At 72.5% G+C, this 457566-nt stretch carries 397 protein-coding genes, 8 tRNA genes, 3 pseudogenes and 3 riboswitches (2 of these 411 running past the window's edge); of the genes and pseudogenes, 156 read left to right on the top strand and 252 right to left on the bottom strand.

Features of this window, described 5'->3' with window-relative positions; genetic code table 11:
- Positions 1 to 296, bottom strand: the beginning of a protein-coding gene (locus tag AMK16_RS07975; RefSeq protein WP_073911055.1) for a hypothetical protein. 301 nt of this gene lie to the left of the window's left edge; the window shows 296 of its 597 coding nt (coding positions 1-296); it begins with the start codon at positions 294 to 296; the stop codon falls past the left edge of the window.
- 205 nt (positions 297 to 501) lie between these two features.
- Positions 502 to 1914: a proline--tRNA ligase gene (gene proS / locus AMK16_RS07980; protein ID WP_073911058.1), complete on the bottom strand. Its 1413-nt coding sequence runs from the start codon at positions 1912 to 1914 to the stop codon at positions 502 to 504.
- A 131-nt stretch (positions 1915 to 2045) separates the two neighbouring features.
- On the opposite strand from proS, the gene AMK16_RS07985 reads away from it, so the two are divergent.
- On the top strand, positions 2046 to 2768 hold the full coding sequence (locus AMK16_RS07985; protein WP_073911061.1) for a class I SAM-dependent methyltransferase: 723 nt from the start codon (positions 2046 to 2048) through the stop codon (positions 2766 to 2768).
- Between the two features lie 319 nt (positions 2769 to 3087).
- Here the strand turns inward: AMK16_RS07985 and ffh are convergent, their stop codons facing one another.
- From ffh to nsdA, 5 genes are all read right to left on the bottom strand, one after another.
- On the bottom strand, positions 3088 to 4662 hold the full coding sequence (ffh, locus tag AMK16_RS07990; RefSeq protein ID WP_073911064.1) for a signal recognition particle protein: 1575 nt from the start codon (positions 4660 to 4662) through the stop codon (positions 3088 to 3090).
- Between the two features lie 161 nt (positions 4663 to 4823).
- Positions 4824 to 7250: a [protein-PII] uridylyltransferase gene (locus AMK16_RS07995; RefSeq protein WP_073911065.1), complete on the bottom strand. Its 2427-nt coding sequence runs from the start codon at positions 7248 to 7250 to the stop codon at positions 4824 to 4826.
- Positions 7251 to 7267: 17 nt separating this feature from the next.
- Positions 7268 to 7606 carry a P-II family nitrogen regulator gene (locus AMK16_RS08000; RefSeq protein WP_073911068.1) on the bottom strand — a complete coding sequence of 113 codons (339 nt, stop codon included), beginning with the start codon at positions 7604 to 7606 and terminating at the stop codon, positions 7268 to 7270.
- Complete coding sequence (locus AMK16_RS08005) at positions 7603 to 8949, bottom strand: ammonium transporter (protein ID WP_073911071.1); 1347 nt, start codon at positions 8947 to 8949, stop codon at positions 7603 to 7605. Before AMK16_RS08005 ends, AMK16_RS08000 begins: the two co-directional genes overlap by 4 nt.
- A 305-nt stretch (positions 8950 to 9254) precedes the next feature.
- Positions 9255 to 10736 carry a transcriptional repressor NsdA gene (gene nsdA / locus AMK16_RS08010; protein ID WP_073911074.1) on the bottom strand — a complete coding sequence of 494 codons (1482 nt, stop codon included), beginning with the start codon at positions 10734 to 10736 and terminating at the stop codon, positions 9255 to 9257.
- Between the two features lie 404 nt (positions 10737 to 11140).
- Here nsdA and AMK16_RS08015 point away from each other — a divergent pair, with 404 nt between their 5' ends.
- Complete coding sequence (locus AMK16_RS08015; protein WP_073913383.1) at positions 11141 to 11809, top strand: bifunctional DNA primase/polymerase; 669 nt, start codon at positions 11141 to 11143, stop codon at positions 11807 to 11809.
- Between the two features lie 116 nt (positions 11810 to 11925).
- Here the strand turns inward: AMK16_RS08015 and ftsY are convergent, their stop codons facing one another.
- Positions 11926 to 13149 carry a signal recognition particle-docking protein FtsY gene (ftsY, locus tag AMK16_RS08020; protein ID WP_073911077.1) on the bottom strand — a complete coding sequence of 408 codons (1224 nt, stop codon included), beginning with the start codon at positions 13147 to 13149 and terminating at the stop codon, positions 11926 to 11928.
- A 158-nt stretch (positions 13150 to 13307) separates the two neighbouring features.
- Between ftsY and AMK16_RS08025 the strand changes: the two genes are divergently transcribed.
- Positions 13308 to 14786 carry a cytosine permease gene (locus AMK16_RS08025; protein ID WP_073911080.1) on the top strand — a complete coding sequence of 493 codons (1479 nt, stop codon included), beginning with the start codon at positions 13308 to 13310 and terminating at the stop codon, positions 14784 to 14786.
- Between the two features lie 61 nt (positions 14787 to 14847).
- Entirely contained in the window at positions 14848 to 15834 is a 987-nt protein-coding gene (locus AMK16_RS08030) for an LLM class flavin-dependent oxidoreductase (protein ID WP_073911083.1), read from the top strand.
- A gap of 40 nt (positions 15835 to 15874) precedes the next feature.
- On the opposite strand, the gene AMK16_RS08035 is transcribed toward AMK16_RS08030, so the two are convergent.
- From AMK16_RS08035 to AMK16_RS08050, 4 genes are all read right to left on the bottom strand, one after another.
- Entirely contained in the window at positions 15875 to 17305 is a 1431-nt protein-coding gene (locus tag AMK16_RS08035; RefSeq protein WP_073911086.1) for a sugar porter family MFS transporter, read from the bottom strand.
- Between the two features lie 253 nt (positions 17306 to 17558).
- Complete coding sequence (locus AMK16_RS08040; RefSeq protein ID WP_073911089.1) at positions 17559 to 21557, bottom strand: AAA family ATPase; 3999 nt, start codon at positions 21555 to 21557, stop codon at positions 17559 to 17561.
- A gap of 183 nt (positions 21558 to 21740) precedes the next feature.
- On the bottom strand, positions 21741 to 21959 hold the full coding sequence (locus AMK16_RS08045) for a hypothetical protein (RefSeq protein ID WP_073911092.1): 219 nt from the start codon (positions 21957 to 21959) through the stop codon (positions 21741 to 21743).
- Between the two features lie 346 nt (positions 21960 to 22305).
- Positions 22306 to 22587 carry an acylphosphatase gene (locus AMK16_RS08050; RefSeq protein WP_073911094.1) on the bottom strand — a complete coding sequence of 94 codons (282 nt, stop codon included), beginning with the start codon at positions 22585 to 22587 and terminating at the stop codon, positions 22306 to 22308.
- A gap of 137 nt (positions 22588 to 22724) precedes the next feature.
- Between AMK16_RS08050 and AMK16_RS08055 the strand changes: the two genes are divergently transcribed.
- Entirely contained in the window at positions 22725 to 23735 is a 1011-nt protein-coding gene (locus tag AMK16_RS08055) for a CAP domain-containing protein (RefSeq protein WP_079191406.1), read from the top strand.
- 78 nt (positions 23736 to 23813) lie between these two features.
- Here the strand turns inward: AMK16_RS08055 and AMK16_RS08060 are convergent, their stop codons facing one another.
- A complete protein-coding gene (locus tag AMK16_RS08060; RefSeq protein ID WP_073911097.1) occupies positions 23814 to 24422 on the bottom strand; it encodes a flavodoxin family protein in 609 nt (202 codons plus the stop codon).
- 136 nt (positions 24423 to 24558) lie between these two features.
- On the opposite strand from AMK16_RS08060, the gene AMK16_RS08065 reads away from it, so the two are divergent.
- Positions 24559 to 24981: a winged helix-turn-helix transcriptional regulator gene (locus tag AMK16_RS08065; protein WP_073911099.1), complete on the top strand. Its 423-nt coding sequence runs from the start codon at positions 24559 to 24561 to the stop codon at positions 24979 to 24981.
- Here AMK16_RS08065 and mutM read toward each other — a convergent pair.
- From mutM to AMK16_RS08110, 9 genes are all read right to left on the bottom strand, one after another.
- The gene (gene mutM, locus AMK16_RS08070; RefSeq protein WP_073911101.1) at positions 24954 to 25823 is read right to left on the bottom strand and encodes a bifunctional DNA-formamidopyrimidine glycosylase/DNA-(apurinic or apyrimidinic site) lyase; all 870 of its coding nucleotides are present in this window, start codon (positions 25821 to 25823) and stop codon (positions 24954 to 24956) included. The genes AMK16_RS08065 and mutM overlap by 28 nt on opposite strands.
- Positions 25824 to 25963: 140 nt before the next feature.
- Complete coding sequence (rnc, locus tag AMK16_RS08075; protein WP_073911103.1) at positions 25964 to 26818, bottom strand: ribonuclease III; 855 nt, start codon at positions 26816 to 26818, stop codon at positions 25964 to 25966.
- Positions 26819 to 26837: 19 nt separating this feature from the next.
- Complete coding sequence (gene rpmF, locus AMK16_RS08080) at positions 26838 to 27011, bottom strand: 50S ribosomal protein L32 (RefSeq protein ID WP_003965982.1); 174 nt, start codon at positions 27009 to 27011, stop codon at positions 26838 to 26840.
- A 2-nt stretch (positions 27012 to 27013) separates the two neighbouring features.
- Positions 27014 to 27682: a YceD family protein gene (locus tag AMK16_RS08085; protein WP_073911105.1), complete on the bottom strand. Its 669-nt coding sequence runs from the start codon at positions 27680 to 27682 to the stop codon at positions 27014 to 27016.
- A 111-nt stretch (positions 27683 to 27793) separates the two neighbouring features.
- The gene (locus AMK16_RS08090) at positions 27794 to 28891 is read right to left on the bottom strand and encodes a cell division initiation protein (protein WP_073911107.1); all 1098 of its coding nucleotides are present in this window, start codon (positions 28889 to 28891) and stop codon (positions 27794 to 27796) included.
- 103 nt (positions 28892 to 28994) lie between these two features.
- Positions 28995 to 29474, bottom strand: coding sequence for a pantetheine-phosphate adenylyltransferase (gene coaD, locus AMK16_RS08095; RefSeq protein WP_199885413.1), 480 nt, complete (start codon positions 29472 to 29474; stop codon positions 28995 to 28997).
- Positions 29475 to 29503: 29 nt separating this feature from the next.
- Positions 29504 to 30082 (bottom strand): 16S rRNA (guanine(966)-N(2))-methyltransferase RsmD, encoded by a 579-nt coding sequence (gene rsmD, locus AMK16_RS08100; protein WP_073911110.1) that lies wholly within the window; start codon positions 30080 to 30082, stop codon positions 29504 to 29506.
- Between the two features lie 58 nt (positions 30083 to 30140).
- A complete protein-coding gene (gene recG / locus AMK16_RS08105; protein ID WP_199885386.1) occupies positions 30141 to 32336 on the bottom strand; it encodes an ATP-dependent DNA helicase RecG in 2196 nt (731 codons plus the stop codon).
- Between the two features lie 45 nt (positions 32337 to 32381).
- Positions 32382 to 34055 carry a DAK2 domain-containing protein gene (locus AMK16_RS08110; RefSeq protein ID WP_073911111.1) on the bottom strand — a complete coding sequence of 558 codons (1674 nt, stop codon included), beginning with the start codon at positions 34053 to 34055 and terminating at the stop codon, positions 32382 to 32384.
- 241 nt (positions 34056 to 34296) lie between these two features.
- Between AMK16_RS08110 and rpmB the strand changes: the two genes are divergently transcribed.
- A complete protein-coding gene (rpmB, locus tag AMK16_RS08115) occupies positions 34297 to 34482 on the top strand; it encodes a 50S ribosomal protein L28 (RefSeq protein WP_073911113.1) in 186 nt (61 codons plus the stop codon).
- 102 nt (positions 34483 to 34584) lie between these two features.
- Here rpmB and thiD read toward each other — a convergent pair whose 3' ends face one another.
- Together thiD and AMK16_RS08125 are read right to left on the bottom strand one after the other, a co-directional pair.
- On the bottom strand, positions 34585 to 35418 hold the full coding sequence (gene thiD, locus AMK16_RS08120; RefSeq protein ID WP_073913394.1) for a bifunctional hydroxymethylpyrimidine kinase/phosphomethylpyrimidine kinase: 834 nt from the start codon (positions 35416 to 35418) through the stop codon (positions 34585 to 34587).
- Between the two features lie 89 nt (positions 35419 to 35507).
- Entirely contained in the window at positions 35508 to 36491 is a 984-nt protein-coding gene (locus AMK16_RS08125) for a thiamine-phosphate kinase (RefSeq protein WP_073911114.1), read from the bottom strand.
- A 245-nt stretch (positions 36492 to 36736) separates the two neighbouring features.
- Between AMK16_RS08125 and AMK16_RS08130 the strand changes: the two genes are divergently transcribed.
- Together AMK16_RS08130 and AMK16_RS08135 are read left to right on the top strand one after the other, a co-directional pair.
- Positions 36737 to 36970 carry an Lrp/AsnC ligand binding domain-containing protein gene (locus tag AMK16_RS08130; protein WP_073911116.1) on the top strand — a complete coding sequence of 78 codons (234 nt, stop codon included), beginning with the start codon at positions 36737 to 36739 and terminating at the stop codon, positions 36968 to 36970.
- A gap of 62 nt (positions 36971 to 37032) precedes the next feature.
- Positions 37033 to 37515: a DUF3515 domain-containing protein gene (locus AMK16_RS08135; RefSeq protein WP_338014422.1), complete on the top strand. Its 483-nt coding sequence runs from the start codon at positions 37033 to 37035 to the stop codon at positions 37513 to 37515.
- A 75-nt stretch (positions 37516 to 37590) separates the two neighbouring features.
- On the opposite strand, the gene AMK16_RS08140 is transcribed toward AMK16_RS08135, so the two are convergent.
- The 3 genes from AMK16_RS08140 to AMK16_RS08150 are packed head-to-tail and all read right to left on the bottom strand — an operon-like array spanning position 37591 to position 40547.
- Entirely contained in the window at positions 37591 to 38748 is a 1158-nt protein-coding gene (locus AMK16_RS08140) for a D-alanine--D-alanine ligase family protein (protein WP_073911119.1), read from the bottom strand.
- A 39-nt stretch (positions 38749 to 38787) separates the two neighbouring features.
- Positions 38788 to 39798 carry an NAD(P)H-dependent glycerol-3-phosphate dehydrogenase gene (locus AMK16_RS08145; RefSeq protein ID WP_073911120.1) on the bottom strand — a complete coding sequence of 337 codons (1011 nt, stop codon included), beginning with the start codon at positions 39796 to 39798 and terminating at the stop codon, positions 38788 to 38790.
- A complete protein-coding gene (locus tag AMK16_RS08150) occupies positions 39795 to 40547 on the bottom strand; it encodes a lysophospholipid acyltransferase family protein (RefSeq protein WP_073911122.1) in 753 nt (250 codons plus the stop codon). Before AMK16_RS08150 ends, AMK16_RS08145 begins: the two co-directional genes overlap by 4 nt.
- A 196-nt stretch (positions 40548 to 40743) precedes the next feature.
- Here AMK16_RS08150 and cofC point away from each other — a divergent pair.
- A pseudogene (cofC, locus tag AMK16_RS08155) lies at positions 40744 to 41400 on the top strand (2-phospho-L-lactate guanylyltransferase); the annotation flags it as partial.
- Between the two features lie 274 nt (positions 41401 to 41674).
- On the opposite strand, the gene AMK16_RS08160 reads toward cofC, so the two are convergent.
- The 4 genes from AMK16_RS08160 to leuC form a co-directional block, all read right to left on the bottom strand.
- Positions 41675 to 42361, bottom strand: a complete 687-nt coding sequence (locus tag AMK16_RS08160) for an HU family DNA-binding protein (protein ID WP_073911123.1) — start codon at positions 42359 to 42361, stop codon at positions 41675 to 41677.
- A 145-nt stretch (positions 42362 to 42506) separates the two neighbouring features.
- Entirely contained in the window at positions 42507 to 42734 is a 228-nt protein-coding gene (locus AMK16_RS08165; protein ID WP_073911125.1) for a hypothetical protein, read from the bottom strand.
- 137 nt (positions 42735 to 42871) lie between these two features.
- The gene (gene leuD, locus AMK16_RS08170; RefSeq protein WP_073911126.1) at positions 42872 to 43465 is read right to left on the bottom strand and encodes a 3-isopropylmalate dehydratase small subunit; all 594 of its coding nucleotides are present in this window, start codon (positions 43463 to 43465) and stop codon (positions 42872 to 42874) included.
- 2 nt (positions 43466 to 43467) lie between these two features.
- Positions 43468 to 44895, bottom strand: coding sequence for a 3-isopropylmalate dehydratase large subunit (leuC, locus tag AMK16_RS08175; protein WP_073911128.1), 1428 nt, complete (start codon positions 44893 to 44895; stop codon positions 43468 to 43470).
- A gap of 184 nt (positions 44896 to 45079) precedes the next feature.
- Here leuC and ndgR point away from each other — a divergent pair, with 184 nt between their 5' ends.
- Entirely contained in the window at positions 45080 to 45796 is a 717-nt protein-coding gene (ndgR, locus tag AMK16_RS08180; protein WP_073911130.1) for an IclR family transcriptional regulator NdgR, read from the top strand.
- Positions 45797 to 45967: 171 nt separating this feature from the next.
- On the opposite strand, the gene AMK16_RS08185 is transcribed toward ndgR, so the two are convergent.
- From AMK16_RS08185 to AMK16_RS08225, 9 genes are all read right to left on the bottom strand, one after another.
- Positions 45968 to 46040 (bottom strand) — tRNA-Glu (locus AMK16_RS08185).
- A 23-nt stretch (positions 46041 to 46063) separates the two neighbouring features.
- Positions 46064 to 46135 (bottom strand) — tRNA-Gln (locus tag AMK16_RS08190).
- Between the two features lie 24 nt (positions 46136 to 46159).
- A tRNA-Glu gene (locus tag AMK16_RS08195) sits at positions 46160 to 46232 on the bottom strand.
- A gap of 61 nt (positions 46233 to 46293) precedes the next feature.
- Positions 46294 to 46366, bottom strand: a tRNA-Glu gene (locus AMK16_RS08200).
- A gap of 26 nt (positions 46367 to 46392) precedes the next feature.
- A tRNA-Gln gene (locus tag AMK16_RS08205) sits at positions 46393 to 46464 on the bottom strand.
- Between the two features lie 84 nt (positions 46465 to 46548).
- Positions 46549 to 47277: an HAD family hydrolase gene (locus AMK16_RS08210; RefSeq protein ID WP_073911131.1), complete on the bottom strand. Its 729-nt coding sequence runs from the start codon at positions 47275 to 47277 to the stop codon at positions 46549 to 46551.
- Positions 47278 to 47422: 145 nt separating this feature from the next.
- A complete protein-coding gene (gene gltX / locus AMK16_RS08215) occupies positions 47423 to 48937 on the bottom strand; it encodes a glutamate--tRNA ligase (RefSeq protein ID WP_073911133.1) in 1515 nt (504 codons plus the stop codon).
- Complete coding sequence (locus AMK16_RS08220) at positions 48930 to 49718, bottom strand: fumarylacetoacetate hydrolase family protein (protein WP_073911135.1); 789 nt, start codon at positions 49716 to 49718, stop codon at positions 48930 to 48932. Before AMK16_RS08220 ends, gltX begins: the two co-directional genes overlap by 8 nt.
- Positions 49719 to 49814: 96 nt before the next feature.
- Positions 49815 to 50003 carry a hypothetical protein gene (locus AMK16_RS08225; protein WP_073911138.1) on the bottom strand — a complete coding sequence of 63 codons (189 nt, stop codon included), beginning with the start codon at positions 50001 to 50003 and terminating at the stop codon, positions 49815 to 49817.
- 579 nt (positions 50004 to 50582) lie between these two features.
- Here AMK16_RS08225 and AMK16_RS08230 point away from each other — a divergent pair.
- From AMK16_RS08230 to AMK16_RS08265, 8 genes are all read left to right on the top strand, one after another.
- Positions 50583 to 54380, top strand: a complete 3798-nt coding sequence (locus tag AMK16_RS08230; protein WP_079191408.1) for a nitrate- and nitrite sensing domain-containing protein — start codon at positions 50583 to 50585, stop codon at positions 54378 to 54380.
- Between the two features lie 9 nt (positions 54381 to 54389).
- Positions 54390 to 54803 carry a roadblock/LC7 domain-containing protein gene (locus AMK16_RS08235; protein WP_008739864.1) on the top strand — a complete coding sequence of 138 codons (414 nt, stop codon included), beginning with the start codon at positions 54390 to 54392 and terminating at the stop codon, positions 54801 to 54803.
- A 152-nt stretch (positions 54804 to 54955) separates the two neighbouring features.
- Positions 54956 to 55348, top strand: a complete 393-nt coding sequence (locus tag AMK16_RS08240) for a DUF742 domain-containing protein (protein WP_073911140.1) — start codon at positions 54956 to 54958, stop codon at positions 55346 to 55348.
- A complete protein-coding gene (locus AMK16_RS08245; RefSeq protein ID WP_073911142.1) occupies positions 55329 to 55916 on the top strand; it encodes a GTP-binding protein in 588 nt (195 codons plus the stop codon). Before AMK16_RS08240 ends, AMK16_RS08245 begins: the two co-directional genes overlap by 20 nt.
- Positions 55917 to 56209: 293 nt before the next feature.
- Positions 56210 to 59425, top strand: coding sequence for a sensor histidine kinase (locus tag AMK16_RS08250; RefSeq protein ID WP_073911144.1), 3216 nt, complete (start codon positions 56210 to 56212; stop codon positions 59423 to 59425).
- 10 nt (positions 59426 to 59435) lie between these two features.
- Positions 59436 to 59849, top strand: a complete 414-nt coding sequence (locus AMK16_RS08255) for a roadblock/LC7 domain-containing protein (protein WP_030037347.1) — start codon at positions 59436 to 59438, stop codon at positions 59847 to 59849.
- Between the two features lie 93 nt (positions 59850 to 59942).
- Complete coding sequence (locus AMK16_RS08260) at positions 59943 to 60500, top strand: DUF742 domain-containing protein (RefSeq protein WP_073911146.1); 558 nt, start codon at positions 59943 to 59945, stop codon at positions 60498 to 60500.
- A complete protein-coding gene (locus AMK16_RS08265) occupies positions 60481 to 61068 on the top strand; it encodes a GTP-binding protein (RefSeq protein WP_073911148.1) in 588 nt (195 codons plus the stop codon). The genes AMK16_RS08260 and AMK16_RS08265 overlap by 20 nt, the downstream gene beginning before the upstream one ends.
- Positions 61069 to 61216: 148 nt before the next feature.
- Here AMK16_RS08265 and AMK16_RS08270 read toward each other — a convergent pair whose 3' ends face one another.
- Together AMK16_RS08270 and AMK16_RS08275 are read right to left on the bottom strand one after the other, a co-directional pair.
- Complete coding sequence (locus AMK16_RS08270) at positions 61217 to 61414, bottom strand: acyl-CoA carboxylase subunit epsilon (RefSeq protein ID WP_073911151.1); 198 nt, start codon at positions 61412 to 61414, stop codon at positions 61217 to 61219.
- A gap of 23 nt (positions 61415 to 61437) precedes the next feature.
- Positions 61438 to 63021: an acyl-CoA carboxylase subunit beta gene (locus AMK16_RS08275; protein WP_073911152.1), complete on the bottom strand. Its 1584-nt coding sequence runs from the start codon at positions 63019 to 63021 to the stop codon at positions 61438 to 61440.
- Positions 63022 to 63281: 260 nt separating this feature from the next.
- Here AMK16_RS08275 and AMK16_RS08280 point away from each other — a divergent pair, with 260 nt between their 5' ends.
- Positions 63282 to 63905, top strand: a complete 624-nt coding sequence (locus AMK16_RS08280) for a YceI family protein (protein ID WP_073911155.1) — start codon at positions 63282 to 63284, stop codon at positions 63903 to 63905.
- 56 nt (positions 63906 to 63961) lie between these two features.
- Here the strand turns inward: AMK16_RS08280 and AMK16_RS08285 are convergent, their stop codons facing one another.
- The 6 genes from AMK16_RS08285 to ureA all read right to left on the bottom strand — a co-directional run bounded on the left by AMK16_RS08285 (position 63962) and on the right by ureA (position 71678).
- Complete coding sequence (locus AMK16_RS08285) at positions 63962 to 65308, bottom strand: hypothetical protein (RefSeq protein WP_073911156.1); 1347 nt, start codon at positions 65306 to 65308, stop codon at positions 63962 to 63964.
- A 75-nt stretch (positions 65309 to 65383) separates the two neighbouring features.
- On the bottom strand, positions 65384 to 67006 hold the full coding sequence (cimA, locus tag AMK16_RS08290) for a citramalate synthase (protein WP_073911159.1): 1623 nt from the start codon (positions 67004 to 67006) through the stop codon (positions 65384 to 65386).
- Positions 67007 to 67354: 348 nt separating this feature from the next.
- Positions 67355 to 67996, bottom strand: coding sequence for a TetR/AcrR family transcriptional regulator (locus AMK16_RS08295; RefSeq protein WP_073911160.1), 642 nt, complete (start codon positions 67994 to 67996; stop codon positions 67355 to 67357).
- Between the two features lie 49 nt (positions 67997 to 68045).
- Positions 68046 to 69101 carry an agmatine deiminase family protein gene (locus AMK16_RS08300; RefSeq protein WP_242438663.1) on the bottom strand — a complete coding sequence of 352 codons (1056 nt, stop codon included), beginning with the start codon at positions 69099 to 69101 and terminating at the stop codon, positions 68046 to 68048.
- Positions 69102 to 69123: 22 nt separating this feature from the next.
- Positions 69124 to 70806 (bottom strand): urease subunit alpha, encoded by a 1683-nt coding sequence (locus tag AMK16_RS08305; protein WP_073913409.1) that lies wholly within the window; start codon positions 70804 to 70806, stop codon positions 69124 to 69126.
- Between the two features lie 56 nt (positions 70807 to 70862).
- Positions 70863 to 71678, bottom strand: coding sequence for an urease subunit gamma (ureA, locus tag AMK16_RS08310; protein WP_073911163.1), 816 nt, complete (start codon positions 71676 to 71678; stop codon positions 70863 to 70865).
- 156 nt (positions 71679 to 71834) lie between these two features.
- Here ureA and AMK16_RS08315 point away from each other — a divergent pair, with 156 nt between their 5' ends.
- Positions 71835 to 73250, top strand: a complete 1416-nt coding sequence (locus tag AMK16_RS08315) for a cytosine permease (protein WP_073911165.1) — start codon at positions 71835 to 71837, stop codon at positions 73248 to 73250.
- Positions 73251 to 73350: 100 nt separating this feature from the next.
- On the opposite strand, the gene AMK16_RS08320 is transcribed toward AMK16_RS08315, so the two are convergent.
- The 4 genes from AMK16_RS08320 to AMK16_RS08330 all read right to left on the bottom strand — a co-directional run bounded on the left by AMK16_RS08320 (position 73351) and on the right by AMK16_RS08330 (position 77114).
- Entirely contained in the window at positions 73351 to 74436 is a 1086-nt protein-coding gene (locus AMK16_RS08320; RefSeq protein ID WP_073911166.1) for a branched-chain amino acid aminotransferase, read from the bottom strand.
- A gap of 228 nt (positions 74437 to 74664) precedes the next feature.
- Entirely contained in the window at positions 74665 to 75705 is a 1041-nt protein-coding gene (locus tag AMK16_RS08325; RefSeq protein ID WP_073913413.1) for a 3-isopropylmalate dehydrogenase, read from the bottom strand.
- A gap of 132 nt (positions 75706 to 75837) precedes the next feature.
- Positions 75838 to 75969 carry a hypothetical protein gene (locus AMK16_RS38055; RefSeq protein ID WP_107417083.1) on the bottom strand — a complete coding sequence of 44 codons (132 nt, stop codon included), beginning with the start codon at positions 75967 to 75969 and terminating at the stop codon, positions 75838 to 75840.
- A 224-nt stretch (positions 75970 to 76193) separates the two neighbouring features.
- Positions 76194 to 77114, bottom strand: coding sequence for a LysR family transcriptional regulator (locus AMK16_RS08330; RefSeq protein WP_073911169.1), 921 nt, complete (start codon positions 77112 to 77114; stop codon positions 76194 to 76196).
- Positions 77115 to 77215: 101 nt separating this feature from the next.
- Here AMK16_RS08330 and AMK16_RS08335 point away from each other — a divergent pair, with 101 nt between their 5' ends.
- From AMK16_RS08335 to AMK16_RS08345, 3 genes are all read left to right on the top strand, one after another.
- Positions 77216 to 78238 (top strand): NADP-dependent oxidoreductase, encoded by a 1023-nt coding sequence (locus AMK16_RS08335; protein ID WP_073911170.1) that lies wholly within the window; start codon positions 77216 to 77218, stop codon positions 78236 to 78238.
- A 119-nt stretch (positions 78239 to 78357) separates the two neighbouring features.
- Positions 78358 to 80385, top strand: a complete 2028-nt coding sequence (locus tag AMK16_RS08340; protein ID WP_073911173.1) for a phosphocholine-specific phospholipase C — start codon at positions 78358 to 78360, stop codon at positions 80383 to 80385.
- 101 nt (positions 80386 to 80486) lie between these two features.
- Positions 80487 to 81188 (top strand): nitroreductase family protein, encoded by a 702-nt coding sequence (locus tag AMK16_RS08345; protein WP_073911174.1) that lies wholly within the window; start codon positions 80487 to 80489, stop codon positions 81186 to 81188.
- A 131-nt stretch (positions 81189 to 81319) separates the two neighbouring features.
- Here AMK16_RS08345 and pruA read toward each other — a convergent pair whose 3' ends face one another.
- Together pruA and AMK16_RS08355 are read right to left on the bottom strand one after the other, a co-directional pair.
- Complete coding sequence (pruA, locus tag AMK16_RS08350; protein ID WP_073911177.1) at positions 81320 to 82960, bottom strand: L-glutamate gamma-semialdehyde dehydrogenase; 1641 nt, start codon at positions 82958 to 82960, stop codon at positions 81320 to 81322.
- A gap of 31 nt (positions 82961 to 82991) precedes the next feature.
- On the bottom strand, positions 82992 to 83918 hold the full coding sequence (locus AMK16_RS08355) for a proline dehydrogenase family protein (RefSeq protein WP_073911178.1): 927 nt from the start codon (positions 83916 to 83918) through the stop codon (positions 82992 to 82994).
- 159 nt (positions 83919 to 84077) lie between these two features.
- Between AMK16_RS08355 and AMK16_RS08360 the strand changes: the two genes are divergently transcribed.
- Entirely contained in the window at positions 84078 to 85274 is a 1197-nt protein-coding gene (locus tag AMK16_RS08360; RefSeq protein WP_073911181.1) for a PucR family transcriptional regulator, read from the top strand.
- On the opposite strand, the gene AMK16_RS08365 is transcribed toward AMK16_RS08360, so the two are convergent.
- A complete protein-coding gene (locus AMK16_RS08365) occupies positions 85267 to 85923 on the bottom strand; it encodes a TetR/AcrR family transcriptional regulator (RefSeq protein WP_073911183.1) in 657 nt (218 codons plus the stop codon). The genes AMK16_RS08360 and AMK16_RS08365 overlap by 8 nt on opposite strands.
- Before the next feature lie 76 nt (positions 85924 to 85999).
- Here AMK16_RS08365 and AMK16_RS08370 point away from each other — a divergent pair, with 76 nt between their 5' ends.
- Positions 86000 to 87556, top strand: a complete 1557-nt coding sequence (locus AMK16_RS08370; RefSeq protein WP_073911185.1) for an MFS transporter — start codon at positions 86000 to 86002, stop codon at positions 87554 to 87556.
- 79 nt (positions 87557 to 87635) lie between these two features.
- Here the strand turns inward: AMK16_RS08370 and serA are convergent, their stop codons facing one another.
- The 6 genes from serA to AMK16_RS08400 all read right to left on the bottom strand — a co-directional run bounded on the left by serA (position 87636) and on the right by AMK16_RS08400 (position 97376).
- Positions 87636 to 89225: a phosphoglycerate dehydrogenase gene (serA, locus tag AMK16_RS08375; RefSeq protein ID WP_073911187.1), complete on the bottom strand. Its 1590-nt coding sequence runs from the start codon at positions 89223 to 89225 to the stop codon at positions 87636 to 87638.
- Positions 89226 to 89510: 285 nt separating this feature from the next.
- Positions 89511 to 90512, bottom strand: a complete 1002-nt coding sequence (gene ilvC / locus AMK16_RS08380) for a ketol-acid reductoisomerase (RefSeq protein ID WP_073911189.1) — start codon at positions 90510 to 90512, stop codon at positions 89511 to 89513.
- 103 nt (positions 90513 to 90615) lie between these two features.
- Positions 90616 to 91140: an acetolactate synthase small subunit gene (gene ilvN, locus AMK16_RS08385; RefSeq protein ID WP_031150278.1), complete on the bottom strand. Its 525-nt coding sequence runs from the start codon at positions 91138 to 91140 to the stop codon at positions 90616 to 90618.
- 31 nt (positions 91141 to 91171) lie between these two features.
- Positions 91172 to 93058: an acetolactate synthase large subunit gene (locus AMK16_RS08390; protein ID WP_073911191.1), complete on the bottom strand. Its 1887-nt coding sequence runs from the start codon at positions 93056 to 93058 to the stop codon at positions 91172 to 91174.
- Between the two features lie 204 nt (positions 93059 to 93262).
- Positions 93263 to 96148, bottom strand: a complete 2886-nt coding sequence (locus AMK16_RS08395) for a putative bifunctional diguanylate cyclase/phosphodiesterase (protein ID WP_073911192.1) — start codon at positions 96146 to 96148, stop codon at positions 93263 to 93265.
- Between the two features lie 274 nt (positions 96149 to 96422).
- Positions 96423 to 97376: a 2-hydroxyacid dehydrogenase gene (locus AMK16_RS08400; RefSeq protein WP_073913417.1), complete on the bottom strand. Its 954-nt coding sequence runs from the start codon at positions 97374 to 97376 to the stop codon at positions 96423 to 96425.
- Between the two features lie 73 nt (positions 97377 to 97449).
- On the opposite strand from AMK16_RS08400, the gene AMK16_RS08405 reads away from it, so the two are divergent.
- The 3 genes from AMK16_RS08405 (at position 97450) to AMK16_RS08415 (ending at position 100268) form a co-directional block, all read left to right on the top strand.
- Positions 97450 to 98457: an aldo/keto reductase gene (locus tag AMK16_RS08405; protein WP_073911195.1), complete on the top strand. Its 1008-nt coding sequence runs from the start codon at positions 97450 to 97452 to the stop codon at positions 98455 to 98457.
- A 308-nt stretch (positions 98458 to 98765) separates the two neighbouring features.
- Positions 98766 to 100046, top strand: a complete 1281-nt coding sequence (locus tag AMK16_RS08410; RefSeq protein ID WP_079191409.1) for a PQQ-dependent sugar dehydrogenase — start codon at positions 98766 to 98768, stop codon at positions 100044 to 100046.
- 42 nt (positions 100047 to 100088) lie between these two features.
- A complete protein-coding gene (locus AMK16_RS08415; protein ID WP_073913421.1) occupies positions 100089 to 100268 on the top strand; it encodes a DUF6191 domain-containing protein in 180 nt (59 codons plus the stop codon).
- On the opposite strand, the gene AMK16_RS08420 is transcribed toward AMK16_RS08415, so the two are convergent.
- From AMK16_RS08420 to AMK16_RS08435, 5 genes are all read right to left on the bottom strand, one after another.
- Positions 100231 to 103296, bottom strand: coding sequence for a helix-turn-helix transcriptional regulator (locus AMK16_RS08420; RefSeq protein ID WP_073911199.1), 3066 nt, complete (start codon positions 103294 to 103296; stop codon positions 100231 to 100233). The two genes, AMK16_RS08415 and AMK16_RS08420, sit on opposite strands and share 38 nt — an antisense overlap.
- Positions 103297 to 103376: 80 nt before the next feature.
- Positions 103377 to 103547 carry a hypothetical protein gene (locus AMK16_RS36580; protein WP_199885388.1) on the bottom strand — a complete coding sequence of 57 codons (171 nt, stop codon included), beginning with the start codon at positions 103545 to 103547 and terminating at the stop codon, positions 103377 to 103379.
- Between the two features lie 214 nt (positions 103548 to 103761).
- The gene (locus tag AMK16_RS08425) at positions 103762 to 104391 is read right to left on the bottom strand and encodes a hypothetical protein (RefSeq protein ID WP_073911200.1); all 630 of its coding nucleotides are present in this window, start codon (positions 104389 to 104391) and stop codon (positions 103762 to 103764) included.
- A gap of 89 nt (positions 104392 to 104480) precedes the next feature.
- The gene (locus tag AMK16_RS08430) at positions 104481 to 105035 is read right to left on the bottom strand and encodes a GNAT family N-acetyltransferase (RefSeq protein WP_073911202.1); all 555 of its coding nucleotides are present in this window, start codon (positions 105033 to 105035) and stop codon (positions 104481 to 104483) included.
- 174 nt (positions 105036 to 105209) lie between these two features.
- Positions 105210 to 105626, bottom strand: coding sequence for a signal peptidase I (locus AMK16_RS08435; RefSeq protein ID WP_073911205.1), 417 nt, complete (start codon positions 105624 to 105626; stop codon positions 105210 to 105212).
- A 54-nt stretch (positions 105627 to 105680) separates the two neighbouring features.
- On the opposite strand from AMK16_RS08435, the gene AMK16_RS08440 reads away from it, so the two are divergent.
- The 5 genes from AMK16_RS08440 (at position 105681) to AMK16_RS08460 (ending at position 111887) form a co-directional block, all read left to right on the top strand.
- Complete coding sequence (locus AMK16_RS08440) at positions 105681 to 106523, top strand: GNAT family N-acetyltransferase (protein WP_443333541.1); 843 nt, start codon at positions 105681 to 105683, stop codon at positions 106521 to 106523.
- Between the two features lie 8 nt (positions 106524 to 106531).
- Positions 106532 to 107032, top strand: coding sequence for a DinB family protein (locus tag AMK16_RS08445; RefSeq protein ID WP_443333542.1), 501 nt, complete (start codon positions 106532 to 106534; stop codon positions 107030 to 107032).
- Between the two features lie 113 nt (positions 107033 to 107145).
- Positions 107146 to 109311: a penicillin acylase family protein gene (locus tag AMK16_RS08450; protein WP_073911209.1), complete on the top strand. Its 2166-nt coding sequence runs from the start codon at positions 107146 to 107148 to the stop codon at positions 109309 to 109311.
- Positions 109308 to 109913 (top strand): GNAT family N-acetyltransferase, encoded by a 606-nt coding sequence (locus AMK16_RS37105; RefSeq protein ID WP_073911210.1) that lies wholly within the window; start codon positions 109308 to 109310, stop codon positions 109911 to 109913. The genes AMK16_RS08450 and AMK16_RS37105 overlap by 4 nt, the downstream gene beginning before the upstream one ends.
- A 111-nt stretch (positions 109914 to 110024) precedes the next feature.
- Positions 110025 to 111887, top strand: a complete 1863-nt coding sequence (locus AMK16_RS08460) for a protein kinase domain-containing protein (RefSeq protein WP_073911213.1) — start codon at positions 110025 to 110027, stop codon at positions 111885 to 111887.
- Between the two features lie 39 nt (positions 111888 to 111926).
- On the opposite strand, the gene AMK16_RS08465 is transcribed toward AMK16_RS08460, so the two are convergent.
- The 11 genes from AMK16_RS08465 to AMK16_RS08515 all read right to left on the bottom strand — a co-directional run bounded on the left by AMK16_RS08465 (position 111927) and on the right by AMK16_RS08515 (position 125229).
- Positions 111927 to 112991 carry a hypothetical protein gene (locus AMK16_RS08465; protein ID WP_073911215.1) on the bottom strand — a complete coding sequence of 355 codons (1065 nt, stop codon included), beginning with the start codon at positions 112989 to 112991 and terminating at the stop codon, positions 111927 to 111929.
- Positions 112992 to 113394: 403 nt separating this feature from the next.
- Positions 113395 to 114906, bottom strand: a complete 1512-nt coding sequence (gatB, locus tag AMK16_RS08470; RefSeq protein WP_073911218.1) for an Asp-tRNA(Asn)/Glu-tRNA(Gln) amidotransferase subunit GatB — start codon at positions 114904 to 114906, stop codon at positions 113395 to 113397.
- Positions 114907 to 114922: 16 nt separating this feature from the next.
- Positions 114923 to 115168 carry a hypothetical protein gene (locus AMK16_RS08475; RefSeq protein WP_073911220.1) on the bottom strand — a complete coding sequence of 82 codons (246 nt, stop codon included), beginning with the start codon at positions 115166 to 115168 and terminating at the stop codon, positions 114923 to 114925.
- Positions 115165 to 116658 carry an Asp-tRNA(Asn)/Glu-tRNA(Gln) amidotransferase subunit GatA gene (gene gatA, locus AMK16_RS08480; protein WP_073911223.1) on the bottom strand — a complete coding sequence of 498 codons (1494 nt, stop codon included), beginning with the start codon at positions 116656 to 116658 and terminating at the stop codon, positions 115165 to 115167. Before gatA ends, AMK16_RS08475 begins: the two co-directional genes overlap by 4 nt.
- Positions 116659 to 116663: 5 nt before the next feature.
- Positions 116664 to 116960 (bottom strand): Asp-tRNA(Asn)/Glu-tRNA(Gln) amidotransferase subunit GatC, encoded by a 297-nt coding sequence (gatC, locus tag AMK16_RS08485; protein ID WP_010984178.1) that lies wholly within the window; start codon positions 116958 to 116960, stop codon positions 116664 to 116666.
- A 243-nt stretch (positions 116961 to 117203) separates the two neighbouring features.
- Complete coding sequence (locus AMK16_RS08490; protein ID WP_338014435.1) at positions 117204 to 119327, bottom strand: putative bifunctional diguanylate cyclase/phosphodiesterase; 2124 nt, start codon at positions 119325 to 119327, stop codon at positions 117204 to 117206.
- A 450-nt stretch (positions 119328 to 119777) separates the two neighbouring features.
- Positions 119778 to 121979: an NAD-dependent DNA ligase LigA gene (gene ligA, locus AMK16_RS08495; RefSeq protein ID WP_073911227.1), complete on the bottom strand. Its 2202-nt coding sequence runs from the start codon at positions 121977 to 121979 to the stop codon at positions 119778 to 119780.
- 30 nt (positions 121980 to 122009) lie between these two features.
- Positions 122010 to 122993, bottom strand: coding sequence for a methionine synthase (locus AMK16_RS08500; RefSeq protein WP_073911229.1), 984 nt, complete (start codon positions 122991 to 122993; stop codon positions 122010 to 122012).
- Positions 122990 to 123679: an SDR family oxidoreductase gene (locus AMK16_RS08505; RefSeq protein ID WP_199885389.1), complete on the bottom strand. Its 690-nt coding sequence runs from the start codon at positions 123677 to 123679 to the stop codon at positions 122990 to 122992. Before AMK16_RS08505 ends, AMK16_RS08500 begins: the two co-directional genes overlap by 4 nt.
- Positions 123680 to 123821: 142 nt before the next feature.
- Positions 123822 to 124166 carry a DUF1330 domain-containing protein gene (locus tag AMK16_RS08510; protein WP_073911233.1) on the bottom strand — a complete coding sequence of 115 codons (345 nt, stop codon included), beginning with the start codon at positions 124164 to 124166 and terminating at the stop codon, positions 123822 to 123824.
- A gap of 88 nt (positions 124167 to 124254) precedes the next feature.
- Positions 124255 to 125229, bottom strand: coding sequence for a GlxA family transcriptional regulator (locus tag AMK16_RS08515; RefSeq protein WP_073911236.1), 975 nt, complete (start codon positions 125227 to 125229; stop codon positions 124255 to 124257).
- Positions 125230 to 125342: 113 nt separating this feature from the next.
- Between AMK16_RS08515 and AMK16_RS08520 the strand changes: the two genes are divergently transcribed.
- Positions 125343 to 126266, top strand: a complete 924-nt coding sequence (locus tag AMK16_RS08520) for an NADP-dependent oxidoreductase (RefSeq protein ID WP_073911238.1) — start codon at positions 125343 to 125345, stop codon at positions 126264 to 126266.
- A 106-nt stretch (positions 126267 to 126372) separates the two neighbouring features.
- Here AMK16_RS08520 and mnmA read toward each other — a convergent pair whose 3' ends face one another.
- Complete coding sequence (gene mnmA, locus AMK16_RS08525; protein ID WP_073911241.1) at positions 126373 to 127503, bottom strand: tRNA 2-thiouridine(34) synthase MnmA; 1131 nt, start codon at positions 127501 to 127503, stop codon at positions 126373 to 126375.
- Positions 127504 to 127572: 69 nt separating this feature from the next.
- Between mnmA and AMK16_RS08530 the strand changes: the two genes are divergently transcribed.
- Positions 127573 to 128304, top strand: a complete 732-nt coding sequence (locus AMK16_RS08530) for an N-acetylmuramoyl-L-alanine amidase (protein WP_073911242.1) — start codon at positions 127573 to 127575, stop codon at positions 128302 to 128304.
- Positions 128305 to 128383: 79 nt separating this feature from the next.
- On the opposite strand, the gene AMK16_RS08535 is transcribed toward AMK16_RS08530, so the two are convergent.
- The 11 genes from AMK16_RS08535 to AMK16_RS08585 form a co-directional block, all read right to left on the bottom strand.
- On the bottom strand, positions 128384 to 129547 hold the full coding sequence (locus AMK16_RS08535; RefSeq protein WP_073911245.1) for a cysteine desulfurase family protein: 1164 nt from the start codon (positions 129545 to 129547) through the stop codon (positions 128384 to 128386).
- Positions 129548 to 129632: 85 nt separating this feature from the next.
- On the bottom strand, positions 129633 to 130490 hold the full coding sequence (locus AMK16_RS08540) for a thioesterase family protein (protein ID WP_073911248.1): 858 nt from the start codon (positions 130488 to 130490) through the stop codon (positions 129633 to 129635).
- 46 nt (positions 130491 to 130536) lie between these two features.
- Positions 130537 to 131193, bottom strand: a complete 657-nt coding sequence (locus tag AMK16_RS08545) for a trimeric intracellular cation channel family protein (protein WP_073911251.1) — start codon at positions 131191 to 131193, stop codon at positions 130537 to 130539.
- A gap of 220 nt (positions 131194 to 131413) precedes the next feature.
- Positions 131414 to 132517: an ABC transporter ATP-binding protein gene (locus tag AMK16_RS08550; RefSeq protein ID WP_073911254.1), complete on the bottom strand. Its 1104-nt coding sequence runs from the start codon at positions 132515 to 132517 to the stop codon at positions 131414 to 131416.
- Positions 132514 to 133608 (bottom strand): ABC transporter ATP-binding protein, encoded by a 1095-nt coding sequence (locus tag AMK16_RS08555; protein ID WP_073911257.1) that lies wholly within the window; start codon positions 133606 to 133608, stop codon positions 132514 to 132516. Before AMK16_RS08555 ends, AMK16_RS08550 begins: the two co-directional genes overlap by 4 nt.
- Positions 133605 to 134603, bottom strand: coding sequence for an ABC transporter permease (locus tag AMK16_RS08560; RefSeq protein ID WP_199885390.1), 999 nt, complete (start codon positions 134601 to 134603; stop codon positions 133605 to 133607). The genes AMK16_RS08555 and AMK16_RS08560 overlap by 4 nt, the downstream gene beginning before the upstream one ends.
- A 134-nt stretch (positions 134604 to 134737) precedes the next feature.
- Positions 134738 to 136516 carry an ABC transporter substrate-binding protein gene (locus AMK16_RS08565; RefSeq protein ID WP_073911262.1) on the bottom strand — a complete coding sequence of 593 codons (1779 nt, stop codon included), beginning with the start codon at positions 136514 to 136516 and terminating at the stop codon, positions 134738 to 134740.
- A 74-nt stretch (positions 136517 to 136590) separates the two neighbouring features.
- Positions 136591 to 137586 carry an ABC transporter permease gene (locus tag AMK16_RS08570; RefSeq protein ID WP_073911265.1) on the bottom strand — a complete coding sequence of 332 codons (996 nt, stop codon included), beginning with the start codon at positions 137584 to 137586 and terminating at the stop codon, positions 136591 to 136593.
- A 505-nt stretch (positions 137587 to 138091) separates the two neighbouring features.
- Entirely contained in the window at positions 138092 to 138832 is a 741-nt protein-coding gene (locus AMK16_RS08575; protein ID WP_073911268.1) for an enhanced serine sensitivity protein SseB C-terminal domain-containing protein, read from the bottom strand.
- Positions 138833 to 138926: 94 nt separating this feature from the next.
- Positions 138927 to 139667 carry an enhanced serine sensitivity protein SseB gene (locus tag AMK16_RS08580; protein WP_073911271.1) on the bottom strand — a complete coding sequence of 247 codons (741 nt, stop codon included), beginning with the start codon at positions 139665 to 139667 and terminating at the stop codon, positions 138927 to 138929.
- A 257-nt stretch (positions 139668 to 139924) separates the two neighbouring features.
- Entirely contained in the window at positions 139925 to 140629 is a 705-nt protein-coding gene (locus tag AMK16_RS08585) for an AAA family ATPase (protein WP_073913428.1), read from the bottom strand.
- Between the two features lie 180 nt (positions 140630 to 140809).
- A riboswitch (glycine riboswitch) is annotated at positions 140810 to 140913 on the top strand.
- 140 nt (positions 140914 to 141053) lie between these two features.
- Here AMK16_RS08585 and gcvT point away from each other — a divergent pair.
- The 7 genes from gcvT (at position 141054) to AMK16_RS08620 (ending at position 147282) form a co-directional block, all read left to right on the top strand.
- The gene (gcvT, locus tag AMK16_RS08590) at positions 141054 to 142169 is read left to right on the top strand and encodes a glycine cleavage system aminomethyltransferase GcvT (RefSeq protein ID WP_073911274.1); all 1116 of its coding nucleotides are present in this window, start codon (positions 141054 to 141056) and stop codon (positions 142167 to 142169) included.
- A gap of 110 nt (positions 142170 to 142279) precedes the next feature.
- Positions 142280 to 142663 carry a glycine cleavage system protein GcvH gene (gene gcvH / locus AMK16_RS08595; RefSeq protein WP_073911277.1) on the top strand — a complete coding sequence of 128 codons (384 nt, stop codon included), beginning with the start codon at positions 142280 to 142282 and terminating at the stop codon, positions 142661 to 142663.
- 15 nt (positions 142664 to 142678) lie between these two features.
- On the top strand, positions 142679 to 143935 hold the full coding sequence (glyA, locus tag AMK16_RS08600; protein WP_073911280.1) for a serine hydroxymethyltransferase: 1257 nt from the start codon (positions 142679 to 142681) through the stop codon (positions 143933 to 143935).
- Between the two features lie 312 nt (positions 143936 to 144247).
- Positions 144248 to 145630 (top strand): L-serine ammonia-lyase, encoded by a 1383-nt coding sequence (locus tag AMK16_RS08605; protein WP_073911282.1) that lies wholly within the window; start codon positions 144248 to 144250, stop codon positions 145628 to 145630.
- Between the two features lie 151 nt (positions 145631 to 145781).
- The gene (locus tag AMK16_RS08610; protein WP_073911286.1) at positions 145782 to 146054 is read left to right on the top strand and encodes a hypothetical protein; all 273 of its coding nucleotides are present in this window, start codon (positions 145782 to 145784) and stop codon (positions 146052 to 146054) included.
- Entirely contained in the window at positions 146051 to 146443 is a 393-nt protein-coding gene (locus AMK16_RS08615) for a type II toxin-antitoxin system VapC family toxin (protein ID WP_073911289.1), read from the top strand. The genes AMK16_RS08610 and AMK16_RS08615 overlap by 4 nt, the downstream gene beginning before the upstream one ends.
- A 287-nt stretch (positions 146444 to 146730) precedes the next feature.
- Positions 146731 to 147282, top strand: coding sequence for an AMIN-like domain-containing (lipo)protein (locus tag AMK16_RS08620; protein WP_073911292.1), 552 nt, complete (start codon positions 146731 to 146733; stop codon positions 147280 to 147282).
- Between the two features lie 78 nt (positions 147283 to 147360).
- Here the strand turns inward: AMK16_RS08620 and AMK16_RS08625 are convergent, their stop codons facing one another.
- A complete protein-coding gene (locus AMK16_RS08625; protein WP_107417086.1) occupies positions 147361 to 148092 on the bottom strand; it encodes a flavodoxin family protein in 732 nt (243 codons plus the stop codon).
- A 279-nt stretch (positions 148093 to 148371) separates the two neighbouring features.
- Positions 148372 to 148566: riboswitch (cobalamin riboswitch) on the top strand.
- Between the two features lie 29 nt (positions 148567 to 148595).
- On the opposite strand from AMK16_RS08625, the gene AMK16_RS08630 reads away from it, so the two are divergent.
- From AMK16_RS08630 to AMK16_RS08650, 5 genes are read left to right on the top strand one after another with little or no spacing between them, the layout of a single operon-like run.
- Positions 148596 to 149291 (top strand): energy-coupling factor ABC transporter permease, encoded by a 696-nt coding sequence (locus AMK16_RS08630; protein ID WP_073911294.1) that lies wholly within the window; start codon positions 148596 to 148598, stop codon positions 149289 to 149291.
- Positions 149291 to 149653, top strand: a complete 363-nt coding sequence (locus AMK16_RS08635; RefSeq protein ID WP_073911297.1) for an energy-coupling factor ABC transporter substrate-binding protein — start codon at positions 149291 to 149293, stop codon at positions 149651 to 149653. The genes AMK16_RS08630 and AMK16_RS08635 overlap by 1 nt, the downstream gene beginning before the upstream one ends.
- Positions 149654 to 149657: 4 nt before the next feature.
- Positions 149658 to 150407 carry a cobalt ECF transporter T component CbiQ gene (cbiQ, locus tag AMK16_RS08640; protein ID WP_073911300.1) on the top strand — a complete coding sequence of 250 codons (750 nt, stop codon included), beginning with the start codon at positions 149658 to 149660 and terminating at the stop codon, positions 150405 to 150407.
- Positions 150404 to 151252 carry an energy-coupling factor ABC transporter ATP-binding protein gene (locus AMK16_RS08645; RefSeq protein WP_073911303.1) on the top strand — a complete coding sequence of 283 codons (849 nt, stop codon included), beginning with the start codon at positions 150404 to 150406 and terminating at the stop codon, positions 151250 to 151252. The genes cbiQ and AMK16_RS08645 overlap by 4 nt, the downstream gene beginning before the upstream one ends.
- Before the next feature lie 9 nt (positions 151253 to 151261).
- The gene (locus tag AMK16_RS08650) at positions 151262 to 151843 is read left to right on the top strand and encodes a PadR family transcriptional regulator (RefSeq protein WP_073911306.1); all 582 of its coding nucleotides are present in this window, start codon (positions 151262 to 151264) and stop codon (positions 151841 to 151843) included.
- A 43-nt stretch (positions 151844 to 151886) separates the two neighbouring features.
- Here AMK16_RS08650 and AMK16_RS08655 read toward each other — a convergent pair whose 3' ends face one another.
- On the bottom strand, positions 151887 to 152099 hold the full coding sequence (locus tag AMK16_RS08655) for an EF-hand domain-containing protein (protein ID WP_073911309.1): 213 nt from the start codon (positions 152097 to 152099) through the stop codon (positions 151887 to 151889).
- A gap of 254 nt (positions 152100 to 152353) precedes the next feature.
- Here AMK16_RS08655 and AMK16_RS08660 point away from each other — a divergent pair, with 254 nt between their 5' ends.
- Entirely contained in the window at positions 152354 to 153139 is a 786-nt protein-coding gene (locus tag AMK16_RS08660; RefSeq protein ID WP_073911312.1) for a tRNA-dependent cyclodipeptide synthase, read from the top strand.
- A complete protein-coding gene (locus tag AMK16_RS08665) occupies positions 153120 to 154358 on the top strand; it encodes a cytochrome P450 (RefSeq protein WP_073911315.1) in 1239 nt (412 codons plus the stop codon). Before AMK16_RS08660 ends, AMK16_RS08665 begins: the two co-directional genes overlap by 20 nt.
- Before the next feature lie 86 nt (positions 154359 to 154444).
- Here AMK16_RS08665 and AMK16_RS08670 read toward each other — a convergent pair whose 3' ends face one another.
- The 6 genes from AMK16_RS08670 to AMK16_RS08695 all read right to left on the bottom strand — a co-directional run bounded on the left by AMK16_RS08670 (position 154445) and on the right by AMK16_RS08695 (position 161041).
- On the bottom strand, positions 154445 to 155632 hold the full coding sequence (locus tag AMK16_RS08670; RefSeq protein ID WP_073911318.1) for a YncE family protein: 1188 nt from the start codon (positions 155630 to 155632) through the stop codon (positions 154445 to 154447).
- The gene (locus AMK16_RS08675) at positions 155629 to 156438 is read right to left on the bottom strand and encodes a polysaccharide deacetylase family protein (protein ID WP_073911321.1); all 810 of its coding nucleotides are present in this window, start codon (positions 156436 to 156438) and stop codon (positions 155629 to 155631) included. Before AMK16_RS08675 ends, AMK16_RS08670 begins: the two co-directional genes overlap by 4 nt.
- A gap of 399 nt (positions 156439 to 156837) precedes the next feature.
- Positions 156838 to 157353, bottom strand: coding sequence for an ATP-binding protein (locus tag AMK16_RS08680; protein WP_073911324.1), 516 nt, complete (start codon positions 157351 to 157353; stop codon positions 156838 to 156840).
- Between the two features lie 227 nt (positions 157354 to 157580).
- The gene (locus tag AMK16_RS08685) at positions 157581 to 158348 is read right to left on the bottom strand and encodes an enoyl-CoA hydratase/isomerase family protein (RefSeq protein ID WP_073911327.1); all 768 of its coding nucleotides are present in this window, start codon (positions 158346 to 158348) and stop codon (positions 157581 to 157583) included.
- An 85-nt stretch (positions 158349 to 158433) separates the two neighbouring features.
- Positions 158434 to 159678 carry a L,D-transpeptidase gene (locus AMK16_RS08690; RefSeq protein ID WP_073911330.1) on the bottom strand — a complete coding sequence of 415 codons (1245 nt, stop codon included), beginning with the start codon at positions 159676 to 159678 and terminating at the stop codon, positions 158434 to 158436.
- A 142-nt stretch (positions 159679 to 159820) separates the two neighbouring features.
- Positions 159821 to 161041 carry a L,D-transpeptidase gene (locus AMK16_RS08695; protein ID WP_073913435.1) on the bottom strand — a complete coding sequence of 407 codons (1221 nt, stop codon included), beginning with the start codon at positions 161039 to 161041 and terminating at the stop codon, positions 159821 to 159823.
- A 181-nt stretch (positions 161042 to 161222) separates the two neighbouring features.
- Here AMK16_RS08695 and glgX point away from each other — a divergent pair, with 181 nt between their 5' ends.
- Positions 161223 to 163577, top strand: coding sequence for a glycogen debranching protein GlgX (gene glgX / locus AMK16_RS08700; RefSeq protein ID WP_443333543.1), 2355 nt, complete (start codon positions 161223 to 161225; stop codon positions 163575 to 163577).
- A gap of 87 nt (positions 163578 to 163664) precedes the next feature.
- On the top strand, positions 163665 to 164387 hold the full coding sequence (locus AMK16_RS08705; protein ID WP_073913443.1) for a CDP-alcohol phosphatidyltransferase family protein: 723 nt from the start codon (positions 163665 to 163667) through the stop codon (positions 164385 to 164387).
- Here AMK16_RS08705 and AMK16_RS08710 read toward each other — a convergent pair.
- Positions 164368 to 164868, bottom strand: a complete 501-nt coding sequence (locus tag AMK16_RS08710; protein ID WP_073911333.1) for an adenylyltransferase/cytidyltransferase family protein — start codon at positions 164866 to 164868, stop codon at positions 164368 to 164370. The genes AMK16_RS08705 and AMK16_RS08710 overlap by 20 nt on opposite strands.
- 173 nt (positions 164869 to 165041) lie before the next feature.
- Here AMK16_RS08710 and AMK16_RS08715 point away from each other — a divergent pair, with 173 nt between their 5' ends.
- From AMK16_RS08715 to AMK16_RS08725, 3 genes are read left to right on the top strand one after another with little or no spacing between them, the layout of a single operon-like run.
- Positions 165042 to 166247, top strand: a complete 1206-nt coding sequence (locus AMK16_RS08715; protein WP_073913448.1) for a glycosyltransferase family 4 protein — start codon at positions 165042 to 165044, stop codon at positions 166245 to 166247.
- A complete protein-coding gene (locus AMK16_RS08720; protein ID WP_073911335.1) occupies positions 166244 to 168007 on the top strand; it encodes a lipopolysaccharide biosynthesis protein in 1764 nt (587 codons plus the stop codon). The genes AMK16_RS08715 and AMK16_RS08720 overlap by 4 nt, the downstream gene beginning before the upstream one ends.
- Positions 168004 to 169242: a hypothetical protein gene (locus AMK16_RS08725; RefSeq protein WP_073911337.1), complete on the top strand. Its 1239-nt coding sequence runs from the start codon at positions 168004 to 168006 to the stop codon at positions 169240 to 169242. The genes AMK16_RS08720 and AMK16_RS08725 overlap by 4 nt, the downstream gene beginning before the upstream one ends.
- Positions 169243 to 169315: 73 nt before the next feature.
- Here AMK16_RS08725 and AMK16_RS08730 read toward each other — a convergent pair whose 3' ends face one another.
- Positions 169316 to 170827 carry a hypothetical protein gene (locus tag AMK16_RS08730; protein WP_443333544.1) on the bottom strand — a complete coding sequence of 504 codons (1512 nt, stop codon included), beginning with the start codon at positions 170825 to 170827 and terminating at the stop codon, positions 169316 to 169318.
- 97 nt (positions 170828 to 170924) lie between these two features.
- On the opposite strand from AMK16_RS08730, the gene AMK16_RS08735 reads away from it, so the two are divergent.
- Together AMK16_RS08735 and AMK16_RS08740 are read left to right on the top strand one after the other, a co-directional pair.
- Complete coding sequence (locus AMK16_RS08735; RefSeq protein ID WP_073911339.1) at positions 170925 to 171464, top strand: WcaF family extracellular polysaccharide biosynthesis acetyltransferase; 540 nt, start codon at positions 170925 to 170927, stop codon at positions 171462 to 171464.
- Positions 171461 to 172576, top strand: coding sequence for a glycosyltransferase (locus AMK16_RS08740; protein ID WP_073911342.1), 1116 nt, complete (start codon positions 171461 to 171463; stop codon positions 172574 to 172576). The genes AMK16_RS08735 and AMK16_RS08740 overlap by 4 nt, the downstream gene beginning before the upstream one ends.
- A 63-nt stretch (positions 172577 to 172639) precedes the next feature.
- On the opposite strand, the gene AMK16_RS08745 is transcribed toward AMK16_RS08740, so the two are convergent.
- The 4 genes from AMK16_RS08745 to gmd form a co-directional block, all read right to left on the bottom strand.
- Positions 172640 to 172855, bottom strand: coding sequence for a DUF6458 family protein (locus AMK16_RS08745; protein WP_073911345.1), 216 nt, complete (start codon positions 172853 to 172855; stop codon positions 172640 to 172642).
- 277 nt (positions 172856 to 173132) lie between these two features.
- Positions 173133 to 173813 carry a hypothetical protein gene (locus AMK16_RS08750; protein WP_073911347.1) on the bottom strand — a complete coding sequence of 227 codons (681 nt, stop codon included), beginning with the start codon at positions 173811 to 173813 and terminating at the stop codon, positions 173133 to 173135.
- Positions 173814 to 173916: 103 nt separating this feature from the next.
- Positions 173917 to 176691 (bottom strand): CBM96 family carbohydrate-binding protein, encoded by a 2775-nt coding sequence (locus tag AMK16_RS08755; RefSeq protein WP_073911350.1) that lies wholly within the window; start codon positions 176689 to 176691, stop codon positions 173917 to 173919.
- Positions 176692 to 176937: 246 nt separating this feature from the next.
- Positions 176938 to 177951 (bottom strand): GDP-mannose 4,6-dehydratase, encoded by a 1014-nt coding sequence (gene gmd / locus AMK16_RS08760; protein ID WP_073911352.1) that lies wholly within the window; start codon positions 177949 to 177951, stop codon positions 176938 to 176940.
- A gap of 632 nt (positions 177952 to 178583) precedes the next feature.
- On the opposite strand from gmd, the gene AMK16_RS08765 reads away from it, so the two are divergent.
- Positions 178584 to 179534 (top strand): GDP-L-fucose synthase family protein, encoded by a 951-nt coding sequence (locus AMK16_RS08765; RefSeq protein WP_073913455.1) that lies wholly within the window; start codon positions 178584 to 178586, stop codon positions 179532 to 179534.
- A gap of 15 nt (positions 179535 to 179549) precedes the next feature.
- Here AMK16_RS08765 and AMK16_RS08770 read toward each other — a convergent pair whose 3' ends face one another.
- A complete protein-coding gene (locus AMK16_RS08770) occupies positions 179550 to 181025 on the bottom strand; it encodes a sugar transferase (protein ID WP_079191415.1) in 1476 nt (491 codons plus the stop codon).
- Positions 181026 to 181406: 381 nt separating this feature from the next.
- Here AMK16_RS08770 and AMK16_RS08775 point away from each other — a divergent pair, with 381 nt between their 5' ends.
- Positions 181407 to 183674: a M4 family metallopeptidase gene (locus AMK16_RS08775; RefSeq protein WP_073911354.1), complete on the top strand. Its 2268-nt coding sequence runs from the start codon at positions 181407 to 181409 to the stop codon at positions 183672 to 183674.
- Between the two features lie 144 nt (positions 183675 to 183818).
- Here AMK16_RS08775 and AMK16_RS08780 read toward each other — a convergent pair whose 3' ends face one another.
- Entirely contained in the window at positions 183819 to 184478 is a 660-nt protein-coding gene (locus AMK16_RS08780) for a hypothetical protein (RefSeq protein WP_073911357.1), read from the bottom strand.
- Between the two features lie 112 nt (positions 184479 to 184590).
- A complete protein-coding gene (locus tag AMK16_RS08785; RefSeq protein ID WP_079191416.1) occupies positions 184591 to 186204 on the bottom strand; it encodes an MFS transporter in 1614 nt (537 codons plus the stop codon).
- Positions 186205 to 186349: 145 nt separating this feature from the next.
- On the opposite strand from AMK16_RS08785, the gene AMK16_RS08790 reads away from it, so the two are divergent.
- Positions 186350 to 187366, top strand: coding sequence for an Lrp/AsnC family transcriptional regulator (locus AMK16_RS08790; RefSeq protein WP_107417117.1), 1017 nt, complete (start codon positions 186350 to 186352; stop codon positions 187364 to 187366).
- Positions 187367 to 187461: 95 nt separating this feature from the next.
- Here the strand turns inward: AMK16_RS08790 and glgP are convergent, their stop codons facing one another.
- Entirely contained in the window at positions 187462 to 190098 is a 2637-nt protein-coding gene (gene glgP, locus AMK16_RS08795; RefSeq protein WP_073911367.1) for an alpha-glucan family phosphorylase, read from the bottom strand.
- 725 nt (positions 190099 to 190823) lie between these two features.
- Between glgP and AMK16_RS08800 the strand changes: the two genes are divergently transcribed.
- The 4 genes from AMK16_RS08800 to glgB all read left to right on the top strand — a co-directional run bounded on the left by AMK16_RS08800 (position 190824) and on the right by glgB (position 198417).
- Positions 190824 to 192818 (top strand): alpha-1,4-glucan--maltose-1-phosphate maltosyltransferase, encoded by a 1995-nt coding sequence (locus AMK16_RS08800; RefSeq protein ID WP_073911369.1) that lies wholly within the window; start codon positions 190824 to 190826, stop codon positions 192816 to 192818.
- Positions 192815 to 194533, top strand: a complete 1719-nt coding sequence (gene treS, locus AMK16_RS08805) for a maltose alpha-D-glucosyltransferase (protein WP_073911372.1) — start codon at positions 192815 to 192817, stop codon at positions 194531 to 194533. Before AMK16_RS08800 ends, treS begins: the two co-directional genes overlap by 4 nt.
- A 153-nt stretch (positions 194534 to 194686) precedes the next feature.
- A complete protein-coding gene (locus AMK16_RS08810; protein WP_073911374.1) occupies positions 194687 to 196132 on the top strand; it encodes a maltokinase N-terminal cap-like domain-containing protein in 1446 nt (481 codons plus the stop codon).
- Complete coding sequence (gene glgB / locus AMK16_RS08815) at positions 196129 to 198417, top strand: 1,4-alpha-glucan branching enzyme (protein WP_073911376.1); 2289 nt, start codon at positions 196129 to 196131, stop codon at positions 198415 to 198417. Before AMK16_RS08810 ends, glgB begins: the two co-directional genes overlap by 4 nt.
- On the opposite strand, the gene AMK16_RS08820 is transcribed toward glgB, so the two are convergent.
- Both AMK16_RS08820 and AMK16_RS08825 read right to left on the bottom strand, forming a co-directional pair.
- The gene (locus tag AMK16_RS08820) at positions 198407 to 198766 is read right to left on the bottom strand and encodes a thioredoxin family protein (protein ID WP_073911379.1); all 360 of its coding nucleotides are present in this window, start codon (positions 198764 to 198766) and stop codon (positions 198407 to 198409) included. The two genes, glgB and AMK16_RS08820, sit on opposite strands and share 11 nt — an antisense overlap.
- A gap of 112 nt (positions 198767 to 198878) precedes the next feature.
- The gene (locus AMK16_RS08825; RefSeq protein ID WP_073911381.1) at positions 198879 to 199271 is read right to left on the bottom strand and encodes a MerR family transcriptional regulator; all 393 of its coding nucleotides are present in this window, start codon (positions 199269 to 199271) and stop codon (positions 198879 to 198881) included.
- A gap of 260 nt (positions 199272 to 199531) precedes the next feature.
- Between AMK16_RS08825 and AMK16_RS08830 the strand changes: the two genes are divergently transcribed.
- Positions 199532 to 200233, top strand: coding sequence for a helix-turn-helix domain-containing protein (locus AMK16_RS08830; RefSeq protein WP_073911383.1), 702 nt, complete (start codon positions 199532 to 199534; stop codon positions 200231 to 200233).
- Positions 200234 to 200327: 94 nt separating this feature from the next.
- On the opposite strand, the gene AMK16_RS08835 is transcribed toward AMK16_RS08830, so the two are convergent.
- Positions 200328 to 201353 (bottom strand): ATP-dependent 6-phosphofructokinase, encoded by a 1026-nt coding sequence (locus AMK16_RS08835; protein WP_073911386.1) that lies wholly within the window; start codon positions 201351 to 201353, stop codon positions 200328 to 200330.
- A gap of 304 nt (positions 201354 to 201657) precedes the next feature.
- Here AMK16_RS08835 and pta point away from each other — a divergent pair, with 304 nt between their 5' ends.
- From pta to AMK16_RS08860, 5 genes are all read left to right on the top strand, one after another.
- Positions 201658 to 203742 carry a phosphate acetyltransferase gene (gene pta / locus AMK16_RS08840; RefSeq protein ID WP_073911387.1) on the top strand — a complete coding sequence of 695 codons (2085 nt, stop codon included), beginning with the start codon at positions 201658 to 201660 and terminating at the stop codon, positions 203740 to 203742.
- Between the two features lie 42 nt (positions 203743 to 203784).
- Positions 203785 to 204999, top strand: coding sequence for an acetate kinase (locus AMK16_RS08845; RefSeq protein WP_073911390.1), 1215 nt, complete (start codon positions 203785 to 203787; stop codon positions 204997 to 204999).
- 62 nt (positions 205000 to 205061) lie between these two features.
- The gene (gene pyk / locus AMK16_RS08850) at positions 205062 to 206492 is read left to right on the top strand and encodes a pyruvate kinase (RefSeq protein ID WP_073911392.1); all 1431 of its coding nucleotides are present in this window, start codon (positions 205062 to 205064) and stop codon (positions 206490 to 206492) included.
- 289 nt (positions 206493 to 206781) lie between these two features.
- The gene (locus tag AMK16_RS08855; protein ID WP_073911394.1) at positions 206782 to 210597 is read left to right on the top strand and encodes a hypothetical protein; all 3816 of its coding nucleotides are present in this window, start codon (positions 206782 to 206784) and stop codon (positions 210595 to 210597) included.
- Positions 210590 to 210937 carry a hypothetical protein gene (locus AMK16_RS08860; protein WP_073911396.1) on the top strand — a complete coding sequence of 116 codons (348 nt, stop codon included), beginning with the start codon at positions 210590 to 210592 and terminating at the stop codon, positions 210935 to 210937. The genes AMK16_RS08855 and AMK16_RS08860 overlap by 8 nt, the downstream gene beginning before the upstream one ends.
- Before the next feature lie 65 nt (positions 210938 to 211002).
- Here AMK16_RS08860 and AMK16_RS08865 read toward each other — a convergent pair whose 3' ends face one another.
- The 4 genes from AMK16_RS08865 to AMK16_RS08885 form a co-directional block, all read right to left on the bottom strand.
- The gene (locus AMK16_RS08865; RefSeq protein ID WP_073911398.1) at positions 211003 to 212325 is read right to left on the bottom strand and encodes a hypothetical protein; all 1323 of its coding nucleotides are present in this window, start codon (positions 212323 to 212325) and stop codon (positions 211003 to 211005) included.
- Entirely contained in the window at positions 212315 to 212887 is a 573-nt protein-coding gene (locus AMK16_RS08870; RefSeq protein WP_073911400.1) for a DUF6114 domain-containing protein, read from the bottom strand. Before AMK16_RS08870 ends, AMK16_RS08865 begins: the two co-directional genes overlap by 11 nt.
- A gap of 101 nt (positions 212888 to 212988) precedes the next feature.
- On the bottom strand, positions 212989 to 213636 hold the full coding sequence (locus AMK16_RS08875) for a DUF6230 family protein (RefSeq protein ID WP_073911403.1): 648 nt from the start codon (positions 213634 to 213636) through the stop codon (positions 212989 to 212991).
- A gap of 607 nt (positions 213637 to 214243) precedes the next feature.
- On the bottom strand, positions 214244 to 215245 hold the full coding sequence (locus tag AMK16_RS08885; RefSeq protein ID WP_073911406.1) for a tetratricopeptide repeat protein: 1002 nt from the start codon (positions 215243 to 215245) through the stop codon (positions 214244 to 214246).
- Between the two features lie 238 nt (positions 215246 to 215483).
- Between AMK16_RS08885 and AMK16_RS08890 the strand changes: the two genes are divergently transcribed.
- Entirely contained in the window at positions 215484 to 216158 is a 675-nt protein-coding gene (locus AMK16_RS08890; RefSeq protein WP_073913461.1) for a TetR/AcrR family transcriptional regulator, read from the top strand.
- A gap of 133 nt (positions 216159 to 216291) precedes the next feature.
- On the opposite strand, the gene AMK16_RS08895 is transcribed toward AMK16_RS08890, so the two are convergent.
- From AMK16_RS08895 to AMK16_RS08915, 5 genes are all read right to left on the bottom strand, one after another.
- Entirely contained in the window at positions 216292 to 217992 is a 1701-nt protein-coding gene (locus AMK16_RS08895) for an acyl-CoA mutase large subunit family protein (RefSeq protein WP_073911409.1), read from the bottom strand.
- Positions 217993 to 218081: 89 nt separating this feature from the next.
- On the bottom strand, positions 218082 to 218411 hold the full coding sequence (locus AMK16_RS08900) for a DUF3817 domain-containing protein (RefSeq protein ID WP_073911412.1): 330 nt from the start codon (positions 218409 to 218411) through the stop codon (positions 218082 to 218084).
- 71 nt (positions 218412 to 218482) lie between these two features.
- Positions 218483 to 218992 carry a MarR family winged helix-turn-helix transcriptional regulator gene (locus AMK16_RS08905; protein ID WP_073911415.1) on the bottom strand — a complete coding sequence of 170 codons (510 nt, stop codon included), beginning with the start codon at positions 218990 to 218992 and terminating at the stop codon, positions 218483 to 218485.
- A gap of 413 nt (positions 218993 to 219405) precedes the next feature.
- Positions 219406 to 219702 carry an MTH1187 family thiamine-binding protein gene (locus AMK16_RS08910; protein WP_073911418.1) on the bottom strand — a complete coding sequence of 99 codons (297 nt, stop codon included), beginning with the start codon at positions 219700 to 219702 and terminating at the stop codon, positions 219406 to 219408.
- Entirely contained in the window at positions 219699 to 220043 is a 345-nt protein-coding gene (locus AMK16_RS08915; protein ID WP_073911421.1) for a DUF3817 domain-containing protein, read from the bottom strand. Before AMK16_RS08915 ends, AMK16_RS08910 begins: the two co-directional genes overlap by 4 nt.
- 168 nt (positions 220044 to 220211) lie before the next feature.
- Here AMK16_RS08915 and AMK16_RS08920 point away from each other — a divergent pair, with 168 nt between their 5' ends.
- From AMK16_RS08920 to AMK16_RS08940, 5 genes are all read left to right on the top strand, one after another.
- Entirely contained in the window at positions 220212 to 220850 is a 639-nt protein-coding gene (locus tag AMK16_RS08920) for an AIM24 family protein (protein WP_073911424.1), read from the top strand.
- On the top strand, positions 220850 to 221500 hold the full coding sequence (locus tag AMK16_RS08925; RefSeq protein ID WP_073911427.1) for an AIM24 family protein: 651 nt from the start codon (positions 220850 to 220852) through the stop codon (positions 221498 to 221500). The genes AMK16_RS08920 and AMK16_RS08925 overlap by 1 nt, the downstream gene beginning before the upstream one ends.
- The gene (locus AMK16_RS08930) at positions 221497 to 222315 is read left to right on the top strand and encodes an AIM24 family protein (protein WP_073911429.1); all 819 of its coding nucleotides are present in this window, start codon (positions 221497 to 221499) and stop codon (positions 222313 to 222315) included. Before AMK16_RS08925 ends, AMK16_RS08930 begins: the two co-directional genes overlap by 4 nt.
- 62 nt (positions 222316 to 222377) lie before the next feature.
- Positions 222378 to 222875, top strand: coding sequence for a MarR family winged helix-turn-helix transcriptional regulator (locus AMK16_RS08935; RefSeq protein ID WP_073913464.1), 498 nt, complete (start codon positions 222378 to 222380; stop codon positions 222873 to 222875).
- A 191-nt stretch (positions 222876 to 223066) separates the two neighbouring features.
- The gene (locus tag AMK16_RS08940; RefSeq protein WP_073911431.1) at positions 223067 to 223648 is read left to right on the top strand and encodes a PepSY domain-containing protein; all 582 of its coding nucleotides are present in this window, start codon (positions 223067 to 223069) and stop codon (positions 223646 to 223648) included.
- A gap of 81 nt (positions 223649 to 223729) precedes the next feature.
- Here the strand turns inward: AMK16_RS08940 and AMK16_RS38500 are convergent, their stop codons facing one another.
- From AMK16_RS38500 to AMK16_RS08950, 3 genes are all read right to left on the bottom strand, one after another.
- A complete protein-coding gene (locus AMK16_RS38500; protein ID WP_099895366.1) occupies positions 223730 to 223804 on the bottom strand; it encodes a 50S ribosomal protein bL37 in 75 nt (24 codons plus the stop codon).
- A 141-nt stretch (positions 223805 to 223945) separates the two neighbouring features.
- A complete protein-coding gene (meaB, locus tag AMK16_RS08945; protein ID WP_073911433.1) occupies positions 223946 to 224908 on the bottom strand; it encodes a methylmalonyl Co-A mutase-associated GTPase MeaB in 963 nt (320 codons plus the stop codon).
- 61 nt (positions 224909 to 224969) lie between these two features.
- Positions 224970 to 226172: an acetyl-CoA C-acetyltransferase gene (locus tag AMK16_RS08950; protein ID WP_073911436.1), complete on the bottom strand. Its 1203-nt coding sequence runs from the start codon at positions 226170 to 226172 to the stop codon at positions 224970 to 224972.
- Positions 226173 to 226309: 137 nt separating this feature from the next.
- Here AMK16_RS08950 and mce point away from each other — a divergent pair, with 137 nt between their 5' ends.
- The 7 genes from mce to AMK16_RS08985 all read left to right on the top strand — a co-directional run bounded on the left by mce (position 226310) and on the right by AMK16_RS08985 (position 236720).
- On the top strand, positions 226310 to 226738 hold the full coding sequence (gene mce / locus AMK16_RS08955; protein WP_073911438.1) for a methylmalonyl-CoA epimerase: 429 nt from the start codon (positions 226310 to 226312) through the stop codon (positions 226736 to 226738).
- A 184-nt stretch (positions 226739 to 226922) separates the two neighbouring features.
- Positions 226923 to 231458 (top strand): polarized growth protein Scy, encoded by a 4536-nt coding sequence (gene scy / locus AMK16_RS08960; RefSeq protein ID WP_073911441.1) that lies wholly within the window; start codon positions 226923 to 226925, stop codon positions 231456 to 231458.
- A gap of 194 nt (positions 231459 to 231652) precedes the next feature.
- Positions 231653 to 232591 carry a cellulose-binding protein gene (locus AMK16_RS08965; RefSeq protein ID WP_073911444.1) on the top strand — a complete coding sequence of 313 codons (939 nt, stop codon included), beginning with the start codon at positions 231653 to 231655 and terminating at the stop codon, positions 232589 to 232591.
- Positions 232592 to 232706: 115 nt separating this feature from the next.
- Positions 232707 to 233735, top strand: coding sequence for an ABC transporter ATP-binding protein (locus AMK16_RS08970; protein WP_073911446.1), 1029 nt, complete (start codon positions 232707 to 232709; stop codon positions 233733 to 233735).
- Between the two features lies 1 nt (position 233736).
- On the top strand, positions 233737 to 234516 hold the full coding sequence (locus AMK16_RS08975; RefSeq protein ID WP_073911449.1) for an ABC transporter permease: 780 nt from the start codon (positions 233737 to 233739) through the stop codon (positions 234514 to 234516).
- Positions 234517 to 234651: 135 nt separating this feature from the next.
- Positions 234652 to 235764 carry an ABC transporter ATP-binding protein gene (locus tag AMK16_RS08980; protein WP_079191419.1) on the top strand — a complete coding sequence of 371 codons (1113 nt, stop codon included), beginning with the start codon at positions 234652 to 234654 and terminating at the stop codon, positions 235762 to 235764.
- Positions 235761 to 236720, top strand: coding sequence for an ABC transporter permease (locus AMK16_RS08985; protein WP_107417087.1), 960 nt, complete (start codon positions 235761 to 235763; stop codon positions 236718 to 236720). The genes AMK16_RS08980 and AMK16_RS08985 overlap by 4 nt, the downstream gene beginning before the upstream one ends.
- A gap of 16 nt (positions 236721 to 236736) precedes the next feature.
- Here the strand turns inward: AMK16_RS08985 and AMK16_RS08990 are convergent, their stop codons facing one another.
- Positions 236737 to 237063: an ATP/GTP-binding protein gene (locus tag AMK16_RS08990; RefSeq protein ID WP_073911452.1), complete on the bottom strand. Its 327-nt coding sequence runs from the start codon at positions 237061 to 237063 to the stop codon at positions 236737 to 236739.
- Positions 237064 to 237293: 230 nt separating this feature from the next.
- Here AMK16_RS08990 and AMK16_RS08995 point away from each other — a divergent pair, with 230 nt between their 5' ends.
- Positions 237294 to 238325: an LLM class flavin-dependent oxidoreductase gene (locus AMK16_RS08995; protein ID WP_073911455.1), complete on the top strand. Its 1032-nt coding sequence runs from the start codon at positions 237294 to 237296 to the stop codon at positions 238323 to 238325.
- Positions 238326 to 238352: 27 nt separating this feature from the next.
- Here the strand turns inward: AMK16_RS08995 and AMK16_RS09000 are convergent, their stop codons facing one another.
- Positions 238353 to 238745 carry an SCO5389 family protein gene (locus tag AMK16_RS09000; protein WP_073911458.1) on the bottom strand — a complete coding sequence of 131 codons (393 nt, stop codon included), beginning with the start codon at positions 238743 to 238745 and terminating at the stop codon, positions 238353 to 238355.
- Between the two features lie 220 nt (positions 238746 to 238965).
- Between AMK16_RS09000 and nucS the strand changes: the two genes are divergently transcribed.
- On the top strand, positions 238966 to 239637 hold the full coding sequence (nucS, locus tag AMK16_RS09005) for an endonuclease NucS (RefSeq protein WP_073911462.1): 672 nt from the start codon (positions 238966 to 238968) through the stop codon (positions 239635 to 239637).
- 85 nt (positions 239638 to 239722) lie between these two features.
- Here nucS and AMK16_RS36585 read toward each other — a convergent pair whose 3' ends face one another.
- The 3 genes from AMK16_RS36585 to AMK16_RS09020 all read right to left on the bottom strand — a co-directional run bounded on the left by AMK16_RS36585 (position 239723) and on the right by AMK16_RS09020 (position 244021).
- Positions 239723 to 242506: an ATP-binding protein gene (locus AMK16_RS36585; protein ID WP_199885391.1), complete on the bottom strand. Its 2784-nt coding sequence runs from the start codon at positions 242504 to 242506 to the stop codon at positions 239723 to 239725.
- A gap of 182 nt (positions 242507 to 242688) precedes the next feature.
- Positions 242689 to 243012 (bottom strand): STAS domain-containing protein, encoded by a 324-nt coding sequence (locus AMK16_RS09015; protein WP_073911465.1) that lies wholly within the window; start codon positions 243010 to 243012, stop codon positions 242689 to 242691.
- A gap of 160 nt (positions 243013 to 243172) precedes the next feature.
- Positions 243173 to 244021: a 3-hydroxyacyl-CoA dehydrogenase family protein gene (locus tag AMK16_RS09020; RefSeq protein ID WP_073911467.1), complete on the bottom strand. Its 849-nt coding sequence runs from the start codon at positions 244019 to 244021 to the stop codon at positions 243173 to 243175.
- Positions 244022 to 244356: 335 nt separating this feature from the next.
- On the opposite strand from AMK16_RS09020, the gene AMK16_RS09025 reads away from it, so the two are divergent.
- Positions 244357 to 244929 carry a cob(I)yrinic acid a,c-diamide adenosyltransferase gene (locus tag AMK16_RS09025; protein WP_073911469.1) on the top strand — a complete coding sequence of 191 codons (573 nt, stop codon included), beginning with the start codon at positions 244357 to 244359 and terminating at the stop codon, positions 244927 to 244929.
- On the opposite strand, the gene AMK16_RS09030 is transcribed toward AMK16_RS09025, so the two are convergent.
- Positions 244926 to 245540 carry a hypothetical protein gene (locus AMK16_RS09030; protein WP_242438664.1) on the bottom strand — a complete coding sequence of 205 codons (615 nt, stop codon included), beginning with the start codon at positions 245538 to 245540 and terminating at the stop codon, positions 244926 to 244928. The genes AMK16_RS09025 and AMK16_RS09030 overlap by 4 nt on opposite strands.
- A gap of 250 nt (positions 245541 to 245790) precedes the next feature.
- Here AMK16_RS09030 and AMK16_RS09035 point away from each other — a divergent pair, with 250 nt between their 5' ends.
- The 3 genes from AMK16_RS09035 to AMK16_RS09045 all read left to right on the top strand — a co-directional run bounded on the left by AMK16_RS09035 (position 245791) and on the right by AMK16_RS09045 (position 249678).
- Complete coding sequence (locus AMK16_RS09035; RefSeq protein WP_242438665.1) at positions 245791 to 246984, top strand: sensor histidine kinase; 1194 nt, start codon at positions 245791 to 245793, stop codon at positions 246982 to 246984.
- Positions 246981 to 247634: a response regulator gene (locus AMK16_RS09040; protein ID WP_073911474.1), complete on the top strand. Its 654-nt coding sequence runs from the start codon at positions 246981 to 246983 to the stop codon at positions 247632 to 247634. Before AMK16_RS09035 ends, AMK16_RS09040 begins: the two co-directional genes overlap by 4 nt.
- Before the next feature lie 136 nt (positions 247635 to 247770).
- Complete coding sequence (locus tag AMK16_RS09045) at positions 247771 to 249678, top strand: glycoside hydrolase family 18 chitinase (RefSeq protein ID WP_079191420.1); 1908 nt, start codon at positions 247771 to 247773, stop codon at positions 249676 to 249678.
- Positions 249679 to 249762: 84 nt separating this feature from the next.
- Here the strand turns inward: AMK16_RS09045 and AMK16_RS09050 are convergent, their stop codons facing one another.
- The 25 genes from AMK16_RS09050 to AMK16_RS09170 form a co-directional block, all read right to left on the bottom strand.
- The gene (locus tag AMK16_RS09050) at positions 249763 to 250209 is read right to left on the bottom strand and encodes a DUF2550 domain-containing protein (RefSeq protein ID WP_073913469.1); all 447 of its coding nucleotides are present in this window, start codon (positions 250207 to 250209) and stop codon (positions 249763 to 249765) included.
- Positions 250210 to 250378: 169 nt separating this feature from the next.
- Entirely contained in the window at positions 250379 to 250750 is a 372-nt protein-coding gene (locus AMK16_RS09055) for a F0F1 ATP synthase subunit epsilon (RefSeq protein ID WP_030720897.1), read from the bottom strand.
- 141 nt (positions 250751 to 250891) lie between these two features.
- Positions 250892 to 252334, bottom strand: coding sequence for a F0F1 ATP synthase subunit beta (gene atpD, locus AMK16_RS09060; protein ID WP_073911479.1), 1443 nt, complete (start codon positions 252332 to 252334; stop codon positions 250892 to 250894).
- A complete protein-coding gene (locus AMK16_RS09065) occupies positions 252334 to 253251 on the bottom strand; it encodes a F0F1 ATP synthase subunit gamma (protein WP_073911481.1) in 918 nt (305 codons plus the stop codon). Before AMK16_RS09065 ends, atpD begins: the two co-directional genes overlap by 1 nt.
- Before the next feature lie 20 nt (positions 253252 to 253271).
- Positions 253272 to 254867 carry a F0F1 ATP synthase subunit alpha gene (gene atpA / locus AMK16_RS09070; RefSeq protein WP_073911483.1) on the bottom strand — a complete coding sequence of 532 codons (1596 nt, stop codon included), beginning with the start codon at positions 254865 to 254867 and terminating at the stop codon, positions 253272 to 253274.
- 128 nt (positions 254868 to 254995) lie between these two features.
- Positions 254996 to 255811: a F0F1 ATP synthase subunit delta gene (locus tag AMK16_RS09075; protein WP_073911486.1), complete on the bottom strand. Its 816-nt coding sequence runs from the start codon at positions 255809 to 255811 to the stop codon at positions 254996 to 254998.
- Complete coding sequence (locus AMK16_RS09080; protein WP_073911488.1) at positions 255808 to 256347, bottom strand: F0F1 ATP synthase subunit B; 540 nt, start codon at positions 256345 to 256347, stop codon at positions 255808 to 255810. The genes AMK16_RS09075 and AMK16_RS09080 overlap by 4 nt, the downstream gene beginning before the upstream one ends.
- A 41-nt stretch (positions 256348 to 256388) precedes the next feature.
- The gene (locus AMK16_RS09085; protein ID WP_030153776.1) at positions 256389 to 256625 is read right to left on the bottom strand and encodes an ATP synthase subunit C; all 237 of its coding nucleotides are present in this window, start codon (positions 256623 to 256625) and stop codon (positions 256389 to 256391) included.
- 75 nt (positions 256626 to 256700) lie between these two features.
- Complete coding sequence (gene atpB, locus AMK16_RS09090) at positions 256701 to 257525, bottom strand: F0F1 ATP synthase subunit A (RefSeq protein ID WP_107417089.1); 825 nt, start codon at positions 257523 to 257525, stop codon at positions 256701 to 256703.
- Between the two features lie 225 nt (positions 257526 to 257750).
- Positions 257751 to 258188, bottom strand: coding sequence for a hypothetical protein (locus tag AMK16_RS09095; protein ID WP_073911491.1), 438 nt, complete (start codon positions 258186 to 258188; stop codon positions 257751 to 257753).
- A gap of 274 nt (positions 258189 to 258462) precedes the next feature.
- Positions 258463 to 259797 carry an MraY family glycosyltransferase gene (locus tag AMK16_RS09100; protein ID WP_242438666.1) on the bottom strand — a complete coding sequence of 445 codons (1335 nt, stop codon included), beginning with the start codon at positions 259795 to 259797 and terminating at the stop codon, positions 258463 to 258465.
- Between the two features lie 116 nt (positions 259798 to 259913).
- A complete protein-coding gene (gene glyA / locus AMK16_RS09105) occupies positions 259914 to 261146 on the bottom strand; it encodes a serine hydroxymethyltransferase (RefSeq protein ID WP_073911496.1) in 1233 nt (410 codons plus the stop codon).
- 188 nt (positions 261147 to 261334) lie between these two features.
- Positions 261335 to 261991, bottom strand: a complete 657-nt coding sequence (locus AMK16_RS09110) for an arsenate reductase/protein-tyrosine-phosphatase family protein (protein ID WP_073911499.1) — start codon at positions 261989 to 261991, stop codon at positions 261335 to 261337.
- Complete coding sequence (locus tag AMK16_RS09115; RefSeq protein ID WP_073911502.1) at positions 261988 to 262635, bottom strand: L-threonylcarbamoyladenylate synthase; 648 nt, start codon at positions 262633 to 262635, stop codon at positions 261988 to 261990. The genes AMK16_RS09110 and AMK16_RS09115 overlap by 4 nt, the downstream gene beginning before the upstream one ends.
- A gap of 58 nt (positions 262636 to 262693) precedes the next feature.
- Positions 262694 to 263539: a peptide chain release factor N(5)-glutamine methyltransferase gene (gene prmC / locus AMK16_RS09120; protein ID WP_073911505.1), complete on the bottom strand. Its 846-nt coding sequence runs from the start codon at positions 263537 to 263539 to the stop codon at positions 262694 to 262696.
- Between the two features lie 43 nt (positions 263540 to 263582).
- The gene (gene prfA / locus AMK16_RS09125; protein WP_073911508.1) at positions 263583 to 264662 is read right to left on the bottom strand and encodes a peptide chain release factor 1; all 1080 of its coding nucleotides are present in this window, start codon (positions 264660 to 264662) and stop codon (positions 263583 to 263585) included.
- 126 nt (positions 264663 to 264788) lie between these two features.
- Positions 264789 to 265007 (bottom strand): 50S ribosomal protein L31, encoded by a 219-nt coding sequence (gene rpmE / locus AMK16_RS09130; RefSeq protein ID WP_073911511.1) that lies wholly within the window; start codon positions 265005 to 265007, stop codon positions 264789 to 264791.
- Between the two features lie 248 nt (positions 265008 to 265255).
- Complete coding sequence (locus tag AMK16_RS09135) at positions 265256 to 266356, bottom strand: LCP family protein (RefSeq protein ID WP_073911514.1); 1101 nt, start codon at positions 266354 to 266356, stop codon at positions 265256 to 265258.
- 404 nt (positions 266357 to 266760) lie between these two features.
- Positions 266761 to 268866 carry a transcription termination factor Rho gene (gene rho / locus AMK16_RS09140; RefSeq protein WP_073911518.1) on the bottom strand — a complete coding sequence of 702 codons (2106 nt, stop codon included), beginning with the start codon at positions 268864 to 268866 and terminating at the stop codon, positions 266761 to 266763.
- Between the two features lie 418 nt (positions 268867 to 269284).
- Positions 269285 to 270211 carry a homoserine kinase gene (gene thrB / locus AMK16_RS09145; protein WP_073911521.1) on the bottom strand — a complete coding sequence of 309 codons (927 nt, stop codon included), beginning with the start codon at positions 270209 to 270211 and terminating at the stop codon, positions 269285 to 269287.
- A gap of 292 nt (positions 270212 to 270503) precedes the next feature.
- On the bottom strand, positions 270504 to 271574 hold the full coding sequence (thrC, locus tag AMK16_RS09150) for a threonine synthase (RefSeq protein WP_073911524.1): 1071 nt from the start codon (positions 271572 to 271574) through the stop codon (positions 270504 to 270506).
- Positions 271575 to 271580: 6 nt separating this feature from the next.
- Positions 271581 to 272882 carry a homoserine dehydrogenase gene (locus tag AMK16_RS09155; RefSeq protein WP_073913475.1) on the bottom strand — a complete coding sequence of 434 codons (1302 nt, stop codon included), beginning with the start codon at positions 272880 to 272882 and terminating at the stop codon, positions 271581 to 271583.
- 158 nt (positions 272883 to 273040) lie between these two features.
- Complete coding sequence (gene lysA / locus AMK16_RS09160; RefSeq protein ID WP_073911527.1) at positions 273041 to 274432, bottom strand: diaminopimelate decarboxylase; 1392 nt, start codon at positions 274430 to 274432, stop codon at positions 273041 to 273043.
- 19 nt (positions 274433 to 274451) lie between these two features.
- Complete coding sequence (nrtL, locus tag AMK16_RS09165) at positions 274452 to 275477, bottom strand: ArgS-related anticodon-binding protein NrtL (protein WP_073911555.1); 1026 nt, start codon at positions 275475 to 275477, stop codon at positions 274452 to 274454.
- A gap of 193 nt (positions 275478 to 275670) precedes the next feature.
- Entirely contained in the window at positions 275671 to 276168 is a 498-nt protein-coding gene (locus AMK16_RS09170; protein WP_073911559.1) for a response regulator, read from the bottom strand.
- 82 nt (positions 276169 to 276250) lie between these two features.
- On the opposite strand from AMK16_RS09170, the gene AMK16_RS09175 reads away from it, so the two are divergent.
- Positions 276251 to 276322: transfer RNA gene (locus AMK16_RS09175), tRNA-Arg, on the top strand.
- Positions 276323 to 276704: 382 nt separating this feature from the next.
- Here AMK16_RS09175 and AMK16_RS37110 read toward each other — a convergent pair.
- Both AMK16_RS37110 and AMK16_RS09185 read right to left on the bottom strand, forming a co-directional pair.
- Positions 276705 to 279194, bottom strand: coding sequence for a helicase-associated domain-containing protein (locus AMK16_RS37110; RefSeq protein ID WP_073911563.1), 2490 nt, complete (start codon positions 279192 to 279194; stop codon positions 276705 to 276707).
- A gap of 273 nt (positions 279195 to 279467) precedes the next feature.
- Positions 279468 to 279791, bottom strand: coding sequence for a plasmid stabilization protein (locus tag AMK16_RS09185; RefSeq protein ID WP_073911566.1), 324 nt, complete (start codon positions 279789 to 279791; stop codon positions 279468 to 279470).
- Between the two features lie 128 nt (positions 279792 to 279919).
- On the opposite strand from AMK16_RS09185, the gene AMK16_RS09190 reads away from it, so the two are divergent.
- A complete protein-coding gene (locus AMK16_RS09190) occupies positions 279920 to 280315 on the top strand; it encodes a DUF6479 family protein (protein ID WP_073911570.1) in 396 nt (131 codons plus the stop codon).
- Between the two features lie 115 nt (positions 280316 to 280430).
- On the opposite strand, the gene AMK16_RS09195 is transcribed toward AMK16_RS09190, so the two are convergent.
- Both AMK16_RS09195 and ligD read right to left on the bottom strand, forming a co-directional pair.
- Positions 280431 to 281315 carry an ATP-dependent DNA ligase gene (locus AMK16_RS09195; protein ID WP_073913479.1) on the bottom strand — a complete coding sequence of 295 codons (885 nt, stop codon included), beginning with the start codon at positions 281313 to 281315 and terminating at the stop codon, positions 280431 to 280433.
- The gene (ligD, locus tag AMK16_RS09200; RefSeq protein ID WP_073911573.1) at positions 281315 to 282220 is read right to left on the bottom strand and encodes a non-homologous end-joining DNA ligase; all 906 of its coding nucleotides are present in this window, start codon (positions 282218 to 282220) and stop codon (positions 281315 to 281317) included. Before ligD ends, AMK16_RS09195 begins: the two co-directional genes overlap by 1 nt.
- Positions 282221 to 282251: 31 nt before the next feature.
- On the opposite strand from ligD, the gene ku reads away from it, so the two are divergent.
- Positions 282252 to 283421, top strand: coding sequence for a non-homologous end joining protein Ku (gene ku, locus AMK16_RS09205; protein WP_073911574.1), 1170 nt, complete (start codon positions 282252 to 282254; stop codon positions 283419 to 283421).
- A gap of 327 nt (positions 283422 to 283748) precedes the next feature.
- Here the strand turns inward: ku and AMK16_RS09210 are convergent, their stop codons facing one another.
- The gene (locus AMK16_RS09210; protein ID WP_073911576.1) at positions 283749 to 284546 is read right to left on the bottom strand and encodes a nuclease-related domain-containing protein; all 798 of its coding nucleotides are present in this window, start codon (positions 284544 to 284546) and stop codon (positions 283749 to 283751) included.
- A gap of 185 nt (positions 284547 to 284731) precedes the next feature.
- On the opposite strand from AMK16_RS09210, the gene AMK16_RS34955 reads away from it, so the two are divergent.
- The 3 genes from AMK16_RS34955 to AMK16_RS09225 all read left to right on the top strand — a co-directional run bounded on the left by AMK16_RS34955 (position 284732) and on the right by AMK16_RS09225 (position 287677).
- Entirely contained in the window at positions 284732 to 285361 is a 630-nt protein-coding gene (locus AMK16_RS34955; RefSeq protein ID WP_073911579.1) for a hypothetical protein, read from the top strand.
- A 247-nt stretch (positions 285362 to 285608) separates the two neighbouring features.
- Entirely contained in the window at positions 285609 to 286454 is an 846-nt protein-coding gene (locus AMK16_RS09220; RefSeq protein ID WP_242438699.1) for a hypothetical protein, read from the top strand.
- Entirely contained in the window at positions 286451 to 287677 is a 1227-nt protein-coding gene (locus tag AMK16_RS09225) for a sensor histidine kinase (protein ID WP_073911581.1), read from the top strand. Before AMK16_RS09220 ends, AMK16_RS09225 begins: the two co-directional genes overlap by 4 nt.
- Before the next feature lie 436 nt (positions 287678 to 288113).
- Here the strand turns inward: AMK16_RS09225 and AMK16_RS09230 are convergent, their stop codons facing one another.
- From AMK16_RS09230 to AMK16_RS09240, 3 genes are all read right to left on the bottom strand, one after another.
- Positions 288114 to 288383, bottom strand: a complete 270-nt coding sequence (locus tag AMK16_RS09230) for a hypothetical protein (protein WP_073911584.1) — start codon at positions 288381 to 288383, stop codon at positions 288114 to 288116.
- A gap of 10 nt (positions 288384 to 288393) precedes the next feature.
- Positions 288394 to 289107 carry a TetR/AcrR family transcriptional regulator gene (locus AMK16_RS09235; RefSeq protein WP_073911586.1) on the bottom strand — a complete coding sequence of 238 codons (714 nt, stop codon included), beginning with the start codon at positions 289105 to 289107 and terminating at the stop codon, positions 288394 to 288396.
- A gap of 81 nt (positions 289108 to 289188) precedes the next feature.
- Positions 289189 to 290118: an AurF N-oxygenase family protein gene (locus AMK16_RS09240; protein WP_073911588.1), complete on the bottom strand. Its 930-nt coding sequence runs from the start codon at positions 290116 to 290118 to the stop codon at positions 289189 to 289191.
- A gap of 169 nt (positions 290119 to 290287) precedes the next feature.
- Between AMK16_RS09240 and AMK16_RS09245 the strand changes: the two genes are divergently transcribed.
- A complete protein-coding gene (locus AMK16_RS09245) occupies positions 290288 to 291394 on the top strand; it encodes a ferritin-like domain-containing protein (RefSeq protein WP_073911593.1) in 1107 nt (368 codons plus the stop codon).
- A 147-nt stretch (positions 291395 to 291541) separates the two neighbouring features.
- Here AMK16_RS09245 and AMK16_RS09250 read toward each other — a convergent pair whose 3' ends face one another.
- Both AMK16_RS09250 and AMK16_RS09255 read right to left on the bottom strand, forming a co-directional pair.
- Positions 291542 to 293002 (bottom strand): penicillin-binding transpeptidase domain-containing protein, encoded by a 1461-nt coding sequence (locus AMK16_RS09250; RefSeq protein ID WP_073911596.1) that lies wholly within the window; start codon positions 293000 to 293002, stop codon positions 291542 to 291544.
- Complete coding sequence (locus AMK16_RS09255; RefSeq protein WP_073911606.1) at positions 292999 to 294378, bottom strand: FtsW/RodA/SpoVE family cell cycle protein; 1380 nt, start codon at positions 294376 to 294378, stop codon at positions 292999 to 293001. The genes AMK16_RS09250 and AMK16_RS09255 overlap by 4 nt, the downstream gene beginning before the upstream one ends.
- A 95-nt stretch (positions 294379 to 294473) precedes the next feature.
- Between AMK16_RS09255 and AMK16_RS09260 the strand changes: the two genes are divergently transcribed.
- The 3 genes and pseudogenes from AMK16_RS09260 to AMK16_RS09270 all read left to right on the top strand — a co-directional run.
- A complete protein-coding gene (locus tag AMK16_RS09260; protein ID WP_073911609.1) occupies positions 294474 to 294881 on the top strand; it encodes a DUF6325 family protein in 408 nt (135 codons plus the stop codon).
- Complete coding sequence (locus AMK16_RS38060; protein ID WP_073911612.1) at positions 294881 to 295432, top strand: SHOCT domain-containing protein; 552 nt, start codon at positions 294881 to 294883, stop codon at positions 295430 to 295432. The genes AMK16_RS09260 and AMK16_RS38060 overlap by 1 nt, the downstream gene beginning before the upstream one ends.
- Positions 295433 to 295732: 300 nt before the next feature.
- A pseudogene (locus tag AMK16_RS09270) lies at positions 295733 to 296863 on the top strand (NlpC/P60 family protein); the annotation flags it as partial.
- On the opposite strand, the gene AMK16_RS09275 reads toward AMK16_RS09270, so the two are convergent.
- The 5 genes from AMK16_RS09275 to AMK16_RS09295 are packed head-to-tail and all read right to left on the bottom strand — an operon-like array spanning position 296842 to position 302781.
- Positions 296842 to 298191 (bottom strand): styrene monooxygenase/indole monooxygenase family protein, encoded by a 1350-nt coding sequence (locus AMK16_RS09275; RefSeq protein WP_073911614.1) that lies wholly within the window; start codon positions 298189 to 298191, stop codon positions 296842 to 296844. The pseudogene AMK16_RS09270 and the gene AMK16_RS09275 overlap by 22 nt on opposite strands.
- Position 298192: 1 nt before the next feature.
- Positions 298193 to 298831 (bottom strand): GTP-binding protein, encoded by a 639-nt coding sequence (locus tag AMK16_RS09280; protein WP_073911615.1) that lies wholly within the window; start codon positions 298829 to 298831, stop codon positions 298193 to 298195.
- Entirely contained in the window at positions 298812 to 299201 is a 390-nt protein-coding gene (locus AMK16_RS09285) for a DUF742 domain-containing protein (RefSeq protein WP_073911616.1), read from the bottom strand. The genes AMK16_RS09280 and AMK16_RS09285 overlap by 20 nt, the downstream gene beginning before the upstream one ends.
- On the bottom strand, positions 299198 to 299692 hold the full coding sequence (locus tag AMK16_RS09290; RefSeq protein WP_073911617.1) for a roadblock/LC7 domain-containing protein: 495 nt from the start codon (positions 299690 to 299692) through the stop codon (positions 299198 to 299200). Before AMK16_RS09290 ends, AMK16_RS09285 begins: the two co-directional genes overlap by 4 nt.
- Positions 299689 to 302781: a sensor histidine kinase gene (locus AMK16_RS09295; RefSeq protein WP_073911620.1), complete on the bottom strand. Its 3093-nt coding sequence runs from the start codon at positions 302779 to 302781 to the stop codon at positions 299689 to 299691. Before AMK16_RS09295 ends, AMK16_RS09290 begins: the two co-directional genes overlap by 4 nt.
- A gap of 388 nt (positions 302782 to 303169) precedes the next feature.
- Here AMK16_RS09295 and AMK16_RS09300 point away from each other — a divergent pair, with 388 nt between their 5' ends.
- Positions 303170 to 303943 carry a protein phosphatase 2C domain-containing protein gene (locus AMK16_RS09300; protein ID WP_073911622.1) on the top strand — a complete coding sequence of 258 codons (774 nt, stop codon included), beginning with the start codon at positions 303170 to 303172 and terminating at the stop codon, positions 303941 to 303943.
- A gap of 77 nt (positions 303944 to 304020) precedes the next feature.
- On the opposite strand, the gene AMK16_RS09305 is transcribed toward AMK16_RS09300, so the two are convergent.
- The 5 genes from AMK16_RS09305 to AMK16_RS09325 form a co-directional block, all read right to left on the bottom strand.
- Entirely contained in the window at positions 304021 to 304476 is a 456-nt protein-coding gene (locus tag AMK16_RS09305; RefSeq protein ID WP_073911624.1) for a MarR family winged helix-turn-helix transcriptional regulator, read from the bottom strand.
- 154 nt (positions 304477 to 304630) lie between these two features.
- Positions 304631 to 307027 carry an endopeptidase La gene (gene lon, locus AMK16_RS09310; RefSeq protein ID WP_073911626.1) on the bottom strand — a complete coding sequence of 799 codons (2397 nt, stop codon included), beginning with the start codon at positions 307025 to 307027 and terminating at the stop codon, positions 304631 to 304633.
- A gap of 98 nt (positions 307028 to 307125) precedes the next feature.
- Entirely contained in the window at positions 307126 to 307920 is a 795-nt protein-coding gene (locus AMK16_RS09315) for a DUF4097 family beta strand repeat-containing protein (protein WP_073911629.1), read from the bottom strand.
- A gap of 63 nt (positions 307921 to 307983) precedes the next feature.
- Entirely contained in the window at positions 307984 to 309039 is a 1056-nt protein-coding gene (locus AMK16_RS09320; protein ID WP_338014429.1) for a rhodanese-like domain-containing protein, read from the bottom strand.
- A gap of 169 nt (positions 309040 to 309208) precedes the next feature.
- Positions 309209 to 310666: a hypothetical protein gene (locus AMK16_RS09325; RefSeq protein WP_242438713.1), complete on the bottom strand. Its 1458-nt coding sequence runs from the start codon at positions 310664 to 310666 to the stop codon at positions 309209 to 309211.
- Here AMK16_RS09325 and AMK16_RS09330 point away from each other — a divergent pair.
- From AMK16_RS09330 to AMK16_RS09345, 4 genes are all read left to right on the top strand, one after another.
- A complete protein-coding gene (locus AMK16_RS09330; protein ID WP_143196804.1) occupies positions 310647 to 311201 on the top strand; it encodes a protealysin inhibitor emfourin in 555 nt (184 codons plus the stop codon). The genes AMK16_RS09325 and AMK16_RS09330 overlap by 20 nt on opposite strands.
- Positions 311202 to 311434: 233 nt before the next feature.
- Entirely contained in the window at positions 311435 to 312175 is a 741-nt protein-coding gene (locus AMK16_RS09335; RefSeq protein ID WP_073911634.1) for a response regulator transcription factor, read from the top strand.
- A gap of 68 nt (positions 312176 to 312243) precedes the next feature.
- Positions 312244 to 313296 (top strand): HAMP domain-containing sensor histidine kinase, encoded by a 1053-nt coding sequence (locus AMK16_RS09340; RefSeq protein ID WP_073913489.1) that lies wholly within the window; start codon positions 312244 to 312246, stop codon positions 313294 to 313296.
- Positions 313297 to 313555: 259 nt separating this feature from the next.
- Positions 313556 to 317485: a multifunctional oxoglutarate decarboxylase/oxoglutarate dehydrogenase thiamine pyrophosphate-binding subunit/dihydrolipoyllysine-residue succinyltransferase subunit gene (locus AMK16_RS09345; RefSeq protein ID WP_073913493.1), complete on the top strand. Its 3930-nt coding sequence runs from the start codon at positions 313556 to 313558 to the stop codon at positions 317483 to 317485.
- 186 nt (positions 317486 to 317671) lie between these two features.
- On the opposite strand, the gene fxsT is transcribed toward AMK16_RS09345, so the two are convergent.
- The 7 genes from fxsT to AMK16_RS09380 all read right to left on the bottom strand — a co-directional run bounded on the left by fxsT (position 317672) and on the right by AMK16_RS09380 (position 330207).
- Positions 317672 to 320686, bottom strand: coding sequence for an FxSxx-COOH system tetratricopeptide repeat protein (fxsT, locus tag AMK16_RS09350; RefSeq protein ID WP_073911637.1), 3015 nt, complete (start codon positions 320684 to 320686; stop codon positions 317672 to 317674).
- Between the two features lie 64 nt (positions 320687 to 320750).
- The gene (locus tag AMK16_RS09355) at positions 320751 to 322007 is read right to left on the bottom strand and encodes an HEXXH motif domain-containing protein (protein ID WP_079191422.1); all 1257 of its coding nucleotides are present in this window, start codon (positions 322005 to 322007) and stop codon (positions 320751 to 320753) included.
- The gene (locus AMK16_RS09360) at positions 322004 to 323326 is read right to left on the bottom strand and encodes an FxsB family cyclophane-forming radical SAM/SPASM peptide maturase (protein WP_079191423.1); all 1323 of its coding nucleotides are present in this window, start codon (positions 323324 to 323326) and stop codon (positions 322004 to 322006) included. Before AMK16_RS09360 ends, AMK16_RS09355 begins: the two co-directional genes overlap by 4 nt.
- Before the next feature lie 85 nt (positions 323327 to 323411).
- Entirely contained in the window at positions 323412 to 323606 is a 195-nt protein-coding gene (gene fxsA / locus AMK16_RS09365; protein ID WP_073911640.1) for an FxSxx-COOH cyclophane-containing RiPP peptide, read from the bottom strand.
- Between the two features lie 90 nt (positions 323607 to 323696).
- The gene (locus AMK16_RS09370) at positions 323697 to 327065 is read right to left on the bottom strand and encodes an SAV_2336 N-terminal domain-related protein (RefSeq protein WP_073911643.1); all 3369 of its coding nucleotides are present in this window, start codon (positions 327063 to 327065) and stop codon (positions 323697 to 323699) included.
- Positions 327066 to 327071: 6 nt separating this feature from the next.
- A complete protein-coding gene (locus AMK16_RS09375) occupies positions 327072 to 328091 on the bottom strand; it encodes an AAA family ATPase (RefSeq protein ID WP_073911645.1) in 1020 nt (339 codons plus the stop codon).
- Positions 328092 to 328113: 22 nt separating this feature from the next.
- Complete coding sequence (locus AMK16_RS09380; protein WP_079191424.1) at positions 328114 to 330207, bottom strand: VMAP-C domain-containing protein; 2094 nt, start codon at positions 330205 to 330207, stop codon at positions 328114 to 328116.
- Between the two features lie 94 nt (positions 330208 to 330301).
- On the opposite strand from AMK16_RS09380, the gene AMK16_RS09385 reads away from it, so the two are divergent.
- Positions 330302 to 330493 carry a DUF6104 family protein gene (locus AMK16_RS09385; protein WP_073911652.1) on the top strand — a complete coding sequence of 64 codons (192 nt, stop codon included), beginning with the start codon at positions 330302 to 330304 and terminating at the stop codon, positions 330491 to 330493.
- 166 nt (positions 330494 to 330659) lie between these two features.
- On the opposite strand, the gene sodN is transcribed toward AMK16_RS09385, so the two are convergent.
- Entirely contained in the window at positions 330660 to 331055 is a 396-nt protein-coding gene (gene sodN / locus AMK16_RS09390; RefSeq protein ID WP_073911655.1) for a superoxide dismutase, Ni, read from the bottom strand.
- A 171-nt stretch (positions 331056 to 331226) separates the two neighbouring features.
- Between sodN and sodX the strand changes: the two genes are divergently transcribed.
- The gene (sodX, locus tag AMK16_RS09395) at positions 331227 to 331649 is read left to right on the top strand and encodes a nickel-type superoxide dismutase maturation protease (protein WP_073911660.1); all 423 of its coding nucleotides are present in this window, start codon (positions 331227 to 331229) and stop codon (positions 331647 to 331649) included.
- On the opposite strand, the gene AMK16_RS09400 is transcribed toward sodX, so the two are convergent.
- On the bottom strand, positions 331553 to 332182 hold the full coding sequence (locus AMK16_RS09400; RefSeq protein WP_073911663.1) for a CGNR zinc finger domain-containing protein: 630 nt from the start codon (positions 332180 to 332182) through the stop codon (positions 331553 to 331555). The two genes, sodX and AMK16_RS09400, sit on opposite strands and share 97 nt — an antisense overlap.
- 82 nt (positions 332183 to 332264) lie before the next feature.
- On the opposite strand from AMK16_RS09400, the gene AMK16_RS09405 reads away from it, so the two are divergent.
- Entirely contained in the window at positions 332265 to 333038 is a 774-nt protein-coding gene (locus AMK16_RS09405) for a class I SAM-dependent methyltransferase (RefSeq protein ID WP_073911667.1), read from the top strand.
- Between the two features lie 106 nt (positions 333039 to 333144).
- Here the strand turns inward: AMK16_RS09405 and AMK16_RS09410 are convergent, their stop codons facing one another.
- Genes AMK16_RS09410 through AMK16_RS09420 form a run of 3 tightly spaced genes read right to left on the bottom strand, consistent with a single transcriptional unit; the run spans position 333145 to position 335835 of the window.
- Positions 333145 to 333897: an amino acid ABC transporter ATP-binding protein gene (locus AMK16_RS09410; RefSeq protein ID WP_199885420.1), complete on the bottom strand. Its 753-nt coding sequence runs from the start codon at positions 333895 to 333897 to the stop codon at positions 333145 to 333147.
- An 11-nt stretch (positions 333898 to 333908) separates the two neighbouring features.
- Positions 333909 to 334859: an amino acid ABC transporter permease gene (locus AMK16_RS09415; RefSeq protein WP_073911674.1), complete on the bottom strand. Its 951-nt coding sequence runs from the start codon at positions 334857 to 334859 to the stop codon at positions 333909 to 333911.
- A gap of 31 nt (positions 334860 to 334890) precedes the next feature.
- The gene (locus tag AMK16_RS09420) at positions 334891 to 335835 is read right to left on the bottom strand and encodes an ABC transporter substrate-binding protein (protein ID WP_073911677.1); all 945 of its coding nucleotides are present in this window, start codon (positions 335833 to 335835) and stop codon (positions 334891 to 334893) included.
- 525 nt (positions 335836 to 336360) lie between these two features.
- Between AMK16_RS09420 and AMK16_RS09425 the strand changes: the two genes are divergently transcribed.
- The 4 genes from AMK16_RS09425 (at position 336361) to AMK16_RS09440 (ending at position 339565) form a co-directional block, all read left to right on the top strand.
- Positions 336361 to 337563: an NAD(P)-dependent malic enzyme gene (locus AMK16_RS09425; protein ID WP_073911680.1), complete on the top strand. Its 1203-nt coding sequence runs from the start codon at positions 336361 to 336363 to the stop codon at positions 337561 to 337563.
- Positions 337564 to 337749: 186 nt separating this feature from the next.
- Complete coding sequence (locus AMK16_RS09430; protein WP_073911682.1) at positions 337750 to 338712, top strand: zinc-binding dehydrogenase; 963 nt, start codon at positions 337750 to 337752, stop codon at positions 338710 to 338712.
- A gap of 83 nt (positions 338713 to 338795) precedes the next feature.
- Positions 338796 to 339005 (top strand): helix-turn-helix domain-containing protein, encoded by a 210-nt coding sequence (locus AMK16_RS09435; RefSeq protein ID WP_073911683.1) that lies wholly within the window; start codon positions 338796 to 338798, stop codon positions 339003 to 339005.
- A complete protein-coding gene (locus AMK16_RS09440) occupies positions 339005 to 339565 on the top strand; it encodes a Clp protease N-terminal domain-containing protein (RefSeq protein ID WP_073911686.1) in 561 nt (186 codons plus the stop codon). Before AMK16_RS09435 ends, AMK16_RS09440 begins: the two co-directional genes overlap by 1 nt.
- Positions 339566 to 339683: 118 nt before the next feature.
- On the opposite strand, the gene AMK16_RS09445 is transcribed toward AMK16_RS09440, so the two are convergent.
- The 3 genes from AMK16_RS09445 to AMK16_RS09455 all read right to left on the bottom strand — a co-directional run bounded on the left by AMK16_RS09445 (position 339684) and on the right by AMK16_RS09455 (position 342693).
- On the bottom strand, positions 339684 to 340601 hold the full coding sequence (locus tag AMK16_RS09445) for a PadR family transcriptional regulator (protein WP_073911689.1): 918 nt from the start codon (positions 340599 to 340601) through the stop codon (positions 339684 to 339686).
- Position 340602: 1 nt separating this feature from the next.
- Entirely contained in the window at positions 340603 to 341526 is a 924-nt protein-coding gene (locus AMK16_RS09450; protein WP_073911693.1) for a DUF4097 family beta strand repeat-containing protein, read from the bottom strand.
- 231 nt (positions 341527 to 341757) lie between these two features.
- Positions 341758 to 342693 (bottom strand): LysR family transcriptional regulator, encoded by a 936-nt coding sequence (locus AMK16_RS09455; RefSeq protein WP_073911708.1) that lies wholly within the window; start codon positions 342691 to 342693, stop codon positions 341758 to 341760.
- 209 nt (positions 342694 to 342902) lie between these two features.
- Between AMK16_RS09455 and snpA the strand changes: the two genes are divergently transcribed.
- Complete coding sequence (snpA, locus tag AMK16_RS09460) at positions 342903 to 343562, top strand: snapalysin (protein WP_073911732.1); 660 nt, start codon at positions 342903 to 342905, stop codon at positions 343560 to 343562.
- Here the strand turns inward: snpA and AMK16_RS09465 are convergent.
- Entirely contained in the window at positions 343559 to 343759 is a 201-nt protein-coding gene (locus AMK16_RS09465) for a hypothetical protein (RefSeq protein ID WP_073911735.1), read from the bottom strand. The genes snpA and AMK16_RS09465 overlap by 4 nt on opposite strands.
- Positions 343760 to 344004: 245 nt before the next feature.
- Here AMK16_RS09465 and AMK16_RS09470 point away from each other — a divergent pair, with 245 nt between their 5' ends.
- Positions 344005 to 344277 (top strand): hypothetical protein, encoded by a 273-nt coding sequence (locus AMK16_RS09470; RefSeq protein WP_073911738.1) that lies wholly within the window; start codon positions 344005 to 344007, stop codon positions 344275 to 344277.
- Positions 344278 to 344409: 132 nt separating this feature from the next.
- On the opposite strand, the gene AMK16_RS09475 is transcribed toward AMK16_RS09470, so the two are convergent.
- From AMK16_RS09475 to AMK16_RS09485, 3 genes are all read right to left on the bottom strand, one after another.
- Positions 344410 to 345003, bottom strand: a complete 594-nt coding sequence (locus AMK16_RS09475; protein ID WP_073913499.1) for a GNAT family N-acetyltransferase — start codon at positions 345001 to 345003, stop codon at positions 344410 to 344412.
- A gap of 153 nt (positions 345004 to 345156) precedes the next feature.
- Positions 345157 to 346209 (bottom strand): family 2 encapsulin nanocompartment cargo protein polyprenyl transferase, encoded by a 1053-nt coding sequence (locus tag AMK16_RS09480; protein WP_073911741.1) that lies wholly within the window; start codon positions 346207 to 346209, stop codon positions 345157 to 345159.
- Positions 346210 to 346247: 38 nt separating this feature from the next.
- The gene (locus AMK16_RS09485) at positions 346248 to 347654 is read right to left on the bottom strand and encodes a family 2B encapsulin nanocompartment shell protein (RefSeq protein WP_073911745.1); all 1407 of its coding nucleotides are present in this window, start codon (positions 347652 to 347654) and stop codon (positions 346248 to 346250) included.
- A 455-nt stretch (positions 347655 to 348109) separates the two neighbouring features.
- Between AMK16_RS09485 and AMK16_RS09490 the strand changes: the two genes are divergently transcribed.
- On the top strand, positions 348110 to 348700 hold the full coding sequence (locus AMK16_RS09490; RefSeq protein ID WP_199885393.1) for an N-acetylmuramoyl-L-alanine amidase: 591 nt from the start codon (positions 348110 to 348112) through the stop codon (positions 348698 to 348700).
- Positions 348701 to 348753: 53 nt separating this feature from the next.
- Complete coding sequence (locus tag AMK16_RS09495) at positions 348754 to 349662, top strand: 1-aminocyclopropane-1-carboxylate deaminase/D-cysteine desulfhydrase (RefSeq protein WP_073911748.1); 909 nt, start codon at positions 348754 to 348756, stop codon at positions 349660 to 349662.
- Positions 349663 to 349714: 52 nt separating this feature from the next.
- On the opposite strand, the gene AMK16_RS09500 is transcribed toward AMK16_RS09495, so the two are convergent.
- Positions 349715 to 351298, bottom strand: coding sequence for a Na+/H+ antiporter (locus AMK16_RS09500; RefSeq protein ID WP_073911751.1), 1584 nt, complete (start codon positions 351296 to 351298; stop codon positions 349715 to 349717).
- Positions 351299 to 351374: 76 nt separating this feature from the next.
- Here AMK16_RS09500 and AMK16_RS09505 point away from each other — a divergent pair, with 76 nt between their 5' ends.
- The 3 genes from AMK16_RS09505 (at position 351375) to AMK16_RS09515 (ending at position 353306) form a co-directional block, all read left to right on the top strand.
- On the top strand, positions 351375 to 351635 hold the full coding sequence (locus tag AMK16_RS09505) for a UBP-type zinc finger domain-containing protein (protein WP_073911755.1): 261 nt from the start codon (positions 351375 to 351377) through the stop codon (positions 351633 to 351635).
- A gap of 205 nt (positions 351636 to 351840) precedes the next feature.
- Positions 351841 to 352254, top strand: a complete 414-nt coding sequence (locus AMK16_RS09510) for an anti-sigma regulatory factor (RefSeq protein ID WP_030153599.1) — start codon at positions 351841 to 351843, stop codon at positions 352252 to 352254.
- Entirely contained in the window at positions 352251 to 353306 is a 1056-nt protein-coding gene (locus tag AMK16_RS09515; RefSeq protein WP_073911759.1) for an RNA polymerase sigma factor SigF, read from the top strand. Before AMK16_RS09510 ends, AMK16_RS09515 begins: the two co-directional genes overlap by 4 nt.
- Before the next feature lie 9 nt (positions 353307 to 353315).
- On the opposite strand, the gene AMK16_RS09520 is transcribed toward AMK16_RS09515, so the two are convergent.
- Positions 353316 to 353777 carry a hypothetical protein gene (locus AMK16_RS09520; RefSeq protein ID WP_073911762.1) on the bottom strand — a complete coding sequence of 154 codons (462 nt, stop codon included), beginning with the start codon at positions 353775 to 353777 and terminating at the stop codon, positions 353316 to 353318.
- An 84-nt stretch (positions 353778 to 353861) separates the two neighbouring features.
- Between AMK16_RS09520 and AMK16_RS09525 the strand changes: the two genes are divergently transcribed.
- On the top strand, positions 353862 to 354827 hold the full coding sequence (locus tag AMK16_RS09525; RefSeq protein ID WP_073911766.1) for a diacylglycerol/lipid kinase family protein: 966 nt from the start codon (positions 353862 to 353864) through the stop codon (positions 354825 to 354827).
- A gap of 322 nt (positions 354828 to 355149) precedes the next feature.
- Positions 355150 to 355407 (top strand): WhiB family transcriptional regulator, encoded by a 258-nt coding sequence (locus tag AMK16_RS09530; RefSeq protein WP_003953983.1) that lies wholly within the window; start codon positions 355150 to 355152, stop codon positions 355405 to 355407.
- 174 nt (positions 355408 to 355581) lie between these two features.
- On the opposite strand, the gene AMK16_RS09535 is transcribed toward AMK16_RS09530, so the two are convergent.
- Positions 355582 to 357051, bottom strand: a complete 1470-nt coding sequence (locus AMK16_RS09535; RefSeq protein ID WP_199885421.1) for a sensor histidine kinase — start codon at positions 357049 to 357051, stop codon at positions 355582 to 355584.
- A 650-nt stretch (positions 357052 to 357701) separates the two neighbouring features.
- Here AMK16_RS09535 and nagB point away from each other — a divergent pair.
- Positions 357702 to 358487 (top strand): glucosamine-6-phosphate deaminase, encoded by a 786-nt coding sequence (gene nagB / locus AMK16_RS09540; protein ID WP_073911774.1) that lies wholly within the window; start codon positions 357702 to 357704, stop codon positions 358485 to 358487.
- A gap of 366 nt (positions 358488 to 358853) precedes the next feature.
- Here the strand turns inward: nagB and AMK16_RS09545 are convergent, their stop codons facing one another.
- From AMK16_RS09545 to AMK16_RS09560, 4 genes are all read right to left on the bottom strand, one after another.
- Positions 358854 to 360344 carry a glycoside hydrolase family 3 protein gene (locus AMK16_RS09545; RefSeq protein WP_073911778.1) on the bottom strand — a complete coding sequence of 497 codons (1491 nt, stop codon included), beginning with the start codon at positions 360342 to 360344 and terminating at the stop codon, positions 358854 to 358856.
- A gap of 7 nt (positions 360345 to 360351) precedes the next feature.
- Positions 360352 to 361188, bottom strand: a complete 837-nt coding sequence (locus tag AMK16_RS09550) for a carbohydrate ABC transporter permease (RefSeq protein ID WP_073913505.1) — start codon at positions 361186 to 361188, stop codon at positions 360352 to 360354.
- 62 nt (positions 361189 to 361250) lie between these two features.
- The gene (locus AMK16_RS09555; protein WP_073911782.1) at positions 361251 to 362270 is read right to left on the bottom strand and encodes a carbohydrate ABC transporter permease; all 1020 of its coding nucleotides are present in this window, start codon (positions 362268 to 362270) and stop codon (positions 361251 to 361253) included.
- Between the two features lie 127 nt (positions 362271 to 362397).
- Complete coding sequence (locus AMK16_RS09560; protein ID WP_073911785.1) at positions 362398 to 363681, bottom strand: extracellular solute-binding protein; 1284 nt, start codon at positions 363679 to 363681, stop codon at positions 362398 to 362400.
- A 290-nt stretch (positions 363682 to 363971) separates the two neighbouring features.
- Between AMK16_RS09560 and AMK16_RS09565 the strand changes: the two genes are divergently transcribed.
- From AMK16_RS09565 to AMK16_RS09585, 5 genes are all read left to right on the top strand, one after another.
- The gene (locus AMK16_RS09565) at positions 363972 to 364736 is read left to right on the top strand and encodes a GntR family transcriptional regulator (RefSeq protein WP_073911788.1); all 765 of its coding nucleotides are present in this window, start codon (positions 363972 to 363974) and stop codon (positions 364734 to 364736) included.
- A gap of 105 nt (positions 364737 to 364841) precedes the next feature.
- The gene (locus tag AMK16_RS09570; protein WP_242438667.1) at positions 364842 to 367115 is read left to right on the top strand and encodes a carbon starvation CstA family protein; all 2274 of its coding nucleotides are present in this window, start codon (positions 364842 to 364844) and stop codon (positions 367113 to 367115) included.
- On the top strand, positions 367112 to 367324 hold the full coding sequence (locus AMK16_RS09575) for a CstA-like transporter-associated (seleno)protein (protein ID WP_443333545.1): 213 nt from the start codon (positions 367112 to 367114) through the stop codon (positions 367322 to 367324). The genes AMK16_RS09570 and AMK16_RS09575 overlap by 4 nt, the downstream gene beginning before the upstream one ends.
- A 175-nt stretch (positions 367325 to 367499) precedes the next feature.
- Positions 367500 to 367634, top strand: a riboswitch (cobalamin riboswitch).
- Positions 367635 to 367777: 143 nt separating this feature from the next.
- On the top strand, positions 367778 to 370171 hold the full coding sequence (locus AMK16_RS09580) for a ribonucleoside-diphosphate reductase subunit alpha (protein ID WP_073911791.1): 2394 nt from the start codon (positions 367778 to 367780) through the stop codon (positions 370169 to 370171).
- Positions 370171 to 371199 carry a ribonucleotide-diphosphate reductase subunit beta gene (locus AMK16_RS09585; protein WP_073911795.1) on the top strand — a complete coding sequence of 343 codons (1029 nt, stop codon included), beginning with the start codon at positions 370171 to 370173 and terminating at the stop codon, positions 371197 to 371199. The genes AMK16_RS09580 and AMK16_RS09585 overlap by 1 nt, the downstream gene beginning before the upstream one ends.
- 103 nt (positions 371200 to 371302) lie before the next feature.
- Here AMK16_RS09585 and AMK16_RS09590 read toward each other — a convergent pair whose 3' ends face one another.
- Positions 371303 to 371515, bottom strand: a complete 213-nt coding sequence (locus AMK16_RS09590) for a hypothetical protein (RefSeq protein WP_073911798.1) — start codon at positions 371513 to 371515, stop codon at positions 371303 to 371305.
- 304 nt (positions 371516 to 371819) lie between these two features.
- Here AMK16_RS09590 and AMK16_RS36595 point away from each other — a divergent pair, with 304 nt between their 5' ends.
- A complete protein-coding gene (locus AMK16_RS36595; RefSeq protein WP_199885394.1) occupies positions 371820 to 371984 on the top strand; it encodes a hypothetical protein in 165 nt (54 codons plus the stop codon).
- Positions 371985 to 372075: 91 nt separating this feature from the next.
- On the opposite strand, the gene def is transcribed toward AMK16_RS36595, so the two are convergent.
- The 8 genes and pseudogenes from def to AMK16_RS09630 all read right to left on the bottom strand — a co-directional run bounded on the left by def (position 372076) and on the right by AMK16_RS09630 (position 380014).
- A complete protein-coding gene (def, locus tag AMK16_RS09595; protein WP_073911802.1) occupies positions 372076 to 372711 on the bottom strand; it encodes a peptide deformylase in 636 nt (211 codons plus the stop codon).
- Positions 372712 to 372793: 82 nt separating this feature from the next.
- A complete protein-coding gene (locus AMK16_RS09600; protein ID WP_073911805.1) occupies positions 372794 to 373801 on the bottom strand; it encodes a tetratricopeptide repeat protein in 1008 nt (335 codons plus the stop codon).
- A 130-nt stretch (positions 373802 to 373931) separates the two neighbouring features.
- Complete coding sequence (locus AMK16_RS09605; RefSeq protein WP_073911809.1) at positions 373932 to 375272, bottom strand: HD-GYP domain-containing protein; 1341 nt, start codon at positions 375270 to 375272, stop codon at positions 373932 to 373934.
- Complete coding sequence (locus AMK16_RS09610; RefSeq protein ID WP_079191425.1) at positions 375269 to 376816, bottom strand: HD-GYP domain-containing protein; 1548 nt, start codon at positions 376814 to 376816, stop codon at positions 375269 to 375271. The genes AMK16_RS09605 and AMK16_RS09610 overlap by 4 nt, the downstream gene beginning before the upstream one ends.
- A 299-nt stretch (positions 376817 to 377115) precedes the next feature.
- Positions 377116 to 377418, bottom strand: a pseudogene (gene rsrA / locus AMK16_RS09615) (mycothiol system anti-sigma-R factor); the annotation flags it as partial.
- Positions 377415 to 378059: a sigma-70 family RNA polymerase sigma factor gene (locus AMK16_RS09620; RefSeq protein WP_199885423.1), complete on the bottom strand. Its 645-nt coding sequence runs from the start codon at positions 378057 to 378059 to the stop codon at positions 377415 to 377417. The pseudogene rsrA and the gene AMK16_RS09620, both read right to left, overlap by 4 nt.
- Positions 378060 to 378378: 319 nt before the next feature.
- Positions 378379 to 379017, bottom strand: coding sequence for an alpha/beta hydrolase family protein (locus tag AMK16_RS09625; RefSeq protein WP_107417092.1), 639 nt, complete (start codon positions 379015 to 379017; stop codon positions 378379 to 378381).
- A 178-nt stretch (positions 379018 to 379195) separates the two neighbouring features.
- Positions 379196 to 380014 (bottom strand): SOS response-associated peptidase, encoded by an 819-nt coding sequence (locus tag AMK16_RS09630; protein ID WP_073911816.1) that lies wholly within the window; start codon positions 380012 to 380014, stop codon positions 379196 to 379198.
- A 79-nt stretch (positions 380015 to 380093) separates the two neighbouring features.
- Between AMK16_RS09630 and AMK16_RS09635 the strand changes: the two genes are divergently transcribed.
- The 4 genes from AMK16_RS09635 (at position 380094) to AMK16_RS09650 (ending at position 383841) form a co-directional block, all read left to right on the top strand.
- Positions 380094 to 380807, top strand: coding sequence for a M50 family metallopeptidase (locus AMK16_RS09635; RefSeq protein ID WP_073911819.1), 714 nt, complete (start codon positions 380094 to 380096; stop codon positions 380805 to 380807).
- Between the two features lie 52 nt (positions 380808 to 380859).
- Positions 380860 to 382221, top strand: coding sequence for a 3-phosphoshikimate 1-carboxyvinyltransferase (gene aroA / locus AMK16_RS09640; protein WP_073913517.1), 1362 nt, complete (start codon positions 380860 to 380862; stop codon positions 382219 to 382221).
- Between the two features lie 4 nt (positions 382222 to 382225).
- Positions 382226 to 383236, top strand: coding sequence for a ribosome small subunit-dependent GTPase A (rsgA, locus tag AMK16_RS09645; RefSeq protein ID WP_073911822.1), 1011 nt, complete (start codon positions 382226 to 382228; stop codon positions 383234 to 383236).
- Between the two features lie 281 nt (positions 383237 to 383517).
- Positions 383518 to 383841: a DMT family transporter gene (locus AMK16_RS09650; RefSeq protein WP_073911826.1), complete on the top strand. Its 324-nt coding sequence runs from the start codon at positions 383518 to 383520 to the stop codon at positions 383839 to 383841.
- Here AMK16_RS09650 and AMK16_RS09655 read toward each other — a convergent pair.
- Positions 383807 to 384346 (bottom strand): TetR/AcrR family transcriptional regulator, encoded by a 540-nt coding sequence (locus AMK16_RS09655; RefSeq protein WP_073911829.1) that lies wholly within the window; start codon positions 384344 to 384346, stop codon positions 383807 to 383809. The two genes, AMK16_RS09650 and AMK16_RS09655, sit on opposite strands and share 35 nt — an antisense overlap.
- A gap of 174 nt (positions 384347 to 384520) precedes the next feature.
- Here AMK16_RS09655 and hisN point away from each other — a divergent pair, with 174 nt between their 5' ends.
- Positions 384521 to 385324, top strand: a complete 804-nt coding sequence (gene hisN, locus AMK16_RS09660) for a histidinol-phosphatase (protein WP_073911832.1) — start codon at positions 384521 to 384523, stop codon at positions 385322 to 385324.
- Between the two features lie 306 nt (positions 385325 to 385630).
- On the top strand, positions 385631 to 386023 hold the full coding sequence (locus tag AMK16_RS09665; RefSeq protein ID WP_073911835.1) for a CBS domain-containing protein: 393 nt from the start codon (positions 385631 to 385633) through the stop codon (positions 386021 to 386023).
- 83 nt (positions 386024 to 386106) lie between these two features.
- Here the strand turns inward: AMK16_RS09665 and AMK16_RS09670 are convergent, their stop codons facing one another.
- Complete coding sequence (locus AMK16_RS09670; protein WP_073911838.1) at positions 386107 to 387576, bottom strand: catalase; 1470 nt, start codon at positions 387574 to 387576, stop codon at positions 386107 to 386109.
- Positions 387577 to 387706: 130 nt separating this feature from the next.
- Between AMK16_RS09670 and AMK16_RS09675 the strand changes: the two genes are divergently transcribed.
- Positions 387707 to 388123: a Fur family transcriptional regulator gene (locus tag AMK16_RS09675; protein ID WP_073911841.1), complete on the top strand. Its 417-nt coding sequence runs from the start codon at positions 387707 to 387709 to the stop codon at positions 388121 to 388123.
- Positions 388124 to 388266: 143 nt separating this feature from the next.
- On the opposite strand, the gene AMK16_RS09680 is transcribed toward AMK16_RS09675, so the two are convergent.
- From AMK16_RS09680 to AMK16_RS09695, 4 genes are all read right to left on the bottom strand, one after another.
- Positions 388267 to 388340: transfer RNA gene (locus tag AMK16_RS09680), tRNA-Met, on the bottom strand.
- 331 nt (positions 388341 to 388671) lie between these two features.
- Positions 388672 to 390528: a tetratricopeptide repeat protein gene (locus AMK16_RS09685; protein WP_073911845.1), complete on the bottom strand. Its 1857-nt coding sequence runs from the start codon at positions 390526 to 390528 to the stop codon at positions 388672 to 388674.
- Between the two features lie 191 nt (positions 390529 to 390719).
- Positions 390720 to 390793, bottom strand: a tRNA-Met gene (locus AMK16_RS09690).
- A gap of 52 nt (positions 390794 to 390845) precedes the next feature.
- Complete coding sequence (locus AMK16_RS09695; protein ID WP_079191427.1) at positions 390846 to 393722, bottom strand: UPF0182 family membrane protein; 2877 nt, start codon at positions 393720 to 393722, stop codon at positions 390846 to 390848.
- Positions 393723 to 393853: 131 nt separating this feature from the next.
- On the opposite strand from AMK16_RS09695, the gene AMK16_RS09700 reads away from it, so the two are divergent.
- Positions 393854 to 394423: a PPA1309 family protein gene (locus AMK16_RS09700; RefSeq protein ID WP_073911852.1), complete on the top strand. Its 570-nt coding sequence runs from the start codon at positions 393854 to 393856 to the stop codon at positions 394421 to 394423.
- 72 nt (positions 394424 to 394495) lie between these two features.
- Here the strand turns inward: AMK16_RS09700 and AMK16_RS09705 are convergent, their stop codons facing one another.
- The 4 genes from AMK16_RS09705 to AMK16_RS09725 form a co-directional block, all read right to left on the bottom strand.
- Positions 394496 to 395587 (bottom strand): YlbL family protein, encoded by a 1092-nt coding sequence (locus AMK16_RS09705; protein ID WP_073911855.1) that lies wholly within the window; start codon positions 395585 to 395587, stop codon positions 394496 to 394498.
- A 94-nt stretch (positions 395588 to 395681) separates the two neighbouring features.
- Positions 395682 to 395879 carry a hypothetical protein gene (locus AMK16_RS09710; protein ID WP_073911859.1) on the bottom strand — a complete coding sequence of 66 codons (198 nt, stop codon included), beginning with the start codon at positions 395877 to 395879 and terminating at the stop codon, positions 395682 to 395684.
- Between the two features lie 309 nt (positions 395880 to 396188).
- Complete coding sequence (locus tag AMK16_RS09720) at positions 396189 to 396650, bottom strand: molybdenum cofactor biosynthesis protein MoaE (protein WP_073911866.1); 462 nt, start codon at positions 396648 to 396650, stop codon at positions 396189 to 396191.
- 104 nt (positions 396651 to 396754) lie between these two features.
- Complete coding sequence (locus AMK16_RS09725) at positions 396755 to 397936, bottom strand: SDR family oxidoreductase (RefSeq protein WP_073911870.1); 1182 nt, start codon at positions 397934 to 397936, stop codon at positions 396755 to 396757.
- Between the two features lie 193 nt (positions 397937 to 398129).
- Between AMK16_RS09725 and AMK16_RS09730 the strand changes: the two genes are divergently transcribed.
- A complete protein-coding gene (locus AMK16_RS09730) occupies positions 398130 to 399566 on the top strand; it encodes a zinc-dependent metalloprotease (RefSeq protein ID WP_073911874.1) in 1437 nt (478 codons plus the stop codon).
- Complete coding sequence (locus tag AMK16_RS09735) at positions 399563 to 400093, top strand: NUDIX hydrolase (protein WP_073911878.1); 531 nt, start codon at positions 399563 to 399565, stop codon at positions 400091 to 400093. Before AMK16_RS09730 ends, AMK16_RS09735 begins: the two co-directional genes overlap by 4 nt.
- A 65-nt stretch (positions 400094 to 400158) precedes the next feature.
- Here the strand turns inward: AMK16_RS09735 and AMK16_RS09740 are convergent, their stop codons facing one another.
- The 4 genes from AMK16_RS09740 to AMK16_RS09755 all read right to left on the bottom strand — a co-directional run bounded on the left by AMK16_RS09740 (position 400159) and on the right by AMK16_RS09755 (position 404040).
- A complete protein-coding gene (locus tag AMK16_RS09740) occupies positions 400159 to 400914 on the bottom strand; it encodes an AIM24 family protein (RefSeq protein ID WP_073911881.1) in 756 nt (251 codons plus the stop codon).
- A gap of 11 nt (positions 400915 to 400925) precedes the next feature.
- Positions 400926 to 401606, bottom strand: a complete 681-nt coding sequence (locus AMK16_RS09745; protein WP_073911884.1) for an AIM24 family protein — start codon at positions 401604 to 401606, stop codon at positions 400926 to 400928.
- Between the two features lie 20 nt (positions 401607 to 401626).
- On the bottom strand, positions 401627 to 403315 hold the full coding sequence (locus AMK16_RS09750) for a TerD family protein (RefSeq protein WP_073911888.1): 1689 nt from the start codon (positions 403313 to 403315) through the stop codon (positions 401627 to 401629).
- A 128-nt stretch (positions 403316 to 403443) separates the two neighbouring features.
- Positions 403444 to 404040, bottom strand: a complete 597-nt coding sequence (locus AMK16_RS09755; RefSeq protein WP_073913521.1) for a M48 metallopeptidase family protein — start codon at positions 404038 to 404040, stop codon at positions 403444 to 403446.
- A gap of 177 nt (positions 404041 to 404217) precedes the next feature.
- Here AMK16_RS09755 and AMK16_RS09760 point away from each other — a divergent pair, with 177 nt between their 5' ends.
- On the top strand, positions 404218 to 405375 hold the full coding sequence (locus AMK16_RS09760; protein WP_073913524.1) for a ThiF family adenylyltransferase: 1158 nt from the start codon (positions 404218 to 404220) through the stop codon (positions 405373 to 405375).
- Between the two features lie 74 nt (positions 405376 to 405449).
- On the top strand, positions 405450 to 406778 hold the full coding sequence (locus AMK16_RS09765; RefSeq protein WP_073911891.1) for an ABC1 kinase family protein: 1329 nt from the start codon (positions 405450 to 405452) through the stop codon (positions 406776 to 406778).
- A gap of 83 nt (positions 406779 to 406861) precedes the next feature.
- On the opposite strand, the gene AMK16_RS09770 is transcribed toward AMK16_RS09765, so the two are convergent.
- The 5 genes from AMK16_RS09770 to AMK16_RS09790 all read right to left on the bottom strand — a co-directional run bounded on the left by AMK16_RS09770 (position 406862) and on the right by AMK16_RS09790 (position 410733).
- Positions 406862 to 407068, bottom strand: a complete 207-nt coding sequence (locus AMK16_RS09770) for a hypothetical protein (protein WP_073911895.1) — start codon at positions 407066 to 407068, stop codon at positions 406862 to 406864.
- Between the two features lie 101 nt (positions 407069 to 407169).
- Entirely contained in the window at positions 407170 to 407499 is a 330-nt protein-coding gene (locus AMK16_RS09775; protein WP_073911898.1) for a hypothetical protein, read from the bottom strand.
- A complete protein-coding gene (locus tag AMK16_RS09780) occupies positions 407496 to 407867 on the bottom strand; it encodes a WhiB family transcriptional regulator (protein WP_073911902.1) in 372 nt (123 codons plus the stop codon). Before AMK16_RS09780 ends, AMK16_RS09775 begins: the two co-directional genes overlap by 4 nt.
- Before the next feature lie 194 nt (positions 407868 to 408061).
- Entirely contained in the window at positions 408062 to 408388 is a 327-nt protein-coding gene (locus AMK16_RS09785; RefSeq protein WP_073913527.1) for a hypothetical protein, read from the bottom strand.
- Between the two features lie 179 nt (positions 408389 to 408567).
- Complete coding sequence (locus AMK16_RS09790; protein ID WP_199885395.1) at positions 408568 to 410733, bottom strand: ATP-dependent DNA helicase UvrD2; 2166 nt, start codon at positions 410731 to 410733, stop codon at positions 408568 to 408570.
- Between the two features lie 180 nt (positions 410734 to 410913).
- Between AMK16_RS09790 and AMK16_RS09795 the strand changes: the two genes are divergently transcribed.
- Positions 410914 to 411174, top strand: coding sequence for a glutaredoxin family protein (locus AMK16_RS09795; protein WP_073911909.1), 261 nt, complete (start codon positions 410914 to 410916; stop codon positions 411172 to 411174).
- Between the two features lie 129 nt (positions 411175 to 411303).
- Here the strand turns inward: AMK16_RS09795 and nudC are convergent, their stop codons facing one another.
- The 5 genes from nudC to AMK16_RS09820 all read right to left on the bottom strand — a co-directional run bounded on the left by nudC (position 411304) and on the right by AMK16_RS09820 (position 421699).
- Complete coding sequence (gene nudC, locus AMK16_RS09800) at positions 411304 to 412245, bottom strand: NAD(+) diphosphatase (protein ID WP_073911913.1); 942 nt, start codon at positions 412243 to 412245, stop codon at positions 411304 to 411306.
- A gap of 178 nt (positions 412246 to 412423) precedes the next feature.
- Complete coding sequence (locus AMK16_RS09805) at positions 412424 to 413833, bottom strand: dipeptidase (protein WP_073913531.1); 1410 nt, start codon at positions 413831 to 413833, stop codon at positions 412424 to 412426.
- A gap of 10 nt (positions 413834 to 413843) precedes the next feature.
- Complete coding sequence (locus AMK16_RS09810; protein ID WP_073911917.1) at positions 413844 to 417590, bottom strand: ATP-dependent DNA helicase; 3747 nt, start codon at positions 417588 to 417590, stop codon at positions 413844 to 413846.
- Between the two features lie 125 nt (positions 417591 to 417715).
- A complete protein-coding gene (locus AMK16_RS09815; RefSeq protein ID WP_073911920.1) occupies positions 417716 to 421162 on the bottom strand; it encodes an ATP-dependent helicase in 3447 nt (1148 codons plus the stop codon).
- Between the two features lie 189 nt (positions 421163 to 421351).
- Entirely contained in the window at positions 421352 to 421699 is a 348-nt protein-coding gene (locus tag AMK16_RS09820) for an MGMT family protein (protein WP_073911924.1), read from the bottom strand.
- 110 nt (positions 421700 to 421809) lie between these two features.
- Here AMK16_RS09820 and AMK16_RS09825 point away from each other — a divergent pair, with 110 nt between their 5' ends.
- Positions 421810 to 424701, top strand: coding sequence for a lysylphosphatidylglycerol synthase transmembrane domain-containing protein (locus AMK16_RS09825; RefSeq protein WP_199885396.1), 2892 nt, complete (start codon positions 421810 to 421812; stop codon positions 424699 to 424701).
- A gap of 257 nt (positions 424702 to 424958) precedes the next feature.
- Here AMK16_RS09825 and AMK16_RS09830 read toward each other — a convergent pair whose 3' ends face one another.
- Positions 424959 to 425705, bottom strand: a complete 747-nt coding sequence (locus AMK16_RS09830; RefSeq protein WP_073911931.1) for a helix-turn-helix domain-containing protein — start codon at positions 425703 to 425705, stop codon at positions 424959 to 424961.
- A gap of 94 nt (positions 425706 to 425799) precedes the next feature.
- Here AMK16_RS09830 and AMK16_RS09835 point away from each other — a divergent pair, with 94 nt between their 5' ends.
- Positions 425800 to 427359, top strand: a complete 1560-nt coding sequence (locus tag AMK16_RS09835; protein ID WP_107417094.1) for an alpha/beta hydrolase — start codon at positions 425800 to 425802, stop codon at positions 427357 to 427359.
- 88 nt (positions 427360 to 427447) lie between these two features.
- On the opposite strand, the gene moeZ is transcribed toward AMK16_RS09835, so the two are convergent.
- The 7 genes from moeZ to AMK16_RS09870 form a co-directional block, all read right to left on the bottom strand.
- Positions 427448 to 428626, bottom strand: a complete 1179-nt coding sequence (gene moeZ / locus AMK16_RS09840; RefSeq protein WP_073911938.1) for an adenylyltransferase/sulfurtransferase MoeZ — start codon at positions 428624 to 428626, stop codon at positions 427448 to 427450.
- Positions 428627 to 428689: 63 nt separating this feature from the next.
- On the bottom strand, positions 428690 to 429445 hold the full coding sequence (locus AMK16_RS09845; protein ID WP_073911942.1) for a spherulation-specific family 4 protein: 756 nt from the start codon (positions 429443 to 429445) through the stop codon (positions 428690 to 428692).
- Positions 429433 to 430428, bottom strand: coding sequence for an NAD-dependent epimerase/dehydratase (locus AMK16_RS09850; protein ID WP_073911945.1), 996 nt, complete (start codon positions 430426 to 430428; stop codon positions 429433 to 429435). The genes AMK16_RS09845 and AMK16_RS09850 overlap by 13 nt, the downstream gene beginning before the upstream one ends.
- 81 nt (positions 430429 to 430509) lie before the next feature.
- Complete coding sequence (locus AMK16_RS09855) at positions 430510 to 431514, bottom strand: hypothetical protein (RefSeq protein WP_143196805.1); 1005 nt, start codon at positions 431512 to 431514, stop codon at positions 430510 to 430512.
- Positions 431511 to 433100 (bottom strand): DUF3492 domain-containing protein, encoded by a 1590-nt coding sequence (locus tag AMK16_RS09860; RefSeq protein WP_079191471.1) that lies wholly within the window; start codon positions 433098 to 433100, stop codon positions 431511 to 431513. Before AMK16_RS09860 ends, AMK16_RS09855 begins: the two co-directional genes overlap by 4 nt.
- Positions 433101 to 433308: 208 nt before the next feature.
- Positions 433309 to 434817, bottom strand: a complete 1509-nt coding sequence (locus tag AMK16_RS09865; protein ID WP_073911952.1) for a DUF3152 domain-containing protein — start codon at positions 434815 to 434817, stop codon at positions 433309 to 433311.
- A gap of 5 nt (positions 434818 to 434822) precedes the next feature.
- Complete coding sequence (locus AMK16_RS09870) at positions 434823 to 435791, bottom strand: alpha/beta fold hydrolase (protein ID WP_073911954.1); 969 nt, start codon at positions 435789 to 435791, stop codon at positions 434823 to 434825.
- Positions 435792 to 435923: 132 nt separating this feature from the next.
- On the opposite strand from AMK16_RS09870, the gene AMK16_RS09875 reads away from it, so the two are divergent.
- The 4 genes from AMK16_RS09875 to AMK16_RS09890 all read left to right on the top strand — a co-directional run bounded on the left by AMK16_RS09875 (position 435924) and on the right by AMK16_RS09890 (position 437711).
- Positions 435924 to 436142 carry a hypothetical protein gene (locus AMK16_RS09875; protein ID WP_073911956.1) on the top strand — a complete coding sequence of 73 codons (219 nt, stop codon included), beginning with the start codon at positions 435924 to 435926 and terminating at the stop codon, positions 436140 to 436142.
- A gap of 126 nt (positions 436143 to 436268) precedes the next feature.
- Entirely contained in the window at positions 436269 to 436919 is a 651-nt protein-coding gene (locus AMK16_RS09880; RefSeq protein WP_073911958.1) for a TetR/AcrR family transcriptional regulator, read from the top strand.
- A gap of 132 nt (positions 436920 to 437051) precedes the next feature.
- Entirely contained in the window at positions 437052 to 437279 is a 228-nt protein-coding gene (locus AMK16_RS09885; protein WP_073911961.1) for a DUF3107 domain-containing protein, read from the top strand.
- A 132-nt stretch (positions 437280 to 437411) separates the two neighbouring features.
- The gene (locus AMK16_RS09890) at positions 437412 to 437711 is read left to right on the top strand and encodes a hypothetical protein (RefSeq protein WP_443333546.1); all 300 of its coding nucleotides are present in this window, start codon (positions 437412 to 437414) and stop codon (positions 437709 to 437711) included.
- Positions 437712 to 437806: 95 nt separating this feature from the next.
- Here AMK16_RS09890 and AMK16_RS09895 read toward each other — a convergent pair whose 3' ends face one another.
- Positions 437807 to 438565: a ferritin-like fold-containing protein gene (locus tag AMK16_RS09895; protein ID WP_073911965.1), complete on the bottom strand. Its 759-nt coding sequence runs from the start codon at positions 438563 to 438565 to the stop codon at positions 437807 to 437809.
- 453 nt (positions 438566 to 439018) lie between these two features.
- On the opposite strand from AMK16_RS09895, the gene AMK16_RS09900 reads away from it, so the two are divergent.
- The 3 genes from AMK16_RS09900 to AMK16_RS36600 all read left to right on the top strand — a co-directional run bounded on the left by AMK16_RS09900 (position 439019) and on the right by AMK16_RS36600 (position 442221).
- Positions 439019 to 441007 carry a DEAD/DEAH box helicase gene (locus AMK16_RS09900; protein WP_242438669.1) on the top strand — a complete coding sequence of 663 codons (1989 nt, stop codon included), beginning with the start codon at positions 439019 to 439021 and terminating at the stop codon, positions 441005 to 441007.
- 105 nt (positions 441008 to 441112) lie between these two features.
- Complete coding sequence (locus tag AMK16_RS09905) at positions 441113 to 441967, top strand: alpha/beta fold hydrolase (RefSeq protein WP_073911973.1); 855 nt, start codon at positions 441113 to 441115, stop codon at positions 441965 to 441967.
- A 101-nt stretch (positions 441968 to 442068) separates the two neighbouring features.
- Positions 442069 to 442221, top strand: coding sequence for a hypothetical protein (locus AMK16_RS36600; protein ID WP_199885397.1), 153 nt, complete (start codon positions 442069 to 442071; stop codon positions 442219 to 442221).
- 131 nt (positions 442222 to 442352) lie between these two features.
- On the opposite strand, the gene AMK16_RS09910 is transcribed toward AMK16_RS36600, so the two are convergent.
- The 4 genes from AMK16_RS09910 to AMK16_RS09925 all read right to left on the bottom strand — a co-directional run bounded on the left by AMK16_RS09910 (position 442353) and on the right by AMK16_RS09925 (position 445310).
- The gene (locus AMK16_RS09910) at positions 442353 to 442958 is read right to left on the bottom strand and encodes a MarC family protein (RefSeq protein ID WP_073911977.1); all 606 of its coding nucleotides are present in this window, start codon (positions 442956 to 442958) and stop codon (positions 442353 to 442355) included.
- 86 nt (positions 442959 to 443044) lie between these two features.
- Positions 443045 to 443908 (bottom strand): PHP domain-containing protein, encoded by an 864-nt coding sequence (locus AMK16_RS09915; RefSeq protein WP_073911983.1) that lies wholly within the window; start codon positions 443906 to 443908, stop codon positions 443045 to 443047.
- Between the two features lie 114 nt (positions 443909 to 444022).
- Positions 444023 to 444667 (bottom strand): DUF6758 family protein, encoded by a 645-nt coding sequence (locus AMK16_RS09920; protein WP_073911986.1) that lies wholly within the window; start codon positions 444665 to 444667, stop codon positions 444023 to 444025.
- Between the two features lie 58 nt (positions 444668 to 444725).
- On the bottom strand, positions 444726 to 445310 hold the full coding sequence (locus AMK16_RS09925; RefSeq protein WP_073911990.1) for a suppressor of fused domain protein: 585 nt from the start codon (positions 445308 to 445310) through the stop codon (positions 444726 to 444728).
- A gap of 410 nt (positions 445311 to 445720) precedes the next feature.
- Here AMK16_RS09925 and AMK16_RS09930 point away from each other — a divergent pair, with 410 nt between their 5' ends.
- Positions 445721 to 446836: a magnesium and cobalt transport protein CorA gene (locus tag AMK16_RS09930; RefSeq protein ID WP_073911994.1), complete on the top strand. Its 1116-nt coding sequence runs from the start codon at positions 445721 to 445723 to the stop codon at positions 446834 to 446836.
- A 31-nt stretch (positions 446837 to 446867) separates the two neighbouring features.
- Positions 446868 to 447380, top strand: a complete 513-nt coding sequence (locus tag AMK16_RS09935) for a hypothetical protein (RefSeq protein WP_073911998.1) — start codon at positions 446868 to 446870, stop codon at positions 447378 to 447380.
- 30 nt (positions 447381 to 447410) lie between these two features.
- On the opposite strand, the gene AMK16_RS09940 is transcribed toward AMK16_RS09935, so the two are convergent.
- Positions 447411 to 448202 carry a hypothetical protein gene (locus AMK16_RS09940; protein ID WP_242438670.1) on the bottom strand — a complete coding sequence of 264 codons (792 nt, stop codon included), beginning with the start codon at positions 448200 to 448202 and terminating at the stop codon, positions 447411 to 447413.
- Between the two features lie 178 nt (positions 448203 to 448380).
- Here AMK16_RS09940 and AMK16_RS09945 point away from each other — a divergent pair, with 178 nt between their 5' ends.
- The 3 genes from AMK16_RS09945 (at position 448381) to AMK16_RS09955 (ending at position 451534) form a co-directional block, all read left to right on the top strand.
- Positions 448381 to 449652: a magnesium transporter MgtE N-terminal domain-containing protein gene (locus AMK16_RS09945; RefSeq protein WP_073912001.1), complete on the top strand. Its 1272-nt coding sequence runs from the start codon at positions 448381 to 448383 to the stop codon at positions 449650 to 449652.
- 163 nt (positions 449653 to 449815) lie between these two features.
- Positions 449816 to 450322 carry a DUF1003 domain-containing protein gene (locus tag AMK16_RS09950; protein ID WP_073913544.1) on the top strand — a complete coding sequence of 169 codons (507 nt, stop codon included), beginning with the start codon at positions 449816 to 449818 and terminating at the stop codon, positions 450320 to 450322.
- A 42-nt stretch (positions 450323 to 450364) separates the two neighbouring features.
- Entirely contained in the window at positions 450365 to 451534 is a 1170-nt protein-coding gene (locus AMK16_RS09955; RefSeq protein WP_073912005.1) for an Mrp/NBP35 family ATP-binding protein, read from the top strand.
- A 75-nt stretch (positions 451535 to 451609) separates the two neighbouring features.
- On the opposite strand, the gene AMK16_RS09960 is transcribed toward AMK16_RS09955, so the two are convergent.
- The 5 genes from AMK16_RS09960 to sigE all read right to left on the bottom strand — a co-directional run bounded on the left by AMK16_RS09960 (position 451610) and on the right by sigE (position 455857).
- Positions 451610 to 452341 carry a hypothetical protein gene (locus tag AMK16_RS09960; RefSeq protein WP_073912008.1) on the bottom strand — a complete coding sequence of 244 codons (732 nt, stop codon included), beginning with the start codon at positions 452339 to 452341 and terminating at the stop codon, positions 451610 to 451612.
- A 136-nt stretch (positions 452342 to 452477) separates the two neighbouring features.
- Positions 452478 to 452924 carry a sec-independent translocase gene (locus AMK16_RS09965; RefSeq protein ID WP_073912011.1) on the bottom strand — a complete coding sequence of 149 codons (447 nt, stop codon included), beginning with the start codon at positions 452922 to 452924 and terminating at the stop codon, positions 452478 to 452480.
- Positions 452925 to 453041: 117 nt separating this feature from the next.
- The gene (locus AMK16_RS09970; protein ID WP_073912014.1) at positions 453042 to 454367 is read right to left on the bottom strand and encodes a S1C family serine protease; all 1326 of its coding nucleotides are present in this window, start codon (positions 454365 to 454367) and stop codon (positions 453042 to 453044) included.
- Positions 454368 to 454421: 54 nt separating this feature from the next.
- Complete coding sequence (locus AMK16_RS09975; protein ID WP_073912017.1) at positions 454422 to 455081, bottom strand: zf-HC2 domain-containing protein; 660 nt, start codon at positions 455079 to 455081, stop codon at positions 454422 to 454424.
- A complete protein-coding gene (sigE, locus tag AMK16_RS09980; RefSeq protein WP_199885398.1) occupies positions 455078 to 455857 on the bottom strand; it encodes an RNA polymerase sigma factor SigE in 780 nt (259 codons plus the stop codon). The genes AMK16_RS09975 and sigE overlap by 4 nt, the downstream gene beginning before the upstream one ends.
- A 178-nt stretch (positions 455858 to 456035) precedes the next feature.
- Here sigE and AMK16_RS09985 point away from each other — a divergent pair, with 178 nt between their 5' ends.
- The gene (locus tag AMK16_RS09985) at positions 456036 to 456698 is read left to right on the top strand and encodes an O-methyltransferase (protein ID WP_073912023.1); all 663 of its coding nucleotides are present in this window, start codon (positions 456036 to 456038) and stop codon (positions 456696 to 456698) included.
- A gap of 196 nt (positions 456699 to 456894) precedes the next feature.
- On the opposite strand, the gene AMK16_RS09990 is transcribed toward AMK16_RS09985, so the two are convergent.
- Positions 456895 to 457062, bottom strand: a complete 168-nt coding sequence (locus AMK16_RS09990) for a DUF3117 domain-containing protein (protein WP_003966491.1) — start codon at positions 457060 to 457062, stop codon at positions 456895 to 456897.
- 332 nt (positions 457063 to 457394) lie between these two features.
- Here AMK16_RS09990 and AMK16_RS09995 point away from each other — a divergent pair, with 332 nt between their 5' ends.
- Positions 457395 to 457566 carry the 5' end (the start) of an enoyl-CoA hydratase/isomerase family protein gene (locus AMK16_RS09995; protein WP_073912026.1) on the top strand. Its footprint extends 632 nt past the window's final position, so the window shows 172 of its 804 coding nt (coding positions 1-172); the start codon lies at positions 457395 to 457397; the stop codon falls past the right edge of the window.

A 457566-nucleotide genomic window follows, 5' to 3' on the forward strand; every position in this document is an offset into this window, starting at 1 on the left:
CTGCTCGCGTGCGGTTCCTCGGAGTGGTCCAGCCCCATCTCCTCGGCGATCGCCAGGAATCTGCGGTTGTGGTAGCGGCCGGCGCGCGAGGTGTCGCGGACTCCGCGGGCGGCGGCGATGCCGTGGACTGCCTCGTGCAGCAGTCGCTCGAAGGAGAGCTCGGCGCCGCAGGCGGACGAGGACTCTCCGATCAGGGACTCGGGCGCGGCAAGGTCAGGCAGCTCGGGGTGGTACCGCTGAATGTCGGCCCACGCCTGCGCCAGCTCTGCGGCGAGAACAGGTGGTGTCGTGCTCACGTCGTGACAACGAGCCGAGGTGCCCCGGTGTTCCGATTCCGGGCCATTCCAAATTTTTTGCACGTACCAGTCAGTTCAGTCTCATGCGTCCTGACGAGGACGGGTGCGCCGATCTCAGGAGGAGTCGGTACGTAACGCGTACTGAGGACGCTCACGCCCCGGCGGCGCGGCACGGGGCCGCACTGCCGGGGCGCGTGGGGAGCGTCTAGTACGAGCGCGCGACGATGGCGAGGGTGCCGGGGGCGTCGTCCGCCTCCGGGACCGAACCGTCGGCGGCGATCAGGCAGCGCACCGAGACGGCCTGCTCGGCCAGCTTGGCCTCGCCCTCCGGGCCGAGGTCGGCCCACGGGATCCGCGCCCAGCCGCCGGCGATGGCGGCCTCGGCGGCCTCCTCGATGGTGGCGACGTCGCAGGTGCGGGCCTCGCGGCGCTCGCGGGATTCGCGCAGCAGCTGGGCCTGGTCCTCGTCGAGCACCTTGGGCAGCAGGTCGGCGAGGGCGCCGATCTGCACCGGGGTCTTGCCGCCCGGGATGCGGCGGGCCAGCATCGCGGTGCCGGCCTCCAGGTCGCGGGGGCCGATCTCGATGCGGACCGGTACGCCCTTGAGCTCCCAGTCCACGGCGCGGCGGCCGAAGGGGGTGTCCACGCGGTCGTCGACGTGGACGCGGATGCCCGCCGCCTTCAGCTGCGCGCCGAGCTCGCGGACCTTCGCCACGGCCTCGTCGCCCTTGATCGCCATGACGACGACCTGGACGTGCGCGAGGCGCGGCGGGACGCGCAGGCCGTTGTCGTCGCCGTGCGACATGATCAGGCCGCCGACCATGCGGGTCGAGACGCCCCACGAGGTCTGCCAGACGAGCTCCTGCTTGCCTTCCTTCGACAGGTACTGCGTGTTGAAGGCCTTGGCGAAGTTGGTGCCGAGCTCGTGGCTGGTGCCGAGCTGCAGGGCCTTGCCGTCGCCCATCATCCCTTCGAGGGTGAGGGTGTTGATGGCGCCGGCGAAGCGCTCCTTGGCGGTCTTGCGGCCGAGCACGACGTCGATGCCGAGCACGTTCGTCATGAAGTCGCCGTAGACGTCGCGGTGGATCCGGGCGGCGTAGTCGCGGGCGTCCTCGTAGGTGGCGTGGGCCGTGTGGCCTTCCTGCCAGAGGAACTCGCTCGTGCGGAGGAAGATGCGCGGGCGCATCTCCCAGCGGACCACGTTGGCCCACTGGTTGATCAGCAGGGGCAGGTCGCGGTAGCTCTGGACCCACTTGGAGAAGTAGTCGTTGATGATCGTCTCGGAGGTGGGCCGGACGACGACCGGCTCTTCCAGCTCCTTGCCGCCGCCGTGCGTGACGACCGCGAGCTCGGGGGCGAAGCCCTCCACGTGCTCCGCCTCCTTCGTCAGGTACGACTGCGGGATGAACAGCGGGAAGTACGCGTTCTGGGCGCCCGCGTCCTTGATGCGCGCGTCCATCTCCTGCTGCATCCGCTCCCACAGGCCGTAGCCGTACGGCCGGATGACCATGGTGCCGCGGACCGGACCGTTGTCGGCCAGCTCGGCCTTGTTGATCAGATCCTGGTACCAGCGGGGGAAATCCTCCGCCTGCGGGGTGAGAACGGGTGCCTTTGCCATGGCGCGAATGGTACGGCGCCCGGCCTTCGATGCGTGAATCGGGTGGCTCGCTCCTCTGGACGCGGGGGCGAATGGGGAGTTCCCTGGCAACGGGGGCAGGGGGGCGACACGGAATCAGGAGCGCTCTTTCGATGACACCGACGCCGACGGCGACGCTCGTCGCCCGGGACTGGGCGGAGATCCAGGAACGGATGCTGGTACCGCTGTACGAGGCGGTCTACGACCGGCTGGAGGTAGGGCCGGGGGACCGGCTGCTGGGCCTGGACTGTGGGGCGGGGCTCCCCCTGCTGCTGGCGGCCGGGCGGGGAGCCGTGGCCACGGGTGTGGAGGCGGATCCGGCCCGGCGGGCCCTGGCCCGGGAGCGGCTGCTGGAGGTGCTGGCGGCTCCGCCGTCCGCGCCCGGGCCGTATGACGCATTGGTGGCCTTCTCGCCGGATGCGGCGGCGCTGGACCGCGCTCTGCCCGTGGTCCGCCGGGGCGGGGCGGTGGTGCTGGCGGACTGGGGCCCGGCGGAGCGGTGCACGGTGCCGGCGGTCCTGGGCGGCGGGCCGGAGCCCAGGGACCTGGACGCGCTCGTGGAGGGGGCGGGGCTGCGGCCCGAAGGGTCGGGGCGCGTCTTCTGCCCGTTCGGGTACGCGGACGTGGACAGCGCGGTGCGCGGGCTGCTGTCGACGGGGCTGTACCCCGTGGCGGGGACCGGCTGCGCCGGCGCGGCCGGGGCGGGGCGGAGCGGGACGGCCGATCCGGCGCTGGCGGAGAAGGAGTTGTCGGAGGCCCTCCACCCGTACGAGCGGCCCGACGGGGCGGTGTGGCTGCCGAACGTCTTCCGGTACGTGATCGCCCGGATGGCGTAACCGGCCCGGCCGGTCCGCGCCGCGGCGGCAAGCCGGTCCCCGCCGGGACGGTGAGCCGGTCCCCGCCGGGGCGGTGAGCCGGTCCGTGCCGCGCCCTCCGGTCGGTCAGTCCGTCAGTCCGTGTCGTGGCCCCTGGCCGCCCGCGCAATGCCGGGGGCGGCGGCCGGGAGGCTGACCGCACACGGCGCCACCCCTCCGGCCACGGGCGACGAACGCGGTCGGTGCTCCCGCCACTCCCGCCATACGGGAGGGCCCCGGCCGCGTGACCTGAAGGGGTCCACCCGCGGCCGGGGCCCTCCCCGGCGTACCTGCCTGCGTCCTACTTCATGAACTTCTTGAACTCGTCCGGAAGGTCGAAGTCCTGCCCGGGCTGCCCGGCGCCGGCCGGGAGGCCGAAGGGGTTGCCGCCGGCCGCCGGCTCTGCGGTCTGCGGACCCGCCTCGCGCCGGGCGGCCGCCGCCGCCTCCTCTTCCCTGCGCTTCATCGGGTTGCCGCTCTTGCGCTTGCCCTTGGCCTGCTTGACCTGCTTCTTCTGCCGGCCCGGGCCGCCGCCCATCCCGGGGATGCCGGGCATCCCCGGCATGCCGCCGCCCTGCGCCATGCGCGACATCATCTTGCGGGCGTCGAAGAAGCGTTCGACGAGGGACTTGACGGCGCTGACCTCGGTGCCGGAGCCCTTGGCGATACGGGCACGGCGCGAGCCGTTGATGATCGTGGGGTCCTGGCGCTCGGCCGGGGTCATCGACTTGATGATCGCGGCGGTGCGGTCCACGTCGCGCTCGTCGATGTTGTTGATCTGGTCCTTGATCTGCCCCATGCCGGGCAGCATGCCGAGCAGCTTGGAGATGGAGCCCATCTTGCGGACCTGCTCCATCTGGGCCAGGAAGTCGTCGAGCGTGAACTCCTTGGGCCCCTTCGCGAGCTTGGCCGCCATCTTCTCGGCCTCGGCCTGCGAGAAGGTCTTCTCGGCCTGCTCGATGAGGGTGAGCATGTCACCCATGTCGAGGATCCGGCCCGCCATGCGGTCCGGGTGGAAGGCGTCGAACTCGTCGAGCTTCTCGCCGTTCGAGGCGAACATGATCTGCTTGCCGGTGACGTGCGCGATGGACAGCGCCGCACCGCCCCGCGCGTCGCCGTCGAGCTTGGAGAGCACGACGCCGTCGAAGCCGACGCCGTCGCGGAAGGCCTCGGCGGTGTTGACCGCGTCCTGGCCGATCATGGCGTCGACGACGAAGAGGATCTCGTCCGGGCTGACGGCGTCGCGGATGTCCGCGGCCTGCCGCATCAGTTCGGCGTCGATGCCGAGGCGTCCGGCCGTGTCGACGATGACGATGTCGTACTGCTTGGTGCGCGCGTACTCGATGGAGTCCTTGGCGACCTGGACCGGGTCGCCGACTCCGTTGCCGGGCTGGGGCGCGTAGACCGCGACGCCCGCGCGCTCGGCGACGACGGAGAGCTGGTTGACGGCGTTGGGACGCTGGAGGTCGCAGGCGACCAGGAGCGGTGCGTGGCCCTGCCCCTTGAGCCAGAGGCCGAGCTTTCCGGCGAGGGTGGTCTTACCGGCACCCTGGAGGCCGGCCAGCATGATCACGGTGGGCGCGGTCTTGGCGAAGCGCAGCCGCCGGGTCTCGCCGCCGAGGATCGTCACCAGCTCGTCGTTGACGATCTTGAGGACCTGCTGGCCGGGGTTCAGCGCCTTGCTGACCTCCTCGCCGCGGGCCCTCTCCTTGACGTTCGCGATGAAGGAGCGGACGACCGGGAGGGCGACGTCGGCCTCGAGGAGGGCGATACGGATTTCCCGGGCCGCTGCGTCGATGTCAGCCTCGGACAGCCGGCCTTTGCCGCGCAGGCCCTTGAAGGTATTCGCCAAGCGGTCGGAGAGCGTATCGAACACGGTGGTCGCGATTCCTCGGGTCGGGGGCGTTGTGGTCGTCCCCCAGAGTATCGGGCCGCGCCACCGGCGCGGCCCTGCGGTCGCATTTCCCCGGCCCGCCCCGGCTGCGGCGGCCCGGGGGCCCGGGGCCGCGCCCGGGCCCCCTTCCCCGCGGGCGGCGGCTACGACAGGGCCGCGGTCACCGCCGTGGCCAGGGTGGCCGCCGACCGGCCGGACAGGGGTTTGCCGTCCGCGTCGACCACATACACGGTGTCGACGGCGTTCGCGCCCAGCGTCGAGACGTGCGCGCTGCGCACGCGCACTCCCCCGTCCTCCAGGGCGCGGCCGATGCGGTGCAGCAGTCCCACCGCGTCCGGGGCCCGGACCTCCAGGACGGTGGCCAGCGAGGAGACGTCCGCGACCACCGCGACCCGGGGCGGCGGCGGGAGAACTCCCCGGCGGCGCGGATAGGCCGCCTCGCGGTCCGCCAGCTTGGCCGGGACGTCGAGCGAGCCGTCCAGCGCGCGGATCAGGTCGGTGCGCAGCCGCGCGGCCTCCGGCAGCGATCCGTATGCGGCGGCCACCCGCCAGCCGAGCACCAGGACTTCCCCCGGCGGGTCCGGGAGCTCCATGGAACGCAGGTCGGCGGCCCGGACGGTGAGCCGGTGCAGGGCCAGCACCCCGGCCACGGCCGGCAGGACCCCGGGCTGGTCGGGGACGGCGATGACCAGTTCCACACCGACCGCGTCCTCCTCGTGGCGGGTGTGGAGGGCGAGCACCGGCTCGCCGGTGCGCAGCGCCTCCACCGCGAGGCGTTCCTGTTCGGTCGTGGGGATCTGCGGCTCGCGGGCCGCGGGGGTGGTGCCGCGCAGGACGGCGGCGACGCGGGCGACGAGGTCGGCGACCAGCGACCCCCGCCAGGTGCTCCACGCGGCCGGCCCGGTGGCCAGGGCGTCGGCCTCCGTCAGGGCGTGCAGTATCTCCAGCGTGCCCACCGATCCGACGGCCTCGGCGACGGCCCGTACGGTCGCCGGATCGTCCAGGTCGCGCCGCGTCGCGGTGTCGACCAGCAGCAGGTGGTGGCGTACGAGCGTGCCGAGCACGGTGACGTCCTGCGCGTCGAAGCCGACCCGTGCCGCCATGTCCCGGGCGATCGTCTCGCCGGCCACCGAGTGGTCCCCGGGCCAGCCCTTGCCGATGTCGTGCAGCAGGGCGGCCATCAGCAGCAGGTCGGGACGGCCGACGCGGCGGGTGAGGGCCGAGGCCCGCACGGCCGTCTCGATCAGGTGCCGGTCCACCGTCCAGGTGTGGACGGGATTGCGCTGCGGGCGGCACCGCACCCGCTCCCAGTCGGGAAGCAGCCGGGTGATCAGGCCCTCGGCCTCCAGGGCCTCCCACACGGCCACCGTGGGCTCTCCCGCCCCCAGCAGGGTCAGGAGCTGCTCGCGCGCCTCCGCGGGCCAGGGCACCGGCAGGGGTTTGGCCTGGGCGGCGAGCCTGCGCAGGGCGTGGAGCGATGCGGGAAGCCCCGCCTGCGCGGCGGCGGCGGCCAGCCTCAGCGCCAGCACCGGATCGCGGTCGGGCCGCGCGGCCAGGGCCAGCACGGCCTCGCCGTCGGATTCCACGACGCCCTCGGCCAGGGGGGCCCGCTCGACGGCCGCGGCGCCCCGGGTGCCCAGCAGGCCGCGCAGCCTCGGCCGGGCGGCGCGGGAGCGCAGCACCCGCCCGACCTCGCGCCAGGTGACGTCGCCGGCGTACGAGATGACCCGGGCGGCCTCGTAGACCTCGCGCAGCAGCGCGTCCGCGTCGAGCAGCCCGAGCTGCTCGGCGACCTGGTCCTGCTCCTGGAGGGAGAGCCGGTCGGTGGCCCGGCCCGTCACCAGGTGCAGGGCGTCGCGCACGTCCAGGAGCCGCCGCCGGGCCTCGGCCAGGCCCTCGCGCGGGGCGTCGGCCAGCCAGGAGGCGGCGACGGCCCGCAGCGCGGTGACGTCCCGGAGTCCGCCGCGGGCCTCCTTGAGGTCGGGTTCGAGCAGGAAGCGCAGTTCTCCGGCCCGCTCGGCCCGCTCCCGGCACAGGGAGTGCAGCTGCGGGAGCCGTCTGGCCGACTGGTTGCGCCAGTCGGCGAGGACGGAGGTGCGCAGGCCGGCGAGGAGGCCGATGTCGCCGGCGACGGGCCGGGCGTCGAGCAGGCCGAGGTGCACCTTGAGGTCCTCGGCGGCGGTCCTGCGGGCCTCGCCCGGGGTGCGCACCGAGTGGTCCAGGGCCAGGCCCAGGTCCCAGACCGGGTACCAGATGCGGTCGGCCAGTGCGCTCAGATCCTGCGGGGCGGCCTTCCCGTCGTGCAGCAGCACGAGGTCGAGGTCGCTGCGCGGGGAGAGCTCGGCCCGCCCGTAGCCGCCGACGGCCACGAGGGCCGCGCCGCGCACGCCCGTCTCCCGTACGGCGGTCGTGAACAGGCCGTTCAGCCATGTGTCGGTCAGAGCGGCCAGGGCGGAACGCCGGGCGGGCCCGGACCGCGACTCCTCCTGGAGGAGCCGCAGCCGGGCCGCGGCGTATCCGCCGGGTCCCGAGTCGGCCGTGCCGTCCGTGGTCTCTTCGACGCTCGTCACCCGGGAGCTCCCGTCACCTAGAGCGCGTCAGCGCCGCGCTCGCCGGTGCGGACCCGGACCACCGAGTCCACGGGGACGCTCCACACCTTGCCGTCGCCGATCTTCCCGGTGGCGGCGGCGCTCACGATGACCCGGATCACCTCTTCGGCGTCGGCGTCGTCGGTGAGTACCTCGATGCGGATCTTGGGCACGAGGTCCACGGTGTACTCGGCGCCGCGGTAGACCTCGGTGTGGCCGCGCTGGCGGCCGTAGCCGCTGGCCTCGGTGACCGTGAGCCCCTGGACCCCGAACGTCTGGAGGGCGTCCTTGATCTCGTCCAGCTTGTGGGGCTTGACGATCGCGGTGATCAGCTTCATGCGTCAACCTTCTTGCTCGCGGCGGAAGCGGGGGCGGGGGCGGCGGTGCTCCGCGAGGAGGTTCCACCGCCGGCTCCGCTGAAGTCGTAGGCCGTCTCGGCGTGCTCGACCTGGTCGATGCCGGAGACCTCGACGTCTTCGGTGACCCGCATCCCGATCGTCTTGTCGAGGAGGAAGGCGAGCACCGCGGACGCCACGAGAGAGTAGGCGAGGACGGAGAAGACTCCGATGGCCTGCTTGCCGAGCTGTTCCAGGCCGCCGCCGTAGAAGAGGCCGGCGACGTCGGACTGGACCCCGCCGGTGGCGAAGAGGCCCACGAGCAGGGAACCGGCCACACCGCCGACGAGGTGGACGCCGACCACGTCGAGGGAGTCGTCGTAGCCGAACTTGTACTTCAGGCCCACCGCCATGGCGCACAGCACGCCGGCGATGGCGCCGACGGCGATCGCGCCGAGCGGGCTGACCGCACCGCCGGAGGGGGTGATGGCGACGAGGCCCGCGACCGCGCCGGAGGCGGCGCCGAGGGTGGTGAAGGAGCCGTGGCGCAGCTTCTCGTAGGCGAGCCAGGCCAGCATGGCGGCGGCGGTGGCGACCTGGGTGTTGACGAACATCACGGCGCCGACGCCGTCGTCGTTGCCGAGCCAGGAGCCGGCGTTGAAGCCGAACCAGCCGAACCAGAGCAGACCGGCGCCCAGCATGACCAGGGGGAGGCTGTGCGGGCGCATGGGGTCGCGCTTGAAGCCGACGCGCTTGCCGATGACCAGGATCACGCCGAGGGCGGCGGCGCCCGCGTTGATGTGGACGGCGGTGCCGCCGGCGAAGTCGATGACGCCGAGTTCGAAGAGCCAGCCGCCTGCGCCCCAGACCCAGTGGGCGACGGGGAAGTAGACGATCGTGACCCACAGGGCGCTGAAGAGGGCCCAGGCGCTGAACTTCACGCGGTCGGCGAGGGCGCCGCTGATCAGGGCCGGGGTGATGACGGCGAACATGAGCTGGAAGACGGCGAAGACGTAGACCGGGATGGTGTAGCCGTCCCACAGCTCGGTGATGCCGATGCCGCTGAGGCCGACGTAGTCGGAGTTCCAGCCGATGAGCGAGCCGGAGTCGGTGCCGAAGGCGAGGCTGAAGCCGTAGAGGACCCACAGGATCGTGACGATCCCGAGGCTGATGAAGCTCATCATCAGCATGTTGAGGCTGCTCTTGACGCGGACCATGCCTCCGTAGAAGAAGGCGAGTCCCGGGGTCATCAGCATGACCAGGGCGGAGCAGATGAGCATGAACCCGGTGTTCGCGGCAGACAGCGTCGGGGCGTCTGCCGCGAGGGTCGTGATGGCTGATGCCATCGGCGTCTCCTCGTCGTCGGTACGTTCGCGTGCGGGCGATCGTGAAACGTGGGCGGCGTTCAGGGTCTGGGCCTGGGGTGGGGCTGGCCGGTTATTGACCCTGAGATTCGCGCAGGCCGGTTTCCGGCGGCGCCGCTGGGTGTTTCACGCCGATGACGAAGAGGTCGTGCGTGTTACGCGTCCATGAACGGACCGTTCATGTGGCCGACCGCGGCGATGACCCGGATGTCCTGGCTGGGGGAGCCTGATCGGGCTTCACGGGGTGAGCGCCGCGGCCGGGGCCTTGGGGGCGGCCGCGCGGGCCGTCAGACGGCCTCCGCGGCCTCGGGGAGGCGGGCGGCGAGGACATCGGTGAGGCGGACCACGTCGGCGACGTCGCCGTACTCACGGGCGGCGGTGTCGACGGTCTTGCGCAGCCGGGTGTTCACCCTTTCGGACCGCACCTTTCGCGCCACGTCCAGGGCCTGGCCGACGAGGACGGTGGCCTGCTCGGGCTCGCGGCGCAGCAGGTGGACGGTGGCCATGCCGATGAGGTTGAGGGCGTAGGAGCGCTGGTGCTCCTCGTCCTTCTCGAAGAGTTCGACGGCCCGCGCCATGACCGGTTCGGCGAGGGAGGCGTAGGTGGGGCTGCGGCCGGCGACGTAGGCCAGGTCGCGGTAGGAGTGGGAGTTCTCGCCGTTCAGCTCGGCCTCGGAGAAGAAGCGGATCCAGTCGGGTTCGGGCTCGCCCCCCAAGGCCACGTCGCCGAAGGTGTCCTCGGCCATCCGCACGGCCCGCTTGCACCGGCTGGGCTGCCCCATGTTGGCGTAGGCGCGGCCCTCCATCGCATACAGCATGGCCTGGGTGCGCGGGCCGGCGCAGTCGCGGCTGCCGTACTGGGCGAGGTGGATGAGTTCCAGGGCGTCCTCGGGGCGTCCCAGGTGGATCATCTGACGGCTCATGCCGGACAGGATGTACGAGCCGAGCGGCTTGTCGCCGGCCTCCTTGGCGGCGTGCAGCGCGAGGACGAAGTACTTCTGCGCGGTGGGGTGCAGGCCGATGTCGTAGCTCATCCAGCCGGCCAGCTCGGCGAGCTCCGCGGCGACCTTGAAGAGCCGCTTCATGACGGGGCCGGCGTGGTTCTCCTGGAGCAGGTCGGTCACCTCGTGGAGCTGGCCCACGACGGCCTTGCGGCGCAGTCCGCCGCCGCACTGGGCGTCCCACTGGCGGAACATCACGGTGGTGGCGTCCAGCAGGTCGAGCTCTGGTTCGGAGAGCCGCGGCCTGCGGCCGGCGCCTGCCGGCCCCGCCGTGCGCTGCCCCGGGTCGGCCGCCGGGACCGGGACGAGCCAGCGCTGCATGGGCTCGATGAGGGCGGGGCCTGCGGAGAGCGCGAGCGAGGTCCCGAGGAATCCGCGGCGGGCCAGCATCAGGTCGCTGCGGGAGAACTCGCCGAGCAGCTCGACGGTCTGCGGGCCGGCCCACGGCAGGTCCACGCCGGAGACCGAGGGGGTCTGGTGGGCGGTGCGCAGGCCCAGGTGCTCGATGGCGACGACGGAGCCGAAGCGCTCCGAGAACAGCTCGGAGAGGATCCGCGGGACGGGCTCGCGGGGCTGCTCGCCGTCGAGCCAGCGGCGCACCCGGGAGGTGTCCGTGCTGATGTGGTGGGCGCCCATCTGGCGGGCCCGGCGGTTGACCTGGCGGGCGAGTTCGCCCTTCGACCAGCCGCTGCGGACGAACCACGAGGTCAGCCGGTCATTGCGGTCGGCGGAACCGTCGTCCGTTCCGCTTGCGCCGTTGCCGCTCACTGGAACGCCCCCATCCGCTCAGCATCTTCCACACGAAACCTTGGCGCGGGCGGCGAGCCCCGCCGGGGACCTTCACAAGTCCTCCACGCATTGCCTCCGGCATACCCACGCTCGATACGCCATTGGGGTTCGTGCACTGAAAGTAATCCTACGATCACCCCTCCAGCGAGGTCGATCCCGCAAACGCCACCATTCGCCACCCCTTCGAATGAAGTCGCCACCGGCCAGGCGCGATTCACTTGACACCACGGCGAAAAGGATCGGGTGCACAGGAGTGCGCACGGGGCGCGCGCGGCGAGGAGTGCGCCGGGCGGCAGTGGAGGTCCCCCGGCGGCGACGGGCGCAGCCGGGCGCGCCGACGTCGTAACCACCGGCGCGTCCGACCCGTTGGAGGGGGCATGGGCATGGGCTTCACGATCGGCGGCAGCCGCGGCACCAGGGAGTTCCGTTCCGGCTCCCGGCGCCGGGGCCGGACCTCGGAGTGCACGGCGGTGGCGGAGTACACCGGGCTGTGGGGCTGGGACGTGGTCCCCGGCGCCCGGGCCGCGGGCCCGTCCCGGGACTGCTCCTGCGGGGACGCGCGGTGCGCCGCCCCCGGGGCGCACCCACTGCCCTTCGCCCCCACCGTCAAGGCCGGGGCCACCCTCGACGAGGTCGCAGGCGCCTGGGGCGATTATCCGGGCGCCGCGGCGCTGCTGCCGGTGGGCGGCTCCTTCGACGTCATCGAGGTGTCCGAGGAGGCCGGCCGGCGCGCGCTGGTGCGCCTGGAGCGGATGGGCCTGCCGCTCGGGCCGGTCATCGTGACGCCGGACGGGCGGGCGCAGTTCTTCGTGGCTCCGGGAGCGGCGGTAGAGCTGCCGCGGCTGCTCTACCGGATGGGCTGGGACGACGCCGACCTCGACCTGCGGGCGCTGGGCCGGGGCTCCTTCGTGACGGCTCCGCCCTCGGACCGGGCCGGACTGGGCAGGGCCGGATGGCTGCGGCCGCCGGCCCTCGACACGGCCGGCGGTCCCCCGCAGGCGCGGCTGCTGCTGGGCACGCTCGCCTACATCTGCCACCGCCTGCGCCGCTAGATGTATTGATCACGAGCGTTCCCCGCTCCGCCGCCGCTCGCCACGCACACAGCCGGGTGCCCCCGGGTTCCTGGCGGAACGCGGGGGCACCCGGCCCGGTATGCGACCAGTCGGGCTCAGTCGCCGATGAGGGCGTCCACGAACGCCTCCGGCTCGAAGGGCGCAAGGTCGTCCGGGCCCTCGCCCAGCCCGATCAGCTTGACCGGGACACCCAGCTCGCGCTGGACGGCGACGACGATGCCGCCCTTGGCGGTGCCGTCGAGCTTCGTCAGCACGATGCCGGTGATGTCCACGACCTCGGCGAAGACGCGGGCCTGAGTCAGGCCGTTCTGGCCGGTGGTGGCGTCCAGCACCAGCAGGATCTCGTCCAGCGGGCCGTGCTTCTCCACGACGCGCTTGACCTTGCCGAGCTCGTCCATGAGCCCGGTCTTGGTGTGCAGGCGGCCGGCGGTGTCGATGAGCACCACGTCGGCGCCCTCGGCGATGCCCTCCTTGACCGCGTCGTAGGCGATCGAGGCCGGGTCGCCGCCCTCGGGGCCGCGCACGGTGCGGGCGCCGACGCGCTCGCCCCAGGTTTGGAGCTGGTCGGCGGCGGCGGCGCGGAAGGTGTCAGCCGCTCCCAGGACCACGCTGCGCCCGTCGGCGACGAGCACGCGGGCCAGCTTGCCGGTGGTGGTGGTCTTGCCGGTGCCGTTGACGCCGACGACCATGACGACGGCCGGGGTGTCGACGCCGCTCTCGGTCTTCACGGCGCGGTCGAAGTCGGTGCCGACCAGGGTCAGCAGCTCCTCCTTGAGCAGGGTGCGCAGGTCCGCCGGGGTGCGGGTGCCGAGCACCCGGACCCGCTCGCGGAGCCGCTCGACCAGTTCCTGGGTCGGCACGACGCCGACGTCGGCGATGAGGAGGGTCTCCTCGATCTCCTCCCAGGTGTCCTCGTCGAGGTGCTCACGGGAGAGCAGCGTGAGCAGCCCCTTGCCGAGGGAGTTCTGCGAGCGCGCGAGGCGGGCGCGCAGCCGGACCAGGCGGCCGGCGGTGGGCTCGGGCACCTCGATCGAGGGCGCGGGCGGCGCCTCGACGACCGGGTCCTCGACGGCGGTCGGGGTGGCGAGGGCGGCCTCCGCGTCGGGGAGGCCCACCTCCTCGATGGTGCGGCGCGGCTCTTGTGCCGTCGGTGCGGCGTCCTCCCCCACCTGGGGTTCGGCGGGCGGGGCAGTGATGGTCGGCGTGCTCGACGGCGCCGGGGGCGGCAGCTGCTTCTTCTTGCGGCTGCTGACCACGAGCCCGCTGATCGCGCCGACCGCGACCAGGGCGATGACTACGGCAAGGATGAGGATTTCCATAACCACCCCAGTATCAGCCACCGGGCGGCTCGCGGGGCGGGGCCCGCGCACACGGAGCGCGGGTGGGCACTTACAGGGCATTAAGCCGCTGTTTGTACTTTTAATGGCGAACCTACGATGATGGGCGACTCCCCTCCCCTGCCACCACGGAGTACCGCATGCCTGCCGAGCCCGCCGACGGCGCGACGGAGACCGCAACCGAGACCGGGACCGGGGCCGAGACCCGCGGTCTGGAGCCCGTCCCGGACGGCGAGCGCACCGGCAGGGTCCGGGAGCTCGTGCCCACCTGGGTGGCCGCCAACATCAGCGTGCTGCTGCTCACCATGGGCGCCGGGCTGGTGATCTTCAACAAGCTCAACATCTGGCAGGTGCTGGTCGTCGCGGTCGCCGCGCCGGTGGTCTCGTACGGGATCGTCGGTCTGATATCCATCGCCGGCAAGCGGGGCGGCGCCCCGGGCATGGCCCTGTCGCGGGCGGTCTTCGGGCAGCGCGGCAACCTCTTCCCCGGCGCGCTGATCTGGGTGGCGAGGTGGGGCTGGGAGACCATCAACGCCGTCAGCGGCGCCTACGCCGTCCTGACCGTGCTCGACCTGCTCTTCGGCGTCGAGAGCAGCACCCCGCTCATCGTCGTCACCCTGCTGTTCTTCGTGGGCTGCACCTTCGTGGTCTCGGGTCTCGGCATCAAGGCGCTGCGCGTCTGCTCCACGTGGTCGACGTACCTCTTCGGCGGCTTCAGCGTGCTCGTCCTCGGCTACCTGCTCTTCACCACCGACTGGGCCGCCGTCTTCGACAAGCCGGTCGGTTCCACCGCGATGATGGTCGCGGGCATCGGCACCATCGCTGCGGGCGGCATCAGCTGGGTGCCCTCCGGTCCGGACTTCACCCGCTACCTGCCCCGCACCGCCTCGTCCAAGGGCATGGTCGGTGCGACGATCGGCGGCGCCGGGGTGGTCGTGCTCCCCATGGTCCTGATGGGTGCGGTCATGGCCGTCGCCACCCCGGACCTGGCCACGGCGCAGGACCCGGTCTCCTTCATCGGCGAGCTGCTGCCGACCTGGATCGCGGTGCCGTACCTGCTCATCGCGGTCGTCGGCATGCTGCTGATCAACTCGATGTCCATGTACTCGGCCGGCTTCACCGCGCAGACCCTCGGCATCAAGGTCCCGCGCGCCGCCGCGGTCAGCGTCAACGCCGTCATCAGCCTGGTCTTCGGCTTCCTGCTCATGGTGGTCGCGACCAGCTTCTTCGGCTCCTTCATTTCCTTCCTGACCCTGCTGGCCGTGGCCTTCTCCGCCTGGATCGGCGTCTTCGGCGTGGACATGCTGCGCCGCACGTCCTACGACGGTCCCGCGCTGCTGGACACCACGCCCGGCAGCGCCTACTGGTACCGGGGCGGCTACGCCTGGCAGGCGATGACCGCCTGGGCCGTGGCCCTGGTCGTCGGCCTGCTGTTCACCCGCGTCGACTGGTTCGCCGGTCCGCTCGCCTCGACCTGGACCGGGCGCAACGGCCTCGGCTGGGTGGCCGGGATCGTGACCTCGGGCGTGCTGTACGCCGTACTGCCGCGCACGGCCGCCCGGCCCCCGGCCGGCGCGGACGCCGCAGTGCGCGAGCCCGCCGGATCCCTGTCCAACTGACGCCACGTCAGCTAACGTCCCCCTTCGCCCGCCACCCGCATTCGGCGAAGGGGGACTCTCCATGCCCATCACCGTGGCCCGGTTCAACCTCGTCGACCCGAACGGCACCCCCGAGTCCCTCTCCGCCCGCTACAGGGCGGCGCTGGAGATGGCCCGCTACGCCGACGACCGCGGGGTGGACACCGTCCAGACCGAGGAGCACCACGGCACGGACAACAACTGGCTGCCCTCCCCCTTCGCCTTCGCGGGCGCCGTCCTCGGCGCCACCCGCCGGATCGCGGTCACCGTCTCGGCGATCATCGGCCCGCTGTACGACCCGCTGAAGGCCGCCGAGGACATCGCCGTACTGGACCTGCTGAGCGCGGGACGTCTCGTCACCGTCGCGGGCATCGGCTACCGGCCCGAGGAGTACGAGCAGCACGGCGTGGAGTGGGGCCGGCGCGGCCGGCTCCAGGACGAGCTGCTGGAGACCCTGCTGAAGGCGTGGACCGGTGAACCCTTCGCGTTCCGCGGCCGCACCGTGCGGGTCACCCCCCGCCCCTTCACCCGGCCGCACCCGCTGCTCCTGGTCGGCGGGAGTTCCCGGGCGGCGGCGCGGCGCGCGGCGCGGCTCGGGCTGCCCTTCTTCCCCAGCGCGCACCTGCCGGAGCTGGAGGCGTACTACCGGGAGCAGCTCGCGGAACACGGCACGGAGGGCTTCTGCATGATGCCGGCCGCCCAGACCCCGCTGTTGCACATCGCGGAGGATCCCGACCGGGTCTGGGCCGAGCACGGCGAGCGGTTCCTGCACGAGGCGGCCGCCTATGCCTCCTGGCAGTCGAAGGACATCCGCAGCGCCGTGCGGTCGGGCGCGCGCTCGGTGGCGCAGCTGCGGGCGGAGGGCGTGTACCGGATCCTCACGCCGGACGAGGCGCTGGTGTACGCGCGGGGCGCCGGCGAGGCGGGCAACCTGGTCCTGCACCCGCTGTGCGGCGGGATGCCGCTGGACGAGGGCTGGCGCAGCCTGCACCTGCTGTGCGAACAGGTACTGCCCCGGCTCAGGGACTGAGCCGGGGCAGTATCGAGGAGAGGGGTGGTGGCGGGGATGGTTACCCCATCTCCTCCAGCGCCTTGCCCTTGGTCTCCGGCACCCACATGAGGATGAAGGGGATCGAGAGCGCGGCGAAGACCGCGTAGATGACGTATGCCCCGGACAGGCTCCAGTCGGCCAGCGACGGGAACGTGACGGTGATGACCCAGTTGGCGATCCACTGGGCGGAGGCGGCGACGCCGAGGGCGGCGGCGCGGATGCGGTTGGGGAACATCTCGCCGAGCAGCACCCAGACCACCACACCCCAGGACAGGGCGAAGAAGAGGACGAAGGAGTGCGCGGCGACCAGGGCGACCGTGCCCTGGGTGTCGGGCATGGTGATGTTGTCCCCGGTGCCCTCCTTGAAGGAGAACGCCCACGCGGCGACGCCGAGGGAGATCGCCATGCCTACGGAGCCGATGAGGGCGAGCGGCTTGCGGCCGAGCCGGTCCACGAAGATCATCGCGATCACCGTGCCGATGATGTTGATGATCGAGGTGGTGAAGGAGTAGAGGAACGAGCTGCTCGGGTCGATACCGACGGACTGCCACAGCGCGGAGCTGTAGTAGAAGATCACGTTGATGCCGACGAGCTGCTGGAAGACCGAGAGGCCGATGCCGATCCAGACGATGGGCAGGAAGGCGAAGCGCCCGCCGAGCAGGTCCTTGAAGGTCGACTTGTGCTCGCGGTGCATGGCGCGCTCGATCTCGGCCACGCGGGCGTCGGTGTCGATGCGCTCGCCCTCGACCTCGCGCAGGACGTCCTTGGCCTTCTCGGTGCGGCCGACGGAGATCAGGTACCGCGGGGACTCGGGGATCACGAAGGACATGAGGCCGTAGAGGACGGCGGGGATGACCATCACGCCGAGCATCCACTGCCAGGCTTCCAGGCCGCCGATCTCGCCGCGCTGGTCGCCGTCGGCGAGGTTCAGGATGCCCCAGTTGACCAGCTGCGAGACGGCGATGCCGGTGACGATGGCCGCCTGCTGGAACGAGGCGAGCCGTCCGCGGTAGGCGGCCGGGGAGACCTCGGCGATGTAGGCGGGGCCGATGACCGAGGCCATGCCGATGCCGAAGCCGCCGATGACGCGCCACATGGCGAGGTCCCAGAGGGCGAAGGGCAGGGCGGAGCCGATGGCGCTCACGGTGAACAGGGTGGCGGCGATCTGCATGCACCGGATACGGCCGATCCGGTCGGCGATGCGGCCGGCGGTGGCCGCGCCGATCGCGCAGCCGATCAGGGCTGCCGCGATCACCTGCGCGAGGGTCCCCGAGCCCACGTCGAAGCGGTCCCGGATCGCGACGACGGCGCCGTTGATGACGGAGCTGTCGTAGCCGAAGAGGAAGCCGCCCATGGCCGCGGCCGCGGTGATGAAGATGACGTGCCCGAGGTGGTCGGGATGTGCCGCCCGGCCACCGCCTGACGCGGGTGCGTTCGCTGTGCTGGTCAAGGTGCGCTCCTGGGCCCGGCGCCGACGGCGGGCGGTGAGGGGGTGTGCGGTGCTTCTGTGCTCGGGTACTCGTGCTCGGGTGCTTCCGTGCTCGTGTTCCTCCAGTGGCGCACAGCAAACTGTTCGCCACCACCTGAACGTCGAACCGGCACAGCAGAGCTTATGGCTTCACTTTATGAAGTCAATAGCTCGTGAAGAACGCGTTACGGGGGTGCAATCCACTTCATCCGTTCACCTTTTGAAGTGATCTTGCTCAGCGCAGCCGCTGGCTGATGACCTTGGAGACGCCGTCGCCCTGCATGGAGACGCCGTAGAGCGCGTCGGCGACCTCCATCGTCCGTTTCTGGTGCGTGATGACGATCAGCTGCGAGCTCTCCTGGAGCTCTTCCATGATCCGGATCAGCCGCTGCAGGTTCGTGTCGTCGAGGGCGGCCTCGACCTCGTCCATGACGTAGAACGGGCTGGGCCGCGCCTTGAAGATGGAGACCAGCAGCGCCACGGCCGTCAGTGAGCGTTCGCCGCCCGAGAGCAGTGAGAGCCGCTTGACCTTCTTGCCCGGCGGACGGGCCTCCACGTCGACCCCGGTGGTCAGCATGTTGGCGGGATCGGTCAGGACCAGCCGGCCCTCGCCGCCGGGGAACAGCCGCGAGAAGACGCCCTCGAACTGCCGGGCCGTATCCCGGTAGGCCTCCGTGAAGACCTGCTCCACCCGCTCGTCGACCTCCTTCACGACTTGAAGGAGATCGGCGCGGGTCTTGCGCAGGTCCTCCAGCTGCTCGCTGAGGAACTGGTGGCGCTCCTCCAGCGCCGCGAACTCCTCCAGGGCGAGCGGGTTGACCTTGCCGAGCTGCTGGTATGCGCGTTCGGCCGCCTTGAGCCGCTTTTCCTGCACGGCGCGGACGAAGGATCCGGGGCGGTTGCGGGGGTGCTCCGGATCGTCGGGCAGGTCCTCGCCCTCGGCGGGCGGGGAAGGCGGAACGGGCTGGTCGGGACCGTATTCGGCCACCAGGGCGGTGGCCTCCATGCCGAACTCCTCCAGCGCCTTGGTCTCGACCGCCTCGATGCGCAGCCGCTTCTCGGCGCCCAGGACCTCCCCGCGGTGCACGGAGTCGGTGAGCTTGTCGAGCTCGTCCTTCAGCTCCCGTCCGCCGTTCCTGGCCTGTCCGAGTTCCCGCTCGGCGAGGCCCTTGGCGTGCTCGGCGGCGGCGCGCTCCGCCTCGGCCCTGCCCAGCGAGACCTCCACGTGCGCGAGCAGCTGCCGGGCGCCGTCGGCGACCGCCGCGGCCACCTCCGCCTCGCGGCGCAGCCTGGCCCGGCGCCGCTCGGCGCGGGCGCGGGCCTCCCGTTCGGCGCGAGCCGCCCGATCGAGTGAATCGGCTCGTCCGGCCAGCCCCTTGACGCGCTCCTCGTGGGTCCTGAGCTGGAGGCGGGCCTCCATCTCGGTCTGCCGGGCATTGGCCCCGTCGGCGGCGAGCCGGTCCCGGCGGGAGGTGTCCGGCTCCTCCTCCACGGGCACCTCCTGCGCGCTCTCCAGCTGCTCGGCGCACTCCTCCACGTCCATGAGCGCCTGCTCCAGCGCGTCCTGGGCCTTGGCCGCCGCGGCTTCGCTGCGCTCGGCCTCGCCGGCGGCCCCCTTCGCCTCCCCGGAGAGCCGTCCGAGCTGCTGCGCGACCCCGGCGCGCGCCTGCTCACCGGCGCGCCGGCGCTTGCCGGCCTCCTCGGCCCGGGCCGCCGCGTCCTGCCGGGCGGCCCGGGCGGCCTCCTGGGCCGCGGCCAGTTCGCGGCACTGCCCGTCCAGGCGGGCCAGTTCCGCCGCCGCCTCGTCGACCGCCGCCTGCACCTCAATCAGGCTGGGCGCCCCGGCGGAGCCGCCGTGTGCGAGGTGCGCGCCGAGCACGTCTCCCTCGACGGTGACGGCCACCGCGCCGGGCTGCCGCGCCACGAGGGCCGCGGCCTCCTGGAGCGTCCCGACCACGAGGTGGTCCCGCAGCACCCAGGCCACGGCCGCCAGTGCGGCGGCGTCGCCCTGCACCAGCGAGGCCGCCGCCACCCCCGCCCGCGCCACGACCACCTGCGCCCCGCCACCGGTAGGCGACCCCACTCCCGGCCCGCCCGGCGCCGGTTCCGCGGCCGCGGAGCCCGCACCGGCGGCGGACGGGGCCGGAGTCTCGGCATCGGACGGCCCGGGACGGACTGCCTCCCCGGAGCCCTGGTCCTGCCCGGGCACCTCCGGCGCGCCCGGCGCCCGGGGCGCGGAGCCCGCACCGGCGGCGAACGGGGCCGGAGTCTCGGCATCCGGCGGCCCGGGACGGGCTGCCTCCCCGGGGCCATGGCCCTGCCCGGGCACCTCCGGCGCGCCCGGCGCCCGGGGCGCGGAGTCGGGACCGACGGTGAGCAGGGGCGGGGGCGGGGGCAGGGGCGGGGCCGTGGGCCCGGGGGTCCGGGGGTCGGGCGCGGCGGCGGGGGGCTGCGGGGGTCCACCGGCCTGGTCCGGCGCGCCGTGGGGCTGGAGCGGGAGCGCCGGGTTCGGGCGGGCCGGTGGGGTGATCAGGAGCGTGGCGCGGCCCGCGTCGCTCTCGCGCAGGTGCCGCAGCGCCCCGGCCGCCGCCTCGGGGGACGCCACCGCGACCGCGTCCGCCGCCGAGCCCAGTGCCGCCGCCACCGCGGCCTCGTACCCCGGAGTCACCGACAGCCGCTCCGCCGCCGGCCCCAGCAGGCCGGCCAGCCGTTCCCGCGCCGCGAGCAGGGCCCCCGTACCGTCCTTGCGGCGCAGGCCCAGCGCCAGCGCGTCCCGCCGCGCCGACACGGCCGCGCGCGAGCGCTCCGCCGCGGTCACCGCGTCCCGCGCCTCGGCGAGCCCGGCCTCCGCCGCCGCGAGCGCGGACCGTGCGGCCGCGTACTCCTCCTCCACCGCCGCCGCGTCGTCCAGCCCGCCGACCTCCTCGGCCAGGGCCTCGTACTCCTCCCGCGCGGCCACCGCCCGGACCCGCGCCTCGTCCCGCGCCGCGACGAGCCGGTCGATCTCGGCCTGCGCGGCGCCGGCCCGCGAACGCGCCGCACCGAGCCGGCCGGTCAGCCGGGCCAGTGCCTCGCGCCGGTCGGCGACGGCCCGCGCCGCGTCCCGCAGCCGCCGCTCCTCCTGCGCGAGGTCCCGCTCCAGCTCCGCGCGGTGCCCGGCGGTGTCCTCCAGCGCGTGGGAGGCCGCCTCCAGGGCCGCCGTCAGCTCCGCCTCCTGCTCCCGGATCCGCGCCGCCTCCCGCTCCATGTCCTCGGGATCGCGGCCGCGCCGCTCCTCCTCGACCGGCGCCGAGGCGCTCTTGACCCGCGCGTCCGCCAGGGACGCGGTTCCCCGCACCCGCTCGGCCAGCTGCGAGAGCTCGTACCAGCACTGCTGTGCCCGCTGGAGGCGCGGCGCGAGGTCCCGTACCGCCTCCTCCAGCTCCGCCTCCCGGCGCAGCGCCTGCGCGAGGCGGGCCTCCGCGGCCTCCTTGCGCTCCTTCAGCGCGGCCTCGTCGGCGATCTCCGCGTCCAGCGCGCGCCGCAGGGTGACCAGGTCGTCGGCGAGCAGCCGCAGCCGCGCGTCCCGCAGGTCGGCCTGGATGACCGCGGCCCGCCGGGCCACCGCCGCCTGCCGGCCCAGGGGTTTGAGCTGGCGCCGCAGCTCGTTGTTGAGGTCCTGCACGCGCGCCAGGTTGGCCTGCATCGCGTCCAGCTTCCGCAGCGCCTTCTCCTTGCGCTTGCGGTGCTTCAGCACCCCGGCCGCCTCCTCGATGAAGGCGCGGCGGCCCATCGGATCGGCGTGCAGGACGGAGTCCAGCTGGCCCTGCCCGACGATGACGTGCATCTCGCGTCCGATGCCGGAGTCGGAGAGCAGTTCCTGGATGTCGAGGAGGCGGCAGGTGTCACCGTTGATCTGGTACTCGCTGCTGCCGCCGCGGAACATGATCCGGGTGATGGTGACTTCGGCGTAGTCGATGGGCAGCGCGCCGTCGGAGTTGTCGATCGTGAGCGAGACCTCGGCCCGCCCGAGCGGCGGGCGGCCGGTGGTCCCGGCGAAGATGACGTCCTCCATCTTCCCGCCGCGCAGGGATTTGGCCCCTTGTTCGCCCATCACCCAGGACAGCGCGTCCACCACGTTGGACTTGCCGGAGCCGTTCGGACCCACGACGCAGGTGATGCCGGGTTCGAAGCGCAGGGTGGTCGCGGAAGCAAAGGATTTGAAGCCGCGCAGGGTCAGGGACTTGAGGTGCACGCCGCCGGACTCTACCTTTCGCGTCCGGTTTCACCCATGAACGTGCCGGGCACGCCCGGCGTCCAGGGGCGGCTCCCCGGCCGCCCCGGGGTCGAGGGGGCGCGGGCGCGAAAGAAAGAAGGGACGCCGAAGCGTCCCTTGCAGATCATTCGGGGCTGGTTGTCGAGCGACGAGTGACGCGGGTCAGGTGAGCGCAGGCTCCGCCTGGGGTACGTCGATCCCGATGCTGTCGAGCAGCGAGTCTCCGTCGTGCTGAGCGGCGGCCGCGTTCAGTGCGTCGTTTTCGGACTGAATCCGTACGAGCTCGGACTCGAGGTCCTGGACGCGCTGCTGAAGCCGTCGCATCTCGGCGAGGAGTCGCGGATCGGAACCGCCGACGTAACCGAGAAGCGCCTTTGCCATGATGGATGGTCCTCCACACTGAGTGACCGACCGAAGCGGGGTCGTGAGGGAATCGCACCCGCGGTGTCCGGCAGCAACTGACAGTCACTGCGCTTACTACTGCCAACACTGCCAAACAGCTCAGGTGCGCGGGGCTTCCAGCGTCTCACCAAAAAGTTTGACGGTCAACACGATCACGCCCTGTATCGGCGGGCAGCCCGGCCCCCGCAAGGGGAGTGGAGATCATCCTCATCTCCGAGCCTTCCACGATTCGGCGGCGTCGGCAACGCGCCGGCGCCAGAACGCGCAGTTCCGACCGTGTGCGGACGGTGCCGGGGTGTGATCAGTACATGATCAGCACAATCGCTCAGCGGATGGCGAACCCGTCGTAGCCACCGCGCGGTGTGCCCCAGATCTCTGTCACGCCGTCCACCCGCCCGGGCGTGTCGGCCGAGCGCAGCCAGTCGAGCAGCCGGTGGCAATTCTCACGTTGACCTTCTGCCACCACCTGCACCCGCCCGTCGTCGAGGTTGAGTGCGAAGCCGGCCAGCTCCCCGATCTCCAGAGCATTGGCCCTGGTGAACCAGCGGAAGCCCACTCCCTGTACCCGACCGCGCACCCAGGCGGTCAGACGGACGTCTTCGTTCATGCGTGAACGCTAACCGGGCAAACGATTTCGCGGCACATCGCCCCCCTGGCCCCATGGCGTACAGTCGCGCAGCAATGAACTCACCCATTTGGGTGAGTTAGGGATGATCTTCACCTGGTAAGGAAGGCACGACGCCGATGGGACGCCACGGACTCCACGCCGCACCGCGCCGCGGCGGCAAGCGCTCCACCGCCCTGCGCGCCGGCCTGCTCGGCGTGTCCGTGGCCGTGGCCCTCGGGACGGCGGCCGTCACCACCGGCATGGTGCCGGTCGGCGACTCCTTCCCCTATGTGGGAATCAGCGCTCCGGACACGGCGGACGAGTCCGAGGCCCTCGCGAAGGCCCCGTCGGACCCGGGCGGGGCGGCGGAGCGGCAGGGCGGCCTCGCCAACCTGTCCGGACGCGCCCCCGCCGGCGCCGGTACGGGCTCGCCCTCCGGCAGCCCGTCGGCCTCCCCTTCCCCGTCGGCCTCCCTCTCGGCCTCCCCCTCCCCCTCGGCCTCCGCCTCACCGACCCCGTCGGCCCCGCCCTCCTCGTCCGCGCCGCCCTCCGCTCCGGCCTCACCGAGCGCGCCCCCCGCGGCCGCGCCGACCACGAAGGCGCCGCCGAAGATCGCGGCGCCAGCGCCCGTGAAACCGGCGCCCGTGAAACCGGCGCCCGTAAAGCCGGCCCCCATGAAACCGGCGCCCGTGAAGCCGGCCCCGCCCAAGCCCGCTCCCAAGCCTCCGGTCGCCCCGCCGCCGGTCGCCCCGCCGCCGGCCGGGGACGGCCATTCGGCCGAGGAGGCCGCCGTGGTGACCTTGGTGAACCAGGCGCGCGCGCAGGCCGGCTGCGGTCCGGTCCGGGCGAACCCGCCCCTCGCGGCGCTGGCGGGCGCCTTCAGCAAGGACATGGCCACCCGCGGCTTCTTCGACCACACCGACCCGGACGGGAACACCCCCTGGGACCGTGCCGCCCAGGCCGGCCTCTCCGGCCTCGGCGGCGAGAACATAGCCCGCGGCCAGGGTGACGCGGTGTCCGTCATGAACTCCTGGATGAACAGCCCCGGCCACAAGGCCAACATCCTCAACTGCGAGTTCCGCACCCTGGGAGTCGGCGCCCACTTCGCCGCCGGCGGCCCCTGGTGGACCCAGGACTTCGGCTTCTAGATCGCGGCCCGGCGCCTCACGCACCCGAGGCGCGCACGCCTGCCCGCGCGGCCGGGCGCCCCGTGCGCCTCGCGGCGGTCAGACCCCGGCCGCCAGGGCCGCGCGGCCCGCGACGACGACCCGGGTGTGCTCGGCGACGCGCCGGCCCAGGTGCTCGGCGGTCGCGATGTCCGCCTTGTGCACCCCTTCCACGCCCTCGTCCGAGTTGGACTGGGCCGCGGCGCCCGCGAAGACGCCGAGGCGGTTGAGGTCGTTCTCCGAGGCGGTGCTGGCGTTCCAGCCCGGCTTCAGGCCCAGGTTGACCCAGCTCATGCCGTGCTGCGCCGCCAGGATCTGGAAGAACTGCAGCGTGTGCAGCTTGTCGCCGCTCTTGGAGGCGGAGTTGGTGAAGCCGGCGGCCACCTTGTCCTGCCAGGCGTCGGCGAACCAGCGCTTGGAGGTCGCCTCGGCGAAGACGTGGAAGGCGCCGGAGGCGGTGCCCATGTAGGTCGGGGAGCCGAAGACGATCGCGTCGGAGGCGTCGAGCAGCTCCCACTGCGCGTCGTCGATCTCGTCGACCTTGATCAGGTGGACGATGGCGCCCGCGTCGGCGGCGCCGCTGCGGACGGCCTCGGCGATCACGGCGGTGTGGCCGTAGCCGGAGTGGTAGGCGATCGAGACGACGGGGGTGTGCGGGGTGGCGGACACGGTGGTTCTCCTCGTGACGTCCTCGCCCCCACGGTCCGTGGTGCGGCGAGGGAAGACTGCGACGAGAAGAAGAGAAGCACTAACTTTCAGAAAGCGCAACCCATAGGTTAGCGCTGCATGGAGGTACGCTCTTCCCATGGAGACACCAGCCGCCCCCACCGACGCCGCCTGTATCGAAGCCGCCGGCTGCGACCTTGCCTACGACGCCTTCGCGCGCGCGTGCCCCTCCCGGGAGACCCTGGAGCACGTCACCGGCCGCTGGGGCAGTCTCACCGTGGGCGCGCTGCGCGAAGGCCCGTGCCGCTTCAACGAACTGCGCCGCCGGGTGGAGGGCGTGAGCGAGAAGATGCTCTCCCAGACCCTGCACGCGCTGGAGCGCGACGGCATGGTCCACCGCGACGCCCAGCCGACGAACCCGCCCCGCGTGGACTACGAACTGACCCCGCTCGGCGTCGAGGTGGCGAACCGGCTGCTCTCGCTCATCCATTTCCTGGAGGGGAGCATGCCGCAGGTCCTGAGCTCGCGGCAGTCCTACGACGAGACGCGCGGGGCGCGCTGACAGCGCGGGCAGAAGTAGCTGGACCTGTTCATCCAGGCGCGGCGGCGCATGGGCGCGCCGCAGCGGCGGCAGGGCTCGTCCTCGCGGCCGTAGGCGTCGAGCGAACGGTCGAAGTAGCCCGATTCGCCGTTCACGTTGACGTAGAGGCTGTCGAAGCTGGTACCGCCGACGGCCAGCGCCGCGTTCATGACGTCCCGGACGTGGCCGAGGAGTTCCGCGCTCCGCGGGCGGGTGAGGGTGGCGGTCGGGCGCTCGTAGTGCAGCCGGGCCCGCCACAGCGCCTCGTCCGCGTAGATGTTGCCGACCCCGCTGATCAGCGACTGGTCCAGCAGCGCCCGCTTGACGGTGGTCCGCTTGGCGCGCAGCGCGAGGTGGTAGGCGGTCTCGTCGAACAACGGGTCCAGGGGATCGCGCGCGATGTGCGCGATGACGTCGGGCAGGCCGTCGGCGCTGTCGGCGGCCACCTCGTGCAGCGAGAGGCCGCCGAAGGTCCGCTGGTCCACGAAGCGCAGCTCCGTCCCCGCGTCGTCGGCGAAGCGCACCCGGATCCGCAGGTGCTTCTCGTCCGGGGCGTCCGCGGGCTGCACGAGCAGCTGCCCGCTCATCCCCAGGTGCCCGAGGACGGACAGGTCCCGGCCCTCCAGGGGCAGCCACAGGTACTTGCCGCGCCGCCGCGGCACCCCGATGGTCCGCCCGCCCAGCCGCGCCGCGAAATCGGCCCCGCCGCCCGGATGGCGCCGTACGGCGCGGGGGTGCAGGACCTCGACGGACTCCACGGTCCGCCCCGCCACCCAGCGCTCCAGCCCCCGCCGCACGACTTCGACCTCGGGAAGCTCGGGCACGGTTCTCCTCGGGTGGCGATGCGGTTCGGTGCGCTGCCGCCGAGCCTACCGGCGCCCCGCGGGAGCCCTGGAAACGGCCCCGCCCCGCCACCTGCTTAGGGCAGGTGGCGGGGCGGGGACACGTACCGAAGGAAGGCCGGTCAGGCGGCCGGCGTCGGACCGGCGGGAGCCGTCGCTCCGCCGTCCTCGGCCGGAGCCGCAGCCTCGGCCGGAGCAGCGACCGAAGCCGCGGCGTCGGCCGCTGCCGCCGCCGCGATCCGCTCGTCCGCCGCGGTACGGATACCGCGCCAGGCGGACTCCGCCGCCTGCTGTTCCGCTTCCTTCTTGCTGCGGCCGGTGCCGGTGCCGTACGAGACACCACCGACGCGAGCGGCAGCGGTGAAGGTCTTCTCGTGGTCCGGACCGGTCTCGGTGACCAGGTATTCCGGTACGCCAAGACCTTCGGCCGCCGTGAGCTCCTGGAGACTGGTCTTCCAGTCCAGGCCGGCCCCGAGGTTGGAGGACTTCTCGATGAGCGGGTCGAAGAGCCGGTGGACCAGCTCCGAGGCCGCGTCGAGGCCCTGGTCGAGGTAGACCGCGCCGATCACCGCTTCAAGGGTGTCGGCGAGGATGGAGGCCTTGTCCCGGCCGCCCGTGCCCTCTTCGCCCCGGCCGAGCCGGATGAAGGAGCCGAGTTCGAGGCCGCGCCCGACCTCCGCCAGTGCGCGCGAGTTGACCACCGCGGCCCGAAGCTTGGCCAGCTGGCCTTCGGGGAGATCCGGGTGTGTCGTGTACAGCGTGTCCGTGACCACCAGGCCCAGCACGGAGTCCCCGAGGAACTCCAGCCGTTCGTTGGTGGGCAGACCGCCGTTCTCGTACGCGTACGAGCGGTGGGTCAGCGCGCGCACCAGAAGGGCGGACTCGAGTCGATACCCGAGCCGCCCTTCCAGAAGCGTGTGGGACGAGGCCGCGTTGTTACTGTCTGCCTGCTTCTCAGCGTTGGACAGCTCAGACATTGCGCCTCTCACCAGCCGCTCAGACCTCGAGGACCTGGCGCTTGTTGTAGGTGCCGCAGCTCGGGCACGCAATGTGCTGGAGCTTCGGCTCCTGGCAACGCTCGCACGAAACCAGGGTGGGGACCGCAGCCTTCCACTGCGACCGGCGGTGGCGCGTGTTGCTGCGCGACATCTTCCGCTTCGGAACAGCCACGGCTACTTCTCCTGCTTCTCGGCGGCGCTCTGAACGTCGTCAGATGCAGTGCCGCTCATGTTGTCCTTCTCGTCGTCCTGATCGGTCACGACGAGTTCCTGCAATGCCGCCCAACGGATGTCGACGGCGTCATGGTGGTGGTCCGGGTCGTCGTTCAGGCTGAGCCCGCAATCGGGACACAGTCCGAGACAGTCCTCCCGGCACACCGGCTGCAGCGGCAGTGCGAGCACCACCACGTCGCGCAGCACGGGTTCGAGGTCGAACAAGCCGTCCTCGAGAAAGAGCGTGTCCTCGTCGTCCTCGGCGTCGTCGGCCGGTTCCGCCTTGGAGCGGCTCCGGTCGTCGGCGTCAGGGTACGAGAACATCTCCTGGAAGTCCGCCTTGAGCTCGCGCTCCACGGACTCCAGACACCTTACGCACTCCCCGGTCGCCGATGCACGGGCGGTGCCTGTGACGAGCACCCCTTCCATGACCGACTCCAGGCGGAGCCTGAGCTTCAGCGGGGCGCCTTCCGGCACTCCGATGACCCCGGCCAGACCGAGGTCCGCCGGCGCCGCGATCTCACGGGACAGCCGCTGCATGGCACCAGGACGCCGACCCAGCTCGTGCGTGTCGAACACGAGGGGGTTGCGGTGGTCGAGGCGGGTATTCAGGGCCGTTCCTGCTTTCACAGATCGCTGAAGATCAAAGTTTCCGCCGCTCTAGGGCAGCATGGATCGCGGTGCATACGCGCGACCGAACAGCCAGGATACCCGCCGCCGCGCCCAGCGCCCAATCCGGGGCTAGCGTCCCTGTTCGTACTGGCGCAGCTGGTCCAGGTTGATCACGCTCGTGTCGAAGAGGCTGGTCTCGTCGAGCGAGGGCTGCTGCGACGGGTGCACTTGGTGCTCCTGGTGCTCCTGGTACGCCGCGTACGGATCCGGGTGCTGCTGCTGGTAGCCCGCGTACGGATCGGGCTGTACCGGGTAGTGATCGGCGTATCCCGCTTCCGCCGAGGCGGCGCCCTCGTTCGCGTAGGGCTCCTGATGGCCCTGGTAGGCGTAACCGTCCTGCGGCTGCTGGTACTGCGGCTGCTGCTGGTAGGCGTAGGCGTCGTAGGCGGGTTCCGGCCGGCCCGGGGTGGGCGGCGGCGCCTGCGGCTGCGGTTCGGCCAGGCCCGCCAGGAAGTCCGCGTCGCTCGCGGTGCGGGACTGCTGGTCCCCTGCCGCGTCCTGGGCGGCGATGTGGGCGCCGAGGTCGTCCGTCGGCACCCGGCCCAGCAGTTTCTGCCGGCCGCGCCCCACGGCCTCCAGGGTCTTGGACAGGACCGCCTCGAAGGTCGCCAGCTTGGTGTCCACGTAGGCGTCCGCCTGCAGGCGCTGCGTCTCGGGGTCATCGCTGCGCTCGGGCGCTTCCAGGTAGTCCGGGTCCTGGTAGCCCTGGCCGCCTTGGCCCGGGCCGCGGCCGAGGAGCTTCTCCCGGCCGCGGTCCACCGAACCGATGGTCTTGGTGAGGACGACCTCGAAGTTGGCGAGCTTGCTGTCGACGTAGTCGTCGGCCTCGGCCCGGATCTCCTCGGCCTCCCGGCGGGCCTCCTCCAGGATGCGGTCCGCCTCCGCCCGGGAGCGCCGCGCGACCTCGGTGTCGGAGACGAGCGAACCGCGCCGGCTGTGGGCCGACTCGATGATCCGCTCCGCCTCCCGGCGGGCCTCCTCGACCATCTGCTCGCGTCCGCCGAGGAGCTCTTGCGCCTGGGCGAGCGAGCCGGGAAGCGCCTTGCGGACCTCTTCGAGCCGGGCGAGCAGCTCGGCACGGTTGATCACGCAGGAAGCCGACATGGGCATGGACCGGGCGCCGCCGACGGCCGCGACGATCTCGTCGAGCTTCTTCTGCACGTCCATGGGGGCTCGCACTCTCTCGGCCTCGGGCGGTTCCTGAGACGGACGCAACGACTGTAAGGCCACCGGGCGGACCCCCGACACTGACTGACGTGCCGTCAGGAACTCAGCGGTCCCGCAGGCGCGCCATCAGCGCGGTGTGCACGTGCGCGGGCAGCAGGTGGGCGACGTCGCCGCCCCAGGCGGCGACCTCCTTGACCAGCGAGGAGGACAGGAAGCTGTAGGTGGGGTTGGTCGGCACGAAGAGCGTCTCGACGCCCGACAGCCCGATGTTCATCTGGGCCATCTGCAGCTCGTAGTCGAAGTCGCTGACGGCGCGCAGGCCCTTGACGATGGCGGGGATGTCCCGCTGCTTGCAGAAGTCGACGAGCAGGCCGTGAAAGGCTTCGACCTGGATGTTCCCGTAGTCGGCCGTGGCCTCGCGGATCAGCTCGATCCGCTCCTCGACGGTGAACAGCCCCTGCTTGGACTGGTTGATCATCACGGCGACGTGGACCACGTCGTAGAGCCGCGAGGCCCTGCCGATGATGTCGAGGTGTCCGTTGGTGATGGGGTCGAACGACCCCGGACAGACGGCGCGGCGCAAGTGAAGTCCCTCGCTCTCCGGTGTGGACATCATGAATCTTCGCTGGTGAAGGCGGCGCGACCGTACCAAAGGGTGCCTTCGCCGTACTTCCGCGACCGGAGCGGCTCGAAGCCCTCGGGCCACGGGAAGGCACCGCTCCTGGTGCTGCGCTCCACGGTGACGAGCGCATCGTCGGTGAGCCAGCCATTGGAGCGGAGTGTGAGGAGGATCTCCCGGAGATCGTCGTGCCCGACGGCGTACGGCGGGTCCAGGAAGACGATGTCGTACGGCGCGGCCTGCGCCGCGGCCGCGACGACCTGCTCGGCCTTGCCGGCGCGGAATTCGGCGCCGGGCAGGCCCACCGCCGCGATGTTGTCCCGGATGGCCTTGGCGGCCTTGGCGTCGGGTTCGACCAGCAGGGCGTGGTCCGCCCCGCGGGAGAGGGCTTCCAGGCCCACGGCGCCGGAGCCCGCGAACAGGTCGAGCACCCGGGCCCCCTCCACGCCGTGGAGCGATTCCCAGGTGGAGAAGAGGCCTTCGCGCATCCGGTCGGAGGTCGGGCGGGTGCCGGTGCCGGGGGGCACGGCGAGCCGTCGCCCGCCGGCGCTGCCGGCGATCACGCGGGTCATCTGGGGTCCTTCGTACGGCGCTCGGGGAGGTGGCAGCTCCCACGATAGGTCGTGCCGCTCAGCCCTTCTCCAGGTACTGCTCGCGTTCGGTGTCCAGCAGGGCGTCCAGGGCGGTCCGCAGGCCGGGCAGCCGCTGCAGTCCGGGGTCCTCGGCGACGACGCGGCCGGCCTCCTCGCGGGCCTGGGCGATGACCTCCTCGTCCTCGATGACGGCGAGCATCCGCAGCGAGGAGCGCACTCCGGACTGGGCCTGGCCCAGCACGTCGCCCTCGCGGCGCTGCTCCAGGTCGATCCGGGAGAGCTCGAAGCCGTCGAGGGTGGCGGCGACGGCGGCCAGCCGGGCCCGGGCGGGGCTCGCCTCGTGCATCTCGCTGACCAGCAGGCACAGACCGGGCGCGGAGCCGCGGCCGACGCGGCCGCGGAGCTGGTGGAGCTGGGAGACGCCGAACCGGTCCGCATCCATGATCACCATCACGGTGGAGTTGGGGACGTTCACCCCGACCTCGATGACGGTGGTCGCGACCAGCACCTTGACCTCGCCGGCGGCGAAGCGGCGCATCACGTCGTCCTTGTCGGCCGGGTCCATCCGCCCGTGCAGGACTTCGACGGCGAGCCCGGCCAGCGGCCCCTTGGCGAGCTCTTCGGCGATCTCCAGGACGGCCAGCGGTGGCCGTTTGTCGCCGTCCTCCCCGGCCTCCTTCTTCTTCCTGGGCTCGTCCTCGCCGTCGCCGATGCGCGGGCAGACCACGTACGCCTGGTGGCCCTTCTCCACTTCCTCACGCACGCGCTCCCAGGCCCGGGCGAGGAAGTGCGGCTTGTCCTTGGCCGGGACCACGTGGGTGGCGATCGGCGAGCGCCCGGCGGGCAGCTGGTCGAGGACCGAGGTCTCCAGGTCGCCGAAGACCGTCATGGCGACGGTGCGCGGGATGGGCGTCGCCGTCATGACGAGCAGGTGCGGGGGCTGCTTGCCCTTCGAGCGCAGGGCGTCGCGCTGCTCGACGCCGAAGCGGTGCTGTTCGTCCACGACGACGAGGCCGAGGTCGTGGAAGCGGACCTTGTCCTCGATCAGCGCGTGGGTGCCGATCACGATGCCGGCCTCACCGGTGACCAGGTCGAGCAGGGCCTGCCGTCGGGCCGCCGTCCCCATGGAGCCGGTGAGCAGCACCACCTTGGTGCCCCGGTCGGATCCGCCGAGCATGCCGCCCTCGGCCAGCTCGCCCATCATCTCGGTGACGGACCGGTGGTGCTGCTGTGCGAGGACCTCGGTGGGCGCGAGCATCGCGGCCTGCCCGCCGGAGTCGACGACGGCGAGCATGGCGCGCAGGGCGACCATGGTCTTCCCCGAGCCGACCTCGCCCTGGAGGAGGCGGTGCATGGGATGGCTGGTGGCCAGGTCGTCGAAGATCTCCTTCGAGACGTTCTCCTGGCCGGCGGTAAGGGTGAAGGGCAGCTTGGCGTCGAAGGAGTCCAGCAGGCCGCCGGGGGTGGGGCGGCGGGGGACGGCCGGGAGCTGGGAGTCGGCGTGCCGGCGCCGGGCCAGGGCCACCTGGAGGACGAAGGCCTCGTCCCACTTCAGCCGCTGCCGGGCGTCCTCGACGTCGGCCTTGGCCGCCGGGCGGTGGATCTTGAGCAGGGCCTCCGGCAGCGGGATCAGTCCGCGGCCCTCGCGCAGGGCGGGCGGGAGCGGGTCCACGGTGTCCTGGACGCGGGGCAGGACCGCGTCGACCGCCTTGGAGATCTTCCAGGACTCCAGCTTGGCGCACGCCGGGTAGATCGGGATGAGCCGGCTCGCGAAGGCGGCCGCCGCGTCGCTCTCGCCCGCCTCCGCACCGAGGGGTTCGTAGGCGGGGTGCGCCAGCTGGAGCTTGTGGTTGAACTTCGAGACCTTGCCGGCGAACATCGCCCGGCTGCCGGGCAGCAGCTCCTTGTGGGGCTTGTGCACGCCGGCGCCGAAGAAGACCAGCTGGAGCCGGCCGCTGCCGTCGGTGATGGTCACCTCCAGCCGTTTGCCCCGGCCGCCGTTGAAGGTGAGGATCCGGGCGTCGGCGACCTGGGCGACGACGGTCACGTGCTCGTCGATCTGGTCGGCGAGCTCGGTCAGGGAGGTCAGCTCCCCGCGCTCGGCGTAGCGCCGGGGGTAGTGGTGCAGCAGGTCCAGGGCCGTGTGCAGGCCGAGCTGCTCGGCCAGCACCTTGGCGGTGGCGGGGCCGAGCGTCTTCTTGAGGTCTTCGTCGAGCGCGGGCACGTGTCCCATTGCACACCATGGCGCTGACAAGGCCCGCCTTCGACCCCTGTTCCTCTATTCGACGCCGATGAGGAGCGGCGCCGAATACCGCCCGCCCCGGTAGGTGACGGTGTCGACGGCCAGATGCCCCTGCTGGACGTATGCCTCCAGGCGCTCGGCGAGGGAGTCGGGCACCTCGGGTCCCAGGACCAGGGTGACGAGTTCGCCGCCGGAGCCCAGCATCCGCTCCAGCACCGCCTGCGCCGTCTCGGCCAGGCCCGGACCGATGACGGCGACGTCGCCGTCGATGAGGCCGAGGACGTCGCCGGCCTGGCAGATCCCGGCCGAGGTGAAGGACTGCCGTTCGGCGACGGCCAGTTCCCCGTAGCGGGTGGCCCCGGCGGCCGCGGTCATGGTGACCACGTCCTCGTCGAAGCTGCCGTCCGGGTCGTGCACGGCGAGGGCGGCCAGGTCCTGGACGGCGGAGCGGGTGGGGATCACGGCCACCCGCACGCCGTCGGCGCGGGCCTGTTCGGCGGCGGCGGCCGCGGCCTCGCGCAGTGCGGTGCCGCCCTGCAGCAGGACCACCTCGCGGGCGTGCGCGCGCCGGACGGCGTCGACGAGCTCCGCGACGGCCGGGACCTGCCCGTGGGGCGCGAGCACGGTGGTCGCGCCCGCCTCCCCGCACAGCCCGGCCAGTCCTTCGCCGGGGGCGACGGCGACCACGGCCCGCTGGGCGCGCTCGCCCCGGGCCCGGCGGCGTTCGTCGCCGAAGTGCGTGATGCGTATGCGGTAGGGGCGGCCGGCCACGACCGCGGCCTCCACGGCGGCGCCCGGGTCGTCCACGTGCACGTGGACGTTCCACAGCCCCTCGCCGCCGACCACGACCAGGGAGTCGCCCAGTGCGTCCAGGCGCGCGCGCAGCTCCCCGACCGCGGCCTCGGACGCCTCCAGCAGGTAGATCACCTCGTATGCGGGCCCGTCGTGCTCCCGCTCGCACGGATCGGGGGTCAGCGGGACGTCCACGGTCCGTCCGGGCACCGGTTCGGGGGCCGGCTCCCGGCCGGACAGGGCCTGCCAGAGGGCGCCGAGTACGGCGACCAGCCCGCAGCCCCCGGCGTCGACCACCCCGGCCCGGCCCAGTGCGGCCAGCTGCCCCGGGGTCTCGGCCAGGGCGGCGCGGGCCGCGTCGTAGGCGGCCCGCGCCACCTCGGCGGCGGTCCCCGCGGCTCCCCCGGCGGCCTCGCCGGCCCGGGCTGCCGCGGCGGCGACGGTGAGCATGGTGCCTTCCACCGGGTGCGCGACGGCCGTGTACGCCTCCTGCGCGGCCCGGGTCAGGGCCTGGGCCAGCAGCCTGCCGGGGCCCCGCCCCGCGGGTTCCTCGCCGAGGACGTCGGCGACCCCGCGCAGCAGCTGCGCCAGGATCGTCCCGGAGTTCCCGCGGGCGCCGAGGAGCGCCCCGTGCGCGTAGGCCCGTACGGCCCGGGACAGGGGGGCCTGCGCTGTGGCATCGCTCACGCCGTCGGCCTCCGGGGTCGCCCGGGGCTCGTCGCGGAGGGTCTGGGTCAGCGCGCGGTCGGCCGCCTCGGCGGTGAGGTAGAGGTTGGTGCCGGTGTCGGCATCGGCCACCGGGTAGACGTTGATCGCGTCGATGTCCTCGCGGGCCCGGCCCAGTGCGGCCAGGGCCAGCGAGCTCCAGGCGCGCACCGCTTCGGCGTCGAGGGCGTGCGGCTGGGGCTCGTGTGGCACCGGGCGTTCCTCCTTGTGCGGGCCAGCGTTCACCGCAGGGTAACGAAGGACCGTGCGGGCGTCCGGACCGCGGGGCGGCGGCCGTGGGGGCCGTGGTAGTTTTCTTGGACCGACGCAGTCGTTGTATGCTGCTCCGGTTGCCCGATGAGAGTCGGGACATTCCCCCGGCAAACCACTTCAGACCCCTGAATCCGGTGCGCCGGTTTCACTGTAAGTGCACCTGAAGTCTTTGGAGTGACCTGTGGCTGCCAACTGCGACGTTTGCGCCAAGGGGCCGAGCTTCGGCAACAGCATCTCCCACTCGCACCGCCGCACCTCGCGTCGCTGGAACCCGAACATCCAGCGCGTCCGTGCCGTGGTCAATGGGACGCCGAAGCGCCTCAACGCCTGCACCTCGTGCATCAAGGCCGGCAAGGTCTCGCGCTGACGCCTCCCGTCGTAGCGCAGCCCTTTCCGGTTGCAAGAAGGCCGGTTCACCTCTGGTGAACCGGCCTTTTGCCTTTCCCGCGACGGTTCGGCCCAGCGGCTCTCACCGCCACCGCCAGGCGTGATCAACCGGGCCGATGCCCCCGCCGAGCGCGAAGCCGGCGGCGAGGGCGCCCGTGACGTACTCCTTGGCGGCGGTCACCGCCTCCGCGACGGCCAGCCCCTTCGCCAGGCCCGCGGCGACGGCGCTCGCGAGGGTGCAGCCCGTGCCGTGGGTGTGGCGGTTGTCGTGCCGGGGGGCCCGCAGCCACCGCTCGGTGGTGCCGTCGCTCAGCAGGTCCACGGCCGTGCCGCCGTGCTCCGCCAGGTGCCCGCCCTTGATCAGCGCCCACCGGGGCCCGTACCCGAGGATCGCGTCGGCGGCCCGGCGCATGTCGTCCTCGGTCCGTACGGCCACGCCCGTGAGCTGCGCCACCTCGTCCAGGTTGGGCGTGGCCACGGTGGCCCGCGGGAGGAGCTCCTGGCGTACGGCGTCCAGCGCCGAGGCGGCGAGCAGCGCGTCCCCGTGCTTGGAGACGCCGACGGGGTCCACGACGACGGGGGCGGGGGTGCTCGCCAGCAGGGCGGCCACCGTCTCCACCAGCACGGCCGAGGAGAGCATCCCGGTCTTCACGGCCTGGACGCCGATGTCTTCGACGACGGCCCGGTACTGGGCGGTGACGGCCTCGGCGGGCAACTCCCAGGCTCCCCGTACCCCCAGGGAGTTCTGCGCGGTCACGGCGGTCACCACGCTCATGCCGTGGACGCCGAGGGCCAGCATGGTCTTGAGGTCGGCCTGGATGCCCGCGCCGCCGCCGGAGTCGGATCCGGCGACGGTCAGGCACAGCGGCGGGGCGCCGTAGCGGGCGCTCGCGGCGCTTGTGGCGGTGTCCTGCACGGCGTTCCCCGCGGTGTCCCGCCCGGCGCTCCCCGCGGTGTCCTGCACGGCGCTCCCGGTGGCCCCGGCGCTCCCGGACTTCGGACCGCTCACAGCGGGCTGTCCTCCGGAGCCGGGTCGGCGCCGAAGTGGTCCCAGCCGCCGGTGCTGGTCCACGGGGCGCCGTCGACGGTGACCTGGGGCAGGGCGGAGCGGTTCAGGACGCTGCCGATGACCTTCCAGCGGGCCGGGAGCTTCACGTCGGGCGGGAAGGTGGCCACGATCGCGTGGTCCTCTCCCCCGGTGAGGACCCACTGGAGCGGGTCCACGCCGACGGCCTGCCCGATGTCGTGCATCTGCGTCGGGATGTCCACGGCCCCCGAGCGCAGGTCGATCCGCACCTTGCTGGCCTCGGCGATGTGCCCGAGGTCGGCGATCAGGCCGTCGCTGACGTCGGTCATGGCGGTGGCGCCGAGCCCGGCCGCCGCGGGGCCCGCGTGGTACGGCGGTTCGGGGCGGCGGTGGGCCTCGACGAAGGCCCGCGGGGAGCGGAAGCCGCGCGAGAGCACGGCGAAGCCGGCGGCGGACCAGCCCAGCCAGCCGGTGACGGCGACGACGTCGCCGGGCTGGGCGCCGGAGCGCAGGACGGGTTCGTGGTTGCGCAGGTCGCCGAGGGCGGTGATGGCGACGGTGATGGTGTCGCCGCGTACGACGTCGCCGCCGACCACGGCCGCGCCCGCCACCTGGCACTCGTCGCGGATGCCGTCCATCAGCTCGGTGGGCCAGGTGACCGGGAGTTCGGCCGGGACGACGAGGCCGAGGAGGAGCGCGGTGGGCACCGCGCCCATGGCGGCGATGTCGGCGAGGTTCTGCGCGGCGGCCTTGCGGCCGACGTCGTAGGCCGTGGACCAGTCCCGCCGGAAGTGCCTGCCCTCCAGCAGGATGTCGGTGCTCGCCACGACCCGCCGGTCGGGGGCCGACACCACCGCGGCATCGTCGCCCGGACCGAGCCGGACCGCCGGGGTGGTGGTGAGCCGTGAGGTGAGCTCCCGAATGAGCCCGAACTCCCCCAGCTCGCCCACAGTGCCCTTCATCGCTGTGCCCCTTCTTGCCCAGTCCGCTTGCGGTCGCGAGCCGTCACAGCTCCGGGTACCGTCAACAGATACGTCAACTTCTGCTCTCCGTACGCCCCGCCGTGCGTGGCGCGGGGCCCGCGGGTCTCCCCGCGGCACGCGGCGACGCGGTACCGTGGCGTCCCTTCTTCCCCCGGCCCTCTCCGTCGTGCGGGGTCCACCCGAAGGTTAGGGGAAATGATCCTCGTGGCCGCCCTGGAGGTTCCGTGGTACAGGCGTACATCCTCATCCAGACCGAGGTGGGCAAGGCGTCGTTCGTCGCCGAGTCCATCGGCCAGATCGCGGGGGTGATCCAGGCCGAGGACGTGACGGGCCCGTACGACGTGATCGTGCGCGCCCAGGCCGACACCGTCGACGAACTCGGTCGCATGGTCGTGGCCAAGGTCCAGCAGGTGGAGGGGATCACCCGCACCTTGACCTGCCCGGTGGTCCATCTGTAGCCCCCGTCTACTCTTGGCCGGTGATGTCCCTCCACCGCCGGCCCGTCCGTCTCTTGTCGGCCTTGCCGGCCTTGTCCGCCGTGCCCGCCGCGGCGGCCGTACTGGCCCTCGCGGCGTGTTCCCCCGGCGGTTCCGCGGCCGGGGTGGCTCCGCCCCCCAGTCCGCCCGCCGACGTCGCGGGGCTCTGTGCGGCACTGCACAAGGAGCTCCCGGAGAAGGTGGCCGGTCTGGCGCGGACCCCGACCGAGCCGGAGTCCGCTCTGACCGCCGCGTGGGGCGGCTCGGCGATCGTACTGCGGTGCGGTGTCCCCAAACCCCCCGAGATGGCCGATCCGAACCAGGAGGGCGTCCACGTGAACGGGGTCGCCTGGCTGCTGGAGAAGGTTCCCGACGGTGCCGGCGGGGGCTTCCGGTTCGTCACCGGCATGCGCCTGGCCTACACGGAGGTCCGCGTCGACAAGGAGCACGCCACCGATGCGGGGATGCTGGTCGGGCTGTCCGCGGCGATCGCCGCGACCGTGCCCGAGGGCATCTCCTCCTACTGAGCACACCGCCGCCCGCCGGCCCGTGCCCTTGCGGGCGGGCCGGCGGGCGGTCGGCTGCGGGCGGCGGTCAGCCGGCTAGCGCAGTCCCGTGGAGCGGCGCAGGGCGGCCTGGATCAGCAGGTCGACCAGCTCCGGGTACTCGATGCCCGACTCCTGCCACATCCGCGGGTACATGGAGATGGGGGTGAAGCCCGGCATGGTGTTGATCTCGTTGATGACGAAGGTGCCGTCCTCGGTGAGGAAGAAGTCGGCGCGCACCAGACCCTCGCAGGAGGCGGCCTCGAAGGCCTCGATCGCGAGCCGCTGCACTTCGGCGGTCTGCTCCGGGGTGAGCGGGGCGGGCACGATCCCGGAGGCGGAGTCGATGTACTTCGCCTCGAAGTCGTAGAAGTCGTGGCTGGAGACCGGCGGGATCTCGGCGGGTGCGCTGGCGCGCGGGCCGTCCTCGAATTCCAGGACGCCGCACTCGATCTCGCGACCGCGCAGCAGCGCCTCCACGATGATCTTCGGGTCGTGGCGGCGGGCCTCCTCGACGGCGGCGTCCAGGCCGCCGACGTCGTCGACCTTGGTGATGCCGATGGAGGAGCCGGCGCGGGCGGGCTTGACGAACAGCGGCCAGCCGTGTTCGGCGGCGAAGTCGAGGATCCTCGCGCGGGCGGCGTCCCGTCCGCGCTCCCACTCGCGGGGGCGGATGGTCACGTACGGGCCGACCCGCAGCCCGAAGGAGGTGAACACCCGCTTCATGTAGTCCTTGTCCTGGCCGACGGCCGAGGCGAGGACGCCCGAGCCGACGTACGGGACGCCGGAGAGCTCCAGGAGGCCCTGGAGGGTGCCGTCCTCACCGTAGGGGCCGTGCAGCACGGGGAAGACGACGTCGACCTCGCCGAGGGCCTTGGGGACGGCGCCCGGCTCGGTGTAGACGACCTCGCGGCTGGCGGGGTCGACCGAGAGCACGACGGCGCCGTCCTCGGAGTCGGCGAGCTCCTCGACGCTGGGGAGCTTGCGGTCGGCGATGGCCATCCGTGACGGCTCGTCGGCGGTCAGTGCCCACCGGCCGTCCGTGGTGATGCCGATGGGCAGCACCTCGTACTTGGAGCGGTCGATGGAGCGCAGCACCGCGCCCGCCGTGACGACCGAGATGGCGTGTTCCGAGCTGCGGCCGCCGAACACGACGGCCACGCGGGGCTTGCGGCCCTGCTGCTCAGGGCTCTGGGGGAGGTTCTCGCTGCTCATATCGCCACGAGGGTACCCGCTCACACGTCCGGATCGGTGTCAGCGACGTTCCGGCTTGGCGCTGCGTCCCATGAGTTCCTTCAGGGCGACCAGCGTCGGCTTGCCGTGGTGGACGATGTCGACCACGGTCTCGGTGATGGGCATGTCCACTCCGTGCCGGTGGGCCAGATCGGCCACGGACTGGCAGGACTTGACTCCCTCGGCGGTCTGCCGGGTGACCGCGATGGTCTCCTCCAGGGTCATCCCGCGGCCGAGGTTGGTGCCGAAGGTGTGGTTCCGGGAGAGCGGCGAGGAGCAGGTGGCGACCAGGTCGCCGAGTCCGGCGAGGCCGGCGAAGGTCAGCGGGTCGGCGCCCATCGCCAGGCCCAGACGGGTCGTTTCGGCGAGGCCGCGGGTGATGAGCGAGCCCTTGGTGTTGTCGCCCAGGCCCATGCCGTCCGCGATGCCGACGGCGAGGCCGATGACGTTCTTGACGGCGCCGCCGAGCTCGCACCCGATGACGTCGGTGTTGGTGTACGGCCGGAAGTACGGGGTGTGGCAGGCGGCCTGCAGGCGCTGGGCGACGGTCTCGTCCCCGCAGGCGACGACGCAGGCGGCGGGCTGGCGGGCGGCGATCTCGCGGGCCAGGTTGGGCCCGGTGACGACCGCGATGCGCTCGGCGGGGACCTTGGCCACCTCTTCGATGACCTCGCTCATCCGCTTGGCGGTGCCGAGTTCGATGCCCTTCATGAGGGAGACGAGCACGGTGTCGGGGGCCAGCAGCGGCGCCCACGCGGCGAGGTTGCCGCGCAGCGTCTGGGAGGGGACGGCGAGAACGGTGAAGTCGGCGCCGTCGGCGGCCTCGGCCGGGTCGGTGGTGGCGCGCAGGTTCCCGGGCAGTTCGACGCCCGGCAGGTAGTCGGGGTTGGTCCGGCCGGTGTTGACGGCGTCGGCCAGCTCCTGCCGGCGGCCCCAGAGGGTCACCTCGCAGCCGGCGTCGGCGAGCACCATGCCGAAGGCCGTGCCCCAGGAACCGGTTCCGTAGACGGCTGCCTTCACTGGACGTGTCACTTCTTGCCCTCCCCCGCGGCCTTGCGCCGCTGCTGCGCCCTGGCGTTGCGATGGTCGTACGGCTGCTCGGGAGCGGGCTCTCCGCGCACTTCCTCCAGCAGCCCGGTGACGGCCGCCATGATGACGGCGGTGACCTCCTTGAGCAGCTCCGGGGTGGGTTCCCGGTCGTAGTAGGCCGAGAGGTCCACGGGGGGTCCGGCGAGCACCTGGAGGGTCTTGCGCGGGAAGAGGCGCACCTTGTCCTTGCGGGCGTAGGGCGGCATCGCGAGGTTCGCGCCCCACTGCGCCACCGGAATGACGGGCGCCCTGGTGATCAGCGCGACACGGGCGGCGCCGGTCTTGCCGGCCATGGGCCACATGTCGGGATCCCGGGTGAGGGTGCCCTCCGGGTAAAAGGCCACGCATTCGCCGCGCTCGATCGCGTCCACCGCGGCCCGGAATGCGTCCAGGGCGTTGGTGGTCTCCCGGTAGACCGGAATCTGACCGGAGCCGCGCAGGATCGCGCCGACAATGGGCACCTTGAAGAGGGCCGCCTTGGCGAGCAATCGGGGCACACGGCCGGTGTTGTACTGGAAGTGCGCGTAGGACAGCGGGTCCAGATACGAGTTGTGATTGACGGCGGTGATGAATCCGCCTTCGGCCGGAATGTGCTCCATTCCCCGCCAGTCCCGCTTGAACAGCACTACCAGCGGCGGTTTCGCGATGACCGCCGCCAGGCGGTACCAGAAGCCGATTCTGCGGCGGGACACTCGGACACCTTCCTCTAGGACCGGACCGGTGTGCGCGGCGTGGGCACCCCATGGGCCGGGCAAGTCTCGCTCCGGGCCCGGTCTCTGTCGAGAACACCGTACGCCCCGCTCAGGCCGCCGGACCCCCGGGTGGCCCGGCGGAGGGGACAATGGGCCGACACATGACCGGGCCGTGACCTGCCCGTGGTCCGGGGAGGTGCCGCAGCGCGCCGGAGGGAAGGGGTCGGCCACGAACGCCGTCTGGAGCCTGGTGGTCCCGCTGAAGCCCCTGGCATCGGCCAAGAGCCGTCTCGCGGCGGCGGTGGGCGCCTCCCGTCCGGGGCTGGCGCTCGCCTTCGCCCAGGACACGGTGGCGGCGGCGCTGGCCTGCGGTCCGGTCGCCGATGTGGTGGTCGTCACGGACGACGTCCTGGCCGGCGGGGAGCTGGCGCGGCTGGGTGCGCGGATCGTGCCGGACTCGCCGGGAGCGGGGCTCAACGCGGCGCTGGCCCACGGGGCGCGTGCGGTACGGGCGGGGCGGCCGCGGGCCGCGGTGGCGGCGATGAACGCGGACCTGCCGGCACTGCGGCCAACCGAATTGCTACGCGTGCTCGAAAACGCCTCGGTATTTCCCCGGGCATTTCTGGCGGATGCGGCCGGAATCGGGACGACGTTGCTTTCCGCTGCTCCGGACGTGGAATTGTCGCCCTCGTTCGGCGGCCTCTCGCGAGCCCGGCATTCGGCTTCGGGGGCGGTGGAAATCACCGCGCCGGGGGTGGACAGCGTGCGCAGGGACGTGGACACGGTGGAGGACCTGCGGGCGGCCCTCGCCCTCGGTGTGGGGCCCCACACCGCCCGATACAGTGCCGGTATGCAGGCGACCGCGTACACGTACGACTCCCAGACCCGCAGCGGCAGCGTGCTGCTGGACGACGGCACGCCGGTGCCCTTCGAGGCGCCGGCCTTCGACGCGGGCGGCCTGCGCCTGCTGCGGCCCGGTCAGCGGGTGCGCATCGAGACGGACGGCGAAGGTCCGGCGCTGCGGATCACCCTGGTCACGCTGCAGACCTTCTGACCTGCGCGGGGACGCACCGCGGGCCGGCTTCCCCCACGGAGGGGAAACCGGCCCGGCGTGTGTGACGTCGCCCCTACTTGCTGCGGGCGGCGGTCTTCTTCGCGGTGGCCTTGCGCGTCGCCGTCTTCTTGGCGGGCGCCTTCGTCGCCGCGGTGGCCTTCTTGGCGGCCGGGGCGGTCTTCTTCGCGGTGGCGGTGGTCTTCTTCGCCGCCGGGGAAGCCTTCTTGGCGGTGGAGGCGGCCGTGGCCTTCTTCGCCGTGGAGGTCGCCTTCTTCGCGGTGGGCGTGCTCTTGACCGCGGTCTTCTTCGCCGTCGCCGTGGTCTTCTTGGCGGTGGTCTTCTTCGCGGCCGTGGTCTTCGCCGCCGTCTTCTTGGCGGTGGTGGCCTTCTTCGCGGCGGCCTTCTTCACCGTCGCGGAAGCGCCACCGGTCAGGCTGCCCTTGGGCGCCTTCTTCACCGAGACCTCGCCCCCCTTGGGGAGCTTCTTGGTGCCGCTGACCAGGTCCTTGAAGCCCTGGCCCGCACGGAAGCGGGGCACCGAGGTCTTCTTGACCCGGACGCGCTCTCCCGTCTGGGGGTTGCGGGCGTAACGGGCCGGGCGGTCGACTTTCTCGAACGAGCCGAAGCCCGTGACCGAGACCCGGTCGCCTCCGACGGTGGCCCGGACGATCGCGTCCAGTACCGCGTCGACGGCGTCCGCGGCCTGCTGGCGGCCGCCCAGCTTGTCGGCAATCGCTTCTACGAGCTGCGCCTTGTTCAACGTCTTCCCCTTCGGAGACTTCGCCAGAACGAATGTGTTCAAGCTTATTTCGCACGTTAGGCGGATATATACCGCAAATCAAACACGAAACGGGCTAATCACCCTAGTGCCGCAACGCTGTAGGCCGTTACGGAGTTCCTTCGCATCAGTCGCCTTCAGGGAATCGACCCTCGTCGAGGTCCTTCATCAACCTGTCCAGGCGCCTTGCCGCATCGGCGAGATCGTGCTTCGCCGCAGCCGTGACGACCAACAGCTTCCGGGACAGCGCCATCCTTACGCCCTCCGGGACTTGCAGTGAGCGCACCCTTGCGTGCGCTTCTTTCAGCCGGTCCGCGAGCAGTCCGTAGAGCTCAAGTTGACTGTCGCGTTCCATGCACAGATTGTGCCATCTGGGGCGAGTTGTCGCCTCACGGGGCCTCAACACACAGCTGTGCCCCCCACCGGATGGTGGAGGGCACAGTGTGGGCGACGGTATCGGCCAAAGGCGAATAAGCGCTGATCAGGCTGGAATCAGACGCGAATCGTGCGCGGTTTGAAGGCCGGGCGGGTGCTTTCGTACGCGGCGATGTCCGCTTCGTTCTGAAGGGTGAGCGAGATGTCGTCCAGCCCCTCCAGCAGCCGCCAGCGGGCGTTGTCGTCGAGTTCGAACTCCGCCTCGACGCCCTGCGCCCGCACCTTGCGGTCGACCAGGTCGACGGTGACCTCGGCGGCGGGGTCGGCCTCGGTCAGCTCCCACAGCCGCTCGACGGTCTCCTGCGGCAGGACGACGGTCAGCAGGCCGTTCTTCAGCGAGTTCCCGCGGAAGATGTCGGCGAAGCGGGAGGAGATGACCGTCTTGAAGCCGAAGTTCTGCAGGGCCCAGACGGCGTGCTCGCGCGAGGAACCGGTCCCGAAGTCCGGGCCCGCGATCAGGACGCTCGCCCCGGCGCGCTCGGGGCGGTTGGTGATGAACTCCGGGTCCTTGCGCCAGGCCTCGAAGAGCCCGTCCTCGAACCCGTCGCGGGTGATCTTCTTCAGCCAGTGGGCCGGGATGATCTGGTCGGTGTCGACGTTGCTGCGGCGCAGCGGGACGGCCCGGCCGGTGTGGGTGGTGAAGGCTTCCATGGTTATCGGACTCCGGCGGTCGCGTGGGCGTCGGACAGGTCGGCGGGAGAGGCCAGGTGGCCCAGTACCGCGGTGGCGGCCGCCACCTGCGGGGAGACCAGGTGGGTGCGCCCGCCCTTGCCCTGGCGGCCCTCGAAGTTGCGGTTGGAGGTGGACGCGGAGCGCTCACCGGGGGCCAGTTGGTCGGGGTTCATGCCCAGGCACATCGAGCAGCCCGCGTGCCGCCATTCGGCGCCGGCCTCCTTGAAGACCTTGTCCAGGCCCTCTTCCACGGCCTGCAGTGCGACCCGCACCGAGCCGGGGACGACCAGCATCCGTACGCCGTCGGCGACTTTGCGGCCCTCGATGATCCCGGCGACGGCGCGCAGGTCCTCGATGCGGCCATTGGTGCAGGAGCCTACGAAGACGGTGTCGACCCTGATGTCCCGCAGCGGCTGCCCGGCCGTCAACCCCATGTATTCCAGGGCCTTTTCGGCGGCGTGGCGCTCCGAAGCGTCCTCGTACGAAGCCGGGTCGGGGACGTTCGCGGACAGCGGCGCGCCCTGGCCCGGGTTGGTGCCCCAGGTGACGAACGGGGAGAGGGCGGAGGCGTCGATGACGACCTCGGCGTCGAAGACCGCGTCGTCGTCGGTGCGCAGCGTCTTCCAGTACGCGACGGCCGCGTCCCAGTCCTCGCCCTCCGGGGCGTGGTCGCGGCCCCGCAGGTAGTCGAAGGTGGTCTCGTCGGGGGCGATCATGCCCGCGCGGGCGCCGGCCTCGATCGACATGTTGCAGATGGTCATGCGGGCTTCCATCGACAGCTTCTCGATGGCCTCGCCGCGGTATTCCAGGATGTAGCCCTGGCCGCCGCCGGTGCCGATCCGGGCGATGATCGCCAGGATCAGGTCCTTGGCGGTGACGCCCTCGGCCAGCGCGCCGGTGACGGTGATGGCCATCGTCTTGGGGCGGGCCAACGGCAGCGTCTGGGTGGCCAGCACGTGCTCGACCTGGCTGGTGCCGATGCCGAAGGCCAGCGCGCCGAAGGCGCCGTGGGTGGAGGTGTGCGAGTCGCCGCAGACCACGGTGGTGCCCGGCTGGGTCAGGCCCAGCTGCGGTCCCACGACGTGGACGACGCCCTGCTCGACATCGCCCAGCGAGTGCAGCCGCACGCCGAACTCGGAGCAGTTCCCCCGCAGCGTCTCCAGCTGGGCCCGGGAGACCGGGTCGGCGATGGGCTTGTCGATGTCGATGGTGGGGGTGTTGTGGTCCTCGGTCGCGATGGTGAGGTCGAGGCGCCGGACCGGGCGGCCGGCCTGGCGCAGACCCTCGAAGGCCTGCGGGCTGGTCACCTCGTGCAGCAGGTGCAGATCGATGAAGAGGAGGTCGGGCTCGCCCTCGGCGCGCCGGACGACATGGTCGTCCCAGACCTTCTCCGCGAGTGTCCTACCCATCGCTTTCCCTCCGGCCGGCAGGTTGCGCCGGCGCTTCATAGAGATGTGGTGCGCCTGACCGCCCGTACCCCACGCACCGGACGGCGGCTCGGACCCAGTGGTTCGTGGACCCGCACATACAGACTCGCTCGTTCTTGGAAAAATTGAACTTGCGTTTCACAGTGTGAGACGCGAATATCGTTTCATGGACAACTCTAGCGGCGTCGGCGTTCTCGACAAGGCAGCTCTGGTACTGAGCGCACTGGAGTCCGGTCCGGCCACCCTCGCCGGGCTGGTCGCGGCGACAGGGCTCGCACGACCCACGGCGCATCGCCTCGCCGTGGCACTGGAACACCACCGGATGGTGGCGAGGGACATGCAGGGCCGGTTCATCCTCGGACCGCGGCTGGCGGAGCTCGCCGCCGCGGCGGGCGAGGACCGCCTGCTGGCCACGGCGGGACCGGTACTCACCCACCTGCGCGACGTGACGGGCGAGAGCGCACAGCTCTACCGCCGCCAGGGAGACATGCGCATCTGCGTGGCGGCCGCGGAGCGGCTGTCGGGCCTGCGGGACACCGTCCCGGTGGGCTCCACCCTCCCGATGAAGGCGGGCTCGGCCGCGCAGATCCTGATGGCCTGGGAGGAGCCCGAGCGGCTCCACCGGGGTCTGCAGGGTGCGCGCTTCACGGCGACGGCGCTCTCGGGTGTGCGGCGCCGCGGCTGGGCGCAGTCGATCGGCGAGCGGGAGCCCGGCGTGGCCTCCGTCTCGGCGCCGGTGCGCGGGCCATCCAACCGTGTGGTGGCCTCGGTATCGGTCTCCGGCCCCATCGAGCGCCTGACCCGTCACCCGGGCCGGATGCACGCGCAGGCCGTCATCGACGCGGCCGCCCGCCTCTCGGAGGCCCTGCGCCGCTCCGGCTGACCCGGGGCCGGCCGGCCTGCCGCCCTTCCGCCTCTCTTCCCTCCCCCGGGCCCGGGGGCGCGTACGACGCCGCACACGTCCGAACACGCGCCTCCGGGCCCGCCCTTGCACTGCGTCCGGAGACACGGAAGAGGCCCTCCGCGATGGTCGCGGAGGGCCTCTCCTCTTCTGTACCCCCGACCGGATTCGAACCGGCGCTACCGCCTTGAGAGGGCGGCGTGCTAGGCCGCTACACAACGGGGGCTAGCTGGTGCTGCTGTTACTGCGCTGGGCTACCAGGACTCGAACCTAGAATAAGGGAACCAGAAACCCTCGTGTTGCCAATTACACTATAGCCCAAAGTGGTCTAGACCAGACCAACAGTACCCCCGACCGGATTCGAACCGGCGCTACCGCCTTGAGAGGGCGGCGTGCTAGGCCGCTACACAACGGGGGCCCTAGCGATCCTGCATCAAGACGTCCGGGTGCGACCCTGGAGATCTCGCGGGAAGGATCTGTACCCCCGACCGGATTCGAACCGGCGCTACCGCCTTGAGAGGGCGGCGTGCTAGGCCGCTACACAACGGGGGCAAGCACTGCGTCACTACTGCACTGCGCTGGGGTACCAGGACTCGAACCTAGAATAAGGGAACCAGAAACCCTCGTGTTGCCAATTACACTATACCCCACCGAAAGTCAACCCCTGTGGGGTTTTTCTTTGGGTGTCGCCTCCGTCCGGCCTTTCGGCCCGCTCCGGCGGCGCAGAAAGAACATTACCGGATGCCTGACCGTGCTCCAAAACGGGTATCCGCGGCCAGCAGCTGCGGGAGCCCCGCCAGGCAGGTGATCCGGTGGACGCCCTCGGGCCCCTCGCCGCGGCCCCCGTCCCGGTCGAGCCACACCGCGAGCAGCCCGGCGTCACGCGCGCCGCGCGCGTCGATCTCCGGCTGGTCCCCCACGTACGCCACCTCGCCCGGCTCCAGCCCCATCGCCTGGCAGGCGGCGAGGAAGGCCCCCGCCTCGGGCTTGCTGATCCCGAGCTCCACGGCGCAGACCAGCACTTCGAAACGCTCCCGCAGCCCGAGGTCGCGGAGTTTGGGCTCCTGGTTGGCGGCGGAGGAGTTGGTGAGCACCCCGTGCCGGTAGTCGGCGGCCAGGGCGTCCAGGGCGGGCACCACGTCGGGGAAGACGGTCCAGGCGGTCTTGTAGTGCGCGACGTAGCGGTCGAACCAGGCATCGGCCTCGGCGTCCGTCATCGCGGGCGCCCCGAGGAACTCCCGCACCCGCTCCTGGCGCTGGCCCTGGAAGGTGCCCTCGCCGGCGGCGTAGCGCGCCCAGTGCCGTTCGGTGATCCGCCGCCACAGCGCGAGCGCCTGCGCGGCGGTCCCGTACCGCTCGGCGATGCGGTCGGCTTCCAGCTGTCGCGCGAGCCCCGCGGCGTCGGCCCCGGTGTAGTCGAACAGGGTGTCGTCGATGTCCCACAGCACGGCGCGGATCGGCATACGGCCGACCCTACGCCGTGGGCCCTTGCCGCGGGGGCGACTTCCGGGAAGATCGCTTGCGGAAGGTCCGGATGCCGAAAACGCCCCGGGGGGGCGGCCACCGGGGATCCGGTGGCCGCCCCCCGGGCGGGGACGTGCGCGGGCGCTACGCGGCGAGCCTGGCCAGCGCGGCGTCGATGCGGGACAGGGACTTCTCCTTGCCCAGGATCTCCAGGGACTCGAAGAGCGGCAGACCGACCGTGCGGCCGGTGACGGCCACGCGGACCGGCGCCTGGGCCTTGCCGAGCTTGAGGCCGTGGGCCTCGCCGGCGGTGAGGACGGCCTGCTTGAGGGACTCCGGGTCGCTCCAGTCGGCCGTCTCCAGGTTGGCGCGGGCGGTGGTCAGCAGGGCCGCCGGCTCGCCCTTCATCGCCTTGTCCCAGGACGCCTGGTCCTCGACCGGCTCCTTGCGGAACAGGAAGTCGACGTTGGCGGTGATGTCCGACAGGACGGTCACCCGGGTCTGGGCGTACGGCGCGATGCGCTCCCAGGCCGCGGCGTCGAAGTCCTCGGGCTCCCAGTTGGCGTGCGGCGCCCGCAGCCAGGGGGTGCAGGCGTCCGCGAAGGCCTTGGGGTCCAGCAGGCGGATGTGGTCGGCGTTGATCGCCTCGGCCTTCTTGAGGTCGAAGCGCGCCGGGTTGGCGTTCACGCCGTCGATGTCGAACTTCGCGACCATCTCCTCGATCGAGAAGATGTCCTGGTCCTTGGAGAAGGACCAGCCGAGCAGCGAGAGGTAGTTCAGCAGGCCCTCGGGGAGGAAGCCGCGCTCGCGGTAGAGGTTGAGCGAGGACTCCGGGTCGCGCTTGGAGAGCTTCTTGTTGCCCTCGCCCATGACGTACGGCAGGTGGCCGAAGGCGGGGGTTGCCTTGGCGACCCCGATCTCGGTCAGCGCCTTGTACAGGGCGATCTGGCGCGGGGTGGAGGAGAGCAGGTCCTCGCCGCGCAGTACGTGCGTGATCTCCATCAGCGCGTCGTCGACCGGGTTGACGAGCGTGTAGAGGGGGGCGCCGTTGGCCCGCAGGATGCCGAAGTCCGACACGTTCTCCGGGGTGAAGGACAGCTCTCCGCGGACCAGGTCCGTGAAGGTGATGGTCTCGTCGGGCATCCGGAAGCGGACGATGGAGCTGCGGTGCTCGCCCTGGTACGCCTCGATCTGCACGGGGGTCAGGTCGCGGCAGTGGCCGTCGTAGCCGGAGGGCCTGCCGGCCGCGCGGGCGGCGGCGCGGCGCGCGTCGAGCTCCTCGGTGGTGCAGTAGCAGTGGTACGCGTAGCCGCCGTCGAGCAGCTTCTTCGCGACGTCCGCGTAGATGTCCATCCGCTCGGACTGGCGGTAGGGGGCGTGCGGGCCGCCCACCTCGGGACCTTCGTCCCAGGTGAAGCCGAGCCAGCGCAGCGAGTCGAGCAGCTGTCCGTAGGACTCCTCGGAGTCGCGGGCCGCGTCGGTGTCCTCGATCCGGAAGACGAACGTACCGCCGTGGTGGCGGGCGAACGCCCAGTTGAAGAGGGCGGTCCGGACCAGGCCCACATGGGGGTTGCCGGTCGGGGAGGGACAGAAACGTACGCGGGGGGGTACCCCCTGCCCGGGCGGAGTCGAGAGCTGGGGGGAGTTCGCGTTAGCCACGCTTGATCACCTTGTTGGTGAGAGTGCCGATGCCTTCGATGGTGACGGCGACCTCGTCGCCGACGTTGAGGGGGCCGACTCCGGCCGGGGTCCCCGTGAGGATGACGTCACCCGGGAGCAGCGTCATGGCCTCGGTGATGTGGACGATCAGGTCCTCGACGGAACGGACCATGTCGCTGGTGCGGCCGAGCTGGCGCTGTTCGCCGTTCACGGTGCACTGGACGGTCAGGTCGCCGGGGTCGAGGTCGGTCTCGATCCAGGGGCCGAGGGGGCAGGAGCTGTCGAAGCCCTTGGCCCGGGCCCACTGGTTCTCGCGCTGCTGGACGTCGCGCGCGGTGACGTCGTTGGCGCAGGTGTAGCCGAGGATCACGTCCTTGACGCGCTCCCTGGGGACCTCCCGGCACATGCGGCCGATGACCACGGCGAGCTCCGCCTCGTGGTGGAGGTCCTGGGAGAAGGAGGGGTAGGTGATCGGGTCACCCGGGCCGACGACCGAGGTGGAGGGCTTGAAGAAGGTGATCGGCGCGTCCGGGACCTCGTGGCCGAGCTCCGCCGCGTGCTCCGCGTAGTTGCGGCCGATGGCCACGATCTTGCTGGGGAGCACGGGCGGCAGCAGCCGGACCTTGCCGAGCGGGACCTTCGTGCCGGAGAGCTCGAAGTCCGCGAAGGGGATCCCCTTGATGATGTCGAGGACGAGCTCCCCTTCGGCGCCGGGGGCGGCGTCGCCCTCGACCGCGCCGAAGGCGACGTTGCCGTCGATCGAGAACCTGGCGATGCGCACGTGTTGCGTCTGCCCCTCTGTATTGCCGCTGGCTGGAGTCTGGAGCTCCAGGCTAACGCGGCGGGCAGGGGCGCCCTGCGCCTTTGCCTCCGGGGGCTACGGCGCGGCGACGGCCACGGGCGCGTCCATGAGGATCGTGCGCCGCGGGTTGGCGGTCTGCGCCGGCAGCTCGGCGGCGTGCTCCGGGGTGGCCGGTGCCGCCTGCAGCTCCTCGGCGTCCTTGAGGTGCGCGAGGGTGGTGCGGCGGGGGTTGGCTATGTTGCGGAACATCGTCGTCGTCTTCATCGGAGTGTGTGGCCCTCAGCTGTGTTCGGGGGTGTCGGTCGGCTCGGCGCCGACCCGGGCGCCCAACCCTTCAAGGGGCAAGGCTAAACATCTGAATCCCCCGTCGAACCGGGAAGTAATGGCCATGGGTGTGTGAGTTTGCTCACCCGTGACCCGGCATTTCCGGCATAACGGGCAGTCATATCGCCGCGACCAAACGGACATTGCGTCACTGAATACGTCATTCCGCTGCTGATCATCAGGACTGGGACACCTTGGCAGTCGCAGGGTTTGGATGACGTAAGTCCGGTTTATCCCGAAAGCATCCGCACATCGCGTAGTCCGCCTGTCACAAGCGGTCACCGACTCTCCGGCGCGGTGCTCGCACCTTGTTGGAGATCCTCCACTGTGCTGGAATTCGCGGGACCGCCGCGGGAATCAGCCGGCGCGCAGGTGGCGCGAGACAGCGCCGAGCGCGGCGGCACGGAGAGGGAGACGCGCCGGTCACCGACGACCACCATGGGGCCGTTAGTGCCCCAAGACTCGACACCGTCCCACCGGTCGCCCGGCGGGACGCCTGGTCCAGAGGTTGCGACGCCAGTGCAGGGACGATTCAAGAGGGATGGCGCGGGGTCTCCCCCAGACCGCCAGGGCCGAGGCGCGGGTTCCCCCCAGGAGCGCCAGGGCCGCGGCACGGGGTCTCCCCAGGCCCGCCAGGGCCGCGGGGACGCTGCGGCGGAGCAGGAGCCGCGCGGCGGGACCGACCGTGGCTCCTCGCCCCAGCACGCCCACAACCGCGGGCAGGCCGTCGAGGGCGCCCGCCCCGACTCCTCCGCCACCGTGAAGGCCAAGGGCCGCGGCAAGGCCGTCAAGGCCAAGGCCGGCGCGGTCGAGCAGGACGTGGCGATACCGAAGGCCCCCAGCGGGCCCGGTTCGCGCCTCGCCATGCAGAACTGGCGCATCAGCACGCGACTGGTGTCGCTGCTGACCCTGCCCGTCGTCGCCGCCACCACGCTCGGCGGCGTCCGCATCAACGACTCGCTCAACGACATCGCGCAGCTGGAGCACATGCAGCTGCTGACGACGATGACCCGGCAGGCCACCAACCTGGCCGCCGCGCTCCAGGAGGAACGCGACAAGTCCGCCGGTCCGCTGTCGGTCGACAAGTCGGGCAAGGCGAACAGCACCGTCGCAGGTGTCCGCGAGACGACCGACAACGCAGCCAAGGCCTTCGCCGCCGCGACCGACCAGGTCGACAACACGGAGGACAAGGACGAGACGCTCAAGTCGATCCGCAACAACATCCTGCAGATCGGCCGCCAGCTCACCCTCATCGAGGACATCCGCAGCAAGGCGTACGCGAACGGCGCCCAGCAGACCGTCACCGAGTACAACAACCTGATCGTCTCGCTGCTCTCACTCTCCCAGGACATGGCGCAGGCCACCTCCAGCCCTGAGATGATCAAGCGTACGCGCGCCCTGGCGGCCTTCTCCGCCGCCAAGGAGTACGCCTCCGTCCAGCGCGCGATCATCGCCGCCTCCCTCCCCGACGGCGCCGAGAAGCCGGGCAGCCTGAAGGAGAACGACCGTCTCTACGCCCTCTCGGCCCTCAAGGGCGAGCAGCAGTCGAAGAAGACGTTCGAACTCGTCTACCAGGGCCGCTCCGAGGAGCTCCTGACCTCCCTCGGCGACGGCAACCCGGAGATCGGCCGCGCCGACCACTACGCGCGCCGCGTGCTGGCCACCGACGGGCAGTTCGCCAAGGAGACGCAGTACAAGTCCTGGATGGACTGGTACGACGCGGACGACACCAAGATCCACGCGATGCAGCAGATCGAGCTGACCCTGCTCCAGGACATGGAGCAGAAGGCCCGCGAGCTCAAGAACGAGTCGCAGCAGGACGCCATCATCAACGGTGCCCTGATCCTGCTCGTCCTCGGCGTCTCGCTCGTCGGCGCCTTCGTGATGGCCCGCTCGATGATCCGCTCGCTGCGCCGCCTGCAGGACACCGCGACGCGCGTCGCCCAGGACCGCCTCCCCGAGCTCGTCAAGCAGCTCTCGGAGACCGACCCGCAGGACGTGGACACGTCCGTGGAGTCGGTCGGCCTGCACACCCGCGACGAGATCGGCCAGGTGGCCGCGGCCTTCGACGACGTGCACCGCGAGGCCGTCCGCCTCGCCGCCGAGCAGGCCCTCCTGCGGGGCAACGTCAACGCGATGTTCACCAACCTCTCGCGCCGTTCGCAGGGTCTCATCCAGCGCCAGCTCTCGCTCATCTCCGAGCTGGAGTCGCGCGAGGCCGACCCGGACCAGCTGTCCTCCCTCTTCAAGCTCGACCACCTCGCGACCCGCATGCGCCGTAACGGCGAGAACCTCCTCGTCCTCGCGGGCGAGGAGCCGGGACGCCGGTGGACCCGCCCCGTCCCGCTCGTCGACGTGCTCCGCGCCGCCGCGTCCGAGGTGGAGCAGTACGAGCGCATCGAACTGTCCTCGGTGCCCGGCACCGATGTGGCCGGCCGCGTCGTCAACGACCTCGTGCACCTGCTCGCCGAGCTGCTGGAGAACGCCACCTCGTTCTCCTCCCCGCAGACGAAGGTCAAGGTCACCGGGCACGCGCTGCCCGACGGCCGGGTGCTCGTCGAGATCCACGACACCGGCATCGGCCTCTCTCCCGAGGACCTCGCCGCGATCAACGAGCGGCTCGCGTCGCCGCCGACCGTGGACGTCTCCGTCTCCCGCCGCATGGGCCTGTTCGTGGTCGGCCGCCTGTCCCTGCGACACGGCATCCGCATCCAGCTGCGCCCCTCCGACTCGGGCGGTACGACGGCCCTCGTCATGCTGCCGGTGGATGTCGCCCAGGGCGGCAAGAAGCCGGCTCCGATGGCCGGCCAGGGTGGTCAGGGCGGCCCCGGCGGCGGTCAGGGCGGCTCCGGCGCGCAGGCTTCCGTGCCGGGCGGCGCCCGGCCGCCCGTGGGCGCGGGCGCGCAGCGCGGCCAGGTCGGCGCGGGCGGTCAGCGCGGCCAGGTCGGCGCGGGCGGTCAGCGCGCCGCCCTGCCGGGGCGCGACACGGCGCCCGGACAGCGTCCGCAGGCCGGGCAGCAGGGCCAGCAGGGTTCCCCGGGCGGCTGGGCGCCGCAGCAGGGCGGTCCCGGTGCTCCCGGCGGCCGTCCCCAGCAGGGTCCGACGACGGCCGGGCAGGGGCAGGGCGCCTTCGGCTCCGGTGCGCCGCTCGCGGGCCGCGGTCCGCAGGCCCGTCCCGCGGCCGCTCCCACGGCCGCCGGCCAGCCCGGCTTCGCGCAGGGCAACGGCTTCGAACGCCCCCAGCAGTCCCCGCAGCAGCCGTCGGGTCCGGGCTCGCGCGGGCCCCGGCCGCAGCTGCCGCCGCGCGGCGGCGCCCCGCGCCCCGAGCTCCCCGGTCCGCAGACCACCAGCTGGGGCGCCGATCAGGCGCGTGGCCACGACGAGCTCTCGGGCCCCGGTTCGACGGCGGAGTTCGCCCGTCCGGACTTCAACGCCCCGATGCCCCAGGCGGACGGCGCGAACAGCACGACGGGCCAGTTCGAGCGTCCGGACGTGCGCGGTCCCCTGGACCCGTCCGCCACCGGCCAGTTCGAGCGTCCGCAGCTGCGCGGTCCGGGGGATGCGTCCTCCACGGGACAGTTCCCCCGCCCGGGCTTCCAGCCCCAGCGGCCCGGTGGCCCCGGTGTCGGCGGCTTCGCCGGTCCCGCCCAGCCCCAGGTCCCCTCCCAGGCCCCGCAGCAGTACCAGCAGCCTCAGCCCGCGCAGCCCGGCGGCGACTACGCCCCCGTACCGCCGCAGCGCCCGCAGGCTCCCGGCCTGCCACAGGGCAGCCGGCCCGAGGCGTTGCCCCCGGCGCCCAGCTCCGGCGACGCCCGCAGCCCGATCTTCGACACGCTGGAGTCGAACTGGTTCCGCGAGGAGGGGCAGCAGCCCGCCGCGCAGGATCCGGACGTACCCCGGCAGCCGCAGCAGCCCGCCCCGGCGGCCCCCGCTCAGCAGCAGCCGCTGCCGCAGCGCGGCCAGGAGCAGGCGTCCGAGCCGGCCGCCGCGGCGACCGGCGCCATGCCGACCGTCAGCTGGCGGTCCTCGCCGAACGACGAACTGATGCGCCAGGCCGAGCGCGTGCGCCAGCCCGCCGCCGGCGGCATCACCACCTCGGGGCTGCCCCGCCGGGTCCCGCGGGCGAACCTCGTGGCCGGCACCGCGCAGCAGCAGGCCGAAGCACAGGCCGGCCCCCAGGTCTCGCGTGCCCCGGACGACGTCCGCGGCCGTCTGACCAACCTCCGACGCGGTATCCAGCAGGGCCGTCAGGCCGGCAACAGTGGTCCGGCGACCGGCAGTTACCACATCGACCCCACTTACCAGCAGGAGCGTTAGTTGAGTTCGATGAGCCAGGCGGCACAGAACCTGAACTGGTTGATCACCAACTTCGTGGACAACACCCCAGGGGTGTCCCACACCGTGGTGGTCTCCGCCGACGGACTCCTTCTGGCGATGTCCGAAGGATTCCCCAGGGACCGCGCCGATCAGCTGGCGGCCGTGGCCTCCGGCCTGACGTCGCTGACCGCCGGGGCCTCCCGTATCTTCGAGGGTGGCGCCGTCAACCAGACCGTGGTCGAGATGGACCGGGGATTCCTCTTCCTCATGTCCGTCTCGGACGGATCCTCGCTGGCCGTGCTCGCACACCCCGAGTGCGACATCGGCCTCGTCGGCTACGAAATGGCCCTCCTCGTGGACCGCGCCGGCAGTGTCCTGACCCCGGACCTGCGCGCGGAGTTGCAGGGAAGCCTGCTCATCTGACGCCCACCCGCCCGGCCGGACGGTACTTCCGGCCGGGGGACCGGGGCCCCCGCCCCGGAACCCAGTACCCCCCGACAGGCCGTCATCACGTCCCCCCACCGGCCGCCCTGTCAGACGGCACGCTGACCACTGCTGTCCAGCCCGGAGGATCAATGACCCCGCCCCCCGCCTATCCCGATGCGTACGGAGATTCGTACTCGGAAGGCGACCAGCCGCTCGTGCGTCCGTACGCGATGACCGGCGGCCGGACCCGGCCCCGCTACCAGCTCGCCATAGAGGCCCTGGTCAGCACCACCGCCGATCCGATGCACATGTCCGGCCTGCTCCCCGAGCACCAGCGCATCTGCACCCTGTGCCGCGAGGTCAAGTCGGTCGCGGAGGTCTCCGCGCTGCTTTCGATGCCGCTGGGCGTCGCCCGGATCCTCGTCGCCGACCTGGCGGAGGCCGGCATGGTGGCCATCCACCAGCCGGGCAATGGAGAGGCCGGCGGCACGCCGGACGTCACGCTGCTCGAAAGGGTGCTCAGTGGACTTCGCAAGCTCTAGCGGTGGGGCGGCTCCCGCCCGCTCCACCACCTCCGCGAAGATCGTGGTGGCGGGCGGCTTCGGCGTGGGCAAGACCACGTTCGTCGGAGCCGTGTCCGAGATCGACCCGCTGCGCACCGAAGCCGTCATGACGAGCGCCTCCGCCGGTATCGACGACCTCACCCACACCGGTGACAAGACGACCACCACGGTCGCCATGGACTTCGGCCGCATCACGCTGGACCAGGACCTGATCCTGTACCTGTTCGGCACCCCGGGCCAGGACCGCTTCTGGTTCATGTGGGACGACCTGGTCCGCGGCGCGATCGGGGCGATCGTCCTGGTGGACACGCGCCGCCTCGCCGACTGCTTCCCGGCCGTCGACTACTTCGAGAACAGCGGCCTGCCGTTCGTCGTGGCGCTCAACGGTTTCGAAGGCCACCAGCCGTACACGCCGGAGGAGGTCCGCGAGGCCCTGCAGATCGGCCCGGACGCCCCCATCATCACCACCGACGCCCGCCACCGCGCGGACGCCAAGAGCGCGCTCATCACGCTCGTCGAGCACGCCCTCATGGCACGGCTCAAGTAGCACGGATCCAACTGCCGCGCGTGAGGGGCGGGCTGTGTCATGCGACACGGCCCGCCCCTTCCGTTCATAACGTTTCGACAGAGAATTGCCGCCAGTTCGCCACAGGGTGCGTTCGGTTGGTACCGCTACGCGCACAACTCCCCCCATTTTTGCCGCAGGACGCTCTTTATGTCCGATTTATGTGGGGCATAAGGTTCTGGGAATGGCCGGTTTCAACTGTTTGGAACACGGCCGTGAACCGTGCTGGAATTCATCGAACTAGCTAGTAGCACCGCCGAGAGGTTGTTGGTCGAGTGAGGCGAAGCATCGCAAGCCCCGCGGATGAACCCGCGCGCGGCAACTTCACCCCGCCGCCGCGAGCGGCCGCGTCGCCCGTCGACATGCCCGTGGAACCACCCGCGAGCGGGGGGAGCGCCAGCAGGTTCGCTCCCCGCAACTGGCGCGTGCCGACCAAGCTGAACGCCATCCTGCTCGTACCCGCCCTCGTCGGGCTGGTCATGGGCGGCTTCCAGGTGAAGGGCTCCATCGACACCTGGAACGAGGCCCAGGACGCCGAGAAGATAGCCAGGGTCGTCCAGGCCTCCTCCGAGTACAGCCAGGCACTGCTCAACGAGCGTGACCTCACGGCCGAGCCGCTGCTGAGCGGCAACCCCAACAGCGAGACCGTCACCAAGGTGCGCGGCGCCACCGACGCGGCCAAGGCGAAGTTCGACGACGCCGTCCGGGACATGCCGAAGGACCAGGGCATGGAGCGGCGTCTGGAGCTCTTCCGCGCGGAGGAGCCCAAGCTGAAGGACGTCCGCGACAAGGCCTACCTCGCCGCGGCCGAGACCCCCAAGAAGAACCTCCCCAGCGCGCCGGGTCCCATCCCGACCGAAGAGGGCTACGTCCTCGTCCAGCACTACCTCATGCAGTTCGCCAACGAGCTCGGCCTCGGCACCGGCAACGTGACCTCGTACGGCCGCATGGTCTACGCCGTGCAGCTGGCCAAGGCGGCGAACTCGCTGCAGCGCTCCGTCGGCACCCACCTGCTGGTCCGCCCGAGCACGAATGAGGAGACCCGCAAGGCCCAGCTCGTCGCCTTCTCCTCGTACGCCTACCTGGAGGAGATCGCCCAGGGCGAGTACGTCGCGGCCGGCACCGAGGAGGACGTGAACCGCCTCCGGGAGGTCATGGCCCAGAAGTCCGACGAGGGCGCCGCCAAGATCGCCGAGGCGAAGAAGCAGGCGGAGCTGGCCGGCGCCCGCTTCGTGCCCCCGCCCGTGGTCAACAAGTCGGCGCTGACCGGCATGACCGAGGCGATAGCCAGCGGCGAGAACAAGAAGAAGCTCGCCGAGACCGGCACCACGCCCGCCTTCTGGCAGGCCGCCGCCACCGCGAAGTTCGACGGCTACGACCAGATCGAGAAGGAACTCCTCGACAAGGCCGTCAAGGACGCCGTCGCGATTTCCGACGAGGCCCGCAACGACGCCATCACCAACGGCGCCATCGTGGTCGTGGCCCTGCTCGCCGCCTTCATCCTGGCGGGTCTCATGGCCCGCCAGATGGGCCGCGCGATGCGCCGTCTGCGCTCCGCCGCCTTCGACATCGCCGAGCAGCGCCTGCCGATGCTCGTCGACCAGCTCTCGCGCACGGACCCGGGCAAGGTCGACACCCGCGTCCACCCGATCCCGATCGACTCGCAGGACGAGATCGGCGAGGTGGCCCGCGCCTTCGACCAGGTCCACCGGGAAGCGGTCCGGCTCGCCGCCGAGCAGGCGCTCCTGCGAGGGAACGTCAACGCGATCTTCACCAACCTCTCGATGCGCAACCAGTCGCTGATCGAGGGCCAGCTGACCCTCATCACCAGCCTGGAGAACAACGAGGCGGACCCGGACCAGCTGGAGAACCTCTTCCGCCTGGACCACCTGGCCACCCGCATGCGCCGCAACGGCGAGAACCTCCTCATCCTCGCGGGCGAGGAGCCGGGCCGCCGCTGGGACCAGCCGGTGCCCCTCGTCGACGTCCTGCGCGCCGCCTCCTCCGAGGTGGAGCAGTACGAGCGCATCGAGCTCTCCGGCGTCTCCGAGGCCGAGATCCACGGCCAGGCCGTGACCGACCTCGTGCACCTGCTCGCCGAGCTGCTGGAGAACGCCACCACCTTCTCCTCCCCCCAGACCAAGGTCCGCGTCAACGCCACGCGTCTGCCCGACGGCCGCGTGATGGTCGAGATCCACGACAAGGGCATCGGCCTGACCGCCGAGGACTTCGCGGACATCAACCACAAGCTCGCCAACCCGCCGACCGTGGACGCCGCGATCTCGCAGCGCATGGGTCTGTTCGTGGTCGGCCGGCTGGCGGACCGCCACAGCATCCGCGTGCAGCTGCGCCCCTCGGGCGAGGCGGCGGGCACCACCTCGCTGGTCATGCTCCCCGACGCCATCACCCACGGTGGTGGTGGCGAGGGCATCCCCGACGACGACTTCACGGTCTCCTCGATCATCCCGGAGCAGAAGGCCCAGCAGCCGGCGCCGCTGCGCACGGCCGCCGAACTCGGCTTCGACGACTCCCGCTACGACGAGCAGGGCGGCGAGCGGGAACTCGACCCGGTCGGCCGGTCCCTGGGCCGCGAGGAGCGGCGTGCCGCACTGGAGGCCCAGGTCGGCTACCCGCAGGACCAGCAGGACCAGCAGGAGCCGCAGGACCAGCAGAGCCGCGCCCACGCGTATCCGGAACCCCAGCCCGAACACGGCTACCAGCCGTACCAGGGCTACGAGCAGCAGCCCGGGCAGGGCTATGACACCCCGTACGAGGCCCCCCGGCAGCCGCAGCAGTCCGAGGCACAGTTCGACGGGTACGCGCAGCAGGGCTATGCCTATCCGGAAGCCTCCTACGAGGACACCCAGCAGCCGGCCCAGAACTACGACGACGGCTACGATGCCCGGTCGCAGCAGGCCGAGTGGCCCGAGCAGAACACCTATGCGGCTCCCTACCAGCAGGATTACGGGACCGAATCGGAATCCCGGGCCGTCCCCGAAGCGGCTCCGGAACGCGTAGGCTTCGACCGTCCGGGCGCCGCTGCCGACACCGGTCACAAGATGACCGGAGCGGGCCTGCCGCGCCGCGGCAGCCAGCAGCAGTGGCAGCCGGCACAGCAGGAAGCGGAGTCCACCGGATCCCTCTTCGAACAGCGGCCGCAGCGTCAGCAGCAGCCCGCTGAGACGGAGCGGGCCCCGGAGGAAGCGGAAGGCAGCCCGTCCTGGCGCTCGCGCAACGACGAGCGCTGGCAGCAGGCCGGCAAACTCCGTGAGCCGAAGGCGGGCGGGGTCACCCCGTCCGGTCTCCCTCGGCGGGTGCCCAAGGCCAACCTGGTCGAGGGCGCGGCGGAGACGACCCCGCAGGGCGGCCCCCAGGTCTCCCGCGCCCCGGAGGACGTCCGCGGCAGGTTGAGCAACCTGCGGCGCGGTGTCCAGCAGGGACGCACCGCGGGATCTGAGCAGTCAAGTAACAGCTATGACCAGGAGCGTTAGTGTGAGCCCGATGAGCCAGGCGGCACAGAACCTGAACTGGTTGATCACCAACTTCGTGGACAACACCCCAGGGGTGTCCCACACCGTGGTGGTCTCCGCCGACGGACTGCTTCTGGCGATGTCCGACGGGTTCCCGCGCGACCGCGCCGATCAGCTGGCGGCCGTGGCCTCCGGCCTGACCTCGCTGACCGCCGGGGCCTCCCGCATCTTCGAGGGTGGCGCCGTCAACCAGACCGTGGTCGAGATGGACCGGGGATTCCTTTTCCTCATGTCCGTCTCGGACGGATCCTCGCTCGCGGTGCTCGCGCACCCCGAGTGCGACATCGGCCTCGTCGGTTACGAGATGGCTCTTCTGGTGGACCGCGCGGGCAGTGTCCTCACCCCGGACTTGCGTGCGGAGCTGCAGGGAAGTCTTCTCAACTAGCAAACAGGCAGTGCGTTTCGCGTCACCGCACCATAAGGTGCGGTGGCGCGGTTCCACAGGGAGTACTGCGCACTTGGAGTCGGAGGAGGAAACGTGACAACACCCGGAGGACATCCTTATGGCGGCGCGCAGCAGCCGCAGGGTGGGCACGACCAGAACCGCTTCAATTTCCCCTCTGCTCCCAGCCGGCCCGTGCCGGAGCACAATCCCTACCAGCAGCAGCCGTACGGCCAGCCCCAGCAGCCCCAGCAGCCGCACATGCCTCCGCAGGCGCCTCCGCGCGCCACGCGGCAGCCGGCTCCGAAGGCCCACAACCCGCTGGTGCGTCCGTACGCGATGACCGGCGGCCGTACTCGGCCGCGCTACCAGCTCGCCATCGAGGCGCTGGTCAGTACCACGGCGGATCCCGCGCGGCTGCAAGGGCAGTTGCCCGAGCACCAGCGCATCTGCCGCCTGTGCCAGGAGATCAAATCCGTCGCGGAGATCTCGGCACTCCTCTCCATTCCTCTTGGTGTCGCCCGCATCCTCGTCGCCGACCTGGCGGAGGCGGGCCTTGTCGCCATTCACCAGCCCGGCGGCGACGAGTCTGCCGGCGGCCAGCCAGATGTGACACTGCTCGAAAGGGTGCTCAGTGGACTTCGCAAGCTCTAACGGCGGAGCGGCTCCCGCCCGCTCCACCACCTCCGCGAAGATCGTGGTGGCGGGCGGCTTCGGCGTGGGCAAGACCACGTTCGTCGGCGCGGTCTCCGAGATCAACCCGCTGCGCACCGAAGCCGTCATGACGAGCGCCTCCGCCGGCATCGACGACCTCACCCACACCGGTGACAAGACGACCACCACGGTCGCCATGGACTTCGGCCGCATCACGCTGGACCAGGACCTGATCCTGTACCTGTTCGGCACCCCGGGCCAGGACCGCTTCTGGTTCATGTGGGACGACCTGGTCCGCGGCGCGATCGGCGCCGTCGTGCTGGTGGACACGCGCCGCCTCGCCGACTGCTTCCCGGCCGTCGACTACTTCGAGAACAGCGGCCTGCCGTTCGTCATCGCCCTCAACGGCTTCGACGGGCACCAGCCGTACACGCCGGAGGAGGTCCGCGAGGCCCTGCAGATCGGCCCGGACGCCCCCATCATCACCACCGACGCCCGCCACCGCGCGGACGCCAAGAGCGCACTCATCACGCTCGTCGAGCACGCCCTCATGGCCCGCCTGCGGTAAGGCGGTTGCGGCTTCGAAAGGCCCCCGTGTCCCTGACGCGGGGGCCTTCGCCGTGCGCGCTCGGGCCGGGCCGGATACGCGCGAGGCCCCGCGCCTTCTCCCGGAGGCAGTCCGGGAGAAGGCGCGGGGCCTCGTGAGGGCTCGGGCTTCAGCCCTGCCAGCTGTGCGGGGCGCGGAAGCCGGGGGTGCGCTCCAGACGGCGCCAGCCGGCCTGGGAGCGGGTGCCGCGGGCCGGGGCGTCGCCGGGGGTGGCGGCGGCGCGGGCGAGCAGGATCGCGGTGATCGCGGCCAGCTCCTCGGGCTCGGCGTTGCCCTTCTCGACGCGCAGCAGGGTGTCGGTGTTCATGGGTGGGCAGGTCTCCTTCGCGATCACTGCGGCGGGTTGCCGTGCTTGCGGGACGGCAGATCGGCGTGCTTGTTGCGGAGCATCGCGAGGGCGCTGACGAGGACTTCGCGGGTCTCGGCCGGGTCGATGACGTCGTCGACGAGGCCGCGCTCGGCCGCGTAGTACGGGTGCATCAGCTCGGCCTTGTACTCCTTGACCATGCGCACGCGCATGGCCTCGGGGTCCTCGGCGTCCGCGATCTGCTTGCGGAAGATGACGTTGGCGGCACCCTCGGCGCCCATCACGGCGATCTCGTTGGTGGGCCAGGCGTAGGTGAGGTCGGCGCCGATGGACTGGGAGTCCATGACGATGTACGCGCCGCCGTAGGCCTTGCGCAGGATCAGCGAGATCCGCGGGACGGTGGCGTTGCAGTACGCGTACAGCAGCTTGGCGCCGTGGCGGATGATGCCGCCGTGCTCCTGGTCGACGCCCGGCAGGAAGCCGGGGACGTCCAGCAGCGTGACGATCGGGATGTTGAAGGCGTCGCAGAGCTGGACGAAGCGCGCCGCCTTCTCGGAGGCGTGGATGTCCAGGACTCCGGCGAGGTGGCCGGGCTGGTTGGCGACGATGCCGACCACCTGGCCGTCCATCCGGGCCAGGGCGCAGATGATGTTGCGGGCCCAGCGCTCGTGGATCTCCAGGACGTCGCCCTCGTCGACGAGCTCCTCGATGACCTTGAGCATGTCGTAGGGGCGGTTGCCGTCGGCGGGCACCAGGTCCAGCAGGACCTCGGAGCGGCGGTTCGCCGGGTCGCTCGTCTCGTGGACGGGCGGGTTCTCGCGGTTGTTCGAGGGCAGCATCGAGATGAGGTAGCGGACCTCGGAGATGCAGGTCTCCTCGTCGTCGTAGGCGAAGTGCGCGACACCGGAGGTCTCGGCGTGCACGTCGGCGCCGCCGAGGCCGTTCTGGGTGATCTCCTCGCCGGTCACCGCGCGGACGACGTCCGGGCCGGTGATGAACATCTGCGAGGTGTCGCGGACCATGAAGACGAAGTCCGTCAGGGCCGGGGAGTAGGCGGCGCCACCGGCGCAGGGGCCCAGCATGACCGAGATCTGCGGGATGACGCCCGAGGCCCGGGTGTTGCGCTGGAAGATGCCGCCGTAGCCGGCGAGGGCGGAGACGCCCTCCTGGATGCGGGCGCCGGCGCCGTCGTTCAGGGAGACCAGCGGGGCACCGGCCGCGATGGCCATGTCCATGATCTTGTGGATCTTCGTGGCGTGGGCCTCGCCCAGGGCGCCGCCGAAGATGCGGAAGTCGTGCGCGTAGACGAAGACCGTGCGGCCCTCGACCGTGCCCCAGCCGGTGATGACGCCGTCGGTGTAGGGCTTCTTGCCCTCCAGGCCGAAGCCGGTCGCCCGGTGGCGGCGCAGCTGCTCGACCTCCTTGAAGGAACCTTCGTCGAGGAGCAGCGCGATGCGCTCACGGGCGGTCAGCTTGCCCTTGGCGTGCTGGGTTTCGGTCGCGCGGTCACTGGGTCCGCGCCGCGCCTGCTCGCGCAGGGAGTGCAGCTCGGCCACGCGCCCGCGGGCGTCCGTCGGCTCGCTCGGGATCTGGTCCACAACGGTCATGTACCGACCTTACGAAGCGCGAGGCGAAAAACCTCCGTTGATACCGCACAGGTTCCGGTGTCATCAGCTGTCCGGCCCGCACAGAACGGCCCGGGGATGTGGGGACTACGCCAGTCGGGACCCCCGTCCTTTGTGGCACTCCTACAAATGGGTGAGACCCCCCCAGCAGATGTTGAAATTTGAACAGAATCGGGCTACGGTCATCCCGTTGAAGTTGTTGAAGATTCAACAGAATGCCGAACATGACCGAGGAGCAAGCCATGGGTCTCTTCACCCGCCGCAACCAGACCGCCTCCGCCCAGGCGGGCACCGCCCCCGCCGCCACGCTCATGGTGGACCCGGCCCTCGCCGCCCTCACCGGCGACTACGTCATCGACCCCGCCCACAGCAGCATCGGCTTCACCGTCCGCCACGCCATGGTGACCAACGTCCGCGGCAGCTTCGCCGAACACGAGGGCGCCCTGCGCCTGGACGGCGGCGATCCCTCCCGTTCCACCGCCGACATCAAGGTCGCCATCGCCTCCGTCGGCACCGGCATGGCCGACCGCGACGCCCACCTGCTGGGCCCCGACTTCTTCGAGGCCGAGACCTACCCGCTGATGACCTTCCGCTCCACCGGGGCGGCCGCGCTCGGCGGCGACACCTACCGCATCAGCGGCGATCTGACGATCAAGGACGTCACGCGGCCGCTCTCCATCGACCTGGAGTTCACCGGCTCCGCCACCGACGTCTACGGCAACGAGCGCGTCGGCTTCGAGGGCTCGGCGCAGATCCTGCGCTCCGACTGGGGCCTGACGTGGAACGCCGCCCTGGAGGCCGGCGGGGTCATGGTCAGCGACAAGGTGAAGCTGACCTTCGACATCTCGGCCATCAAGCAGGCCTGACGGCCGCGGCCGCCGGGGGCGGCGCCCCCTGGAAGCCGGCCCCCAGAAGCCGGCCCCTAGAAGCCGCCCCCGCCGTCGAAGCCGCCGCCCCCGTCGAAACCGCCTCCCCCGCCGAAGTCCCCGCCGCCGAAGTCGGACGGGTTGAAGTCGGCCCCCGAGACGTCCCCGCCCCCGAAGCCGCCCATGTCGCCCCCGCCGAAGTCCGAGGCGTAGGCCGGGCTGGACATCATCGAGCCGAGCATCGTGCCCACCAGCAGGCCGGGCAGCATCCCGCCGCCGAAGTAGCCTCCGGCCCAGGGCCCGTACGCCGGACCCGCGTCGTAGTACGGCCGCGGCCCGCTCTCGGTGCCGACCTGTCGCACCGCCGGATCCAGTCCGTCACGCAGCCGGACGGCGTCCGCCGTGCAGACGGGCACGGTACGGGCCGCCCCGCCGGCCGGAGCCCAGGTGGCGTCCTCGGTGCTGGGGCCGTGCCGCGGGTCGAAGAAGCACGGCGAGCGGCGCTCGGGCACGGGCCTGCCCTGGCGGCGCGCGTCGAGGCACGCCAGGGCGTAGCGGCCGTCCTCCAGCGCCTGGGTCACGCCCCGGACCTCGTCGGGACGCTCCACCGAGGCCATGATCTGCTTGGCCCTCTCGTACGAGTCGAGCCCCTGCTCGTAGTCCTTGCGCATGGCGTCGTCGGCTCCGGGCTCACCCGGGTGGAAGTCCAGGCGGTCGAGCTCCTCGCCGAAGGCCGTGATGTCCTCGTCGACGACCACGCTCAGGCGCGCCACGGCCTCGTGGCGCTCCTCCTCATTCTTCTTCCGGTTCCGCCGCACCAGCGCGTAGGCACCGCCGCCGCCGACCACGGCCACCGCGCCCAGGGCGATCAGGCCGCCGGCCGGTGTTCCCTGATCGGCGCCGGTGCTTCCCCAGGAGGCCGGGGCGTGGCCCTTGGCCTGGGTGAGCGCCTGGTCCACGAAGGTGTCGAGCTGGGTGGCCGCGTCCACCGGGGCGCCGGTCTTCACGGCGTCGGTGAGGTTGCGCACCGCGTTGGGCGGCATCACGGCGCGGTCGGCGCCGGCGTTGAAGCCGTCGCCGAGCCGGATCGCGTACAGGCCGGTGATGCCGGTCTCGGCGCGGACGGCGCCGAGCACCTTGTCCGCCGGGAACTCGGGGGTGGCCGGCAGGACGGCGACGAAGACCGGCTTCCCCGCGTCCTTGATCTTATGCGCGAGCGCGTCCGCCTGCGCCTGGGACAGCTGGACCGCGGCGCGGGGATCGACGTAGACCGGGCCCTCCTTCAGGGCCTGCGCGACGGCGGCGGTCCCGGTGGCGGCCGATGCCTGCGGTGCGCCCACGAGGGCGCTCGCCGACAGGGCAAGCAACAGACCGGAGAATGCGGATATCAGCCTGGTCCTCATATCCACGACGCTACCGGAACCGGCACTTTCCCGTGTGAGCGGGACATAAGGGGGAGCAGGTCCCGGCCGGGGCGGCTACTCGGCCGGCTCGACTCCCGCGTGCAGCAGACCGTAGGTGAAGGCGTCTTCCAGGGCCTGCCAGGACGCCGCGATCACGTTGGGGGCCACCCCGACCGTGGACCACTCCCGGACGCCGTCCGTCGTGGCGATCAGCACGCGGGTGGTGGAGTCCGTGCCGTGCCTGCCTTCCAGGATGCGGACCTTGTAGTCGACGAGGTCGAACTGGGCGAGCTGCGGGTAGAACCGCTCCAGGGCGACGCGCAGGGCCCGGTCCAGGGCGTTGACGGGGCCGTTGCCCTCGGCGGTGGCGACGATCCGCTCCCCCTTGGCCCACAGCTTGACCGTGGCCTCGTTGGCGTGGGTGCCGTCGGGGCGGTCCTCGGCGATCGCGCGCCAGGACTCGACGCGGAAGTACTTGCGCGCCCGGCCCTCGGCCTCGGCGCGCAGCAGCAGCTCGAAGGAGGCGTCCGCCGCCTCGTAGGTGTAGCCCTGGAGCTCGCGCTCCTTGACCCGTTCGACGACCCGGGAGATCAGCGCGCGGTCCCCGCCGAGATCGACGCCGAGCTCCCTGCCCTTGAGCTCGATGGAGGCGCGGCCGGCCATGTCGGAGACGAGCATGCGCATGGTGTTGCCGACGCGCTCGGGGTCGATGTGCTGGTAGAGGTCCGGGTCGACCTTGATGGCCGAGGCGTGCAGGCCCGCCTTGTGCGCGAAGGCGGAGACACCGACGTACGGCTGGTGGGTGGAGGGGGTGAGGTTGACGACCTCGGCGATGGCGTGCGAGATGCGGGTCATCTCGGCCAGCGCGCCTTCGGGGAGCACCGTGCGGCCGTACTTGATCTCCAGCGCGGCGACGACGGGGAAGAGGTTGGCGTTGCCGACGCGCTCGCCGTAGCCGTTGGCGGTGCACTGCACGTGGGTGGCGCCCGCATCGACGGCGGCGAGGGTGTTGGCGACGGCGCAGCCGGTGTCGTCCTGCGCGTGGATGCCCAGGCGGGCTCCGGTGTCGGCGAGGACGGTCGCGACGGTCGCGGCGACCTGCGCGGGCAGCATGCCCCCGTTGGTGTCGCAGAGGATGACGACGTCGGCGCCCGCCTCGTGGGCGGCGCGCACGACGGACTTGGCGTACTCGGGGTTGGCGCGGTAGCCGTCGAAGAAGTGCTCGCAGTCGACGAAGACGCGGCGGCCCTGGGCGACGAGGTGGGAGACGGTGTCGCGGACCATCTCCAGGTTCTCCTCCAGGGTGGTGCGCAGGGCGAGTTCGACGTGCCGGTCGTGGGACTTGGCGACGAGCGTGATCACCGGGGCGCCGGATTCCAGCAGGGCCCGTACCTGCGGGTCCGCGGCGGCCGAGCCGCCCGCCCGCCGGGTGGCGCCGAAGGCCACCAGCCGGGCGTTCTTGAAGTCGATCTCGGCGCGGGCGCGGGCGAAGAATTCGGTGTCCCGGGGGTTGGCGCCGGGCCAGCCGCCCTCGATGAAGCCCACTCCGAAGTCGTCGAGGTGACGGGCGATCGTCAGCTTGTCCGCGACGGTGAGGTTGATGCCCTCACGCTGGGCGCCGTCGCGCAGGGTGGTGTCGAAGACATGGAAGCCGTCGTCAAGGCCCGCCGTCGGCTCGGTCGCCTCTGTCGTCGTCATGCTGATCTGACTCCTGTCGGATGAGTGGTTTCCGGATGCCCGGGATCCACTGCCCCCATCATCGCGCGCTGCCCGGTCCCGGCTGGAATGGGCCGGGAAACGAAAAGACCCCTCGCGGGTGCGAGAGGTCTGCGCGCGGGTCTGGGGCACGATGGCCGCTTCCGCGAAGGTCTTCCACGGTTCAGCGGCCACTGAGGACCGGCGCGCTGCTGTCCGTAATCATGAGCTGAGCAGGCACGCTCGCAGTGTGCCACACCGCCTGTGGCGCGCGGACACGGATCTCAGCATGCGGGCAGGGGGCGCGCGGGAGCCCTCGCGGGGCTCCGGAGCGCGCCGGCCGGCCGCGGTTCAGGTCCCGGGCGGGGCGTGTTCCGTCCGCGGGGAGAGGGTGTCCGCGAGGAACTCGCCCACGTGGGCCAGGATGGCCTCCCGGTCCAGCGTGGGCAGGCCGACGGCCAGCTGGATGCTGAATCCGTCGAGCAGGGCGCGGATGCGTGCGGCGACGCGGTCGGCGTCCAGGGGGCGGAACTCGCCGCGCGAGATGCCCTCCGCGAGCAGCGCGACCAGGTCGCGGTGCCAGGCGCCCTCGATGGCCGCCTGGCGGTCGCGTTCCTGCGGGCCCGCGTTCTGGGAGCGGTTCCAGACCTCCAGCCACAGCGTCCAGTGCGGGTCGCGGGCCCGCGTGGGCACGTACAGGTCGACGTACGCGCGCAGGCGCTCGGCCACCGGTCCGCGCCCGGACAGCAGGGCCCGGCGCTCGCTGCCCAGTGCCGCCTCGCTCCACTCCAGGGTCTGCAGCAGGAGCTCGTCCTTGCTGCGGAAGTAGTAGAGGAGGTGGCCGCTGCTCATGCCGACCTCCCGGCCCAGGCCGGCCATGGTCAGGCCGTCCAGGCCGCGCTCGGCGATCGTGGCCATGGCGGCGGCGAGTACGTCCTCGCGCGGGGGCGCGTTCTTGCGCGCCGCCCGTACCGGTACTGCGCCCGCCGCCATGGACCCACTCCTCGTCGCTCCGCCGCCGGCCGCCGCCGGTCGCCGCCGGTCAGACCTTCGGCTGCTGCTGGGTGATGCAGTGGATACCGCCACCCCCGGCGAAAATCGTACGTGCGTCGACGAGGGTCACGGTCCGCTCGGGGAACAGTCCGCGAAAGATCTCTGCGGCCTCCTCGTCGCGGGGGTCGTCGAAGGAACACAGCACGACGCCGCCGTTGCACAGGTAGTGGTTGATGTAGGAGTAGTCGACCCACTCGCCGTCCTCCTTCAGCACGGTCGGCGCGGGGACCTCCACGACCTCCAGCCGGCGGCCGCGGGCGTCGGTGGACGCCCGCAGGAGGGCTGCGATGGCCTTGCAGCGTTCGTGGTCGGGGTGCGCCGGGTCGGGCTGGGTGTGGACCATGACCACGCCGGGGCGGGCGAAGGCGGCGACGATGTCGACGTGGCCCTGGGTGCCGTAGGTGCCGTAGTCACCGGTCAGGCCGTACGGGAGCCAGATCGCCCTGGTGGTGCCGAGGTGGGCGTGGACCTCCTCCTCGACCTGCCGTCGGGTCCAGCCGGGGTTGCGGCCCTCCCCCAGCTGGACGGTGTCGGTGAGGAGCACGGTGCCCTCGCCGTCGACGTGGACGGCGCCGCCCTCGTTGACCAGGGCGGTGCTGTACGTACGGGCGCCGGCCAGGTCGGAGACGGCGCGGGCGATCTTGGCGTCGTGGTCCCAGCGGGCCCACTCCTGGCCGCCCCAGCCGTTGAAGGTCCAGTCGACGGCGGCCAGCTCGCCGGCGTCGTTGGTGACGAAGGTCGGGCCGATGTCGCGCATCCAGGCGTCGTCCAGCTCGCGCTCGACCAGGGTGACGTCCTCGCCCACGATCTCGCGCGCGCCGTCGGCGTCACCGGGCGAGACCACGAGGGTCACGGGCTCGTGGGCACGGACGGCGCGGGCCACGGCGCCCCATGCCTCGCGGGCCTCGGCGAGCTCCCGCTCGTCGGTGAAGGTGGGGTTCGGGCTGGGCCAGGCCATCCAGGTGCGCTCGTGGGGGGTCCACTCGGCGGGCATGCGGAAACCGGCGGCCGCGGGCGTGGTGCGGCTCTCGGGCTGTGCAGTCATGACGGGGTCCTTAGGGGCGGACTTACAGGAAGTAGAGGCGGTTCAGGCAGACCGCCTCGGCGGCCTCGGAGCGCAGCGGTTCCCCGTCGAGGAGGACCAGGCCGCTGCGCGCGTCCACGTCGACCGCGCCCAGGCGGGAGTTGAGGAGGAGGTCGCCGGGGCCGATGCCTCGGGTGCCGCGGACGGCGACCCGGCGCCTGCGGGTGGGCATCTCGTCGCTGCCGAGGGCCGCGGCGGCGGCCGAGACGAAGGCGACGGAGATGTCGGCGGCGGTGGCCCCGTAGGAGCCGAACTGCGGTCCGAGGACGAGGGGTTCGCAGGTGTCGGTGGCGGCGTTGGGGTCGCCGGTGACTCCGTACGCGGGGAAACCCGATTTGAGGACCAGCTGGGGCTTGGCACCGAAGAACTGGGGGCGCCACAGCACGATGTCGGCGAGCTTGCCGACCTCGATGGAGCCGATCTCGTGGGCCAGGCCGTGGGCGAGGGCCGGATTGATGGTCAGTTTGGCCATGTAGCGCAGGACGCGGGCGTTGTCGTCGCCCTCGCCGTCGCCCGCCAGCGGGCCCAGCTCGCCCTTCATCTTGGCGGCCATGGCGAAGGTCCGGCGGATGGTCTCGCCGGCGCGGCCCATGCCCTGGGCATCGGAGGAGGTGATGCCGATGGCGCCGAGGTCGTGCAGGACGTCCTCGGCCCCCATCGTGCCCGCGCGGATCCGGTCGCGGGCCATGGCGGCGTCACCGGGCAGGTCGGGCTTGAGGTCGTGGACGGAGACGATCATGCCGTAGTGCTCGGCGACCGCGTCGCGGCCGAAGGGCAGCGTCGGGTTGGTGGAGGAGCCGATGACGTTCGCCACGCCCGCCATCTTCAGCACGTTGGGAACGTGTCCGCCGCCGCAGCCCTCGATGTGGAAGGCGTGGATGGTGCGGCCGTCCAGGACCCGCAGGGTGTCCTCGACGGAGAGGCACTCGTTGAGGCCGTCGCTGTGCAGGGCGACCTGGACGTCGTGTTCCTCGGCCACCCGCAGCGCGGTGTCCAGCGCGCGGGTGTGCGCGCCCATGTCCTCGTGGACCTTGAAACCGCTCGCTCCGCCCTCGGCCAGGGCCTCCACCAGCGGGGCCGCGTCCGAGGAGGAACCGCGGGCGAGGAAGCCGATGTTGACGGGCCAGGCGTCGAAGGCGTTGAAGGCGTGCCGCAGCGCCCACGGGGAGTTGACGCCCACGCCCCAGACGGGGCCGAACTCCTGGCCGATGACCGTGGTGACACCGGCGGCGAGGGAAGCCTCCATGATCCGCGGGGAGAGCAGGTGGACGTGGGTGTCGACGGCGCCGGCGGTGGCGATCAGACCCTCGCCGGAGACGATCGAGGTGCCGGTGCCGACGACGACGTCCACGCCGTCGAGGGTGTCGGGGTTCCCCGCCCGGCCGACCGCGTGGATACGGCCCTCGCGGATGCCGATGGACACCTTGCGGATGCCGAGGACGGCGTCGATGACCAGGACGTTGCTGATCACGACGTCACAGGTCTCGCGGACGGCCGCGGCCTTCAAGTGCAGGCCGTCCCGGGCGGTCTTGCCGAAGCCCGCCAGGAACTCGTCGCCCGGCTTCTGCGCGTCGTGCTCGACGCGCACGGTGAGCCCCGAGTCGCCGAGGCGGACCCGGTCCCCGGCGCGAGGGCCGAAGACGGCGGCGTACTCGTGGGGGTCGATGTGCCGGCTGCCGGGTGCGCAGTGCGCGCTGTGGTCGCTGTGCGGGGTCTGGCGGCTCACGTCCGCGCTCCTTCCGGGCCGGTGGCGTCGCCGTGGCCGGCCGGGCCGTGGGTCTGCGGGGCGGGCGGGTCTGCGGGGGCGTCCGGGTGCGGTGCGTGCGCCGGGTCCGGCGCCTGCGCGGGGGTCCCGGGGTTCGCGCCGAGGTATCCGCAGGCCGCCGCCCGGGTCAGCGCCAGCGCCTTGGCGCCGGGCGTGTCCAGCGGCCCGTCGACCAGGCCCGCGAAGCCGATCGCGATGCGGTCTCCGCCGATCGGGACCAGCCCCACCTCGCCCTCGCCGTGCGGATCGAACCGTACGGAGGAGCCCGCGGGCACGCAGAGGCGCATCCCGTAGGCCGCGGCGCGGTCGAAGTCGAGGCGCGGATTGGCCTCGAAGAAGTGGAAGTGGGAGGTGACACTGACCGGCACGGGGGCGGTGTTGCGCACCCGCAGGCGGAGCACCGGCTCGGGTTGGGGGGCGCCCGGGCCGGGGAGGACCGCGCCCGGGGCGTCGTCGCCGAGCGGCGTCGCGCCCCGGATGGGGGCCGAGACCACCGCGAGGCGGGATCCGTCGTCGAAGACGGCCTCCACGTGCACCTCGGTGACCACGTCGGCCACGCCCGGCAGGACGTCGTGCGGGCCCAGTACGCCGCGGGCCTCCTCGATGGCCTGTGCCAGCCGCTTGCCGTCCCGCGCGGCCTCGCAGACCGTGTCCGCGATCAGCGCGGTGGCCTCCGGCACATTGAGCCTCAGGCCCCGGGCCCGCCGGGCCCTGGCCAGTTCCGCCGCGCTGCGCAGCAGCAGGCGGTCGCGCTCCGTAGGGGTCAGCCGCACGCCGATCCACCACCTTACGAGTCGATGGGTTAGAGCATCACTCTAACTGTTGATTCATGGGCACGGAATCATTGACCTGCGACCAGGGCGTGCGTCACATTGAATGTCGCTCAAACATTGCGCGACCACCCCCCGCCCTGCCAAGGGAGTCCCCCTATGCCCATCGAACAGCGCGGAGTCGACACCATCCCCGAGGAGGAGCGGACGAGCGGTCCACGCGACCTGATCTCGATCCTGCTCGGTTCGAACCTCTGCCTCGGCGTGATCGTGTTCGGCTGGCTCCCCCCGTCCTTCGGACTGGGCCTGTGGCCCTCGGTCACCGCCATCGTGACCGGCACGCTCGCCGGCATCGCCTTCACCGCGCCGCTGGCGCTGGTCTCCTTGCGGACCGCCACGAACCTCTCCACCTCCAGCGGCGCCCAGTTCGGTGTGCGCGGCCGCCTCGTCGGCTCGGTGGTGGGCCTGCTGCTGTCGCTGGGCTACACCGCGCTGACCCTGTGGATCGGCGGCGACGTGATGGCCGGCGTGCTGTCCCGGCTCACCGGGCCGGCGGACACCGGCGCCCTGCGGGCCGTGATGTACGGCGCCCTGGCGGCGTGCACCGTCGTCGGGGCCGTCTTCGGCTACCGGCTGCTGCTGCGCATGGCCAAAGTCCTGTCCATCGGCATGGTGGTCCTGCTCGGCGCCGGCGTCCTCGCCTACGCCGGGGACTTCACCACGGCCGCTCCGCCCGACACCGCCTACCTGCTGGGTTCCTTCTGGCCGACCTGGCTGCTCGCCGCCGTCGCGGCCGGCCTCAGCGGCCCCGTCGCCTTCATCACCCTGCTCGGCGACTACACCCGCTACATCTCCCCCCGCCGGCACAACTCCCGCACCGTGCTCCTGGCGACGGCCCTGGGCCTGCTCGCCGGACTGCTGGTACCGCAGCTCTTCGGCACCTACACCGCGCTCGCCGCCCGGGCCGGCGCCGAGTACGCCGGGCCGCTCGTGGCCGCCGCGCCGCTTTGGTACCTGGTCCCGCTGCTCGTCGCCGCGGCGGCCGGCTCGGTGGGCAACGCCGGGCTGATGCTCTACTCGATGGGCCTCGACCTCGACGCCATCGTGCCGGGGGCCACCCGTACGAGGGCCACCGTGATGGCCGCGCTCGTCGCGACCGCCTTCGTCTTCTTCGGGTCCTTCGAGTGGGACGTGCAGTCCGCGATGACCTCCTTCGTCCTGCTGCTCACCGCGATCGGCACCCCGTGGGCCGTGATCACCCTGATCGGCCACGCGCGCTGCCGCGGGCGGTACGACGCCGACGCGCTCCAGGTCTTCAACCGCCGCTCGGTGGGCGGGGTCTACTGGTACCGCGGCGGCTGGAACGCCCCTGCCACCCTCTCCTGGGCCGTCGGCGCGGCAGTGGGCCTGCTCGCCGTGGCCACCCCCTTCTACGAGGGTCCGCTGCTCGCCCTGACCGGCGGCGTGGACTGCTCCTTCGTCCTGTCCGGCCTGGCCGGCGGGCTCCTCTACACGGCCCTGACCGCACGCACCTCCCCGGCGGCCGCTCCCGCCGAGGAGCCGGTGGCCGCCTGACCGGCCGTACGCACCACGCCTGTACGCGACGCGCGTACGCAGGAAGGCTCGCGCCCCGGTTCCGGGGTGCGAGCCTTCCTGCGTACGGGGGCGGGCGCGGCTAGCCCAGCGGGTGCATCCAGCCGTGCGGGTCCGCGCAGTGGCCGGTCTGGAGTTCCAGGAGGGCCTTGCGCAGGCGCATGGTGACCGGGCCGGGCTCGCCGTCGCCCTGGGTCCAGCTCGCCCGCCCGGACTTGACCGAGCCGACCGGGGTGATGACGGCGGCGGTGCCGCAGGCGAACACCTCGGTGAGGGTGCCGTTCTCGTTGTCGCGCTGCCAGTCCTCGGTGGTGAGCCTGCCCTCCTCGGCGGTGTAGCCGAGGTCGCGGGCGATGGTGAGGAGGGAATCGCGGGTGATGCCGGGAAGGAGGGAGCCCGTCAGCTCGGGGGTGACGATGCGGTCGCCGTACACGAAGTACAGGTTCATCCCGCCCATCTCCTCGATCCAGCGGTGCTCGACGGCGTCCAGCCAGACCACCTGGTCGCAGCCGTGCGAGGCGGCCTCGGCCTGGGCCACGAGGGAGGCCGCGTAGTTGCCGCCGGTCTTGGCGGCGCCGGTGCCGCCCTTGACGGCGCGGACGTACTCCTCGGAGAGCCAGACCGAGACGGGCTTGACGCCACCGGGGAAGTACGCGCCGGCGGGGGAGGCGATGACGATGAAGAGGAACTCGTTGGCCGGGCGGACGCCGAGGCCGACCTCGGAGGCGAACATGAAGGGCCGCAGATACAGGGAGGCCTCACCGGAGTCCGGGACCCAGGCGCGGTCCTGCGTGATGAGCGCGTCGCAGGCGGCGATGAACAGGTCCACCGGCAGCTCCGGCATCGCCATGCGGCGCGCGGAGGACTGGAAGCGCTCGGCGTTGGCCTCGGGGCGGAAGGTGGCGACGGTGCCGTCGGGCTGGCGGTACGCCTTGAGTCCCTCGAAGATCGTCTGCGCGTAGTGCAGCGTCATGTTGGCCGGGTCGATGGCCAGCGGCGCATAGGGGACCAGCTCGGCGTCGTGCCAGCCGCGGCCCTCGGTCCACTTGATCGTCACCATGTGGTCGGTGAAATGGCGGCCGAAGCCGGGGCTGGCCAGGATCGCCTCGCGCTCCGCGTCGGACAGCGGGTTCGAGGAGGGCTTGAGCTCGATCGTGGGCGTCGTCATGAGTGCTTGTCCTTCACCGTTGTGTATGGCGGACCGCGCTCATGCGTACCAGGACGTCCGAGCTACCCGTATTCCGCGGCCTCGCGTTCGATTATCGCGCGCGAGGGGGGTCCGGAGAAACGGGGATGTTGCGGCCCAGGGGAGATGGTGGCACCCGGGGCCGCACAGGAGAAGCCGCCGGGTCCGTTGGTGGCGACCCGGCGGCTCTTGGGAGGTGGAGCTGCCGGGTCAGCCGGCTACTCGGGCGGCGAGGGCATCGCCGATCGCGTCCGTGGAGCGGAAGGTGCCGTCACGCTCCGCGAGGTCGGCGCTGACCGCGTCCTCGATGCGGGCGGCCTGGGCCTCGTGGCCCAGGTGGCGCAGCAGGAGGGCGACGGAGAGGACCGTCGCGGTCGGGTCGGCCTTGCCGGTGCCCGCGATGTCCGGGGCCGAGCCGTGGACGGGCTCGAACATGGACGGGAAGGCGCCGGTGGGGTTGATGTTGCCGGAGGCGGCCAGGCCGATCCCGCCGGTCACGGCGGCGGCCAGGTCGGTGAGGATGTCGCCGAAGAGGTTGTCCGTGACGATGACGTCGAAGCGCTCGGGCTGGGTGACGAAGAAGATCGTCGCGGCGTCGACGTGCAGGTAGTCGGTGGTGACCTCGGGGTACTCCCGGCCGACCCTGTCGAAGGTGTTCTTCCACAGGTGGCCCGCGTAGACGAGGACGTTGTTCTTGTGGACCAGCGTCAGCTTCTTGCGCGGACGCCCGTTGGCCCGCTCGTAGGCGTCACGGACGACGCGCTCCACGCCGTAGGCGGTGTTGATGCTGACCTCGGTGGCCACCTCGGCGGGGGTGCCGGTGCGCAGCGAGCCGCCGTTGCCGGTGTACGGGCCCTCGGTGCCCTCGCGGACCACGACGAAGTCGATCTCCGGACGGCCGGCCAGCGGGGTGACCGTGTTCGGGAACAGCTTCGAGGGGCGCAGGTTGATGAAGTGGTCGAAGGCGAAGCGCAGCTTCAGCAGCAGCCCCCGCTCCAGCACGCCGGACGGGACCGAGGGGTCGCCGATGGCGCCCAGCAGGATCGCGTCGTGGTGCCCCAGGGCTTCGAGCTCCGCGTCCGGGAGGGTCTCCCCGGTGCGGTGCCAGCGCTGGGCGCCGAGGTCGTACTCCTTGGTCTCCAGCTTCACATCCTGGGGCAGGGCCGCGGTAAGGACCTTGAGGCCCTGAGCCACGACTTCCTGGCCGATGCCATCACCGGGGATCACTGCGAGATTGATGCTGGTCGACATGGCGAAACCGTACTCCCTGTCCCAGCCCTCAGACATATTGCGTCCATCATGTGGACCCGTATGGACCCGTATGGACCCGAGTGGAGCCGTCCGGGCGTCGCACGGACGCAATACGTCCGGGCCGCAGCGTGGTCAGTGGCCGGTCGCTCCGCCGTTGTCACGGCGGTCGAGGGCCCGCTGGAGGGCCGCGGCGGCGTTCTTGCGGTCGGCGTCGGCGGTGGAGGAGTGGCGGACGCGTCGGACGGCAGCGGTGGTGGGGGTCATGTGGATCGACTCCTTGAGATCACGGCGTGGCGGGGCCACGGATGAGGGGTTCCTTCAAGGCGCCGGAAGAGGCGGGGAGCGGTGCGCCGCAGGGGTTGCCTGCCAGGGGCGCGCGCTCTCGACCGCCATTCGCCGGATCGGCGAGACGTTCGGCTCCTACAAAGCTAGGCCAGGTCCCGCTGTATGTCTCCGCAATTACTCGGACTTCCTACTATCTGAGACGGTCAACCCCACGGAAGTCGCCTCCGCGCCGTGTCGTTTTCCCCCTTCTCGGACCGAAGTTCCCTGATCAGGGCCCTCACGGTGAGGGTGGCAGCCAATTGCGGGGTGGTGATGTAACCCACGTGCCGCACCGGTCCGTCCGGGCCGAGGCCGGTGATCTCGACCGACTCCCCGGCCTCGCGCAGCGACAGCTCCGGCAGGATCGCCATGCCGAGCCCGCGGCCGACCATGGTCAGCACCATGCCGTCGTCCTCGGCCTTCACGGTGGCCGGCGGGAGCCAGTCCTGGGCCCGCCACCACGCGCGGGTGCGGGAGCCGCAGTTCTCGTCCCAGTCGAGCAGCGGCAGCGCCTTCGGGTCCGGGTGCCCGGCCGGGTGGACCAGCGCGTACGCCTCCCGCACGAGCATCCCGCTCAGCAGGCCGGGCCCCGGCTCCCCGGGCCCGTCCAGCGTCGCGATCCCGAGATCGGCGCGGCCGGCGGCGACCTCACCGGCGGCGCCGGCGCCGAGCTCGCGCACCACCCGCACCTCGGGGCGGATACCGGGGTGGCGGGCGGTGAGCCGCTCCAGGACGGGCGGCAGCAGGTGCAGGACCGCGCTGCGGAAGGCCGCGATCCGCACCACCCCCGCCGGGGCACCCCGGCCCGGTGCGGCCGGGCCCGCGCCGCGTGCCTCCGCGCCCATCACCTCGTACAGCCGCAGGATCCGGCGGGCGTGACCGACGGCCCGCTCCCCCGCCGGGGTGGGCGTGGCACCCGTCCGCCCGCGCTCGAAGAGCACGGCGCCGAGCTTGGCCTCGCTGCCGCGCACGGAGTGCGAGACGGCCGACTGGCTGAGACCGAGCGCAGCGGCCGCCGCGGAGAACCCGCGGGACTCCGCGACGGCGATGAGGATCCGCAGTTCCTGCGGGAGGAGTTCGGACACCGGGGCCCCCACCTCGTTCTATGAGCGTCGTTCATGGACGTGCGTCTTCCATGAACGCAACCCCCTGCCCGGGCTGCGGATTCCTTCCTAGCGTCTGGGCCATGACCACGAAGACCGCGCACGCCGTCCACCAGATCGCCCGCCCCGCCGGCTTCCCCGCCGCCACCGACTTCGCCCGCACCTCCTTCCCCGTCCCGCAGCCGGCGCCGGGAACCGCCCTGGTGGAGAACATCCTGCTCTCGGTGGACCCCTACCACCGGGGGCTGATGGACGGCCGCGAGGGCGGATTCGAGCTGAACTCTCCGCTGGAGGGGCGCACGGTGGGGCGGGTGACGGCCTCCCGCGACCCGGGCCTGGCGGAGGGTGACCTCGTCTTCCACCGCGAGGGCTGGCGCACCCACTCCCTGGTCACCCTCGGCCGGGGCGGCACGCGCAGGCTGCGGGGTCACGAGGGCGTCCCGCTGGAGGCGTACCTCTCCATCCTGGGCGGCACCGGCCTCACCGCGTACGCCGCGCTGACCCGGACCGCGGCGCTGCGGGCGGGCGAGGACCTCTTCGTCTCCGCCGCCGCGGGCGGGGTCGGCACCGCCACCGGCCACATCGCCCGGCTGCTCGGCGCCCGCCGGATCATCGGCAGCGCGGGTTCCGCCGCCAAGGTCCGCCACCTCACCGGGACCCTCGGTTTCGACGCCGCCTTCGACTACCACGACGGCCCGGTCGGGGAGCAGCTCGCCGAGGCCGCGGCGGTGTCCGGTGGCGGCATCGACGTCTACGTGGACAACGTCGGCGGGGATCATCTGGAGGGCGCCATCGATGTCCTGCGCGAGTACGGCCGGATCGCCTGGGTCGGCGGCCTTTCGATGTACAACGGGGACCGCTCCCCCGCCGCGCCCCGCAACCTCTTCGAGGTCGTGCACAAGTCGCTCCGCCTGGAAGGGGTGCTGGTCAGCAATCACACCGGTCTCCAGGACGAGTTGGAGGACTTCCTCGTCCCGCATCTGCGCAGTGGCCGGATCAGCACCGACACCACCGTGGTGCAGGGGTTCGATCGCACGGTGGAGGCCTTCCTGGGCATGCTCGGCGGGGACAACGTGGGCAAGATGCTCGTCCGGATCGGCGGTTGATTCCGGCCACCCGGAAGTTCACCGAACTCTTACCGCGCGGCTGTGGACCTCTGGGCCGGGCGCCGCCACTCTTGCCGTCATTGTGCCGGTGGGGCACGCGGGTTGGAGGCGAGTGGCCAGTGACACCGATCAGCCGCAGAGGGTTCGTGGGAATCGGCGCCGGGCTGGTGACGGGGGCGACCCTGCCGGGGGCGACGGCCGGTTCGGCGGCGGCCGCCGCGAGCGGCACGATCGCCGACGTGAAGCACGTGGTGGTCCTCATGCAGGAGAACCGCAGCTTCGACCACTACTTCGGGCGGCTGAAGGGTGTCCGCGGCTTCGGTGACCGCGCGGCCGGCAACATCCCGGGCGGCTGGGGCACCTTCAACCAGCCCAACTGGGGTGGCCGCCAGTACCCGTGGAAGCTGAGCGCGACCCCGCCGGCGGGCGGGGCCGACGGCGAGACGCTGGCGCAGTGCAACGGGGACCTGCCGCACAGCTGGTCCTCGCAGCACGCCGCCTGGAACAAGGGCCGGATGGACAACTGGGTCCTCGGTGTCGGCAACACCCGCACCCTCGGCTACCTGGACCGCGGGGACATCCCCTTCCACTACGGGCTCGCCGACAACTACACCGTCTGCGACGCCTACTTCTGCTCCACGCTCAGCGCGACCGGCCCCAACCGCACCTTCCTGTGGAGCGGCAGGGTCGACGCCGCCAGCAAGGACGGCGGCGACGAGTCCGGGCTGACGTGGGAGACGTACGCGGAGGCCCTCCAGCGGGCGGGGATGAGCTGGAAGGTCTACCAGAACGCCCAGGACAACTACGGGGACAACGGGCTGGCCTACTTCAAGAAGTTCACCGACGCCGCCCCGGGCGACCCCCTGTGGGACCGCGGCATGGGCTCGGTCCCCAAGGTCACCGGCTCCACCCCGGACGACATCGCGGCGGCCATCCGCGCCGACGTCGTCGCCGGGACCCTGCCCCAGGTCTCCTGGGTCGTGGCGAGCGAGGCCTTCTCGGAGCACCCGTACGCCCCGCCGGGCGACGGCGCGCACTTCGTGGACCTGGTCTACCGGGCGCTGGCCGCCGACCCCGAGGTCTTCGACTCGACCGTGCTGTTCCTCAACTACGACGAGAACGACGGCTTCTTCGACCACGTGCCGCCGCCCGTCGCTCCGCCCGGGACGCCCGGCGAGTACCTGGACGGCGTCCCGATCGGTCTCGGCTTCCGCGTCCCGATGATCGTGGTGTCCCCGTGGACGCGGGGCGGCTGGGTCAGCTCCGAGGTCTTCGACCACACGTCGGTCCTGCGGTTCATGGAGACGTGGACGGCCGCCCTCGGCACCCCTGCCGCCTGCCCGAACATCAGCGCCTGGCGCCGCAGGGTGAGCGGTGACCTGACCGGCGTCTTCGACTTCGCGCACCCGGTCCGCGGGGTCCCGGCGGGCCTGCCGTCCACCGCCAAGGTGATCGGCCAGTCGACCTGCGGCCCGCTGCCCAACCCCGCGCCCCAGGACAACGCCCTCCCGGCGCAGGAGCCCGGCACCCGCCCGGCGCGAGCCCTTCCGTACCAGGTCAACGGCAATCTGGACCGTTTCGAGTTCGGCGCGGCCGGCAAGATCCTGGCCTGGTTCTCGATGACCAACCAGGGGGCGGAGGCGAAGCGGGCGGCGCACTTCTCGATCCACCCGCACCAGCACCGGGACACGGCGGCCTGGCAGTACACGGTGGACCCGGGCACCACCTCGACGGACTACTTCAACATCGGCACGGGCAGCGGCTCCGGCAAGTACGACATCTCGATGTACGGCCCCAACCGCTTCCTGCGGCGCTTCACCGGCGACGCGTCCAGGGCGGGCAAGGCGGTCGAGGTGGCGGCCCGCTTCGCCGTGGAGCCCGGCACCGGCAAGACGGCGCTCTACTTCAGGATGGCGAACACCTCGGCCTCGTCGGTCACCTTCACCATCCGTTCGAACGCCTACCGCACCGACGGCCCGTGGACCTACACCGTCCCTGCGAACTCCTCGCGCGAGGACCACTTCAACGCGGTCGCCTACAGCGGCGGCTGGTACGACTTCACGGTCCTCGCCGACTCCGACGGCACCTGGTCGCGCCGCTACACCGGCCACATCGAGTCGGGCGCGCCCAGCGTCTCCGGCTCGTGAGAGGGGCGTCCGCCCACCGGTCGCGCAACCGGTGCCTCCCGGCCACCGATCGGCCGGCGCGGTCCTGGCCCCGCGCCCGTCCGGCTCCGCACACTCGCTGCATGTCGCCCGATACCCCGCAGTGGACCCCGGTCCACGGACAGCCCTACCGTCCCGCCCCCTACCGCCCGGAGCGGATGCCGGCCGCGCGGTCCCTCGCGCGCGCGGCCGGCCTGCGCGCCCGCATGGACGAACGGCGCACCGTACGGCACTTCTCCCCCGACCCGGTGCCCGAGCAGGTCGTGCGGGACGCCGTCGCCTGTGCGGCGACCGCCCCCTCCGGCGCGCACCAGCAGCCCTGGACCTTCGTCCTGGTCAAGGACCCGCAGGTGCGCCGCCGGATCCGCGCGGCCGCCGAGCAGGAGGAGGAGCTCTCCTACGACGGCCGGCTCGGCGAGGAATGGCTCGCCGCCCTGCGTCCGCTGGGCACGGACGCCGTGAAGTCCCACCTCACGGACGCCCCGGCCCTGATCGTGGTCTTCCAGCAGCGCTACTGGCTCGGCGCGGACGGCACGAAGCACAAGCACTACTACGTCGACGAGTCGGTCGGCATCGCGGTCGGCATGCTGCTGTCCGCCCTGCACCTGTCGGGGCTGGCGGCGCTGGTCCACACGCCGAGCCCGATGCGCTTCCTCGCCCGGGTCCTGGACCGCCCGGAGAACGAGAGGGCCTTCGCGGTCGTACCGGTCGGCTACCCGGCCGACGACTGCGAGGTCCCGGACCTGGTCCGCAAGTCCCTGGACCAGGTGCTGGTGGAGGTCTAGGCGTCCCTGTCCATGCCGGGCCGGGCCGGGCAGGCCGGGCCGCGAACGGGCACCGCCCCCGCTCCGGACCTGGGGGGGGTACCGGAGCGGGGGCGGGGTGCGGGTGCCGGGGGGTGGGTGCCGGGGGGCGGTCAGCCCATGTGCGGGTAGCCGTACTCGGTCGGCGGGACCAGGGTCTCCTTGATGGAGCGGGTCGAGGTCCAGCGCTGCAGGTTGGTCGCGGCGCCCGCCTTGTCGTTCGTGCCCGAGGCGCGGCCGCCGCCGAAGGGCTGCTGGCCGACGACGGCGCCGGTGGACTTGTCGTTGATGTAGAAGTTGCCCGCCGCGAAGCGGAGCTTGTCCATCGCGTGCGCCGCCGCGTAGCGGTCCGCGGCGATGATCGAGCCGGTCAGCGCGTAGGCCGAGACGGACTCCATCTGCGCCAGCATCGCGTCGAAGCCCTCGGCGGACTCGTCCTCGTAGACGTGCACGGCCAGGATCGGGCCGAAGTACTCGGTCGTGAAGACCTCGTTCGACGGGTCGGTGCACGCGATGACGGTCGGGCGGACGAAGTAGCCCTCCGAGTCGTCGTAGGTGCCGCCCGCGACGATCTCGCAGGTCGGGTCGGCCTTCGCGCGGTCGATCGCGGCCTTGTTCTTCGCGAAGGAACGCTCGTCGATGACGGCGCCGATGAAGTTGGTCAGGTCGCGCACGTCGCCCATGGCGATGCCGTCGACCTCGGCCGCGAAGGCTTCCTTGAAGCCGTCGTTCCAGAGGGAGGCCGGGATGTAGGCGCGCGAGGACGCCGAGCACTTCTGGCCCTGGAACTCGAAGGAGCCGCGGGTCAGCGCGGTCTTGAGGATGGCGCGGTCCGCGGAGGGGTGCGCGACGACGAAGTCCTTGCCGCCGGTCTCGCCGACCAGGCGGGGGTAGGACTTGTACTTCTCGATGTTGTTGCCGACCGTCTTCCACAGGTACTGGAAGGTCTTGGTCGAGCCGGTGAAGTGGATGCCGGCCAGATCGGGGTGGGTCAGGGCCACCTCCGACACCTCGATGCCGTCGCCCGTCACCAGGTTGATGACGCCCTTGGGCAGGCCGGCCTCTTCCAGGAGCTCCATCAGCAGGACCGCGGAGTGGGTCTGCGTCGGGGACGGCTTCCACAGGACCACGTTGCCCATCAGGGCGGGGGCGGTCGGCAGGTTGCCGGCGATGGCCGTGAAGTTGAACGGCGTGATCGCGTAGACGAACCCTTCGAGGGGGCGGTGGTCGCTGCGGTTCCACACGCCGGCGGAGTTCGCCACCGGCTGCTCGGCCAGGATCTGACGGGCGAAGTGGACGTTGAAGCGCCAGAAGTCGACGAGCTCGCACGGGGTGTCGATCTCGGCCTGCTGGGCGGTCTTGGACTGGCCCAGCATGGTGGAGGCGGCGAGCTTCTCGCGCCACGGGCCGGACAGCAGCTCGGCGGCGCGCAGGATGATCGCGGCGCGGTCGTCGAAGGACATCGAACGCCAGGCCGGGGCGGCGGCGAGGGCGGCGTCGACGGCCTCCTGGGCGTCGGCCCGGGTGGCGTTGGCGTAGGTGCCGAGCACCGACTTGTGGTCGTGCGGCTGGACCACGTCGAAGCGCTCGCCGCCGCCCATCCGCTTGACGCCGTTGATCGTCATCGGGAGGTCGATCGGGTTCTCGGACAGCAGCTTCAGCTGCGTTTCGAGCCGCGCGCGCTCCGGGGTACCGGGGGCGTACGAGTGGACCGGCTCGTTGACCGGCGCGGGGACCTGGGTCACAGCATCCATGGGGCTGGTAACTCCTTGACCTAGTTCTTGGCTAGTTCTTGGTGATCATCGAGCGGAGGAAGAACAGCAGGTTCGCCGGCTTCTCCGCGAGGCGGCGCATGAAGTAGCCGTACCAGTCGGTCCCGTACGCGGTGTAGACGCGCATCCGGTGACCCTCGGCGGCGAGCCGCAGGTGCTCCTCGCTGCGGATGCCGTACAGCATCTGGAACTCGTACTCGTCCAGTTTGCGCCCCGCCTGGCGGGCGAGCTCCTGGCCGATGGCGATCAGGCGCGGGTCGTGGGACCCGATCATCGGGTAGCCCTCGCCCTCCATCAGGATCTTCATGATGCGGACGTAGGCCCGGTCGATCTCGCCCTTGTCCTGGTAGGCGACCTCGGCGGGCTCCTTGTAGGCGCCCTTGACGATCCGTACGCGGCTGCCGGCGGCGGCCAGGCGGCGCGCGTCGGCCTCCGTGCGGAAGAGGTAGGCCTGGATCACGCAGCCGGTCTGCGGGTGTTCCCGGCGCAGCTCCTCGTGGATGGCGAACATCGAGTCGAGGGTGGTGTGGTCCTCGGCGTCGAGCGTCACGGTGGTGCCGATGGCCGCGGCGGCCTCGACGACCGGGCGGACGTTGGCGAGCGCCAGCTCGTGGCCGCCCTCCAGGGACTGGCCGAACATCGACAGCTTGACCGACATCTCGGCGCTCTCGCCGAGGCCGAGCTCCGCGAGGCGCTCGATGAGCCGGAGGTAGGCGTCGCGGGCGGCGTGCGACTGCTCCACCGTGGTGATGTCCTCGCCGACGACGTCGAGGGTGACCTCCAGGCCGTCGCGCGTGAGGTCCTCCACGATCGGGATGACCTGGTCGACCGTCTCACCGGGGATGAACCGGTTCACCACGGGCTTGGTCACCGGGGCGGCGGAGACGATTCGGCGCATCTTGTCGCTGCGCGAAGCGGCGAGGATCACGGGACCCAGCACGGGGCACCTCCAGCGGGTGGCAGAAGAAAAGCGCAAGTGAAACCACCGTGAAACCTAAGGATCGCTGTGATCCTCGGCCATCGACAGCTGTCACGCATCCGTGTCCCCGATCTCATACATCTGTCTGAAGGGCGGGCCCGGCGGTGGGAGAATGGCCGGGTGAAGGGCGATTACCAGGACCTGGTCGACGAGATTTCCGCGCTGCTCGGCGCCCCGGCGACGCTCGAGAACCGGGATTTCCGCCTGATCGCCTTCGGCGCGCACGACAGCGACGACGACCAGGCGATGGACCCGGTACGGACCCGCTCGATCCTGACGCGGCAGTCGACGGCGGCGGTGCGCTCCTGGTTCGAGGGCTTCGGCATCGCGCGCGCCGACGGGCCGGTGCACATCCCGGCCGCGCCCGAGGCGGGCGTCTTCCGGGGGCGGATCTGCCTGCCGGTGCGCAACCGGGGCATCGTGCATGGCTACGTGTGGCTCCTGGACCGGGAGCCCGGCCCGGGGCCCGCGGAGCTGGCCGCGGCCATGGAGGTGGCCGAGCGGATCGGTGTCCTGCTGGCGGAGGAGGCCCGGGCGGGGGCGGACCTCTCGCGGGAGTTCCTGGCGGTGCTCACGTCGGGCCGGGGGTGGCAGCAGGACATGGCGGTGGCCGCGCTGCGGGCCGCCCTGGGCCCGGACGGGGACGGGCTGCACGCGGTGGTGTGCGTGACGCCGTGGGCCGGGGAGGCTCCGGCGTCGGTGCCGGGTGCGGCGGCGGTGTGCGTGGTACCGCGGCGCGGGGGCGGCGCAGCGGACGGCGCGGGCGGCGTCGGCGCGGGCGGCGCAGGCGCCCGCGCACTGGCGGTCCTGCTGCGGCTGCGCTCGACGGACGCGCTGGCTCCGGCCCTCGCGGCAGTGGCCCGGCTGCTGCCGCGCACGAGCGAGCCGGGATCCGCCGGCCGGTCCGCGACGGCCGGGGTCGCGGACCCGGTCCGGGCCCTTGTGGAGCTTCCCGCCGCCTGGGAGCAGGCCGTGGCCGCCGCCCGCGCGGCGCACGCGCAGCCCGGGCTGGGCCCGGTCGCCCGGTGGTCGCAGATCGGCCCCTACCGGCTGCTGGCCACCCTCGCGGCCGACCCCGTCGACGATCCGGCGGCGCGCGCCCTGCTGGGCCCGGCCCACCGCGAACTCGCCCGTACCGCCGAGGTGTTCCTCGACTGTGCGGGCCAGGCGGGCCGCGCGGCGGCCGCCCTGGGCATCCACCGCCAGACGCTGTATTACCGCCTCGGCCGGGTGGAGCAGCTGACCGGCCTCGACCTGGACGCGGGCGAGGACCGCCTGCTGCTCCACATGGCCCTGAAGGCCGCCCGCCTCAGCTGACCGCGTCCGGGTCCCGGTCCTGATCCTGATCTGCGCCCCCGTCCGGATCCGCCTCCCGGCCGGGCTGCGCGTCCTGCCGGGGGCCCGTCAGCGCCTGCGCCGCCCGCCGCATGCCCTCGGTGAACTCCTCGGCCGTGGCCGCCGTGGCCGGGTCGAACAGCCACTGGATCATCAGCCCGTTCAGCAGCGCCTGGTAGAAGGCACCGAGGGTGCGCACGTCGCGGTCGTCGAGCTGGTCCTCCGGGACGTCGGTCAGCATCGAGATCAGTCCGCGGCGCCCCTCCGCCTGCGAGCCCGCGAGCATCGCCCGCAGCTCCGGCCGCTGCTCCCGGCCCAGCGCCACCTCCAGGCTCGCCGCCCAGACGGGACCCGACTTCTCGTGCTGCGCCAGGACGCCCTCCCACAGCGCGCGGAAGCGCTCCAGCGAACCGCCCTCCCCCGCCAGGCCGTCCTGGAAGACCTGCCCCCACTCCTCCATCAGCGCGATGAAGGCCTGCGTCAGCAGGGCGTCCTTCGAGCCGTAGTGGTAGCCGATGGACGCCAGGTTCGTTCCCGAGGCGCTGACGACGTCGCGCGCGGTGGTGCGCACGAACCCCTTCTCGACCAGGCACTTCTTGGCGCCTTCGAGCAGATCTTCGCGATGTCCCATGGCTCCACCGTAGCAAGACAGCCGTTCCATACAAACGTCATAGACAACTGTTTTATACGTATGTATATTCCTCGGCATGACGAACCCCGCCGCCACGGCGCGCCTCGCCGGCCGCCGCGAATGGACCGCTTTCGCCGTCCTCGTACTGCCCCTGCTCCTGGTCTCGATGGACGTCTCCGTCCTCTACTTCGCGATCCCCGCCATCACCGAGCAGCTCGAACCCAGTTCCACCCAGCAGCTCTGGATCTTCGACAGCTATGCCTTCGCCCTCTCCGGCCTGCTGATCACGATGGGTTCGCTCGGCGACCGGATCGGCCGCCGCAGGCTGCTGCTGATCGGTGCGGGCGCCTTCGGTCTGGCCTCGGTGGGCGCCGCCTACGCGCCCAGCGCCGGGATGCTCATCGCGGCCCGCGTCCTGCTCGGCATCGGCGGGGCGACCCTGATGCCCTCCACGCTGGCCCTGGTGCGCAACCTCTTCCAGGACGCCAGGCAGCGCGGCAAGGCCATCGCCATCTGGTCCGGGGCCATGACCGGTGGCATCGCCCTCGGCTCGGTGCTCAGCGGGCTGATGCTGAACCACTTCTACTGGGGCTCCGTCTTCCTGATCAACGTGCCCGCCATGGTGCTCCTGCTGGTCCTGGTCCCGGTGCTGGTGCCGGAGTTCAAGGACCCCGCCCCCGGCCGCTTCGACCTGCTGAGCGTGCCGCTGTCCACGGCCGCCGTGCTCCCCGTCGTCTACGGGCTGAAGGAGATCGCCGCAGAAGGCTTCACGCCCCTGTACCTGGGCTGCGTCCTCGCCGGTCTGGCCTTCGGGTACGTCTTCGTCCGCCGCCAGCGCACCAGGGAGGACGCCATGGTGAGCCGGGCGCTGTTCCGGGGGCGCGGCTTCGCGGCCGGCATCGGCCTGAACACCATCGCCGCCTTCGCCATGCTGGGATCGGCCTACTTCACCACCCAGTACCTGCAGTCCGTCCTCGGCATGGGCACCCTGGAAGCGGCCCTGTGGAGCCTCGCCCCCTCGGTCGTCATCGGCGCGGCGGCCCCGGTCTCCGCCGCCCTGGCCCAGAAGGTGGAGCGGGCCTACGTCATCGCCGGCGGGTTCGTCCTCGCGGCCGCCGGCTTCGCCCTGCTCGGCCTGGTGGACACCGACTCCCTGTGGCTGCTGCTGACCGGCGCCGGGGTGCTGGCCTCGGGCATCGTCACCGTGATGTCGCTGGTCTCCGACCTGGCCCTGGCCTGCGCCCCCGCCGAGAAGGCCGGTTCGGCCGCCTCCCTCCTGGAGACGGGCCAGGAGTTCGGCGGCGCGCTCGGCATGGCCGTGCTCGGCAGCCTGGGTACCGCCGTCTACCGCGCCGATCTGGCCGGCTCCGAGCCCGTCGTACGGGAGACCCTGGGCGGCGCGGTGGCCACGGCCCGGCAGCTCGGCACAGCCGCCGGGGAGCCGGTGCTGGTCCTGGCCCGCGGAGCCTTCGTCCACGGAATGCAGTACGCGGCCTGGGGCGGTACGGCGCTGCTGCTCGCGGCGGCCGTGCTCGCCGCGGCCACCATGCGGGGGATCGAAGCCCCTGCCCCGCCCGCGGCAGGGCCGACCCCGCTCCCCGGCGCGGGCGCGCAGGAGCCGGTGTACAACTGACCCCCGCCCGTGCGGACGTCCGGCGGAACGCGGAAGGGCCCGGGGATCTGCCCCCGGGCCCTTCGCCGCGCCGGACGGATCAGGTCAGGCTGACCGTGCGCGCCGAGACGGCGCCGATCTCGGCCGAGATGTCCGCGAGGACACCGCCCGGGACTTCGGCGTCGACGGTGAGCACGCCGAGCGCCTCGCCGCCCTCCTCGGCGCGGGCGACCTGCATGCCCGCGATGTTCAGGCCGGCCTCGCCGAGGATGCGGCCGACGGTACCGACCACACCGGGGCGGTCGGCGTAGCGCAGCACGACCATCTGGTCGGCCAGCGCCAGGTCCACGTCGTACTCGCCGATGCCGACGATCTTCTGAAGGTGCTTCGGGCCCGCGAGCGTGCCGGAGACCGACACCTCCTGACCGTCCGACAGGGTGCCGCGGACGGTCACCACGTTGCGGTGGTCCGGGGACTCCGAACTGGTCGTCAGGCGCACCTCGACGCCGCGCTCCTGCGCGAACAGCGGGGCGTTGACGTAGGAGACCGTCTCGTCGACGACGTCCTCGAAGACCCCCTTGAGCGCGGACAGTTCGAGCACCTTGACGTCGTGCTGGGTGATCTCGCCGCAGACCTCGACATCGAGGCGGACCGCGACCTCGCCCGCGAGCGCGGTGAAGATGCGGCCGAGCTTCTCCGCGAGCGGCAGGCCGGGACGGACGTCCTCGGCGATGACGCCGCCCTGGACGTTGACCGCATCGGGCACGAGCTCCCCGGCGAGCGCCAGACGCACCGACTTGGCGACCGAGACACCGGCCTTCTCCTGGGCCTCGTCCGTGGAGGCGCCGAGGTGCGGGGTGCAGACGACCTGGTCGAGCTCGAAGAGCGGGGAGTCCGTGCAGGGCTCCTTCGCGTACACGTCGAGACCGGCGCCGGCGACGCGGCCCTCCTTGATGGCCGAGTACAGCGCGGCCTCGTCCACGATCCCGCCGCGGGCGGCGTTGACGATGCGGACGGACGGCTTCACCTTGTGCAGGGCCTCGTCCCCGATGAGACCGAGGGTCTCGGGGGTCTTGGGCAGGTGCACGGTGATGAAGTCGGCGACTTCGAGGAGCTCGTCCAGCGTCAGCATCTTGACGCCCATCTGGGCGGCGCGTGCGGGCTGCACGTAGGGGTCGTAGGCGACGATCTTCATGCCGAAGGCGGACATGCGCTGTGCGACCAGGACGCCGATGCGGCCGAGGCCGACGACGCCGAGGGTCTTCTCGCTGAGCTCGACACCCGTGTACTTGTTCCGCTTCCACTCACCGTTCTTCAGGGCGGTGTTGGCCTGCGGGATGTGACGGGCGGTGGCGACGAGCAGGCCGCAGGCGAGCTCGGCGGCGGTCACGATGTTCGAGGTCGGCGCGTTGACGACCATCACGCCGGCCTTGGTGGCGGCGGAGACGTCGACGTTGTCCAGGCCGACGCCCGCGCGGGCGACGACCCGCAGCTTCCGGGCGGCGGCGATGGCCTCGGCGTCGACCTTGGTGGCGGAGCGGACGAGGATCGCGTCGGCGTCGACGATCGCGGGCAGCAGCTCGGCGCGGTCCGCGCCGTTGCAGTGCCGGATCTCGAAGTCCGGACCGAGCGCCTCCACAGTGGCGGGCGACAGCTCTTCGGCGATGAGTACGACAGGTTTCGAGCTCACGTGGGTCCTCACAAGTCCAGTGCGGACGGCCGTCCCGACGGCCGCAGGCGGTGGAGGGGGCTAGCCGCGTGGAAGACGCACGACACTGTGGGCCTGACGCGTTGTGCTGAGCAGTCTATAAGCGCTGACGGGCCGGATTTCCGCCTGTACGGAAGGATCACCCTTCCGTGGTTGGCCGCCTTGGACAAGCGGGCGCGCCCTACGGCGCGTCGCGGGCCCTGGCGGCCGTCCGGCGGTGCGCGGCGCGGCCGGGGCGCGAGGGCCCCGGCCTCGCCGGTCACCGGATCAGCTCTCGCTGCTGTCGACCCAGCTCATGAGCTTGCGCAGCTTCTTGCCGGTGGTCTCCAGCAGGTGCTCCTCGTCGGCCTTCTTGTACTCGTTGTACTTCGGCAGGCCGGCCTTGTACTCGGCCATCCAGGTGTTGGCGAACTCGCCGCTCTGGATCTCGGCGAGGACCTTCTTCATCTCGGCCTTGGTGGCGTCGGTGATGACGCGGGGGCCGGTGATGTAGTCGCCCCATTCGGCGGTCTCGGAGACGGACCAGCGCATCTTCTCCAGGCCGCCCTCGTACATGAGGTCCACGATGAGCTTCAGCTCGTGCAGGCACTCGAAGTACGCGATCTCCGGCTGGTAGCCGGCCTCGGTCAGGGTCTCGAAACCGGCCTTGACCAGGGCGGAGGCGCCACCGCAGAGGACGGCCTGCTCACCGAACAGGTCGGTCTCGGTCTCCTCGGTGAAGGTGGTCTTGATGACGCCGGCGCGGGTGCCGCCGATGCCGGCCGCGTAGGAGAGCGCGAGGGCGAAGGCGTTGCCCGAGTGGTCCTGCTCGACGGCCGCGATGCACGGGACGCCGCGGCCCTCTTCGTACTGGCGGCGGACCAGGTGGCCCGGGCCCTTGGGCGCGACGAGGGCGACGTCCACGTTGGCCGGGGGCTTGATGAAGCCGTAGCGGATGTTGAAGCCGTGGCCGAAGAACAGCGCGTCGCCGTCCTTGAGGTGGTCCTTGATGGACTCCTCGTAGATCTCGGCCTGCAGCGGGTCCGGGGTCAGGATCATGATGACGTCGGCCCACTCGGCGGCCTCCGGCACGGAAACGACCTTCAGGCCCTGCTCCTCGGCCTTGGCCTTGGACTTCGAGCCCTCCTTCAGGCCGACGACGACGTCGACGCCGGAGTCACGGAGCGACAGCGCGTGGGCGTGGCCCTGGCTGCCGTAACCGATGACCGCGACCTTGCGGCCCTGGATGATGGACAGGTCGGCGTCGTTCTCGTAGAACAGCTCGGCCACTGGGATATCTCCTTGGTGCGCTGGTGTTGCACCCACCGTACGGCGGGGAACGGAATGTGAGTGTCTGGGTCTCGCCATGCGAGCCGGAGCTGGATCCGGCAGGTCAGGCGCTGCGGTCGAGGGCGCGCAGGCTGCGGTCCGTGATGGACCGTCCGCCACGTCCTATGGCGATCGTGCCGGACTGCACGAGCTCCTTGATACCGAAGGGCTCCAGCATCTTGAGCATCGCGCCGAGCTTGTCGGCGCCGCCGGTGGCCTCGATGGTGACGGCCTCCGGTGAGACGTCGACCGTCTTGGCGCGGAACAGCTGGACGATCTCGACGATCTGCGACCGGGTCTCGTTGTCGGCCCGCACCTTCACCAGGACGAGTTCGCGCTCGATGGCGTTGTGCGACTCCAGCTCGACGATCTTGAGCACGTTGACCAGCTTGTTCAGCTGCTTGGTCACCTGCTCCAGCGGGAGGTCCTCGACGTTCACGACGATGGTGATGCGGGAGATGTCGGGGTGCTCGGTGACGCCGACCGCGAGGGAGTCGATGTTGAACCCGCGGCGGGAGAACAGTGCGGCGATCCGGGCGAGGATGCCGGGCGTGTTCTCGACCAGGACGGAGAGCGTGTGCTTGGACATGTGAGGCGTTCTCTCTCTCGGCTCTCTCGGCTCAGTCGTCTTCGTTGTCGCCGAAGTCGGGACGGACGCCCCGGGCTGCCATGACCTCGTCGTTGGAGGTGCCGGCGGCGACCATCGGCCAGACCATGGCGTCCTCGTGGACGATGAAGTCGACGACCACCGTGCGGTCGTTGATCGCGTTGGCCTCGGCGATGACCCTGTCGAGGTCGGCCGGGTCCTCGCAGCGCAGGGCGACACAGCCCATGGCCTCGGACAGCTTGACGAAGTCCGGGACGCGGGTGCCCTTGCGGGGGGCGGTGGACTCGCCGAGCTGGGAGCCGACGGTCTCGTGACCGGTCTCGTCCGCGTGCAGGACGGTGTTGGAGTAGCGCTGGTTGTAGAACAGCGTCTGCCACTGGCGGACCATGCCCAGCGCGCCGTTGTTGATGATCGCGACCTTGATCGGGATGTTGTTCAGCGCGCAGGTGGCCAGTTCCTGGTTGGTCATCTGGAAGCAGCCGTCGCCGTCGATCGCCCAGACCGTGCGCTCGGGCATGCCGACCTTGGCGCCCATCGCGGCCGGGACCGCGTAGCCCATGGTTCCGGCGCCGCCGGAGTTCAGCCAGGTGCGGGGCTCTTCGTAGGCGACGAAGTGCGAGGCCCACATCTGGTGCTGGCCGACGCCGGCCGCGAAGACGGTGCCCTGGGGGGCGAGCGCGCCGATCCGCTCGATGACCTGCTGCGGCGAGAGCATGCCGTCCTCGGGCAGGTCGTAGCCCAGCGGGTAGGTCTCGCGCCAGCGGGTGAGGTCCTTCCACCAGGCGCTGTAGTCGCCGGCGTTGCCCTCGGTGTGCTCGGCCTGGACGGCCTGGATCAGGTCGGCGATGACCTCGCGGGCGTCACCGACGATCGGGACGTCGACCTCGCGGTTCTTGCCGATCTCGGCGGGATCGATGTCCGCGTGGATGACCTTGGCGAAGGGGGCGAAGCTGTCCAGCTTGCCGGTGACGCGGTCGTCGAAGCGGGTGCCGAGCGCGATCAGCAGGTCCGACTTCTGCAGCGCGGTGACGCCGGTGACCGAGCCGTGCATGCCGGGCATGCCGACGTGCAGCGGGTGGCTGTCGGGGAAGGAGCCGAGCGCCATCAGGGTGGTGCAGACGGGGACGCCGGTCAGCTCGGCGAGGACCTTCAGCTCGGCGGTCGCGCCGGACTTCATGACACCGCCGCCGACGTACAGGACCGGGCGCTTGGCCTGGCAGATGAGCTTGGCGGCTTCGCGGATCTGCTTGGCGTGCGGCTTGGTGACCGGCCGGTAACCGGGCAGGTCCAGCGCGGGCGGCCACGTGAAGGTGGTCTGCGCCTGCAGGGCGTCCTTGGCGATGTCGACCAGGACCGGGCCCGGGCGGCCGGTGGAGGCGATGTGGAACGCCTCGGCGATGGTCCGCGGGATGTCCTCGGCCTTGGTGACCAGGAAGTTGTGCTTGGTGATGGGCATCGTGATGCCGACGATGTCCGCCTCCTGGAAGGCGTCGGTGCCGATCGCCTTGGAGGACACCTGGCCGGTGATCGCGACGAGCGGGACGGAGTCCATGTGCGCGTCGGCGATCGGGGTGACCAGGTTCGTGGCGCCCGGGCCGGAGGTCGCCATACAGACGCCGACCTTGCCCGTGGCCTGCGCGTAGCCGGTGGCGGCGTGACCGGCCCCCTGCTCGTGGCGGACCAGGATGTGACGGACCTTCTTGGAGTCCATCATCGGGTCGTACGCGGGGAGGATGGCGCCGCCCGGAATGCCGAAGACGGTGTCGCACCCCACCTCTTCGAGAGAGCGGATGAGGGACTGCGCGCCCGTGACGTGCTCAACTGCGGCGGACTGCTGTCCGCCGGAACGGGGCCGCGGCTGCGGATGGTGGGCCCCGGTGGCCTGCTCGGTCATCGGCATTCTCTTCTCGAAGCTGAGGGTTTCACGAGGATTCGACTCTGTGCCAGTGCAACAAAAAACCCCTCGTGCCAGAAGGCAAGCGAGGGGAGCGCGTCGGGTGCGTTGAGCGGGGACATGCTGGTCCCGGCTTCAGCCGACGCGCTTTCCAAGTACGAGAATTCGGGTGCGCATGGCATTGACCCTCCCTCTGGCGGGAGGGTGATGTCAAGTAGGTGGGACGGGCGTCTCATTATGTGAGCCTCTGCGGGTGACCATCGAACCCCCGGGCGAACCACCGGCCAGGGCGGGTTGTACCGCCCCGCCCGGTACCGGGAACGTACCGCGCACGAGCGCGCGGCGCAGCCTGTATTCGTCGAGCGGGCCGGAGAAGGCCATCCCCTGGCCGTGGGTGCACCCCATGGCGCGCAGGGCCGTCACCTGTTCGGGGAGGTCCACGCCGTCTGCCACGGACTCCATGCCGAGGTCGTTTGCGATGCGCAACAAACCGGCGGTGATCTTGTGGAGGCGGCCGGACTCGACGACGCCTTCGACCAGGCCGCGGTCCAGCTTCAGCACGTCCACGGGCAGGCGGCGCAGCGCGCTGATGGCCGCGTAACCGCTTCCGAAACCGTCCAGGGCGATTCCCACCCCGAGGCGGTGCAGGGCCGCCAGGCGCCGCTCCAGGTCGTCGAAGGGCACCCGGGGATCGGAGACGGCCAGCTCCAGGACGAGCGCCCCCGAAGGAAGCCCGTGCCGGTTCAGCAGCGACTCGACGGACTGCAGGGGGACGGCGCGGTCCAGGAGCCGCTGGGCGGTCATCCGGACGGCGACGGGCACGTCGTGCCCGGCCCGGTACCGGTCGGCGGCCTGCTGCACGGCCTCCTCCAGCAGCCAGCGCCCGAGCTCGGCGGTGCGCGGGGTGTCGGGTGCCGCCGGGGCGGCGGGACCGGCCGCGCCCTCGCTGTGTTCGGCCACGCGGAGGAACTCCGCTGGGGTGAAGAGGATCCCCTGGGCCGAACGCCAGCGGGCCTGCGCCGCCACGGCCGTGACCTCGCCGGTGGCCAGCGAGACGACGGGCTGGTGGAGGAGGGCGAACTGCCCCTCGTGCAGCGCGGTGCGCAGCCGCCCGGCCAGCTCGGCCTTGCGCACGACCTCGGCCTGCATCTGGGGGGCGTACATCTCGACGCGGTCCTTGCCCCCCGCCTTGGCCCGGTACATCGCGAGGTCCGCGTTGCGCATCAGGTCCGAAGGGGTGAGGCCGGGGTCTGCGAAGGCGACCCCGATGCTGGCGGCGACCCGGACCTCGCTGCCGGCGATCCGGTAGGGCTGGGAGAGGGTGGTGCGCAGCCGGTCGGCGATCTCGTGCACCTGGTACTCGCGGGCGCCGCGGTCGCGGCTGCCGTCGCCGAGGATCAGCGCGGCGAACTCGTCGCCGCCGAGGCGGGCCGCGGTGTCCCCGGCCCGGACCGACTCCTGGAGGCGGCGCGCGGCCTCGACGAGCAGCTCGTCGCCCGCCTGGTGGCCGATGGTGTCGTTGACCGCTTTGAAGCCGTCGAGGTCGATGAAGAGCACGGCGGTGCTGTGGTCGCCCGCGCGCCGGCCGGTCAGGGCCTGGCGGACGCGGCGGGTGAACAGGGCCCGGTTGGGCAGGTCGGTCAGCGCGTCGTGTTCGGCGCTGTGCTGGAGCTGGGCCTGGAGCCGGACCCGCTCGGTGACGTCCCGGCTGTTGAGGATGAGGCCGCCCTGGTGGCGGTTGACGGTGGACTCCACGTTGAGCCACTCGCCGCCGCCTGACCTGAAGCGGCATTCGATGCGGGTGGTGGGCTCCTCGGTCTGGGGTGCGGCGAGGAAGCGGCGGACCTCGTGGACCACCCGGCCGAGGTCGTCCGGGTGGATGAGGGCGGCGAGCTCGGTGCCGACGAGCTCCTCGGCCTCGCGGCCGTAGACCCCGGCGGCGGCGGGGCTGACGTAGTGCAGGGTCCCGGTGGGTGCGGCGATCATGATGACGTCGCTGGAGCCCTGGACCAGGGAGCGGAAGTGGTTCTCCTTCTGGGCCAGCTCCTGGGTCAGCGCGATGTTGTCGAGGAGCATGATGCCCTGGCGGATGACGAGGGCGAGCACCACGGTGCAGCCGGTGAAGACGACCATCCGGTCGACCTTCCGGCCGTCGACGACGTTGTAGAGGATCCCGAGCGTGCACACGGCGGCCGCGAGGTACGGGGTCAGGGCGGGCAGTGAGCCGGTCAGGGGACGGCTGTGCGGCCGTTCCCCGCGCGGGGGCGCGACGGGCGCCGGCGGCTGCAGGCGCCCGGCGCCCCAGGGCGCGTAGGCGAGGAGCAGGGAGCCCGCGAACCAGCCGGCGTCGAGCAGCTGTCCGGACTGGTACTCCGCGCTCAGCAGCGGCGAGGTGAACAGCGCGTCGCTGAGCACGGTCAGGGCGAGCGCGGCGATGGCGGTGTTGACGGCGGAGCGGTTGGTCTCCGACCGCCGGAAGTGCAGGACCAGGACCATCGAGACCAGCGCGATGTCGAGCAGGGGGTAGGCGAGGGAGAGCGCGGCGCGCGGGACGCTGCCGGGGGCGCCGGACTGGGCGGTCCGTGCGGCGTGGGCCAGGGCCAGGCTCCAGGAGAGGGTGAGCAGGGAGCCGCCGATGAGCCAGGAGTCGAGCCCGAGGCAGACCCACCCGGCGCGGGTGACCGGGCGCTTGGCGAGGACGAGCAGGCCCACGATGGCGGGCGGGGCGAAGCAGAGGAAGGCGAAGTCGGCGAGCGAGGGTTTCGGCACGGCTTCGCCGAGGATCACCTCGTACCAGCCCCAGACCGCGTTGCCGCAGGCGCCCATGAGGGAGGAGAACGCGAACAGGAGCCAGGCCGGGCGTTCGCGGCTGTCGATCGAGCGGGCGTAGGAGTAGCAGGAGACCGCGGCGAGCAAACCGGCGGCGCTCAGTCCGAAGTCGCCCATGATCTCGGCTACTTCCTCGGACCCCCAGTTGAGGGCGGCGCCGACTGCGTACCCGCCGCTGACCACCGCGAGGAGCACCTGCATGGCCAGGGCCTTGCCGCCGCCCGAGAGGGACGGGCGGTTCAGGAGCGCCGCCCCCGGCGCGCTCACCGGTCCCCCTCGTCGGCTGGTTCCGGCGCACCCCATCGTCGTCGCCTCCGGCGGCTCTGCCGCGTCGGATCCTTTGTCCATTGGCCGTGCATCGCCCGTCGCCCCCAAAGTGTCCGATCACTCCCCGCGCCAGACGTTCGTGGCGCAGCCCCTTGGTCCGGACGATACACCACTTTCGTCACTCAGGGACATACTTTCTCTACGCTCCGTTACCACCAAGGGAGTTGCGCCCACAGAACGCATCCGAACGACTGCGGAGCGTACACATTACGGGTCACTCGGCGCCGGTGATCAGTACCGTGTGTTCCACCGGGTCCCCGGCGGCGAACCGGGTGAGCTGGCGGGCCAGCATCCGCTTGGCCCGCGGCTCGAACGCGGTGCTGCTGCCCCCGACATGAGGGGTGATCAGGACGTTGGGGGCGCGCCAGAGCGGGTGTCCGGCGGGCAGCGGCTCCGGGTCGGTGACGTCGAGCGCGGCGCGCAGCCGGCCCGACTCCACTTCCGCCAGCAGGGACCCGGTGTCGACGACGGGGCCGCGGGCGACGTTCACCAGCAGGGCGCCGTCCTTCATCCGGGCCAGGAACCCGGCACCGGCCAGCCCTCGGGTGGCGTCGGTCAGGGGGGTCGTGAGGATCACCACGTCCGCCTGCGGGAGGAGTTCGGGCAGATCGGCCAGGGCGTGGACGGGCCCCCGTGCGGTGGCGCGCGCCGAGCGCGCGACGCGGGTGACGCGCGCGCACTCGAAGGGCGCGAGCCGGTCCTCGACGGCCGCGCCGATGGACCCGTAGCCGATGATCAGTACGGACTTGTCGGCCAGCGCCTCGTAGACGCCGAAACGCCACTCCTCGCGGTCCTGGCCGCGGACCATGCCGGGGATGCCGCGCAGGGAGGCGAGGGTCAGGGTGAGGGCGAGTTCGGCGGTGCTCGCCGTGTGGACCCCGGCCGCGTTGCACAGCCGCACGCCCGGCCGCAGCGCGCCCACGCCGCCGAGGATGTGGTCCATGCCCGCGGTGAGGGTCTGGACGACCCGGAGGGCGGGCATGGCCGCCAGCGGGCGCACGGCGACCTCCGGGGGCTTCATGTACGGGGTGACGTAGAAGACGCAGTCGGCCGGATCGGCCGGGAAGGTCTCCTCTCCGTCCCAGCGGCGGTACCGGAAGGAGTCGGGGAGGCCCTCGACCTCGTCGGCGGGGTAGGGGAGCCAGACGTCCCCGGTCTGTGCAGTCATGATCACGAGGCTATGCCAAGGCATCCGGATCAAGCCGTTAGTTTGATTGCCGGAACGGGAGGGGGACGCACGGGTGGAGCGCAGGTCGATCGGGGCGGGAGCGCTGACGGTGGGCGCCATCGGGCTCGGGTGCATGCCGATGACCTGGGCGTACGCGCCCTCGCGGCGGGACGGAGCGCAGTCGCTGGCCTCCGTGCACACGGCGCTGGACCTCGGTTCGAACCTGCTGGACACCGCCGACGTGTACGGGCCTTACACGAACGAGTTGCTGCTGGGGCGGGTGCTGCGCGAACGGCGGTCCGAAGCGTTCGTTTCGGCCAAGGTGGGGCTGCGGGTGGGCGACCAGCACGTGGTGGCGGACGGGCGGCCCGGCTACCTGCGCAGGGCGTGCGACGCGTCACTGCGGCGGTTGCGGACCGATGTGATCGACCTCTACCAGCTGCACCGGGTGGATCCGGACGTGCCGGTGGAGGAGACGTGGGGGGCGATGGCGGAGCTGGTGGGCGCGGGCAAGGTGCGCTCGCTCGGCTTCTGCGCGCTGGGGGCGGGGGCCGGGCCGGGGGCCGGGCGGCGCGGGGACCGGGCGTACCGGACGACCCTGCGGCACCTGGACCGCATGCAGCAGGTCTTTCCGGTGAGCGCGGTGCAGGCGGAGCTGTCGGTGTGGTCTCCGGAGGCGGCGTGGCAGCTCCTGCCCTGGTGCGCGGCGCGCGGGGTGGGCCTGCTGGCGGCGATGCCGCTGGGCAGCGGCTTCCTGACCGGAACGCTCACGCCGGGCGAGGGTTTCGAGTCACAGGACGTCCGGGCCCGGCACCCGCGGTTCACGGCGCACGCGATGGCCTCGAACCAGACCCTGGTGGCGGGGCTGCGCCGGGTCGCCGGGCGGCACGGGCCCGGGGTCACGGTCGCGCAGGTGGCGCTGGCGTGGGTGCTGGCGCAGGGACCGCAGGTGGTTCCGGTGCCGGGGGCCGACCGGGCGCTGTGGGCGGCGGAGAACGCGCGGGCCGCGGAGGTGCGGCTGACGGCGGGCGACCTGGACGAGATCGCGGGCCTGCCCGGCGTGGTGGGAGCCTGGGACTGACACGGCCGGAGCGGGCGGTGGCGCGCGGGTGGCGCCCGGCGGGCGGTGCCGAGCGGGCGGCGCCCGGCGGGTGGTGCCGAGCGGGCGGCGCCCGGCGGGTGGTGCCGAGCGGGTGGCGACGGCCGTGCCCGGGTGCGGGACGCCGGCCGGTGCCGGGCCGGTCGGTCGTACGGTCTCGGGACGGTTTGGCCGGGCCGGGCCGGCCAAACCCACTCGATCGGGTGTACGACCGGCGGAACTTCGGTCACCTCCGCGGCTGTTGGGACAGGTGGAAGGGCAGGATCGCGGGAGCGGAAGGGAGCAGGGCGATGCGGTACGGGAGTTCTCCGGACGGGCGTCTGCGGGCAGGGCGAGCAGAGCGGGCAGAGCAGACGGGGCAGGCGGGGTACGGATTCCCGGCCGGGCGGCGCCGGGGCGTGCTGGCGGCGGTCGCGCTGGCCGGGTGCGGCGCCCTGTTGGCGGCGGCGTGCTCACCGGCGGGCGCTCCGGGCGCCGGGCCGGGGGGATCACCACCGGGCGCGGCCGTGTCCGGTTCGGTACCACCGGGCCCGTCGGGGAGCGCGTCCGCCTCGCCGCGGGCGGCCGGCCCGCCGGCCAAGGGCGCGGTGACGGTGACCGGCGAGGTGGCCAGGGGACTGGAGTCGCCGTGGGGCGTGGGTCCGCTGCCCGGCGGGGACCTGCTGGTCGCCTCCCGGAACAAGGGGACGATCAGCAGGGTCGCGGCGGGCTCGGGCGCGGTGACGGAGATCGGCGAGGTGCCCGGGGTGTCGCCGGGCGGGGAGGGCGGGCTGCTGGGCCTCGCGCTGTCGCCGTCCTTCGCCTCGGACCGGCTGGTGTACGCGTACTTCACCACGGAGTCGGACAACCGCATCGCGCGGATGCGCTATGACGAGCAGCGGCCCGCCGGGCAGCAGCTGGGCGCGCCGGACACGGTGTTCCGGGGCATTCCCAAGGGCCTCGTGCACAACGGCGGCCGGATCGCCTTCGGCCCGGACAAGATGCTGTACGCGGGGACGGGTGAGACCGGTGACACGGCGCTGGCGCAGGACCGCGCGTCGCTGGGCGGCAAGATCCTGCGGATGACCCCGGACGGGGATCCCGTGCACGGCAATCCGGAGCCGGATTCGGTCGTGTACTCCTACGGGCACCGCAATGTGCAGGGCCTGGCGTGGGATGCGGACAAGCGGCTGTGGGCGGCCGAGTTCGGACAGAACACCTGGGACGAGCTGAATCTGATCGAGCCCGGCGCGAACTACGGGTGGCCCGAGGCCGAGGGGAAGGCCGGCAGACCGGGCATGCGCGATCCGGTGGCCGTCTGGAGACCCGACGAAGCCTCGCCCAGCGGGATCGCCTGGGCGCAGGGGTCCGTGTGGATGGCCGGGCTCAAGGGCGAGCGGCTGTGGCGGATACCGCTGGCAGGCGCGGAGCCGGTGGCGCCGCCGGAGCCCTTCCTGGAGGGGCAGTACGGCCGGCTGCGCTCGGTGGTGGCCCTCGGCGGGGACAGGCTGCTGCTGGTCACGAGCGAGACGGACGGGCGCGGGTCGCCGCAGGCGGGCGACGACAGGATCCTGACGCTGACGGTGCGGTGACCGGCACGGCCCCCCGGGGGACGGCAAGGAGTGGTGGGCGCGGTGTCCAACAAGATCGAGGAACTGTTCGTCCCGGGACGCAGGAACACGGAGGAGGAGAGGAAGCGCCTGGAGCTGTCCCGGGTCGACGTCGATGACGGCGACCCGGGGCGGGGGCCGATGGACCTCGAATCCGGCCGGGTGGTCATACGCCTCGACGAGCGGACGCCGGCGGAGGGCTGAGCGGTCCGGACGGGGCGAAGAGCCTCAGCCGGTGGGCTAGGGCGGCCGCCTCGCCGCGGCCCGTGACACCCAGCTTGGCCAGGATGTTCGAGACGTGCACACTCGCCGTCTTCGGGGAGATGAAGAGTTCCTCGGCGATCTTGCGGTTGGTGCTGCCGGCCGCCACCAGGCGCAGTACGTCGCGTTCGCGGCTGGTCAGGCCGAGCGCCTCGACCGGGTCGGCCGGGGGTACGGGCGGGGCCGGGTGGGTGTCGGCGGGGGTCAGCGGGATCCGGGCGCGCTGCGCGAGCAGGGCCAGGTCCTCCCGAAGCCGGCGCGAGCCGAGCCGGTCGGCGGTGGCGTGGGCGTCGCGGAGCAGGGCGGTCGCCGGCTCCCGGTCGCCGCCGGCGGCCAGCAGCGCCTCGGCGAGCCGGTGGCGGGCCCGGGCCAGGAGGTACGGGCGCTCCAGCGGGCCGATGGCCGCTTCCACGGCGGTCCAGTCGGCGACGGTGTCCCGGGCCTCGGCCCGCAGCAGCTCGGCCCGCAGGTACTCGGCGTGGGCCGCCCAGAGGGGCACCGGAACGGCGAGCTGACGGGCGGCGGCGCGCAGCGCCTCCAGGGCTTCCTCCCGGCCCGCTTCGGCGGCGGGCAGGCCCCGGGCGTCGGCCTCGGCGGTGGCGGCGGCGAGGAGGAGCGGCCAAGCGTAGCGGTGCTGCCCGAGCGGGAATCCGTAGGCGATGGCGGCGCCGACCTCGGCGCGGACGTCGGCGATGCGGCCCTCGCCCGCGGCGACCCCGACGGCGAGGCGGTAGAGCGGTATCCGGTGCTGGGGCTGGGTGTCGTGTGTGCCGAAGTGGGCGTGTGCGGCGGCGAGTTGATGGGCCGCCTCGGTCTGCTCGCCGCGGGCCAGGGCGAGGTAGGCCAGCCGCGCTGAGGCGGAGCCCCGCGGGGCGGCGCTCTGGCCGACGAGCAGGGTGCGGCGGGCGGCCTGGGCGGCCTCGTCCCAGCGGCCGAGGTTGTAGAGGCTCTCCGCCATGTTGCCGCGCACCCAGGCCTCGGTGTCCAAAAGGCGCGATCTGCCGACGAGTTCGAGGCCCTCTTCGGCCAGTTCGACCGCTTCCCGGGACCGTCCCACGGCTTCCAGCTGGGAGGTGAGGTTGATGTGCGCGCGGCCCGCGAGCATGGTGAGGCCGAGTTCGGTGGCACGGTCCTTGACCGCGCGCAGCTCGGCGAACCCGGCTTCGTCGGCGCCGGAGTCGGTGAGCAGGCAGCCGACGGTGATCCGGGCGTTGAGTTCGATCTCCTCGGCGCCGACCATCCGCGCGTAGGCGACGGCGCGTTCGGCGGCGACGAGGTTGCCGGGGCCGGGGTCGTGGAGCATGCCCCAGCCCGCGGCCCGCACGAGTACCTCGGCGTGGACGTGGGACGGAGGCTGCCCGCGGACCAGTTCCTGCGCCTTGGCGATCTCCTCCCAGCCGTCGCTGCGGCCGAGGCCGGCGACCAGCCGGGAGCGTTCGGTCCAGAACCACGCGGCCCGCAGCGGGTCGGAGTCCTCCTGGAGCAGGCGCAGCGCCGTCTTGGTGATCTTCAGGGCGCGTTCGCGCTCCCCGCCGTAGCGGGCGGCGACGGTGGCCTCGGCCAGCAGGTCGAGCCGCCGGAGCGGGGTGGTGGCCGGGTCGCAGCCGCAGGGCGGGTACACGTCGGTGTAGTCCGCCGGGCGCAGTGACTCACGGACCTCCGCGGGAGCACTTTCCCACAGGTCCATGGCCCTCTCCAGCAGGCGCAGTTGCTCGGAGTAGGCGTGCCGGCGGCGGGCGGCCACGGAGGCGGCCAGGACCGCGGGCAGCGCCCGGGCGGGGTCGTTCGCGTGGTACCAGTGGCTGGCCAGGCGGATGACCCGTTCCTCGGCGCGGATGAGGGACCCGTCGGACTCCAGCGCCTCGGCGTAGCGGCGGTTGACGCGGGAGCGCTCGCCGGGCAGCAGGTCGTCGCTCACGGCCTCGCGGACCAGCGAGTGGCGGAAGCGGTAGCCGTCGCCGTCGCTGGTCGCGAGGAGGATGTTGGCGCCGACCGCGGCCCGCAGGGCCTCGATGAGCTCGTCCTCGGTGAGTGCGGCGACGGCACGCAGCAGCGGGTACTCGACGGTGGAGCCGCCTTCGGCGACGAGGCGCACCACGCGCTGGGCCTGGTCCGGGAGGACTTCGACGCGGACGAGGAGGAGGTCGCGCAGGGATTCGGTGAGCCCGGTGCGGCAGCCGCTGGCCCGTGAGGCGACGAGTTCCTCGACGAAGAAGGCGTTGCCGTCGGAGCGGTCGAAGACGGAGTCCACGAAGTCCTCGGCGGGCTGCGAGGCGAGGATGCCGGCGAGCTGGCGGCGCACCTCGGCCCGGTTGAAGCGGGGCAGTTCGATGCGCTGGACGGTGCGCAGCCGCTCCAGTTCGGCGAGGAGCGGGCGCAGCGGGTGGCGGCGGTGGACGTCGTCGGCGCGGTAGGTGGCGACGATGACGAGCCGGCCGCTGTCCAGGGTCCGGAAGAGGTAGGAGAGCAGGTGCCGGGTGGAGGTGTCCGCCCAGTGCAGGTCCTCCAGGACGAGGACGACGGTGTGTTCGGCGGCGAGCCGCTCCAGCATCCGGGCGGTGAGTTCGAAGAGCCGGGCGGTGCTCTCCTCGTCGTGCGGGCCGCGCGGGGTCTCGCCCAGTTCGGGCAGGATGCGGGCGAGTTCGTCCTCCTGGCCGGCGGCCGCGGCGGCGAGTTCCCCGGGGAGCCGGCGGAGCAGGAAGCGCAGCGCCGTCGAGAACGGGGCGAAGGGAAGGCCCTCCGCCCCGATCTCCACACAGCCGCCGACGGCGACCACGGCGCCCCGCCGGGCCGCCTCGCAGAGGAACTCCTCGGTGAGGCGGGTCTTGCCGACCCCTGCCTCTCCCCCGATGAGCATCGCCTGCGGCTCCCCGCCGGCGGCGCGGGTCAACGCGTCGGTGAGTACGGCCAGTTCGTCGGCTCGGCCGACGAACACCGGGCTGACAGATCTGGTCTCCACGTCGCCGAGCATCGCACAGACGTCCTGCTCCCCGGCACTCGTTATCGGTGCGCTGCTCATCACGTGCCCGTCCACGCGGTCGGCGTGGCCGGCTACGCGGCGCGGGCGAAGCGGCCGCGGTGCCCCCTCACCGACCCTTCGCGTTCGCGGCTGCGCGAGGAGGGGACGCGGCGCGCCTTCTCGGCCTCGCGGGCGAGCCGGTAGGCGTCGGCCTCGCGGATCAGGTCGGCGCTGCGGGCGGTGGCGATCTCGTACTCGAACATCTCGTACTCCCTGGTTGCGTTGCTCGGGCACCTCGTTCGGTGTGGTCCCAGCTTCGCGTCCCAGGGGGTACCGCCACATCGGTCGCATGCCGCATCTGCCGGGGGCAGGGGGCCTTAGTCCGGGGCCGGGGGTTTCCCGGGCGGGCGCGGCGGCCCTAAGGCAGTGCCTGGTGCTGTGACAGCACCAGCGCGGTGAACCTTCCCGGTCACAGCACTAGCCGGCCGCCTTGGGGATGGTGAGGAGGAGGTCGAAGTACATGAGGACGAAGAGCACGACGCCGAGGGCGCCGAGGGCGACGCCGGCCCAGGAGACGGACCGCACCCAGGCGGGAAGGGTGCGCTGGGGGGTGCTGAAGGCGGGGAGGGCCAGCACGAAGACGGCGACGAGCAGGGCGACCGTGGAGAAGACGCCGTTCACGAGCGCGGTGCTGTGCCAGGGGCCGGCGAACTGGGCGGCGATCTGGGCGTTGGCGTCGGCGCTCTGCGTCAGCTCCAGCCGGCCGGTGATGCTCGAACGCTCGGACACGATGCCGGCGACCCAGCTGCCGCTGAGGGCGACCAGCGCGAGACCGGCGGAGACGATCGCGGCGGCCGCGGATCCGACGTGGCCCGGCTCCCCGGTCCCGGCGCGGTCCTCGTCGTAGGCGTCGTCGCCCAGGTCCGCGTCCGTGAGCGCGTCCCCGTCCGTGAGCGCGTCCGTGTCCGTGAGCGCGTCCGTGTCCGCGTCCGTGGGCGCGGAGGCGATCCCGGCCTTGGCGGGCTCGGGGGTTTCGGCAGTGTCGGGGCCGGCCTTGGTGGTGTCCGCCTCGGCGGCCTTCGGGGCGGGGGTCTTCGTGGTGTCCATGCGGGGCACGGTAGGCGGACTGTCTGAGAGGTTCATGAGAAATCCGCCGGACCCCGCGGTGGCGGGGCCGGGGCGGGGACCGGGCGGTGTCAGGCCGGGCGGGCCGCGGCCCATTCGGGGGCGAGGAGCGACCAGATCTCGGTGTCCTGGCGGACGCCCCGGTGGAGGTGGTTCTGCCGCAGGACGCCCTCGCGGGTCATCCCGAGCCGTTCGGCGACGGCGATGCTCTTCCCGTTGGCCGGGGAGGCCCGCCATTCCACGCGGTGCATGCCGCGCTCGCCGAAGGCCCAGTCGATCAGGACCCGGCAGGCCCTGCTCACCAGGCCGCGGCCGGCCGCGGCGGGCTCCAGCCAGCAGCCCGCCTCGCAGGTACCGGTCGCGGGCTCGAAGACGCGGAAGAGGACGCCGCCGACGAGGGTCCCGCCGACCCGGATGCCGTAGATGCGCCCGGCGTCCTCGGCCGTCTTGCGCGCGTAGCCGGTGAGGAAGGCGCGCGCCGAATCGAGGTCGGTGACGAGGTCGGCCAGCGCGATGTGCTCGCCGATGTAGTCACGCCCGCGGTCCATGTGCGCGAGGAATTCCCCGGCGTGCCAGGGCTCCAGCGGGAACAGCCGGGCGTCGTCGGTGAGGTCTATGGAGAACATGCGGTCCTTTTCACTGGTCTCGTGCGGCGGGTCGCCGGATCACCGTGGCGCCGTGACGGGCTCGGCGCCGTCGCCGCTCGTGACGGGTCCGGCTCCGGGCCGCTGTACCGGGATCTTTCCATGGTCCCGGCATGCGGGGGCTCGATGCCGATCCGGGGCACCCGGCCGGGCCGGTCAGCCCGCGAGCGGGTTGCAGGAGTCGGCGCCGGCCGCATCGCCCGGCCCGTCGACGCGGTAGCCGGGGATCGAGGGCCAGCGGACGGTGAGGACCACCGCGTCCTCCTCCGCGTACCAGGAGTGGTCGACGCCGCGCCCCCAGAGCACGTAGTCGCCCTGCTCGGCCAGAACGACGGTCCGGCCGGGGAACTCCAGCCGGAAGCGCCCGCTGATCAGCACCAGCAGCGCCGTGCGCTTCTCCGCGGTCGCCCACCGCTCCCGGGCGTCGCCCTTGGGGTGGACACCCCATTTGATCTCGACGTCCTCGCTGTGGCGCGGGTCGGAGGGGTCCTTGAAGTGGCCGAGGAGCCAGCCGCGGTCCGCGGCGGCATCGGGGGTGGCCTTGCCGGTGTAGATGGTGGAGTCGTCGTTCACGGGGCGAGGTTAATGCAGTTGTGCGGCAGGTCCGCTCCCTGGTCAGCTGGCCGGATGACGATGGATGCCGGTGAACTGCGCGAGGTCCGCGACCGCTACGACGCCCAGCTGCGCCGGGGCGCGCAGCCGGACGCGGCCCTGGCCCGCGTGGAGCGGGCGGGTGCGGTCGTACGGCAGTCGGTGCCCGGGCTCGGCTGGAACGGCGTGCTCTGGTCGGACCTCGACGAGATGTCGGCGGATGCGGAGATCGCGGCGCAGGTGGCGTTCTTCGCGGGGCGCGGGGCGGCGCAGTTCGAGTGGAAGCTCTACGACCACGACCGCCCGGCGGACCTCGGGGAGCGGCTGCGGGCCGCGGGTCTGGTCCCGGAGCCGCCGGAGACGCTGATGGTGGGGCGGGTGGCGGACCTCGCCGGACTGCCCGTGGAGCCGCCGCAGGGGATCACCCTGCGGGTGGTGACGGACGAGGCGGGGGTGGATCTGATGATGGACGTCCACGCACGGGCCTTCGGGACGGAGCGGCCGCAGATCCGGGAGCAGGTGCTGAGCCTGCTGAGGGACGAGCCGGACGCCATCGCGGCGGTGGTGGCGATGGAGGGTGAGACCCCGGTGAGCGCGGCCCGGATGGAGATGCCGCCGGGCACCTCGTTCGCGGGCCTCTGGGGCGGCGGGACGGTCCCGCGGTGGCGCGGCCGCGGCGTCTACCGCTGCCTGGTCGCGCACCGGGCCCGCCTGGCGGCGGCGCGCGGCATCCCCTACCTCCAGGTGGACGCGTCGGCGGAAAGCCGCCCGATCCTGGAGCGGCTGGGCTTCGGGGTGCTGGGGGTGACGGTCCCCTACCTCTGGACGGCGCCGGCGCCGCCCCGGGACACTTCCGCGGCCCCGGGCGGGCGGGCATGATCACCGGCATGGAACGCATCGACCCGCCCCTCACCGGCCACGAGCGCGAGACCCTCCGCGCCTACCTCGACTACCACCGCGCGACCCTCGCCCTGAAGTGCGAGGGGCTCGGGGACGAAGAGCTGCGCCGCGCGGCAGTGGCGCCGTCCACCCTGTCCCTGCTGGGCCTGGTCCGGCACATGGCCGAGGTCGAACGGCACTGGTTCCGGCGCGTCCTGGCCGGCGAGGACCTCCCGCACCTGTGGTCGGACTGCCACGACTTCCAGGCCGCCTACGACGCCTGCGGCTCGACCCGCGCCGAGGCGTTCTCCGCCTGGGAGGCCGAGGTGGCCCACGCCCGCCGGATCGAGGCCGCCGCGCCGTCCCTGGACGTGACGGCGTACGTGCCGAGCTGGGGGAAGGACGCCTCGCTGCGGCTGATCATGCTCCACCTCGTCCACGAGTACGCGCGCCACAACGGCCACGCCGACCTGCTCCGCGAGGCGGTGGACGGCGTCACCGGAGACTGAGTCCGGCCGGGCGGCGCACCGGGTGGGCGATCACCGACCACACACGGGGCCTATAGTTAGGCCAGCCTTACCTAATGCCGCCCCGTGGGAAGAGTGTGAGCAGCGTGAGCAGTGTGAGCGGCGACAGCGGCGCGGGGACCTCCGGCGCAGCCCGCGCCCGGACCTACGGCACCTACGAGGTCTTCCGCGACCCCTTCGGCATCCCGCACCTGCGGGCCTGCGACGCCCTCGGCCTCGCCTACGCGCAGGGCCGCGTCACCGCCTTCGACCGCGCCTGGCAGCTGGAGGTCGAGCGGCACCGCGCCCAGGGCTCCAGTGCCTCCTTCCTCGGCGCCGACTGCGTGCCCTGGGACAGGTTCGCCCGCCAGGCCCGCATCGCCGACACCGCCCGCCGCTGCCACGAGGCCCTCGACCCCGGGACCGCCGCCTGGGTCGGCGCCTACGTCGACGGCGTCAACGACGGGCTCGCCGCCGGCGCCGCGCGCGACGAACGCTTCGCCCGCACCGCACTGGCGCCCGCACCCTGGGAGCCGTGGGTCCCCCTCGCCGTCTGGACCGCCACGCACATCCTGTTCGCCGGCTTCGCCACGAAACTGTGGCGCGAGCGCGTGGCCGGCGCCCTGGGCGAGGAGGCCGTCACGCTCTTCGCCACCGACGGGCCCGGCACCGCCGGCAGCAACGGCTGGCTGGTGCCCGGCGACCGCACCGCGAGCGGCGCGGCGATCATCGCGGGCGACCCGCACCGCTTCATCGAGGATCCGGGCGTCTACCAGCAGATCCGTCTCTCCTGCCCGGAGTACGACGTCCTGGGCCTGGCCGTCCCCGGCGTCCCGGGCCTGCCCCACTTCGGGCACACCGGCGCCGCCGCCTGGGCCATCACCAACGCCATGGCCGACTACCAGGACCTGTACGCGGAACAACTGCGCGGCTCCGGCTCCGCCGTGGAGGCGCTCGGCCCCTGCGGCACCTGGGAGCCGGTGCACCGCCACACCGAGACCATCACGGTGGCCGGCGGCGCGGACGTCGAGGTGGAGGTCCTGGAGACGGCCCGCGGCCCCGTGGTGGTCCACGGCGGGACCGGCCCGTCCGGCGGCGCCCACCGCGCCGATCCGGCCGGCGCCGCCCCCGCGGCCGGGATCGCCCCACGGTCGCAGACCCTCTCCCTGCGCTACCCGCCCCGCGTCCGCCGCGATCTCGGCTTCGCCGCCCTGCCCGCCCTCCTGCGCGCCCGGACCGTCGCCGACATCGACCGCGCCCTCGACGGCTGGGCCGAGCCCGTCAACGTCGTCCACGCCGCCGACTCCGAAGGCGGCCTGCTGCACCGCGTCGCGGGCGCGGTCCCCCTGCGCGACCGCGCCAACGGGCTGCGCCCGGTCCCCGCCCGGGACCCGCGCTACGCCTGGCAGGGCTGGGCCCAGACCCCCGCCGAACCCGTGCGGGGTTTTGCCGTCATGGCCAACGCCCGCGGCATCGCCGCACCGCTCGGCGTGGAGTTCGCGCCCCCGCACCGCGCCGACCGCATCCGCGAGCTGCTCGGCGCCGGCGCGAACTGGTCCCCGAGGGCGATGGCCGACGTGCACGGGGACACCCGTCTGGCCTCCGCCGAGCCGCTGCTGGCGCTGCTGCCCCCGCTCGGTGAGCTCTCCCCCGCGGCGGCGTCCCTGCGTGCCCGGCTGCTGGCCTGGGACCGGCACATGGCGGCGGACAGCGCCGACGCCACCGTCTTCTCCGCCTTCCGGAGCGCGACCGTACGCCGCCTCGCCGCCGACCCCGTCTTCGCCGACCTGGCCGGCGCCCCCACCGGCCCGGAGGTGTTCCACCCCTGGCTGCACCTCGTCCCGCGGGTCGGCTACGCCCTCGAAGGGCTGCTGACCACCTCCCTCCTGCCACAGCTCGACCGCGCCGCGCACGTCCGCGCCGCCCTGGAGGAGACGGCCGCCGCCTGCGCCCCCGACGTCCCCTGGGGGCAGGTGCACCGGCTCGCCCCCTGGTCGGCGCTGCCGGATGCACAGGCACAGTGGCCCGGCCTCGGCGGCGACCACGACTGCGTGAACGCGTCCTCCTCCGTCCCCGGCGTCACGGACCTCACCTCCCGCGCCTCGGCGGCCCGTTACGTCTGGGACCTCGCCCGCCGCGAGGACAGCCTCTGGGCGGTCCCGCTCGGCGCGGACGGCGTCACGGGCACCCCGCACCACCGCGACCAGCTGCCCCTGTGGGCGCGCTGCGAACTCGTCCCGGTCGTCACCGACTGGGCCCGGCTCACCAAGGAATCGATATGACAGCCCCCGCCAGGCAGCCCGTGTACACCCGCCTCGTGGAGGGCTTCGGCACGGTCACCATCACCCCGGTCGACCCCGCGGCCGACGCGGCCCTGATCCACAGCTGGGTCAGCGAGGAGCGGGCCCGCTTCTGGGGCATGGCCGGCGCCGACCGCGAACTCGTCCGGGAGATCTACGAGGACGTCGACCGCCGCACGACCCACCACGCCTACATGGTGGCCCGGGACGGCGAGCGGGTCGCCCTCTTGCAGACGTACGACTGCGCCGAGGACCGGATCTGCGAGTGCTACGAGGTCCAGCCCGGGGACGTCGGCGTGCACCTGCTGATCGGCCCGAGCGGGGGCCGCGCCGAGCGCGGCTTCAGTGCGGGGCTGATGACGGCCTTCATGGCCTTCGTCTTCTCCGACGGCTCCGTGCGCCGCGTGGTCGCCGAGCCCGACGCCCGCAACCACAAGGCCGTCGCCCGCCTGGAACGCAGCGGTTTCGTGCTCGGCCCGGAGATCGAACTCCCGGAGATCGACCTGCCCGAGGTCCACCTCCCGGCCAAGCGGGCCCGTCTGGCCTTCCTCGGAGCCCCGGTACCCCTGCCGCAAGACCGGTGAGGGGCCCGCGCGGGGGGATCGTCACCCTAACGGGATGCCGATTGCCATTGACCGCGCGCGCCCGGCCACTGGAAGCTGATCCCTCATCACACCACTGGCGCTGGGGGGAAATTGACCAGCCAGAATCTGCACATCGGACCGGACGCGGCCGCAGACCGCTACCGCTTGCTCCGGTCCATCGGGCGCGGCGGGGAGGCCGTGCTCTACCTCGCGGAGATCGAGCTCGCGGGCGGCAGCGAGCCGGTGGTCGTCAAGGTGCTCGACTCCAAGACGACCATCACGCCCGACATCTTCGACCGGATCAGCCAGAAGTGGAACGAGCAGGCGGAGCTCCTGCGCTTCGTCCACCGGCCCGGCGTGGTGGGCGTACGGGAGCACTTCGAGGGCCCGCCCATCCACCGGCCCGGGGAGTCCTCGACCCTGACCGGGCGGGCCCTCGTCCTCGTCATGAACCACGTCGACGGGCTCGACCTGCGCGACTGGCGGGCCGAGCGCACCTTCGCCACCGCCGCCGAGCGGCGCGAGGTCATGCGCACCCTGGAGCAGCTGGCCGACGTCCTGGACTGGCTGCACTCGGGGAAGGCCACGCCCTCCGGGCGGCAGGTGATCCACGGCGACCTGTCGCCCGGCAACGTGATGGTGGACGCGCACGGGCAGGCCACGCTGGTGGACTTCGGCCTCAGCAAGCTGACCGCCGACCACCAGACCGCGGAGGTCTGGTTCACCCCGGGCTACGCGGCGCCCGAGGTCTTCGACGGCAAGCGGACACCGGGCACGGACCGGTACGCCTTCGGCGCCATCGCCTACTTCCTGCTCAGCGGGCAGTCGCCGCCGGCCACTCCCGAGCAGCTGGCCCAGGCGCTGACGGCGCTGCCGCAGATCGCCGTGCTGGACGCCGAGCAGCGGGCCCGGATCTCCTCCATCTGTTCGGCCGACCCGGGGAAGCGGCCGGTGAACCTGGCCGGCTGGATGAAGGACGTCCGCCACGCGGTGGTGTCGACCACCACCTCCACCTCGCAGCGCTCCGTCGTGAGCGCCCCGCCGAGGCCGGCCGCGCCGCCCCCGCCCGTGGTCCCGCCGCTGCCCTTCACCCCGCCCGCCGCCGCGCCGGCGACCCCGCCCGCCGCGGCCGCCTACGTCCCGACGGAACCGGGGACCGCGCCGCCCGCTCCCCGTACGGGTACAGGTCCGGGTGCGGGACCGGTGCCCGCCACGGACCGGGCCCAGCACACGGCCGGTTCGGCGGCGGTGCCTGCCGCGTACGGCCCCACCTACCACCTGAGCCCGCCGTCCGGCCCGGCCACCGAACCGCCCCGCACGAAGAAGCCGCGCCGCACCGGCCTCGTCGTGGGGTCGGTGGCCGCCGTGGTGGTCCTGGCGGCCCTCGCGGTGCTCGGCGTACAGCTGCTGGGCGACCGGGACAAGGGCGACAGCGCCGGGAGCGGGAAGCCGGGCGGGAGCAGCGCCCCGGCCGCGACGGACTCCGCGACCCCCTCCGCCGACCCCACGCAGTCCGATCCCGCCCCTTCGGCCTCCGGCAGTCCCGATGCCTCCGGCAGCCCCTCGGCCCCCGGCTCGGTCAAGGACAGCAACGTGGCCGACCTGACGGTGCTGTCGTCGGTCGGGGAGGTCCGGCACTTCGAGGTCGGCTCCGCCAAGCTGAACACCAAGGAGTACGGGGCGGCCCTCGTCGGCAGCTGCTACTACGGCGCGACCATCGAGTACGACGTGAACCGGGCCTGGTCCACGCTGGAGTTCACGGCCGGCATCGACGACGGCTCGACCATGGAACAGGCCCGCGTGACCATTTCCGTGGACGACAAGCCCGCGCTCTTCTCCGAGCAGGTCCACCTCGGCAAGCCGGTCACCAAATCCCTGGACATCAAGGGTGCCCTGCGCCTGCGGGTGAAGGTGGAGGAGACCTGCCGGGACACGGGCAGCGCGGTCATCGCCGCCCCCGTCCTCAAGCGCTGACCCTTCTCCAGCGCCGGCCCGCCGTCGCACGCCGGCCCGTCAGGGCGCACCGTGCGGTGGCGGCGGGTCGTGCGGGTGCGGGGGTCGGGTGGGAGAGGGGGGCGCCTGCGCGGGCCGTTCCGGCCGGGGCTCGACCGGCTTGCTGCCGCCGGCCACCGCCAGGGCCGTGTCCAGGAGCCGCCGGGCTCGGGTCTCGGCGGCGTGCCAGCCGAGCCGGCGGGTCGCCGCGACCGCCCGCTCGCCACAGTCCACGGCGTCCGGCACCCGGTTCCCGGCCAGCTGGGCGGCCGTCTCGGACACCAGGTTCATCGCCTCCATGGCCGGGGAGCCGTACCGCGCCCCCAGTTCGGCGCTCTGCCGGTGCCGGGCCACCGCCTCGTCGGTGCGGCCCAGGTGGCGGGCGGTGAGTCCCAGGTTGTAGAGGGCGTACGCCTCGCCGCCCCGGTCTCCCGCGTCGACGGCGGACGCGAGGGTGGTGCGGCTGATCTCGGCGGCCTCGTCGCGCCGGCTGAGGCGCAGCAGTGTGCTGACGCTGCTCGCCCGGGCGTTGCGGCTGGCCCAGTCGCTGCCGTAGGCCTCGCCGGCGGCGACGGCCTCCCGGTGCAGGGCGTCGGCCTGGTGCCAGCGCGCCCGGTACTGGCACAGGTGGGCGCGGCGGTTGAGGATCGCGGTGTGCACCGCGTCGTCGCCCACCGCCCCCGCCGCGTGTTCGGCCGTGTCCAGCATCCGGCCCGCCTCGTCCAGCCGTCCCAGCTGGGCCAGAGCGCTGGCGAGCACGTAGCCGGCGCGGCCCGCCGCGCGCAGGTGTCCCTGGTCCTGGGCGGTCCGCAGGATCGTGCGGACCGGGTCGAGGGACCGGGCCCACAGGTGGGAGTCCTCCAGGAGCGGTTCGACGGCGAGGGCGAGGTCGGCGGCCACGGCGACGGCCGACGGCACGGCGTCGAGGATCTGCGCGGCGACGGTGAGCGCGCCGTCGTGTTCGGGATCGAGCAGCCGCCGCCGGCTGTCGGGGCGGCCGGGCAGGCCGTCGGTGGGCAGCAGGCCGGGGACGTGGTGCCCCGGGCGCTCGGCGGCGTGGACGGTGCGGGCCTCACGGGGACCCACGGGCTCTTTCCGGCGCGGACGGCCGCGGCCCCGGACAGGGCCTGCGCCCCGGAGCAGACGCCGGCACGCGCTGCGGACGCGGACGGGCCGGACGGTGCCTCCCGGTGCCCCGGCTGCGGCAAGGAACTCCCGGCGACCGCGAGTCGCCGCCTGGCGCCGGGCCGGCCCGCCCGGCACTGCTCGGCCACCTGCCGGGCGCGGGCCTACCGGGCCCGCCGCAAGCCGGGAGCCGGGGGCACCGGACCCGCGGCCGGCCCGTGACGAAACACCGCCCCGTCACGAAATCCGTCCGGCGAGCAGGGCCGCTCAACGGGGAGGAGCGCGCGGACGAGCGCTGGCGCAGCGGTGGCCCGCGCCGGCGTGAGAACCGGTGCGGGCCACCGCCCTTGGTCGAACCGCCCGGTCAGCCTTCGACGCCCAGGCGTTCCAGGATGAGCTCCTTCACGCGGGCCGCGTCGGCCTGGCCGCGGGTGGTCTTCATGACCGCGCCGACCAGGGCGCCGACGGCCGCGACCTTGCCGCCGCGGATCTTGTCCGCGATGGCCGCGTTGCCCGCGATGGCCTCGTCCACGGCCGCGCCCAGCGCACCCTCGTCGGAGACGACCTTCAGGCCGCGCTTCTCCACGACCTCGTCCGGGCCGCCCTCGCCCGCGAGGACGCCTTCGAGGACCTGGCGGGCCAGCTTGTCGTTGAGCTCGCCGGCGGCGACCAGCGCCGCGACCCGGGCCACCTGGGCCGGGGTGATCGGCAGCTCGTCGACGACGACGCCCTGCTCGTTGGCGTTGCGGGCCAGTTCGCCCATCCACCACTTGCGCGCGGCGGCCGGGTCGGCACCCTCCTCGATCGTGGCGACGATGGAGTCCACCGCGCCCGCGTTGAGGATCGACTGCATGTCGTGCTCGGTGACGCCCCACTCCTCGCGGAGGCGGTTGCGGCGCACGCGCGGCATCTCGGGCAGGGCGCCGCGCAGCTCCTCGACCCAGTCGCGGGCCGGGGCCACGGGGACCAGGTCGGGCTCCGGGAAGTACCGGTAGTCCTCGGCGTTGTCCTTGATGCGGCCGGCCGTGGTGGAGCCGTCCTCCTCGTGGAAGTGCCGGGTCTCCTGCACGATCGTGCCGCCCGAGGAGAGCACCGCCGCGTGGCGCTGGATCTCGTAGCGGGCCGCGCGCTCGACGGAGCGCAGCGAGTTGACGTTCTTGGTCTCGCTGCGGGTGCCGAAGGGCGCCCCGGGGGTCGGGCGCAGCGACAGGTTCACGTCGCAGCGCATCTGGCCCTTGTCCATGCGGGCCTCGGAGACGCCGAGCGCCTTGATGACCTCGCGCAGCTCGGCGACGTACGCCTTGGCGACCTCGGGGGCCCGCTCGCCCGCGCCCTCGATGGGCTTGGTGACGATCTCGATGAGCGGGATGCCGGCGCGGTTGTAGTCCAGCAGCGAGTGGGACGCGCCGTGGATACGGCCGGTGGCGCCGCCGACGTGCAGCGACTTGCCGGTGTCCTCCTCCATGTGGGCGCGCTCGATCTCCACGCGGAAGATCTCGCCGTCCTCCAGCTGGACGTCCAGGAAGCCGTTGAAGGCGATGGGCTCGTCGTACTGGGAGGTCTGGAAGTTCTTCGGCATGTCCGGATAGAAGTAGTTCTTCCGGGCGAAGCGGCACCACTCGGCGATCTCGCAGTTCAGCGCGAGACCGATCTTGACGGCGGACTCGATGCCGATCGCGTTGACGACCGGGAGCGCGCCGGGCAGGCCCAGGCAGACCGGGCAGGTCTGCGAGTTGGGCTCGGCGCCCAGCTCGGTGGAACAGCCGCAGAACATCTTGGTCCTGGTGCCGAGCTCGACATGGACCTCAAGGCCCATGACGGGGTCGTACGACGCGAGGGCGTCTTCGTACGACAGCAGTTCGGTGAAGGTGGTCACGGTGAAACTTTCCCTCTCAGCCCAGCAGGACGTCGTCGTCGCCCAGGCGCTTCAGCTCGCGGTACAGGATCGCGAGGCCGGTCACGATGGCGGCGGCGGACACGACGGCGTCGATCAGCTTCAGTGTGTCGTTCTCGGTGCGGGCCCTGCGGGCCTGCTTGATCACGCTGATGGCGCCGAAGGCGGTGGTGCCGATCGACAGGTAGGTCCCGGACTTGGACTTCTTGAAGCCCTTGGCCTTGGACAGTGCACTGGTGCTCACAGCGACGGTGCCTCCTCAAGCAGCGGGTGACCCCAGCGGGCGACGAAGGCGGCCTCGACGGCCGCGCCGACCTTGTAGAGCCGGTCGTCCTTCATCGCGGGGGCGATGATCTGCAGTCCGACCGGGAGACCGTCCTCCGGCGCCAGGCCGCAGGGCAGCGACATGGCGGCGTTGCCGGCCAGGTTGGTCGGGATGGTGCACAGGTCCGCGAGGTACATCGCCAGCGGGTCGTCGGTACGCTCACCGATCGCGAAGGCGGTGGTCGGCGTCGTCGGGGAGACGATGACGTCGACCTGCTCGAAGGACTTCTCGAAGTCCCTGGTGATGAGCGTGCGGACCTTCTGGGCGGAACCGTAGTACGCGTCGTAGTAGCCGGAGCTGAGCGCGTACGTGCCGAGGATGACGCGGCGCTTGACCTCGTCGCCGAAACCGGCTTCGCGGGTCAGGGCGGTGACGTCCTCGGCGGACTTGGTGCCGTCGTCGCCGACGCGCAGGCCGTAGCGCATGGCGTCGAAACGGGCCAGGTTCGAGGAGCACTCGGACGGCGCGATCAGGTAGTACGCGGCCATCGCGAGGTCGAAGGAGGGGCAGTCCAGCTCGACGATCTCGGCGCCCAGCTCGCCCAGGAGCTCGACGGACTCGTTGAAGCGCTGGACGACGCCGGCCTGGTAGCCCTCGCCGGCGAACTGCTTGACGACTCCGACGCGCATGCCGGCGACGGAGCCGTTGCGGGCCGCCTCGACGACCGGCGGGACCGGGGCGTCGATGGAGGTGGAGTCGAGCGGGTCGTGGCCGGCGATGACCTCGTGGAGGAGCGCCGCGTCCAGGACCGTGCGGGCGCAGGGCCCGCCCTGGTCGAGGCTGGAGGAGAAGGCGACCATGCCGTAGCGGGAGACGCCGCCGTAGGTGGGCTTCACGCCGACGGTGCCGGTGACGGCGGCGGGCTGGCGGATGGAGCCGCCGGTGTCCGTGCCGATGGCGAGCGGGGCCTGGAAGGCGGCCAGCGCGGCGGCGGAACCGCCGCCGGAGCCGCCGGGGATCCGGGTGAGGTCCCAGGGGTTGCCGGTGGGGCCGTAGGCGCTGTTCTCCGTGGAGGACCCCATGGCGAACTCGTCCATGTTGGTCTTGCCGAGGATGACGACGCCCGCTTCCTTGAGCTTGCGCGTCAGGGTGGCGTCGTAGGGCGGGATCCAGCCTTCGAGGATCTTCGAACCCACGGTGGTCGGGATCCCCGTGGTGGTGAAGATGTCCTTGAGGGCGAGGGGTACGCCGGCCAGCGGACCGAGCTCCTCGCCCGCCGCGCGCTTGGCGTCGACGGCGCGGGCCTGGGCGAGCGCGCCTTCGCGGTCGACGTGCAGGAAGGCGTGGACCTTCTCGTCGGTCGCGTCGATGCGGGCCAGGTGGGCCTCGGTCACCTCGACGGCCGTGAGCTCGCCGGAGGCGATCTTCTCGGCGGTCTGCGCTGCCGTGAGCTTGATGATGTCGGTCATGGCTGTTAGTCCTCCCCCAGGATCTGCGGCACCTTGAATCGCTGCTGCTCCTGGGCGGGAGCGCCGGAGAGCGCCTGCTCGGGGGTGAGCGAGGGACGGACCTCGTCCGCGCGCATGACGTTCGTCAGGGGCAGCGGGTGGGAGGTCGGCGGGACGTCTTGGTCGGCGACCTCGGAGACGCGGGCGACCGCGCCGATGATGTCGTCGAGCTGTCCGGCGAAGTGGTCCAGCTCTTCGGCCTTGAGCTCCAGACGTGCCAGCCGAGCGAGGTGGGCGACCTCCTCGCGCGTGATGCCAGGCATGCAGCGATCCTCTGGGGGTGGTGAGCGTGTAGGTTTCGGGCCCAATCCTATGGGGCGGGGCCCGCTCACCACGAAACGGTTTGCCCGGGTCTTCGAGGACGGGCCCCACCAGCCCGTCGGGGCGGGGCCTTCCGGGCGCCGTCCGGAGCCGCGCCGGGCGGACGGCGTCGGCCGGATCCCCGCCCCGCCGTCGTGCGGGGCGCGGGTGTGGGGCGGAGCCCCGGCGGCGGTGGGCCGGGAGGGTCAGACGACGTCGGCCTCCGCGGCGGCGAGTTCCGCCGAGATGTCGGCCGGCCGCCGCCAGCCCCGCTCCCCGCGCGCCAGCAGCCACGCCGTCGCCTCCTGCGGCGGCATCGCGGCGGCCACCAGCCAGCCCTGCACCGCGTCGCAGCCCAGGTCCCGCAGCCGCTCCCACGTCTCGTCGTCCTCGACGCCCTCGGCGACGACCAGCAGGCCGAGCGAGTGGGCCAGGTCCACCGTGCAGCGGACGATCTCCGCGTCCTGCGTGTCGACGGCCAGCCGGCCCACGAAGGACCGGTCGATCTTCAGTTCGCTGACCGGCAGCCGCCGCAGGTGCACCAGCGAGGAGTAGCCGGTGCCGAAGTCGTCCAGTGACATCTTCACGCCGTGGCCGGTCAGCCCCGCCATGGTGTCCGCGGCCCGCTGGGGGTCCTCCAGCAGCACGTGTTCCGTTATCTCCAGCTGGAGCCCGCTCGCCGGGACCCCGTGCCGGGCCAGCCGCGCGGCGACCGCCCCCGCGAAGCCGGGGGTGTGCACGTCGCGCGGCGAGACGTTGACGGCGACCGGGACCTTCAGGCCCTGGGCCCGCCAGCGCGCGACCTGGGCGAGGGCCGTCTCCAGGACGTACTCGGTCAGGTGCGGCATCAGCCCGGAGGTCTCGGCGATCGCGATGAACTCGTCCGGGGGCACCCGGCCCCGTTCCGGGTGCACCCAGCGCACCAGGGCTTCGAGTCCGGCGACCTGGCCGTCGAAGCGGACCTTCGGCTGGTAGTGGAGTTCCACCTCGCCGGCGTCCAGGGCCCGGCGCAGGTCCCCGAGGAGGCCCAGCCGGTCGGGCGTGTTGCTGTCCCGCTTGGACTCGTACACCTCCACGCCCGTCCGGTCGCGCTTGGCCTGGTACATCGCGACGTCCGCGCGGCGCAGCAGCCCCTCCGCGTCCAGCGCGTGGTCGGGGAAGACGGCGAGTCCGGCGCTGGCCTCCAGCACCAGGGTGAGGCCGTCCAGGTCCAGCGGGGAGCTCAGCTCGGCGACCAGGTGCCGGGCGATGCGCTGGGCGCTGGTGGTGGAGTCGGCGACGGGCAGCAGGACGGCGAACTCGTCGCCGCCGAGCCGGGCGGCCTCGGCGTCCTCGGGCAGCGCCTGGCGCAGCCGGTCGGCGATCTGGAGCAGGAGCCGGTCGCCCGCCAGGTGGCCGAGCGTGTCGTTGACCGCCCGGAAGCGGTCCAGGTCGATCAGGACGAGGGCCGCGCGGGTGCCCGACCTCTCGGCGTCGCCCAGGGCGCTCCAGGCCCGCTCCAGCAGCCACTGCCGGTTCGGCAGGCCGGTCAGGGGGTCCCGCAGCTGTTCCTCGGCGCGGGCCCGGGCGATCCACAGGGTGGAGTCCAGCGCGATCAGCGGCACGGCGAACAGGGGCAGCAGGAGCGGCTGGGCGACCGCGACCACGCAGATCAGCGGGGCGATGCCGAGCAGGGCGACGGCCACCAGGGCCTGTCGGATCAGGGCCGTCCGGGCGACGGTGGGCAGGCCGCCGCCGCGGGGGGCCAGCGCGATCCACAGCAGCACGCGGGTGGCGAGGAGGTAGGCGACGGCGACGAGGACGACCACGGGCGCCGCGTCCAGCCCCCACGTGGCGGGCTTCCAGGGGTGCTCGACGGACGGTGAATCGCCGAAGGCGGCGAGGACGAGCGCCCCGGCGCCGATGCCGAGGATGTCGACGGATCCGTGCAACAGCCCCTGGCGCCAGCGGTGCCGGCGCGCGGCTCCGACCAGGGAGACCACCGCCAGCGAGACGAGTCCGGCGGGCACCCAGCCGTAGAGCACGAGCACGCCGAGGGTGAGGGCGGCGCCCGAGCCGGTGCCGCCCCACCAGCGGTCGCGCCCCAGGGCGACGAGGTGGCCGACGATGATGCCGGTGAGCAGGGCCAGCGCCCAGCCCACCGCCCCGCCGGGGAACAGCGCCTGACGGTCGGTCAGTGCGGAGACCACCCCGGCGGCGAGTACCACGGCGGACAGGCCCACGACGGCGAGGGGCAGGACTCCGCGCCGCCCCGCCACGCCCGCTCCGGTGTCCAGCGGTCGGGTTCCCGGGGCCCTGGTTCGCAGGACGCCCAGCCGGCCCGCCCGCATGGACGGGACGTCCCCGCCGGATTCAGGTGACGGGTCGGCGCTCTCGGTGGGTTTCATGCCCGTCCCTCTCACAGCCGGCGATGCCGATGTCACGCGATGGCCCCTGTTGTCATGCCCTGGCGGCTGCATTGGCGTCCGGCAGCCGCGCACGACGGGGGCGCACCCTCAACAGTAGGACGCGAGAGGGGCCCAGGGGCAGCGGTCGGCAGTGGTTGCCCGAATGCGACCCAGCCATCCTCATCAGTACGGTATCCGCCGAACGGGTGAGTTCGGACCAGGACCCCCCGGTCTCCCGTCCGATGATCCGACAGGTCACCGCCCTGCGGCCAGGCTTGTACCGGCCGTTTCCCACCGCCTGCCGCGCCCGGCGTGCGCCCGCCCGTCCGGCCGCACGCCACGCATCGGTCCGCCCGCGTTACTCCCCCGGGGCGACGATTCCCCTCCCGGGCGTCACTGCGCCGCGGCCGGGCCGTCCAGCGGGAGCGCCGCCTCGCGGGCCGCGTCGGGCCCCTGCGCCAGCAGCACCTCGAAACCGGCGTCGTCGAGGATGGCCAGCTTCAGCGTGACGGCCTTGTCGTACTTCGAACCAGGGTTGTCGCCGACCACGACGAAGGAGGTCTTCTTCGACACGGATCCGGTCACCTTGGCGCCGCGGCTCTGCAGCGCCTCCTTCGCGCCGTCCCTGGTGTGGCTCTGCAGGGTGCCCGTGACGACGACGGTGAGGCCCTCCAGCGGTCGCGGCCCCTGCTCCTCGGCGGAACCTTCCTCCTCCATCCGGACCCCGGCCTCCCGCCACTTGCGCAGGATCTCCCGGTGCCAGTCGACGGCGAACCACTCCTTGAGGGAGGCCGCGATGATCGCGCCGACCCCGTCGGTGGCCGTCAGCTCCTCCTCGGTGGCCTGTTCGATGCGGTCGATCGACCGGAACTCGCGGGCGAGGGCCTCCGCCGCGACCGGCCCGACGTGGCGGATCGACAGGCCGTTGATGACGCGGGCGAGCGGGCGCTCCTTGGCTGCCGCGATGTTCTCCAGCATGGCCAGGGCGTTCTTCTTCGGCTCGCCCTTCTGGTTGGCGAAGACCCTGACGACCTTCTCCTCCCCGGTCTTCGGGTCCCGCTTGGGCAGACCGCTGTCCGGGTCGAGGACATACGCCTTGATGGGCAGCAGCTGCTCGATGGTGAGGCCGAACAGGTCGCCCTCGTCGAGCAGCGGCGGTTCGGCGGGCTCCAGCGGGCCGGTCAGCGCCGCGGCCGCCACCATGCCGAAGTTCTCGATGTCCAGGCTCTGCCGGCCGCCGAGGTAGAAGAGCCGCTCACGCAGCTGGGCCGGGCAGGTCTGCCCGTTGGGGCACCGGACGTCGATGTCCCCCTCCTTCATCGGCCGCAGCTGCGTACCGCACGCGGGGCACTCGGCCGGCATCACGAACTCCCGTTCGCTGCCGTCACGCAGGTCCACCACCGGACCGAGGATCTCGGGGATGACGTCGCCCGCCTTGCGCAGGACGACGGTGTCCCCGATGAGCACGCCCTTGGCCTTGACGACCTCCTGGTTGTGCAGGGTGGCGAACTCCACCTCGGAACCGGCCACCGTCACCGGCTCCACCTGTGCGAACGGGGTGATCCGCCCCGTGCGGCCGACGCCGACCTTGATGTCGATCAGCTTGGTGTTGACCTCTTCGGGGGCGTACTTCCAGGCGATCGCCCAGCGCGGGGCGCGCGCGGTGGAGCCGAGTCGCCCCTGGAGGGCGACCTCGTCCAGTTTGACGACGACGCCGTCGATCTCATGCTCCACGGAGTGCCGGTTCTCGCCGAAGTGGGCGATGAACTCCCGGACTTCGGCGAGGGAGGCGACCACTTTGTTGTGCCGGGCCGTGGGCAGGCCCCACTCGTGCAGCAGCTCGTACGCCTGGGACTGGCGCTCGATCTCGAACCCCTCGCGCGCTCCGATGCCGTGCACCACCATGTGCAGGGGACGGCTCGCGGTGACCTTCGGGTCCTTCTGGCGGAGCGAACCGGCGGCCGCGTTGCGCGGATTGGCGAACGGCTTGCCCTGCGCCTCGACGAGCCGGGCGTTGAGCTCCTCGAACTTCTCCATCGGGAAGAAGACCTCGCCGCGGATCTCGACGAGGGCCGGGATCCGGTCGCCCTTGAGCCGGTCGGGGATCTCGGCGATGGTGCGGACGTTGGGCGTGATGTCCTCACCGGTGCGGCCGTCGCCGCGGGTGGCGGCGCGGGTCAGCCGGCCGTTCTCGTAGGTGAGGTTGACGGCGAGGCCGTCCACCTTCAGCTCGCACAGGTAGTGGTAGTCCGAGGTGTTCACGTCCCGGGCGACGCGCTCGGCCCAGGCGGCGAGCTCCTCGTCGTCGAAGGCGTTGTCGAGGGAGAGCATCCGCTCCCGGTGCTGCACGGACGCGAAGTCCGTCTCGTACGCCCCGGCCACCTTCTGGGTGGGCGAGTCGGGCGTGCGCAGTTGCGGGTACTCCTCCTCCAGGGCCTCCAGCGAACGCAGCAGCTGGTCGAACTCGGCGTCGCTGACGACCGGCTGGTCGTTCACGTAGTACCGGAAGCGGTGCTCCTCGATCTGCTCGGCGAGGAGCATGTGCTGCTCGCGCACCGCCGCCGGTACTGCCGTGTCCTGCTGTTCGGCTGCCATGCCGTGTCCTCCCGTGGCCCGTCTCGACCGTCACTCAGGGTTGTCGGCGAGCGACCTCGCCGCCCTGACGCAATGCGCCTGCACCGCGCGGGCGTAGGCGGGTGAAGCGCCCGCCAGACCGCACGACGGAGTGACCACCACGGACTCCGCCAGAGCCCCCGGGGCCAGCCCCAACCTGCGCCAGAGCTTCCTGACACCCATGACGCTACCGCCCGGGTCCGACAACGGGCCGTCCGTGCCGGGCACCACTCCGGCGAAGAGTTTCGTGCCGCCTTCGACGGCCTCTCCGACGGCGTCGTCCTCGCGCTCGGTGAGCAGGGAGAAATCGAACGACACGCCCGTGGCGCCGGCGCGCCGCAGCAGCGCGAAGGGGACCTCGGGTGCGCAGGAGTGGACGACGACCTCGCCGTCGTGCACGGCGAACAGATCCCGCAGGGTGCCCTCGACGACCTGCCGGTCCACCGCCCGGTAGGTGCGGTAGCCGCTCGCGGAGCGCACCCGGCCGAGCAGGACGGAGGTGAGCGAGGGCTCGTCGAACTGCAGCACGACCTCCGCGCCGGGGATGCGCCTGCGCACATCGGCCAGGTGCTCGCGCAGGCCCTCCGCGAGGGATCCGGCCAGGTCCCGGCAGGCGCCCGCGTCCTGGAGCATGCGCTCGCCGCCGTGCAGCTCCAGGGCGGCGGCGAGCGTCCACGGCCCCACCGCCTGGACCTTGAGCTTCCCGGTGTACCCCTGGGTGAACTCCTCCAGGGCGTCGAGGTCCTCGCGGAGCCAGGACCGGGCCCGGCGGGTGTCCCGGCCGGGGCGGTCGCTGACGCGCCACCCGCTGGGCTCCACGTGGGCGTACATCTCGACGAGCAGCCCGAGGGAGCGGCCGATCATGTCGGCGCCCGGCCCCCGGGCGGGCAGCTCGGGCAGGTACGGGAAGTCCTCGAAGGAGCCGGTGGCGGTCCTGGCGGCTTCACGGGCGTCGCCGCCCGGCAGGGATCCGATACCGGTGGCGCCCGCGGTCATCGGCCCGGCCTGACGGTCAGGTCGTTGACCTCGGCGTCGCGCGGCAGGTCGAGCGCCATGACGATCGTGGTGGCCACGGACTCGGGGTCGATCCAGGCGGCGGGGTCGTACTCCTTGCCCTCCTGGGAGTGGACCTTGGCCTGCATGGGGCTGGCGGTGCGGCCGGGGTAGACGGAGGTGACGCGGATGCCGTTGGCCCGCTCCTCGGCGCGCAGCGAGTCGGCGAGCGCCTTGAGACCGTGTTTGGAGGCGGCGTAGGCGCTCCAGTCGGCGTGAGCGGTGAGGCCGGCGCCGGAGTTCACGAAGACGATGCTCGCGCGCGAGGCCCGCAGGGTGGGCAGCAGCAGCCGGGTGACCTCGGCGGGGGCGATCAGGTTCACGTTGAGCTGCTGGTGCCAGGTCTTGGGGCGCAGGTCGCCGACGGGGCCGAGGTCGACGATGCCGGCGATGTGCAGGAGGGAGTCGATCCGCTCGGGGACGGCCTGCTTGGAGAAGGCCCACGACAGCCGGTCGGGGTCGGCGAGGTCGCCGACGAGGGCCCGCGCCCCGGGGTAGCGCTCGACGAGCTGCTTGCCGCGGCCGGCGTCGCGGGCGAGGAGGACGAGGTCGTCGCCGCGGGCGTGCAGCCGGGCCGCGACGGCGGCGCCGATGCCGGAACCGGCACCGGTGATCAGGTGAGTAGCCATGGGCCCCATGCTCGCACCCCCGGCGGGGCGGCCCGGCCCGGGCCGGGCGGCGGCGGCCCGGTCCGGCCCGGGTGCGGCCGGGCGCGCGGGCCGGGCCCGGGGCGGGCGCGGGGCGGGCGCGGGGCGGGCCGTCCCGCCCGGGTCAGCGGCCGGCCTCGTCGCGCAGGCGCGCGGCCGTCCGGCCGGCGTCGTAGTCGGCCGGGACTCCCTCGACCAGGACGGCCTCACCCGGGATGTGGTCGGTGCGCAGCGGGAGGATGGCCTGGTAGGCCGGCGAGGCGTACCAGGCGCGGGCCCGCTCGATGTCCGGGAAGCCGATCACGACGACCGTCCCGGGGAAGGGGCCCTCCAGGACCTCGACCTGCGCGCCGTGGACGAGGAAGCGGCCCTCGAAGGGATCCATGGTCGCCTGGATCCGCTCCATGTAGCGCAGGACGTCCCCGTGCACGGACTCCGGGCGCAGGTGGGCGATGGCGTAAGCGGTCATGGCGGTCTCCCCGGGCAAGGGGCCCGCGGGTGCGGGCCGTTGCTCCGACTCTGTCAGCGGACCGGGCCCGGGGCGATTACCCCCGAGGTCATGCCAGGGCCGGGCTGTCGGGCTGGAAGGTGCGGCGGTAGGCGATCGGGGAGACGCCGAGGGCGGTGCGCATGTGCTGGCGCAGGGAGTTGGCCGAGCCGAAGCCGGCCCGGTGGGCGACCAGGTCGACGGGGAGGTCGCTGGATTCCAGCAGGTGCCGGGCGACCTCCAGGCGCTGGCCGGTGAGCCACTGGACCGGGGTCATGCCGACCTCGTCGCGAAAGCGCCGGGTGAAGGTGCGCAGGCTCATCCGGGCGTGGGCGGCCAGCTCGGCGAGCGTGACGGGCTCGGCGAGGCGCTCCAGGGCCCAGGCGCGGGTGGCGGTGGTGGTGGCGGCGGTCGGTTCGGGGACGGGACGGTCGATGTACTGGGCCTGCCCGCCGTCGCGCCACGGCGGTACGACGCACAGCCGGGCGGCGCGGTTGGCGGCGGCCGTGCCGTGGTCCCGGCGGATCAGGTAGAGGCACAGGTCGATGCCGGCGGCCACCCCGGCGGAGGTGAGGACGTCGCCGTCGTCGACGAACAGGACCTCCTCGTCGAGCCGGACGCGCGGGAAGGCCCTGCGGAAGTCCGGCGCGTGCACCCAGTGGGTGGTGGCGGCCCGGCCGTCGAGCAGGCCGGCGGCGGCGAGCACCTCGGAACCGGTGCAGATGGACACGGTCCGGGCGCCGGGGCGGATGCCGGCCAGGGCGGCGGCCAGGGCGGGCGGCAGCGGCTCGCCGCGCAGCAGCCCGGGCATGGCGTGGGTGGGCGGGACGATCACGGTGTCGGCCGCGGCGAGCGCCTCGGGGCCGGCCGCGACCCCGATGGTGAAGCCCGCGTCGCTCATCACGGGCATGCCGTCCGCGGTGCAGACGGTGACCTGGTACAGGGGGGTGCCGTCCTCGGCGCGGGCGTTGCCGAAGACCCGGGAGGGCATTCCGAGCTCGAACGGGGCGACGCCTTCGACGGCGAGTACGGCGACACGGTGCATGGCCAGATTCTGTCACAGGGTGGCCGTCCGGCCATCACCACGCGGGGCCCGGAGCCGCCAGGCTGGTGCGGTAGGCCGGGATACCGGCACGGATCAGCATCGAGGAGACATTCATGCGCGCCGTCGTCGTCAGCAAGTGGGGCGGACCCGAGGTACTCGTCGAGACGGAAGCCGAGCGTCCGGAGCCCGGCATGGGCGAGGTCCTGGTACGGGTGCACGCGGCCGGCGTGAACCCGGTGGACTGGAAGACCCGCGAGAGCGGCGGCCTGATCCCCTGGGGGCCGGTGCCGGCGGTCGGCTGGGACGTCTCGGGCACCGTCGAGGCCGTCGGACCGGGCGTCACGCTTTACCGGGCGGGCGACGAGGTGTACGGGATGCCCCGCTTCCCGCAGCAGGCCGGCGCATACGCCGAGTACGTGACGGCCCCCGCGCGGCACTTCGCCCGCAAGCCGGCCTCGCTGGACCACGTCCGGGCCGCGGCGCTGCCCCTGGCCGCGCTGACCGCGTGGCAGGCGCTGGTGGACACCGCCGGGGTCACGGCCGGGCAGCGGGTGCTGGTGCACGCGGCGGCCGGCGGGGTCGGCCACCTGGCCGTGCAGATCGCCAAGGCGCGCGGTGCGTACGTGATCGGCACCGCGAGCGCGGGCAAGCACGCGCTGGTGCGGGGGCTCGGCGCCGACGAGGTGATCGACTACCGCACGACGGACTTCGAGGACGCCGTCCGCGACGTGGACGTCGTGATCGACGCGGTCGGCGGGGAGTACGCGCGGCGCTCGCTGAAGGTCCTGCGGCCGGGCGGGCACCTGGTGACCCTTCCGGGCCCGGACGGCATCCCGGCCGACACGCGGGGCGTCCACGCCTCCTGGGTGCTGGTGGAGCCGGACCTCGGGGGCCTGAAGGAGATCGCGGCCCTGGTCGAGCAGGGCCTGCTGAAGCCGCTGGTCGACACGGTGCTGCCGCTGGAGCAGGCGGCGAAGGCCCACGAGATCGGCGAGCGGGGCCGCACCACCGGCAAGATCGTCCTGACGGTGGTCTGACGCCGGCCTCACCGCGCGGCGGGCGCCCCGGCGGCACGCCCGGCGCCCGCGATGAACCGGGCGCCCGCGGTGACCGGGCGCCCGGCATGACCGGGCGCCCCGCCGGCTAGACGCCGGCGGCAGCCCGGGTGGTGGTGGCGATGGTGGCCGAGCCGACCACGCGGGTGCCGTCGTAGAGCACGATCGCCTGGCCGGGGGCCACGCCGCGGACCGGTTCGGCGAAGGAGACGCGCAGCTCGCCGTCCACGAGCTCGGCGAAGACCTCGCTCTCGCCTCCGTGGGCGCGCAGCTGCGCGGTGTAGGTGCCGGGGGCGGCGGCCGAAGCGCCGCACCAACGGGGGCGGATCGCGGTGAGGGCCGTGACGTCGAGGGCCTCGGCGGGGCCGACGGTGACGGTGTTGTTCACCGGGGAGATGTCGAGGACGTAGCGCGGCTTGCCGTCGGCGGCGGGGTGGCCGATGCGCAGGCCCTTGCGCTGCCCGATGGTGAAGCCGAAGGCGCCCTCGTGGGTGCCGACCGTCCGTCCGGTCTCGTCGACGATGTCGCCTTCGGCCTTGCCCAGGCGGTTCGCGAGGAAGCCCTGGGTGTCGCCGTCGGCGATGAAGCAGATGTCGTGGCTGTCGGGCTTCTTGGCCACCGCGAGCCCCCGCCGCTCGGCCTCGGCGCGGATCTCTTCCTTGGTGGTGAGGGTGTCGCCGAGCGGGAAGAGGGCGTGGGCGAGCTGCTTCTCGTCGAGCACGCCGAGGACGTAGGACTGGTCCTTGGCCATGTCGGAGGCCCGGTGCAGCTCGCGGGTGCCGTCCTCGTTCAGGACGACGGTGGCGTAGTGGCCGGTGCAGACGGCGTCGAAGCCGAGGGCGAGGGCCTTGTCCAGCAGCGCCGCGAACTTGATCTTCTCGTTGCAGCGCAGACAGGGGTTCGGGGTGCGCCCGGCCTGGTACTCGGAGACGAAGTCCTCCACGACGTCCTCGCGGAAGCGCTCGGCGAGGTCCCAGACGTAGAAGGGGATGCCGATGACGTCGGCGGCGCGGCGGGCGTCGCGGGAGTCCTCGATGGTGCAGCAGCCGCGGGCGCCGGTCCGGAAGGACTGCGGGTTCGCGGAGAGCGCGAGGTGGACGCCGGTGACGTCGTGCCCGGCTTCCACCGCACGGGCGGCGGCGACGGCGGAGTCCACTCCGCCGGACATGGCGGCCAGGACGCGGAGGGGGCGGGCGGTGCGCGGCAGGTTCTCAGTCATAGCACCGTCCAGAGTACGGGGGAACCGGGCGGGGTCACGGCGCGTTGTCGGCTGTGGGGGGTGGATCACATGGCGAACAAGGGGAATGCGGCGAAGAAGCCGCCGGGAAAGGCTCCGGGGGGCGGGAAGTCCGCGGGGCGGACCCGCCGGGCCGTGCTCTTCGGCGGTCTCGGGCTCGTCGCGGCGGCGGCGATCGCCGGGCGGGAGGAGATCGGCCGGGTCTGGCGGCTGGTCCCGGGGGTCGCGAAGCCGCGCAAGGAGGGCGAGCTCGACCACGCGGGCGCGAGCTGGACGGCGGCCTCCCCGGCGAACTGGCGCAGGGCGGACCGGCCGGACGACTACCGGGTGGACCGGATCGTCGTCCATGTCACACAGGGCGGCTTCGAATCCTCGGTGGACGCTTTCAGAAATCCGTGGCACAAGGCGTCGGCGCACTACATCGTGCGCCAGGACGGCCACATAGAGCAGATGGTGCGCGAGCTGGACGTCGCCTTCCACGCGGGCAGCCGCTCGATGAACGAGCGCAGTGTCGGCATCGAGCACGTGGGCTTCGTGGACCGTCCGCAGGATTTCACCGAGACGATGTACGCGGCCTCGGCCCGGCTCGCAGCGGACGTCTGCCGCCGGTACGGCATACCGGCGGACCGCGCCCACATCCTGGGCCACTCGGAGGTCCCGGGCGCCGACCACACGGACCCCGGCCGGCACTGGGACTGGGACCGCTACCTGGGCCTGGTCCGCGAGGCCCTGCGCGCACCCGCGCCGACGCCGATGCCCACGGCGTCCGCGAAGACCGGCTGAGGGCGGCCCGCACCGGTTCAGGGGCCGTCCCGGGACCCGGCCCGGCCACCCGTACGGTCGGGCGGCCGGCGCGGCGCCCTCAGCTGAGGCCGGCCGACCGGGCGCGCTCCACGGCCGGGCCGATGGCCGCGGCCAGGGCGGCCACGTCCTCCTTCGAGGAGGTGTGGCCGAGCGAGAAGCGCAGGGTGCCGCGCGCGAGCTGGGGATCGGTACCGGCGGCCAGCAGGACGTGGCTCGGCTGGGCGACGCCGGCGGTGCAGGCGGAGCCGGTGGAGCACTCGATGCCCTGCGCGTCGAGCAGCAGCAGCAGGGAGTCGCCCTCGCAGCCGGGGAAGCTGAAGTGGGCGTTGGCCGGGAGCCGGTCGTCGGGGTCCCCGCCGAGGACGGCGTCCGGCACGGCCGAGCGGACGACCGCGATCAGCTCGTCCCGCAGGGCGCCGATCTCGGCGGCGAAGCGCTCGCGGCGCTCGGCGGCGAGGACGGCGGCCACCGCGAAGGCGGCGATGGCCGGCACGTCGAGGGTGCCGGAGCGCACGTGCCGCTCCTGACCGCCGCCGTGCAGCACCGGGACGGGGCTCTGGTCGCGGCCCAGGAGCAGGGCGCCGATGCCGTACGGGCCGCCGATCTTGTGGCCGCTGACGGTCATGGCCGCGAGGCCGCTGTCGCCGAAGGCGACGTCGAGCTGCCCGAAGGCCTGGACGGCGTCCGAGTGCAGCGCGATGCCGTACTCCCCGGCGATGTCGGCCAGTTCGCGGACCGGCATGACGGTGCCGATCTCGTTGTTGGCCCACATGACGGTGGCCAGGGCCACGTCGCCGGGGTTGCGCTCGACGGCCTCGCGGAAGGCGTCCGCGTGCACCCGCCCGTAGCGGTCCACGGGGAGGTACTCGACCCGGGCGCCTTCGTGTTCGGCGAGCCAGTGGACGGCGTCGAGCACCGCGTGGTGCTCGACGGGGCTGGACAGGATCCGGGTCCGGGCGGGGTCGGCGTCGCGCCGGGCCCAGTAGAGGCCCTTGACGGCGAGGTTGTCGGCTTCCGTGCCCCCGGCGGTGAAGACCACCTCGCTCGGGCGGGCGCCGATCGCCTCGGCGAAGGCCTCTCGGGCCTCCTCGACGGTTCGGCGGGCCCGGCGGCCGGCGGCGTGCAGGGAGGAGGCGTTCCCCGTGGCGGCGAACTGCGCGGTCATCGCCGCGGCGGCCTCCGGCAGCATCGGGGTCGTGGCGGCGTGGTCGAGGTAGGCCATGATCCCCCGATTCTACGAGCCCGCAGGGCCCCGGATCCCCGGCGGGGTCCGGCGGGACCGCGGCCCCGCCGGGGATCCGCGGCTTTCAGGCCTGCCGCGGCGCGCGGGCCAGCTGGCGGGACTGGGCGACCAGGCGGTCCGCCGAGTCCCAGACCTCGGCGTCCTCCTCCAGGAATCCGCCGGCCAGGTTCCGCGTCGTGATGGCGACGCGGAGCGGCCCCGCGGCCGGGCGGCGCCGGATGTGGGTGGTGAGTTCCACGGTCGGGGTCCAGCCGATCAGCCCGAGGTCGAAGGCGGTCGGCGGGAGCGCGTCCACCGCGAGGAGCAGGGACAGCGGGTCGGCGTCACGGCCGTCGGCCAGCTCGAACCAGGCCCGCATCTCGCCCTTGCCGGAGGGCGCGCCGACGGCCCAGCCCGCGGTCGCGGGGTCCAGCCGGAGCCGGAGCCGGTCGACGATCGCGGAGCTGCCGGGGATCGGGGCCGGTCCGGACTCGGCCCCGAGGCAGTCCTCGTAGGCCGGCATGGCGGGCGGCAGCGCGACGGTGCGCACGTCGTCCGACAGGCTGGAGAGGTCGCCGTAGGAGGCGAGGACGCGGATGCGTTCGACCTCGGCGCCGCTCTCGTCGTACTGGAAGAGCGAGGCCTGACCGGTGGAGAGGGTGCGGCCGACCCGGGCGACCTGCGTGCGGATCACGGCGGGGCCGGGCACGGAGGAGGTCAGGTAGTGCGCGGAGACCGTGAAGGGGTCCGGGTGCGGCAGGGCCGCCGACAGGGCCCGGCCGACCAGGGCCAGCAGGTATCCGCCGTTGACGGCGGTGATGATCGTCCAGCCGGCGGAGAGCTCCGCGTCGTACACCCCGGGCTCGTCCGCGCGTGCGGTGACGGTGGTGTCGCGGTCGAACTCGCTGTCGCCGATGGATGCCTTGGCAGCTGCGTGTGACATGAAACGACGGTACACCGCGATGCTACTAAGCGGTAGCTTTCTATTGTTACGGCTCTTCGGCCACGGCCGAGCGTCGGTTCCAGGCCAGTGGCGCCCGCCAGTGGTAGCGCATGGCGAGCAGGCGCAGCACGAACGTGGTGACGATGGCGAGGCCGGTGGTGACGCCGTTGAGGGCGTCGAATTCGATGAAGAGGGCGACCATCGAGGCGCCGACGACGGCGGGGACGGCGTACATCTCGCGGTCGCGCAGCAGCGAGGGCACCTCGTTGACGAGGACGTCGCGCAGGACGCCCCCGCCGACGGCGGTGGCCAGCCCGAGCGAGGCGGAGGCGGTCAGGCCGAGGCCGTACTCGTAGGCCTTGGTGGTGCCCGTCACGCAGAACAGTCCGAGGCCGGCGGCGTCGAAGACGGCGATGGCGCGGTTGATCCGCTGGACCTCGGGGTGCAGGAAGAAGACGAACGCGGCGGCGATCAGCGGGGTGAGGAAGAAGCTGAGCTCTCCGAAGGCGGCGGGCGGGACCGCCCCGATGGCGAGGTCGCGGAAGAGGCCGCCGCCCAGCGCGGTGACCAGGGCGAGCACGACGATGCCGAAGACGTCGAAGTTCTTGCGGACCGCGAGCAGGGCGCCGGCGGTGGCGAAGACGAAGATGCCCGCGAGGTCCAGCGCATGCTGGACCCCGGGCGGGAAGAGATCGTGGAGCACCGGGCCATTGTCACCCGCCGGGCGGCCCCGCCCGGCTCGCGGGGTCGCGGCACGTGGGACCGTCGCGCGGGAGCGGGCACGGGGAACGGGCGCGGGGGAACAGGCACGGGGGACCGGCGAGTGGGACCGTGGCGCGGGAACGGCGAGCGGGCCGGAGGTCCCCGGTGGGGCCGGGGTGCCTGTGGGTGGGGCACCCCGGCTCCCGCCGGGATTTCGGCCGCTACTCCGAAACCGTGACCACCGCGTCCGCCGCGCCCGGCAGGGGCTGGTCGCCCGGCGCCTGGTCGGGGGCGTTCTCCGGGTGGTGGCAGGCCACCTCGTGGCCCGTCTTCAGCGCCAGCAGCGGCGGTTCCTGCGTGGTGCAGATCTGCGTCGCCTTCCAGCACCGCGTGTGGAAGCGGCACCCGCTCGGCGGTGAGATCGGGGACGGCACGTCGCCCTTGAGCAGGATGCGCCCGCTCTTGGCCCCGCGCCGCCGCGGGTCCGGCACCGGCACGGCCGACATCAGGGCCGTGGTGTAGGGGTGCATCGGCGCCCCGTACAGCGACTTGTTGTCGGCCAGCTCCACGATCTTGCCGAGGTACATGACCGCGATGCGGTCCGAGACGTGCCGGATCACCGACAGGTCGTGCGCGATGATCACGTAGGTGAGGCCGAGCTCCTGCTGGAGGTCGTCCAGCAGGTTGACCACCTGGGCCTGGATCGACACGTCCAGCGCCGATACCGGCTCGTCCGCGACCACGAGCTTCGGCTTCAGGGCCAGGGCGCGGGCGATGCCGATGCGCTGGCGCTGGCCGCCCGAGAACTCGTGCGGGTAGCGGTTGTAGTGCTCCGGGTTGAGGCCGACGAGGGACAGCAGCCGCTGCACCTCCGCCTTGAGGCCGCCCTCGGGCTCCACGCCCTGGAGCTTGAACGGCGCGCTGACGATGGTGCCCACCGTGTGGCGCGGGTTCAGCGAACCGTACGGGTCCTGGAAGATCATCTGGATGTCCCGGCGCATCGGCCGCATCCCGGCGACGCCGAGGTGCGTGATGTCCTTGCCCTCGAACTCGACGGTGCCGCCGGTCGGTTCGAGCAGCCGCGTGATCAGCCGGCCCATGGTCGACTTGCCGCAGCCGGACTCGCCGACGACACCGAGGGTCTCACCGCGCCGGACGTCGAAGTCGATGCCGTCGACGGCCTTGACCGCGCCCGCCTGCCGCCGCAGCAGCCCCTTGGTGATGGGGAAGTGCTTGGTCAGGCCGGTGACCTTGAGCAGTGGGCCCGGAGAGTCCGTGGCCTGCGCCGGAACGGCGGCCGTGTCCGTCTTCTTGATCTCGCTCACAGCTTCGGCGCAATCTCTTCGGTCCAGATCCGGGTCCGCTCCTCCTGCGACATGTGGCAGGCGGACCAGTGGCGGGTGCCGTCCTCCGTGAGTTCCGGCCGCACCGTACGGGTCACGTTGCCCTTGGGTACGTCGGCGTACGGGCAGCGCGGGTTGAAGGCGCAGCCGTCGGGGATGTTGATGAGGCTGGGCGGCGACCCCTTGACCGGGATGAGCCGTTCGGTCTGCTCCCGGTCGATGCGGGGCATCGAGCCCAGCAGGCCCCAGGTGTAGGGGTGGCGGGGCTCGTAGAAGACCTTCTCCGCGGTTCCCCGCTCCACGCACCGGCCGCCGTACATGACGAGGAGTTCGTCGGCCATCTCGGCGACCACGCCCAGGTCGTGCGTGATCATGATGACCGCGGAGCCGAACTCCTTCTGGAGGTCGCGGATGAGGTCGAGGATCTGCGCCTGGACGGTGACGTCCAGCGCGGTGGTCGGCTCGTCCGCGATGAGCAGCTCGGGGTTGTTGACCAGCGCCATCGCGATCATGGCGCGCTGGCGCATGCCGCCCGAGAACTCGTGCGGGTAGCTGTCGACCCGCTTGTGCGGCTCGGGGATCCCGACGCGGTCGAGGAGCTCGACGGCCCGCTTGCGCGCCGCCTTCTTGTCGGCCTTGTTGTGGACCCGGTACGCCTCGGCGATCTGCTTGCCGATGGTGAAGTAGGGGTGCATCGCGGACAGCGGGTCCTGGAAGATCATCGCGATCTCCCGGCCGCGGAGCCGGCGCACCTCGTCCTCGTCGGCGGAGAGCAGTTCCTTGCCGTCCAGCCAGATCTCGCCGGAGATCCGGGCCCGCTGGCGGCCGTACTGGCCGACGCGGTGCAGGCCCATGATGCCGAGCGAGGTGACGGACTTGCCGGAGCCGGACTCGCCCACGATGCCGAGGGTCTTGCCCTTCTCCAGGGTGAAGGAGAGCCCGTCGACCGACTTGACCAGTCCGTCCTCGGTCGGGAAGTGCACCTTGAGGTCGCGGACCTCCAGGAAGGCGGTGGAGGGCCGGGTCGCGCCGACCGGTTCGTTCAGCGCTCCGGTCGTGGTGAGATCGGTCATGACAGCCTCACTCGGGGGTCGATCACCGCGTACAGGAGGTCAACGATGAGGTTCGCCGCGACGACGAAGAAGGCGGAGATCAGGGTGATGCCCAGGATGACCGGCAGGTCGTGGTCGCTGATCGCGCGGACCGCGCTGTAACCGAGGCCGTGCAGGGAGAAGGTGGACTCCGTCAGCACCGCGCCGCCCATCAGGGCGCCGAGGTCCAGGCCGAGGACGGTCAGGATCGGGGTCATCGTCGAGCGCATGGCGTGCTTGCCGATGACGACGGGTTCCGACAGGCCCTTGGCGCGGGCGGTGCGGATGTAGTCCTCGTTGAGGACTTCGAGCATGGTCGCGCGGGTGAGCCGCGCGTACATCGCCGCGTAGAGGAAGGCGAGCGATACCCACGGCAGGACCATGCCGTTGAACCACTTGCCCGGGTCGTCCGCGAAGGTCGCCTCGGGACGTCCGAACCAGCCGAGCTGGTCGGAGAAGAAGGCGATGAAGAGCATGCCCGTGAAGTAGATGGGGAGGGAGACGCCGGCGAGGGCGACGCCCATGGCCGAGCGGTCCAGGACGGTGCCCCGCTTGAGGGCGGAGATGACGCCGGTGGCGACACCGCCGATGACCCACAGGACGACGGCGCCGGCGGCGAGCGAGAGGGTGACCGGCAGCCAGTCCAGCAGCAGCGGCCACACCTCCTGCTCGGTCTTGAAGGAGTAGCCGAAGCAGGGCGCGGCGCATTGCGTGACGTCGGAGCCGTTGGCGTACGTGCGACCCGCCACCAGCCCGACGATGAACTTGCCGAACTGGACGAGGATCGGGTCGTCGAGACCCATCTTCTGCCGGATGCCCTCGATGGCGGCGGGGTCGGACTGCTTCCCGACGAAGTACAGCGCCGGATCCGTCCCGATCAGCTTCGGGAAGAGGAAGAAGATTCCGAAGGTCACCAGCGAGATGACCAACAGCATGACGATGACGGCGAACAACCGTCGGGTGAGGTATGCAAGCACTGCGCTTGGCCTGGCTGCGGCCCGGGGGCGCCCCCTTCCGGAGGACGCCCCCAAGCCGTAACCGCGGCCATCACCTGCCCTTCGTGCCTAGCGGGTGTGGCACTGGAACTTTTTGAACTGGGACTGCCGGACCGTTACTTCGTGACGCCGAGGGACGCGTAGTCGTACCGGCCGTTGTAGGCGTCGGTGGTGTACGCGTTCGTCAGGCGGCTGCTGCGCCAGGTGATCGTCTTGTCGTAGACGAAGGGCAGGTAGACCGCGGCCTCGGAGACCTTCTGGTTCATCTGCTTGTAGATCTCGCCGGCCTTGGCCGGGTCCGTCTCCGCGATGGCCTGGTCGAACAGGGCGTTGATGGCCGGGTCGTTCAGCTCGGAGAAGTTGTTGTTGCCGCTCTGCAGGATGAAGCGGCCGTCGACCAGCGGCTGGGAGAAGCCCTGCCCGGTCGGGAAGTCGGCGCCCCAGCCCATGATGATGATGCCGTAGCCCTTCTCCTTGACGACCTTCGGCGAACCGATGATGCCGGAGGTCTGGGCGCCGTCGATCTGGTCGACGTCGGCCTGGATGCCGACCTGCTTCAGGGCGTTCTGCAGGGAGACGGCCGTGGCGATCTCGACCGGCTTGTTGTTGCGGACCGCGATGGTGGTCTTGAAGCCCTCGGGCTTGCCGCAGGCCTTGAGGGCCTCCTTGGCCTTCTCGACGTTCGGCTTGCCGTCGTTCTTCAGGACCTCGTACGGGTCGTACTTGCCGTCGGAGCCCTTGATGCCCAGCGGGAGCATGTTGGGGGCGATGTCGCCGCCGGCCTGCGGGCCGCCGCGGGCGGTCTGCAGGGACTTCTTGTCCGCCGCGTAGATGACGGCCTTGCGGCAGTCGATGTTGTCGAAGGGAGCCACGGTCTGCGGGAAGACGGCGTACCGGATGAAGCCGGTCTGGCCGTTGTCCAGGTTGTCCTTGTGGTCCTTCAGCGCGGTGGAACGGGCCGCCTGGCCGATGCCGGTCGCGTTGATGTCGACGTCGAACTCACCGTTCATCAGGCGCTTGTCCATGTCGTCCGCGTTCGCCATGAACGTGACGGAGATGGAGTCCGGGAGCGCCTTGCGGATGGTGTCCGACTCGGGCTTGTAGTTCTCGTTGCGCGAGAGCTTCATGCTCTTGTTGGGCTCGTACGAGTCGATCTTGTACGGGCCGTTGGAGAAGGGCTTCAGGCCGTACTTGGCCGCGGTGTCCTTGTCCTGCTTGACCGGGCTCGCGGCGGGCATGGCCAGCATCTGCTCGAAGTCGCCGTTGGGCGCCGGGAGCTTGAAGATGATGGTCTTCGCGTCCGGGGTCTCGATCGCCTTGAGGCCGAGCTTGTCCGGGGCGGTGTCCTTGTACGGGCCCGGGTACTCGGTCTTCGGGTCGAGCACCTGCATCAGGTAGACCGGGCCGCCGGAGATGACGTCCTGGGCCCAGGTGCGCTCGATGCCGTACTTCACGTCCTGGGCGGTGACGGGAGTGCCGTCCTCCCAGGTCACGTTGTCCTTGAGGGTGTACTTGTAGGTCTTGCCGCCGTCGGTGATCTCGGCCTTGGCGGTCGCGAGGTCGGGGACGAGCTCGGTGCTCTCCGGGCCGGGAGCCGCCTTGAAGCTGACCAGCTGGCGGGCGTAGTAGCGGGAGAAGTCCCACATGAAGCCGTAGTAGCCGCGCTGCGGGTCCCACGAGTCGGCTTCCTGGGTGCCGACGAACTTGAGTTCGCCGCCCTTCTTGTCCGACGCGTTGGCGATCTTGCCGATGCCGGCGTTGAAGCCACCGCCGGACGCGGCGGACTTGTCGTCCTTCTTGTCGTCTCCGCCACAGGCGGTCGCGGTCAGCATGACCGCGAGCACGACGGCCGTGCCAGCGGCAAGCCTGCGCTTCGACGTGCGATGGGTAGTCACGATGCTCGCAACCCTCCGTTGTAGTTCCGGTGTACTTACGGCTCGGAGCCGGTTCCTGGTTTGCCCTGCGATGGCTAGCGGGAGCCCTTCGGGTCGAGGGCGTCACGGACGCCGTCGCCGAAGAGGTTGAAGGCCAGCACGGTGATGAAGATCGCTACGCCGGGGAAGATCATGAAGAGCGGATCGTCCTCGTAGGTCCGCACGGCCGTGGAGAGCGTCTCTCCCCAGGACGGCGTGGGCGGTTTGACGCCGACTCCGAGGAAGCTGAGGGCGGCCTCGGTCAGCACGTTGGTGGGGATCATCAGCGTCGAGTAGACCGTGATGGGCGCCACCAGGTTCGGGAGCAGCTCGCGGAAGAGGATGTACACGCGGCCCGCGCCCAGGCTGCGCGCGGCGTCGACGTACTCGCGCTCGCGCAGTGACAGGGTCTGCCCGCGGACGATGCGGCCGATGTACGGCCAGCCGAAGAAGCCGATGACCAGCACCAGTACGGCGATGCGCAGGCCCGATCCCTCGAACCCCCAGAGCTTGCCGGGGATCACCGAGATCAGCGCGATGATGAACAGCAGCTGCGGGAAGGCCAGCAGGAGGTCCATGACGCGGCTGATGGCGGCGTCGACCCAGCCGCCGAAGTAGCCGGCGACGACGCCGAAGACCGTCCCCAGCGAGACCGCGACGAAGGCGGACAGGAAGGCCACCAGCAGCGAGATCCGGGCGCCGTAGACGACCCGGCTGAAGACGTCACGGCCGTTGACCGGTTCGATGCCGAGCAGGAAGTCGCCGTTCATGCCGCCCCAGTCGCCGGCGGGCAGGCCGAGCAGCGGGTCCAGCAGGTCCTCGTGCAGTTCCTCCGGCGGGTGGCCGAACGCCGTGACGATCAACGGCGCGAAGACCGCGACGAGGATCAGCAGGAGCACGATGACGCCGCCGGCCAGGGCGACCTTGTCCCGCTTGAGGCGCAGCCAGGCGATCTGCCAGGGCGAGCGCCCTTCGATCGCCTTCTGCGGGACTCCGGGGGCGTCCACGGCTGCGGGCTCGGCCGCGGTGGTGTCGTGCAGTGGTGCCGTCATCGTGGTGGGGACCCCTCTCGGCCGACGGTGGCCGGCCCATGCCCGCCGCTGTGGCGGCTTGGTTCTATCGGCGTCGCTGATGGTGCGAAAGTGCGCGAAATGCGCATGAAGTGCACGCGAAGAGCTGGTGGTTTCGGGATTGACCGGCCTTCGGTGGGGGGAGTCTTCAACGCCCTCTCAATCGCCCGCCAGACCTGCCGGTGATGTGATGCGCAACCGTGATCTGCGCCGACACCTTCCGTTATCCGAACCGCGCGCGCTGGTGAGCGGTGAAACACCGCCCCTTCGGCGCGGAACGGACATCTGCCCCAACTGCCACGGAGCACATGGTTCTTGGGTGTATTCGGCTGATATGCCGAAGGCCGCACCGAGGGGGGACCGGTGCGGCCTTCGGGACGGATGTCTCCCTATGCGGATGTCATGGGGAACGGGCGGTACGGGCGGTCCGGGCGGGTAAGGGCCGCTTCGGGCGGGTGCCGTGACGGCCCGCCGGGACCGGCACGGGTCAGTACGCCGGCGCCTGGCCCTCGCGGTCGTAGAAGGGGCGGGTCTGGGCGCGCAGCCACATCGCGACGGGGTCGTGTTCGTCCGCCAGCGCCACCGTGCACACCGGGACGCCTTCGGGGACCACGCCGACCGACTGGCGCATCATCTCCCGTACGGACTCCAGCGCGGGCGCGGAGGCGTCGTACAGGTCGAGGCCGACGGCGAGGTACGGGGACCCGAGCGCGGGCTGCACCCAGGCGCGGCGCAGCGACCGGACGGCCGGGGTGCGGTGGGCGTGCTGGGTCAGCAGCCCGTAGAACTGCGGGAGCTCGATGGCCGGCTCGGACAGCCGCAGCGGCCCGGCCGGCATCCGGTCGAGGCCGGTCGCGATCCGGCGCAGGTCGGCCCAGGGCACGCCGAGCCCTCCGCCCTGGGCGTGCGGGTTGAGCCACAGCCCCCAGCGGTCCGGGTAGAGCGCGCGGGCGATGTCCCGCCCGGTGACCACCTCGTAGCCGCGGTTCCAGCCGCTGGCGGCCAGCTCCTGCGGCGAGGTGACGCAGGGCGCGTAGCCGAGGCTCTCGATCTCCATGCCGCCGTACTGGGCGTCCGGGGAGCCCGGCCGGCCCTGCCAGAGCAGCATCCACAGCCGCCCCTCGGCGAGGGCGTGCAGAAGCGACTCGTAGCTCTCGTAGCGCCCGGGAGTCACCTGGCGCAGCATGTGCTCGACCTGCCCGGCCGCGGCCGTGCCTGACGCACTCACCCGGTACCCCTCTTCGTCCGCCCGTCGTCCACGCGTGCTTTCCCGGACCTGCGCTCACGCGTGCGGCCAGGAGATGTAACCAGCTTAAGCGGCGCTACGGGAGGTAGAAGGGGCGTACGCGCTCACGAATCCAGTCCGTGACCGGGTCCTGGGCGGCGTCCAGGAGGATCAGCTGCACGGGCCAGGGAGCCGGGACCCGGGCCAGGGCCCGGCCGAGGGCCTCCATGGGGGCGTTCTGCGTCCCGGGATCCCATCCCACCAGGCGGACGCCGACGAACAGTTCCGGTTCCCCGCCCTCGACGCTGGCGAGGCAGCGGTGGGCTGCGGCGACCACGCCGGTGGCGCGGAACTCCTCGGCGGCGGCGGCCAGGAAGTCCACCGGGTCCTCCTGCCAGTCGGGCTCGTAGAGCCGCACGCGGCCACCGGAGGCCGGGCCGTCGAGGGGGCCGCGGCCGGTGCGGCACAGCTCCGCGACGGCGGGCGGGGGCAGCGGGACGCCGACGGCGCCCTCGGGGTTGAGCGCGATGCCGAGCTGGGGGGGCAGGCCGCGGGCGAACTCGACGGCGGGGGCCACGGCGTGGTCCATGCCGGGGCCGGCGCAGGCGCGGAACTGGCTCTCGGAGCTGTAGACCGGGACGTAGGCCGCCCCGCCGATCTCCATCGTGGGCAGGGTCAGGCCGGCGGCGCCCTGTTCGGGGCCACCGCCGCCGGGCAGGGGCACCCAGACGTGGCTGCGGCCGAGGACCTCCAGGATCCGCCCGCCGGCGTCCGGCTGCCCGAGCGCCGCCCCGAGCACCTGCTCCAGCTCATTCTCCGGCCAGCCGCTGCCCTGCATGTGCCCCTGCCTTTGTATGGATCCCGCCGAATGTCGTGCCGAGGCTATCCGCAGCCGCCCGCCGCCCCGCCCCCGGGCCGGACACCGCGCGCCTCGAACGCCGGCGGGGCTTCACGGGGGCGAGCCCATGCCGGTGGCTCCGCTCCAGGGCCGCGCCTCGAACGCCGGCGGGGCTGAGGGCGCCCCCGGACCCCGGCACGCCCCGCCACGCAACTCCGCCCAGGGCCGCGCCCGGGAGGGGTGGCCGGCCGGGTGGGTCAGGGGTGGAAGGTGATGGTGGTGACCTCGGAGGCCGCGCGGCGGTCCAGGAGGGTGGCGGAGGCGCAGCCGGCCGGCGGGTGGCCGGATTCCGCGTCCCGCAGGAGGCGGCCCACCGCCCCCCGGTGGCGGGCGAAGGCGTAGGCCGACACCCTGCGCCCCCGCGCCTCCTGCCCGGCCAGGGCCTCCTCGGCGCTGCTGTCCAGGAGGAGCAGGTGCAGCGCCCGCCCCCGCCGGCGCGCGGCGGCCGCGAGCAGGCCCCGGACCCAGCTCTGCGTGCCGCAGTCGTGGACGACCACCGAGGCCCCGGAGCGCAGCGCCCGCCACAGCCCCCAGTAGTGCGCGGCCCGCACCAGCGGCCGGTACACCCCGTACGGCAGCGCCGCCGGCATCCGGCGCTCCCAGCGCTCGCGCGCGTCCTGGGAGTCGATCGCCCCGCCCTCGGCGACGGCCCGCTTGATCAGCGTGGTCTTGCCCCCGCCCGGCAGGCCGGACACCACCACGATGTCCCCTACCGCGAAGCCGAGCCGCCGCGGCCCCTGCGCTGGGCCCCCGCGCAGGTCCCGTACGGCCCCGGCCCCGGCTGCCGCCCCCACCGCCCCCGCCGCGCCCCCGCGCACCGGCACCCGCACCCGCCGCTGCGCCGGAACCGCCTCCACGGTCCCGGTCGCCGCCGCCGCTACTCCGAATCTCCGCACAGTGATCGCCTCCCCCGAATCGGGCCGCAGGGCCCTTGCCCACTGAGTGTAAAGAGACGGTAATGCGGCGCCCCCGGTTCCGGTCCGGTCCCGCGAGCACCGCACGGTCTTTCGGGCCCGCCCGCCCGATCACCGCGGTGGCGTGCAATGATGTGCGCCATCTGGACCAACTGCATACCGGCCGCTTGAATCCGCGCGGGAGAGTCCCGGCACGCCGCAAGGCCGTGCGCGGGCGCCGAAGGAGCAAGAACCTCCCTTGAATCTCTCAGGCCCCGTACCGCGTGGATGAGGCAGATCTGAAAAGCGAGCTGCCCGCCAGCTCCACCCAAGGTGCAAGCCGAGGAACTCTCGGCGAACCTCTCAGGTTCCGATGACAGATGGGGAGGACCCTCCTCGTCATGTCATGCCCTGGGACTCGGGAGCCACACCCATGAGCACTGCCCCCCGCCTGACCGCCCTCGACGCGCTGCACCGCTCGCTCGGTGCGACCATGACCGACTTCGCGGGCTGGGACATGCCGCTGCGGTACGGCAGTGAGCGCGACGAGCACAACGCCGTGCGCACCAAGGCCGGCCTCTTCGACCTCTCCCACATGGGCGAGATCACCCTGACCGGGCCGGAGGCCGTCAAGGTCCTCGACTACGCGCTGGTCGGCAACATCTCCACCGTCGGCGTCGGCCGCGCCCGCTACACGCACATCTGCCGGGAAGACGGCGGGATCCTGGACGACCTGATCGTCTACCGCCTCGGCGAGAACGACTACATGGTCGTCGCCAACGCCTCCAACGCCCAGGTCGTCCTCGACGCCCTGACCGAGCGCGCCGCCGGCTTCGACGCCGAGGTCCGCGACGACCGCGACGCCTACGCGCTCATCGCCGTCCAGGGCCCGCAGTCCCCCGGCATCCTGGCCTCGCTGACCGACGCCGACCTGGACGGGCTCAAGTACTACGCCGGGCTGCCGGGCACGGTGGCCGGGGTGCCCGCGCTGATCGCGCGCACGGGCTACACCGGCGAGGACGGCTTCGAGCTGTTCGTCGCCCCGGAGCACGCCGTGGAGCTGTGGCAGGCGCTGACCAAGGCCGGCGAGGGCGTCGGCCTGGTCCCGGCCGGCCTGTCCTGCCGCGACACCCTGCGCCTGGAGGCGGGCATGCCGCTGTACGGGCACGAGCTGACCACCTCGCTGACCCCCTTCGACGCGGGGCTGGGCCGGGTCGTGAAGTTCGAGAAGGAGGGGGACTTCGTGGGCCGCGCCGCGCTGGAGGCCGCGGCCGAGCGCGCCGCCACGAACCCGCCGCGCAAGCTGGTCGGTCTGGTCGCCGAGGGCCGCCGCGTCCCGCGCGCCGGCTTCCCGGTCGTCGCCGGCGGCGAGGTGATCGGCGAGGTGACGTCGGGCGCGCCGTCCCCGACCCTGGGCAAGCCGATCGCGATGGCGTACGTGGACGCGGCGCACGCCGCGCCCGGCACCTCCGGCGTCGGAGTCGACATTCGCGGTACGCATGAGCCGTACGAGGTCGTGGCTCTGCCGTTCTACAAGCGGCAGAAGTAACGCTGCCCACGGCCTGTCGCACGCGCGGCCGTACGGATCGCCGTACGGCTCCGTCTCAGTACCCAAGACCGCTGTCCCTTCCACTCCCCCGCATCCAGGAGAATCAGGCCATGAGCAACCCCCAGCAGCTGCGTTACAGCAAGGAGCACGAGTGGCTGTCGGCCGCCGAGGACGGCGTGGCGACGGTCGGCATCACGGAGTTCGCGGCCAACGCGCTCGGTGACGTCGTCTACGCCCAGCTCCCCGAAGTGGGCGACACGGTGACCGCGGGCGAGACCTGCGGTGAGCTGGAGTCCACCAAGTCGGTCAGCGACCTGTACTCCCCCGTCACCGGCGAGGTCGTCGAGTCCAACCAGGACGTCGTGGACGACCCGGCGCTCGTGAACACCGCTCCGTTCGAGGGTGGCTGGCTGTTCAAGGTGCGCGTCTCCGGGGAGCCGGACGACCTGCTCTCCGCCGAGGAGTACGCCGCGCTCACCCACTCCGACAACTGACCCCAGGGACTCCTGATGTCTGTGCTGAACACCCCTCTCCATGAGCTCGACCCCGACGTCGCCGCCGCCGTCGACGCCGAGCTCGTACGCCAGCAGTCCACCCTGGAAATGATCGCGTCGGAGAACTTCGCTCCGGTCGCCGTCATGGAGGCCCAGGGCTCCGTCCTCACCAACAAGTACGCCGAGGGCTACCCGGGCCGCCGCTACTACGGCGGCTGCGAGCACGTCGACGTGGTCGAGCAGATCGCGATCGACCGCATCAAGGCGCTGTTCGGCGCCGAGGCCGCGAACGTGCAGCCGCACTCCGGTGCCCAGGCGAACGCGGCCGCGATGTTCGCGCTGCTGAAGCCGGGCGACACGATCATGGGCCTGAACCTGGCCCACGGCGGTCACCTCACCCACGGCATGAAGATCAACTTCTCCGGCAAGCTCTACAACGTGGTCCCGTACCACGTCGACGAGACCGGTCAGGTGGACATGGCCGAGGTCGAGCGCCTCGCGAAGGAGTCCAAGCCGCAGCTGATCGTCGCGGGCTGGTCCGCCTACCCGCGCCAGCTGGACTTCGCCGCCTTCCGCCGGATCGCGGACGAGGTCGGCGCGTACCTGATGGTCGACATGGCGCACTTCGCCGGCCTGGTCGCCGCGGGTCTGCACCCGAACCCGGTGCCGCACGCCCACGTGGTCACCACCACGACGCACAAGACCCTCGGCGGTCCGCGCGGCGGTGTCATCCTGTCGACGCAGGAACTGGCCAAGAAGATCAACTCCGCGGTCTTCCCGGGCCAGCAGGGCGGTCCGCTGGAGCACGTGATCGCGGCCAAGGCCGTCTCCTTCAAGATCGCGGCCTCGGAGGACTTCAAGGAGCGCCAGGTGCGCACCCTGGAGGGCGCGAAGATCATCGCCGAGCGCCTGGTGCAGCCGGACGTCACCGAGGTCGGCGTCTCCGTCCTGTCGGGCGGCACGGACGTCCACCTGGTCCTGGTCGACCTGCGCGACTCCGAGCTGGACGGCCAGCAGGCCGAGGACCGGCTCCACGAGATCGGCATCACGGTCAACCGCAACGCCGTCCCGAACGACCCGCGGCCGCCGATGGTCACCTCGGGTCTGCGGATCGGCACGCCGGCGCTCGCCACGCGCGGTTTCGGGGCCGAGGACTTCACCGAGGTCGCCGAGATCATCGCGGCCGCGCTGAAGCCGGAGTACGACAGCGAGTCCCTCAAGGCGCGCGTCTGCGCGCTCGCCGCGAAGTTCCCGCTGTACCCCTCGCTCTAGACGGCGCCGAAGGGCCCGGCCTTGCTCGCGCACAGGCCGGGCCCTTCTCATGACCGCGCGCCCCGGGCGGATGCGGCCCGCTCCCGGGCCGGCCCAGACCCCGCTCGCCCCGGCCCGCCCCGACCGGCCCGACCGGCCCGGCCCGACCGGCCCGGCCCGACCGGACCCAGCCGACTCTGGGGATACGTCTCCCGCACGCGTCCGGAGACGAGCCGTTCACTCCACCGCGTTAAGCTCGTCTGTCGGACAAAATCCGAACAATCCGCCTCTCCCGCCCCCTCCCACCCCACGAGCAGACAAGGGAGTCCGCCAGTGGCCATCTCCGTCTTCGACCTCTTCTCCATCGGCATCGGTCCGTCCTCCTCCCACACGGTCGGTCCGATGCGCGCGGCGCGCATGTTCGTGATGCGGCTGAAGAAGGACGGCGTGCTCGCGCAGACGGCGTCCGTACGCGCGGAACTGTTCGGATCCCTCGGCGCGACGGGTCACGGGCACGGCACTCCCAAGGCGGTGCTGCTGGGCCTGGAGGGCCACTCCCCCCGCACGGTGAACGTGGAGAGCGCCGACGCCGAGGTGGAGCGCATCCGCCAGAGCGGCCGCCTGCGCCTGCTCGGCGCCGAGATAGGCGATGTCCATGAGATCGCCTTCGACGAGCCGAACCAGCTGATCCTGCACCGCCGCCGCTCCCTGCCGTACCACGCGAACGGCATGACCCTCTTCGCGTACGACACCGCCGGCACCCCGCTGCTGGAGAAGACCTACTACTCGGTGGGCGGCGGTTTCGTCGTGGACGAGGACGCGGTCGGCGAGGACCGGATCAAGCTCGACGACACGGTGCTGAAGTACCCCTTCCGCTCCGGTGACGAGATGCTCCGCCTGGCGAAGGAGAACGGCCTGTCGATCTCCTCGATGATGCTGGAGAACGAGAAGGCCTGGCGCACGGAGGACGAGATCCGCGAGGGCCTCCTGGAGATCTGGCGGGTCATGCAGTCCTGCGTCTCGCGCGGCATGTCCCGCGAGGGCATCCTCCCGGGCGGTCTGCGGGTCAAGCGCCGCGCCGCCGGCACCGCCCGCCAGCTGCGCGCCGAGGGCGACCCGCAGGCGCACGCCATGGAGTGGGCGACGCTGTACGCGATGGCCGTCAACGAGGAGAACGCGGCGGGCGGCCGGGTCGTCACCGCCCCCACCAACGGCGCCGCGGGCATCATCCCGGCCGTCCTGCACTACTACATGAACTTCGTGCCGGGCGCGGACGAGGACGGCGTGGTCCGCTTCCTCCTCGCGGCTGGCGCGATCGGCATGCTCTTCAAGGAGAACGCCTCCATCTCCGGCGCCGAGGTCGGCTGCCAGGGCGAGGTGGGCTCCGCCTGCTCCATGGCGGCCGGCGCCCTCGCCGAGGTCCTGGGCGGCACCCCGGAGCAGGTCGAGAACGCGGCCGAGATCGGCATGGAGCACAACCTGGGCCTGACCTGCGACCCGGTCGGCGGGCTGGTCCAGATCCCCTGCATCGAACGCAACGGCATGGCGGCGGTCAAGGCCGTCACCGCGGCGAAGATGGCGATGCGCGGCGACGGGTCCCACAAGGTCTCCCTCGACAAGGTCATCAAGACCATGAAGGAGACGGGCGCGGACATGAAGGTCAAGTACAAGGAGACCGCGCGCGGCGGCCTCGCGGTCAACGTCATCGAGTGCTGAGGCCGTAGGCCCTGACCAGCGCGTTTCTGTCTTTCGGCGCTGTCAGGGCCTTCCCTGCTTGCACGGCGGAAAGTCCCTGGAATCCCCTCGGGCGCCACAGATCAAAGAATCCCCCCACCCCAATAATAAGAATCTTGTTAAACTTGGCCCCATGCCTACCTCCCCGTTGCCCGGCGAAGGACCCGTCCGGCCCGTATCGGTCTCGCTCCACGAAGGCACCATCGCTGCCCTCAAGGCACGTACGGGCAAACGAGGTATGTCCGCCTATGTCGAGTCCCTCATCCAGCGCCAACTGGAACGGGACCGACTGCGCGAACTCATCGAGGATGCGGAAGCCGAGCACGGCCCGGTCGACCAGTCGGCCGTCGACGCCAAACGCGCGATCCTGCGCGGCGAGACGGCCGGCTCGGCGGACGCCGCGTGAGCGGCACGCTCGTCCTGGACTGCGAAGGCCTGTCAAAGCTCGTACGACGCACACCTGAGATCACTGAGTGGCTGACGGCAGCCGAAGCCGAAGACATCCGCGTCGTCACCAGCTCCGTCACCCTCGTCGAAGCACGTGACCCCAAGGCCAGCCAGGCACGCTTCGACTACGCCGTCTCCCGCGTGAACATCATCCCGCCCAACGAAGCCATCGCCCGCCACGGGAGCAAGCTCCTGGCCGCGGCCGGACTGCACGGCCACAAGTACGCCCTCGACGCCATCGTGGCCGCCACCGCGCTCACCTCCCCGGCTCCAGTGACCGTCCTGACATCGGACCCCGAAGACCTCCTGATGCTCTGCGGTCCCAGCGTCCGCATCATCAAGGTCTGACCTCGAGGCCTCGCCTCGACCCACCCCTTGCGCGTGCTGACCTCCGACGGCGCTCGGTAGACGGTGGGCGGTCGGCGGTGGACGGCGGGCGGTGGACAGCAGGGGGCTGCGGCAGGTCGGCGGCAGGTGGTCGGCGCGTGCGCCGGGCCCCTGCCCGTCCGCCGGAGCGAGCAGGGTACGGCGCCCCGCCTCCCCGGCGGCGTACCCGTCGTGCAACCGCGGGCGGCCGGCGTTCGTCTCCTGGGGTGACACCTCTGTCCCCACCTCTGGAGAATCGAGGGGACGTCATGATCCTTCCGCGTTCACGCCGGGGTTCACGTCCGGGTTCGCGTCCGGGCCTTCGCCGGCGCCGGCTCGTGGCCCTGGCCACCGGGGCCCTCCTCACCACCGGGACCGCGCTCGCCGTCCCGGCTTCGGCCGCCGCCACCACCGCCCGCTCGGCGACCCCGCTCGTCGTCGACGCCCGCTGGGGCGGTCACTGCACCTACGACCGGCTCGTCATCGACCTGCGGGGGTACGTCCCCGGGGTCACCGTCTCCCCCGTCCCCCGGCTGGTCTACGACGGGTCCGGCAAGCCCGTCCCGCTCGCCGGGAAGTACTTCCTGGAGATCCGCCTGCACCCCGCCGCCGGGCACGACGACGCCGGCAACAACGTCTACGCCGGGCCCAAGCTCCAGAAGATCTACCTCAGCAAGCTCAAGGGCATCGCCCTGACCGGCGACTACGAGGGGTACGTGACCTTCGGCGCCGCCTTCGACACCGCCCCGTCCTACTCCACCACCGTCCTGCACTCGCCCGAGCGGCTGGTCCTGGACGTGGCGCACCCGAACGTGTGCTGAACCCGGGCCGCGCCGGCGGGAGCCGAAGGATGTCTCCTGCCGGCCCGGCCCGGCCTGACCGGCAGGAGGTCCACAGCACTAGCGGTGCTCGGGATTGGGGAAGTCGAAGCGGCACCGCGCGTCCCAGAGCGAGCGCTGGTTCCCGTGCGCCGGGATGCCGCCCGCCCGCTTGAGCAGGGCGGCGAGGTGCATCAGGTTCCAGGACATGAAGGCCGTGTTCCGGTTGGTGAAGTCGTTCGCGGGGCCTCCCGAGCCCGGGTCGAGGTAGGAGGGCCCGGGACCGGCCTCGCCGATCCAGCCGGCGTCGGCCTGCGGGGGCACGGCGTAGCCGAGGTGCTGGAGGCTGTAGAGGATGTTCATGGCGCAGTGTTTGACGCCGTCCTCGTTGCCGGTGATCAGCGCGCCGCCGACGCGCCCGTAGTAGGCGTACTGCCCCTTCTCGTTGAGGAGGGAGGAGCAGGCGTAGAGCCGCTCGATGACCCGCTTCATCACGGAACTGTTGTCGCCGAGCCAGATCGGACCGCAGAGCACGAGGATGTCGGCGTCCATGACCTGGCTGTAGAGGACCGGCCACTGGTCGCCGTCCCAGCCGTGCTCGGTCATGTCGGGCCAGACGCCGGTCGCGATGTCGTGGTCGACGGCGCGGACGAGTGAGGTCCGGGCGCCGGCCGACTCCATGACGGCGCGGCTCCTGGCGATCAGGCCCTCGGTGTTGCTGGTCTCGGGCGAGCGCTTGAGCGTGCAGTTCACGTAGAGGGCGGTCAGGTCCGAGTAGTCCGGACGGTCCGCGGGGTCGGAGTCGGCAGCCACGCCCCCAGCCTGCACGGGGCGGCCCGGCGCCGCCACCGGGGCGCGTCCGTACGGGGACCGGTACCGGGCGGGCAGCGGAACCGGCGCCGGGCCGGGCCGCGGAACCGCGCGGTGGTGCGGCAGGGCCGGCCGGCGCGCGGCCGAGTCTCGGGGAACTCCCGGGTCAGCCGGGGTCGTTGGCGCGCGGGGTGGCGCGGCGACCGCGCACGGGGACACGCAAGCGGAACGCGGTCGCGTTCGCCGTGTTTGGGGCGGGTTGTTACCGGTCCGTGCGGCCGACTAGGGTCAGCGGGCCTTGGTGTTCGGGAAACCGGTGGGAAACCGGTGCGGCCCTCGCCACTGTGATCGGGAAGTCCGGCTCCACTCCTGCGGGAAGCCACTGGGCCCGCGCGGGAGACCGTACGGCCCCGGGAAGGCGGAGCCCGGGCATCAGTACCCGTGAGCCAGGAGACCGGCCGGGGCGCGTTGTCCATCCACGAGGTGCTGGAGAGGTCTCCCCACTCATGCATATAGCCGAGGGGTTCCTGCCCCCTTTGCACGCGGTCGCCTGGGGCGCCGCGTCCGCTCCCTTCGTCGTCCACGGCGTACGCGCCCTCACCCGTGAGGTGAAGGCCCATCCGGAGAGCACGCTCCTGCTCGGAGCGTCCGGCGCGTTCACCTTCGTCCTGTCCGCCCTGAAGATCCCTTCCGTTACGGGCAGTTGTTCCCATCCCACCGGTACGGGGCTCGGCGCCATCCTCTTCCGGCCGCCGATCATGGCGGTGCTCGGCACGATCACCCTCCTCTTCCAGGCGCTGCTGCTGGCGCACGGGGGGCTCACCACCCTCGGCGCCAACGTCTTCTCCATGGCGATCGCCGGGCCCTGGGCGGGCTACGGCGCCTACCGGCTGCTGCGTACGGCGGGGGCGCCGCTGCTGGTGACCGTGTTCTGCGGGGCCTTCTTCGCCGACCTGGTCACCTACTGCGTGACCTCCGTCCAGCTGGCGCTGGCCTTCCCCGACGCGGCCACGGGCTTCACCGGCTCGCTGGTGAAGTTCGGGGAGATCTTCGCGCTCACCCAGATCCCGCTCGCGGTGAGCGAGGGGCTGCTGACGGTGCTGGTGATGCGGCTGCTGATGCAGTCCAGCAGGTCGGACCTGGTCCGGCTCGGCGTCGCGAAGCTCACCCCCGGCACGGCGAAGCAGGAGACGGCGCTCTGATGACCAGGAACGCGAAGATCAACATCCTGCTACTGCTCCTGGTGGCGGCGCTGGCGGTGCTGCCGGTCGCGCTGGGACTGGGCGAGGGCAAGGAGGAGCCGTTCGCCGGCGCCGACGCGCAGGCGGAGTCGGCCATCACCGAGCTGAAGCCGGATTACGAGCCGTGGTTCTCGCCGCTGTACGAACCCCCCTCCGGTGAGGTCGAGTCGGCGCTGTTCGCGCTCCAGGCCGCGCTCGGGGCGGGGGTGCTCGCGTACTACTTCGGTGTCCGCAAGGGCCGCCGCGACGCGGTGGCCGCCGCCAACAGGGCCGGTACCGCGGCGGGGGGCGGCGGGGAGTCCGCCGCCGGCCCGGAGGCGTAGCGCGGTGCTGCCGATCGACGCCGCGGCGCACAGCAGCCGCTGGCGCCCGCGCCACCCCCTGGAGAAGGCCCTCCTCGGCATCGGCCTGACGGTCACCGCCGTGTCCCTGCCGCCATGGCCCGGCGGCCCGCTGGTCGCCGCGGCCACTCTCGCGCTGCTCCTGGGCCCCGCCGGCGTGCCGGGGCGGCAGCTGTGGCGGGCCTTCCGGATCCCGCTCGGCTTCTGCTTCACGGGGGCGCTGCCCCTGCTGGTCTCCGTGGGCGGGCCCGCCGGGTTCCTCTCGGCGGCCCCGGACGGGCCCCGGCACGCCGCCGAGCTGCTGCTGCGCACCTCGGCGGCATCCCTCGGCGTGCTGCTGTTCGCCTTCACCACCCCGGTGTCGGACGTGCTCCCGCGGCTGGTCCGGGCAGGGGTGCCGGCCCCGGTCGTGGACGTCGCGCTGGTGATGTACCGGATCGGGTTCCTGCTGCTCGACTCCCTCGCCCGGATCCGCCAGGCGCAGGCGGCCCGGCTCGGCGCCACCGGCCGGGCGGCGGCCTGGCGTTCACTGGCCGGGCTCGCGGCGACCTCCTTCGTCCGGGCCTTCGACCGCGCCGCCCGGCTCCAGACGGGTCTGGCCGGGCGCGGTTACGACGGCGCGCTGCGGGTGCTCGTCCCCGAGGCGACGCTGTCCTGGCGGTTCGTGGCCGCCTCCGCCGCCCTGCTGGCCGCTCTGGTCGCCACCACTCTCGTACTGAAGGAGCTCTACCTGTGAGGCCGTTGGTGGAACTGGTGGGCGCGGGCTACGCGTACGAGGACGGGCCCGCCGTGCTGTCCGGAGTGGACTTCGGGATCACCGAGGGCCGCGCGCTGGTCCTGCTGGGCCGCAACGGCAGCGGCAAGACCACGCTGATGCGACTGCTGAGCGGGGGCCTGCGGCCGGGCCGCGGAGAACTGCACCTGGACGGCTCGGCGGTGAGGCACGACCGGGCGGGCCTGACCCAGCTGCGGAGGGCGGTCCAGCTGGTCGTGCAGGACCCGGACGACCAGCTGTTCGCGGCCTCGGTGGAACAGGACGTCTCCTTCGGGCCGATGAACATGGGTCTGGCGCAAGCGCAGGTCCGCGAGCGGGTCGAGGCCGCGCTGGCCGCGCTCGGCATCACCGCGCTGCGCGACCGCCCCACCCACCTGCTGTCCTACGGGCAGCGCAAGCGGGCGGCGATCGCGGGGGCGGTGGCGATGGCCCCGCGGGTGCTGATCCTGGACGAGCCGACGGCCGGTCTGGACCCCGAGGGCCAGGAGCGGCTGTTGGATGTGCTGGCCGGCCTGACGGACACGACGGTGGTGATGGCCACCCACGATGTGGACCTCGCGGTCCGGTGGGCCGACGACGCCGCGGTCCTGACCCCCTCGGGCATCCGCACCGGCCCGGCCGGCGACCTGCTCCGCGATCCGGCGCTGCTCGCCGAGGCGGGCCTGCGCCAGGCCTGGTCCCCGGCGGTGACGGCCTTCCTGCGGGCCCACGGCCACCTGTCTCCGGGCCTGCCGGGGCCCCGTACACCGCAGGCCCTGTCCGCCTGGGGCGCCGCCCGCGGCGGGCCGGGACCGGAGCAAACCTAGGATGGCGTCATGTCGCTGCCGCACGCCATCCTCACCGCCCTGCTCGAGAAGCCCTCGTCCGGGCTGGAGCTGACCCGGCGGTTCGACAAGTCGATCGGGTTCTTCTGGTCCGCGACGCACCAGCAGATCTACCGGGAGCTCGGCCGTCTGGAAGAGGGCGGGCTGATCCGCGCGCTGCCCAGTGACGTGCCCGTGCGGGGGCAGAAGAAGGAGTACGAGGTGCTGCCCGCGGGAGACGCGGAACTCGAGCGGTGGGTCGGCGAGAGCCAGGACCCGAAGCCGATGCGCGATCCCCTGCTGCTGCGGATCCGGGCGGCGGCCGTGGTCGGGCCCCGGGGTCTCGGGCCGGAGCTGAGGCGGCACCTGGAGCTGCACCACAGGCAGCTGGCCCAGTACGAGGCCATCGAGGAGAAGGACTTCCCGCCGGGGCGCGACGCCGTGGAGGACCGGCTGCGCCGGCTCGTGCTGCACGGCGGCATCGCCCTGGAGACGTTCTGGCTGCGCTGGCTGGAGGAAGCCCTGAGCGAGGTCGAGGGCGTCGAGGACGGCGCTGGCGCTCGGGACGCCGGGGACACGGCGGGGGCGGGCTGACCGCGCCCCCGCCCCGGGCAGGAGGGCGGGGGCGGCGCGGCGGCTACTTGTTCAGCGCGGCCCAGAACTCGTCGAAGCTCAGCAGGCCGTCGCCGTTGACGTCCTTGGCGGCGACCACGGCGTCCGCGACCGCGCCGGTGACGTAGGCGTCGCCCATGGCCTTCATGGCCGCGCTGTACTCGTCGGCCGTGACGAAGCCGTCGCCGTTCACGTCGAACCGGTTGAACGTCGCCCGTGCGCTCTCGATGTCCGCCACTGGGTCCACCCCTTCTTGGTGCTTGTTGACCGGCCCAGGGTAGCGGCCTGCGCAACGCGGTCCCGCCGCGGGTCCCGTTCGGGCGGCAGAAAGAAATTCAATTGCTCTTCCGTAGGGCGGAAGCCAGAATTCCGGCCAATAAATCCCGCCCGGACTTGTCACGCTCCGGCGCCACGGCATAACGTACTGACATTGCCGCCACACCAGGAGCGCAGGGCGCCCAGGGACAAGCGGCAACAAGGGCGATCAAACAGGTGACGATCACAGCTGACGCATCATTCGAAGTTCTGCCCTTCACCCGCGCCTGCCGCCATATCTGGGAAGACGGCGACCATGTGCTCATCGGAGTGAGTCCGGGCAACAGCTACTTCACTTCCGAGCGCATCACCCGTCTCGCCCAGTGGGCCACGACCCACTTCGCGCAGGTCGACTTCGTCTACGCGGACCTCCACGTCGACCGGATGTTCGCCGCTTTCGGCTACACCCGGGAGCATGCGCACAAGCGTGCCGCGAAGGAGACGAAGGCGGTCCGGCGACGCATCCTCAAAGGCCTGGAGGAATCAGGGCCTCCACGGGCGGACATTCGCGTGCGGGCGCTTTCGAAATTCCAGTCGAACCCCGTGTACCAACTGCTGCACCGGCGCGTTCTCCATTTTCTGGAGACCGATGCCGAATTCCGCAAGGGCTGTGAGCAGATGGCCCTTCACTTCGTCGGGTCCAAGGTGCCGGAAGGGGAATCCATCACGGACGACCAGCTGCGGGTCTGTTTCGATTACATGGCGGCCGAGCTGCCGTTCTTCGTGGACACCCCGAGCATTCTTGACGAGCCGTCCTCGGTGGCTGCATACCACGTCAGGATGCCGCTGACCGACGTCCTGTTCGCGCGCGGCGGAGGCCTGCGCGCCGCCCGCAACCAGGCCTGCGCCGTCGTACGCCCCGAGGCCGTCCGCCGGCCCCACGACGCTGGGGCTCCGGTGGACCCCGGGCACAGCGACCACGCACCGACCGAAGGGAGCACCGATGGGCGTCGAGCGGCTTGAGGGGCGGGAGACCCGGGAGCAGCCGCTGCTCGACTTCCCGCTCTCGCGGCGCGGTGACGTGCTCCCGCAGGAGTGCGCCTGGCTCCGCGAGAAGGCCCCGGTGGCCAGGGTCCGCACCCTCACCGGGGACCCGGCCTGGCTGGTGAGCAGTTACGCGCTGGCCCGGCAGGTGCTGGAGGACGAGCGGTTCAGCCTCAAGGACACGGCGAAGGCCGGGGTTCCGCGGCAGTACGCGCTGACGATCCCGCCCGAGGTCGTCGACAACATGGGCGCCATCAACGGGGCGGGCCTGCGCAACGCCGTGATGAAGGCGCTCAGTCCCCGCCAGGAGGGGCTCCAGGACTGGCTGCGCGCCAAGGCGGCCGAGTTGGTGGACCAGCTGGTGGCCGAGGGCGCGCCGGCCGACCTCCGGGCGGGGTTCGCCGACCCCTTCTCGGCCGCGCTGCACTGCCGGGTGCTCGGGGTCCCCTTCGAGGACTGGCGCCGGCTGATGTCGGGACTGGACGTCGCGTTCATGACCGCGCGCGAACCGTTCGCCGACTCCGCCCTCAACTGGTACAAGGACGTCGCCTACTTCACGCGGCAGCTGAACGTCCAGCTGGCCCTGCCCGCCGAGCAGCGTACGGGGCTGCTCGGCCGGTTCGCCGGGCTGAAGGAGGCCGACCCACAGTCGGCGCACCTGACCGACGAGATGTTCGCGACGGTCGCCGTCTCGCTCTTCGGAGCGGGCGCGGTCTCCACCTCCGCGTTCCTGGTCCTCGCCGTGCTCGCGCTGCTCCAGCGGCCGGAGCTCGTCGGGTACCTGCGCCGCCACCCCGAGCGCATGGGCGGGGCGGTGGAGGAACTGCTGCGCTGGAACCTGTCGGTCGGCGACGGCCTGCCGCGCATCGCGCTGGCCGACGTCCAGGTCGGTGACGTCCTGGTGGAGGCGGGCGAACTCGTCCTCGTCCTGCTGGAGGGGGCCAATTTCGATCCGGCCGCCTTCGAGGACCCGCACCGGCTCGACCTGGAGCGGGAGGGCGCGCCGCCGCACCTCGCCTTCGGCGCGGGCCGGCACTTCTGCCCGGCTTCCGCGCTGGGCCGGGCGCACGCCGAGATCGCCCTGGAGGTCCTGGTCGAGCGGCTGTCCGGGATGCGGCTCGCGGTCCCGGCGGAGAACCTGGTCTGGCGCACGGGGTTCATCAAGCGCCTGCCCGAGCGGCTTCCGGTCGCCTGGTAGTCGCAGGCGGCCGGGCGGAGCGGCGTCCCGGGGGCTGTGCGAGCTCCCGGGGCACCGCCGCGTCCCGCCGCGCGGCGAGGGGGCGGCTACCGGAAGATGCCGGTGTGGCCGAGCGAGTAGCGGCCGGGCTGCGGGTACACGGCGAGGCCGTGCGGTCCGCCGCCCACCGGGATCCGGGCGAGCTCCTTGCCGGTCTTGGTGTCGATCGCGTAGACCTCGGAGTCGTAGCGGCCCGAGAGCCACAGCACCTTGCCGTCGGCGGAGACGCCGCCCATGTCCGGGCTGCCGCCGTCGGGCAGCTCCCACTTCTTGGTGAGCTTGTTCTTCGGGAAGTCGAAGACCGAGATGGTGCCCTCGCCCCGGTTGGAGATGTACATCTCCTTGGAGTCACGACTCACGTACAGTCCGTGACAGCCCTTTCCCGTGGGCAGCAGTTTCGGGGTCTCGAAGGTGTCCCCGCCGAGCACCCACATGCCGTGCGCCATCATGTCCGCGACGTAGAAGGTCTTTCCGTCCGGGGAGACCTTGACGTCCTGCGGCATCGCGCCCTCGAACGGGAGTTTCTGCTGTCCGACGACCTCCATCTTCTCGGTGTCGACCTTGAGCAGTTCGCCGGAGAACTCGCAGCTCACGATGAAGTAGCGGCCGTCGGCGGAGAAGTCCGCGTGATTGACGCCGTAACAGGTCACCGGGACGGTCTTCACGCGGTCCATCGTGTGCGGATCGCGGAAGACCAGTTCCTTGTCCAAGGAGGCCATGACGATCGCGTACTTGCCGTTCGGCGTGAAGTACAGGTTGTAGGGGTCGTGGACCTCGACGGGCTGCCCCGCCTCGCCGGTGGCCGGGTTGATGGGGGTGAGCGTGTGGCCCCGGTTGTTGTTGACCCACAGGGTCTTCATGTCCCAGGAGGGCACGACGTGCTGCGGCTGGGCGCCGACCGGGATGGTGTCGATGACCTGGTAGGTGGCCGGGTCGATGACGGACACCGTGTTGGAGGTGGTGTTCGGCACGTAGACGCGCGAGGGGAAGTCCTTGACCGCCGGGGAGAGTTTGCCCGGCCGGTCGGCCGCGTAGACGTCCTTGGGGTCGAGGACCGGGGGCATGCCGGGCAGTCCCGGCGGAACGGCCGGCACGGCCTTGGCGGGCTTGGCCGGGCCCCTGGTGCCGAGCGCCTCGGCGGATCCCTTGTCGGCCGATCCGCAGCCGGCCAGGGCGGCGAGGACCAGACCGGCCAGCAGCACGGTGGCCTTCCGGGGAAGGCGGGTGGTCTTCATGGCGTCAGCAGCTCCGTGGTGGTCACCGCGCGCAGCTTGCGGCGCGCGAGTTCTTCGAGGAGGGGCGGCATCGCGTCGACCGTGTCCGCGTAGCCGAAGTGCAGGCTCACCACCGATCCGCGCTGGATCGTCCCGGTGACGTTGCGGATGACGGCCGCGGCGCCGGGGGAGGTGAAGTCGAGGGAGTCCACGTCGTAGGACAGGACGTGCGGGTAGCCGACCCGCTGGGCGAGTTCCTGGACGAGCGGGGTGGCGTACTGGGTCTGGGAGGGCCGGAAGAAGGTGCCGATGGATCCGGTGAGCCGCTTGAGCCGCTGGGCGCAGCCGGTGATCTCGGCGTACGCCTCGGCCTCCGGCATGTCGTTGATCCCCAGGTGGCGCTGGGTGTGGTTGCCGAGCTCGTGACCGCCGTCGAGGATCCGGCGGGCCATGTCCGGGTGGGCGTCGAGCCAGGTGCCGATCGCCAGTACGGTGACCCGCGCGCCCGCCCTCTCGGCTTCGGCCAGCACCGCCCGGCCGGTGGCGGGGTCCCCGTTGCCGTGGAAGGTGAGGGCGACCCGGGGCCGGTCACGCGGACCGTGGCCGATCTCGACGGGCTGTCCGGCGAAGCGGCGCGGTCCGGCGGGGGCCGCCGGGGCGGCCCGGTCCGGCCGGGCGGGTCCGGGTGGCGGGGTGGTGGGCGCGGTGGCGGGCGCGGTGGCGGGGCGGCCCGGCCCGCAGGCGGCGGTGAGTCCCGCCGCGAGAGCACCGGTGGCCCCGAGACTGGCCGCGCGCAGGACCGCACGGCGGCCTGGTTGTGAGAGCACCTGCCCATTTAAGGGGTGGAACGCTCGTAAGGTAATGATTGACCCAATTAGGGACATTCGTCGAAGCGGGTCCCGAAGGGCTGAGTCCGCGATGTGATCAAGGATTTACACAGAGCGGTCGATATTTATTCATAGATTACGAGGTGAGTGGCCCACCTCACCTAGGATTTAGCTAGAAACTCTTACTATTTGCACACTTATGTCCGAGTAGGGGCTTTTGGCGTTCGCGCGCTCGTCTGCCATAGTCGGAATCACGGCTTCCCCATTGACCCGAGCGAAGTCGCCACGCCGAGGATCACACCCCCACCGATCCTCGGCGCACCCATGAAGCCCCCGCATCGCCCCACCAGGGCGCCCAGGGGGCTTCAGGCGTTCCGGACGGCCTCGTGGGACCTGCACCTAGCGGTCGGCGACGCGCATCTCGAACCAGGTGATCTTGCCGCGGGGCAGCAGGTCCGCGCCCCAGCGGTCGGAGAGCTTGTCGACGAGGAACAGTCCCCGCCCGGTGGTGTCCAGCTCGTGCACCGGCATCAGGCAGGGCAGGCCGCGCGAGGGGTCGCGCACCTCCACCCGGATCCAGCCGCGGCGCCGCAGCATCCGTAACCCGAAGGAGCGCGCCCCGGTGTGCCGGACGGCGTTCCCGACGAGCTCCGAGACCAGCAGGACGGCGTGCTCGGCGATCTGCGGCGACAGGCCCCACAGCCGGACCACCACGCACTGGGTGAGCCTGCGGGCCGAGCCGGCGGACTGCGGCATGGACGGCAGCGTCACCTCCGCCTCGGCCGGGTTCCCGTACAACTCCATCGCCTTGAGGCCCTGCTCGTCCTCAACGGCCGCCGTGAGCCGTACGGCCGAAGCGCTGCTGCGCTGCCGCGGCTGTTCCACACCCTCCAGGCCCGCCATGCCCCCCATCATGGACGGCCGGTCGGCCCCGCCGGGCCGTTCCGCCGGAAAACACCCCCTCGGGCCGGTGGATCCAAGGAGGTGTCCCGTCATATGCGGGAGGCAACCGGAAGACGCCCGCACCCCTACTGAACTGCGGTGACGCACCGCAAGGAATCGATCACCGGTAGTGGATCACCAGGTCCCCTTAAGGCTGCCTTAAGGCCTGGCTAATCCACCCCCAGGGAGGACCGCAGGGCTCAGGCGAACTTCGCCTTGCCCGGGCCCTCTTCGATGAAGCTGCGCATGCCGCTCTCGCGGTCCTCGGTGGCGAACAGGCCCGCGAACCAGTTGCGTTCGATGGTGAGGCCGGTGTCGATGTCGCTCTCCAGGCCCGCGTCCACGCACTCCTTGGCGCCGCGCAGCGCGATCGCCGGGCCCTGGGCCAGGCCGGCGGCCCAGGCGAACGCCTGCTCGTACACCTCAGCGGCGGGCACCACCCGGTCGACCAGACCGAGGGCCAGCGCCTCCTCTGCCTTGACCATGCGCCCGGTGAAGATCAGGTCCTTGGCCCTGGACGGACCGATCAGCCGCGACAGCCGCTGGGTGCCGCCGGCGCCCGGGATGAGGCCGAGCAGGATCTCGGGCTGCCCGAGCTTGGCGTTGTCGGCAGCGATCCGGTAGTCGGCGCAGAGCGCGAGCTCGCAGCCACCGCCCAGCGCATAGCCGGTGACGGCCGCGACGACGGGCTTGGGGATGCGGGCCACCGCGGTGAAGCTGTCCTGCAGGGCGCGGGAGCGGACGACCATCGCCGCGTGGTCCATCGCCTGCATCTCCTTGATGTCCGCGCCCGCCGCGAACACCTTCTCGCCGCCGTAGAGGACGACCGCGCGGACATCGGCCCGGTCGGCCGCCTCCACCGCGAGCTCGCGCAGCCGGTCCTGGGAGGCGATGTCCAGGGCGTTCATGGGCGGCCGGTCCAGTCGGATGGTGCCGACGCCTTCGGAGACTTCGAGAGAGAGGGTCATACCGGCCAGGTTAGCGGCGGTTAACGCAAACTGGCCCGGTGCTGTGGGTCACAGCACCGGGCCCCCGGACCATCCGTTCAGCGGGTTACTTGATCCACTCCGCCCAGTCCATGTTCCAGCCGTTGAGGCCGTTGTCCGGGGCGATCTGCTTGTCCTTGGAGTTCTTCACGACCACCACGTCGCCGATCAGCGACTCGTTGAAGAACCAGGCGGCGGGGGTGCTGTCGTCACCCGCGCCGCGCGCGTCGCGCAGGCCCACGCAGCCGTGGCTGACGTTCTCCGAGCCGAAGGTGCCGGAGGAGGCCCAGTAGTTGCCGTGCACGAAGGTGCCTGAGTTGGACAGGCGCATGGCGTGCGGGACGTCCGAGATGTCGTACTCGCCGCCGAAACCGACGGTCGCGCCGTTCATCCGCGTGACCTTGTACTTCTCGCTGATGACCATCTGTCCGTTGTAGGTGGTCGTCGACGGGGCGCCGGCGGTGATCGGGATGTTCTTCAGCACCTGGCCGTCGCGGACGACCTGCATCTGGTGCTCACTCGCGTCGACGGTGGTGACCTGCGAGCGGCCCACGGTGAAGGTGACCGTGCGGGTCTGCTTGCCGTACACGCCGGGGCGGCCCTCGACCCCGTCGAGGGCGAGCTTGACGGTGACCTTGGTGCCGGCCGCCCAGTACTTCTCGGGGCGGAAGTCCAGGCGGTCGTTGCCGAACCAGTGGCCCTCGACCGGCACGGCCGGCTCCGCCGTCACCGTGATGGCCTTCTCGACGGCTTCGGGGTTGGTGATGCCGCGGGTGAAGTTGATGGAGACCGGCATGCCGACGCCGACGGTCGAGCCGTCCTCGGGCGTGTAGTGGCCGACGAAGGTGTTCGTGGGGGTCAGGGTGGTGAAGGTGGTGTCCTTGGCGGACTCCCGGCCGCCCTCGTCCTTGGCGACCGCGTGCACCTTGTACTCGGTGGCGGAGGCCAGGTGGCGGGCGGGTTCCCAGCTCGCGCCGTCGCCCGCGAGCTTGCCGTCGACCGCATTGCCCTTGGTGTCGGCGACCGTCACCGTGGTGAGCTTGCCGCCGGTGCTGGTGATCTTCAGGACGCCGCTGGTGGCGACCTCCTTGGCGCCGTCGTCGGGCTTGACGCTGACGACGGCCTTGGACGCCTCGGTGCCGGTCTTGCCGCCACCGCCCCCGGCGTCGTCGCCTCCGCTGCCGCTGCCGCTCTTTCCTCCGCCGCCGCCGCACGCGGTGGTCAGCAGCAGGGCCGCCCCCAGCAGCAGGGCCGGCAGGCCGGTGCGGGCGCGGCCGCGTATCGGCTGCAGGTTCACTCGTGTTCTCCCCATGTCCCCCGCGCGCGGACAGTCGCGCGCTTGCCGACAGGTAATCACACGTGCAGAACACGAAAAGGCACGGTCATGTCACCGTTCCGTCCCAAGTGCCGTGCGGACGGGGGCGCGGGCGGGGTGCGGCGGGGTGCCGCCGTCCTCAGGCGCCGGCCGAGCCGGCGACCCAGTCGGCCCAGGACATGTTCCAGCCGCCCAGGCCGTTGCTCGGCGCCACCGTCTTGTCCTGCGAGTTGACCACCTCGACGACGTCCCCCACCAGCGTCCGTTCGAAGAACCAGCCGGCCGGGGTGTCCGAGCCGCCGCCCTTGTCGTCACGCAGGCCCACGCAGCCGTGGCTCATGTTGGCGGAGCCGAAGGTGTCGGGGCTGACCCAGTAGTTCCCGTGCAGGAACGTCCCGGAGGCGGTGAGCCGCATGGCGTGCGGGACGTCGGGGATGTCGTACTCCCCGCCGAAACCGACGGTCTGGCCGTTCATGCGGGTGACGTCGAAGAGCTCCATCACCACCATCTTGCCGTTGTAGGTCGTGGTCTTGGGCGCTCCGGCGGTGATCGGCAGGGTCTGCAGCAGCTGCCCGTCCCGGCGGATCTCCATGGTGTGCGCGGCGGCGTCCACGGTGGAGATCTGGGAACGGCCGACGGTGAAGGTGATCGTCTTGTCCTGGATGCCGTAGGAGCCGGGCGCGCCCTCGACGTCGCGCAGGTTCACCTTCACGGTGACCACGGTGCCCGGTTTCCAGTACTCCTTGGGCCGGAAGTCGAGCCGCTCCTTGCCGAACCAGTGGCCGACGACCTCCACCGGCGGGTCGGCGGTGACGGTGATGCCCCGCTCCACCTCGGCGCGGCGCTCCACGGCCCGGCTGAAGTTGAAGGAGACGATCATGCCGGTGCCGACGGTCGAGCGGTTCTCGGGCTTGAAGTAGCCGATGAACCGCTCCTCGGGAACGTAGGTGGTGAAGGTGGTGTGCCGGGCCTGGCGCCGGTCGTGCCCGTCGCGGGCGACGGCGTCCACGGTGTACTTGGCCGCGAGCGAGAGCCGGCCCGCGGCGGGGTCGGGGCTCCAGCTGAGCCCGTCCTGCGCGATGGTGCCGGGGACCCGCTCCTCCTGGGCGTCCTCCACCTTGGTGACCACGACCCGCTCCAGGCGGCCCTCCGGCACCGTCACGCCCAGCCGTCCGTCGGCCGGCACCCCCTTGGCGTTGTCGCCGGGGGTGATCCGGATGGCCTCGTCCGGGGAGCGCGGCTTGCCCGGCAACTCGATCTCGACCGGGGACCGGCCGTCCTGGGTGCATCCGGCCAGGCCGCCGAGCAGGCCCGCCCAAGCCGCCACGGCGGCCAAGCCCGCCCCTGCCCGCCTCGTCAGAAGTGTCACGTCCCCTCCAACGACCGGGGCCCTCCGGGGGAAACGTGGGCGGGCCGCACGTTCCGGGCGGATCAGTACGGGAAGAACAGTGTGAAGGACCAGACGGGGGCGGGCCCGGGCCGGGACGCCCGGGCCGCGCTTCCCCTCCCCCGCAGGTACCCAGGAGCCGTGGAGGCGGGCAGTGTCGAGCGCAGCCGAGCAAGAAGAGGCGGTGGAAGCCGTCGGGAACGCCGGATCCGCCGGACCCACCGTCGCGGACGCGGTGCCCGGCGCCCCCGCCGCGCCGCTGCCGCAGGCGGACCTGCTGCCCGGGGGGCCACCGGACGGGCAGCCGAACGGCCAGGGCAGGGCCCAGGTGTTACGGGCGTCCGCGCGCCCGGGACCACCGGTGTGGCCCGGGTCCTCGCATCCCCTGGGGGCCCGCTACCGCCAGGGCGCCGACGGGACCCACGGGACGGCGGGCACCAATTTCGCCCTGTGGGCACAGGGCGCGGAGGCGGTGGAGGTGTGCCTGTTCGACGAGGGCGGGACCGAGACGCGCTGCGCCCTGACGGAGCTCACGCACGAGATCTGGCACGGCTTCGTGCCGGGCGTGCGCCCCGGGCAGCGGTACGGCTTCCGGGTGCACGGGCGGTGGGACCCCTGGACGGGCGTGCGCCACAATCCGGCGAAGCTGCTGCTGGACCCGTACGCCCGCGCCGTGGACGGCGACTTCACCCTGCCTCCCGAGGTGTACGGGCACGTCCGGGACTGGCCGCAGCAGTACATCGCCGACACCGTGCGCGACGACCGGGATTCGGCGCCCTTCGTCCCCAAGGGGGTCGTGGTCCACGACGACGACGACTGGGCGGACGACGTCCGGCCCAAGACCCCCTGGGCCGATTCGGTGATCTACGAGCTGCACGTGCGCGGCTTCACCATGCGCCATCCGGGGGTTCCCGGGGAGCTGCGCGGGACGTACGCGGGCCTGGCCCATCCGGCGGCCGTCGAGCACCTGGTGAAGCTGGGCGTGACGGCGGTCGAGCTGCTGCCGGTGCACCAGTTCGCGCACGAGGACCACCTGCTGCGGCGGGGGCTGCGCAACTACTGGGGCTACAACTCGGTGGGCTACTTCGCCCCGCACGCGGGCTACTCGTCGAGCGGTACGACGGGCCAGCAAGTCGGTGAGTTCAAGCGGATGGTGCGGGCGCTGCACGCGGCGGGGATCGAGGTGATCCTCGACGTGGTCTACAACCACACGGCGGAGGCGGGCGAGCTCGGTCCGACGCTGTCCCTGCGCGGGATCGACAACCGCGGCTACTACCGCCTCCAGTGCGACCAGCGCCGCTACGCCGACTACACGGGGTGCGGCAACACCCTGCACGCCGGGCGGCCGCACGTGCTGCGCCTGATCACGGACTCCCTGCGCTACTGGGTCACGGAGATGGGCGTGGACGGCTTCCGCTTCGACCTGGCGGCGGCGCTGGCCCGTTCCATGCACGACGTGGACATGCTGTCGCCGTTCCTGGCGGTGATCGCCCAGGACCCGGTGCTGCGGCGGGTCAAACTGATCGCCGAGCCGTGGGACGTGGGCTCGGGCGGCTACCAGGTGGGGGCCTTCCCGCCGATGTGGACGGAGTGGAACGACAGGTACCGGGACGCCGTGCGGGATTTCTGGCGGGGCGCGCTGCCGGACGTGCGGGACCTCGGCTACCGGCTCTCCGGATCGAGCGACCTCTACGCCTGGGGCGGGCGGCGGCCGTACGCCTCGGTGAACTTCGTGACGGCCCACGACGGTTTCACCCTGCGGGACCTGGTCAGCTACGAGCGCAAGCACAACGACGCGAACGGGGAGGACGGCCGGGACGGGACCAATGACAACCGGTCGTGGAACTGCGGGGCCGAGGGCGAGAGCGACGACGCGCGCGTCACGGCCCTGCGCCGCCGGCAGCTGCGCAACCTGCTCACCACGCTGCTGCTGTCGACGGGGGTCCCGATGCTCGTCGCGGGGGACGAGTTCGGGCGTACCCAGGGCGGCAACAACAACGCGTACTGCCAGGACAACGAGCTGGGCTGGGTGGACTGGTCGCTGCTGGAGGACCCGGCCTGGCGGGAGCTGGCCGCGCTGGTGGCGCGGCTGATCTCGCTGCGCCACGCCCACCCGGTGCTGCGTCGCCGCGCGTTCTTCTCGGGGCGCCCGCAGGCCGCGGACGGGCTGCGGGACCTGGCGTGGTTCACGCCGGGGGGCTTGGAGATGACGGAGCGGGACTGGTACGCCCCGGCGGCGGCGCTGGGGATGTACCTGTCGGGCCGGGACATCCCGGGCCGCGACGAGCGGGGGCGGCAGGTGACGGACGACAGCTTCCTGGCCCTGCTGCACACCGGCGACCGGCCGGTGCCGTGGGTCCTGCCCGGTGCGCCGTGGGCGGACAGTTACGAACTCGTGCTGGACACCTCGCTGGAGGACCAGGCCGCGGCGCCGGGGGGCCGGCTGCCCGGCGGCGGGACCCTGACGGTTCCGGCCAGGTCGGTGCTGCTGTTGCGGGTGACGGACTGACCGCGGGTGGGGGCTGCGATGATGTGGCCTTCACACGAACACGCGTGCACGTGCACGCGCGTGCCATCGAGGTGGTCAGGGGTGCGCATGGCGAGTGTCGGGACGGCGCTGCGGGAGCTGCGCGGGGCGCAGAAGCCGGCGAAGGGGGTATCGCTCTATTCGCGGTACGTCAACCGGCCGGCCGGGCGGTACCTGGCCGCCGGGTCGTACGCGCTCGGGCTCACCCCGAACCAGGTGACCCTGGTCAGCGCCGCCCTCAGCTTCGCCGGCGTCGCCGCGGTCGCGCTGGCCGCGCCCTCCTGGGGGCTGGGGATCGCGGTGTGGGCCGCGCTGGCCGCCGGGTTCGCCTTCGACTCCGCCGACGGGCAGCTGGCGCGTCTGCGCGGGGGCGGCAGCGCCGCGGGCGAGTGGCTGGACCACGTCGTGGACTGCGCCAAGCTCACCGCGCTGCACTCCTGCGTGCTCATCGCCTTCCACCGCTTCCCCGGCGAGTACGGCACGGGCTCGGACGGCTGGCTGCTGGTGCCGCTGGGCTTCCAGTTCGCCTCGGTCGTCACCTTCTTCGGGGGGCTGCTGACCGAGAAGCTGGGGCACCGGCCCGCACCGGGCAGCCCCGCCGCCGCGCCGTCGACCGTGCGCGCGGTGGCGTTGCTGCCCGTGGACTACGGGGTGTTCTGCCTGGTGTTCCTGCTGCTCGGCGGCGGGGAGCTGTTCCGCTGGGTGTACGCGGGCTTCGGGGTCGCCGCCGCGGTGTTCCTGCTGGCGTTCCTCGCGAAGTGGTTCCGGGAGCTCAGCGCCGTTCCGCGATGAGCGGCTCCGGCGGGGCGGCCGGTCCGGCGAGCGCGTCCAGTGCCCGGCGCAGCTGGGTGCTGGAGGTGTGGACGGTGTAGGGGAAGTAGACGACGTCGACGCCGTGCGCGGCGAAGTCGCGTTCCAGCCGGTCGCCCTTGGGCGTGCCCCGCCAGTCGTCGCCCTTGAAGATGACGTCGAAGCGGACCTGCCGCCAGGTCTCCACCTTGTCCGGGACGGTCTCGACGAAGGCCGCGTCGACGTACTTCACGCTGCGGACGATTTCCAGCCGTTCGACGAGCGGGATCATCGGGCGGCGGCCCTTGGCGAGTTCGGCCATCTCGTCGGAGACCACGCCGGCCACGAGGTAGTCGCACTGGCTGCGGGCGTGCCGGAGGATGTTGAGATGTCCGATGTGGAATAGATCGTACGCACCTGGCGCGTAGCCCACTCGGTACGTCCCCGGAATCCCGCGCCGCGCGGGCGCGCCAAGGTCGGACATGTCCCGCTCCGTCATCTGTATACCCCCCAAAGACCACACCCCCCGGTGTGGTGGATTAGCAGACAATAGCGTGCACGTTCCGCACCACGCCGGTGAACGAATAGGGTGACGTGCGCATCATCCAGGGGAGAAGGGGACGCTCAGTGTCCAGATCCGGTCACCGGCGCCTGCTGCTGGTTTCCACCAATTACGCCCCCGAGCACGCCGGGATCGGGCCCTACGCGACCCAGATCGCGGAGCACTGGGCGGATCTCGGCCACGAGACCCATGTCCTCGCGGGCATGCCGCACTACCCGGCCTGGTCGCTGGAGCCGCAGTACAAGGGCGCGCTGCGGCGCACCGAGCAGCGCGCGGGGGTGACCGTGCACCGGCGTGCGCACACCGTGCCGCCGCGCCAGACCGCCGTGCGGCGGGCCCTGTTCGAAGGATCGATCCTGCTGCACGGCGCCGTGGCCCCGCCCCGGATGCCGAAGCCGGACGCGGTCCTCGCCCAGATGCCGAGCCTGGCCGGCGGGGTGCTGGCCGCCCGGCTCGCGGCCCGGTGGAAGGTCCCTTACGTCCCGGTCGTCCAGGACCTGATGGGCGCCGCGGCCGCGCAGAGCGGGATCAGCGGCGGCGACAAGGCCGCCGCGATCGCCGGGCGGGCCGAGGCGTACGCCCTCAAGCGGGCCGCCCTCGTCGGCGTCATCCACGAGACCTTCGTGGACCGGGTCGTCGGCATGGGCGTGGACCCGGGCCGGATCCGGCTCGTCCCCAACTGGTCGCACGTGGCGGTGCCCACCAAGCCGCGCGGCGAGACCCGCCGTCACCTCGGCTGGTCCCCCGGTCAGACCGTCGTGCTGCACTCCGGGAACATGGGCCTCAAGCAGGGGCTGGAGGTCCTCGTCGGCGCCGCCCGCCTGGACCCGGGCGTCCGCTTCGTCCTGATGGGTGACGGCAGTCAGCGCGCGGCCCTGGCCGCCCTCTCCCGCGACGTGCCGAATCTGGACATCATCCCCCCTGCCGCCGAGGGCGAGTTCCCCGATATCCTCGCCGCGGCGGACGTGCTCGCGGTCACGCAGCACGCCGCCGTGATGGACATGAGCGTTCCGTCGAAGCTCACTTCCTATTTCCAGGCGGGCCGGCCCGTCGTCGCCTCGGTGGCGGCGCAGGGCGGAACCGCCCAGGAGGTGGAGCGCTCGGGCGCAGGGGTGCTCGTGCAGCCGGAGGACCCCCAGGCGCTGCTGAAGGCCGTACGGGCCCTGGCCGAGGACCCCGAAGGCGCCAACGCACTGGGAGCGGCCGGGCCCCGCCACGTGGCGGCCCATCTGAGCCGCGAAGCGGGCCTGGCCCGCATCGACGCACTGATAGACGAAGCACTTGGGGGTCCCCGGACGTGATCGAGACGAACCGCCCTGCAGCGGCACCGGCCGAGGACGAACCCGATCTCCTGCGGGACCAGTTCCGGCAGCTCCTGCGCTACCGCCGGCTCATCGGCGCCGGCATCGGGATCGGTCTGCTGGGCGGCGTCTATCTCGGCATCTCCACGGCGGACACCTACGTCGCCACCGCCGACGTCGTCCTGCGGGCGCCCACCGACGACCCCTTCAACCCGAGCCTGGCCCCCGACAAGGCGATCAACATCGGCTCGGAGCGCCAGGTCGCGCTCAGCTCCTCCATAGCCAACGAGGCCGCGAAGAAGCTCGGCGTCACCTCCTCCGGCTTCGCCGCCCTGCGCAGCGGCCTGCAGGTGACCAACCCGCCCCAGACGATGGTGCTCCGCTTCACCTACACCGCCTCCTCGCCCAAGGAGGCCGCAAAGCGCGCCAACGCGATGACGGAGGCGTACCTGCTCAAGCGGCAGGATGCCCTCGACGTCACCCGCGACAAGATGGTCAAGGGCTACCAGGACCAGCGCGACCCCGTCGCCAAGTCGCTCGACGACCTCGTCCGGCAGATCAACGCGATGCCGGCCGGTCCGGGGCGCGACGCGGCGTACTCCTCCAAGACCGACCTGCAGAGCAAGGTCAACACCCTCAACGGCAACATCGCCAAGCTCCAGGCCCTGGACATGACCCCGGGCCGGGTGACCAGCGCCGCGACCGCGCCCACCTCACCCGACGGGCCCGGCATCCCCATGTCGCTGGCGCTCGGCGCGGCCGTGGGCCTCGCGCTCGGCCTGCTCGCCGCCTGGGTCCGGCTCGTCTTCGACCCGGCGCCGCGCTCCGAGGGCGATGTGGCCCGCGCCCTGCGCGCGCCCGTCCTCGGCTACCTCCCGCGGGACAAGACGGGCGGCGGCCCGATCCTCGCCGCCGGGGAGGCCGATCCGCGGCTCGCCGAGGAGTACCGCTCGGTGGCCTTCCGCCTCGCCTACGATGCCCGGTTCGCCGACCGGCGCCGCCTCCTCGTCGTCGCTCCGCGCGGCAGCAGCGAGACCGCCGCCGCCGTGGCCGTGAACCTCGGTGCCTCCTTCGCGGAGACCGGCAAGGACGTCCTGCTCATCGAGGCGGACCTGCGCACGCCGGTGCTCGCCAGCCAGCTGCCGACCGACGCGGGCGGCCGCCCGCGCTGGAGCCAGACGCCCGGCGGCCAGGGCTCCGGCAAGCGCTCCGCCCCGCAGGGTGAGACCGACTGGCCCGACGGCCGCCAGCTCGTGGTGGACGCGGGCGAGTCCGGCGCCTTCGACCTGATCCCGGGCGAGCGCGTGCGCAACGTCCCGCGTGCGCTGACCTCCCCGCGCGCCACCCGGCTGATCTCCGAGGCCGACTCCCCCAACTCCACCGTCATCGTGCTCGCGCCGCCCGTGCTCTCCTACGCCGACGCCCTGGCCCTGGTCGACCGCGTCGACGGCGTCCTGGTGGTCTGCAACCCGCGCGCAGTCCACCGCAGCGACCTGACCCGCATCCGCGAACTGATCAGCGGCGCGGGCGGCACCGTGCTGGGCGCGGTGCTGCACGCCCCGCTGCCCGGTGAGAAGCGCACCCTGGGCAGGGGCGGCGACGGGTCCACGGTCGCGTCCACGGCGCCGTCGGCGCCCTCCGCGCCCTCCGCGCCGCAGCCCCAGCCGATCCCCTACGAGGTGGCCGGGGCCGAGCAGCACATCCCGGGCGACGGCACGGACACGGTCGCCCTGCGGACGGTCCGCATGGGCCGGCGGTGAGCCGGCGGGGCCTCGCAGCGGTCGCGTCGGTCCTGGACCAGGCGGCCTCCAGCGCCACGAACATCCTGGTGCTGGTCCTGGCCGCCCGGCTCTCCTCGGCGCCCGCCTTCGCCGACTTCTCGATGGTCTACGTGACCTTCACCGTGCTCCTCGGGCTGAACATGGCCTACACCGGCCAGAGCCTCGTGCTGGAGAAGGGCGACGGGCTGGGCGCGCGGTGCCGTTCGGCCGTCGGCTTCACCGGCGCCGCCTCCGCGGTGGCGGGCCTCCTGCTCGCGGTGGCGGGCCTGCTGCTGCCCGGCGCCACCGGCCGGGCCTTCCTCGCGCTGGGACTCGTACTGCCCCTGGTGCTCCTCCAGGACGGGCTGCGGTACTGCTTCTCCGCCCTGCGCGCCCCCGGGCGGGCACTGGCCGCCGACGCGCTGCGGCTGGTGTGCGTGGTCGGGGCGCTGGCCGCGCAGCCCGAAGGGGTTGCGGCCGCGCGGCTGGTGGTGGTGTGGGGGATCTCCGCGCTCCCGGCGCTGCTGTGCGGGCTCGTGCTGCTGCGGCCCGCCGTGCGCGGCGCCCGGGCGGACCTGCGGCCCTACCTGCGGCGCGGGCACCTCGGGCAGCGGTTCGTGGTCGAGTTCGCGGTGGGCAACGGTTCCAGCCAGCTCGCCGTCCTCGGCCTGGGCGTTTTCGCGACCCCGCTCGCGGTGGGCGCCCTGCGCGGTGCGACCACCCTCTTCGGGCCGCTGAACGTGCTGTTCAACTCCGCGAACGCCTTCGGCCCCCCGGTGCTCGGCCGGCTCGGCGGCAAGCGGGCCACGGTACGGGCGACGGCGCTGCTGGGCCTGTGCCTGGCCGCGGTGGGCGCTGCCTGGGCGACGGCCCTGTACCTGCTCCCGGACCGGCTGGGCCGCGGGCTGTTGGGCGACACCTGGGCGGCCGCGTCCGCGCTGCTGCCGGCGACCGGGGCCCAGTACGCCGTGATGGGGCTGGGGACCTGCGCGCTGCTGACGCTGCGCGTGCTCGACCCGAAGGCCACGCTGTCCGTGCAGATCGTCTTCTCGCTGCTGTCGGTGGTGTTCCTGCTGGCCGGCTACGTCCTGTGGGGCGCCCTCGGGGCTGCCTGGGGCCTGGCCGCGGGCTCCGCCCTGAAGGCGGTGGCCGCCTGGTGGCGGGTCGCCCGGCTCGGCGCACCCGCTCCGCGGCCGGCCGCCGGGGCGACGGCCCCGGCACTGCCCGGAGCGTGACGGCTCCTCACGGGGAGCCCCGCCCGGCCGTCCGCCGCCCGGCGCCGCAGCCCCGTGGCACGCGGCACCGCGGTCAGCGCAGGGTGGTGGACCGCTCGGTGCGGTACGTCGCCACCAGCGCCAGGCACAGGGCGGCGATCGCCACCCGGCCCGACGCCTGGAGCAGCGGGCCGCGCAGCAGGATGAAGGAGTACCCCGCGACCAGCGGGACCACCACCGAGATCAGACTCCCGGGCGGGGCCCGGCGGGTGGCCCGCTTCGCGTAGCGCCGGTCGACGCGGGCGGCGGCGTATCCCATGGCCAGCAGCCCGGCGCCCATGCCCAGCGGTCCGAAGTCGATCCACAGCTCCGCCCAGATCGGGGAGGAGAGGTTGGTGTTGACCGTGCCCATCCACTGGCCGACCATCACGCCGGTGTCGCGCGGCTTGCCGGGCCACACCGCGCGGGGCACCGCGAAGAAGACCGAGCCGGCGAGCTGGCGGCCGTAGAAGTGCCCCGGCCCGGAGTTCGAGTAGGTGATGGTGTTGGCGAACATGCCGATCTGGTCGTAGTCCTTGAGGGCCATCGGCTCCAGGAAGGACGTGGTCTCGACCGGCTTGTAGTTCTTCTCGTCGTACCGGAAGCGGTCCGCGAAGGGGAAGACGAGGAGCGCGATCACCACGGCCATGGACAGCGCCACCCGGTACATCGCCGCGCTGACCGGGAAGACCGTGAAGAGCATCGCGAACATGACCGTCAGGAACCAGTAGCGCGGGTTCGAGATCGGGTTGTTGACCACCAGGTTCAGCGCGGCCAGCGCCCCCCACGTGACGATGATCGAGACCTTGCGGCGGGCGAACTTCGAGGTGATCAGCCAGCGCGTGTAGAGCAGCAGCGAGAGCAGGGCCGGCACGGTCCCGAAGCCCCGCAGCAGGGCCTGTCCGGCCTGGCCGTCGCCGTTGGAGACGCCCGCCTCCTCGATGCCCGCGATGATCTCCTGGCGGCTGGAGAAGAACACCGCCGGCCCGCCGAGCTTCATCACGAAGGCCGCGCTGCACAGGAACGAGAGCACCGTGAGCAGTTGCAGCCGCCGCCGGTGCGCCATGACCGGGCGCGACTCCTTCTGGGAGCCGCCCGCGCGGCCGGCCGGGCGGTGCCGGGCGAGCAGGACGCCCACATCGAAGGCGGTGCAGCCGAGCAGCACCAGGCCGATGGCGACGGTGAGGTCGGAGCGGGGGCCGACGACCGGGGTGGGGACCTGGCCGAGGACGGCCTGCGCGAGCGGGGCCACGCCCATGGCCATGTAGACGAAGAGCCAGAAGGAGCCCTGGAGCAGCTTGCGGCGGCTGGTGAGCACCATTGCGGAGAGGCGGGCGCCCGCGTACATGGTGAGCAGCAGCTGGAGCCAGAAGGCCGCGTCGTGCTGGCCGGCGCCGGACTGCACGGCGACGACGAGCGGCAGGAAGACGGTGAAGCCGAGGGCGAGCGGGACGGACAGCGCGCGCGAGAGCAGGGTGCGCGGGGTGGTGACCCTGCCCCACTGGGACTCGTCCGCGAAGGGGGACTGCACGGGCGCGACCGGGGGCTTGCGTACGTCCGTTGCCACTGCCGCCCCCACCCGATGTGCCTGGTCCGCGCGCAGTCTAGTCTGAGCGGGCGGCGCCCGGGGAGGCGCCGGCGGGGTGGACGATGGGGGACGACCGTTGCGTGACCTTCCTGCCTTCACGCTGACCGGATACGACAAGGGGCGCGGTCTGCTGACGCAGGCGCTCTGGTTCGCCGTGATGAACACGCTGTTCATGAGCTGGTTCTGCCCGGCCCGGCTGCGCGTCGCCCTGCTGCGGGCCTTCGGGGCGCGCATCGGCGAGGGCGTGCTGATCCGGCACCGGGTCCGGGTGCTGTGGCCCTGGAAGCTCACGGTCGGGGACCACACCTGGATCGGCGAGGGCGCCTGGCTGCTGAACCTGGAGCCGGTGACGATCGGTTCGCACGTCTGCCTCTCCCAGGAAGCCCTGCTGTGCACCGGCTCGCACGACCACCGGGCCGCCGACTTCCGCTACCGCAACGCCCCGATCACCGTCGAGGACGGCGCCTGGGTGGCGGCACGGGCCACCGTGCTGGCCGGGGTCACCGTGGGGCGGTGCGCGGTCGCGGGCGCGGGCGCCATCGTGCACGCGGACCTGCCGGAGCTGACCCTGCAGACCCAGGACGGGCGGCGGCGCCCGGTGGAGGAACCCAAGTGAGAGTCCTGCACGCCGTCACCCTGCACTCCCCCACGCACGCCTTCGGCGGGCCCGTGCGGGTCGCGCTGAACCTGGCGAAGGGGCTGCGGGAGCGGGGCCACGAGGCGCGGCTGCTCGCGCTGGGCGAGGGCTTCGATCCGTGGCCCACGCAGGTGGAGGGCGTCCCGGCGAAGCTGTTCCCGGCCCGGCGGCTGCTGCCGCTGGGCTTCAGCGGGATGACCTCGCCGGCGCTGCTGGCCTCGGCCGGCCGTCTGGTGCGCGACGCCGATGTGGTGCACGTGCACCTGGCGCGGGACCTGGTGACCCTGCCGGTGGCCCTGGCCGCACTGCGGGCCGGCAGGCCGCTGGTGCTCCAGACCCACGGGATGGTGGACCCGAGCGGCAGGCTGCTGGCCAAGGTGCTCGACGCGGTGGCGGTACGCCGGCTGCTGCGCGGCGCCGACGCGGTGCTGTACCTGACCCCGCACGAGCGGGAGGGCCTGGACGCGGTAGCCGGCGCTCCGCTGGACCGTGCGGTCCGCCTGGTCAACGGCACACCGGCGCAGGAGGAGCGGCCCGCTCCGAGCGGCCCGCCGCGGATCCTGTACTCGGCGCGCCTGCAGGCCCGCAAGCGGCCGGTGGACTTCGTCGACGCGGCCCCGGCGGTCCTGGCCGTGCACCCGCAGGCGCGGTTCGTGGTCGCGGGCCCCGACGAGGGCGAGCGGGCGGCCGTCCTCGCCCGGATCGGGGAGCTGGGCCTGAGCGGCCGGTTCACGGTGCCGGGCGCGCTGTCCAGCGCGGAGGTGCTGGAGGAGCTGCGCCGGGCGCACGTATACGTACTGCCGTCGGTGGACGAGCCGTTCCCGATGTCGGTGCTGGAGGCCCTCGCGGTGGGCGTGCCCTCGGTGGTGACCCGTTCCAACGGCCTGGCACGCGACGTCGCGGCGGCCGGCGCGGGGCGCGCGGTCGATCCGGGACCGCAGGGCGTGGCGGCGGCCGTGCTGGCGCTGCTGGACCCCGCGGCGAACGGCGCCGCCTCCGCGGCGGCGCGCGAGCTGGCCGGGCGGTCCTTCTCGATGGACTCCGTCCTCGACACCCTGCTCACGGTCTACGAGGCGGCCGCCCGCCGCTGACGGCTGCCGGGGTATGTGCCGACTGCCGGGGTGTGTGCCGGCGGCCGGGTGCCTGCGGGACCCCTAGATGATGTCGCGGCGGGGCTCCTCCACCACGGAGATCGCGCCGGCCGCCCGGCGGCGCTTGAAGATGCTCGTGTAGACGGCGAGGCCTATCGCGCCCACCGCCATCATGATCAGGCCGACCAGGTCGAGGTTGACGCCCTCCATCTCCCAGTCGCTGGCGAAGGTGAGGATGGCACCCACCACGATCAGGATGATGCATCCGCCGATACCCATGAGACTGACCTCCGCTGTCGTGGCTGTGACCGCGCGGGTACCCGGCTACGGGACGTGAAAACGCCCCCGGGGGACGGGAGTCCGGCCCCGGGGGCGTTTTCCTGTGACGGTGTCGGGCGCCAACGGGCCCGGACCGGGCGGCAGTCGGGCCGGACCGGAGCGGGAACAGGCGGGTGGGACGGGTGGGGCGGGTCAGACCGGTCAGCCGGTCAGGCCGGTCAGGCCGGTCAGTCGGTCGGCCGGTCAGTCGGTCGGCCGGTCAGGCCGGTCAGGCCGGTCAGGCCGGGATCCAGGCGTAGCAGCCGGTGGAGTTGAACTCCGAGGTGCCCGCCGGGATGGCCGCCGTGATCTTGTCCCCGGCCTTGGGCGGGGTCTCCGGGCCCGAGGCCAGGATCGACCCGTCCTTGCCCTTCGCCTCCCACGTGCAGGTGGTGGCCTGCGTCAGCGCCCGGTAGGTGCCCGGGGCGGGCGAGGTCCGGGGGCCTTCGGCGAAGCCCTTCTCGGCCGCGGCGAGGACCGGCTTCTGCTCCGGGCACAGGAGCGTGATGGCGTCCTTCGCACCGGGGATCTCCCCGGCGATGACCGCTCCGGTCGCCGCGTCCTTGTCGCGCTTCGCGGTGCGCTCCACGCGCTGGCAGGCTTCCTGGCCGCTCTGCAGGACGGCGGCGGGGTCCGTCTTCTCGGGGACCCGGCCGCTCAGGTACTTCTTCTCCTGCGCCGTGAAACTGCCCGTCTTCGGGGTGATCCTGGCATCGGGCAGGACGGGCCCGGCGGGCTTCGCGTCGGGGGCGGGCGCCGAGGCCGCCGGGGCGTCCGCCGGGTCGGGGGCGGGCGAGGAGGCCGGGGGCTTCGCCTTCGCCTCCGCGCCGGAGTCGGCCTTGCCCCCGCCCGAACTGCAGGCGGTCAGCGTGAGGGCGGCGGCCAGCACAACGGCGGCCGCTGCGGAGCGTCGGTACATCGGATGGCTCCCGTGCTTACTGGGTGGGACAGGGGTGCGGGGCCCGGCCACGTATGAGCCGGGCCCCGCACGCCCTCAGGCGGTTACTGCGCTTGTCTCGCCGCTACTTCGCGCCGAAGGTGAGGACCAGCTGCGGGATGCCGTCCGCGGCGGTGGCCTCCGAGGACCAGATCCACAGCGGGTCGGTGCCCGTGCTCGTCAGGCCCAGGCTGTAGCTGCTGCCCAGCACCGCGGAGACCGCGGCGGTGTCCAGCTCCACGTTGTGGACGGCCGAGCCGTCCGCCACGCCCGCGAGGGTGCCGAGCGGGGTGGTGCCGAGGGTGGGCTTGGTGTTGAAGGTCGTGCCCGCGCCGCTCCAGGTGCCGGTGACCGGCACCACGGAGACGGTGTCAGCGGTTCCGGCGCCCGTCTGCGTGGTGGTCTTGACCTGGAGGGCGGCCGACTTCAGGACCTGCCCGGCCGGGGCGGCCGGGAGGTTGAAGCGCAGGTACGTCTCGTACGCCGAGGTGCCGCGCACCGCGAGCGAGCCGGAGGTGCCGTAGGCGGTGCTCGGGGCACCCTGGTTGATGTAGGTGTCCTCGGTCGCACTGACCTTGGAGACCGTGTCGGTGGGAGCCTTGGCCAGGGTGTAGTGGTTCTTGACCTGGGCCTCGGTGAGCGCCGTCGGGTAGACGGCCGTCTCGTCGAGCTGTCCGGCGAAGAAGCTGCTCGTCGGGCGGCTCGGCCAGCCGGTGAGGTTGTCACCGCCGATGTGCCAGTAGCCCGCGTAGGTCTGCGTGCTGGCCGCGTTCAGCGCGTCCTTCTTCTGGCCGTCGACGTAGAGCGTGATGCCGCCGGCGCCCTGGGTGGCGACCACGTGGTGCCACTTGTTGTCGTTGTACGTGTCGAACAGGCCGGTGGCGACGGTCCGGGCCGAGCCGTTGGAGACGCCGAAGACCAGGCGGCCGGTGTTGGTCATGTAGAGGTGCCGGTCGTACGAGCCGCTGCTGCGGTCGGTGTTGCTGCCGAATCCGATCAGCTTGCCGCCGCGGGTGGTGCCCGTCTTGAACCAGGTCTCCATGGTGAACGCGTTGCCGACCGTCTGGCGGTGGTCGCTGTAGACCTGCTGGCTGGTGCCGTTGAAGCCCATCGCGGTGCTGGTGCCGCTGACCGCGCCGGGCGTCTGGCGCAGGGCCGGGGCGTTCAGCTGGACGCCGCCGGTGTTGCCGCCGGCCGAGGAGTCGGCGACGTACGGGCTGACGGTGTCGTCGTAGCGCCAGTAGAGCTCGGCGCCGTCCGCGCGGACCTGGTTCGGGTAGGACTGGACCGAGGACGGGACCGTCACCGAGACGCTGGCCGACAGGGCGCTGGTGTTTCCGGCCGCGTCGGTGGCGGTCACGCGGTAGCTGTAGGACTGGCCGGCCTTGACCGTGGTGTCGACCCAGGATGCCTGGGGACGCTCGAACTCCAGGGAGTCGGCCTTCACCGTGGCGGCGGGCGTGGCCGAGCCGTTGCGGTAGATCCGGTAGGTCAGCTTGCTGTCGTCCGCGTCGTAGCTGGTGCGCCAGCGGACCTGCGCCTCGCCCGGCTTGACGCTCGCGGCGCTGACCACCGGGGTGGTCGGGGCGCCGACGTCGCCGGTGGAGGCGAAGCGGGTCAGGGCCTGCTGCGGCTTGCCGTTGATGAGGGTGAACTCACCGCCGACCCACATGTACTTGACGTCGTTCTTCTCCGCGACCGACATGACGCGCGGGCCGATGCCCTCGCCGAGGCCGTCGTTGGCGGTGGGGAACCAGCCGAGCTTGTGCGGGCCGCGCACGAAGCCGCCCACGGGGGCGGGGGCGGCGCCGGTGTGGTCGGTCGGCTGGGCCAGCAGGAAGTGGCGCTTGCCGTCGGGGTACTCCAGCTCGGTGGAGCAGTCGTGCGCGTGCGAGGAGCTGTAGAGCACCCCGTCGTACGGCAGGACGTACTGGGTGGCGCCGAGGCAGCGGTCGCGCCACTTCTCGCTGAAGTCGGTGTTCAGGCCGATGCGGCCGTCGAAGACACCGCCGCCGGAGCCTTCGCTGCCGGTGTAGTAGCCCGTCGCGTCGGCCGAGATGTCCTTGACCACGGAGTTCGACGGGATCGTGGTGTAGGTCTTGGCGACGGCGCCGGTGGTGGCGTTCACGACGGCGAGCGCGTGCGTGTTGGCGCCGTTGACCGAGAAGAAGTCACCGCCGAGCAGGACGTTCTTGCCGTCGTTGCTCACCTCGATGGCCCGGCCGGGCTCATCGGCGTTGGCGACGAACGGCCTCAGGGCACCGGAGGCGGCGTCGACCGCGGCGAAGCGCTCGCGGGTCTGGCCCTCGACGGTACCGAAGTCGCCGCCCACGTACAGCGTGTCGTCGGTGACGGCGAGCGCGCGCACGGTGGCCGGGACGCTCGGGTGGAAAGCGGCCCTGGGGGTGCAGGTCGCGATGTCGATCGCGGCGAGGCTGGAGACGGGGGTGCCGTTGACCGCACCGAAGTAGCCGCCCGCGTAAAGGGTCTTCTTGTCCTTCGAGACGACGAGCGTGCGCACGGTGGCGCTGCCGTCGCCGATGGTGAAGGCGAGCTTGCACGAGGTGGGGTTGCCCGTCGCGGCGTCGAGGGCCACGAAGTTCACGGCCTCCTGCTCGGTGCCGGCGGCCCCGTCGGGCGGACGGACGGCGGAGAAGGTACCGCCGGCGAAGACGGTGCCGTTCGCCTGGGCCATCGACCACACGATGCCGTTCGGCTGCCAGGTCGGCAGGTTGTCGGCGGTGAATGCCACCGGCGCCGTGATGGCGGACGCCTGCGGCATCAGCACCAGGCCTATACCGGTGCCGGCACCGGCCAGTGACAGGACGAGGGCAGCAGTCAGCCCTCTGGATCTACGCATGAGCCCCCCAGGGCAATCGCCCGGTTTGATGGCTGGAACTAAGCGAACAGCCATATGTACTGGCGCAGACTAGGGCTCGCGCGAGGGCCCGGTCACCTCACTTGACCCCTTGCATACCAAATTGGAATCAACAGGGTTCAGCATGGAGGGTGCACTACGGACATACGGCAGGTTTGCCCCGGCCACACGCGCACTGACGTGTAGGTATGACCGGCACACGGCAAACCGTAGGGGAAATATAAGGCCTCAGCGGTCGATGCGGACCGTCGCGCCCGCCAGTTGGTCCTCGACCTGGCGGATGTCGGCGTCCACCATGATTTTGGCCAGTTCGGCGACGAGGACCGTCGGCTTCCAGCCGAGCAGGTCGTGCGCCTTGGAGGCGTCGCCGATGAGGGCGTCGACCTCGCTGGGGCGCTCGTACTTGGGGTCGTAGCGCACGTGTTCGTTCCAGTCGAGGCCGGCGTGCGTGAAGGACGCCTCGACGAACTCGCGGACGGTCGCGGCCACACCGGTGGCCACCACGTAGTCGGTGGGCTCGTCCTGCTGGAGCATCCGCCACATGGCGTCCACGTACTCGGGGGCGTAGCCCCAGTCGCGGACGGCGTCGAGGTTGCCGAGGTAGAGCTTCTCCTGGAGGCCGGCCTTGATGCGGGCGACCGCGCGGGTGATCTTGCGGGTCACGAAGGTCTCGCCGCGGCGCGGGGACTCGTGGTTGAAGAGGATCCCGTTGACGGCGAACATGCCGTACGCCTCGCGGTAGTTCACCGTCGTCCAGTACGCGAAGACCTTGGCGGCGCCGTACGGGCTGCGCGGGTGGAAGGGGGTGCCCTCGTTCTGCGGGGGCGGGGTGGCGCCGAACATCTCGGAGGACGAGGCCTGGTAGATGCGGGTGTCGACGCCGCTGGCCCGGATGGCCTCCAGCAGCCGCAGTGCGCCGAGGCCGGTCACGTCGCCGGTGTAGAGCGGGGCGTCGAAGGAGACGCGGACGTGGGACTGGGCGCCGAGGTTGTAGACCTCGTCGGGGCGTATCTCGCGGAGCAGGTTCACCAGGGCCACACCGTCGGAAAGGTCGGCGTGGTGCAGGACGAAGGAGCGGTTCGCGGTCTGCGGGTCCTGGTAGACGTGGTCGATCCGCTCCGTGTTGAAGCTGGAGGACCGCCGGACCAGCCCGTGCACCGTGTAGCCCTTGGAGAGCAGGAGCTCGGCGAGGTACGAGCCGTCCTGCCCGGTGACGCCGGTGATCAGTGCGGTCTTGCCCATGGGGTCCCCTTGGTGGTGGTTGCTGTTCGTCGTGGTGAGGCTGCGCCTCGGGGTGCGTTCCGGGCCGGCCCCGGCAGGGGGCGCGCCGCGGGTACGGGCCGCGGCCCTGGGGCCGGATGGGTACCGTACACGCCCGGTCCGGCCGCCTTTGCGGCGGATTCCGCGGCGCGGCGCGCCGCGCGGCCGGGCCCCGCGGGGGCGTCCCGCCGCCGCGGTCCGCGTGGCGGCGGGAGACGGAGAAGAACCGCGAACCCGCCGCCCGCCCGGCGGAGGCCAACCGGGCTGCCGGGAAAGGCCCGGGAACGCCCGCCGTACGCGCCCCCGAACTCGCTGCCCGGCGGAAGCCCGGGCCGGACACCGGACGCGAGCCGGGACCGGATGCCCGGCGGGAGGCCGGGCCGGACACCGCACGGGCGGTGGGGTCGAACGCCGGGCGCGAGCCCGGGCCGGACGCCGCACAGGAGACCGGACTTGCCGCCCGGCGCGACGCCAGGCCCGACGCCGGACGCGAGCCGCGGCCGGACACCCGGCGCGAGCCCGGACCGGATGCCCGGCGGGAGGCCGGGCCGGGCGTCCGGCGGGAGGCCGGGCTGCCACGTGCCCCGCGGGAGGCGACTGGCATCATCGGCCGTATGACTAGTTCGCTGCCGCTCCTGCCCCCGCACGCCCGCGTCTTCGTCGCGGGCCACCGCGGCCTCGTGGGGTCGGCGGTCGCCCGCCGGCTGACCGCCGACGGCCACGAGGTGCTCACCCGGGACCGCGCCGACCTCGACCTGCGCGACGGCGACGCGACCGCGGCCCACCTCCGGGACGTCCGGCCGGACGCCGTCGTCCTGGCCGCCGCCAAGGTCGGCGGGATCATGGCCAACAGCACTTACCCGGTGCAGTTCCTGGAGGACAACCTCCGGATCCAGCTGAGCGTCATCGCCGGCGCGCACGCCGCAGGGGTGGGCCGGCTGCTGTTCCTCGGCTCGTCCTGCATCTACCCGAAGCTGGCGCCGCAGCCGATCAGCGAGGACGCCCTGCTGACCGGCCCGCTGGAGCCGACCAACGAGGCCTACGCCCTTGCGAAGATCGCCGGCATCGTCCAGGTCCAGTCGTACCGCAAGCAGTACGGGGCCTCGTACATCTCGGCGATGCCGACGAACCTCTACGGTCCGGGCGACAACTTCGACCTGGAGTCCTCGCACGTGCTGCCCGCCCTGGTCCGGCGCTTCCACGAGGCCGCCGCCGAGGGCCGCGACGAGGTCACCCTGTGGGGTTCCGGCACGCCCCGCCGCGAATTCCTGCACGTGGACGACCTGGCCGCCGCCTGCGCGGTGCTGCTGAACACCTACGACGGCGACGAGCCCGTGAACATCGGCTGCGGCGAGGACCTGACCATCCGGGAACTGGCCGAGACCGTCGCCGAGGTGACCGGCTTCGGGGGCCGTCTCGCCTGGGACACCTCCAAGCCGGACGGCACCCCCCGCAAGCTGCTGGACGTGAGCCGCCTGACCTCCCTCGGCTGGAAGCCCGGCATCCCGCTGCGGGACGGCATCGCGGCCACCTACCGGTGGTGGCTGCGCCAGCAGAACGGCTGACCCCACACGGGCCTCTCAGTACGCCCCGCGGCCGTCGACGACGGCGCGGAGCGTGCGGCCCATGACGTCGACGTCACTGGTGAAGGACCAGTTGTCGACGTACTGCAGATCGAGCTGAATCGTTTCGTCCCAGGACAGGTCGGACCTTCCGCTGATCTGCCACAAGCCCGTCATCCCCGGCCGCACGGTGAGCCGGCGCAGCTCGACCTCGTCGTACTTCGCCACCTCCTCCGGCAGCGGCGGGCGCGGGCCGACCAGTGACATGTGGCCGGTCAGGACATTGATGAGCTGGGGCAGTTCGTCCATCGAGGTCCGGCGCAGGAGGCGGCCCACCCGGGTCACCCGCGGGTCACGCCGCATCTTGAACATCAGGCCGTCGTTCTCGTTGGCCCCGGCCAGCTCGGCCTTGCGCGCATCGGCGTCCACGACCATCGTGCGGAACTTCCACATGACGAAGGGGATCCCGTCGCGGCCGATGCGCTGCTGCCGGTAGAAGGCCGGCCCGCGCGAGCCGAAACGTATCGCCAGCACGATCCCGAGGAAGAGCGGGGAGAGCAGCAGCAGCCCGGCGGCGGCTCCCGCCCGGTCCAGGGCCGACTTGAGCAGGGTCTGCACGCCCCGGCTGACCGGCGGCACGACCCGCAGCACGGCGAGGCCGCCCGCGGACAGGGTCTCCAGCCGCTTGACGGAGACCTCCACGAGCCCGGGGAAGACGGCGAGTTCCAGCCCGGCATCGTGCAGGGCCCAGGCGATCCGGCGCAGCCGCTCCCCCGTGATCCGCGCGCCGGGGGCGATCAGCACCAGGTCGGCGTGGTGGCTGCGGACGGCGCCGAGCACGGCCGTGGGGTCGCAGCTCGGCGCGTCGGGCGTCACGGCGTCGAGCCGGGCCGCGACGGGCACCCCGCTGGCGAGGGAGCCGGCGCCGACCGGGACCACCCCGACGACCACGTACGGGTGGTCGGTGCGCGCGGCGAGGTGTGCGATGACGCCCTCGGCGGTGTCGGGCTCGCCTATCACCAGGACCCGGCTGACGGCCTGGGCCTCGCGGCGGGCCGCGGTGAGGTGGCGGTAGGTCAGTTTGTGGCAGGCGACGGTGACCAGCAGGGCGGGCAGGAGCGCCCCGAGGGCGGACAGCCGGGGCGTGTCCTCCTCGGTGACCACGCGGGCCACGGCCAGGACACCGATGAGAATCAGCCAGTCGTGCACGACGGGCAGCACTCCGCGCGATTCGCCGAGCGCCCGGGAGGTGTACCGCCGGCGCAGTGCCTGCACCCCGGTCCACGCCAGGGCGGCGCCGAGGGCGCAGTAGGCGGGCCGGACCTGCTGCGCCGCCTCGAAGACGAGCCCTACGGGAAGGGCGGCGCCGAGGAAGTCGGCCGTGAGGGCGGCGGGCAGGTACCAACGGGCCTTGTCACCGTGGCGCCGTACGGGCACAGCTGACCCGTGGGCCGTGCCGGCCACTCTTTGCGCAGGAAAATGGACATGCCTCATGGGCCCCCCTGGCACGTGGTCTATGGCAGTGGCGAGCGTCCATGGCTTCCCCAGGCAACGGACATCACCCGCACCGGCAAACAGTACGACAAACGCCCGTACGGTAAATGCCGTTCGCGTGAACACCGCTTCTTGTTGCCCAAGTGTTAGAAACCGGTATCGGACCCTCCGGATCCTGCACCGTTCCCTCCCACACGGAGGTGAATGGTCCGGATACCGGACCCGTCTCTTCGGACAACGGACCGTTTCCGGCCAACCTTTTGACGCGGTCCTGACATCCTGACCGCCAGGTGTCACTCTTCGACCGTTCATCGCACCAGCCCTGATCTGCCCGGAGGCCCACCCAGCCATCCGGAACCCCCCTTGCAGAAGGAGTCTGCGTTGAGTCCCACCCCCCAGAGGCGTGCCACCGCGGCCGGCGCGCTCGTTGCCGCGGCAGCCCTGCTCGCCGTCGGCATACAGACCGGCACCGCAACCGCCGACGCCACCGCGTCGCAGGCCCGCACGGCCGCCCAGCCCAACCCGGGCGCGGCCAACCGCGCACTCAGCGCTTCGGAGCGTGCGACGCTCCTGGCCGAAGCCAACTCCACCACCGCCCAGGCGGCCAAGGCCCTCGGCCTCGGCGGCGCCGAGAAGCTCGTCGTGCGCGACGTCGTCAAGGACGCGGACGGCACCACGCACACCACCTACGAGCGGACCTACGACGGTCTGCCCGTCCTCGGCGGCGACCTGACGGTCCACGCAAAGGACGGCGTCACCAAGAGCGTCACCAAGGCCACCAACCACGAGATCAAGGTCGCTGACACCAGCCCCTCGGTCACGCCGTCGGCCGCGGAGAGCCAGGCGGTCTCCGCCGCCAGTGCCGAGGGCTCCAAGGAGGCCAAGGCATCCAAGGGCGCCCGCAAGGTGATCTGGGCGGCCGACGGTGTTCCGGTCCTCGCGTTCGAGACCGTCGTGGGCGGTCTCCAGCACGACGGCACGCCGAACGAGCTGCACGTGGTGACCAACGCCAAGACCGGCGCCAAGATCACCGAGTGGCAGGCCATCGAGACGGGCACCGGCAACACGCAGTACAGCGGCCAGGTGACCCTCGGCACCTCGCAGTCGGGCAGCAACTACACGCTGACCGACGCGGGGCGCGGCGGCCACAAGACCTACAACCTGAACCACGGTTCGTCGGGCACGGGCACGCTGTTCTCCGGCCCGGACGACATCTGGGGCAACGGCGCGGCCTCCAACGCGGAGACCGCAGGCGCGGACGCCCACTACGGCGCCCAGCTGACGTGGGACTACTACAAGAACGTGCACGGCCGCAACGGCCTGCGCAACGACGGCGTGGCCCCGTACAGCCGGGTCCACTACGGCAACGCCTACGTCAACGCCTTCTGGGACGACTCCTGCTTCTGCATGACGTACGGCGACGGCGACGGCAATGCGAAGCCCCTGACCTCCATCGACGTGGCCGCGCACGAGATGACCCACGGTCTGACCTCGGTCACCGGCAACATGACCTACAGCGGTGAGCCCGGCGGTCTGAACGAGGCGACCTCCGACATCATGGCCTCGACGGTCGAGTTCTACGCCAACAGCGCGCAGGACGTCGGCGACTACCTCATCGGCGAGAAGATCGACATCAACGGCGACGGCTCGCCGCTGCGCTACCAGGACAAGCCGAGCCGGGACGGCGCGTCCAAGGACTCCTGGTACTCGGGCATCGGCTCGGTCGACGTCCACTACTCCTCGGGTCCGGCGAACCACTGGTTCTACCTGGCCTCCGAGGGCTCCGGCGCCAAGGTCATCAACGGCGTGAGCTACAACTCGCCGACCGCCGACAACCTGCCGGTCACCGCCATCGGCCGCGACGCCGCCGCGAAGATCTGGTTCCGCGCGCTGACGGTGGGCTACTTCAAGTCGAACACCAACTACGCCGCGGCCCGCACGGCCACCCTGCAGGCCGCCGCGGACCTCTACGGTGCGGGTTCGACCACCTACAACAACGTGGCCAACGCCTGGGCGGGCATCGCCGTCGGCGCCCGCGTCGTGAGCGGTGTCACGGTTACCAACCCGGGTAACCAGACCACCGCCACGGGCAGCGCCGTCAGCCTGCAGATCCAGGCCAGCAGCAGCAACTCCGGTGCGCTGAGCTACGCGGCGACCGGTCTCCCGGCCGGGCTGTCGATCAACTCCTCCACGGGTCTGATCTCCGGCACCGCCACCACCGCCGGCACGTCCAACGTGACCGTCACGGTGACCGACTCGCAGAGCAAGACGGGTACGGCGGCCTTCACCTGGACCGTCGGCACCAGCCAGCCGAGCGTCTTCGAGAACACCGCCGACTACCAGATCGCGGACAACGCCACGGTGGAGTCCCCGATCACGGTGAACCGCACGGGCAACGCCCCGAGCACCCTCAAGGTGGACGTCAACATCGTCCACACCTACGTCGGTGACCTCCGGGTCGACCTGGTCGCCCCCGACGGCACCGTCTACAACCTGCGCAACCGCACCGGCGGCAGCGCGGACAACATCGTCCAGACCTTCACCGTGAACGCCTCCTCGGAGGTCGCGAACGGCGTCTGGAAGCTCCGCGTCGCGGACCTCGCGAGCGCCGACACCGGCTACATCAACAGCTGGAAGCTCACGTTCTGACCCCACCGGGGCCGTGTGAGCGACCGCTGAACCGCTAGACCACGGGGCCGCCCGGGAGAAGACCTCCCCGGGCGGCCCTGTTCCATGCTCAGCCGGTCAGCCGGTCAGCCGGTCAGCCGGTCAGGCGGTCAGGCGGTCAGGCGGTCAGCCGATGGAGCGGAAGACGGTGGTGAAGAGGTCTTCCTCCTCCTCGCGGCCGAAGCCGTCGTCGTCCTGCCGCGCGCCGTTGGCGGGGCGGGCCTGGTCCTCACGGCCGTTCCAGTCGCCGCGGCCCTCGTCCTCACGGCCGTTCCAGTCGCCGCGGCCCTCGTCCTCACGGCCCTGCTCACCGCGCCCTTCGTCCTCGCGGCCCTGCTCACCGCGGCCCTCGTCATCGCGGCCCTGGTCGCCGCGGCCCTCGTCATCGCGGCCCTCGTGCCGACCCTCGTGCCGGCCCTCGTCCTCCTCCGCCGGCTTGAAGAAGACCGAGACGGCCTCCAGGTTCCGGCCCCGCTGGCCGGGCTCCAGCACCCGCTCCGCCTTGCCGTCGCAGTTGCGGTTGTCGAAGAGGACCGCCAGCGACTCCGTGTCGTTGCGCACCTCGAAGGCCGGGTCGCCCTCGGAGGTACGGGTCAGCACGTAGCAGGTGTCGTTCTCCGCGGGCCTGATCTGCCCCTCGTGCTCGTCGCCGTCCCCGTCGGCGTACCGGTAGTGCAGCGTGCCGAGGTTGCGGCCGCCGTGGTCGTCGGCCAGCGACGGGCCGGCGGTGGGCAGCACGAGGGCGAGAGCGCCGGCGAACACGGCGGCGGTGGTGCGAAGACGCATGGGGGGTCCGTTCCTCGGGTTCCTCGGATACCGGGTCCGGTGGCATCCGCGGGCAGCGTAGGAGCGGACGAGCACGCCGAAACGATTCGGCATGCTCAGCGCGTTCGAAGGTTCACCCGTGCGCCACCCGGTCACCGTCCGTGTGGACGGGTCGGTCACCGCCTCCGGCGGGCGTCCCGGAGACCGGTTCGCGCACGGAGGGGCCGGCCACCCGGCCTGTGACGGCCCCCGCCGGGGCGCCCGGAGCGGGCGGAGCGGGCCGCGGCGCGCCGCGCACCAGCAGGAAGACCGCCAGGGCGCCGGCCAGACCCATCGCGGCCGAGGCCAGGAAGGTGTCGCGCAGCCCGCTCGCGAAGGCCGCGTCCACCAGGCCGGTCAGGGCCTCGCGCGCCGCTCCCGCCGGGGCCGCGTCGAGCAGCTGCCGGGCGCCGCCGCCGGCCAGCGGCTCCGCCAGCGTCCGGCCGGCCTCGCCCAGGCCGCCGCGCAGCCCGTCGTGGAAGACCGCGCCGAGCACGGCGATCCCGAGCGCGGTGCCCAGCTGCCGGGCGGTGTTCAGGGCGCCGCCGGCCATTCCGGCCCGCGTGGGGGAGACGGCCCCCATCGCGGTCGCGGCCAGCGCCGGGGTCGCGGCGCCCACGCCCGCTCCGGTCACCAGCAGCCCCGGGAGCAGCGCCTGCCAGCCGTCGCCGGCGTCCAGCATCCAGGCCTGGAGCAGCGCGCCCGCGCCGATCAGCACCAGGCCGCCGCCGATGGTGAGCCGCGGCGGCGCCCCGTGCAGCAGCCGGCCGGCCGCCGCCGAGACGAGGAAGGCGGCCACGCTCAGCGGCACCAGGACCAGACCCGCGCCGACGGGGCTCAGTCCCTCGGCGCTCTGGAGCCAGAGCGAGACGTACATCAGGTACGAGAAGGCGGCTCCCGACAGCAGCAGACCGGCGGCCATGACGGCGACGAAGGTGCCGCTGCGGAAGAGCGAGAGGTCCAGCATCGGGCGCGGGCTGCGCACTTCCACGAGGACGAAACCGGCGAAGGCGGCCGCGCCCAGCCCGAACAGTCCCAGCGTGGTGGGCGAGCCCCAGCCGTTCTCGCCGACGCGGATCATGGCCCAGGTGACGGCCGCGGCGCCCGCGGTGAAGGTGGCCATGCCGGGCAGGTCGAGGCCCTTGGCATGCGGGTCGCGGGATTCGGTGACGGACTTGCGGGTCACGTGGACGGCCAGCGCGCAGACGGGCAGGTTGATGAAGAAGATCCAGCGCCAGCCGAAGTGCTCGGTGAGCAGGCCTCCGATGATGGGACCGGCCGCGGCGGCGGCGCCGTTGACCGCGCCCCAGGCGCCGAAGGCGACGGCGCGGTCGCGGCCCTGGTAGGACCCGCTGAGCAGGGCCATGGTGGTGGCGAACATGGCGGCTCCGCCGATGCCCTGCACCGCCCGGAAGGCGATCAGCCCGGCGGGGCCGGTGGCGAGGCCGCAGGCGAGGGAGGCGGCGGCGAAGAGACCGAGCCCCGCCAGGTAGACGCGGCGGCGGCCGATCCGGTCGGCGAGCGAACCCGCGCCGAGCAGCAGGGCGGCCAGCGCCAGTGCGTAGACGTCCATCACCCACTGCAGTCCGGCGAAGCCGGTGTGCATGTCGGCGGCCATGTCGGGCAGGGCGACGGTCACGATCGTGACGTCGACCAGGAGCATGAACGCCCCGAGGCAGACGGCCGTCAACGGCAGCCATTTACGCATGGGATCTCCTCAGGATTCCTCGGACGGGGGTGGGCCGGCCGTGGGGCCGACGTCCCCAAGGTGGCAGCTTCCCGCATCCGTTCTCCCACCAGCAGCGGCTGCCTGACGGATTTCCCCTGCCAAGGCCACTGTCATGATGGAAACCATGCAGCAGAGCACGCACCCCGAAACCGAGCTGGACGAACTCGACCGGGCCCTGGTCCAGGCCCTCACCATCGACGGCCGGGCCTCCTTCAGCCGACTCGCCGAGGTGCTGGAGGTCTCCGACCAGACCGTCGTGCGCCGCTACCGGCGGTTGCGGAGCACGGGCCTGGTCCGGGTCGTCGCACTGCCGGTGGGCAGCCGCGTCGGACTGTTCGAGTCCTGGCTGCGCGTGCAGTGCGCCCCCGATGCGGCGCTCCCGGTGGCCGAGGCCCTGGCCCGCCGCCCGGACATCGCGTGGGTGACGCTCAACTCGGGCGGCACGGAGATCCACTGCATGACCCGGGCGCGCACCCGCAAGGACCGCGACGTCCTGCTGCTGGACAAGCTGCCGCGCACCCGCCGGGTGACGGGCATCAGCGCCCACACCGTGCTGCGGAAGTTCTTCGGCGGCCCCGACGCCTGGGCGGGCCTGGGCGTGCTGCGCCCCGACCAGGCGCAGGCGCTGGCGCGACCGCCGGCGGCGGCGCGGCCGGAGCGGTACGCCCTGGACGAGGCGGAGCTCGCCATGCTCGCGGTGCTCGGCCAGGACGGCCGGGCCGGGTATCCGGAACTGGCGCGCATCTGCGGCCTGTCGGAGTCCACCGCCCGCCGGCGGCTGGAGCGGATGCGGGACCTCGGGGTGGTCTTCTTCGACGTGGAGATCATCCCCGCGCACCTGGGTTACGAGGCGGAGGCGACGCTGGTGCTGTCCGTCCCGCCCGCCCGGCTGGCGGAGGTCGGGGCGGCGATCGGCGGTCATCCCGAGGTGCCGTTCGCGGCGGCCGTGACCGGCGCGGCCTCCCTGATGGCGGTGGTGGTGTGCCGGGACACGGACGCGCTCTACACGTACCTGACCGAGCGGATCGGTGCGGTGCCCGGCATCGGGCAGGTGGAGGTGATCCCGACGCTGCGGAACGTCAAGCGGGCCGGGATGCTCGTGGAGGACGGGCGGCTGGTGGATCCGCCGCCCGCCCCCTGAGGGCGCAGGTCGCACAGTGCGCCGCTCATACACGTCACGCCCGTCACGCCCGTCATGCACGCCACGCGCATCACGCAGCCACGCGCGTCACGGAGCTACCGCAGCAGTACGCCGCCCCCCGCGTCCGTCTCCACCGGGGCCGCGACCAGCCCCAGTTCGGCGGGGTTGGCCAGCAGCGGGTGCGCCGGCAGGATCCGCACGGTGTAGCCGTAGGGTCCCGTGCGGTCGAGCGCGAGCGGTCCCTCGTACACCCAGCGGCCCTCCAGGTCGGGCCCGGAGGCCGGTTTGAGCGGGAAGGTCCGCCCGTCCCGGATCACGTCCTGCGGGTCCACCCGCCCGGCGACGGCCTGCACCTCCACGTCCTCGGGGGTGAGCGCGTCCAGCGACACCTGTACGCGCAGGGTGAGGGTGGCGCCCAGCTCGGCGGTCCCGTTGACCGGCGCCGCCGCGAGGGCCTCGACGTGCTCGACGGTGACCCGTGGCCAGGAGGCCCGCACCCGCCCCTTCCACCAGGCCAGGTCCCGGGCCGCGTCGGGGGTGAGGGCGCGGTGGGCGAGCGCGGCCGGCGCGTACAGCCGCTCCACGTACTCCCGCACCATCCGGCCCGCCAGCACCTTCGGCCCCAGCGAGACCAGCGTGCGCCGGACCATCTCGATCCACCGCACCGGAAGCCCGTTGTGCCCTGCCCGGTCGTAGAAGCGGGGTGCGACCCGTCCCTCGATCAGCTCGTAGAGGGCGTTCGCCTCCAGCCGGTCCCGGCGGTCCTCGTCCGCGCCGAGTCCGTCCGCGGTGGGGATGGCCCAGCCGAAGTCGGGCTCGAACCACTCGTCCCACCACCCGTCCAGCACGGACAGGTTGAGGCAGCCGTTCAGCGCCGCCTTCATGCCGCTGGTCCCGCACGCCTCCAGCGGCCGCAGCGGATTGTTCAGCCACACGTCGCAGCCCGGGTAGAGCTTCTGCGCCATGGCCATGCCGTAGTCGGGCAGGAAGACGATGCGGTGGCGCACCCGGGGGTCGTCCGCGAAGCGCACCAGCTCCTGCACGAGCCGTTTCCCGCCGTCGTCGGCCGGGTGCGCCTTGCCCGCGACGACGATCTGGACGGGCCGGTCCGGGTCCAGCAGCAGCCTGCGCAGCCGGTCCGGATCGCGGAGCATCAGGGTGAGGCGCTTGTACGAGGGCACGCGCCGGGCGAAGCCGATGGTGAGCACGTCCGGATCGAGCACCGAGTCCACCCAGCCCAGTTCGGCCTCGGCGGCCCCGCGCTGGCGCCAGGAGGCCCGCAGCCGTTCCCGCACCTCCTGGACCAGCTGTTCGCGCAGCACCCGCCGCAGGTCCCAGACGTCCTGGTCGGGGATGTCGGCGACCGCGTCCCAGCGCGTGGAGCCGCCGACGGACAGGGCGTCCTCGGTGCGGCCGGCGCCGATCTGGCGGGCTCCGAGCCGCATGACCTCGGGCGCCACCCAGGTCGGGGCGTGCACCCCGTTGGTCACCGAGGTGATGGGCACGTCGGCCGGGTCGAAGCCGGGCCACAGTCCGGCGAACATCTCGCGGCTCACCGCTCCGTGCAGGGTGGACACCCCGTTGGCCCGCTGGGCCAGGCGCAGCCCCATCACCGCCATGTTGAACACCCCGGGGTCGCCCCCCGGGTAGGACTCCGCGCCCAGCTCCAGGATCCGGTCGACGGGCACGCCGGCCAGCTCCCCGCCGTCCCCGAAGTGCCGGGCGACCAGGGCCCGCTCGAAGCGGTCGATGCCGGCCGGGACGGGGGTGTGCGTGGTGAAGACGGTTCCCGCGCGCACCGCCTCGACGGCGGCGTCGAAGCCGAGTCCCTGCTCACGCTCCAGTTCCCTTATGCGTTCGAGTCCGAGGAAGCCGGCGTGGCCCTCGTTGGTGTGGAAGACCTCGGGCTCGGGGTGGCCGGTGAGGGCGCAGTACAGGCGGACGGCGCGGACGCCGCCGATGCCCAGCAGCATCTCCTGGAGCAGCCGGTGGTCGCTGCCGCCGCCGTAGAGCCGGTCGGTCACCTCGCGGGCGGCCGCGTCGTTGTCCTCGACGTCGGAATCCAGCAGGAGCAGCGGGACCCGCCCGACGCGCGCCTGCCAGACGTGCGCGTGCAGGGCGCGCCCGCCGGGGAGGGTCAGCGAGACCCGGGCCGGGGTCCCGCCGTCGTCGCGGATGAGGGCGAGGGGGAGTTCGTCGGGGTCGAGTACGGGATAGTGCTCCTGCTGCCAGCCGTCCCGGGACAGCGACTGCCGGAAGTAGCCGTGCCGGTAGAGGAGTCCCACGCCGATGAGCGGGACGCCGAGGTCGCTGGCGGACTTCAGGTGGTCCCCGGCGAGGATGCCGAGGCCGCCGGAGTACTGGGGCAGGGCGGCGGTGATCCCGAACTCGGGCGAGAAGTAGGCGATCGCGGCGGGCAGGCCGCCTTCGGCCTGCCGGCTCTGGTACCACCTCCCGCCGTTGACGTAGTCATCGAGGTCGGCGGCGACGGCGGCCAGCCGCCGCAGGAACCGGCGGTCTGACGCCAGTTCCTCCAGGCGGGCGGCCGGGACGGCGCCGAGCAGCCGGACGGGGTCGCCGCCGGCGGCCTGCCAGCCCTCGGGGTCGACGGATTGGAAGAGTTCGCGGGTCTCGGCATGCCACGACCAGCGCAGGTTGCGCGCGAGGCCGGTGAGCGGCAGCAGGGTCTCCGGGAGGACGGGGCGCACGGTGAATCGACGGATAGCCTTCACACGTTCCACCTTCGCAGGGGATTGCGGATCGGAGCGGTCGCACCACGCTGTGCATCCGCGCATCACCCCCGGAAGGCTAGGGGGTCTCCTGCCGATCGGGCCAGGCCCCCCGGCGGCTCGCGCCGGTGGCGGTCTCCTGCGCCCCGGCCGTCCCTCCCGTGCCGGGCACTTTGGGACGGCTGTCCCACCCGTCGGGATTCCCCGGGCCGTGCGCCGGCGCCTTCCGGCGCTGCCACCGCAGCGGACCGGCCGATTTCGCGCGGCACCGCATACCGGTGCGCCCACGGCCCGTCAGTAGTGATTCGCACCTATACTCCCGTTTCATTCCTCCGGCCGGTTGGTTCGCGAGGGAGAGTGGTGACGGGTGGGGCAGGCGTTGCCCGTCCCTCCATCAGCTGGTCCTCGCCGACTTGACGGAGCCCCACCGGATGTCGACCCGGAGCGTGGCCCGGTGCGCGCCACTACGTACGAGTAGTTAACCCAGCGCACGGATTGGGCGGGTAGAGAGTGGGAAGGGCTCACCGGGTACACGTGGTACACGCACGGCGCACCGCCCCCAACCTCTCCCCGCCACCCGAGTGAACGCGGACAGGAGCGGCCATGCCCGCAGCCCAGCCGTCCACCGAGCGGCTAGAAACAGAGCGAACAGAGCGTGCACTACCAGCCGTGATACCGGCTGGCCTGTCGTCACCGAGCCCTGCGAAACGCCCCCAGGTGAGCCCATCATGATCGGTCGCATTCCCGTGCTGGACGTCCGCCCCGCCGTCGACTGCGGCGCCAGACCCGCCAAGGCGGTCGTGGACGAAGTCTTCGAGATCTCCGCCACCGTGTTCCGCGAGGGACACGACGCGGTGGCCGCCCACGTCCTGCTCCGGGATCCGAGCGGACGGTTGCGGCCCCCCGTCCCGCTGCGCGAGCTCGCCCCCGGCACCGACCGGTGGGGCGCCCGGGTCTCCGCGGAGGTCGAGGGGAGGTGGACGTACACCGTGGAGGCGTGGAGCGATCCGGTGGCCACCTGGCGGGCCCATGCGGCGATCAAGATCCCCGCCGGCATCGACACCGACCTCACCCTCCTCGAAGGCGCCGAGCTCTATCAGCGCGCCGCCGCCCGGATCCCCAAGCGTGACGGCCGCGAGGCCGTCCTCGCCGCTGCCGGGGCCATGCGGGACGAGGACGGCCCGGTCGCGGCGCGGTACGCGGCCGCCCTCGACCCTGCCGTCGACGCCGCGTTCGCCCGGCGCCCGTACCGCGAGCTGGTCACGGCAGCCCGGTCCCTGCCGCTGCTGGTCGAGCGCAAGCGGGCCCTCTTCGGGTCCTGGTACGAGATGTTCCCCCGCTCCGAAGGGGCGGTGGTGGAACCCGGCTCGGCCCCCGTCAGCGGGACGCTGCGGACCGCCGCCGAGCGGCTGCCCGCGATCGCCGCGATGGGCTTCGACGTGGTCTACCTGCCGCCCATCCACCCGATCGGCACCACCTATCGCAAAGGCCCCAACAACACCCTCTCGGCGGGGAGTTGGGACCCGGGGGTGCCGTGGGCCATCGGCTCGCCGGAGGGCGGGCACGACGCCGTCCACCCCGAACTGGGCACGATCGAGGACTTCGACGCCTTCGTCGCGCGCGCCCGCGAGCTGCGCATGGAGATCGCCCTGGACTTCGCCCTCCAGTGTTCCCCCGACCACCCGTGGGTGGAGAAGAACCCCCAGTGGTTCCGCCACCGCGCCGACGGGACGATCGCGTACGCGGAGAACCCGCCGAAGAAGTACCAGGACATCTACCCGATCCACTTCGACACCGACATGGCCGGCCTGGTCGAGGAGACCTGCCGGATCCTGCGGTACTGGATGGACCACGGCGTCCGCATCTTCCGGGTGGACAACCCGCACACCAAGCCCGTCGTCTTCTGGCAGAAGGTGATCGCGGACATCAACAAGACCGACCCCGACGTGATCTTCCTGGCCGAGGCCTTCACCCGTCCCGCGATGATGCGCGCGCTCGCCGCCGTCGGCTTCCAGCAGTCGTACACCTACTTCACCTGGCGCAACACCAAGGCGGAGATCACGGAGTACCTGACCGAGCTCTCCAGCACCCGCTCGGCCTCCGTCATGCGGCCGAATTTCTTCGTCAACACGCCCGACATCCTCCACGAGTACCTTCAGCACGGCGGCCGTCCGGCCTTCGAGGTGCGGGCGGTGCTCGCCGCCACCCTCTCCCCCGCCTGGGGCGTCTACGCCGGATACGAGCTCTGCGAGAACACCCCGGTGCGGCCCGGCAGCGAGGAGTACCTGAACTCCGAGAAGTACGAGTTCCGGCCACGCGACTGGGCCGCCGCCGAACGCGAGGGCCGCACCATCGCCCCGCTGATCACCCGGCTGAACCGGCTGCGCCGCGAGAACCCGGCGCTCCAGCAGTTGCGCGACATCCACTTCCACCCGACCGACAACGAACAGGTGATCGCCTATTCGAAGCACGCCGGAGCCAATTCCGTACTGGTGGTCGTCAACCTCGATCCGCACCACACCCAGGAGGCGACGGTGTCGTTGGACATGCCGGTACTCGGCCTCGACTGGCACGGGTCCCTCGCGGTGCGCGACGAGCTCACCGGCGAGACCTATCACTGGGGCAGGGCGAACTACGTGCGCCTAGAGCCGGGCCGTACGCCCGCGCACGTGCTGGCCGCTCTGCGACCGTCCCCGCCCACCGGAGGGTCACCCACCACATGATGATCAACGATCCCGTCCACGACACCTTCGAGGACACCCCCGCCAAGGACCGCGATCCCGACTGGTTCAAGCGGGCCGTCTTCTACGAGGTCCTCGTCCGCTCCTTCCACGACAGCAACGGCGACGGCGTGGGGGACCTCCAGGGACTCACCGCCAAGCTGGACTACCTCCAGTGGCTCGGCGTCGACTGCCTCTGGCTGCCTCCCTTCTTCGCCTCACCCCTGCGCGACGGGGGCTACGACGTCTCCGACTACACCTCCGTGCTCCCCGAGTTCGGCGACCTCGCCGACTTCGTGGAGTTCGTGGACGCCGCGCACCAGCGCGGCATGCGCGTGATCATCGACTTCGTCATGAACCACACGAGCGACCAGCACGAGTGGTTCCAGCAGTCGCGCAAGGACCCCGACGGCCCGTACGGCGACTACTACATGTGGGCCGACAACGACAAGCAGTACCAGGACGCCCGCATCATCTTCGTCGACACCGAGACGTCGAACTGGACGTACGACCCGCTGCGCAAGCAGTACTACTGGCACCGCTTCTTCTCGCACCAGCCGGACCTCAACTACGAGAACCCGGCCGTGGTGGAGGAGATCGTCTCCGCCCTCAGATTCTGGCTCGACCTCGGCATCGACGGCTTCCGCCTCGACGCCGTGCCCTACCTGTACGCCGAGGAGGGCACCAACTGCGAGAACCTGCCGCGCACCCACGGGCTCCTCAAGCGGGTCCGGGCCGAGATCGACGCCCACTACCCCGACACCGTCCTGCTGGCCGAGGCCAACCAGTGGCCCGAGGACGTCGTCGACTACTTCGGCGACTTCGCCAAGGGCGGGGACGAATGCCACATGGCCTTCCACTTCCCCGTCATGCCGCGCATCTTCATGGCCGTACGAAGAGAGTCGCGCTACCCGGTCTCGGAGATCCTCGCCAAGACACCGGCGATCCCGGAGCGCTGCCAGTGGGGCATCTTCCTGCGCAACCACGACGAGCTCACGCTCGAAATGGTCACCGACGAAGAGCGCGACTACATGTACGCCGAATACGCCAAGGACCCGCGGATGCGGGCCAACATCGGCATCCGCCGCCGCCTCGCCCCACTGCTGGACAACGACCGCAACCAGATGGAGCTGTTCACCGCCCTGCTGCTGTCGCTGCCCGGGTCGCCGGTCCTCTACTACGGCGACGAGATCGGGATGGGCGACAACATCTGGCTCGGCGACCGCGACGGCGTGCGCACGCCCATGCAGTGGACCCCGGACCGCAACGCCGGTTTCTCCTCCTGCGATCCGGGCAGGCTGAACCTGCCGGTCATCATGGACCCGGTCCACGGGTACCAGGTCACCAATGTCGAGGCGGCCATGGCCTCTCCCTCGTCGCTGCTGCACTGGACCCGGCGGATGATCGAAGTCCGCAAGGCGAACCCCGCCTTCGGACTCGGCTCGTACACCGAACTGCCGTCGTCGAACCCGGCGGTGCTCGCGTTCCTGCGCGAGTACGGGGACGACCTGGTGCTGTGCGTGCACAACTTCTCGCGCTTCGCGCAGCCCACCGAGCTGGATCTGCGGTCGTTCAACGGACGGGTCCCGGTGGAGCTCACGGGTGATGTGCGCTTCCCCCCGATCGGCGAGTGGCCCTACCTGCTGACCCTGGCAGGTCACGGCTTCTACTGGTTCCGCCTGAGGACCGAAGCACGGTCCGAACCGCGCGCCACGTAGCGGCCGGGTACGGGGCGGGCAGCGCGAATGGGTCAATCGCCCGCCCCTGTACGGACCATCCTGACCCGACACTCGCACCACCGGAGAAGCAACTGCCGCACATCCGGGACACTCTGCGCATTCTGTGACGGCCCGGGGAAAGGACGCGACGCCATGTCGGAGGCTGCATCCGCCCGGAGCCGGCTGACTGCCGACCGGGCTGCCGGGATCGGCCCGCTGGAACCGATGCTGCGGGCCTGGCTGCCCGCCCAGCGCTGGTTCGCGGGCAAGGGCCGCACCATCACCAGGCTCAGGGCCGTCTCGGCCGCCGAACTGCTGCCGCCGGGCTCCACGCCCGGACTGCTCCACCTGCTCCTCGATGTCGACGGGGACTGCTACCAACTGCTCCTGGGCATCCGCCCGTCGCTGCCGCCCGCCCTGGCGGCCACGCTGATCGGCCACGCCGAAACCGGCCCCTACGCCGGCCGTGCGGTCTACGAGGCGCTGGGCGACCCGCGGCTCGCGGCCATGCTGCTGGAGCGGCTGCGCTCCCCCGGATCCCTCGGCCCACTGCGCTTCGACCGGGACCCGCAGGCGCCGGTCCCGGCCGGCCTCGCACCCCGGCCACTGTCCGGCGAGCAGACCAACTCCTCGCTCATCTACGGGGATTCGTACATCCTGAAGGTCTTCCGCCGGGTTGGCCCCGGTGTCAATCCGGACCTGGAGCTGCCCAGAGCCCTGGCCGCCGCCGGGTGCGCCCGCGTCCCCGCGCCCGTCGCCTGGTACGAGGCCGCGCTGCCCGGCATCGAGCCGCTGACCCTGGGTGTGCTCCAGCCCTACCTGCGCGGATCCGACGACGGATGGCAGCTGGCGCTGCGCCGGCTCGGCGCCGGGACGGACTTCACCGCCGAGGCGCACGCCCTGGGCCGGGCCACCGCCGAGGTCCACAGCGCGCTCGCCCGCGCCCTGCCCACCGTGGCGCTCGGCCCGGAGCAGACCGCCCGGCTCGCCGCCGGGATGACGGCCCGGCTGGCCGCCACCGCCCGCGAGGTGCCCGCGCTGCGGCCCTACGAGGCGGGACTGCGGGGGGCGTTCGACGCGCTGGCCGCCTCGCGGGGCACCGGGGTGTCCGCCCAGCGGATCCACGGCGACCTCCATCTGGGGCAGACGCTGCGCACCCTCGACGGCTCCTGGTCGTTGATCGACTTCGAGGGCGAGCCGGCCCGGCCGCTGGCCGACCGGCGCCGTCCCGAACCGGCCGTGCGCGACATCGCCGGGATGCTGCGCTCCTTCGACTACGCCGCACGCTCGCACCGGCCGTTCGCCCCCGCCTGGGCGGACGCCTGTAAGGCCGCCTTCTGCGAGGGCTACGCCCGCACCACGGGCCGCGACCCGCGTGAGGAACCGGTACTGCTGCGGGCGTACGAGACCGACAAGGCGGTGTACGAGGCCCGGTACGAGTTCCGGCACCGGCCGGACTGGCTGCACGTCCCGATGGCCGCGATCCGCCGGCTCTCGGAGCCGGTGCGGTCCGCCCACCGGCTCCCGCCGGCCCCGCCGGCCACCGGCCCCATCTCCCCGCACTCCCATCAGAAGCCCCCGAGGAGGCCGCTCGCGTGAGCGCCGCACGACAGCCGTCACCTACCGTCCGCGACGAAGCCGCAGCCGCCCCGGCGGCCGCCGAGAAGACGCGCCCGCCCCGGGCCCGGCGGGCCGACCCCGCGCACGGGGTCCGGCCGGCGCCCGCCCTCGACGAGCAGGAGCGGGCCAGGTTGCTCCAGGGCCGCCACCACGACCCGCACGCCGTGCTGGGCGCCCGCACCCGGCGGGGCGGGGTCGCCTTCCGCGTGCTGCGCCCGTACGCCAAGGCGGTCACCGTCATCGCCAAGGGCCTGCGGGCCGAGCTCTGCGAAGACGGCGACGGCCTGTTCTCCGGGCTGCTTCCGCTGACCGAGGTGCCGGAATACAAGCTGCTGGTCGCCTACGACGGCGCCGAGCTGGAGATCGAGGACCCCTACCGCTTCCTGCCCTCCCTCGGCGAGCTGGACCTGCACCTGATCGGCGAGGGGCGCCACGAGCAGCTGTGGAAGGCGCTGGGCGCCGAGCCCATGGAGCACCAGGGGGTGGAGGGGACCCGGTTCACCGTGTGGGCGCCGAACGCCCAGGGGGTCCGCGTCAGCGGGGACTTCTCCTACTGGGACTCCGGCGCCTACCCGATGCGTTCGCTCGGCTCGTCCGGCGTGTGGGAGCTGTTCCTTCCCGGCGTGGGCGCGGGGACCTTGTACAAGTACGACATCACGCGCCCCGACGGCAGCCACACGCTGCGCGCCGACCCGATGGCCCGCTCCGCGGAGGTGCCCCCGGCGAACGCCTCGGTGGTCACCGCCTCCGCGTACACGTGGGGGGACGCGGACTGGATGGCGGGCCGGGGCGCCCGGCCGCTGCACGAGTCCGCCTTCTCGGTGTACGAGGTGCACCTGGCGTCCTGGCGGCCGGGGCTCTCCTACCGGCAGCTCGCCGAACAGCTGCCGGCGTACGTGAAGGAGCTGGGCTTCACCCACGTGGAGCTGATGCCCGTCGCCGAGCATCCCTTCGGCGGCTCCTGGGGCTACCAGGTCACCGGTTTCTACGCGCCGACGTCGCGGATGGGCGCCCCGGACGACTTCCGCTTCCTGGTGGACGCGCTGCACCGGGCGGGGATCGGGGTGATCGTCGACTGGGTGCCGGCGCACTTCCCGCGCGACGACTGGGCGCTCGCCGAGTTCGACGGGCGGCCCCTGTACGAGCACGAGGACCCCCGGCGGGCCGCGCACCCGGACTGGGGGACGCTGGAGTTCGACTACGGCCGCAAGGAGGTCCGCAACTTCCTCGTCGCCAACGCCGTGTACTGGTGCGAGGAGTTCCACGTGGACGGGCTGCGCGTGGACGCCGTGGCCTCGATGCTCTACCTGGACTACTCGCGCAAGGAGGGCGAGTGGTCGCCCAACGAGCACGGTGGCCGGGAGAACCTGGACGCGGTGTCCTTCCTGCAGGAGATGAACGCGACCGTGTACCGGCGGTGTCCGGGCGTGGTGACGATCGCGGAGGAGTCCACGGCCTGGGAGGGCGTGACCCGTCCGACCGACGCGGGCGGGCTGGGTTTCGGCCTGAAGTGGAACATGGGCTGGATGCACGACACGCTGCGTTACATGTCGAAGGAGTCGGTGCACCGCAAGTACCACCACCACGACATGACCTTCGGGATGATCTACGCCTTCAGCGAGAACTACGTGCTGCCGATCTCGCACGACGAGGTGGTGCACGGCAAGAGCGCGCTGGTGTCCAAGATGCCGGGGGACGACTGGTGGCAGAAGCGGGCCGCACACCGTGCGTACCTGGGCTTCATGTGGGCCCATCCGGGCAAGCAACTGCTCTTCATGGGACAGGAGTTCGCCCAGGGCTCGGAGTGGTCCGAGGCGCACGGGCCGGACTGGTGGCTGCTGGACTCCTCCTACCCGGCTGCGGGCGACCACCGGGGCGTGCGCAGTCTCGTGGGCGACCTGAACCGTACCTACGCGGCGACGCCCGCCCTGTGGGAGCAGGACGCCGTGCCGGAGGGCTTCGCCTGGGTGGAGGCGGACGCGGCGGACGACAACGTCTTCGCCTTCCTGCGGTACGCGCAGGACGGCTCGCCGCTGCTGGCGGTCTCGAACTTCTCGCCGGTGGTACGGCACGGGTACCGGATCGGGGTGCCGCAGGAGGTCCCGCAGTGGCAGGAGGTCCTCAACACCGACATGGAGACCTACGGCGGCAGCGGCATCCACCACGCGCAGCCGCTGCGCCCGGAGCCGGTGGCGGCGCAGGGCCGTGCGGCGAGCCTGCGGATGACGCTGCCGCCGCTGGCGACGATCTGGTTCAGGCCGTAGGCCGCGGGGCGGGCGTGAGCTGCTCCTCCAGTTCCCGCAGCAGCGTGCGCTTGGCCCGGGCGCCGACCATCTGCCGTACGGGTTCGCCGTCGCGGAAGACCAGCAGGGTCGGCATGGACAGCACCCCGTAGCGCGTGACGGTGCCGGGGTTGCGGTCCGCGTCGATCTGCACGACCTTGAGGCGGTCGGCCTCCTCGGCGGCTATCGCGGACAGTACGGGCGCGAGCTGGCGGCAGGGGCCGCACCAGTCCGCGGTGAATTCCACGAGGACGGGCCGCCCCCGCTCGGCGAGCACCTCCGTCCCGAAGTCGGCGTCGGTCACCTCGGCCACACCCTGTGCGTGCACCATGTCGTGTTCCTCTCGTGTCGGTCGTGCGGGTCTTGCCGGTCGTGCGGGTCTTGTCGGTGGTGCGGGTCTTGTCGGTGGTGCCGGTGGCGCCGGTCGTGTCCGTGGGGGCCGTTCAGCCCGTCATCTCGCAGTGCGGGACGGCCGCCTCGCCGGCGGCCTGCTCCGCGACGGCCAGCTGCCGCGCGACCTGCTCCCGTACGTCGGCCAGCTGGCCTATGAGTCCGTCGAGCTCGGCGAGCTTGCGCCGGTACACGGCCAGCGAGGCCGGACAGGAGTCCCCGGCGGGGTGTCCCGCCCGCAGGCAGTCCACGAAGGGCCGGGTCTCCTCCAGCTCGAAGCCGAAGTCCTGGAGCATGCGGATCTGGCGCAGCAGGCGAAGGTCGTCCTCGCCGTAGGTCCGGTAGCCGTTGTCCGCACGCCGTGCGGGCAGCAGCCCGCGCGACTCGTAGTACCTGAGCGTGCGGGTGCTGGTTCCGGCCCGTTCCGCGAGTTCGCCGATGCGCATGGGGCGACCGTAGTCCTTGACGCCGACGTCAAGGCAAGCGCCGGGGATGGCGGCCGGTTAGGGGAGGTGGGGCCGCCGAGGGAGGTCTTGCGCCCCGGCCCGTTGGCTGGAACCGTATGCCGGCGGTGGATCTTCGCCCGAACGGGTTACCGGACAGTCGCCCGGAAACCGGACGAATCACCTGAACGTCCTAGGATGTTCCTACGAGTTATGGCCTTGTTTGTTCGGTCTGTAGTCGCCACGGCCCGGCCACTTCTACGGTGTGCCCTGTGCACTCCAGCCCCCCCTTCAATGCCCCCGCCGCGCGTCGTCTGCGCGCGGCCCTGGGCATGGCCCCCGGTCATGTCGCCTATGGCCTGCGCGCCCAGTACGGACTGATCGTCACGCCCGAGACCGTGCTGGCCTGGGAGCGTGGCGAGACATCGCCCACCGCGGCCGAACTCACGGCCCTCGCCGGCGTCCTGTGGTGTTCCCCCGGCGAACTGCTCGCGGAGCCGGTCACCCTGCGGGAACACCGGATCGCCAGGGGGCTGGCCGCGGAGGAGCTGGCCCGGCGGATCGGCCTGGAGTCGAACGCCTACCAGAAGATGGAGGACACCGGGCGCTGGAAGGGCAACGAGCGCCAGTCCGCGGCCCTGGCCTCGGTACTGGGACTGACGCTGGCCCAGTTCGTGACGGCGACCGGCAAGCAGGAGGAGCTGGCGGAGGTGCTGCGCGGCGCGGTGACCACGCGCTGGCAGGCCTACGTCAAGCCGCTGGGCAAGCTGCTGCCGATCCCCAAGGCCCACCTGGAGCGGGTCCTGGACCAGCTGCACGGGGACTACCAGTCGCGGATGGTGGCGACCCTCGGCTGGGGCGGCGCCGCGGGCGGGGCGGGGAGCGGGGACGCCGGGCGGGAGTTCCTCAGCGAGATCGTGGACCGCTTCTGGCACCTGGCGGGCGGCGGCCACGACCGGGCCTAGGGGTATCGCCCCGTGAGGCCGGGCGGCGCAGGGCGGGGCCCTGCCGGTGCCGGGCCGGTGCCGGGCAGACCGGGCGCCGGCCCGGGGCCGGGGCTCAGAACACGGATTCGGCCTCGTACATCCGCTCCTCGGGGACGGTCTTCAGCGCGGTGACGGCCGAGGCCAGCGGGGCCATCACGATGTCGGTGCCGCGCAGGGCGGTCATGTTGCCGAACTCGCCGCGGTGCACGGCCTCCACGGCGTGCCAGCCGAAACGGGTCGCGAGGACGCGGTCGTAGGCGGTGGGGGTGCCGCCGCGCTGGACGTGGCCGAGGATGACCGGACGGGCCTCCTTGCCCAGGCGGTGCTCCAGCTCGACGGCGAGGCGGTTGCCGATGCCGGCGAAGCGCTCGTGGCCGTACTGGTCGATGGCGCCCTTCTCGTACGGCATGGAGCCCTCGGCCGGGTGCGCACCTTCGGCGACGCAGACGACGGCGAACTTCTTGCCGCGGGCGAAGCGCTCCTCCACCATCTTCACCAGGGCGTCCACCTCGAAGGGCCGCTCGGGGAGGCAGATGCCGTGGGCGCCGCCGGCCATGCCGGATTCGAGGGCGATCCAGCCCGCGTGGCGGCCCATGACCTCGACGACCATCACGCGCTGGTGGGACTCGGCGGTGGTCTTCAGGCGGTCGATGGCCTCGGTGGCCACCATGACGGCGGTGTCGAATCCGAAGGTGCGGTCGGTGGAGGAGATGTCGTTGTCGATGGTCTTGGGCACGCCGACGACGGGCATCCCCGCGTCCGACAGCATCCGGGAGGCGGTCAGGGTGCCCTCGCCGCCGATCGGGATGAGCGCGTCGATGCCGTAGCGCGTCGCCAGCTCCGCCGCGTTCTCCGCGGCCTCGTGCAGACGCGCGCGCTCCATGCGGGCGGATCCGAGGATCGTGCCGCCGCGGGCCAGGATGCCGCTGACGGCGTTGATGTCGAGCGGGCGGTAGTTTCCGTCGAGGAGGCCCTTGAAACCGTCCTCGAAACCGATGACCTCGTCGCCGTGTCCGACGACGGCCCGGTGTACGACCGACCGGATGACAGCATTGAGGCCGGGACAGTCGCCGCCTGCGGTGAGAACTCCGATACGCATCGTGCTGTGTCTCCTGCTCCTGGTCGTACCCGGCCGTACGCGTGGGGCGGACAGCCGTCCATATGAAGGGCGTATTGGTGAAGCCTGTCCGATTGTTCCACGGGCCGCGGGTGGGGCGCGCTGCGCGGCGCCGTGCGCACCGGGCCGCGGGACCCGTCTGCGCGGGGCCGGTCACTGACCGGTGCCCTATCCATCGGCGGAGGTATTGTCAAGAGGGCAAGCCCAGACCAACCGGGTCAATCGACTCGGTGTCGTGAACCCGACACACTGATCAGATCACCAGACCATGGGACGGAGAGCACGCGTGACGCGCAGCGTGTACGTGACCGGCATCGAGCGGGGCGACGGCCGGCAGGTCGTCGAGCTGGGGATCATGGAGCTCCTCACCCGGCAGACAGGGCGGGTCGGCGTCTACCGCCCGCTGCTCCACGACGCACCCGACCGGCTCTTCGACCTGCTCAAGGCCCGCTACCGGATCGAGCAGGACGCGGCGACCGCCTACGGCATGGAGTACCACGAGGCCTCGGCGATCCTCGCGGAGAAGGGCACCGACGAGCTGGTCTCCCAGCTGGTCGACCGCTACCACCGGGTGGCGCGCGACTACGAGGTCATGCTGGTCCTCGGCACCGACTACGCCGACACCAACCTGCCCGACGAGCTGGCGCTCAACGCCCGCATCGCCAACGAGCTGGGCGCCCTCGTCGTTCCCGTGGTGGGCGGCACCAAGCACCCGGCCGAAGCGATCCGGGCCGAGACCCGCAACGCCTACCGCGCCTACGAGACGCACGGCTGCCACGTCGTGGCGATGGTCGTCAACAGGGTGGCCGCCGAGGACCGCGACGTCATAGCCGAGCGGCTGGCCGCCCGCCTGCCGGTGCCCTGTTACGTGCTGCCGGACGACAAGTCGCTCTCCGCCCCGACCGTCGCCCAGATCACCGGGGCCCTCGGCGGCGAGGTGCTGCTCGGCGACGAGGCCGGCCTGGCCCGCGACGCCCTGGACTTCGTCTTCGGCGGCGCGATGCTGCCGAACTTCCTGAACGCCCTGACGCCCGGCTGCCTGGTCGTCACCCCCGGGGACCGCTCGGACCTGGTCGTCGGCGCGCTGGCCGCACACACCTCGGGCACCCCGCCGATCGCCGGTGTGCTGCTCACCCTCAACGAGCGCCCGGCTCCGCACATCCTGGAGATGGCCTCGAAGCTGGCGCCGGGCACCCCGGTGGTCTCGGTGGCCGGCAACAGCTTCCCGACCGCCGCCGAACTCTTCTCGCTGCAGAGCCGGCTGAACTCCGCGACGCCGCGCAAGCTGGAGACCGCGCTCGGCCTCTTCGAGCGGCACGTGGACACCGGCGAGCTGCGCGACCTGCTGTCGGTGGCCCGGTCCGAACGCGTCACCCCGATGATGTTCGAGCACGAGCTGCTGGAGCGGGCCCGCTCCGAGCGCCGCCGCGTGGTGCTTCCCGAGGGCACCGAGGAGCGCGTGCTGCGCGCCGCGGACGTGGTGCTGCGCCGGGGGGTCTGCGACCTGACCCTGCTGGGCGAGGAGCAGGCGATCCTGAAGAAGGCCGGCGACCTGGGCATCGACATCTCGGCCGCCCAGCTGATCGACCCGGCGCTCTCCCCCCTGAGGGAACGGTTCGCCGAGTACTACGCCGCGGCCCGCGCCCACAAGGGCATGACCGTCGAGCTGGCCGGCGACGTGGTCACCGACGTGAACTACTTCGGCACCCTGATGGTCCAGGAGGGCCTGGCCGACGGCATGGTCTCCGGATCGGTGCACTCCACCGCGGCGACCATCCGGCCGGCCTTCGAGATCATCAAGACCAAGCCGGGCGCGTCGATCGTCTCGTCGGTCTTCTTCATGTGCCTGGCCGACAAGGTCCTCGTCTACGGCGACTGCGCCGTCAACCCGGACCCCGATGCCGAGCAGCTCGCCGACATCGCCGTCCAGTCGGCCGTCACCGCGGCCGCCTTCGGCGTCGAGCCGCGGATCGCGATGCTCTCGTACTCCACCGGCACCTCGGGCAGCGGCGCGGACGTGGAGAAGGTCCGCAAGGCCACCGAGATCGTGCGCGCGCAGCGGCCCGACCTGCTGATCGAGGGGCCGATCCAGTACGACGCGGCCGTGGAGCCCACCGTCGCCGCGACCAAGCTGCCCGGTTCCGAGGTGGCCGGCCGCGCGACCGTGCTGATCTTCCCCGACCTCAACACGGGCAACAACACCTACAAGGCCGTGCAGCGCTCGGCGGGCGCGGTGGCGGTCGGCCCGGTGCTCCAGGGTCTGCGCAAGCCGGTCAACGACCTCTCGCGCGGCGCGCTCGTCCAGGACATCGTCACCACCGTGGCCATCACCGCGATCCAGGCCCAGGGCGCGCCGGCGCCGACCGCCTGACCGTCCCTCCCCCTCGTCCGCGACCAAGGAAAGACCTCCACCGTGACCGCATCGCGCGTACTCGTCCTCAACTCCGGCTCCTCGTCGCTCAAGTACCAGCTCCTCGACATGGCGGACGGCTCCCGGCTCGCCGCCGGCCTGGTGGAGCGGATCGGCGAGGAGTCCTCCCGCCTCGTGCACGAGCCGCTGACCGGGCAGGGCGCCGCGGGCGGCCGGCGCGAGCGGACCGGCGCGATCCCCGACCACCGGGCGGCACTGCGGGCGGTGAGCGAGGAGATGGCCGCCGACGGGCTCGGGATCGACTCCCCCGAACTGGTCGCCGTGGGCCACCGGGTGGTGCACGGCGGGACGAAGTTCACCCGGCCCACCGTGATCGACGACGCGGTGCTGGAGGAGATCCGCGGCCTCGTCCCGCTCGCGCCGCTGCACAACCCGGCGAACGTGACGGGCATCGAGGTGGCGCGCGCGCTGCGCCCGGACCTGCCGCAGGTCGCCGTCTTCGACACGGCCTTCCACTCCACGATGCCGGAGCACGTGGCCCGGTACGCGATCGACGCCGCGACGGCCGAGAAGTACTCCGTGCGGCGGTACGGCTTCCACGGGACCTCGCACGCCTACGTCTCACGGGCGACGGCCGCGCTGCTGGGCAAGCCGGTCGAGGACGTGAACGTGATCGTGCTGCACCTGGGCAACGGCGCCTCGGCGTCGGCGGTCCGCGGCGGCGTGTGCGAGGAGACGTCCATGGGGCTGACCCCGCTGGAGGGTCTGGTGATGGGGACCCGGTCCGGCGACCTGGACCCGGCGGTCGTCTTCCACCTGGCGCGGGTGGGCGGCCTCTCGGTGGATGAGATCGATTCGCTCCTGAACAAGAAGAGCGGTCTGCTGGGCATGTGCGGCGACAACGACATGCGCGAGGTACTGCGGCGGGCGGGCGAGGGCGACGAGAGCGCCCGCCTCGCCTTCGCGTCGTACATCCACCGTCTGAAGAAGTACATCGGCGCCTACTCGGCCGTCCTCGGCCGGGTGGACGCGGTGGCCTTCACGGCCGGGGTGGGCGAGAACGCGGCCCAGGTCCGGGAAGCTGCCGTGGACGGCCTGGCCGGGCTGGGCCTGACGCTCGACCCGGAGGCGAACGCGGTGCGCTCCGCGCAGCCGCGGCTGATCTCGCCGCAGTACGCCCGGGTGGCGGTCGCCGTGGTCCCGACGGATGAGGAACTGGAGATCGCCACCCAGGCGTACGCGCTGGTTACCCAGTAGTCACTTGGACTTTCCGCCAGACGGAATATTCCGCTACGAAACAAACCGATAGGATCCGCTCCATGCGCCGTTCCAAAATCGTCTGCACGCTGGGCCCCGCCGTCGACTCGTATGAGCAGCTGAAAGCGCTCATCGAGGCAGGTATGAACGTGGCCCGATTCAACTTCAGCCACGGATCCCAGGCAGAACACCAGGAGCGGTACGACCGCGTCCGGAAGGTCTCCGAGGACACCGGGCGCGCCGTCGGCGTCCTCGCCGACCTCCAGGGCCCGAAGATCCGTCTGGAGACCTTCGCCGAGGGCCCCGTCGAGCTGGTGCGCGGTGACGAGTTCACGATCACCACCGAGGACGTCCCGGGTGACAAGTCCATCTGCGGCACCACTTACAAGGGCCTGCCGGGCGACGTCTCCAAGGGCGACCAGATCCTGATCAACGACGGCAACGTCGAGCTCCGGGTGACCGGGGTCGACGGCCCCCAGGTCAGGACCATCGTCATCGAGGGCGGTGTCATCTCGGACCACAAGGGCATCAACCTGCCGGGCGCTGCCGTCAACGTCCCCGCGCTGTCGGAGAAGGACGTCGACGACCTCCGCTTCGCCCTGCGGATGGGCTGCGACATGGTCGCCCTGTCCTTCGTCCGCGACGCGAGCGACGTCAAGGACGTCCACAAGGTCATGGACGAGGAGGGCCGCCGGGTCCCCGTCATCGCCAAGGTGGAGAAGCCGCAGGCCGTCGAGAACATGGCGGCCGTCGTGGACGCCTTCGACGCCGTGATGGTGGCCCGTGGCGACCTGGCCGTCGAGTACCCCCTCGAAAAGGTCCCCATGGTCCAGAAGCGGCTCATCGAGATGTGCCGCCGCAACGCCAAGCCGGTGATCGTCGCGACCCAGATGATGGAGTCGATGATCACCAACTCCCGCCCGACGCGCGCGGAGGCGTCCGACGTCGCCAACGCCATCCTCGACGGCGCCGACGCCGTCATGCTGTCGGCCGAGTCCTCGGTGGGCGCTTACCCGATCGAGACCGTCAAGACGATGTCGAAGATCGTCACGGCGGCCGAGGAGGAGCTCCTCTCCAAGGGCCTCCAGCCGCTGGTCCCCGGCAAGAAGCCCCGCACCCAGGGCGGCTCCGTCGCCCGCGCGGCCTGCGAGATCGCGGATTTCCTCGACGGCAAGGCGCTCATCGCCTTCACCCAGTCCGGTGACACGGCCCGCCGGCTGTCGCGCTACCGCGTGAGCCAGCCGATCCTGGCCTTCACCACCGACGAGGGCACCCGCAACCAGCTCACGCTGAGCTGGGGCGTCGAGTCCTACGTCGTCCCGCACGTGGACACCACCGACGCGATGGTCGACCTGGTGGACGGCGAACTGCTCAAGCTGGGCCGCCACAACCAGGGCGACACCATGGTCATCACCGCCGGCTCGCCCCCCGGCGTCCCGGGCACCACGAACATGGTCCGCGTCCACCACCTGGGCGGCGACACCCGCGCCTGACCGCTGCGCACGAAGACCGAGGGCGGCGCCCCGGGATCCCGCAAGGGATCCGGGACGCCGCCCTCGGTGCGCCCCCGGCGGAACGGAGCCTATGGATTTCCTCTGCGTCTACTACTCACTGGTAGACATGGCCGAAAACGCGCTACCGGCAGTAAGTGCGTCATGAAACTGTCGGTTCAAGCCTTGGGGGAAGGCATGGAACTCATCACTCGCGCCTGACCAGCGCACACACACGTATGCACACCTTCCTTCGGGCTGCCCATTTTCGTTCCGAAGAACAGGCAAGTACGTGCAGAGATCCACCCTCCTGCGGGGCCGAAGCCCGGCTGTCCGGGCCGCCGTGCGGCGCGGCCTCGCCGGCACCGCCCTGGCCACCAGCGCCGCCCTGCTGGCCGGCCTCATCAGCGCCGCCCCCGCCTCGGCCATCGAGATCCCGCCGGACGACGAGCCGTCGTACCGACCCATCAGCCTGGGCGTTTCGGACCGCCTCCACCGCTGTGCGGGCGGGTTCGCCCTGCACATCGGCGGGCCCACCATGAAGGGTGTCGCGGCCAAGGCCCTGACCGGCACCCCGGCGGAGCTCGCCACGGCCACCGACCTGGCCACCGGCATGAACCCGCTGCGCGAGGCGATGTTCACCGACCGGGACTCCCGCGAGGGCTCCCCCGTCGCGTCCGCCGAGCGCCGCGAACGCTGGGAGGCGTCGAACTACCCGTACTGGGCGTCCGGCACGGCCGCGGGAATCCCCCAATACGCACCGAAGTTCGATGCGGACGTCGTCGCGTTCACCCTTGGCCCCCAGCGCGACCTGTACTACCAGCTGGGCGGCGACGGCCACGCGCCGGCGTCCAAGGCCACGGCGGACAAGGCCCGCGCACTCGCCGCCACGCTCAAGGGCCAGGATCCGAACCTGGACTTCATCGCCGACACCATGCTCCGGGACGCCGACAAGACCGAGTACAACTACGGCGCCACCACTGCCAGCGATGTCGCTCGCTATCTCCGGCTCGGCGGCTTCATGAAGCAGGCGCCGGCCGAGGACTCGGTCGAGTTCCGCCTGGAGGTCGAGGCACTGAAGGCTGCCTGGGGCGCCTGCGACAGCCGCAATCCCGACGACTTCTACCGGGTCATGTCCCCGATCGTCGTCACCGCGCACGTGGAGTGGGAGCAGGAGTACGGCGCCCAGACCACCCCGCGCAACGACATCGTCAACGCCGAGGTCAGCGCGGCCTCTGAGGCCCGCAAGGCCACCGAGGCCATGATCGAGTCGCTCGGCCAGGCGTGGCTCGCCGACCAGATCCTGACCTGGCAGAAGTACTGGGCGGGCCAGCCCGCCAACGCGTCGAACCGACCCGCGGCCACGGTGTTCACCCAGGCCGCCAAGGACCTGGCGGCGGCCCGGACCCGAGCGGCCGACCAGGCGAAGATCGCCGCGACCGCCTCCACGGCCGCCAAGGCGGCCTCCGACAAGGCCGGCGCTGCCCAGAGCAAGGCGTGGGCCATCGCGGACGCGGCCAAGACCCCGCGTGGCCGGGGCCTGCTCTTCGCCCAGCAGTCCGTCCAGGTCGCGAAGGCCTCGGCCGCCGCCGCCGAGGCGGCGTCCAAGGCCTCCCTGACCGCCGCGAACGCCGCGAAGGCGACCGTCGCCGACAGCAAGACCCTGTACGCCCTGGCTCAGACCCAGTCGCACGCCCTGAACACCGAGTTCCGCCGCATCGCAGCCCAGGAGGCAGCCGCCCAGGCCAAGGCCGCCGCCACCTCGGCAGCGGCCCAGGCCAAGGAGGCCGCGGACAACGCCACCAAGGCGAAGGCCGCCCAGGCCACGGCCGAGGCCGCACAAGAGACCGCCCGCAAGGCGGCCGACACGGCAAAGACGGAACGCGCGAAGGCCGAGAAGGAGAAGGCCACCGCCGCCAAGGAGCGGCAGAACGCCGCGACCGAACGCGCGAAGGCCCAGGCCGCCGAAAAGCGCGCCGCGACCGAACGCGAAACGGCGGGACGGGCCAGGACCGCAGCCGAGTCCCAGGCGACGACCGCGAGCGACCAGCTCGGACTGGCACTCGCCGCGGAGGGCAAGGCCGCCGAGGCGCGTGAGAAGGCCGAGACCGCCGAGGTGGAGAAGAACGCCATGGCGTCCCGCGCCGCCGCACTCGAAGCCGCCGCCGCGGCAGCCGTCGGGACTCCCGCCGCAACGGAGACCCGCGAGGCCGCGACCGCCGCCCGCGCCGCCGCGAACGAGGCGGCCGGCGCCGCCGCTCGCGCCCGTACGGCGGCCGGCGACGCGTCCACGGCCGCGGAGAACGCGCGCGCGGCTTCCACCCGGGCGGACGGGGCCGCCGAGCGGTCGCGGGCGTCCGCGGACAAGGCCTGGTCCGCCTGGCAGACCAGCTTCGCCGCCTCCCTGACCGCACACGCCGCTGCAGCCGACGCCATCGCGGCGGCCAACGCCGCCTCGGTCAACGCGAGCAAGGCCGAGACCGAGGCGAAGAAGGCCCAGACCGCCTCCCTCCAGGCGATCAAGAATGCGGCCGCCGCCCGTACCGAGGCAGTCAAGACGGCCGCCTGGTCCGCCGTCACCGCCGGACAGGCCTACGCCACCTCGATGGCCGCCTCCGCCGCACGTGACTCCGCGGCCCAGGCCGTCGCGCCCGCCAACACCGCCATCGCGCTAGGGACGGCTTACCGTGAGACCGACTCGGCGGCCGCTTTCGCCGCCCTGGTCGGCCAGTCCGCCAAGACCCACGCCGAACAGCAGGCGGCAGCCGCCACTGCCAAGGCCAATGAAGCGACCAAGGCGGCAGCGGACGCCAAGGCGCTGGCCGACAAGGCCTCCGGCGACGCCAAGCTGGCCGCTCAGGCCGCGGCAGCGGCCGCGGCCGACACCGCCGCCGCGTTCAAGTCCATGGCAGCCGCCCGCGCCTCGGCGGCCGAAGCCGCTCGGGCCGCCGAAGCCGCCAAGAAGGCGGACGACAAAACCAAGGAGTACAGCGCGCAGACCGGCACGGACGCAGTCTTCGCGGACAGCGCGGCGAAGGACGCCGCCAACGAGGCGTTCGGCGCCAACAGCGAAGCCACCGAGGCCGAGAAGAGCGCGGCCAACGCCCACGCCTCCGCCGACGCCGCCACCCGCGACGCGAGCGCCGCCGACACCGCGGCGACCCAGTCGGAGAAGGACGCCGTCTCCGCGGAGACGGCCGCCGCCAACGCCAACCAGGACGCGAAGGACGCCGAAGCGGCCGCCCGCCGCGCCGAAGAGGAATTCCGCAGGGAGCAGGAGGAAGCACGCAAGGCGCTGGTCGAGGCCCCCAAGCCCGACACCGGGGCAGACCTCTCCAAGGACGAGGAAGCTCTGCTGCTGGCGAACTGCGGCCAGTCCTGTGTGGATGAGTTCCGCGAGGCAAAGAAGCTCGCGGGCAAGGACGTGCTCGACTGGGTGATCGAGATCGGCGGGCAGATCCTGCTCGACGAACTCGGTTATACGGACGCCAAGAAGTGCTTCGGCCAGCGTGACGTCGAAAGCTGTCTCTGGACCCTCGTCAACGTCGTCATGGTCGGCGTGGCCGTGGCGAAGATCCCCGCCGTCGCCAAAATCATCTACAAGGTGGGCAAGGGCGTCGGTACGTTCCTGGAGAGCCTGGAGCGGGCACGCGAGACCCTGGAGCGGCTTCGCACGGTCGTCGGGCGGCTCAAGACGGGCCTGAGCGCGGTCGAGTGCCTCCTGCCGATCGCGGACATGGTGCAGGGTGCGGCCGCCAAGGGTACGTTCAAGGGCGCGTCCGCCGTTGCGCAGGCGGCCGACAAGCCGAAGTTCTGCGTGTCATCGGCGCTCGGCAAGAACACCCGCCTCGCGAAGCTCGCGGAGAAATCCACCAAGAATGAGAGCGTCCAGAGGGAGATGAACTCTCTGATCAACAAACTCATCGAGGGCAACGACGACCCCGGTAAGGGGACCAAGGGCCTGCCCGGTGGGATCCGGTACCTGCGTGGCGATGCCGGTGCCCGGCTCTTCTTCCGCCGGGTCGGCGACGCCTACGAGATCGTCGGGAAGTCCGACAAAAAGCTGGAGAACAACGTGATCAAGGAGTTGGCGGCGCTCTATGGCTGACGACCCCTTCGTGGTGAAGGAGACTCCGGGTTTTTCCGTCATGTACACCCTCGGCCTGGACGATGATCCCGAATCGGTCGAGGACGTCGACGCGGTGGTGACCGCACCCGACGGCTCTCAGCGGACGGCGTCGCTGATGACCCATCGCAGGCTGGGCGAAGTGATGCGCCGCAGGATGGACACGGGGGAGAGCGCCGGAGGCCTCTACATCCGGGTACCGGATCTGGTGATCATGCGCGAAGGGGGACTGGAGGCCGCGACCAGGGCCTTGGTGGATCTCTTCGACACCTACGGACTGGACAGCGACATCCTGCCGCACTGCCCGCCTGACGACGACTGAGTGGGACACCAGGGCCCCCGACCGGATGTATCCGGTCGGGGGCCCTCGGGTGATGGCGGACCGGACTACTTCTCCGGCGGCCCGATGTAGTTCTTCAGGCCCGGGACCGTCAGGGTGCCGCCGAACTGGCCGGCCTGGATGACCTTCACGTCCGTGAAGAACGCGAACGGGACGTTCAGCGGGGGCGGGCTGTTGGGGGTGAACTCGATCGGGATCAGGCCGAAGAGGTTGCCCTTGAGGCTCTCGGTGTACATCGTCACCGTGCCGCCGCGGATCTTGGAGGTGGAGCCCGGCCGGGACTTCAGGTGGGCGACGTTCCCCTCCTTGCCGACCGTCTGGTACAGGTCCTTGATGTCCAGCGAGTCCGCGGTGAACTTCAGGACCTTCTTGATCTTTCCGCCGGCCGTCTTCACCTCGACGATGCCGTGGTAGTCCAGGCCGTAGAGGGTCAGCAGCGAGCTGTCGAGGTACCAGGGCTCGTCCGGCAGCAGCGGGACGCCCGGCTCCAGTTCCGCGTCGGCCAGTGCCTTGGCGTCGTAGGTCGGGCAGGGGAAGGGTTGCTTCCCGTCCGGGTCCTTCGTCGCCTCCGGCTCGGCCTCGGCCCCCGGGGTCTTGTCGGCCTCGTCGGCCTTGCCCGTCTCGTCCTTCGGGGCCTTGGCGGTGTCCTTGACCTCGTCCGGCAGCTCCTCGACCTCGGCGCCCGACTTCTTCGCCGCCGCGCGGATCGCGTCCGCGGCCGGATCCGGGGTGGCCGGGGGCTTGGGGTCGCTCTTGGGTGGCACGGGTGCGGGCGTGGGCGTCGGAGTCGCCGTCGCGCCCTTGAGGGGCCTGCCGAGTTCGTCGACGAGTCCCTTGAGCGCGTCACCGATGCCGAGGGGGTCCAGCGGGTTCGGCTTGCCGGTGGCCGACGGCGTGGCGGACGGCGTGGCGGACGGGGTGGCGGACGGGGTGGTCTGCTTCGGCGCCGGGGTCCCGGGCTGCTCGCCGGTGGTCTTGGTGGCGGGCTTCGTCGCGGACGGGGACGCGCCCGGCTTGGGCTTCGCGGCCGCGGAGGCGGACGCGGAGGGCGAGGGGGTCGCGCTCGGCGACGCACTCGGCGAAGGCGACGTGGAAGGCGTCGGGGACGCCGACGCGGCGGGCTCGTCGGACCGCGTCACACACGGCCCGGGCGCGAAGGGGATGTCCTTGTCGTCCGCCAGGGCCAGTTTGGGCGCCATGCCCATCCCGACGAAGACGGCCGTCGGCATCGCCGCTAGCGCCATCGTCTTGCCGACGGGTATCTGGAACTTGTTCAGCAGCGACTTCCTGGGCGCCGCGTGGCGCGGCCCCTCGATCTCACGGGACCCTGCGCCTGGGGCCACGCCCCGCTGCGTCTCGTCACCCCGCACTGTTCCTCCCGCCATCGGCGTGGGCAGTCGTCTCGCTCGCGTATGCCGTTTCCGTCCCGCGCGGTACCGGGAGGCTCTGGGAACCCGCCATCGCCTCCGCGTTGCCCATGTCCACCACACCCGGCCGATGCTCCGGCTCAGCCTCATCGGCCGCCTGGCCCGGGGCCCACGACAGCGCGAGGGCGCCGCCGAGGAGAGCGCAGCCGAGTCCGAGGCCGAAACCGCCGAGGTTGGAGACCGGCAGGGACACCAGGGCCAGCAGGATCGCGGCGACGCCGGCGAAGACGCGGATGGTCTGCTGGAACCAGAGGGCCAGCCCCAGCGTGATGAGCAGGACACCGATGATCAGCGCACCGGCGCCGCCCGTCGTGGCCATCGCGAGGGTGACGTTGCCCAGCCGCAGGTCCGCGTACGGGAAGTACGCGATCGGGAAGCCACCCAGGAGCGTGAAGAGCCCGGCCCAGAAGGGACGGCGGCCGCGCCAGGCGCGGAAGCGGTAGTGCACCACGGTGAGCCATGCGTCGTCTTCGGCGCGAACATAAACCGGGGCCTGGGGGTTCATGGACAACAGCTCCCTGAAAACGGTGGTACTTGAGAACTCTGTGGAGCCCGGACGGTGGGCGGCGGCTGCCGCCCATCCGTCCGGTGACATACCGGGACTGATCAGTCCTTGATGTCCTCGTAGCACGGCTGGTCGCCCCCGAGGAGGCGCAGCTTGAGGTCGGGCAGCTTGAAGGTGGCCGCCGTCGTCGCCCACGCCTTCTGGCGCACGTTGGTCAAGATCGCCTTGTCGGCGCGCTGCGAGAAGGCGTACGGACTGGAGACCGTGCCGGCCTGCGCCTTGGTCTTGTGGCTCTCGTCGCCGACCGCGACACCGATGTCGAGGTTCCTGAACTCGGCGTCGGTGTCGAGTTCGGCAACATCCAGGTAGATGTTCTCGGCGACGGCCGGCCTGCCCTTGTTGCCCGTCCGCAGCTGCAGCGTGATGCTGCCCAGCGGGGTCGGGGTGACCAGGGACTGGCACATGTTGGTGATCTCGGCGTGGCTGAACCCCGAGATGGTGACCGGGTGGTTCTGGGGCTTGCCGTTGGGGTCGAGGTCGTGACCCTTGGCAATGCCGCCGTACTGGATCAGGTTGTCACCGTCGAGCTTGTCGGCACGGACCTTGAAGTCCTGGCCGGAGACCGCGAACGACGCCGCGAGGGCACCCTGCGCCAGACCCACACCGACCGCGGCCGTGGCCGCGATGCTCGGCACCATGACGAGCGCGAAGCGCTTCCATCTGGTCCCACCACGAACCTGAGAACTCATATTGTTCCTCCTTCTCGGACGTACATCTCCGGTCCGGGCCGTGCCCGTCCTGGGATGGGAGAAGTGCTACGTCCTCGGGAAGGAGCGCAGGCGGCCCGGCCGCGGCTGTGCCACGTCCCGTACACCGGCGATCACCCCCGAGCGACAACCACTGGGCCACGCGTTCGCGCAACCTGGGGGGACAGGCCCTGCCGGTGTGGCAGAGACCCCCCTGTCCCACGGCCGGTGCCACTGCCACCGGCCGGCTCGGTGGGGACCCTCCACCGCGGCTCCGGATGAGCGGCTCTGCGGGAAGGACCGAGCGTCGCCGATCGTGGTCCATTCCCGGCCGGGGCACAAGGGGGTTCGTTACTGGCGGGTAACGGGCAGATAACCACGGTGCTGCCCGCCGTCGTCGGGCAGCAACACAGGGTGTTACCCAGGGCCACGACAAACGGTGGAAGAGTGAACACACCGGACAGTTCACGGGGTTCGGCTTACTGCGAGTAACAGCGGCCGCATTTACCAAGTTTTGGCAAAGTGCGGCCGCTGTTTATCTGCGTGTCAACAAATCGCCGGTGAACACCGGCCACCGGGGCGCCGTCGGCGCCGTCAGACGGCGCGGCTCCTAGAACAGCACCCGGGCCAGCGCCGTGCGCGCCGCGGAGACCCGCGGGTCGTCCGCGCCGATGACCTCGAAGAGCTCCAGCAGGCGCAGCCGGACGGCGTTGCGATCCTCGCCGAACGTCACCCGTACGGTGTCGACGAGGCGCCCGAAGGCGTCCTCCACGTGGCCACCGACCAGATCCAGGTCGGCCGCGGCGATCTGCGCCGCCGGATCGGCCGGCTTCTCGGCCGCCGCGGCACGGACGGCCTGCGGGTCCATGTCGTGTACGCGGACGAGCAGTTCCGCCTGGGCCAGGCCCAGGCGCGCCTCCGTGTTGGCGGGGTCCTCGGACAGCACGTTCTTGTACGCCTGCACGGCGCCGCCCAGGTCACCGGCGTCCAGCGCCACGACGGCCGCTTCCAGCAGCGCGTCGTGCGGTCCGGCCGGGATCTCGGCCTCGGCCGCGGCCGGTGCCGCGCCCCCGGCGTCCGGGTCCACCTCGATGCCGATGATGCCGAAGCGCTCCTCGGCGACCTGGACCAGCTGGGCCAGCGTCTCGCGGATCTGCTGCTCGGGGGCCACGCCCTGGAACAGCGGGAGCACCTGCCCGGCGACCACGGCGAAGACGGCCGGGATGCCCTGGATGCCGAACTGCTGCATCAGCATCTGGTTGGCGTCGACATCGACCTTGGCCAGGACCAGACGGCCGGCCGCTTCCAGGGTCAGGCGCTCCAGGAGCGGGCTGAGCTGCTTGCACGGCTCGCACCACTGCGCCCAGAAGTCCAGGACGACCGGGACCTCGGCGGAGAGCTGGAGCACATCACGTTCGAAGCCGGCCTCGTCTACGTCGACGACGAGCGCGGACAGCGCCGCGGCGCCGGCGGCCGGACCGGCCCCGCCGCCCTGGGCCGCCTGGCGCGCCGATTCGGCACGGGCCTGCTCCGCTTTGGCCTTGGCCTCGCCGGCCGCCTTCACCGCGGCGAGGTCGACGACGCCGCTCATGGACATGTTTCTGGGCTGCATGCGTACATCCTCCCCCGTGTGCGCGCGCCGACGAAAAAGATCGCGGGAATTGCCTCGGTCCGCGACCGGCGTACCGGTCGGCGCCGGGTCCCCACCTGGCGCCAGTAGCTCTTCGCGTGGTTGTCGCTCTTACGCTACGAGTCGTAGCGTAACTGCTCGCGGAGCCCCGGTGCCCGTGATCTGAACCACAGCGGCCGGGGCCCCGGCCGCTTGGCTACTGACGGGTATGGTCTCGGCCATGCACAATCCCAGTCCCGGCACGAGTACCGGCACCGGCGCCGGCACCCCTACCGGCACCGGCTCGACGCACAGCCGCCCCGGACGGCCCCGCAGCGCCGCCGCGGACACCGCCATCCTGGCTGCGACCCGGGACGCGCTGGTGGAGCTGGGCTGGTCGAAGCTGACGATGGGCGACGTCTCGGCCCGGGCCGGTGTCGCCAAGACCACCCTCTACCGCCGCTGGGCGGGCAAGAACGAACTGGTCGTCGACGCGGTGGCGGAGCTCTTCGACGCGCTGGAACTGCCGGACCGCGGCTCGCTCGAAGCCGACATCGAGTACGTGGTCCTGCAGTTCGCGCAGCTGCTGCGGCGCCCGGAGGCCCGTACGGCCCTGATGGCCGTGGTCGCCGAGTCCACCCGGGACGAGGCCCTGCGCGACCGCATCAGGTCGGCCATCGTGGACCGGCAGAAACGTCTCGTCGTACTGGGGCGCGAACGGGCCCAGGTGCGCGGGGAACTCCCCTACGAGGAGGACGAGTCCCTCGCGGCCCGCACCACCGACCTCATCTTCGACGTCATCGCCGGCACCGTGGTCCACCGGGCCCTGGTGAGCTCCGAGCCGGTGGACGAGGTCTGGGTGGCCACCTTCACGGCGCTGCTGATGCACGGTCTGCTGGGCGACTCCCGGGCCTGAGGGGGGCCGCCCCCGCGTCCCGCTGCGGACGCGCCGGGGGCCGGTCGCGGCGCCACCTCAGGGGCGTCGCGACCGGCCCCGGGACCGGATGGCGGCCGGCCGCGGGGCCGGTACCGCGCCTTCCGAAGGCCCGTCAGAAGCCGGGCGGCTCCGTGTAGGTGCCCCACTCCTCGCGCAGGACGTTGCAGATCTCGCCCAGGGTGGCCTCGGCCCGCACCGCGTCCAGCATGGCCGGAATCATGTTCGAGCCGTCCCGGGCGGCCTCCAGCATCGCCGCCAGCGCCGACGACACCCGGGCGTCGTCGCGGCGGCCCTTGCGCTCGGCCAGCTCCCGCACCTGTACGCGCTCCACCTCGTGGCTGACCCGCAGGATCTCCAGGTCCCCGGTGACCGAGCCGTGGTGGACGTTGACGCCGACGACCCGCTTGTCACCCTTCTCCAGTGCCCGCTGGTACTGGAAGGCGGACTCGGCGATCTCCCCGGTGAACCAGCCGTCCTCGATCCCGCGCAGGATGCCCGAGGTGATCGGCCCGATGGGGTGCCGGCCGTCCGGATGGGCGCGCAGCCCCCGCTCCTTGATCTGCTCGAAGATCTTCTCGGCATCCGCCTCGATGCGGTCGGTGAGCTGCTCGACGTACCAGGAACCGCCCAGCGGGTCCGCGACGTTGGCGACGCCTGTCTCCTCCATCAGCACCTGCTGGGTGCGCAGGGCGATCTCGGCGGCCTGTTCGCTGGGGAGGGCGAGGGTCTCGTCCAGGGCGTTGGTGTGGAGGGAGTTGGTGCCGCCGAGGACGGCCGCGAGGGCTTCGACGGCGGTGCGCACGACGTTGTTGTAGGGCTGCTGGGCGGTGAGTGAGACACCCGCGGTCTGCGTGTGGAAGCGCAGCCACATGGACTTCTCGCTCTTCGCTCCGTAGACCTCCTTCATCCAGCGGGCCCAGATGCGGCGGGCGGCGCGGAATTTGGCGATCTCCTCGAAGAAGTCGAGGTGCGCGTCGAAGAAGAAGGAGAGGCCGGGGGCGAAGTGGTCCACCTCCATGCCGCGCGAGAGTCCGAGCTCCACGTACCCGAACCCGTCGGCGAGGGTGTAGGCGAGCTCCTGCGCGGCCGTCGCCCCGGCCTCGCGGATGTGGTAGCCGGAGACCGACAGCGGCTTGTAGGCGGGGATGCCCTTCGCGCAGTACTCCATCAGGTCGCCGATGAGGCGCAGGTGGGGCTCGGGCTCGAAGAGCCACTCCTTCTGGGCGATGTACTCCTTGAAGATGTCGGTCTGGAGGGTGCCGTTGAGCAGGGCGGGGTCCACGCCCTGGCGCTCGGCGGCGACCAGGTACATGCAGAAGGCGGGCACGGCGGGGCCCGAGATGGTCATCGAGGTGGTGACGTCGCCGAGCGGGATGTCCTTGAAGAGGACCTCCATGTCGGCGGCGGAGTCGATGGCGACGCCGCAGTGCCCCACCTCGCCGAGGGCGCGGGGGTCGTCGGAGTCCCGCCCCATGAGGGTCGGCATGTCGAAGGCGACGGAGAGCCCGCCGCCGCCGGCGGCCAGGATCATCTTGTAGCGCTCGTTGGTCTGCTCGGCGTTCCCGAACCCGGCGAACTGCCGGATGGTCCAGGTCCGGCCGCGGTAGCCGGTGGCGTGCAGGCCGCGGGTGTAGGGGTACTCCCCCGGCCACCCGATGCGCTCGAAACCCTCGTAGGCGTCGCCGGGCCGGGGCCCGTAGACCGGATCGACCTCATCGCCGGAGAGCGTGGTGAAATCGGCCTCGCGCGTGCGGGCCCTGTCGTAACGGGCCTGCCAGCGACGGCGGCCCTCCTCGATGGCGTCAGCGTCCATACCCATGAATTTACTAGGACGTCCTAGTAAATGTCGATGGCAAACCCCCGGGGAGATGCCCGGGGGTTTCGCGGTGCCCGGTGGGCCCGTCAGGCCTTGGCGGTCGCCAGACCGTCCCTGACCAGCGGCTCGACCTCGGCGACGACCTTGCGCTCGACGAAGAACGCGGCCAGCGGGATCGTGCCGGAAGCCAGCACCCAGAGCAGCTTGCCGAACGGCCACTTCGCCTTGGAGCCGAGGTCGAAGGCGAAGACCAGGTAGATCATGAAGAGGACACCGTGGGCCTGCGAGACCGCGAAGGTCAGGTCGGCGCCGGTGTCGAAGCCGTACTTCGCCACCATGCAGGCACAGAGGATCAGGAGCATGACCGCGGTCACGTAAGCCATGACGCGGTAGCGGGTCAGCACGCTTCGTTTCATGCCGACGAGCCTAACGGTCCGTTTTGCGCGATCTTGACGCGGGGAGCGGCCCGGGCCCGGCCGCCGCCCGGCTACTTCTCGTCGAAGTCGGCGGCCGCCACCCGCAGGGGGCGCAGCAGCGCGAAGATCTCCGCGCACTCCTCGGCGTCGTAGGCGCCGAGGCCGAAGTCGACGGCCATCAGGTCCCGGGTCGCGGCCTCCACGACCTCCCGGCCCTTGTCCGTGATGGAGGCGAGGGTGCCGCGGCCGTCGTTCGGGTTGGGCCGCTTGTCGACGAGTCCGGACCTCACCAGCCGGTCCACGGTGTTCGTCACGGAGGTCGGGTGGACCATCAGCCGCTCGCCGATCTTCGACATCGGCAGTTCGCCGGCCTTGGAGAAGGTCAGCAGGACCAGCGCCTCGTACCGCGCGAAGGTCAGGCCGTAGGGCTTGACCACCGCGTCGACCTCGCCGAGCAGGATCTGGTGCGCCCGCATGATGGAGGTGATGGCGGCCATCGAGGGCACCGGCCCCCAGCGCTGCTGCCACAGTTCGTCGGCGCGGGCGATGGGATCGAAGGGGAGGCTGAGCGGCTTGGGCACGCTCCAGACCCTACCGGGCGGTCATTTGACGGGGTGGCCCGTCTCACTCCTCGGCCGCCCCTCCTCCGGGGGACGGCGGCCCGGGGGCCGCCAGGGGCCGTGGTCACCCGGGGGCCGCCCGGGCCGGTCGCGGCGGCCCGCGGGCCGGCGCGTGGTGGCCGCAGTACGCCCTGGGGCTGGCCCGCCGCTCCGGGGAGTAGGGCGCGGCGGGCCGGGGGCAGACCCTGCGCCAGGTGGCGTTCCACCGTTTCGGCCTTCGCGGCGGTCCCGTCGTCGACCCCGGGGCGGACCTCGGCCGCCGCACGGCACGGCAGTGCGGTGATCTTCAGCAGTGACCGCAGGGCATGGCCGCACATCTGGCGGTGCCGAATCCGACCGGCGCGCAGGTACACGCCGTTCGCCGTGCGGGTGCGTCAGCCGGCGGCGAGGTGCCGCTCGACCGTTTCGACCTTCGACGTGAGGCCGTCGGTGACACCCGGGCGGATGTCGGCCTTCATCACGACCGAGACGCGCGGGGCGCGGGCTTCCACGGCCGCCACCGCACGCTTGATGACGGACATCACTTCGTCCCACTCGCCTTCGACGGTGGTGAACATGGCGTCGGTGCGGTGGGGCAGGCCCGACTCGCGCACCACGCGGACCGCGTCCGCGACGTACGCCCCGACCTCTTCGCCGACCCCCAGCGGGGTCACCGAGAAAGCGACGATCATGCGCGGGCCGCCTCGCGGGCGCGGGCCGCCATCACGCTGTCTGCCTCGTCGCGCTTGAGCAGCTTGTCGCCGTAGAGCCCTCCGAAGGGCACCAGGGCGAGCAGGAAGAACAGGGCGACCCTCTTGACCGGCCACTTGGCCTTGTTCCACACGTCCAGCAGGAAGAGGCAGTAGATGACGAAGAGGATCCCGTGGAGGACGCCGAGCGGCATCATCAGGTAGTCGATGTCCGTCGTCCGCTTCAGCAGCGAGCCGAAGATCAGCAGGGCCGGGAAGGACAGCGCCTCCGGGACGGAGATGAGGCGCAGCCGGTGGAGGGCGGAGGCGGTCTTGATGTCCACGGGGAACCTTCGGGGTGGAGGCCAGGGTCGGTCCCAGTGTCTCAGCCGCTTTGCGGGAGCTTGACCGGGGTCCGCAGGGCCGCGGTTCGCGTCCGATACCGCCCGGGTGTGGCGCATATCGGCCACGGGGCCCTGTTCGCGTCCGCCCGCTGCGGATAACGTCATCCCGTGGCTCAGTTCCGACTCCAAGGCAGCAAGGTGCTCGCCGTCGACCTGACCGGGGACGCCGTCAAAGCGAAAAACGGCGCCATGGTCGCGTACGACGGCCAGATGGCCTTCAAGAAGATGACAGGCGGCGGCGAAGGCCTCCGGGGGATGGTGACCCGGCGGCTGACCGGCGAGCAGATGACCGTGATGGAGGTGCAGGGGCACGGCACCTGCTTCTTCGCCGACCGCGCGAGCGAGATCAATCTGGTCAATCTGCGCGGCGAGAAGCTGTACGTCGAGTCCAGCAACCTGCTGTGCACCGACGCCGGCCTGCGCACCGGCACGACCTTCACCGGCCTGCGGGGCGCGACGTCGGGCAACGGCCTGTTCACCACGACCGTGGAGGGCTCCGGCCAGGCGGCGATCATGTCCGACGGCCCGGCGGTGGTGCTGCGCGTCAGCGCCCAGTACCCGCTCTCCGTCGACCCCGGGGCGTACATCGCGCACACCGGGAACCTCCAGCAGTCCTTCCAGTCCGGCGTGAACTTCCGCACGCTGATCGGCGAGGGCTCCGGCGAGGCGTTCCAGATCCGCTTCGAGGGCGAGGGCCTGGTCTACGTGCAGCCCAGCGAACGCAACACCGTCGGGGGTGACATCTGATGCCGTTCCGCGAGATCAACTCCAAGATGGTCGAGGCCCAGGTGGTTCCCGGGCAGCGGATGTACAGCCAGCGCGGCGCGATGCTCGCCTACCGCGGCGAGGTCTCCTTCACCCCGAGCCTGACGGGCGGTCAGGGCGGGGTGATGGGCATGATCGGGCGCCGGGTGGCCAATGAGCAGACCCCGCTGATGACGGTCGAGGGCACCGGCACCGTGATGTTCGGCCACGGCGGCCACCACATCCAGGTGATCAACCTGTCGGGCGAGACGCTCCACGTCGAGGCCGACCGGCTGCTCGCCTTCGACGGCACCCTCCAGCAGGGCACCATGTTCATGGGCTCCCAGGGCGGGGTCATGGGCATGGTCCGCGGCCAGGTGACCGGCCAGGGGCTGTTCACCACGACGCTCAAGGGGCACGGCTCGGTGGCGGTGATGGCCCACGGCGGGGTCGTCGAACTGCCCATCACCCCCCAGCGCCCGGTCCACGTGGACCCGCAGGCGTACGTCGCCCACCACGGCGAGGTGCGCAACAAGCTCTCCACGGCGCTCGGTTGGCGGGACATGGTGGGGCGCGGCTCGGGCGAGGCGTTCCAGCTGGAGCTGTCCGGCCAGGGCGCGGTGTACGTACAGGCCTCGGAGGAGAAGCTGTGAATTTCGGCCCCGTACCGGGCGGGCCCGGTGGCCCCACGGTGTTCGACCCGTACACCCTGCCCAGCGACGACAACGTGAACGCGTACACCTTCTGCGTGGAGCTCAAGGGGAGCCAGTGGTTCCTGCAGAAGGGCAAGATGATCTCGTACTACGGGAGCATCGAGTTCAACGGCATCGGGCACGGCCGCTTCGACCGGCTGCTGCGCTCCAGCTTCCACTCGCCGCTGCACGCCGCCGACTGGGTGGTGGCCGAGGGTCAGGGCAAGATGCTGCTGGCCGACCGGGCCTTCGATGTGAACTCGTACGACCTGGACAACGGGAACCTGACGATCCGGTCGGGCAACCTGCTGGCCTACCAGCCTTCGCTGGCCCTCAAGCAGTCGATCGTCCCGGGTTTCCTCACGCTGATCGGAACCGGGAAGTTCGTGGCGGCGTCCAACGGGCCGGTGGTGTTCATGGAGCCGCCGCTGCGGGTGGATCCGCAGGCGCTGGTGGGCTGGGCGGACTGCCCCTCGCCGTGCCACCACTACGACCACGGCTACATGTCCGGCGTGATCGGCGGCCTGCGCTCGCTCACCGGCCTCGGCGGCAGCTCCGGCGAGGAGCACCAGTTCGAATTCGTCGGGGCGGGGACGGTGCTGTTGCAGTCGTCCGAGATGCTGATGGCGGAGCAGGCGGTCGGCACGGTGGGTGCCGGGGCCGCCACGGGCGACGCGCAGGGCGTTCCGGGGGCCGGCCAGGGTCCGCTGGGGCAGCTGGGTGTGCCGCGGATGCCGGGGCAGCTGGGTGATCTCCAGCGCCGTTTCGGACTGTGACCCCCACCCGACCATCTTTGTACGCAATTCAACTTCTTAGGTAGAGTTCACTCATGGAGACCATGGAGACCGAGACGGCCGCCCCCCGGACTCCGTCCGGGCAGACCCCCTGGCTGACCGAGGCGGAGCAGTGCGCCTGGCGCACCCACCTGGATGTCAGCAGGCTGCTGATGCACCAGCTGGAAAAGGACCTCCAGCCCTTCGGACTCACCAACAACGACTACGAGATCCTGGTGAACCTCTCGGAGTCGCAGGACCTGCGGATGCGGATGAGCGATCTCGCGACCGCCACCCTGCAGTCCAAGAGCCGGCTGTCCCACCAGATCACGCGCATGGAGGCGGCGGGCCTGGTCCGCCGCGTGAACTGCGAGTCGGACCGCCGGGGCCTGTACGCGGTGCTCACCGACGAGGGGATGGAGACGATGCGCAAGGTCGCCCCGCACCACGTGGCGTCCGTGCGCCGGCACTTCATCGACATGCTGCCGCCCGAGGCCCTCGCGGCGCTGCGGGAGTCGCTGGGCCCGGTGGCGGAACACCTGCGGGGCAACCGCAAGGCCTGAGGGCCGGCGCGCCCGCGGGCACGGGTGCGCCGCCCCCGCAACCGGCCGGGCGCGCCTGTGCCCCGGACGGGCCGCGGGGCGGGCTCGGCGCGCTGCACCCGGCGGGCGGCCGCAGAATGGGCGTTATCCGCCCACTGCCGGCCACCGTGGGGCAACCTCAGGCGCCCCGGCCGGCCTGAGGAGGTCCATCCATGAAGCGCACCACGTACATCTCCGCGGCCGCGTCGCTGGTCCTTATGCTGGGAGGCCCGGCGGCCGGCGCTGCCGCGGTCCCGGCCGGCGCGGCGAGGGCCGCCCGGGCCGCCACCGCGGCCCGCGCCGACGTCACGGCCGAGGAGGCGCTGGCGGCGGCCCTGAAGAAGCACCCCGGCGTCGCCGAGTCCCTCGACCGGGACGGCTCCGTCTGGCACGTGGACGTGATCGGCAAGGACGGCAAGAGCCACGCCGAGCTGGAGGTCGACAGCGCGAGCGGCGCGGTCACCCAGCCCGACCAGGCAGACAGCGAGGACCCCGGCGAGCACAAGGCCCTGCTCAGCGCCAAGGTGACCGCGGACAAGGCCGGCAAGGCGGCCGTCGCGGCCCACCCGGGCCAGGTCTGGTCGCTGGACTGGGACGGTGACGACGACAGCGGCAAGGCGCCCTACTGGCACGTCGAGGTCAAGACCTCCGGCGGGAAGACCCAGAACGTCACCGTGGACGCCTCGACCGGCAAGGTCACCGCTTCCGGTGCGGACTCGGATGACGGCAACGACAACGACAACGACAACAACTAGCGGGCGCCGCGCCTGACGTGCGCCGGAGCCGCACCCCCGGGTCGGGGGGTGCGGCTCCGGCGCATTCTTCGGGCGGTCCGGTCAGGCGTTGGGACGCTTGCCGTGGTTCGCCTTCTTCTTCTTGCGGGCTCGCTTCTTGTTGCCGCGCTTCGCCATGAACCTCTCCCTCTATCGGGGCATTCCGGGCGTTCGCCAGTCTATGTGGGCCCCCGCGGACGCGCACCGTACGACATCCGGCCACCCGGGTGCCCGGGGGCTGCGCCGACGGTCCCGGGCGCCTGCGCTCCCCCGGTGGGCTCAGGCCTCCGTCAGCGTGTCCAACAGGACGTCCGCGGCCGCGTACGGGTCCAGCTCGCCGTGGGCGACCCGGGCCGCCAGCGCGTCCAGCCGGGCGTCCCCGCGCAGATCGGCCATCCGGGCCCGCAGGGCCGTCACCGCGATCGTCTCCACCTCGCGCGCCGCGCGCACCGTGCGCCGCTCGGCCAGCACCCCGCGCTCGTCCATCCACGCCCGGTGCTTCTCCAGCGCCTCGACCAGCTCGTCGATGCCCTGGGCCCGCGCGGCGACGGTCTTGATGATCGGAGGACGCCAGTCCCCGGCCCCCCGGGACTCGCCGAGGCCCAGCATGTGGTTCAGCTCCCGGGCGGTCGCGTCCGCCCCGTCCCGGTCCGCCTTGTTGACCACGTACACGTCGCCGATCTCCAGGATCCCCGCCTTGGCGGCCTGGATCCCGTCACCCATCCCGGGGGCCAGCAGCACCACCGAGGTGTCCGCCTGCGCGGCGATCTCCACTTCCGACTGCCCGACCCCGACCGTCTCGACCAGGATCACCTCGCAGCCGGCCGCGTCCAGTACCCGGATGGCCTGCGGGGCGGCCCAGGCGAGGCCGCCCAGGTGCCCGCGGGTGGCCATGGAGCGGATGTAGACCCCCGGGTCCGAGGCGTGGTCCGACATCCGCACCCGGTCGCCGAGCAGCGCCCCGCCGGAGAACGGCGAGGACGGGTCGACGGCGAGGACGCCGACCCGCTTGCCCGCCTTGCGGTACGCCGTGACGAGCGCCGAGGTGGATGTCGACTTGCCGACACCGGGTGACCCGGTCAGTCCCACCACGTACGCACCGCCCGTCAGCGGCGCCAGCGCCGCCATCACCTCGCGCAGCTGCGGGGACGCCCCCTCCACCAGCGAGATCAGCCGGGCCACCGCTCTGGGCCGGCCCTCACGTGCCTGGGCCACCAGCTGGGGGACGTCCACCGCCGTCATACGTGCTGCGCTCCTCGGTTCTGGTACGGGTGTCCCCGCGGGTAACGGCGGGTGACGGGGCCTACGCCTTGGGCACGCGGACGATCAGGGCGTCGCCCTGGCCGCCGCCGCCGCACAGCGCGGCCGCGCCGACGCCGCCGCCGCGGCGCTTGAGTTCGAGCGCCAGGTGCAGCACCACGCGGGCGCCGGACATGCCGATCGGGTGGCCCAGGGCGATGGCGCCGCCGTTGACGTTCACCTTTTCCGGCGTCACGCCGAGATCCTTCATTGACTGCACGGCGACCGCCGCGAAGGCCTCGTTGATCTCGATGAGGTCCAGGTCGGAGACCTGAAGGCCGTCCTTCTTCAGGGCGTGCAGGATCGCGTTCGACGGCTGCGACTGGAGGGAGTTGTCCGGACCGGCCACATTGCCGTGGGCGCCGATCTCGGCGAGCCACTCCAGGCCCAGCTCCTCGGCCTTCGCCTTGCTCATGACGACGACGGCCGCGGCGCCGTCGCTGATCTGCGAGGAGGTGCCGGCGGTGATGGTGCCGTCCTTGGCGAAGGCGGGGCGCAGCCTGCCCAGGGACTCCGCGGTGGTCTCCGGGCGGATGCCCTCGTCCTGCGAGAAGACGACCGGTTCGCCCTTGCGCTGGGGGATCTCCACCGGGGTGATCTCGGCCTCGAAGACGCCGTTCTTCTGCGCTGCGGCGGCCCGCTGGTGCGAGGCGGCGGCGAACTCGTCCTGCGGGGCGCGCTCGATGCCCAGGCGGGTGTTGTGCTTCTCGGTGGACTCGCCCATCGCGATGTTCTCGAAGGCGTCGGTGAGCCCGTCGTAGGCCATGGCGTCGAGCATTTCGACGGCGCCGTACTTGTAGCCCTCGCGCGACTTGGGCAGCAGGTGCGGGGCGTTCGTCATGGACTCCTGGCCGCCCGCGACCACGATGTCGAACTCCCCGGCGCGGATCAGCTGGTCGGCCAGCGCGATCGCGTCCAGACCCGAAAGGCACACCTTGTTGACGGTCAGGGCGGGCACGTTCATCGGAATGCCGGCCTTCACCGCGGCCTGGCGGGCGGGGATCTGGCCCGCACCGGCCTGAAGCACCTGCCCCATGATCACGTACTGCACCTGGTCGCCGGAGATCCCGGCCCGGTCCAGCGCGGACTTGATGGCGAAACCGCCGAGGTCGGCGCCGGAGAAGGACTTGAGCGAGCCGAGCAGGCGCCCCATGGGCGTGCGGGCCCCGGCGACGATCACTGAGGTGGTGTTGTTCGATCCGGACATGAGGCACAGCCCCTTGAGGATGAGGAGTGAACGAGGGTTTACCTGAATGTACTGAGCGGTACCCGCGCCGTCACCGGGCTGTCGGTGTGATCGCTGGCACGTTGCGTGACCCCCCTCCTCGGCGGTGCACTGGTCCCATGCTGACAAGAATCGACCACATCGGGATCGCCTGCTTCGACCTGGACAAGACCGTCGAGTTCTACCGTGCCACGTACGGCTTCGAGGTGTTCCACACCGAGGTCAACGAGGAGCAGGGCGTTCGCGAGGCCATGCTCAAGATCAACGGGACGTCGGACGGCGGCGCCTCCTACCTCCAACTGCTGGAGCCGACCCGGGAGGACTCGGCGGTGGGCAAGTGGCTCGCCAAGAACGGGGAGGGCGTCCACCACATCGCCTTCGGCACCGAGGACGTCCGGGGCGACTCGGAGGCCATCCGCAGCAAGGGCGTCCGCGTCCTCTACGACGAGCCCCGCACCGGGTCCATGGGCTCCTCGATCACCTTCCTGCACCCCAAGGACTGCCACGGAGTCCTGACCGAACTGGTCACCGCCGACCCTGACCACTGATGGCCCGATTCCCCGGCCGGTAGAGTGGCCATGGCTCGGCCGGGGTTCGGTGCGGAGACGGGGGTCGGGGCCTTGTGACCCCTGCCCCGGTATCTGACACCATTCCCCCGGGGGCGTCGTTCAGCGGGCGAGCGATGCTCATTTGGGAGTGAGCTTGCGACCAGGGGACGGATGGGACCGCGCTGTGCGGGGCTACGAAAGCCAGGAGAGCCATCAGGCCGAGGCCGATCACCTCTCGCGCTTCGAGGCCGAGATGGAGCGGCTGAAGAAGGAGCGCGGGAAGGCCGTCCAGCACGCTGAGGACCTGGGATACCAGGTCGAGGTGCTGCGCGCCAAGCTCCACGAGGTACGCCGAGCTCTGGCGTCCCGCCCCGCCTACGACGGCGCGGACATGGGCTACCAGGCCGAGCAGCTGCTCCGCAATGCCCAGATCCAGGCGGACCAGATGCGCTCGGACGCCGAGCGCGAGCTGCGCGACGCCCGGGCGCAGACCCAGCGCATCCTCCAGGAGCACGCCGAGCACCAGGCGCGCCTCCAGGCCGAGCTGCACGCCGAGGCGGTCAACCGCCGCCAGCGCCTGGACCAGGAGCTCAACGAGCGCCGCCAGACCGTCGAGGCCCACGTCAACGAGAACGTGGCCTGGGCCGAGCAGTTGCGCGCCCGTACCGAGGCCCAGGCCCGCCGGCTCCTGGAGGAGTCCCGCGCCGAGGCCGAGCAGGCCCTGGGCGCCGCCCGCGCCGAGGCCGCCCGCGTCGCCGAGGAGATCCGGCGCCGGATGGCCGCCGACGCGGAGACCGCCCGTGCCGAGGCCGAGGCGACCCTGCTGCGCGCCCGCAAGGAGGCCGAGCGGCTGCTGACCGCCGCCTCCGCGCAGGCCCAGGAGGCCACCGAGCACGCGGAGCGGCTGCGCTCCACCACCTCCGCCGAGGCGGAGCAGACCCGCCAGCAGACCCTCGACCTCGGCCGGGTCGCCGAATCCCGCGTGCAGGAGGCCGACGCCGCCCTGCGCGAGGCCCGCGCCGCGTCCGAGAAGGTCCTCGCGGAGGCCAAGGAGAGCGCCGCCCGGCAGCTCGCCTCGGCCGAATCCGTCAACGAGCAGCGCACCCGCACCGCCAAGGAGCAGGTCGCCCGGCTGGTCGGCGAGGCCACCAAGGAGGCCGAGGCCCTCAAGGCGGAGGCCGAACAGGCCCTGGCCGATGCCCGCGCGGAGGCGGAGCGGCTGCGCACCGAGGCCGGCGAGCAGGCCCGTACGGCCGCCGCCGAGGACACGGCGGCGCAGCTGGCGAAGGCCGCCCGCACGGCCGAAGACGTACTGAACAAGGCATCGGAAGACGCCCGGGCCACCACCCGCGCCGCGTCCGAGGAGGCCGAGCGGATCCGCCGCGAGGCGGAGGCCGAGTCCGAGCGGCTGCGCCTCCAGGCGGCGGCCACCGCAGATGAGCTCAAGGGCGCCGCGAAGGACGACACCGAGGAGTACCGGGCCCGTACGGTCGAACTCCAGGAGGAGGCGCGCCGGCTGCGCGGCGAGGCCGAGCAGCTGCGCGCGGAGGCCGTCGCCGAGGGCGAGCGGATCCGCGGCGAGGCCCGCCGCGAGGCGGTGCAGCAGATCGAGGAGGCGGCCCGGACCGCCGAGGAACTCCTCGGCAAGGCCAAGTCGGACGCGGACGAGCTGCGCGGCGGGGCGAGCGCCGAGAGCGAGCGGGTGCGCGCCGAGGCCGTCGAACGGGCCACCACCCTGCGCAGGCAGGCCGAGGAGACCCTGGAGCGCACCCGCGCCGAGGCGGACCGGCTGCGCGCCGAGGCCGAGGAGCGGGCGGAGGCCGTACGGGCCGAGGCGGAGGCGGCCGCACTCGCCCGGCGCGAGGAGACTGAGCAGGCCATTGCCGCGAAGCGGGCCGAGGCGGACGGGGAACTGGTCCGGCTGCACACGGAGGCCGAGAGCCGGCTGAACACGGCCGAGCAGACGCTGCGCGACGCCCGCACGACGGCCGAGACCCTCCGCAAGGAGACCGGCGAGGAGACCGAGCGGCTGCGCGCCGAGTCCGCGGAGCGCATCCGGGGACTCCTGGCCCAGTCGCAGGCGGAGGCCGACCAGCTGCGCGGTGAGGCCGCGCAGGACGCCGGGCGGGTGCGCGCGGAGGCCGAGCAGGCCGCCGTACGGCTGCGCGGTGAGGCCGAGGTCGAGGCGGAACGGCTGCGCACCGAGGCCCAGGAGACCGCGGACCGGCTGCGCGCCGAGGCGAAGACCGCCGCCGAGCGGGTCGCCGAGGAGGCTGCGGAAGCGCTGGCCGCCGCGCAGGAGGAAGCCGCCCGGCGCCGCCGGGAGTCCGAGGAGACCCTGGCGTCGGCCCGCACGGACGCGGAGCAGGAGCGGGCGCAGGCCCGCGAGCAGAGCGAGGAGCTGCTGGCCACGGCCCGCAGGCGCTCGGAGGAGGCGCAGGCCGAGGCGGCCCGCCTCACCGAGGAGGCCGAACGGCGCGCGTCCGAGCTGGTGTCGGCGGCCGAGGCCACCGCGCAGCAGGTGCGGGACGCCGTGGCCGGGCTGCACGAGCAGGCCGAGGAGGAGGTCGCCGGACTGCGCAGCGCGGCCGAACACGCGGCGCAGCGCACGCGCACCGAGGCCGAGGAGGAGGCGCAGCGGGTCCGCGGCGACGCCCACGCGGAGCGTGAGCGGGCCGCCGAGGACGCCGAGCGGATCCGCGGCGAGGCGCGTGCCGAGACGGACGCGGCGAAGGCGCTGGCCGAGCGCACGGTCGGCGAGGCGATCGCCGAGGCCGAGCAGCTGCGCAGCGACACGGCCGAGTACGCCCAGCGGGTGCGTACCGAGGCGACGGACGCGCTGGCGGCGTCCGAGCGGGACGCGGCCCGTACCCGGGCGGATGCCCGGGAGGACGCGAACCGGATCCGCGGCGAGGCGGCGGAGGCCCTGGAGGCGGCCCGCGCCGAGGCCGGGCGGATCACCGAGGAGGCGGCGGCGGAGGCCGAGCGCCTCACCCGCGAGACCCTGGCGGCGAACACCGCCCTGGTCGGCGAGGCGACCGCCGAGGCCGAGCGGATCACCGCCGAGGCCGCGGCCGCGGCGGAGGCGGCCCGCGCCGAGGCGGCCGTCACGCTGGACGAGGCGCGCGCCGAGGCGAACCGGCTGCGCAGTGACGCCGCCGAGCAGGCCGACCGGCTCATCACCGAGGCGGCGTCCGAGGCGGACCGGCTCACCGCGCAGACCCGCGCGGCGAACGAGGCCACGGTCGGCGAGGCGACGGCGAAGGCCGGGCGGCTCACGAAGCAGGCGGCGGACACCCTGGCCGCGGCCGAGCGGGACGCGGCGAGGATCCTGGTCGACGCCCGCAACGAGGGCGACCGGCTGGTCGACGAGACCCGCGTGGCGAACGAGGTCACGGTCGGCGAGGCCGCGGCCGAGGCCGAGCGGCTGCGCACGGAGGCGGCCCGGACCCTGGACGACGCCCGCGCGGAGGGCGGCCGGATCATCGGCGAGGCCACCGCGGAGGCGGACCGTGTCACGGTCGCCGCCGATGAGACGCTGGCCGCCGCCGAGCGGGAGTCCGGGCAGACGCTGGACGAGGCGCGCGCCGAGGCGAACCGGCTGCGCAGCGAGGCCGCCGAGCAGGCGGACCGGCTCGTCGCCGGCGCCGCGCAGGAGGCGGCGAAGCTCACCGAGCGGACCCGCAAGGACAACGCGCGCACGGTCGGCGAGGCCGCGAACGAGGCGGAGCGGCTGCGCGCACAGGCGGCGGCGGCGCTGTCCTCGGCGCAGGAGCACGCGACCCGTACCCGGTCGGAGGCCGAGCGGGTCAAGTCGCAGGCGGCGAACGAGGCCGAGCGGGTGCGCGCGCAGGCCCGTGCGGAGTCCGAGCGGCTGCTGGACGAGGCGCGCGAGGAGGCCAACAAGCGCCGCAGCGAGGCCGCGGAACAGGTCGACCGGCTCATCTCGGAGACGGCGGCGGAGGCCGACAAGCTGACCGCCGACGCACAGAAGCAGGCTCTGGCCGCCACCACGGCGGCCGAGGAGCAGGCCGACGCGATGGTGGACGCGGCCCGCAAGGAGGCCGCGCGGATCACCTCCGAGGCGACCGTCGAGGGCAACTCACTGGTGGAGAAGGCCCGTACGGACGCCAACGAGCTGCTGGTCGGGGCGCGTACGGACGCGTCGGCCATAAGGGAGCGGGCGGAGGAGCTGCGCGCCCGCGTCGAGGCCGAGGTCGAGGAGCTGCACGAGCGGGCCCGCCGGGAGTCGGCCGAGCAGATGAAGTCGGCCGGCGAGCGCGTGGACAAGCTGGTGCGGGCCGCGACCGAGCAGAGCGTCGAGGCCGAGGCGAAGGCCAAGGAGCTGGTGTCGGACGCGAGCAGCGAGGCGAGCAAGGTGCGCATCGCCGCGGTGCGCAAGGCCGAGGCGTTGCTGAAGGAGGCCGAGCAGAAGAAGGCCGACCTGGCCCGTCAGGCCGAGAAGGCCCTCGCCGAGGCGAAGGCGGAAGCCGAGCGGCTCGTCGACGAGGGCCGCCGTGAGCTGGAGGTCCTGGTGCGCAGGCGCGAGGACATCCAGGCGGAGATCTCCCGTGTCCAGGACGTTCTTGAGGCGTTGGAGTCATTCGAGGCGCCTTCGGGCGGCGGGAAGCCCGTGGTCGGCGGCCAGGGCGCGGGGGGTGTCAAGGCCGGCGCGGCGGCGGGGTCCACTCGTTCGGGTGGCAAGGCGTCAGAGAGCTAGCCGGCGAAGGGGATGTGTGCTCCTGATGAAGGTTCAGGCGAACGGGTGACAAGCATTCTGTCGCCTTGCCACTCAAAAGGGGTGTCATTGTCCAGATCAAACGTGGATTGACTCGATGACACGCCGTCTGGGCGCCTAGGATTCCCCTTAACACCTCACGTAGCACCTCATCGGTCTCATTCGACAGGAACCCCATGAGCGACACTTCCTCCCCCTTCGGCTTCGAGCTCGTGCGGCGTGGTTACGACCGTGGTCAGGTGGACGACCGCATTACCAAGCTGGTCTCCGACCGCGACAGCGCCCTTGGACGTATCAACTCTCTGGAAAAGCGCATCGAGGAGTTGCATCTCGAAACGCAGAACGCCCAGGCCCAGGTGAACGACGCCGAGCCGTCGTACGCCGGCCTCGGCGCCCGGGTCGAGAAGATCCTGCGGCTGGCCGAGGAGGAGGCGAAGGACCTGCGCGAGGAGGCCCGTCGCGCGGCGGAGCAGCACCGTGAGCTGGCCGAGTCGGCCGCCCAGCAGGTGCGCAACGACGCCGAGTCGTTCGCGTCCGACCGCAAGTCGAAGGCGGAGGACGAGGGCGTCCGGATCGTCGAGAAGGCCAAGGGCGACGCCTCCACCCTGCGCGCCGAGGCCCAGAAGGACGCGGCCTCCAAGCGCGAGGAGGCCGACGCCCTCTTCGAGGAGACCCGCGCCAAGGCCGCTCAGGCCGCCGCCGACTTCGAGACCAATCTGGCCAAGCGCCGCGAGCAGTCCGAGCGCGACCTGGCCTCCCGTCAGGCCAAGGCCGAGAAGCGCCTCGCGGAGATCGAGCACCGTGCGGAGCAGCTGCGCCTGGAGGCCGAGAAGCTGCGTACGGATGCCGAGCGCCGCGCGCGCCAGACCGTGGAGACCGCGCAGCGCCAGGCCGAGGACATCGTGGCCGACGCCAACGCCAAGGCGGACCGCATCCGCAGCGAGTCCGAGCGCGAGCTGGCGGCGCTCACCAACCGCCGCGACTCCATCAACGCGCAGCTGACCAACGTCCGCGAGATGCTGGCCACGCTGACCGGTGCGGCCGTCGCCGCCGCCGGTTCCCCGATCGACGACGAGCCCGTCACGCGCGGCGTTCCGGCGCAGCAGAGCCGCTAGTACGAGCCGTTCGCAGGGCCGCTGTCCAGTGGGCGGTGGCCGTTCGGGCGGACGAGGGGCCGTATGTCACCTGTTTGAGGTGGCGTACGGCCCTTCGGCGTTCTAGCGTGGCCGCATGATCGAGCTCGAGGGACTCACCAAGCGATTCGGCGCGAAGACCGCCGTGGACCACCTCAGCTTCCAGGTCAGACCGGGGGTGGTGACCGGCTTCCTCGGCCCCAACGGGGCGGGGAAGTCCACGACCATGCGCATGATGCTCGACCTCGACAACCCGACCAGTGGCACGGTCCGGATCGACGGCAAGCACTACCGGGAACTGCCGGAACCGCTGAAGTACATCGGAGCGCTGCTGGACGCGAAAGCCATGAACGGCGGACGCAGCGCCTACAACAACCTTCTCTGCCTGGCCCAGTCGAACCGGATCCCGGAGCGCCGGGTCTCGGAGGTCCTGGACCTGGTGGGGCTGACGCCCGTGGCGAAGAAGAAGTCGAAAGGATTTTCGCTGGGCATGGGCCAGCGGCTGGGAATCGCCTCCGCGCTGCTCGGTGATCCGCAGATCCTGATGTTCGACGAACCCGTCAATGGTCTGGACCCCGAGGGAATTCTGTGGATCAGGAATCTCATGAAGGGGCTGGCCGCCGAGGGGCGGACGATCTTCGTCTCCTCGCACCTGATGAGCGAAATGGCGGTGACGGCAGATCATTTGATCGTCATCGGCCGGGGAAAGCTGCTGGCAGACCTGTCGATGGCTGATTTCATCCAGCAGAACTCGCGCAGTTACGTCCGGCTGCGCTCGCCGCAGCAGGAGCGGCTGAAAGACGTCCTGCACGAAGCGGGGATCAACGCGGTCGGCGTCCCGGCCACCGGCGCGCTGGAGATCGACGGCGTGGGCCCGGAGCGGCTCGGCGAGCTGGCCGCCCAGCACCAGATCGTGCTGCACGAACTCAGCCCGCAACGGGCTTCACTGGAGGAAGCGTTCATGCGCATGACGGCGGACTCCGTCGAATACCACGCCCACGCACCGGGCGCCCCGGGCACGTCGCCGGGCTTCCCCCCGGGGGCGGCACCCGGCGGCCCGGGCGGACCCGTCCCCGCCCCCGCCTGGGGCGCCGGGTACGAGGCGACGCGCAAGGGTGGCGAGTGACATGTCCTCCTTCCCCGCCGTCCTCAAGTCCGAGTGGACCAAGATCCGTACGGTCTCCTCGACCCTCTGGACCCTGGCCGCCGCACTCGTCGTCACGGTCGGCATCAGCGCCGGCCTGTGCGCACTGCTGAACAGCACCTTCGACGACATGAAGCCGGAGGAGCGGGCGACCTTCGACCCGACCCTGACCAGCTTCGCCGGCATGACCCTCGGCCAGCTCGCCATGATCGTCTTCGGTGTCCTGGTCGTCGGCAGCGAGTACAGCTCGGGCATGATCCGCACCTCGCTGGCCGCCGTGCCCCGGCGCGGCAGCTTCCTCTTCGGCAAGCTCCTGGTGGCCACCGGCCTCGCGCTGGTCGTGGGTCTGGTCACGAGCTTCCTGTCGTTCTTCCTCGGCCAGGCCATCCTGGGAGAGCGCAGCATCGGCATCGGCGAGCCGAACGTGCTGCGCGCGGTGATCGGCGCCGGGCTCTACATGGCGCTGATCGCACTGTTCTCCATGGGCGTGGCGACGATGCTGCGCAGCTCGATGCTCTCGCTCGGCATCCTGATGCCGTTCTTCTTCCTGGTCTCGAACATCCTCGGCGTGGTCGAGGCGACCCGGAAGGTCGCCCAGTACTTCCCCGACCAGGCCGGATCCAAGATCATGCAGGTCGTTCCGGGGGCGATGGGCAGCGAGCAGCCGCCGTACGGCCCCTGGGGCGGTTTCGGGATCATGGCCCTGTGGACGCTGGCCGCCGTCCTCGGGGGCTACCTCGTCCTGCGCAAGAGGGACGCCTGAGGTACTACGGGGGATCCCAGGGTCGGACTCAGGGTCGGCTCAGGGATCCGCCGCGGAAGGGAACCGTAGGAGACTCGATATCCTCTTAACCCTTACGCGGGCGAGAGTCGTCCCGGCCTGGTAAGGGGCAGCAAGATGATCGAGGCAGTCGGCCTGACCAAGCGCTTCGGCGCCAAGACCGCCGTCGACCAGCTCTCCTTCCAGGTCAGGCCGGGTCACGTGACGGGATTCCTGGGGCCCAACGGCTCCGGGAAGTCCACCACCATGCGCATGATCGTGGGTCTGGACCGGCCCACCGCCGGCCACGTCACGATCAACGGCCTCCCCTACCGGGAGCTGCCGAACGCCCAGCGGCACGTCGGGGCGCTGCTCGACGCCAAGGCCGTGCACGGCGGCCGCCGGGCCCGTACCCACCTGCTCTCCGTCGCCCAGCTCTCCGGGATTCCGGAGAAGCGGGTGGACGAGGTGCTGGCCGTGGTCGGCCTGCAGGACGTCGCCCGGCAGCGTACGAAGGGCTTCTCGCTCGGCATGGGCCAGCGGCTCGGCATCGCGACCGCCCTGCTGGGCGACCCTCAGGTGCTGCTGTTCGACGAGCCGGTCAACGGGCTGGACCCGGAGGGCATCCTCTGGGTCCGCAACCTCATGCGCCGGCTCGCCGCCGAGGGCCGCACGGTGCTGGTCTCCTCGCACCTGATGAGCGAGATGGCGCTGACCGCCGACCACCTGATCGTGATCGGCCGGGGGCGGCTGCTGGCCGACATGGGCACCCAGGAGTTCATCACGCACAACTCGGCCGGATTCGCTCGGGTACGCGCGGCCGACACTGATCGCGATGGCCGGGACACGCTGGGTGCCGCCCTCGCCGCGGCCGGCGGCCGGGTCCTCATGGAGCCCGACGGCGCACTGCGCGTGACCGGGCTGGAGCTCCCCCGCATCAGCGACCTCGCGCACGAGGCGGGCGTGCGGCTGTGGGAGCTGTCGCCGCACCGGGCCTCGCTGGAGGAGGCGTACATGCGCATGACCCAGTCCTCGCTGGAGTACACCTCCACCGAGGATCCGCGCGCCGAGCTGTGGGAGCCGGAGCCGCTGTCCGTCCCGGCCTGGGAGGAGCCGCCCGCCCCGGAGGTCCCGCAGACGGGCTTCTACGCGCCCGCGCCACCCGGACCGGGCGCGCGGCCCTTCCTGATGCCGAGCAACCCCGGCGAGCTCGCCGGGGCCGCCCCGAACAACCCCGAGGACATCCGATGACCGGCCCCACGCCCCCCGGCGCGACCGCGGACGGCGCCGCCGCGACCGGCACGAAGGCGGCGGACGGCGCCGCCGCGCGGCAGCGGTCCCCGGACCGCCGGTCCCCGTCGCCGTCCCCGTCCCGCTCCCCCCAGCCGCAGCCCCACCAGGCGACGGGTTACAGCTCCCCGCTGCCGACGCCGCGACCGCACCTGGGGCACGCCCTGGCCTCGGAGTGGACCAAGATGGTCTCGGTCCGCTCGACCCTGTGGACGCTCACCTCGCTCGTCACCACCGTCGTCGGCATCGGCGTGCTCTTCATCGTGCAGAGCACGGACCCGGACTACGTGACGATCTCCTTCGCCACGCCGGCGCTGTTCGGACTGCTCGTGGGGCAGCTGGCGGTGATGGTCCTCGGCGTCCTGACGATCACCTCCGAGCACGCCACCGGGCTGGTGCGGACCACCTTCACCGCCGCTCCCGAGCGGCTGCGGGTGCTCACCGCGAAGTACCTGGTCTTCAGCGTCACGGCCTTCCTCACCACCGCGGGATCGGTCTTCCTGGTCGGGCTGGCCGCGGCGCTCGCGCACAACGGCTCCGCCGCGGGCACGCACGACGCCGCCGAATGGCTCGGCGCGTTGACGGGCTGTCTCTACGTCACCCTGCTCGGCGTCCTCGCGCTCGCCGTCGGAGCGCTCGTACGGCACTCGGCCGGGGCGATCGCCGTGATGCTGGGTTTGGTCACGCTGCCGCCGGTGATCGGTGCGATGCTCGGCATCTGGGAGGCGGCCGCCCCCGTCGGCCGGGCCTTCCTGGAACACAACGCGCCGGTCGCCCTCATGCAGCTGTTCGGCATGCCGAACGGCACCGATCCCGGCCGGCTGCCCAGCGACCTCTCGCACGTGGTGATCATCCTGCTGGTCACGGGAACCGCGGTGGCCGCCTCCTACGTGACGGTCGCGCGCCGGGACGTGTAACCGGCGCCCGGCGCTCTCAGTACCGCGGCGCGTTGCGGGACCGCTGCACCTTGGAGGTGCGGCGGTCCTTCGCGTTCCAGCACGCCTTGTGCCAATGGCGCCGGTCCTCGACGCCGCCGTACTCGGGCCAGGCCACCACGTGCGGGGTGCCGGAAGGGATCTCCTGGTCGCAGCCCGGGCAGCGGTAGCGCTTGCCCGCCGCGCTCGCGCCCGCGACGTGCCGGACCTTCCACTCCTCGCCCCGGTACTCCTCCGTGCGCTCCAGCCCGTAGCGGTCGAGGCCGGTGCGGGGGCGTTCGTCCGGAGTCTCGCCGCCCCTGGGGCGGTTGTGGCGCGGTGACACGTATACCTCACGGAGGGGCGGGCGGCAGTGACTTTCTCCCAGACTACGCGCAGCGAGGCCGGGTACCCGCAGGGTGGTTGACGAGGGGCCGGTCCGCGCGGAGCGATGGCCCGACAATCCCAATAACTTCCCTGACAGCCCGTGCCTTTGGCACGTGTCGGACGTTGTTGCCATAGGAAGAACCGGTCCACCTGGGGGAGGCCGCGTCAGCCGCGAGGAGGCTAAAGGCGATGCGCGTAGGAGCGTTTGTACTGGCGGCCCAGTTCCCGGGTCAGGGACAGGGAGAGGCGCTGCACCGTGCGGTGCGGACCGCCGAGGTGGCGGAGCAGGCCGGGCTCGATTCGGTCTGGCTCGCCGAGCACCACTTCGTGCCGTACGGGGTCTGCCCTTCGGCGGTGACCCTGGCGGCCCTGCTGCTGGGCCGGACCCGGCGGCTGCGGGTCGGCACGGCGGTCAGCGTCCTGCCGAGCACGCACCCGGTGGCCCTGGGCGAGCAGGCGGCGCTGCTGCACCTGACCTCGGGGGGACGGTTCGCCCTGGGGGTGGGCCGCGGCGGCCCGTGGGTCGACCTGGAGGTCTTCGGCGGCGGCCTGGACTCCTACGAGAACGGCTTCCCGGAGGCCTTGGACCTGCTGCGGCGCTGGCTGTCGCAAGCCCGGGTCGGCGCGGCCGGCGAGCGGTACGCCTTTCGCGAGGTGGACGTCGTACCGCGGCCGTCGGAGGCTCTGGAGGGGGACGGAACGGGCCCGGAGGTGATCGTGGCGTGCACCTCGCCGTCGTCGGTACGGCTCGCCGCGCGGCGGGGGCTGCCGATGCTGCTCGGCATGCACTGCGGGGACGAGGACAAGGCCGCCATGGTCGCGCTGTGGCGTGGTGAAGCGCTGGCGGCGGGCCACTCGCCGGCCCACGTGGCCGGTGCGGACCACGTCTCGGCGGGGGTGTGCCAGCTGGCGGACCGCACGGCGGACGCCCGCGAGACGCTGCTGAAGGCGATGCCGGGCTGGCTCAGGCAGGGTCTGGACGCACATGTGACGGTGGACGGCCGGGCGCGCGCGATGCGGGACCCGGTCGCCTACACGGAGCTCTTGTGCGACCTGCACCCGGTGGGCACCCCGGAGCTGGCGGCCGACCGGCTGGCGGCCACCTCCGAACGGACCGGCATCACGCGTTTCGCCCTCATGACGGAGGGCTCCGGGGATCTCGCCGCGACGGAGGAGAACGTACGGCGCCTCGGCGCCGAAGTCCTGCCCCGCCTCGGCTGAGACCTTCCCGCCGTGGGACGGCGGGAACTAGCAGTCCCGCATCTCGGGCGACTGGTTGAGCAGCTGGCCGCGGATCGAAGTGAACTTGGCCAGCCGGTCGTCCACCGAGGCGTCCAGCGGGAAGACGGCCACCCGGTGACAGTTCTGGAACGCCAGGCGCACTCCGAAGTGCCGCTGGAGCGCACCGCGTATCGCGTCACTCGCGAGAGCGCGCAGCAGCTGGCCGCGCGCCTGCTCGTCGGGCGGCGGCGTCTGGTTGTCGGCGAACTGTCCGCCGTCGACCTTCAGCTGGGCCACCAGCGAGCTGATCATCTCCCATGCGTAGGGCAGGGAGGTCCGGACGCAGTCGACGAAAGCGGCTTCGTCGACCTCGCCTCGCTCGGCCTGTTCGAGTAGGGCCGGTGAGACGTCGAGCGACATGGGTTCTCCTCTCGCGACCCCGGCTGATTGGGTTGCCGGAGTCTTACGGGCAGGGATGGAGGCCGCGACGCAGCGTGCACGCTCGGCAACCTCCCGCTCACCACGGTAGGCGTCCCCAGGGTGACGCACCAGGAGAATGCGCATACAACGCGCCATCGGCGAAGGGGGCTTTCAGGGGCGAATCGCGTGGAGCCCTTCCCGTCGAGTAGCGTTGCCGACCATGCGTCTCGTCATCGCCCGCTGCTCCGTCGACTACGCGGGCCGGCTCACCGCCCATCTGCCCTCGGCACCCCGTCTGATCCTCGTGAAGGCCGACGGCAGTGTCTCGATCCACGCGGACGACCGGGCGTACAAACCGCTCAACTGGATGTCGCCTCCGTGCACCCTCAAGGAGGGGAGCGGGGACGACGCGGGTGTGTGGACGGTCGTCAACAAAGCGGGCGAGAAGCTCATCATCACCATGGAGGAAGTCCTGCACGACTCCTCCCACGAGCTCGGCGTCGACCCGGGGCTCATCAAGGACGGCGTGGAGGCACACCTCCAGGAACTCCTCGCGGACCGCATCGAAACGCTGGGCGACGGCTACACGCTGATCCGCCGCGAGTACATGACGGCGATCGGGCCCGTGGACATCCTGTGCCGGGACGCCTCCGGCGCCACGGTCGCCGTGGAGATCAAGCGGCGCGGCGAGATCGACGGCGTCGAGCAGCTGACCCGCTACCTGGAGCTGCTGAACCGCGATCCCCATCTGGCGCCGGTCCGGGGCGTGTTCGCCGCCCAGGAGATCAAGCCGCAGGCCAGGGTCCTGGCGTCGGACCGCGGGATGGACTGCGTGGTCCTGGACTACAACGCCATGCGGGGCATCGAGGACGACAAGCTGCGCCTCTTCTGAGGTGCGGGCCCACCCGGCACCCCCGCACTCCGGCATTTACACGACGCAGCGGCTCCGTCCTCCGGGACGGAGCCGCTGTCGTTCGTCAGCTCCGGACGGCGCCCGTGCCAGTGGCGCCGCCCGTGCCCGTGGCGGTGGCCGTGACCGGTGTGGGGCCGGTGGGCGCGGGCGGGGAGGTGTCCGGCGGGCTCGGCGACGGGGCGGACGGTGTGGGGTCGGCGCTCGGGGGCGGCGGGGAGACCGGGCTGCTCGGCGGTGATGGCGGCGTGGCCGAGGGAGGGCGGCGCGACGGGGTGCGGGACGGGGTGCGGCCCGGCGTCGGAGCGGCGCCCCCGCCCGGTGTGGTGGCCGGCGGCGCCGCCGGGGCCTGCGGATCGGAAGGCTCCGCTGCAGGATCGTTCCCTCCGGTTCCCGGAACGGCCGGCGGGGCCACCCGGGTCGGGGTGGACGACACCGCCGGGCCCTGCGCCGGGGGCGGGGTGTCCGAGGAGTCCATGGTGAGGCTGACCACCGTGCCCAGCGCGGCCACGGCCAGTACTCCCGCCCCGGCCAGCAGCACCCGGCGGCGACGGCCGCGGTCCGCGGCGGGCGCGGAGGCGGGGGCGGTACGGGGGGCGGCGGGTGCCGGCTTCGGCGGCGGCGGGAAGGCGTCCTCGAACACGGCGGCCAGCTTGCCGGACTCTTCCTGGCGCCGGATCACCGGACCGACGGGCGTCACGGCCGTGAGGGGTGCCAGCGGATTCACGGGGGACGCAGGGGTCATGGGAGAGACATGGTTCACGGGCGTCACCGGGGCGATCCGCGTGACCGCCTCCGAGGCGGCCCGGCCGCCGGCGGCCGGCAGCCCCGGGGCGCGGCCACCGGACACAGGCGTCGTAGCGGGCATCGGCGTCGTAGAGGCCATCGCCGTCCCCGGCGTCCCCGGCGTCACCGGCGTCACCGGCGTGACCGGCGTCACCGGCGTCACTGCCGTCGCGGCCGTCCCCGGGTCCGCGGGGGCGGGCGGCGCTCCCGCCGGCAGGGCGAGCGTGGCGGCGGTGGATCCGGCGGCTGCCACCGGCGGTTCCAGCCGCAGCGGCGGCGACACGGCCACCTCCGCGGCCTCCCGGTCCACGACGAGCGCCAGCGCCCGTCGGCCCGCCACGGTGCCCCGCTTGTCCGCCAGCGCGCCCCGCAGCCCGATCGAGGTCTCCAGTTCGGCCCGCGCCCGGTCCAGGCGTCCCTCACAGAGCGCGAGGACGCCGAGTTCGTGATGGAAGTACGCCTGCTCGGCGACCTCCCCGGCCTTGCGCGCGGCCTCGGCGCCCGAGCGCAGCACCCGCTCCCACGCCTCCCAGTGCAGGGAGGCCGCGAAGGCCGGAGCCGCCGTCCGCGCGAGCAGCACCGCCGCCACCACGTCCGCGCCGGCCAGCGCGGCGAGCACCGCGTCCGCCTCCGCCGCGATCCGCTCCGGGGACACCGAGGCGTGCCCGGTCCACCAGGCGTAGTGCCGGGCGGCCGTACGGGCCTCCTCGGCCGCGGTGTCGCCGTACCCGGCCTCTTCCAGCTGCCATGCGACGCCGTCCGCCAGCCGGTAGCGGGTGCCGACCGGTGTCAGCAGTCCGCAGTCCAGCAGTTCCGCCACCGCCGAGTCGGCGTGGGTGTCGCCCACCAGCGCCGGCAGGTGCGCGTGGTGGGGCAGTTCCCCGCCCAGGGCGCAGGCGATCCGCAGGGCCGCGCGCGCGGACTCGCTGACCCGCGAGGCGAGCAGCCCGGCCGGGGCGGCGGCCTCGGCCAACGTCGGCAGCGGCACCTGTGCGGTGTCGCGGGGGCGTTCCTCGAAGACGCCGGGCTCCTCCTCGTCGTCGTCCTCGTCGGTGTGGTTGAGCTCGTCGCGCTGCCGCAGGAGGGCGGCGGCCTGGACGAAGCGCAGGGGCAGCCCTTCGGAGGCGAAGCGCAGATCGCCCGCCCAGGCGGTCTCGGCGTCCGTCAGGGGACGGCCAAGGCGCGCCTCCAGCAGGTGCAGGCAGTCCCCCTTGCCCAGGCCGCCGAGGGTGACCTCTTCGAGGTGCGAGTCGGCGGAAGGCGACCGGGTCTCGGGGGTCGCCGCGAGCAGGTAGGCGCATTCGGGGGTGGCGCGCAGCAGTTCGTCGAGGGCCGATCCGCCCATCTCCAGGTCGTCGAGGAGGACGACGGCGCCGATGTCGCGTACGCGGGCGAGCAGTTCGATGCGGTCGGGCCGGATCGCCGGAGCCTCGTACACGGCGGCGTAGAGCGCGTGGAGCAGTTCGGAGGGCTGCTGGTGGCCCTGGCCGCAGAGCCGTACGACGCCGTCGGGGGCGAGGCCGGCGCACTGGGCGGCGACCGCGTCGAGGAGGGCGGTGCGGCCCGATCCGGCGGGTCCGGTCAGGCGTACGGAACGGCCGCGGCCCAGCAGGCGCACGAGTCGTTCGCGCTCCTCCTCGCGTTCGAGCAGGCGGCTGGGCGCCGTGGGGGCTCCGGGCAGTGCGGGCGGCCGTGCGGCGGCGTCGCGGGCGCTGCGGGCGGCGGCGTCGCGCTTGGCGGGGCGGCCCGGGCGCGTGCCGGGACGCAGGGGCTCGATCTCGCTGCCGTCGACCGGGTTGACGGTGAGGCTGAAGTCGCCCGCGGTCAGGGTGACGACCCGGGCGGGGCCGGAGGGCGCGGGCGGCGCCGCGGAGGGCGCCCCGGGCGCCGGTATCGCCGCGGGTACGGTCCCGGGCGCCGGTATCGCGGTGGGGTCCGGTCGCGGCGCAGGCGTCGCGCGGGAACCCCGTTCGGCGGAGGGTACGGCGGTGGAGCCCGTCCCGGGCGCGGCGGACGCGCCGCCGGGCCGTTCCTCCGGATCGGCCTGCCCCTGTGTACGGTCCATGACCCAGTCCCCCGATCGCGCCGTGCGCCTCGCCGTCGTACCGCCCGGCCTTCGCACGTGCCGCTATCGCTACTGGTCCGGTTTCCGCCCGAACCCTAGACGGTGGCCCGTCGTGCACGGAACCGCAGGGGGGCCATCACCACCGGACCGTTACGTTTCCGCAGGGAAACGGAACAGCTCGTTCACACCCGGGGCAGGCTCTCCGCCTCCAGGCCGCCCTCGATCGCGAGGATCCGGTGGAGCCTGGTGGCGACGAGCAACCGCTGCATCTGCGCGGGCACGCCGCGCAGGACGAGCCGGCGCCCGGTCCGGCCGGCCCTGCGGTGCGCACCCATGATCACGCCGAGGCCGGTGGCGTCCCAGGAGTCGAGCCCGGTGAGGTCGAGCACGAGGTCGCCGTGGCCGTCGTCGAGAGCGGTGTGCAGGGCCGTACGGGCGTCCGCCGCGCTGCGCACGTCGAGGCGGCCCCCGACAGCGAGTTCGGCGTGGTCGCCCCTGATGTGCATGTGTACTCCCGGCGGTACTGCGTACGTCTGGTCCGTGGTCGGCAACTCTCACTGCAACTGACAGCCGCGCGGGCGGGGAAGTTGCCGACCGTGAGCGAACCGATACCTAATTCACCCCGAGGGGTGACGGCGTTCGAACGATGGTGCTCAGTGGTCCGGCTCAGTGCTTGTAGAAGCCCTGCCCGCTCTTGCGGCCGATGTCGCCCGCGTCCACCATGCGGCGCATCAGCTCCGGCGGCGCGAACTTCTCGTCCTGGGATTCGGTGTAGATGTTGCTGGTGGCGTGCAGCAGGATGTCGACCCCCGTGAGGTCCGCGGTGGCCAGCGGGCCCATCGCGTGCCCGAAGCCCAGCTTGCACGCGATGTCGATGTCCTCGGCGGAAGCCACGCCCGATTCGTACAGTTTGGCGGCTTCGACGACCAGCGCGGAGATCAGACGGGTCGTCACGAAACCGGCGACGTCGCGGTTGACGACGATGCAGGTCTTGCCGACGGACTCGGCGAAGGCCCGGGTGGTGGCGAGGGTCTCGTCGCTCGTCTTGTAGCCGCGCACGAGTTCGCAGAGCTGCATCATCGGGACGGGCGAGAAGAAGTGCGCGCCGACGACCCGCTCCGGACGCTCCGTCGCGGCCGCGATCTTGGTGATCGGGATGGCGGAGGTGTTGGAGGCGAGGACGGCGTCCTCGCGCACGATCTTGTCCAGGGCCCGGAAGATCTCGTGCTTGATCTCGATCTTCTCGAAGACCGCCTCGACCACGATGTCGGCGTCGGCGGCCGCGTCGAGGTCGGTCGTCGTCGTGATGCGTGCGAGGGCCGCCTCGGCGTCCTGGGCGGACAGCTTGCCCTTGGAGACGAACTTGTCGTACGAGGCCTTGATCCCGTCCGTGCCCCGGGTCAGCGCGGCGTCGGTGACATCGCGCAGCACGACGTCCCAACCCGCCTGAGCGGAGACCTGCGCGATTCCCGAACCCATCAAGCCGGCACCGATGACGGCGAGCTTCCCAGCCACTGCACACCCCTCGTTCTTGACCACGGCCCAGTCTCACGGCCTCTCCGGCGGAGACTAGCGCCCGGGCGGTGCGGTGTGACCGTGAAGTAACACGCGTCACGTCTCAACTGACGGACATCACACCGGCGCGGCCCAGCAGTGGCCGGGCCGCCCGCAGTTGGCCCGCGCCGGGGCCGCAGGAAGGCCGCGAACGGGCCCGACCGGAGCCTGACCAGGGCCCGACCGGGGCCCGAGGAGGGGCCCGAGGAGGGCCGCCCCGCGGGCCGGCAGGGGCCGGACCGCGGGGCGTACGGCCGGCCCGGGCCGCCCGGCGGGAGACCGCCTAGGCTGGCGGCATGGTGAACCTCACGCGCATCTACACCCGTACCGGCGACAAGGGCACGACGGCCCTGGGCGACATGAGCCGCACGGCCAAGACCGATCTGCGGATCTCCGCGTACGCCGACGCCAACGAGGCCAACGCGGCCATCGGGACGGCGATCGCCCTCGGCGGACTGCCGCAGGACGTCGTGAAGGTCCTGGTCCGGGTGCAGAACGACCTGTTCGACGTGGGCGCGGACCTGTGCACCCCGGTGGCCGAGGACCCCCAGTACCCGCCCCTGCGCGTGGAGCAGTTCTACGTGGACCGGCTGGAGGCGGACTGCGACTCCTTCAACGAGGAGCTGGAGAAGCTGCGCAGCTTCATCCTGCCCGGGGGCACCCCCGGCGCCGCCCTCCTGCACCAGGCGTGCACGGTGGTACGGCGCGCCGAGCGCTCCACCTGGGCGGCGCTGGAGGTCCACGGCGAGGTGATGAACCCGCTGACGGCCACCTACCTGAACCGTCTCTCGGACCTCTTGTTCATCCTGGCCCGTACGGCCAACAAGGAGGTCGGCGACGTGCTGTGGGTGCCGGGCGGCGAGCGCTAGCGGTTTTCGGCCACTTCGCGCGGCGGCGCCCCACCCGAGGGCCGCTCGTGCGCCGGCGCTGGGGCCGCCGGCGCTGGGGCCGCGGGCGCCTTGCGCGGCCAGATCGAGTAGGTGGCGGCGATGACGGCCTGGATGGCGAGGACGCGCAGGGCCGCGAACTGCCAGTTCCGCAGACCGCCGGTGTCGGCCGCGTCGCCGGCGTACCAGATCGCGGCCTGGAGCAGCCCGACCGCGACGGCGGCCGCCACCAGGGTGCGGACCCACAGTTTCCACTCGTGGACGGCCCGGGCCTTGCCGTACGCGGGACCCGGTGGCCTGGGACCGCCGCCGAACCGGTGGGCGGCGTGCCGGTCGAGCCACGTCACCGTGTAGTGGCCGTAGCCCACGGTGTAGCCGATGTAGAGCGCGGCCAGACCGTGCGTCCAGCCCGGCTCCCCGCCGTTCTTCAGGTCCAGGGTGGTGACGGCCAGCAGCGCCACCTCCAGCAGCGGCTCGCACAGCAGGACCGCGGCGCCCAGCCCGGGCTTGCGGGCGAGGTGGCGCAGGGCCAGGCCGGCGGCCAGCAGCACCCAGAAGGCGATCTCACAGGCGACGATCAGGGCGACGAGCACGGCACACTCCCTTTCCGGTTCCGGGCGGGGCTCGCGACGGCGGCTGCCGCCCAGGCTCCCGGTGGCGTCGCGCTTCCCTCGCGCATCCCGTCGCGTTGCCCGGACCCCGGTCCCCGTTCTCCTCCAGACTCGCCCGCGCCGCGGCCCCGTTCGTCGTCCGCGGTGACGAAAGAGCACTGCACCCTTCGATGTAGCGCCGGTCCACCCGGGTGCCGAGGCCGGCGCCCCGCGCAGCGTGTTGGATGGGACCGTGACCGAGAAGAGCCTGCGCCCCCACCGCGACGACGTCCTCCTGGCCGTGGTCAGCGCCCTGGCCGGGCTGGTCCTGTGGTCGCTCGGCGTCTACAGCAGCGCCGACCGGCACTTCCTGCCCGCCTGGGCGGCCCTTGTTCCCCTCGCGGTCCTGAGCGCGCTGGAGCTGCTGCGCCGCACGGCGCCCGCCGTGGCCCTGCCCGTCGGGACGGCGGGCCTGATCGCCGACCAGTTCACGGTGGGGAGCCTGGCCACCGTCGTCGTCTTCACCGACCTGATGTACGCCGCCGTCGTGTACGGCAGGCCCGCGACGGCCCGCCGGCTCCCCGTCACCACCGGGCTGATCACCGTGGCCGTCACCATCGCCTCGCTCGCCTGGATGCGCACCCCCCAGGCCCTGCTGATCGGCGTGGTCACCGGCATCGTGAGCTTCGCCCCGGCACTGACCGGTGCCACCCTGCGCAACCACCGCGAGGCCGCCGTGGCCGCCCGGCTGCGCGCCGAGCAGACCGCGCTGCTGGCCGAGATGGACCGCAGCCAGGCCGTCGCGGCCGAACGGGCCCGGATGGCGCGGGAACTGCACGACATGGTGGCCAACCACCTCTCCGCCATCGCCATCCACTCGACCGCGGCCCTGTCCATCGACACGGCCCAGACCAGTCGGCAGGCGCTCGGGGTGATCCGGGAGAACAGCGTCCAGGGCCTGGCCGAAATGCGGCGCCTGATCGGGCTGCTGCGCGACGCGGAGACCGGGCAGGACCCGGTGGCCGTCCCCACGCTGGACGGTCTCGACGCCCTGCTGGGGCAGGCCCGGACCAACGGCTCGGCGAGCGGGCTGGACTTCGTCCTGCACGACGACCGGCCGCCCGGGCAGCCGGCGGCCGCCCCCGTCGAACTGGCGGCGTACCGGATCGTGCAGGAGTCGCTGACCAATGCCCTCAAGCACGCCGTGCCCGGCACGGTCACGGTCCGGGTGGCCCGGGGCCTCGGCCCCGGGGGGAGGCTGACCGTGGCGGTGGACTCCCCGTACGGCGAGCGGCCCGGGCCCCGCGCCCCCGGCTCGGGGGCCGGGCTCATCGGCATGCGGGAGCGGGCGGAGCTGCTGGGCGGGGAGTTCGCGGCCGGTGCGGCCGGCCGGGTGTGGCGGGTGCGGGCGGTCCTGCCCGCGCAGGAGAGGGCGGTGGCGCGATGACCATCCGGGTGGTGGTGGCGGAGGACCAGGGCGCGGTGCGGGCGGGGCTGGTGCTCATCCTGCGCAGCGCGGGCGACATCGAGGTGGCGGGCGAGGCGGGTGACGGGGAGGAGGCCGTGCGCCTGGCCCGGGAGCTGCGGCCGGACGTGGTCCTCATGGACGTGCAGATGCCCCGGCTCGACGGGGTGTCCGCCACGCGCCAGGTGGTCGCGGAGGGCCTGGCGGACGTCCTGGTGCTGACCACCTTCGACCTGGACGAGTACGTCTTCGGGGCGCTGCGGGCCGGGGCCGCGGGCTTCCTCCTGAAGAACGCGGAGGCCGCCGAGCTGATCGGGGCGGTACGGACGGTCGCGCGCGGGGAGGGCCTGATCTCCCCGGCGGTGACCCGGCGGCTGATCGCCGAGTTCGCCGCTCCGCGGGCGGTACGCAGGGCCGCGCCCCCGCGGACGGCGGCCGCCGTGGCGTCCCTGACGCGCCGTGAGCGCGAGGTCCTCGGATGCCTCGGGGAGGGTTTGTCGAACGCGGAGGTCGCGGTGCGCCTGGAGATGGCCGAGGCGACGGTGAAGACGCACGTCAGCCGGCTCCTGGGGAAGCTGGAGCTGCGCAGCCGACTCCAAGCCGCCGTGCTGGCCCAGGAGTTGGGTTTCTAGCCGCTCCGCTCGGAGAAGTCACGACGGGAGGTCTGGACCTCTTGACGGTTGGTCCAGACCTTTCTACGCTCGCCGCAACACTGTGGTGAGCGTGCCATGACAAAGCGTGCTCACGGGCGGCGCAGGTCCCACCCCCATGTCGATGCCGGCCCCCCGGCACAGACGGACCTACGGAGGATCACCCTTGAGCACAGCATCCCCACCCCGCACCAGGCGCACCCGCTTCTTCACCCGGGTCGCGGCGATCGTCGCCGCCCTCGCCGTGCCCGTCACCGGACTCGTCGCGCTGGCCGCTCCCGCGCAGGCCGCCGCATCGGCGACCGCGACGTACACGAAGGTCTCCGACTGGGGCTCCGGCTTCGAGGGCAAGTGGACGGTGAAGAACACCGGCACCACCACCCTCAACGGCTGGACCGTGGAGTGGGACTACCCCGCCGGCACCACGGTCACCTCGGCCTGGGACGCCACCGTCACCGGCTCGGGCACCCACTGGACCGGCAAGAACGTCGGCTGGAACGGCACCCTCTCCCCCGGCGCCAGCATCAGCTTCGGCTTCAACGGCGCCGGCCCCGGCGCCCCGGCCGGCTGCAAGGTCAACGGCAACCCCTGCGACGGCGCCTCCCAGCCCGGCGACAACCCGCCCTCGGCCCCCGGCACCCCCACCGCCTCCGGGGTCACCGACACCGGGCTGACCCTGGGCTGGAGCGCCGCCACCGACGACAAGGGCGTCAAGAACTACGACGTCTACCGCGGCGGCGCCAGGATCGCGACCGTCACGGGAACCACCTACGCGGACTCCGGCCTGACCAAGGGCACGGCCTACAGCTACACGGTCACCGCCCGCGACACCGCCGACCAGACGGGCCCCTCCTCCGGCGCCCTGTCGGTGACCACCACCGGCGGCGGCACGACCCCGCCCCCGGGCCCGGGCGACAAGGTCAAGCTCGGCTACTTCACCGAGTGGGGCGTCTACGGACGCAACTACCACGTGAAGAACCTGGTGACCTCCGGCTCCGCCGCCAAGATCACGCACATCAACTACGCCTTCGGCAACGTGCAGGGCGGCAAGTGCACCATCGGTGACGCCTACGCCGACTACGACAAGGCCTACACCGCCGACCAGAGCGTGGACGGCGTCGCCGACACCTGGGACCAGCCGCTGCGCGGCAACTTCAACCAGCTGCGCAAGCTGAAGGCGAAGTACCCCCACATCAAGATCCTGTGGTCCTTCGGCGGCTGGACCTGGTCCGGCGGCTTCGGCCAGGCCGCGGCCAACCCCGCCGCCTTCGCCGACTCCTGCCACCAGCTGGTCGAGGACCCGCGCTGGGCCGACGTCTTCGACGGCATCGACATCGACTGGGAGTACCCCAACGCCTGCGGCCTGTCCTGCGACACCAGCGGCGCCGCGTCCCTGAAGAACGTGCTGTCCGCCCTGCGCACCAGGTTCGGGGGCTCCGGCCTGGTCACCGCCGCCATCTCCGCGGACGGCTCGAACGGCGGCAAGCTCGACCTCGCCGACTACGCGGGCGCCGCGCAGTACGTCGACTTCTACAACGTGATGACCTACGACTTCTTCGGTGCGTGGGACGCCAAGGGCCCCACCGCCCCGCACTCCCCGCTCACCTCCTACGCAGGCCTCCCGATCGCCGGCTTCACCTCCGAGGCCGCCATCACCAAGCTCAAGGGCAAGGGGGTCCCCGGCTCCAAGCTGAACCTCGGCATCGGCTTCTACGGCCGCGGCTGGACCGGCGTCACCCAGGACGCCCCCGGTGGCGCCGCCACCGGACCCGCGCCGGGCACCTACGAGCAGGGCATCGAGGACTACAAGGTGCTCAAGGCCAGTTGCCCGGCCACCGGCACCGTCGCCGGCACCGCCTACGCCAGGTGCGGCAGCAACTGGTGGAGCTACGACACCCCCGCCACCATCGCCGGCAAGATGACCTGGACCAAGAACCAGGGCCTGCGCGGAGCCTTCTTCTGGGAGTTCAGCGGTGACACCGCCGGCGGTGAGCTGGCGAACGCGATCCACACCGGACTGCAGTAACCCCCACGCACTGCCCCGGTGACACGACGAAGCCGGGGAGACGGGTCCGCCCCCGTCTCCCCGGCTTCTTCACGCCTTCGGCCCTCAGGCCACGTTCACCCGCTGCCCCGGCGGGGCCGCCTCCAGCCAGGCCAGGAATCCCGTCAGCGCGTCCTCGCTCATCGCCAGCTCCAGGCGGGTCCCGCGGTGGAGACAGCCGAGCACGACGGCGTCGGAGAGCAGGGCCAGTTCCTCCTCGCCCTCCGGAGCCCGACGGGAGACGACCTCGATGGAGGAGCGCTCCAGCAGCCGGCGGGGGCGGGGCGCGTAGCTGAACACGCGGAACCACTCGATGCGGTCACCGCTGTAGCGCGCGACCCCGTACACCCAGCCCTTGCCGGAGGTGTCCGCTTCCTCGGCCACACCCCAGCGCATGCTGCAGTCGAAGGTGCCGCCGGACCGCTGGATGAGTCTGCGGCGCAGTCCGAACACAAACAGCCCGATCACCACCAGGGCTACGACCAGGCCGCTCACAAGCAGAGCGAGGAGCATCTTCACCGACCTCCTCGCTCATCGAGAACCACACACGAAAAACGACCTGCATCCTGCATCGCCTCAGCCGCGACCCGGTCTGGAAGACTCCAGAACGGACCGCGGCTGAGGATTGCCGGGTCCCGGAGGGCGACCCCCGGGGCTCAGCGGTTCACACTCCGACGGGTGTTCAGCCCGTCACGGCGCGCAGCCGGACGTCCGCGCGACGCTCGGCGGCCGCGTCGGCCTCCGACTTCGCGCGTTCCAGTGCCCGCTCCGCACGCTGGACATCGATCTCGTCCGCGAGCTCGGCGATCTCGGCCAGCAGCGACAGCTTGTTGTCGGCGAACGAGATGAAACCGCCGTGCACCGCTGCGACGACGGTGTTGCCGTCGCTGGTGCGGATGGTCACAGGGCCCGATTCCAGCACACCGAGAAGCGGCTGGTGACCGGGCATGACGCCGATGTCGCCGGACGTGGTGCGGGCGACAACAAGGGTGGCCTCGCCGGACCAGACATTGCGGTCCGCCGCGACCAGCTCGACGTGCAGCTCAGCAGCCAAGGTGGCTCCTCGGGTCACCACCCGGCGGGTCGGCCGGGTGTTGGGTCAAATTCTAATGGGCGTGGGGAGAGGGACGGGACGCACCCCGCCCCTCTCCGTGCGTGCGTCGAACCGGATGCGCTCCTCGCGGAGCGCGCCGGATCAGGAGACGCCCAGCTCCTTGGCGTTGGCCTTCAGGTCCTCGATGCCACCGCACATGAAGAACGCCTGCTCGGGGAAGTGGTCGTAGTCACCGTCGCAGATCGCGTTGAACGCGGTGATCGACTCGTCGAGCGGGACGTCCGAACCGTCCACGCCGGTGAACTGCTTGGCGACGTGGGTGTTCTGCGACAGGAAGCGCTCGACGCGACGGGCACGGTGGACGACGAGCTTGTCTTCCTCGCCCAGCTCGTCGATGCCGAGGATCGCGATGATGTCCTGGAGGTCCTTGTACTTCTGCAGGATCCCCTTGACACGCATGGCGGCCGCGTAGTGGTCCGCCGCGATGTACCGCGGGTCGAGGATGCGGGACGTCGAGTCCAGCGGGTCCACGGCCGGGTAGATGCCCTTCTCGGAGATCGGACGGGAGAGAACCGTCGTCGCGTCGAGGTGGGCGAAGGTGGTCGCCGGCGCCGGGTCGGTCAGGTCGTCCGCGGGGACGTAGATCGCCTGCATCGAGGTGATCGAGTGACCACGGGTCGAGGTGATGCGCTCCTGGAGGAGACCCATCTCGTCGGCCAGGTTCGGCTGGTAACCCACCGCGGAGGGCATGCGGCCGAGCAGGGTCGACACCTCGGAACCCGCCTGGGTGTACCGGAAGATGTTGTCGATGAAGAAGAGCACGTCCTGCTTCTGCACATCGCGGAAGTACTCCGCCATGGTCAGACCGGCCAGGGCGACGCGCAGACGGGTGCCCGGGGGCTCGTCCATCTGGCCGAAGACGAGCGCCGTCTTGTCGATGACGCCCGAGTCGCCCATCTCCTCGATGAGGTCGTTGCCCTCACGGGTACGCTCACCGACGCCCGCGAACACCGACACACCGTCGTGGTTGTTGGCGACGCGGTAGATCATTTCCTGGATCAGAACGGTCTTGCCGACACCGGCACCACCGAACAGACCGATCTTTCCACCCTTGACGTACGGGGTGAGGAGGTCGATGACCTTGACGCCGGTCTCGAACATCTCGGTCTTCGACTCGAGCTCGTCGAAGCGGGGGGCCTTGCGGTGGATCGGCCAGCGCTCGGTGACCTCGGAGTTGGCCTCCGGGTAGTTGAGCACCTCACCCAGGGTGTTGAACACCTTGCCCTTGGTGAAGTCACCGACGGGGACGGTGATGCCCTCGCCCGTGTCGGTCACCGGGGCCTGGCGGACCAGACCGTCGGTCGGCTGCATCGAAATGGTGCGGACCACGCCGTCACCCAGGTGCTGGGCGACTTCCAGGGTCAGCGTCTTGAGCGCGCCGTTCTCGGCCGGGTCGGCGACCTGGACCTTGAGGGCGTTGTAGATCTCGGGCATCGCGTCGACGGGGAACTCCACGTCGACGACCGGGCCGATGACCCGGGCGACGCGGCCCGTGGCGGCGGCCGTCTCAACAGAGGTCGTCATTACTTGTCACTCCCCGCGGTCGCGTCGGCCATGGCGCTGGCGCCACCGACGATCTCGCTGATTTCCTGGGTGATTTCGGCCTGGCGGGCCGCGTTGGCGAGCCGGGAGAGGCTCTTGATGAGGTCCCCGGCGTTGTCGGTTGCCGACTTCATCGCGCGGCGGCGGGCGGCGTGCTCGGAAGCGGCCGACTGCAGCAGTGCGTTGTAGATGCGGCTCTCGACGTATCGCGGCAGAAGGGCGTCGAGGACGTCCTCCGCCGACGGCTCGAAGTCGAACAGCGGAAGGATCTCGCCCTTCGTGCCGGTCTCCTCCGCAGCCTGGTCGAGGCTGAGCGGCAGCATCCGTCCGTCCACCGCGTTCTGCGTCATCATCGACACGAATTCCGTGTAGACGATGTGCAGCTCGTCGACGCCACCCTCGGCCGTTTCCGTCTGGATGGCCTCGATCAGCGGCGCCGCGACGCGCTTGGCGTCGGCGTAGGCCGGGCTGTCGGTGAAGCCGGTCCACGACTGCGCGACCGTGCGCTCGCGGAAGCCGTAGTAGGCGACACCCTTGCGGCCGACGATGTAGGCGTCGACCTCCTTGCCCTCAGCGCGCAGCCGCTCGGTGAGCCGCTCCGCCTGCTTGATGGCGTTCGAGGAGTAGCCGCCGGCCAGACCGCGGTCGCTCGTGATGAGCAGGACCGCGGCGCGGGCCGGCGCCTCGACCTCGGTGGTCAGGGCGTGCTTGGTGTTCGAACCGGTCGCCACCGCGGTCACCGCACGGGTGAGCTCGGTCGCGTACGGCATCGATGCCGCCACCTTGCGCTGCGCCTTGACGATGCGCGAGGCGGCGATCATCTCCATCGCCTTGGTGATCTTCTTGGTCGCCGTGACGGCACGGATGCGACGCTTGTAGACCCGGAGCTGCGCTCCCATGAGTCAGGTCCCTTCCGTCGTCACTTGGAGACGTTGACGGCCGGCGCGTCCTCGCCCAGGAGCTTGCCGTCCGAGGTCTCGAACTGCCGCTTGAAGTTGGCGATGGCGTCCGCGATCGACGTCAGGGTGTCGTCCGACATCTTGCCGCCCTCGGCGATGGAGGTGAGGAGCTCCTTGCGCTCGCGGCGCAGGTGCTCCAGCAGCTCCGACTCGAAGCGACGGATGTCGTTCACCGGGACGTCGTCCATCTTGCCGGTGGTACCGGCCCAGACGGAGACGACCTGCTCCTCGACGGGCATCGGCTGGTACTGGCCCTGCTTCAGCAGCTCGACCATGCGCTTGCCGCGCTCCAGCGAGTTCTTCGACGCGGCGTCCAGGTCGGAACCGAAGGCGGCGAACGCCTCCAGCTCGCGGTACTGGGCGAGGTCCACGCGCAGACGGCCGGAAACCTGCTTCATCGCCTTGTGCTGGGCGGAGCCACCGACGCGGGAGACCGAGATACCGACGTTCAGCGCCGGGCGCTGGCCCGCGTTGAACAGGTCGGACTCCAGGAAGCACTGGCCGTCGGTGATGGAGATGACGTTGGTCGGGATGAACGCCGACACGTCGTTCGCCTTGGTCTCGACGATCGGCAGACCGGTCATCGAACCGGCACCCATCTCGTCGGACAGCTTCGCGCAGCGCTCCAGCAGACGGGAGTGCAGGTAGAAGACGTCACCCGGGTAGGCCTCGCGGCCCGGCGGGCGGCGCAGCAGCAGCGACACGGCGCGGTAGGCGTCGGCCTGCTTCGACAGGTCGTCGAAGATGATCAGGACGTGCTTGCCGGCGTACATCCAGTGCTGGCCGATGGCGGAGCCGGTGTACGGCGCCAGGTACTTGAAGCCGGCCGGGTCGGACGCCGGGGCGGCGACGATCGTCGTGTACTCGAGCGCGCCGGCCTCTTCCAGGGCGCCGCGAACGGACGCGATGGTCGAGCCCTTCTGGCCGATGGCGACGTAGATGCAGCGGACCTGCTTGTTCACGTCGCCGGAGCGCCAGTTGTCGCGCTGGTTGATGATCGTGTCGACGGCCAGGGCGGTCTTGCCCGTCTGGCGGTCGCCGATGATCAGCTGACGCTGGCCACGGCCGATCGGCACCATCGCGTCGACGGCCTTGTAGCCGGTCTGCATCGGCTCGTGGACCGACTTGCGGACCATGACGCCCGGGGCCTGCAGCTCGAGGGCGCGGCGGCCCTCGGTCGCGATCTCGCCGAGGCCGTCGATCGGGTTGCCGAGCGGGTCGACAACACGGCCGAGGTAGCCCTCGCCGACACCTACGGAGAGAACCTCACCGGTGCGCTGCACCGGCTGGCCCTCCTCGATACCGCTGAACTCGCCGAGGACGATCGCACCGATCTCGCGCTCCTCGAGGTTGAGGGCGAGACCGAGGGTGCCGTCCTCGAACTTCAGCAGCTCGTTCGCCATGGCGGAGGGCAGGCCCTCCACCTTCGCGATGCCGTCGCCGGCAACGCTGACCGTTCCGACCTCCTCGCGCGAGGCCGCGTCCGGCTGGTACGACTGGACGAAGTTCTCCAGTGCGTCCCGGATCTCCTCCGGCCGGATCGTGAGCTCCGCCATCTGGGTTCCCTGCTCTCCTTGTTGGGCCTGAAGCTTCTTAGGGGTCTGGGGGCGACCCCCAGGAATCTTCTGCAAGTTCTGCACGGCCCAACCGGGCCGCTAGGAATGCTTTGTTCTGTTGGTGCCGGTCAGCCGGCCATGCGGCGGGACGCCTCGGCGAGGCGGTCCGCGATGGTGCCGTCGATGACCTCGTCGCCGACGCGCACCGTGATCCCGCCGAGGACCTCGGGGTCCACGTCGAGGTTCAGGTGCATCTGACGGCCGTACAGCTTGGCCAGCACCGCGCCGAGACGCTGCTTCTGCGCGTCGCTGAGCGGAACCGCGCTGGTCACGGTGGCGACCATGCGGTCACGGCGCTCGGCGGCGAGCTTGGAAAGGGATTCGAGTCCCGCTTCCAGGCTACGTCCACGCGGGTGCGTGACAAGACGGATGACCAGACGCTCGGTGACGGCGTTCGCCTTGCCGCCGAGCAGGCTGCGCAGCAGCGCGCTCTTGGCGGAGGTGGTGGCCGCACTGTCGGTCAGCGCGGCACGCAGCCCGGTGTTCGAGGCGACGATCCGGCCGAAGCGGAAGATCTCGTCCTCGACGTCGTCGAGCGCGCCGGCGCGCTGGGCCGCCGTGAGGTCGGCGGTGTCCGCCAGCTGCTCCAGGGCGTCCACCAGGTCGCGGGACTGCGACCAGCGGGACCGGACCATGCCGGACACCAGGTCGAGGGTCTCCCCGCCCACCTGGCCGCGCAGCAGCCGGCCGACCAGCTCGGCCTTGGCCTCGCCGGACTGCGCCGGGTCGGTGAGGACCCGACGCAGCGAGACCTCACGGTCGAGCAGCGCGGTGACGGCCGCCAGCTCACCGCCGAGCGCCGACGCGTCGGCGGACGTGTTGTCCGTCAGCGCGTCGAGACGCTCACGCGCGGAGGCCAGCGCCTCGCGGCTCGCTCCGTTCATCGGGCGGCCTCGGCCTTCTCCTCGAGATCGCTGAGGAAACGGTCGATCGTGCGGCTCTGCCGGGCGTGGTCCTCAAGGGACTCGCCGACGAGCTTGCCGGCCAGGTCGGTGGCGAGCTTGCCCACGTCCTGACGCAGCGAGTGGGCCGCGGCCTTGCGGTCGGCCTCGATCTGGGCGTGGCCGGCAGCGATGATCTCCTCCCGCTGCCGCTGGCCCTCTGCGCGCAGTTCTTCCTTGAGCGCAGTGCCCTGCTCCAGCGCTTCCTGGCGCAGGCGCGCGGCCTCGTGCCGGGCTTCGGCGAGCTGGGCCTTGTACTGCTCCAGCACGCTCTGGGCCTCGGTCTGAGCGGCCTCAGCCTTCTCGATACCGCCTTCGATGGCCTCGCGGCGCTCTTCCAGAACCTTGTTGATGTTCGGGAGGAGCTTCTTCGCGAGGAAGCCGAAGACGATGACGAAGGCGATCAGACCGATGACGAGCTCGGGGATCGGCGGAACGAGCGGGTTTTCCGTCTCGGCCGCGAGAACCAGGAGGTTCACATCAGTGCCTTTCGTCTAATCGGACTAGTGGTCGCGGTTCGTCAGCTGTAGACGAACGGCATGACCAGACCGATGAGGGCGAGCGCCTCACAGAAGGCGAAGCCGAGGATCTGGTTGGCGCGGATCAGACCGGCAGCCTCGGGCTGACGGGCGAGAGCCTGCGTGCCGTTACCGAAGATGATGCCGACGCCGACGCCCGGGCCGATGGCCGCGAGACCGTAACCGACAGAGCTGAGGGAACCGGTGACGCCATCGGCGGCAGCGAGGATCTGGGACATGCCAGTTCTTCCTTCTCTTTCACGGACCGGTGGGGGTTGGCCACCGGACGACAGGGGGTTTGGGGTGGGCCTGGCTCAGTGGTGCTCAGCGAGTGCGCCCTGGATGAAGCTGCAGGCCAGGAGGACGAAGACGTAGGCCTGGACAGCCTGGATGAAGAGCTCGAAGGCGGTCATCACGATCACCATGACGAACGAGACGCCCGCGTAGGCGATGCCGATCCCGTTCAGCAGGTACCAGCTGGCGATGGTGAACAGCAGCAGCAGGGTGTGACCGGCGAACATGTTCGCGAACAGTCGGACCGCGTGGGTGAAGGGGCGGACCAGGACGTTCGAGAAGAACTCGATGACCATGACGAGGGGCAGAACGCCGCCGAGCGACTTGTCGTAGCCCGTCAGGTTCTTGAAGCCGCCGACGAAGCCGTGACGCTTGAACGTCACCGACATCCAGATGAAGTAGACGATCGCCGCGAGAATCGCCGGGTACGCGATGATCGCGGTCACCGGGAACTGCGCCACGGGGACGATCGACCAGACGTTCAGGATCCAGACGAAGAAGAACAGCGACACCATGAAGGGGACGTACTTCTCGCCCTCCTTCTTGCCCAGCGTCTCGTACACGATGCCGCGGCGCACGAAGTCGTATCCGGCCTCGGCGACCATCTGGAGCTTGCCCGGGACGACCTTCGGCTTCCGGAACGCGGCCCAGAAGAAAGCGACGATGACCAGCGAGCCCAGCAGGGCCAGCAGCATCGGCTTGTTGAAGTACGCACTGGTCAGGCCGGCTTCGCCCCACAGCGGCTCGAAGAGGAACGAGTGCAGGCCCGGACCGGGGAAGCCACATCCGTCGAAGATGTGACAGTCGGTCTCGAAAGCGAGCACCGTCATCGGGTCAGCACTCACCGCGGGCTCCTTCAGCGTGGCGCATAGGTACGGCAACCTCGTTGTGTCGGCGCGGCGCACAGCCGCTGTTCGGCACTGGACTGGTGTTACTGGTGTGGGGGCGGCGATCAGGCATGGAGCCTCGCGATGGAACAGGCGTCAGCTCAGATGCCCGCGCCCGCAGTGCCGCAGTTGGCACCGGACGATAGCAGGATCCCGAACGCCTACTTATGCCGCCCCTACCCCTCACGACTTCGGCCCCGAATTTTCGGGCTTGTCGCCCTTCATCGAATCCGGTTCGACGTAGAGGATCTTGGCCTTCATATGAGCACGCGTCTGTGCGCCGATCCACACGAGGGTGGTGACGACGAGCGTGATCGCGAACGCCTTGGGGTGGAACAGGGTGGTGTTCTTGAACGCGGCGAGAAAGACGAAGAGCAACAGGATCTGGGCCGCGTAGAGCATGAGCCCCATGGCCTGGAAGAGGTGCGGGAGCGATTTCGCCGTGCGCTGCAGAACGACGAATCCGATGCCCATGAAGGCAATCGCCAACAGCGTCGCGATCACGGCTCCGAGCGCACCCTTGCCGCCGACGACCAACGCGCTGATCACGGCGGCGAGTGCGCCGGCGACAGCGGTGGGTACGGCGGCTTGCAGGAGGGATCGGACGTCGTTAGACCGCATGGCGGTTTGCTCCGCGTGGTGGTGGGGGCACGGGACTCGTACGGGACGAGCGTAAGCCCGGTCCGAGATCGAACCTCGGGCCAAGGGACCGTCGCACTACGGTCCTTCGACTCTGTCGCCGGGTTTAGTGAACGGTATCACAAACTATTTGATGAGAGCTTTACCTGCCGGGTGTGCCGACTGTCACACATGAGAGTGACCATGCGCGTGTGTGCACGACAGGCAGGCGCCTTGTCTGGTAATGGGAGTTCATGTCCGACATGCACCCGCGCGGTCAGCGGGTGGATTCAGCCTTACGCCGGTCGGGGAAGCGCGAACGGGGGCCTACGGCGGTTGCGCCGTTGACGCCCGAGACGCCCACGGTGATCGGCCTGGCCGGCTGCGGCTCCGTACCCGAGGCGTCCAGCGCGGCCGCCTCCGCCGCGGCCTCGGCGGCCCGTGAGGCGTGCCGGTAGCGCGGCGGCACCAGCCCCTGTGCCCAGCGCGGGGCCCGCGGGGTGAAGCGCGGCAGGAGCAGCAGGATCAGACCCACGGCGCTCAGCGCCGCGATCGCCAGCACGATCCACATCGAGGCGGAGTGCACCGAGTACGCGACCGTGCCGAAGGCGATCAGCCCCGACCAGAAGTACATGATGAGCACCGCGCGGCTGTGCGAATGCCCCAGTTCCAGCAGCCGGTGGTGCAGGTGCCCGCGGTCGGCGGCGAAGGGCGACTGCCCCTTCCAGGTACGCCGGACGATGGCCAGGACCAGGTCCGCCATCGGGATCGCGATGATGGTCAGGGGCAGGATCAGCGGGATGAAGACGGGGAGCATCGCGTGCGTCGCGTTGCGCTCGCCGCCCGCGAACAGCGCCATCGCGTCGGGGTCGACCTGCCCGGTAACGGAGATCGCGGCGGCGGCCAGTACCAGGCCGATGAGCATCGAGCCGGAGTCGCCCATGAAGATCCGGGCGGGGTGCATGTTGTGCGGCAGGAAGCCCAGGCACATGCCCATCAGGATCGCCGCGAAGAGCGTCGCGGGCGCGGCCGCCTCGATGCCATAGCCGAACCAGATGCGGTAGGCGTAGAGGAAGAACGCGGTGGTGGCGATGCAGACCATGCCGGCGGCGAGGCCGTCGAGGCCGTCCACGAAGTTCACGGCGTTGATGGTGATCACGACGAGGGCCACGGTGAGCAGGTTTCCCTGCCACTGGGTGAGCGCGACCGTGCCGATCCACGGGACGGGGATCCACAGGATGGTCAGACCCTGCATGACCATCACACCGGCGGCGATCATCTGCGCGCCGAGTTTGATCAGCGCGTCGATCTCGAACTTGTCGTCGAGCACGCCGACGAGCCAGATCAGTGCCGCGCCGGAGAGCAGCGCGCGCGGTTCATTGGACAACTCGAAGACGCCGTTGAGGTTCTGCAGGTGGTCGGCGACGAGCAGTCCCGCGCACAGGCCGCCGAACATGGCGATGCCGCCCAGCCGTGGCGTGGGTTCGCGGTGCACGTCGCGGGCACGGATCTCCGGCATGGCCCCGGCCGCGATCGCGAACTTCCGCACGGGCCCGGTCAGCAGGTAGGTCACCGCGACCGTGACGCAAAGCGTCAGCAGATATTCACGCACGGGCTGCCCCAGATGTATCGCCGGCCATCTCAGCCCCACACATTAGCTGCGATGTCTGCTTCACCGAGGACGCGAGGGGGTGGTATCCCGGTTGCAGTACGACCGTCTTGTCGTGATTACGCACTGTACGGGGGGAATTCGAACGTGAGCTCGCCGACCTCCGCGCGGGTCTTCGCCGCTTCACCGCGCAGCGCGGAGGCGAACAGCGCGGCGATCCTCAGCATCTCTCCCTCCCCCATCCCCTGCGTGGTGACGGCGGCCGTACCCAGCCTGATGCCGCGCTGGTCCCCGTACGGCAGCGCGCAGGTGTCGAGCACGATCCCGGCGGCCGCCAGCAGCCCCCGCGCGGCCGGTCCGTCGAGACCGAGGGGCGCCGGGTCCGCGGTGATCAGGTGCGTGTCCGTCCCGCCGGTGGTGACGGCGAAGCCCAGGTCCTCCAGCGCGCCGGCCAGCTCTCGGGCGTTGGAGACGACCCGGTGGGCGTAGGTGGTGAAGGCCGGAGCGGCGGCCTCCCCGAAGGCGACGGCCTTGGCGGCGATGGTGTGCATCTGGGCGCCGCCCTGGGTGAAGGGGAACACCGCCCGGTCGACGCGCTCGGCGAACTCGCGCCCGCACAGGATCATCCCGCCGCGCGGCCCGCGCAGCACCTTGTGCGTGGTCGCGCAGACCAGGTCCGCGTACGGGACGGGGCTGGGCGCGGCCGCGCCGGCCACCAGCCCGATGGGGTGGGCGGCGTCCGCGATCAGGTAGGCGCCGACCTCGTCGGCGATCTCGCGGAAGGCCGAGTACTCGGGATGGCGGGAGTAGGAGATCGAACCGCAGACGATGGCCTTGGGCCGGTGCGCGTGCGCGAGCTGCTGCACCTGCTCGTAGTCGATGAGCCCGCTCTCCGCGTCCACTCCGTACCCGACGAAGTCGAACCAGCGGCCGGAGAAGTTGGCCGGCGACCCGTGGGTGAGGTGGCCCCCGTACGGCAGGCCCATGGCCAGCACCGTGTCCCCGGGGCGCAGCAGCGCGGCGTAGGCGGCCAGGACCGCGGAGGATCCGGAATGGGCCTGCACGTTGGCGTGCTCGGCGCCGAAGAGCGCCTTGGCCCGCTCCACGGCCACGCGTTCTGCGAGGTCGGCGTACTCGCACCCGCCGTGGTGGCGGGCGCCGGGGTAGCCCTCGGCGTACTTGTTGGCGAGCGGCGAGCCGAGCGCGGCCAGGACGGCGGGCGAGGTGAAGTTCTCGGCGGCGATCAGCTGGAGCGTGGTGGCCTGCCGCTGCCGCTCCCCCGCGAGGACGTCGGCCATCTGCGGGTCCTGCCGTCGCAGGAGGTCGGTCGGCAGGTCGGTGGTGACGGTCATGGCACGACTCCCGCGCGGTGGGGGTACCGGGTAGGCCCACCATATTCCCGCCATCGGGCTCGCGCCGCCCGAGCCGCGTGCGGCGCGCGGGGCCGTCCCTCACGCGCCCTCGCACCGGTGGCTCCGGGGGCCGTCCGGCGGCTTCCGGCCGCACCGGCCGCGGCCGCGTGCCCGGGGGCGGCGCGCGGTCAGCGTGCGGCCGTCACGCCCGTCAGGGCCGTGACCACGGGGTCCAGCGCCTGGTTGATCTCGTCGCCGATGGAGCGGAAGAAGGTGATGGGGGCGCCGTACGGGTCGTACACCTCGTCGGCGTCCGGCGAGGGGGCCAGCAGCCAGCCCCGCAGTGCGGCAGCGGCCCGTACCAGCGCGCGCGCCCGCGCCGCCATGCCGTCGTCCAGCGGCGGCAGGGTGGCCGGATCTATCGCACGGACGAGGCGGGTGAACTCCTTCAGCGTGAAGGTCCGCAGCCCCGCGGAGTGCCCCATGGAGATGACCTGCGCGCGGTGGTCGCGCGTGGCGGTCAGCACCAGGTCGGCGCGTATGACGTGCTCGTCCAGCAGTTCACGCCCGGTGAAACCGGAGGCGTCGGCGCCGAAGTCCGCCAGCACGGCGGCCGCGTTCGCCTCCATCGGGGCGCCCTCGTGGCCCCAGGTGCCGGCGCTCTCCACGACGAGGTCGCCCGCGACGAGGCCGCCGAGGCGGTGCGAGAGGGCGTGGCGCGTCAGCCGCTCGGTGATGGGCGAGCGGCAGACGTTGCCGGTGCTGACGTGGAGTATGCGGAAGGTGTCGTCGTCGGCTGCCGCCGGGCCGTGTCCCCTTGCTATGCCACGCCCCTCAGGGCTCACGGGGCGACCTCGAGGTCGGGTACGACCTCCCGCAGCTGGTCCGCGGTGAGCGCCCCCTCGCGCAGCAGGAGGGGGACCTTCCCCGTGACGTCGACGATCGACGACGGCTGGATGCCGGGGGTCGGACCGCCGTCCAGGTACACGGACACGGAGTCCCCGAGCATCTCGCGCGCGGCGTCGCAGTCCTCGGGCGCCGGGTGCCCCGACAGGTTGGCCGAGGACACCGCCATCGGTCCGACCTCGGTCAGCAGCTCGATCGCGACGGGGTGCAGGGGCATGCGCACGGCCACGGTGCCGTGGGTGTCGCCGAGGTCCCACGCCAGCGAGGGCTGGTGCTTGGCGACCAGGGTCAGCGCGCCGGGCCAGAAGGCGTCGACGAGCTCCCACGCCTGCTCGGAGAAGTCCGTGACCAGGCCGTGGAGGGTGTTCGGGGAGCCGATGAGCACCGGGGTGGGCATGCCGCGGCCCCGGCCCTTGGCGGCGAGGAGGTCGTGCACGGCCTCCGGGCTGAAGGCGTCCGCGCCGATCCCGTACAGGGTGTCGGTGGGCAGCACGACGAGCTCGCCGCGACGCACGGCTGAGGCGGCCTCGCGCAGGCCCGTCTTGCGGTCCGTCGCGTCGTTGCAGTCGTATCGCCGGGCCATCAGCGGGCCTCCTCGTGCAGCGGGGTGGTGGCAGTGGCAAGGAGTGACATCGCGCGGATCACGGCAGTGCCTTGCGGGCGGTCGCGAAGCGCGGTCGGTTGTTGAGGTCCGGGTGGTCGGCCGCGTCGGCCCAGCCCCGTTCCTCGGCGAAGATCCAGGGGACCTGGCCGCCCTGGGTGTCGGCGTGCTCGATGACGACGATGCCGCCGGGCCGCAGCAGCCGGTGCGCGGTGCGCTCGATGCCGCGGATGGTGTCGAGGCCGTCCTCGCCCGAGAACAGGGCCATCTCCGGGTCGTGGTCGCGGGCCTCGGGTGCCACGTACTCCCACTCGGTGAGCGGGATGTACGGGGGGTTGGAGATCACCAGGTCGACCTGGCCGTCGAGCTCCGGCAGGGCGCTCAGCGCGTCCCCCTGGTGCACGGTGACCCGGGAGCCCTCGGCGTTCTTGCGGGTCCACCGCAGGGCGTCCTCGGACAGCTCGACGGCGTGCACGCGCGAGCGCGGCACCTCCTGCGCCATGGCGAGCGCGATGGCGCCGGATCCGCTGCACAGGTCGACGATCAGGGGCTCGACCACGTCCATCGCCCGGACGGCCTGTATGGCCCAGTCCACGACCGACTCGGTCTCGGGCCGCGGGACGAAGACCCCGGGCCCGACCTGGAGCTCCAGGTAGCGGAAGAAGGCGCGGCCGGTGATGTGCTGGAGCGGCTCGCGCGCCTCGCGGCGGGCGACGGCCTCCCAGTAGCGGGCGTCGAAGTCCGCGTCCTTGACGTGGTGCAGTTCCCCCCGCTTGACGTCGTGCACGAAGGCCGCGAGCTCCTCCGCGTCGAAGCGCGGTGAGGGCACGCCGGCGGCGGCCAGCCGCTGGGTGGCCTGGGCCACCTCGGCAAGCAGCAAGTTCACGCTGGTCCTCCGGGCTGCTGTCGTACGGGGGGTGCGGGACGGGTCAGTGCGCGGCGGCGAGCTTGGCCGCGGAGTCCGTGTCGACGCAGGCCTGGATGACCGCGTCGAGGTCACCGTCGAGCACCTGGTCCAAGTTGTACGCCTTGAATCCGGTCCGGTGGTCCGAGATCCGGTTTTCCGGGTAGTTGTACGTGCGGATCTTCTCGGAGCGGTCCACCGAGCGCACCTGGCTGCGGCGCACGTCGGAGGCCTCCTGCTCGGCGGCTTCCTGCGCGGCGGCCAGCAGGCGCGAGCGCAGGATGCGCATGGCCTGCTCCTTGTTCTGGAGCTGGCTCTTCTCGTTCTGGCAGGAGGCGACCACGCCGGTCGGCAGGTGGGTGATGCGCACGGCCGAGTCGGTGGTGTTGACGGACTGGCCGCCGGGGCCCGAGGAGCGGTACACGTCGATGCGGAGGTCGTTCATGTTGATCTCGACCTCGACCTCTTCGGCCTCCGGGGTGACGAGCACGCCGGCGGCGGAGGTGTGGATGCGGCCCTGGGACTCGGTGGCCGGTACCCGCTGGACGCGGTGCACGCCGCCCTCGTACTTCAGGCGGGCCCAGACGCCCTGGCCGGGCTCGGTGGCGCCGTTGCCGCCCTTGGTGCGGACGGAGACCTGGACGTCCTTGTAGCCGCCGAGTTCGGACTCGGTGGCGTCGATGATCTCGGTCTTCCAGCCCACGCGCTCGGCGTAGCGCAGGTACATGCGCAGCAGGTCGCCGGCGAACAGCGCCGATTCGTCGCCGCCCGCGCCCGCCTTGACCTCCAGGAGCACGTCCTTGTCGTCGCTGGGGTCGCGGGGGACGAGCAGCAGGCGGAGCTTCTCGGTGAGCTCCTCGCGCTGCTGGGTCAGCTCCTTGACCTCGGCGATGAAGTCCGGGTCGTCGGCCGCGAACTCCTTGGCCGTCTCGATGTCCTCGGTCGACTGCTTCCAGGCACGGAAGGTCGCGACGATCGGGGTGAGCTCCGCGTAGCGCTTGTTCAGCTTGCGGGCGTTGGCCTGATCGGAGTGGACCGAAGGGTCGGCGAGCTTCTTTTCAAGATCGGCGTGCTCGCCGATCAGTTCCTCGACCGCCTCGAACATCGGGGTACTCCTGGGGTAAAAGTGCGAAGGGACTGCTGGGGTGACGGGGCTTGACGACGACAAAGGCGCCGGTCCGGCCGCCCCCGAGTGGACAGGGGGCGGCCGCAGACCGGCGCCTGGGTCGCGCTACTTCTTGGCCGCACCCTTGCCGAAGCGAGCCTCGAAGCGCGCCACACGGCCACCGGTGTCGAGGATCTTCTGCTTGCCCGTGTAGAACGGGTGGCACTCGGAGCAGACCTCGGCACGGATGTTGCCTTCGGTCAGGGTGCTACGGGTGGTGAACGACGCGCCACAGGTGCAGCTGACCTGGGTCTCGACGTACTGGGGGTGGATCTCGCTCTTCAAGGTGTCTCCTAGATCGGGAGGGCGCCGGGTCGCAGGAGCGGAATTGCGCGCTGCGTGAACCGGGGCCGACAGACCAGTCTGCCAGGACCGGGCTGCCTGTCAAAATTCTGAGGACGCCTCCCTCAACGGAGAGGGGCCGGCATCTATTCCGCGCCACGGTGCGGCCCGTCCGCCGACCGCCCGCACGCCGCCCGCAAGCCGCCCGCAAGCCGACGGGAAGCCGCCCGTACGCCGCCGGACAGGGGGCTCTACCGGACGACCCCGCCCGCCGAGCCCTTGTCCCCCATCGAGTTCTCGGTGGCCTCCGCGGGGATGGGCTGGTCGGCCAGCAGGGCGTCCCAGACCATCTTGCACTGCTTGGCCATCGGCGCCACGCGGTCGGTGTCGAGGGCGTCCGCGGTCACCGGCAGGGTGATCATGTGCATGTTCTGGCCGTCGATGCCCTGGAGCCCCTGGGCGAAGCCCATGAGGGACTTCACGTCGCCGAGCGACTTGTCGGTGGTGATCGCCTTGGTCGCGGAGTCGGCGAGGCCGAGCAGCTTCTTGGGGTTGTCGAACACCCCGACTCCCTTGACCTGCTTGATCAGCGCCTTGATGAAGGCCTGCTGCAGCTGGATGCGGCCGAGGTCCCCGCCGTCGCCGACACCGTGACGGGTGCGGACGAGCCCGAGGGCCTGTTCGCCGCCGAGCCGGTTGGTGCCCGCCGGGAGGTCGAGGTGGCTGAAGGGGTCCTTGATCGGCTTGGTGGTGGTCACCTCGACGCCGCCGAGGTTGTCGATGATCTTCTTGAAGCCCGTGAAGTCGACCTCGATGTAGTGGTCCATGCGGATCCCCGACATCTTCTCGACCGTCTTGACCGCGCAAGCGGCCCCGCCGACCGTGTACGCCTCGTTGAACTGCCTGCGCGACCCGCCGGGGTCGGTCTTGCCGTCGGAGGTGGTGCAGGCCGGGCGCGCGGTCATGGTGTCGCGGGGTATCGATATGACGCCGGCCTTCTGGTGGCCCTCGTAGAGGTGGACGATCATCGCGGTGTCGGAGCGGGCCGAGCCGCCGTCGTCCTTGCCGTACTCCCCGTTCGCGCCGCCGCGGGAGTCCGACCCGAGGACCAGGATGTCCATCGAGCCGTTGTCCACGTTCTGCGGGCGGTCGCTGCCGAGCGCCTGGTCGATGTCGACCGTCTTCAGGTTGCCGTTGAACTTCACGTAGAAGTAGCCCAGACCCGCCCCGCCGAGCAGGACCACGCCCGCGGCGCTCCACGCGGCGATGACGACGGCCCTGCGGCGCCTGGGCGGTCTTTTGCGGCGCCGGCCTGCGACGCGGTGGCCGCGGCCCGTGCTGTCCTCGCTCATGCTCTCCTCAGTCCTGAGTCCGGTACCCGGTCCCTGTGGCCGGCCGTCCCGCCCCGCACTCCTGCGACCTGCGGTCCTGTGACATGCGGTCCACTGACACAGACGGCCCAACGGCCTCCAGGGTTCCACGGCCGCGTGCGTACCCGGCCCGCCGCGGACCTGCCCGCCCTCCGGCGGCGCCGCCGCGGGGGTCCCCCGTCACCTGCGGTTTTACGGGGGCCCCGCGGGACCCGGCGCGGCCGTACGCAGCGGGACCGTGTGCGCAACGGCACAGCGGCGCGCACGGCTACCCGCACATCCGCGACCGGCGCGGCCGGCCGTGGGGTTGCGTCCGCACGCGCCGCGAGCACAGCCGCCCCCGCCGCGGGTGCGGCGGGGGCGGCTGCGGGGACGGCGCGGGGGCGTCAGTCGTCGTTCTTGCCCGACGGCGTCGTCTTCGCGATCTGCATCAGGAACTCGGCGTTCGACTTCGTCTGCTTCATCTTGTCGAGCAGCAGCTCGATGGCCTGCTGCGAGTCGAGCGCGTGCAGCACCCGGCGCAGCTTCCAGACGATGGCGAGCTCCTCCGCGTTGAGGAGGATCTCCTCCTTGCGGGTACCCGACGGGTCGACGTCGACGGCCGGGAAGATGCGCTTGTCGGCGAGCTTGCGGTCGAGCTTGAGCTCCATGTTGCCGGTGCCCTTGAACTCCTCGAAGATCACCTCGTCCATGCGCGAGCCGGTGTCGACCAGCGCGGTGGCCAGGATGGTCAGCGAGCCGCCGTCCTCGATGTTGCGCGCGGCACCGAAGAAGCGCTTCGGCGGGTACAGCGCGGTCGAGTCGACACCACCGGACAGGATGCGGCCGGAGGCGGGCGCCGCGAGGTTGTACGCGCGGCCCAGGCGGGTGATGGAGTCCAGCAGGACGACCACGTCGTGACCCAGCTCCACGAGGCGCTTGGCGCGCTCGATGGCCAGCTCGGCGACGGTGGTGTGGTCCTCGGCCGGGCGGTCGAAGGTCGAGGAGATGACCTCGCCCTTGACCGACCGCTGCATGTCGGTGACCTCTTCCGGACGCTCGTCGACCAGGACGACCATCAGGTGGCACTCGGGGTTGTTGACGGTGATCGCGTTGGCGATCGCCTGCATGATCATGGTCTTGCCGGTCTTCGGAGGGGCCACGATCAGACCGCGCTGGCCCTTTCCGATCGGCGACACGAGGTCGATGATGCGGGTGGTCAGCACCCCCGGGTCGGTCTCCAGGCGGAGCCGGTCCTGCGGGTAGAGCGGCGTCAGCTTCTGGAACTCCGGTCGGCCGCGGCCGGATTCGGGCGCCATGCCGTTCACCGAGTCCAGGCGCACCAGCGCGTTGAACTTCTCGCGGCGCTCGCCGTCCTTGGGCTGGCGCACGGCACCGGTGGTGTGGTCGCCCTTGCGCAGGCCCGCCTTGCGGACCTGGGCGAGGGAGACGTACACGTCGTTGGGACCGGGCAGGTAGCCCGAGGTCCGGATGAACGCGTAGTTGTCGAGGATGTCGAGGATGCCCGCGACGGGGATCAGGACGTCGTCGTCGGCGACCTGCGGCTCGTTCGGGGCGAACTCGTCGCGGCCGCGACGGCCGCGACGGTCGCGGTAGCGGCCCCGGCGGCCGCGGCGGCCGCCCTCGTCGTCGAAGTCGTCCTGCGGGCCGTGGTCCTGCGGACCCTGGCGGTCCTGACGGCCCTGCTGACCCTGGCCCTGGCCGCGGCCGCCCTGCTGCTGGCGGTCGCCGCGCTCGGCGCGGTCCTGACGGCCGCCGCCCTGGCCGCCCTGCGCGCCCTGGCCCTGGCCGCCCTGGCCCTGGTCGTCGCCCTTGGCGCCGCGGTCGCGGCGCTCGCGCTGACGCTCGCCGCGCTCGGTGCGCTCGCCGCGGTCACGCCGGTCGCGACGGCCACGGCCCTCGGCGTCCTGGCCCTGCGCGGAGACCGCGGTGGCGGCCTCGGCCTTGGCGTCGGTCTGCGGGGCGGTGGCGGTGGGGGCCTCGGCCTTGACGGTCTCGGTCTTCTGCTCCACCTGCACGGCGGCGGGGGCCGAGGCCTCCGGGCTGCCGGAGGGGGCGGTGGCCCGACGGCGGCGGCGCTCGCCGACCGGGGCGTCGTCACTGGCCGGCTGCCCGGGGATGTCGATCTGCGCCTGCGTGGCGGTCTTCTCGGCGGGCGCCTCCGCGGCGGCCTCGCCCGTGCGGGCCTTGCTGGTGGCGCGACGCTTCGGCTTGGCCTCGGCGCTCTCGGCGCCGGCGGCGGAGGCCGCCTTGGGGGCGCTGCCGCCCGCCTGCGTCTCCTTGATGACCTCGATCAGCTGGCTCTTGCGCATGCGCGCGGTGCCCCTGATGCCGAGGCCCGACGCGACCTGCTGAAGCTCTGCCAGGACCATGCCGTCGAGGCCGGTGCCGGTGCGGCGTCGCCGTCCGGTGGCAGCCGCGGCGCCCGCGGCGGGGGCACTGGTGTCGACAGAGGTGTCGGCAGCGCCCATCAGATCGGTGGTGTCGCTCACGAAGGGTCCTTCCCTGGAGCGGACGTCGGCCTGTCTGGCTCGGCGACCGGTTGTGCTGTCCGACGACGGTCCTAGGTGTATGGACCGTGCCGGGGCGGTGGTCCGCCGGTAGAGATACGGCGGAGAGAAACGTGCATGAGTGGTTCCGGCGAGAAGCCCCCGAGCTGGAAGCGTGGGAATGTCACGCCGATTCCGGAGCGTGCTCGAAACTGCTGGAAGTGATCAAAGCAGTCGGGGAGGCTCCCGGAAGAAAGGTGGTCCCGAATGGGGACACTGAGCACCGAGCCATGGCGGCTTCGGATGCGCACTCGAGAATAACACTACCGGATCCAACAGACATTCCCCCTCTCAGTCACCGGTGATCGCGCTCTCCCGCGCGGGCGGCCTGCCCTGGCCGCCCGCCCCGGTCGGCTCCGGCTCAGCCGCCCTGGGTTCCCAGCGGAAGTACGCTCGCGCCCGCGGCGTCGAGGGCGAGCCGGTTCGCCGCCCACCCCTCACCCGCGAGCCGCGCGACCTTGTCGGCCGCGCCGTTGTCGACCAGCGCGAGGACCGTGGGGCCCGCGCCGGAGATGACCGCGGGGATGCCGTCCGCCCGCAGTCGGTTGACGAGTGCCACGCTCTCGGGCATCGCCGGGGACCGGTACTCCTGGTGGAGCCGGTCTTCGGTGGCCGGCAGCAGGAACTCGGGACGCCTGGTCAGGGCCTCCACGAGCAGTCCCGCGCGACCCGCGTTGACGGCCGCGTCCACGTGGGGGACGGTGCGCGGCAGCAGGCCGCGCGCGGTCTCCGTCAGGACGGGCCTGGAGGGGACGAAGACCACCGGAACGATGGAATCGGCGGGCTCCATCCGGATCGCCCGGGCGCTGCCGCCGTCCATCCAGGCCAGGGTGAAGCCGCCGAGCAGACAGGCGGCGACGTTGTCGGGGTGGCCTTCGATCTCGGTGGCGAGCTCCAGCAGCGCCGCGTCGTCGAGCCGGCTCTCCCCGCCTATCGTCACGGCGCGGGCGGCGACGATGCCGGCGCAGATCGCGGCGGAGGAGGAGCCGAGGCCGCGGCCGTGCGGGATGCGGTTGGCGCAGACGACCTCCAGGCCGCGCGGCTGGCCGCCCAGCAGGTCGAAGGCGGTGCGCATGGAGCGTACGAGCAGGTGGCTCTCGTCCCGCGGGAGGGTGTCGGCGCCCTCGCCCGCGATGTCGATGTCCAGGCCGGAGTCGGCCACCCGGACGACGACGTCGTCGTAGAGCCCCAGGGCCAGGCCGAGGGCGTCGAAGCCCGGGCCGAGGTTGGCACTGCTGGCGGGGACGCGCACCCGTACGGCGGCGGCGCGGAACGCTGGACCGGCCATCGTCCGATGACACTCCTTGTGACTGTGCGAGATCTACGCTGCCTCGCTGCGAATGTACTTCAGAACGTACGACACCCGAAGGCCCTGGAGGCAGCACCGCGGTCATGTGCGCGGTGGCGGATGTAAGTACAGCGTATCGAAGGAAGGTTCCCTCGCGACATAGGGCGCACGAGAGGCGCACGATGCGTGTCGTCCGCCCGGACCGGCCGGGGCCGCACTTTTGTCGTCGTACGGGATGAGTTGCCGGGTTCCGGGGTCTCGCGACCCCGGAACCCGGCCCTCGGGTGGTGCGTCAGACCAGGCCCAGGCGGACGGCCGCGGCCTCGGCGTCCACCGGGACGGTGACCGGCTGCGGGGCGCCGGCGATCGCCCAGTCGGGGTCCTTCAGGCCGTTGCCGGTGACGGTGCACACGATCGTCTGGCCGGGGTCGACCAGGCCCTGCTCGGCGGCCTTGAGCAGGCCGGCCACGGAGGCGGCCGAGGCCGGTTCGACGAAGACGCCCTCCTGGGAGGCCAACAGCCGGTAGGCAGCCAGGATCTGACGGTCCGTCACTTCGTCGATGAAGCCGCCCGACTCGTCCCGCGCGGCGAGCGCGTAGTCCCAGGAGGCCGGGTTGCCGATCCGGATCGCCGTGGCGATGGTGTGCGGCTCCTTGACGACCTCGCCGCGCACGATGGGCGCGGAGCCGGAAGCCTGGAAACCCCACACGCGGGGCGTACGGGAGGCCAGGCCGTCGGCCTTGTACTCCTTGAAGCCCTTCCAGTACGCGGTGATGTTGCCGGCGTTGCCGACGGGCAGCACGTGGACGTCCGGGGCGTCACCGAGCGCGTCGACGATCTCGAAGGCGGCCGTCTTCTGGCCCTCGATGCGTACCGGGTTGACCGAATTGACCAGTGCCACCGGGTAGTTGTCGGAGAGCGCGCGGGCCAGGTCGAGGCAGTCGTCGAAATTGCCGTCCACCTGGAGGATCTTGGCGCCGTGCACGAGGGCCTGGCCCATCTTGCCGAGCGCGATCTTGCCGCGGGGCACCAGCACCGCGCACACCATGCCGGCGCGCACCGCGTAGGCGGCGGCCGAGGCCGAGGTGTTGCCGGTGGAGGCGCAGATGACGGCCTTGGCGCCTTCCTCCTTGGCCCGGGTGATCGCCATGGTCATGCCGCGGTCCTTGAAGGACCCGGTGGGGTTCGCCCCCTCGACCTTGAGGTGCACCTCGCAGCCGGTGCGCTCGGAGAGCACCTGCGCGGGGACGAGGGGAGTGCCACCCTCGCGGAGCGTGACCACGGGAGTCCGGTCCGTCACCGGCAGGCGGTCCCGGTACTCCTCGATGATGCCGCGCCACTGGTGGGTGCGATTGCTGCTCATGGGTCCTTACTCCCCTTCAACACGCATGATGCTGGCGACACCGCGGACGGTGTCCAGCTTCCGCAGTGCCTCGACGGTCCCGGAGAGGGCGGCGTCGGGCGCGCGGTGGGTGACGACGACGAGGGAGGCCTCATTGCCGACCCCGTCCGGTCGTCCTTGCTGTCGTACGGTATCGATGGAGACGCCGTGCTCCGCGAAGGTCGTCGCCACCTGGGCGAGGACGCCCGGCTTGTCCGCCACGTCGAGGCTGATGTGGTAGCGGGTGACGACGTCCCCCATGGTGCTGACCGGCAGCTGGGTGTAGGCCGACTCGCCCGGCCCCGTCGCCTCGGCGAGCTTGTTGCGGCAGACGGCGACCAGGTCGCCGAGGACCGCGGAGGCGGTGGGCGAACCGCCCGCGCCCGGTCCGTAGAACATCAGCTGTCCGGCGGCGTCCGCCTCGACGAACACCGCGTTGTACGCCTCGCGGACGGAGGCGAGGGGGTGCGTCAGCGGGATCATGGCGGGGTGCACGCGGGCGGTCACCGACCGGCCGTCCGCGGCGCGCTCCAGGATCGCCAGGAGCTTGATGGTGCAGCCCATGCGCTTGGCGGAGGCGAAGTCGGCGGCGCTGACCTCGGTCATGCCCTCGCGGTAGACGTCGTCGAGGCGCACCCGGGTGTGGAAGGCGATGCCGGCCAGGATCGCGGCCTTGGCGGCGGCGTCGTAGCCCTCGACGTCGGCGGTGGGGTCGGCCTCGGCGTACCCGAGGGCCGTGGCCTCGTCGAGCGCCTCCTGGTAGCCGGCGCCGGTGGAGTCCATCTTGTCGAGGATGAAGTTCGTGGTGCCGTTCACGATGCCCATGACGCGGTTGATCTTGTCGCCCGCGAGGGACTCGCGCATCGGGCGGACCAGCGGGATCGCACCGGCGACGGCGGCCTCGTAGTACAGGTCCAGCCCGTGCTGCTCGGCGGCCGCGTGCAGGGCGGCGCCGTCCTGGGCCAGCAGCGCCTTGTTGGCGGAGACGACGGAGGCGCCGTTCTCGAAGGCGGTGGTGATGAGGGTGCGGGCGGGCTCGATGCCGCCGATGACCTCGATGACCACGTCGATGTCGCCGCGTTTGAGGAGGGCGGTCGCATCGGTGGTGATGAGCGCCGGGTCGATGCCCTCGCGCACCTTGGAGGGCCGGCGCACGGCCACGCCCGCGAGCTCGACGGGCGCACCGATCCTCTGCGTGAGGTCGTCGGCGTGCGTCGTCATGATGCGCGCCACCTCTGAGCCGACCACTCCACAGCCCAGCAGCGCCACCTTCAGCGGACGCGTACGCATCATTCGACCTACGCCTTTCGTCTTCCATCAGTACCCCGCGCGCGGTTTGCCCGCGGGGTGGAACCAGTCTCACTCAATGGACATCAGTTTCCACCCTCGGTCCATTGAGTGAGACGCCTATTTTGGGGGCCTTGGGCCTTCCCTCAGAAATATGGGAATCATCCGAGGTCGAGACGCAGGAGATCTTCCTCCGTCTCGCGCCGCACGATCACCCGGGCCTGTCCGTCGCGCACGGCGACGACGGGCGGGCGGAGCGCGTGGTTGTAGTTGCTGGCCATGGAGCGGCAGTACGCGCCGGTGGCCGGGACGGCGAGGAGGTCGCCGGGGGCGAGGTCGGCGGGCAGGAAGGCGTCCTTCACGACGATGTCGCCGCTCTCGCAGTGCTTGCCGACGACGCGGACGAGCATGGGCTCGGCGTCGGAGGTGCGGGAGACGAGGGTGACGGAGTACTCGGCGTCGTAGAGGGCGGTGCGGATGTTGTCGGACATCCCGCCGTCGACGCTCACGTACGTCCGCAGTCCTTCGAGCGGCTTGATGGTGCCGACCTCGTAGAGGGTGAAGGCGGTGGGACCGACGATGGCGCGGCCCGGTTCGACGGAGATCCGGGGCGCGCGCAGGCCCGCGCTCTCGCATTCCCGCGCCACGATCTCGGTGAGCGCCTTGGCGATCTCGTGGGGCTCGCGCGGGTCGTCGTCGCAGGTGTAGGCGATGCCGAGGCCGCCGCCGAGGTCGATCTCGGGCAGCTCGACGCCGTGCTCGTCGCGGACGGCGGCCAGCAGCCGCACGACGCGCTTGGCGGAGACCTCGAAGCCGGCCATGTCGAAGATCTGCGAGCCGATGTGGGAGTGGATGCCGAGCAGCTCCAGCGAGTCGTGCCCGAGGGCGCGCCGGACGGCTTCGGCGGCGGAGCCGTCGGCCACCGCGATACCGAACTTCTGGTCCTCGTGGGCGGTCGCGATGAATTCGTGGGTGTGCGCCTCGACGCCGACGGTGACGCGGATCTGCACGGGCTGGCGTACGCCCAGTTCACGGGCGGTGTGCGCGACGCGGGCGATCTCCTGGAAGGAGTCGAGGACGATGCGCCCGACGCCGGCCTCGACGGCGCGCCGGATCTCGTGCGCGGACTTGTTGTTGCCGTGGAAGGCGATCCGCGCGGCGGGCATGCCCGCGGCGAGGGCGGTGGCCAGCTCCCCGCCGGAGCACACGTCAAGGTTGAGCCCCTCTTCCTCCAGCCACTTCACGACGGCCTTGGAGAGGAACGCCTTGCCGGCGTAGAAGACGTCGGCGTCGCTGCCGAAGGCGTGGGCCCAGGCCCGGCAGCGCGCGCGGAAGTCCTCTTCGTCGAGGAAGTAGGCGGGGGTGCCGAACTCGGCGGCGAGGTCGGTCACTTCGATCCCGCCGACGCGGACGACGCCGTCGTCGCCGCGGCGGACGGTACGGGCCCACACCTTCTCGTCGAGTGCGTTCAGGTCGGCGGCCGGCGGGGAGTAGTGCCCCTCGGGAAGGACGTCGGCGTGACGGGGTCCGGCGGGGTGCGCGGAACGGCTCATCGGTCTCTCTCTTCACTCTTCACAGGCGTTCGGGTGCGTCCATGCCGAGCAGGGCCAGGCCGCCGGCCAGCACCGACCCGGCGGCTTCGGCAAGAGCCAGCCGGGCCCGGTGGGCGGCCGAGGGTTTCTCGTCGCCCCGGGGCAGGACGCGGTACTGGAAGTCGAGAGCCGCGTCCGCGAGCTCGACGAGGTGGCGGGTGAGCCGCTCGGGGGCCCGGTGGTGCGCGGCGGCTTCGAGGACGAGGGGGTGGTCGGCGAGGACGCGCAGCAGGTGGGGGGCGTCGGGGACGTCTGCGGGGGCGGGGGCGAATCCGAGGTCGGCCGCGCCCCGCAGCAGGGCCCGGCTGCGGGCGAAGGCGTAGCGCACCCGGAAGAACTCGCTGTCCTCGCTCTGCACGAGCAGCAGCGGGGAGAACTCGGGCGTCTCCCGGGCGGGCACGCTGAGCACGGCCCAGCGGACGGCGTCGGCCCCGAACCGGGCGACGACGTCCCCGTCCCGCCGGGCGATGGGGGCGATGGGGGCGATGCGGAGGGGCGGGGCCTGCTCGTGCCCAGGGGGCGGCTGAGGCTGCTCGCGCCCAGGGGGCGGCTGGGTCTGCTCGCGCCCAGGGGTCGGCTGGGTCTGGAGAATCCGTGCGACGGCCCCGTACAGGAGGCGCTCACGCAGCCCGCGGGCGTCGTCGGCGACGGCGAGGGGTTCGGTGGGAAGGCGCGGGTGGCTCCCGGGCAGACCCCGGATGACGAGGGGGGCGGAGAGGGGCGGGAGCACGAAGTTCACGAACCCGGCCCCGGTGACCTCGACGCGCTCGATCCCGGGCACCGCTGCGAGCCGCCGGGCGAGCACCCGGGCCACATCGGCGGGCCGCATGCCGGCCGCCTTCGCGATCTGGAACGCGACGGGACTGGCGTACTCCCCGACCCCACCGGGCCGCGTCCGCTCCACGACGACCCGCCCGGGCACGGCCACGTCTCCCCCGAGCTCTCCGCCCTCGACGGCGCACCGCAGGGCGCGCACGACGGCACGGGGGAGGTCGGCGGGATTCACGAGACCCACCCTAGGGGAAACCCCGCCCCATCCCACGAAGGGTTTCGCCATGTGAACAGACCCCGCCCGGAACCGGGCGCCGGGAGCGGCGGCAGACGGCAATCGAGAAAGACGCGAGGAAGAAAAAAAGAAGACAGGAAAAGGAAACGAGAACAAAGGAATGGCGAACGGACGAAGGACGAAGGACGAAGGACTATCCCCGGCCTCTGCCGGCGGGAGTCCCTCTCCTCCCGTCGCGCCGTTCCCGACCCTCGACGAGCCGTCGCACGACCCGCACCAGCTCGGCGGGCTCGAACGGCTTGGCGACAAACGCGTCCACCCCGGCCGCGAAGCCGCTGTCCACCTCGTGGTGGGTACAGGCACTCACGATCGCCACGGGCACGTCTCTGGTCCGCGGGTCGGCACGCAGCTGCGCCGCCGCCCCGAACCCGTCCAGCCGGGGCATGACCACATCGAGGGTGATGGCATCGGGACGCACGTCGTGCACGACGTCCAGACACTCGGCACCATCGTTCGCGGTCACGACCTCGAAGCCCTCCAGCTCGAGATTGACCTTGATCAGCTGCCGGATGACCTTGTTGTCGTCGACAACAAGCACCCGGCCCGAGATGCCTGGCACAACTCGAGAGTAGGTCGACCCGAGCCCCCGCGTCCGGGTTTTCCCCACTTCCACCCCGTGCGGGCGACCCACCCCCCTCTCCCCCGCAAACCGGTTCCTGATCACCCCGGCGAAGCTGGTAGTGTTCAACCCGTCGCCGCACAGCGAACGACGCGCCCCCGTAGCTCAGGGGATAGAGCAACGGCCTCCGGAGCCGTGTGCGCAGGTTCGAATCCTGCCGGGGGCACTTACTGTGTAAGTGTCACAAGACCCCGCCCTCAGCGGAAACGCTGAGAACGGGGTCTTTGCGTATGCGCGGCCAACTGCCGTGCTGTGCAGGCGCACGACAGCCTCTGCCGCCGCCCGTCCTCGGCCCAGGCCTCGCCGGAACCTCGCAGGTCAGCCCCGGCGATGCGAAGGCGCACAGGATTCACCCAGGGGCCTTGCCCGCGACTGCTCGGCTCTCACGCGTACTTGCGGAGCACCTCCTCGATGCGGTGGTTACCGACCTCCTGCCGACCGTCGGGGCACTTCGCGCAGCGGCGGTGTGGTGCACATGCAGCTACGCGCGGGGCCGGGGAGACCGGGTCGGGGCGCCGGCGATCTGTCCCGCGCTTGACGGGCGTTCGTCAGCCGGGAGTGCCGAGGAGCCGGGTCGCAAGGGTGCGGGCGCTGGCCGGGATGCCGCGGACCGGTTCGCCGTACGGGGGGTGGGCCTGGTCCAGGGTGGGGAGGAGGCTGCGGGCGCGTTCGGACGGGGCTCGGTCGAGGACGGTGGTGCCGGTCTCGGCTTCCTGGGTGGGGGCGTAACCGGCGGCGCGCAGGGCCGTGAGGGTCTCCTCGGGAGGGGCGGTGGAGATCAGGACGGTGGGGGCGATCCGGCGCAGGCGGAGTGTGGCCAGGCCGCGGACCTGGGCCACCTCGGCGATCAGGGCGGTGTCGTCGGAGCGGATGCAGCAGGCGGAGCGGACGACCTTGAGCTGTCCGTGGGTGCGGGCGGTGTCCTTGATCGTGTAGGCCAGCGGTTGCGGGAGCGGGGTGTCGCGCTCGCTCGCGGCGGTGAGGCGGTCGAGGAGTTCGTCGGCGCTCCAGCCCGCGTCGAGGGCGCGTCGTACGGAGGCGGCCGTGATCCGCCAGACCACCGCGTGTCCCTCGGACTCGATGTCGCCGGCGGTGGACAGCAGGTCGGCGAGGGCGGGCGCCGGTGCGCCGGTGACGGTGGCGGTCAGGTCGCTCTGGAAGCGGGCGGTGACGCTGGGCTCGGGCAGGGCCGTGTAGAGGGCTTCGCGAAGGGTGGTCACCGCCCGGGCCAGCGCGGGGCGGGGGGTGAGGTCCTCGCCCAGGCCCTCGGAGCCGCGGGCGGCCGGGTCGGCGCCCGCTCCGGGCACGGCCGGGTAGTGGTGGGCGGCGCCCGCCTCCAGCAGGCGGGCGAGGGCGCGTCCGACGGGGGTGAGCGCACCGTGGGCGACCACGCCGAGCAGGGCCGCCTCTTCCAGGGTGGTGGCCAACCGGTCGAGCAAATCGTCGCCACCGGTCAGGGTTCCGGCGTCGTCCATGGCCAGGTGAGTGCGGAGGGCGGGCCGGAACCACGCGGCCAGGGCCAGGAGTTCGGCGTATCCCTGGGCGTCCCCGGTCAGACCGTGGCCGTCGGGGAGGGTGGCGAGAGCCCGCAGTACTCCCGTGCGCAGGGTCACGGCTTCCTCGTCGCTCGGGCTGATGAGCGCGACCGGGGTCTCGTCGGGGTCCGGCCAGTGGCTGAGGACTTCGGGGACCACGGCCCAGGCGGCCAGCAGCGGCAGCAGCTTGCCCGCGGCCGGGGCGGCGGCCCAGGCGTCGTAGCGGTCGGTGGGGAGCAGCCGGGCTGAGGGCTTGGGGGACTTGGGGTGCTGACGGCGGCCCCGGGCCGCCGGAGCCGGGGCCGGCTCGTCGTCCCGGGGTGCGGCGAGGCCGGCGTTCACGGCGAGGTCGAGCCACAGCCGGGTGTCGGCCTCGTGCGCCCCAGCCGCCTTGGCCAGCCGCCGGGTGTCCCGTACGGCGATCCCGCCCGCCTTGCGGATCGCGACGGGCTGGGCGGCCAGCGCCCGCAGGACCAGCTCGGCCCGCCAGGCAGCCGCCGCAGCGGCCGCGGCGCCCTCGCCCTCCCAGCCGGGCGGCAGCGGCGCGGTGGCGGTCAGTGGCTCCGCCTCCAGCCGGGGGCTGGGTGCTGCGCCCTCATCGCGGAGCGCACGGGCGACCTCGTACGGAAGCTCCACGAGGTCGAGGCCGACGGGGACCAACAGCCCGCGCGCGGCCAGCCAGTCCGTGCCCTCGTCGCCGCTGCCGCCCTCTCGGAAGACGTACTTGGAGTCCGGGCCCGCGTACTGCGCCCCGGACCGGCTGATGAAGCAGTGCGTGCGCAGCAGTGGCGGGCCCGGAACCAGGTGGTCCAGCAGTTCCCTTGCCCGCGAGGGGGCGTCAGCCACGAGAGCCCGTACCCTGGCGGGGTCGGCGAGCAGGGCGGTGATCAGATCCTGTGCCTGGTCGCGGGTACGGGCCGCGCCCTCGCCGAAGAGGGTTGCGGCGATCCGCTTGACCTCCGGGGCGTTGTAGGCGGAGGTCAGCAGCCGGTCGGCGGTGCGCCCGTAGCCGTCGAATCCGGCGGCCCGGACGTGAAGCAGTGGCGGCAGCGCCAGTTTCCCCTTGGGCGCGGGGAGCAACAGTGCTCGCTCCCGTAGCGAGGCGAGGGCCCGCTCCGCGAGCCGGCGTTTCTCCCCCGGCTCGAACCAGGCCAGTACGTCCCGCTCCGGCACCAGTCGGTCTGCGGGCTCGACCGGGGCCACGGGCCGGTGCTGCTGCCAGGGATACCGGGGCCCGTCCTCGACCTCGCCACCGGCCACGGGACCGTGCCGCTCCAGGGCCAGAGCGGCGATGGAGGCGAGCAGTTCCAATTCTCCGGCGGTGCCCGACATCAGGCCCTGGCCCACCGAGTCGTCGGTGAGCAGGTGTTCGGCAAGCTCGCGAAGGGTGGTGACCCGCCGGTACCCGGAGGCGAGCGGCAGATCCCGCTCTTCCAACAGGACGGTCAGGCGCTCGGAATCCAGGGTGCCGAGCCATTTCGCCAGGGCGGTGCGCGCGTTCACCCGGCCAGCCTAGTGCCGGGCGATCACCCCGCACGGGTGAATCGGGCCCCTTCCCGACACCGGCTCGGCCGGGTGACGGCGCAGGCCCTCGCCCCCGGCGCGGCGCCGTCATCCAGGTCTGCCCGGGTCCCGGGCGGCCCCCTTCGAGGCACGGCAGGCCGCGGCGGCGTTGCGAGACGGGGTGCCGGGCCGCGCGGCAGCGGGTGGGCTCGGGGCTCGGGACAGCTTCGTCGCCCGCGCCGCCTTCGCCGTCGTGGCCGCTCCCCCGATGGGCTAGTCGTCCAGGGCGCGCTTGAGCTCGGCCTTGTTCATGTCCGAGCGGCCGTGGATGTTGCGGCGCCGGGCCTCGGCGTAGAGCTGGTCGTACGTGGGCCCCTGGGCGCCGGAGTGGGAGTGGAGGCCCCCGCGGCGGGACGAGGACATGTCCTCCAGGGACTCCTTGCTGGCGGTCTTCGACTCGCCGGCCCGGGCGCGCTCCTTGTTGACCGTGCGGGCGGCGATCTCCTCGGCCTTCTCCTCGGACTCGCCGCGCTGCTGCACGCTCTCCTTGATGTGCTCGTACTGGCGTTCGCGCTTGGGGGAAGATCCGCGGGGCATGGCCGCCGCCTCCTTGCGTTCGGGTGGGCCGGTGGATGTGCCGGGCACGTGGGGCGGTTACCCCGCTTGCAGCAACGTATCCGGGCCTGAGAGGCGCATACCCTCACAAAGTGCGGGAAACTAAGGGTATGGACACGACCCTGAGCGTGGACTCGACCCTGACCGACATCGCGTGGTTCCTGGTCGTGGGCATTGCCGTTGCGGGCTTCCTGATCGGCGCCTTCTGGCTGGGCAAGAGGATTCGCGCGCAGGAACCCGCGCCTCCCACGGCCGAGAGCCAGCCGCACCTGCCCGAGGGCGGCGCGGTCTACGAGGTGCGGGAGGAACGGGACCACGTGGAGATCCCCGAAGGCGGTCTGCGGCCGCACGAGATGCAGGGCTACGGGAACTTCGGCTCGACCACCTCCGCCCACCCCGACGAGGTCCGGGCGGAGCGGGAGGCCGGGCACAAGCAGTCGGATGGCCCGTTCCCGCACGCCCAGCCGGGCGCTCCCCCGGACGCGGGACGCGGCGCCCACAGCTGACTCCCCCGGTCCCGGCCTGTCCCCTCTCCTCCCCTCTCCTCCCCTCTCCTCCCCTCTACGCACGCTCCCCCTCCAGTCACCTTCACCCCCCTCTGGCCCGCGCCGTCCGCGCGGGTCAGAGTTCTGTCCGCAGCCGCAGCACTTCGGGCGGCGGGTGGCGTGCCGAGGTGTGCCGGACCTCCGCCGTCAGCGGCGGGTCGAGCGGCCGGTAGGGCACTTCCCCCAGCCCGATCGCGGTGACGGTCGCGCCCGCCGGGGCCGCCGCCCCGCGCGCGCTCACGACGGCGGCCAGTTCGGCGCGCAGCGCCGCCGTCAGCGGGCTGGACACCAGGGGGGTCTCGTCCCCGACCGGCAGGACGAGCACCAGGGCGAGCGGGCGGCGCGGGGTTCCGGTGAAGCCGACCACCGCCGCGTCGCGCACGTCCGTGTGGCGCAGCTTCTGCCAGCCGCGCCGCCCGGCAGGGTAGGTCTGGTCCAGCCGCTTGACGACCAGGCCCTCGATGCCGCTGGCCGGCAGGGTCTCGTACCAGGTGGCGGCCAGCTCCGGGTCGGTCGTCATCGGCACCGGCTGGAGCGGCGGCCCCAGTGGCAGCAGCAGGTCGACCAGGGCGGCGCGGCGGCGCTCGTAGGTACGCCCGCGCAGGTCGAGCCCGGCCAGCTCCAGTACGTCGAAGGCGGCGTATGACGCCGGGAGGGTCTGGGCCAGCACGGTGGCCCGGGCGGCCGTGGCGGCGGCGCGGCGCTGGACGAGCGCGAAGTCCGTGCGGCCCCCGTGCCAGACCACGACCTCCCCGTCGAGCACGGTCCCGGCGGGCAGCAGGCGCGCGGCTGCCGCCAGGTCGGGGAAGGCGCTGGTCACGATCCGGCCGGAGCGCGCCTGGAGGGCCACATCCGTCTCCGAGCGCACGACGACCATGCGGTGGCCGTCGAACTTCGGCTCGTACGCCAGCCCGGCGCCGCGCGGCAGGGTGCGTACGGCGGCGGCCAGCGCGACGCGGATCACGGGCGGCCTCCCCGCGCCGGCGGGAGCGGGCCGGCCCGGCCGGGATCGGTCAGGGGTGCGAACAGGTCCCCGTCACGGGCGAGCCGGGGTGCGATGTCGTCGGCGAGGAAGACCAGGTCGTCGGGGGTCCGGCAGCCTTCGACCTCCTCCCAGGAGATCGGGGCGGAGACCATGGGCCGGGCCCGCGCGCGCAGGGTGTAAGGCGCGGCGGTGGTCTTCGCGGCGGCGTTCTGGCTGTGGTCGACGAAGACCTTGCCGGGGCGCAGGGCCTTGGCCATGCGGTGGACGACCAGGTCGGGGAGTTCGCGCTCGGCTTCCTGTGCGAGCTGCTTGGCGTATGCGGACACCTGCTCGGACGGGGTCGGCTCCAGGGGGACGGCCAGGTGCATGCCCTTGGAGCCGGAGGTCTTGGCGTAGGCGTGCAGGCCGTCGGCGGCGAGGCGGTCGCGGAGCCAGAGCGCGACGGCGCAGCACTCGACGACGGTGGCGGGGGCGCCGGGGTCGAGGTCGAGGACCATCCGGTCGGCGGCGGCCGGGGCCCCGGCGGGCCACTGGGGGGTGTGGAACTCCACGACGAGGTTGGCGCACCACATGAGGGTGGCCATGTCGGCGACGACGAGCTGGTGGGCGGAGAGGTCCTCGGAGCGGGGCACGGGGGTGGTCTTCACCCAGTCGGGTGTGCCGGGGGGCGGGTTCTTGGTGAAGAAGAGCTGGCCGTCCGGGCCGTCCGGATAGCGCAGGAAGGACGCCGGGCGGTCGTGGACGTGGGCCAGGAACGGGCCCGCGACGGTCGCGTAGTAGTGGAGCACCTCGCCCTTGGTGAAGCCGGTCTCCGGATAGAGGACCTTGTCGAGGTTGCTGAGCGCGATGCGACGGCCCTCCACCAATGTGATCGGCGTCATAGGATGAGATTGCCATGAAATGGGAGGAACTGTGCGATCCATTTGGAACGGGGCGATTTCTTTCGGCCTGGTCAGCATTCCGATCAAGCTCGTGAACGCCACCGAGAGCCACTCGATCTCCTTCCGCCAGATCCACCTGGCCGACGGCGGGCGCATCCGGTACCGCAAGGTGTGCGAGCTGGACGGCGAGGAGTTGTCGGGCGGCGAGATCGGCAAGGGGTATGAGGAGGCCGACGGCTCGATCATCCCGATCACGGACGAGGACCTGGCGCAGCTGCCGATCGCGACGGCCAGGACGATCGAGATCATGTCGTTCGTACCGGCGGACGAGATCGATCCGCTCCAGATGGACGCGGCGTACTACCTGGCGGCGAACGGACCGACGGCGGCGAAGCCGTACACGCTGCTGCGGGAGGCGCTGAAGCGGAGCCGGAAGGTGGCCATCGCGAAGTACGCGCTGCGGGGGCGGGAGCGGCTGGGCATGCTGCGGGTCGTCGACGACGTGATCGCGATGCACGGGCTGCTGTGGCCGGACGAGATCCGGGTGCCGGAGGGGGTGGCGCCGGAGGCGGACGTGTCGGTACGGGATGCCGAACTGGACCTGGCGGACGCGCTGATGGCGACGCTGGGCGAGGTCGAGATGTCCTCGCTGCACGACGGCTACCGGGAAGCGGTGGAGGCGATGATCACGGCGAAGGCGGGCGGGGCGTTCGAGCCGTCGGAGGCGGTGGCCGAGCCGGCCGGGGGCCAGGTGATCGACCTGATGGCGGCGCTGGAGAAGAGCGTGCAGGCGGCGAAGGCGTCGCGGGGCGAGGCGGGGGCGGACGCCGGCGGGGGCGGCGGGGGCGGAGGCGGCGGCGGGACGGAGGCGGAGGTGACGCCGATCCGGCGCAAGTCGGCGGCGGCCGCGCCGAAGGCGGTGGGCGGGAAGAAGTCGACGGCGACGACCGCGAAGAAGACGGCGTCGGCGGCGGCATCGGCTGCCAGGAAGACCACCGGGAGCAAATCGGCCAAGTCGGCCAAGTCGGCCAAGCCGGTGAAGACGGTGAAGACAGCGGCCGAGCCGGCGAAGTCCGCCAAGTCCGGCAGGTCGGCCAAGGCGACGTCGGCCAAGTCGGCTTCGACGTCGGCGGCGGCGAAGACGGCCGCCGCCGCACCGGCGAAGAAGACCACCGCGGCCCGCAAACGGGCCTCGGCCTGAGGACGCGGCGCGGGGCGGGACGGGGACCGGACCGCTGCCGCTCGGGCCCGGAAACGGCGCGGGAACCGGTCCCGGGGTCGGGCCGAGGGCGGCCGACGCCGGAAGGCTCGTCCCCGACCGGTCGCCCCGACGCCCTGCGCCTTGCCGCCCGCGCCCGGTCGAACGCGGCCGGTCGAACGCGGCCGGTCGAACGCGGCCGGTCGCCGTGACTGAACGATCACGCCTGACCGACCGCGCCGGGCAGCCCATGTCCGGCCGCCCGCCCGCGGCCGACCGTGGCGCCTGGCCGCGCGTGCTTGACCGGTCCCGCCGCGCCGTGTGCGAGGGCTATGGCAACCAGGTGCGGACGTCCCGGGCCTGGGTGAACAGGGCCTCTATGTCCGGGGGTTTGAGGGCGGGCGGGAGCGCGGCGAGGTCCGCGGCGGCCGTCGGGGGCTGGAGGACGCGCACGTCACGCAGGCTCGGAGCCACCTCGACCCGGGAGGCGTCGGCCACCGCCAGGGCCGGGGTGACCTGTGTCGTCAGGGCGCGCGTGGCGTGGGCCGCCGCGCCGCGGAGCCGGCGCGGGTCGGGGCGGGGCTCCGTACGGCCCACGGTGACCAGCAGGTCGCCCACCACGACGCGCTGGCGGCGGCCGGGAACCGCGCGGACGCAGAAGACGCCGGCCGGACCGATGAGCAGGTGGTCGATGCGGCCCAGGCCCGGGACCGGCACGCAGTGCAGGGCCCGCCAGCCGTCGGCCTCCAGCGCGTCAAAGGCGTCTCCCGCGCGCTGCTGCGCCGCCAGTTCCTGGCGCAGCCGGTGCCGGGCGCGGGTGCCCGCCGGGCCGTGTTCCAGCTCCCCCAGCAGACTCTCGCCGGGGCGGTTCGGGGCCAGGTCCGCGTCCGGCGGGAGGGCCAGGGCCAGCAGGCAGGCGGCTGTGGGGACGGGCGGGGGCCCGATGGTGACCGGTCCGCTCAGGTAGGGCCGCAGCGCCCGCAGGACCGCCTCGCGGTGGTCGTCCGCGAGGATGCTGATCCGGTTCGCCTGCCGGTCGTACCAGGCCACCGCCTGCCCGTCGGGCAGGTTGACGTACAGCCTTCCGCGGCCGGGCCGGCCGCCGGGCAGCACTCTCAGACCCCTCATGGCCCTCACCCCCGCCGTCCATGGGAGCAGCCGGGGCGGCGCACGGCAATCCCCCGGTGGTGTAACGACTCTGACGGGACCCTGCGACATCGCTGTTACAGAAATGGGGCGCTGCCGCAACGGCCGGAGCCTAGGTTGGTGCCCGCCTGGAGACGCCAGGTCCTGACCAGCCCCGAGGGGTTCCCGTGAGTACCGTCAGCCGCCGCACTCTCGTTCGCGCCGCCGCCGTGACCGCATGTGCCGGGAGCCTGCTGGCGCTGCCGGCCGTCACGGCCCTGGCCGAGGGGGTGCCGGCGGCCTCGGCCGCGCACTCGGCGGGTCCGCAGCGGATCCTGGTCAAGACCCTCTCCCTCGCGGACGGCACTTCCACGGCGCGGGTCTACCGTGTGGCCGAGGGCGCCTACCAGGCCGACATCCTGACGTCCGAAGGCGTGCGGGCAGCCACCCTGACCAGCCACGACGGCATCACCGGCTTCGGTGGTTCCGGCGAGCTGCACGCGGCGCTGGACTCCGGCGGCCGGCTGACGTCCTGGGTGGGCGGGGCGCCCGCTCCGGGCGTCGCCCATGCCGTCGCGGGTGACGGCTACAAGACGGGTACGCGCAGCGGCCACGTCGTTCCCGCGTCCGCGCCGAAGGCGGCGGACAGCGCGGGCCGGGCCGTTGCCGACGGGCCGGTCGGGGCACTGCACCTGAACCCGCAGGCCGACGGCCCGGGCGAGGGCCTGCTGCTGCTCGCCGCGGGCGGCGGCATCGCGGCGGTCGGCGCCGCCGGGCTCGGCTTCGCGATGCTGCGGCGCGGGCGGACCGAGGGCTGAGGCAGGCCGTCCGCCAAGTGCGGGGCGAGCCGGGGACGGGGCGCGGGCCGGCCGGGCTGCGTGCCGCGGCGGGGCCGGGGCCCGGGCAGGGCAAGGGCGCACGGCGTGGACACGGGACGTGGACCTGGACCTGGACCTGGACATCGTGGTCACCGCCGCTGAACAAACAGGGTGAATCTACGCATAAGGTTGGTGCGATCGACCGGATTTCAGACCGCCGCAGAACAGGAGGAGGCCGGCCTTGAGGATGTTTCCCTTCCGACCGGCCGCCTGCTCCGCGATGTCCGCGAAGCCCGCGCTCGCACTGTGTGCCCTGCTGCTGCCCGTGCTGACGGCCTGCGGCGACACCGGCGGCCTGGCCGGGGCCGGTGCGACGCCGACCGCGAGCGGGCCCGTACACCTGTGGCCCGGCCGCGAGGGCGCCGTCGTACCGCCGGCCGATCCGGGGGGCGCACCGCCGCAGTACGTGCAGGGGATCCCGCCCGTGCGGGACCAGAACGTGCACGACGTCGATCCGGTGGCCCTCGTACAGGCGGAACTGCGGACCCACCCGAACGCCGATGTGGGCCCCGACGGGATGCCGCCCGAGACCGCGGCCGCGATCCGCGACTGCGGCAAGGAGGGCGTGGAGCCGGGAGCGTGCCCGGTGCGGACGCCGTACTACCGCGATCTCACGGGCAACGGCCGGGACGAGCTGATCGTCGGCATCGACTTCCCCGACAAGATGATGTCGGTGCGGGTCTACACGGCGGACGCGGACGGCCGGCTCAACCGGATCATGGCCACCACCCAGACCGTCGTCGCGGTGGAGCTGGCCGGGCAGGACGTGGTCCTGCGGGTGCCGAGCGGGAACAACGGCTACGAGCTGAGCACGGCCTGGTCCTGGGACGAGAAGCAGCGCACCATGCTGCCGACGCGCGAGCAGATCGTACGGGTACCAGCGCGTCCGCCCGCGGCGAGCCCGGTCCCGGGCACGAGCACGAGCCCCGGCGGCACCGGGCCGGGATCCGTGCCGGAAGCCCGGCCGGGATCCGGGGCGGGATCCGGTACGGGCCCAGGCCCGGGCCCTGGCTCTGCGCCGGGCACGCCATGAGGATGCGGCTGCCCGCGTGGACGGCGACGCTGACCTGGAAGTCGGCGTGCTTCATCGTGGTCATGTGCTGTGCGCTGGCGGCCGTCCTCGGTGCGCTCGTGCACGTGGAGGTGACCCGGCAGACGGTGGCCGCGGCGCGCGACAAGGCGCTCGAGAAGCTGCACGACGCCTCCCTCGCGTACGAGGCGGGCGAGGCCCTGCCGCCGGAGACGGGGCTGGATCCGGCCGGGCTGCCGCCGCAGCTGCGGGCGCTGGCGGTCGGCGGGCACCGCGGCACGGTGCTCGCCGACCACCAGGGCCACCCCACGATGTGGGCGGCCGCGCCCGCCGACGGCCGGGCGCTGGCCACCGCCGTCGACTACGGGCAGAGCGCGCGCACGATCAGCGGGCTCGACACCGCGATCATCGGGTCGTCGGCCCTGGCGATCGGCGGCACGCTGCTGTTCGGCGCCTTCGCGGTGACACGGGTGACGCGGCGGCTGCACCAGACGGCGACCGTGGCCCGGCGGATCACGCAGGGCGACTTGGACGCGCGGGTCGACGACCCGCGAACGAAGAACCCCTCGCGGGCGCAGGACGAGGTGTCGACCGTGGCCGGGGCACTGGACACGATGGCGGGGAGCCTTCAGGCGAAGCTGGAGGGCGAGCAGCGGTTCACGGCGGACGTGGCACACGAGCTGCGCACGCCGCTGACCGGTTTGCAGGCGGCGTCCGAGCTGCTGCCCGAGGGGCGGCCGACGGAGCTGGTGCGGGAGCGGGTGCGCACGATGCGGCAGCTGACGGAGGACCTGCTGGAGATCTCGCGGCTGGATTCGCGCAGCGAGGCGGTGGAGACCGATCTGCACCAGCTGGGGCGGCTGGCGCGCCGGGTGGTGCGGGCGTCGGGGACGGCGACGGAGGTGGTGGTCCTGCGCGACGCGCACGTGGAGACGGACCGGCGCAGGCTGGAGCGGGTGCTGGGGAACCTGGTGGCCAACGCGCACCAGCACGGGCGGGGTCCGGTGGTGCTCACCGTGGACGGGCCCGTGGTGACGGTACGGGACCACGGGGACGGCTTCCCCGACTACCTGCTGGCGCACGGGCCACAGCGGTTCCGCAGCGGGGGGAAGGGGCACGGGCTGGGGCTGACGATCGCCGTCGGGCAGGCGGAGGCCATCGGGGCGCGGCTGGACTTCAGGCGGGCCGCGGGGGGCGGGGGGCTGGCGGTACTCACCCTGCCGTGACCCCTCCGGGGGTGGTCGGCGGGGTACGGGGCTTCCGGTTCCGGGGGGGGTTCGCTAGTCCGGGCGACGGGCTACGGCTGCGCGGGGGCGGGGGGCGCGGGGGCGGGGACCCGGGGGGGCCGGCTGAGCCGGGCGGGATCCGACCCACGCGCCCGCAAGGTTCCCAGGTCGGCTACGCCCGGGCGGGTCCGTGCCAGCGCCTCTGCCGGACCCTCGGGCAACCGCGACCGCGCCCGGACCGGCCCCGCTCCCTTGGCTCGGCAGCTGCGCCGGGGGGCGGAGGGGGTGTCGGCCGGGGCCGGGGTGGGGACGGGGTGGGTGTCGGCCGGGGCTGGGAGGGTGGGTGTGGCCGGGGCTGGGGGGTGTCGGGCGGGGCCCTGTCCGGCGGCGGGCGGGCGGCCTGCGGTTGGCCGCGTCGCCGGCACGGACCGAGGGGTCAGGGGCGCGGCGGTTTGGTCCACGGCCAGCGGGGCTTCGGTTTGTGGCCCGACGGGGTGTGGACGTACTTCCAGCCCTTCTGGAGGCCCAGGCGCTTGGAGTAGCCCGCCGGGACGCGCTCGTAGAGGAGCACCGTCGGCGGGCCGCCGCCGGGGGCCGGGACCGGGATCTCGTACCACTTCGGGGGGTGGCCGGTGGGGCCGAGGAGGATCGGGAGGACCCGGCCGTCCATGGGGCCGCCCTCGAAGGGGGTGGGTTGGCTTCTCACCCCACCAGTGTCACAGCAGGTGCGCGGCCTCGGAGACCACCGGGATCACCCGGCGGGCCAGGACCCCGACCGGGCCGTCCGCCGACTCCAGGGCGAGGGCGGCGCGGGCCGCGGACGCCGTTTCCGGGTCCGTGGCCGCCGTCGCCGTGAGCAGGGCGATGAACTGGTCGACCAGCCAGTCCCGCAGCGAGTCGACCTCCGGCTGCTTGCCCTCGTCGATCCAGATGAGGGAGGCCGCCTCGACGGCCGTGATCCAGGTGCGGACCATCATCCGCAGCCGGGGGCCGGGGGCGGGCACGCCGAGGTGGTAGAGGATCTGATCGGCCGCCGCACGGCGGATGCCGTCCACCGTGGCCGTCGTACGGGAGGTCTCCACGACGCTGCCGCCCTGGAGGAGGGCCGCGAAGCCGGCGTCGTGCTCGTCGACGAAGGCGAGGTACCGGTCCAGGGCGCGGGCGAGGCGCTGGGTGAGGGGGCCCTGCTGCGGTTCGGCGAAGCACAGTTCGAGGACGTCCGCCGCCGAGCGCAGGGCGGCCTCGTAGAGCTGCTGTTTGCCGCCGGGGAAGTAGCGGTAGACCAGGGGGCGCGACACTCCGGCGGCCTCGGCGACGTCGTCGAGCGAGATCTCCTCCGGCGCCCGGTGCGCGAACAGCGACAGGGCCGCGTCGAGGAGTTGGGCCCGCCTCTCCTCGACGCTCAGTCTGCGGTAGGCGCGTACGGTCATGACCGCAGGGTAACCGCACGGCGTCCGGCTCAGGCCTGCTCTTTCCGGATCGGGCAGCCCCTGTGCGCCACCGGGCACCGGCTACGCCAGGAGTCCGGAGCTCTTCCACAGCCTGCGGCCGACCCCGCGCAGCAGGCCGATGTCGTCGAGGAAGTCGGTGAGCCGCTTGGCGCCGCTCTGCATGACCTCGCGGCGGTGGCCACTCGCCTTGACCTGGGCGAGCGCTTCACGGCGGTCCAGGCCGACGTTGTCGTAGACGGCCGGGTTCACGAAGGCGAGCGAGAAGACGCGGGCGGCCTCGCCGCAGCTGATCCGGGTGAGTTCCTGCTCCCAGCGCGGCGCCGTCAGCATCTGGCGGCGCAGTTCCTCGCGGGCGTAGCGGACGTGCCGGGCCTCCTCGATGACGTGGATGCGGGTCACGCCGCGGACGAGGGGCTGGATGCGCTCGTCCGGGAAGGTCAGGCGCTGCATCCAGTCGAGGATCTCCTCGCCGAGGAGGGTGCAGGCGAAGGAGCCGGGGGTGGTGGAGACGGTCTTCAGGACGCGCGCCAGGTTGTGGTGGGTGCGCGAGACCGGGTAGGCGGGCGCGCCGCCCTTCTGGATCATGCGCGCGAACATCATCGAGTGGCGGCACTCGTCGGCGATCTCGGTGAGCGCGTAGCGCACGTGGTTGCTGGTCAGGGACTTGTCGTAGATGTGCCGCACCAGCAGCTGCATGAGGATGATCTCGAACCAGATCCCGAGCGAGCCGAGCGCCGCCGCTTCGTGGCGGGAGAGGTCGATGCGCTGCTCCTCCCCCATCTTCTTCCAGAGCGGGGTGTCGTAGAGCGAGAGCAGTTCCGGCGGCCAGTAGTACTTCCCCTCGATGACCGGGGCGTCCCAGTCGAGTTCCTTGTCGGGATCGAAGGAGTGCTTGGCGGAGGATTCGAGCAGCCTTTCGGCTATCTGCTCGCGGTCCTTGAGCAGGCCGAGTGCGTCCCTCAGCGCGGTGCGATCGGTCACGGTCGTCATGGCTTCGGATACCTCGCTCGTTGGGTTACCGGCGGTCACTTCTTATGAGACTGCCTGTCAGCAAGGTCGTCAATCCCCTGCGCACGACTTGTTGACCGCGCGTCTACCAACGTGTGACGCTGCCAACTGTCCAGTTCCGTACGCAAGTACGTGAGACGAGGGGGCGTCAGTGTCGACGCACGAGCTCTACACCACGGATCCGGGCGAGGGCGTCTGGCAGATCCCCGCCTCCGGTTCGGCCCGTTTCAGCTGGGAGTACGACGGCGGCCGCGAGCGGCTCCTCGCCCTCTACCAGAAGGGCAAGGACAAGCAGTGGGACGGCGCCAAGCGCATCGCCTGGGACATCGAGGTGGATCCCTGCGATCCGCTGGGCACCCCGGACGAGGCGCTCACGCTGTACGGGACGCGGCACTGGGCCAAGTTCACCGACAAGGACAAGGGCGAGCTGCGGCAGCACTACTGCGCCTGGCAGTTCAGCCAGTTCCTGCACGGTGAACAGGGCGCGATGGTGTGCGCGGCGCGCATCGTGGAGTCGGTGCCGGACCTGGACGCCAAGTTCTACTCGGCCACCCAGACCATGGACGAGGCCCGGCACGCCGAGGTCTTCGGGCGCTTCCTGCACGAGAAGGTCGGGATGCTCTACCCGGTCAACGCCAGCCTCCAGGGCCTGCTCGGCGACACCCTGCGCGACTCCCGCTGGGACATGCCGTACCTGGGCATGCAGGTGCTCATCGAAGGCCTGGCGCTGGCCGCCTTCGGGATGATCCGCGACACGACCGACAAGCCGCTGCCGAAGCAGATCCTGGCCTACGTGATGCAGGACGAGGCCCGGCACGTGGCCTTCGGGCGGATGGCGCTGCGGGACTACTACAAGCAGCTGACGGACGCCGAGCTGCGCGAGCGCGAGGAGTTCGTGATCGAAGGCTGCCACCTGATGCGCGACCGGCTGCGCGGGGTGGAAGTGCTGGAGAACTTCGGCGTCCCGAGGAAGGAGGCCGAGGAGTTCAGCGAGCAGTCGCAATTCCTGCACCTGTTCCGCAAGCTGCTGTTCAGCCGGATCGTGCCGTGCGTGAAGGACATCGGGCTGTGGGGGGAGCGCCTGCAGAAGGCGTACCTGGAGATGGGCGTCTTCGAGATGGGCGATTCCAACCTGGACCTGCTCATGCGCCAGGACGAGGAGATCGCCGAGTCCCTCGACCGGGAGCGGTTCGCGGCCGAGGAGTCGCAACGGGTGGCGGAGGTGCGGGCGGCCATCGCCGCCGGATCGGACGCGTAGGCCTGGAGGGGGGCGGCCCGCCCGGACCCGGTCGCGGCGGCACCTGCGCCGGAGCGTCCGGGGGGACTTCACGGGCCGGACAGCGCGGCCTCCCTCGCCCCGGGGGGTTCACCGGCCGGACAGCGCGGCCTCCTCGCCCCGGGGGGTTCACCGGCCGGACAGCGCGGCCTCCATCACCGCCCGCGCGATCGGCGCGGCGGCGAGGTTCCCGCTGATGTCACCGCGGTCCGCGGCGGCGTCCTCGACCACCACCGCCACCGCCACCCCCGGCAGGGCCGTGCCCTCGGCCTGCGCCCAGGCGATGAACCAGGCGTACGGGGTGCCGGCGTTGCCGACGCCGTGCTGCGCCGTGCCGGTCTTGCCGCCGACCACGGCGCCCGGGATCGCCGCGTTCTTGCCGGTGCCGTTCTCCACCACCTTCACCATCAGCTCCTGCATCCGCAGCGCGGTGGCCGGACTCATGGCACGGCCGAGGCTGCGCCGGCCGGTGCGCCGCACGGGGGATCCGTCGTCCTGGGTGGTGCGGTCCACCAGGTAGGGGGACTCCAGCTCGCCGCCGTTGGCGACGGCGGCCGCCACCATCGCCATCTGCAGCGGTGTCGCGCGGGTGTTGAACTGGCCGATCGAGGACAGGGCCAGTTGGTCCTGGCTCATGTCGGTGTCGAAGTTCGACCGCGAGACCCACGAGGGCACCCGCAGCCCGTCGTCGTTGAAGCCGAACCGGCGCGCCGCCTCGACCATCCGGCGCAGCCCGACCCGTACCCCGATCTTCGCCATCACCGTGTTGCAGGACCACTGCACGGCCTCCGCCATCGAGGCGTCCTGACAGCCCGTCGCGTGGTTCGGCAGCAGGGTGCTGGTGCCGGGCAGCGGGTAGGGGTCGGGGGTCTCGGTCGGCGCGTCCACGTCCGTGACCACGCCCGCGTCCAGGGCCGCGGCCGCCGTCACGATCTTGAAGGTGGAGCCGGGCGGGTAGGTCTCGCGCAGCGCCCGGTTCAGCATCGGCTTGGCCGGGTCCGCGTTCAGCCGCGCCCAGGCCTCCTTGACCCGCGCGCCCGTACCGGAGAGTACGGAGGGGTCGTACGAGGGACTGCTGACCAGCGCGAGGATCTTCCCCGTGGCCGGCTCGACGGCGGCGACCGCGCCCCGCTTGCCCGCGAGGCCGGTGTAGGCGGCCAGCTGCACGCGGGCCCGGACGGTCGTGGCGGCGTTGCCGCCGGCCGGGCGGCCGCGCGCCAGGTCGTACCAGAGCGGGAAGGCGGTCAGGCCGGGGTCGATGCCCGACAGGATCCGGTCCTCGGCGCGCTCGACGAAGCTGGTCCCGTACGTCTGGGAGGAGTAGCCGGTGACGGGGGCGTACAGCGGGCCGTGCCGGTACGTCCGCTCGTAGCGCAGCAGCTGGCCGCTGTCCCGGGAGCCGGTGACGGGCTTCCCGTCGACCAGGACGTCTCCGCGCGGCTCGGCGTAGCGCTCGATCACGGGGCGTTTGTTGGCCGGGTTCGCGCCGTAGGCGGCGGACTCCCAGACCTGCACGCGGGCGACGTTGACCAGCAGGGCGACGAGCAGGAGGGCGCAGAAGTACGCGCACCAGCGGATGTGGCGGATCACGCGGCGGCCTCCTGCGACTCGTGCGCGGGACGCGGTCTGCGGGCGCTGTCGCTGAGCCGGACCAGCAGGGCGACGATGATCCAGTTGGTGACCACGGAGGAGCCGCCCTGGGCGAGGAAGGGCATGGCCATGCCGGTGAGCGGAATGAGCCCGCTGACGCCGCCCGCGATGACGAACACCTGGAGCGCGACGATCGAGGCGAGCCCGGTGGCGAGCAGCCGGCCGAAGGGGTCGCGCAGCGCGAGCCCGGCGCGGAAGCCGCGGGCGACGAGGAGTCCGTACAGGAGCAGGATCGCGGCGAGCCCGACGAGGCCGAGCTCCTCGCCGGCTGTGGCGAGGATGAAGTCCGACTTGGCGGCGAAGCCGATGAGGAAGGACTGGCCGTGGCCGAGGCCGGCCCCGAGCAGGCCGCCCGCGGCGAAGGCGAAGAGCGACTGGGCCAGCTGTCCGGGGCCCTCGCCGCGGTCGATGGAGGCGAAAGGGTGCAGCCAGTCCTCGACCCGGCCGTGGACGTGCGGCTCGAAGGTGGTGACGGCGTAGGCGCCGAGTCCGGCGAGGATCATGCCGATCGCGATCCACCCGATCCGGCCGGTGGCGGTGAACAGCATGATCACGAAGAGGCCGAAGAAGAGCAGCGAGGTCCCGAGGTCGCGCTCCAGGACCAGCACGCCGACGCTGAGCAGCCAGATCGCGAGGATCGGACCGAGGACCCGGCCGGGCAGGAGCCGCAGCTTCCACAGGAGCCGGCGGCCGGTCAGGGCGAGGGCGGTGCGGTTCGCGGCGAGGTAGGCGGCGAAGAAGACGGCGAGCAGGATCTTGGCGAACTCCCCCGGCTGGAAGGAGAGGCCCGCGAACCGGATCCAGATGTGGGCTCCGTTGACCGCGGGGAAGAGGACGGGGACGAGCATCAGCACGAGGGCGACGGCGGCCGAGAGGTAGGCGTAGCGCTGCAGGACCCGGTGGTCGCGCAGGATCGCGACGACGAGGACGAAGAGCAGCAGGCCGAGCGCCGACCAGAGGAGTTGGTCCCCCGAGGTGAGGTGGCCGGGCGTGGTCGCGTCGAGGCGCTGGATGAGGACCAGGCCGAGCCCGTTGAGGAGCACGGCGATCGGCAGCAGCAGGGGGTCGGCGTAGGGGGCCCGCAGCCGGACGGCGAGGTGCGCGACCAGGGCGGCGGTGGCCAGGCCCCCGGCGTAGTGACGGGCGGTCCGGGGGAGGTGGCCGGTGGTGGCCAGGCCGACGTAGAGGTGGCCGAGGACCGAGATCAGGACGGCGCCGGCGAGGAGCGTCAGCTCGACGCCCCGGCGCTTGGGGGCGCGCCCGTCGGGGGGCGGGGGCGGGGCGGGCTCCGCCACCTTGGCCGTCAGAGCGCTCATGCGGGAAACGTAGCAAGCGGACAGACGCTATGTCCGCTTATGTCATAGAGTGCCGAAGAGTCGTCACAAACGGTCGGAGTCAGGAGCCGAGCCTCATGGGACCAGTGGAATTCATCGTCCTCGCCTTTCCGGAGGAGCAGCTGCGCGTCCCGGCGGTCGAGGCGGTGATGGGGCTGCGCAAGTCCGGGGTGGTCCGCCTGATCGACGGACTCGTGGCGACCCGGACGGCGGCGGGGGACGTGCTGGCGGCGGAGTTCGACGAGTTCGTGGAGCTGCGGGGCCTGCTGACGGGGCGGGACGTGGCGCGGGTGATCGGGGCGGAGGACGTGCACGAGGCGGCGGGGCTGCTGGAGCGCGGGAACTGCGCACTGCTGCTGGTGGTCGAACACGTGTGGGCCGAGGACGCGGCGATCGCCGTACGGGCGGCGGGCGGCCGGATCGCCGGCTCCGTCCGCATCCCGCCGGACCGCTTCCCGGCCGACCCCCGGGTGGGGGCGGCCTGATGTTCATCCGACCGGTGGGCACGACGGTACGTCCGGCACAGCGGGCGGCAGGACAACCCCTGCTGCGGGGCCTGCTGGCCCGCGCGGCGGCCGCGGGGGCGGCCGAGGCCGGAGCCCCCGACGCCGGACCCGGCCCGGGCCCCCGCAGGCCGACCCCGGGGCCGTCGGGCACCCGGGAGGGGGGCGGCCCGGAGGGCGGGGATGAGCCGTGGGAGGAGCGGTGGGAGGAGCAGCGACAGGAGTCGCGGGAGGAACCGCCGGGTTGGGGTGCCCGGGAGGGCGGGGGCGGGGAGTCGGCGGCTCCGGAGGAGGCGTGGCCGCAGGGCGCTGCGGGGGCCGGGCGGGGGGAGCGCGAGGAGCGCGGGGAGCGCGGGGAGCGCGGGGAGCGGGGAGCGCAAGGAGAACCGCCCGCCGCCGGGACCCACCCGGTCGGCACGCCGCCGGCGGGCGGCCTGGCGGCGGAACTGACACAACTGGCGGCACTGGCCAAGGAGGGGCTCCTCACCCCGAAGGAATTCACAACGGCCAAGGCGAAGCTCCTCGGGGATTGAGGGGGGTGGGGGGCGAGGGATGGGGTCGGGAGGTGGGGCGGGGGCTTCGGGGGACGGTGGCGATGGGGGGCGACGTCGGGAGGTGGGGCGGGGGCTTCGGGGGACGGTGGCGATGGGGGGCGACGTCGGGAGGTGGGGCGGGGTGCGGAGGCGGAAGCCAGACGGGCGGCGTCACCTCCCGACCCCATCCCCCACACCCCGCCCCCACCCCCCGATCGGGTGGCTCGCCGGGGCTGGCCGACACCGGTGGGGCATTTGTCATACCGGGCGTGGGAGCATCGGCCGCTCGGAGGTGATCCCATGTCCCGTCGGCCGCTTCGTGCCGTCTGCCTCGCCGCTGTGCTCCTGGTCGCCGGACCGGTGCCCGCGCGCGCCGAACCGGTGCCCGCCGGGGAGCCCGTCGGGGTCCTGCTCACCCGGTTGCAGGGCCTCTACCAGAAGGCCGAGGAGGCCTCCGAGGCCTACAACGCCACCGAGGCGGCCCTGAAGGCCCGCCGGGCCGAGGAGCAGCGGCTCGGCGCCCGGCTCGGCAAGACCCGCAGCGCCCTGGGCTCCGAGAAGGCCCTCCTCGGGCGGCTGGCCCGGGAGCAGTACCAGGGCGCCCGGGGCCTCTTCCCGTACGCCCGGATGCTGCTCGCCGGTGACCCCCGGGCCGCCCTGGACCAGCGCCACCTGGCCGCCCGGGAGGGTGCCCGGCGGGCCGGCGTGGTGGAGCGGCTCACACGGGGCGAGCGGGAGGCCGGGGCCCTCGCCGCCCGTGCCCGCAAGGCGATGGAATCCCAGCGGTCCCTTGCCGCGCAGCAGAAGCGGTACAGGGAGCAGGTCGCGGTCCAGCTCAAGGAGGTCGAGCGGATGCTCGCCTCGCTGACCCCCCGGCAGCTCACGCAGCTCGGCGCCCGGGAGGCCGAGGACACGGCCGTGGCGCAGCGCCGGCTGGTCGACTCCGGCCGGCTCCCCGCCCGTACCGGTACGCCCACGGCGGCCGGCGGGGCGGCCCTCACCTACGCGGCGGCCCAGATCGGCAAGCCGTACGTGTGGGGTGCGGAGGGTCCGGGGTCCTTCGACTGCTCCGGGCTGACTTCGCAGGCCTGGGCGCACGCCGGGCGCGCCATTCCGCGGACCAGCCAGGAGCAGTGGGCGAGGCTGCCCAAGGTGCCGCTGGACCGGCTGCGGCCGGGGGACCTGGTGGTCTACTTCCCCAAGGCCACGCACGTCGGCCTGTACATCGGCGGCGGGAAGGTGATCCAGGCGCCGCGCCCCGGCGCGAAGGTCAAGGTCTCGCCGATCGCGGCGAACCCGCTGCTCGGGGCGGTGCGCCCGGATCCCGACGCGGCCCCGCTCGCCGCGTTCACCCCGCCGCGGCTGCCCGAGGCGGCCGCGGCGGGGGACGATGCGGCGGATGATGCGGGCTACTCCTCCGAGGACGCCCCGGCGGACGGTGCCGCGGCGCCGGAGCCCGCGGCCGCGTCCGCAGCCGCGTCGGCGGCAGAACCGGCGGACGGTGCCGCCGTGGCGCCCGCGAGCGTCGCCGTGACGTCCGCGAGGTAGTCCGCGGCGTCCTCGGGGTCGTAGAAGTACGCCTCGAAGTCAGCCGGGTTGTCGAAGCCGTTGGCGAACCGGTTCGCCACCGGCTGGAGCTGCCCGGCCGCGCCGATCAGGTTGAGCACGTGCTCCGGCGGGACGCCCAGCATCGCGTTCGACCACTGGGTCACCGGCTTACCGGTGGTGAACCAGTACTTCTCGAAGGTCGCGTTCATCCACGCCTCGTCGAACGGCTTGTCGCCGTGCATGAGGATCGAGGAGAGGTAGGAGGCCGCGCACTTGGCGGCCGAGTTCGAGCCCTGCCCCGTGATCGGGTCGTTCGCGACGACCACGTCGGCGACGCCGAGGACGAGGCCCCCGCCCGGGAGGCGGCCGACCGGGTTGCGGACCACCGGCGCGTAGCGGCCGGCGAGCGTGCCGCCGGCGTCCGTCAGCTCCACCTTCGTGGCGCGCGCGTACTCCCACGGCGTGAACCGCTCCATGAGCCCCAGTGTCAGCGCCAGGTGCTCCGCCGGGCCCTTGACGCCGTTGAAGACGTCGACGGGCCCGCCCGGGACGCCCTCCCAGAACAGGATGTCCGCCCGTCCCGTGGTGGTGAGGGTCGGCATGACGAACAGTTCGCCGACGCCGGGGACCAGGTTGCAGCGGACGGCCTCGGTCTCGGGGTGCTCCGGTCGCGGGCCGAGCCCGTGCACGTAGCTGACGGCGAGCGCGCGCTGGGGGGTGTCGTACGGGGAGCGGGCCGCGTTCCGGCCGAACATCGAGACCAGCTCGCCCTTGCCGGCGGCGACCAGCACCAGGTCGTACGTACGGGAGAAGTAGTCGAGGTCGGCGACAGAGGCGCCGTGGATGACCAGCTGTCCCCCGCGCTGCGCGAAGGTGTCGAGCCAGCCGGCCATCTTCACGCGCTGGTCGACGGACTGCGCGTGGCCCTTGAGGCGTCCGAGCCAGTCCACGGCCCGGCTCCCGTCGGGAGCGGCCACCGAGACGCCGACGCCCTCGATCGCGGGGGCCTGGGGCTCCCAGAAGTTGATCTGGAGGTCCCGCTCGTGCTGGAGGGCCGTGTCGAACATGCACTGCGTGGACATCACCCGTCCGGTGCGGATCTCGTCCGCGGTCCGGTTGGACATGAGCGTGACCTCGTACCCCTTCGCCTGGAGTCCGAGGGCGAGCTGGAGACCGGACTGGCCGGCTCCTACGACGAGTATCTTGCGCATCTCACGTTCTCGATTCGGTCTGTTCGGGGGTGTTGTCGAGGGCGTGGCCCACCAGGGTCAGCAGGGATTCGACGACGGTGGCGCGGCGCCGCGCGTCCATGATGACGACGGGGACGTCCGGCGGGACGGTGAGCGCCTCGCGCACGTCCTCGGGCTCGTACGACTGCGATCCGTCGAAGTGGTTGACGGCGACGGCGTACGGCAGCCCGCAGCTCTCGAAGTAGTCCAGGGCGGGGAAGCAGTCGCGCAGCCGGCGGGTGTCGGCCAGGACGATGCCGCCGATGGCGCCGCGCACCAGGTCGTCCCACATGAACCAGAACCGCTCCTGGCCCGGGGTCCCGTACACGTAGAGGACGAGGTCGTCGTCGAGGGTGACGCGGCCGAAGTCCATGGCGACGGTGGTGGTGTGCTTGTCCGGGGTGCCGCTCAGGTCGTCGGTCGCGGCGGCGGCCTCGGTCATCACCGCCTCGGTGCGCAGCGGGGCGATCTCGGAGACGGAGGAGACGAAGGTGGTCTTGCCGACGCCGAATCCGCCCGCGACCAGCACCTTGACGGCGACGGGTGCGCGGGATCGGTCGTACTGCCAGGGCTGGACGTCCTCGTCCTGCGTGACGGGGCTGTCAAAGACGGCGGAGACCACTGAGCACCCTTTCGAGCAGCGCGCGTTCGGGCCGGCCGGCGCCGTGGCCCGTGCCGTAGACGCGGATCCTTCCCTGGTCGGCGAGGTCGCTGACGAGGACGCGGACCACTCCGAGGGGCAGCTTCAGCAGCGCGGCGATCTCGGCGATCGTGCGCATGCGGCGGCAGACCTCGACGATGGCGGGCATCTCGGGCATGCGGTCCGGCTTCTGCGGCTGCGAGGCCTTGGTGTCCAGGGCGGCGACGAAGGTCTCCACGAGCAGGACCTGCGTGAAGCGGGTGCGGCCGCCCGTGAGGGAGTACGGGCGGACGCGGGCGGGACGGCGGTCGGCGCCGCGTATCGGCAGCCGTTCGGAGGCCGGACTCCTCACGGGGTGTTCTCCATCGACTGGCGCAGCTCACTGCGGACTTCGGGGGTCAGGACGTGGCCGGCGCGGCCGACGAACAGGGCCATGTGGTAGGCGACGACGCTCATGTCGCAGTCGGGGGTGGCGTGCACGCCCAGCAGGGAGCCGTCGCTGATGGCCATGACGAAGACGGAGCCGTGCTCCATCGCCACCATGGTCTGTTTGACGGAGCCGCCGTCCATGAGGGCGGCGGCGCCGGTGGTGAGGCTGCCGAGGCCGGAGACGATGGTGGCCAGGTCGGCCGACGCACCCCGGGGGCCCTTGGACCGGGAGTCCTGCCGTGGTTGCGCCGCCGCGGTGCCGGGGCCGCCGGGGTCGGAGGACAGGAGCAGGAGCCCGTCCGAGGAGACGACGGCGACGGAGTTGACGCCGGGCACCTCCTCGACGAGGTCGGTCAGCAGCCACTGCAGGTTGCGGGCCTGGGTGCTCAGTCCGTACGTACTGGGCGCGGTCATGTGCGTGCCTCCTGTGCGGTGTCCCCCTGGTCGGTCTGGCCCTGCCCCCGGTCCTGGTCCTGCGCGAGCTCGGCGGCGACGACGCGCCGCCCGTCCTGGGCGCCCTGGTAGAACCCGCCGAGCCGGCGGCGCAGTTCGTCGGCGTCGACCCGGCGCGGGGGTTCGGGCCGCGCCTCGTCCGCGCGGCCGGCCGCGACGGACCGCGGGGTCCGCTTGGGCAGGCCCTTGTCGGTGACGGTCTCGGCGGGGGCTTCGGCGGAATCGACGGGGTGGCTGCGCCGGCGTGGCAGCCGGTCGTCCCCGGGGGTGGCACGTACGTGCGGATCCGGCCGGGGCACGTCTTCGTGCACGTCGGCCCCGGGCGCGGCATCCGGCGCCGCGGGCGGGTCCGCCGGGCCGGGGTCGGGGACCGCGGATCCGGCCGGTGCCGCGTCGGGGACGACCCGCGCGAGGAGCTGCTCCTCGGGGGCGTCCCCGGCCGGGGCCTGTGCGGCCGGTGCCTGTGCCGGGACGGTGAAGACCTGCTCGGCGGGCGGCAGCGGGCCCTCCGCCGGGCCGGGGCGGGCCTGCGGCCCGGGCGCTGCGAAGACCTCGGGGCCGGGGTCGGGGACGACCCGGGCCAGGAGTTCCTCGGCGGCGTGGGGCTCGGCGGCGTGGGGCTCGGCGGCGTGGGGCTCGGCGGCGTGGGGCTCGGCGGCGTGGGGCTCGGCCGCGGCCTCCGGCCCGCCGGCGGCGCCGGGCCCGTCCGGGTCCGCCGGGGCCGGGTCGAGGCCGTCCGCGCCCTGCCCGAAGGCCGGGGCCTCATCGAAGGCCGGGGCCGTGTCGAAGGCCGGGGCCTCGGCCTCGGCATCCGCCGGGGCCGAGGGGCCGACGGCCGGGGAGGCGGGGCCGGCTTCGGTTTCCGGCGCGGTCGCGGGAGTGCCGGGGGCCGCCGGAGCGGCGCTCTCGTGGGCCGTCGCGGCAGCCGCGCCGCGCATCCGCTCCGGGAGGCTGTTCTCGTTCGCCTCCGCGACCACACCCGGCAGCCGCAGCGCCGACGCCCCCGGCGTGGCCAGGCTGTGCACCGGCGAGGCGGACGGAGTGGTGGGCAGCAGGGCGGCCGGTACGACCACCAGGGCTTCGGTGCCGCCGTGCTGCGGGGCGCGCAGCTCCGCGGTGACCCCGTGCCGTGCCGCGAGGCGCCCGGCCACGTACAGACCGAGGCCCAGGCCGTGCTCCGACTCGGGTTCCTCGTCGTAGGCCTCGGGCGTGGACAGGCGTGCGTTGAGCGATTCGAGCCGGTCCCCGGTGATCCCGATGCCCTCGTCGACGACGGAGAGCACCACGTCCCCGGTGTCCAGGGGCCACCCGGACACCTTGACCCTGGCCTCGGGCGGGGAGAAGGTCGTCGCGTTCTCCAGCAGTTCGGCCAGGACGTGCGAGATGTCGTCTGCCGCGTGCCCCGCGACCTGCATGTACGAGGGCAGAGCCGCGAGGTCGACGCGCTCGTAGCGCTCGATCTCGCTGACGGCGGCCCGCATCACGTCGACCATCGGCACCGGCAGACCGTGCCCGTGTCCGTGCTCCTGTCCGGCCAGGACCAGCAGGTTCTCGTTGTGGCGGCGCATCACCGTCGCCAGGTGGTCCAGCTTGAAGAGGGTCGCCAGCCGGTCGGGGTCCTGCTCCTTGGACTCCAGTTCCTCGATGACGGCGAGTTGGCGCTCCACCAGGCCCAGGGTCCGCAGCGACAGCGAGACGGAGGTCGTCGACATGACGCGGCGGTGCTCTTCGAGCCCGGACCGCAGCTTGGTGAGCTCCTCCTCCAGCACCTCGCGGCTGGAGCTCAGGGCTTCGTTGCGGCCGATGATGCGGCGCCGGTCGGCGTCGAGCCCGGCGATGCGGGTGTGCAGGGAGACGGTCTGGTCGCGCACCGCGTTCAGGTGGCGCACGACCTCGGCGAACTCGTCGTTGCGGCCGGTGAAGCGGACGGGCTCCACCGATCCCTCCGGCGTGGCCAGCCGCTCCGCGCCGCGGCGCAGTACGGACAGCGGCCGGGTCAGCGAGCGCGCCACGGCGGTGGAGGCGCCGACGGCGACCAGGAAGAGCAGTCCCAGCAGGGCGACCAGGGTTTCGAGTCGGGTCACGTCGTCGTCGCGCAGGGCTGCGAGCGCGGAGGCGCGCTCGCCGGCCAGGCTGGATTCGACGGACCGCATCCGGTCGATGCGCGCGGTGAGCGCGGAGCCCACGGCGGCGCCGTCGGTGGCCTTGCGGTCGGCCGCCGTCAGGGTCGGGCGCTCGGTGAGCCGCTTGAGGTAGTCGTCGGCCGCCTTGACCTCGGGGCCGGTGACGGTGGCGGCGAGGGTCTGGCGCACGTCAGGCCGCGCGGCCCGGGCGAAGTCGTCCAGGGCGCCCTGCTCCCGGACCCGGGAGCGCTGGGCGGCGGTGCTGAGCTCGTCCGCGACGGCCGAGTTGGGGAGCTGCTCGCCGCGGGGGACGGCCAGTGCGGCGAGCAGCAGTCCGCGGGTGGCCGAGGCCTGTTCCACGGCCTGGCCCAGCGGGGCCATGGGGCGGGTGGTGGCGAGGGCCGCCCCGGCGCGGGGCGGGGTCAGCTCGGCCAGCCGGTCGCCGGGGGCGAGCAGTTCGGCGATGACTCCGGCGTAGGCCTGGTGTGCGGCGAGGGCGCTGTCCTTGCCGTCGACGGCTTCGGTGCGGACCGCCTCGATGCGGCCGAGGGCGCGGGCGGTCTCCTCGTCGGCGTCGGCCCGTACCTCGGCGAGCTGCCGGTCGGTGCGGGCGGCGCGCTCCTGGACGGGGCCCTTGGCGCCGCCGGGGCGGCCCTTGGCGGCGTATTCGACGACGGCGTCGCGTTCGTCGCCGAGCAGGTGCGCGAGGGTGAGGGTCTGCCGGGTCTGGTCCGCGAGGGTGACCAGGCGTTGGGAGTCGTTGAGGTCCGTCGTGGCGGAGAGGACGGCGGGTGCGCCGGCCGCGAGGACGGTGAGGCCGGCGACGGCCACGCCTACGACCAGCCTGCGGCGCACGCGGACGCGGCGTCCTGCGGGGGCCGGGCCGTCGGTGGCGGTGCCGTTCTTCCGAGACCGCTTCTTCTGCACCGGTGCTCGCAATCCTGTACGTGTGCTCTTGCTCGTCTACTCGTGTGGCCGAGGTAACGGCCGGTCAACAAGTAAACGCTCCCTGCCCCCTCGTACCGCCACAGACCTTTGCAGTGTGATGGGAAGAGAGCCGCACATCGCCCACCCGGCCACTCGAACGAGTGAACATCACGGATGAGTTGGCGACCAACTCGGACACCCCCTGTCAGAGCGCGTCCTTGGACGGGCGGTTGAAAGATCGATGCGGCCTTTGGCAGGATGCCCGCCCACATCGCGGGGAGCCGGCCTGCGGGTCGCCCCGCGGCCCGGCGCGCGGGGGCTCCCACCCCTTCCCCATTGGTACGGACCTGTCCGGGCGCGGTGCCTCCGTGCGCGGCACAATGGCCGCATGCGCATCGACCTCGCCTCGGCCCCCGGCGATCCGGAACGCCCCAATGAGGACTGGGTGTCGGCCGCGATCCCCGCCGCGGGCGGCGGTGTGCTGGTGGTGCTGGACGGGGTCACACCGCCGCGCGGCGAGGACGGGTGCGTGCACGGGGTGCCGTGGTTCGCCGCGCGGCTCGGCGGCCGATTGACCGAACTGTCCGGATCGCGGCGGGACATGCCGCTGGACCGGATCCTGGCGGAGGCCGTCCGCGCCACGGCGGACGCCCACCGGGACACCTGTGACCTTTCTCACGTCCGCACGCCGCAGGCGACGGTGACCGTCGTCCGCTGGGACGACGCGTACGTGGAGCACCTGGTGCTCTCTGATTCCGTCCTGCTCCTCCAGGCGCCGGCGGGCGAGGTGACGGCCGTGCTCGACGACCGGCTGGACCGGATCCCGCGCGAGGTACTGCGCTCGGTGGCCGCGACGGACGCCCTGCGCAACGCGGAGGGCGGCTTCTTCACGGCGGCCGCGGATCCGGCGGTGGCCGCCCGGGCGGTGACGGGGCGCACCCCGCGCGAGCGGGTCCGGGCGGTCGCCGCGCTCACGGACGGGGCGAGCCGGTGGACGGACACCTTCGGGGAGGGCGACTGGGCGCAGTGCCTGGCGGTGCTGCGCAAGGAGGGCGCGCAGGGGCTGATCGGGCGGGTCCGCACGATCGAGTCCGACCCGGAGCGCCGCTCGGCCCGGTACAAGCGGCACGACGACGCGTCGGCGGTCTACGCGGAGCTGTAGCGGCGGCCGGGGGCGACGCGGTCGGGCCGGGGCCTGCGCGGTCGGCCCCTGGCCGGCACGCCGGTGACCGACGACGGCTACTCGGCGCCAGCGTTCAGCTGGTTGAGCAGACGGGCCAGTTCCGCCACCTCACCGCGGTCCCAGTCGGCGAGCTTGCGCATGTACTGCTCGCGCCGGGCGTCGCGTACGCGCAGGAAGCGCTCGCGGCCCTCCTCGGTGAGGGTGATGAGGAAGGCGCGGCCGTCGGCCGGGTCGGGCTCGCGGGCGACCAGGCCCAGCTCCTCCAGGGCGCGCAGCTGGCGGCTCATGGTGGCCTTGCCGACGCCGAAGTACGCGGCGAGTTCGGTGGCCCGCTGCCGGCCGCCCGCTTCCAGGCGTACGAGGAGCCCGTAGGCGGCCGGCTCCAGCTCGGGGTGGAGGGCGCGCGCCATCTCCCCGGAGGAGGCGCGGGCGCGCCGGAGGAAGACGGACAGTTCCCGCTCCAGGGCAAGGAACTCCTGGTCTTCACTCCCGTGCACGTCCTGCTCCTTCATTCATGTCCGACACCGCGGTGGGTGGGGGCCAGTATTTCGCAGCGTGCACGCCGGCGGCCCGGGGCCCCGCCGAAGCGGGGACCCGGGCGGTCGCGCCCCTTGCCCGGCGGCCCCCGGGGCCCCGGGGAGGTGCGCCGGAGCCGTTCGGGCGGCGTCAGGCGGCGGCGGGGAGCGCCACCTCCGCGGCGGCCAGGGCGAGTTCCAGGACCTGGCGCACATCGGTCACCGGGTGTACCTCCAGCCCCTCCAGCACCTCGGCCGGGACGTCGTCGAGATCGGCCTCGTTGCGCTTGGGGATGATGACGGTGGTCAGCCCCGCCCGGTGCGCGGCGAGCAGCTTCTGCTTGACCCCGCCGATCGGCAGGACGCGCCCGGTGAGCGAGACCTCGCCTGTCATGGCGACGTCCGTGCGCACCTGCCGGCCGGAGAGCAGCGAGGCGAGCGCCGTGGTCATGGTGATGCCCGCGCTCGGGCCGTCCTTCGGCACCGCGCCCGCCGGGAAGTGGATGTGCACGCCCCGGTCCTTCAGGTCGGCGACCGGGAGTTCCAGTTCGGCACCGTGCGAGCGCAGGAAGCTGAGCGCGATCTGCGCCGACTCCTTCATGACCTCGCCGAGCTGGCCGGTCAGGGTCAGGCCGGCCGCGCCCGTCTCCGGGTCGGCCAGGGACGCCTCCACGAAGAGCACGTCGCCGCCCGCGCCGGTCACCGCGAGGCCGGTGGCCACTCCGGGGACGGCCGTGCGCCGTTCGGCGGGGTCCTGGGCGGACTCGGGCACGTGGTGGGGGCGCCCGATCAGGCCGCGCAGGTCGCCGGCGCCGATGCGCAACGGCAGCTCCCGCTCGCCCAGTTCGTGCTGCGAGGCGACCTTGCGCAGGAGCCGGGCGAGGGACCGCTCCAGGGTGCGCACGCCCGCCTCGCGGGTGTACTCGCCCGCCAGCCTGCGCAGGGCGTCCTCCTCCAGGACCACTTCGTCGGCGCCGAGACCGGCCCGCTCCAGCTGGCGCGGCAGCAGGTGGTCGCGGGCGATGACGATCTTCTCGTCCTCGGTGTACCCGTCGAGGCGCACCAGCTCCATCCGGTCGGCCAGGGCCTCCGGGATGGCTTCCAGCACGTTGGCGGTGGCCAGGAACACCACGTCGCTGAGGTCCAGTTCGACCTCCAGGTAGTGGTCGCGGAAGGTGTGGTTCTGCGCGGGGTCCAGCACCTCCAGCAGGGCTGCCGCGGGGTCGCCGCGGAAGTCGGAGCCCACCTTGTCGATCTCGTCGAGCAGCACGACGGGGTTCATCGAGCCGGCCTCCTTGATGGCGCGGACGATCCGGCCCGGCAGCGCGCCGACGTACGTCCGCCGGTGGCCGCGGATCTCGGCCTCGTCCCGTACGCCGCCGAGCGCGACGCGGACGAACTTGCGGCCCATGGCGTGCGCGACGCTCTCGCCGAGGCTGGTCTTGCCGACGCCGGGAGGCCCCACGAGCGCCAGCACGGCTCCGCCGCGCCGCCCGCCGATGACGCCCATGCCCCGCTCGGAACGCCGCTTGCGCACGGCGAGGTATTCGGTGATGCGGTCCTTCACGTCGCTCAGTCCGGCGTGCTCGGCGTCGAGCACCGCCCGGGCCCCGCGGATGTCGTACTCGTCCTCGGTGCGCTCGTTCCAGGGCAGCTCCAGCACGGTGTCGAGCCAGGTCCGGATCCAGGAGCCCTCGGGCGACTGGTCGCTGGCACGCTCCAGCTTGTCGACTTCCTTGAGCGCCGCCTCCCGTACCTTCTCGGGCAGGTCGGCGGCCTCGACCCGGGCGCGGTAGTCGTCGGACTCCTCGCCCTCCTTCTCACCGCCCAGCTCGCGCAGTTCCTTGCGGACCGCCTCCAGCTGCCGCTTCAGCAGGAACTCGCGCTGCTGCTTGTCGACGCCGTCCTGGACGTCCTTGGCGATGGATTCGGCGACGTCCTGTTCGGCGAGGTGGTCACGCAGGGCCTTGACGGCGAGCCGGAGCCGGGCGACCGGGTCGGCGGTCTCCAGCAGTTCGACCTTCTGCCCGACCGTCAGGAACGGTGAGTAGCCGGAGTTGTCGGCGAGGGCGGAGACCCCTTCGATCTGCTGGATCCGGTCCACGACCTGCCAGGCCCCGCGCTTCTTCAGCCAGCTGGTGGCGAGCGCCTTGTACTCCTTGACGAGCTCGGCGACCGCTCCGGGCAGCGGGTCGGGCACGTTCTCCTCGACGCTCTCGCCCTCGACCCAGAGCGCCGCTCCGGGGCCGGTGGTTCCGGCGCCGATACGGACGCGCCCGCGGCCGCGGATGAGCGCGCCGGGGTCCCCATCGGAGAGCCGGCCCACCTGTTCGACGGTTCCGAGCACACCGGTGTCGGCGTACTTGCCGTCGATCCGCGGCACGAGCAGCACCCGGGGTTTTCCGCTGCCGGCGGCGGCCTGGGCCGCCTCCACGGCGGCGCGCACCTCGGCGTCGGAAAGGTCCAGTGGAACGACCATTGCGGGCAGCACGACCTCGTCGTCGAGCGGCAGCACGGGCAGGGTGAGCGTTGCGGACGTCGAAGCCATGATCTTCCCTCCGGCAGTGAAGTTGAGCTATGCCGACTCAATGCATGGGCGCCGCCCGTTGTTCCCCGACCCGCGTTCGCCCCGGGCGAACGGAAGGATCAGCCGCCGAGCGCGGAGACGCGGACGTCACCGGAGGTCGTCTTCACCGTGAGCCGGGAGGCGGCGGCGGGGTCGGAGGGGAGGGAGACGTCGCGGGCGCCGGAGGAGGTGGAGACCTCCAGGCGGTAGGGGGCCTGGGGGACCTTCAGGGTGACGTTGCCGGAGGTGGTGTCGACGAGCACCGAGGCGGGGACCTTCGCGAAGTCCAGACGGGCGTCGCCCGCATCGGAATGGACGTCGGCGCTCGGGCCGCCGAGGCCGGAGGCGGTGATCGCGCCGGAGGACGTACGCACCGTCAGCGGGCCCGCGATGCGGTCGGCCTTGACGGCTCCGGAGCCGGCCGTCACCTCGGCGGCGGCCACGCCGGTCACGCTGATGCGGCCGCTGCCGCTCTCCAGCCTGACCGTGGCGGAGGCGGGGACCTCCAGGCGGTAGTCGATGTAGCAGGTGTCCGAGCAGCCGTTGGAGAAGGTCAGTACGCCCCCGGTGACCTTCTGACCCGGGGTCGGGGCGGCGTCCTCGCGATAGTGGACGGTGCGGTGGACCGTGACGCCGGGGCCGGAGCCGGGATTGATCTCGATCGAGCCGGCCCGGGCGCCCGTCACCTCCACCGCGCTGACGGCCTCGGTGACGGTGGCGTCGGCGGTCAGCGTCTTCTGCGGGCCGTCCCCCAGGGCGCTCCCGAGGGAGCCCCCGTCGGAGGAGCAGCCGGCCAGCAGGACTCCGGCCCCGAGTGCGGCGATCACGGCGACTGCGGTGCGGGCGGGGCGAAGTGACGCGGCGTGAGAAGTCATGAACCCATTGTGGCGGTCGCGCGCCGCACGGCCGATGGGGCCGGTACCCGAACGGGGGTGGGGTTATCCCCCGCCCTCGCCCGTGATCACCGGCCGCTGCGCCGAGGGGGCACCCCACTCGCTCCATGAGCCGTCGTACACCGCCAGGTCCCGGTAGCCGGCGAGTTCGGCGCCGAGGGCGAGCACGCAGGCGGTGACCCCGGAGCCGCAGCTGAAGCGGAGCCGCTCGCGCTGCCCCACCAGGTCCTGGAACGCCGCGCGGAGCTCCTCGGCGGGGCGCATCAGGCCGCCGTCCCGCTGGAGTTCGCCGAAGGGCAGGTTCAGCGCGCCCGGCATGTGGCCGGCGCGCAGGCCCGGACGGGGTTCGGGAGCGGTGCCGGCGAAGCGTCCCCGGGTGCGGGCGTCGAGGACGGCCGCGGCCGGGTCGGCCAGGGCCGCGGCCACGGCGTCCGCGTCGACCAGCAGGCCGGGGCGGGGGCGGGCGGTGAAGGATCCGCGCGGGCCCCGGTAGGCGGGGGCCGCGCTCTCCAGGGGCAGGCCGGCGGCCGTCCAGGCGGGCAGCCCGCCGTCGAGGACGGCGGCCCGGTCGAAGCCCATGGCGCGCAGCATCCACCAGGCGCGGGCGCTGGAGTAGATGCCGGCGCCGTCGTAGACGACCACGGCGGCGGTGTCGTCGTCGATGCCGAGGGCCCGCATCGACTCGGCGAACCGCTCGGGCGCCGGCATGGTGTGCGGCGCAGGGGCGTCGTGGTCGGACAGGTCCCCGTCGAGGTCGAAGGGGCGTGCCCCCGGGATCCGCCGGTCGGATCCGCGGTGGGCGCCCACGGAAGCATCGAAGACCACCACCCCCGGAGCCCCGATCCGCTCCGCGAGCCACCCGGCGTCCACCAGTGCCCGGAAGGGCGCACCCGCCGCGCCCCCGGGCTGCGGGGCCGCGAACTCGCCGGACCAACCCCCCGGAGCCTCGGACCGCACCACCGCCCGGGAAGACCCACTGGCCGCGCCCTCCTGCTGCGGGGCCCCGGGGCCGCCGGATGAAGCCGCCCGGGCTCCGGGGCGAAGGGTCCCGGGCTGCCGGGCCTCGGGCGGGTGCGCGGCGGGATTCTCGGCAGCGGGCATGGCGGCACCTCCTGGGGCCCGGCAAGGCGCCCCGGCGGGGCGGCCCGCCGGGCGTGCGTCGCGGGTCGTCCTATACTGCGGCCTCCCCCTGCCGCCCGTGCGCCCGGCCCCGGGGCAGCACCAGCGGCAGGGGCAGGCGCAGGGCAGCGGCAGGTCCCCGGGCTCCGGTTCAGGGGCAGGTGCCCGGGCGGGCGTAGACCGCCACGCGAGCGCCGCGCACCGCGCTGACCGAGCACAGGTCGAACCGGGCGTCGAGCGTCTGCCGCTTCACCGCCTCCTTCGGGTACGGGTCCAGCGGCTGCCCGGCCGGGTCCAGGAGGGCGATGACCCGGGGCGAGCCGACGAGCGCCTCGCGGATCTCCCGCGGGCCCAGCTCGGTGCCCTGGAGGCTGTGCGAGGCCGCCGGGGAGCGGTCCAGGGCGACGTCGCGCAGTGCGCCGTAGACCTCCGGCGAGGACAGCAGCCACTCGCGCCGCCGCGCCGGCAGGAAGGCCACCGCGTCCCCCGGCCGGGCCCGTTCCCGGACGGCGGAAGCCACCGCCAGGGCGTCGTCCTTGCGGCTCTCGGGCGTCCGCAGCCAGGCCGACCAGATCCCGGCGGGCACCAGCAGGGCGGCGGCCAGCAGCCACGGCCACCATCCCCGGGCCGCCGCGAGCCGGGCCCCCGCGAGGAGGGCGAATCCGGCCAGCGCGTAGAGCACGTACCGGTCCACGTACCAGGGGTGGACCAGTGAGAGCGCCATCAGCAGCCCGGGCGGCAGCAGCGCCAGCGGCAGGGCGACCCGTACGAGGTCCCGCTCGGCGGCGCCGCGTGCGAGCAGCAGCGCGGCGCCCGCCAGCACCGCGTACGCCGCCCAGTCCTGCCAGGCCGGCCGCCCGAGCCAGCCGAGCTGCTGCTGCGCCTGCCGGGAGCTCACCAGGGCGAGCGGCAGCAGCAGGGTCAGGGCCGCTCCGGCCGCGATGCGCCAGCCGCGCGAGCGCCAGGCCGTGCAGGCGTGCGCGAGCAGGGCCAGGGCCGCGAACTCGTGCAGCCAGCAGCCGAGGAGCAGTACCGCCGCGTAGGCCGTCCACCGCTCGCACAGCATCAGGTACGTGGCCCACACCACGGCGGCGGCCACGAGGGCGTACGAGCGGCCTTCCTGGGCGTACATCTGGACGGGCGGCAGGGCGGCGTAGACCAGCCCGCACAGCAGCGCGGCCCGCCCGCCCGCGAGCCGGTGCCCGATCGCGGCGACCCCGGCGGCGGCGAGGGCGGTGGCGGCGACGGAGGGCAGCCGCAGGGCCCACAGGCCGCCGTCCCAGGCCGCGAACACCCCGTGCATGAGCAGGTAGTGCAGGCCGTGCACGGCGTCCACCCGTGCCAGCAGCCCCCAGAGCCCGTCGAGCGGCCGGTGGGCCACCTGCCAGGTGACGGATTCGTCGCGCCACATGCTGCCGCCGCGCTCCAGGCCCCAGAGACCGAGGAGGGCGGCGAGCAGCGCGGGCAGCACGTGCCAGGGGGCGATGCGGCGGATGGCGACCTCCGGACTGTCGCGGCGGGTGTGGGGACTCCATACTCGGGGTTCGGGCGGATTACCTGCGGAGGTGGGTGTGCGAGCGTTCCGGGCGGTGGCGGTGGTACTGGGCACGGTGGTGCTCGGTGCGGCGGTGCTGGCGGGGTGCGGGCCGGCCGGTTCCAGGGCCGACGACGCGGCGCCGTCAGGGGCGCCGGCCCCCCGTACGGCTCCGGCCACGGCTCCCGCGGCGAGCTCCTCCCCGGCGACGGGCCCCGCCCCCGGTGCGACGGCCGGCGATACCCCGGCCGCGGGCGATACCCCGGCTGCCGGCGAGACCCTGGTACGGGTCACGCGCAGCGGCGGTTTCGCCGGGCAGACCCGCACCGTCGTCGTGAAGGGCGACGGCTCGTGGACCCGCCTCGCCCGCGAGGCGCGTCCCGAGGGCACCGGGAAGCAGTCGCCGGCCGAGCTGGCCAGGCTGCGCACGGCGCTCCGGGAGGCGGACTTCGCCCGGCTGCCCCGGCGTTCGACGAGCGACCCCACGGTCTACGACGGCTTCACCTACGCCTTCGTCCACGGCGGCTTCGAGGTGACGGCCGAGGAGGGCGCCCTGCCGCCGGCCCTGACCGCGGTGCTGGACGCGCTGCCGTCGTTCACGGCCGCGTAGGGGGCGCGGCGGCGCCCGGCCGGAAGACCGGGGTGGACGCCGTCCGTGGGCCCCCCGCAGCGGTGGGAAAGGCTCCGCTTGTGTGCGCGCCGCACCGGCCCGCCCCCGGTACATCCCACCCGCTACCCGGATGATCAGCACAAATGCCCTGACCGAACCCCACATAGCCGCACGCCGATGGCTCCTCTACGCTGCACCCCACCACGCAGATCTTCATGGGGCGGGACCGGGACATGGAACAGACACACACCACCCACAACGGCGCATCGGCGACCCCCGGCGCCCAGCGGCGCGTACTCGTCGTCGAGGACGACCAGACCATCGCGGAGGCCATCGCGGCCCGGCTGCGCGCCGAGGGCTTCCAGGTCCAGACCGCGGCGGACGGCCCGGCGGCCGTCGCGGCGGCCGAGAGCTGGCTGCCCGAGCTGCTGGTCCTGGACATCATGCTGCCGGGCTTCGACGGCCTGGAGGTCTGCCGCCGGGTCCAGGCGCAGCGGCCGGTCCCCGTGCTGATGCTCACCGCCCGGGACGACGAGACCGACCTGCTGGTCGGTCTGGGGGTCGGCGCGGACGACTACATGACCAAGCCGTTCTCGATGCGGGAGCTGGCCGCGCGGGTCCACGTCCTGCTGCGCCGCGTGGAGCGGGCCACCCAGGCGGCGACCGCCCCGCGCGGGGCCACCCTGCGCCTGGGCGACCTGGAGATCGACCACGCGCAGCGCCGGGTCCGGGTGCAGACCGAGGACGTGCACCTGACGCCGACCGAGTTCGACCTGCTGGTCTGCCTGGCCGGGACCCCCCGGGCGGTGCTCTCGCGCGAGCAGCTGCTGGCCGAGGTGTGGGACTGGGCGGACGCGTCCGGGACCCGTACGGTCGACAGCCACATCAAGGCGCTGCGCCGCAAGATCGGCGCCGAGCGGATCCGTACGGTCCACGGCGTCGGGTACGCCCTGGAGACCCCGGCGCAGCCGTGAGCGGCGGACGGCCGGCGGATCCGGCGGTACGGGCCGGGCAGCCGCACGGGCAGCGGTCCGCGGGCTCCCTGCGGCCGTTCTCACCCTTCTCGATCAAGACCAAACTGGGCACTCTCGTGGTGGTCTCGGTCTTCATCACCACCGGCCTGCTGATGGTGGCGTTGCGCACGGACACCGAGCTGCGGTTCATCACGGTCTTCTCGGTGATCGCCTCGATGCTGATCACCCAGTTCGTGGCGCACAGCCTGACGGCGCCGCTGGACGAGATGACGACGGTGGCCCGGGCGATATCGCACGGCGACTACACGCACCGGGTGCGCGGTTCGGGGCGCCGCGACGAGCTGGGCGACCTGGCCGCCACGATCAACCTGATGGCGGACGACCTGGAGGCGGTGGACCGCCACCGCAAGGAGCTGGTGGCCAACGTCTCGCACGAGCTGCGCACGCCCATCGCGGCGCTGCGGGCGGTCCTGGAGAACGTGGTGGACGGGGTTTCGGCCGCCGATCCGGAGACCATGCGCACGATGCTGAAGCAGACCGAGCGCCTCGGCCGCCTGGTGGAGACCCTGCTGGACCTGTCGAGGGTGGACAACGGCGTGGTCCCGCTGCGCGCCCGCCGCTTCGAGGTGTGGCCGTACCTGTCGGGCGTGCTGAAGGAGTCCGGGCTGGCGGCCGCCGGCCGTCCGGGGCTGTCCACCGGTTCGGGCGGGCACACCCGCAACGACGTCCACCTCCACCTGGACGTGTTCCCGTCCGAGCTGATGGCCTACGCGGACGCCGAGCGCCTGCACCAGGTGGTGGCGAACCTGATCGACAACGCGGTCAAGCACAGCCCGCCGCACGGCCGGGTCACGGTCCGCGCCCGGGCCGGTGACGCGCCCGGGAGTTTGGCGCTGGAGGTGCGGGACGAGGGTCCCGGCATCCCGGAGGCGGAGCGGTACCGGGTCTTCGAGCGGTTCAACCGGGGCAGCGCGCGCGGCGGCGACGGCGGCACGGGGCTGGGCCTGGCGATCGCCCGCTGGGCGGTGGAGCTGCACGGAGGGCGGATCGGAGTGGCCGAATCGTCACGCGGCTGCCGCATCCTCGTCACGCTTCCGGGCAGCTCCCGGGCGCCGTGTTGACGTAGGGTTCGAGCGGGAAGGACATGATCTCGGCCACACGTACCCGAGGTCCGTCAGGGGTGCGAAGCCAAGGGGGCCGCAACCTCGGTGCCCCCTACCCGAACCACACGTGTTTCCCGCCATTCCGGGTGGTGAAACCCGCCGTTCGATGTGACCTGCGTGACGGATGTCCCGCCCGGTCTGCATCTGGTGGTCCAGGAGGCGTAGCCTTTATTCCCGCTGTCCATACCTTGTGAAGCGGAAGAGGGCGGTTGCCGCCGTGTCGCCACAGTCCCCCAGTAATCCGAGCACCACGACCGAAGCAGCAGAGGGCGGGAAGACCCCTGCCTCAGGCTTCGGCGCCAACGAGTGGCTCGTCGACGAGATCTATCAGCAGTACCTCCAGGACCCGAACTCGGTCGACCGGGCCTGGTGGGACTTCTTCGCCGACTACAAGCCGGGCGGCGCCGTCGCTCCGGTGAAGGCCGACGAGCCGAAGAAGTCCCCCTCGACGGACGGCGCCTCCGCACAGGCCGCCACCGCCGTCGCCCGGGCCCCGCAGGCCGCCGGCGCCGCCGCCACGGGGGCGGCGGGTGCCGGCACGAGCCCCGGCTCGCCCGCGGCCGCCGCAGCCGCGCCCGCTGCCGGCGCCGCCCCGACCGCTCCGCCCGTGTCAGCTCCTGCCCCTGCTCCTGCCACCCCCTCTGGTGCCCCTGCTGTGACTGTCACCTCCCAGGCCCCGGCCGCGCCCGCCTCCCCGGCCCCGGCCGCCGCGCCCTCCTCCGCAGCTGCCAAGGCCGCGCCCGCCACCGAGGCCCCCGCGGGCCCCGAGCTGGTGACGCTCCGCGGGCCGGCCGCTGCCGTCGCCAAGAACATGAACGCTTCCCTCGAGGTCCCGACGGCCACGTCCGTCCGCGCCGTCCCGGTGAAGCTCCTGTTCGACAACCGCATCGTCATCAACAACCACCTGAAGCGCGCCCGGGGCGGGAAGATCTCCTTCACCCACCTCATCGGCTACGCGATGGTGCAGGCGATCAAGGCCATGCCGGCCATGAACCACTCCTTCGCGGAGAAGGACGGCAAGCCGACCCTGGTCAAGCCGGAGCACATCAACTTCGGTCTCGCGATCGACCTGGTGAAGCCCAACGGCGACCGCCAGCTCGTCGTCGCCGGCATCAAGAAGGCCGAGACGCTCAACTTCTTCGAGTTCTGGCAGGCCTACGAGGACATCGTCCGCCGGGCCCGCATCGGCAAGCTGACGATGGACGACTTCACCGGCGTCACCGTCTCGCTGACCAACCCCGGCGGCCTGGGCACCGTGCACTCCGTGCCGCGCCTGATGCCCGGACAGTCGGTCATCATGGGCGTCGGCTCCATGGACTACCCCGCCGAGTTCCAGGGCACCTCGCAGGACACCCTGAACAAGCTGGGCATCTCCAAGGTCATGACCCTGACCTCGACCTACGACCACCGGGTCATCCAGGGCGCGGCCTCCGGCGAGTTCCTGCGCATCGTCGCGAACCTGCTGCTCGGCGAGAACGGCTTCTACGACGACGTCTTCGAGGCGCTGCGCATCCCGTACGAGCCGGTGCGCTGGCTCCGGGACATCGACGCCTCGCACGACGACGACGTCACGAAGGCCGCCCGCGTCTTCGAGCTGATCCACTCCTACCGGGTCCGCGGCCACGTCATGGCCGACACCGACCCGCTGGAGTACAAGCAGCGCAAGCACCCCGACCTCGACATCACCGAGCACGGCCTCACCCTGTGGGACCTGGAGCGCGAGTTCGCGGTCGGCGGCTTCTCCGGCAAGTCGATGATGAAGCTCCGCGACATCCTCGGCGTGCTGCGCGACTCCTACTGCCGCACCACCGGCGTCGAGTTCATGCACATCCAGGACCCGAAGCAGCGCCGCTGGATCCAGGACCGCATCGAGCGCCCGCACTCCAAGCCGGAGCGCGAGGAGCAGCTGCGGATCCTGCGCCGCCTGAACGCGGCCGAGGCCTTCGAGACGTTCCTGCAGACGAAGTACGTCGGCCAGAAGCGCTTCTCCCTGGAGGGCGGCGAGTCCGTCATCCCGCTGCTCGACGCCGTCATCGACTCGGCCGCCGAGGCCCGCCTCGAAGAGGTCGTCATCGGGATGGCCCACCGCGGCCGCCTGAACGTGCTCGCGAACATCGTCGGCAAGTCGTACGCGCAGATCTTCCGCGAGTTCGAGGGCAACCTCGACCCGAAGTCGATGCACGGCTCCGGCGACGTCAAGTACCACCTGGGCGCCGAGGGCACCTTCACGGGCCTGGACGGCGAGCAGATCAAGGTCTCGCTCGTCGCGAACCCCTCGCACCTGGAGGCCGTGGACCCGGTCCTGGAGGGTGTCGCCCGCGCCAAGCAGGACGTCATCAACAAGGGCGGCACGGACTTCACCGTGCTGCCGCTGGCCCTGCACGGCGACGCGGCCTTCGCGGGCCAGGGCGTGGTCGCCGAGACGCTCAACATGTCGCAGCTGCGCGGCTACCGCACCGGCGGCACCGTGCACGTGGTCATCAACAACCAGGTCGGCTTCACCGCCGCCCCGGAGTCCTCGCGTTCGTCGATGTACGCGACCGACGTGGCCCGCATGATCGAGGCGCCGATCTTCCACGTGAACGGCGACGACCCGGAGGCCGTGGTCCGCGTCGCGCGGCTCGCCTTCGAGTTCCGCCAGGCGTTCAACAAGGACGTGGTCATCGACCTCATCTGCTACCGCCGCCGCGGCCACAACGAGTCCGACAACCCGGCGTTCACCCAGCCGCTGATGTACGACCTGATCGACAAGAAGCGCTCGGTGCGCAAGCTGTACACCGAGTCCCTCATCGGTCGCGGCGACATCACGCTGGAAGAGGCCGAGCAGGCGCTGCAGGACTTCCAGGGCCAGCTGGAGAAGGTCTTCGCGGAGGTCCGCGAGGCCGCCACGCAGCCCGTGGGCGCCCCCGTGCCGGCCGCGCAGACCGCCCAGGTGTTCCCGGTCGAGGTCGACACGGCCGTCTCCCAGGAGGTCGTCAAGCGGATCGCCGAGTCCCAGGTCAACATCCCGGACCACGTGACCGTCCACCCGCGTCTGCTGCCGCAGTTGCAGCGCCGCGCGGCGATGATCGACGAGGGCACCATCGACTGGGGCATGGGCGAGACCCTGGCCTTCGGCTCGCTGCTGATGGAGGGCACCCCGGTCCGGCTGTCCGGCCAGGACTCCCGCCGCGGCACCTTCGGCCAGCGCCACGCGGTCCTCATCGACCGGGAGACCGGCGAGGACCACACCCCGCTGCAGTACCTGTCGGAGGACCAGGCCCGCTTCAACGTCTACGACTCGCTGCTCTCGGAGTACGCGGCCATGGGCTTCGAGTACGGCTACTCGCTGGCCCGCCCGGACGCGCTGGTGCTGTGGGAGGCGCAGTTCGGCGACTTCGTCAACGGCGCGCAGACGATCCTGGACGAGTTCATCTCCTCGGCCGAGCAGAAGTGGGGCCAGACCTCCGGCGTCACGCTGCTGCTGCCGCACGGCTACGAGGGCCAGGGCCCGGACCACAGCTCCGCGCGTCCCGAGCGCTTCCTCCAGATGTGCGCGCAGGACAACATGACGGTCGCGATGCCGACCCTGCCGTCGAACTACTTCCACCTGCTGCGCTGGCAGGTCCACAACCCGCACCACAAGCCGCTGATCGTCTTCACGCCGAAGTCGATGCTGCGTCTGAAGGCCGCGGCGTCGAAGGCGGAGGAGTTCACGAACGGTTCGTTCCGGCCGGTCATCGGGGACACGCGCGTGTCCTCCGGTTCGGGTGACGCGAACGCGGTCCGCAAGGTCGTCTTCTGCGCCGGCAAGGTCTACTACGACCTGGAGGCCGAGCGCGAGAAGCGCGGCATCACGGACACCGCGATCATCCGCATCGAGCGGCTGTACCCGCTGCCGGGTGCGGAACTCCAGGCGGAGATCGCCAAGTTCCCGAACGCGGCGAAGTACATCTGGGCGCAGGAGGAGCCGGCGAACCAGGGTGCGTGGCCGTTCATCGCGCTGAACCTGATCGACCACCTCGACCTGGCGGTCGGCGCGGACGTCCCCGCGGGTGAGCGGCTGCGCCGTATCTCGCGGCCGCACGGCTCGTCCCCGGCTGTGGGCTCCGCGAAGCGGCACCAGGCGGAGCAGCAGCAGCTGCTGAACGAGGTCTTCGAGGCCTAGTCACAGCGCCGCCCGGCACCCGCAAGGCCCGTTCCCCCAGTGGGACCGGGCCTTGCGGCCGTCCGGGCCCCCCGCGTGTCGGCAGAGCCGGCGTCGGCCCCGGGCGGGATCGGTTCGTGCCCGGGGAGGCGGCTCGGCAGGAACCCGGCTCGGCAGTGGGCCGGGGACCGTCACGACCGGGGGCCGTCACGGCTGGGGTTCGAAGTCCCAGTACGGCCGGGTGCGTTGTTTGGCCGAGACCGTGTGGACGTGCTGCGGGCCGAGGACTCGCGTCAGCGCCTTGATGCCGGCGTCCTCGTGCTTGCCGGCCTCCGCGTCCTCCCGTACCGACCGGAGGTCGGACGCCAGCGCGATCTGGGCGCTCAGCGTCATCGGGTGGTCCGGTCCCAGCACCTGCTCGGCGGTCCGCAGCGTCTCCCGGCTCAGTTCCAGCGCGTCCTCGCGGCGGCCGGTGATGTTGCGGTGCCCGGTGGCGTTGAGGGCGCAGCCCAGCGTCCAGGGGTGCCGGTCGCCGAGCGCCCCCCTCATGCCGACCAGCGCCTGCTCGGCCAGGCTCAGGGCCTCCGCCCGTTCGCCCTGCGCCCGCAGGACCAGGCCCAGGTTGCCGACCGTGCCGATGCTGTACGGGTGGGCGAGGCCCAGCTGCGACTGGTAGCCGCGGACCACGTCCTCGGAGATCCGGCGGGCCTCGCCGATGTCCCCGTACTCGCGGAGGTAGGTCGCGTAGTCGGAGGCGACCATCAGCGTCCACGGGTAGTCGATGCCGAAGACCCGTGTCGCCCGCTCCCACACGGTCCGCAGCCGCAGCCCCGCGCCGGGGATGTCCCCGGAACGGCGCAGGCACATCCCGAGGTTGTGCTCGGCGCGCAGGGTCTGGGGGTGGCCCAGGCCCAGCACCTGGGTGTTGAGCTTGACCCCCTGTTCCTGCCGGGTCTGCGCCTCGCGGTAGCGGCCCATCAGCCGCAGCCCCATGGCGCAGGCGATGCCGGAGGACAGGGTGGAGATGTGGTGGGCCTTCAGGACCCGCTCGCGCCGGCGCAGGGTGTCCAGGTCGAGGTCGTAGGCGTCCTGGTAGCGGCCCAGCAACCGGTAGGTGGCGGCGAGGTTGTTCTGGGCGCCCAGCGTGGTGGAGTCGTCCTCGCCGAGCAGCTCGCGGTAGGTGGCCAGGCAGTGCTCGAAGATCTCGCGGGCGGGCTCGAACTTGGCGATGCACAGCAGGACTCCCCCGTAGGCGCTGCTGGCCCGCAAGGTCTCCAGGTCGCGTTCGCCGCGCTCGCCCGTGAGCCGGTCGGCGACCGCCTTGGTGAGGGTCTCGGCGCGGCGGAAGAGGCCGAGGTTGCGCAGGGCTCCGCCGTACTGGTAGCTGAGCTCGCGGACCTTGGGGTGGTCCTCGCCGAGCATCGCGCGCCAGGACTGGTCGGTCTCCTCACACAGCCTCAGGCAGGTGCGGTACTCCCCGGCGAGGATCAGGTAGCGCAGGCAGTGCAGCAGGAAGTTCTGGATGCGCGGGTTGCTGCTGGTCAGCACGCCGGCGGTGGACAGGTGCGGGATGAGTTCGGCGTAGCGGGGCCACAGCCGGGAGTCGGAGGGGCGGCCGGGGTCGGCGGCGGCGAGGACCTGGCGGACGGCGCGGGCGAGCGGTTCGGCCTCGTCCTCGGCGAGGTTGTCGCGGACGATGCCGTGGACCATGCGGTGCAGCTGTACGGTCTCCAGCCCGCCGCCGCCCTCCTCGACGGGCAGGTCGGAGTACTCCAGGCGGACGACGGAGAACTGGACGAGCTTGTTGAGGGCCGCGTTCCAGCGGATCTGGTCGTTGATGAGCCCGGCGAGCTGTTCGGGGGCGTCGTCGACGGGGAATTCGCGCAGCAGCCGCAGCGGGACGGGGCCGGGTGCGAAGAAGACGAAGAGCCGCAGCAGGGCGAGGGCGTCGGGGAAGTTCTCGCGGACGTTGTTGAGGAGTATGGCCAGGGCCGTGGGGAAGGGCAGCGGGTAGTCGTCGGAGACGGTGACGGCTTCGCGGGAGTCCAGTCGCCGCTGGAGCAGGTCGAGGTAGTCGCCGACGGTCAGCGGGGAGTCCGCGAGCCAGCCGGCGGTCTGGTCGAGGGCGAGCGGGTAGTCCTCCAGGGCCTCGGCGAGCTGGTCGGCCTCCTCGCCCGTGAGCCGGCGTGCCCGGCGGCGGATGAAGGTGATGGACTCGGGCCGGGCGTAGAGCGGGACCTGCACGAGGCTGGTGTGGCGGGAGGCCCATTCGCGGTTGCGGGAGGTGATGATGACGTCGCCCGCGCCCGAGGGGAGCAGGTCGGTGAGGTCGTCGGGGTTGTCGCAGCCGTCGAAGACCAGCAGCCAGCGCCCGTACGGGGAGCCGCGCCGCAGCGCTTCCAGGACGGCCCGGATCTGCTCGCCGTAGCTTCCGGCGCCGCGCGGCAGGCCGAGGGCGGGGGCGAGGTCGGCGAGGCGTTCGCGCAGCGTGGGCCGGTCCTCGGCGGGGACCCACCAGACGATGTCGTACTCGGAGGCGAAGCGGTAGGCGTACTCGGTGGCGACCTGTGTCTTGCCGACTCCGGACAGGCCGTGCAGGGTGACGGTGGAGGCGCCGGCCGGGGCTTCGGTCAGGGCTTCCCGCAGCCGTCCGATGATGTCGTTGCGGCCGGTGAAGCGCGGGTTGCGGCGGGGGACGCGGCCCCAGATCTCGGGCGGGTCGTTGGGGAAGCGGGGGCCGCGGCGGCCGGTCTCGGTGCCGACCCGGTCGGTGGGCAGCTCCAGTCGGCGCAGCACCCGGTACTCCGCCTCGTAGGCGTCCAGGCCCCACAGGTCGGTCTTCTCCAGGACGGCGACGGCGCTGGGCAGGGGGGCGTCGGTGAGGCAGACCGCCGCGAAGCGGTCGGGGTGGTCGTCGGTGACGGCGCGCAGGGCGGTGTTCCACTCCTCGTCGGTGTGGGTGCCGGCGGAGAAGTAGCGCTCGCTGAGGACGAGCAGGACCCTGCTGCCGGAGCGGGCGAGGTCGTCGAGGGCCTGGGCGAGGCCGGGGCTGTTCTGCGGGTCCCAGCGCTGGAGGGCGACGCGGTGGCCGTGTTCCTCCAGGCGGTGGGCGATCCACACGGCCCAGGGGCGGTTGAATCCCGCGAAGCTGATGACGAAGCGCTGCGGCTGGTGCGGCGGCTGGGCCGCACCGCTGGAGTCCTGCCGGCTAACGGTGGTCATGCGGCCGTCTCCCTGGAATCCGGGCGGTGGACGGGGTTGAAAAGGTACCGCAGCGAACGCCCCGTCAGCCGTGTGTGAACGGTGCGAGTTCGGGGTGTGCCTCGCACCAGGCGCGGCGTTCGCGGTCGACGGCCCGGCGGGCCGTGGCGTGCTGGTCCGCGGGGGGCGGGAGTTCGTCCATGGCGTGCTCGGCGGCTCCCATCGCGTCGGTGAACTCCCTTCCCGCGGGGGTCAGTCGCTCGTGGGCGCGCAGGACCGGCAGGACGGCGGCCACCTGGGCCCGGACCCGTGCGTGCTGGGCCCAGGCGCCCCGGGCCCCGTAGAGGGCGGCGCGCTGCCAGTACCCGGCGAGCGCGAGGTGGGCGTAGGCGCCGTGCAGCAGTCCCTCCAGCGGGCGGGGGTCGCTGCGCCAGGGGGCCCAGTAGCGAGGGGTGCGGTCGGCGGTGTGGAGGGTCAGGACGTCGGCGAGCGCGGTCAGCTTGCCGTGCTGGACCTCGTGGACGAGGGTGGCGGCCAGGGCGGGCGGGGCCTGGGCGCGGGCCAGTACGGAGCCGGCGGCCGCGGGCAGGGTGGCGCCGCTGGAGCGGGAGCCTCCGGCCAGGGGTACGACGGAGCGCAGCAGTTGGACGGTCTCCCCGGCGCGGGCGGTGTCGTAGCGCTGGAGCAGGGTGAGGGCGCCGGACCACTGGGTGTCCCAGCGCTTGTGTCCCTTGGGGGTGAGGCGTCGGGCGGGCCGGACGGGGGCGGGCTGGGCCGGGCCGGGGGCCCGGTAGGGGTCGAGGTCGTCGAGGGCGGTGCGGCCGCCGGGCAGGGCGTGCAGGGGCAGGGCGGCCGGGTCGTCGGGGTCCCAGGAGCGTTGGGTGAGGGTGAGGGGTCCGGAGCGGTCCGGGCGCAGCAGGCCGAGGGTGGGCAGGACGAGCCGGCCGTGCTGGGGCCGCAGGATGTGGGTGAAGGCGATGCCGGCGCGCAGGGCGGCGGCGACGGCGAGGGCCCCGAGGTGTCCGAGGTCCGGCGGGGGTCCGTACGGGGCGTGCAGGCGGCGCAGGGTCTCCTCGGCCCAGACGCCGGTGGCGGGATAGTGCAGGACGTCGCGGACGGCCGCCGGGTCGTGCCGTTCGGCTGCCTCCAGCAGGGCCCAGTGTTCGGCGGCCTCCGCGGCCCGGGTGGCGGGGGCGGCGTCGAGGACTGCGCGGAGCAGGACCAGCCGTTTGGAGCGGCGTACGTCGCGCACCAGGCGGGTGCCTTCGGTGGAGGGCTCGGTGGAGGCGAGGGCGCGCAGGGTGCGGGAGGAGACGCTGAAGGCGGCGAGGGTGACGGTCATGAGGCGACCGCCGGGCGGTGCGCTGCGTCGGCGGGGGCGGCCCGGGCCGGGGCCGGCGGGCCGGTGGCGGCCGCCCGCTGGAGGGCGGCGGCGATGTGGCGGATCAGGACCTGGATGTCCGCGCAGTACACGGACGGGTGCCGGAAGCCGGCGCCGTCACGGTAGCGGTGCGGGTAGTGCCCGCCGCCGCACACCTCCACCAGCTCGCAGGTGCGGCAGCCGGCGGCGAGCGCGTCCCGCCCGAGCTGGCGGGCGGCGAGACCGGGGTGGTCGAGGAGCTCGTCGAAGCTGTGGGTGGCGAGGGCCATCCCGGTGGCGGCGGCGCCCTCGTAGGCGGACTTGAGCGAGTCGGCCTGTTCGATGGTGCCGTCCGTCTCGATGACGGCGGTGGCGGCGGGCGCCAGCCCGAGGGTCTCGGTGGCGGCGGGCAGGCCGAGCAGGAGGGCGATGACCTCTTCGAAGGTCCGGATCCTGGTGCGCCGCTCCCCCGCGTGCCACCAGCGGTCGAAGACGGCCAGGAGCCAGTCGGCGTACGGGGTCCGGCCGGGGTGGTGGCCGGGCGGCGGGGAACTCCAGTTGGCGAGCGGCAGCAGCAGTGCGACGCTGGGCGGCCCGAAGGCCAGCAGCGACTCGTAGGTCTCCACCGGGTCCTGGGCGAGGTCGACGACGCAGAGCACCCCGGCGTAGCTGTCCGGATGGCGTGCCAGGAGCCGCAGCCCCCGGGTGGCGGCGCCGAAGCCGGGCCGCCCGGCGTGGTCCACGCGCCGGGCGTTGTGCGCGGGCAGCCCGCCGTCGAGGCTGACGCCGACGCGGATCTGGGCGGCGGCCAGCGCGGCGAGCCGGCCGCGGGTGAGGAGGGTGCCGTTGGTCTGGACGGTGGCGGTCACCCGGGTACGGGGCGCGGTGCGCGCCAGTGCGGCCCGGACGGCGTCGACGGGCGCGGCGAGGCGGGCGGGCGCGGTGAGCAGCGGTTCGCCGCCGTGCAGCACGAGGTCCACGCGGGACAGGCCGTGGGCGGCGGCGTGCTCGGCGATCCGCTCGGCGGCGAGGGCGGCGGTGGCCGCGGTCATGGCGGCGGGCTGGCCGCGCCAGCCCTGGTCGGCCATCTCGTAGACGTAGCAGTAGGTGCAGGCGAGGTTGCAGCGGCTGCGCGTCTTGAGGACGAACTGCCGTATGGGGTGCGGCCGGTGTCCGGCGGCGCGCAGTGCGGGCACGTCGAGGCGGGTGTGGGGCCAGGGCGCGTGGCGGGCGTGCGCCGCGTGGACGGACTGCTCGGGGTGCGCGGGCAGCACGGGGTCGCTCGTGTGCGTGTGCCTCATCGCCTTACCTCCCGCTGCGGACGGTCCATCCCTGCCCTTCGGACGGTCCCGGCTAACGGCGGAAAACGGTCAATGAGCCCGTGCCTCAGGTGACTCCGGAGTCGAAGGCGTTGAGGATCTCGGCCGGGTGGGTCACCCGCTCGACCATGCCCTCGATCACCTGGGCCAGTACGGGATGGTCGATCCGGCGCAGTGCCGCGAGGTCCAGGCCGGAGAGGTCCGGCAGCCGCCCCGGGCAGGCGGGGACCCTCGCCGCCGCTTCCTGATGTGTGGTCACCATGGGCTGCCTGTCCCCCTGTTGAGTCGTGTGCGGGATGGTCCACTGCCTTTTCCCCCCCGGCCGGTGCGCGGAAACAGCCCGGTACCGGTGTCAGGGCCCCGGGTCCAGGGCCCGTACCCGTGCGCGTACGGCCTCCGCCCTGCCCCCGGCGTCCGGGCCGAGCCGCGTCCACAGCTCCAGTGCGGAGCGGTAGGCGTCCAGGGCGGCCCGCGGCCTGGCCAGGCGTTCCAGTACCTCGCCGCGCAGCTCCTGGAGGCGGGCGGCCAGCTGGACGGCGGTGCCGGCGGCCTCCCGCTCCTCGTGGTCGGCCTCCAGGGCGGCCCGCCAGGCCCGCCGGTAGGAGTCCGCGGCCCGGTCCAGGCGGTCGGGTGCCCGGTTGTGGCCGTGGATCTCCTGCTGGACGTCTCCGTGGTCTCGCCAGGCGCGGGCCCGCTCCAGCGGGCTGCGGCTGTGCCGGACGGCGAGTTCCAGCAGGTATTCCGCCTCCCGCAGGTCGACCGGATCGCCCTCGTAGGTGTGCCGCAGCCGCAGCCCGGTGGCGAGCCTCATCAGCCGGTGCGCCGACCCGGGGTCGGACTGCGGCACCGCCGCCCGGCTCTCGCGCAGGACGCGCACGGCCGTACCGGTGAACCGCCGCCCGTCGGCGGCCCGTGCCCGCTCCAGCAGGGCGTCGCCCCATTCGGGCAGCAGCTGGGCGTGGGCGTCCCCGTCCCGGGGGATCAGCCGGCGGGCCCGGCCGTAGGCCCCGGCGGCGTCCTCCAGGGCCACCGGGTCGCCGTCGCGGGCGTGGCGGGCCCGGTGCACCCGGCCGAGGCAGACGAGGGCGGCCACGCGCAGTTCGGGGTCCCCGTCGGAGGGGGTCAGGACCGCGTCCAGTTCCCGGGCCGCCTCCTCCAGCCGGTCCGGCAGGTACCGCAGGGCGTCGGCCAGGTCCACGCGGGCCCGCGCGCGGGCCCGGCCGGCCGCCGCCTCCGCGGCCGCCTGCGTGTCCGTGTCCGTGTCCGTGTCCGTGTCCGTGTCGGGCAGGGGGACGGGTACGGCCAGGCGGGCGGCGGCCTGTTCGGCCAGCGCCGTGCGCTCGGCCGCATCGGCCGTGTACGGCAGCAGGGCGAGCAGGACCCGCCCCAGGGCCCGCTGGAGCACGGGGTGCCCCGGCTCGGCGGCGTGGGGGCGTCCCCCGGACCCGCGGCCGGGGTCGCCGACGGGCTGCGGCCCACGGCCGGGACCACCGGCGGGCTCCGGACCACCGGCGGGCTCCGGACCACCGACGGCCTCCGGACCACGGCCGGGGCCCGCCGGGCGGCCGGGGCCGCCTGCCGGGGGCGGGCCGGTGAGGGGTTCCAGGGCCGCACGCGCTTCGCGCAGCGCGCCCGGGTCCCGGCGCAGTGCGCTCAGCCTGATCAGGGTCTCGGCCCGGCGCACCGCGCAGTCCCGCCGCAGCTCGGGGCCGGCCGCGGCGCCCGCCGCCGCGAACTCCCGGTCCGCCGCGGCCAGCAGCTCCCCGTCGGGCTCCCCGAGGAGCGCCCGTTCGTACAGCACCCGGCCGAGGAGGGCCCGCGCCCGCGCCGTCCCCAGCCCGGTCACGGCCCGCTCCGCCTCGGCGAGGAGTTCCGGGTCCCGCTGGACGTCCCACAGCCGCAGCAGCGCCCCCGCCAGTTCGCCCTCGGCCTCCTCCGGCGGGTCGCCGGGCCCCGCCGGGGCTGCCACGGCCCGCCGCAGGACCGCCACCGCCTCGTGGAGCGCCCGCGCGTCCCCGTCGGCGAGCCGGTCCCGGGCCGCGCGCAGCGCCGCGGCCCGGGAGGGTCCCGCGGGCACGGCGGGCTCGCTCGGCGCCGGGTCCTCCTCGGGGAGCCCCGGCAGGTAGCGCCGTACGACCTTGGCCGAGACCTGCGCGAAGGCCTGCGGGAGCCGCCCGGCGGGGGGCCGCTCGGCGTCCGGCGGCGGCCCCGGGGCGGCAGTTGCCGAGGGGGCTCCGGTCAGCTGCGAGACGGCGAGGGCGGGGAAGTTGCGCACGCCCCGGCCGAAGTGGGCCAGTACGTACTCCGAGCAGTGCTTGAGGACCAGCGCGGCCTCGTCCCGGCCGAGCGGCCCCAGCAGGACGTCCTGGACACCGGGGACGAACTCGTACCACTGCCCGGGGGCCTCGGCGCTGCGCCGCAGCAGCCCGCTGAGCAGTACCTCCGCCAGGTCGGAGGGCTCGGAGTCCGGCAGCATCGTGCGCTGCACCAGCCGCATGACGGGCAGGGTCAGCGGGGCCGCCGACAGGTAGACCGCCAGCTGGACGGCGCGGGGCGCGGCCGAGGAGCGGAAGCGCGCCACCAGGTCGCGGGGCGGCCGCACGGCACGCGGCGGCGGCAGCGGCGCGGCCGGATGGTCGGCCAGGACCCGGCCGACCTCGGCCGGAACCGGGCCGGTGCCGAGGCCGGCGACGAGCCGGGCCCACGCTCCGAGGGCGGTGGCGCTCGGCGGCAGCACGGGCACGGTCAGCCCCCGCCGGGCGCCGGGCGGCGCCGGGCGGTCCGGCCGGAACCGCAGCCGCACCCCGCCGCCGCCGTCCTCGACGCGGCAGAGCGTGCCGCGCTCGGTCGGCAGCCAGCTGCGGCCCCACAGGCGCTGCGGCAGCGGCTGGACGACCACGCAGGGGGTGCACTCGGCCCACCGGTGCAGCAGCCGCTGGGCGGTGCCCTCGCGCCACAGGGGTCCGGCGCAGTCGGAGACCAGCATGGTCAGGGCGCGGCCGGTGGGATCGCGCAGCTGGTCCCCCGAGCGCAGGCCGGTGGAGGGCAGCGGGCCCCGCCCGAGCGCCGCCGTCCCGTCGGGGAGCCGGTGCAGGTAGTGCACCTGGACGTCCCGGAAGGCGCCGAGTCGTTCGCAGACGGAGCGCAGTTCCTCGAACATGTCCTGCCACACGGCCATCGAGGGCGAGGCGTCCATCACCAGCCGCACGGTGGCCTCGCGCCGGCTCTCGGCCCGGAGCACCGGGATGACCAGCCCGAGGGCGCGGGCGCTGGCTTCGGCGGTGGCCTCCTCGTCGAGCGCCGTCCGTACCGGCGGGGCGGGTGCGCGGTGGCGTTGCAGGACGCGCAGGGCCCGCTGTATGTCGAGGATGCGCGGGAGCGCCGCCGCGGCCGGCACCCGGACGGGTAGGGCCCGCTCGCCGGGTGCCTCGCCGGGTGCGTCCGTCTCCTGATCGGCCGGGCGGTGGCCTCCCGGCGGGTAGAGCCGGACCGGGTCCTCCAGGACCGCGGCCGCCCGCGCGGGCTCCACCGGCGACCTGACCGGATCTTTGACTTCCGCTTCCGGTACGGGCGCCTGCGCGTCCGCGGCCGGCGGCCCGGGCCGGCGGATGCGCCCGGCCAGCCACAGGGCGTCGGCAAGCTCTTCGGCGGACGGGTCGAGCCCGACGCCGCGCAGCAGCGCGGCGAATTCACGGATGCCGGGCGGTCCGGCGGGCGGCACGGCCCGTCACCTCGGGCGGTCGAGCCGCTGGATGAGCAGGTCCGCGAGGTCCTCCCGGGTGGGCGGGGCGGCGTAGTGGGTCAGGTAGACGGCGTTGAGCAGCTGGTCGGCCGCGACGAGTTCCGACTGGGAGCGGCTGAGGAATTCGCGTATCAGATCGGCCCCGAGCCGGGCGGCCTCCTCGCCGAGGTGGGCCCGGACCATGGTGGCCAGCCGCTTCTCGCCGGGCTGGCCCAGCTTGAGCTGGATGCAGCGGCGCAGCAGGGCCGCGGGAAAGTCCCGCTCGCCGTTGCTGGTCAGGATGATGAAGGGGAACTCCCGGCAGCGCACCCGGCCGCCCTGGACGCTCACCTTCGTCCCGTCGTCGGTGAGCACCTGCACCTCGGGCTCGGTGTCGGCCACCCGTTCCAGTTCCGGGAGGGCGAACTCGCCTTCCTCCAGCACGTTCAGCAGGTCGTTGGGCAGGTCGATGTCGCTCTTGTCGAGCTCGTCGATGAGCAGGACCCGGGGCCGGGCGGTCGGCAGCAGCGCGGTGCCCAGCGGTCCGAGCCGGATGTACTTGCCGATGCCGGGAGCCCCGCCCGGGGCGCCGCCGCTCGCCGCGATCTGCACGTCCTGGAGCCGGGCGAGGGCGTCGTAGCGGTAGAGCCCGTCCTGCAGGACCGTGCGCGAGACCACCGGCCAGCGCAGCACCCGGCCCAGTTTCAGCTCGTGGGCGACGGCGTGCGCGAGGGTGGACTTGCCCGTACCGGGGAAGCCGGTCACCAGCAGTGGCCGCCGCAGGTACAGGGCGGCGTTGATGGCCTCCAGCTCCTCGGGCTCGGGCCGGTGCAGCTCGGCGGCCTGCCGGTGCGCTCCGAGCCGCCGGGCGATGTTGCCGTCGGCCGCGCCCGCCGCTGCGGCCTGGCCGCCCGCCTCGCCCACGGGGCCGCCGTCGAAGTCCCGCCACGGCGGCGGGTCGGGCAGGGCGTCGATCCCGTCGTGGGGCTCCCCCACGCCGCGGTAGATGAGCCATTCGTCGTTCATCGGTGCTGCTCCCTCCTGCCGGTCACAGGTCCCCCTGCAGCGGCTCGTCCTCGGGCAGGGTGCGCGCGGGATCGTCCCAGACGAGGGCGGCTCCCGCCGCCCAGTAGGCGTCCGGGTCGGCGCCGTGCGCCCGACCCCGCAGGGCCTGCAGCCGCAGCGGCAGCACCTCCGCCCTTCCCGCGTCGGCCAGTTCCTCCCGCAGCCCGCGGTGGAAGGGGGCGCACGAGACCCCCGGGTCCGCCGGGGGCCGCCGGCACACCACCACTCCGTACCCGGCGTCCCGCACCGCGTGCAGTGACCCCAGGGTGGGTTCCAGGGCGGGTGCCCGGCAGTGCACCGGCACGGTGTTGTCGGGGAGCGCGGCCAGCCATCCGGGCGAGGGGGTGCGCGGCCGGCCGCGGACGCAGTCGGCCCGTTCGTCCAGCAGCGGTCCGGCCAGCGCCCGCGCCCACCGGGCGGCGGCGTCCGGGCGGGCGGGCCCGGCGGGGTGGCGCAGCACCACCGGCCGCTGCACTCCCAGCGGCACCCCGCCCACCAGCTCCCACCGGTCCACCGGCAGCCCGAACAGATCGGGTGCCACGGCGACTTCGAGCAGGGCGGCCGTCTCGTGGGTGTCGCAGCGCCGGAACGCCTCCGCGAGCGGCGCCCGCAGCACCTCCGGCAGGGCCGCGGGGGCGACCCGTACGCCGGAGTCCACCGGCGTCACCCGCCCCGGGTGTGCCGGGCCCGCCAGTACCGACACCCGCCAGTCGTGGACGTCCTCCCAGCCGTGCGCCCACACCTCCAGCAGGACCGAAGCCCCGGGCGGCAGCCCGTCGGCGGGCCGGGCCGGATGGCGCACCGGCCGCCCGGCCGAGGCACGCCGGCGGCGCTCCCGGTCCGCCAGGCCCCGTTCGTGGCGCTCGCCCAGTTCCCGGCGCAGGGGCCGCCACAGCCGTTCGGCGGTGGTGCGCACCCAGTCCCACAGTTCCTCGTCGGCGCCCGGGGTGGCCGGCTCGCGGTAGTCGGCCACGCTCACGTCCGTCGCGTACCGGAGCATGGCCGCGGCCTCCCCCGAGCCGCCGGGCGGGTCGTGCAGCAGCCCCAGCCCGTCGCGCCAGCTCAGCGGGGCGAGGGGGTGCGGGTCGGGCTCCTCCCCGCGCGCCGCCTCCACCAGGGCCCGCACGTCCTCCGAGGCGCCCGGCGGGGGCAGTTCGGCGAGCAGCCCGCACAGGGTGGTGCGTTCGCCGGGGGTGAGCCGCCCGCGGCCGGCGTAGGGGTCGCCGTCCTCGGCCGGGAGCTCGTCGTGGACGTCGGTCCAGGTCCGGCGGCTGTTGAGGTCGCTGACGTGCTGGTCGTAGTGGTGCAGGTCGTGGGCCTGCATGACCCGCCGGTAGAGGCCGGTCCGGCCGCGAACGGGCATCGGCAGGGTGCGCAGCTGCACGACCGAGACGGCGAGGCCGCCTCCTCCGGTGTGCCGCCGGGCCTTGACCACTCCGACGACCTCGCCGCGGGCCAGGTCCACCACCGGGCCGCCGGACATGCCGGGCTCGATCTCGTCGTCGTCGCCGAGCCGGATGGCCGCGCCGTTGCCCGCGGTGCCGCGCAGCCGGGTGGTGCGGCCGGTGATCTCGGGGGTGCCGAGGTCCTCGGTGCAGCCGAAGTAGGCGACCTCGTCGAAGCGGGGCCGGGAGCGGTCGGTCAGCCAGACGCAGGCGTGCGAGACGGGGGCCAGCACCCGGACCAGCGCCAGGTCGGGCAGGTCCCACAGGGCCCGCCGGCCGGGGCGCCGCTCTTCCAGCCGCTCGGGCAGGACGCACTCCACGCGCCCGGTGACGGTCCCGGTGGCGCCGTTGGCGCCGGAGGAGAAGGTGATGCCGACCTCGCGCCCCGACAGACGCACCGCAGCACCCCCCTCGCCGATCACGTGCGCGCACGTCAGGACCCAGCCGGGGGCGATGAAGAACCCGCTCCCCCAGGTGGGACCGGACCAGTAGCTGCCGGAACCCTCATACCCGCCCGGCGGGGCGTGGACGCGTACGGTCGCCGCCTGGACGAGGGGTTCCAGGAGCTCGAAGGCGCGCGCGGAGCCGTCCGTGCGCCCTTCCGCCATCCGCGCCCCCCGCTCGTGAGGCATCCAGGCTAGCGCCGGGGACACCGCGGGCGGGAGGTCTTGCCGCACCGCGGATTATCCTGGCGGGAAACACCCCCCTCACGGCACGGAGCCCGACTTGTACTTCACCGATCGCGGCATCGAGGAGCTGGAGAAGCGGCGCGGCGAGGAGGAGGTCACCTTCGAGTGGCTCGCCGAGCAGCTGCGCACCTTCGTCGACCTGAACCCGGACTTCGAGGTCCCGGTGGAACGCCTGGCCACCTGGCTGGCCCGCCTGGACGACGACGACGAGGACGACGCCGACGAGTGAGCCGGCGGCCGGGCGGCGGACCGGCGCACCAGGAGCGGGAGCGGGAACGGGAGCCCGAACGGGAACTGGAACGGGAACGGCCCGGCTGCGAGGAGCAGTCGGGCCGTTCTCGTTCCCGCGCCGGCCACAGGGGCGGCGGCGCGGCCGGGGTACCCGGGGCGCCGGATCAGGCGGCCTTGGTCTCCCAGAAGATGCGGTCGATCTCGGCGATGAGGTCGAGGGCCTTCTGGCCGGTCGCCGGGTCGTTCGACGCCTTCGCGGCCGAGAGGGCCTTCAGGGTGTCGTTGACCAGGACGTGCAGCTGCGGGTACTTCTCGAAGTGCGGCGGCTTGAAGTAGTCGCTCCAGAGCACCGAGACGTGGTGCTTGGCCAGCTCGGCGCGCTGCTCCTTGATGGTGATGGCGCGCGCGCGGAAGTCGGCGTCGTCGTTGGCCTGGTACTTCTCCTGGACGGCCTTGACCGACTCGGCCTCGATGCGGGCCTGGGCAGGGTCGTACACGCCGCACGGCAGATCGCAGTGGGCGGAGACCTTCGCCTTGGGGGCGAAGAGGCGGGAAAGCATGGGGTGTGTCCTCCTCGTGATCGTCTTCTCAAGGGCGAGGTTACTCGCTCGGAATCCGGATTTCGCGGTCGCCCCCGGGGGCTTGGGACAAAAGTCCAGGGCGGCGGCCGGACCGGTGAGCGAATCTACGGCGCCGTGCGGCAGCATGCGGGGGTGACGAGGAGGTCGTGCATGGTGGAGATCCGCAGCCCGCTGAGGAGCCTCGGGGTGGTGGACGTGACGGGGCCTTCGATGGCTCCGACCCTGGCCCACGGGGACCGGGTCGTCGTGCGGTACGGGGCGGCCGTCCGGCCGGGTGCCGTGGTGGTGCTGCGGCACCCGTTCCAGCAGGACCTGCTGGTGATCAAGCGGGCGGTGGAGCGGCGCCGGGGCGGCTCCTGGTGGGTGCTCGGGGACAACCCCTACAACGCGACCGGCGACAGCACCGACTACGGGCCGGTTCCCGGCGAGCTGGTGCTGGCGACGGCGGTCCTGCGCCTGCGTCCGCGCGAGGCGGATCAGCGCTCGCTGAGGGCGTGGCTGGCCTGGGCGGCCTCGGCGCTGCGCCCGCTGCGGGCCGACCCTTCGGCCTCCAGCCGCTTGCGGGCCCGGTAGGCCGCCACGTTCGCCCGGGTGGCGCACCGGTCGGAGCAGTAGCGCCGGGAGCGGTTGGTGGAGGTGTCGAGGTAGGCGTTGCGGCAGGGCGCCGCCCGGCACAGGCCGAGGCGGTCGGGGCCGTGTTCGGTGACGTGGAAGGCGAGGCCCATGGCCGCCATGGCGGCGTAGCCCGCGGAGGCGTTCGAGGGGTGTTCGGCGAGGTGGATGTGCCAGTCGGGGGCGCCGTCCTCGCCGATGGTCTCGTGGCCGGAGACCTGGGGGCTGACGGGGAACTCCATGAGCAGCGAATTCAGCAGGTCGACGGCGAGGACGTGGTCGCCGCCGTCGGCGGCCTCGAAGACCGCGCGCAGCCGGCCGCGGACGTTGCGGAAGCGGGTGACGTCGGTGTCGGTGACCCGGCGGGCCATCTGGACGCTGCCGCCGAACAAGGCGCGGACGGCGTCCACCGAAGTCAGCGAGTCCTTGTTGCGGGCCGGCTCCTCGGTGTTGACCAGGCGCACGGCATAGTCCGAGTAATAGGCCAGTTCCACTTGTAGTCCTTACGGCTGCGGATTAGTGTCTCCGGTAATGACCGAGACGTATTCGAGGGTATTACGTGTGGAGGGGTTCGGGATGACGGGAACGACGGGTACGACCGGAACCGCTGCCTACTGGCAGGCCTGGCAGGACAGCTGGGACCGGCAGCAGGAGTGGTACATGCCCGACCGCGAGGAGCGGTTCCGGGTGATGCTGGACATGGTCGGGGCCCTGGTCGGCCCCGCCCCCCGGGTCCTGGACCTCGCATGCGGTACGGGAAGTATCACGGACCGCGTCCTCAAGCGGTTCCCGGACGCCGTCAGCACGGGCGTCGATCTGGACCCGGCGCTGCTGGCCATCGCCGCGGGCCACTTCGCCGGTGACGGGCGCGTCACCCTCGTCACGGCCGACCTCAAGGACCCCCACTGGCCGGCGGCCCTGCCCCACGACACCTACGACGCGGTCCTGACGGCCACCGCCCTGCACTGGCTGCCGAGTAAGGACCTGGAGGTGCTGTACGGGCAGCTCGCCCCGCTGGTCCGCCCCGGCGGGGTCTTCATGAACGCCGACCACATGCCCGACCCGGCCACGCCGCGCATCGACGCCGCCGAGCACGCCCACCGGCACGCCGCGATGGACCGGGCCCGGGCCGCCGGGGCCGTCGACTGGCGCGACTGGTGGGCCCTGGCGGCCGCGGACCCGGTCCTGGCCGAGCCGGTACGGCGGCGCTTCGAGATCTACGGGGAACACGCGGACGGCGACACCCCCTCGGAGGCGTGGCACCAGCGGACGCTGCGCGCGGCGGGCTTCGCCGAGGCCCGCACGGTCTGGCGGTCGCCTTCGGACGCGCTGGTGCTGGGCCTGCGGTAGCGGGCCTCCGCCCGGGCCCGGGCGGAGGCCCCACGGCCCCGGGGAACGCGTGAGGGGCGGTACGGGAATCCCGTACCGCCCCACCGTCGTACGCCTGCCGCTGCGGCTAGAGCACCTTGGACAGGAACGCCTTGGTGCGCTCGTGCTGCGGGTTGCCCAGCACCTCGCGCGGGTGGCCCGACTCGACGACGACACCGCCGTCCATGAAGACGAGGTTGTCGCCGACCTCGCGGGCGAAGCCCATCTCGTGCGTGACCACGATCATGGTCATGCCCGACTCGGCCAGGTCCCGCATGACGTCCAGGACGTCGCCCACCAGCTCCGGGTCGAGCGCCGAGGTGGGCTCGTCGAAGAGCATCAGCTTGGGCTCCATGGCCAGCGCGCGGGCGATCGCCACGCGCTGCTGCTGGCCGCCGGAGAGCTGGGTGGGGTAGTTCGCGCCCTTGTCGCCCAGGCCCACGCGGTCCAGGAGCTTGACGGCGCGCTCACGCGCCACCGACTTGGACTCGCCCTTGACCATGACCGGGGCTTCCATGACGTTCTCGACGGCCGTCATGTGCGGGAAGAGGTTGAAGCGCTGGAAGACCATGCCGATGTCCCGGCGCTGGGCCGCCACCTCGCTGTCCTTCAGCTCGTAGAGCTTGTCGCCCTTCTGCTTGTACCCCACCAGCCGGCCGTCGACCGAGAGCCGGCCGGCGTTGATGCGCTCCAGGTGGTTGATGCACCGCAGGAAGGTCGACTTGCCGGAGCCGGAGGGGCCCACCAGGCAGAAGACCTCCCGGGGGGCGACCTCCAGGTCGATGCCCCGGAGGATGTGGGCGGCGCCGTACGACTTGTGGACGCCTTCTGCCTTGACCATCGGCTGGGCGGTCACTTCGCCACCTCCGTACGGCGGAACATGTTCAGGTTGGCCTTCAGCCGCTGGAACGGCGTGGGCGGCAGGCTGCGCAGTGAACCGCGGGCGAAGCGGCGCTCCAGGTAGTACTGCCCGACGCTGAAGAGGCTGGTCAGGGTCAGGTACCAGATGGAGGCCACGAAGAGCATCTCCATGATGGCCCCGGCCGTGGTGCCGATGTTGGAGCTGGCCCGCAGGAGTTCGGTGTACTGCACCGCCGAGACCAGCGAGGAGGTCTTCAGCATGTTGATGAACTCGTTGCCGGTCGGCGGGATGATCACCCGCATCGCCTGGGGCAGGACGACCCGGCGCATGGTCTGCACCTGGGTCATGCCGAGGGCGTGCGAGGCCTCGGTCTGGCCCTCGTCGACGGACTGGATGCCCGACCGGACGATCTCCGCCATGTAGGCGCCCTCGTTCAGGCCGAGGCCCAGCAGGGCGACCATGAACGGCGTCATGACGTCGACGGTCTCGTTCTTGTAGATCGGCCCCAGGTTGATGTACTGGAAGATCAGCGACAGGTTGAACCACACCAGCAGCTGGACGTAGACCGGGGTGCCGCGGAAGAACCAGATGTAGAGCCAGGACACGAAGCTCGTGACCGGGTTGTGCGAGAGCCGCATGACGGCGAACAGGATGCCGAGCACGAGGCCCAGCGCCATCGACGAAACGCTGATGATCACGGTGTTGCCGAGACCCGTGAGGACCGAGGGGTCGAACAGCTTGCTCCAGACCGTCCCCCAGATGATGTTGCCCTGGGAGAAGGCGTACGCCAGCCACGCGAGGAGCACGGCGACGACCACCGCACTGATCCAGCGCCCGTAGTGGCGTACGGGGATTGCCTTGATGGCCTCGTAGGGGGTGCCCGAGGCGCCGGGCCCGGCCGGCGGAGTCGCGGCCGGACCCTGGTCGATCTTGTCAGTCACAACGACTGCCCTTCAGTGGAGCGCGTTCGGATCACTGGCCCGCGTTGACGGTGGCGGACTGCACGGCGCTGTCCTTGACGTTCCACTTCTCCAGGACCTTGGCGTAGGAGCCGTCCTTGATGATGGCGTCCAGCGCTTCCTTGAGGGCGTCGCGCAGCTCGGTGTTGTTCTTGGAGACGGCCATGCCGAAGAGGCCGACGTCGGCCTGCTGGCCGCCGACCTCGAAGTCGTTGCCGCCGCCCGAGGTCTTGGCGGTGTACGCGGTGACCGGGAAGTCGTTCAGGTCGGCGACGGCGCCGCCGGCCTTGACGCGGGTCTGCGCCTCGGCGTCGGTGTCGAAGGCCTCGATGGTGAGCTTCTTGTCACCGCACTTCTCGGCCTGGGCCTTGAAGGTGTCCTCGTAGGTGGTGCCGCGCTGGACGGCGACCGTCCTGCCGCACAGGTCGTCGAGGGACTTGATGTTCTCCGGGTTGCCCTTCTTGACGAGGAGCGAGACGCCGGAGGAGAAGTAGTCGACGAAGTCGACGCCCTTGCCGATCTTGGCGCCCTTGTCGTCCAGGCCCTCCTGGCGCTTCTTGTTGTCGGTGATCGACGACATGGCCAGGTCCTGGCGGCCGGTGTCCAGCGAGGTGATCAGACCGTCGAAGGTGCCGGAGGTGAACTGGAACTTCACACCGAGCTGCTTGCCCAGGGCCTCGGCGATGTCGGGGTCGACACCGACGATCTTGCCGCCCTCGGTGAACTCCATCGGAGCGTAGGCCGCGTCCGTGCCGACCTTGACGACACCGGCGTCCTGGATCTTCTTCGGCAGCTTGGAGAAGAGCGGGGCGTCGCTGGTCTTCTCCTTGGACGCGGAGCCGCTGTCCGTCTGGTCGCCACAGCCGGTGAGGACCAGGGCGCCGGCGACCGCGATCGCGCCGACCGCGGCGATCCGGGACCGGGCGGCGGTCGTACGACGGGTGATGCTTGCGGTCATGAGCTGGTTCCTCCGGCTGGTGGAAAAGCACCGAAAAACGGTCGTGCACGCACCTTCGAGTGTCGCGACCTTGTGTGATTACGGCATCTTGCCATTCGGACTGGCGCATTCAGGCTGCCCAGCAGGTCAAAATCAGATAACGGACACCCCCGACGACCCAACAGGACTGCGGGCAAGGCGCCTCGGAGCCGCACAAACCGCCGTGACCAGGCAGTTCGGGCTCACTATTTGCGGTGCGTCTCGCCCATCGGACAGAGAGGTTTGGACTTTTAGCCAAAACCGTGACAAGCGGCCTAGGGTCGAGCCGGAATCGACTCGTCTGGGTGACCGTTCTTCGGGTAGAACAGATCCTTACACCCCTCATCCGGGGCTCAGGGCGCGCGTGCGGCGCGCCCGCGCGTACGAACCTTCCCCTCCGCGGGGACGGGCCAACCGTCGATGCGGAGTACGGACGCGGTGCCCGCCCACCCCTTAACCAGGAGTGGTCACCCTCAATGATTCAAAGGACTTAAGGGGTCACACGAAGTGGCAGCGGAGATCGTCAACCCTCGCAGTGACAGTGCGACGGACAACAACCCCGACGCGGTGTTCGCCCTCCACCGGGGCGGCAAGATGGCCATCCAGGCCACGGTGCCCGTCAACGACAGGGACGACCTGTCCCTCGCGTACACGCCCGGCGTGGCGAAGGTGTGCAGCGCCATCGCCGAGCAGCCGGAGCTGGTGAACGAATACACCTGGAAGTCCAACGTGGTCGCCGTCGTCACCGACGGCACGGCCGTGCTCGGACTCGGTGACATCGGTCCCGAGGCCTCCCTCCCGGTGATGGAGGGCAAGGCCATCCTGTTCAAGCAGTTCGGCGGCGTGGACGCGGTGCCGATCGCGCTCGCCACCAAGGACACGGACGAGATCATCGAGACGGTCATCCGTCTCGCGCCGTCCTTCGGCGGGGTGAACCTGGAGGACATCTCCGCCCCCCGCTGCTTCGAGATCGAGCGCAGGCTCCAGGAAGCGCTGGACATCCCGGTCTTCCACGACGACCAGCACGGCACGGCCATCGTGACGCTGGCCGCGCTGCGCAACGCGGCGCGGCTGACCGGTCGCACCCTCGGCGACCTGCGCGCCGTGATCTCGGGCGCCGGCGCCGCGGGCATCGCCATCGCCAAGATCCTGGTGGACGCGGGCATCGGTGACGTCTGCGTGACCGACCGCAAGGGCGTCGTCTCGGCGGACCGCTCCGACCTGACGGACGTCAAGGCGGAGATCGCGAGCCTGACCAACAGGACGGGCCGGACCGGCTCCCTGGAGCAGGCTCTGGACGGCGCGGACGTCTTCATCGGCGTCTCCGGCGGCACCGTCCCCGAGGAGGCGGTGGCCTCGATGGCGAAGGACGCCTTCGTCTTCGCCATGGCCAACCCGAACCCGGAGGTCCACCCGGACGTCGCGCACAAGTACGCGGCGGTCGTGGCCACGGGCCGTTCGGACTTCCCGAACCAGATCAACAACGTGCTGGCCTTTCCGGGCATCTTCGCGGGCGCCCTCAAGGTCCGCGCCAGCCGGATCACCGAGGGCATGAAGATCGCCGCTGCCGACGCCATCGCGGGCGTCGTGGGTGACGAGCTCGCCGCCGACTACGTCATCCCCTCGCCCTTCGACGAGCGCGTGGCCGAGGCCGTCGCCTCCGCGGTCGCGGCCGCGGCGAAGGCCGACGGCGTGGCCCGCCTGGCCTAGCCGCGCACCCCGCCGTACGCGAGGGCCCGCCCGGATCACTCCGGGCGGGCCCTCGCGCGTACCGGGGAACCGGCCGCCCCGCACGCCGCCCGGTCGCCCCGCCGGGCGGGCGGTGCGGCGAACGCCTCACCGCCGCGCTGCCCGAAGGGCTGGAACCCCGCCCCTACCCAGCGGTAACGTCGCGGCATGTTCGCTGCCTATGCCGCCCGAATCGACCGTGACCACCCCCTGAACGGCCTTGTGCTGGGCGAGCGCCCGGCGCCCGGGGCCCGGCCGGGGTGGGTGACCGTGAACGTCAAGGCCGCCTCCCTCAACCACCACGACCTCTGGTCGCTGCGCGGGGTCGGCCTCGGCGAGGACAAACTCCCGATGATCCTCGGCTGCGACGCCGCCGGGACCGACCAGGACGGCAACGAGGTCGTCCTGCACTCCGTGATCGGCCAGAGCGGCCACGGGGTGGGCCCGGACGAGCCCCGCTCGATCCTGACCGAGCGCTACCAGGGGACCTTCGCCGAGCAGGTGAGCGTCCCCGCCTGGAACGTGCTGCGCAAGCCCGCGGAGCTCTCCTTCGAGGAGGCCGCCTGCCTGCCGACCGCCTGGCTGACGGCCTACCGGATGCTCTTCACCAACGCGGGGGTCCGCCCCGGCGACTCCGTCCTGGTCCAAGGCGCCGGCGGCGGGGTCGCCACCGCCGCCATCGCCCTCGGCCGGGCCGCCGGTCTGCGCGTCTTCGCCACCAGCCGTGACGAGGCCAAGCGCCGGCGGGCCGTGGAGCTCGGCGCGGTGGAGGCGTTCGAGCCCGGCGCGCGGCTGCCGCAGCGGGTGGACGCGGTGATCGAGACGGTGGGCGCGGCCACCTGGTCGCACTCGGTGAAGTCCCTTCGCCCGGGCGGCACCCTGGTCATCTCCGGCGCCACCAGCGGCGACCGGCCGGCGCACGCGGAGCTGACCCGGATCTTCTTCCTGGAGCTGAAGGTGGTCGGCTCGACGATGGGCTCGAAGGACGAGCTGGAGGACCTGTTGTCGTTCTGCGCGGCGACCGGGCTGCGGCCGGTCATCGACGAGGTCCTGCCGCTGGACCGGGCGCGCGAGGGCTTCGAGAAGCTCCAGTCGGGCGACCTCTTCGGCAAGGTGGTCCTCACCCCCTGAAATCCCCCCGGCGCTCCCGGCACCCCGGGACCGGCGTCAACTGGGGTTGACGATCCCTCCCGCGTCAACCTACATTGACATCCATGACGGAAGCCACCGATCTCGCCGAGCGGGCCGGTGACCGTGACCCGCGCGTGGGCCTGCGTGCCGTGGCCGCCCTCCGCAGGCTGCTGGAGCAGCTGGAGGCGGTACAGGTACGCAGTGCCCGCGCGCAGGGATGGTCCTGGCAGGACATCGCGGCCGAGCTGGGCGTAAGCCGGCAGGCCGCGCACAAGAAACACGGGAGGCTCTGATGTTCGAACGCTTCACGGCCGAGGCCCGGGACACGGTGACGGGCGCCGTGGCCGAGGCCCGGCAGACCGGGGCGGCCGCGGTCGGTGAGGAGCACCTGCTGCTGGCCCTGCTCGCCCAGGGCGCTTTGGACCCCCTCGGCACGGACCGCTCGGCGGTGGCCGCGGACCTCGCCGCGACCCGCCGCCGGGGCGGGATGTCCCGGGCCGACGAGGAAGCCCTCGCCGGGCTGGGCATCGACCTCACCGAGATCGTCTCCCGCGTCGAGGAGAGCCACGGCGAGGGCGCCCTGTCGGCCTCCGGGCCCCGCAGGCGGACCCTGGGCGACTCACTGCGCGCGGCGCTGGGCCGCCCGGCGGCCGACCGCCGCCACGTGCCGTTCACGCAGGGCGCGAAGAAGGTCCTGGAGACGTCGCTGCGGATCGCCCTGGGCCGCGGGGACCGCCACATCGGCGCCGTGCACCTGCTGCTGGCCCTGCTCTCCCGGCCGGGCGCGGCCTCGGAGGTCCTGGCCGACCACGGGGTCACCTACTCCACGGCGGAGACGGGCCTGGCGGCCTGAGGCGCCGCCCCAGGGGCGGCGCAGGTTCGCGACGGAGTCGACGGACGCGCCGGGCCCCGGCGTACTGCGTCGCCCCCCGGCCGGCGCCGTGGCCGGAAAGGTTCACCGGGTCGCGGCACTAGGCGCCCGGGCGCAGGCCCGCTTCGATCCTGGCGGCGGCCGCCGCCAGGTGGGCGCGGGCCTCGGCCAGCCGCGCCGGGGTCACGCCGTGGTCGCGGGCCGCGTCGCGGACGTCGTCCCGGAAGCGGTCGAGCAGCCGGTCCAGGTCCCGGGCCGGGTCACCGGTCGGCGTCAGGTCGGGGGCCCAGTCCGCGCCCGCCGCCGTGTAGGCGGTGGCGGCGGAGCCCGCGGGCCCGGAGGCGTCGGAAGCGGCCGGGGCCCCGGCGCCGCCGCCGCCCAGCCACGCTCCGGCCAGGCTGCCGAGGACACCGCCGGACTTGGCGAACTGCTCCTGGAGCTGGCCCGCGATGCGCTGGACCTCCTCGCGCGCCCGCTCCTGGGCCTCCTTGGCCTGGCGGCGGGCCTGCTGGGCCTCTTCACGGGCGCGGCGGCTCTCGTCCTTCGCCCGCCGCGCCTGCTCCTTCCACTCCTGGCGCGCCTTGCGCAGCTCTTCCTTGGCCGCCTTCCAGGACTCGTCCTCGACCTGGGTCGCGGACGCGGAGGCCGCGGCCCGCATCTCGCGGCGCAGGTCACCGGCCGCGCCCCGGACGTCGTCGCGGATCTCGGCGGCCAGTTCGGTGACGGAGTCGCGGATTTCCAGCTCCAGGTCGGCCAGTTCACCGCGCCGGTCGGCCAGTTCGGCCCGTCCCGCCTCGGTGATCGAGTAGACCTTGCGCCCGCCCTCGGTGGCGTAGGTGACCAGGCCCTCGGCCTCCAGCTTGGCCAGGCGCGGGTAGACCGTACCCGCGGAGGGCGCGTACAGGCCATGGAAGCGCTCCTCCAGCAGGCGGATCACCTCGTAACCGTGGCGCGGGGCCTCGTCCAGCAGCTTGAGGAGGTAGAGGCGGAGGCGGCCGTGGGCGAAGACGGGCGGCATGTCAGAGCACCTTCTTGTCGAGGGCGAGGGGGGTGTCGGCCTCGGCCTGCGGGCGGCGCAGCAGGGCGATCGCGCCGGAGACCGTGGTGGCGCGCAGGGTGCCGGTGCCGGAGCCGAGGGTCCCGGTGATCCGCTTGGCTCCCAGCTGGCCGGAGACCCGCAGGTCCTCGAAGGCGTTGGAGACGCCGCCGGTGGCGGTGTTGGCCTCCACGCGGGCGTCCGCGGGGTGGGGCAGGCGGATGGCGACCTGGCCGGAGACGGAGTTGAGGGCGATGTCCACCGGGCGCGGGGCGCTTGGGTCGAGGTCCAGGTCGATGAGCATGTCGCCGCTGACCGAGTCGGCCCGTACGCTGACGCCCGCGCCGTCGACCACCGTCAGGCCGCCGGACACCGAGTGGAAGCCGAGGTCACCGGTGACGGACTGGGCCTCGACGCTGCCGGAGACCGTGCGGGCCTTGACCCGGCCCGACAGGCCGACGAGCGTGGCGTCGCCGGAGACGCCGTTGACGTCGGTGCCGCCCGAGATGCCGGAGACGAAGGAGACGGCGTCGACCGTGGCCACCTGGACGTGCGTGCCGGCGGGGACCGTGAGGGTGACCGCGGCGCTGCGCTCCCACGCCTTGCGGCCGGTGGAGGAACCGGACCAGGCCTTCCAGGGCTTGGCCTCGAGCCACTGCTTGAAGCCCTGGGACCCGTTCCAGGGTAGGTCCTCGTAGGCGACGGTGAGGGCGCCGCCCTCCTGCACCACGTACACGGGGGGTCCGTCGACCTCGGTCACCTCCAGGCGGGCGGGGCCCTCCTCGGCGGCGACGACGTTGACCGTGCCGCTGACGAGGCGGATGTGGAGCTCGGTCACCGGCTCCTCGAAGGTGAGCTTCTGCGCTTCGGCGATGTGCCAGGTCGACTGCGACGCCTGCTCTGCCATGGGGCTGATCCTCCTCGTGCGTTCACGGACGGGTCTCGACGCACGCAACATATCGCGTCTTCTGCTGAACACGATATATCGCGGTCAGGGGAAGTCAAGCGGGCCCGTCTTGGAGGGCAGCACGACAGGCGCACCCTCCCCGGAAGGGAAGGGTGCGCGTGCAGGCAGGAGGGACGCCCGGCCGGGCAAGAGGCACGCCCGGGCCGGGCTGGGCGGCCGCCCGGGCCGGGGCTACGCAGCCGTCAGGAGGGGGCTCGCGTGGTGACGGAGCCAGGCCCGGTAGGGAGGCGTACGCAGAGCGGCCTCGCGGTAGGCGGCGCGCAGGTCCTCGAAGACCTCCGCGTGCGCGCCGGGCCGGGTCGCCAGGAGCAGCCGTACGGCCAGCGGATCGCCCGACAGGGGCCGGATCGCCATGTCCTCGCGCGGCCCGGAGGTGGGCTGGCAGGGCGCCACCGCCTCGCCGGAGACGATCAGCGAGGTCGCGGTGTGGTAGTCGGCGTGCAGCACCGGCGGGTCCAGTCCCGCCCCGGCGAAGACCCGGCGCAGGCCGTCCCACTCGCCGTCGACCGACGGGTCCACCGTCCAGCGGTCGTCGGCCAGGTCCCTTAAGGACACCACCGACTGCGCGGCGGCCGGGTGGTCGCGGGACATCGAGACGAACTGCGGCTCGCGTTCCATCAGCACGTGCAGTTCCAACCCGGCCGGCACCCGCAGCGGACTGCCCTCCACCTCGTGCACGAAGGCGACGTCCAGCTGCCCCGAAGCGGCCATCCGCAGCAGCGCGTTGGCGGAGACGTCCACCACCAGCGAGGTCTCGGTGTCGGGCAGTCGGCGGTGGATCCGCCGGAGCCATCCCGGCAGGGCGCGGCTGGCCGTGGAGCCGATCCGCAGCCGTGGCCCGCGGGCCACGGCCCGCGCCTCCTCGACCAGCGCGGCCATCTCGGCGAGGAGCGGACGGGCCCGGCCCAGTACGGTACGGCCGAAGGGGGTGGGCCGGCAGCCGGTCCGCTCGCGCAGGAACAGCTCGCCGTCCAGGGCCCGTTCGATCCGGCGCAGCTGTGTCGTCAGGGAGGGCTGGCTCACGCCGAGCTGCCGGGCCGCCTTGTGCAGGCTGCCGGCGTCGGCGATGGCGCACAGCGCGCGCAGGTGCCTGACCTCGAGCTCCATGCCCCGAGAGTAGGGCGCCCTCACCGGACCGCACCAGCCACCGATAGCCCCCCGAATCCCGCCATTCTCATACCAGTTGGTCTGACGAAATCTTCCCGATAGCCCGGCGCTATCGGGGAATGACATCATCCGCCGGGCACTTCCGCTCCCGCAGACTCCGGTGCGAACCACCACCCCCCACCGCACCGGACGAGTAGGAGCTCCCCCACATGCGCCACTCCCGTAAGGCCGTGCTGGCCGCCACGGTCGGCCTCGGCCTGGCCACCGCCCTCGGCGTCTCCCCCACCGCCACCGCCGCCACTTCCGCCCCGGCCGGCACTCCCGCGAGCTACGCGGCGTACGAGCGCTCGCAGGAGAACGAGGCCGCGAACAAGGCCTTCTTCGAGGCCGTCCAGCGCTCGGTCGCCGAGCAGCGCGCCGCGAGCCCGGGCATCCTCGCCGTGACCGTCACCTACAACACCCGCAACGCCCCGAGCTTCCGCAGCCAGATATCCCGCTCGACCCAGATCTGGAACAGCTCGGTGTCCAACGTCAAGCTGCAGGAGGTCTCCTCCGGCGGGAACTTCTCCTACTACGAGGGCAACGACTCGCGCGGTTCCTACGCGAGCACCGACGGCCACGGCCGGGGGTACATCTTCCTCGACTACCAGCAGAACCAGCAGTACAACTCCACCCGCGTGACGGCGCACGAGACCGGTCACGTGCTGGGCCTCCCGGACCACTACTCCGGTCCGTGCAGCGAGCTGATGTCGGGCGGCGGTCCGGGCACCTCGTGCCAGAACGCCAACCCGAACTCGGCGGAGCGCTCGCGCGTCAACCAGCTCTGGGCCAACGGGCTCGTCGCCTCGGGGATGGGGACGAAGGGCTAGTTCGCCACCGGGACGTACCTCGGGCACTCCGGGTTCCGGCAGGAACCCGGAGTCCACTCCGGTATGAAGATCCCGAGGGACTTGCGCCGTCTGACCACCGTGTCGACGGGGCTCCCGCAGGCCGGGCACATCCGCTGCTCGTGCCCGGCCCGCGGGGCGACCCTCTCGTGCGCCTGTTCCTGCTCGTCACCGGCCATACCTCCACGGTAGGCCGGTTTCGCGCGTCCGGGCGGGTCAGCGCTCGCGCGCCCGGGCCCAGCGGGTGCGTGCGGCAGGGGGCTGATCTAGCGTCGAAGGAGGAGGGGAATCCCGCCGAGGCCGCCGGTACCGGAGTCGGGGCAGGCCGTGGAGCCCGTGCGGCCGCGCGGGCCCGGCGCCGCTCACGCGGGCCCGGCGCGTCCAGCCGCCGGACCGCGCCGATCCCCGAGAGCAGGTGCGTCCCATGCGCACGTCGACCCGTATCGCCGGTGCCCTCACCGGCCTGACCCTCGCACTCGGCGGCGCGGCCTTCGCGGCTCCCGCCGCCCACGCCGACGTCTCGTCCTGCATCAACCAGGTCGAGCGGGAGCTCCAGGGCGGCGAGGCCCCGCAGTCCGTCCGGACCGCGTGCGGCGCCGGGGTGTCCGGCGACCACGCGAAGTGCGTGTCCGGGCTGACCGCCGGCGGCGTCACCAACGGCACCGCGGTGAGCGCCTGCCGGGTGGCCCCCGAATAGCCCTCGGAACTGCCCTTGGGCTCCCCGCGCACATCCGGGCGCTGCGACGACCCCCGGGGTGCCTCCCAACCGGTGGCGGGCGGCGAGGTGCCGAGCGGCGTCGTGCGCCCGCCGGGGACTGCGGGAGCGCCCTCAGCCCCGCGGCTTGCGCCACATCGGCCACATCGGGGGCCCCTGCGGCAGCTGCACCACCTCGCCGGTGAACTCCCAGCCCAGCCGCTCGTACAGGGTCTTGCTGCGCTCGCTGCTGGCCTCCAGGTACGCCGGGACGCCCTCGCGGTCGCAGCGCTCCAGCACCGGCCGGATCAGCGCGCTGCCGAGCCCCTCGCCCTGCCGGACCGGTGCGACCGCGATCATCAGCAGGTACTCGTGTTCCTCCGCCGTCGGGTGCACGGCGCCCGTGAGCCGGCCCACCAGTTCGCACCGCTCGTTGCCGGGGTCGGCCACCTCCCGCATCCTGGCCGGCACCTCGTCCTCCCCCTCCGGTTCACCCGCCGGGATCCGCAGCCACAGCGCGGCCGCCGAGCCGTCCGCCGCGTAGTCGATCCGCCCCTCGGCCAGCGCCACGTCCACGAAGACGCCGAGGAACTTCCCGTGCACCGCTGCCCGGTGTTCCGGGTCGGGGAAGACCCAGCTGCTCACCGGGTCGGTGCGGAAGGCCTCGTCCAGCAGGCGCGCCACCGCGTCCCGGTCCGACTGATCCGCCTGACGTATCTCCAGCGCCACGGGGCCCACCCTTCACTCTCACGTCAACAAGGCGTGACGATCCTAGAGTTGGGATCGGCGGGGGCAGGAGGAACGGCCGCGAAAAGGCCTGTTCCGGCACCTCGTGATGCCGGAACAGGCCCGTCCGTTCGCTGTCCGTGTCCGCCTACCCGTTCACCTCGTACGGCGCGTGACGAATTCCGCGAGGGCCAGCAGCCCGCCGGCCGCCGCCAGGTCGGGGACGGCCCGTGAGAGCTGCTGCACCGCCCGGCCCATCCGGTCGGCGGCGTGCGCCTGGGCCCAGTCCCGCCCGCCGGCGCGGTCCACCGCGTCGGCGGCCCGGTGCACGTCGTCGTCACCGGTCATGGGACCCGCGTACAGGGCCGCCAGCTCCTGGCCCGCCGCGGTGCCCGAGGTGAGGGCCGCCACGACCGGGAGGGACTTCTTGCGGGCGATCAGATCGGCCCCGGCGGGTTTGCCGGTGTGCCCCGGGTCCCCCCAGATGCCGATCAGGTCGTCGATCAGCTGGAAGGCCAGCCCGGCCTCGCGGCCGAAGGCGTCCATCGCGTCGACCTCGTCCGGCCCTGCCCCCGCGTACAGCGCGCCCAGCGCGCAGGCGCAGCCCAGCAGGGCGCCGGTCTTGGCCGTCGCCATGGTCAGGCACTCGTCGAGCGAGACGTGGGCGCGCTGCTCGAAGGCGCAGTCCGCCTGCTGGCCGGCGCACAGCTCGATGACACAGGCCGCCAGCCGGGCCGAGGCCGCCGCCGAGGCCGGGTGCGGATCCTCCGCGAGCAGCCGCAGCGCGAGCGCCATCATGGCGTCACCCGTGATGATCGCGTCCGGCGTCCCGAAGACGGTCCAGGCCGTGGCCCGGCCGCGCCGCCGGGCGTCCTTGTCGATGACGTCGTCGTGCAGGAGCGTGAAGTTGTGCGCCAGCTCCACGGCCGCCGCCGCCCGCACGGCGTCCTCGACCCGGCCGCCCGGGCCCCGCAGGGCCTGGGCGGCGGCCAGTACCAGGGCCGGCCGGATGGCCTTCCCCGCGTTGCCCGCGGCGGGGGTCCCGTCCGCGTGTTCCCAGCCGAAGTGGTACATCGCGACGCGCCTCATCGAACCGGGCAGGCTCCCGACCGTTCGGCGCAGCTCCGGGTTGACCGTTTCTCTTGCCCGTTCCAGCAGGTCAGCCGCTTCGTGGCCCTCGCCGGTCGTGATCGCCTCGGTGGTCGCCATGACGTGCCCCTGTCCCCCGCTCCCTCTCGCCGGCCCCCTCAGCGCCAGCGGCCGATCTCCACGTTCTCCAGCACGCCGAGCGCATCGGGCACCAGCACGGCGGCGGAGAAGTAGGCCGTGACCAGGTAGGAGATGATCGCCTGCTCGCTGATCCCCATGAAGCGGACCGACAGGCTCGGCTCGATCTCGTCCGGGATGCCGGGCTGGTGCAGCCCGACCACGCCCTGCTCGTCCTCGCCGGTGCGCATGCACAGGATGGAGGTGGTGCGGGCGTCGCTGATCGGGATCTTGTTGCTCGGGAAGATCGGCACCCCGCGCCAGGCCGGCACCCGGTTGCCGCCGATGTCCACCGACTCCGGGTACAGCCCGCGCCTGTTGCACTCGCGGCCGAAGGCGGCGATGGCCTTGGGGTGGGCGAGGAAGAACTTGGAACCGCGCCGCATGCTGAGCAGCTGGTCCATGTCGTCGGGGCCGGGGGCGCCGTCGTGCGGCTGGATGCGCTGGTCGTAGTCGGCGTTGTGGAGGAGGCCGAAGTCGCGGTTGTTGAGCATCTCGTGCTCCTGGCGCTCGCGCAGCGCCTCGACCGTGAGCCGCAACTGCTGCTCGGTCTGGTTCATCGGCTGGTTGTACAGGTCGGCGACGCGGGTGTGCACGCGCAGGACCGTCTGGGCGATGGAGAGTTCGTACTCGCGCGGATGGGCCTCGTAGTCGACGAAGGTGCCCGGCAGTACGGCCTCGCCCTCGTGGCCGGCGGAGAGGTCGATCGCGGCCTCGCCGTACTTGTTGGTGCTGCGGGCGGGCTGCGTGCGGACGTCCTCGATGTGCCGGCGCAGCGAGTCGACCCGGTCGGCGAGGAGCCGGAAGTCCTGGCGGGAGAGGACGAGCGCGGTGCCGGAGGTGGCGGCGCGGGCGGTGTACTCCCAGATCGCCTCCTCGTCGGCGAGGGAGTCCTCACCGAAGTACGCGCCGTCGGCGACGGTCCGCAGGACGGCGTCGTCACCGTAGGGGCCGGGGCCGACCTGGTCGACGCGGCCGTGGGCGAGGAGGAACACCTCGTCGCAGGAGCTGCCGAAGGAGGTGAGCTCCTGGCCGGCCTCGAAGTCGATCTGGCGGCACCGCTGGGCGAGTTCGCCGAGGACTTCGAGGTCCTCGTAGTCGCGCAGCAGCGGCAGTTCGCCCAGCTCGGCCGGGATCACCTGGACCTGGGTCCCGGTCTTGATGAACTCCACACGCCCGTCGCCGACCGAGTAGCTCAGCCGGCGGTTGACGCGGTACGTGCCGCCCTGCACCGAGACCCACGGCAGCATCTTCAGCAGCCACCGCGAGGTGATCTCCTGCATCTGCGGAGCGGACTTGGTCGTGGTTGCCAAGTTCCGCGCGGCCGATGTCCCGAGACTGCGCTGCGGGGCCTGGGTCTCGGATTCGGAACCTGCCTGGACCGACATGTATTTCCCTTTCGATCACTCCATGGATCTGCGGGACGCAGCTTTGCAGCACACAGCGTGATCCGACCATTACACAAAAGGGTGGGACTACTCCGTATGGGCACGGGGCACTCTCTCGGGTTCCCTCCGCTTCGCCCCCCTGCCGGGACGGGTGCATTCCGGCCACCTCGCGCACCCGCGGCCCGTCCGGCGGTGAGCCCCGCCCGGGCGGCCACAGCCGGGCTCGGCCGACCGGGAGCGGCCGGGGCGCGGCCCCGGCTCCCCGCCCGCGCGTGGCCGGTTCACGGCAGACCCGCATCCACCCGGAACGGCCCTCGCTCGGGCTGCGAACAGATGTCCGCATACGGTTCACCGACCAAAGGCACTAGCCGCGGAAGGGGGCCCTCCACTACACCGGAGGGTAACGAGGTGGACACACCGGGTGCCCGCCGTGCACCGCAACGAAGGAGGCGGCCATGTCCGCACCCATGTCCGCGGACCGTTTCATCGGGGCCCTGCGGGCCGAGGGCCTGACCGTCGTCCAGGTGGGCGCCTGGCGCACCCACAACCGCAACCACAAGGGCCCCTGGGGCCCCGTGCACGGCGTGATGATCCACCACACCGTCACCCACGGCACCTCCTACACCGTCCAGCTCTGCCGAGACGGTGACAGCGCCCTGCCGGGCCCGCTCTGCCACGGCGTGATCACCAAGGACGGCCGCGTCCACCTCGTTGGCTACGGCCGCGCCAACCACGCCGGCGCCGGCGATCCGGACGTGCTGGCAGCCGTGATCGCCGAGAAGCGGCTCCCACCCGACAACGAGGCGACCACCGACGGCAACCGCCACTTCTACGGCTTCGAGTGCGAGAACCTCGGCGACGGCAAGGACCCCTGGCCCGAGGCCCAGCTCGACGCCATCACCCGCGCCGCGGCGGCCGTCTGCCGGATCCACGCCTGGACGGCCCGCTCGGTGATCGGCCACCTGGAGTGGCAGCCGGGCAAGATCGACCCCAAGGGCTTCACCATGAACTCCCTGCGCGCCCGCGTGACGGAACGTCTCAAGTAGCCCGTCCCGCCCGCCCCGCCGCGGCCCGGGCACGAGCGCTCCACAATGGACGGGTGAACCGCCCCTCGAACCTTGACGTGCTCCTGCAGCCACGCCCGCCGTCCCCGTTGCAGGAGGTCCGCGACACGCGGTTCGACCGGCACGGGGTACGCCTGCTGCTCAAGCGGGACGACCTGGTGCACCCGGAGCTGCCCGGGAACAAGTGGCGCAAGCTCGCGCCGAACCTCCGGGCCGCGGTCGCGGCGGGCCACGGCGAACTGGTCACCTTCGGGGGCGCCTACTCCAACCACCTGCGGGCCACCGCGGCGGCCGGCCGGCTGCTCGGCCTGCGGACGGTCGGAGTCGTGCGCGGCGAGGAACTGGCGGGCCGGCCCCTCAACGACTCGCTGGCCCGGTGCGCCGCGGACGGCATGCGGCTGCACTTCGTCCCCCGCTGCGAGTACCGCCGCAAGGCCGAGCCCGGGATCCAGGCCGGGCTGCTGGCCGGGGCCGGTGCGCAGGGCGCGTACGTCATCCCGGAGGGCGGCAGCAACGCCCTGGCCCTGACGGGGTGCGCGGAGCTGGGCCGGGAACTGCGGGGATCCACCGACATCGCGGCGGTGGCCTGCGGTACGGGCGGCACCCTTGCCGGGCTGGCAGCCGGGCTCGGGCCCGACGGGCGGGCGCTGGGCGTGCCGGTGCTGGCGGGCGGCTTCCTGGAGGCGGAGATACGTTCCCTCCAGCGGCGGGCCTTCGGCGGGCCGGCCGGGGACTGGGCCCTGGCCGAGGGGTTCCACCACGGGGGGTACGCGAGGGTGCCGGACGCCCTGGAGGGCTTCGCCGCCGAGTTCGAGGACCGGCACGGACTGCCGGTCGAGCGCATCTACGTGGCGAAGCTCCTGTGGGCGCTCGTGGAGCTGAGCGCCGCGGGCCGCTTCCCCCGGGGCACGGCCCTGACCGCCGTGATCACGGGCCGCCCGTAGCGGCGCCCGTAGCCGCCCTGCGGACCCGACCCCGCCGCGCGGCCGCCCCCGGTTAAGCCGTTTCCTCGCGGTACGCCGCCGCCTCCTCGAGGTCCAGGCGGCGCAGCAGCGCCCGCAGCATCTCGTCGTCGATCCGGCGCCCGTCCCGCAGGGAGACGAAGACCTCCCGCTCGGCCCCGATCATCTCGCGTGCGAGACGCCGGTAGACGTCGTCCGCCGATTCGCCGGTCACCGCGTTGACCTCGCCCAGCCGTTCCCACACCGCGTTGCGCCGGCGCTCCATCACCGTCCGCAGCCGGTCCGCCAGCGGTGGCGGCAGCGTGCTGTTCTCCGGCTCCTCCAGCAGCTCCGCCAGCCGCTCCTCCGCTGCCCGGGACGCCTCGCTCTGGGCCTGCGCCTCCGCCAGCGTCTCGGCCTGGAGGTCCCGCGCCGGCAGCCTGAGAAGCCTGATCAGCGGCGGCAGCGTCAGCCCCTGCACCACCAGCGTCCCGATGACCGTCGTGAAGGTCAGGAACAGGATCAGGTCCCGGTGCGGCACCGTCATCGGCACCGAGAAGGCGATGGCCAGCGAGACCACCCCGCGCATCCCGGCCCACCCCACGACCACCGGCGCTTTCCAGGTCGTCTCCGGCTCCCGCGTGCGGATCCGCTCCGACACCCAGCGCGGCACGAAGGTCGCCGGGAAGACCCACAGGAAGCGGGACACCACCACGGCGAGGAACACCGCGATCGCGTACCAGGCCGCCTGCGCGCCCTCGTACTCCCGCAGTCCCCGAAGGACCAGCGGCAGCTGGAGTCCGATCAGCGCGAAGACCACCGACTCCAGCACGAAGGCGACCACCTTCCACACCGCCTCCTCCTGGAGCCGGGTGGCGAAGTCGACCTGCCAGTTGCGGTGCCCGAGGTACAGGGCCACCACGACCACCGCGAGCACGCCCGAGGCGTGCACCCGCTCCGCCGCCGCGTACGCCACGAAGGGGATCAGCAGCGAGAGGGTGTTCTGGAGCAGCGGCTCCCTCAGCCGCTTGCGCAGCTGGTGGATGGGCACCATCAGCAGCAGGCCCACCCCGACCCCGCCGACCGAGGCCAGCAGGAACTCCGCGATCCCACCGGCCCAGCCGGCGCTCACCCCCACGGCCGCCGCGAGCGCCACGTTGTACGCGGTGATGGCGGTGGCGTCGTTGACCAGCGACTCACCCTGGAGGATGGTCGTGATCCGGTTGGGCAGCCGGAGCTTGCGGGCGATGGCGGTGGCCGCCACCGCGTCGGGCGGGGCGACGACCGCGCCCAGGACCAGCGCCACCGGCAGCGACAGGCCGGGGACCACGAGGTAGGCGGCGTAGCCCACGGCGAGCGTCGCGAACAGGACGTAGCCCACCGACAGCATCGCGATGGGCCGCAGGTTCGCCCTCAGGTCGAGGTAGGAGCTGTCCACGGCGGCCGTGTGCAGCAGGGGCGGGAGCAGCAGCGGCAGCACGATGTGCGGGTCGAGCGCGTACGAGGGGACCCCCGGCACGTAGGACGCCGCGATCCCGGCGGCGACCAGCAGCAGCGGCGCCGGCACGCGCGTGCGGCGGGCCGACCCCGCGACGGCCGCGCTGCCGGCGATCAGCGCCACCAGCGGCAATACCTCCATCGAAGATCCCATCCGTGTTCGTCGTGAGCCCCCGCGCACCCGCGTTCGGCCGGGCGCTGGACGTACGCTGGCCATCATGAGCGAGTGCATCCACGTTGCCGAACTGCCGCGCCCCGAGCCGGTACCGTCTGACCAGACCTGTCCCGAATGTCTGGCGATCGGCAGTCATCCGGTCCAGCTGCGGATGTGCCTGGGGTGCGGGCACGTCGCCTGCTGCGACTCCTCGCCCCACCGGCACGCCACGGCGCACCACCGGGAGACCGGCCATCCGGTGATGAGGAGCTTCGAACCGGGCGAGATCTGGCGCTGGTGTTTCGTCGACGGTTCGATCGTCTGAGGCGGGGTAGGTCAACCCTCCGCCGGTTCCCCCGATTTGACTCCGCACACCCCTAGCCACTGAGCGTACCCATGGGCTTACCATCAGTCACTGGATGCGGGAAGGGGTGCCCCCCAGCGGGCTCCACGAGGGGCGCCGCGACACGATCGCCCGGATCGCGATAGCGTCACCGGCGAACAGAGCTCGTACCACCTTGGAGGTGAGGGTGTCCCAGATCGCAGGCGAGCCCGGGACCCAGGACTTCGTGGAAGTCCGGCTGCCCGCGGCGGGTGCCTACCTGTCGGTGCTGCGGACGGCCACGGCCGGCCTCGCGGCACGTTTGGACTTCACCCTCGACGAGATCGAGGACCTCCGCATCGCGGTGGACGAGGCCTGCGCGATCCTGCTCCAGCAGGCCGTGCCCGGCTCCGTCCTCAGCTGCGTCTTCCGGCTGGTGGACGATTCGCTGGAGGTGACCGTCTCGGCGCCGACCACGGACGGCCGTGCGCCCGAGCGCGACACGTTCGCCTGGACCGTGCTGTCGGCGCTGGCCGGCAAGGTCGAGTCGACCGTCGAGGAGGACCGGACGGTGAGCATCAGTCTCTACAAACAGCGCGGCGCGGGACCAGGCCCGGCGTGAGCGGCGGGGAGATCCCGGTGCGGGGCGGGGATCGGCCCCGGGTACGGCACGAGGTCGACGGCGGCATCCCGGAGCAGCAGCACGCCCGGCCGCACCCGGCTGACGCGGATGCGGAAGACGGCTTTTTGGACTCGGCGGAGCGACGGGCGGGCCCTGTGAGCGAGAACCAGCACGAAGAACCACAGCCGGCACAGCCACCGGGGACCGCTGCCGCGGCCCCGGCGGTTCCAGTGGCGCCCGCGGATGTGCCGCCGGCCGCGGCGGCGGCGTTCGCGGTGACCCCGCCGCTGCCGGACCCGCGCGACCGCAGCGGCGCGCGGGCGCTGTTCATCGAGCTGCGGGCACTGCCCGACGGCTCGCCGGAGAAGGCCGAGCTGCGCAACCGCCTCGTGCGGATGCACCTGCCGCTCGTCGAGCACCTGGCCCGGCGCTTTCGCAATCGGGGCGAGCCGCTCGACGACCTGACGCAGGTCGCGACCATCGGCCTGATCAAGTCCGTGGACCGGTTCGACCCGGACCGCGGGGTCGAATTCTCCACGTACGCCACGCCCACGGTGGTCGGTGAGATCAAGCGCCACTTCCGCGACAAGGGCTGGGCGGTGCGGGTGCCGCGCCGCCTGCAGGAGCTGCGGCTCTCGCTGACGACGGCCACGGCGGAGCTGTCGCAGCAGCACGGCCGCTCCCCCACGGTGCACGAACTGGCCGAACGGCTGGGGATCTCCGAGGAGGAGGTGCTGGAGGGGCTGGAATCCGCCAACGCCTACAGCACGCTCTCCCTGGACGTCCCGGACACCGACGACGAGTCGCCGGCGGTCGCGGACACCCTGGGCGCGGAGGACGAGGCCCTGGAGGGCGTCGAGTACCGCGAGTCCCTCAAGCCGCTACTGGAGGGCCTGCCGCCGCGGGAGAAGCGGATCCTGCTGCTGCGGTTCTTCGGCAACATGACCCAGTCGCAGATCGCGCAGGAGGTCGGCATCTCCCAGATGCACGTCTCGCGCCTGCTGGCCCGGACCCTGGCCCAGCTCCGCGAGAAGCTCCTCGTCGAGGAGTAGCGCCCGCGGCTATCGGGTCCCTTCGCGGGGCCCGATGCCGAGCGCCACGGTCGCGGTCGGGTTCACGAGCAGGGCCACGACGGCCACCGCGGCCGCGGCGAGCGCCACGGCGGCGGCGATCACGGCGCCGCCGGTGCTGTACAGCGTCCACGCCACCGGCAGCGCCATCAGCTGGGTGATCAGGGCCGGTCCGCGGCTCCAGCGGCGGCCCAGACGCAGCCCGCGGGCCGCGATCAGCGGCAGCGCGGCGAGCGCGAGCAGGGTGACCCCGCCGGTCTCGGCCTGCTGCGGGGAGTCGGGGTCGCCGGCGATGCCGACGAAGAGCATGTAGACGCCGAGGCCGGCCAGGGCCAGGCCCTCCAGGGCCGTCAGCACGGCGGCGGCGGTCAGCCGCCCGGGCAGCGCCGCGGACTCGGCTGCGGGCTCGGCTGCGGCGGGGGTGGTGGCCTGCGGAGGCTGCTTCTTACTCACCCGTGCAGGGTAGCCGCGGACCCCGTGGACCGGAGGGGACGGGCAGTAGGGCCCGCATGCGAGGGGGTGGGTAGGCTGGCGCTCATGCGTGCACTTCTCGTGGCCAACCCAGCAGCGACGACCACCAGTGCGCGCACGCGTGACGTCCTGACCCACGCCCTGGCCAGCGAGATGAAGCTGGAAGCGGTGACCACCGAGTACCGGGGGCACGCCCGGGACCTGGGGCGCAGGGCCGCGCACGAGGGGCTCGACCTGATCGTGGCCCTGGGCGGGGACGGCACGGTCAACGAGGTGGTCAACGGGCTGCTGCACGACGGGCCCGATCCGGAGCGGCTGCCGCGGCTGGCGGTGGTGCCGGGCGGCTCCACGAACGTGTTCGCCCGCGCCCTCGGCCTGCCGAACGACGCGGTCGAGGCGACCGGCGCCTTGCTGGACGCGTTGCGGGAGCGCCGCGAGCGGACGGTGGGCCTGGGTCTGGCGGCCGGCACCCCGGGTACGGAGGACGAGTCGGTCCCGGCGCGCTGGTTCACCTTCTGCGCGGGCTTCGGCTTCGACGCGGGTGTGGTGGGGCGGGTGGAACAACAGCGCGAGCGCGGCAAGCGTTCGACGCACGCCCTGTACGTACGGCAGTTGATGCGCCAGTTCTGGGACGAGCCCAACCGCCGGCACGGTACGGTCACCCTGGAGCGCCCCGGCGCGGATCCGGTGACGGATCTGGTGCTGTCGATAGTGTGCAACACCTCGCCGTGGACGTATCTGGGCAATCGCCCGCTTTACGCCTCTCCGGACGCGTCCTTCGACACGGCACTTGACGTGCTGGCGCTCGACCGTTTGTCAACTCCGGCGGTCGCCCGCTACGCGACACAGCTCCTGACCTCGACTCCTGAGCGGGGGCCGCACGGCAAGCACGCGGTGTCTCTGCACGATCTGACCGACTTCACCTTGCATTCGAAGGTTCCGCTTCCCTTCCAGATGGACGGCGACCACCTCGGCCTGCGCACCAGCGTTCGGTTCACAGGCGTACGCCGTGCACTGCGTGTGATTGTGTGAGTGGAAGGGCCCAAAGTCCTTTCACTCGAACGTTTACACGCCGGTCCACCCCCACGAAGTAGGGCTGTGACCTAGTCGACACCGACGAATCAAAAAAAACTTTCCGGAAGGGGTTGTATCCCCGTCCGAGGTTTGCGAATCTCTACATGGCGATCGGGACAGCCCGCAGAACCCGGCACCCACGAAGACCGCCAGAACCCCTCCACGCATCTCGGACCTCCCCCCTGCACTTCTGGGTGGTCGCCCTTCCCTCACGGGGGGATTCGTGAAAGCGTTCACATTCACAAGCAACCTGCCCGTAATACAAGGAGATGGAGCAGCCATGGACTGGCGTCACAACGCCGTTTGCCGCGAGGAAGACCCCGAGCTCTTCTTCCCCATCGGCAACACCGGTCCTGCGCTGCTGCAGATCGAGGAAGCCAAGGCCGTCTGCCGTCGCTGCCCCGTGATGGAGCAGTGCCTGCAGTGGGCGCTCGAGTCCGGTCAGGACTCCGGCGTCTGGGGCGGCCTCAGCGAGGACGAGCGCCGCGCGATGAAGCGCCGCGCCGCTCGCAACCGGGCGCGCAACGCAAGCGCCTGACAACGACTTTCGAGCCTCGACGCGCAGCGCGTAGTACCTGACAAGCGCTTGGCAACGTGCTCTTGAGCCCCGGACCGGGAAGGCCTCCAGCAGTAGCTGGGGGCGCCTCGGCTCCGGGGCTCAGTGCTGTCCGGAACGAGAACCGTCACGCTGGGTGACGACGGGGGCGCGCGGCTACTTCTGCGGGCTGGACGGTACGTCGAGGACGACCTTGGTGCCGCGCGGCTGCGCCCGGACCATGTCGAAGGTGCCGCCGAGCTCCCCTTCCACGAGGGTCCGTACGATCTGGAGCCCGAGGTTGCCGGCCCGCTGGGGGTCGAAGCCTTCGGGCAGGCCGCGGCCGTCGTCGAGGACGGTGATCAGCAGCCGGCCGTCGGTGCGGCCCGATCCGGTGCGGGTCGCGGAGACTTCCACGGTGCCCCGCTCCCCCTGGGTGAAAGCGTGCTCCAGAGCGTTCTGCAGGATCTCGGTCAGCACCATCGACAGCGGCGTGGCGACCTCGGCGTCCAGGATCCCGAAGCGGCCGGTGCGCCGGCAGTCGACCTTCCCCGGCGAGATCTCGGAGACCATCGCGATCACGCGGTCGGCGATCTCGTCGAACTCGACCCGCTCGTCCAGGTTCTGAGACAGCGTCTCGTGCACGATCGCGATCGAACCGACGCGGCGCACGGCCTCGTTGAGGGCCTCGCGGCCGCTTTCCGAATCCATCCGGCGGGCCTGGAGCCTGAGCAGCGCGGCCACGGTCTGGAGGTTGTTCTTCACCCGGTGGTGGATCTCCCGGATGGTGGCGTCCTTGGTGATCAGCTCACGCTCGCGACGGCGCAGTTCGGTGACGTCGCGACAGAGCACCAGGGAGCCGATCCGGACCCCCTTCGGCTTGAGCGGGATGGCGCGCAGCTGGATGACGCCGCCGTTGCCCTCGACTTCGGTCTCCCTCGGGGCCCAGCCGCTGGCCAGCTTGACGAGGGCCTCGTCCACCGGGCCCCGGGAGGGGGCGAGTTCGGTGGTGGTGTCGCCGAGGTGCTGACCGACCAGGTCGGAGGCGAGGCCGAGCCGGTGGTAGGCGGAGAGCGCGTTCGGGGAGGCGTAGGTGACCACGCCGTCCGCGTCGAGCCGGATCAGCCCGTCCCCGACGCGCGGGGAGGCGTCCATGTCGACCTGCTGGCCGGGGAAGGGGAAGGAGCCGGCCGCGATCATCTGGGCCAGGTCGGAGGCGGACTGGAGGTAGGTCAGCTCCAGCCGGCTCGGTGTGCGCACGGTGAGCAGGTTGGTGTTGCGGGCGATCACGCCCAGGACCCGGCCCTCGCGGCGCACCGGGATCGACTCGACGCGGACCGGCACCTCCTCGCGCCATTCCGGGTCGCCCTCGCGCACGATCCGGCCCTCGTCCAGCGCGGCGTCGAGCAGGGGGCGCCGGCCGCGGGGCACCAGGTGGCCGACCATGTCGTCCTGGTACGAGGTGGGGCCGGTGTTCGGGCGCATCTGGGCGACCGAGACGTACCGGGAGCCGTCGAGCGTCGGGACCCAGAGCACCAGGTCGGCGAAGGACAGGTCGGAGAGCAGCTGCCACTCCGAGACCAGCAGGTGGAGCCACTCCAGGTCGGTTTCACCGAGAGCTGTGTGCTGGCGTACGAGGTCGTTCATGGAGGGCACGTGGCGAGCGTACCCCGGGTAGGGGCCATGACTTTCCGCAGTGCGATTCCGGGGAGTATCCAGGAGGCCCGCAGGCCGCGTACTGTTGGAGGAAGCGACGGCCTTGCGGCGTCGCGCTTGGATGGACAGAAGAGATTGGTCTAGTCCACAATTGCTCACAGCTTCCGCCCTCCCCGCACAGGAGGACGGATCGAGGTAAGCCGCGCGCTCTGCCCTGACCGCGCAGGCTCCTCCCAACCGGCCGCGGGAACCGCACACCCTCGGCCGTAAGTACTCCGGGCTACGGTGCCGGGCGGGTCGAGGGTCCCGTCCTGCACCGTGGCCCAGAGGAATTTCAGGGGCCCTTTTCCTTCCGGCGGCGAGCGCGCGCAGTCCGCGCCGCAGCCCGCAGCCCCCCGCCCCCTCTTCCCCACCCCCCTTCCCCGCCCCCCGCCTGCCCGCGCGCGGGCGAGGGACATCCGCCCGGAGCCGCTGCCCGCGCACCCTTGCCCGCCGGCAGCAGAGGCCCCCCGCCGGGATGCGCGCACGGGGATCCGGACCACCATGGAATGGGGCGCGGACCCCGGCGGGGAAGGGCCGGCTCTGGTAGATTGGTCTATACCACAACATGCCCATACCCTTCTCAGATCGGCAGGCCCCGCGTGGAAGTTGTCATCGTCCCGGACGCCAAGGCAGGCGGCGAACTCATCGCGGAGGCCATGGCCGCCCTGGTCCGCCGCAAGCCCGACGCCCTGCTGGGCGTGGCGACCGGCTCGACCCCGCTGCCCGTCTACGAGGCCCTCGCGGCGAAGGTCAAGGCCGGTGAGGTGGACGCCTCCAGGGCCCGCGTCTGCCAGCTCGACGAGTACGTCGGCCTGCCCGCCGGCCACCCCGAGTCCTACCGCGCGGTCGTGCTGCGTGAGGTCGTCGAACCGCTGGGCCTGTCCGAGGCCGCCTTCATGGGCCCCGACGGCTCGGCCGAGGACATCGTCGGCGCGTGCGACGCCTACGACCGTGCCCTGGCGCAGGCCGGCGGCGTCGACCTCCAGCTGCTGGGTATCGGCACGGACGGCCACATCGGCTTCAACGAGCCCTGCTCCTCACTGGCCTCCCGCACCCGCATCAAGACGCTGACCGAGCAGACCCGCGTGGACAACGCGCGCTTCTTCGGGGACGACCTCGAACAGGTGCCCCACCACGTCATCACCCAGGGCATCGGCACCATCCTCGACGCCCGACACCTGGTCCTGCTGGCCACCGGCGAGAGCAAGGCCGAGGCCGTCGCGCAGACCGTCGAGGGCCCGCTGTCCGCGCTGGTCCCGGCCTCCGCGCTGCAGCTGCACCGGCACGCCACGGTCGTGGTGGACGAGGCCGCCGCCTCGAAGCTCAAGCTGGCCGACTACTTCCGCCACACCTACGCCGACAAGCCTTCCTGGCAGGGCCTTTAGGCCGTGCGGCCGTGACGGCCGGGCTCCCCCTCGGGGGCGCCCGGCCCGTCCGCGTTCCGCGTTCCAGGGAGCCCGGCCCGGCGGGTGGGGTGCGCCGCCGCCGGGACGGATCCCCGCGCGGCCCGGGGCCTGAGCCCCGCGCCCCCTCGCCGAGGGCGTAGCGGGCCCCGTACGCCCCGTCCACGACCGCCTTCAGCCGGGTGGGGTCCCCCCGCCGCGGTCCGTCGTCCTGCAGCCGGAGCCCGTGCGGCTCGCGGTCGGGCGGCGCCCCTGCGGATGCCCCGACGGCAGGCCGGCCCCGGGACGTGACTGAGGGCCGGGCCTCCCTCCTCGGCGCCCGGCCCTCGCCTGCGTCCCGGCAGCGGCCTAGTGGGGGCGCCGGCCCGCGATGACCTCGGCGGCTGCGCGGCCGCAGACGCGGGAGGCGCCGTGCGTGGCCACGTACAGGGCCCCCCTGGGTTCGGCCGTCGGTACGCCCATCTCCACGACCACGGTGTCCGGGCGGGCCGCGACGAGCGCGTCCAGTACCTCGGCCATCCACGGGTGGCGGTGGGCGTCGCGGACCACCGCGACGACGGTCCGCTCCCCCGCGGCCGCCAGTACGTCACCGGCGGCGCAGCCCTGCGGGTAGACGCCCGAGGCCGTCCCCGGGAGCAGCTCCGCGAGCTCGGCCGCCGGCCCCCACGGGGTCTCGTCGCCGACCGCGATGTTCACGACGGGGGCGAGCGTGGCCACGTAGGGCGCGGCGACCGGGGCGGCCGTGCCCGAGACGACCAGCGCGAGACGGGCGGCGGTCAGGCCAATGCCGGATGCGCGGCTCCCCTCCGGCCGCGCGTCCGGCCGGAGGCTGCGGGTCCATTCGGCGAGGGTCCGGACCCGGGCGGCGGCGTCGGCGAGCCGCTCCTCGGGCAGGACGCCTTCGCGTACGGCGGCGACGAGCGCGTCGCGCAGCCGCAGCACGGTCGCCTCGTCGGCCAGTCCACCGCCCACGCAGATGGCGTCGGCGCCGGCCGCGATGGCCAGGACGGAGCCGCGCTCGATGCCGTACGTCCCGGCGATGGCGTTCATTTCCATGCCGTCGGTGACGATCAGCCCCTCGTAGCCCAGTTCCTTGCGCAGCAGGCCGGTCAGGATCTGCGGGCTGAGCGTGGCCGGGCGGGTGGGGTCGAGCGCGGGCACCAGGATGTGCGCGCTCATGACGGCCTTGGTGCCGGCTTCGATGGCCGCCGCGAACGGGACGAGTTCGCGGGCCTGGAGGGTTTCCAGGTCGGCGTCGATGCGGGGCAGCGCGTGGTGCGAGTCGACGCTGGTGTCTCCGTGGCCGGGGAAGTGCTTGGTGCAGGCGGCGACGCCGGCGGCCTGGAGCCCTTCGACGTAGGCGGCGGTGTGCCGGGCCGCGAGGCGGGTGTCGGCGCCGAAGGACCGTACGCCGATGACCGGGTTGGCCGGGTTGGAGTTGACGTCCGCGGAGGGGGCCCAGTTGAGGTTGACCCCGCACGCGGCGAGGCGGTGTCCGAGCTCGCGGGCGACGTCCCGGGTCAGGGCGGTGTCGTCGACGGCGCCGAGGGCCAGGTTGCCGGGGAAGGACGAGCCGCCCCTGGCCTCCAGGCGGGTGACGTCTCCGCCCTCCTCGTCGATGGCGACCAGGACGTCGTCGCGCTCGGCGCGCAGCTGCGCGGTCAGCGCGGCGAGCTGTTCGGGCGAGGCGATGTTGCGACCGAACAGGCCGACGGCGGTGAGGCCTTCGGAGAGCCGGCGCAGCAGCCAGGCGGGAGCGGTGGTGCCTTCGAAGCCGGGCTGGAGGACCGCGAGGGCGTCACGGGTGAGCGTGTCGACGCGGTGCGCGAGGACAGTCATGGGGCCGTTATCCCTTCACGGCGCCGGCGGTCATGCCGCCGACGGCCTTGCGCTGGAGGAAGACGAAGATGAGCAGGACGGGCACGGCGAAGAGCGAGGACGCGGCCATGGTGGCGCCCCAGTCATTGCCGAAGGCCGTCATGAATTCGGTCAGCCACAGGGGCAGGGTCTGCGCGGTCTTGTCCTTGTTCAGGATCAGGACCATCGCGAACTCGTTCCAGGCGGTGATGAAGCCGAAGAGCGAGGTGGACATCAGGCCGGGGGCCAGCAGGGGGAAGATCACCTTGCGGAAGGCCTGGCCGCGGGTGCAGCCGTCGATCTGGGCGGCCTCCTCCAGGGTCACCGGGACGGCGGCGATGAAGCCGCGCAGGGTCCAGATGGTGAAGGGGAGGATCATCACGAAGTAGATCGCGGTGAGCAGCGGGAGGCTGTTCAGCATCTCGCCGTCGCGGGCGATCATGTACATCGCGATGACCATGACCTCCCAGGGGGCCATCTGGGCCATCATCACGGTGAGGACGAGGCCCTTGCGGCCCTTGAACTTCATGCGGGCGATGGCGAAGCTCGCGGCGAGGGCGACGAGCAGGGCGAGTACGACGGCGCCGGCGGTGACCAGGACGCTGTTGGTGACGTACGTCCAGAAGTTGGTGACGCCGGTGGCCTTGGTGAAGTTGTCCAGGGTCGGGGTGAAGAAGAAGACCGGTTCCTTGGTGAGGATCTGGCTCGACGGCTTGAGTGCCGAGGAGAACATCCAGTACACCGGGAAGACGAAGAGGAGCGCCAGGAGCAGGGCGCCCGCGTTCTTGGCGACGGCCGCGGGGCGGACGGGGCGGCGGGTGCGCAGCTGCTGCGGGGCCTTCGCGGACGGCGCCGCGGCCGGCGCGGGCTTCGGGGCGGTGCTCGTGCTCACTGCTCCTCCTCCTGCTTCAGGATCAGGCGGAAGTAGAAGGACATGACGATCACGAGGATCAGGATCGTCAGGACGGAGATGGCGGCGGCGAGGCCGTAGTGGGCCTGGCTCTGGCCCTCGACGTAGGCGAAGACCGGGAGGATCTCGGAGGCGCGGTCGGGGCCGCCCTTCTTCATCGCGTAGACCTGGGTGAAGGCTTTGAAGACCCAGATCACTTCGAGGAAGGTGGTCACGAGGAAGAAGGGCTTCAGGTTCGGGAAGACGATCTTCCAGAAGGTCTGCCAGCCGTTGGCGCCGTCCATCCGGGCGGCCTCGTACAGCTCGGCGCCGACCGTGGTCAGGCCGGCGTACATGTTGAGGGCCACGAAGGGGATGGAGCCCCACACCACCAGGATCGTGACGATCGTGAGAGTGGAGAGGCCGGTCTCGAACCAGTTGTGCTGTTCGTAACCGGAGAAGCCGGCGGTGCGCATGACCCAGTTCATGACGCCGAACTGCTCGTCGAAGAGCCATTGGAAGACCTGGACGGAGGCGACGATCGGCATGGCCCAGGCCATGACCAGCGCCATCGACAGGACCAGGCGCATCCACGTGCCGAGCCGGCTGAGCAGGATGCCGATCAGGCTGCCCAGCACCATGATCAGTGCGACGTTGGCCAGGGTGAAGGCGAAGCTGCGGACGACGACGGTCCAGAAGGTCGTGTCACCGAGCAGTTCGGTGTAGTTGCCGAAGCCCGCGAAGGGGTACTTCCGCTGGATGAACTCGATCTTGTTGATGTCCTGGAAGGACAGGATCACGTTCTTGATCAGCGGGTACAGCAGCAGGGTCGCGAGGCTGAGCACGGCCGGCCCGACCAGCAGGTAGGGCAGCCATCCCGAGGGGAGCGGCCTGCGGCCCCCGCGAGGAGCCGTTCGACGGGGGCCGACCGCGGTGACGGGCACCGTGGGCAGTCCGGCTGACTTCTGTGGTGCGTCCTGTGGAGCGCTGGTCGTCGCTCCCTGGGAGTGCACGGTCATGGCTTGGCTTCCTCGCGGTTGACTGTGGAGTCAAATGCGCGACCGGGGGCGCGGCGGGCGTCCGGGCGTCCGCCGCACTCCCCGGTGCGTTCACACTGCTGGGTGGTGCGGGTGCTGCGGGGAGGGGCTACTTGTTGATGCGGTTCGCGATTTCCTTGTCCGCGTCCGCGCCGGCCTTGGCGGCGTCCTCACCCTTCAGGACCTTGGTCATGAACTCCTTGATGGGGTTCGGCTCGGTCTCGACGTTCGCCCAGCCCGCGGTGACCGGGGTGATCTTGCCGTTGACGCCGGCCTTGCCCATGGCCTCGGCGAAGGAGCCGGCGGCGGGGGTGAAGTTGGCCGCGGCCTGGTTCGGGAGCAGGGCGCCCTTGGTCTCGGCGGCGTACTTGGTCATCTGGTCCTTGCCGGCGGCGAGGGCCAGCCACTCCTTGGCGAGGTCCTTGTTCTTGGAGCGCTCGGCCACGGCGAGGTTCGAGCCGCCGAGGAAGACGGTGCTGGTCTTCTCCGCGGTCTTGCCCGGGATCGGGAAGTAGCCGAAGTCGGCTTCCTTGCCCGCTTCCTTCAGGGCCTTCTCGGCTCCGCCGGCTTCCCAGCCGAGACCGATCCAGGAGGCGACGCCGCCCTTGGGGACGATGTCGGTGGACTGCTGCGGGTTGGCCTCGTCCTTGTCCTTGGGGGCGGTGGAGAAGGACTGGAGCTTCTTGTAGAAGTCCATGGCGGAGGCGGCCTGGGGGGTGCCGAGACCGCCCTTCCACTTGCCGCCGTCCTTGACGGCGAGGTCGCCGCCCTCGTCCCAGATGAGGCCGGCGAGGACGTACCAGCTCTGGCCGGGGAGGTAGATGGGCTGCGAGGCCGGGTCGGCCGCCTTCAGCTTCTCCAGGCCGGCCACCCACTCGTCGCGGGTCTTCGGCGGGGTGACGCCGGCCTTCTCGAAGGCCTTCTTGTCGTAGATGACGACGCGGTTGGCGGCGTACCACGGGGCGGAGTAGAGCTTGCCATCGACCTCGGCCGAGGCGAGCATGCTCTTCTGCCAGGCGTCGGCGCCGAGCTTGGACTTGTCACCCGTCAGGTCGGCGAGACCGCCGGTGACCGCGTAGCCGGCGGTCTGGGTGTTGCCGAGTTCGAGGACGTCGGGCGGGGTGTCCTCGGAGAGGGCCGTGGTGACCTTCTCCTGGATGCCGGTCCACTTCTGTTCCTCGACCTTGACCGTGACACCGGGGTGCTTGGCCGAGAACTCCTTGTTGACTTCGTCGATCCAGGCCTTCGGCGCGGAGCCGTCCATCACCCAGACGGTGATCTCCTTGGCGCCACCCGCGTCGGTCTTGCCCTTGTCGTCGCCGCCGTTGCCGCATGCCGCGACTGTGGCCATCATGCCCGCGACACTGACCGCCGCGATGAGCTTGCGCTTCACGCCACCCTCCTCAGGGATGCTGCCTGCAACTTCCCTCGCCCGCCGCGGTGACGTACGCACCAAGTACTGCCGTGGGGCCGGGATCTGATCCATATTGGTTTAGACCAGCAGCTGGAGCTTGGCCTAGACCTTTAGGGGTGTCAAGGGTCTAATGAGCGGGTGCTCGGTCCGTTATCGGACCGACACCTGGCAGGAGAGAAGGCCTGTCCCCCCGCACGTGTCACGATGTACCGCACATATCGGAGGAGCCGGTGACGGCAGCGAAACTGGAGTCGGGAAGGCGGGCGGCGATGGCCACCGAAGGGGCGATCACGGAGCCGGAGGGCGGGGCGGCCACCCGCACGGCGCGCGTTCCCAAGTACTACCGCCTCAAGCGGCACTTGCTCGACATGACCGAGACCCTCCCGCCCGGCACCCCGGTGCCGCCGGAGCGCACGCTGGCGGCCGAATTCGACACCTCGCGGACCACCGTCCGCCAGGCCCTCCAGGAGCTCGTGGTCGAGGGCCGGCTGGAACGGATCCAGGGCAAGGGCACCTTCGTCGCCAAGCCGAAGGTCTCCCAGGCCCTGCAACTGACCTCGTACACCGAGGACATGCGGGCCCAGGGGCTGGAGCCGACCTCCCAGCTGCTCGACATCGGCTACGTCACGGCGGACGACACCCTCGCCGGACTCCTGAAGATCACCACCGGTGGACGGGTCCTGCGCATCGAGCGGCTGCGCCTGGCCAGCGGCGAGCCGATGGCCATCGAGACCACCCACCTGTCGGCCAAGCGCTTCCCCGCCCTGCGCCGTTCGCTGGTCAAGTACACCTCCCTCTACACCGCCCTCGCAGAGGTGTACGACGTCCACCTCGCCGAGGCCGAGGAGACCATCGAGACCTCGCTGGCCACCCCGCGCGAGGCCGGACTGCTCGGCACCGACGTCGGCCTGCCGATGCTGATGCTCTCCCGGCACTCCCTGGACGCCGGCGGCGAACCGGTGGAGTGGGTGCGGTCGGTGTACCGCGGCGACCGGTACAAGTTCGTCGCCAGGCTCAAGCGGCCGGCCGTCTGAGCGCGGGCCCCGCGGACCGGTATACGGACGGGGTCTTACGTTCAGCGGGCGATCCCCCGTAGATTCCCTGCGCTTACGCAGTTGATCGACGAGGGGACGCTAGCCATGCCGGAACCGGAAACAACGGGTACAGAACGGGACACGGCGAGTCCGGGCACCACGCCGGGCTCGCCTTCCCCTTCCCCTTCCTCTTCTCTTTCTCCTTCTCCTTCTCCTTCTCCTTCTCCCAAGTCCATCGCCGTCTGGGTGCTCGTCGGCCTCATCGGCGCCATCGGCTGGGGCGTGCTGGCGCTCTCCCGCGGCGAGGAGATCTCGGCGGCCTGGCTGCTCGCCGCCGCCCTGGGCTCCTACGCGATCGGCTACCGCTTCTACGCGCGGTTCATCGCGCACCGCGTGCTGAAGGTGGACCCCACGCGGGCCACCCCCGCCGAACGCCTCGACAACGGTGTCGACTTCCACCCCACCGACCGCCGCGTGCTCTTCGGCCACCACTTCGCCGCCGTCGCCGGCGCCGGTCCCCTCGTCGGGCCGGTGCTCGCCGCGCAGATGGGCTATCTGCCGGGCACCATCTGGATCGTGGCGGGGGTCATCTTCGCCGGCGCCGTCCAGGACATGGTCACGCTGTTCTTCTCCACCCGCCGCGACGGGCGTTCGCTCGGCCAGATGGCCCGGGACGAGATCGGCCCCGTGGGCGGAGCCGCCGCCCTGGTCGCCGTGTTCTCCATCATGATCATCCTGCTGGCGGTGCTGGCCCTGGTCATCGTGAACGCGTTGGCGCACTCCCCCTGGGGCGTCTTCTCCATCGGCATGACCATCCCGATCGCCCTCTTCATGGGCTTCTACCTCCGCGTCCTGCGGCCGGGCCGGGTCACCGAGGTCTCCGTGATAGGGGTCGCGCTGCTGTTGCTCGCCATCGTCGCGGGCGGCTGGGTCGCCGAGTCCTCCTTCGCCGGCACCTTCACCCTGGAGAAGGAGACGCTGGTCATCTGGATGGTGGCGTACGGCTTCGTCGCCTCGGTGCTGCCGGTGTGGATGCTGCTCGCGCCCCGCGACTACCTGTCGACCTTCATGAAGGTCGGCACCATCGCCCTGCTCGCCGTGGGCGTGGTCATCGCGATGCCGACCCTGAAGATGCCCGCGGTCACCGATTTCGCCGCCCGCGGCGACGGCCCGGTCTTCGCCGGGTCCATGTTCCCGTTCGTCTTCATCACGATCGCCTGCGGGGCCCTGTCCGGCTTCCACGCGCTGGTCTCCTCCGGCACCACCCCGAAGATGATCCAGAAGGAGACCCAGGTCCGGGTCATCGGCTACGGCGCGATGCTCACCGAGTCCTTCGTCGCCGTGATGGCGATCATCGCCGCCTCGATCATCGACCCCGGCCTGTTCTTCGCGGTCAACTCGCCCGGCGGCGTCATCGGCGCCACGGTCGAGACCGCCTCGACGGCGGTGACGAACCTCGGCTTCGCCATCAGCCCCGAGGCCCTCGCGCAGGCGGCCAAGGACGTCGAGGAGACGAGCCTGCTCTCGCGCACGGGCGGCGCCCCGACCTTCGCACTCGGAATGTCACAGATCTTCTCCTCCGTGATCGGCGGCGCCGGGCTCAAGGCCTTCTGGTACCACTTCGCCATCATGTTCGAGGCGCTGTTCATCCTGACCACGGTCGACGCGGGCACGCGCGTCGGACGGTTCATGCTCCAGGACACCCTCGGCAACGTCCACGCCTCCTTCAGGAACGTCAGCTGGAAGCCGGGCGTCTGGCTGGCGAGCGCCGTCGTCGTGGGCGGCTGGGGCTACTTCCTGTGGGTCGGCGTCAAGGACCCGCTGGGCGGCATCAACCAGCTCTTCCCGCTGTTCGGCATCGCGAACCAGCTGCTCGCGGCGGTCGCCCTGGCGGTCTGCACCACCCTGCTGGTCAAGTCCGGCCGGCTGAAGTGGGCCTGGGTGACGGGCGTCCCCCTGGCGTGGGACGTGGCCGTCACGCTCACGGCGAGCTATCAGAAGATCTTCTCGGCGGACGTGAAGGTCGGCTTCTTCGCCCAGCGCGACAAGTACCAGGGCGGCATCGACGCGGGCAAGGTGCTGCCGCCCGCCAAGAACATGGGCGAGATGCACACCGTGGTCACCAATGCCACCGTGGACGGCGTGCTCTCGGCCCTGTTCGCCGTCCTGATCGTCATCGTGCTGGTGGACGCGGCGCGCACCTGCCTGAAGGCCGCCGGCCACCCGGAGTCGGTGCGGCTCTCCGAGGTCCCGTGGAGCCGGTCGCGGATCGTCGCCCCGGCGGGGCTGATCGCCACCGCCGAGGAGAAGGCGGAACTCGCCGCGGCCGGCCTCGACTCGGGCGGCGGCCGCATCAAGGAGCAGGAGCCCGTGTCGTGAACGTGCCGCGCCGCACGGGTGTGCGCGGCGCGCTGGCGAGGGCGCGGTTCTTCGTGCGGGAGTTCTCCGGGGAGGCGGCCTACGACCGGTACGTCGCCCATGCCCGCTCCCACGACCCGGACGCGGAGGTCGTGAGCCGCCGCGCCTTCGAACGCGCCCGCACCGACGCCCGCGAGGCGGACCCCCGCGAGGGTTTCCGCTGCTGCTGAGCGCGAAGGGCCCCGCCGTCCCCTGTCAGGACGGTTCCCAGGGGCCCTTCGCCCTTCCCGGCCCACCGGGCCCGGCCCTCCCGTGCCGCGCCCCGCCGACGACAGCGGAGAGGTACGACTCCGGGACGCCCAGTCGCGGTCGACACAACATGTGGGGGTTGCGGCAACAGGGTGCCCCCACATGTATGCTCAGGGCTGCTGTCGTCGCAGGGGAATCCGGTGCGAATCCGGAACTGTCCCGCAACGGTGTGAAGTGCACCCCCATCGTGCATCCGCAAGTCCGAGGACCTGCCGACAGTGCGCCCGGCTCGACCGAACCGGGTGCCGATTCGTCCGGGCCTCGCGGTTGGGCCGGTGGACGCCATGCGGGGTACGCGTACCTGCCACGCCCGCATGCGCTGCCCCGTGCTCCGCCCCGCCGTTGACCGGGCCGAGCGAGGGAGAGCTCCCCCCGTGACCATCGCGCCTTCCGCACCGCGCGCCGAGTCCGCCGAGTCGTTCACCGAGGGCCCGGGGGCCGCGCTGCTGCGCACCCTCACCGAGCTGACGGCCGACCTCCCCGACACCGACCCTGGCCGGGTCGCCGCCGCCGCGCTCCGGGGCCGCAGCTTGGCCGCCGACGAGGCCGAACTGCGCGCTCTGGCCACCGAGGCGGCCGCGGGGCTGATCTCGGAGGACCCGGCGTACTCCCGCCTCGCCGCGCGGCTGCTGACGCTGGCCGTCCGTGACGAGGCGGCCGGCCAGGGGGCCACCTCCTTCTCCGCCTCGGTGGCCGTCGGGCACCGCGAGGGGCTCATCGCCGACCGCACGGCCGCGTTCGTGGCGGCCCACGCGAACCGGCTGGACGCGCTGGTGGAGCACACCCTCGCCGAGGGCGCCGACGACCGCTTCGGCTTCTTCGGCCTGCGCACCCTGCACAGCCGCTACCTGCTGCGCCACCCGATCACCCGCCAGGTCGTGGAGACCCCGCAGTACTTCATGCTGCGCGTGGCCTGCGGCCTCGCCGAGAACGACAGCGTCCAGGCCGTGGAGGAAGTGGCCTCCCTCTACCGGCTGATGAGCCGCCTGGACTACCTGCCGTCCTCTCCCACGCTCTTCAACTCCGGCACCCGGCACCCGCAGATGTCCTCCTGCTACCTGCTGGACTCGCCGATGGACGAGCTCGACTCGATCTACGACCGCTACCACCAGGTCGCGCGCCTGTCCAAGCACGCCGGCGGCATCGGCCTGTCGTACTCCCGCATCCGCGCCCGCGGTTCGCTGATCCGGGGCACCAACGGCCACTCCAACGGCATCGTGCCGTTCCTGAAGACCCTCGACGCCTCCGTCGCCGCCGTGAACCAGGGCGGCCGGCGCAAGGGCGCCGCCGCCGTCTACCTGGAGACCTGGCACGCGGACATCGAGGAGTTCCTGGAGCTGCGCGACAACACCGGCGAGGACCAGCGCCGTACGCACAACCTGAACCTGGCCCACTGGGTGCCGGACGAGTTCATGCGCCGGGTCAACTCCGATGCCGACTGGTCGCTGTTCTCCCCGGCCGACGTGCCCGAGCTCGTCGACCTGTGGGGCGACGAGTTCGACGCCGCGTACCGCAAGGCAGAGGCGGCGGGCCTGGCCCGCAAGTCCATGCCCGCCCGCGAGCTGTACGGCCGGATGATGCGCACCCTCGCGCAGACCGGCCAGGGCTGGATGACCTTCAAGGACGCCTCGAACCGCACGGCGAACCAGACCGCCGAGCCGGGCTCGGTCGTGCACTCCTCGAACCTGTGCACCGAGATCCTGGAGGTCACGAACGACGGCGAGACCGCCGTCTGCAACCTCGGCTCGGTCAACCTGGGCGCCTTCGTGCTGGCGGAGACGGGGCAGATGGACTGGGAGCGCCTGGACGAGACCGTCCGTACGGCCGTGACCTTCCTCGACCGTGTGGTCGACATCAACTTCTACCCGACCGAGCAGGCCGGCCGCTCGAACTCCCGCTGGCGCCCGGTGGGCCTGGGCGCGATGGGCCTGCAGGACGTCTTCTTCCGGCTGCGCCTGCCCTTCGACTCCGCCGAGGCGAAGGCCCTGTCGACGAAGATCGCCGAGCGGATCATGCTCGCCGCCTACGAGGCCTCCGCGGACCTCGCCGAGCGCAGCGGCCCGCTGCCGGCCTGGGAGCAGACCCGCACCGCGCGCGGCGTCCTGCACCCGGACCACTACGCGGGCGTGGAACAGCACTGGCCGGAGCGCTGGGAGGCGCTGCGCGCCCGGATCGCCAAGACCGGTATGCGCAACTCCCTGCTCCTGGCCATCGCCCCGACGGCGACGATCGCCTCGATCGCGGGCGTGTACGAGTGCATCGAGCCGCAGGTCTCCAACCTGTTCAAGCGCGAGACGCTGAGCGGTGAGTTCCTCCAGGTCAACGCGTACCTGGTGGACGAGCTGAAGAAGCTCGGCGTGTGGGACGCGCAGACCCGTGAGGCGCTGCGCGAGTCCAGCGGCTCGGTGCAGGGCTTCGGCTGGATCCCGGCCGAGGTCCGCGAGCTGTACCGGACGGCCTGGGAGATCCCGCAGCGCGGTCTGATCGACATGGCGGCGGCCCGTACGCCGTACCTCGACCAGTCGCAGTCGCTGAACCTGTTCCTGGAGACGCCCACCATCGGCAAGCTCAGCTCGATGTACGCGTACGCCTGGAAGCAGGGCCTGAAGACCACGTACTACCTGCGTTCGCGCCCGGCGACGAGGATCGCCCGCGCCGCGTCCGCCAGCGCGGTGCCCGCCGCCGCCACCCCCCTCCCGCAGGCCGTCGACGCCGACGCCCTGGCCTGCTCCCTTGAGAACCCCGAGTCCTGCGAGGCCTGCCAGTAATGAGCTCCACCGACAAGGCTGCGAAGAACAAGAACCTGCTCGACCCGGGCTTCGAGCTGACCCTGCGCCCCATGCGCTACCCGGACTTCTACGAGCGCTACCGGGACGCGATCAAGAACACGTGGACGGTGGAGGAGGTCGACCTCCACTCGGACGTCGCCGACCTGGCGAAGCTGACGCCCGCGGAGCAGCACATGATCGGCCGTCTGGTCGCGTTCTTCGCGACGGGTGACTCGATCGTCTCGAACAACCTGGTGCTGACGCTGTACAAGCACATCAACTCCCCGGAGGCGCGCCTGTACCTGTCGCGCCAGCTGTTCGAGGAGGCCGTGCACGTCCAGTTCTACCTGACGCTGCTCGACACCTACCTGCCCGACCCGGACGACCGCTCGGCCGCCTTCGACGCGGTCGAGGAGATCCCCTCGATCCGCGAGAAGGCGCAGTTCTGCTTCAAGTGGATGGACTCGGTCGAGAAGATCGACCGGCTTGAGACGCAGGCCGACCGCCGCCGTTTCCTGCTGAACCTGATCTGCTTCGCCGCGTGCATCGAGGGCCTGTTCTTCTACGGCGCCTTCGCCTACGTGTACTGGTTCCGCTCCCGCGGTCTGCTGCACGGCCTGGCCACCGGCACCAACTGGGTGTTCCGCGACGAGACCATGCACATGAACTTCGCCTTCGAGGTCGTGGACACGGTCCGCAAGGAGGAGCCGGAGCTGTTCGACGACGCCCTTCAGCAGCAGGTCACGGACATGCTGAAGGAGGCCGTGGAGGCGGAGCTGCAGTTCGGGCGCGACCTGTGCGGTGACGGCCTGCCGGGCATGAACACCGAGTCGATGCGCGAGTACCTGGAGTGCGTCGCGGACCAGCGCCTGGTCCGCCTCGGCTTCCCGGCGGTGTACGGCTCGCAGAACCCTTTCTCCTTCATGGAGCTCCAGGGGGTCCAGGAGTTGACCAACTTCTTCGAGCGCCGTCCGTCGGCCTACCAGGTCGCGGTCGAGGGCACGGTCGACCTGGACGAGGACTTCTAGTCCCGTCGGCCGCCCGGCCGCGGCAGGTGAGCGCGTCCCCGCGCCGGGAGGCCCGGGGCGGGGACGCACTGCTGTCCGGTGGCCCCCGGGGAGCGGGGGCGGGTCACCTCCAGGAAGTACCGCGCAGCGTGGTGCCCGTACGCGGGTGCACCACCCGCCGGCCGCCGGCCCGGACGAGCACCTCGCGCACGAGGGCCAGGCGCAGCTCACGCTCGATGCGGCGGTCGCGGAGGATTCCGTAGAGCGCCGGGGCCAGCAGCAGGGCCGCGACGGCCAGGACGAGCAGGTAGTCCAGGAGCACGTCGAAGTTGTCCATCTCTCCACTCTCCTCGGCTGAGCGGATCCCGCATCTCGCGGTGCGCGCGGCCGAGAAGAGCCCGCTCGGCAGGGGCGCCACCACGTCCCGCGCGCCCCTGGCGCCCCGCCGAACGCCTTCCGGCACACGCTTCACGGGCCGCGGGCCGTGGCCTGACCCGCTCCCTCTGGCCGAGAACCGTAGAACACTTGACCCAAACCTGTCCCGTGCGTAGTCGTACGCTGTCGTACGGTGATGACGCCCGGTGGGCCGCGCCCGCACAGCACCCGGCCGTGCACCTCTCACACAGCCCAGGGGGGCCTGTATGTCCCGTATCGCCCGCATGATCACAACTGCCGCCATCACCGTGCTGCTGGTCGGCGGCGCCACCGCCGCCGCCTCCGCCGATTCCGGCTGGGGCGCCGCGCCGGCCGACAGCGGCTGGGGCAGCGCCCCCGCCGACAGCGGCTGGGGTTCGGCGGGCAAGTAGCCCGCGGAACACCACGCGGCAGGGCCCCGCTCCGGAATCCGCGGATTCCAAAGCGGGGCCCTGCCGCGTGCGGCGTGCGGCGCCCGCGAGGTCAGCCGTTGGCGACCGTCTCGTAGCGCGGGGTGCCCTCTTCCATCTGCCGGAGGGCGTCCTTGCGGTCGCGCTTCGAGAGCCGGTCGATGTACAGGTAGCCGTACAGGTGGTCGGTCTCGTGCTGGAGGCAGCGCGCGAAGTAGCCGGTCCCCCGGACCTTGATCGGGTTGCCCTGGGCGTCCTGGCCCTCGACCTCGGCGTAGTCGGGGCGGGCCAGCGAGGCGTATGCCGTCGGGACCGACAGGCAGCCCTCGTTGGAGTCGTCCAGCACCCGCGCGCCCGCCGGCAGCTCCACGAGCTTGGGGTTGACGACGACGCCGGTGTGGCGCACCCCGTCGTCGTCCGGGCAGTCGTAGACGAAGACCTTGGCGTCCACGCCGATCTGGTTGGCGGCCAGGCCCACGCCCTCGGCGGCCTTCTGGCTGGCGAACATGTCGTCGATCAGCCGGGCCAGCTCGTCACCGAACTCGGTGACGTCCTTGCACTCCCGGTGCAGGACCGGGTTGCCGACCACCGTGATGGGACGGGCGGTGCCGCGCTCGCGGTGGGCGAGCTCGCGCTCCGCACAGTCCTCGGTGTCCACGACGTACCCGTCGTTCACGACCTCGACAACCTCGTTCTCCTGCTGCGCCATGTCCGCCGTACGCCTTCCGTAAGTCACCAAGCCACCGTGTCGCCGGCGGCCGCGATGTGCCCGTACAGCCTACGGCCCCGGCTCAGCAGACTTCCTCCAGATCGCGCCACTCCCGACTGTCCGGACTGTCGGCGACCCAGCCGTCGAGCAGCCCGCGCACCAGGCCGGCCGGCGCCGCGATGCCGCACTCCCGCTCGGGCACCCACAGCGGGCCGGAGCCGGCCGTGCGGTGCCCCAGCGGTCCGGGATGCCCCGGCTCGCTGTGGTCGTGCGGGTCCAGGTGCTCGCCGTTGCCCTCGTCGCTCGGCATCTCGCTCTCCGAGCAGGTCCGGCACAGCAGCCGCACCGAGGAGGACCAGTCCTCCGCGGCGAAGCCCGCGTCCGAGGCGAGCTGCTCCAGTGCGTTGCGGTCCGCCTCGGTGGCCGCCTCCAGCAGCACCACCCACGTCGGCACCGGCGAGGGCGCCCACAGCTCGATCTCGTCGAAGACGGGGTAGGAGGGCCCGGCAGCGGTGACCCGCTCGCCGTGCGGGACCCCGTCGTGGAGCACGACCTCGCCCCAGCGGCGCCCCGAGGAGGGCAGCGGGATCGACAGGACCTCCATGCGGGCCGGGTCCAGCCGGCGGCCCCAGACCACCTCGGCTTCGCCCTCCGGCGACAGCCGTACCGCGGCGCTGCCCAGTTCCATGCCGACCGGTTCGCTGCCGGACTTCCCGTTCGCCCCGGCGCCGTGGGGGTCGCCGGGCACCTTCAGCCCGTACGCCTGCCAGGCCCGCCGGGCGAGCGGCCAGTCCTGGAGCGCGGTCGCGGCGATGCCCACGTTCCACCAGTCCGGGGCGCCGGTCTCGCGGTCCAGCAGGGCCACGGCGCGCAGCCCGGCCGCCCGCGCCTGCTCCCAGTCGTGCCGGAACTTGTGCAGCAGGGCCAGGTTGAACCAGGACTCGGACAGCCAGGGCTCCAGGTCCGCCGCTCTGGTCAGCAGCGCACCCGCGTCCTCGTACCGCCCGTCACCGATCAGCGTGAACGCGCGGTCGGTGGCCTGCCGCCACGAGGCGGACGGCCGATGCCGTACCTTCCCGAAGATCCTCACGATTCCCGCCTGCCTGGGGGCACCTCCCAGCGGTGGCTGGGGGACTACGGTGCAGCCTTGCGGACACTGTCACGTCACTCTTACTGGCATCCAACCATGCCCGCTCGGACGGCCGCTCATTACCCATGGGTTACCCACGGGGGACGGCAACGACTCTGTCATGTCCGCCCCTGGCCAGAACCCTCGCCAGACAGTCCACGACCTCCGGCTGGTAGGCGTGCCCGGTGCCCAGGCGGAGCTGTTCCAGAGCGGCCAGTGAGCCGCCCGGGTGACGGCCGCCGCCGGCCAGGTCGTCGTAGGCGTTCACCGCCCGCACGATCCGCGCGGCCAGGGGCTGCTCCCGGTACGGGTCCGCCTGCCGCTCCACCACCACGGCCACCTCTGCGGGCACCCCGGTGCGGCGGGCCACCTCCCCGCCCAGCACGGCGATCCGGCGGGCCTCCGCGGCGGGCAGCTGCGCGGTGGCCCCGTCCGGGACGGGGTCGACGAGGGAGAGCTGGCCGATGTCGTGCATGAGGGCGGCGTACTCCAGCACCGTGAGCTCCCGCTCCGACAGCCCGAGCTCCCGGCCGACGGCGCAGCTCAAGGCGGCGACCCTGCGCGAGTGACCCGCCGGGGTGCAGCCGGCGATCTCGGTGGCGCGGGCCAGCGAGGTGATGGTCTGGCGGTAGGTGGTGCGGATCGCGGCGATGCGGTGGAAGGACATCCGGGCCAGCAGCAGGGGCACGCTGAAGACGGGCAGCGCCCACAGCCCGGCGACGGCCACGCCCAGAGCCATCACGACGCCGGTGGCGCAGACCGCCGAGCCGATGCCGAGCCGGGCGCGCAGCTCGTCGCGCAGCAGGGGCCCGTAGGGCCGGCCGGCCCGGGTCCCGTGGCGGCTCGCGTCGCCGTGGCCGTTCCCGGCCCCGGCGAGGAGCGCGGCGAGGACGGCGTCGCACAGTGCGGTCAGGCCCAGGACGAAGACCAGGAAGAGGACGAGGTACGGGCCGTGGCCGAGCCGTTCCCCGATGACACCGGCGTGGTGCAGCGGCTGGAAACAGACGGCGGCGAAGGTGACGGTGAGGACCCGGCGGACGATGTGGTCCATGGCGGGAGCGGTGCCGCGGGCGACGTGCGGGACGATCCCGGCGAGCGCCGCGGCGACGACGACCGCGACGATCTGGAACACGCCGTGGTGGGCGGGCTGCCCCGCGTTCTGGCCGAGCAGGGCGTAGGCGAGGGCCCCGGCGGAACCGAGCGGCGCGGGCCGGCGGTCGGCGGGGGCGTACGGATCGCCGCGCCCGGGGTGGGCGCGGTGGCTGCCGCGGCAGGGGCGGCCGGGGCGGGCCAGTTCGCCGAGGGCGATCAGGATGCCGAAGGCCAGGGCCGTGCCCGGCTCCACGAGGCCGCGCCACAGGGTGTGGCCCAGGGCCACGGCGGCGAGCAGCCACGCCGCCCCCCGGACCGCCCGGACGACGGTTCCCCTCACGCCCCGCTCCCGGCTCCGGCGTCCGGACCCGGCGGCCCGGCCGAGAGCCCGGCACGGGGCTGGCGGGGCCGGGGCTGTCGCGGCCCCTCACCCGGACCGCGATCCGCCGGCACGGGACCGGCCGCGGGAGCGCGGGGTCCCTGCGCCGGCGGCGGCGCCCCCGGCATACCGAGGGCCGTCCCGGCGGCGCCCCCTGATCCGCCGCCGGTCACCTGGCGGTTCTCGTCGCAGGTGGCCGCCGGGCGCCAGCCGAGGCGCCCGACGGCGCCCGCCAGGGCCCCCACCATGGCCGGATCGAAGTGCGCCCCCGCACAGCGCTCCAGCTCGGCCAGGGCGGCCTCCACCGGCCGGGCCCTGCTGTACGAGCGGGTCGAGGTCATCGCGTCGAAGGCGTCGGCCACCGCCACCACCCGGGCCAGGACCGGGATCTGCTCACCGGTGAGCCCGTACGGGTAGCCGGAGCCGTCCATCCGCTCGTGGTGGTGCAGGATCGCTGCCCGCGCCTCCCCCAGGGAGCCGATGCCGCGCACCATCTCGTGCCCGTATTCGGGGTGCAGTTCGATGATCCGGCGCTCCTCGGGCGTGAGCGGGCCGTCCTTGCGCAGCAGCCGGGTCGGAACGCCGATTTTGCCGACGTCGTGCAGGATCCCGGCGATGCGGACGACCTCCAGCCGGTCCTCGGCCATGCCCAGCTCGCGGGCGATCATCGCGGCGGCCTGCCCGACCCGCTCGCCGTGGCCCCGCGTGTAGCGGTCCTTGATGTCGACGGCGTGGACCAGGGCGCGGATGGTGGCCCGGTGGGCGGCGCGTTCACGGTGGTACTGGGCGAAGACCCAGCAGGAGGTGTACATCGGCAGCAGGACGAGCAGTGCGGCCGGGACCCCGTAAGGACTGCGCCACATGACGGCCATCATCAGGCCCGCCAGGCCGTACACGCAGTGCGGGGCCAGGGAGCGGCCGAGCAGCCCGCGCCAGGCGGTGGCCGCGGGCCGGCGCTCGGCGGCGGCCAGGATGCCCCCGTCGAGGGCGATGAGCACCAGGCAGAAGGCGGCGGCCGCGGCCGCCGCGGGAAGCAGCGCGTAGGGGAAGTCGGCGACCCAGGCGGGCGGGTCCGCCGCCCCGGCAGGGCCCGGCCCCGCGGCGGGGTCCAGTGCCGCCGGCCCGCGCAGCAGGCCGAAGACCCCTCCCGCCGCCCAGGCGGCCGTGGACTGCTGCGCCGCGTGCCACACCCGGCGCACCGCCGCCGGCCGCTGGAGCACCGTCCCGGCGAACGCGCCGGGCAGCGCCACGAGCGCGGCGGCGGAGGGCGGCAGCAGGAAGACGGCCGCCAGCACCACGGGGAAGAAGGGGCCGATGCCCTCGGGCACCCGGCCGCCCGGCAGGGGGCAGGACTTCACCAGCTCGCAGCCGAGGTAGAGCGCGGCGAGCAGGGCCACCGCCGCCCAGGGCGTGGCGGAAGCGGTGAGGGCGGGCGCCACGCACGCGAGCGCCACGAGGACGACGCCCAGGACGTATCCGCGCGCCACCGGCGGAAGTACCCGCATGGCGCTCTCCTCCCCTGGGGCGTGCGAGCCGGATGCGGAATCGAACCGGCACCGACTGGGGAGAATAGGCGGGGCCCCGGGGGGAGCGGGCCACATTTTCACATCGGGGCATACGGACGCCCCCGGATTAGCACCTTCGGGTGAACGAAGTACTTCTCCGGGGGCGTCTGTTCACGCGTTCGACGACGTGCTCAGCCGGTGGCCGAGTGGTCCGCGGTGACGTCCGCGTCGGCAGTGGCGCCCGCATCCGCGGTGACGTCCGCGTCCGCAGTGACGTCCGCATCCGCGGTGACCGAGCCCGCCGGGACGTCCGGTTCCGCGGTGATGTCGCAATCCGGGACCGCCTGCCCCGACCGGATCAGCTCGATCCGGCCCATCACCTTGGAGCGCAGGTCGCTGGGCACGTCGTCCGACCCGCAGCAGCGCTTCACCAGCTTCTTCACGGCCTGTTCGAGGCCGTACTTCTCCAGGCAGGGGCTGCATTCGCCGAAGTGCGTCTCGAACTTCGTGCAGTCGCTGTCGGGCATCTCGTGGTCGAGGAACTCGTAAAGATGGTCCAGGACCTCAGCGCACTCCGTCTCGTGCGGCTCTCCGCAACTCATGAGCCCGAGCCTTTCCGGTCGTTCGACTCTGCCGCGCCGGCGGGGACCAGCCCGCGCTCACGGGCATAGTCCTCCAGCATTCCGCGGAGTTGACGGCGGCCACGGTGCAGTCGCGACATGACCGTACCGATGGGTGTACCCATGATGTCGGCGATCTCCTTGTACGCAAAGCCCTCTACGTCGGCAAGGTAGACCGCGATGCGGAACTCCTCCGGAATGGCCTGCAGCGCCGCCTTCACGTCCGAATCGGGCAGGTGGTCGAGCGCCTGCGACTCGGCGGAGCGCAGACCCGTCGACATGTGCGACTCGGCACGGGCCAGCTGCCAGTCCTCGATCTCCTCCGCCGCACTGCGCTGGGGCTCGCGCTGCTTCTTGCGGTAGGAGTTGATGAAGGTGTTGGTCAGGATGCGGTAGAGCCATGCCTTGAGGTTGGTGCCCTCGCGGAACTGGTGGAAGGACGCGTACGCCTTCGCGTACGTCTCCTGGACCAGGTCCTCGGCGTCGGCCGGGTTGCGCGTCATGCGCAGCGCGGCCGAGTACATCTGGTCGAGGTAGCCGAGGGCGTCCCTCTCGAAGCGCGCGTTGCGCTCCGGGGTCGTCTCCTCCGCGTGGCCTTCGTCGGTCCCAGCGACAGGACCCACCTCCTCCGACTGCGTGGCGGCTCCGAAAGCGGATCCGCTCGAATCGGAGAATAGTCGACCTTCCCGGGCCTCCGCCGCTCGAAGCGGGCCGCGCTTGGGCCCGGGCAGCACCGTCCAGTCCAGGTCAGCGGCCTGCGGACGGTTGTGGCTGATGACCTGGGTCATGCGCTCCCTCTCCTCCGAAGTTCCCGTGCGTATCGACATCCGGGACAACAGAAGGGCCGGGCGGCGCATTCCCGCGCGGCGGCGGGGGTTTCGCCCCGTTGCGGGCCGGGGTGGCCGCAGCGCCCGGGGCACCCCGGAACGCTCAGGGGCGGTGTCAGAGCTCCAGGCGGGCGAGCCAGTCGGCCACGGACCGCGAGATGAGCGCGAGGGCCTCCTGCGGGGTGGTGCCGGCCTTCTTCGGCACCGCCATGCCGTGGTCGGCGTACGGGACCTCCACCAGCGTGTACGGGCCCTCGGGGAACTCCGCCGGCCCGCCGAAGGGGTCCCGGGCTCCTTGGACCACGAGGGTGGGACGGCCGGCGCCGAGCAGTTCCCCGGCCCGGGACTTCTCGGGCCGGCCCGGCGGGTGCAGCGGGAAGGCCAGCGCCAGCACCGCGGCCGCGCCCAGCTCGGCCGCGGTCCGGCAGGCCACCCTGGCTCCGGCGCTGCGTCCCCCCGCGACCACGGGCAGTCCGGGCGCCGCGAGCGCAGGCCACAGGGCGCGCCAGCCCTCGTCGAGCACCTTGGGCGCGGCGGCGACCTTTTTCCCGGCGACCCGCCAGGGCTGTTCGACGAGGGCCACGGTGACACCGCGGCCGGGCAGGGCGGCGGCCAGGGCCTGGAGGTCACGGGCCTCGATCCCGCCGCCCGCGCCGTGGCCGACGGCGAGGACGAGCGCCGCCTCCGGGGCGGTGTGCCAGGTGATGCGGGCCTCGCCCGCCGGGGTCCGGACGCTCTGGGTGCGCGTGGTCATGGATGCCATGGTGCCCGGCCGGGGGCGCCCGGCCCGCGGTGCCCCGCCGGTCACGCCACGGGCCCCCGGCCCGGCAGGACCGCCGCACCGCCGCACCGCCGCACCGCCGCACCGCCGCAGGAGCGTGCTCCCCCGCGCGCGGTCAGTAGCCGAAGCCGGTGGCCCGGTGGCCCGGTGGCTAGAAGAGCGTTCCCTCCTCCGGCGCGGCCAGCTCGTCGAGCAGCTCCGGGCCGTTGTTCCGGACGTTGCTGACGGCGGTCGACACGGGGTGGGCGCGCATCAGGCCGCCCGGCGGGGGCGCCAGCAGCTCCCGCAGGGAGCCCTCGGTGTCGGTGTCCGCCGGGTCCAGCCAGGCGTCCCACCGGTCGGGGGTCAGCATGAGCGGCATCCGCGGGTGGATGTCGCAGAGCGAGCGCGGGCCCTCGGCCGGCGCCACGGCCAGCGGACCGGTCTCGGCCTCCGTGGTGATCACCGAGCAGGTCGCCCACCAGGCGAGCGGGTGCTCGTCGGGCAGGGTCCGGTCGCGCCAGAACTCGTATATCCCGGCCATCGCGAAGACCGAGCCGTCGGCGGGCAGCACGAAGTAGGGCTGCTTGCGGGCGCGCTTGCGCTTGCCCTCCACCTCCAGCCGCCGTTCGTCGTGGGCCGTGACCCACTCGTAGTAGCCGTCGGCGGGAATGATGCAGCGGCGCTGCGCGAAGGGCCGCCGGAAGGACGGCTTCTCGGCGAGCGTCTCGGAGCGCGCGTTGATCATCCGGGTGGCGCCGTCGGGGTTCTCGGCCCAGGAGGGGACGAGCCCCCACTTCAGGACGCGCAGCTGGCGAACCGGACGCGGGTCGGCGGCGTCTTTCAGGGGGCGGTCGAGGATGACGTGGACCTGCTTGGTCGGCGCCACGTTCCAGTCGGGGGCCAGGGCCTCCCGCGGCTCCCACCTCTCGACGCCGAAGGTCTTCGCCAGGTCCTCGGGTCCACGACTCGCCGCATACCGTCCGCACATGGCTGCCACACTGCCATGGCTCCCCCCGGCGACCGCCGGGAGGTATCCGCCACCACCACCGCGAGGAGTCCGTCACTTCATGGACAGCAGCACGACGGCCGGCCTGTGGGACCGGCTCACGGGCATACAGAGCGCCCCCGAGCGGTGGCTGGTGATCGCGACGGGCCTGGTCGCGCTGGCCGCCGTGGGGCCCCGCCCGCTGTGGCGGATGTCGCGCAACGCCATCACCATCGCCCACGAGGGCGGCCACGGTCTGATCGCCCTGCTGACGGGGCGGCGCCTGGACGGGATACGGCTGCACTCCGACACCAGCGGGGTCACCGTCAGCCGGGGCAGGCCGACCGGCCTCGGCATGGTCCTGACCGCCGCCGCCGGCTACACGGCCCCCTCCCTACTCGGACTCGGCGGGGCGGCGCTGCTGTCCGCGCACCGGATCACGCTGCTGCTGTGGGCGGCCACCGCCCTGCTGGTGGCCATGCTGCTGATGATCCGCAACGCCTACGGGGCCCTGACCGTCATCCTGACGGGCGGCGCCTTCCTGCTCGTGTCCTGGCTCGCTCCCGCCGAGGTGCAGGCCGTCTTCGCGTACGGGGTGGTGTGGTTCCTGCTCCTCGGCGGCGTCCGGCCCGTCTTCGAGCTGGGGGCCAAACGCCGGCACGGCGGGGCCCCCGATTCCGATGCGGACCAGCTCGGACGGCTCACCCACGTGCACCCCGTGGTGTGGCTCCTGCTCTTCCACGTGGTCGCGCTGTGCTCGCTGATCGGCGGCGGGCGCTGGCTGCTCGCCCTCTGAGACCGCCCAGCGATCAAGATCCGGGCGCCGGGAAGCCACTAAAGTGGTGGCCATGACCGAGACCCCCGCTCCGCCCGCCCTCTGGCCCGCCCCGATCGCCGACTCGGCCGTCCACGCCACCGTCACCGTGCCGGGGTCCAAGTCGGTCACCAACCGCGCCCTGGTGCTCGCCGCGCTCGCCTCCGAGCCGGGCTGGGTCCGCCGCCCGCTGCGCTCGCGCGACTCGCAGCTGATGTCGGACGCCCTGCGCGCGATGGGCGTCGGCATCGAGGAGACCGTCTCCTCCAGCTCCGCCGGCCCGGCCGGCGGCGCGGCGGGCGGCGAGGCCTGGCGGATCATCCCGGCCGCGCTGCACGGCCCGGCGGCCGTCGACGTCGGCAACGCGGGCACGGTCATGCGCTTCCTGCCGCCCGTCGCCACCCTCGCCGCGGGAGACATCCGCTTCGACGGCGACCCGCGCTCCTACGAGCGTCCGCTGGGCCAGGTCATCAGTGCGCTGCGCACGCTGGGCGCCCGCATCGACGACGACGGCCGGGGCGCGCTGCCGCTGACCGTGCAGGGCGGCGGAGCGCTGGAGGGCGGCGTCGTCGAGATCGACGCGACGAACTCCTCGCAGTTCGTCTCCGCGCTGCTGCTCTCCGCCCCGCGTTTCAACCAGGGCGTCGAGGTCCGGCACGTGGGCACCAACCTGCCGTCCATGCCGCACATCCGGATGACCGTGGAGATGCTGCGCGCGGCGGGCGCCCAGGTCGACACCCCCGAGGCGGGCGGCGAGAAGAACGTGTGGCGGGTCGCCCCCGGCGCCCTGCTCGGCCGCGACATGACGGTGGAGCCGGACCTGTCCAACGCCCAGCCCTTCCTGGCCGCCGCGCTGATCACCGGCGGCACGGTCACCGTCCCGGACTGGCCGCGCCGCACCACGCAGCCGGGTGACGCCCTGCGCCGCATCTTCACGGAGATGGGCGGCTCCTGCGAGCTGACCGACGCCGGCCTGGTCTTCACCGGAACCGGCAAGATCCACGGCATCGACGTGGACCTGGGCGAGGTCGGCGAGCTCACCCCGGGCATCGCCGCGGTGGCGGCCCTGGCCGACTCGGAGTCCGTCCTGCGCGGGGTCCAGCACCTGCGGCTGCACGAGACGGACCGTCTGGCCGCCCTGACCAGGGAGATCAACGCGCTCGGCGGCGACGTCACCGAGACCGCGGACGGGCTGCGCATCCGCCCGCGCCCCCTGCACGGCGGTACCTTCCACACCTACGAGGACCACCGGATGGCCACCGCGGGCGCCGTGATCGGCCTGGCGGTGGAGGGCGTACTGATCGAGGACGTGGCGACGACCGCGAAGACCCTGCCGGACTTCCCCAGGATGTGGACGGACATGCTCGCGGGGGCGGAAGCCGGAGCGGGAGCGTAGGGCCATGCGCCGGTACGGCAAGCACACCGACGAGGACGACATCCGCCAGCGCCCCAATCCCAAGGGGAACCGCCCTCGGACCAACATCCGCCCCAAGCACGAGGACGCCTCCGAGGGCTTCGTCCTGACCGTCGACCGCGGCCGGCTGACCTGCCTGGTGGGCGACCGCACGGTCCACGCGATGAAGTCCCGGGAGCTGGGGCGCAAGGCCGCCGTGGTGGGCGACCGGGTCTGGATCGTCGGCGACCTGTCCGGCAAGAAGGACACCCTCGCCCGGATCGTGCGGATCGAGGCGCGCAAGTCCGTCCTGCGGCGCACCGCGGACGACGACGACCCCTACGAGCGGGTGGTCGTCGCCAATGCCGACCAGCTGGCCGTCGTCACGGCACTGGCCGACCCGGAGCCCCGGCCCCGGATGATCGACCGCTGCCTGGTCGCGGCGTACGACGCCGGGCTGGAGCCGCTGCTGGTGCTCACCAAGTCGGACCTGACCTCCGCCGACAAGATCCTGGAGATCTACTCGACGCTGGGCGTGAACTACGTGGTGACCAACCGCGAGGAGCTCGCCACGGGCGATGCGGCCGACCGGGTCCGCGAGCGGCTCAACGGCCGGATCACCGCCTTCGTCGGCCACTCGGGCGTCGGCAAGACCACCCTGGTGAACTCGCTCGTCGCCGAGGGCCGCCAGCGCGCCACCGGGCACGTCAACGCGGTCACCGGCCGCGGCCGGCACACCACCACCTCGGCGCTCGCCCTGCCGCTGCCCTCGGGCGACGGCTGGGTCATCGACACCCCGGGCGTGCGCTCCTTCGGCCTGCACCATGTGGACCCCTCCCGCGTGATCCTGGCCTTCCCGGACCTGGTGCCCGGCACCGAGGGGTGCCCGCGGGCCTGTAGCCACGACGAGGCGGACTGCGCGCTCGACAAGTGGGTGGAGGACGGCCACGCGGACCCGGCGCGGCTGTACTCACTGCGGCGGCTGCTGGAGTCGCGCGAGCGCCGCGAAGGGGACTGAGCGGGCATCCGGCGGGCTGAGGGCTGTCCCGTAATCCCGGGTGGATCAGCGCACGGCGTCAGATGCGGTGCATCGCAAGGCGGAGGGGCGCCCCCATACTGGGCGTATGGGGGCGTTCCGACAACGCGGCGAGGCGCCGTAGCCGGCGTCGTGCGCCCGCCGGGGATTGCGGGACAGCCCTTGGGGCCGGGAGCGGCGGTGTTTGCCGAAGATCATGTGCGGACAAGTGCATAATCGCGTCGAGTGACCGCGCGGTCACGTGACGGCGGGAGGCGTTCGACATGGCGTGGCTGCTCGTCGTGGTCGCCGGGTTCCTTGAGACCGGCTTCGCGGTCTGCCTCAAGCTGTCCCACGGATTCACCCGCCTGTGGCCGACCATCGCCTTCGCCTGCTTCGCGCTCGGCAGCTTCGGCCTGCTGACCCTGGCCCTCAAGAAGCTCGACGTGGGTCCGGCCTACGCGGTGTGGACGGGCATCGGCGCCGCCGGGACGGCGATCTACGGCATGGTCTTCCTCGGGGACCTGGTCTCCACCCTCAAGCTCGTCTCGATCTCGCTGGTCATCCTCGGGGTCATCGGGCTCCAGCTGTCCGGTTCCGCGCACTGAGCAGCCCGAGCAGCTCCGCCGTCCCCGGCTCCTCCCCCGGGGCCACCACGTAGGACAGGGCGAGCCGCACGGCGAGCTCGCACCGCTCGGCGCCCTCCCCCGGCGTCAGCGCGGCGGCCGCGAGGTCGCGGACGGCCCGTGCCAGCTCTCCGGGCCCCGGAGCGCGCCCCGGGGCGGGCAGGCCCGCGTCCCAGGCACCGGTGAGCAGCGCCCGTACGAGGGGGTGCGCGCGGGCCGCCCGTACGGTCCACTCCGCCACCGCGGCGAGCCGCTCGGACTCCGGGGCCGGGGTGGACAGGGCGCGCTCCACCCCCTCCAGGTAGCGCTCGGTCTCACGGCGCACCAGGGCGCGGCCCAGGCCCGCCTTGCCGCCGAACTCGTTGTAGAGGGTCTGGCGGGACACCCCGGCCGCCGCCGCCACGTCGACCATGCGCACCCCCGGCCAGGGACGCGCCGCGAGGGCCTCCCCCGCCGCTTCCAGCAGGGCCGTCCGGGCTGCCGGCATCTCGTCTCCCCACTGGACCCTCGCACCGGACTGCCGGTCTCCCCCGCGGGGCCGACTGCGGAGCGGGCCCTGGCTGGACCCGCCTGCGGGGGCTTCCAGGCCAGAGTTGACGGGGCGACAGATCCTGTCAAGGGCGCCTGCCGGCGGCCGCGCGGGCCGCGATACTGTTCGGCCATGTCCGAGTATGACGATGACCTGAGCCTCGCCCTCCAGCTCGCCGACGCGGCGGACGCCGTGACGACGGAGCGGTTCCGCGCCCTCGACCTGAAGGTCGAGACGAAGCCGGACATGACTCCGGTGAGCGAAGCGGACCGGGCCGCCGAGGAGACCATTCGGGCCGGCATCGCGGCCGCGCGGCCCGACGACGCGGTCCTGGGCGAGGAATACGGCCTGCGGGGCAGCGGTCCGCGCCGCTGGGTGGTGGACCCGATCGACGGCACGAAGAACTACGTGCGCGGGGTCCCGGTGTGGGCGACCCTGATCTCCCTGATGGCCGAGGACGCCGACGGCGTCTTCCGCCCGGTGGTCGGCGTGGTGTCCGCCCCGGCGCTGGGACGGCGCTGGTGGGCGGCGAAGGGCGGGGGCGCCTTCTCGGGCGGGGCGCTCTGCGCGACCACGGCGATCGGCGTGTCCGAGGTGGGCGGCCTGGGCGACGCCTCGTTCGCGTACTCCTCGCTGGGCGGCTGGGAGGAGCAGGGCCGGCTCGCGGGGTTCCTGGACCTGACCCGGGCCTGCTGGCGCACGCGCGGCTACGGCGATTTCTGGCCGTACATGATGGTCGCGGAGGGCTCCCTGGACCTGTGCGCGGAACCGGAGCTGAACCTGTGGGACATGGCGGCCATCGCGGTCGTGGTCCAGGAGGCGGGAGGCCGTTTCACCAGCCTGGACGGCGTGGACGGCGTGCACGGGGGCAATGCGGCGGCCTCGAACGGCCTCCTGCACGAGGAGATGCTGGCGCACCTGCGCCCGCGCGCCTGACCGCCTGACCCGGCGCGCGCCTGACCGTGCGCCCGACCGCCTGACCCCGCCGTGCGCCTGACCCGCCTGCGTCTGACCCGCCCGCGCCTGCCCCCGCCGTGCGCCCCGGCCGGTACGTCCGCCTTCCGCCCCGGTGCGCGACCGGGTGCACCGCGCGCACCGTGCGCACCGTGCGCGCCCCCTTGATGACGGTGCGTGTCCGTGGGAATCTGGGACTCCCCACGCTTGTGCGTTTGTGAAGTGCTAGCCCTTCGCGGACGCACCCACCCAGGCGCGGGGACACACCCTCAGGAGGTGGCTCCCTTCATGCTCGTCCGTGACGCCATGAGCACCGTGATCCTCACCCTCGGCCCCGCGCACACCCTCCGGCAGGCGGCCTGTCTGATGTCCGGCCGGCGCGTCGGCGCGGCCGTCGTCCTCGACCCCGACCACAGCGGGATCGGCATCCTGACCGAGCGCGACATCCTCAACTCGATCGGCGCGGGCCACGACCCCGACCGGGAGTCCGTGGGCGCGCACACCACCAACAACGTCGTCTTCTGCACGCCCGAGGCCACGGTGCAGGAGGCCGCCGAGGCGATGGCGCACGGCGGCTTCCGGCACCTGATCGTTTTGGAGCACGGCGGTCCCGTGGGCATCGTCTCCGTCCGTGACGTCATCCGCTGCTGGGCGCCGGCGCGGCGGACGGTCGCCGCGTAGCGCACCACGTCCGCGACCCGCGACGGGCCGCACCCCTCCGAGGAGGAGTGCGGCCCGTCGTCTTGCCGCGGCAGGCGGTCCGGTCAGCCGCGCAGGGCCTGGACCGCGACGTCCAGCCGCTTGCCGAAGTCGCCGTCCGCCTGGCGGAAGTTGTTGATCGCCCGCTCGACGATGTCGTCACGGGAGACCTTGGCCAGGAAGCCGGCCAGGTTCTCGATCAGGCGGGACTTCTCGTCCTGCGAGTAGAGGCGGTAGAGGTTGCCCGCCTGGACGAAGTCGTTGTCCTCGCGGTGGACGAGAGCGGCGTGGTTGCCGGTGCCGCCCGTCAGGGAGACCGGCTGCCACAGCGGGCGGTCCGTCTGGTGCGGGCCGCCGAAGCTGTTCGGCTCGTAGTTCTTCGCCCCCTTGTGACGGCCGTCGTACAGGTGCCCGTCGCGGGAGTTGGTGCGGGCCTCGGTGGCGTGCGGGCGGTTCACCGGCAGGTGGTCGGCGTTGATGCCGACGCGGTAGCGGTGGGCGTCGCCGTAGCCGAAGAGCCTGCCCTGGAGCATCTTGTCCGGGGAGGGACCGATGCCTGGGACGAAGTGGGCCGGGCTGAAGATGCTCTGCTCCACCTCGGCGAAGACGTTCTCCGGGTTGCGGTTGAGCTCCAGCTTGCCGATCTCGATCGGCGGGTAGTCCGCGTGCGGCCACACCTTGGTCAGGTCGAACGGGTTGAAGCGGTAGCCGGCCGCCTCGGCCGCCGGCATGATCTGCACCTGCACGGTCCAGGACGGGAAGTCGCCGCGCTCGATGGCCTCGCGCAGGTCGCGCTGGTGGGAGTCGGGGTCTTCGCCGGCGAGCCGGTTGGCCTCGGCCTGGGTGAGGTTCTTGATGCCCTGGTCGGTCTTGAAGTGGTACTTGACCCAGAAGACCTCGCCGGCCTCGTTGTTCCACTGGAACGTGTGCGAGCCGAAGCCGTTCATGTGGCGGTAGGAGGCCGGGATGCCGCGGTCGCCGAACAGCCAGGTCACCTGGTGGGTCGACTCGGGCGACAGGCCCCAGAAGTCCCAGACGTTGTCCGCCTCCTGCGAGCCGGTGTACGGATCGCGCTTCTGGGTGTGGATGAAGTCGGGGAACTTGATGGCGTCCTTGATGAAGAACACCGGGGTGTTGTTGCCGACGAGGTCGTAGTTGCCCTCTTCGGTGTAGAACTTCAGAGCCCAGCCGCGGGGGTCGCGCACGGCGTCGGCCGAGCCGAGGTTGCCGGCGACGGTGGAGAAGCGCAGGAAGGTCTCGGTCTCCTTGCCGACCTCGGAGAGGAACTTCGCGCGGGTCCACTGCGAGACGTCGCGGGTCAGCGTGAAGGTGCCGTACGCGCCGGCGCCGCGGGCGTGTACCACGCGCTCCGGTATGCGCTCGCGGTTGAAGTGCGCGAGCTTCTCCAGCAGCAGCTGGTCCTGGACCAGGACGGGGCCGCCGACGCCCGCGGTCTCGCTGTTCTGGTTGTCGGCGACCGGGGCCCCGGCCTCCGTGGTGAGCGGTCCCTGCGTCACGTGCGCCTCCTGCGTCATACCTGCGTGTCCTGTCCTCGACGTCTGCCGTACTCGATCCTACATTGGACTTTGTCCAGGTCAAGCAATGGTCCAACTCCGCACTGGTTCGGGAGTTACACCCAGTCCCCTCGCTGTTAGGCTGGGTTCCATGAGTGACCTGCTGGAACGACTTCGCGGACGCGGATGGCGCATGACCGCACAGCGGCGCGTCGTGGCCGAGGTGCTCGACGGTGACCACGTTCACCTGACGGCCGACGAGGTGCACGCGCGTGCCGTGGCAAAGCTGCCCGAGATCTCCCGGGCGACCGTTTACAACACCCTGGGCGAGCTGGTGACCCTCGGGGAGGTACTGGAGGTCTCCACGGACCGCCGGGCCAAGCGGTACGACCCGAACGCCCACCGGCCGCACCAGCACCTGGTCTGCGGCCAGTGCGGTGCGATCCGCGACGTCCATCCGTCGGGCAACCCGCTGGCCGACCTGCCGGATGCGGAGCGCTTCGGCTTCGTGGTGTCGGCGGTCGAGGTGACGTACCGCGGGGTCTGTCCCAACTGCGCAGCCGCTTAGACCGTACGGAAGAAGGCCGGGAGCATCCGCTCCCGGCCTTCTCTGCGTTCCGGCATGCCGGGCGGCCGGCGTCCCGTTTCCCGCGTGGCACTCGCAAACGACTCAAGGCCCGGATCCATGGGATCCGGGCCTTGGGCCTTCAGTAGCGGGGACAGGATTTGAACCTGCGACCTCTGGGTTATGAGCCCAGCGAGCTACCGAGCTGCTCCACCCCGCGTCGGTAAACCCGACTTTACGGGAGGGAGCCCAGCAGATGCAAATCGATTGACGGCCCCCTCCCGAGCCCGCCGCACGGGGCCGCACCCGGGCCACGCCCGAGGGCGGGGCGGAAGCGCGGCCGGGGCGGGGACCGCTGCCGGGCCGGGGGCCGGGGGGCGCGACCGGAGCGGGCCGCGACCCGGGCGGAGCCGGGGCCGGGGTGGAGGCGGGGCCAGAGCGGGCCGCGCCCCGGGCGGAGCCGGGCCGGAGCGGGCCGCGGCCGGGGCAGGGCCGGGGTCAGGGCCGGGCCGGGGTCAGGGCCGGGCCGGGGGTGCCTGCGCCTGGACCCGTCAGGCGGAGAGTTCCTCCGCCAGGGCGTCCCGCAAGCGCGCCGCGCGCTGCGACACCTCTTCCGGGCCCAGCTCCATGGCCCGCAGACACCACTTCTGCCCCTCGGTGAGGTCACCGTGGCGCGCCGCGAGCAACGCCAGCCGCAGGGCGGCGCGCCCGTGGCCCGCCACGGCCGCGCGCGTCCACCACAGGGCGGCCTCCGGCTCATTGCCCTCGCGGGCCAGCAGCAGCCCCAGGTTGAACGCGCCGTTGCGGGAGCCGGCCTCGGCGGCCTCCCGGTACCAGCGCGCGGCCAGTGCCAGGTCGCCGCGCGCGGCGGCCAGCATGCCGACCCGCACCTGGGCGCGGCGGTGCCCCAGCTCGGCGGCCCGTTCGTACCACTCCTCGCTCTCGCTGCGCGGGGCGCTGCCCGCCGGCTCGCCCAGCGCCACGGGCTCCGGCGGCGGGGCCAGCGATTCCAGTAGGGAGGCCAGCCGGAAGGCCGCCTCCGGGCTGCCACCGCCCGCCGCGCAGCGCAGGTGCCGCTCGGCGGCGCGCTCCTCGCCGTCCCGCACCAGTGCGATGCCGACCTGGAGTGCGGCGTCGGTGTGTCCGGCCGAGGCGGCCCGCTCGTACCACTTCAGGGCGGTCCGGTCGTCGTCCCGGCTGGCGAACAGGATCCCGAGGTTGAAGGCGGCGTCCACGCTGCCCGCCTCCGCCGCCTTGGAGAACCACGGCTCCGCGCCCGCCGCGTCCCCTCCCTGGAGCAGCAGGATGGCCAGCGCGTTGGCCGCCTCGCGGTGGCCGGCGTAGGCGGCCCGCCGGTACCACTGCTCGGCCTGTGCGGTCCGGCCCTGTGCGACGCACAGCAAAGCAAGGTTGTACGCCCCGTTTTGATCGCCCGCGTCCATCGCGGACCGGTACCAGCGCTCGGCGGTCTGGGTCTCGCCCCGCGCCGCGTGCAGCGCGCCCAGGGCGTTCGCCGCGTTGCCGTCGCCGTCCTGGGCCGCCCGGTGCCACCACGCGGCCGCACTGTCCTCGTCCCCGGCGTCGCGCAGCAGGAAGCCGAGCGCGCAGGCCGCGCGGGCCTCGCCCTGCTTGGCGGAGGTCAGGTACCAGCGGCCGGCCTCCTTGAGCTCGCCGCGCGCCTCCAGCAGCGCGCCCAGGTGCAGCGCGGCGCGGCGGTGCCCGCGCGCGGCGGCCTGGCGGTACCACTGCTCGGCCTCGGTGGGGTCGCCCTTGCGCAGGTGCCGGGCCAGGCGGTAGGCGGCCTCGCGGTGCCCCTGCTCGGCGGCGGCCCGGAACCACCGCTCCACGCCCTTGTCGCCGCGGTGCTCCAGCAGGTCGGCCAGGCCGTACGCCCCCAGCGCGTGGCCGGATTCCGCCGCTTGGCGCAGCCAGTACTCGGCGGCCGGCTCGTCCCCGCGCTCGCGGAAGTGGCGGCCCAGCGCGTGCGCGGCGGGCGCGGATCCGGCCACGGCGGCGACCCGCCACCAGCCGGCGGCCTCCTCGGGGTAGCCGCGCTGGTGCAGCAGTACGCCCAGGTTGTTCGCGGCGGCGCGGTCCCCTTCGGCGGTGGCGCCGCGCAGGTAGGGCTCGGCCGCGCCGAGGTCGCCGCGGCGCAGCAGCAGCGCGCCGAGCACGCTCATGGCGCCCGGGTCGCCCTTGTCGGCGGCCACCCGGTGCCGTGCCTCCAGCTCGGCGTCGCTCGCCGTGTCGGTCTCGGCGAACACGTCCTGCGTGAGCTCCGCGTCGGTCAGTGCGGTCTGCGTGCCGACGGCCGGAGCCGCCCCCTTGGCTTCTGTGCCCGATTCGGCCTCCGCCCTCACAAACCGCCCTGTCTCCAGCAGAGTTGACCTGTCCCCCATAAATCCCATCGTCGCATCACCTGCTACCCGCGTACACCTGGTATGTCGCAGCCAGGGAGGTCACTACAGCGTTTTGTCGACATGCCCACAGATAGGCAAGTCAAACACGCCCCACCCCCAACTCACCCGTCTCAGCTACCCCGTGACCCCCCGAACATGACGAAGGCCCGGATCCCATGGATCCGGGCCTTCATCTTCAGTAGCGGGGACAGGATTTGAACCTGCGACCTCTGGGTTATGAGCCCAGCGAGCTACCGAGCTGCTCCACCCCGCGTCGGTGAAACCACAGTATCACGACGCGGGACGGAGCCCTCACCCATTGATCATCAGCTGCCCGGCGCGGGCGCCGTCAGCTTCGCCTCCGCGTCGACCGCCCGCTTCAGTGCCGCCTTGATCTCGTCCTGCGCCTTGCCGAATGCCGCCCAGTCGCCGGACTGCCGGGCCTTCTCGGCGTCCTCGACGGCCTTCTGCGCGTCGGAAAGCGCCGCCTTGACCGTCGGGTCGGTATTGGCCGGCGGCGGGTTGACGGTGCCGTCCGGCGGCGTCGTCGTCGGCGGGGTGCTGGGCGCCTCCGCCCCGAAGACCACGTTCAGCGCCTTCTCCAGGGTGTCCTCGAAGGCCACCTGGCCGCCGTAGGTCACCAGCACCTTGCGCAGCAGCGGGTACTTCACGCCGCCGCCGCGCACGTACACCGGCTCGACGTTGAGCATCCCGCCGTCGAGCGGGATGGTCAGCAGATTGCCGTACTCGACCTGCGAGTCGCCCCGGCTCAGGATGTTGATCTCCTGGGCGATCTCCGGCTTGGAGTTGAACTTGCTCTGCACCAGCTTGGGACCGTCGACCGGATTGCTCGTCGGCAGCTTCAGGACCCGGATCTTCCCGTAGTCCGGGGTGCCCGGATCCGCGTTGACCGCCATGAAGGCGCTCAGGTTGTCGCGGCCGTTCGGCGTGAAGGTGGTGGTGAGGGAGAAGACCTGCTCCTTCTCCTTCTGGTCCGGCATCTTCATCGACAGGTAGTACGGGGGAACCGCGTTGCCCGCCTTGGTCGTCGGGTCGTCCGGAACCGACCACGCCTCGCTGCCGCTGAGGAAGGTCTGCGCGTCGGTGACGTGGTAGCGGGTCAGCAGCTCGCGCTGGACCTTGAAGAGGTCCTGCGGGTAGCGGAGGTGGTCCATGAGCGGCTCGGAGATCTCGCTCTTGGGCTTCACCGTGCCCGGGAACGCCTTCATCCAGGTCTTCAGGACCGGGTCCTCGGTGTCCCACTGGTACAGCTTGACCGTGCCGTCGTACGCGTCGACGGTGGCCTTCACCGAGTTGCGGATGTAGTTGACCTGGTTCTCCTGCGCCACGACCGCGCGCTGGCTGTTGGTCAGCGAGTCGGCCGTGGTGTCGCCCAGCGTGGTGCGCGAGGCGTACGGGTAGCCGTTCGTCGTCGTGTAGGCGTCGACGATCCACTGGATCCGGCCGCCCACGACCGCCGGGTACGGGGCGCCGTCGATGGTCAGCCAGGGCGCGACGGCCTCGACGCGCTCCTTGGGCGTGCGGTTGTACAGGATCCGCGAGCCCTCGCCGATGGCACCGGAGTAGAGGATCTGCGGCTCGCTGAAGGTGAGCGCGTAGGCCGCCCGGTTGACCGGGTTGTCCAGGCTGACGCCGGAGCCGCCCCGGTAGCTCGTCTCCTTCTCGCCCTTGTCGTCCGAGTAGTCCAGTTCCTTCTGCGGGCCACCGACGATCGAGTACTGCTTCGTCTGCTCGCCGTAGTAGATCTGCTGCTCGAACGTGCCGAGGTCGCCCTTGGACGGCAGGTCGGACTCGGTGAAGACCGGGTCGCCGGCCTTGGTGACCTCGGTGCCCTTGGCCGCGACCACGCCGTATCCGTGCGTGTAGCGGAAGTGGTCGTTGATCCAGTTGTTCTTCGGGATGCCCGCGAGGTTCAGCTCGCGCAGACCGATGACCGTGTCCTGGCCGTGGTACCGGTCCACCGCCAGGGTGGGCGGGAAACCGTAGTAGCCCTTGTTCTGCTGCAGCTGCTGGAAGGCCGGGGAGACGATGTTCGGGTCGAGGAGGCGGATGCTCGCCGTGGTGTTGGCATCGGCCCGCAGCTTGTTCTTGTCCGCGTTCGCCGCGGCGGCTCCCGCGTACTCGTCGACCTTCGTGTCGGCGATCCCGTAGGCGTCGCGCGTCGCCTTGATGTTCTTCTCGACGTACGGGGATTCCTTGGCCTGCTCATTGGGCTGGACCTGGAACTTCTGCACGATCGCCGGGTACAGCCCGCCGATCAGGATGGCCGAGAGGACCATCAGGCCGAAGCCGATGACGGGCAGCTGCCAGGTGCGGCGCCACAGCGTCGCGAAGAACAGCAGGGCGCAGATCGCGGCGATGGCGACGAGGATCGTCTTCGCCGGGAGGTAGGCGTTCGCGTCGACGTAGCGCAGGCCGGTCCAGTTGTCGGCGGCCTTGAAGTCGCTGGACTTCACGGCGAGGCCGTACCGGTCGAGCCAGTACGCGACGGCCTTCAGGGTGACGAAGAGGCCGAGCAGCACCGACAGGTGGCCGGTCGCCGCGGCGGTGGCCCGGGCGCCCGGGCTGGTCACGCGCAGTCCGCCGTACAGGTAGTGCACGACGGCGGCGGCGATCACCGACAGCACGACCGCGGCGAAGCCGAAGCCGAGCAGGAAGCGGTACCAGGGCAGGTCGAAGGTGTAGAACGACACGTCAAGGTGGAATTCGGGGTCCTTCCGCCCGAACGGCACCCCGTTCACATACATCAGCCAGGTCTTCCACTGGCCGGCCGCCGAAGCTCCCGCGATGAGGCCGACGAGCACCGAGATGCCCAGGAGCAGCCACTTCTTGTACGGGGCGACGGTCATCCGGTAGCGGTCGAGGCTCTGCTGCTCCATCGACATCGCGCTGAGCGGCGGCCGCAGCCGGTGCGCCAGCCAGATGTTGAAGCCCACGGCGCCCGCCATCAGCAGGCCGAAGACGGCGAACAGGCCGATCTTGGTCCACAGGGTGGTGGTGAAGACGCTGGAGTACTGCACGGATCGGAACCAGAGCCAGTCCGTCCAGAAGCCCGCGAACATGATGAAGAGCATGGCCAGGACGGCCAGCACGCCCAGGGTCATGAGGAGAGTGCGGGCCCGCCGGGACGGGCGGCCGACTCTCATCCGTGGCCCGGAAGGGCCTCCGCCGCGGTCCGGCATCTGGAAAGCCAAGGTGCGCACCTCGAAAGTCGCTGTGTCTGGTATGGAACGGGGCCCCCGATCGTAGGGCCCACTCATGCAACTTACTGAGGCTTTGGTCAGTTCCCGCTATCCGGTGCAAAGGAGGCAGGATGTTGCCCATGTCCAACCTTTCACCTTCCTCCGGCACGCCGATGGCGGCCAGCCCGCTGACCCGCGCCTGCCTCGAAATCGACGAGTACGCGGCCCAACTGGGCTGGGACAAGCCCGCCCGGCTGTTCGCGCTCGTCGACACCGCCCGGCTCAAGAAGCAGGAGCCGCGCCTCGCGAGCCAGCTCGGCCTCGACCAGGACGATGCCGGCAAGTCCTCCCTCACCCCGATCGAGCAGGAGGAGGTCCCGGCCGGGACGCCGCTCGACACGTTCCTGGGCACCATCGCCTGGCCCGATGCGGTGGTGGGCTGCGCGCTGACGGTGGAGCGGCTGATGCTGCCGCCGTCCGCGGAGGCCTCCGTGCCGGAGGGGTTGGGCGACAAGGAGCTCGCCAAGTGGGTCGCCGGCCATCCGGAGCGGCAGGAGGTCCGGCTCACGGTGGCGGTGCTGCGCGACGGTTCGCGCGAGTCGGCCGTGCGGCTGCGGGAGAAGGACTCCTCGACGGAGGTCCTCACCGGCGGCGGGCTGGTGCCCGGCCTGGCGGAGGCGCTGGCGGCGACCTTCTCCTAGTGCTGTGGGGTGTCCTGCCGGAGCGGCGGACACCCCCCGATGACGGGAGCGGGTGGGAGCGGGCGGGAGCGGTCAGGGCTTGGCGGTGCACTTCGCCAGCCCGGCCGTGTCCCCCTTGCCGATCTTCTCCAGGGCCTGCTCGGCGTCCGCGATGGTGGAGACCTTCACGAGGGTCAGCCCGTCGGGCACGTGGGCCGCAGCGGCGGCGCAGTTCTCGGCGGGCGTCAGGAAGTACTCGGCGCCGGCCTGGCGGGCGCCGATGGTCTTCATCTGGATGCCTCCGATGGGGCCGACCTTGCCCGCGTCGTCGATGGTGCCGGTGCCCGCGACGAACCTGCCGCCGGTCAGGTCTCCCGGGGTGAGCTTGTCGACGATGCCGAGGGAGAACATCAGGCCGGCGCTGGGGCCGCCGACGTCGGCGAGCTTGATGTCGATGGGGAACGGGAAGGTGTGGTCGGTCCCGGCCCGGATGCCGACGATGGCGTGGCCGTCGTCCTGCGCCTTGCCCGCGGTGATGGTCAGCTTGCTGGTCGCGGTGGGCTCGCGGTTCGCCTTCGCCGCCTCGGCCGCCTCGGCGGCGGGCACGACGGTGAACTCGACGGGCTCACCGGGCTTGTGCCTGGTGACGAGCTTGGCCACGTCCTCGGGGGCGGTGACGGGGGCCCCGTCCACGGCCTTGATGACGTCGCCTGCGTGCAGCGTGCCGTCGGAGGGACTCGCCTTGACCACGGAGGCGACGATGACGCGTGCGGAGACGGGGATGCCGAGCTGCCCCAGGGCGGCCACCTTGGCGCTCTGCTGCGACTGGCTGAACTCCTCGGCGTTCTCCTGAGTGGACTGCGCGTCCGTCTTGCCGTGCGGGTAGAGGTTCTCGTGCGGCACGACGATGTTGTCGTCGGCCAGCCAGCCGTAGACCGCTTCCAGCAGGTTCATGTCGTAGTCGGCGCCGGTGACGCGGACCGTCGTCATGTTGAGGTGACCGCTGGTCGGGTACGTCTTGCGCCCCGAGATGTTGAGGACGGGCTCGCCGTGCGAGTCTCCGAGCGTGTTCACGGTGGGACCGGGGCTCATCTCGGAGTACGGGACCTTGATGAACACCCCTGCGCACAGCAGCGCGAACAGCATGAGGGTGGAGGCGAGCATCGTCGCAGTGCGGCGTGGCATGGATCCGACAGTACGGGACGCCCCTGACGGGCGGCCGCGGGGGCCGGGCCGTACGGGACCGCGGGCGGAACTCTCAGGGGATTCTCACGGGACGCTAGACGGCGTCGGAACCGGAGTGGGCCCCTGCCTTGGCTCTGGCCTGGTCGGACTTGTCCATGACTTCACGGAACCGGGCGTATCCGGCGAGCTCGGATATGTCGCCCTGGGTGCGGTCGCGGGCCGCCCAGCTGCCCCATATCGCCGCTCCGATGGCGGCGAACAGCGGAATCAGCAACCACGCCAGAGATGCCATGGGCCTGCCTCCCTACCCCGTCGTTCTTGTCGTCGTTGGTGGCTTCAACGCTGGTGCCCGGGAAGGGGTTACGCAAATCGAGGGCGTGTTGCGCAGCCGAACGGGTGCGAGGCTACCGCCTTGCGGGTGGGCCTTCGCGACCGGGGGTTGGGCGGCGGCCCGGCGGCCCGGGCGAGCCCCGGCCCGCGGCTGCGGGCCGGGCTGCACGCCCGACTGCGGGCCCGGCTGCGGGCCCGGCTGCGGGCCCGGCTGCAGGCCCGGCTGCAGGCCCGGCTGCGGGCCCGGCTGCGGGCCCGGCTGCGGGCCCGGCTAGCAGGCGCCGACCCACTCCTCGGTGCCATCGGCGAAGGTCTGGTGCTTCCAGATCGGGACCTCGTGCTTGAGGTCGTCGATCAGCATCCGGCAGGCCTCGAAGGCCTCGCCGCGGTGCGGGCAGGACACGGCCACGACGACGGCCAGGTCGCCCACGGCCAGGTCGCCGACGCGGTGCACGGCGGCCAGGGCGCGGACCGGGTACTTGGCCACGACGCGCTCCGCCACCCGCCGCATCTCGGCCTCGGCGGTCGGGTGGCAGGAGTAGCCGAGCGAGTCGACGTCCGCTCCGCTGTCGTGGTTGCGCACCGTGCCGACGAAGAGGGTCGTCCCGCCGGTCGCGTCGTCGCCGACGGCCCGGAAGACCTCGTCGATCGAGAGCGGGGTCTCGCGGATCGCGAGCAGGCGGACCGGGTCGGGTGCGGCTTGTTCGCCGGGGTGGTCGAAGTGCGGTGACATACCGTCCATCGTGCCCCAGCCCCCCTCGCGGCGGGAAGAGCGGTTTCGCCCGGGGCGGGGCCCCGGGCTTGGGATCCTCCTACAGGAATCCGCCGCCACGGGCGTCAGATGCCGCGTCGCTTGCGGGCGCGGCGGACCGCCGCGGCGGCGCCGAGCAGGGCCACCGTGGCGCCCGCCGCACCGGCGGCCGTCGCCGCGTCCTTGCGGCCCAGACGGCGGCCGGCGACCGTGTGCCGGCCGGCGACCTCCTGGAGGAGCTCGGACAGCACCTCCTCGTTGGTCCAGCGCGGCCGCCAGCCCGCCGTGTGCAGCGCGCTGACGCTGACCACCCAGGGGTGCATCGTGTACGCCAGGTCCCCGGCCGGGGAGGGGGTCAGGCCGATCCGGTGCAGCCGGGCCGCGGCGCCCAGGGCGACCGCGGAGGGGAGCTCCATGCGGCGGATGCCGCTCAGCTCCTCCACCTCCTCCTGCTCCAGCCAGCCCTCGCAGCCCACCGCGAGCTCGCCCTCGACCTTCTCCAGCGCCGCGTACTCCAGGGCGCTGACCAGGTCTTCCACGTGGCAGAACTGCCAGGTCGGGCGGGAGCCGGCGACCACGAGCAGCCGCGGGGACTCGAAGTACCGGGTCAAGGCCGTGTCCGTGCCGCCGACCAGGACCGCGGGGCGCACCACGGTGACGTTCAGACCGGGGTGCGCCCGCGGGGCCCGGCGGCCGAGGCGCTCGATCTCCAGCAGGTCGCCGACGCCGGTGGCCTCGGCGGTGGCCCGCAGCTCGGAGTCCTCCGAGAGCGGGATGTCGTTGTCGGGCAGGGCCCCGTAGACCATCGCGGAGGTGCACAGCACGACCCGGTGCACGCCGGCCGCGGCGGCGGCCGTCAGCACGGTCTGGGTGCCGCGGACGTTGTAGGCCGTGCGGGCGGCCGGGTCCGTCTCCAGGTCGAGGTCGAGGGCGAGGTGGACGACGACGTCCGCGCCGCGCAGCTTCTCGGCGATCGCAGGGTCCCGTACGTCCAGGACGTGCCACTGCGCGGCCGCGCAGTCCCCCCGGCGTTCGTCGATCGCCACGACCTGCTTGACCTCGTCGGAGGCGGCCAGGCGGCTCACGAGGGCCGCGCCGACACCCGACGCGGCGCCGGTCACGGCGATCACGGGACTGTGCCCGCGCGGGCCCGCCGGGTTACGCGGCGGGCGAACGCCGGGGGCGCTGTCGCCGTGCTCGGGATGGTCTTCGGCGTCGTGCGTCGCGTGGCCGCGACTATCCGAAACGTGCGGATCTGGGGAACTCACCGGGCGTCTCCAGCGGTTGTCTTCAGTAGGGACGCGCCGTGGACGCGTACCCACCAGGTGACGTCCATCCTGCCGCAGGCCGGGAGTCTGCGGAGCACCGAGCCCACAAGCGGCCGCGGTGTCTAGGCTGGGTGGTGTTGTCGGACCATTGCCCGTCGGCTCCCGCCGGCGGCCCTACGAGCCGAGGAAACCCGTGAGCGACACCCCATTCGGATTCGGCCTTCCGCCGGAGGAGCCGGAAGACGGCGACGAGGGCAGGAAGAAGGGCGGCGAAGGCGGCCAGGGCGGCCCGGCCGATCCGTTCGGGTTCCCCGGCACGGGGCTGCCGGGCGGCGCGGGCGGTCTGGGAGGCGCCGCAGGCGCGGGCAATCCGTTCGCGTCGATGTTCGGCGCCATGAACCCGAACGACCTCGGGGCGGCCTTCCAGCAGCTCGGCCAGATGCTCAGCTACGAGGGCGGTCCCGTCAACTGGGACATGGCCAAGGACATCGCACGCCAGACGGTCGCGCAGGGCACGACGGGCGGCGTCAAGGACGCCAGCGTCGGGCCGGCGGAGAGGTCCGCGGTCGAGGAGGCCGTGCGGCTGGCCGACCACTGGCTGGACGGTGTGACCTCGCTTCCCTCGGGCGCGACGACGGCCGTGGCGTGGAGCCGCGCCGAGTGGGTCGAGGCGACCCTCCCGGCGTGGAAGGAGCTCGTGGACCCGGTCGCGGAGCGGGTCGGGGCGGCCATGGGCGGCGTCCTTCCCGAGGAGATGCAGGCCATGGCGGGCCCGCTGCTCGGGATGATGCGCTCGATGGGGGGCGCCATGTTCGGCCAGCAGATCGGCCAGGCCGTGGGCACGCTCGCGGGCGAGGTCGTCGGCTCCACCGACATCGGTCTGCCGCTCGGCCCGGCCGGGAAGGCGGCGCTGCTGCCGCTGAACATCGAGGCCTTCGGCAAGGACCTGGGCGTGCCGTCGGACGAGGTCCGGCTGTACCTGGCCCTGCGCGAGGCGGCGCACGCCCGGCTCTTCGCGCACGTGCCGTGGCTGCGCTCGCACCTGTTCGGTGCGGTCGAGGGCTACGCGCGCGGCATCAAGGTGGACACCTCGAAGCTGGAGGACGTCGTCGGCCAGCTCGACCCGTCCCATCCGGAGCAGCTGCAGGAAGCGCTGCAAGGCGGCATGTTCCAGCCGCAGGACACGCCCGAGCAGAAGGCCGCGCTGGCCCGCCTGGAGACGGCGCTGGCGCTGGTCGAGGGCTGGGTCGACGCGGTGGTGCACGAGGCCGCGAAGCCCCGCCTGACCTCGGCGGACGCGATGCGCGAGACCATGCGCCGGCGGCGCGCCTCGGGCGGTCCGGCGGAGCAGACCTTCGCGACGCTGATCGGCCTGGAGCTGCGCCCGCGCCGGCTGCGCGACGCCTCGCGGCTGTGGGCCTCGCTCACCGACGCGCGCGGTGTCGAGGGCCGCGACGGCCTGTGGGAGCACCCGGACATGCTGCCGACGGCCTCCGACCTGGACGACCCCGACGGTTTCGTGCACCGCGAGCAGCTGGACTTCTCCGAGATCGACAAGATGCTCGGCGAGGCGGCGCGCAAGCGTGACCAGGGCGGGGCCGGCGGCGAAGAGGGTGAAGGGCAGAAGTGAGCCTGCACGACGACGCGGTGCAGGTCCTCGAGGACTACCGGGGCCAGCCCGCGCTGCGGGACGTCTACCTGGAGCACCTGGCCGCCCATCCGGACGGGATGTACAAGCCCTGCGGCGCCGGGCACGTCACCGGCAGCGCGCTGGTGATCGACCCGGAGCGCAGGCGCGTCCTGCTGACCCTGCACAAGAAGCTCGGCATGTGGCTCCAGATGGGCGGCCACTGTGAGCCCGGTGACGCCACCCTGGCCGGTGCGGCGCTGCGCGAGGCCCGGGAGGAGTCCGGCATCGTGGCGGGGCTGAGCCTGCTGCCGGGCGGCCCGGTGCGGCTGGACCGGCACCCGATCCCGGCGCCCTGCAACTGGCACCTGGACGTGCAGTACGCGGCGCTGGCCCCGGCCGGCTCGGTGGCGGAGATCAGCGAGGAGTCCCTGGACCTGCGCTGGTTCCCCTATCCGGAGGTCGCTGCGGTGGCCGACACGTCCGTGGTGCGCCTGCTGGAGGCGACGCTGTCGCGCCTCGGCGGCTGAGGCGCGACAGCGCGCGTGCGGAAGGGGCGGTCCCCGGCGGGGGCCGCCCCCTGCGCGTCACAGCACTAGTTCCAGGCGTTGTTCTGGTTCTGTGCGTGCGAGCCGTGCTGGCCCATGCCGAACTGGGCGGCGGCGCCCTGGCCGAGCTGGGCGTTCTGCGGCGGCAGCACCTCGCTCGGCTGCACCAGGGCGAAACCGGTGCCGAGGAAGCTCAGCTCCCAGCCCTCACCGGTGTTGCCGCGGCGCCGCCAGACTCCGGTGGAGTGCGTCTGGGCCTGCATCTGCACGCGCAGCGAGGTGGACCAGGCGACGATCGCGTCGGCGTCGGCGTTGACGTACTTGTCGGGCGTGACCTGCATCATCAGCGGCTGCCCGGAGGTCATCAGGGCGACCTTGCCGCGGCCGGAGATGCTGAGCTGGTACTTGCCGGAGCCGGAGATCCCGTACTGGCTGTCCACGGCGATGACCTCGGTGTGCAGGGTGGAGTCCAGGGCCAGGACGTAGCTGCTGTCGACGGTGAGGCCGTCCTGGTCCACGTCCACGACGTGGACGTACTGGGCCAGGTTGGCCAGGTAGACCGTGCCCTGCCCGGAGCAGCGCATCAGGTCGAGGCCCTCGCCGGTGCGGCGGCGGGCGCCCCGCTGGTTGGCGCTCTGGTACTCGCCGTCGAAGTCGATGATCCCCTGGTAGGCGACCATGGCGCCCTTGCGGGCGAGGACGTCGTCGGAGCCGGTCAGCGAGACCCGCAGGAGCTGCGGGTTCTGGACGGTGTACCGGTCCTGGGACTGCGCCTCGGCGTGGGCGAAAAGTGCGCTCTGCATGATGTGTCCCCTCAGCCCCGGGTCCGGAGCCGGTCGGTGCTGTCCTCGCTGGGCTGTACGACGACGATGCCCTGACCGGAGAAGGCCATCTGGTAGGCCTCCCCGCTGCCCCGGCCGATCATCGACGAGGCTTTGAAGCTGCGCTTGCCCTTGACCTTGAGGTTCGGCGACCAGGCGACGAGCGCGTCCGGGTCGACGTAGGTCTCGTCCTCGCCGCGGCCGCAGTCGACGACGATCGGGGTGCCGCGGGAGGTGATCGCGACCCAGCCGGTGCCGGAGACCTGCACGTTGAACAGGCCCTGGCCGGCGAACTTCGCCATGCCCTTGACGCGCTCGACGCCCCACTGGAGGTGGGCGTCGAAGGCGAGCAGGTTGGTGCCGTTGACGGAGAGGGCGTCGTTGTCGAGGTTGATGACGACCACGTCGGCGCCGTAGTCGGCGAGGTAGAGAAGGCCGTCGCCGGTGCACTTCATCAGCGGCGCGCCTTCGCCGGTGAGCCACTGCGAGGCCATCTGGCGGACCGCGGGAGGGTTGGGCTCGTACTGCACGAAGCCTTCGTAGGCGACCATCGAGCCGGTGCGGGCGAAGAGGTCCTGGCCGCTCTGCATGGCGACCTTGAGCATGGCCCGGCCGTGGTTCTCCATGCGGGCCGTGACGGGGGTCGGGGCGTAGCCCGCGAGCTGCTGGTTCATTGCGTTCATGTCGGGCTCCCTCAGACCTCGTACGGCTGGACGACGATGAAGTTGCCGGGAGCGCCGCGGAACTGGAGGTTCACGGTCTCCCCGCTGTGGCCGGGGTAGGCGTTGCGCCGGAGCCGGACCTGACTGGAGATGATCACCTGCGAGGCGGCCGACCACGCCACGATGGCGTTGCTGTCCGCGAAGGTGGTCGGGGTGACGGGGAGGACGACCGGGACGCCGTGCGTCTTGACGATCACCGTGCCGGACCCCTGGAACTGCATGGTGAACAGGGCGCCGCCGGGAATGCCGTGGCCCTCGATGCGCCGGACCTCGTGCTGGAGCGACTCGTCGAAGGCGAGGACGCTCTCGGCGGAGACGCAGATGCCGTCGCCCTGGAGCTCGATGGCGTGCAGGTGGGCACCGTTCTCGGCGAGGAAGACCTGACCGCGCCCGGTGCAGCGCATGAGCTGCATCTCCTGGCCGGTGGCGTTGCCGACGATGCGGCCGGCGAAGCCCGCGCCCTTGTAGCTGAAGTCGACCTTGCCCTGGTAGAGGACCATGCTGCCCTGGCGGGCGAGGACGGCCTGGCCGCCCATCGACAGGTCCACGCGCATGAGCTGCTGGTTCTGCGGGGTCCAGCGGGCGCCGGTGGGGGCTTCCTTGTACGGCTGGAGGGCGGCGGCGAGACCGGCCCCGGCGGCGGGGACGGCCTGTGGGGCGTGGCCGGCCTGCGGGCCCGGGTACGGTCCGGGCGCCGGCTGGTACTGGCCGGGCGGCTGGGCCGGGTACGGGCCGGACGGCTGGCCCGGGTGCTGGCCGGGCGCCTGGGCCGGCACGTACCCGTGGCCCGGCTGCTGCCCGTAGGGCGCGGGAGCCGGGGCGGGTGGCGGGACCTGGCCGTAGGAGGGCTGCTGCGGCTGTCCGTACGGCGCGGGGGCGGGCGGGGCGAGCGGCGCGGCCATGGTGGGAGCGCTGTGCTGCGGGTACGCGTGGGGCTGCGGGGCGGGCGGCGCCGCCGGGCCGCCGAAGGAGGGCGCGGGAGCCGGGGCGGGAGGGGGCTGCGGGGCCGGAACCGCGGCGGGGGCCTGTGCCGGGGCGCCGAAGGAGGGTGCCGGGGCGGGGGCCTGCGGGGGCGGGGCGAAGCCGGGGGCGGCGCCGGACTGGGCCGGAGCCTGCTGCTGCGGCTGCTCCTCCTCGGCGACCTCGCCGCCGAAGTTCTCCAGCAGCGCGGCGAGCCCGCCGTCGAAGCCCTGGCCGACGGCCGCGAAGCGCCAGACGTCCTTGAGGTAGAAGTCGCCGAGCATCACGGCCCGCTCGGTGGTGAACTCCGCGCCGGTGAAGGCGTACCGCACGACCTCTTCGCCGCCCGCCACGATCCGGATGTGGCCGGGGCCGATCTGCGACATCTGGCCCGCGCCGTCGATGGTGGCGGTGAAGGACAGTTTGTGGATGGAGGCGGGAATGCGGTCCAGGGTCACCCGGAAGGATTCGGTGTCGCCGGCCTGCGCCCCCAGCAGCTGGATGGACTCCTCGGGCGACTTGGGCTGGTTGAAGAAGACGAAGTAGCGGTCGTCCGACAGCTGCTCGTTCGCGTCGAGGCCGAAGCAGCTGATGTCGAAGGCGAGTCCGGGCCCTGCGATCTGGACACCCACATACAGATCGGTGCCGGCCGTGAGATCACTGATCTTGGCCTTGTGGCCCCGTTGGAATTCCCTGGCCATACGTGAGACCGTCCCCCATCCCGACTGTGAATGCGTGCCGCTCAGGCTAACGGCAACCGCCGACATCGGGCCAAGTCGGTACCGACCCGGTACATATCACCGTGCGTGACGCGGCGGGTGGGGAACCGCTATTCCCCGGCCGGGTCCGGCACCTTGGGAAGGCGCTCGGCGGCGACCACTCCCTCCAGGTATCCACGGGCCCGCTCGGTGCGGGGGTACGCCTCCAGCAGCTCCCAGAAACGGGGGCCGTGGCCGGGCACGAGCAGGTGCGCCAGCTCGTGCAGGAGCACGTAGTCCACGACGTACTCGGGCATCCCCTGGAGCCGGTGCGAGAGGCGGATGCTGCCCTCGGCCGGGGTGCAGGAACCCCAGCGGGTGTTCTGGTTGGTGACCCAGCGCACCGAGCGGGGGCGGGCGCGGCCGGTGAAGTACTGCTCGGACAAACGCTCGGCGCGTTCGGTCAGTTCCGCGTCCCCGAGGGTGCGCTTGCTCTCCTGCGCGGCCAGTTTGTCGAGCATGACGCCCACCCAGCGCCGCTCCTCCGCCTCCGACATCCGGGCAGGGATCAGGACGACCGTACGGTCACCCTCGCGGTAGGCGGATACGGTCCTGCGGCGGCGCGCGCTCCGGCGTACTTCGACGGCGCGCTGCGATGGGTCGGCGGACACGCCACGACGGTACCGGGTGGCCGCGGCGGAAGTCCCGCCCGTCCGGGCTTCGAACATGATCGATTCGCAGCACGTCATCACTCCATCTCCTTTCTTCATCTCATATGCCTGATACACCGCGCCTGTGGACAAATTCCGGCACGCGATCCGGCGGACGGGCAGTGTTGCCGAGGAAGCCGGATTCGGGCGGCGCGAGCCGGTCCGGACATGCGCGTGACTGCGAGGGGGATGGACATGTATCCGAAAGTGAAGCCGGCCCTGGCCCGGGCCTGGCGGGATCTGCAGACGGTGCAGTTCGGGGTGACGCCCGCCCATGCGGTGGTGCTCGGACCCGTCGACACGGCGACGGGGGCGCTGATCGACAGGATCGACGGGACGCGCGGGATGGACCTGCTGCGGGCCGAGGCATCGGCGATGGGCATGCCGGACGGCCTGGCCGATGAGCTGGTCCGGCGGCTGGCGGGGGCCGGCCTGCTCGACGACGCCACCGCGGGCGGGCCGCAGGCCCAGGCCGTGCGCGCCCGGCCGGAGTCCCTGGAGCGGCTGGGGCCCGATCTGGGCTCCCTCTCCCTGGTCCACCGCGAGCCGGGCGGGGACTTACGGGGTCTCGCCGCGCGCCGGGCCCTGCGGGTCCAGGTGCGCGGGAGCGGCCGGGTGGGGGCGGTGATCGCGGCGGTCCTGGCGGGAGCCGGCGTCGGCGGGGTGGAGGTGCTCGACGGGGGCCGGGCGGAGCCGGGGGACGTGGCACCGGGCGGGCTGGATTCCGGGAGCGTGGGGCGGCTGCGGGCCGAGGCCGCCGGGCGGCTGGTGCGCGAGGCGGCCCCGGGGCGCGCCCCGCGGGCAAGGGAGGGCGGGGGGCCCGAACGGGGGCCCGAACCGGGGCTCGCGCTGGTGGTGGTCGCGCCCCGGGACGGGCTGCACGCCTGGGCGCCGGATCCGGACACCGCGGCCGGCTGGGTCGCGACCGGCATCCCGCACCTTTACGCGGGGGTGCTGGAGGGCACCGGGCTGGTGGGTCCGCTGGTGCTGCCGGGTGCGACGGCGTGCGCGGGGTGCATGGAGCGCGAGCGGGTGGAGCTGGATCCCGCCTGGCCCAGGATGCTGGTGCAGTGGCGCTCGGCACACCGCCGCCGGGCGGGCGCCGCCTGCGATCTCGGGCTGTCGACGGCGGTGGCCGGCCTCGCCGCGGCGCATGCGCTGTCCTTCCTCGACGGGGAGCTGCCCGCTTCCACCGGGGCGCGCTGGGAGGCGGCCCTGCCCGGGCTGCACTGGGAGGGCGCCCCGGTAGGGCCCCACCACGACTGCCCTTGCGGCGCCGCGGGGTCGTCGCGTCCAGCGGCACTGGAGCGGGTGGGGGGAGGATCGGGCACGGGTCCGCCGGACGGGCCATGACAGGATGCTCGGGGTCCGAGGGGTCTTCGTGAACCGCCGCCGACGGCGCTGCTGTCTGGGAATTGGAGGGGTGTATGTCTGATCTTCCCCGGAAGGCGGTCACCCGAACCGTCAAGCTGGCCGCACTGCCGCTCGGCTTCGCAGGCCGGGCGACGTGGGGTCTGGGCAAGCGGATCGGCGGCAAGTCCGCGGAGATCGTCGCGCGCGAACTCCAGCACCGCACTGCCGAGCAGCTGTTCCGGACGCTCGGGGAGCTGAAGGGCGGCGCCATGAAGTTCGGGCAGGCCCTGTCGGTCTTCGAGTCGGCCCTGCCCGAGGAGGTCGCGGGCCCCTACCGGGCGGCGCTGACCAAGCTCCAGGAAGCGGCTCCCCCGCTGCCCTCCGCGACGGTGCACCAGGTGCTGGCGGAGCGGCTCGGTGCGCACTGGCGGGAGTTGTTCGAGGAGTTCGAGGACAGGCCGGCCGCGGCGGCATCGATCGGGCAGGTGCACCGGGCGGTGTGGCATGACGGCCGCGCGGTGGCCGTCAAGGTCCAGTACCCGGGAGCCGGTGAGGCGCTGCTGTCCGACCTCAAGCAGCTGGCCCGGTTCGCGGGGCTGCTGGGCCCGCTCATACCGGGCATGGAGATCAAGCCGCTGATCAAGGAGTTGCGCGACCGGGTGGCGGAGGAGCTCGACTACGAGCTGGAGGCCGGGGCCCAGCGCCGGCACGCGGAGGCGTTCGCGGGCGACCCGGATGTCGTCGTCCCGGATGTGGTGCACCAGGGCGACCAGGTGCTGGTGACCGAGTGGATGGAGGGGACCCCGCTGTCGGAGGTGATAGCGGACGGCACGCAGGAGGAACGCGACCGCGCCGGTCAGCTGCTGGCCCGGTTCCTTTTCTCGGGGCCGGCCCGCACCGGGCTGCTGCACGCCGATCCGCACCCGGGCAACTTCCGGCTCATATCGGGGCCCGAGGGCCGCACGCGGCTGGGCGTGCTGGACTTCGGCACCGTCGACCGGCTGCCCGGCGGCTGGCCGGAGCCGATCGGCAGGTCGCTGCGGATGACGCTCGACGGGGACGCCGAAGGGATGTACGGACACCTGCGCGCCGAGGGGTTCGTGAAGGAGTCCATCGAACTGGACCCCGACGCGGTGCTGGACTACCTGGAACCGATCATCGAGCCCGCTGTGGCCGAGGAGTTCACCTTCACCCGGCCGTGGCTGCGCGGCCAGGCGGCCCGGATCGCCGATCCCCGCTCCCCCGCACACCAGTTGGGGCGCCAGATCAATCTGCCGCCGTCCTACCTGCTGATCCACCGGGTCACGCTGAGCACCATCGGAGTGCTGTGCCAGCTTGGCGCGACCGTGCGGCTGCGTGACGAACTGCACGCCTGGCTGCCGGGATTCGCCTCCGCGGAGTGACGCGGCGACGGACCGGCGTTACGGGCCCGGCGTTACGGGCCGGGCGTCACGGGCCGGGCGTCACGGGCCGGGGGCGGCCCCGGTCACCACCAGGAGGAGTCGAGCCTGCCCTCGATCGCCCGGATGTTGGCCCGGGCGCAGTCGTGGCAGAAGTAGTGCCTGCTGCCGTTTTCCATGGAGCAGGTCCAGGTGGGCGGGGCGCCGTCCGGCGACCGGGCACCGCAGCGCGTGCAGACGACGGGCTGGGCCTCGGATCCCGGCGGTGCGGGGTGGGGAGTCGGCTGGTCCACCTCCAGACGATATCCCCGTCCGGCGCGGACAGCGCGGCGCAACGCACCGGGGGAACCGGTCCGTTCGGACCGGTCCCCCCGGGACGTTGTTCTTTTACCGGTCAGTGCATGACGGCCATGGCCAGCGCACGCCGGGCGCGCAGGGAGACGCGCTCGGCTCGTCGCTGCATGCGGCGGGCGGCGACCAGGCGCAGGGCGTGACGCTCGGCGTCCACCTCACGCATGCGGTCGTCCATATGGGCACGGGCCAGGGCTTCTGGGATGAGTTGCATTTCGCGGGTCCTGTTCTGACGCGAGGTGATCGCGCCTGCGGTGATGAAGTCTGCGTGGGCGGCGCCGTGCGGCTGCTCGCTCGTGGAGTGCGGGGTCATGAGGGCCTGCTTCAGGGGGTCGTGCGTCAGGGGGCGGTCGATGGTTCCGTGCGCGGTCATGCCGTGACGACCGGGTTCTTGCGCGGACGGCCGCGCGGCCGCTTGCGGGCGACGACGACACCCTGGACGAAGAGCTCGCCACCCCAGACACCCCAGGGCTCGCGGCGCTCGACGGCCCCGGCGAGGCATGCCTCGACGAGGGGGCAGGTGCGGCAGAGCGACTTGGCGTATTCCACGTCGGCCGGGGACTCGGCGAAGAAGACCTCGGGGTCGAAGGTGCGGCATGGAACGGGGACGCCGAGGTTCTCGATGGCGTCGTCGAGCGCGGTCAGCGCGGTGAGCGGGGTCAAGGCGTGGTCCTCCGGGACTGCGGGCGGGGAGATCGTTCGGGTCTGCGGTACGGACGGGGCGTGCGCTTCGAGTTGCACGGTGGTTTCTTCCTCGTCTTGTTCGGCTAGTCGTTCCGGCCGGTCGGCCGGTCTCGGCTGGGCTGTGTTCTCGCACCGACTGGTTCTCTACAGTCCCGAGGCACCCTCGCCCGTCCCTGTTCGGGGACAAACAGAAGGGCCGCGGATCCCGGGTGGGGTTCCGCGGCCCTGAAGGCGCCGGCCTGATCATGCGATCAGGCTGGATCACTCCAGGGTTCGAGCCCACGGAAGGCCCACATCAGGTGGTGCTGCTGCTTCGTCTGCTTCGTCTGACGCTTGAATCCGGCACTGGCGGTACCGGCCGCGGCCGCGAAGCCATAGGCGCCATGCGCCTGGGCTTCAGCTGCCACTACTGCCACCGGTGCCACGGTCGGTCGCTCATTGCGCTCGCTGACCGGAAGGGTCGCCGACAGGGCGGGGCGGCCAGCGGAAATCGCGGACACACCGGTACCCGGGAAGGAGACGGAACCGAGCAGGCAGGAAGCGTCGACCGAGCGATCGGTCATTTTGGTGAAGGTCATGAAGCTGGCCACTGGTCTCGCCTCCTCTCGGCGTCTCGAGGACGGGGCCCGGAGGCCCGTCCCATGCGTATTCGGATAAGTACAGCACGGATCCAGGGCTTCGGAGAAGCCACCGTTTCCGTTGCTAAGAACCTATGGGGATTCGCTGGGCATGTGCAAACTATTTTTCCGACGAGTTTCTACGCGTCGTCAGACTCTTCGCCCCCGATGTTCCGACCTGCGCAGATGGCCAGGACATCGGCCCCGTACCGGTCGAGCTTGCGGCCGCCCACGCCGGAGATCATCGAGAGCTCGCCCTCCTCGGTCGGTGCCGCCTCCGCGATGGCCATCAGCGTCTTGTCCGTGAAGACGCAGTAGGCGGGCAGGCCCTGCTCCTTCGACTGCACCGCGCGCCACTCCCGCAGCCGCTCGTAGAGCCCTTCGTCCATGTCGGACGGGCAGTCCTCGCAGCGCATCAGCTTCAGCTCGCCGGCCTCGGTCAAAGTCTTGCCGCAGACCCGGCACAGCGAGGGACCGCGGCGGCCCCGCTTGCGGGCCGCACGCTCGCCCGCGAGGCCCGGCCCGCTCCCCGGGGCCAGGGAGCCCGGCCGCAGGCCGTTCAGGAAGCGGCTGGGGCGTCGGGAAGCCCGGCCGCCCGGGGCACGGGAGAGCGCCCAGGAGAGGGTCAGGTGCAGCCGCGCCCGGGTGACGCCGACATACAGCAGCCGGCGTTCCTCCTCGACCTGCTCGTCGGTCTTCGCGTAGGTGATCGGCATCATGCCGTCCGTCAGCCCGGCGAGGAACACGGCGTCCCATTCCAGGCCCTTCGCCGCGTGCAGCGAGGCGAGGGTGACTCCCTGGACGGTCGGGGCGTGCTGGGCGGCCTTGCGCTCGTCCAGTTCGACCGTGAGGTCGGCGAGGGTGGCTCCGGGGCGGGCCCGGGCGAAGTCCTCGGCGAGCCGCACCAGGGCGGCCAGTGACTCCCACTGGTCGCGCACCGCGCCGGAGCCGGCCGGCGGCTCATGGGACCAGCCGGTGGAGCTGAGCACGGCGCGGACCTGGGAGCCCAGCTCCACGACGTCGTCCAGCAGCGGGTCGTTGCCTCCGGAACGAGCAGCTCCGCGCAGCGCGAGGATGGCCTTCTGGACTTCCTGGCGCTCGAAGAACCGTTCGGCTCCGCGCAGCTGGTAGGGGACCCCGGCATCGGCGAGGGCCTGCTCGTAGACCTCGGACTGGGCGTTGATGCGGTAGAGCACGGCGATCTCGCCGGCCGGGACGCCCGCGGCGATCAGGTCCCGGATCCGTCCGGCCACGCCCTCGGCCTCGGCGGGCTCGTCCGGGTACTCGGCGTAGACCGGATCCGGGCCGGTCTCGCGCTGGGAGACCAGCTCCAGGCGGTGCTCGGCGGCCCGGCCACTGGCCTGGTTCAGCAGGCCGTTGGCGAGGTGGACGACTTGCGGGGTGGAGCGGTAGTCGCGGATCAGCTTGACCACGGTGGCCTGCGGGTAGCGGGTGCGGAAGTTCAGCAGGTGGTCCGGGGTGGCGCCGGTGAAGGAGTAGATCGTCTGGCTGGCGTCGCCGACGACGCAGAGGCTGTCGCGCTCGCCGAGCCACAGGTCCAGCAGTCGCTGCTGGAGGGGGCTGACGTCCTGGTACTCGTCGACGACGAAGTGCTGGTACTGGGCGCGGATCTGCTCGGCGATGTCGTGCCGGTCCTGGAGGATGCCGACGGTCAGGAGCAGCACGTCCTCGAAGTCGATCACGCCCCGGTCGCGCTTGAGCTGCTCGTACGTCCCGTAGATCTGGGCGATCTCGGCCAGGTCGCGGGGGGCCTCGCGACCGGACTTGAGGGCGGCCGCCGGATAGTCGGCGGGCACGGTCTGGGTGACCTTGGCCCACTCGATCTCGCCGGTCACATCGCGCAGCTCGCCCCGGTCGAGGCGGACGCGGCAGCGGGCGCCGGCCTCGGCGACGAACTGGATCTTGCGCTCCAGCAGGCGGGGTACGTCCCCGCCGACCGCCTTGGGCCAGAAGTACTGGAGCTGCCGCAGGGCGGCGGAGTGGAAGGTCCGGGCCTGGACCCCGCCCGCGCCGAGGCCGCGCAGGCGCCCGCGCATCTCCCCGGCGGCGCGGTTGGTGAAGGTGACGGCCAGCACACTGGCCGGCATGAGCTGCCCGGACTGGACGCCGTAGGCGATGCGGTGGGTGATCGCACGGGTCTTGCCGGTGCCGGCGCCCGCCAGCACGCACACCGGCCCGCGCAGGGTCGTCGCGACCTCGCGCTGCTCCGGGTCGAGGCCCAGGAGCACCGCATCGGCCGACTCGGCGGCGGCGGGGAAGGACGGGGAGTGCGTTGCTGCTGTCACCCCGCCATGCTGCCAGGTCCGGTGGGTCGGGCGGGAAAGCTGTCCACAGGGCTGCCGTATCCGTCGTACTTACGGGAATGGCCGGGCGGTCCCGTACGTTCGGATTACTCGGACCACCGAGGGCGCCGGGAACGCCCCGGGACGACCGGGGACACCCAGGACCACGAAGGAGAGCGCAGCATGCAGGACACGGGTTCCGTCACGATGTACAGCACGACCTGGTGCGGTTACTGCCGCCGGCTGAAGAGCCAGATGGACCGCGAGGGCATCGCGTACAACGAGATCAACATCGAGCTCGACCCGGAGTCCGCCGCGTTCGTGGAGAAGGCCAACGGCGGCAACCAGACGGTCCCCACCGTGCTCGTGAAGTCCCCCGCCGGCAACGAGTCCGTGATGACGAACCCGAGCCTTGCGCAGGTCAAGCAGGCCCTCGCCGTCTGAGCGCACTCCCCGTTCCGGGTGAGCGCCCGCCGGAAAGGCCCCCGCCCCGGCGGGGGCCTTCTGCTGTCCGGGACGACGGCCGCGGGGCGACCCGGCTGCGGCTGTGGGTGGGTGTGGGTGTGACGAACCTTACGCCGACGGCCGCGGCAGGGGTTCGCCGTACCAGAGCTCGACGAGCCGGGCCGCGATGGAGATGCCCGCCGGGGGCAGGACCTCGCCGGTCCTGATCGCCTCGCGCAGGTCCTCGCGGGAGAACCAGCGGGCTTCTTGGATCTCCTCGCCGTCCACCGTGATCTCGGAGGTCGTGGCGCGGGCCGTGAAGCCCAGCATCAGGCTGTAGGGGAAGGGCCACGGCTGGCTGGCCACGTACGCGACCTCGCCGACCCGCACGCCCGCCTCCTCCCAGACCTCCCGGACGACGGACTGCTCGATCGACTCCCCCGGCTCCACGAAGCCGGCCAGGGTCGAGAAGCGGCCCTCGGGCCAGTGCACCTGGCGGCCCAGCAGCGCCCGGTCCTGCTCGTCCGTGACCAGCATGATCACGGCCGGGTCGGTGCGCGGGTAGTGCTCGGCGCCGCAGCCCGGGCAGCGGCGGATGTGCCCGGCCGCCGCGACCACGGTGCGCTCGCCGCAGCGGGAGCAGAAGCGGTGCATGCGCTGCCAGTTCTCCAGCGCCACCGCGTGCACCATCAGCCCGGCGTCGCGCGGGGACAGCAGCATCCCGGCCTCGCGCAGGCCGGCGGGGCGGGCCGACTGGTCCATGCGGCCCGGCAGCGAGTCCTTCTGGAGGGCGAAGTACCGCACGCCGTCCTCGTCCGTGCCCAGGAAGTAGCGGTGCGTCTCGGTGACGGGGGCTTCGAAGGCCGGGGTCATCACGATGCCGGTGCCCCCGTCGGGGGTGTCGTCGACCAGGACCTGGCCGCCGGAGACGACGAAGACGCGGGTCGTCGGATGGCTCCAGGCGGCGGCCAGCCACGCCTCGTCGAGGCGGTGGTGCGCGGCGCGGTCGATTCCGCTGGGCGCGGCGAGCGAGATCGGGCGCTCGGTACGGGTGCTCACAGGTACTTCCAACTCCCCCGTTGGTTGGGACAAAACCGGGCTCGGCAAGGCGGGTGCGTACGGGCGCGCGGGGCGCGGGCGCCAGGTCTCTGGCGTCGGGGTGCCCCGGCGCCGGGGTCCGGCGTAGGGCGTGGCATCGGGCGGGTGGCATCGTGCCCGGCGCCGGGGTTCCGGCGCCGGGCCGGTGGTCTCAGGCGGGTGTGCGAGGGGCGGCGGCGGCCAGGTCGCCCCAGAGGTAGGCGACCGTCTCGACGCCCTTGAGGAGCAGGTCCAGCTCGACCTTCTCGTTCGGCGAGTGCCAGCCGTCGGACGGGACGGAGATGCCGAGGAAGAGCACGGGCGCGTCCAGCACGTCCTGGAGGTCCGCCGCCGGCCCGGAGCCGCCCTCGCGGGTGAAGCGGATCTTCTGGCCGAAGGCGCGGCCCATGGCCCGGACGACCGACTGCAGCGCCGGGTGGTCCAGCGGCGTCAGGCACGGGCGGGTCGGGGCGCCGAAGCGGATGGCGTGCCGGATGCCGTCCGGGATCCGTGCCGCGACCCAGTCCCGGACCGCCGCCTCGACCTCGTACGGGTCCTGCCCGGACACCAGGCGGAACGACAGCTTCAGGTGGGCGGAGGCGGGCACGATGGTCTTGCCGCCGGGGCCCTGGTAGCCGCCCGCGATGCCGTTGACCTCGGCCGTCGGGCGGGCCCAGACCCGCTCCAGGGTGGAGTACCCGGCCTCGCCGGAGGCCGCGTGGGACTTCGCCTTACGGAGCCACTCGGACTCGTCGAAGGGAAGCTCGGCGATCAGCGCCCGCTCCGCCCCGGTGAGCTCGGCGATGCCGTCGTAGAAGCCGGGGACGGTGACCCGCCCCTCGTCGTCGTGCAGGGCCGCGACCAGGCGGGCCGCGACGGTGGCCGGATTGGGCACCGCCCCGCCGAAGGCGCCGGAGTGGATGTCCTGGTCGGGGCCGTGGAAGTCGATCTCGCAGTCGGCCACGCCGCGCATGCCGGTGCATACGGTGGGGGTGGTCTCGGACCACATGCCGGTATCGGAGACGATCACGACGTCGGCGGCGAGTTCGGCGGCGCGGGACTCGACGAGCCCGCGGAAGTGGGGGGAGCCGGACTCCTCCTCGCCCTCCACGACGAGCTTGAGGTTCACGGCGGGGGCGGCGGCGCCGGTGGCCGCCAGGTGCGCCCGCACGCCCAGGGTGTGGAAGAAGACCTGACCCTTGTCGTCGGCGGCGCCGCGGCCGTACATCCGTCCGTCCTTGACGACCGGCTCGAAGGGGTCGGTGTGCCAGCCGTCGGCCATGGCGGCGGGCTGTACGTCGTGGTGCCCGTAGACCAGGACGGTGGGGGCCTGCGGGTCCTCGCTGGGCCAGTGCGCGAAGACGGCGGGCGCGCCGTCGGTCTCCCAGACCTCGGCGACCGGGAAGCCGGTCTCCTTGAGCTTCACGGCGAGCCATTCGGCGCTGCGGCGTACGTCGCCCGCGTGCTCGGGCTGGGCCGACACCGAGGGGATGCGCAGCCACTCGGCGAGGTCGTCGAGGAACGCGGCGCGGTGGGTGTCGATGTACGTACGGACGACGCTGTCCGGCGGGGTGTCGCTCATGCCCACGAGCCTATCCGTCCGCCTGCCGATCACCGCGGGTGCCCGATTCGCCTTGGAGGATCTGCTCAAGGCGGGCCCGGTCGGGGAGTCCGCGGGGGCGGATCACACGGCCGCTGCGGACGTGCAGGAAGGCCGCCTCGACCCGGTCGAGCGGGGTGCCGGTGGCTTCCGCCCAGGCGAGGCGGTAGACGGCGAGCTGGAGGGGATCGGCCTCGGTCGTGCGGCCGGTCTTCCAGTCGACGATCTCGTACGAACCGTCGCCGTTCTTGTACACGGCGTCGATCCGGCCCCGGATGACGCGGCCGGCGAGGGTCAGCTGGACCGGGGCCTCCATGCGGTGGGGCGGCCGGTCGGCGTACGGGCTGCGCTCGAAGGCGGCCTTGAGGGATTCGAGGTCGGCGGCGTCGGCGACCTCCTGGTCGGAGCCGGGCAGCTCGGTGGCGGGGTCGAGGACGTCGAGGAGCGGGAGGGGCAGCTCGTCGAAGCGGGACTCGACCCAGGCGTGGAAGCGGGTGCCCTGGCGGGCCGCGGGCTGCGGGGGCTTGGGCATGGGGCGGGCGAGGTCGCGTACGAAGCCCTGCTCGTCGGCGGCGAGCCGGAGCAGCTGGCTGGCGGAGAGGGCGGCCGGGAGCTCGACGTCGCGGACGGCCGCGCGGGCACGGCGCAGCTCGCCCTCCAGGGCTTCGAGGTCCCGGTCCCAGGAGGCGATGGCCCGGGCTTCCTCGGGCGTGAGCCGGGTGGCCCCGCCGGCGGGCGGGATGACGGCCGCAGGGGCGGTGTCCGGGGCTCGGTCCGTGCCCGGAGCTCCGCCGGGGGCCGGGGCTTCGACGGAGGCCGGGCCTCCACTGGCGGCCGGGGCTCCGTCCGTGCCCGGGGCTCCGCTGTGGTCTGGGGCTCCGCTGTGGTCTGGGGCCGCGCCGGGGGCCCGGTGCGCGGGGCCGTCTGCGGTCGGGCCGCGCCCGCCGGGGAGGGGCCCGGACGCGGATCGCGGCCACAGGTCGTCATCCCGTGCGGCGGCGGGCGCGCCGGGGTGCGCCGGTGCACCTCCCGCGCTTCCGGGCCCCGCGGGGAGCGCGGAGGGCTCCGGGCGGGCCGCTGCCGGGTGGCCGGCGGGGTCCGGGTCCCACGGGTCCCCCGGCCAGGGCTCGTCGTCGTAGGACGGCTCCTCGCAGTCCGGGGGCCACAGGTGGGGATCGTCGTGCTCCGGCGCCGCGGCGGGGGCCGGCGGCCCGGGTGCGTCCTGCGGACGCGGCGCGGCGCAGAGGTAGGACTCCACCAGGGCCGCCGCCCGGCGGCGCAGGGTCAGGCTGTGCGCATCCAGCGGGAGCGGCCAGGACAGGTCCTGGGCGGACGCGCCGGCCAGGGCCGGGTTCTCGGCATCGGGCGCGGGCTCGTCCGCCCATGCCTCGATCTCGCCGAACCCGGCCGCGCAGTGCCCGTACAGCTCGGTCAGGAAGGCGGAGGGGCCGCGGCGCTTCTTCTGGGTCGGGCCCCACCAGTGCCCCGAGGCCAGCAGCAGGGAGCGGGGCCGGGTGAAGGTGACGTAACCCAGGCGCAGCTCCTCGGTGGCCTTGTGCTCCTTGAGGGCGGCCTTGAAGGAGCGCAGGCCCGCCGAGGTCCAGGCCGGATCCGCCGGCAGGGTCGGGGCGTCGCCGCGCAGGGCGTAGGGCAGCACCTTCGCGTAGGAGGTCCAGGCTTCCGGGGCCTTTTCCTTCGGGAAGGACCCGGCGCACAGGTCGGGGACCACGACCACGTCCCACTCCAGCCCTTTGGACTTGTGGGCGGTGAGCACTTTGACCGTGTTCTCGCCGCCCGGCAGGGCATGGTCCAGGCCCTTCTCGTACTGGGCGGCCGTCCGCAGGAAACCGAGGAAGGCCAGCAGCGAGGCCTCGCCGTCCAGGGCGGCGAAGCCGGCGGCCACATCCATGAACCCGGACAGCGTCTCGCGGCGGCGGGCCGCCAGCGCGTGCGGGGAGGCGGACAGCTCCACCTCCAGCCCGGTCGCGGACAGCACCCGGTGCAGCACGTCCATCAGGGGATCGGCGAGCGAGCGCCGAAGGTCGCGCAGTTCCTGCGCGAGGTGCGCGAAGCGGATCCGGGCCTCGGCGGAGAAGGGCAGGTCGTCCGGGGCGTGGCCGGCGCCGTCGAGGAAGGTCTCCAGGGCGTCGGCCAGCGAGACGATCTCCGCCGGATCCACGCCCTCCACGGCCGCCGCCAGCCGCTCCTGCGGATCCGCGCCGGACGGCGCCCGGCCGACCAGGAGGCGGGCGCGGCGCCCCAGCAGGGCCAGGTCGCGCGCGCCGATCCGCCAGCGGGGGCCGATGAGGAGCCGGACCAGGGAGGCGTTGGCGCCCGGGTCCTGCAGTACTTCGCAGACGGCGACCAGGTCCGCGACCTCGGGCAGGTGCAGGAGCCCGGAGAGCCCGACGACCTCCACCGGCACCTCGCGCGCCACCAGGACGGACTGGATCCGCGCGAAGTCCGCGGCGGACCGGCACAGCACGGCGATCTCGCGGGGCTCGGTGCCCGTGCGGACCAGGTGCGCGACGGAGTCCGCGAGCCATTCCATTTCGTCGGCGTGCGTCTGGAGCAGGGCGCACCGGACGAGGCCGGCGCCCTCGGCGCCGGGCGCCGGGCGCAGGGCCTCCACTCCTTCGTGCAGGGCGCGCAGCGGGGCGGCGAGCCCGTTGGCCAGGTCGAGCAGCCGGCCGCCGCTGCGCCGGTTCTCGCTGAGGGAATAGCGGGTCGCGGGGGTCCCGTCGGCGTAAGGAAAGTGCTCGGGGAAGTCGTCCAGGTTGGCCACGGAGGCGCCGCGCCAGCCGTAGATGGCCTGGCAGGGGTCGCCGACGGCGGTGACGGCGTGCCCGCTGCCCGCGCCGAAGAGGCCGGAGAGCAGCAGCCGCTGCGCGACGGAGGTGTCCTGGTACTCGTCGAGCAGAACCACCCGGAACTCCTCGCGCAGCAGCGCCCCGACCTCTGGCCGGGTGGTGGCGAGCTGCGCGGAGAGGGCTATCTGGTCGCTGAAGTCGAAGAGGTCGCGGGAGCGTTTGGCGGCGCGGTAGCGCGCGACGAGCTCCAGCAGTTCCAGGCGGCCGCGCACGGCCTCGGGGACCTTGCGCAGGTCGTCGTTGGTGAGTCGGGCGTCGGCGAGCTCGCCGAGCAGCCCGGTGTCGTACGTGCGCAGCCGTGCGGGCTCCACCAGGTGCTCGGAGAGTTCGGCATCGAGCGCGAGGAGGTCGCTGACCAGGTCGGGGAGGGACTTGGTGAGCGAGGGGTAGGGGCCGGGGGCCTCGCGCAGCACCTTGGCGGCGAGCTGGAAGCGGGTGGCGTCGGCGAGCAGCCGGGAGCTGGGCTCCAGGCCGATGCGCAGCCCGTGGTCCTTCAGGAGCTGGCCGGCGAAGGCGTGGTAGGTCGAGATGCGGGGCTCGCCGCCGGCCGTCTCGGCCTCGGCGGGAGAGGGGTCCGGGTCGGTGATGCCGGCCCGCGCCAGCGCCTTGCGCACCCGCTCGGACAGCTCGCCGGCCGCCTTGTTGGTGAAGGTCAGGCCGAGGACCTGCTCGGGCGCGACCACGCCGGTGCCGACCAGCCAGACCACGCGGGCGGCCATGACGGTGGTCTTGCCGGATCCGGCTCCGGCGACGATGACCTGCGGGGCGGGCGGGGCGGTGACGCAGGCCAGCTGTTCGGGCGTGAAGGGGATGCCGAGGAGCTCCTTGAGCTGCTCGGCATCGGTGAGGACGGACGGACGCGCGGACACGTGAAAGAGGCTAGCCGCCCCCGCCGACAGTCCTGCCCGCCCGGCCACGCCCTCGGCCTCGGCGGGCTCGTGCGGCCGCCCACCCGCCGGGCCCGGCCGGCCGCCCTGCCGCTCGTCCGGTCCGTTCACTCGACGGTCTGGCGGCCTTCGGGGCGGGCGCTGCAGGAGCTGCGGAAGGAGCAGTGGTCGCAGTGCTTGCCGGTGGCGGGCGCGAAGCGCTCGTCCAGGACCCGGCCGGCGGCGGTGGCGAGCAGGTCGCCGACCCACTCGCCGTCCGCGCCGCCGGCGAGGGGCTCCTGCGCCTGGATCCTCGGGACCTCGTCGCCGCCGTCCTTCTTGGGGGCGCCCTGGCGGAGCTGGACGAGTTCGGCGCCGCCGGGCAGGGGGCGGGAGCCGTCGAAGACCTCGTCGACGGCTCCTTCGCGCACGGCGAGCTGGTAGACGGCGAGCTGGGGGTGGCGGGCGACCTCGTCCCTGGTGGGCGCGGCCTTGCCGGTCTTGAAGTCGACGACGTACGCACGCCCCTGCGGGTCCGCTTCGACCCGGTCCATGGAGCCCCGGATCCGGACGGTGTGCTCGCCCGCTTCGAGCGTGACGTCGAACTCGTGCTCCGTGGCCACGGCGGCCCGGCCCCCGCGGTCGGTGGTGTGCCAGCGCAGGAAGCGTTCCAGGGCGGCGCGGGCGTTCTCCTTCTCCTGCGCCGATTTCCAGGGCGCGTCGAAGGCGAGGGCGTCCCAGACGGAGTCGAGGCGTTCCATGAGGACGGCCAGGTCGGCGGGGGTGCGGCCGGAGGCGACCTCGTCGGCGAGGACGTGGACGACGTTGCCGAAGCCCTGGGCCGCGGTGGAGGGGGCGTCTGCCTTGACCTCGCGGCCGAGGAACCACTGGAGGGAGCAGGTGTTGGCGAGCTGGTCCAGGGCGCTGCCGGACAGGGCGACGGGCCGGTCCCGGTCGCGCAGCGGGACGGTGCTGCGGGTGGGCTCGTACAGACCCCACCAGCGCTGCGGGTGGGCGGCGGGGACCAGCGGGCGGTCCTCGTCGTCGCTGAGCGCGGCCAGGCGGGCGAGACGGCGGGCGGCCGCGTCGCGCAGGGCGGGCGAGGCCTCGGGGTCGACGGTGGTGGCGCGCAGTTCGGCGACCAGCGCGGGGACGGCGAGCGGGCGGCGGGGGCGGCCGGTGACGTCGCGCGGGGGGACGCCGAGCTCGGTGAGGAAGCGGGAGGGCTGGTCGCCGTCGTCGGCGGGGGCCTTGACGGCGGTGACGACGAGGCGGTCGCGGGCGCGGGTCGCGGCGACGTAGAAGAGCCGCCGCTCCTCTGCGAGGAGGGCGCCGGGGGTGAGGGGTTCGGCGAGGCCGTCGCGGCCGATGCGGTCGGCTTCCAGCAGGGAGCCGCGGCGGCGGAGGTCGGGCCACAGGCCCTCCTGGACGCCGGCGACGACGACGAGGGACCACTCCAGGCCCTTGGAGCGGTGGGCGGTCATCAGCCGGACCGCGTCGGAGCGGCCGGCGCGGGCCGTCAACGTGTCGGCGGCGATGTCCTCCGCTTCCAGTTGTTCGAGGAAGTTGAGGGCGCCGCGGCCTCCGGTGCGTTCTTCGGCGCGGGCGGCGGTGTCGAAGAGGGCGCAGACGGCGTCGAGGTCGCGGTCGGCGTTGCGGCCGGCCGCGCCGCCGCGCCGGGATGAGCGCTCCAGGCGCTGGGGCCAGGGGGTGCCGTCCCAGAGGGTCCACAGGGCCTCCTCGGCGGTGCCGCCGCCCTCCAGGAGTTCGCGGGCCTTGCGCAGGAGGAGGCCGAGGCGCTGGGCGCCGCGGGCGTAGGCGGGGTCGTGGGCGGTGAGCCGTTCCGGTTCGGCGAGGGCGCGGGCGAGCAGGACGTCGGAGGGCGCGGGCACCTTGACGCCGGCGGCGCGCTCCTCGTCGCGCAGCGCGCGGCCGAGGCGGCGGAGGTCGGCGGCGTCCATCCCGCCGAGCGGCGAACCGAGCAGGGCGAGGGCCGCCTCGACCCCGACCCACCCTTCGGCCCACCGGCCGGGGTCGGCAACGGCCTCGCCTGCCGGGTCGCCTGCGGCGGGCCCGGCCGGGTCGTCAGCGGCGGGCCCGGCCGGGTCGTCAGCGGCGGGCTCGGGGGCGTCGCCCGCGGGCTCGGCCAGAGCGTCTGCCGCGGACTCGGGCTCGGGCTCGGACTCGGGCTCGGACTCGGCGGCCGCCGGGGGGTGGGCCGTGGGGGGGAGGGCGGCCGTGGCGGTGGTGCGGAGGGCGGTGAGGAGGGGGGTGACGGCCGGTTCGTGGCGCAGGGGGATGTCCGCGCCGTCCGTCTCGGCCGGGACGCCCGCCTGGATCAGGGCGCGCCGCATCGCCGGCAGGGTACGGCCGCCGGCGCGGACCAGGACGGCCATGTCCTGCCAGGGCACGCCGTCCTCCAGGTGGGCCCGGCGCAGGATGTCGGCGATGTTGTCGAGCTCGGCGCCGGCCGTGGGGTACGTGAAGACCTCCACGCGCCCGCCCTCCCGCGTGGCCCGCAGGTCGCGGTGCGCCCGTACGGCCGCGGACGGCAGGCGCGGCACCGGCATGCGGGCCGTCAGGAGCCGGGTCGCGGCCAGCAGACCCGCGCCCGAGCGGCGGCCCGCCGTCAGGGCCGTGACCCGCGCGCCCGGGAAGGAGGACTCGAAGTCGAGGATGTTGTTGATGTCGGCGCCGCGGAAGGCGTAGATGGACTGGTCCGGGTCGCCGAAGGCGGCGAGCGTGCCGCCGGGTCCGTTCAGCGCCCGCAGCAGGCGCAGCTGGGAGGCGTCCGTGTCCTGGTACTCGTCCACGAAGATCGCGTCGTACGCGAGGGCCTGTGCCGGCGTGCGTTCCGCGAGCAGCACCGCCCGGTGGACGAGCTCGGCGTAGTCCAGGGTGCCCTGCATGTCCAGGACGTCCAGGTACTCGGCGAGGAAGGCCGCGGCCGCCTTCCAGTCCGGGCGGCCGGTCCGGGTCGCGAAGGAGTCGAGTGCGGAGGGTCCCAGGCCCAGTTCGCGGGCGCGGGCCAGGACCGCCCGGACCTCGTCGGCGAAGCCGCGCGTGGTCAGCGCGGCGCGCAGGTCGTCCGGCCAGCGGATGGAGCGGATCCGGCGCTGCCCCTCCAGGAGGGTGCGGACCATCACGTCCTGCTCCGGGCCGGACAGCAGCCGCAGCGGGTCGGCGAAGAGGTCGGTGTCCTGGTGGGCGCGCACCAGGCCGTAGCAGAAGGAGTGGAAGGTGGTGGCCTGCGGGGCCCGGGCGCCGCCCAGGCGCAGGGCGGTGCGGTCGCGCAGTTCGACGGCGGCCTTGCGGCTGAAGGTGAGGATGAGGATGCGTTCGGGATCGGCACCCGCCTCCACCCGGGCGGCGACGGCTTCGACCAGGGTGGTGGTCTTGCCGGTGCCCGGTCCGGCGAGGACCAGCAGAGGTCCGGCCGCGTGGTCAACCACCGCACGCTGGGCTGCGTCCAGCACAGGGGGATCCACCCGTTCCGGCCCGTTGCGCACGAGGCGGTACGCGTCAGTGGTCCGCGTACGCCGCCGTTCGGTGCGGTCGGAGGGAGAGGTGTTCACGTGAGCTGCCGGTCCTGGTGGGTCTGCGGGTGGTGCGGGGTCCTCGGGTGCCGCTGTGGCGGCCTCGGCCGGAGCCGAAGAGGCAACGCTACGGCAACCGGTGTGCGCCGCGCAGTGGCTGCCCGTCCCCCGGACGGGCCTTCGCACGGGAGCTCGACCGCCCGTCCCGGCGGCACATGGCCGAAGCTGTCAGGTGTGAGCCTCGTCGCTGTTCCCGCCGCCGTCCCAACGTGCCCGGCGCATGTCCAGGCGCGGCTCCCCGCCCGCTCCCGGGCGCAGGGGCGTGGCCTCCGCCCGGTAGTGCTCCAGGGCCCGCAGCTCGCTGCCGGGCAGCGGTACGCCGTCCGCCCGCACCACGCGCCACCACGGCACGGCTCCTCCGTACAGGGCCATGACGCGGCCGACTTGGCGCGGTCCGCCCTCGCCGAGCCACTCGGCCACGTCCCCGTACGTCATCACCCGGCCGGGCGGAATACGCTCGGTCAGCTCCAGCACGTGCTCCGCGTACGCGGGCAGCTCCTCGCTCATCCGGCCCATGGTGCAGCACGTCGGCCGTCCGGCGGCGGAAGACCGGCTTCCGCACCGGCGCGCACCCTGATGCCCCGCCCGCCGGCCGGTCCGTGCCACCATCTTCCGGGCGGTGACTGGTGATACGTGATCAAGAAGAGACGGATGTGACGACGAAGGAGCAGGGTGTGAGCCCTCCGGACGGCGCGGCGGCGGACGACGACGCGCGCCCGGACGACGGCCGTACCCCGCGCCCGGACGACGCTCACGCCCCGCCCCCGGAGACCGGCGGCGAGCACGGCGGCTCCGGGGCCGGCGGCGAGCACGGCGACGCCGGCGCCCACCCCGCGGACGCCGCGGACCACACGGACCCCGCCGACACCGCGGACCACACGAACCACACGGACACCGCGGACACGTCGGACACCGTCGATCCCGACCCGCACGACCACGGCCACCCGCCCACGGCCGCCGACCGGGTCGAGGTCGACGAACCGCTGCTCGCCGCCCGCGTGCACCGGCCGTCCGACCTCGTACGGCTCCTCGTCGGCATCCTCGGCATCGCCGTCGTGCTCGCCCTCGCCGCCTTCGCCCACGGGACCACCGTCGGCCTGGAAGAGGACATCAACAAGGGCACCGGTCAGGCCCCCGACCTGCTGATCAAGGTCGCCGCGCTGGTGTCGAGCATCGCGGTGCTGCTGCTGCCCGTCGCCTTCGCCATCGAGCGGCTGATCAAACGCGACGGCCTGCGCATCGCGGACGGCGTGCTCGCCGCCGTCCTCGCCCACGGCGTCACCCTGGCCACGGACCTCTGGGTCTCCCAGGCCGCCTCCACGGCCATCCAGGACGCCCTGACGCGGCCCACCGGTGCCGGCGGGGCGCTCACCGATCCGGTGCACGGCTACCTGGCGCCCGTGATCGCGTACATGACGGCCGTCGGGATGACCCGCCGGCCGCACTGGCGCGTCGCCCTGTGGGTGGTCCTGCTGCTCGACGCGTTCACGATGCTGGTCAGCGGCTACACCACTCCCCTGTCGATCATCCTGACCGTGCTGATCGGCTGGACCGTCGCCTACGGCACTCTGTACGCCGTCGGCTCGCCCAACGTCCGCCCCACCGGCCAGACCCTCCTCGCGGGCCTGCGCCGGGTCGGTTTCCGGCCGGTCAGCGCGACGCGCGCCGAGCACTCCGAGGGCCCCGAGGCGGCCGAGGTCAGCGACCGGGGCCGCCGCTACCACGTCACCCTGGAGGACGGGCCGCCGCTGGACGTCACCGTGGTCGACCGCGAGCAGCAGGCCCACGGCTTCTTCTACCGGGTCTGGCGCCGGCTCACCCTGCGCGGCATCACCACCCGGCGCAGCCTGCAGTCACTGCGGCAGGCGCTGGAGCAGGAGGCGCTCCTCGCGTACGCCGCCATCGCGGCCGGGGCGAACGCGCCCAGGCTGATCGCCACCTCCGAGCTCGGGCCGGACGCCGTCATGCTCGTCTACGAGCACCTCGGCGGCCGGACCCTGGACTCCCTGCCCGACGAGGAGATCACCGACGGGCTGAGCCGCAACGCATGGGAACAGGTGCGGGCTCTGCAGTCGCGGCGGATCGCGCACCGCCGGCTCACCGGTGACGCCCTGGTGGTGGATCGTTCCGGCAACGTCATCCTCACCGACCTGCGGGGCGGCGAGATCGCCGCGGGCGACCTGGTGCTCCGGATGGACATCGCGCAGCTGCTGACCACGCTCGGCCTGCGGGTGGGCGCGCAGCGGGCGGTGGCCTCGGCGGTGTCGGTGCTCGGCCCGGACGCGGTGGCGGACTGCCTGCCGCTGCTCCAGCCGATCGCGCTGAGCCGCTCCACGCGGGCGACGCTGCGCCGGCTGGCCCGGGAGCGGGCCGACCGGCAACGGGAGGCCGTACTGGAGTCCTCGCGGGCGGCGAAGGCGGCGCGCGAGGCGGATGCGGCGACGACGAGCCCGGCGGCCGACCGCAAAGCGGAGAAGAAGGCGCTGGACGACGCGCTGGACGGGGCACGGGAGGAGGACCTGCTGAGCCAGATCCGCCAGCAGGTGCTGCTGATCCGTCCGCAGGCGCCGGTGGAGCCCGCCCGGCTGGAGCGGATCCGGCCGCGCACGCTGGTCTCCTTCATCGCGGGTGCGTTCGGCGCGTACTTCCTGCTGACGCAGCTCGCCCACGTGGACTTCGCGACGATCATCGGCGAGGCGCAGTGGGGCTGGGTCGGGGCGGCGCTGGCCTTCTCGGCGCTCAGCTACTTCGCGGCGGCGATGAGCCTGCTGGGCTTCGTTCCCGAGCGGGTGCCGTTCCTGCGGACCGTGCTGGCGCAGGTGGCGGGGTCCTTCGTGAAGCTGGTGGCTCCGGCGGCGGTGGGCGGTGTCGCGCTGAACACGCGCTTCCTGCAGCGGTCCGGGGTCCGGCCGGGGCTCGCGGTCGCGAGCGTGGGTGCCTCGCAACTGTTCGGGCTGGCCAGCCACGTCCTGCTGCTGCTGTCCTTCGGCTACCTGACCGGGACCGAGAAGACCCCGGAGATGACGCCGTCCCGGACGGTGATCGCGGGTCTGCTGACGGTGGCGGTGCTGGTGCTGGTGGTGACGGCGGTGCCGTTCATGCGCAAGTTCGTGGTGACGCGGGTCCGGGCGCTGTTCGCGGGCGTGGTGCCGCGCATGCTGGACGTGCTCCAGCGGCCGCAGAAGCTGGTGACGGGCATCGGCGGGATGCTGCTGCTGACAGGGTGTTTCGTGATGTGCCTGGACGCCTCGATCCGCGCGTTCGGGGGCGGGCAGGCCATCAGCTACGCGAGCATCGCGGTCGTCTTCCTGGCGGGCAACGCGCTGGGGTCGGCGGCGCCGACGCCCGGCGGCATGGGCGCGGTGGAGACCACCCTGACGCTGGGGCTGATCGCGGCCGGGCTGGAGAAGGAGGTCGCGATCTCGGCGGTGCTGCTGTTCCGGCTGATGACGTTCTGGCTGCCGGTGCTGCCGGGGTGGATCTCGTTCAACTTCCTGACGCGCAAAGAGGAGATCTAGTGCTGTGACCGGCCGGGGTAACAGCCCCGCCGGCGGGTGAGGCGCGGATCCGGGCGGGGCGGATCATCCCGGTGCCCGAGGATCCGGGTTTCTCCTGGGCTCCGCCCCGGACCCCTCGCCCCGAACGCCGACGGGACCGAGTACCGCCCCGGCGAAGCCGGGACCCGGCCCGCCAGGCCGGGTAGCGCGCCAGACCGCCCGGGGCGGGGCGGGTCGCGGCCCCCGGGCAGAGGGCCGGGCCGGGGGCTCGTTCCGGGTCAGGAGGCCGGGGGGTCCGGGTGGTGGGACCGGGCGAGGAGGTCGCCCAGGAGTTGCGCGCAGCGGGCCTGGGACGGGGTGGTCTCGTCCGGCGGCCGGGAGAGGGCCGGCGGCTCCCCGGGTGACTCCCCACACGCGGACTCGTCGAAGTCCGGCTCCGGGAAGCCCACGGCCCGCTCCACCGACTCCACCGCCTCGGCGTGCGCGAAGTACTGCCGCGCCAGCCGCTCCACCCGCGGATCCTCCGGCGCCACCCCCGCCAGCGCCCGCAGCTCCGCGTCCAGCCGGTCCTGCTCGACCCGCAGCCTCGGGTGCATCGCCAGCACGTGGTGCCCGGCCCCCGGACCCGGGAGGGGCGCCCGCGGCCCCGGCCCCGGCCCCACGGTCGCCGCACCCAGCAGGCGCAGGTCCCCGCCCGCCTCCCGCAGCCTGCGCACGCCCTCCCGCCGAGCCCGGACCTGCGACTCCTGCTCCGCGAGCGAGGCGTCCAGCTCCGCCAGCAGGTCCTCCCGCGCGAGCTTGCGCTCCAGCGCGGCCCGCACCTCGGCGGGCGCCCTCCCCAGCTCGGCCATCCGCCGTACCCACAGCATCCGCACGATGTCCTCGTAGCCGTAGCTGCACCGGCCGCCCGGGCCGCGCTCCGGCTCCGGGAGCAGCCCGGTCCGGTGGTAGTCCCGGATGGTGTGCGGGGTGAGCCCGGTGAGCGCGGCCGCCTCGCCGATGCCGACCCTTTTCTCCTGGTTCATGGAACCAGGTCACCACGGGAGGCCGGGGTGTGCGCAACCCCCGTTCGGGTCATCGCGGGGGCGGCCGGCCCGAACCGCGCACAGGATGGGACGCATGCCGAGAAACGCCCTGCGGGCCACCGCCGCCGCCCTCGCCGCCGCACTGCTCACCACCAGCGCCTGCTCCGGCAGTGGCGATGAGGAGAAGACGAAGGCCGACGCAGCCAAGGCGCCCCGGCCCCTGAAATGGGGCGAGTGCTCCGCGCCCACGGCCGCGGAGGGCGGCGGCCAGGCCCCGCCCAAGGACTGGCAGTGCGCCACCCTCGACGTCCCCCTCGACTATGCCCGGCCCGAGGGCGAGACCATCCCGCTCGCCCTGATCCGCGCCAAGGCCCGGGACCAGAAGAACCGCCTCGGCTCCCTCGTCTTCAACTTCGGCGGCCCCGGGGGCTCGGGGATCACCACGCTGCCCGGCGCCGCGAAGGAGTACGAGGCCCTGCGCGCCCGCTACGACCTGGTCAGCTTCGACCCCCGCGGGGTGGGCCGCAGCGCCCCCGTCGAGTGCGAGGACGACCAGCAGCTGGACGCGTACTACGCCCAGGACTCCTCCCCGGAGTCCCCGCAGGAGGAGAAGACGTTCGTCGACAACATCCGCGCCTACCAGGACGCCTGCCGGAAAAACTCCGCCAAGCTCCTCCCCCACGTCGGCACCTCCGACGCCGCCCGCGACCTGGACCGCATCCGCCAGGCCCTCGGCGACGAGAAGCTGAACTACTTCGGGATCTCCTACGGGACCGAGCTGGGCGGGGTCTACGCCCACCTCTTCCCGAAGAACGTGGGCCGGGCCGTCTTCGATGCCGTCGTCGACCCCACCAAGACCTCCGAGGAGGGCGCGCTGGGACAGGCCAAGGGATTCCAGCTGGCCCTTGGCAACTTCGCGCAGGACTGCGTGGACCGGGGCGACCAGTGCCGGCTCCAGGGCAGCACCGCCAAGGAGATCGAGGCCGATGTCATCAAGCTCCAGAAGGACCTGGCGGCCAAGCCCATCCCCGGCATGGGCGAGCGGATGCTCACCGAGACCGCGGCGACCAACGGCATCGCGCAGGCCCTCTACTCCAAGGAGCTGTGGCCGCTGCTGGAACAGGGCCTCGACGAGGCGGACGGCGGTCAGGGGCAGCTCCTGCTCGCTCTGTCCGACGCCCTCAACGGCCGTGACCAGCAAGGGCACTACAGCAACATCGGCGCGGCCAACACCGCGATCAACTGCGCGGACTCCAAGGACCGTTACACGCTGGAACAGACCAAGGCCAAGCTGCCGGCGTTCCGTTCGGCCTCGCCGGTCTTCGGGAACTTCCTCGGCTGGGCGATGATGAGCTGCACGGGCTGGCCGGTCCCGGGCGCCTGGGAGACTCCGGACGTCTCGGCCCCCGGGTCCGCCCCGATCCTGGTGATCGGCAACACCGGCGACCCGGCCACCCCGTACGAGGGCGCCCGCAGGATGGTGGAGCGGCTCGGCCCCGGCGTCGGCGTGGAGCTCACCTACAAGGGCGAGGGGCACGGCGCCTACAACAGCGGCGACACCTGCGTGCAGCAGGCGGTCGACACCTACCTGCTGGACGGCAAGACCCCGGAGGCGAACACCGTCTGCACGGCCGCCAAGGGTTCGGCCGCCTGACCCGCAGGGCGCGTCCCGGACGCGGCGCAGGGGCCGGACGCGGCGCAGGGGCCGTACCCGGCGCGGGTACGGCCCCTGCGGACCACTGCTAGTAGATCGGCTTGTCGGGCTCGATCTGGTGGACCCAGCCGATCACGCCGCCGCCGACGTGGACCGCGTCCGAGAAGCCGGCGGACTTCAGAACCGCCAGGACTTCCGCACTGCGGACGCCCGTCTTGCAATGCAAGACGATCCGCTTGTCCTGCGGGAGGTCCTGCAGGGCGGTGCCCATCAGGAACTCGCCCTTGGGGATCAGCCGGGCGCCCGGGATCGAGACGATCTCGTACTCGTTGACCTCGCGCACGTCGATGATCTCGATGTTCTCGCCCTCGTCGATCCACTCCTTGAGCTGCTTGGGAGTGATCGTCGAACCGGCGGCCGCCTCCTGGGCCTCCTCGGACACGACGCCGCAGAAGGCCTCGTAGTCGATGAGCTCGGTGACGGTGGGGTTCGGACCGCAGACCGCGCAGTCGGGGTCCTTGCGGACCTTGACCTGGCGGTACTGCATCTCCAGGGCGTCGTAGATCATCAGGCGGCCGACCAGCGGCTCGCCCACGCCCGTGAGGACCTTGATGGCCTCGGTGACCTGGATGGACCCGATGGACGCGCACAGCACGCCCAGTACGCCGCCCTCGGCGCAGCTCGGGACCATGCCCGGCGGCGGGGGCTCCGGGTACAGGCAGCGGTAGCACGGGCCGTGCTCGGACCAGAAGACCGAGGCCTGGCCGTCGAAGCGGTAGATCGAACCCCAGACGTACGGCTTGTTCAGCAGCACGCAGGCATCGTTGACGAGGTAGCGCGTGGCGAAGTTGTCCGTGCCGTCGACGATGAGGTCGTACTGGCTGAAGATCTCCATCACGTTCTCGGCTTCGAGCCGCTCTTCGTGGAGGACCACGTTCACGTACGGGTTGATGCCCAGCACGCTGTCGCGGGCCGACTCGGCCTTGGACCGGCCGATGTCCGCCTGGCTGTGGATGATCTGGCGCTGCAGGTTCGACTCGTCGACCTCGTCGAACTCCACGATGCCCAGCGTGCCGACGCCGGCCGCGGCCAGGTACATGAGGGCGGGCGAGCCGAGGCCGCCCGCGCCCACGGCCAGCACCTTGGCGTTCTTCAGGCGCTTCTGGCCGTCCATCCCGACGTCCGGGATGATCAGGTGGCGGGAGTACCGACGGACCTCGTCAACGGTGAGCTCAGCAGCTGGCTCTACCAGGGGTGGCAGCGACACGGGGACTCCGTAGATCGGTATGTCGTCATGGTGGTTCTCCCCGTAACACTGCCACGCCCCCCTTCATTCCAAGACACCTGTCCCGATCCGCGAGACGATTTCGTCCCAGTAGCCGGGCATGGAGGCCCACGGGTCCCGGTCGGCTGCACCGCGCCGGTCCGTGAACCAGACGGTGCCCGCTCCTTGCCAGCGGGCGACCCGGACGGCCTCCTCCAGGTGCGTGCGCGGCACTCCGTGGACGAGGTGGCAGAACCGCTCCGCGGGGTGGTCGGCGGTCCACTCCGCCACTTGCGACCAGCGGTAGTCGGCCCAGCTCCCGGAGAAGGTGACCAGCTGGTCGGCGGCGTGCGCGTAACCCTCGTACGGGTGGGTGCCGTGCCCGAGCACGATCCGCAGGCCCTCGCCCAGGCCGCGCAGGGTGTCGGTGATCCGGCGGACGGCGGCCAGCTCCTCCTTGTCCGCCGGGGCTCCGGCGAGGTAGAAGCCGCCTACCCCGTACCAGTCCCGGAAGCGGTGGGCGTCGCAGAGCAGCTCCCCGAAGGACCGCCGGCCGCTCCGCAGGGCGAGGTGCCCGAGGACGGTGCCGCCGGAGCGGCGCAGCTTCGCGGCGGCCGCGGTGCAGTGCGGGTCGGGCCGCCCGCCCGGCCCGTCCGTGACGTTGAGCACGGCCCAGTGCAGCGGCGTGCCGGGGCGGGTCAGTTCGGCCCATTCGACGGGGGCGAGCAGCGGGTGGGCGTAGCCGGGGATGCCGAGACCGAGGCGGCCGGCCTCGGTCGCGGCGGCCGTGGCGGCCCCGGGCGGCGTGGTCAGATGCGGCACGCCGCCTCCATCCAGATGTCCGCGAGGGACTCCTCCAGGTTGATCCGGGGCCGCCAGCCGAGCCGGTCGCGGGCGGTGCGGACGTCGGCCTGCTGCCAGGCCCCGCAGCCGTCGGGGTACGGGTAGGGCTGGGGAGCGGCGGCGGCGAGCTGTTCGGCGGTCGCCTCGGAGCGGGGGGATCCGATGGCGGCGAGCCCGGCCTGGCGGCCGGGGTGACCGTGCTGCTGCGGTACGTCGAGCTCGTGCAGGGCGCCACCGTAGCCGGCGACCCGGGCCAGGACGGCGGCCGCTTCGCGGAGCCGGACCGCGCGGCCGGTGCCGATGTTGACGACGCCCTGGGCGGCGGAGAGGGAGGCGGCGTGCACGGCCCGGGCCACGTCCCGTACGTCCACGAAGTCGCGCTGGACGCCGAGCCCGCTGAGCCTCAGCTCGCCGTCGCCGGACTGCATCGCGCGGCGCATGGCCTCGGCGAGGCGGCCCAGGGGCGATCCGGCGGGGGTGCCGGGGCCGACGGGCGAGAAGACCCGCAGGACGACGGCGTCCAGCCCGGAGCCCAGCACCAGCTCGGTGGCCGCCAGCTTGCTGACTCCGTACGGCCCTCCGGGTCTCGGCACGGCGTCCTCGGCCGTGGAGGACCCGGGCTGGCTGGGCCCGTACTCGGCGGCGCAGCCGAGCTGGACGAGGCGGGCCCCGCAGCCGCTGCGGCGCAGCGACTCGCAGATGGTGGCCACGGCGACGGTGTTGTGCCGGGTCAGTTCCCGCGCTCCGCCGCGGGTGGCGCCCGCGCAGTTGATGACGACGCCCGGGTGGACGGCGTCGAGGAACCGGGTGAGGGCACCGGGGCTGCCGGTGGCCAGGTCGAAGCGGACGTCGGCATCGTCGCCCCGGCCCAGCGCGGTGAGCTGGACGGCGGGGTCGGCGAGCAGGCGGTCGGCGACGTAGCGGCCGAGGTATCCGTTGGCTCCGATCAGCAGCACCCTCATCGCGTGGCCCCTTGTTCGGTTGGCTGGCCGGTCATGTCCTGGTTCTCCTTGCGGGTGGGTGTGGGCGGGGACAGGCGGAGGTCAGGGCCGCGCGTGCGCGGACGCGCGGGACAGTGTGCGTACGGCGTGGACGAGGAGCCCGGCCGCGGCGGCGGCGGCCGCCGCCGGGACGGGGAGGAGGGCGAGCGCCAGGGCTGCGGCGACGGGCCCGCGGCGGGTTCCGTGCCGGAGCAGGAGCCGGGCCAGGAACAGCAGGACGGCGAGCGGGACGACCGCGGTCAGCGGCGCCCGGGCGAGCGCGGCCGCTCCGGCGGCGGCCGCGGTGAACACCAGGACGGCGGCCGGCAGCAGGGGTCGTGCCCGGTCCGCGAAGTCCTCCAGGGCGCGGCTGCCGGCGAGCCGCATCCGGGCCCGGCCGGCGAAGGCGGCGGCCACCAGGTGCCCGGGGGCGGCGGCCAGGGCGAGGCCGACGGCGAGGGTGGCGCCGTGCCGGTACGCGGCCCAGCCGACCGCGGCGGCGGCGAGCAGGTGCGGGGCGTAGGGGAACCGGCCCCCGGCGGGCCGCCCGGGCCACACCAGGGCGGCGACGGTCACGGCGACGGCGACGGGCCCGGCCCAGGCCGGGGCGGAGGCTGCCGTACCGAAGGCCAGGGCCCCGGGCAGCAGCGCGCGGCCGAAGCCGCGCAGGGCCCGGGGGGACACCCCGTGCGCCGGAAGCAGTCCGGCGGACGGGGCGGGTGTCTCGCCGCGCGGGGTGCGGGCGTAGAGCTCCTCGGCGAGCGAGAAGACGTCCCGGTGCCGGAAGCGCACGGCGGTGCGGTCGGTGATGCCGTGGGCTTCCAGCCCGGCGGCGATCTCCAGTGGGTCGACGGCCCGCTCGCACAACTCGCGGTGACGGTGCAGCAGGGCCTTGACGGGATCCCCGTCCCCGCGCCGACGGTGTCCCGGGGCGGCCACCGGGTTCGTCCCACCGGGAGCCGGGACCACGGCCTCGAATGGACCGGCGGGAACGGCACCGGCAGGAACGACGCCGGCAGGAACGACGCCGGCAGCCGGAACCGCGCCTGCCCCTCCGTCGATGGTCATGCGGACACCTCCGGGCTCGGGACCGGAGCCCAGCTGGGGGTGGTCCAGTGACCCGGGACCCGGGCCTCCGGGGGCCGGGCGAAGGGGACCTCTCCGTCCGGCCGGACGGATCCGCGGGCGAGCAGTCGCAGGTAGATCTCCTGGAAGGCGGAGACGTTCTGCTCGACGGTGAACAGTTCGAGGGCCCGCGCCCGGGCGGCGGCTCCGAGGCGCTGGGCCCGTTCGGGGTCGCCGAGCAGACAGAGGCAGGCGTCGGCCAGGGCCCGGGGGTTGCGCGGCGGGACGACCAGCCCGGTGCCGCCGATGACCTCGCGGACCGCGCCGACGTCGGTGGAGACGGTGGCCCGGCCGCTGAGCATCGCCTCGGCCAGGGTGACCGGGAAGCCCTCGATCACGGAGGAGAGGACGACGACCCGTCCGGAGCCGTAGGCCTCGGCCGGGGAGGGCGCCCCGGGGCCGCCGATCTCCTCGAAGGTGACGGGGTTCTCCCCGGCGGTCACCGCGTCGGCGGCCTCGTCGGGGAAGAGCTGCGCGGCCAGCGACCGGCAGTCGGCCAGGTAGCCGGGGGCGGCGGCCGAGGCGAAGATCCGCAGCCGGCTCCGCGGCGCGGCCCGGCGGACCTCCGCGAAGGCGTGCAGCAGCGCGACGAGGTCCTTGGCGGGCTCTATGCGCCCGACCCACACCAGGGTGTCGGGATCCCCGCAGTCCGCGGCCTCCCCGGCGGCGGCGAATCGGTCCGCCTCCATTCCCGGGTACACCGTCCGGATGAGGTCGCGGTCCGCCCCGCAGTGCTCCTGCCAGCGCCGGGCGTGTGCGTTCCCGGGGGTCAGCAGGTCGGCGCGGGCGTAGATCTCGCCCGCCAGCCGGATGTGGAAGGCCGCGAGCAGGGCCCGTACGGCGGGGCGGGCCCCCCGGCGCCGGTCGCCGAGGTAGTGGGCCCGTAGCTGGACCCCGTATTCGGTGACCAGCAGCGGGACCCCGAAGAAGCGTTTGGCCAGGAGCCCGGGCAGGGCCGCCACCCCGCCGGCGGCGGCGTGGCAGATGTCGGCCGCGCCGAGACCGCCGGGCTCCTCGTACCAGTCGAGGGACAACGGGCGCAGCAGGCGCTCCAGTTCGTCCACGCATTCCAGCAGGTCCGCGACCTGCACCGCTTGCAGGGCGGTCCCGGTGCCCGGAGCCCGGCACGCGGACTCGACCGCGCGGACCGCGGACTCGGAGCGCAGCGCCGCGTACATGCCGCCCTGTTCACGGGCGAGAGCGGCGAGTCCGTAGAGCCCGGCCCCGAAGGCGTCCCCCTCACCCGCGCAGATCCCGTGGACCAGTTCCCGGAAGCAGTCGGCGAAGCGGCGGCGCTCGCGCCGCGAGTGCGTCCGGCCGTCGTCCGCCGGAGCCCACAGGGGGGCGGTCCGCAGCCGGGTGACGTGCGGTGGCAGTGGGACGCGTGCGCGCTCCTGCTCGGCGGTGCGGCTCAGCGCGTACAGCTCGAACTCGTGCTGCGGGAGTCCGCGCACGAGCCGGTCGCACCACAGCCCCGCCTCTCCCGTGGCATACGGATAACCACCTTCCGTGAGCAGTCCGATCCGCACGAGTGGCACCCCCGATCTCCCGTTGAGGCGGTCGGCGTCGGTCCGGCGACCCGCCGCGGGAGAACTCAAGCGGATATGCCGAAGGCGCGACGGACGGTTGTCCGTCGCGCCACCGGAAGGGGTGAAGAGTCGTAACTTTCCCGTACGGTTCGCGTTCGAGCACGCTAGGAAGGGGGGCACCCAGGGGGGATTTCGGCGCCCGAGGGCGTCAACTGCCGGGGAAGACCCAGGGGTTGGGCTTGCAGTGGATACCGTCGATGTCGAGGGACTTCGTCTGCTGCTGCATGATCGGGGCGAGCGCGCCCGGCGTCCGGCAGCTCACGTGGCCGTGTCCGAGGCGGTGGCCGACCTCGTGGTTGATGAGCATCTGGCGGTAGGCCGTCATCTGGTCGGGGCCGTAGGTCACCGAGCCCTGCGCCCAGCGGTAGGCGTTGATCATCACCCGGTCGGTGGCCGCGGAGTCGCAGGAGACGTTGTCGACGGTGGTGTCCAGGCCGGACTTGGCGCACCACACCCCGGTGGTCCCGGGGCTGGCGAGGGTGATCACGAAGTCGGCCTCGCCGCCGGGCACGCGCTCGAAGGTCTTGGTGTCCCCGTGGCCCCAGCTGCGGGGGTCGTTGAGGGTGCGGTGCACGGCCTCGGCGAACAGCTGCGGGTCCAGGCCGAGGCCCTGCTCCACGTCGACCCGGTAGCGAACGAGTTTCCCCTTGCCGGGCGCCTTGGCCACGCCGGGGACGGTTTCGAAGGTCCCGGGCCCGGCCAGTTTCTCGTCGATCGGCAGCTGCTGGGCCAGCTTCTGCTCGTACGTCAGCTCGGGCGCGGCTGCCTGGGCCTGGCCGGGGGCGACCGGCGCCGGCCGGCCGTCGGAGCGGGAGGCGGCGGTGTCGGAGCGGCCCTGGCCCTGGCCGGCGGCGGTGAGGGTGCCGGGCTTCGCGCTGTCGTTCTCGGAGGTCAGGTGTACCGCGACGACGACCGCGAGGGCGGTGGCGACGGCCACGGCGGCCATGCCGGCGTAGGTGCGGGCCTTCGTGCCGCGACCGGAGGCGGGCTGTTCCACGGGGGCGTCGGCGGGCTCCCGCGGCGCGGGCACCAGGCGGGGCGAGCCGGTGGAGGTGACGGGATCGGGTCCGGGGTCCGGCTCCGCCCCCGGGCCCGGGTCCGCGTACGGGTCCGCGTCCGCGTCCGCGTACGGATACGGGTCCGGGCCGGGGAAGGAGCCGGGGGCATGGGCGCGCCCCGGGCCGGTGGCGCGCGGCTGGGCCAGGACGACCTGGGGGAAGCCCACCGCGGGGGTCCCGAAGGCGGGCGTGTCGGTGTCCAGGAGGGCGGCGGGGGCGCCGGGGGCCGTGCCCGCCCGCAGGGTCGCCGGCCGGGGCGACGACACGTACGCCGAGGGCGCCGGCGATGACGCGGCGGCCGCCGGGGGGGCCGCAGTCGCAGCCGCGGCCGGCGCGCCGGGTTCCGCGCTCCGGGCACGCGGGATCCCGCGCCAGTCCCCGTACAGGGCGCCGGACCCGGCTCCCCGGGCCCCGCCGGGTCCGCCCGGATCGGGGTGCCCGGCGGGCGCGGAGCGCTCCTCGGGCGCGTACCCCTGGTGGGTGACGGTCGGCTCGGGCCACCGCCGGACGCGCGGTTCCTCGTACGGGAGCGCCACGGGCCCCGGATCCGCCGCCTCGGCGGCTGCCGGGGCGGGGGCCTTGCGACTATGTCGTCCCACGGTCCTCAGCCTCTGCCGTCTTCGGTGTCGCGGAGCAGCTCCCGGAACGCGGTCGCCACCACCTCGGGGTACTCCATCATCGCCACGTGTCCGGCCTCGGGCAGGCACACCAGCCGCGATCCGCGGAAGGCGGCGGCCGCCTTGCGGGCCATGCGGTAGGAGACCAGCTGGTCCCTGCCGCCGTAGATCAGCAGCGCCGGGGCGAGGACCCGCTGCGCCTGCCGCCACAGACCGTGCTGGCCACCGAGGGTGTAGGCGTCGACGATGCCGCGCGAGGAGCGGGCCAGGGCCTCCCAGAAGTAGGGCAGGGCCATGCGCCGTTCCATCTCCTCCACGGCGTGGAGGAAGCCCTCCGGTGTCACCCGACCGGGGTCCCCGTAGCAGAGGTCCGTCACCCCCCGGGTGCGCTGCTCGGCGGTCAGCCCGCGCGTCAGCCGCACCAGCAGCGCGGCCATTCCGGGCAGCGCGAGCAGTGCGGTGGGCACGGCCGACCGCTGCACGCGCAGCTCGGGCAGGGCGGGCGAGACCAGTGTGAGCGTGCGCACGAGGTCGGGCCGGACGGCGGCGACACGGGTGGAGACGGCACCGCCGAGGGAGTTGCCGAAGAGGTGGACCGGCCCGCGCCCGGCGGCGTCCAGGTGGCGGATGACCGCCCGGGCGAACGCGGTGACGGAGTAGTCCCGGTCGGACGGCGGCGGGGACCAGCCGAAGCCCGGCAGGTCGATCGCCTCGCCGTCGACGGTGTCCTCCAGCTCCGCCATGAGCTGCGACCAGTTCTGCGAGGAACCGCCGAGACCGTGGACGAACAGCGCGGCCGGCAGGTCCGTGCGCACGGGCGGCCGCGCCCGCACGGCCAGCTCCAGCCCGGGCAGCGCGACGGTGCGCACCTGCTCCCCTTCGGCCACCCGGGCCGCTCCCACCAGGGAGGAAAGCGCGGCGGTGGGTCGTACGCCCGGCAGCTCGGTCGAAGACATGCGGGCAATGTTACGAGACGATCACGCCCCTCTTCTTGTGTTCGCGGTCACAGACGCATACGGATCCGCATAGCGGGGTATCGGCGATGCTCCTAGGCTCGGAAATGAGCACAAGAAAGCGAGGGGAGCGGAATGTCTGTCGACCCGGTGGAACCCGGCACTTTCCGGGAGCGGTTTGCCGAGGGCGCCGTCCCGGAGGCACCCGAAGCGGACCTGGCGGAGCAGCTGACCGAGGTGGAGCCGCCGGAGGAGGACGACCGCGTCACCGGCGTGGACGTCGGCGAGGCCGCCGACGGGGACGCCGTCGAGCAGGCCAGGGTGGTGCCCCTGGACGAGGACGACTACCGCTGACCAGCGCCTCCGACCGGTCCGCACCGCGAGAAAACTCGGCTTGGACCCACCAGATTCGATTACCGAAAAGTACGATGGCGGCGCGGCGCAGAGCGCACTGTGTTCTTAGAGAAAGTGGGAGGCGGCGTGACAGCCATCGAGCAGACCGAGGCAGCGCGTCCGCGGGGCACGCGACTGCCGCGCCGGGCCCGGCGCAACCAGCTCCTGGGCGCGGCCCAGGAGGTCTTCGTCGCGCAGGGCTACCACGCGGCGGCGATGGACGACATCGCCGAGCGGGCCGGGGTGAGCAAGCCGGTGCTGTACCAGCACTTCCCCGGCAAGCTCGACCTCTACCTGGCGCTCCTGGACCAGCACTGCGAGGCCCTGCTGCTCGCCGTGCGCACCGCGCTCGCCTCGACGACCGACAACAAGCTGCGCGTCGCCGCCACCATGGACGCCTACTTCGCGTACGTGGAGGACGAGGGGGGCGCCTTCCGGCTGGTCTTCGAGTCCGACCTGACGAACGAGCCGGCCGTGCGCGAGCGCGTCGACCGCGTCTCGCTCCAGTGCGCGGAGGCCATCTCGGACGTCATCGCCGAGGACACCGGCCTGTCCAAGGACGAGTCGATGCTGCTGGCCGTGGGCCTGGGCGGTGTCTCCCAGGTGGTGGCCCGCTACTGGCTGTCCAGTGCGAGCCCGGTCGCCCGGGACACGGCGGTCGGCCTGCTGACCTCGCTGGCCTGGCGCGGCATCGCGGGCTTCCCCCTGCACGGCTCGGAGCACGGCGCGGAGGCCTGAGCCCGCGTACGGCGCCCGTGTGTTCGCTGCCAGCGTGTCCGCTCTGCGCGGTTGCCCTCCCCTCTCCGGGCTAATGTGGACCGCGTACGGCGCGGCTGATCGCGCGAACAGGATCGTCGGAGGGACAAAGCCGTGGAGGTCAAGATCGGCGTGCAGCACGCACCCCGGGAGATCGTGCTGGAGAGCGACCTGAGCGCCGAGGAGCTGGAGAGCATCGTCGCCGCCGCGCTGTCCGGCAAGGCGCCGCTGCTCAGCCTCACCGACATCAAGGGCCGCAAGGTCCTGGTGCCGTCCGACCGCCTGTCGTACGTCGACCTGGGCGAGCCGAGCGCGCGCAAGGTCGGTTTCGGCGCGCTCTGACGCAGCGGCACCTGACGTGCCGAGAACTGTCCGAAACGGCCCGGTGGTTGATTCCACCGGGCCGTTTCCCATTCTTCCGCTTCGGGTAGGACGGCAGTGACCCGGTTTGCCCTGACGTGTGGGAGGGACCTCATGCTGCTGATGGAAGCGCTCGGCTCTGCTGTGCTGGGCCTCGCCCTGTCCGTGACAGCCGCGCGACTTCTGGCCCGCCGACTGCCCGCGCCGAGAGTGGTGCTGGTCAGCGGGGTGCTCGGGGCGCTGTTCGGGGCCTATCTGACGCACTTCGCCCTCGGTCCGGGGCACAACACCCTGACGGCGACCTTCGTCGGGGCCGTGCTCGTGGCGGCCGTGGTCCTGTCCCTGCTGCTCCGGCCGTCCTCCGGGCACCGCAGGCCCCCGCACCGGACTCCGTTTCTCCCGTCCCGGGGCTGACCCGCGAGGCGGTGGGACCCGTGACGGACGGCGGCCCCGGAACGCGTGACGCGTTCCGGGGCCGCGGTGTCGACGCCGGTCAGGCGGTAAAGCGGTCAGGCGGCGAGGCCGAGGGCCGCCATCCGCCTGGTGTGCGCCTTGGTGATCCGGGTGAACATCTCGCCGACGGCCGCGAGGTCGAAGCCCGCGGCCATCCCGTCGACTCCGCCGACCAGCATCGTGGAGAGCGCGTCGCGCTCGGCGACCACGCGCTGGGCCTGCGACAGCGCCTCTCCCATCAGCCGGCGGGCCCACAGCGCGAGGCGGCCGCCGCAGCGCGGGTCGGCCTCGATCGCGGCGCGCACCTTCTCGACGGCGAAGCCGCCGTGGCCGGTGTCGTCGAGCACGCCGAGCACGAGGGCGCGGGTGTCGGTGTCCAGGTGGCTGGCGACCTCGCGGTAGAAGTCGCTGGCGATGGAGTCGCCGACGTACGCCTTGACCAGACCCTCCAGCCAGTCCGACGGCGCGGTCTGGCGGTGGAAGTCGTCGACGCCCTTCGCGAAGGGCTCCATGGCCGCGGTGGGCGCGACGTCGATCGCGGAGAGCCGGTCGCGCAGCCGCTCGAAGTGATGGAACTCGGCGGACGCCATGGCGGCGAGCTCCGCCTTGTCGTCGAGGGTGGGCGCGAGCTTCGCGTCCTCCGCGAGGCGCTCGAAGGCCGCGAGTTCTCCGTACGCGAGCGCGCCGAGCAGGTCCACGACGGCGGCCCGGTACTGGGGCGAGGCAGAGGCGGTCGCCCAGTCCTGGGCGGCGATGCCCGCGGGTTCCCCGGAGGCGCTGTCGTCGGCGGGCGAGGCGTTTTCTACGGTCGACATGCTCCGCACAATAGCCCGCCGAAAGGCGTCGCAAGCCACCCCTCCCGGTCACCGTCCGGCCACCTGAACGCGCCGACCCGGTGAATTCACCCGACACAGCTGCGCGATTCCGGGGTACAGTGGTAATGCGCCTGCCGGAAACTCGGCGGGCCATCCGAATGAGGATGCCCGGTCGGTGGCCCGATCGGCTCCAACCGACCCGCCCTCGACGTGGTGCGTGCGTTCATACGTGCCGCCACACACGAGGGGCCCCCTCAGCGGCTCAAGCGCCTGAGCGAAGGCTTAGTGGTCCCGCGCAGCTTCGTACGTACGTCGTAGTACTGCAAGCCCGGCACGGTACGACCCCCCTCGCCGCCTCGCGCCGCGTCTCACAGAAGAGGCAGCACCCTGACTACGTTCCGAGACCTCGGGATCCTTCCCGAGACCGCCGAAGCCCTTGAAGCCGTCGGCATCGTGTCCCCCTTCCCGATCCAGGAGATGACCCTCCCCGTCGCCCTTTCCGGCACGGACGTCATCGGCCAGGCCAAGACCGGCACCGGCAAGACGCTGGGCTTCGGCCTCCCCCTGCTGGAGCGGGTCACCGTCCCCGCGGACGTCGAGGCGGGCCGGGCCCGGCCCGACCAGCTGAGCGACGCGCCGCAGGCCCTCGTGGTGGTTCCGACCCGCGAGCTGTGCACCCAGGTGACGAACGACCTGCTGACCGCGGGCAAGGTCCGCAACGTCCGCGTCCTCGCCATATACGGCGGCCGCGCGTACGAGCCCCAGGTCGAGGCGCTCAAGAAGGGCGTCGACATCATCGTCGGCACCCCGGGCCGCCTGCTCGACCTCGCCGGCCAGAAGAAGCTCGACCTGTCGCACATCCGCGCCCTCGTCCTGGACGAGGCCGACGAGATGCTCGACCTGGGCTTCCTGCCGGATGTCGAGAAGATCATCAATTACCTGCCGCCCAAGCGCCAGACGATGCTGTTCTCGGCGACCATGCCGGGCGCGGTCATCGGCCTGGCCCGCCGGTACATGTCGCAGCCGACGCACATCAGCGCCGCCTCGGACGACGGTGAGGGCGCCACCGTCGCCAACACCACGCAGCACGTCTTCCGTGCGCACAACATGGACAAGCCGGAGCTCGTCTCCCGCATCCTGCAGGCCGAGGGCCGTGGCCTGGCCATGATCTTCTGCCGTACCAAGCGCACGGCGGCCGACATCGCCGAGCAGCTGGAGAAGCGCGGCTTCGCCTCGGGCGCCGTCCACGGCGACCTGGGCCAGGGCGCCCGCGAGCAGGCGCTGCGCGCCTTCCGCAACGGCAAGGTGGACGTGCTGGTGTGCACGGACGTCGCCGCGCGCGGTATCGATGTCGAGGGTGTCACCCACGTCATCAACTACCAGACGCCGGAGGACGAGAAGACCTTCCTGCACCGCGTGGGCCGTACCGGCCGTGCGGGCAGGAAGGGCATCGCCGTCACGCTCGTCGACTGGGACGACATCCCGCGCTGGCAGCTGATCAACAAGGCGCTGGAGCTGGACTTCCACGACCCGGTCGAGACGTACTCCACGTCCCCGCACCTGTTCGAGCAGATGAACATCCCGGCCGGCACCAAGGGCGTCCTGCCGCGCGCCGACCGCACGCGGGCCGGCCTGAAGGCGGAGGACCTGGAGGACCTGGGCGAGACCGGCGGCCGCGGTGGCCGTGGCGGTCGCGGCCCGGCCCCGGCCGCGGCGGCTCCGCCCGCCGAGGAGCGTGCGGCCCGTACCCGCGCGCCGCGCCAGCGCCGCCGTACGCGGGGCGGGACGGAGCTGGGCGCCGAGTCCGCTGCCGTCACCCCCGTGGCGCAGGCCCCCGAGGCTCCGGCCGCCGACGAGCCGCGCAGGCCGCGCCGCCGCCGGACCCGTGTGTCGGCCGATGCCGTGGCCGCCACCGCGGTCGCCGAGGCCGCTTCGGCCGCCGTGGCCGAGGCCGCCCCGGCCACGGTCGTGGCGCAGGCCCAGGCGGTGGACGCCGCTCCGGCCGCCGTCGTGGCGCAGGCCCCCGCGGCCGACGCCGCTGCGGTGTCCGAGGAGGCTGCGGTCAAGCCGAAGCGCACCCGTGCCCGCAAGGCGGCCGCCCCGGCCGCCGATGCGGCTGCGGCCCCGGCCCCGGCGGCCGAGGAGACCCCGGCCAAGCCGGCGACGCGCGCCCGCACCCGCAAGGCCGTGCAGTCCGCCCCGGCGGCTCCCGCCGCGGCCCCGGTCGAGACGGACGTGGAGCCGCCCCGCCGTCTGCGCCCCCGCAAGGTGGTGGCGGCCGCGCCGGAGCCGGACTTCCAGATGGCTCCGCTCGTGGAGCCGGTCAGGCCCGTCCGCACCCGGACCCGCAAGGCTCCCGAGGCCGCCGCCGCGGCCGAGGAGGCTCCGGTCAAGCCGAAGCGCACCCGCACCCGCAAGACCGCGGCAGCGCCCGAGGCGTAAGCAGGACCCGCAGCACCGTTCGACGGCCCGGCCCCCCGATCCGGGGGGCCGGGCCGTCGGCGTATCCGCCTGTCACCTCCGCGTACGGGCCGGTAACCTCTGGCCATGAGCAAGCCGCCGCACCTCGCCCTGCCGCCCGCCGCCCGCGGCTACCGCCTCCCCACCGAGCGGGGCGACTTCGCCGTGCACGAGGCGGGCGAGCCCCTGCGCGGCACCGTCCTGCTGGTACCGGGCTACACCGGCAGCAAGGAGGACTTCATCGCCCTCCTGGAGCCGCTGGCCGAGGCCGGCTACCGGGTGCTCGCCGTCGACGGCCGTGGCCAGTACGAGACCCCCGGGCCCCGCGACGAGGCGGCGTACGCGCTGGAGGAGCTGGCGCTGGACGTCCTCGCCCAGGTCCGCGCGCTGGGGGCGGACCGGGTGCACCTGGTGGGCCACTCGCTCGGCGGGCTGGTCTCCCGCGCCGCCGTGCTGCGCGACGCCGCTCCTTTCGCCTCGCTGACCCTGATGAGCAGCGGGCCCGCCGCGATCTCCGAGGAGCAGCAGGGGCGGACCAAACTGCTGGTGGCCGCTTTGGAGACGCTGCGCGAGGACATGGGTTCGGTGTGGGCGGCGATGCGCGCCCAGGACCCGCAGGACGCCGTCCCGGATCCCCCCGAGCTGGCGCAGTTCCTGCGCGAGCGGTGGATGGCGACCGTTCCCGAGCAGCTGATCGCGACGGGCCGGGCCCTGATCTGCGAGCCGGACCGGGTCGCGGAGCTGGCGGCCGTGCCGCTGCCCAAGCTGGTGTTGTCCGGAGCGGTGGACTACGCCTGGCCGGTGCCGCTGATGGACGACATGGCGGCTCGCCTGGGTGCGGAGCGGGTGGTCGTCGAGGGCGCCGAGCATTCCCCCAACGCGGAGGAGCCGCAGGTCACGGCGGGTGCGCTGGTGGCGTTCTGGGCGTCCCGCACCGCCTAGTCCTTAGCCAGTGAAAAAATTTCCTTAGCGTAGGGAATGTTTGCCCCTCTATACTTCGTTACACCCTGTACAAGGAGATCACTGACGAAGGGAGAAGCCCCATGCGCTTCGAAATTCTGCGCCTGGACGATGTCGACGGAAGCGCCGTGGACTGCACCGTCGTGGACGCGGCCTCCGTCAACCGGATCGTGCAGCAGGCCGCCTACGTCGGCCAGCGCATTTTGATCCGACCGGCCGGACCGGCTTCCAGCTGACGCCTGCTTCACCGCACGACGCGCCGACCGGCGCGCCGCGCGCAGCGCTGCATCGCATCGACTGACGTTCACGCCCCCGCACCGACCGGTGCGGGGGCGTTCGCTTGCGCGTCGCCGGGCGACGCGGCGGATCAGGCGCCCCGGACGACCTGGAGCACGCCGTTGATGATCTGCTGCACGGCGATCGCGGAGAGCATCATGCCCGCGAGCCGTGTCACGAGGACGACGCCGCCGTCCTTGATGACGCGGATGATCACCAGCGAGTAGCGCATGGTGATCCACAGGACGACGTGCATCGCGATGATCGCGGACCAGACGGACAGCTGTCCGCTGACTCCGTCGGCCTTCTGCACGGCCAGGATCACCGACACGATCGCGCCCGGGCCGGCCAGCAGCGGCATGCCCAGCGGGACGAGGGCGACGTTCACGTCCTTGGTCTGCTTGGGCTCGTCGGTCTTGCCGGTGAGCAGGTCCAGCGCGATCAGCAGGAGCAGCAGGCCACCGGCGATCATCAGCGCCGGGACGGAGACGTGCAGGTAGTCCAGGATCTGCTGGCCGCAGACGCCGAAGACGGCGATGACGCCGAAGGCCACGCAGACGGCCTGCCAGGCCATCCGGCGCTGCACCTTGGCGGGACGGCCGGAGGTCAGCGCGAGGAAGATCGGCGTGATGCCCGGCGGGTCCATAATCACAAAAAGGGTGAGAAAAAGGGATCCGAAGACGGCGAAGTCGAACACAGTGATGCCTTGCAGGAGAGAGGGGTGTGGCGAAGACAAGGGGTGGGCGCGGCGGAGCCGGCCCCAGTGCGGACGAAGGGGCGGGTCTAGCCCTCGCGTCCGCCGGCGCCCGGCACGGGGAAGGCCCCGGTCGCGCGGCGCGTGATCTCGCCGTAGATCTCGGGGTCGGTCGTGTACTCCCCGAGGCGGCAGGTCTTGCGGCTGCCGTGGTAGTCGCTGGACCCGGTGGTCAGCAGCCCGAGGTCGGCCGCCAGGCCGCGCAGGCGGGCCCGGGTGGCGGCGTCGTGGTCCATGTGGTCCACCTCGATGCCGTCCAGGCCCGCCGCCGCCAGCTCGGCCACCGCGCTCTCCGGTACGCACCGGCCGCGCTTGACCGCCGCGGGGTGCGCGAAGACGGTGACCCCGCCGGCCGCCTTGACCAGGCGTATGGCGTCGAAGGGGTCGAGCTCGTGCTTCCCGGCGTACGCCCGCCCGCCGTCGGCGAGCCACTGGGGCGTGAAGGCGTCCGAGACGGTGGGGACGACGCCCAGCTCGACGAGCGCGGTCGCGATGTGCGGCCGCCCCACGGAGCCGTCGCCGGCGATCCTGGCCACCTGCTCCCAGGTGATGTCCACGCCGAGCGCCCGGAGTTTGCCGACCATGGCCTGCGCGCGGGGGGTGCGGTCGTCCCGGACGAGCTCGCGCTCCCGGGCCAGCTCGGGCTCCAGCGGGTCGAAGAGGTACGCCAGCATGTGCAGCCCGACCCCGTCGAGCCGGCACGACAGCTCGGCCCCCGTCACCAGCGTCAGTCCGGCGGGAAGGGCGGCGAGCGCCCCGGCATGGCCGGCCACGGTGTCGTGGTCGGTCAGCGCCACCACGTCCAGTCCGGCCGCGGCGGCGCCCCGCACGAGCTCGGCGGGGGTGTCCGTACCGTCGGAGGCCGTGGAGTGGGCGTGCAGGTCGATGCGCACAGCCTGGCTCCATGGGTCGTACGTACGGGGGACGCTCCAGGATAACCGGGCCGGGGCTTCCCCCCGCTCGGCGCCGCCCGCCGGGTGCCCGCGCCCCGGTAGGGCGGCCGGCGGCTACGCCGGGCCGAGGACGCGCGGGCTCAGGGCCCCGCACGGCAGGAGCTCGATCTCGGCGCCCGCGTCGCGCAGGTCCGTCAGGACGAGCTCGTCGTACATCAGGAGGCCCGACTGCTCCGGCCAGACGATCGCCCAGAGCCACAGGCCCCGGGCCTCGCCGGCGAAGACGGCCCGGTCGTCGGGGGCTCCCTTGACGTGCCACAGCGGTGTCGGGCGGCCCGCCGCGACCACCTTGGCGTGCGGCGGCGCCGACACGTCGATGCCGGAGCCGGGGTCGGGGCCGTCGATGCCCGCGAAGTGCGCGCCCAGTCCCACACCCAGTTCCTCGGCGACCAGCAGCAGCTCGCCCATGCCGCCGAGCGGGCCGGGGCCCGAGCAGGCCACCGCCGTCGCCCGTCCCCCGCTGCGGTCGTCACCGGCGGAGGCGACCCCGGTGAACAGCCACCCCACGGGCAGCGGCCACGGCATCCACACCGGCACCCGCGTGCGGTGCACGACGACGCCCAGGCCCTCGACGCTGGGCGGGATGACGGGCTGCAGGGGGTGGACGGCGCCGTGGACCGCGCACTGCCAGGAGTCGGAGAAGAGACCGGGCGCTCTGACCCGGCCACCGCACTTCGGGCAACTCGGTTCGCCCCTCATGGAAAGCCACGCTCCTCCCCGCCCGGCGCCCCGTCAAGACGCGATCACCCGTCCGGGCTCAGTCCAGTGCGACTGCGGTACGCAGAGGGTCCCGCAGATCCGTGCCGCGCGCGAGCCAGCGTTCCTGGAGGGCGGCCGCGCCGTGCACCCGTTTCCAGGCCGCCTCGTTCGCCGTCATCGGCAGCAGCGGCAGGAAGCGCACCGGGTCCAGGGGCTCCTCCAGTTCCAGGTCCTCCACGAGTCCGCCCGGCTCCGCCACCAGGACGGAGCTGAACGGCGCCCCGTCCCAGAGCGGTTCGCCCACCTCCAGCGAGGCCCCCGGGGCCACGACCAGGCCCTCGACCTGCGGGGAGGCGGCCAGCACGGCGAGCGGCCGCAGGAGTTTGTCGGTGGGCGCCAGTGCGCCGCGCACCGTCAGCACGAGCTCGGCACGCGGGCCGCGGACGGGGTCGGCGACCACGGCGGTCGGATCGGTCATCGGGTGCGCGGACATCCCGAGGGTCGCGTACCGCACGAGGTCGCCCTCGGTGAAACGCAGTACCTCGATGCGGTCGGTGCCCAGGAAGGTGACGGCGGCGCGTGCGTCGGGTACGCCGAACGCGGTGCACAGCCTGGCCTCCACAAGGGCCAGAATTTCTGCCATGGAGTGAGCATAGAACTCGTATCCGCCGGGTAAAGGGCGGGTCCTGACCATCCGTCGGCTGTTAGTGTGGACAGCTGGTCGGGGTCGCAGGCAGCAGTGGCCCCCTCCAGCGGTAGCCGGGGGAGGCGGTTCGGTGCCCCTGGCGACAGGACGTCCCCCACGAGGGACCGGCCGGAGGAGGTGGGGCTGCGATGGACCGAAGTCGATCGTGCAGTACCAATCGCTCTTCCACTTCTGTGACGGGCGCCTCCCGCCCCCTTTGATCTCCTGATCAGTAGAAGAGCGACGGCAGAACGTTGTCCTCCCGTCCTGTTCCCTCCCTCTGCACGGGCCTGCCCTGTCACGGCGCGCCACCCGGAGGGGGCCTCCCACCCGCACGGTCCGCAGCCGTGCGCGCGAAGGAGCCTGCCATGTCGATGCTGCCCTACCTGCGTGCGGCCGTCCGTCCGTCGCTGCGCAAGCCCACCCCCTCACAACCCGGCTACGACACCACCCGCGACCCGTCGGCGACCAGCGCGGTGGTCGACTGCGCCGTGTACCGCGACGGGCGGCGCGTGCCGGGCCCCCTCCGCCTGACGCCGCGTGAGGCGATCCGCCGGGTCCGCGAGGACGGCGGCTTCGCCTGGATCGGCCTGCACGAACCGACCGGGGCGGAGTTCGCGGGGATCGCGGCCACCTTCGGGCTGCACCCGCTGGCCGTGGAGGACGCGGTGCACGCGCACCAGCGGCCGAAGCTGGAGCGCTACGACGACACCCTCTTCACCGTCTTCAAGACGATCCACTACGTCGAGCACGCAGAACTGACCTCCACCAGCGAGGTCGTGGAGACCGGCGAGGTGATGTGCTTCACCGGGCCGGACTTCGTCATCACCGTCCGGCACGGCGGCCAGGGCTCCCTCAAGGGCCTGCGCCACCGCCTCCAGGACGACCCGGACCTCCTGTCCAAGGGTCCTTCGTCGGTCCTGCACTCCATCGCCGACCACGTCGTCGACGGCTACGTCGCGGTCGCGTCGGCCGTGCAGGACGACATCGACGAGGTGGAGAGCGAGGTCTTCGCCGCCCCCGCCAAGGGTGCGGCGCGGCGCGGCGACGCGGGGCGCATCTACCAGCTCAAGCGAGAGGTGCTGGAGTTCAAGCGGGCGGTCTCGCCGCTGCTGCGTCCGATGGAGCTGCTGAGCGAGCGGCCGATGCGGCTGGTGGATCCCGGCATCCAGAAGTACTTCCGCGACGTCGCCGACCACCTGGCGCGGGTGCACGAGCAGGTGGTGGGCTTCGACGAGCTGCTGAACTCGATCCTCCAGGCCAATCTGGCGCAGGCGACGGTCGCCCAGAACGAGGACATGCGCAAGATCACGTCGTGGGCGGCGATCATCGCGGTGCCGACGATGATCTGCGGGGTGTACGGGATGAACTTCGAGCACATGCCCGAGCTCCAGTGGAAGTACGGCTATCCGATGGTGATGGCCTCGATCGTCGGCATCTGCTTCACCATCCACCGGGCGCTGCGCCGCCACGGCTGGCTCTGAGCGCCGGGGGGCCACCCCCTACCCTGTGCGCATGACTCTCAGCACGCGCGACCTGGCCCTCGTCGAGGAGGCCACGAAGAAGTCCGGTCTGATCTGGGTCCGCGGCGCCGGGGCCGACCGGGCCCTGTGGCACGCGTGGGTGGACGGCGCGGCGCACGTCCTGGGCGACGGGCCGGGCGAGCAGCCGTTCCCCGGCCTGGCCGACGGCGCGACCGCCGAGGTGACCGTGCGGAGCAAGGACAAGGGCGGCCGGCTGGTGGCCTGGACGGCGGCGGTACGGGAGCTGGCGCCCCGCGGCGAGGAGTGGGCGGCGGCGGTCGCCGAGCTGAAGGGCAAGCGGCTGAACGCGCCCGACGCGCAGGAGATGACCGAGCGGTGGGCGCGGGAGTGCCGGCTGCTGCGGCTGGAGCCGCGGGCCGTCCACGCGCAGCTGCCCGGCGGTTCGCTGGCCGCCGCTCCGCTTCCCTCGCCGGCGGTCACCCGCCGGCCGGTCCCGGCGGGTCTGCCGAAACTGCTGCTGAGGCGCGGGAAGGCGGCCCGCTAGCGGGCGGGACATCGGCACCGGTCCGCGGGCTCAGGGCTTCGTCGGGTCCGCTCCCTGGCCGGAGCCCTTGCTGGGGGCCGCGGCCGCGTCGCCGCCCTGGTCCTTGGTGGTGGGCAGCTGGGAGCCGTAGTCGACGGTCTGGTCCTGCGCGGGCGCTTCGAGCGGGAAGGTCTGGCCCCACTCCGCGAGTTCCACCCGGCCGGCGCCCCCCGCGCGCTCCATGAGCAGCGGGTACGGGGTGCCCTCCAGGGAGACCGCGAGCTTGCCGCCCTTGCCCGCCTCCGCCGTCACCTGGACCGCGCGGAGGTGTCCGACCTTGGTGTAGGAGCCCTTGGCGAGCTTGCCCTCCAGGCCCAGCAGGCCGTCCAGCAGGACGTCCATGTCGGTGAAGCCGCGGAACTGCTTGTAGGAGGGGTCACCCTCGGGCACCTTCACGTACTTGTCGCCGAGCTTGCCGGCCGAGTCGGAATCGCCCCAGAACGCGGCGCTCGCCTTCAGGTAGAGCTGCTCCCCCACCCGCAGCAGCTGGAAGGTGTCGTCCTTCGACTTCACCTCGCCGGAGCCGCCGTCCGACTTCAGCCGCATGTCCAGGGTGAAGGACGTGCCGCCGCTCACCAGCGTGCCCGACAGGTGCACCGAGTCGGCCTCCGTGGCGGCCGCCTTCGCCTTCTCCTCGATCTTGTCCGCCGAGAGCTTGCCGACGCCGTTGGTGCCCTTGTCGGGGTCCTCCCCGCAGCCCGTACCGGTGACGGCGAGGCCCGCGCACAACACACCGATCAAGGCGGCCCGGCGCAGCCGTGCGGGGGGGAAGTAGGCGGTCACGTGCGGGTGCCTCTCGTCGTCGTGGGCGGGCAGCAGGCAGCGTACCCGGCCGTGGACGCGGCGCCCCCGGCCCCCCGCGGGGTCCCCGGCCGGACGGCCCCACCAGGACGCTTGCCCGGGGCACGGGCTAGCCTGAGGGGCGGCAGGACTGTTGATTGACGCTCTAGGAGGCGCTCGGATGGCTGCAGGCGCCCCGCGGATCTTCGTCTCGCATCTGTCGGGTGTGCCCGTGTTCGACCCCAACGGCGACCAGGTCGGCCGGGTCCGCGACCTCGTCGCGATGCTGCGCGTCGGCGGCCGCCCGCCGCGACTGCTGGGACTGGTCGTCGAGGTGGTCAGCCGGCGGCGCATCTTCCTGCCGATGACCCGGGTCACGGGGGTGGAGTCCGGGCAGGTCATCACCACCGGCGTGGTCAACATGCGGCGCTTCGAGCAGCGGCCCACCGAGCGGCTGGTCCTCGGTGAGCTGCTGGACCGCCGGGTGCAGCTGGTCGCGGACGGCGCGGAGGCCACCGTCCTGGACGTCGCCATCCAGCAGCTGCCGGCCCGCCGGGACTGGGAGATCGACAAGATCTTCGTGCGCAAGGGCAAGGGCGGGGCGCTGCGCCGGCGCGGCGAGACCCTGACGGTGGAGTGGTCGGCGGTCACGGGCTTCTCGCTGGAGGAGCACGGGCAGGGCGCGGAGAACCTGGTGGCCACCTTCGAGCAGATGCGTCCGGCCGACGTGGCGAACGTGCTGCACCACCTGTCGCCGAAGCGGCGTGCCGAGGTGGCCAGTGCCCTCGACGACGACCGGCTCGCCGACGTCATGGAGGAGCTGCCCGAGGACGAGCAGGTCGAGATCCTGGGCAAGTTGAAGGAGGAGCGCGCCGCCGACGTCCTGGAGGCGATGGACCCCGACGATGCGGCCGACCTGCTCTCCGAGCTCCCTGAGGACGACAAGGAGCGACTGCTGACGCTGATGCAGCCGGACGACGCGGCCGACGTGCGGCGTCTGATGTCCTATGAGGAGCGGACGGCGGGCGGTCTGATGACCACCGAGCCGATCGTGCTGCGGCCGGACGCGACGGTCGCGGACGCGCTGGCCCGCGTACGGCAGGCGGACCTGTCGCCGGCGCTGGCGGCGCAGGTGTACGTGTGCCGGCCGCCGGACGAGACGCCGACGGGGAAGTACCTGGGCACGGTGCACTTCCAGCGGCTGCTGCGGGACCCGCCGTTCACCCTGGTCAGCTCGATCGTGGACACCGGTCTGCCGCCGCTGCGGCCGGACGCCTCGCTGCCGGTGGTCACCAGCTACCTCGCCGCCTACAACATGGTCGCGGTGCCGGTGGTCGACGAGAGCGGTTCGCTGCTGGGCGCGGTGACGGTGGACGACGTGCTGGACCACCTGCTGCCGGACGACTGGCGGGAGACGGACTTCCATTCCGAGGAGGCCGTCAGTGGCCACTGACCGGGGGCGCGGCGAGCAGGCGCGCGAGCGGCGGCGCGAGCAGATCCGCGAGCGGCGCGAGCAGGCGCGGCTGCAGGCGCGCGAGCACGGGCTCGCGGCGGAGGCGGCCGAACGTTTCGCCGAGCGCGCGGCGAAGTCGGGCCCCGGCTCGGGGGCGAGTGCGCTGACGCGGTCGAGGGTCCGCCTGGACCAGCCGAAGGCGCCGCGCCGCTCGCTGCTGCCCGAATACGACCCCGAGGCCTTCGGGCGGCTCTCGGAGCGGGTGGCGCGCTTCCTCGGCACGGGGCGCTTCATCGTCTGGATGACGATCGTCATCATCGCCTGGGTGCTGTGGAACATCTTCGCGCCGGAGCACCTGCGGTTCGACCAGTACCCCTTCATCTTCCTGACGCTGATGCTCTCCCTCCAGGCCTCCTACGCCGCTCCGCTGATCCTGCTGGCGCAGAACCGGCAGGACGACCGCGACCGCGTCAACCTGGAGCAGGACCGCAAGCAGAACGAGCGCTCCATCGCCGACACGGAGTACCTGACGCGGGAGATCGCGGCGCTGCGGATGGGTCTGGGCGAGGTCGCCACCCGCGACTGGATCAGGTCCGAGTTCCAGGACCTGATCAAGGAGATGGACGAGCGGCGGCTCTTGGCGCCGGAACGTGACGAAGGCGACCGCTGACGGCCTTACCGGAGCCGTGCTACCGAGCCGTACCATCGGTGCATGGCTACCGACACAACCCCCGCCGACGCCGCCGCCGTGCCCGATCAGGACGCGGTCCTGGACGCGCTGGCGACGGTGAACGACCCCGAGATCCACCGGCCGATCACCGAACTCGGCATGGTGAAATCGGTGGAGATCGGCGACGGCGGCGCGGTCGCGGTCACCGTGTACCTGACCGTGTCGGGCTGCCCCATGCGCGAGACCATCACCAAGAACGTCACCGAGGCCGTCGAGCGCGTCGCCGGCGTCACCTCGGTCGCCGTCACGCTGGACGTGATGAGCGACGCGCAGCGCAAGGAGCTGGCGGCGGCGCTGCGCGGCGGGACCGCCGAGCGCGAGGTGCCCTTCGCCCAGCCCGGCTCGCTGACCCGCGTGTACGCGGTCGCCTCGGGCAAGGGCGGCGTCGGCAAGTCCTCGGTCACGGTCAACCTGGCCGCGGCGATGGCGGCGGACGGCCTGAAGGTCGGCGTGGTCGATGCGGACATCTACGGTCACAGCGTGCCGCGCATGCTGGGCGTCGAGGGCCGGCCCACCCAGGTCGAGAACATGATCATGCCGCCGTCGGCGCACGGCGTGAAGGTCATCTCCATCGGCATGTTCACCCCGGGCAACGCCCCGGTCGTGTGGCGCGGTCCGATGCTGCACCGGGCGCTCCAGCAGTTCCTGGCGGACGTGTTCTGGGGTGACCTGGACGTCCTGCTGCTGGACCTGCCGCCGGGCACCGGTGACATCGCGATCTCGGTGGCCCAGCTGGTGCCCAATGCCGAGATCCTGGTCGTCACCACCCCGCAGCAGGCGGCGGCCGAGGTCGCCGAGCGGGCCGGTTCGATCGCCGTGCAGACCCACCAGAAGATCGTCGGTGTCGTGGAGAACATGTCGGGCATGCCGTGCCCGCACTGCGACGAGATGGTGGACGTCTTCGGCTCGGGCGGCGGCCAGAAGGTCGCCGACGGGCTGACCAAGACGGTCGGCGCGAGCGTGCCGGTGCTCGGTTCGATCCCGATCGACGTGCGCCTGCGCGAAGGCGGCGACGACGGCACGCCCGTGGTGCTGTCCGACCCGGACTCCCCGGCCGGCGCGGCCCTGCGGGCGATCGCGGGCAAGCTGGGCGGCCGTGCGCGCGGCCTGTCGGGCATGTCGCTGGGCATCACCCCGCGCAACAAGTTCTGATCTGCCACGGTTACGCGAAGGGCGCCGCTCGCCGAGCGGCGCCCTTCGCGTAGCCCCCGTGACCCGGCCGCGTGCCTACTCGTAGGCGGACAGGTCGCCGATGACGCAGAAGCCGAGGCCGTAGGCGCTCATGCCGCGCCCGTACGCGCCCAGGTGCACGCCCTGCGCGGTGGAGCCGGCCAGGACCCAGCCGAACTCCGACTCGCGGTAGTGGAACGTCGTGGGCTCCCCGTCGACCGGCAGGGACAGCGTCGACCAGTCCTCGCCCTGGAGGTCGTCGGCGAGCTCCCAGGCGGCCTCGGTCTGCTGGTCGAGCCAGTCGCTGCGCAGCGCGTGGTCCATCTGGCCGGGCCAGCTGTAGGCCAGCAGCCCGGAGCCCGCCAGCCAGGCGGCGGACGCGACCGAGGTGGCTTCCAGGGTGCCGGTGCCGTCGGCGCTGCGGCGCACGGGGTTGCTGGCCACGGTGACGACCACCGCGAAGCGTTCCTTCTCGCCGGTGGCGAGCTCGCCGCGGGCGGAGGGCTCGTCGCCGTGGCCGGTGGATCCGTGCTCGACGGTTCCGTCGGCGGCGGCGCCGACCTGCATGAGCCAGCGGCGGCCCGTGAAGGCGCCGTCCAGCCCGTACCAGGGGAAGTCCGCGGCCAGGAACCCCTCGGCCGTCCGGCGGCCCACCGGACGGCCGAGGGGTTCCTGGGGCTGCGCGGGGGTGCTGGCCCGCGCTTCCTGGGCGGGTGCGGCGGATGCGGCGGCCGGGGCGGGTGCCTCGGCGGTCTGCGCCCCTACCCGGCTACTGCTCGTCGTCTCCATCTGAACGGCCTCTCGTTCCTCGGGTCCGAAGCGGCCCTCCCCCACGCTTCACCGGGGGGACCCCCGTCCTCGGGCGTCCTGGATCCGGACTCATGGAGGATAGCCATCCGACCCGGGATCACCGGGCAGGCCGCGCTCAGGTGGCGTCGGCGTCGAAACGGGAACGCTGGTCGGCGACGGGCGCGGCGGGCTTCTTCAGCAGGTCCGCACCGGTGGCGGCGACGGGCGCGGCGGCCTGGCCGCCGCCGGGCGCCGGGCCCGGCTCCTTGCCGTTGACGGCGTCGGTGACGTCGTTCAGCTCCTTGCGGAGGTCGAAGCTGCTGCGGAGCTCCTTGAGGTCCTCGTTCTCGGTCAGCTGCTTGCGGATGAAGTTCTTCGGGTTCAGGTCCTCGAACTCGAAGTCCTTGAACTCCGGTCCCAGTTCGGACCGGATGTCCTGCTTGGCGCTGTCCGAGAACGCGCGGATCTTCCGGATCACGCCCGTGACGTCCTGGATGACCTTGGGCAGCTTGTCCGGGCCGAAGATGAGGATGGCGAGCACCACGATCGTGACCAGTTCGAGTGCGCCTATGTCGTTGAACACCTTGCCGCTCCTCGGCTCTCTTCACTTCGGGCCCCGACACACGGTACCCGGCGTTCTCCGCGGGCCCGTACCTGCGTACCGCCCCGATACCGCTTTCACCCGGACGTCACCGCCCGCTCACGAGCCGTTCGCCGATCCGAGCACCAGTTCCAGGGTGCGCTCCCGGCCCTCCCGCAGCACGGTCAGCGTCAGCGGATCGCCCGGCCGGTGGGCCCTGACCTTGATGATCAGCTCGTCGGCGCCCCGTACGCGTCGGCCGTCCACCTTGGTGATCACATCCCCGGCCCGGACCCCGGCCCGGGCTGCGGGCCCGTCGGCGACCACGGCGGGCTTGCCGTCCTCGCCCTTCTCGCCGACGCGGGCTCCATCGCCCGTGTACTGCATGTCGAGGGTGACCCCGAGGACGGGGTGCGTGGCGCGGCCGGTGCGGATCAGCTCCTCGGCGACCCGCTTGCCCTGGTTGACCGGGATGGCGAAGCCGAGGCCGATGGAGCCTCCCTGGCGCGTCGGGTCGTCCTTGTCGGCTCCCCGGATCGCGCTGTTGATGCCGACCACGTGCGCCTCGGCGTCGAGGAGCGGGCCGCCGGAGTTCCCCGGGTTGATCGGGGCGTCGGTCTGCAGGGCGTCGACGTAGCTGATGTCGCTGCCGTCGCCCTTGTCGCCGCCCGCGGTGACGGGCCGCCCGGTGGCGCTGATGATCCCGGCGGTGACGGTGTTGGACAGGTCGAACGGGGCGCCGATGGCCACCACCGGGTCGCCGACCTTCACGTTCTCGGAGTTGCCGAGGCTCAGGGGCCGCAGCCCGCGCACACCGCCGACCTTGACCACGGCGAGGTCGTAGCCCGAGTCGCGGCCCACCAGCTCGGCCGTGACGCTCTCGCCGGTGCTGAAGGTGACCGCTATCTCCCCGGCGCCGGCGACCACGTGGTTGTTGGTCAGGATGTGCCCCTGCGCGTCCAGGACGAACCCGGTGCCGGTGCCGCTGCCCGTCGTGCCGCGCACGTGCAGGGTGACCACCCCGGGCAGGGCGGTGGCCGCGATGCCGGCGACGGACTCGGGCGCGCGGCCCTGGTCACGGGCGGCGGCGGCCTGGGGCAGTTCCAGGCGGGTGTTGCTCTGGCGCTCTGCGAGCACGCCGAGGTATCCGCCGGCGCCGCCTGCGAGCAGGGCCGTCGCCGCGGCGAAGACCGCCACGTGCCACAGCCGGAAGCCGGCGCCGGGCCGGCCCCGGTCCACGGCCTGCAACGGCCGGACGTCCCACGGGTCGTAGCGCACCCCGGGGCCCGGCACCGGGGCGTGGTCCTCCTGCTGCGGCTCCTGCCCGGGGGCGCCGCTGCCGCCCTCGTCCCGGGGTGGGGGCACCCCTGCGCGGCGGGTGTCCGCCGCGGGCTCGGGCCGGCTCCACCACTGTGGAGCCGGATCGGTCTGCTGCCTGTCGGTCATGGGCGCTCCCCGCGTACCTCTGCGCATGTGCCGCAGATTCAACCAGGTCGGGGGTCAGCGCAGCAGGGAGACCGGACGGGCCGACGCCGCAGGAGAGGGACGCAGCGGCGGCAACGGGGTCGCGAGGGTCGACAGGAGGCTCGGAACGGCGGCCGGGGTCGGCATCCGGTCGCGGGCGGAGGCATCGGCCACGGACACGGCGGGGCCGGGCCGGGAGGCGGGTGCGGGGACGTCGCCCCGCGCGTTGGGATCCACCGTCTCCAGCGGCAGCGCGCCGCCCAGCGCGATCGCGGCCAGCGACACGGCGCCCGCGGCGACGAAGGCGAACCGGCGGCGCGGGCGGCCCACCTCGTGGATCCGGAAGCCCTCCTGCGGCGCCGGGGAGGCCGCCGTGGGCAGGGCGTAGGCGAACGCCTCGAAGGGGTCGGCTCCGGCGGAGCCCTTCGCTCCGACGGGGCCGGACGGCCCGTCGGGGCCGCCGGCCGGCAGTCCCTGGAGCCGGGCGAGCAGCCCGGCGGACAGCGGCGGCGGCGCGCTCTCCACGAACATGGTCTTCAGGCGGCGCTGGGCATCGGCTTCCGCCTTGCACCGGGCACAGGTGGCCAGGTGGGCCAGGACCCGCTCGCGCGCATCGTCCTTCAGTTCCCCGTCCACCAGGGCGGCGAGCCGGTCGCCCAGGTGCTGTTCGGCGGGGGACGGACCGACTCCGCTCACTCCGTCCCACCCTCTCCGCCGGCGCCCGGCACGCCCACCGCCACTCCCGCCAGCGCGCGCTGCTCCGCGCGGGCCTCGGGAGACCGGTGCTTGAGTGCCTTGCGCAGGTGCGAACGGCCGCGGTGGATACGGCTGCGCACGGTACCGAGCTTCACGCCGAGCGTGGCGGCGATCTCCTCGTAGGACAGTCCTTCGATGTCACACAGCACCACGGCGGCGCGGAACTCGGGGGCGAGGGTGTCCAGCGCCTGCTGGACGTCCGCGTCGAAGTGCGTGTCGTGCAGGACCTGCTGCGGGGACGGCTCGCGGCTGGGCAGCCGCTCGGCGGCGTCGTCGGCGAGCGCGTCGAAGCGGATCCGCTGCTTGCGGCGGACCATGTCCAGGAACAGGTTCGTGGTGATGCGGTGCAGCCAGCCCTCGAACGTGCCGGGCGTGTAGGTGGACAGCGACCGGAAGACGCGGACGAAGACCTCCTGCGTCAGGTCCTCGGCATCGTGCTGGTTGCCGGTCAGGCGATAGGCGAGACGGTAGACCCGTGCACTGTGCGTGCTGACGATCTCCTCCCACGTGGGAGGCGTCCACGCCTGCGAGCCCGCATCGGCGGCAAAGGTCGCGGTGGTTGCGGTGTCGGCGGTGTGGAAACGGTCAGCAATGACGGTCACGGATTTCGGCTCACCCGCCGACCAGAAGAGGCGTCTCAGTACGCCCCCACGATCCACAGGCGCAGCCGCACCTCCCCTGTCGGCTCTGGTGGTGTCCAGTGGAGTCCCTACCATAGCCACCCCCTCCGTCAGCTCCGTATAAGCGTTTTTGCATGAACTTTGCACGGGTCCGGGCTCCGGAGCGGTCCGGGGCTGTCGATCTGCCCGGCACCGTCCCTTCTTATCCCGCCCACACCCCTCACAACGCCCGGTCCCATCTGCGGGTTCCCGACGCCAGCGGATACAGTCACCGTTGCGCCAACTATGGGGACAGGAGAGGGTCATTACCGGCAACCGGCAGACGAGCTGGGCGTTCGCCGACGCGTTTGTCGCCGAGGACGACGCTCTGCGATGGGCCCGTGACCGGTCCAGGGAAGCGGGCCTGCGCTCCGTCTCCCCCGGCACCGGGGCCGCGCTGCGCCTGCTCGCCGCGACCGCGGACGCCAAGGCGGTCGCCGAGATCGGCACCGGGACCGGTGTTTCCGGCATCCACCTGCTCCACGGGATGCGCCCCGACGGAGTGCTGACCACGGTGGACCCCGAAGGGGACCGGCAGGCCTTCGCCCGCCAGGCCTTCCGCGCCGCCGGCTTCGCGGGCAACCGCGCGCGCTTCATCCCCGGCCGGGCGCTCGACGTACTGCCCCGCCTCGCCGACGGCGGGTACGACCTCGTCTTCTGCGACGGCGACCCGGCCGAGTCCCTCGACTACCTCGCCGAATCGTTGCGTCTGCTGCGGCCCGGGGGGCTGGTGTGCTTCGAGGGGGTCTTCTCCGACGGCCGTACGGTCGACTCGACGGCCCAGGCCGTGGAGGTGCTGCGCGTGCGGGAGCTGCTGCGCAGCGTCCGGGAGAGCCCGGCCTTGGAGGCCGCCCTGCTCCCGGTGGGCGACGGCCTGCTGTGCGCCGTGCGGCGCTGACGCCGTCGCCGGCCGCACCGGGCGCGCGGACCGGGGGCCCGCGGTCGGCCCGGCGGGGTCCGGCGGCGCGTCTTCCTCGGCGGTCACTGCGACCGACCCGGCCCGGCCCCGGACGCAACGCTGCCCCGACCGCTCGTCGCGGTCGGGGCAGCGCAGAGAATGCAGGTGGTGAAGTGCGGTCAGCTCCCCCGGGGGGTCAGCCGACGACCTTCTTCAGGGCGTCACCCAGGGCGTCCGCCTCGTCCGGGGTCAGCTCGACGACGAGCCGACCGCCGCCCTCGAGCGGTACGCGCATGACGATGCCCCGCCCCTCCTTGGTGACCTCGAGCGGGCCGTCGCCCGTCCGCGGCTTCATGGCCGCCATGCTCGTTCCCCTTCCTGAAACCAGCTCATCGTCAGCCGACGGCCCCATTCAGGCGCCTAGTACCCGGCATCGAACACATTGCTTCCCAGCCATTATCCCGCATGTCAGGACCCGATGACCAACATCACCCGGGAACGGTTGGGCAACGCGCTCGGCCAAAACCACTCATTTCGGGGACCCGCCTGCGATACTTCGCCGCCGCCTCCCGGGAACGGCCTCCGGTTTCTTTGACGCACATCACATGTGCACGTCCCGCCCCGTCCGCCATGCTGGCCCTTGCACCGGCCGGTACCGGCCGGTAGCCATCCCGCGACGAAGGGGGACCCCCCGCCATGGCCGACAGCGTGCTCTACGAAGTGACCGACGGACTCGCCACCATCACGATCAACCGTCCGGACGCGATGAACGCGATGAACACCGAGGCCAAGGTCGCGCTGCGCGACGCGGTCCGGGCGGCGGCCGGGGACACCGCGGTCCGCGCCGTCCTGCTGACCGCCGCCGGCG

Source organism: Streptomyces sp. CB00455, from assembly GCF_001905445.1.
Lineage (GTDB): Bacteria > Actinomycetota > Actinomycetes > Streptomycetales > Streptomycetaceae > Streptomyces.

Coding starts and splice junctions, on each gene's coding strand:
- def (WP_073911802.1), bottom strand. CDS start 372,711: ATGGCGCAGCAGGAGAACGAGGTTGTCGAGGTCGTGAACGACGGGTAC.
- AMK16_RS08870 (WP_073911400.1), bottom strand. CDS start 212,887: ATGAACCCCCAGGCCCCGGTTTATGTTCGCGCCGAAGACGACGCATGG.
- AMK16_RS09260 (WP_073911609.1), top strand. CDS start 294,474: ATGGGACCAGTGGAATTCATCGTCCTCGCCTTTCCGGAGGAGCAGCTG.
- AMK16_RS08320 (WP_073911166.1), bottom strand. CDS start 74,436: ATGACGACGCCCACGATCGAGCTCAAGCCCTCCTCGAACCCGCTGTCC.
- AMK16_RS08900 (WP_073911412.1), bottom strand. CDS start 218,411: ATGAAACGAAGCGTGCTGACCCGCTACCGCGTCATGGCTTACGTGACC.
- AMK16_RS08515 (WP_073911236.1), bottom strand. CDS start 125,229: ATGCACCGTGTCGCCGTACTCGCCGTCGAAGGCGTCGCCCCGTTCGAG.
- AMK16_RS08530 (WP_073911242.1), top strand. CDS start 127,573: ATGGCGAACAAGGGGAATGCGGCGAAGAAGCCGCCGGGAAAGGCTCCG.
- AMK16_RS08240 (WP_073911140.1), top strand. CDS start 54,956: ATGACCCCGCCCCCCGCCTATCCCGATGCGTACGGAGATTCGTACTCG.
- AMK16_RS09430 (WP_073911682.1), top strand. CDS start 337,750: ATGTTCGCTGCCTATGCCGCCCGAATCGACCGTGACCACCCCCTGAAC.
- AMK16_RS09545 (WP_073911778.1), bottom strand. CDS start 360,344: ATGACTGTCCTCGCGCACCGCGTCGACACGCTCACCCGTGACGCCCTC.
- rsmD (WP_073911110.1), bottom strand. CDS start 30,082: ATGACCCGCGTGATCGCCGGCAGCGCCGGCGGGCGACGGCTCGCCGTG.
- AMK16_RS08300 (WP_242438663.1), bottom strand. CDS start 69,101: ATGACTGCACAGCCCGAGAGCCGCACCACGCCCGCGGCCGCCGGTTTC.
- snpA (WP_073911732.1), top strand. CDS start 342,903: ATGCGCCACTCCCGTAAGGCCGTGCTGGCCGCCACGGTCGGCCTCGGC.
- AMK16_RS09015 (WP_073911465.1), bottom strand. CDS start 243,012: ATGCACATCAGGGGCGACCACGCCGAACTCGCTGTCGGGGGCCGCCTC.
- AMK16_RS09905 (WP_073911973.1), top strand. CDS start 441,113: ATGAGCAAGCCGCCGCACCTCGCCCTGCCGCCCGCCGCCCGCGGCTAC.
- AMK16_RS09625 (WP_107417092.1), bottom strand. CDS start 379,017: ATGACCACGCGCACCCAGAGCGTCCGGACCCCGGCGGGCGAGGCCCGC.
- fxsT (WP_073911637.1), bottom strand. CDS start 320,686: ATGACCACCGTTAGCCGGCAGGACTCCAGCGGTGCGGCCCAGCCGCCG.
- AMK16_RS38055 (WP_107417083.1), bottom strand. CDS start 75,969: ATGACCCCCACCACCGCTGCCGTCCGACGCGTCCGCCACTCCTCCACC.
- AMK16_RS08510 (WP_073911233.1), bottom strand. CDS start 124,166: ATGACCGCTTACGCCATCGCCCACCTGCGCCCGGAGTCCGTGCACGGG.
- AMK16_RS09455 (WP_073911708.1), bottom strand. CDS start 342,693: ATGGAGCTCGAGGTCAGGCACCTGCGCGCGCTGTGCGCCATCGCCGAC.
- AMK16_RS38060 (WP_073911612.1), top strand. CDS start 294,881: ATGTTCATCCGACCGGTGGGCACGACGGTACGTCCGGCACAGCGGGCG.
- AMK16_RS09290 (WP_073911617.1), bottom strand. CDS start 299,692: ATGACCGCGCCCAGTACGTACGGACTGAGCACCCAGGCCCGCAACCTG.
- AMK16_RS08965 (WP_073911444.1), top strand. CDS start 231,653: ATGAGCGACACTTCCTCCCCCTTCGGCTTCGAGCTCGTGCGGCGTGGT.
- leuC (WP_073911128.1), bottom strand. CDS start 44,895: ATGGGTAGGACACTCGCGGAGAAGGTCTGGGACGACCATGTCGTCCGG.
- AMK16_RS09420 (WP_073911677.1), bottom strand. CDS start 335,835: ATGACCGCAAGCATCACCCGTCGTACGACCGCCGCCCGGTCCCGGATC.
- AMK16_RS09740 (WP_073911881.1), bottom strand. CDS start 400,914: ATGCAGAGCGCACTTTTCGCCCACGCCGAGGCGCAGTCCCAGGACCGG.
- AMK16_RS09505 (WP_073911755.1), top strand. CDS start 351,375: ATGAGCGAGTGCATCCACGTTGCCGAACTGCCGCGCCCCGAGCCGGTA.
- AMK16_RS09805 (WP_073913531.1), bottom strand. CDS start 413,833: ATGAGCGACACCCCGCCGGACAGCGTCGTCCGTACGTACATCGACACC.
- ftsY (WP_073911077.1), bottom strand. CDS start 13,149: ATGGAAATCCTCATCCTTGCCGTAGTCATCGCCCTGGTCGCGGTCGGC.
- AMK16_RS08505 (WP_199885389.1), bottom strand. CDS start 123,679: ATGGCTACTCACCTGATCACCGGTGCCGGTTCCGGCATCGGCGCCGCC.
- AMK16_RS08935 (WP_073913464.1), top strand. CDS start 222,378: ATGGAGACCGAGACGGCCGCCCCCCGGACTCCGTCCGGGCAGACCCCC.
- AMK16_RS09490 (WP_199885393.1), top strand. CDS start 348,110: ATGTCCGCACCCATGTCCGCGGACCGTTTCATCGGGGCCCTGCGGGCC.
- fxsA (WP_073911640.1), bottom strand. CDS start 323,606: ATGGTGACCACACATCAGGAAGCGGCGGCGAGGGTCCCCGCCTGCCCG.
- AMK16_RS37105 (WP_073911210.1), top strand. CDS start 109,308: ATGACAGCCCCCGCCAGGCAGCCCGTGTACACCCGCCTCGTGGAGGGC.
- cimA (WP_073911159.1), bottom strand. CDS start 67,006: ATGACGACGACAGAGGCGACCGAGCCGACGGCGGGCCTTGACGACGGC.
- AMK16_RS08685 (WP_073911327.1), bottom strand. CDS start 158,348: ATGACCCTCTCTCTCGAAGTCTCCGAAGGCGTCGGCACCATCCGACTG.
- AMK16_RS09235 (WP_073911586.1), bottom strand. CDS start 289,107: ATGACCGTACGCGCCTACCGCAGACTGAGCGTCGAGGAGAGGCGGGCC.
- AMK16_RS09850 (WP_073911945.1), bottom strand. CDS start 430,428: ATGAGGGTGCTGCTGATCGGAGCCAACGGATACCTCGGCCGCTACGTC.
- AMK16_RS09045 (WP_079191420.1), top strand. CDS start 247,771: ATGTCGATGCCGGCCCCCCGGCACAGACGGACCTACGGAGGATCACCC.
- AMK16_RS09300 (WP_073911622.1), top strand. CDS start 303,170: ATGCGCATCGACCTCGCCTCGGCCCCCGGCGATCCGGAACGCCCCAAT.
- AMK16_RS08555 (WP_073911257.1), bottom strand. CDS start 133,608: ATGACCGATCTCACCACGACCGGAGCGCTGAACGAACCGGTCGGCGCG.
- AMK16_RS08570 (WP_073911265.1), bottom strand. CDS start 137,586: ATGACGGCACCACTGCACGACACCACCGCGGCCGAGCCCGCAGCCGTG.
- AMK16_RS08670 (WP_073911318.1), bottom strand. CDS start 155,632: ATGAAGACCACCCGCCTTCCCCGGAAGGCCACCGTGCTGCTGGCCGGT.
- AMK16_RS09960 (WP_073912008.1), bottom strand. CDS start 452,341: ATGGAGACGACGAGCAGTAGCCGGGTAGGGGCGCAGACCGCCGAGGCA.
- hisN (WP_073911832.1), top strand. CDS start 384,521: ATGTCCGAGTATGACGATGACCTGAGCCTCGCCCTCCAGCTCGCCGAC.
- AMK16_RS08875 (WP_073911403.1), bottom strand. CDS start 213,636: ATGAGTTCTCAGGTTCGTGGTGGGACCAGATGGAAGCGCTTCGCGCTC.
- sodX (WP_073911660.1), top strand. CDS start 331,227: ATGGTGGAGATCCGCAGCCCGCTGAGGAGCCTCGGGGTGGTGGACGTG.
- gatC (WP_010984178.1), bottom strand. CDS start 116,960: ATGCCTGGCATCACGCGCGAGGAGGTCGCCCACCTCGCTCGGCTGGCA.
- AMK16_RS08940 (WP_073911431.1), top strand. CDS start 223,067: ATGAAGCGCACCACGTACATCTCCGCGGCCGCGTCGCTGGTCCTTATG.
- AMK16_RS09525 (WP_073911766.1), top strand. CDS start 353,862: ATGCGTGCACTTCTCGTGGCCAACCCAGCAGCGACGACCACCAGTGCG.
- AMK16_RS09685 (WP_073911845.1), bottom strand. CDS start 390,528: ATGGGATTTATGGGGGACAGGTCAACTCTGCTGGAGACAGGGCGGTTT.
- glyA (WP_073911496.1), bottom strand. CDS start 261,146: ATGACCGTCACCACCGACCTGCCGACCGACCTCCTGCGACGGCAGGAC.
- atpA (WP_073911483.1), bottom strand. CDS start 254,867: ATGGCGGAGCTCACGATCCGGCCGGAGGAGATCCGGGACGCACTGGAG.
- AMK16_RS08705 (WP_073913443.1), top strand. CDS start 163,665: ATGGCGAGTGTCGGGACGGCGCTGCGGGAGCTGCGCGGGGCGCAGAAG.
- AMK16_RS08750 (WP_073911347.1), bottom strand. CDS start 173,813: ATGTACCGACGCTCCGCAGCGGCCGCCGTTGTGCTGGCCGCCGCCCTC.
- AMK16_RS09025 (WP_073911469.1), top strand. CDS start 244,357: ATGGTGAACCTCACGCGCATCTACACCCGTACCGGCGACAAGGGCACG.
- AMK16_RS08925 (WP_073911427.1), top strand. CDS start 220,850: ATGCCGTTCCGCGAGATCAACTCCAAGATGGTCGAGGCCCAGGTGGTT.
- AMK16_RS09565 (WP_073911788.1), top strand. CDS start 363,972: ATGGCCACCGAAGGGGCGATCACGGAGCCGGAGGGCGGGGCGGCCACC.
- AMK16_RS08425 (WP_073911200.1), bottom strand. CDS start 104,391: ATGGACACCACGAAGACCCCCGCCCCGAAGGCCGCCGAGGCGGACACC.
- proS (WP_073911058.1), bottom strand. CDS start 1,914: ATGGCAAAGGCACCCGTTCTCACCCCGCAGGCGGAGGATTTCCCCCGC.
- AMK16_RS09320 (WP_338014429.1), bottom strand. CDS start 309,039: ATGCCCGCTGCCGAGAATCCCGCCGCGCACCCGCCCGAGGCCCGGCAG.
- AMK16_RS09240 (WP_073911588.1), bottom strand. CDS start 290,118: ATGACGACCGTGACCGATCGCACCGCGCTGAGGGACGCACTCGGCCTG.
- AMK16_RS09650 (WP_073911826.1), top strand. CDS start 383,518: ATGGCGTGGCTGCTCGTCGTGGTCGCCGGGTTCCTTGAGACCGGCTTC.
- AMK16_RS08950 (WP_073911436.1), bottom strand. CDS start 226,172: ATGTCCGGATCGAACAACACCACCTCAGTGATCGTCGCCGGGGCCCGC.
- AMK16_RS08445 (WP_443333542.1), top strand. CDS start 106,532: ATGGAACGCATCGACCCGCCCCTCACCGGCCACGAGCGCGAGACCCTC.
- AMK16_RS09185 (WP_073911566.1), bottom strand. CDS start 279,791: ATGCCCCGCGGATCTTCCCCCAAGCGCGAACGCCAGTACGAGCACATC.
- recG (WP_199885386.1), bottom strand. CDS start 32,336: ATGGGACACGTGCCCGCGCTCGACGAAGACCTCAAGAAGACGCTCGGC.
- AMK16_RS09275 (WP_073911614.1), bottom strand. CDS start 298,191: ATGCGCAAGATACTCGTCGTAGGAGCCGGCCAGTCCGGTCTCCAGCTC.
- AMK16_RS09095 (WP_073911491.1), bottom strand. CDS start 258,188: ATGCGGTCTAACGACGTCCGATCCCTCCTGCAAGCCGCCGTACCCACC.
- AMK16_RS09500 (WP_073911751.1), bottom strand. CDS start 351,298: ATGGAGGTATTGCCGCTGGTGGCGCTGATCGCCGGCAGCGCGGCCGTC.
- AMK16_RS09570 (WP_242438667.1), top strand. CDS start 364,842: ATGCCGGAACCGGAAACAACGGGTACAGAACGGGACACGGCGAGTCCG.
- AMK16_RS09590 (WP_073911798.1), bottom strand. CDS start 371,515: ATGGACAACTTCGACGTGCTCCTGGACTACCTGCTCGTCCTGGCCGTC.
- AMK16_RS08025 (WP_073911080.1), top strand. CDS start 13,308: ATGCCTGCCGAGCCCGCCGACGGCGCGACGGAGACCGCAACCGAGACC.
- AMK16_RS08270 (WP_073911151.1), bottom strand. CDS start 61,414: ATGAACACCGACACCCTGCTGCGCGTCGAGAAGGGCAACGCCGAGCCC.
- AMK16_RS09895 (WP_073911965.1), bottom strand. CDS start 438,565: ATGTCGACCGTAGAAAACGCCTCGCCCGCCGACGACAGCGCCTCCGGG.
- AMK16_RS09530 (WP_003953983.1), top strand. CDS start 355,150: ATGGACTGGCGTCACAACGCCGTTTGCCGCGAGGAAGACCCCGAGCTC.
- AMK16_RS08520 (WP_073911238.1), top strand. CDS start 125,343: ATGCGCGCCGTCGTCGTCAGCAAGTGGGGCGGACCCGAGGTACTCGTC.
- AMK16_RS09870 (WP_073911954.1), bottom strand. CDS start 435,791: ATGTCTTCGACCGAGCTGCCGGGCGTACGACCCACCGCCGCGCTTTCC.
- AMK16_RS09360 (WP_079191423.1), bottom strand. CDS start 323,326: ATGAGGCACACGCACACGAGCGACCCCGTGCTGCCCGCGCACCCCGAG.
- pyk (WP_073911392.1), top strand. CDS start 205,062: ATGCGCCGTTCCAAAATCGTCTGCACGCTGGGCCCCGCCGTCGACTCG.
- AMK16_RS08005 (WP_073911071.1), bottom strand. CDS start 8,949: ATGGCATCAGCCATCACGACCCTCGCGGCAGACGCCCCGACGCTGTCT.
- AMK16_RS08580 (WP_073911271.1), bottom strand. CDS start 139,667: ATGCAGGGCAGCGGCTGGCCGGAGAATGAGCTGGAGCAGGTGCTCGGG.
- AMK16_RS08810 (WP_073911374.1), top strand. CDS start 194,687: ATGTCGGAGGCTGCATCCGCCCGGAGCCGGCTGACTGCCGACCGGGCT.
- AMK16_RS08255 (WP_030037347.1), top strand. CDS start 59,436: ATGAGCCAGGCGGCACAGAACCTGAACTGGTTGATCACCAACTTCGTG.
- AMK16_RS36595 (WP_199885394.1), top strand. CDS start 371,820: ATGTCCCGTATCGCCCGCATGATCACAACTGCCGCCATCACCGTGCTG.
- AMK16_RS09375 (WP_073911645.1), bottom strand. CDS start 328,091: ATGAACGACGAATGGCTCATCTACCGCGGCGTGGGGGAGCCCCACGAC.
- AMK16_RS09675 (WP_073911841.1), top strand. CDS start 387,707: ATGAGTGACCTGCTGGAACGACTTCGCGGACGCGGATGGCGCATGACC.
- AMK16_RS09970 (WP_073912014.1), bottom strand. CDS start 454,367: ATGACCGACAGGCAGCAGACCGATCCGGCTCCACAGTGGTGGAGCCGG.
- AMK16_RS09465 (WP_073911735.1), bottom strand. CDS start 343,759: ATGGCCGGTGACGAGCAGGAACAGGCGCACGAGAGGGTCGCCCCGCGG.
- AMK16_RS08390 (WP_073911191.1), bottom strand. CDS start 93,058: ATGCCGATGACCGAGCAGGCCACCGGGGCCCACCATCCGCAGCCGCGG.
- AMK16_RS08860 (WP_073911396.1), top strand. CDS start 210,590: ATGGCTGACGACCCCTTCGTGGTGAAGGAGACTCCGGGTTTTTCCGTC.
- AMK16_RS08890 (WP_073913461.1), top strand. CDS start 215,484: ATGCACAATCCCAGTCCCGGCACGAGTACCGGCACCGGCGCCGGCACC.
- AMK16_RS09945 (WP_073912001.1), top strand. CDS start 448,381: ATGGCTGCAGGCGCCCCGCGGATCTTCGTCTCGCATCTGTCGGGTGTG.
- AMK16_RS09785 (WP_073913527.1), bottom strand. CDS start 408,388: ATGACCTTCACCAAAATGACCGATCGCTCGGTCGACGCTTCCTGCCTG.
- AMK16_RS36580 (WP_199885388.1), bottom strand. CDS start 103,547: ATGTTCGAGTACGAGATCGCCACCGCCCGCAGCGCCGACCTGATCCGC.
- AMK16_RS09040 (WP_073911474.1), top strand. CDS start 246,981: ATGACCATCCGGGTGGTGGTGGCGGAGGACCAGGGCGCGGTGCGGGCG.
- AMK16_RS09655 (WP_073911829.1), bottom strand. CDS start 384,346: ATGCCGGCAGCCCGGACGGCCCTGCTGGAAGCGGCGGGGGAGGCCCTC.
- AMK16_RS08370 (WP_073911185.1), top strand. CDS start 86,000: ATGACGAACCCCGCCGCCACGGCGCGCCTCGCCGGCCGCCGCGAATGG.
- AMK16_RS08785 (WP_079191416.1), bottom strand. CDS start 186,204: ATGCGTAAATGGCTGCCGTTGACGGCCGTCTGCCTCGGGGCGTTCATG.
- AMK16_RS09920 (WP_073911986.1), bottom strand. CDS start 444,667: ATGAGGGGCGAACCGAGTTGCCCGAAGTGCGGTGGCCGGGTCAGAGCG.
- AMK16_RS09765 (WP_073911891.1), top strand. CDS start 405,450: ATGTCTGATCTTCCCCGGAAGGCGGTCACCCGAACCGTCAAGCTGGCC.
- AMK16_RS09710 (WP_073911859.1), bottom strand. CDS start 395,879: ATGGCATCTCTGGCGTGGTTGCTGATTCCGCTGTTCGCCGCCATCGGA.
- AMK16_RS08800 (WP_073911369.1), top strand. CDS start 190,824: ATGATCGGTCGCATTCCCGTGCTGGACGTCCGCCCCGCCGTCGACTGC.
- AMK16_RS08985 (WP_107417087.1), top strand. CDS start 235,761: ATGACCGGCCCCACGCCCCCCGGCGCGACCGCGGACGGCGCCGCCGCG.
- AMK16_RS09085 (WP_030153776.1), bottom strand. CDS start 256,625: ATGTCCCAGATCCTCGCTGCCGCCGATGGCGTCACCGGTTCCCTCAGC.
- mce (WP_073911438.1), top strand. CDS start 226,310: ATGCTGACAAGAATCGACCACATCGGGATCGCCTGCTTCGACCTGGAC.
- AMK16_RS08055 (WP_079191406.1), top strand. CDS start 22,725: ATGGGACGCCACGGACTCCACGCCGCACCGCGCCGCGGCGGCAAGCGC.
- AMK16_RS09630 (WP_073911816.1), bottom strand. CDS start 380,014: ATGTGCGGACGGTATGCGGCGAGTCGTGGACCCGAGGACCTGGCGAAG.
- AMK16_RS09410 (WP_199885420.1), bottom strand. CDS start 333,897: ATGGTCAAGGCAGAAGGCGTCCACAAGTCGTACGGCGCCGCCCACATC.
- AMK16_RS08345 (WP_073911174.1), top strand. CDS start 80,487: ATGTCGCCCGATACCCCGCAGTGGACCCCGGTCCACGGACAGCCCTAC.
- AMK16_RS08295 (WP_073911160.1), bottom strand. CDS start 67,996: ATGGCGGCGGGCGCAGTACCGGTACGGGCGGCGCGCAAGAACGCGCCC.
- AMK16_RS08895 (WP_073911409.1), bottom strand. CDS start 217,992: ATGGACGCTGACGCCATCGAGGAGGGCCGCCGTCGCTGGCAGGCCCGT.
- AMK16_RS09670 (WP_073911838.1), bottom strand. CDS start 387,576: ATGACGCAGGAGGCGCACGTGACGCAGGGACCGCTCACCACGGAGGCC.
- AMK16_RS08210 (WP_073911131.1), bottom strand. CDS start 47,277: ATGCCGATCCGCGCCGTGCTGTGGGACATCGACGACACCCTGTTCGAC.
- AMK16_RS08970 (WP_073911446.1), top strand. CDS start 232,707: ATGATCGAGCTCGAGGGACTCACCAAGCGATTCGGCGCGAAGACCGCC.
- AMK16_RS08315 (WP_073911165.1), top strand. CDS start 71,835: ATGCCCATCGAACAGCGCGGAGTCGACACCATCCCCGAGGAGGAGCGG.
- AMK16_RS09775 (WP_073911898.1), bottom strand. CDS start 407,499: ATGACCGCGCACGGAACCATCGACCGCCCCCTGACGCACGACCCCCTG.
- AMK16_RS09635 (WP_073911819.1), top strand. CDS start 380,094: ATGGACAGCAGCACGACGGCCGGCCTGTGGGACCGGCTCACGGGCATA.
- AMK16_RS09935 (WP_073911998.1), top strand. CDS start 446,868: ATGACTCTCAGCACGCGCGACCTGGCCCTCGTCGAGGAGGCCACGAAG.
- AMK16_RS09450 (WP_073911693.1), bottom strand. CDS start 341,526: ATGGCAGAGCAGGCGTCGCAGTCGACCTGGCACATCGCCGAAGCGCAG.
- treS (WP_073911372.1), top strand. CDS start 192,815: ATGATGATCAACGATCCCGTCCACGACACCTTCGAGGACACCCCCGCC.
- AMK16_RS08490 (WP_338014435.1), bottom strand. CDS start 119,327: ATGCGGGCGGGCCGGCTGGGCGTCCTGCGAACCAGGGCCCCGGGAACC.
- AMK16_RS09750 (WP_073911888.1), bottom strand. CDS start 403,315: ATGGCCAGGGAATTCCAACGGGGCCACAAGGCCAAGATCAGTGATCTC.
- AMK16_RS08620 (WP_073911292.1), top strand. CDS start 146,731: ATGATCCTTCCGCGTTCACGCCGGGGTTCACGTCCGGGTTCGCGTCCG.
- AMK16_RS08910 (WP_073911418.1), bottom strand. CDS start 219,702: ATGATCGTCGCTTTCTCGGTGACCCCGCTGGGGGTCGGCGAAGAGGTC.
- lysA (WP_073911527.1), bottom strand. CDS start 274,432: ATGAGCCGTTCCGCGCACCCCGCCGGACCCCGTCACGCCGACGTCCTT.
- AMK16_RS08030 (WP_073911083.1), top strand. CDS start 14,848: ATGCCCATCACCGTGGCCCGGTTCAACCTCGTCGACCCGAACGGCACC.
- sigE (WP_199885398.1), bottom strand. CDS start 455,857: ATGGTAGGGACTCCACTGGACACCACCAGAGCCGACAGGGGAGGTGCG.
- mnmA (WP_073911241.1), bottom strand. CDS start 127,503: ATGACTGAGAACCTGCCGCGCACCGCCCGCCCCCTCCGCGTCCTGGCC.
- AMK16_RS09445 (WP_073911689.1), bottom strand. CDS start 340,601: ATGCCGCCCGTCTTCGCCCACGGCCGCCTCCGCCTCTACCTCCTCAAG.
- AMK16_RS09315 (WP_073911629.1), bottom strand. CDS start 307,920: ATGACTTCTCACGCCGCGTCACTTCGCCCCGCCCGCACCGCAGTCGCC.
- AMK16_RS09555 (WP_073911782.1), bottom strand. CDS start 362,270: ATGACCGTGCACTCCCAGGGAGCGACGACCAGCGCTCCACAGGACGCA.
- AMK16_RS09050 (WP_073913469.1), bottom strand. CDS start 250,209: ATGCTCCTCGCTCTGCTTGTGAGCGGCCTGGTCGTAGCCCTGGTGGTG.
- ligA (WP_073911227.1), bottom strand. CDS start 121,979: ATGGCAGCCGAACAGCAGGACACGGCAGTACCGGCGGCGGTGCGCGAG.
- AMK16_RS09930 (WP_073911994.1), top strand. CDS start 445,721: ATGTCGATGCTGCCCTACCTGCGTGCGGCCGTCCGTCCGTCGCTGCGC.
- AMK16_RS08225 (WP_073911138.1), bottom strand. CDS start 50,003: ATGAAGACGACGACGATGTTCCGCAACATAGCCAACCCCCGCCGCACC.
- AMK16_RS08280 (WP_073911155.1), top strand. CDS start 63,282: ATGGGTCTCTTCACCCGCCGCAACCAGACCGCCTCCGCCCAGGCGGGC.
- gatA (WP_073911223.1), bottom strand. CDS start 116,658: ATGACCGACATCATCAAGCTCACGGCAGCGCAGACCGCCGAGAAGATC.
- lon (WP_073911626.1), bottom strand. CDS start 307,027: ATGGCTTCGACGTCCGCAACGCTCACCCTGCCCGTGCTGCCGCTCGAC.
- AMK16_RS08820 (WP_073911379.1), bottom strand. CDS start 198,766: ATGGTGCACGCACAGGGTGTGGCCGAGGTGACCGACGCCGACTTCGGG.
- AMK16_RS08680 (WP_073911324.1), bottom strand. CDS start 157,353: ATGATGGGGGGCATGGCGGGCCTGGAGGGTGTGGAACAGCCGCGGCAG.
- glyA (WP_073911280.1), top strand. CDS start 142,679: ATGTCTGTGCTGAACACCCCTCTCCATGAGCTCGACCCCGACGTCGCC.
- AMK16_RS08825 (WP_073911381.1), bottom strand. CDS start 199,271: ATGCGCATCGGCGAACTCGCGGAACGGGCCGGAACCAGCACCCGCACG.
- AMK16_RS09225 (WP_073911581.1), top strand. CDS start 286,451: ATGAGGATGCGGCTGCCCGCGTGGACGGCGACGCTGACCTGGAAGTCG.
- AMK16_RS09705 (WP_073911855.1), bottom strand. CDS start 395,587: ATGCCACGCCGCACTGCGACGATGCTCGCCTCCACCCTCATGCTGTTC.
- AMK16_RS08755 (WP_073911350.1), bottom strand. CDS start 176,691: ATGCGTAGATCCAGAGGGCTGACTGCTGCCCTCGTCCTGTCACTGGCC.
- AMK16_RS08125 (WP_073911114.1), bottom strand. CDS start 36,491: ATGAAGGGCACTGTGGGCGAGCTGGGGGAGTTCGGGCTCATTCGGGAG.
- atpD (WP_073911479.1), bottom strand. CDS start 252,334: ATGACGACCTCTGTTGAGACGGCCGCCGCCACGGGCCGCGTCGCCCGG.
- prfA (WP_073911508.1), bottom strand. CDS start 264,662: ATGTTCGAGGCGGTCGAGGAACTGATCGGCGAGCACGCCGATCTTGAA.
- AMK16_RS08090 (WP_073911107.1), bottom strand. CDS start 28,891: ATGGACGTGCAGAAGAAGCTCGACGAGATCGTCGCGGCCGTCGGCGGC.
- rsgA (WP_073911822.1), top strand. CDS start 382,226: ATGCGCCGGTACGGCAAGCACACCGACGAGGACGACATCCGCCAGCGC.
- AMK16_RS09695 (WP_079191427.1), bottom strand. CDS start 393,722: ATGCCGGACCGCGGCGGAGGCCCTTCCGGGCCACGGATGAGAGTCGGC.
- AMK16_RS08440 (WP_443333541.1), top strand. CDS start 105,681: ATGACGATGGATGCCGGTGAACTGCGCGAGGTCCGCGACCGCTACGAC.
- AMK16_RS09485 (WP_073911745.1), bottom strand. CDS start 347,654: ATGTCGGTCCAGGCAGGTTCCGAATCCGAGACCCAGGCCCCGCAGCGC.
- AMK16_RS09380 (WP_079191424.1), bottom strand. CDS start 330,207: ATGCCTCACGAGCGGGGGGCGCGGATGGCGGAAGGGCGCACGGACGGC.
- AMK16_RS08780 (WP_073911357.1), bottom strand. CDS start 184,478: ATGCGTCTTCGCACCACCGCCGCCGTGTTCGCCGGCGCTCTCGCCCTC.
- AMK16_RS09305 (WP_073911624.1), bottom strand. CDS start 304,476: ATGAAGGAGCAGGACGTGCACGGGAGTGAAGACCAGGAGTTCCTTGCC.
- AMK16_RS08610 (WP_073911286.1), top strand. CDS start 145,782: ATGCCTACCTCCCCGTTGCCCGGCGAAGGACCCGTCCGGCCCGTATCG.
- AMK16_RS08140 (WP_073911119.1), bottom strand. CDS start 38,748: ATGAGCAGCGAGAACCTCCCCCAGAGCCCTGAGCAGCAGGGCCGCAAG.
- aroA (WP_073913517.1), top strand. CDS start 380,860: ATGACCGAGACCCCCGCTCCGCCCGCCCTCTGGCCCGCCCCGATCGCC.
- AMK16_RS36585 (WP_199885391.1), bottom strand. CDS start 242,506: ATGGACCGTACACAGGGGCAGGCCGATCCGGAGGAACGGCCCGGCGGC.
- AMK16_RS08885 (WP_073911406.1), bottom strand. CDS start 215,245: ATGCAGCCCAGAAACATGTCCATGAGCGGCGTCGTCGACCTCGCCGCG.
- AMK16_RS08535 (WP_073911245.1), bottom strand. CDS start 129,547: ATGGCCTACCTCGACCACGCCGCCACGACCCCGATGCTGCCGGAGGCC.
- AMK16_RS09610 (WP_079191425.1), bottom strand. CDS start 376,816: ATGCGGGTACTTCCGCCGGTGGCGCGCGGATACGTCCTGGGCGTCGTC.
- AMK16_RS08540 (WP_073911248.1), bottom strand. CDS start 130,490: ATGTCACACGCAGCTGCCAAGGCATCCATCGGCGACAGCGAGTTCGAC.
- AMK16_RS08410 (WP_079191409.1), top strand. CDS start 98,766: ATGCGGTACGGGAGTTCTCCGGACGGGCGTCTGCGGGCAGGGCGAGCA.
- AMK16_RS09255 (WP_073911606.1), bottom strand. CDS start 294,378: ATGAGCGCTCTGACGGCCAAGGTGGCGGAGCCCGCCCCGCCCCCGCCC.
- AMK16_RS09405 (WP_073911667.1), top strand. CDS start 332,265: ATGACGGGAACGACGGGTACGACCGGAACCGCTGCCTACTGGCAGGCC.
- gcvH (WP_073911277.1), top strand. CDS start 142,280: ATGAGCAACCCCCAGCAGCTGCGTTACAGCAAGGAGCACGAGTGGCTG.
- AMK16_RS09925 (WP_073911990.1), bottom strand. CDS start 445,310: ATGGCAGAAATTCTGGCCCTTGTGGAGGCCAGGCTGTGCACCGCGTTC.
- AMK16_RS09470 (WP_073911738.1), top strand. CDS start 344,005: ATGCGCACGTCGACCCGTATCGCCGGTGCCCTCACCGGCCTGACCCTC.
- AMK16_RS08400 (WP_073913417.1), bottom strand. CDS start 97,376: ATGACTGCACAGACCGGGGACGTCTGGCTCCCCTACCCCGCCGACGAG.
- AMK16_RS08325 (WP_073913413.1), bottom strand. CDS start 75,705: ATGTCGACCAGCATCAATCTCGCAGTGATCCCCGGTGATGGCATCGGC.
- AMK16_RS08365 (WP_073911183.1), bottom strand. CDS start 85,923: ATGGGACATCGCGAAGATCTGCTCGAAGGCGCCAAGAAGTGCCTGGTC.
- AMK16_RS09990 (WP_003966491.1), bottom strand. CDS start 457,062: ATGGCGGCCATGAAGCCGCGGACGGGCGACGGCCCGCTCGAGGTCACC.
- AMK16_RS08285 (WP_073911156.1), bottom strand. CDS start 65,308: ATGAGGACCAGGCTGATATCCGCATTCTCCGGTCTGTTGCTTGCCCTG.
- thrB (WP_073911521.1), bottom strand. CDS start 270,211: ATGGCCGGTCCAGCGTTCCGCGCCGCCGCCGTACGGGTGCGCGTCCCC.
- gcvT (WP_073911274.1), top strand. CDS start 141,054: ATGAGCACTGCCCCCCGCCTGACCGCCCTCGACGCGCTGCACCGCTCG.
- AMK16_RS08000 (WP_073911068.1), bottom strand. CDS start 7,606: ATGAAGCTGATCACCGCGATCGTCAAGCCCCACAAGCTGGACGAGATC.
- pruA (WP_073911177.1), bottom strand. CDS start 82,960: ATGGATGCTGTGACCCAGGTCCCCGCGCCGGTCAACGAGCCGGTCCAC.
- AMK16_RS08165 (WP_073911125.1), bottom strand. CDS start 42,734: ATGGAACGCGACAGTCAACTTGAGCTCTACGGACTGCTCGCGGACCGG.
- AMK16_RS08235 (WP_008739864.1), top strand. CDS start 54,390: ATGAGCCAGGCGGCACAGAACCTGAACTGGTTGATCACCAACTTCGTG.
- AMK16_RS09220 (WP_242438699.1), top strand. CDS start 285,609: ATGTTTCCCTTCCGACCGGCCGCCTGCTCCGCGATGTCCGCGAAGCCC.
- AMK16_RS08420 (WP_073911199.1), bottom strand. CDS start 103,296: ATGCTCGGCGACGTGGAGACCAGATCTGTCAGCCCGGTGTTCGTCGGC.
- AMK16_RS08770 (WP_079191415.1), bottom strand. CDS start 181,025: ATGAGGCATGTCCATTTTCCTGCGCAAAGAGTGGCCGGCACGGCCCAC.
- AMK16_RS09535 (WP_199885421.1), bottom strand. CDS start 357,051: ATGAACGACCTCGTACGCCAGCACACAGCTCTCGGTGAAACCGACCTG.
- AMK16_RS08430 (WP_073911202.1), bottom strand. CDS start 105,035: ATGTTCTCCATAGACCTCACCGACGACGCCCGGCTGTTCCCGCTGGAG.
- AMK16_RS08835 (WP_073911386.1), bottom strand. CDS start 201,353: ATGCGTATCGGAGTTCTCACCGCAGGCGGCGACTGTCCCGGCCTCAAT.
- AMK16_RS08665 (WP_073911315.1), top strand. CDS start 153,120: ATGGGCGTCGAGCGGCTTGAGGGGCGGGAGACCCGGGAGCAGCCGCTG.
- AMK16_RS09135 (WP_073911514.1), bottom strand. CDS start 266,356: ATGAGCGAGGACAGCACGGGCCGCGGCCACCGCGTCGCAGGCCGGCGC.
- AMK16_RS09665 (WP_073911835.1), top strand. CDS start 385,631: ATGCTCGTCCGTGACGCCATGAGCACCGTGATCCTCACCCTCGGCCCC.
- AMK16_RS36600 (WP_199885397.1), top strand. CDS start 442,069: ATGCGCTTCGAAATTCTGCGCCTGGACGATGTCGACGGAAGCGCCGTG.
- ligD (WP_073911573.1), bottom strand. CDS start 282,220: ATGACGCCGATCACATTGGTGGAGGGCCGTCGCATCGCGCTCAGCAAC.
- AMK16_RS07985 (WP_073911061.1), top strand. CDS start 2,046: ATGACACCGACGCCGACGGCGACGCTCGTCGCCCGGGACTGGGCGGAG.
- AMK16_RS08650 (WP_073911306.1), top strand. CDS start 151,262: ATGTCGCTGCCGCACGCCATCCTCACCGCCCTGCTCGAGAAGCCCTCG.
- AMK16_RS09585 (WP_073911795.1), top strand. CDS start 370,171: ATGAGCTCCACCGACAAGGCTGCGAAGAACAAGAACCTGCTCGACCCG.
- AMK16_RS08975 (WP_073911449.1), top strand. CDS start 233,737: ATGTCCTCCTTCCCCGCCGTCCTCAAGTCCGAGTGGACCAAGATCCGT.
- AMK16_RS09745 (WP_073911884.1), bottom strand. CDS start 401,606: ATGAACCAGCAGCTCGCGGGCTACGCCCCGACCCCCGTCACGGCCCGC.
- AMK16_RS09955 (WP_073912005.1), top strand. CDS start 450,365: ATGGCTACCGACACAACCCCCGCCGACGCCGCCGCCGTGCCCGATCAG.
- sodN (WP_073911655.1), bottom strand. CDS start 331,055: ATGCTTTCCCGCCTCTTCGCCCCCAAGGCGAAGGTCTCCGCCCACTGC.
- AMK16_RS09795 (WP_073911909.1), top strand. CDS start 410,914: ATGCAGGACACGGGTTCCGTCACGATGTACAGCACGACCTGGTGCGGT.
- AMK16_RS09190 (WP_073911570.1), top strand. CDS start 279,920: ATGGACACGACCCTGAGCGTGGACTCGACCCTGACCGACATCGCGTGG.
- AMK16_RS08790 (WP_107417117.1), top strand. CDS start 186,350: ATGCAGCAGAGCACGCACCCCGAAACCGAGCTGGACGAACTCGACCGG.
- AMK16_RS08500 (WP_073911229.1), bottom strand. CDS start 122,993: ATGACCGCGGGCGCCACCGGTATCGGATCCCTGCCGGGCGGCGACGCC.
- AMK16_RS09835 (WP_107417094.1), top strand. CDS start 425,800: ATGCCGAGAAACGCCCTGCGGGCCACCGCCGCCGCCCTCGCCGCCGCA.
- AMK16_RS08630 (WP_073911294.1), top strand. CDS start 148,596: ATGCATATAGCCGAGGGGTTCCTGCCCCCTTTGCACGCGGTCGCCTGG.
- AMK16_RS09820 (WP_073911924.1), bottom strand. CDS start 421,699: ATGGGCCGGATGAGCGAGGAGCTGCCCGCGTACGCGGAGCACGTGCTG.
- AMK16_RS09875 (WP_073911956.1), top strand. CDS start 435,924: ATGTCTGTCGACCCGGTGGAACCCGGCACTTTCCGGGAGCGGTTTGCC.
- rnc (WP_073911103.1), bottom strand. CDS start 26,818: ATGTCTGAGCTGTCCAACGCTGAGAAGCAGGCAGACAGTAACAACGCG.
- ilvN (WP_031150278.1), bottom strand. CDS start 91,140: ATGTCCAAGCACACGCTCTCCGTCCTGGTCGAGAACACGCCCGGCATC.
- AMK16_RS08635 (WP_073911297.1), top strand. CDS start 149,291: ATGACCAGGAACGCGAAGATCAACATCCTGCTACTGCTCCTGGTGGCG.
- AMK16_RS08995 (WP_073911455.1), top strand. CDS start 237,294: ATGCGCGTAGGAGCGTTTGTACTGGCGGCCCAGTTCCCGGGTCAGGGA.
- AMK16_RS09435 (WP_073911683.1), top strand. CDS start 338,796: ATGACGGAAGCCACCGATCTCGCCGAGCGGGCCGGTGACCGTGACCCG.
- AMK16_RS09720 (WP_073911866.1), bottom strand. CDS start 396,650: ATGTCACCGCACTTCGACCACCCCGGCGAACAAGCCGCACCCGACCCG.
- AMK16_RS08745 (WP_073911345.1), bottom strand. CDS start 172,855: ATGGGTATCGGCGGATGCATCATCCTGATCGTGGTGGGTGCCATCCTC.
- AMK16_RS08335 (WP_073911170.1), top strand. CDS start 77,216: ATGACCACGAAGACCGCGCACGCCGTCCACCAGATCGCCCGCCCCGCC.
- AMK16_RS08050 (WP_073911094.1), bottom strand. CDS start 22,587: ATGAACGAAGACGTCCGTCTGACCGCCTGGGTGCGCGGTCGGGTACAG.
- thrC (WP_073911524.1), bottom strand. CDS start 271,574: ATGAGCAGCAATCGCACCCACCAGTGGCGCGGCATCATCGAGGAGTAC.
- AMK16_RS09480 (WP_073911741.1), bottom strand. CDS start 346,209: ATGGCGACCACCGAGGCGATCACGACCGGCGAGGGCCACGAAGCGGCT.
- leuD (WP_073911126.1), bottom strand. CDS start 43,465: ATGGAAGCCTTCACCACCCACACCGGCCGGGCCGTCCCGCTGCGCCGC.
- meaB (WP_073911433.1), bottom strand. CDS start 224,908: ATGACGGCGGTGGACGTCCCCCAGCTGGTGGCCCAGGCACGTGAGGGC.
- AMK16_RS09855 (WP_143196805.1), bottom strand. CDS start 431,514: ATGACCATCGACGGAGGGGCAGGCGCGGTTCCGGCTGCCGGCGTCGTT.
- AMK16_RS09000 (WP_073911458.1), bottom strand. CDS start 238,745: ATGTCGCTCGACGTCTCACCGGCCCTACTCGAACAGGCCGAGCGAGGC.
- AMK16_RS09830 (WP_073911931.1), bottom strand. CDS start 425,705: ATGAACCAGGAGAAAAGGGTCGGCATCGGCGAGGCGGCCGCGCTCACC.
- nucS (WP_073911462.1), top strand. CDS start 238,966: ATGCGTCTCGTCATCGCCCGCTGCTCCGTCGACTACGCGGGCCGGCTC.
- gmd (WP_073911352.1), bottom strand. CDS start 177,951: ATGGGCAAGACCGCACTGATCACCGGCGTCACCGGGCAGGACGGCTCG.
- AMK16_RS08690 (WP_073911330.1), bottom strand. CDS start 159,678: ATGGGGAGAACACGAGTGAACCTGCAGCCGATACGCGGCCGCGCCCGC.
- AMK16_RS09355 (WP_079191422.1), bottom strand. CDS start 322,007: ATGACCGTCACCCTCGCCGCCTTCAGCGTCTCCTCCCGCACCCTGCGC.
- AMK16_RS09440 (WP_073911686.1), top strand. CDS start 339,005: ATGTTCGAACGCTTCACGGCCGAGGCCCGGGACACGGTGACGGGCGCC.
- AMK16_RS09065 (WP_073911481.1), bottom strand. CDS start 253,251: ATGGGAGCGCAGCTCCGGGTCTACAAGCGTCGCATCCGTGCCGTCACG.
- AMK16_RS09890 (WP_443333546.1), top strand. CDS start 437,412: ATGCTGCTGATGGAAGCGCTCGGCTCTGCTGTGCTGGGCCTCGCCCTG.
- AMK16_RS09700 (WP_073911852.1), top strand. CDS start 393,854: ATGTTGCCCATGTCCAACCTTTCACCTTCCTCCGGCACGCCGATGGCG.
- AMK16_RS09115 (WP_073911502.1), bottom strand. CDS start 262,635: ATGGCCCGGCGATACGACTGCAACGACGCGACGGACCGCAAGACGGGC.
- AMK16_RS08045 (WP_073911092.1), bottom strand. CDS start 21,959: ATGGCAAAGGCGCTTCTCGGTTACGTCGGCGGTTCCGATCCGCGACTC.
- AMK16_RS08980 (WP_079191419.1), top strand. CDS start 234,652: ATGATCGAGGCAGTCGGCCTGACCAAGCGCTTCGGCGCCAAGACCGCC.
- AMK16_RS08065 (WP_073911099.1), top strand. CDS start 24,559: ATGGAGACACCAGCCGCCCCCACCGACGCCGCCTGTATCGAAGCCGCC.
- AMK16_RS09760 (WP_073913524.1), top strand. CDS start 404,218: ATGTATCCGAAAGTGAAGCCGGCCCTGGCCCGGGCCTGGCGGGATCTG.
- AMK16_RS08015 (WP_073913383.1), top strand. CDS start 11,141: ATGGGCTTCACGATCGGCGGCAGCCGCGGCACCAGGGAGTTCCGTTCC.
- AMK16_RS09335 (WP_073911634.1), top strand. CDS start 311,435: ATGGAACAGACACACACCACCCACAACGGCGCATCGGCGACCCCCGGC.
- AMK16_RS09155 (WP_073913475.1), bottom strand. CDS start 272,882: ATGCGTACGCGTCCGCTGAAGGTGGCGCTGCTGGGCTGTGGAGTGGTC.
- AMK16_RS08275 (WP_073911152.1), bottom strand. CDS start 63,021: ATGACCGTTGTGGACCAGATCCCGAGCGAGCCGACGGACGCCCGCGGG.
- AMK16_RS08710 (WP_073911333.1), bottom strand. CDS start 164,868: ATGTCCGACCTTGGCGCGCCCGCGCGGCGCGGGATTCCGGGGACGTAC.
- AMK16_RS09210 (WP_073911576.1), bottom strand. CDS start 284,546: ATGAGGGGTCTGAGAGTGCTGCCCGGCGGCCGGCCCGGCCGCGGAAGG.
- AMK16_RS09755 (WP_073913521.1), bottom strand. CDS start 404,040: ATGTTCGAAGCCCGGACGGGCGGGACTTCCGCCGCGGCCACCCGGTAC.
- AMK16_RS09075 (WP_073911486.1), bottom strand. CDS start 255,811: ATGAACGGAGCGAGCCGCGAGGCGCTGGCCTCCGCGCGTGAGCGTCTC.
- AMK16_RS08765 (WP_073913455.1), top strand. CDS start 178,584: ATGACTAGTTCGCTGCCGCTCCTGCCCCCGCACGCCCGCGTCTTCGTC.
- ndgR (WP_073911130.1), top strand. CDS start 45,080: ATGGACAACTCTAGCGGCGTCGGCGTTCTCGACAAGGCAGCTCTGGTA.